At 66.7% G+C, this 455670-nt stretch carries 435 protein-coding genes and 5 tRNA genes (2 of these 440 only partly in view); 203 read left to right on the forward strand and 237 right to left on the reverse strand.

Features of this window, described 5'->3' with window-relative positions:
• The 4 genes in view from LRA87_RS10205 to flgB are tightly spaced (at most 41 nt apart) and all read right to left on the reverse strand, a layout consistent with a single transcriptional unit that may run on beyond the window.
• Window positions 1-933: the 5' portion of a flagellar hook protein FlgE gene (locus LRA87_RS10205; protein WP_230631353.1), read on the reverse strand. The gene continues 351 nt to the left of window position 1, outside the view; only the first 933 of its 1284 coding nucleotides appear in the window; its start codon is at window positions 931-933; its stop codon lies off the left edge, out of view.
• Window positions 934-974: 41 nt separating this feature from the next.
• Window positions 975-1688 carry a flagellar hook assembly protein FlgD gene (locus tag LRA87_RS10210; RefSeq protein WP_230631354.1) on the reverse strand — a complete coding sequence of 238 codons (714 nt, stop codon included), beginning with the start codon at window positions 1686-1688 and terminating at the stop codon, window positions 975-977.
• A 3-nt stretch (window positions 1689-1691) separates the two neighbouring features.
• Window positions 1692-2099, reverse strand: coding sequence for a flagellar basal body rod protein FlgC (gene flgC, locus LRA87_RS10215; protein WP_230631355.1), 408 nt, complete (start codon window positions 2097-2099; stop codon window positions 1692-1694).
• 4 nt (window positions 2100-2103) lie between these two features.
• Window positions 2104-2466 (reverse strand): flagellar basal body rod protein FlgB, encoded by a 363-nt coding sequence (gene flgB / locus LRA87_RS10220; protein WP_230631356.1) that lies wholly within the window; start codon window positions 2464-2466, stop codon window positions 2104-2106.
• 318 nt (window positions 2467-2784) lie between these two features.
• Here flgB and LRA87_RS10225 point away from each other — a divergent pair, with 318 nt between their 5' ends.
• From LRA87_RS10225 to fliA, 8 genes are all read left to right on the forward strand, one after another.
• Window positions 2785-3432 carry a MotA/TolQ/ExbB proton channel family protein gene (locus LRA87_RS10225; protein WP_230631357.1) on the forward strand — a complete coding sequence of 216 codons (648 nt, stop codon included), beginning with the start codon at window positions 2785-2787 and terminating at the stop codon, window positions 3430-3432.
• A complete protein-coding gene (locus tag LRA87_RS10230; protein ID WP_230631358.1) occupies window positions 3429-3956 on the forward strand; it encodes a flagellar motor protein MotB in 528 nt (175 codons plus the stop codon). Before LRA87_RS10225 ends, LRA87_RS10230 begins: the two co-directional genes overlap by 4 nt.
• Window positions 3953-4474, forward strand: coding sequence for a flagella basal body P-ring formation protein FlgA (locus LRA87_RS10235; RefSeq protein ID WP_230631359.1), 522 nt, complete (start codon window positions 3953-3955; stop codon window positions 4472-4474). The genes LRA87_RS10230 and LRA87_RS10235 overlap by 4 nt, the downstream gene beginning before the upstream one ends.
• A 108-nt stretch (window positions 4475-4582) precedes the next feature.
• Window positions 4583-4870, forward strand: coding sequence for a flagellar biosynthesis anti-sigma factor FlgM (flgM, locus tag LRA87_RS10240; protein ID WP_268934866.1), 288 nt, complete (start codon window positions 4583-4585; stop codon window positions 4868-4870).
• Window positions 4857-5171 (forward strand): flagellar protein FlgN, encoded by a 315-nt coding sequence (locus tag LRA87_RS10245; protein ID WP_230631361.1) that lies wholly within the window; start codon window positions 4857-4859, stop codon window positions 5169-5171. Before flgM ends, LRA87_RS10245 begins: the two co-directional genes overlap by 14 nt.
• Window positions 5172-5412: 241 nt before the next feature.
• Entirely contained in the window at window positions 5413-6267 is an 855-nt protein-coding gene (locus LRA87_RS10250; RefSeq protein WP_230631362.1) for a lytic transglycosylase domain-containing protein, read from the forward strand.
• A gap of 1 nt (window position 6268) precedes the next feature.
• Window positions 6269-8347 (forward strand): flagellar biosynthesis protein FlhA, encoded by a 2079-nt coding sequence (flhA, locus tag LRA87_RS10255; protein WP_230631363.1) that lies wholly within the window; start codon window positions 6269-6271, stop codon window positions 8345-8347.
• Window positions 8344-9123 (forward strand): RNA polymerase sigma factor FliA, encoded by a 780-nt coding sequence (gene fliA, locus LRA87_RS10260; RefSeq protein ID WP_230631364.1) that lies wholly within the window; start codon window positions 8344-8346, stop codon window positions 9121-9123. Before flhA ends, fliA begins: the two co-directional genes overlap by 4 nt.
• Window positions 9124-9162: 39 nt before the next feature.
• On the opposite strand, the gene msrA is transcribed toward fliA, so the two are convergent.
• Complete coding sequence (gene msrA, locus LRA87_RS10265) at window positions 9163-9702, reverse strand: peptide-methionine (S)-S-oxide reductase MsrA (protein WP_230631365.1); 540 nt, start codon at window positions 9700-9702, stop codon at window positions 9163-9165.
• 86 nt (window positions 9703-9788) lie between these two features.
• On the opposite strand from msrA, the gene galE reads away from it, so the two are divergent.
• On the forward strand, window positions 9789-10766 hold the full coding sequence (galE, locus tag LRA87_RS10270; protein WP_230632232.1) for a UDP-glucose 4-epimerase GalE: 978 nt from the start codon (window positions 9789-9791) through the stop codon (window positions 10764-10766).
• Here the strand turns inward: galE and LRA87_RS10275 are convergent.
• The 3 genes from LRA87_RS10275 to folK all read right to left on the reverse strand — a co-directional run bounded on the left by LRA87_RS10275 (window position 10763) and on the right by folK (window position 12083).
• Complete coding sequence (locus LRA87_RS10275; RefSeq protein ID WP_230631366.1) at window positions 10763-11443, reverse strand: phosphatase PAP2 family protein; 681 nt, start codon at window positions 11441-11443, stop codon at window positions 10763-10765. The genes galE and LRA87_RS10275 overlap by 4 nt on opposite strands.
• A gap of 67 nt (window positions 11444-11510) precedes the next feature.
• A tRNA-Lys gene (locus tag LRA87_RS10280) sits at window positions 11511-11586 on the reverse strand.
• A 20-nt stretch (window positions 11587-11606) separates the two neighbouring features.
• Window positions 11607-12083: a 2-amino-4-hydroxy-6-hydroxymethyldihydropteridine diphosphokinase gene (gene folK, locus LRA87_RS10285; protein WP_230631367.1), complete on the reverse strand. Its 477-nt coding sequence runs from the start codon at window positions 12081-12083 to the stop codon at window positions 11607-11609.
• Window positions 12084-12105: 22 nt separating this feature from the next.
• Here folK and LRA87_RS10290 point away from each other — a divergent pair, with 22 nt between their 5' ends.
• Window positions 12106-12768, forward strand: a complete 663-nt coding sequence (locus LRA87_RS10290) for a uracil-DNA glycosylase (RefSeq protein WP_230631368.1) — start codon at window positions 12106-12108, stop codon at window positions 12766-12768.
• Here the strand turns inward: LRA87_RS10290 and LRA87_RS10295 are convergent.
• The 5 genes from LRA87_RS10295 to rpsD all read right to left on the reverse strand — a co-directional run bounded on the left by LRA87_RS10295 (window position 12756) and on the right by rpsD (window position 18265).
• On the reverse strand, window positions 12756-13703 hold the full coding sequence (locus LRA87_RS10295) for a hypothetical protein (RefSeq protein WP_230631369.1): 948 nt from the start codon (window positions 13701-13703) through the stop codon (window positions 12756-12758). The genes LRA87_RS10290 and LRA87_RS10295 overlap by 13 nt on opposite strands.
• Window positions 13678-14538, reverse strand: coding sequence for an N-carbamoylputrescine amidase (gene aguB / locus LRA87_RS10300; protein ID WP_230631370.1), 861 nt, complete (start codon window positions 14536-14538; stop codon window positions 13678-13680). The genes LRA87_RS10295 and aguB overlap by 26 nt, the downstream gene beginning before the upstream one ends.
• 200 nt (window positions 14539-14738) lie before the next feature.
• Entirely contained in the window at window positions 14739-15710 is a 972-nt protein-coding gene (locus LRA87_RS10305) for an agmatine deiminase family protein (protein WP_230631371.1), read from the reverse strand.
• Window positions 15707-17350 (reverse strand): M28 family metallopeptidase, encoded by a 1644-nt coding sequence (locus LRA87_RS10310; RefSeq protein ID WP_230631372.1) that lies wholly within the window; start codon window positions 17348-17350, stop codon window positions 15707-15709. Before LRA87_RS10310 ends, LRA87_RS10305 begins: the two co-directional genes overlap by 4 nt.
• Before the next feature lie 300 nt (window positions 17351-17650).
• Window positions 17651-18265 (reverse strand): 30S ribosomal protein S4, encoded by a 615-nt coding sequence (gene rpsD, locus LRA87_RS10315; RefSeq protein WP_230631373.1) that lies wholly within the window; start codon window positions 18263-18265, stop codon window positions 17651-17653.
• A 210-nt stretch (window positions 18266-18475) separates the two neighbouring features.
• On the opposite strand from rpsD, the gene LRA87_RS10320 reads away from it, so the two are divergent.
• Window positions 18476-18778 (forward strand): chorismate mutase, encoded by a 303-nt coding sequence (locus LRA87_RS10320; protein WP_230631374.1) that lies wholly within the window; start codon window positions 18476-18478, stop codon window positions 18776-18778.
• Here LRA87_RS10320 and LRA87_RS10325 read toward each other — a convergent pair.
• The 5 genes from LRA87_RS10325 to LRA87_RS10345 are packed head-to-tail and all read right to left on the reverse strand — an operon-like array spanning window position 18748 to window position 21905.
• The gene (locus tag LRA87_RS10325; RefSeq protein WP_230631375.1) at window positions 18748-19497 is read right to left on the reverse strand and encodes an RNA methyltransferase; all 750 of its coding nucleotides are present in this window, start codon (window positions 19495-19497) and stop codon (window positions 18748-18750) included. The two genes, LRA87_RS10320 and LRA87_RS10325, sit on opposite strands and share 31 nt — an antisense overlap.
• Complete coding sequence (gene nrdR, locus LRA87_RS10330) at window positions 19494-19970, reverse strand: transcriptional regulator NrdR (protein WP_230631376.1); 477 nt, start codon at window positions 19968-19970, stop codon at window positions 19494-19496. The genes LRA87_RS10325 and nrdR overlap by 4 nt, the downstream gene beginning before the upstream one ends.
• An 8-nt stretch (window positions 19971-19978) precedes the next feature.
• Window positions 19979-20152 carry a small multi-drug export protein gene (locus LRA87_RS10335; protein ID WP_166753199.1) on the reverse strand — a complete coding sequence of 58 codons (174 nt, stop codon included), beginning with the start codon at window positions 20150-20152 and terminating at the stop codon, window positions 19979-19981.
• 3 nt (window positions 20153-20155) lie between these two features.
• Complete coding sequence (gene glyA / locus LRA87_RS10340) at window positions 20156-21466, reverse strand: serine hydroxymethyltransferase (protein ID WP_230631377.1); 1311 nt, start codon at window positions 21464-21466, stop codon at window positions 20156-20158.
• Between the two features lie 4 nt (window positions 21467-21470).
• Window positions 21471-21905 (reverse strand): RpiB/LacA/LacB family sugar-phosphate isomerase, encoded by a 435-nt coding sequence (locus LRA87_RS10345; protein WP_230631378.1) that lies wholly within the window; start codon window positions 21903-21905, stop codon window positions 21471-21473.
• Between the two features lie 197 nt (window positions 21906-22102).
• Here LRA87_RS10345 and LRA87_RS10350 point away from each other — a divergent pair, with 197 nt between their 5' ends.
• Window positions 22103-22585, forward strand: coding sequence for a DUF3429 domain-containing protein (locus tag LRA87_RS10350; protein WP_230631379.1), 483 nt, complete (start codon window positions 22103-22105; stop codon window positions 22583-22585).
• Here LRA87_RS10350 and hemA read toward each other — a convergent pair.
• Both hemA and murI read right to left on the reverse strand, forming a co-directional pair.
• Window positions 22582-23823, reverse strand: coding sequence for a 5-aminolevulinate synthase (gene hemA, locus LRA87_RS10355; protein ID WP_329958590.1), 1242 nt, complete (start codon window positions 23821-23823; stop codon window positions 22582-22584). The two genes, LRA87_RS10350 and hemA, sit on opposite strands and share 4 nt — an antisense overlap.
• Window positions 23824-23947: 124 nt before the next feature.
• Window positions 23948-24742: a glutamate racemase gene (gene murI, locus LRA87_RS10360; protein WP_230631380.1), complete on the reverse strand. Its 795-nt coding sequence runs from the start codon at window positions 24740-24742 to the stop codon at window positions 23948-23950.
• 134 nt (window positions 24743-24876) lie between these two features.
• Here murI and plsY point away from each other — a divergent pair, with 134 nt between their 5' ends.
• Window positions 24877-25512 (forward strand): glycerol-3-phosphate 1-O-acyltransferase PlsY, encoded by a 636-nt coding sequence (plsY, locus tag LRA87_RS10365; protein WP_230631381.1) that lies wholly within the window; start codon window positions 24877-24879, stop codon window positions 25510-25512.
• The gene (gene dprA / locus LRA87_RS10370) at window positions 25505-26584 is read left to right on the forward strand and encodes a DNA-processing protein DprA (protein WP_230631382.1); all 1080 of its coding nucleotides are present in this window, start codon (window positions 25505-25507) and stop codon (window positions 26582-26584) included. Before plsY ends, dprA begins: the two co-directional genes overlap by 8 nt.
• Here the strand turns inward: dprA and LRA87_RS10375 are convergent, their stop codons facing one another.
• The gene (locus LRA87_RS10375) at window positions 26585-27313 is read right to left on the reverse strand and encodes a TMEM175 family protein (protein ID WP_230631383.1); all 729 of its coding nucleotides are present in this window, start codon (window positions 27311-27313) and stop codon (window positions 26585-26587) included.
• Window positions 27314-27360: 47 nt separating this feature from the next.
• On the opposite strand from LRA87_RS10375, the gene topA reads away from it, so the two are divergent.
• Window positions 27361-29955, forward strand: coding sequence for a type I DNA topoisomerase (topA, locus tag LRA87_RS10380; protein WP_230631384.1), 2595 nt, complete (start codon window positions 27361-27363; stop codon window positions 29953-29955).
• Between the two features lie 262 nt (window positions 29956-30217).
• On the opposite strand, the gene LRA87_RS10385 is transcribed toward topA, so the two are convergent.
• Window positions 30218-30514, reverse strand: coding sequence for a hypothetical protein (locus LRA87_RS10385; protein ID WP_230631385.1), 297 nt, complete (start codon window positions 30512-30514; stop codon window positions 30218-30220).
• A 79-nt stretch (window positions 30515-30593) separates the two neighbouring features.
• Entirely contained in the window at window positions 30594-31439 is an 846-nt protein-coding gene (panC, locus tag LRA87_RS10390; protein WP_230631386.1) for a pantoate--beta-alanine ligase, read from the reverse strand.
• 129 nt (window positions 31440-31568) lie between these two features.
• Between panC and LRA87_RS10395 the strand changes: the two genes are divergently transcribed.
• The 8 genes from LRA87_RS10395 (at window position 31569) to LRA87_RS10430 (ending at window position 38492) form a co-directional block, all read left to right on the forward strand.
• A complete protein-coding gene (locus LRA87_RS10395; RefSeq protein WP_443024868.1) occupies window positions 31569-32399 on the forward strand; it encodes a division plane positioning ATPase MipZ in 831 nt (276 codons plus the stop codon).
• Window positions 32396-32659, forward strand: coding sequence for a J domain-containing protein (locus LRA87_RS10400; protein ID WP_329958591.1), 264 nt, complete (start codon window positions 32396-32398; stop codon window positions 32657-32659). The genes LRA87_RS10395 and LRA87_RS10400 overlap by 4 nt, the downstream gene beginning before the upstream one ends.
• A gap of 10 nt (window positions 32660-32669) precedes the next feature.
• Window positions 32670-34037, forward strand: coding sequence for a phosphoglucomutase/phosphomannomutase PgmG (gene pgmG / locus LRA87_RS10405; RefSeq protein ID WP_230631388.1), 1368 nt, complete (start codon window positions 32670-32672; stop codon window positions 34035-34037).
• Between the two features lie 31 nt (window positions 34038-34068).
• Window positions 34069-34536, forward strand: a complete 468-nt coding sequence (locus LRA87_RS10410) for a PH domain-containing protein (RefSeq protein ID WP_230631389.1) — start codon at window positions 34069-34071, stop codon at window positions 34534-34536.
• A 142-nt stretch (window positions 34537-34678) separates the two neighbouring features.
• Window positions 34679-35437, forward strand: coding sequence for an exonuclease domain-containing protein (locus LRA87_RS10415; protein ID WP_230631390.1), 759 nt, complete (start codon window positions 34679-34681; stop codon window positions 35435-35437).
• Between the two features lie 123 nt (window positions 35438-35560).
• Entirely contained in the window at window positions 35561-37003 is a 1443-nt protein-coding gene (locus LRA87_RS10420) for a sensor histidine kinase (RefSeq protein WP_443024882.1), read from the forward strand.
• Entirely contained in the window at window positions 37000-37446 is a 447-nt protein-coding gene (locus LRA87_RS10425; RefSeq protein WP_230631392.1) for a response regulator, read from the forward strand. Before LRA87_RS10420 ends, LRA87_RS10425 begins: the two co-directional genes overlap by 4 nt.
• A gap of 11 nt (window positions 37447-37457) precedes the next feature.
• The gene (locus LRA87_RS10430) at window positions 37458-38492 is read left to right on the forward strand and encodes a histidine kinase dimerization/phosphoacceptor domain -containing protein (RefSeq protein ID WP_268934867.1); all 1035 of its coding nucleotides are present in this window, start codon (window positions 37458-37460) and stop codon (window positions 38490-38492) included.
• On the opposite strand, the gene LRA87_RS10435 is transcribed toward LRA87_RS10430, so the two are convergent.
• Window positions 38489-38986 (reverse strand): DUF1440 domain-containing protein, encoded by a 498-nt coding sequence (locus LRA87_RS10435; RefSeq protein WP_230631393.1) that lies wholly within the window; start codon window positions 38984-38986, stop codon window positions 38489-38491. The two genes, LRA87_RS10430 and LRA87_RS10435, sit on opposite strands and share 4 nt — an antisense overlap.
• 153 nt (window positions 38987-39139) lie before the next feature.
• Here LRA87_RS10435 and LRA87_RS10440 point away from each other — a divergent pair, with 153 nt between their 5' ends.
• From LRA87_RS10440 to LRA87_RS10455, 4 genes are all read left to right on the forward strand, one after another.
• Entirely contained in the window at window positions 39140-40000 is an 861-nt protein-coding gene (locus LRA87_RS10440) for an oxygenase MpaB family protein (RefSeq protein WP_230631394.1), read from the forward strand.
• Between the two features lie 118 nt (window positions 40001-40118).
• Window positions 40119-41687, forward strand: coding sequence for a DUF4153 domain-containing protein (locus LRA87_RS10445; RefSeq protein WP_230631395.1), 1569 nt, complete (start codon window positions 40119-40121; stop codon window positions 41685-41687).
• A complete protein-coding gene (locus tag LRA87_RS10450; protein WP_230631396.1) occupies window positions 41684-42412 on the forward strand; it encodes a response regulator transcription factor in 729 nt (242 codons plus the stop codon). Before LRA87_RS10445 ends, LRA87_RS10450 begins: the two co-directional genes overlap by 4 nt.
• The gene (locus tag LRA87_RS10455; RefSeq protein WP_230631397.1) at window positions 42397-43971 is read left to right on the forward strand and encodes a sensor histidine kinase; all 1575 of its coding nucleotides are present in this window, start codon (window positions 42397-42399) and stop codon (window positions 43969-43971) included. Before LRA87_RS10450 ends, LRA87_RS10455 begins: the two co-directional genes overlap by 16 nt.
• A gap of 57 nt (window positions 43972-44028) precedes the next feature.
• On the opposite strand, the gene LRA87_RS10460 is transcribed toward LRA87_RS10455, so the two are convergent.
• From LRA87_RS10460 to LRA87_RS10470, 3 genes are all read right to left on the reverse strand, one after another.
• Window positions 44029-45972 carry a CocE/NonD family hydrolase gene (locus LRA87_RS10460; protein WP_230631398.1) on the reverse strand — a complete coding sequence of 648 codons (1944 nt, stop codon included), beginning with the start codon at window positions 45970-45972 and terminating at the stop codon, window positions 44029-44031.
• Window positions 45973-46088: 116 nt separating this feature from the next.
• Window positions 46089-47369, reverse strand: coding sequence for an Hsp70 family protein (locus LRA87_RS10465; RefSeq protein WP_230631399.1), 1281 nt, complete (start codon window positions 47367-47369; stop codon window positions 46089-46091).
• Window positions 47370-47383: 14 nt separating this feature from the next.
• Window positions 47384-47527, reverse strand: a complete 144-nt coding sequence (locus tag LRA87_RS10470; protein WP_230631400.1) for a hypothetical protein — start codon at window positions 47525-47527, stop codon at window positions 47384-47386.
• Between LRA87_RS10470 and LRA87_RS10475 the strand changes: the two genes are divergently transcribed.
• Window positions 47526-48899, forward strand: a complete 1374-nt coding sequence (locus LRA87_RS10475; protein ID WP_230631401.1) for an oligogalacturonate lyase family protein — start codon at window positions 47526-47528, stop codon at window positions 48897-48899. The two genes, LRA87_RS10470 and LRA87_RS10475, sit on opposite strands and share 2 nt — an antisense overlap.
• 279 nt (window positions 48900-49178) lie before the next feature.
• Here the strand turns inward: LRA87_RS10475 and LRA87_RS10480 are convergent, their stop codons facing one another.
• The 3 genes from LRA87_RS10480 to LRA87_RS10490 are packed head-to-tail and all read right to left on the reverse strand — an operon-like array spanning window position 49179 to window position 51538.
• Window positions 49179-50342, reverse strand: coding sequence for a glutathionylspermidine synthase family protein (locus LRA87_RS10480; RefSeq protein WP_230631402.1), 1164 nt, complete (start codon window positions 50340-50342; stop codon window positions 49179-49181).
• Window positions 50343-50349: 7 nt separating this feature from the next.
• Window positions 50350-51090, reverse strand: a complete 741-nt coding sequence (locus tag LRA87_RS10485; RefSeq protein WP_230631403.1) for a PspA/IM30 family protein — start codon at window positions 51088-51090, stop codon at window positions 50350-50352.
• Window positions 51091-51103: 13 nt separating this feature from the next.
• Window positions 51104-51538 carry a YjfI family protein gene (locus LRA87_RS10490; RefSeq protein ID WP_230631404.1) on the reverse strand — a complete coding sequence of 145 codons (435 nt, stop codon included), beginning with the start codon at window positions 51536-51538 and terminating at the stop codon, window positions 51104-51106.
• Window positions 51539-51680: 142 nt separating this feature from the next.
• Between LRA87_RS10490 and LRA87_RS10495 the strand changes: the two genes are divergently transcribed.
• From LRA87_RS10495 to LRA87_RS10520, 6 genes are all read left to right on the forward strand, one after another.
• Window positions 51681-52664, forward strand: a complete 984-nt coding sequence (locus LRA87_RS10495; protein WP_230631405.1) for a potassium channel protein — start codon at window positions 51681-51683, stop codon at window positions 52662-52664.
• Complete coding sequence (locus tag LRA87_RS10500; protein ID WP_230631406.1) at window positions 52661-53302, forward strand: DUF2491 family protein; 642 nt, start codon at window positions 52661-52663, stop codon at window positions 53300-53302. The genes LRA87_RS10495 and LRA87_RS10500 overlap by 4 nt, the downstream gene beginning before the upstream one ends.
• Window positions 53303-53323: 21 nt before the next feature.
• The gene (locus LRA87_RS10505; RefSeq protein WP_230631407.1) at window positions 53324-53740 is read left to right on the forward strand and encodes a DUF350 domain-containing protein; all 417 of its coding nucleotides are present in this window, start codon (window positions 53324-53326) and stop codon (window positions 53738-53740) included.
• A gap of 10 nt (window positions 53741-53750) precedes the next feature.
• Window positions 53751-54392: a DUF1190 domain-containing protein gene (locus tag LRA87_RS10510; RefSeq protein WP_230631408.1), complete on the forward strand. Its 642-nt coding sequence runs from the start codon at window positions 53751-53753 to the stop codon at window positions 54390-54392.
• 328 nt (window positions 54393-54720) lie between these two features.
• A complete protein-coding gene (locus LRA87_RS10515; protein ID WP_230631409.1) occupies window positions 54721-55086 on the forward strand; it encodes a hypothetical protein in 366 nt (121 codons plus the stop codon).
• Window positions 55087-55128: 42 nt separating this feature from the next.
• A complete protein-coding gene (locus LRA87_RS10520) occupies window positions 55129-55467 on the forward strand; it encodes a hypothetical protein (protein ID WP_230631410.1) in 339 nt (112 codons plus the stop codon).
• A 60-nt stretch (window positions 55468-55527) separates the two neighbouring features.
• On the opposite strand, the gene LRA87_RS10525 is transcribed toward LRA87_RS10520, so the two are convergent.
• The 6 genes from LRA87_RS10525 to tssK are packed head-to-tail and all read right to left on the reverse strand — an operon-like array spanning window position 55528 to window position 64744.
• The gene (locus LRA87_RS10525) at window positions 55528-57330 is read right to left on the reverse strand and encodes a serine/threonine-protein kinase (protein ID WP_230631411.1); all 1803 of its coding nucleotides are present in this window, start codon (window positions 57328-57330) and stop codon (window positions 55528-55530) included.
• A complete protein-coding gene (locus LRA87_RS10530; RefSeq protein ID WP_230631412.1) occupies window positions 57327-58079 on the reverse strand; it encodes a PP2C family protein-serine/threonine phosphatase in 753 nt (250 codons plus the stop codon). The genes LRA87_RS10525 and LRA87_RS10530 overlap by 4 nt, the downstream gene beginning before the upstream one ends.
• On the reverse strand, window positions 58076-58543 hold the full coding sequence (gene tagF, locus LRA87_RS10535; RefSeq protein ID WP_230631413.1) for a type VI secretion system-associated protein TagF: 468 nt from the start codon (window positions 58541-58543) through the stop codon (window positions 58076-58078). The genes LRA87_RS10530 and tagF overlap by 4 nt, the downstream gene beginning before the upstream one ends.
• The gene (gene tssM / locus LRA87_RS10540; RefSeq protein WP_230631414.1) at window positions 58525-62016 is read right to left on the reverse strand and encodes a type VI secretion system membrane subunit TssM; all 3492 of its coding nucleotides are present in this window, start codon (window positions 62014-62016) and stop codon (window positions 58525-58527) included. Before tssM ends, tagF begins: the two co-directional genes overlap by 19 nt.
• A complete protein-coding gene (icmH, locus tag LRA87_RS10545) occupies window positions 62016-63443 on the reverse strand; it encodes a type IVB secretion system protein IcmH/DotU (protein ID WP_268934852.1) in 1428 nt (475 codons plus the stop codon). Before icmH ends, tssM begins: the two co-directional genes overlap by 1 nt.
• A complete protein-coding gene (gene tssK, locus LRA87_RS10550) occupies window positions 63440-64744 on the reverse strand; it encodes a type VI secretion system baseplate subunit TssK (protein WP_230631415.1) in 1305 nt (434 codons plus the stop codon). Before tssK ends, icmH begins: the two co-directional genes overlap by 4 nt.
• 155 nt (window positions 64745-64899) lie before the next feature.
• On the opposite strand from tssK, the gene LRA87_RS10555 reads away from it, so the two are divergent.
• Both LRA87_RS10555 and LRA87_RS10560 read left to right on the forward strand, forming a co-directional pair.
• Window positions 64900-66276, forward strand: a complete 1377-nt coding sequence (locus LRA87_RS10555; protein ID WP_230631416.1) for a M23 family metallopeptidase — start codon at window positions 64900-64902, stop codon at window positions 66274-66276.
• Window positions 66277-66356: 80 nt separating this feature from the next.
• Complete coding sequence (locus LRA87_RS10560; protein WP_230631417.1) at window positions 66357-67196, forward strand: hypothetical protein; 840 nt, start codon at window positions 66357-66359, stop codon at window positions 67194-67196.
• An 8-nt stretch (window positions 67197-67204) separates the two neighbouring features.
• On the opposite strand, the gene LRA87_RS10565 is transcribed toward LRA87_RS10560, so the two are convergent.
• The 19 genes from LRA87_RS10565 to LRA87_RS10655 all read right to left on the reverse strand — a co-directional run bounded on the left by LRA87_RS10565 (window position 67205) and on the right by LRA87_RS10655 (window position 95134).
• Complete coding sequence (locus tag LRA87_RS10565) at window positions 67205-68035, reverse strand: CPBP family intramembrane glutamic endopeptidase (RefSeq protein ID WP_230631418.1); 831 nt, start codon at window positions 68033-68035, stop codon at window positions 67205-67207.
• Window positions 68032-71163, reverse strand: a complete 3132-nt coding sequence (locus tag LRA87_RS10570) for a CHAT domain-containing protein (protein WP_230631419.1) — start codon at window positions 71161-71163, stop codon at window positions 68032-68034. The genes LRA87_RS10565 and LRA87_RS10570 overlap by 4 nt, the downstream gene beginning before the upstream one ends.
• Entirely contained in the window at window positions 71163-78707 is a 7545-nt protein-coding gene (locus LRA87_RS10575) for a two-partner secretion domain-containing protein (RefSeq protein WP_230631420.1), read from the reverse strand. Before LRA87_RS10575 ends, LRA87_RS10570 begins: the two co-directional genes overlap by 1 nt.
• Window positions 78708-78717: 10 nt before the next feature.
• Complete coding sequence (locus tag LRA87_RS10580) at window positions 78718-80445, reverse strand: ShlB/FhaC/HecB family hemolysin secretion/activation protein (RefSeq protein ID WP_230631421.1); 1728 nt, start codon at window positions 80443-80445, stop codon at window positions 78718-78720.
• Window positions 80446-80527: 82 nt separating this feature from the next.
• On the reverse strand, window positions 80528-80986 hold the full coding sequence (locus LRA87_RS10585; RefSeq protein ID WP_230631422.1) for a hypothetical protein: 459 nt from the start codon (window positions 80984-80986) through the stop codon (window positions 80528-80530).
• An 11-nt stretch (window positions 80987-80997) separates the two neighbouring features.
• The gene (locus LRA87_RS10590; RefSeq protein ID WP_268934853.1) at window positions 80998-81864 is read right to left on the reverse strand and encodes an NlpC/P60 family protein; all 867 of its coding nucleotides are present in this window, start codon (window positions 81862-81864) and stop codon (window positions 80998-81000) included.
• Between the two features lie 182 nt (window positions 81865-82046).
• On the reverse strand, window positions 82047-82499 hold the full coding sequence (locus tag LRA87_RS10595; protein WP_230631424.1) for a hypothetical protein: 453 nt from the start codon (window positions 82497-82499) through the stop codon (window positions 82047-82049).
• Window positions 82496-83347 carry a hypothetical protein gene (locus tag LRA87_RS10600; RefSeq protein ID WP_230631425.1) on the reverse strand — a complete coding sequence of 284 codons (852 nt, stop codon included), beginning with the start codon at window positions 83345-83347 and terminating at the stop codon, window positions 82496-82498. Before LRA87_RS10600 ends, LRA87_RS10595 begins: the two co-directional genes overlap by 4 nt.
• Window positions 83347-83886 carry a hypothetical protein gene (locus LRA87_RS10605; RefSeq protein WP_230631426.1) on the reverse strand — a complete coding sequence of 180 codons (540 nt, stop codon included), beginning with the start codon at window positions 83884-83886 and terminating at the stop codon, window positions 83347-83349. The genes LRA87_RS10600 and LRA87_RS10605 overlap by 1 nt, the downstream gene beginning before the upstream one ends.
• Window positions 83883-86507, reverse strand: coding sequence for a type VI secretion system ATPase TssH (gene tssH, locus LRA87_RS10610; RefSeq protein WP_230631427.1), 2625 nt, complete (start codon window positions 86505-86507; stop codon window positions 83883-83885). Before tssH ends, LRA87_RS10605 begins: the two co-directional genes overlap by 4 nt.
• Window positions 86504-87556, reverse strand: coding sequence for a type VI secretion system baseplate subunit TssG (gene tssG, locus LRA87_RS10615; RefSeq protein WP_230631428.1), 1053 nt, complete (start codon window positions 87554-87556; stop codon window positions 86504-86506). Before tssG ends, tssH begins: the two co-directional genes overlap by 4 nt.
• Window positions 87520-89397 (reverse strand): type VI secretion system baseplate subunit TssF, encoded by a 1878-nt coding sequence (tssF, locus tag LRA87_RS10620; RefSeq protein ID WP_230631429.1) that lies wholly within the window; start codon window positions 89395-89397, stop codon window positions 87520-87522. Before tssF ends, tssG begins: the two co-directional genes overlap by 37 nt.
• Before the next feature lie 7 nt (window positions 89398-89404).
• Window positions 89405-89938, reverse strand: a complete 534-nt coding sequence (gene tssE / locus LRA87_RS10625; RefSeq protein WP_230631430.1) for a type VI secretion system baseplate subunit TssE — start codon at window positions 89936-89938, stop codon at window positions 89405-89407.
• 4 nt (window positions 89939-89942) lie between these two features.
• Window positions 89943-90725 (reverse strand): type VI secretion system accessory protein TagJ, encoded by a 783-nt coding sequence (locus tag LRA87_RS10630; RefSeq protein ID WP_230631431.1) that lies wholly within the window; start codon window positions 90723-90725, stop codon window positions 89943-89945.
• 29 nt (window positions 90726-90754) lie between these two features.
• The gene (locus LRA87_RS10635; protein ID WP_230631432.1) at window positions 90755-91249 is read right to left on the reverse strand and encodes an Hcp family type VI secretion system effector; all 495 of its coding nucleotides are present in this window, start codon (window positions 91247-91249) and stop codon (window positions 90755-90757) included.
• 46 nt (window positions 91250-91295) lie between these two features.
• Window positions 91296-92789 (reverse strand): type VI secretion system contractile sheath large subunit, encoded by a 1494-nt coding sequence (tssC, locus tag LRA87_RS10640; protein WP_230631433.1) that lies wholly within the window; start codon window positions 92787-92789, stop codon window positions 91296-91298.
• Between the two features lie 56 nt (window positions 92790-92845).
• Window positions 92846-93373 carry a type VI secretion system contractile sheath small subunit gene (tssB, locus tag LRA87_RS10645; RefSeq protein ID WP_230631434.1) on the reverse strand — a complete coding sequence of 176 codons (528 nt, stop codon included), beginning with the start codon at window positions 93371-93373 and terminating at the stop codon, window positions 92846-92848.
• Between the two features lie 81 nt (window positions 93374-93454).
• Window positions 93455-94438, reverse strand: a complete 984-nt coding sequence (locus tag LRA87_RS10650) for a type VI secretion system protein TssA (protein WP_230631435.1) — start codon at window positions 94436-94438, stop codon at window positions 93455-93457.
• A 21-nt stretch (window positions 94439-94459) separates the two neighbouring features.
• Window positions 94460-95134 carry an OmpA family protein gene (locus LRA87_RS10655; protein WP_230631436.1) on the reverse strand — a complete coding sequence of 225 codons (675 nt, stop codon included), beginning with the start codon at window positions 95132-95134 and terminating at the stop codon, window positions 94460-94462.
• 312 nt (window positions 95135-95446) lie between these two features.
• On the opposite strand from LRA87_RS10655, the gene LRA87_RS10660 reads away from it, so the two are divergent.
• From LRA87_RS10660 to LRA87_RS10695, 8 genes are all read left to right on the forward strand, one after another.
• Window positions 95447-97477, forward strand: coding sequence for a type VI secretion system Vgr family protein (locus LRA87_RS10660; RefSeq protein WP_230631437.1), 2031 nt, complete (start codon window positions 95447-95449; stop codon window positions 97475-97477).
• A gap of 4 nt (window positions 97478-97481) precedes the next feature.
• Window positions 97482-98054, forward strand: a complete 573-nt coding sequence (locus tag LRA87_RS10665; protein WP_230631438.1) for a DUF6931 family protein — start codon at window positions 97482-97484, stop codon at window positions 98052-98054.
• On the forward strand, window positions 98051-99517 hold the full coding sequence (tagH, locus tag LRA87_RS10670) for a type VI secretion system-associated FHA domain protein TagH (protein ID WP_230631439.1): 1467 nt from the start codon (window positions 98051-98053) through the stop codon (window positions 99515-99517). Before LRA87_RS10665 ends, tagH begins: the two co-directional genes overlap by 4 nt.
• Before the next feature lie 19 nt (window positions 99518-99536).
• Window positions 99537-99974 (forward strand): DcrB-related protein, encoded by a 438-nt coding sequence (locus LRA87_RS10675; protein WP_230631440.1) that lies wholly within the window; start codon window positions 99537-99539, stop codon window positions 99972-99974.
• Window positions 99975-99986: 12 nt separating this feature from the next.
• Entirely contained in the window at window positions 99987-101192 is a 1206-nt protein-coding gene (locus LRA87_RS10680) for a polymorphic toxin type 46 domain-containing protein (protein ID WP_230631441.1), read from the forward strand.
• Window positions 101193-101196: 4 nt separating this feature from the next.
• On the forward strand, window positions 101197-101469 hold the full coding sequence (locus LRA87_RS10685; RefSeq protein ID WP_230631442.1) for an immunity protein Tsi6 family protein: 273 nt from the start codon (window positions 101197-101199) through the stop codon (window positions 101467-101469).
• A gap of 184 nt (window positions 101470-101653) precedes the next feature.
• Window positions 101654-101872 carry a DUF3253 domain-containing protein gene (locus LRA87_RS10690; RefSeq protein ID WP_443024869.1) on the forward strand — a complete coding sequence of 73 codons (219 nt, stop codon included), beginning with the start codon at window positions 101654-101656 and terminating at the stop codon, window positions 101870-101872.
• 47 nt (window positions 101873-101919) lie between these two features.
• On the forward strand, window positions 101920-102174 hold the full coding sequence (locus LRA87_RS10695) for a hypothetical protein (RefSeq protein ID WP_230631444.1): 255 nt from the start codon (window positions 101920-101922) through the stop codon (window positions 102172-102174).
• A gap of 38 nt (window positions 102175-102212) precedes the next feature.
• Here the strand turns inward: LRA87_RS10695 and LRA87_RS10700 are convergent, their stop codons facing one another.
• Both LRA87_RS10700 and LRA87_RS10705 read right to left on the reverse strand, forming a co-directional pair.
• Window positions 102213-103796, reverse strand: a complete 1584-nt coding sequence (locus LRA87_RS10700) for a Na+/H+ antiporter (protein WP_230631445.1) — start codon at window positions 103794-103796, stop codon at window positions 102213-102215.
• Window positions 103797-103950: 154 nt separating this feature from the next.
• Window positions 103951-104829 (reverse strand): SDR family NAD(P)-dependent oxidoreductase, encoded by an 879-nt coding sequence (locus LRA87_RS10705; RefSeq protein ID WP_230631446.1) that lies wholly within the window; start codon window positions 104827-104829, stop codon window positions 103951-103953.
• Window positions 104830-104965: 136 nt separating this feature from the next.
• On the opposite strand from LRA87_RS10705, the gene LRA87_RS10710 reads away from it, so the two are divergent.
• Window positions 104966-106279 carry a spinster family MFS transporter gene (locus tag LRA87_RS10710; protein ID WP_230631447.1) on the forward strand — a complete coding sequence of 438 codons (1314 nt, stop codon included), beginning with the start codon at window positions 104966-104968 and terminating at the stop codon, window positions 106277-106279.
• Complete coding sequence (locus tag LRA87_RS10715; RefSeq protein WP_230631448.1) at window positions 106276-107895, forward strand: carboxylesterase/lipase family protein; 1620 nt, start codon at window positions 106276-106278, stop codon at window positions 107893-107895. Before LRA87_RS10710 ends, LRA87_RS10715 begins: the two co-directional genes overlap by 4 nt.
• Before the next feature lie 174 nt (window positions 107896-108069).
• Here the strand turns inward: LRA87_RS10715 and LRA87_RS10720 are convergent, their stop codons facing one another.
• From LRA87_RS10720 to LRA87_RS10730, 3 genes are all read right to left on the reverse strand, one after another.
• Entirely contained in the window at window positions 108070-108759 is a 690-nt protein-coding gene (locus LRA87_RS10720) for a TetR/AcrR family transcriptional regulator (protein WP_230631449.1), read from the reverse strand.
• Window positions 108760-108778: 19 nt separating this feature from the next.
• Window positions 108779-110377, reverse strand: coding sequence for an AMP-binding protein (locus LRA87_RS10725; protein WP_230631450.1), 1599 nt, complete (start codon window positions 110375-110377; stop codon window positions 108779-108781).
• Between the two features lie 75 nt (window positions 110378-110452).
• Window positions 110453-112723 (reverse strand): TonB-dependent receptor, encoded by a 2271-nt coding sequence (locus LRA87_RS10730; protein WP_230631451.1) that lies wholly within the window; start codon window positions 112721-112723, stop codon window positions 110453-110455.
• A gap of 316 nt (window positions 112724-113039) precedes the next feature.
• On the opposite strand from LRA87_RS10730, the gene LRA87_RS10735 reads away from it, so the two are divergent.
• Complete coding sequence (locus LRA87_RS10735) at window positions 113040-113876, forward strand: alpha/beta fold hydrolase (protein WP_230631452.1); 837 nt, start codon at window positions 113040-113042, stop codon at window positions 113874-113876.
• Between the two features lie 169 nt (window positions 113877-114045).
• Here the strand turns inward: LRA87_RS10735 and LRA87_RS10740 are convergent, their stop codons facing one another.
• Window positions 114046-114345 carry a UBP-type zinc finger domain-containing protein gene (locus LRA87_RS10740; protein ID WP_230631453.1) on the reverse strand — a complete coding sequence of 100 codons (300 nt, stop codon included), beginning with the start codon at window positions 114343-114345 and terminating at the stop codon, window positions 114046-114048.
• A complete protein-coding gene (locus tag LRA87_RS10745; protein ID WP_230631454.1) occupies window positions 114342-115991 on the reverse strand; it encodes an FAD-dependent oxidoreductase in 1650 nt (549 codons plus the stop codon). The genes LRA87_RS10740 and LRA87_RS10745 overlap by 4 nt, the downstream gene beginning before the upstream one ends.
• 233 nt (window positions 115992-116224) lie before the next feature.
• Here LRA87_RS10745 and LRA87_RS10750 point away from each other — a divergent pair, with 233 nt between their 5' ends.
• From LRA87_RS10750 to LRA87_RS10765, 4 genes are all read left to right on the forward strand, one after another.
• Window positions 116225-116821, forward strand: a complete 597-nt coding sequence (locus LRA87_RS10750) for a sensor histidine kinase (RefSeq protein ID WP_230631455.1) — start codon at window positions 116225-116227, stop codon at window positions 116819-116821.
• Between the two features lie 79 nt (window positions 116822-116900).
• The gene (locus LRA87_RS10755; protein ID WP_230631456.1) at window positions 116901-118424 is read left to right on the forward strand and encodes a sensor histidine kinase; all 1524 of its coding nucleotides are present in this window, start codon (window positions 116901-116903) and stop codon (window positions 118422-118424) included.
• Window positions 118421-119056: a response regulator transcription factor gene (locus LRA87_RS10760; protein WP_230631457.1), complete on the forward strand. Its 636-nt coding sequence runs from the start codon at window positions 118421-118423 to the stop codon at window positions 119054-119056. The genes LRA87_RS10755 and LRA87_RS10760 overlap by 4 nt, the downstream gene beginning before the upstream one ends.
• A gap of 93 nt (window positions 119057-119149) precedes the next feature.
• Window positions 119150-119497 carry a response regulator transcription factor gene (locus LRA87_RS10765; protein ID WP_230631458.1) on the forward strand — a complete coding sequence of 116 codons (348 nt, stop codon included), beginning with the start codon at window positions 119150-119152 and terminating at the stop codon, window positions 119495-119497.
• A 30-nt stretch (window positions 119498-119527) separates the two neighbouring features.
• Here LRA87_RS10765 and LRA87_RS10770 read toward each other — a convergent pair whose 3' ends face one another.
• A complete protein-coding gene (locus LRA87_RS10770) occupies window positions 119528-119971 on the reverse strand; it encodes a hypothetical protein (RefSeq protein ID WP_230631459.1) in 444 nt (147 codons plus the stop codon).
• Window positions 119972-120147: 176 nt separating this feature from the next.
• Here LRA87_RS10770 and LRA87_RS10775 point away from each other — a divergent pair, with 176 nt between their 5' ends.
• Window positions 120148-120801 (forward strand): FABP family protein, encoded by a 654-nt coding sequence (locus LRA87_RS10775; protein WP_230631460.1) that lies wholly within the window; start codon window positions 120148-120150, stop codon window positions 120799-120801.
• Between the two features lie 52 nt (window positions 120802-120853).
• On the opposite strand, the gene LRA87_RS10780 is transcribed toward LRA87_RS10775, so the two are convergent.
• Window positions 120854-121954: an FAD binding domain-containing protein gene (locus LRA87_RS10780; RefSeq protein WP_230631461.1), complete on the reverse strand. Its 1101-nt coding sequence runs from the start codon at window positions 121952-121954 to the stop codon at window positions 120854-120856.
• 3 nt (window positions 121955-121957) lie between these two features.
• Window positions 121958-123148: an MFS transporter gene (locus LRA87_RS10785; RefSeq protein WP_230631462.1), complete on the reverse strand. Its 1191-nt coding sequence runs from the start codon at window positions 123146-123148 to the stop codon at window positions 121958-121960.
• A 16-nt stretch (window positions 123149-123164) separates the two neighbouring features.
• On the opposite strand from LRA87_RS10785, the gene LRA87_RS10790 reads away from it, so the two are divergent.
• The 3 genes from LRA87_RS10790 to LRA87_RS10800 all read left to right on the forward strand — a co-directional run bounded on the left by LRA87_RS10790 (window position 123165) and on the right by LRA87_RS10800 (window position 125426).
• Window positions 123165-124127, forward strand: coding sequence for a LysR family transcriptional regulator (locus LRA87_RS10790; RefSeq protein WP_230631463.1), 963 nt, complete (start codon window positions 123165-123167; stop codon window positions 124125-124127).
• A gap of 184 nt (window positions 124128-124311) precedes the next feature.
• Window positions 124312-124863 carry a CC0125/CC1285 family lipoprotein gene (locus tag LRA87_RS10795; RefSeq protein WP_230631464.1) on the forward strand — a complete coding sequence of 184 codons (552 nt, stop codon included), beginning with the start codon at window positions 124312-124314 and terminating at the stop codon, window positions 124861-124863.
• Entirely contained in the window at window positions 124860-125426 is a 567-nt protein-coding gene (locus LRA87_RS10800) for a hemerythrin domain-containing protein (RefSeq protein WP_230631465.1), read from the forward strand. The genes LRA87_RS10795 and LRA87_RS10800 overlap by 4 nt, the downstream gene beginning before the upstream one ends.
• Before the next feature lie 51 nt (window positions 125427-125477).
• Here the strand turns inward: LRA87_RS10800 and LRA87_RS10805 are convergent.
• Window positions 125478-125567: transfer RNA gene (locus LRA87_RS10805), tRNA-Ser, on the reverse strand.
• A gap of 185 nt (window positions 125568-125752) precedes the next feature.
• Between LRA87_RS10805 and LRA87_RS10810 the strand changes: the two genes are divergently transcribed.
• Window positions 125753-126523 carry a DUF1134 domain-containing protein gene (locus LRA87_RS10810; protein ID WP_230631466.1) on the forward strand — a complete coding sequence of 257 codons (771 nt, stop codon included), beginning with the start codon at window positions 125753-125755 and terminating at the stop codon, window positions 126521-126523.
• Between the two features lie 63 nt (window positions 126524-126586).
• Here LRA87_RS10810 and pyrC read toward each other — a convergent pair whose 3' ends face one another.
• Window positions 126587-127624, reverse strand: coding sequence for a dihydroorotase (gene pyrC, locus LRA87_RS10815; RefSeq protein WP_230631467.1), 1038 nt, complete (start codon window positions 127622-127624; stop codon window positions 126587-126589).
• Between the two features lie 81 nt (window positions 127625-127705).
• Between pyrC and ygfZ the strand changes: the two genes are divergently transcribed.
• Window positions 127706-128434, forward strand: coding sequence for a CAF17-like 4Fe-4S cluster assembly/insertion protein YgfZ (ygfZ, locus tag LRA87_RS10820; protein ID WP_230631468.1), 729 nt, complete (start codon window positions 127706-127708; stop codon window positions 128432-128434).
• On the opposite strand, the gene LRA87_RS10825 is transcribed toward ygfZ, so the two are convergent.
• The 19 genes from LRA87_RS10825 to LRA87_RS10915 form a co-directional block, all read right to left on the reverse strand.
• Window positions 128413-129729 (reverse strand): UDP-glucose dehydrogenase family protein, encoded by a 1317-nt coding sequence (locus LRA87_RS10825; RefSeq protein WP_230631469.1) that lies wholly within the window; start codon window positions 129727-129729, stop codon window positions 128413-128415. The two genes, ygfZ and LRA87_RS10825, sit on opposite strands and share 22 nt — an antisense overlap.
• Before the next feature lie 626 nt (window positions 129730-130355).
• Window positions 130356-131477, reverse strand: coding sequence for an OmpA family protein (locus tag LRA87_RS10830; RefSeq protein ID WP_230631470.1), 1122 nt, complete (start codon window positions 131475-131477; stop codon window positions 130356-130358).
• Window positions 131478-131591: 114 nt separating this feature from the next.
• On the reverse strand, window positions 131592-132095 hold the full coding sequence (locus LRA87_RS10835; RefSeq protein ID WP_230631471.1) for a DUF2793 domain-containing protein: 504 nt from the start codon (window positions 132093-132095) through the stop codon (window positions 131592-131594).
• 2 nt (window positions 132096-132097) lie between these two features.
• Window positions 132098-134257: a GTA baseplate fiber-binding domain-containing protein gene (locus LRA87_RS10840; RefSeq protein ID WP_230631472.1), complete on the reverse strand. Its 2160-nt coding sequence runs from the start codon at window positions 134255-134257 to the stop codon at window positions 132098-132100.
• Window positions 134257-134658, reverse strand: a complete 402-nt coding sequence (locus LRA87_RS10845) for a peptidoglycan endopeptidase (RefSeq protein ID WP_230631473.1) — start codon at window positions 134656-134658, stop codon at window positions 134257-134259. The genes LRA87_RS10840 and LRA87_RS10845 overlap by 1 nt, the downstream gene beginning before the upstream one ends.
• Window positions 134651-135448 carry a DUF2163 domain-containing protein gene (locus tag LRA87_RS10850; protein WP_230631474.1) on the reverse strand — a complete coding sequence of 266 codons (798 nt, stop codon included), beginning with the start codon at window positions 135446-135448 and terminating at the stop codon, window positions 134651-134653. The genes LRA87_RS10845 and LRA87_RS10850 overlap by 8 nt, the downstream gene beginning before the upstream one ends.
• A complete protein-coding gene (locus LRA87_RS10855) occupies window positions 135445-137709 on the reverse strand; it encodes a DUF2460 domain-containing protein (RefSeq protein ID WP_230631476.1) in 2265 nt (754 codons plus the stop codon). The genes LRA87_RS10850 and LRA87_RS10855 overlap by 4 nt, the downstream gene beginning before the upstream one ends.
• Before the next feature lie 284 nt (window positions 137710-137993).
• Complete coding sequence (locus LRA87_RS10860; protein WP_230631477.1) at window positions 137994-138530, reverse strand: tail tape measure protein; 537 nt, start codon at window positions 138528-138530, stop codon at window positions 137994-137996.
• Complete coding sequence (locus LRA87_RS10865; RefSeq protein WP_230631479.1) at window positions 138523-138726, reverse strand: phage tail assembly chaperone; 204 nt, start codon at window positions 138724-138726, stop codon at window positions 138523-138525. The genes LRA87_RS10860 and LRA87_RS10865 overlap by 8 nt, the downstream gene beginning before the upstream one ends.
• Window positions 138723-139037, reverse strand: a complete 315-nt coding sequence (locus LRA87_RS10870; RefSeq protein WP_230631481.1) for a gene transfer agent family protein — start codon at window positions 139035-139037, stop codon at window positions 138723-138725. Before LRA87_RS10870 ends, LRA87_RS10865 begins: the two co-directional genes overlap by 4 nt.
• Window positions 139034-139441: a phage major tail protein, TP901-1 family gene (locus LRA87_RS10875; protein WP_230631483.1), complete on the reverse strand. Its 408-nt coding sequence runs from the start codon at window positions 139439-139441 to the stop codon at window positions 139034-139036. Before LRA87_RS10875 ends, LRA87_RS10870 begins: the two co-directional genes overlap by 4 nt.
• 12 nt (window positions 139442-139453) lie before the next feature.
• A complete protein-coding gene (gene gp17, locus LRA87_RS10880) occupies window positions 139454-139834 on the reverse strand; it encodes a tail completion protein gp17 (protein WP_230631484.1) in 381 nt (126 codons plus the stop codon).
• Window positions 139831-140361 carry a head-tail connector protein gene (locus LRA87_RS10885; protein ID WP_230631485.1) on the reverse strand — a complete coding sequence of 177 codons (531 nt, stop codon included), beginning with the start codon at window positions 140359-140361 and terminating at the stop codon, window positions 139831-139833. The genes gp17 and LRA87_RS10885 overlap by 4 nt, the downstream gene beginning before the upstream one ends.
• Window positions 140362-140500: 139 nt before the next feature.
• Window positions 140501-141502, reverse strand: a complete 1002-nt coding sequence (locus LRA87_RS10890) for a phage major capsid protein (RefSeq protein ID WP_230631487.1) — start codon at window positions 141500-141502, stop codon at window positions 140501-140503.
• A gap of 47 nt (window positions 141503-141549) precedes the next feature.
• Window positions 141550-141912, reverse strand: a complete 363-nt coding sequence (locus tag LRA87_RS10895) for an HK97 family phage prohead protease (RefSeq protein WP_230631489.1) — start codon at window positions 141910-141912, stop codon at window positions 141550-141552.
• Window positions 141909-142214, reverse strand: coding sequence for a DUF6127 family protein (locus tag LRA87_RS10900; RefSeq protein ID WP_230631490.1), 306 nt, complete (start codon window positions 142212-142214; stop codon window positions 141909-141911). Before LRA87_RS10900 ends, LRA87_RS10895 begins: the two co-directional genes overlap by 4 nt.
• Window positions 142211-143314 carry a phage portal protein gene (locus LRA87_RS10905; RefSeq protein ID WP_230631492.1) on the reverse strand — a complete coding sequence of 368 codons (1104 nt, stop codon included), beginning with the start codon at window positions 143312-143314 and terminating at the stop codon, window positions 142211-142213. The genes LRA87_RS10900 and LRA87_RS10905 overlap by 4 nt, the downstream gene beginning before the upstream one ends.
• Before the next feature lie 559 nt (window positions 143315-143873).
• Window positions 143874-145202 carry a DNA-packaging protein gene (locus LRA87_RS10910; RefSeq protein WP_230631494.1) on the reverse strand — a complete coding sequence of 443 codons (1329 nt, stop codon included), beginning with the start codon at window positions 145200-145202 and terminating at the stop codon, window positions 143874-143876.
• The gene (locus tag LRA87_RS10915) at window positions 145199-145810 is read right to left on the reverse strand and encodes a hypothetical protein (protein ID WP_230631496.1); all 612 of its coding nucleotides are present in this window, start codon (window positions 145808-145810) and stop codon (window positions 145199-145201) included. The genes LRA87_RS10910 and LRA87_RS10915 overlap by 4 nt, the downstream gene beginning before the upstream one ends.
• A gap of 292 nt (window positions 145811-146102) precedes the next feature.
• On the opposite strand from LRA87_RS10915, the gene LRA87_RS10920 reads away from it, so the two are divergent.
• Window positions 146103-146804, forward strand: a complete 702-nt coding sequence (locus LRA87_RS10920; RefSeq protein WP_230631498.1) for a PAS domain S-box protein — start codon at window positions 146103-146105, stop codon at window positions 146802-146804.
• 30 nt (window positions 146805-146834) lie between these two features.
• On the opposite strand, the gene LRA87_RS10925 is transcribed toward LRA87_RS10920, so the two are convergent.
• The 4 genes from LRA87_RS10925 to LRA87_RS10940 all read right to left on the reverse strand — a co-directional run bounded on the left by LRA87_RS10925 (window position 146835) and on the right by LRA87_RS10940 (window position 148944).
• Entirely contained in the window at window positions 146835-147107 is a 273-nt protein-coding gene (locus LRA87_RS10925; protein WP_230631499.1) for a hypothetical protein, read from the reverse strand.
• 60 nt (window positions 147108-147167) lie between these two features.
• Window positions 147168-147347, reverse strand: a complete 180-nt coding sequence (locus LRA87_RS10930; protein WP_230631500.1) for a hypothetical protein — start codon at window positions 147345-147347, stop codon at window positions 147168-147170.
• A 106-nt stretch (window positions 147348-147453) separates the two neighbouring features.
• Window positions 147454-148407 carry a diaminopimelate epimerase gene (dapF, locus tag LRA87_RS10935; RefSeq protein ID WP_443024870.1) on the reverse strand — a complete coding sequence of 318 codons (954 nt, stop codon included), beginning with the start codon at window positions 148405-148407 and terminating at the stop codon, window positions 147454-147456.
• 102 nt (window positions 148408-148509) lie between these two features.
• Window positions 148510-148944, reverse strand: coding sequence for a DUF6456 domain-containing protein (locus LRA87_RS10940; protein WP_230631502.1), 435 nt, complete (start codon window positions 148942-148944; stop codon window positions 148510-148512).
• 85 nt (window positions 148945-149029) lie between these two features.
• On the opposite strand from LRA87_RS10940, the gene LRA87_RS10945 reads away from it, so the two are divergent.
• The 4 genes from LRA87_RS10945 (at window position 149030) to LRA87_RS10960 (ending at window position 152982) form a co-directional block, all read left to right on the forward strand.
• The gene (locus LRA87_RS10945) at window positions 149030-149593 is read left to right on the forward strand and encodes a helix-turn-helix domain-containing protein (protein WP_230631503.1); all 564 of its coding nucleotides are present in this window, start codon (window positions 149030-149032) and stop codon (window positions 149591-149593) included.
• A gap of 112 nt (window positions 149594-149705) precedes the next feature.
• Window positions 149706-151550 carry an ABC-F family ATP-binding cassette domain-containing protein gene (locus tag LRA87_RS10950; RefSeq protein ID WP_230631504.1) on the forward strand — a complete coding sequence of 615 codons (1845 nt, stop codon included), beginning with the start codon at window positions 149706-149708 and terminating at the stop codon, window positions 151548-151550.
• Window positions 151551-151641: 91 nt separating this feature from the next.
• On the forward strand, window positions 151642-151959 hold the full coding sequence (locus LRA87_RS10955; RefSeq protein WP_230631505.1) for an ArsR/SmtB family transcription factor: 318 nt from the start codon (window positions 151642-151644) through the stop codon (window positions 151957-151959).
• 138 nt (window positions 151960-152097) lie between these two features.
• Window positions 152098-152982: a bestrophin family protein gene (locus tag LRA87_RS10960; RefSeq protein ID WP_230631506.1), complete on the forward strand. Its 885-nt coding sequence runs from the start codon at window positions 152098-152100 to the stop codon at window positions 152980-152982.
• Window positions 152983-153040: 58 nt separating this feature from the next.
• Here LRA87_RS10960 and LRA87_RS10965 read toward each other — a convergent pair whose 3' ends face one another.
• Both LRA87_RS10965 and LRA87_RS10970 read right to left on the reverse strand, forming a co-directional pair.
• A complete protein-coding gene (locus tag LRA87_RS10965) occupies window positions 153041-153397 on the reverse strand; it encodes a VOC family protein (RefSeq protein WP_230631507.1) in 357 nt (118 codons plus the stop codon).
• 75 nt (window positions 153398-153472) lie between these two features.
• Entirely contained in the window at window positions 153473-154894 is a 1422-nt protein-coding gene (locus tag LRA87_RS10970; protein ID WP_230631509.1) for a sigma-54-dependent transcriptional regulator, read from the reverse strand.
• A 155-nt stretch (window positions 154895-155049) separates the two neighbouring features.
• Here LRA87_RS10970 and LRA87_RS10975 point away from each other — a divergent pair, with 155 nt between their 5' ends.
• The 7 genes from LRA87_RS10975 to LRA87_RS11000 all read left to right on the forward strand — a co-directional run bounded on the left by LRA87_RS10975 (window position 155050) and on the right by LRA87_RS11000 (window position 159603).
• On the forward strand, window positions 155050-155172 hold the full coding sequence (locus LRA87_RS10975) for an aa3-type cytochrome c oxidase subunit IV (protein ID WP_230631511.1): 123 nt from the start codon (window positions 155050-155052) through the stop codon (window positions 155170-155172).
• Between the two features lie 10 nt (window positions 155173-155182).
• Complete coding sequence (locus LRA87_RS10980; RefSeq protein WP_230631513.1) at window positions 155183-156307, forward strand: NAD(P) transhydrogenase subunit alpha; 1125 nt, start codon at window positions 155183-155185, stop codon at window positions 156305-156307.
• Between the two features lie 44 nt (window positions 156308-156351).
• Entirely contained in the window at window positions 156352-156483 is a 132-nt protein-coding gene (locus LRA87_RS18385) for a hypothetical protein (RefSeq protein ID WP_268934854.1), read from the forward strand.
• A gap of 10 nt (window positions 156484-156493) precedes the next feature.
• On the forward strand, window positions 156494-156793 hold the full coding sequence (locus LRA87_RS10985) for an NAD(P) transhydrogenase subunit alpha (RefSeq protein WP_230631514.1): 300 nt from the start codon (window positions 156494-156496) through the stop codon (window positions 156791-156793).
• Between the two features lie 42 nt (window positions 156794-156835).
• On the forward strand, window positions 156836-158356 hold the full coding sequence (locus LRA87_RS10990; RefSeq protein ID WP_230631515.1) for an NAD(P)(+) transhydrogenase (Re/Si-specific) subunit beta: 1521 nt from the start codon (window positions 156836-156838) through the stop codon (window positions 158354-158356).
• A gap of 120 nt (window positions 158357-158476) precedes the next feature.
• Window positions 158477-159466, forward strand: coding sequence for a MarR family winged helix-turn-helix transcriptional regulator (locus tag LRA87_RS10995; protein ID WP_230631516.1), 990 nt, complete (start codon window positions 158477-158479; stop codon window positions 159464-159466).
• Between the two features lie 61 nt (window positions 159467-159527).
• Window positions 159528-159603: transfer RNA gene (locus tag LRA87_RS11000), tRNA-Val, on the forward strand.
• Window positions 159604-159619: 16 nt separating this feature from the next.
• Here the strand turns inward: LRA87_RS11000 and LRA87_RS11005 are convergent.
• The 3 genes from LRA87_RS11005 to LRA87_RS11015 form a co-directional block, all read right to left on the reverse strand.
• Complete coding sequence (locus tag LRA87_RS11005; RefSeq protein ID WP_230631517.1) at window positions 159620-161341, reverse strand: histidine kinase famiy protein; 1722 nt, start codon at window positions 161339-161341, stop codon at window positions 159620-159622.
• Between the two features lie 107 nt (window positions 161342-161448).
• The gene (locus LRA87_RS11010) at window positions 161449-162174 is read right to left on the reverse strand and encodes a hypothetical protein (RefSeq protein WP_230631518.1); all 726 of its coding nucleotides are present in this window, start codon (window positions 162172-162174) and stop codon (window positions 161449-161451) included.
• 4 nt (window positions 162175-162178) lie between these two features.
• Window positions 162179-163390 carry a toxic anion resistance protein gene (locus LRA87_RS11015; protein ID WP_230632240.1) on the reverse strand — a complete coding sequence of 404 codons (1212 nt, stop codon included), beginning with the start codon at window positions 163388-163390 and terminating at the stop codon, window positions 162179-162181.
• Window positions 163391-163763: 373 nt separating this feature from the next.
• On the opposite strand from LRA87_RS11015, the gene LRA87_RS11020 reads away from it, so the two are divergent.
• The 5 genes from LRA87_RS11020 to LRA87_RS11040 all read left to right on the forward strand — a co-directional run bounded on the left by LRA87_RS11020 (window position 163764) and on the right by LRA87_RS11040 (window position 167184).
• The gene (locus tag LRA87_RS11020; RefSeq protein WP_230631519.1) at window positions 163764-164045 is read left to right on the forward strand and encodes a hypothetical protein; all 282 of its coding nucleotides are present in this window, start codon (window positions 163764-163766) and stop codon (window positions 164043-164045) included.
• Between the two features lie 70 nt (window positions 164046-164115).
• Window positions 164116-164319, forward strand: a complete 204-nt coding sequence (locus LRA87_RS11025) for a type II toxin-antitoxin system RelE/ParE family toxin (protein ID WP_268934868.1) — start codon at window positions 164116-164118, stop codon at window positions 164317-164319.
• Between the two features lie 79 nt (window positions 164320-164398).
• Window positions 164399-166243 carry a translational GTPase TypA gene (gene typA, locus LRA87_RS11030; RefSeq protein WP_230631521.1) on the forward strand — a complete coding sequence of 615 codons (1845 nt, stop codon included), beginning with the start codon at window positions 164399-164401 and terminating at the stop codon, window positions 166241-166243.
• A 197-nt stretch (window positions 166244-166440) separates the two neighbouring features.
• On the forward strand, window positions 166441-166815 hold the full coding sequence (locus LRA87_RS11035; protein ID WP_230631522.1) for a hypothetical protein: 375 nt from the start codon (window positions 166441-166443) through the stop codon (window positions 166813-166815).
• A 96-nt stretch (window positions 166816-166911) separates the two neighbouring features.
• Window positions 166912-167184 (forward strand): DUF3297 family protein, encoded by a 273-nt coding sequence (locus LRA87_RS11040; protein ID WP_230631523.1) that lies wholly within the window; start codon window positions 166912-166914, stop codon window positions 167182-167184.
• Here LRA87_RS11040 and folP read toward each other — a convergent pair.
• The 6 genes from folP to glmM all read right to left on the reverse strand — a co-directional run bounded on the left by folP (window position 167181) and on the right by glmM (window position 173220).
• The gene (folP, locus tag LRA87_RS11045) at window positions 167181-168236 is read right to left on the reverse strand and encodes a dihydropteroate synthase (protein ID WP_230631524.1); all 1056 of its coding nucleotides are present in this window, start codon (window positions 168234-168236) and stop codon (window positions 167181-167183) included. The genes LRA87_RS11040 and folP overlap by 4 nt on opposite strands.
• Window positions 168237-168424: 188 nt before the next feature.
• Entirely contained in the window at window positions 168425-169570 is a 1146-nt protein-coding gene (locus tag LRA87_RS11050; protein ID WP_329958592.1) for a site-specific DNA-methyltransferase, read from the reverse strand.
• A gap of 174 nt (window positions 169571-169744) precedes the next feature.
• Window positions 169745-170413: a ribonuclease HII gene (locus LRA87_RS11055; protein ID WP_230631525.1), complete on the reverse strand. Its 669-nt coding sequence runs from the start codon at window positions 170411-170413 to the stop codon at window positions 169745-169747.
• Window positions 170414-171178: a bifunctional hydroxymethylpyrimidine kinase/phosphomethylpyrimidine kinase gene (gene thiD, locus LRA87_RS11060; protein ID WP_230631526.1), complete on the reverse strand. Its 765-nt coding sequence runs from the start codon at window positions 171176-171178 to the stop codon at window positions 170414-170416.
• A gap of 477 nt (window positions 171179-171655) precedes the next feature.
• Complete coding sequence (locus LRA87_RS11065; RefSeq protein WP_230631527.1) at window positions 171656-171880, reverse strand: DUF1272 domain-containing protein; 225 nt, start codon at window positions 171878-171880, stop codon at window positions 171656-171658.
• Entirely contained in the window at window positions 171880-173220 is a 1341-nt protein-coding gene (gene glmM, locus LRA87_RS11070; protein ID WP_230631528.1) for a phosphoglucosamine mutase, read from the reverse strand. Before glmM ends, LRA87_RS11065 begins: the two co-directional genes overlap by 1 nt.
• 56 nt (window positions 173221-173276) lie before the next feature.
• Here glmM and LRA87_RS11075 point away from each other — a divergent pair, with 56 nt between their 5' ends.
• Window positions 173277-174500, forward strand: a complete 1224-nt coding sequence (locus LRA87_RS11075; protein ID WP_230631529.1) for a dicarboxylate/amino acid:cation symporter — start codon at window positions 173277-173279, stop codon at window positions 174498-174500.
• Between the two features lie 147 nt (window positions 174501-174647).
• Here the strand turns inward: LRA87_RS11075 and LRA87_RS11080 are convergent, their stop codons facing one another.
• Entirely contained in the window at window positions 174648-176246 is a 1599-nt protein-coding gene (locus tag LRA87_RS11080; protein ID WP_230631530.1) for a peptide MFS transporter, read from the reverse strand.
• 128 nt (window positions 176247-176374) lie between these two features.
• Between LRA87_RS11080 and LRA87_RS11085 the strand changes: the two genes are divergently transcribed.
• Together LRA87_RS11085 and LRA87_RS11090 are read left to right on the forward strand one after the other, a co-directional pair.
• On the forward strand, window positions 176375-176953 hold the full coding sequence (locus LRA87_RS11085; RefSeq protein WP_230632244.1) for a nitroreductase family protein: 579 nt from the start codon (window positions 176375-176377) through the stop codon (window positions 176951-176953).
• A 52-nt stretch (window positions 176954-177005) separates the two neighbouring features.
• Window positions 177006-177362, forward strand: coding sequence for a GntR family transcriptional regulator (locus LRA87_RS11090; protein ID WP_230631531.1), 357 nt, complete (start codon window positions 177006-177008; stop codon window positions 177360-177362).
• A gap of 192 nt (window positions 177363-177554) precedes the next feature.
• Here LRA87_RS11090 and LRA87_RS11095 read toward each other — a convergent pair whose 3' ends face one another.
• Both LRA87_RS11095 and LRA87_RS11100 read right to left on the reverse strand, forming a co-directional pair.
• Complete coding sequence (locus tag LRA87_RS11095) at window positions 177555-178373, reverse strand: arylamine N-acetyltransferase family protein (protein ID WP_230631532.1); 819 nt, start codon at window positions 178371-178373, stop codon at window positions 177555-177557.
• Between the two features lie 304 nt (window positions 178374-178677).
• Entirely contained in the window at window positions 178678-180411 is a 1734-nt protein-coding gene (locus tag LRA87_RS11100; RefSeq protein WP_230631533.1) for an acyl-CoA dehydrogenase, read from the reverse strand.
• Window positions 180412-180447: 36 nt separating this feature from the next.
• Here LRA87_RS11100 and LRA87_RS11105 point away from each other — a divergent pair, with 36 nt between their 5' ends.
• Window positions 180448-181380, forward strand: coding sequence for an L-threonylcarbamoyladenylate synthase (locus LRA87_RS11105; protein WP_230631534.1), 933 nt, complete (start codon window positions 180448-180450; stop codon window positions 181378-181380).
• A 129-nt stretch (window positions 181381-181509) separates the two neighbouring features.
• Here the strand turns inward: LRA87_RS11105 and LRA87_RS11110 are convergent, their stop codons facing one another.
• Window positions 181510-182355 carry a flagellin N-terminal helical domain-containing protein gene (locus LRA87_RS11110; protein ID WP_230631535.1) on the reverse strand — a complete coding sequence of 282 codons (846 nt, stop codon included), beginning with the start codon at window positions 182353-182355 and terminating at the stop codon, window positions 181510-181512.
• Window positions 182356-182647: 292 nt separating this feature from the next.
• On the opposite strand from LRA87_RS11110, the gene LRA87_RS11115 reads away from it, so the two are divergent.
• The 18 genes from LRA87_RS11115 (at window position 182648) to fliS (ending at window position 200077) form a co-directional block, all read left to right on the forward strand.
• Complete coding sequence (locus LRA87_RS11115; protein WP_230631536.1) at window positions 182648-183967, forward strand: sigma-54 interaction domain-containing protein; 1320 nt, start codon at window positions 182648-182650, stop codon at window positions 183965-183967.
• Window positions 183964-184323: a flagellar hook-basal body complex protein FliE gene (gene fliE / locus LRA87_RS11120; protein WP_230631537.1), complete on the forward strand. Its 360-nt coding sequence runs from the start codon at window positions 183964-183966 to the stop codon at window positions 184321-184323. The genes LRA87_RS11115 and fliE overlap by 4 nt, the downstream gene beginning before the upstream one ends.
• A gap of 3 nt (window positions 184324-184326) precedes the next feature.
• Complete coding sequence (fliF, locus tag LRA87_RS11125) at window positions 184327-185988, forward strand: flagellar basal-body MS-ring/collar protein FliF (protein WP_230631538.1); 1662 nt, start codon at window positions 184327-184329, stop codon at window positions 185986-185988.
• Window positions 185985-187019 (forward strand): flagellar motor switch protein FliG, encoded by a 1035-nt coding sequence (gene fliG / locus LRA87_RS11130; RefSeq protein WP_268934855.1) that lies wholly within the window; start codon window positions 185985-185987, stop codon window positions 187017-187019. Before fliF ends, fliG begins: the two co-directional genes overlap by 4 nt.
• Window positions 187012-187752 carry a FliH/SctL family protein gene (locus LRA87_RS11135; RefSeq protein ID WP_230631539.1) on the forward strand — a complete coding sequence of 247 codons (741 nt, stop codon included), beginning with the start codon at window positions 187012-187014 and terminating at the stop codon, window positions 187750-187752. The genes fliG and LRA87_RS11135 overlap by 8 nt, the downstream gene beginning before the upstream one ends.
• A complete protein-coding gene (locus LRA87_RS11140; protein WP_230631540.1) occupies window positions 187752-189080 on the forward strand; it encodes a FliI/YscN family ATPase in 1329 nt (442 codons plus the stop codon). Before LRA87_RS11135 ends, LRA87_RS11140 begins: the two co-directional genes overlap by 1 nt.
• Complete coding sequence (locus LRA87_RS11145) at window positions 189073-189504, forward strand: hypothetical protein (protein WP_230631541.1); 432 nt, start codon at window positions 189073-189075, stop codon at window positions 189502-189504. The genes LRA87_RS11140 and LRA87_RS11145 overlap by 8 nt, the downstream gene beginning before the upstream one ends.
• A gap of 38 nt (window positions 189505-189542) precedes the next feature.
• Window positions 189543-192746, forward strand: coding sequence for a flagellar hook-length control protein FliK (locus LRA87_RS11150; RefSeq protein ID WP_230631542.1), 3204 nt, complete (start codon window positions 189543-189545; stop codon window positions 192744-192746).
• A gap of 23 nt (window positions 192747-192769) precedes the next feature.
• Window positions 192770-193393, forward strand: coding sequence for a flagellar basal body-associated FliL family protein (locus LRA87_RS11155; protein WP_230631543.1), 624 nt, complete (start codon window positions 192770-192772; stop codon window positions 193391-193393).
• Between the two features lie 4 nt (window positions 193394-193397).
• Window positions 193398-194336: a flagellar motor switch protein FliM gene (locus LRA87_RS11160; RefSeq protein ID WP_230631544.1), complete on the forward strand. Its 939-nt coding sequence runs from the start codon at window positions 193398-193400 to the stop codon at window positions 194334-194336.
• Window positions 194333-194632 carry a flagellar motor switch protein FliN gene (gene fliN, locus LRA87_RS11165; RefSeq protein ID WP_230631545.1) on the forward strand — a complete coding sequence of 100 codons (300 nt, stop codon included), beginning with the start codon at window positions 194333-194335 and terminating at the stop codon, window positions 194630-194632. Before LRA87_RS11160 ends, fliN begins: the two co-directional genes overlap by 4 nt.
• Before the next feature lie 9 nt (window positions 194633-194641).
• Window positions 194642-194902, forward strand: coding sequence for a flagellar biosynthetic protein FliO (locus LRA87_RS11170; protein ID WP_230631546.1), 261 nt, complete (start codon window positions 194642-194644; stop codon window positions 194900-194902).
• A complete protein-coding gene (gene fliP / locus LRA87_RS11175; protein WP_230631547.1) occupies window positions 194899-195780 on the forward strand; it encodes a flagellar type III secretion system pore protein FliP in 882 nt (293 codons plus the stop codon). The genes LRA87_RS11170 and fliP overlap by 4 nt, the downstream gene beginning before the upstream one ends.
• 11 nt (window positions 195781-195791) lie before the next feature.
• Window positions 195792-196061 carry a flagellar biosynthesis protein FliQ gene (fliQ, locus tag LRA87_RS11180; RefSeq protein WP_230631548.1) on the forward strand — a complete coding sequence of 90 codons (270 nt, stop codon included), beginning with the start codon at window positions 195792-195794 and terminating at the stop codon, window positions 196059-196061.
• Between the two features lie 169 nt (window positions 196062-196230).
• A complete protein-coding gene (fliR, locus tag LRA87_RS11185) occupies window positions 196231-197001 on the forward strand; it encodes a flagellar biosynthetic protein FliR (protein ID WP_230631549.1) in 771 nt (256 codons plus the stop codon).
• Window positions 197001-198143, forward strand: a complete 1143-nt coding sequence (gene flhB / locus LRA87_RS11190; protein ID WP_230631550.1) for a flagellar type III secretion system protein FlhB — start codon at window positions 197001-197003, stop codon at window positions 198141-198143. The genes fliR and flhB overlap by 1 nt, the downstream gene beginning before the upstream one ends.
• 48 nt (window positions 198144-198191) lie before the next feature.
• Window positions 198192-199679: a flagellar filament capping protein FliD gene (fliD, locus tag LRA87_RS11195; protein WP_230631551.1), complete on the forward strand. Its 1488-nt coding sequence runs from the start codon at window positions 198192-198194 to the stop codon at window positions 199677-199679.
• Window positions 199679-200077, forward strand: a complete 399-nt coding sequence (fliS, locus tag LRA87_RS11200) for a flagellar export chaperone FliS (protein WP_230631552.1) — start codon at window positions 199679-199681, stop codon at window positions 200075-200077. Before fliD ends, fliS begins: the two co-directional genes overlap by 1 nt.
• Window positions 200078-200288: 211 nt before the next feature.
• Here fliS and LRA87_RS11205 read toward each other — a convergent pair whose 3' ends face one another.
• From LRA87_RS11205 to argH, 5 genes are read right to left on the reverse strand one after another with little or no spacing between them, the layout of a single operon-like run.
• Window positions 200289-201242: a zinc transporter ZntB gene (locus LRA87_RS11205; RefSeq protein WP_230631553.1), complete on the reverse strand. Its 954-nt coding sequence runs from the start codon at window positions 201240-201242 to the stop codon at window positions 200289-200291.
• Entirely contained in the window at window positions 201239-202000 is a 762-nt protein-coding gene (locus tag LRA87_RS11210) for a precorrin-2 dehydrogenase/sirohydrochlorin ferrochelatase family protein (RefSeq protein WP_230632248.1), read from the reverse strand. Before LRA87_RS11210 ends, LRA87_RS11205 begins: the two co-directional genes overlap by 4 nt.
• Window positions 201997-203259, reverse strand: coding sequence for a diaminopimelate decarboxylase (gene lysA / locus LRA87_RS11215; protein ID WP_230631554.1), 1263 nt, complete (start codon window positions 203257-203259; stop codon window positions 201997-201999). The genes LRA87_RS11210 and lysA overlap by 4 nt, the downstream gene beginning before the upstream one ends.
• 18 nt (window positions 203260-203277) lie before the next feature.
• The gene (locus tag LRA87_RS11220; protein WP_230631555.1) at window positions 203278-203514 is read right to left on the reverse strand and encodes a hypothetical protein; all 237 of its coding nucleotides are present in this window, start codon (window positions 203512-203514) and stop codon (window positions 203278-203280) included.
• Window positions 203514-204878 (reverse strand): argininosuccinate lyase, encoded by a 1365-nt coding sequence (argH, locus tag LRA87_RS11225; RefSeq protein WP_230632250.1) that lies wholly within the window; start codon window positions 204876-204878, stop codon window positions 203514-203516. The genes LRA87_RS11220 and argH overlap by 1 nt, the downstream gene beginning before the upstream one ends.
• A 130-nt stretch (window positions 204879-205008) precedes the next feature.
• Here argH and LRA87_RS11230 point away from each other — a divergent pair, with 130 nt between their 5' ends.
• Window positions 205009-205491: a TlpA family protein disulfide reductase gene (locus tag LRA87_RS11230; RefSeq protein ID WP_230631556.1), complete on the forward strand. Its 483-nt coding sequence runs from the start codon at window positions 205009-205011 to the stop codon at window positions 205489-205491.
• 13 nt (window positions 205492-205504) lie between these two features.
• Here LRA87_RS11230 and LRA87_RS11235 read toward each other — a convergent pair whose 3' ends face one another.
• The 4 genes from LRA87_RS11235 to LRA87_RS11250 all read right to left on the reverse strand — a co-directional run bounded on the left by LRA87_RS11235 (window position 205505) and on the right by LRA87_RS11250 (window position 207605).
• Window positions 205505-206062: a hydrolase gene (locus LRA87_RS11235; protein ID WP_230631557.1), complete on the reverse strand. Its 558-nt coding sequence runs from the start codon at window positions 206060-206062 to the stop codon at window positions 205505-205507.
• A gap of 6 nt (window positions 206063-206068) precedes the next feature.
• Window positions 206069-206923 (reverse strand): DUF429 domain-containing protein, encoded by an 855-nt coding sequence (locus tag LRA87_RS11240; protein WP_230631558.1) that lies wholly within the window; start codon window positions 206921-206923, stop codon window positions 206069-206071.
• Between the two features lie 7 nt (window positions 206924-206930).
• Complete coding sequence (locus LRA87_RS11245; protein ID WP_230631559.1) at window positions 206931-207347, reverse strand: response regulator; 417 nt, start codon at window positions 207345-207347, stop codon at window positions 206931-206933.
• Between the two features lie 184 nt (window positions 207348-207531).
• Window positions 207532-207605 (reverse strand) — tRNA-Gln (locus tag LRA87_RS11250).
• Between the two features lie 175 nt (window positions 207606-207780).
• On the opposite strand from LRA87_RS11250, the gene LRA87_RS11255 reads away from it, so the two are divergent.
• Both LRA87_RS11255 and LRA87_RS11260 read left to right on the forward strand, forming a co-directional pair.
• On the forward strand, window positions 207781-208803 hold the full coding sequence (locus tag LRA87_RS11255; protein WP_230631560.1) for a Ppx/GppA phosphatase family protein: 1023 nt from the start codon (window positions 207781-207783) through the stop codon (window positions 208801-208803).
• A gap of 13 nt (window positions 208804-208816) precedes the next feature.
• Complete coding sequence (locus LRA87_RS11260; RefSeq protein ID WP_230631561.1) at window positions 208817-209488, forward strand: RlmE family RNA methyltransferase; 672 nt, start codon at window positions 208817-208819, stop codon at window positions 209486-209488.
• Between the two features lie 230 nt (window positions 209489-209718).
• Here LRA87_RS11260 and rpoZ read toward each other — a convergent pair whose 3' ends face one another.
• The gene (rpoZ, locus tag LRA87_RS11265; RefSeq protein ID WP_230631562.1) at window positions 209719-210063 is read right to left on the reverse strand and encodes a DNA-directed RNA polymerase subunit omega; all 345 of its coding nucleotides are present in this window, start codon (window positions 210061-210063) and stop codon (window positions 209719-209721) included.
• A 133-nt stretch (window positions 210064-210196) separates the two neighbouring features.
• Here rpoZ and LRA87_RS11270 point away from each other — a divergent pair, with 133 nt between their 5' ends.
• Complete coding sequence (locus tag LRA87_RS11270; RefSeq protein WP_230631563.1) at window positions 210197-211366, forward strand: phospholipase D-like domain-containing protein; 1170 nt, start codon at window positions 210197-210199, stop codon at window positions 211364-211366.
• 1 nt (window position 211367) lies between these two features.
• Here the strand turns inward: LRA87_RS11270 and LRA87_RS11275 are convergent, their stop codons facing one another.
• Entirely contained in the window at window positions 211368-213053 is a 1686-nt protein-coding gene (locus LRA87_RS11275; RefSeq protein WP_230632252.1) for a class I adenylate-forming enzyme family protein, read from the reverse strand.
• A 66-nt stretch (window positions 213054-213119) separates the two neighbouring features.
• Between LRA87_RS11275 and lgt the strand changes: the two genes are divergently transcribed.
• From lgt to LRA87_RS11310, 7 genes are all read left to right on the forward strand, one after another.
• Entirely contained in the window at window positions 213120-214028 is a 909-nt protein-coding gene (gene lgt, locus LRA87_RS11280; protein ID WP_230631564.1) for a prolipoprotein diacylglyceryl transferase, read from the forward strand.
• Between the two features lie 256 nt (window positions 214029-214284).
• Window positions 214285-215271, forward strand: a complete 987-nt coding sequence (locus LRA87_RS11285) for a class I SAM-dependent methyltransferase (RefSeq protein ID WP_230632254.1) — start codon at window positions 214285-214287, stop codon at window positions 215269-215271.
• Window positions 215268-215780 (forward strand): GNAT family N-acetyltransferase, encoded by a 513-nt coding sequence (locus tag LRA87_RS11290; protein ID WP_230631565.1) that lies wholly within the window; start codon window positions 215268-215270, stop codon window positions 215778-215780. The genes LRA87_RS11285 and LRA87_RS11290 overlap by 4 nt, the downstream gene beginning before the upstream one ends.
• The gene (gene pgeF / locus LRA87_RS11295; RefSeq protein WP_230631566.1) at window positions 215777-216547 is read left to right on the forward strand and encodes a peptidoglycan editing factor PgeF; all 771 of its coding nucleotides are present in this window, start codon (window positions 215777-215779) and stop codon (window positions 216545-216547) included. Before LRA87_RS11290 ends, pgeF begins: the two co-directional genes overlap by 4 nt.
• Window positions 216548-216625: 78 nt before the next feature.
• The gene (locus LRA87_RS11300) at window positions 216626-217939 is read left to right on the forward strand and encodes a cystathionine gamma-synthase family protein (protein WP_230631567.1); all 1314 of its coding nucleotides are present in this window, start codon (window positions 216626-216628) and stop codon (window positions 217937-217939) included.
• A 192-nt stretch (window positions 217940-218131) separates the two neighbouring features.
• A complete protein-coding gene (locus LRA87_RS11305; RefSeq protein WP_230631568.1) occupies window positions 218132-219145 on the forward strand; it encodes an adenosine deaminase in 1014 nt (337 codons plus the stop codon).
• A complete protein-coding gene (locus LRA87_RS11310; protein ID WP_230631569.1) occupies window positions 219145-219660 on the forward strand; it encodes a phosphoribosyltransferase in 516 nt (171 codons plus the stop codon). Before LRA87_RS11305 ends, LRA87_RS11310 begins: the two co-directional genes overlap by 1 nt.
• 21 nt (window positions 219661-219681) lie before the next feature.
• Here the strand turns inward: LRA87_RS11310 and murA are convergent, their stop codons facing one another.
• The gene (murA, locus tag LRA87_RS11315; protein WP_230631570.1) at window positions 219682-220965 is read right to left on the reverse strand and encodes a UDP-N-acetylglucosamine 1-carboxyvinyltransferase; all 1284 of its coding nucleotides are present in this window, start codon (window positions 220963-220965) and stop codon (window positions 219682-219684) included.
• 130 nt (window positions 220966-221095) lie between these two features.
• Here murA and LRA87_RS11320 point away from each other — a divergent pair, with 130 nt between their 5' ends.
• The gene (locus LRA87_RS11320) at window positions 221096-221827 is read left to right on the forward strand and encodes a Crp/Fnr family transcriptional regulator (RefSeq protein WP_230631571.1); all 732 of its coding nucleotides are present in this window, start codon (window positions 221096-221098) and stop codon (window positions 221825-221827) included.
• A gap of 92 nt (window positions 221828-221919) precedes the next feature.
• Here LRA87_RS11320 and clpS read toward each other — a convergent pair whose 3' ends face one another.
• The 3 genes from clpS to LRA87_RS11335 all read right to left on the reverse strand — a co-directional run bounded on the left by clpS (window position 221920) and on the right by LRA87_RS11335 (window position 225061).
• Window positions 221920-222249, reverse strand: coding sequence for an ATP-dependent Clp protease adapter ClpS (clpS, locus tag LRA87_RS11325; RefSeq protein ID WP_230632256.1), 330 nt, complete (start codon window positions 222247-222249; stop codon window positions 221920-221922).
• Between the two features lie 154 nt (window positions 222250-222403).
• Entirely contained in the window at window positions 222404-222838 is a 435-nt protein-coding gene (locus tag LRA87_RS11330; RefSeq protein WP_230631572.1) for a phasin family protein, read from the reverse strand.
• Window positions 222839-223300: 462 nt separating this feature from the next.
• A complete protein-coding gene (locus LRA87_RS11335) occupies window positions 223301-225061 on the reverse strand; it encodes a PHA/PHB synthase family protein (RefSeq protein ID WP_230631573.1) in 1761 nt (586 codons plus the stop codon).
• A gap of 133 nt (window positions 225062-225194) precedes the next feature.
• On the opposite strand from LRA87_RS11335, the gene LRA87_RS11340 reads away from it, so the two are divergent.
• The 5 genes from LRA87_RS11340 to LRA87_RS11360 all read left to right on the forward strand — a co-directional run bounded on the left by LRA87_RS11340 (window position 225195) and on the right by LRA87_RS11360 (window position 229438).
• Complete coding sequence (locus LRA87_RS11340) at window positions 225195-225560, forward strand: DUF4440 domain-containing protein (RefSeq protein WP_230631574.1); 366 nt, start codon at window positions 225195-225197, stop codon at window positions 225558-225560.
• 81 nt (window positions 225561-225641) lie between these two features.
• Entirely contained in the window at window positions 225642-226649 is a 1008-nt protein-coding gene (locus tag LRA87_RS11345; RefSeq protein ID WP_230631575.1) for a glycosyl hydrolase, read from the forward strand.
• A complete protein-coding gene (locus LRA87_RS11350; protein WP_230631576.1) occupies window positions 226646-227701 on the forward strand; it encodes an SGNH/GDSL hydrolase family protein in 1056 nt (351 codons plus the stop codon). The genes LRA87_RS11345 and LRA87_RS11350 overlap by 4 nt, the downstream gene beginning before the upstream one ends.
• 95 nt (window positions 227702-227796) lie before the next feature.
• Window positions 227797-229017, forward strand: a complete 1221-nt coding sequence (locus LRA87_RS11355) for an LL-diaminopimelate aminotransferase (protein ID WP_230631577.1) — start codon at window positions 227797-227799, stop codon at window positions 229015-229017.
• A 4-nt stretch (window positions 229018-229021) separates the two neighbouring features.
• Complete coding sequence (locus LRA87_RS11360; RefSeq protein WP_230631578.1) at window positions 229022-229438, forward strand: acyl-CoA thioesterase; 417 nt, start codon at window positions 229022-229024, stop codon at window positions 229436-229438.
• 5 nt (window positions 229439-229443) lie between these two features.
• On the opposite strand, the gene LRA87_RS11365 is transcribed toward LRA87_RS11360, so the two are convergent.
• A complete protein-coding gene (locus LRA87_RS11365) occupies window positions 229444-229920 on the reverse strand; it encodes a winged helix-turn-helix transcriptional regulator (protein ID WP_230631579.1) in 477 nt (158 codons plus the stop codon).
• Between the two features lie 129 nt (window positions 229921-230049).
• Between LRA87_RS11365 and LRA87_RS11370 the strand changes: the two genes are divergently transcribed.
• From LRA87_RS11370 to LRA87_RS11385, 4 genes are all read left to right on the forward strand, one after another.
• Window positions 230050-230364 (forward strand): CC_3452 family protein, encoded by a 315-nt coding sequence (locus LRA87_RS11370; protein WP_230631580.1) that lies wholly within the window; start codon window positions 230050-230052, stop codon window positions 230362-230364.
• 92 nt (window positions 230365-230456) lie between these two features.
• Complete coding sequence (locus tag LRA87_RS11375; RefSeq protein WP_230632258.1) at window positions 230457-232559, forward strand: RelA/SpoT family protein; 2103 nt, start codon at window positions 230457-230459, stop codon at window positions 232557-232559.
• 75 nt (window positions 232560-232634) lie between these two features.
• A complete protein-coding gene (locus LRA87_RS11380) occupies window positions 232635-233648 on the forward strand; it encodes a M48 family metalloprotease (protein ID WP_230631581.1) in 1014 nt (337 codons plus the stop codon).
• A 64-nt stretch (window positions 233649-233712) separates the two neighbouring features.
• Window positions 233713-234732 carry a glycosyltransferase family 2 protein gene (locus LRA87_RS11385; protein ID WP_230631582.1) on the forward strand — a complete coding sequence of 340 codons (1020 nt, stop codon included), beginning with the start codon at window positions 233713-233715 and terminating at the stop codon, window positions 234730-234732.
• Between the two features lie 91 nt (window positions 234733-234823).
• Here the strand turns inward: LRA87_RS11385 and LRA87_RS11390 are convergent, their stop codons facing one another.
• The gene (locus tag LRA87_RS11390; protein ID WP_230631583.1) at window positions 234824-235555 is read right to left on the reverse strand and encodes a class I SAM-dependent methyltransferase; all 732 of its coding nucleotides are present in this window, start codon (window positions 235553-235555) and stop codon (window positions 234824-234826) included.
• Between the two features lie 3 nt (window positions 235556-235558).
• Window positions 235559-235942: a GtrA family protein gene (locus tag LRA87_RS11395; RefSeq protein WP_230632260.1), complete on the reverse strand. Its 384-nt coding sequence runs from the start codon at window positions 235940-235942 to the stop codon at window positions 235559-235561.
• 125 nt (window positions 235943-236067) lie between these two features.
• Between LRA87_RS11395 and LRA87_RS11400 the strand changes: the two genes are divergently transcribed.
• Window positions 236068-237849 carry an AcrB/AcrD/AcrF family protein gene (locus LRA87_RS11400; RefSeq protein ID WP_230631584.1) on the forward strand — a complete coding sequence of 594 codons (1782 nt, stop codon included), beginning with the start codon at window positions 236068-236070 and terminating at the stop codon, window positions 237847-237849.
• A gap of 177 nt (window positions 237850-238026) precedes the next feature.
• On the opposite strand, the gene LRA87_RS11405 is transcribed toward LRA87_RS11400, so the two are convergent.
• The 5 genes from LRA87_RS11405 to LRA87_RS11425 form a co-directional block, all read right to left on the reverse strand.
• A complete protein-coding gene (locus LRA87_RS11405) occupies window positions 238027-238647 on the reverse strand; it encodes a MarC family protein (RefSeq protein ID WP_230631585.1) in 621 nt (206 codons plus the stop codon).
• The gene (gene folD / locus LRA87_RS11410) at window positions 238644-239510 is read right to left on the reverse strand and encodes a bifunctional methylenetetrahydrofolate dehydrogenase/methenyltetrahydrofolate cyclohydrolase FolD (protein WP_230631586.1); all 867 of its coding nucleotides are present in this window, start codon (window positions 239508-239510) and stop codon (window positions 238644-238646) included. The genes LRA87_RS11405 and folD overlap by 4 nt, the downstream gene beginning before the upstream one ends.
• Window positions 239511-239559: 49 nt before the next feature.
• The gene (locus LRA87_RS11415; RefSeq protein WP_230631587.1) at window positions 239560-239871 is read right to left on the reverse strand and encodes a YggT family protein; all 312 of its coding nucleotides are present in this window, start codon (window positions 239869-239871) and stop codon (window positions 239560-239562) included.
• 97 nt (window positions 239872-239968) lie between these two features.
• On the reverse strand, window positions 239969-240868 hold the full coding sequence (argB, locus tag LRA87_RS11420) for an acetylglutamate kinase (RefSeq protein WP_230631588.1): 900 nt from the start codon (window positions 240866-240868) through the stop codon (window positions 239969-239971).
• Window positions 240869-240913: 45 nt separating this feature from the next.
• On the reverse strand, window positions 240914-241567 hold the full coding sequence (locus tag LRA87_RS11425; RefSeq protein ID WP_230631589.1) for a queuosine precursor transporter: 654 nt from the start codon (window positions 241565-241567) through the stop codon (window positions 240914-240916).
• A 262-nt stretch (window positions 241568-241829) separates the two neighbouring features.
• On the opposite strand from LRA87_RS11425, the gene LRA87_RS11430 reads away from it, so the two are divergent.
• Window positions 241830-243161 carry a NupC/NupG family nucleoside CNT transporter gene (locus LRA87_RS11430; protein WP_230631590.1) on the forward strand — a complete coding sequence of 444 codons (1332 nt, stop codon included), beginning with the start codon at window positions 241830-241832 and terminating at the stop codon, window positions 243159-243161.
• Between the two features lie 10 nt (window positions 243162-243171).
• Window positions 243172-244479 carry an amino acid permease gene (locus LRA87_RS11435; protein WP_230631591.1) on the forward strand — a complete coding sequence of 436 codons (1308 nt, stop codon included), beginning with the start codon at window positions 243172-243174 and terminating at the stop codon, window positions 244477-244479.
• A gap of 248 nt (window positions 244480-244727) precedes the next feature.
• Here the strand turns inward: LRA87_RS11435 and LRA87_RS11440 are convergent, their stop codons facing one another.
• From LRA87_RS11440 to gluQRS, 7 genes are all read right to left on the reverse strand, one after another.
• The gene (locus tag LRA87_RS11440) at window positions 244728-244874 is read right to left on the reverse strand and encodes a hypothetical protein (protein ID WP_230631592.1); all 147 of its coding nucleotides are present in this window, start codon (window positions 244872-244874) and stop codon (window positions 244728-244730) included.
• Window positions 244875-244884: 10 nt separating this feature from the next.
• Window positions 244885-245754 (reverse strand): 3-hydroxybutyryl-CoA dehydrogenase, encoded by an 870-nt coding sequence (locus LRA87_RS11445; protein WP_230631593.1) that lies wholly within the window; start codon window positions 245752-245754, stop codon window positions 244885-244887.
• 59 nt (window positions 245755-245813) lie between these two features.
• Window positions 245814-246791 carry an L-histidine N(alpha)-methyltransferase gene (gene egtD, locus LRA87_RS11450; protein WP_230631594.1) on the reverse strand — a complete coding sequence of 326 codons (978 nt, stop codon included), beginning with the start codon at window positions 246789-246791 and terminating at the stop codon, window positions 245814-245816.
• Window positions 246792-248045 (reverse strand): ergothioneine biosynthesis protein EgtB, encoded by a 1254-nt coding sequence (egtB, locus tag LRA87_RS11455; RefSeq protein WP_230631595.1) that lies wholly within the window; start codon window positions 248043-248045, stop codon window positions 246792-246794. It abuts the gene before it with no gap.
• A gap of 118 nt (window positions 248046-248163) precedes the next feature.
• Window positions 248164-248712: a cob(I)yrinic acid a,c-diamide adenosyltransferase gene (locus LRA87_RS11460; protein ID WP_230631596.1), complete on the reverse strand. Its 549-nt coding sequence runs from the start codon at window positions 248710-248712 to the stop codon at window positions 248164-248166.
• An 8-nt stretch (window positions 248713-248720) separates the two neighbouring features.
• The gene (locus tag LRA87_RS11465; RefSeq protein ID WP_230631597.1) at window positions 248721-248951 is read right to left on the reverse strand and encodes a twin transmembrane helix small protein; all 231 of its coding nucleotides are present in this window, start codon (window positions 248949-248951) and stop codon (window positions 248721-248723) included.
• A gap of 9 nt (window positions 248952-248960) precedes the next feature.
• Complete coding sequence (gluQRS, locus tag LRA87_RS11470) at window positions 248961-249824, reverse strand: tRNA glutamyl-Q(34) synthetase GluQRS (protein ID WP_230631598.1); 864 nt, start codon at window positions 249822-249824, stop codon at window positions 248961-248963.
• Window positions 249825-249940: 116 nt separating this feature from the next.
• Between gluQRS and LRA87_RS11475 the strand changes: the two genes are divergently transcribed.
• The 4 genes from LRA87_RS11475 to LRA87_RS11490 all read left to right on the forward strand — a co-directional run bounded on the left by LRA87_RS11475 (window position 249941) and on the right by LRA87_RS11490 (window position 254163).
• Window positions 249941-250507, forward strand: coding sequence for an HNH endonuclease (locus tag LRA87_RS11475; protein WP_230631599.1), 567 nt, complete (start codon window positions 249941-249943; stop codon window positions 250505-250507).
• Between the two features lie 16 nt (window positions 250508-250523).
• Entirely contained in the window at window positions 250524-250976 is a 453-nt protein-coding gene (locus LRA87_RS11480; protein WP_230631600.1) for a hypothetical protein, read from the forward strand.
• A 205-nt stretch (window positions 250977-251181) separates the two neighbouring features.
• The gene (ppc, locus tag LRA87_RS11485; RefSeq protein ID WP_230631601.1) at window positions 251182-253866 is read left to right on the forward strand and encodes a phosphoenolpyruvate carboxylase; all 2685 of its coding nucleotides are present in this window, start codon (window positions 251182-251184) and stop codon (window positions 253864-253866) included.
• 84 nt (window positions 253867-253950) lie between these two features.
• Window positions 253951-254163, forward strand: coding sequence for a GIY-YIG nuclease family protein (locus LRA87_RS11490; protein ID WP_329958593.1), 213 nt, complete (start codon window positions 253951-253953; stop codon window positions 254161-254163).
• Between the two features lie 163 nt (window positions 254164-254326).
• Here the strand turns inward: LRA87_RS11490 and LRA87_RS11495 are convergent, their stop codons facing one another.
• The 3 genes from LRA87_RS11495 to LRA87_RS11505 are packed head-to-tail and all read right to left on the reverse strand — an operon-like array spanning window position 254327 to window position 257342.
• Window positions 254327-254722, reverse strand: coding sequence for an acyl-CoA thioesterase (locus LRA87_RS11495; RefSeq protein ID WP_230631602.1), 396 nt, complete (start codon window positions 254720-254722; stop codon window positions 254327-254329).
• A complete protein-coding gene (locus tag LRA87_RS11500; RefSeq protein WP_230632262.1) occupies window positions 254719-255285 on the reverse strand; it encodes a DedA family protein in 567 nt (188 codons plus the stop codon). Before LRA87_RS11500 ends, LRA87_RS11495 begins: the two co-directional genes overlap by 4 nt.
• Complete coding sequence (locus LRA87_RS11505) at window positions 255282-257342, reverse strand: S9 family peptidase (RefSeq protein WP_230631603.1); 2061 nt, start codon at window positions 257340-257342, stop codon at window positions 255282-255284. The genes LRA87_RS11500 and LRA87_RS11505 overlap by 4 nt, the downstream gene beginning before the upstream one ends.
• A gap of 145 nt (window positions 257343-257487) precedes the next feature.
• Between LRA87_RS11505 and LRA87_RS11510 the strand changes: the two genes are divergently transcribed.
• From LRA87_RS11510 to LRA87_RS11520, 3 genes are all read left to right on the forward strand, one after another.
• Window positions 257488-258837: a methyl-accepting chemotaxis protein gene (locus LRA87_RS11510; RefSeq protein ID WP_230631604.1), complete on the forward strand. Its 1350-nt coding sequence runs from the start codon at window positions 257488-257490 to the stop codon at window positions 258835-258837.
• 123 nt (window positions 258838-258960) lie between these two features.
• A complete protein-coding gene (locus tag LRA87_RS11515) occupies window positions 258961-259890 on the forward strand; it encodes a DUF808 domain-containing protein (RefSeq protein ID WP_230631605.1) in 930 nt (309 codons plus the stop codon).
• Window positions 259891-259978: 88 nt separating this feature from the next.
• Window positions 259979-261784 carry an aminopeptidase P family protein gene (locus LRA87_RS11520; protein ID WP_230631606.1) on the forward strand — a complete coding sequence of 602 codons (1806 nt, stop codon included), beginning with the start codon at window positions 259979-259981 and terminating at the stop codon, window positions 261782-261784.
• Here the strand turns inward: LRA87_RS11520 and LRA87_RS11525 are convergent.
• Window positions 261781-261939: a hypothetical protein gene (locus LRA87_RS11525; protein ID WP_230631607.1), complete on the reverse strand. Its 159-nt coding sequence runs from the start codon at window positions 261937-261939 to the stop codon at window positions 261781-261783. The two genes, LRA87_RS11520 and LRA87_RS11525, sit on opposite strands and share 4 nt — an antisense overlap.
• A gap of 81 nt (window positions 261940-262020) precedes the next feature.
• Between LRA87_RS11525 and LRA87_RS11530 the strand changes: the two genes are divergently transcribed.
• A tRNA-Thr gene (locus tag LRA87_RS11530) sits at window positions 262021-262095 on the forward strand.
• Window positions 262096-262231: 136 nt separating this feature from the next.
• On the opposite strand, the gene LRA87_RS11535 is transcribed toward LRA87_RS11530, so the two are convergent.
• Complete coding sequence (locus tag LRA87_RS11535) at window positions 262232-263137, reverse strand: LysR family transcriptional regulator (RefSeq protein WP_230631608.1); 906 nt, start codon at window positions 263135-263137, stop codon at window positions 262232-262234.
• 96 nt (window positions 263138-263233) lie between these two features.
• On the opposite strand from LRA87_RS11535, the gene LRA87_RS11540 reads away from it, so the two are divergent.
• Window positions 263234-264394, forward strand: a complete 1161-nt coding sequence (locus tag LRA87_RS11540; RefSeq protein ID WP_230631609.1) for an MFS transporter — start codon at window positions 263234-263236, stop codon at window positions 264392-264394.
• Window positions 264395-264691: 297 nt separating this feature from the next.
• On the opposite strand, the gene LRA87_RS11545 is transcribed toward LRA87_RS11540, so the two are convergent.
• Window positions 264692-264937, reverse strand: coding sequence for a DUF6471 domain-containing protein (locus tag LRA87_RS11545; protein ID WP_230631610.1), 246 nt, complete (start codon window positions 264935-264937; stop codon window positions 264692-264694).
• A gap of 131 nt (window positions 264938-265068) precedes the next feature.
• Between LRA87_RS11545 and LRA87_RS11550 the strand changes: the two genes are divergently transcribed.
• Window positions 265069-266049 carry an AAA family ATPase gene (locus LRA87_RS11550; RefSeq protein WP_230631611.1) on the forward strand — a complete coding sequence of 327 codons (981 nt, stop codon included), beginning with the start codon at window positions 265069-265071 and terminating at the stop codon, window positions 266047-266049.
• Between the two features lie 56 nt (window positions 266050-266105).
• A complete protein-coding gene (locus LRA87_RS11555; protein ID WP_230631612.1) occupies window positions 266106-268493 on the forward strand; it encodes a S8 family peptidase in 2388 nt (795 codons plus the stop codon).
• On the opposite strand, the gene LRA87_RS11560 is transcribed toward LRA87_RS11555, so the two are convergent.
• From LRA87_RS11560 to LRA87_RS11580, 5 genes are all read right to left on the reverse strand, one after another.
• A complete protein-coding gene (locus tag LRA87_RS11560) occupies window positions 268490-268777 on the reverse strand; it encodes a protease inhibitor I42 family protein (protein WP_230631613.1) in 288 nt (95 codons plus the stop codon). The genes LRA87_RS11555 and LRA87_RS11560 overlap by 4 nt on opposite strands.
• Window positions 268778-268783: 6 nt before the next feature.
• Entirely contained in the window at window positions 268784-269596 is an 813-nt protein-coding gene (locus tag LRA87_RS11565; protein WP_230631614.1) for a C1 family peptidase, read from the reverse strand.
• Between the two features lie 435 nt (window positions 269597-270031).
• Window positions 270032-271378 (reverse strand): DUF3999 family protein, encoded by a 1347-nt coding sequence (locus LRA87_RS11570; RefSeq protein WP_230631615.1) that lies wholly within the window; start codon window positions 271376-271378, stop codon window positions 270032-270034.
• The gene (locus LRA87_RS11575) at window positions 271375-274374 is read right to left on the reverse strand and encodes a DUF2339 domain-containing protein (RefSeq protein WP_230631616.1); all 3000 of its coding nucleotides are present in this window, start codon (window positions 274372-274374) and stop codon (window positions 271375-271377) included. Before LRA87_RS11575 ends, LRA87_RS11570 begins: the two co-directional genes overlap by 4 nt.
• Before the next feature lie 546 nt (window positions 274375-274920).
• A complete protein-coding gene (locus LRA87_RS11580; RefSeq protein ID WP_056533082.1) occupies window positions 274921-275319 on the reverse strand; it encodes a VOC family protein in 399 nt (132 codons plus the stop codon).
• A gap of 175 nt (window positions 275320-275494) precedes the next feature.
• Here LRA87_RS11580 and LRA87_RS11585 point away from each other — a divergent pair, with 175 nt between their 5' ends.
• Window positions 275495-276262 (forward strand): hypothetical protein, encoded by a 768-nt coding sequence (locus LRA87_RS11585; protein WP_230631617.1) that lies wholly within the window; start codon window positions 275495-275497, stop codon window positions 276260-276262.
• A gap of 19 nt (window positions 276263-276281) precedes the next feature.
• Here LRA87_RS11585 and LRA87_RS11590 read toward each other — a convergent pair whose 3' ends face one another.
• On the reverse strand, window positions 276282-276536 hold the full coding sequence (locus tag LRA87_RS11590) for a hypothetical protein (RefSeq protein ID WP_056533085.1): 255 nt from the start codon (window positions 276534-276536) through the stop codon (window positions 276282-276284).
• A 350-nt stretch (window positions 276537-276886) separates the two neighbouring features.
• On the opposite strand from LRA87_RS11590, the gene LRA87_RS11595 reads away from it, so the two are divergent.
• Complete coding sequence (locus LRA87_RS11595) at window positions 276887-277588, forward strand: alpha/beta hydrolase (RefSeq protein WP_230631618.1); 702 nt, start codon at window positions 276887-276889, stop codon at window positions 277586-277588.
• Window positions 277589-277871: 283 nt separating this feature from the next.
• On the opposite strand, the gene LRA87_RS11600 is transcribed toward LRA87_RS11595, so the two are convergent.
• The gene (locus tag LRA87_RS11600) at window positions 277872-278375 is read right to left on the reverse strand and encodes a hypothetical protein (RefSeq protein ID WP_230631619.1); all 504 of its coding nucleotides are present in this window, start codon (window positions 278373-278375) and stop codon (window positions 277872-277874) included.
• A 298-nt stretch (window positions 278376-278673) separates the two neighbouring features.
• Entirely contained in the window at window positions 278674-279240 is a 567-nt protein-coding gene (locus LRA87_RS11605) for a hypothetical protein (protein WP_230631620.1), read from the reverse strand.
• Between LRA87_RS11605 and LRA87_RS11610 the strand changes: the two genes are divergently transcribed.
• Complete coding sequence (locus LRA87_RS11610) at window positions 279233-279943, forward strand: hypothetical protein (protein ID WP_230631621.1); 711 nt, start codon at window positions 279233-279235, stop codon at window positions 279941-279943. The genes LRA87_RS11605 and LRA87_RS11610 overlap by 8 nt on opposite strands.
• A 406-nt stretch (window positions 279944-280349) precedes the next feature.
• Here the strand turns inward: LRA87_RS11610 and LRA87_RS11615 are convergent, their stop codons facing one another.
• Together LRA87_RS11615 and LRA87_RS11620 are read right to left on the reverse strand one after the other, a co-directional pair.
• Window positions 280350-281138, reverse strand: coding sequence for an SDR family oxidoreductase (locus tag LRA87_RS11615; RefSeq protein WP_230631622.1), 789 nt, complete (start codon window positions 281136-281138; stop codon window positions 280350-280352).
• The gene (locus tag LRA87_RS11620; protein ID WP_230631623.1) at window positions 281135-281470 is read right to left on the reverse strand and encodes a nuclear transport factor 2 family protein; all 336 of its coding nucleotides are present in this window, start codon (window positions 281468-281470) and stop codon (window positions 281135-281137) included. Before LRA87_RS11620 ends, LRA87_RS11615 begins: the two co-directional genes overlap by 4 nt.
• Window positions 281471-281565: 95 nt before the next feature.
• Between LRA87_RS11620 and LRA87_RS11625 the strand changes: the two genes are divergently transcribed.
• A complete protein-coding gene (locus LRA87_RS11625) occupies window positions 281566-282456 on the forward strand; it encodes a LysR family transcriptional regulator (protein ID WP_230631624.1) in 891 nt (296 codons plus the stop codon).
• Window positions 282457-282538: 82 nt separating this feature from the next.
• Here the strand turns inward: LRA87_RS11625 and LRA87_RS11630 are convergent, their stop codons facing one another.
• Window positions 282539-283528: a zinc-dependent alcohol dehydrogenase family protein gene (locus LRA87_RS11630; RefSeq protein WP_230631625.1), complete on the reverse strand. Its 990-nt coding sequence runs from the start codon at window positions 283526-283528 to the stop codon at window positions 282539-282541.
• 334 nt (window positions 283529-283862) lie between these two features.
• Between LRA87_RS11630 and LRA87_RS11635 the strand changes: the two genes are divergently transcribed.
• Window positions 283863-284258: a tautomerase family protein gene (locus LRA87_RS11635; protein WP_230631626.1), complete on the forward strand. Its 396-nt coding sequence runs from the start codon at window positions 283863-283865 to the stop codon at window positions 284256-284258.
• Here the strand turns inward: LRA87_RS11635 and LRA87_RS11640 are convergent.
• Window positions 284255-284884 (reverse strand): TetR/AcrR family transcriptional regulator, encoded by a 630-nt coding sequence (locus LRA87_RS11640; RefSeq protein WP_230631627.1) that lies wholly within the window; start codon window positions 284882-284884, stop codon window positions 284255-284257. The two genes, LRA87_RS11635 and LRA87_RS11640, sit on opposite strands and share 4 nt — an antisense overlap.
• 192 nt (window positions 284885-285076) lie before the next feature.
• Here LRA87_RS11640 and LRA87_RS11645 point away from each other — a divergent pair, with 192 nt between their 5' ends.
• Entirely contained in the window at window positions 285077-286045 is a 969-nt protein-coding gene (locus tag LRA87_RS11645; protein WP_230631628.1) for a zinc-dependent alcohol dehydrogenase family protein, read from the forward strand.
• Window positions 286046-286172: 127 nt separating this feature from the next.
• Window positions 286173-286460 (forward strand): DUF1330 domain-containing protein, encoded by a 288-nt coding sequence (locus LRA87_RS11650; protein WP_230631629.1) that lies wholly within the window; start codon window positions 286173-286175, stop codon window positions 286458-286460.
• Window positions 286461-286601: 141 nt separating this feature from the next.
• On the opposite strand, the gene LRA87_RS11655 is transcribed toward LRA87_RS11650, so the two are convergent.
• The 15 genes from LRA87_RS11655 to LRA87_RS11725 form a co-directional block, all read right to left on the reverse strand.
• Complete coding sequence (locus LRA87_RS11655; RefSeq protein WP_230631630.1) at window positions 286602-287996, reverse strand: type II restriction endonuclease; 1395 nt, start codon at window positions 287994-287996, stop codon at window positions 286602-286604.
• Window positions 287993-288466: a very short patch repair endonuclease gene (locus tag LRA87_RS11660; RefSeq protein WP_230631631.1), complete on the reverse strand. Its 474-nt coding sequence runs from the start codon at window positions 288464-288466 to the stop codon at window positions 287993-287995. The genes LRA87_RS11655 and LRA87_RS11660 overlap by 4 nt, the downstream gene beginning before the upstream one ends.
• Window positions 288459-289712, reverse strand: coding sequence for a DNA (cytosine-5-)-methyltransferase (gene dcm / locus LRA87_RS11665; RefSeq protein ID WP_230631632.1), 1254 nt, complete (start codon window positions 289710-289712; stop codon window positions 288459-288461). Before dcm ends, LRA87_RS11660 begins: the two co-directional genes overlap by 8 nt.
• A 90-nt stretch (window positions 289713-289802) precedes the next feature.
• Complete coding sequence (locus LRA87_RS11670; protein WP_230631633.1) at window positions 289803-290126, reverse strand: DNA methyltransferase; 324 nt, start codon at window positions 290124-290126, stop codon at window positions 289803-289805.
• A gap of 219 nt (window positions 290127-290345) precedes the next feature.
• On the reverse strand, window positions 290346-291611 hold the full coding sequence (locus LRA87_RS11675) for a type II toxin-antitoxin system HipA family toxin (protein ID WP_230631634.1): 1266 nt from the start codon (window positions 291609-291611) through the stop codon (window positions 290346-290348).
• Window positions 291608-291856 carry a helix-turn-helix domain-containing protein gene (locus LRA87_RS11680; RefSeq protein ID WP_043061094.1) on the reverse strand — a complete coding sequence of 83 codons (249 nt, stop codon included), beginning with the start codon at window positions 291854-291856 and terminating at the stop codon, window positions 291608-291610. The genes LRA87_RS11675 and LRA87_RS11680 overlap by 4 nt, the downstream gene beginning before the upstream one ends.
• 135 nt (window positions 291857-291991) lie before the next feature.
• Window positions 291992-293401, reverse strand: coding sequence for a tyrosine-type recombinase/integrase (locus LRA87_RS11685; RefSeq protein WP_230631635.1), 1410 nt, complete (start codon window positions 293399-293401; stop codon window positions 291992-291994).
• A 454-nt stretch (window positions 293402-293855) separates the two neighbouring features.
• The gene (locus LRA87_RS11690) at window positions 293856-294077 is read right to left on the reverse strand and encodes a hypothetical protein (protein ID WP_230631636.1); all 222 of its coding nucleotides are present in this window, start codon (window positions 294075-294077) and stop codon (window positions 293856-293858) included.
• 403 nt (window positions 294078-294480) lie between these two features.
• Window positions 294481-295167, reverse strand: coding sequence for a response regulator transcription factor (locus LRA87_RS11695; protein WP_230631637.1), 687 nt, complete (start codon window positions 295165-295167; stop codon window positions 294481-294483).
• Window positions 295167-297836 (reverse strand): sensor histidine kinase, encoded by a 2670-nt coding sequence (locus tag LRA87_RS11700; RefSeq protein WP_230631638.1) that lies wholly within the window; start codon window positions 297834-297836, stop codon window positions 295167-295169. The genes LRA87_RS11695 and LRA87_RS11700 overlap by 1 nt, the downstream gene beginning before the upstream one ends.
• A complete protein-coding gene (kdpC, locus tag LRA87_RS11705; protein ID WP_230631639.1) occupies window positions 297836-298405 on the reverse strand; it encodes a potassium-transporting ATPase subunit KdpC in 570 nt (189 codons plus the stop codon). The genes LRA87_RS11700 and kdpC overlap by 1 nt, the downstream gene beginning before the upstream one ends.
• 11 nt (window positions 298406-298416) lie before the next feature.
• Complete coding sequence (kdpB, locus tag LRA87_RS11710) at window positions 298417-300453, reverse strand: potassium-transporting ATPase subunit KdpB (protein WP_230631640.1); 2037 nt, start codon at window positions 300451-300453, stop codon at window positions 298417-298419.
• A 13-nt stretch (window positions 300454-300466) separates the two neighbouring features.
• Complete coding sequence (gene kdpA / locus LRA87_RS11715) at window positions 300467-302170, reverse strand: potassium-transporting ATPase subunit KdpA (protein WP_230631641.1); 1704 nt, start codon at window positions 302168-302170, stop codon at window positions 300467-300469.
• A 12-nt stretch (window positions 302171-302182) separates the two neighbouring features.
• Window positions 302183-302272, reverse strand: coding sequence for a K(+)-transporting ATPase subunit F (gene kdpF / locus LRA87_RS11720; protein WP_230631642.1), 90 nt, complete (start codon window positions 302270-302272; stop codon window positions 302183-302185).
• A gap of 110 nt (window positions 302273-302382) precedes the next feature.
• A complete protein-coding gene (locus tag LRA87_RS11725; protein WP_230631643.1) occupies window positions 302383-303255 on the reverse strand; it encodes a TorF family putative porin in 873 nt (290 codons plus the stop codon).
• Window positions 303256-303633: 378 nt separating this feature from the next.
• Here LRA87_RS11725 and LRA87_RS11730 point away from each other — a divergent pair, with 378 nt between their 5' ends.
• Entirely contained in the window at window positions 303634-304404 is a 771-nt protein-coding gene (locus LRA87_RS11730) for a polysaccharide lyase family 7 protein (RefSeq protein ID WP_230631644.1), read from the forward strand.
• Window positions 304405-304465: 61 nt separating this feature from the next.
• Window positions 304466-305344: a ThuA domain-containing protein gene (locus LRA87_RS11735; protein ID WP_230631645.1), complete on the forward strand. Its 879-nt coding sequence runs from the start codon at window positions 304466-304468 to the stop codon at window positions 305342-305344.
• A gap of 7 nt (window positions 305345-305351) precedes the next feature.
• Here LRA87_RS11735 and LRA87_RS11740 read toward each other — a convergent pair whose 3' ends face one another.
• From LRA87_RS11740 to LRA87_RS11770, 7 genes are all read right to left on the reverse strand, one after another.
• Window positions 305352-306392, reverse strand: coding sequence for an alginate lyase family protein (locus LRA87_RS11740; protein WP_230631646.1), 1041 nt, complete (start codon window positions 306390-306392; stop codon window positions 305352-305354).
• Window positions 306392-309460: a TonB-dependent receptor gene (locus tag LRA87_RS11745; RefSeq protein WP_230631647.1), complete on the reverse strand. Its 3069-nt coding sequence runs from the start codon at window positions 309458-309460 to the stop codon at window positions 306392-306394. The genes LRA87_RS11740 and LRA87_RS11745 overlap by 1 nt, the downstream gene beginning before the upstream one ends.
• A 148-nt stretch (window positions 309461-309608) precedes the next feature.
• Window positions 309609-310886, reverse strand: coding sequence for an alginate lyase family protein (locus LRA87_RS11750; RefSeq protein ID WP_230631648.1), 1278 nt, complete (start codon window positions 310884-310886; stop codon window positions 309609-309611).
• Complete coding sequence (locus tag LRA87_RS11755; RefSeq protein WP_230631649.1) at window positions 310883-313834, reverse strand: TonB-dependent receptor; 2952 nt, start codon at window positions 313832-313834, stop codon at window positions 310883-310885. Before LRA87_RS11755 ends, LRA87_RS11750 begins: the two co-directional genes overlap by 4 nt.
• 226 nt (window positions 313835-314060) lie before the next feature.
• Entirely contained in the window at window positions 314061-314228 is a 168-nt protein-coding gene (locus LRA87_RS11760) for a hypothetical protein (protein WP_230631650.1), read from the reverse strand.
• Between the two features lie 67 nt (window positions 314229-314295).
• Window positions 314296-315429 (reverse strand): glycoside hydrolase family 88/105 protein, encoded by a 1134-nt coding sequence (locus tag LRA87_RS11765; protein WP_230632264.1) that lies wholly within the window; start codon window positions 315427-315429, stop codon window positions 314296-314298.
• The gene (locus tag LRA87_RS11770; RefSeq protein WP_230631651.1) at window positions 315426-317891 is read right to left on the reverse strand and encodes a glycoside hydrolase family 3 protein; all 2466 of its coding nucleotides are present in this window, start codon (window positions 317889-317891) and stop codon (window positions 315426-315428) included. The genes LRA87_RS11765 and LRA87_RS11770 overlap by 4 nt, the downstream gene beginning before the upstream one ends.
• 172 nt (window positions 317892-318063) lie before the next feature.
• Here LRA87_RS11770 and LRA87_RS11775 point away from each other — a divergent pair, with 172 nt between their 5' ends.
• The 4 genes from LRA87_RS11775 to uxuA all read left to right on the forward strand — a co-directional run bounded on the left by LRA87_RS11775 (window position 318064) and on the right by uxuA (window position 322403).
• Complete coding sequence (locus LRA87_RS11775; RefSeq protein WP_230631652.1) at window positions 318064-318390, forward strand: hypothetical protein; 327 nt, start codon at window positions 318064-318066, stop codon at window positions 318388-318390.
• The gene (locus LRA87_RS11780; RefSeq protein WP_230631653.1) at window positions 318347-319216 is read left to right on the forward strand and encodes a FadR/GntR family transcriptional regulator; all 870 of its coding nucleotides are present in this window, start codon (window positions 318347-318349) and stop codon (window positions 319214-319216) included. Before LRA87_RS11775 ends, LRA87_RS11780 begins: the two co-directional genes overlap by 44 nt.
• A 111-nt stretch (window positions 319217-319327) precedes the next feature.
• Entirely contained in the window at window positions 319328-321229 is a 1902-nt protein-coding gene (locus tag LRA87_RS11785) for a glycoside hydrolase family 2 protein (RefSeq protein ID WP_230631654.1), read from the forward strand.
• Window positions 321230-321236: 7 nt separating this feature from the next.
• On the forward strand, window positions 321237-322403 hold the full coding sequence (uxuA, locus tag LRA87_RS11790; RefSeq protein WP_230631655.1) for a mannonate dehydratase: 1167 nt from the start codon (window positions 321237-321239) through the stop codon (window positions 322401-322403).
• A 37-nt stretch (window positions 322404-322440) separates the two neighbouring features.
• Here the strand turns inward: uxuA and LRA87_RS11795 are convergent, their stop codons facing one another.
• From LRA87_RS11795 to LRA87_RS11830, 8 genes are all read right to left on the reverse strand, one after another.
• On the reverse strand, window positions 322441-325095 hold the full coding sequence (locus tag LRA87_RS11795) for a TonB-dependent receptor (RefSeq protein ID WP_230631656.1): 2655 nt from the start codon (window positions 325093-325095) through the stop codon (window positions 322441-322443).
• Window positions 325096-325183: 88 nt separating this feature from the next.
• Window positions 325184-326323, reverse strand: coding sequence for an aldose epimerase family protein (locus LRA87_RS11800; protein ID WP_230631657.1), 1140 nt, complete (start codon window positions 326321-326323; stop codon window positions 325184-325186).
• Window positions 326320-327516 (reverse strand): alginate lyase family protein, encoded by a 1197-nt coding sequence (locus LRA87_RS11805; protein ID WP_230631658.1) that lies wholly within the window; start codon window positions 327514-327516, stop codon window positions 326320-326322. The genes LRA87_RS11800 and LRA87_RS11805 overlap by 4 nt, the downstream gene beginning before the upstream one ends.
• On the reverse strand, window positions 327513-329483 hold the full coding sequence (locus tag LRA87_RS11810) for a hypothetical protein (protein WP_230631659.1): 1971 nt from the start codon (window positions 329481-329483) through the stop codon (window positions 327513-327515). The genes LRA87_RS11805 and LRA87_RS11810 overlap by 4 nt, the downstream gene beginning before the upstream one ends.
• Window positions 329484-329750: 267 nt before the next feature.
• Complete coding sequence (locus LRA87_RS11815; RefSeq protein ID WP_230631660.1) at window positions 329751-331286, reverse strand: arylsulfatase; 1536 nt, start codon at window positions 331284-331286, stop codon at window positions 329751-329753.
• A gap of 91 nt (window positions 331287-331377) precedes the next feature.
• Complete coding sequence (locus LRA87_RS11820; RefSeq protein ID WP_230631661.1) at window positions 331378-332700, reverse strand: glycoside hydrolase family 28 protein; 1323 nt, start codon at window positions 332698-332700, stop codon at window positions 331378-331380.
• The gene (locus LRA87_RS11825) at window positions 332697-333818 is read right to left on the reverse strand and encodes a PKD domain-containing protein (RefSeq protein ID WP_230631662.1); all 1122 of its coding nucleotides are present in this window, start codon (window positions 333816-333818) and stop codon (window positions 332697-332699) included. The genes LRA87_RS11820 and LRA87_RS11825 overlap by 4 nt, the downstream gene beginning before the upstream one ends.
• 196 nt (window positions 333819-334014) lie before the next feature.
• Entirely contained in the window at window positions 334015-337011 is a 2997-nt protein-coding gene (locus LRA87_RS11830) for a TonB-dependent receptor (RefSeq protein WP_230631663.1), read from the reverse strand.
• 364 nt (window positions 337012-337375) lie between these two features.
• On the opposite strand from LRA87_RS11830, the gene LRA87_RS11835 reads away from it, so the two are divergent.
• Window positions 337376-338302 (forward strand): formylglycine-generating enzyme family protein, encoded by a 927-nt coding sequence (locus LRA87_RS11835; protein ID WP_230632266.1) that lies wholly within the window; start codon window positions 337376-337378, stop codon window positions 338300-338302.
• Between the two features lie 262 nt (window positions 338303-338564).
• Here the strand turns inward: LRA87_RS11835 and LRA87_RS18390 are convergent, their stop codons facing one another.
• From LRA87_RS18390 to LRA87_RS11850, 4 genes are all read right to left on the reverse strand, one after another.
• The gene (locus LRA87_RS18390; protein WP_268934856.1) at window positions 338565-338699 is read right to left on the reverse strand and encodes a hypothetical protein; all 135 of its coding nucleotides are present in this window, start codon (window positions 338697-338699) and stop codon (window positions 338565-338567) included.
• Between the two features lie 192 nt (window positions 338700-338891).
• Window positions 338892-339890: a hypothetical protein gene (locus tag LRA87_RS11840; protein ID WP_230631664.1), complete on the reverse strand. Its 999-nt coding sequence runs from the start codon at window positions 339888-339890 to the stop codon at window positions 338892-338894.
• A 95-nt stretch (window positions 339891-339985) separates the two neighbouring features.
• Window positions 339986-341371 (reverse strand): hypothetical protein, encoded by a 1386-nt coding sequence (locus tag LRA87_RS11845; RefSeq protein WP_230631665.1) that lies wholly within the window; start codon window positions 341369-341371, stop codon window positions 339986-339988.
• A gap of 49 nt (window positions 341372-341420) precedes the next feature.
• Window positions 341421-341933: a hypothetical protein gene (locus LRA87_RS11850; RefSeq protein ID WP_230631666.1), complete on the reverse strand. Its 513-nt coding sequence runs from the start codon at window positions 341931-341933 to the stop codon at window positions 341421-341423.
• A gap of 463 nt (window positions 341934-342396) precedes the next feature.
• On the opposite strand from LRA87_RS11850, the gene LRA87_RS11855 reads away from it, so the two are divergent.
• A complete protein-coding gene (locus LRA87_RS11855) occupies window positions 342397-342642 on the forward strand; it encodes a hypothetical protein (protein ID WP_230631667.1) in 246 nt (81 codons plus the stop codon).
• Entirely contained in the window at window positions 342639-343226 is a 588-nt protein-coding gene (locus tag LRA87_RS11860) for a hypothetical protein (protein ID WP_230631668.1), read from the forward strand. Before LRA87_RS11855 ends, LRA87_RS11860 begins: the two co-directional genes overlap by 4 nt.
• Here the strand turns inward: LRA87_RS11860 and LRA87_RS11865 are convergent.
• The 4 genes from LRA87_RS11865 to LRA87_RS11880 form a co-directional block, all read right to left on the reverse strand.
• Window positions 343171-343557: a response regulator gene (locus tag LRA87_RS11865; RefSeq protein WP_230631669.1), complete on the reverse strand. Its 387-nt coding sequence runs from the start codon at window positions 343555-343557 to the stop codon at window positions 343171-343173. The two genes, LRA87_RS11860 and LRA87_RS11865, sit on opposite strands and share 56 nt — an antisense overlap.
• 23 nt (window positions 343558-343580) lie before the next feature.
• Window positions 343581-346769, reverse strand: coding sequence for a CheR family methyltransferase (locus tag LRA87_RS11870; RefSeq protein WP_268934857.1), 3189 nt, complete (start codon window positions 346767-346769; stop codon window positions 343581-343583).
• 66 nt (window positions 346770-346835) lie between these two features.
• Window positions 346836-347735: a DMT family transporter gene (locus tag LRA87_RS11875; protein WP_230631671.1), complete on the reverse strand. Its 900-nt coding sequence runs from the start codon at window positions 347733-347735 to the stop codon at window positions 346836-346838.
• The gene (locus LRA87_RS11880) at window positions 347732-348808 is read right to left on the reverse strand and encodes a PLP-dependent cysteine synthase family protein (protein ID WP_230631672.1); all 1077 of its coding nucleotides are present in this window, start codon (window positions 348806-348808) and stop codon (window positions 347732-347734) included. Before LRA87_RS11880 ends, LRA87_RS11875 begins: the two co-directional genes overlap by 4 nt.
• Before the next feature lie 156 nt (window positions 348809-348964).
• Between LRA87_RS11880 and LRA87_RS11885 the strand changes: the two genes are divergently transcribed.
• Window positions 348965-350248 carry a dicarboxylate/amino acid:cation symporter gene (locus tag LRA87_RS11885; RefSeq protein ID WP_230631673.1) on the forward strand — a complete coding sequence of 428 codons (1284 nt, stop codon included), beginning with the start codon at window positions 348965-348967 and terminating at the stop codon, window positions 350246-350248.
• A 1-nt stretch (window position 350249) separates the two neighbouring features.
• Here the strand turns inward: LRA87_RS11885 and LRA87_RS11890 are convergent, their stop codons facing one another.
• The gene (locus LRA87_RS11890) at window positions 350250-350831 is read right to left on the reverse strand and encodes an NADPH-dependent FMN reductase (protein WP_230631674.1); all 582 of its coding nucleotides are present in this window, start codon (window positions 350829-350831) and stop codon (window positions 350250-350252) included.
• A gap of 129 nt (window positions 350832-350960) precedes the next feature.
• Here LRA87_RS11890 and LRA87_RS11895 point away from each other — a divergent pair, with 129 nt between their 5' ends.
• The 3 genes from LRA87_RS11895 to LRA87_RS11905 are packed head-to-tail and all read left to right on the forward strand — an operon-like array spanning window position 350961 to window position 354148.
• The gene (locus tag LRA87_RS11895) at window positions 350961-353153 is read left to right on the forward strand and encodes a transglycosylase domain-containing protein (RefSeq protein WP_230631675.1); all 2193 of its coding nucleotides are present in this window, start codon (window positions 350961-350963) and stop codon (window positions 353151-353153) included.
• The gene (locus LRA87_RS11900) at window positions 353134-353844 is read left to right on the forward strand and encodes a cell wall hydrolase (protein ID WP_230631676.1); all 711 of its coding nucleotides are present in this window, start codon (window positions 353134-353136) and stop codon (window positions 353842-353844) included. The genes LRA87_RS11895 and LRA87_RS11900 overlap by 20 nt, the downstream gene beginning before the upstream one ends.
• Window positions 353845-353857: 13 nt before the next feature.
• A complete protein-coding gene (locus tag LRA87_RS11905; RefSeq protein ID WP_230631677.1) occupies window positions 353858-354148 on the forward strand; it encodes a hypothetical protein in 291 nt (96 codons plus the stop codon).
• 54 nt (window positions 354149-354202) lie between these two features.
• Here LRA87_RS11905 and LRA87_RS11910 read toward each other — a convergent pair whose 3' ends face one another.
• Window positions 354203-356023 (reverse strand): DUF885 domain-containing protein, encoded by a 1821-nt coding sequence (locus tag LRA87_RS11910; RefSeq protein WP_230631678.1) that lies wholly within the window; start codon window positions 356021-356023, stop codon window positions 354203-354205.
• Window positions 356024-356075: 52 nt separating this feature from the next.
• The gene (locus LRA87_RS11915; RefSeq protein WP_230631679.1) at window positions 356076-356627 is read right to left on the reverse strand and encodes a DUF2721 domain-containing protein; all 552 of its coding nucleotides are present in this window, start codon (window positions 356625-356627) and stop codon (window positions 356076-356078) included.
• Window positions 356628-356732: 105 nt separating this feature from the next.
• Here LRA87_RS11915 and LRA87_RS11920 point away from each other — a divergent pair, with 105 nt between their 5' ends.
• Window positions 356733-357734, forward strand: coding sequence for a threonine aldolase family protein (locus tag LRA87_RS11920; RefSeq protein WP_230631680.1), 1002 nt, complete (start codon window positions 356733-356735; stop codon window positions 357732-357734).
• Window positions 357731-358648, forward strand: a complete 918-nt coding sequence (locus tag LRA87_RS11925) for a DMT family transporter (protein WP_230631681.1) — start codon at window positions 357731-357733, stop codon at window positions 358646-358648. Before LRA87_RS11920 ends, LRA87_RS11925 begins: the two co-directional genes overlap by 4 nt.
• Here the strand turns inward: LRA87_RS11925 and LRA87_RS11930 are convergent.
• On the reverse strand, window positions 358558-359376 hold the full coding sequence (locus tag LRA87_RS11930) for an NAD(P)-dependent oxidoreductase (RefSeq protein ID WP_230631682.1): 819 nt from the start codon (window positions 359374-359376) through the stop codon (window positions 358558-358560). The two genes, LRA87_RS11925 and LRA87_RS11930, sit on opposite strands and share 91 nt — an antisense overlap.
• Window positions 359377-359488: 112 nt before the next feature.
• Window positions 359489-361213 carry a M28 family metallopeptidase gene (locus tag LRA87_RS11935; protein ID WP_230631683.1) on the reverse strand — a complete coding sequence of 575 codons (1725 nt, stop codon included), beginning with the start codon at window positions 361211-361213 and terminating at the stop codon, window positions 359489-359491.
• Window positions 361214-361345: 132 nt separating this feature from the next.
• Between LRA87_RS11935 and pepN the strand changes: the two genes are divergently transcribed.
• Entirely contained in the window at window positions 361346-363967 is a 2622-nt protein-coding gene (pepN, locus tag LRA87_RS11940; protein WP_230631684.1) for an aminopeptidase N, read from the forward strand.
• Window positions 363968-364005: 38 nt separating this feature from the next.
• Here the strand turns inward: pepN and LRA87_RS11945 are convergent, their stop codons facing one another.
• Window positions 364006-364521, reverse strand: a complete 516-nt coding sequence (locus LRA87_RS11945; protein ID WP_230631685.1) for a YciE/YciF ferroxidase family protein — start codon at window positions 364519-364521, stop codon at window positions 364006-364008.
• Between the two features lie 216 nt (window positions 364522-364737).
• Between LRA87_RS11945 and LRA87_RS11950 the strand changes: the two genes are divergently transcribed.
• The 5 genes from LRA87_RS11950 to ung are packed head-to-tail and all read left to right on the forward strand — an operon-like array spanning window position 364738 to window position 368455.
• Window positions 364738-366186, forward strand: coding sequence for a S41 family peptidase (locus LRA87_RS11950; RefSeq protein ID WP_443024883.1), 1449 nt, complete (start codon window positions 364738-364740; stop codon window positions 366184-366186).
• A gap of 22 nt (window positions 366187-366208) precedes the next feature.
• Entirely contained in the window at window positions 366209-366958 is a 750-nt protein-coding gene (locus tag LRA87_RS11955) for a sulfite exporter TauE/SafE family protein (RefSeq protein ID WP_230631686.1), read from the forward strand.
• A 42-nt stretch (window positions 366959-367000) separates the two neighbouring features.
• Entirely contained in the window at window positions 367001-367432 is a 432-nt protein-coding gene (locus LRA87_RS11960; RefSeq protein WP_230631687.1) for a pyridoxamine 5'-phosphate oxidase family protein, read from the forward strand.
• A gap of 27 nt (window positions 367433-367459) precedes the next feature.
• Complete coding sequence (locus LRA87_RS11965; protein WP_230631688.1) at window positions 367460-367765, forward strand: alkylphosphonate utilization protein; 306 nt, start codon at window positions 367460-367462, stop codon at window positions 367763-367765.
• Window positions 367766-368455 carry a uracil-DNA glycosylase gene (gene ung / locus LRA87_RS11970; RefSeq protein WP_230631689.1) on the forward strand — a complete coding sequence of 230 codons (690 nt, stop codon included), beginning with the start codon at window positions 367766-367768 and terminating at the stop codon, window positions 368453-368455. It begins immediately after the preceding gene.
• A 10-nt stretch (window positions 368456-368465) separates the two neighbouring features.
• On the opposite strand, the gene iolE is transcribed toward ung, so the two are convergent.
• Genes iolE through LRA87_RS11985 form a run of 3 tightly spaced genes read right to left on the reverse strand, consistent with a single transcriptional unit; the run spans window position 368466 to window position 373167 of the window.
• On the reverse strand, window positions 368466-369356 hold the full coding sequence (iolE, locus tag LRA87_RS11975) for a myo-inosose-2 dehydratase (RefSeq protein WP_230631690.1): 891 nt from the start codon (window positions 369354-369356) through the stop codon (window positions 368466-368468).
• On the reverse strand, window positions 369353-371206 hold the full coding sequence (gene iolD, locus LRA87_RS11980; RefSeq protein ID WP_230631691.1) for a 3D-(3,5/4)-trihydroxycyclohexane-1,2-dione acylhydrolase (decyclizing): 1854 nt from the start codon (window positions 371204-371206) through the stop codon (window positions 369353-369355). Before iolD ends, iolE begins: the two co-directional genes overlap by 4 nt.
• Window positions 371203-373167, reverse strand: a complete 1965-nt coding sequence (locus LRA87_RS11985) for a bifunctional 5-dehydro-2-deoxygluconokinase/5-dehydro-2-deoxyphosphogluconate aldolase (RefSeq protein ID WP_230631692.1) — start codon at window positions 373165-373167, stop codon at window positions 371203-371205. The genes iolD and LRA87_RS11985 overlap by 4 nt, the downstream gene beginning before the upstream one ends.
• A gap of 38 nt (window positions 373168-373205) precedes the next feature.
• Between LRA87_RS11985 and iolG the strand changes: the two genes are divergently transcribed.
• Window positions 373206-374240: an inositol 2-dehydrogenase gene (gene iolG, locus LRA87_RS11990; protein ID WP_230631693.1), complete on the forward strand. Its 1035-nt coding sequence runs from the start codon at window positions 373206-373208 to the stop codon at window positions 374238-374240.
• Between the two features lie 7 nt (window positions 374241-374247).
• Here iolG and LRA87_RS11995 read toward each other — a convergent pair whose 3' ends face one another.
• The 4 genes from LRA87_RS11995 to LRA87_RS12010 form a co-directional block, all read right to left on the reverse strand.
• On the reverse strand, window positions 374248-376599 hold the full coding sequence (locus LRA87_RS11995) for a GH92 family glycosyl hydrolase (protein WP_230631694.1): 2352 nt from the start codon (window positions 376597-376599) through the stop codon (window positions 374248-374250).
• Window positions 376589-378082 carry a CehA/McbA family metallohydrolase gene (locus LRA87_RS12000; protein ID WP_230631695.1) on the reverse strand — a complete coding sequence of 498 codons (1494 nt, stop codon included), beginning with the start codon at window positions 378080-378082 and terminating at the stop codon, window positions 376589-376591. Before LRA87_RS12000 ends, LRA87_RS11995 begins: the two co-directional genes overlap by 11 nt.
• A 23-nt stretch (window positions 378083-378105) precedes the next feature.
• Window positions 378106-380904, reverse strand: a complete 2799-nt coding sequence (locus LRA87_RS12005; RefSeq protein WP_230631696.1) for a TonB-dependent receptor — start codon at window positions 380902-380904, stop codon at window positions 378106-378108.
• Window positions 380905-381042: 138 nt separating this feature from the next.
• Entirely contained in the window at window positions 381043-381936 is an 894-nt protein-coding gene (locus tag LRA87_RS12010) for a MurR/RpiR family transcriptional regulator (RefSeq protein ID WP_230631697.1), read from the reverse strand.
• Between the two features lie 164 nt (window positions 381937-382100).
• Between LRA87_RS12010 and LRA87_RS12015 the strand changes: the two genes are divergently transcribed.
• Genes LRA87_RS12015 through galA form a run of 4 tightly spaced genes read left to right on the forward strand, consistent with a single transcriptional unit; the run spans window position 382101 to window position 388682 of the window.
• The gene (locus LRA87_RS12015) at window positions 382101-383483 is read left to right on the forward strand and encodes an APC family permease (RefSeq protein WP_230631698.1); all 1383 of its coding nucleotides are present in this window, start codon (window positions 382101-382103) and stop codon (window positions 383481-383483) included.
• Window positions 383480-384409, forward strand: a complete 930-nt coding sequence (locus LRA87_RS12020; RefSeq protein ID WP_230631699.1) for a carbohydrate kinase family protein — start codon at window positions 383480-383482, stop codon at window positions 384407-384409. Before LRA87_RS12015 ends, LRA87_RS12020 begins: the two co-directional genes overlap by 4 nt.
• Window positions 384393-385772: a family 4 glycosyl hydrolase gene (locus LRA87_RS12025; protein ID WP_230631700.1), complete on the forward strand. Its 1380-nt coding sequence runs from the start codon at window positions 384393-384395 to the stop codon at window positions 385770-385772. The genes LRA87_RS12020 and LRA87_RS12025 overlap by 17 nt, the downstream gene beginning before the upstream one ends.
• Window positions 385773-385826: 54 nt before the next feature.
• Window positions 385827-388682 (forward strand): beta-galactosidase GalA, encoded by a 2856-nt coding sequence (gene galA, locus LRA87_RS12030; protein ID WP_230631701.1) that lies wholly within the window; start codon window positions 385827-385829, stop codon window positions 388680-388682.
• Window positions 388683-388686: 4 nt separating this feature from the next.
• On the opposite strand, the gene LRA87_RS12035 is transcribed toward galA, so the two are convergent.
• Window positions 388687-388830, reverse strand: coding sequence for a hypothetical protein (locus LRA87_RS12035; protein WP_230631702.1), 144 nt, complete (start codon window positions 388828-388830; stop codon window positions 388687-388689).
• Window positions 388831-388947: 117 nt separating this feature from the next.
• Window positions 388948-389433 (reverse strand): GNAT family N-acetyltransferase, encoded by a 486-nt coding sequence (locus tag LRA87_RS12040; RefSeq protein WP_230631703.1) that lies wholly within the window; start codon window positions 389431-389433, stop codon window positions 388948-388950.
• A gap of 55 nt (window positions 389434-389488) precedes the next feature.
• On the opposite strand from LRA87_RS12040, the gene LRA87_RS12045 reads away from it, so the two are divergent.
• Together LRA87_RS12045 and LRA87_RS12050 are read left to right on the forward strand one after the other, a co-directional pair.
• The gene (locus LRA87_RS12045) at window positions 389489-389743 is read left to right on the forward strand and encodes a type II toxin-antitoxin system Phd/YefM family antitoxin (protein ID WP_230631704.1); all 255 of its coding nucleotides are present in this window, start codon (window positions 389489-389491) and stop codon (window positions 389741-389743) included.
• Window positions 389740-390006 carry a Txe/YoeB family addiction module toxin gene (locus LRA87_RS12050; RefSeq protein ID WP_230631705.1) on the forward strand — a complete coding sequence of 89 codons (267 nt, stop codon included), beginning with the start codon at window positions 389740-389742 and terminating at the stop codon, window positions 390004-390006. Before LRA87_RS12045 ends, LRA87_RS12050 begins: the two co-directional genes overlap by 4 nt.
• 8 nt (window positions 390007-390014) lie before the next feature.
• Here LRA87_RS12050 and LRA87_RS12055 read toward each other — a convergent pair whose 3' ends face one another.
• On the reverse strand, window positions 390015-390902 hold the full coding sequence (locus LRA87_RS12055; protein WP_230631706.1) for an HrgA protein: 888 nt from the start codon (window positions 390900-390902) through the stop codon (window positions 390015-390017).
• 66 nt (window positions 390903-390968) lie between these two features.
• Window positions 390969-392867, reverse strand: a complete 1899-nt coding sequence (gene thiC, locus LRA87_RS12060) for a phosphomethylpyrimidine synthase ThiC (protein WP_230631707.1) — start codon at window positions 392865-392867, stop codon at window positions 390969-390971.
• 315 nt (window positions 392868-393182) lie between these two features.
• Between thiC and LRA87_RS12065 the strand changes: the two genes are divergently transcribed.
• Window positions 393183-394364, forward strand: a complete 1182-nt coding sequence (locus LRA87_RS12065; RefSeq protein WP_230631708.1) for a hypothetical protein — start codon at window positions 393183-393185, stop codon at window positions 394362-394364.
• Here the strand turns inward: LRA87_RS12065 and LRA87_RS12070 are convergent.
• From LRA87_RS12070 to LRA87_RS12085, 4 genes are all read right to left on the reverse strand, one after another.
• Window positions 394305-395291 (reverse strand): ferritin-like domain-containing protein, encoded by a 987-nt coding sequence (locus LRA87_RS12070; RefSeq protein ID WP_230631709.1) that lies wholly within the window; start codon window positions 395289-395291, stop codon window positions 394305-394307. The two genes, LRA87_RS12065 and LRA87_RS12070, sit on opposite strands and share 60 nt — an antisense overlap.
• Before the next feature lie 60 nt (window positions 395292-395351).
• Window positions 395352-396452, reverse strand: coding sequence for a ferritin-like domain-containing protein (locus tag LRA87_RS12075; RefSeq protein ID WP_230631710.1), 1101 nt, complete (start codon window positions 396450-396452; stop codon window positions 395352-395354).
• A gap of 223 nt (window positions 396453-396675) precedes the next feature.
• The gene (locus tag LRA87_RS12080) at window positions 396676-397788 is read right to left on the reverse strand and encodes a ferritin-like domain-containing protein (protein ID WP_230631711.1); all 1113 of its coding nucleotides are present in this window, start codon (window positions 397786-397788) and stop codon (window positions 396676-396678) included.
• A gap of 14 nt (window positions 397789-397802) precedes the next feature.
• Complete coding sequence (locus LRA87_RS12085) at window positions 397803-398816, reverse strand: ferritin-like domain-containing protein (RefSeq protein ID WP_230631712.1); 1014 nt, start codon at window positions 398814-398816, stop codon at window positions 397803-397805.
• A 275-nt stretch (window positions 398817-399091) separates the two neighbouring features.
• On the opposite strand from LRA87_RS12085, the gene LRA87_RS12090 reads away from it, so the two are divergent.
• Window positions 399092-399610 (forward strand): sigma-70 family RNA polymerase sigma factor, encoded by a 519-nt coding sequence (locus LRA87_RS12090; protein WP_230632270.1) that lies wholly within the window; start codon window positions 399092-399094, stop codon window positions 399608-399610.
• A gap of 16 nt (window positions 399611-399626) precedes the next feature.
• Window positions 399627-400331 (forward strand): anti-sigma factor, encoded by a 705-nt coding sequence (locus LRA87_RS12095; protein WP_230631713.1) that lies wholly within the window; start codon window positions 399627-399629, stop codon window positions 400329-400331.
• Between the two features lie 21 nt (window positions 400332-400352).
• Here LRA87_RS12095 and LRA87_RS12100 read toward each other — a convergent pair whose 3' ends face one another.
• The 4 genes from LRA87_RS12100 to LRA87_RS12115 all read right to left on the reverse strand — a co-directional run bounded on the left by LRA87_RS12100 (window position 400353) and on the right by LRA87_RS12115 (window position 403214).
• Window positions 400353-401228: a MipA/OmpV family protein gene (locus LRA87_RS12100; protein WP_230631714.1), complete on the reverse strand. Its 876-nt coding sequence runs from the start codon at window positions 401226-401228 to the stop codon at window positions 400353-400355.
• A 67-nt stretch (window positions 401229-401295) separates the two neighbouring features.
• Complete coding sequence (locus LRA87_RS12105; RefSeq protein ID WP_230631715.1) at window positions 401296-401688, reverse strand: DUF2141 domain-containing protein; 393 nt, start codon at window positions 401686-401688, stop codon at window positions 401296-401298.
• Window positions 401651-402460, reverse strand: a complete 810-nt coding sequence (locus tag LRA87_RS12110; protein WP_230631716.1) for a sterol desaturase family protein — start codon at window positions 402458-402460, stop codon at window positions 401651-401653. The genes LRA87_RS12105 and LRA87_RS12110 overlap by 38 nt, the downstream gene beginning before the upstream one ends.
• A 250-nt stretch (window positions 402461-402710) precedes the next feature.
• On the reverse strand, window positions 402711-403214 hold the full coding sequence (locus LRA87_RS12115; protein ID WP_230631717.1) for a GNAT family N-acetyltransferase: 504 nt from the start codon (window positions 403212-403214) through the stop codon (window positions 402711-402713).
• Window positions 403215-403322: 108 nt separating this feature from the next.
• Between LRA87_RS12115 and crtY the strand changes: the two genes are divergently transcribed.
• The 5 genes from crtY (at window position 403323) to LRA87_RS12140 (ending at window position 408278) form a co-directional block, all read left to right on the forward strand.
• Complete coding sequence (gene crtY / locus LRA87_RS12120) at window positions 403323-404489, forward strand: lycopene beta-cyclase CrtY (protein WP_230631718.1); 1167 nt, start codon at window positions 403323-403325, stop codon at window positions 404487-404489.
• Window positions 404490-404514: 25 nt separating this feature from the next.
• Entirely contained in the window at window positions 404515-405993 is a 1479-nt protein-coding gene (locus LRA87_RS12125; RefSeq protein WP_230631719.1) for a phytoene desaturase, read from the forward strand.
• A gap of 142 nt (window positions 405994-406135) precedes the next feature.
• Window positions 406136-406714: a septal ring lytic transglycosylase RlpA family protein gene (locus LRA87_RS12130; protein WP_230632272.1), complete on the forward strand. Its 579-nt coding sequence runs from the start codon at window positions 406136-406138 to the stop codon at window positions 406712-406714.
• 48 nt (window positions 406715-406762) lie between these two features.
• A complete protein-coding gene (locus LRA87_RS12135) occupies window positions 406763-407344 on the forward strand; it encodes a TIGR00730 family Rossman fold protein (protein ID WP_230631720.1) in 582 nt (193 codons plus the stop codon).
• Window positions 407334-408278, forward strand: a complete 945-nt coding sequence (locus LRA87_RS12140) for a phytoene/squalene synthase family protein (RefSeq protein WP_230632274.1) — start codon at window positions 407334-407336, stop codon at window positions 408276-408278. The genes LRA87_RS12135 and LRA87_RS12140 overlap by 11 nt, the downstream gene beginning before the upstream one ends.
• Before the next feature lie 89 nt (window positions 408279-408367).
• Here the strand turns inward: LRA87_RS12140 and LRA87_RS12145 are convergent, their stop codons facing one another.
• Window positions 408368-408598: a hypothetical protein gene (locus LRA87_RS12145; RefSeq protein WP_230631721.1), complete on the reverse strand. Its 231-nt coding sequence runs from the start codon at window positions 408596-408598 to the stop codon at window positions 408368-408370.
• A gap of 98 nt (window positions 408599-408696) precedes the next feature.
• Here LRA87_RS12145 and LRA87_RS12150 point away from each other — a divergent pair, with 98 nt between their 5' ends.
• Window positions 408697-410541 carry an ABCB family ABC transporter ATP-binding protein/permease gene (locus LRA87_RS12150; RefSeq protein WP_230631722.1) on the forward strand — a complete coding sequence of 615 codons (1845 nt, stop codon included), beginning with the start codon at window positions 408697-408699 and terminating at the stop codon, window positions 410539-410541.
• Between the two features lie 6 nt (window positions 410542-410547).
• Here LRA87_RS12150 and LRA87_RS12155 read toward each other — a convergent pair whose 3' ends face one another.
• The 3 genes from LRA87_RS12155 to LRA87_RS12165 form a co-directional block, all read right to left on the reverse strand.
• Window positions 410548-411474 carry a hypothetical protein gene (locus LRA87_RS12155; protein ID WP_230631723.1) on the reverse strand — a complete coding sequence of 309 codons (927 nt, stop codon included), beginning with the start codon at window positions 411472-411474 and terminating at the stop codon, window positions 410548-410550.
• 62 nt (window positions 411475-411536) lie between these two features.
• Complete coding sequence (locus LRA87_RS12160; protein ID WP_230631724.1) at window positions 411537-412196, reverse strand: SdpI family protein; 660 nt, start codon at window positions 412194-412196, stop codon at window positions 411537-411539.
• On the reverse strand, window positions 412193-412507 hold the full coding sequence (locus LRA87_RS12165; RefSeq protein ID WP_230631725.1) for a metalloregulator ArsR/SmtB family transcription factor: 315 nt from the start codon (window positions 412505-412507) through the stop codon (window positions 412193-412195). Before LRA87_RS12165 ends, LRA87_RS12160 begins: the two co-directional genes overlap by 4 nt.
• An 87-nt stretch (window positions 412508-412594) precedes the next feature.
• On the opposite strand from LRA87_RS12165, the gene recQ reads away from it, so the two are divergent.
• The 3 genes from recQ (at window position 412595) to LRA87_RS12180 (ending at window position 415417) form a co-directional block, all read left to right on the forward strand.
• Entirely contained in the window at window positions 412595-414364 is a 1770-nt protein-coding gene (recQ, locus tag LRA87_RS12170; protein ID WP_230631726.1) for a DNA helicase RecQ, read from the forward strand.
• A 181-nt stretch (window positions 414365-414545) separates the two neighbouring features.
• Window positions 414546-414980, forward strand: coding sequence for a TIGR01244 family sulfur transferase (locus LRA87_RS12175; protein ID WP_230631727.1), 435 nt, complete (start codon window positions 414546-414548; stop codon window positions 414978-414980).
• A complete protein-coding gene (locus LRA87_RS12180; protein ID WP_230631728.1) occupies window positions 414980-415417 on the forward strand; it encodes a hypothetical protein in 438 nt (145 codons plus the stop codon). The genes LRA87_RS12175 and LRA87_RS12180 overlap by 1 nt, the downstream gene beginning before the upstream one ends.
• Window positions 415418-415437: 20 nt before the next feature.
• Here LRA87_RS12180 and LRA87_RS12185 read toward each other — a convergent pair whose 3' ends face one another.
• The gene (locus LRA87_RS12185) at window positions 415438-415974 is read right to left on the reverse strand and encodes an outer membrane protein assembly factor BamE (protein WP_230631729.1); all 537 of its coding nucleotides are present in this window, start codon (window positions 415972-415974) and stop codon (window positions 415438-415440) included.
• A 33-nt stretch (window positions 415975-416007) separates the two neighbouring features.
• Between LRA87_RS12185 and LRA87_RS12190 the strand changes: the two genes are divergently transcribed.
• Window positions 416008-416562 (forward strand): ubiquinol-cytochrome C chaperone family protein, encoded by a 555-nt coding sequence (locus LRA87_RS12190; protein WP_230631730.1) that lies wholly within the window; start codon window positions 416008-416010, stop codon window positions 416560-416562.
• Window positions 416559-417077: a DUF177 domain-containing protein gene (locus LRA87_RS12195; RefSeq protein WP_230631731.1), complete on the forward strand. Its 519-nt coding sequence runs from the start codon at window positions 416559-416561 to the stop codon at window positions 417075-417077. The genes LRA87_RS12190 and LRA87_RS12195 overlap by 4 nt, the downstream gene beginning before the upstream one ends.
• A 3-nt stretch (window positions 417078-417080) precedes the next feature.
• Here the strand turns inward: LRA87_RS12195 and LRA87_RS12200 are convergent, their stop codons facing one another.
• The 4 genes from LRA87_RS12200 to LRA87_RS12215 all read right to left on the reverse strand — a co-directional run bounded on the left by LRA87_RS12200 (window position 417081) and on the right by LRA87_RS12215 (window position 422341).
• The gene (locus tag LRA87_RS12200) at window positions 417081-418175 is read right to left on the reverse strand and encodes an AI-2E family transporter (protein WP_230631732.1); all 1095 of its coding nucleotides are present in this window, start codon (window positions 418173-418175) and stop codon (window positions 417081-417083) included.
• Between the two features lie 300 nt (window positions 418176-418475).
• A complete protein-coding gene (locus LRA87_RS12205; protein WP_230631733.1) occupies window positions 418476-419015 on the reverse strand; it encodes a SixA phosphatase family protein in 540 nt (179 codons plus the stop codon).
• Window positions 419012-421729: an ATP-dependent DNA helicase gene (locus tag LRA87_RS12210; protein ID WP_230631734.1), complete on the reverse strand. Its 2718-nt coding sequence runs from the start codon at window positions 421727-421729 to the stop codon at window positions 419012-419014. Before LRA87_RS12210 ends, LRA87_RS12205 begins: the two co-directional genes overlap by 4 nt.
• Window positions 421730-421774: 45 nt before the next feature.
• A complete protein-coding gene (locus LRA87_RS12215; RefSeq protein WP_230631735.1) occupies window positions 421775-422341 on the reverse strand; it encodes a Uma2 family endonuclease in 567 nt (188 codons plus the stop codon).
• A 56-nt stretch (window positions 422342-422397) separates the two neighbouring features.
• On the opposite strand from LRA87_RS12215, the gene LRA87_RS12220 reads away from it, so the two are divergent.
• The 5 genes from LRA87_RS12220 to LRA87_RS12240 all read left to right on the forward strand — a co-directional run bounded on the left by LRA87_RS12220 (window position 422398) and on the right by LRA87_RS12240 (window position 429003).
• Entirely contained in the window at window positions 422398-423975 is a 1578-nt protein-coding gene (locus tag LRA87_RS12220) for a lysine--tRNA ligase (RefSeq protein ID WP_230631736.1), read from the forward strand.
• A 382-nt stretch (window positions 423976-424357) separates the two neighbouring features.
• Window positions 424358-425572 carry an MFS transporter gene (locus tag LRA87_RS12225; RefSeq protein WP_230631737.1) on the forward strand — a complete coding sequence of 405 codons (1215 nt, stop codon included), beginning with the start codon at window positions 424358-424360 and terminating at the stop codon, window positions 425570-425572.
• Window positions 425569-426777, forward strand: coding sequence for a Na+/H+ antiporter NhaA (gene nhaA, locus LRA87_RS12230; RefSeq protein ID WP_230631738.1), 1209 nt, complete (start codon window positions 425569-425571; stop codon window positions 426775-426777). The genes LRA87_RS12225 and nhaA overlap by 4 nt, the downstream gene beginning before the upstream one ends.
• Window positions 426774-427778 carry a histone deacetylase family protein gene (locus tag LRA87_RS12235; RefSeq protein WP_230631739.1) on the forward strand — a complete coding sequence of 335 codons (1005 nt, stop codon included), beginning with the start codon at window positions 426774-426776 and terminating at the stop codon, window positions 427776-427778. The genes nhaA and LRA87_RS12235 overlap by 4 nt, the downstream gene beginning before the upstream one ends.
• Window positions 427765-429003: an MFS transporter gene (locus LRA87_RS12240; protein WP_230631740.1), complete on the forward strand. Its 1239-nt coding sequence runs from the start codon at window positions 427765-427767 to the stop codon at window positions 429001-429003. Before LRA87_RS12235 ends, LRA87_RS12240 begins: the two co-directional genes overlap by 14 nt.
• Before the next feature lie 118 nt (window positions 429004-429121).
• On the opposite strand, the gene LRA87_RS12245 is transcribed toward LRA87_RS12240, so the two are convergent.
• Both LRA87_RS12245 and LRA87_RS18450 read right to left on the reverse strand, forming a co-directional pair.
• Window positions 429122-430096: a dipeptidase gene (locus LRA87_RS12245; RefSeq protein ID WP_329958595.1), complete on the reverse strand. Its 975-nt coding sequence runs from the start codon at window positions 430094-430096 to the stop codon at window positions 429122-429124.
• Window positions 430097-430333, reverse strand: coding sequence for a membrane dipeptidase (locus LRA87_RS18450; RefSeq protein WP_329958596.1), 237 nt, complete (start codon window positions 430331-430333; stop codon window positions 430097-430099).
• 130 nt (window positions 430334-430463) lie between these two features.
• Here LRA87_RS18450 and epsC point away from each other — a divergent pair, with 130 nt between their 5' ends.
• From epsC to LRA87_RS12260, 3 genes are read left to right on the forward strand one after another with little or no spacing between them, the layout of a single operon-like run.
• The gene (gene epsC, locus LRA87_RS12250; RefSeq protein ID WP_230631741.1) at window positions 430464-431432 is read left to right on the forward strand and encodes a serine O-acetyltransferase EpsC; all 969 of its coding nucleotides are present in this window, start codon (window positions 430464-430466) and stop codon (window positions 431430-431432) included.
• The gene (locus LRA87_RS12255; RefSeq protein ID WP_230631742.1) at window positions 431432-432211 is read left to right on the forward strand and encodes a gamma-glutamyl-gamma-aminobutyrate hydrolase family protein; all 780 of its coding nucleotides are present in this window, start codon (window positions 431432-431434) and stop codon (window positions 432209-432211) included. Before epsC ends, LRA87_RS12255 begins: the two co-directional genes overlap by 1 nt.
• The gene (locus LRA87_RS12260; RefSeq protein ID WP_230631743.1) at window positions 432208-432447 is read left to right on the forward strand and encodes a hypothetical protein; all 240 of its coding nucleotides are present in this window, start codon (window positions 432208-432210) and stop codon (window positions 432445-432447) included. The genes LRA87_RS12255 and LRA87_RS12260 overlap by 4 nt, the downstream gene beginning before the upstream one ends.
• 27 nt (window positions 432448-432474) lie before the next feature.
• Here the strand turns inward: LRA87_RS12260 and LRA87_RS12265 are convergent, their stop codons facing one another.
• Window positions 432475-432660, reverse strand: coding sequence for a hypothetical protein (locus LRA87_RS12265; protein ID WP_230631744.1), 186 nt, complete (start codon window positions 432658-432660; stop codon window positions 432475-432477).
• On the opposite strand from LRA87_RS12265, the gene LRA87_RS12270 reads away from it, so the two are divergent.
• Window positions 432659-433438: a hypothetical protein gene (locus tag LRA87_RS12270; RefSeq protein ID WP_230631745.1), complete on the forward strand. Its 780-nt coding sequence runs from the start codon at window positions 432659-432661 to the stop codon at window positions 433436-433438. The two genes, LRA87_RS12265 and LRA87_RS12270, sit on opposite strands and share 2 nt — an antisense overlap.
• Window positions 433439-433510: 72 nt before the next feature.
• Here LRA87_RS12270 and LRA87_RS12275 read toward each other — a convergent pair whose 3' ends face one another.
• The 3 genes from LRA87_RS12275 to sucC form a co-directional block, all read right to left on the reverse strand.
• Window positions 433511-434440, reverse strand: a complete 930-nt coding sequence (locus tag LRA87_RS12275; RefSeq protein WP_230631746.1) for an electron transfer flavoprotein subunit alpha/FixB family protein — start codon at window positions 434438-434440, stop codon at window positions 433511-433513.
• On the reverse strand, window positions 434437-435183 hold the full coding sequence (locus LRA87_RS12280) for an electron transfer flavoprotein subunit beta/FixA family protein (protein ID WP_230631747.1): 747 nt from the start codon (window positions 435181-435183) through the stop codon (window positions 434437-434439). Before LRA87_RS12280 ends, LRA87_RS12275 begins: the two co-directional genes overlap by 4 nt.
• 439 nt (window positions 435184-435622) lie before the next feature.
• Window positions 435623-436822 carry an ADP-forming succinate--CoA ligase subunit beta gene (sucC, locus tag LRA87_RS12285; RefSeq protein ID WP_230631748.1) on the reverse strand — a complete coding sequence of 400 codons (1200 nt, stop codon included), beginning with the start codon at window positions 436820-436822 and terminating at the stop codon, window positions 435623-435625.
• A gap of 129 nt (window positions 436823-436951) precedes the next feature.
• Here sucC and LRA87_RS12290 point away from each other — a divergent pair, with 129 nt between their 5' ends.
• Complete coding sequence (locus tag LRA87_RS12290; RefSeq protein WP_230631749.1) at window positions 436952-437482, forward strand: sterol desaturase family protein; 531 nt, start codon at window positions 436952-436954, stop codon at window positions 437480-437482.
• Window positions 437483-437507: 25 nt separating this feature from the next.
• Window positions 437508-437843 (forward strand): PilZ domain-containing protein, encoded by a 336-nt coding sequence (locus tag LRA87_RS12295; RefSeq protein WP_230631750.1) that lies wholly within the window; start codon window positions 437508-437510, stop codon window positions 437841-437843.
• A 281-nt stretch (window positions 437844-438124) separates the two neighbouring features.
• Here the strand turns inward: LRA87_RS12295 and LRA87_RS12300 are convergent, their stop codons facing one another.
• A complete protein-coding gene (locus LRA87_RS12300) occupies window positions 438125-439060 on the reverse strand; it encodes a ribose-phosphate pyrophosphokinase (protein WP_230631751.1) in 936 nt (311 codons plus the stop codon).
• Between the two features lie 132 nt (window positions 439061-439192).
• Between LRA87_RS12300 and LRA87_RS12305 the strand changes: the two genes are divergently transcribed.
• From LRA87_RS12305 to ribH, 7 genes are all read left to right on the forward strand, one after another.
• Entirely contained in the window at window positions 439193-440521 is a 1329-nt protein-coding gene (locus LRA87_RS12305; protein WP_230631752.1) for a glutamate--tRNA ligase, read from the forward strand.
• Between the two features lie 104 nt (window positions 440522-440625).
• Entirely contained in the window at window positions 440626-441309 is a 684-nt protein-coding gene (locus LRA87_RS12310) for an energy transducer TonB (protein ID WP_230631753.1), read from the forward strand.
• Window positions 441310-441681: 372 nt separating this feature from the next.
• Window positions 441682-442029, forward strand: a complete 348-nt coding sequence (locus LRA87_RS12315) for a hypothetical protein (protein ID WP_230631754.1) — start codon at window positions 441682-441684, stop codon at window positions 442027-442029.
• Between the two features lie 17 nt (window positions 442030-442046).
• Window positions 442047-443060, forward strand: a complete 1014-nt coding sequence (ribD, locus tag LRA87_RS12320; RefSeq protein ID WP_230632276.1) for a bifunctional diaminohydroxyphosphoribosylaminopyrimidine deaminase/5-amino-6-(5-phosphoribosylamino)uracil reductase RibD — start codon at window positions 442047-442049, stop codon at window positions 443058-443060.
• The gene (locus LRA87_RS12325; RefSeq protein ID WP_230631755.1) at window positions 443045-443650 is read left to right on the forward strand and encodes a riboflavin synthase; all 606 of its coding nucleotides are present in this window, start codon (window positions 443045-443047) and stop codon (window positions 443648-443650) included. Before ribD ends, LRA87_RS12325 begins: the two co-directional genes overlap by 16 nt.
• Entirely contained in the window at window positions 443640-444791 is a 1152-nt protein-coding gene (ribB, locus tag LRA87_RS12330) for a 3,4-dihydroxy-2-butanone-4-phosphate synthase (protein WP_230631756.1), read from the forward strand. Before LRA87_RS12325 ends, ribB begins: the two co-directional genes overlap by 11 nt.
• Window position 444792: 1 nt before the next feature.
• Window positions 444793-445212 (forward strand): 6,7-dimethyl-8-ribityllumazine synthase, encoded by a 420-nt coding sequence (ribH, locus tag LRA87_RS12335; protein ID WP_230631757.1) that lies wholly within the window; start codon window positions 444793-444795, stop codon window positions 445210-445212.
• Between the two features lie 396 nt (window positions 445213-445608).
• Here ribH and LRA87_RS12340 read toward each other — a convergent pair whose 3' ends face one another.
• The 3 genes from LRA87_RS12340 to LRA87_RS12350 all read right to left on the reverse strand — a co-directional run bounded on the left by LRA87_RS12340 (window position 445609) and on the right by LRA87_RS12350 (window position 447672).
• Window positions 445609-446973: an ammonium transporter gene (locus tag LRA87_RS12340; RefSeq protein ID WP_230631758.1), complete on the reverse strand. Its 1365-nt coding sequence runs from the start codon at window positions 446971-446973 to the stop codon at window positions 445609-445611.
• A 19-nt stretch (window positions 446974-446992) separates the two neighbouring features.
• Window positions 446993-447331: a P-II family nitrogen regulator gene (locus tag LRA87_RS12345; RefSeq protein ID WP_017980283.1), complete on the reverse strand. Its 339-nt coding sequence runs from the start codon at window positions 447329-447331 to the stop codon at window positions 446993-446995.
• Window positions 447332-447465: 134 nt separating this feature from the next.
• The gene (locus LRA87_RS12350) at window positions 447466-447672 is read right to left on the reverse strand and encodes a putative signal transducing protein (protein WP_230631759.1); all 207 of its coding nucleotides are present in this window, start codon (window positions 447670-447672) and stop codon (window positions 447466-447468) included.
• Window positions 447673-447718: 46 nt separating this feature from the next.
• Between LRA87_RS12350 and LRA87_RS12355 the strand changes: the two genes are divergently transcribed.
• Window positions 447719-447964: a type II toxin-antitoxin system CcdA family antitoxin gene (locus LRA87_RS12355; protein WP_230631760.1), complete on the forward strand. Its 246-nt coding sequence runs from the start codon at window positions 447719-447721 to the stop codon at window positions 447962-447964.
• Window positions 447964-448260 carry a CcdB family protein gene (locus tag LRA87_RS12360; RefSeq protein WP_230631761.1) on the forward strand — a complete coding sequence of 99 codons (297 nt, stop codon included), beginning with the start codon at window positions 447964-447966 and terminating at the stop codon, window positions 448258-448260. The genes LRA87_RS12355 and LRA87_RS12360 overlap by 1 nt, the downstream gene beginning before the upstream one ends.
• Here the strand turns inward: LRA87_RS12360 and tldD are convergent.
• Window positions 448257-449699, reverse strand: coding sequence for a metalloprotease TldD (tldD, locus tag LRA87_RS12365; RefSeq protein WP_230631762.1), 1443 nt, complete (start codon window positions 449697-449699; stop codon window positions 448257-448259). The genes LRA87_RS12360 and tldD overlap by 4 nt on opposite strands.
• A gap of 18 nt (window positions 449700-449717) precedes the next feature.
• A complete protein-coding gene (locus tag LRA87_RS12370) occupies window positions 449718-449951 on the reverse strand; it encodes a zinc-finger domain-containing protein (protein WP_230631763.1) in 234 nt (77 codons plus the stop codon).
• 114 nt (window positions 449952-450065) lie between these two features.
• On the opposite strand from LRA87_RS12370, the gene LRA87_RS12375 reads away from it, so the two are divergent.
• The 3 genes from LRA87_RS12375 to LRA87_RS12385 form a co-directional block, all read left to right on the forward strand.
• Window positions 450066-450989, forward strand: a complete 924-nt coding sequence (locus LRA87_RS12375; RefSeq protein ID WP_230631764.1) for an ABC transporter ATP-binding protein — start codon at window positions 450066-450068, stop codon at window positions 450987-450989.
• A gap of 165 nt (window positions 450990-451154) precedes the next feature.
• Window positions 451155-452747: an L-aspartate oxidase gene (nadB, locus tag LRA87_RS12380; protein ID WP_230631765.1), complete on the forward strand. Its 1593-nt coding sequence runs from the start codon at window positions 451155-451157 to the stop codon at window positions 452745-452747.
• 169 nt (window positions 452748-452916) lie between these two features.
• Window positions 452917-455670, forward strand: the 5' portion of a protein-coding gene (locus LRA87_RS12385) for a chromosome segregation SMC family protein (protein ID WP_230631766.1). The gene runs 633 nt beyond the window's last position; 2754 of the gene's 3387 nt are visible here — the first part of the coding sequence; its start codon is at window positions 452917-452919; the stop codon falls past the right edge of the window.

A 455670-nucleotide genomic window follows, 5' to 3' on the forward strand; every position in this document is an offset into this window, starting at 1 on the left:
CTGGCCGACCGCGACACCGTCCTGCGTCTTGCTGTTGACGGCGAAAGCCGACGACAGCTGCGTCGAATTGGCGAGGTCGAGCGTCACCGTCTGCGCGGCTGCGCCGGACAGCGGGATGAACTGCTTGAACTTGATCGGCGCGAGCGGGTTCGCGACGGTTCCCTCCGACGTCGACGCGATGGCGCCGGTGGAACTGAACTTGATGACTGCCGGGTTGGTGCCGCTTTCGGGAACCATCTTGTCGTCACCGATATAGGTGTGGACCACCCACTTGCTCAGGCCGTCCGCCTCCGGCGCTGCCCGAACGTAATAATTGGTCATCGTCATCGGGTTGCCGTTGGCATCGTAGATGCGCGTCGCGACCGAGTTGTTGTAGGTCGTCGTATCGGTACGGTCGAACGCCTTCTGGTTGACGGTCGACGTCGCCGACAGGTTGATGCCCGTGGCGACCTGCTTCGTCGCTTCCGGCGTACCGCTGGTCTGCTGCAGCTGCAGGTTGGTCAGGCCATCCTCGCCCGTCGCAGTGACGTTGCCGTCGCCATCGACCGGATAGACCAGCAGCAGGCTGCCCTGGCTATCGACCACGTTGCGCGTCGAATCGACCGAGAAGGACCCGTTGCGGGTATAGGCGATCGCATCGCTCGCGCCCGACGTGCGAACCGTGAAGAAACCTTCGCCCATGACGGCGAGGTCGAGCGCGTTGGTCGTGCCCTGAAGGTTGCCGTTCTTGAACTGCTGCTGCGTCGCCTTCACGATCACGCCCGAACCGACCATCTTGCGCGGATCGGTCGAGACGCTCGATGCGATGACGTCCGAAAACTCGACACGGCTCTTCTTGAAGCCGGTGGTCGAGACGTTCGCGAGGTTGTGCGAGATCGTGTTCATGTCGGTCTGCGAAGCCTGGAGACCGGAGAGCGAGGTATAGAAGGACATCGGGTTACTCCTTGGAAGCGTAGATCAGTGTAAGGACGGGATCAGGTGGCGGAACGGACGTCGGACGGGTCGACGTCGCCGACCCCCACGACCTTGAGCTTGGGTGCGCCGCTGGAAGGCAGCGACACGGATTCGACCGGCGCCCAGACGAGCGTGCGGCTGTTGACCGTCTTGTCGCCGTTGGTGGCGAAGGCGGTGATGGTGAAGGGACCGGCGCCGACGTCGTTGCCCGAACCGTCCTTGCCATCCCATTCGAAGGTTGCGGTGCCCTTGGCGTGCTTGCCGATCTGCATCGAGCGAAGCGTACCGCCCTGGGCGTCGGCGATGGAGATGGTCACCTGCGACGCGTCGCTGTCGAGTTCGACCGCGCCATCGAGACCGCCGGTCGAACGCGGGTAAGCGGTCGACCCCTCGGTCAACACGGTCTTGCCGACATAGCTCATCGCATCGCTGGCGCTGGTCGAGCCGAGTTTGGTCGCGACGCCGCTGAGCGTCTTGTTCATCTCGCTGATGCCGGCGACGGACGAGAATTGTGCCATCTGGGCGACCATCTGGGTGTTGTCCATCGGCTCGAACGGATCCTGGTTCTTGAGCTGCGTGGTGAGCAGCGTCAGGAAATCGGACTGGTCGAGCGTCGTCTTGGTCTTGCCGGTCGCGGTCGAGGCGCCGGTCGCGGTCGTCCCCGCGGCCGGCTTGGCGCGGGTGATGCCGAGATTCTGGAGCGTGCTGTCGAACGCGGTGGATGTCGTTGCCATGTCTTAGCGGCCCAGCTTGAGGGTATCGATGGTGAGCTGCTTGGCAGTGTTCATCACCTCGACGTTGTTCTGGTAGGAGCGCGCGGTCTCCATCATGTCGACGAGCTCGCGGCTTTCATCGACGGCGGCCTGGAAGATGTTGCCGTCCTTGTCCGCCAACGGATTGTTGGGGTCATAGACCTTGGTCGGTGCTTCGCCCGCGGTGACGATCTTTTCGACGTCGACGGTCGCGAGACCGCTCGCCGCGTCGAAGCTGGTGCGGAACACCGGCTTCATCGTCTTGTACGCGGTCTCCGCGGAACCCGTCGTCCCGCCGGCATTCGCCAGGTTGGACGCGGTGGTGTTCATGCGGATCAGCTGCGCGCTCATCGCGCGGCCGGCCACCTGGAACACGCTCATCGGATCGGCCATCGGCTTATTCCCCCTTCAGCGCGCGGGTGATCTGGCCGATCCGTCCGTTCAGGAACGACAGCGTCGTCTGATACTGGACGGCGTTTTCGGCGAAGGCGGTCTGTTCCTGGTTCAGCTCGACCGTGTTGCCGTCCATCGAGGTCTGCAACGGCACGCGATATTTGGTCGCGGCGTCGATGCCCTTCTGACCGACCCCATCCAGACCGGCATCGTTCTCCATCGACGAGAGCGCCGACTTGAAATCGATGTCGCGGGCCTTGAAGCCAGGCGTCGAGGAATTGGCGATGTTCGACGCGAGCACACCCATGCGTTGCGAACGCACTTCCAGGGCAGCCCCGTGAACTCCGAACAGACTGTCTGCGGCCATCGGCCCAAATCTCCGGCGCACCATTGCGCTGCCGAGGACTAAGCAACCGCCGTGCCAGTTTTCGTTTTTGCGGTGCGGGAACGTCTTTTTTGTTGCTTTGCCGGGCTACCTAGGTGGAGCGGCAAGCGGAACGGCAAGCGGTTGCCGGACCTTGCCGGAGAGCGGCAATGGCTGCCGGTCGGCAACGTGAATGGTTAGCGACGCGTTCGTCTCGACCGTATCATCTCGTTCGCCGTCCATACTCCCCGGACTCGCTCTAGCCATGCGGGATGCAGCACGCCCGGAATAAACTGGCCCGCCGCTTGCAAAGCCCCGCGTATGTTGATCGCCCAGCTCTTCGATCCGATCGCGCTCGCCATCGTCGGCGGCGGTACCGCCCTCGCCACCGTCTTGCGTGCACCGGCACGCGACGCGGCCCGCGCGATATCCGCCCTGCGTATCCTCGTCCGCCGACGGTTCGCCGCCGATGCACTGCTGGAACAGGTCGCCGCACAGGCGCGGATCGCCAAACGCCACGGTATCATCGCGCTCGACAAGTCGGTGATCGCCGATCCCGATGTCGCCGCCGCCGTCGCCGCGATTGTCGACGGCGCGATCCCGCGCGAGGTCGAGGCGTTGTTGCGCTATCGTCGGCAGGCGCGGATCGAACGGCATGTCGCCGCCGCCGACATCTGGTCCGCCGCGGCCGAGGCCGCACCGGCCATGGGTATGGTCGGTACGCTGATCGGCCTCGCCGGCATGTTCGCCAACATGACCGACCCCCGGGCGATCGGCGGCGCGATGGCGATCGCGCTGCTCGCCACGCTGTATGGCGCATTGCTGGCCAATCTCGTCTTCATGCCGATCTGTCATCGCCTGCGCGCCGCCGGCCGTATCGAAGCATTCGAACGCGCGCGGATCGAAGCACCCTTGGTCGCGCTCGCGTTGCGCGAGACGCCGCGACACCATTTGCAGAGCGTCGCATGACCGGCGCCGCGACCTATCCCGAAACATCCGCGTCGAAGCCGCTCTGGCTGGTGACGCTCGCCGATCTGGCGCTGTTGCTCGTCGGCTTCTTCGTCCTGATGCAGGCCAGCGAGAAGCCGCGCGCGGTCACCGACGCATTGCGCACGAGCTTCGGCGGCGCGCCCGTCGCCGCGTCGGCCCCGTTGCCGGTGATGGCCGCGGGCCTGCTCGACTTCGCACCCGGATCGGCAACCTTGCCCGAGAGCCCCGCCGCCGTGATCGCCTGGGCGCGCGAGGGCGTCCGCGATCCACGCGTCGCCCTGACCGTTACCGGGTCGACCGACGGCAGCACCGCCGATGTCGATCCCGCTACCGGAAGCGCCGCGATCCTCGCGGCAGACCGCGCCCGTACTCTTGCCGCGGCCCTGGCGCCGATCAGCCGCCGCATCACCGTCACCACTGCTCCTCGTCCCGGCCGCCGCGCCGCGGTCGTTACCCTCGCCTTCGTGGGCGAACAGCCTTCCACAGCGGACCGTCAACCATGATCCTTCCCCTGCTTCTCGCCGCAGCCCCGATCGGGGGTGCCGTCGTCTTTCAGGATACCGCCGGCCTCGATCGCGCCGTGGCTGCCTTCACAAGCCGCCCGATCGGGGCGGAGGGAGGCGCGCGTACCGCGATCGATACGCGGCTGCGATTGGCGCAATGTTCGACCGTGGCGCTCGCATGGCGGACCGAAGCGCATGACGCCGTCGTCGTTTCGTGCAACGGACCTGACTGGCGCATCTTCGTGCCGGTGATCCGACCGGCCGCTGCTACGCCGGCGCCGGCCGCGGCCCGCCCGACCGTCATCGCCGCCACCAAGGCCGAACCCGTCATCCGGCGCGGCGACCCTGTTATGATCGCCGCCGGATCGGATGGATTCTCCATCACGCGGGAAGGCGTGGCGATGGGCGACGCCCCGCCGGGCGGCCGTTTCATGGTCAAGGTCGAGGATTCGAAAAGCCCGGTCCAGGCGATCGCACTGGAAGCGGGACGCGCCACCTTGCCGGGCTGGGGCGAATAGCCGCGTCAGGTATCGGAATCTTTTTGTTAAAGTAGCGTCGAAGGCGGTCGTTTAATCCCATGTCAGGCAACACAGATAGGTGCAGACATGGTAGAATCGATCGGCTCAATGCCGCTAAGTGGAAGTGGGAGCGTAGCACGCGTCGCCGCACCCGCGGCTGCGCCGTCGGTGCAACCGGCTCTGCAGCAGGCATCGCAACAGGCGCCGGCTCCGGGCGTCAGCACGCAACTGAGTGGGCTCGCGAAATCTCTTGCCTCCTCGCCTCCGGTCGACAGCGACCGGGTGGGCGTGATCAGGAAGGCGATCGAGAATGGCTCGTTCCCGATTTTGCCGACGACGATCGCCGACCGGCTGCTCGCACTCAAGCTGAACTGGGACGGCCATGAAGCGGCGTGAAGCCCTGATCCGCGTAATCGACGCGTTGCATGCCGAGATTGCAGCGCTGAAGACGAACGACGTGGTCGCACTGGAACGTGCGACGCAGGACAAGCTCGCCGGGATCGAACAGGTCGCCGCGCTCGGAACCGGCCCCGCTGGCGACGAGATCCGCGAATTGGCGGACGAGGCGAACCGGCTGAACGAGACCTGCCGGATCTACGTCAACCTGATGGCGGCAAATGTTCGCCGCCGCCTGCAAATCCTGACCGGCGATGCCGGCCACGGCTTCCGCCCGACATTGGTGTCGGCTTACGCTTGAGCTGATTTATCGGCTGGCGGTCTAGTGGCCCCTCCACACCCCCGCCCCTACCCTCGCCGCCCTCACCTTCCCGTCATCCCGGCGAACGCTAGGACCCAGGGATGGGCTGGATGAGCGGAAGCGAACCACCAGCAGCCGCGTGCGTCCATGGGTCCCGGCGTTCGCCGGGATGACGAATGACTTAGAACTGGCACAGCTCTTGCTGAAACATCCCTGACAACAGGGGCATGTTCTTTCCGCAATGACCGTCAATCCGATTTCTGCCGGACGCATCCAATCCGCGATCGCGCTTGCGAGCAGCAAGACGGGCGTGGATTTCGACTATCTGCTCGGCCAGGCCAAGATCGAGAGCGGCCTCAACGCCAATGCGCGTGCCGGCACCTCGTCGGCGTCGGGCCTGTACCAGTTCGTCGAACAGAGCTGGCTTGCTGTCGTCAAGAAGCATGGCGCGGAGCACGGCCTCGGCTGGGCGGCGAACAGCATCGGCCAGACCGCGGGCGGCCGCTACACCGTCGGCGACAGCGCGACCCGCTCCGCGATCCTCAACCTGCGCAACGACCCCACCGCCGCCTCGCTGATGGCGGCCGAACATGCTTCCGACAACAAGGACGTGCTGGAAGGCTCGCTCGGCCGTTCGGCCAACGGCACCGACCTGTACATGGCGCATTTCCTGGGCATCGGCGGCGCGAGGAAATTCCTGTCGGCGATGCAGACCAATCCCGGCGCCGCCGCGGCATCGCTGTTTCCGCAGGCTGCCGGCGCCAATCGCTCGATCTTCTACGGCTCGAACGGCCAGCCGCGCTCGCTCTCGGCGATCTACGATCGCTTCGCCACCAAGCTCGGCACCGCAGCCGACAGCGTCAGCGAGACGCGCAACGCCAACCTCGCCTTCGCCGCGCAGGCGCTCGCGCTGGGCGACGATTCGACCGTCGTCACCGGCGGCAACCAGAGCGCCGAGGACGCGCTCGCCTGGGCGACGCAGGCGATGAACCGCTTCGGCAACAAGGCTGCGGCCGGCGCCGACAGCCTGCTGCGCCCGTCCCCGAACAACGCGAGGCTCGCCTATATGATGCTCGCCAGCATGGGAGGCCGCTGACGTGAACAAGCTGCTCGCCACCGGCCGCGGCGCGGCGCTGCCGCTCGCCATCCTGCTGCTCGTCGTCGTGATGGTCGTGCCGATCCCGGCGTTCCTGCTCGACATCTTCTTCGTCGCCAATATCGCGATCAGCCTTGCGGTGCTGATGGTGTCGCTCAACGCGCAGAAGCCGCTCGATTTCTCGTCCTTCCCGACCGTCCTGCTGTTCGCGACGCTGTTCCGCCTGGGCCTCAACGTCGCCTCGACCCGCATCGTGCTGGTCCACGGCCATGAGGGCGAGAGCGCGGCGGGCCATGTCATCGAGGCGTTCGGCACCTTCCTGATCGGCGGCGATTACGTCGTCGGCATCTTCGTCTTCGCGATCCTGATGATCATCAACCTGATCGTCGTCACAAAGGGCGCAGGCCGCGTATCGGAAGTCTCCGCGCGCTTCACCCTCGACGCGCTGCCCGGCAAGCAGATGGCGATCGACGCCGATCTCAACGCCGGCCTAATCACGCCGGAAGACGCCAAGAAACGCCGTGTTGAAGTCGCGACCGAGGCCGATTTCTACGGTTCGATGGACGGTTCGTCCAAGTTCGTGAAGGGCGACGCGGTAGCCGCGCTGCTGATCCTTGCCGCCAACATCATCGGCGGCCTGATCCTCGGCCCGGTCAGCCACGGCATGACCATCGCCGCTGCGGCGAAGGGGTATATCCTGCTGGCGATCGGCGACGCGCTGGTCGCGCAGCTGCCCTCGCTGATGCTGTCGATCGCCGCCGCCGCGATCGTCACCCGGGTGTCGTCGGACAAGGATCTCGCCGGCCAGATCGGCGGCCAGTTCGGCTCCCCGCGCACCTGGACGCCGGTCGCGATCATCCTCGGACTGCTCGGCCTGCTGCCCGGCATGCCGCACATGATCATCCTCTCCACCGCCGCGCTCGCCGGGTTCGCCGCATGGAAGCTGCGCCAGATCGAGCGCCGCCCCGTCGCCGCCACGCTGCCCGCCGTCGCCGAGGAACCCGCCGACCCGTCGAAGATCGACTGGGACGAGGTGACGGAGGGCATGCAGGTCAATTTTGACATCGGCTATGGGCTGGTGCCGCTGGTCGATCCGCGCCGCGGTGCGCCGCTGATGGGGCGGATCACCGGCGTTCGCCGCCAGCTGAGCCGCGACCTGGGCTTCGTAGTGCCGCAATGCCGGGTGCGCGACGACATCAACCTTGCGCCCTACACCTATCGCATCGTCGTCAACGGCGTCGTGCTGGGCGAGGATCAGGTTTCGCCCGACGAGATGCTCGCGCTCGATACCGGTCAGGCATACGGCGATCTCCACGGCAAGAAGGCCAAGGACCCGACCTTCGGGCTCGATGCGACCTGGATTCCCGCCGGCGATGCGGATGCGGCGACCGGCGCGGGGTTCCTCGTCGTCGACGCCGGCACCGTCATGGCGACGCACCTCAACCATGTGCTCGGCGCCAACGCCACCGACCTGCTGGGACCGGACGAGGTCCAGTCGCTGCTCGACGGGCTGAAGGAGCGTGCGGCGCAGCTCGTCGCATCGCTGACGCCCAATCCGCTACCGCTCACCACCCTCACCCAGGTCCTGAAGGGCCTGCTTGCGGAGAATATTCCGTTGAAGGAATTCCGTCGCATCGCGCAGGCGATCTCGGTCGCCGCCACGCGCAGCGCCGATGCCGAGGAGATCATCGAACTGATCCGTCCGGAGCTCGGCCCGCTGATCATCCAGAAGCTGTGCGGCGTGCGCGAGCCGTTGCGGGTGATGACGCTGGAGGGGCAATTGGAAGGACTGCTCGGCCAGGCGGCACGTGCCGACCAGTCGCGCCGCCATGTGATCGAACCCGACCTCGGCCGCCGCATCGTCGATGCGCTGCAACAGGCGGCGCAACCGCTGATCGCCGAGGCCAAGCCGTTCGCGCTCGTCGTCCAGCCCGCGATCCGCATCGCGATCCGCAAGCTGGTAAAGACCGTACTGCCCGATACGCCGGTGCTGTCGTTCTTCGAAGTCCCTGAAGAAAAGGCGGTCGAGGTCGTCGCGGTGATCGGTGGATCGCAGCAGCATCAGGCGCTGGCGGCATGAGCGCCGAACCGATGAAGCTGGCGTTCACCGACGCCCAGCCGGCCCCGGCCGCGCTGATCCCGGTCCAGCCGCTCACCTATTCGCGCGTGTCGCGGCCCGGCGGCGATCAGGAAACGATGATCCGGCAATATCTGCCGCTCGTCCGCCGCATCGCCTGGCACGTCCATGGATCGATGAGCACAATCGTCGATGTGGAGGATCTGGTGCAGATCGGCCTCGTCGCGCTGGTCGAGGCCGTGGGACAAGCCGCCGAGCAAGGCGCGCAATTCCGTGCCTATCTGCAAACGCGGCTGCGTGGCGCGATGATCGATGAATTGCGGCGACAGGCGACGACGACTCGCGGCGCGATGCGGCGACGCCGGCAATATCACGCCGCCATCGCCACGGTGACGGCAAGGACCGGCCGTGCGCCGGACGAAGCGGCACTCGCGACGGAACTCGGCGTATCCGTGGAGAAATTGCGTGCGGACTATGAAACGGCGGACGCGGTGAGGTTCGAATCGATGGACGAGGTCTATGCCGACGACCTGCCGTGGTTCGCCGACGACACACCCGACGCGTTCGAACAGCTGGCGGAGAGTGACCTCCGCGACACGCTGATCGCCGCGATCACATCACTGCCCGAACGAGAGGCGCAGGTGATCCAACTGTATTACGTCGAGGAATTGAACCTCGAGGAGATCGGGCAGGTGCTGGGCGTCGGATCGGCGAGAGTGTGCCAGATCAAGGCCGCCGCTCATGCAAAGTTGAAGAAGGCGCTGTCGAGGAAAGTATAGCCAAAGTCCTCCCCCGCGAGGGGGAGGACTATATCAGACCTAAGCCACCACGGCCTTCGACCGTGCGGCGAAGCTCTTCCTCAGCTTTTGCAACTTGGGCGGGATCACCGCCATGCAATACGGGTTCGAGCGGCCCGAGGTTTCCCAATAATCCTGGTGGTAACCCTCCGCCGGATACCATTCCGTCATCGGCTCGACGGTGGTCACGATCGGCTTTGACGATTCCGCCTGCGCGCGGTCGATCGCGGCGCGCATCTCGGCTTCCTGTGCATCGTCGGCCGGGAACACTGCCGAGCGATATTGCGTGCCGACGTCGTTGCCCTGCCGGTTGAGCTGCGTCGGATCGTGCGTCGCGAAGAAGATGTCGAGCAGGTCGCCGAGCTGCAGCTGTTCGGGATCGAAGCCGATGCGGATCGCCTCGGCATGGCCGGTGTCGCCGCCGCAGACCTGCTTGTAGGTGGGATTGGGCACCGAACCACCGATATAGCCGCTCTCGACGCTCTCCACGCCGATCACGTCCTTGAACACCGCCTCGGTACACCAGAAGCAGCCGCCGGCCACCGTCACATAATCCGTCATTACGCGTCTCCTTTGCTCCCCATGTAGGAACGGGCTAGAGCGCGCAAAAGGCGGGAGCAGATCAGGTGACGTTGAACGGCAAGGTAATGGTGACCGGCGGTGCCGGCTATATCGGCAGCCATGCAGTGCTCGCGCTGCTCGATGCGGGCTATGACGTGGTCGTGGTCGACAATCTCGTCACCGGCTTCGACTGGGCGGTGGATTCCCGCGCGACGCTGGTGCAGGCGAATATCGAGGACGATGCGGCGGTGCGTCGCGCGATCCGCGAGCATGGCGTGCGGGCGATCATGCATTTCGCCGGTTCGGTGGTGGTGCCGGAATCGGTCAGCGATCCGCTCAAATATTACCGCAACAACACCGCGGCGACGCGTGCGCTGCTCGAAAGCGCGGTCGTCGAGGGCGTGCCGCACTTCATCTTCTCGTCCACCGCCGCGACGTACGGCACGCCGGTGAAGGTGCCGGTGCAGGAAGGCGACCCGACCGTCCCGATCAATCCCTATGGCATGTCCAAGCTGATGACCGAGGCGATGCTGCGCGACGTCGCGGCGGCGCATCCGATCAACTATTGCGCGCTGCGCTATTTCAACGTCGCCGGCGCCGATCCCGAAGGCCGATCCGGCCAGTCGACGGTGGGCGCGACGCATCTGATCAAGATCGCGGTCGAGGCGGCGACCGGCAAGCGCGACGCGGTGTCGGTGTTCGGCACCGACTTCGACACCCCCGACGGCACCGGCGTGCGCGATTATATCCATGTCAGCGACCTCGCCGCCGCACATGTCGCCGCACTGGAATTGCTGGTCGCCGAGCCGACGCGCAGCCACACGCTCAACGCCGGCTACAATCGCGGCTTCTCGGTCAACGAAGTGCTCGATGCGGTCGATCGCGTCACCAACCTGACGATCCAGCGCCGCTACGAAGGGCGTCGTGCCGGCGACCCCGCCGCTCTGGTCGCGGACAATACAGCGATCCTTGCCGCCCTGCCCTGGCGTCCGCAACGCGACGACCTCGATACGATCGTCAAGGATGCGCTTGCCTGGGAACGCAAGCTCGCCGAGCGCAGCTAGCGCTCGCCGCCGATCGCCTGCCGTGCGCCGGCGGTCGCGGTCCACCAGCCGAAGGCCCAGAGCGTGCCGAAGCTCCACCCGGCCAGCACGTCGCTTGGCCAGTGGACGCCGAGGTACACGCGGCTGCACCCGATCGCGCCGACCAGCAGCACCGCGACCGCCAGCAGGTAGCGCCGCGCCGCGCGGCTCGGCGTCACCTGCCCCGCCAGCGTGGCGAGCGTCAGATAGATCACCGCACTCGACGTCGCATGGCCGCTGGGAAAGCTGTAGCCGCTGACGTCGACCAGATGCGGCACCAGATCGGGGCGTGCCCGCACCACCAGCCCCTTGATCACATCCACCGCCCAGCCGCCGGTCAGGCACGCCATCGCCGTCGCCAATGCGGTCAGCCACAGCCGCTGCATCAGCAGGAAGCCGACCACGACCGTCGCGAACAGCGTCAGGACGACACCGCCGCCGAGAGCGGTGATATCGGTCGCGACCTTGGGCAGCCACACCGGCCCGCCCCATTGGCGCAGGCCGACGATGATCCCGCGATCGAAAGCAAACGGATACCGGCTGGTCGCGAACGCCCCGGCGAGCAGCACGGCCAGCCCCGCGGCGATCAGGGCAAGGCCGACAAGCAAGGGCGGTATGCGCCGCTTGCCGGGCACGGTCGACATATCGGGTTCGGTCATCACGGCTCCCAACGCGTCGACACCGCTCCGGTGCCGGTCGGTACGTCGTCGGCATGGGAAACGTCGATGGTGGGTCCGCCGGGGCTCGAACCCGGGACCTCTCGATTAAAAGTCGCTTGCTCTACCAACTGAGCTACGGACCCCCGCCATCGATCCGGGGCAACTAGGGGCGGGCGCGCGGTCGGTCAACCGCATGTGCCAATTGACGCATGGTTCTGCCACTCACCGGGTCGCGCCAAGCGGGTGCGATGGTCGCCAGCGGCGTCAGTACGAAACTTCGGGTGCGCAGACCGGCATGCGGCACCGTCAGACGGTCGTCGCGCCACACGCCACCGGACCACAACAGGATATCGAGATCGATGACGCGCGCGCCCCAGCGCTGGCCACGACGGCGACCGAACGCGACCTCGATCGCCTTCAGCCGGTCGAGCAATGCGAGCGGGGATTCCATGGTCTCGATCAGCACGACCGCATTGGCGAAGCGTCGGATCGATGGGCCCAGGGGTGCGGACGTGATCACCGGCGATCGGGCGATGACGGTCCCCAACGTGGCGATAGCCGCCCTTACCTCGGCAACGGGACTGCCGTGACGGCCCCGCCGGTTCGACCCGATACCGATCGCATAGATTGCCGCCGTCATCGCCGCGCTTTAGGCGGAAACGATGACCTTAGCACCCAGCCTGTCCAATCCCGTCGAGCCGTCGCGCGATTGCCCCCGATGTCCTCGCCTCGTCGCAGCGCGCGACGCCCTGCGCGAACAGAACCCGACATGGTGGAATGCGCCCGTCCCTGCGTTCGGCGATCCCGATGCATGGCTTGCGATCATCGGTCTGGCGCCGGGTCTGCACGGCGCCAATCGCACGGGTCGACCGTTCACCGGTGACCATTCCGGTGTGCTGCTGTTTGCGACGCTGGGTCGGTTCGGGCTGGCGACGGGCACCTTTGCCAATCGTGCCAACGACGATGTCGTGCTGACCGGCGCGATGATCCTCAATGCGGTGAAGTGCCTGCCGCCCGCCAACAAGCCGACGCCGGAGGAAATCCGCACGTGCCGGCCGTTTCTGGACGGCGAGATCGCTGCACTCGCCAACGTCCGCGTCGTGGTGGCGCTGGGGCAGATCGCGCATCAATCGGCGGTAAAGGTTATGGGCGGGCGCCTGCCCAAGGCCAATTTCGCGCATCTTGCCGAACATCGCATGCCCGACGGACGCATGCTGATCGATAGCTACCATCCTTCGCGCTACAATCAGAACACCGGGCGCCTCGACGAAGCGATGTTCGATGCCGTGTTCGCCCGCGCGCTGGAGGTCCGTCAGCCTCTCTGATCGGGAATCAGCGAATCGACGCCCTTGGCAGCCACGGCCCAGCGGTACACCGCATCGGCGATATAGATGCGGAACTGCGTCGGATCGACGCGCACGTTCCGGGCGCCGCCGACGCAAACGCGTGCCCGGTCGATCAGGGCCGCCTGTGTATCGCTGATCCGCGCCGCGCCTTCGCTGGTAGCCAGCCGTACCGCGAGCCTCGGCTCGACCCGCACCATGCAGACCGCCACCTCGAAATACCGGAAATCGGTTGGCAGGCGGTGACGGTTGCGCGGCATTTCGCGCACATTGAAGCGCGACTGTACCGCGGGATCCTGCGTCTGGGCCCGCGTCAGCCGAAGCTCGGGGGCGAACCGGCGTAACGCCTCGATGGTGAATGCGCCGCGATCGTAGATCGACCATCCTAGCGGTGCGATGTCATTCGCACCCGACAGGCCTCTGCTGTCGCCCGAGTCGCCGAAGACCTGGGTATTCGCCGCCATCCGTTCCAGGGTCGACGCGCCGACCGTCGTGAAGCTCAACAGCGTCGGACTTTCCGAACAGGTGATATATGTCCGCTTCAGTCGGTCCTGCGCGACCGCATGCGTGGTCGTGTTGAACTCGCCGTCGACCACAGCCTTCAGGCGCGCCGTGCTGCCGATCTTGTTACGTGCAGCGCATTTGGCGATTCGTTCGGAATATTCGAACGCCTGACGGTTTTTGACTGCCGACGTCATGGTCGGATTGGAAACGCTGGTCTGGATATCCGGCCTGTCGCGATACCCTTCGACGAGGATGTCGTCCGGCTCCGAATCGGCGCCCCGGTTCGAGACGGTGCTGGGGGGCGCCGCCGTCTGTGGCGACCGGCCATCCTGCGCCTGCATTGGCGATGTGATCGCAAGCGTTGCGGCAATCGTCGCCGGGATGACGCTATTCGTCGCGAACCAGACGTTCATACAGCTCAGGCCTCCGATCACGGAAGAATCCGAAGGCAGCACGATGGCGTCGAATTCGCTCCAGATCAAGCGTCGCAACGATCACGTCTTCCTCCTCCCGGTCGAGTTCGGCAATGATGTCGCCGCGTTCGTCGGTGATGAAGCTGGTGCCGTAGAAGGTCTGGCCATGTTCGACGCCAATGCGGTTGGCGGCGATGACGGGGACGACGTTGGATACCGCATGGCCGACCATCGCACGCCGCCACAGGCGAGCGGTGTCGAGCGACGTATCGTGCGGCTCGCTGCCGATCGCGGTCGGGTAGAACAGCAGTTCGGCACCCATCAGCATCATCGCCCGCGCCGTTTCAGGATACCATTGGTCCCAGCAGACGCCGACGCCGAGCTTCCAGCCCGGCGCGGTCGGCGGCGCGGGCCAGACCTTGAAACCGGTGTTGCCGGGGCGGAAGTAGAATTTCTCCTCGTACCCGGGGCCGTCGGGAATGTGGCTCTTGCGGTAGACGCCCTGCACTTCCCCATCGGGACCGATCATCGCGAGGCTGTTGTAATAATGCGGGCCGTCGGCTTCGAAGAAGCTGGTCGGGATGGTGACCTTCAGCGCCTCAGCCAAGGCCTGCATCGCCAGCACCGCCTTGTGTTCGCCGACCGGAGCGGCGTTGGCGAACAGCCCTTCGTCCTCGACCCGGCAGAAGTACTCGCCTTCGAAGAGTTCGGGGGGCAGGATCACCTGCGCCCCCTGCCCGGCCGCTTCGCGGACGAGGCGGGAGACGTTGGTGATGTTGGCGTCGATGTCGTTGGAAAAGCCGAGTTGCAGGGCGGCGACGGTGATCTGGGTCATGGCGTGCATGTAGGGGCGGCGGGGCGTGTCGTCACCCCTTGAGGCGTGACCGCCCGGGCGGGGTGTCAGTTCCCCGGCGAAGGCCGGGACCCAGTTGGCAGGGCTTTCCGGACAAAGCGCCGGACGCCGTCACGGTCGTCGCGCAACTGGGCTCCGGCCTTCGCCGGGGAACTGCAGGAAGAGATGTTCGGCATGCCTACTCACACCTCCACCGGGATCTGTTGGCTGATGCAGTGGAAGCTGCCGCCGCCGGTCAGGATGTGGTCGGCGCGCAGGCCCACCGCTTGGCGATCGGGGAACAAGGCCTGGATCGCCGCCACGGCCGCGTCGTCGTTCTCGGTGCCGTAGACGGGTACGACCACCGCGGCGTTGCCGATGTAGAAGTTCATGTAGCTCGCCGGCACCACCTCTTCGTCGCGGAGGACGCGGCCGGGGGACGGGATCGGCACGACATCGAGGCCCGCCGCCTGGGCATCGCGGACGGCGTGCTGATAGACCTGCCAATTGGGATCGTTTTCCGCCGCTTGCGGAATAGCCAGCCGGCCCGGCGCGACGAAGCGGGCGAGGTTGTCGACATGGCCATCGGTGTGGTCATTGAGCAGCCCCTCACCCAGCCACACCACCTGCGTGAATCCGAGATCCTCGTGCAGCCGCGCCTCGATCTGGGTCTTGGTCAGGGTCGGGTTGCGATTGGGGTTGAGCAGGCATTGTTCGGTGGTCACGACGATACCGGTGCCGTCGCCGTCGATCGCGCCGCCTTCGAGCACCCAGTTGCAATAGCCGACCGGCTTGCCGCGCTGCTTGGCGAGCCGCAGCCCGATGGTGTCGTCGCCGGGCAAATCGTATTTGCCGCCCCAGCCGTTGAAACCGAAGTCGCGCGCGTCACCGTCGGCGAGCACGATCGGACCGGTGTCGCGCAGCCAGATGTCGCCGAACGGTTCGACGACGATCTCGGCGAACGGCGCCATCGCGGTCGCCGCGCTGCCCGCCTCGGCATCGGCGCAGACGAGGATCACGGTTTCGCCGCGACCATCGGCGTGGACCGCACGGGCGAAGGCGACCACTTCGTCGCGGGCCGGGTCGAGATCGTCCTCCCACAACTCGGGATGGCTGGGAAAGCCTATCCACACCGCGTGGTGCGGCGCCCATTCGGCGGGGGGAACGGCGGTCACTTGGCGGCTCCGGTCACCGTGGCCCGGCTCTTGTCGCGGATGCTGCGGAATTCGTCGCCGGGCATCCAGTTTGGCCATTCGCGGCTGTCGGCGAGATCGCGGCTCAGCATGTAATAGAGCGCCACGTCCTGCTGCACACCGCTCCAGTCCCAGGCGGGATTATATTCGTCGGAGGGCGCGTGGTAGCGATTCTCCTCGTAATCCTTCGCCGCGGCCTGGCCGGCGGCGAGGCCGCCCTTCACGAGGTTCTGGCCGGTTTCGAAATAGACCATCGGCACGCCGTGCTTGGCGAGGCTGAAATGGTCGGAGCGGTAATAGAAGCCCTTTTCCGGGGTGGGCTCCGGCGTTGCGGTGCGGCCCTGCGCCTTCAGCGCGGCGTTGAGATAGGTATCGAGCTGCGACTTGCCGGGGCCGATGACGATCACGTCCTTCGACGGGCCGTACATGGCGAGCGCGTCCATGTTGGCGCCGCCGACCGTCTTCGCGAGCGGATAGACCGGGTTCTCGCCATAATAGGCCGAGCCGAGCAGGCCCGATTCCTCTGCGGTCAGCGCGACGAACACCATCGAGCGGCGGGGTGCGCCGGCCTTCACGTTCGCCTCCGCCAAGGCGACCAGTGCGGCGGTGCCGTCGGCATTGTCGACCGCGCCGTTGCAGATGTCGTCGCCGTTCACCGGCGTGCAGCGGCCGAGGTGATCCCAATGCGCCGACAGCAGGACATATTCGTCGGGAGCTTCGCGGCCGGGCAGGATGCCGACGACATTGTGCGAGACCTGTTTCTTGATCTGGTTGTCGAAGCTGACCGAGGCCTTCACGCCCAGGGACACAGGCTTGAACCCCTTCACCTTGGCGGCGGCGGCGAGTTGGTCGAAGTCCTTGCCGGCGCTGGCGAACAAGGCGCGGGCCTTGTCGAGCTGCATCCAGCCGTGGGCGGCGGTGTCGTCCATATGGCCGTTGGCGGCATCGGCGACGTGCGCCGCGCCGGTGTTGCTCGACTGGACGACGTTCCAGCCATAGGCGGCGGGTTCGGTCTGGTGGACGATGAGTACCGCCGCCGCGCCCTGCCGTGCCGCTTCCTCGTATTTGTAGGTCCAGCGGCCGTAATAGGTCATCGCGCGGCCGTTGAACGGGCCGGTCAGCCCCTGCGTCTGCCAGTCGGGATCGTTGATGAGGACGACGACGGTCTTGCCCTTCACGTCGAGGCCGGCATAGTCGTTCCACCCCTTTTCGGGGGCGACGATGCCGTAGCCGGCGAAGACCATCTCGCTGTCCTTGACGTCGATATGCGGAGTGACGCGATAGGTGCCGACGACCATGTCGGGGCCGTAGGCGAGGGCGAGCGGGGACTTGCCGCCGGTGATCGTCAGCGGGGTGACGTTCTGCGCGGTGATCTCGACCAGCGGCACGTCCTGAAGCCACTGGCCCTTGTTGCCTGGCTTGAGGCCGGCCTTCTGGAACTGCTGTTGCAGGTAGGCGAGCGTCTTTTCCTCGCCGGCGCTGCCGGGCGCGCGGCCTTCGAACGCGTCGGAGGAGAGGGTCTTGGTCACCGCCTTCAGCGTGTCGACGGAGATTTGCGGGGCGGATTGGGCGAGCGCCACACCCGGAGTGGCGAGCAGGGCCGCAAGAACGAGACGACGCATCGGTTACTCCGCATGGATGGCAGCTTTGCCGGCCTTTTGCCTTCCGGGTGCAGTCTTGTCCACGGTTCGAAGAAGGCGGTTGCGCGCAAAGGCGCAGAGGACGCAGAGGGTTAGGCTTCCGGCGCGGGAGCGCCCTTACGACGGAGCGGGAAGCCGCCCGGCCTGACCCGAGGGCGAGGTCCGCAGTGAACGATGCGCGCGCCGCAAACGGGACATCTTTGCGTCTTCGCGCCTGCGCGCGAATCAAAAAGGGCGGCCTCGAGGACCGCCCTTTCATATTCCGAAACCGGAAGACCCAAATTATCGCGAGTAGAACTCGACGACGAGGTTCGGTTCCATCTTCACCGGGTAAGGCACCTCGTCGAGCGTCGGAACGCGGACGAAGGTGATCTTGGCATTGCCGTCCGGTGCGACGTAGTCGGGGATTTCGCGCTCTGCGAGGTTCTGCGCTTCGAGCACCAGCGCCATTTCCTTGGCCTTGGTACCCAGCGTGATCTCGTCACCGACGAAGCAGCGACGCGATGCGATGTTGCACTTCACGCCGTTGACGCGGATGTGTCCGTGGCTGACGATCTGGCGCGCGGCGAAGATCGTCGGCGCGAACTTGGCGCGGTAGACGATCATGTCGAGGCGCTGTTCGAGCAGGCCGATCAGGTTCTGGCTGGTATCGCCCTTCATGCGCGCGGCTTCGTGATAGCAGGCGCGGAACTGCTTCTCGGTCACGTCGCCGTAATAGCCCTTGAGCTTCTGCTTGGCGCGCAGCTGGATGCCGAAGTCCGACACCTTGCCCTTGCGGCGCTGGCCGTGCTGGCCGGGGCCATATTCACGCTTGTTGACGGGCGACTTGGGCCGGCCCCAGATGTTCTCGCCGAGACGACGGTCGAGCTTGTGCTTGGCGCTATGGCGCTTCGACATATTTTAATCCTTGGCAACTGTAACGACGTGGTCCCACCCCATGGCGAACCATGCGGCGGGGTTGATCCCGGTCTCGCTCTGCTGATCCCGAAAGAGGCAGGCCCATCGCTTCACCGGGGTGCGTGGGCTGTTGCGAAGGCGGGCGCCTAGCCGGAGCCTGTGGCCAAGTCAAGCTGGACAGGCACGGCGCGGGCCGTCACACGGCGGCCCATGACGACTGTTTTTCCAGGCCCCGACTGCACCACCATGAAGGAGGTTCGCGCCGGCGTCGACGCGCTCGATCGCGAACTGGTCGCGTTGCTGGCGCAGCGCTTTGCCTATATGGACGCCGCTGCGCGCATCAAGCCGGAGCGTGGGCACGTCCGCGACGAAGCGCGCAAGGCGGCGGTGATCGCCAATGCGCGCGCCGAGGCGGAGCGGCTGGGGCTGCCCGGTGGCGCGATCGCCGACCTGTGGGAACAGCTGGTCGAAGCGTCGATCGCCTATGAACTCTCCGCATTCGACGCACGCTGAGCCTCCACCCGACGTTCCTTCGCGCCGTTGAGCGCGGACAGAACGCCGCGCATCGTCCGCACCTCCTGCGAGGACCAGGCGGGTTTGGTCAGCAACGTGCGCAACGTGCGTTTCGAGGTCGCGACGCGATCGGGTGGGAAGAAGAAATTCGCGCGCTCCAGCATGTCATCGAGCTGGCCGATCATGCCCTCCAGCTCCTCCTGTGGCGCAGGCGGGTCGATCGGCGTCAGTGACGGCTGCGCCAGCGCCTGCCCCTTCGACCATTCGTAGGCGACGAGGATCACCGCCTGCGCGAGGTTGAGGCTGCCGAATTCGGGGTTGATCGGCACGGTCAGGATCGTGCGGGCAAGTGCGACATCTTCGGTTTCGAGGCCGGAGCGTTCCGGGCCAAACAAAAAGGCGGAGCGTTCGGGGGCGGCATGGACCTCGCGCGCTGCAACTTCGGGAGTGACCACCGGCTTGGTGACGCCGCGCTTGCGGACGGTGGTGGCGTAGACGTGGGCGCAATCCGCCACCGCGTCGGCGACGCTGTCGAACACCTGCGCCCGTTCGAGCACGATGTCTGCGCCGCTGGCGGCCGGACCGGCATTCGGATTGGGCCAGCCGTCGCGCGGCGACACCAGCCGCATCTCGGTCAGCCCGAAATTGAGCATCGCGCGTGCGGCCTTGCCGATATTCTCGCCCAATTGCGGGCGGACGAGGACGATGACGGGGTTCATTCGATGCGCCCCGCCTGTTCGACGGTGCCGGCGAATTCCTCGAAATCGCGGGCTTCGCTAAAATCGCGATAGACGCTGGCGAAGCGGATGTAGGCGACGGAATCGAGACCCTTCAGCCCATCCATCACCATCTCCCCGATCCGCTTCGACGACACTTCGCTCTCCCCCTGCGTTTCGAGTTGGCGCTGGATGCCGCTGACCAGCTTTTCGATGCGCACGGGCTCGATCGGGCGCTTGCGCGTGGCGATCGAGACGGAGCGGAGCAGCTTCTCGCGATCGAACGCCTCGCGCCGGACGCCGCCCGACGCGTTGCTTTTGAGCACCCACAAGTCGCGGAGCTGAATGCGTTCGAAGGTGGTGAAGCGCGCCGCACAGCCTTCGCACTGGCGGCGGCGCCGGATCGCCGCCCCGTCTTCGGTGGGGCGGCTGTCCTTTACCTGGCTGTCGTCATGGCCGCAGAAGGGGCATCGCATTCAGGTATTTAGTCCTTGCGCTTGGCATAGGCCACGCCGGCGCCGACCAGTGCACCAAGCACGGGGCCGACAAACGGAATCGGGATCGCCACGACGGCGCCGATCGCCCCGTATTTGGCCATCTTCTTGCCGAGGCCGGGGGTGTTCTTGACGGTGGCCTGAACCTCTTCGATCTTCGACATGGCTTATCCTTGATAGATGGGGAAGCGGGCGCACAAAGCGCGCACACGGGTCCGAACGTTCGCCTCGACCTCCGGGTCCCCGTGTTCGCCCTTCTTGGCCAGACCGTCGAGCACGTCAGCGACCATGTGGCCGATCTCGCGGAATTCGGCGGGGCCGAAGCCGCGGGTGGTGCCAGCGGGCGAGCCGACGCGGATACCGCTGGTCTTGACCGGCGGCAGCGGATCGTTGGGGATGCCGTTCTTGTTGCAGGTGATGCCGGCGCGCTCCAGCGCCTCGTCCGCGTCGCGGCCGGTGATGCCGAGCGGCGTGAGGTCGATCAGCGCGAGGTGCGTGTCGGTGCCGCCGGATACGACGTCGCTGCCGCGTTCCTTCAGCGTCGCCGCAAGAACCTTGGCGTTCTCGACGACGGCGGCGATATAGCTCTTGTAGCCGGGCTGCAGCGCCTCGCCGAACGCGACCGCCTTGGCGGCGATGACGTGCATCAGCGGGCCGCCCTGCAGGCCGGGGAAGACCGCAGAGTTGAACTTCTTGGCCAGCGCCTCATCATTGGTGAGGATCATGCCGCCGCGGGGGCCGCGCAACGTCTTGTGCGTCGTGGTGGTGACGACGTGTGCGTGGCCGAACGGCGTCGGGTGCAGGCCGGCGGCGACGATGCCTGCGAAGTGCGCCATGTCGACCATGAAATAGGCGCCGACCTTGTCCGCGATCTCGCGGAACTTGGCGAAGTTGATGACACGGGGGTAGGCGGAACCGCCCGCGATGATGAGCTTGGGCTGATGCTCGACCGCGAGCCGCTCGACCTCGTCATAGTCGATCAGATGCGTGACCGGATCGACGCCGTACTGGATCGCGTTGAACCACTTGCCCGACATCGCGGCGCGCGCACCGTGCGTCAGGTGGCCGCCGGCGTCGAGGCTCATGCCAAGGATCGTCTCGCCCGGCTTGACAAGCGCCAGCATCACCGCGCCGTTCGCCTGTGCACCCGAGTGGGGCTGGACATTGACAAAGCCGCAGCCGAAGATCTGCTTGGCGCGTTCAATCGCCAGCGTCTCGACCTCGTCGGATGGCGCGCAGCCCTGGTAATAGCGCTTGCCGGGATAGCCCTCGGCATATTTGTTGGTGAAGACCGACCCTTGCGCCTCGAGCACCGCCTTCGACACGATGTTTTCCGACGCGATCAGCTCGATCTGCGTCTGTTCGCGCTCCAGTTCGTGGGCGATGCCAGCGGCGATCGCGGGATCGGCATCGGCCAGGCTCTGCGAGAAGAAGCCGTCGTGGCGAATATCACTGAAATCGGTGGGCCGGGTGCTCATGGGTTCAGTCCTTTCGCGACAGTTTGTCGACGCGGTTCTGGTGACGGCCGCCTTCGAACGGGGCAGCGAGGAAAGCTTCGAGGCAGGCTTTGGCAAGATCGGGTCCGATCAGGCGCGCACCCATGGCCACGACATTGGCGTCGTTGTGGTGCCGCGCAAGGGCGGCGGACAACGGCTCGGAAACGAGCGCGCAGCGACATGCCGGATCGCGGTTTACCGCGATCGAGATGCCGATGCCCGATCCGCACAGCGCGACACCGAAGTCCGCCCCGCCCGACGCGATCGCCTCGGCGAGTGCGTAGCCGAAATCAGGATAATCGACGCGGGCATCGGTATCCGGCCCCAGATCGATCGTGTCATGGCCCAATGCCGCGGCGTGCTCGACCAGCAGCGCCTTCAGCGCGACGGCAGCGTGATCGGAAGCGAAGGCGATGCGCAAATGGACGTCCTGTGGCGAGACGGATCGGATGCAGCGCGCCTTAGCGATGGATCGCCGCAATTGCCAGAGTCGGGGCGGAACGCAGTGGGTCGTTCGCGCGCTTTGCCCGACAGCCGACTAAATCTGGGATAAGAACATGACGTATGACCATCGTTCCAGGACCGGCCATCGGCGTCGCTCCGCTACGGTCGGCGACGATGTCTGAGCGTCCCGCCGGGCGGAGTGCGACCGCTGTCGGCGAATCACCGCTGATCCTGGGCTATGCGGGGCTGCTGCCGCAGATCGCTGCGGCGGCGACGTGCTTCTTCGGTGACGCCAGCGACATCGGACCGATGTTCGCCTTCGGCTATGCCACTTTGATCCTGAGCTTCCTGGGCGGAATCTGGTGGGGTTTCGCGATGATGACGGCGGATGGTCAGGGGCGGATCGCCTGCTGGGCGGTGGCGCCGTCGCTATTCGGTGCCGCGCTGATCCTGCTGTCGATCGCCCATGTGCTGACGCTGAACTGGGCGCTGGTGCTGCTGGGATCGGCGGTGATGATGACCCTGCTGATCGACCGCCGTCTGGTCGAGGCGCATATCGCGCCGGAGGGCTGGCTGGCGATGCGCGTCCCGCTATCGATCGGCCTCGGCGCGCTGACGATCCTGTGCGGGATCATCTGCGGCGTATCGATGCCCTAGGCGGCCTTGCGCAGCTCCAGCCGGCTCCAGATCTCGACCAGCGCGTCGGTGAGTTCCCGCATCATTACCGGCGTATGGCTGGGGCCGGGCGTGAAGCGCAGGCGTTCGCTGCCGCGCGGCACCGTCGGGTAATTGATCGGCTGGACGTAGACGCCGTATTCGGCGAGCAGGATGTCGCTGATCCGCTTCGCCTTCACCGGATCGCCGACCATGATCGGCACGATATGGGTATCGCCCATCATCACCGGCAGACCGGCGTCGTCGAGCATCGTCTTGAGCAGCGTCGCCGAGGCCTGCTGCCCCTCGCGCTCGACGCTGGACGATTTCAGATGGCGGACGCTCGCCAGCACGCCCGCGACGAGAACCGGCGACAGGCTGGTGGTGAAGATGAAGCCGGGCGCATAGCTGCGGATGACATCGACGATCGTCTGGTCCGCGGCGATATAGCCGCCCATCACGCCGAACGCCTTGCCGAGCGTGCCTTCGATGATCGTCAGCCGATCGGCGACGCCTTCCTGTTCGGAAATGCCGCCGCCGCGCGCGCCGTACATGCCGACGGCATGGACTTCGTCGAGGTAGGTCAGCGCGTTATATTTATCGGCGAGGTCGCAGATCGCGGCGATCGGTGCGATGTCCGCTTCCATCGAATACACGCTTTCGAACGCGATCAGCTTCGGCACCGACGGGTCTTCGGCAGCAAGCAATTCCTCGAGATGCGCGAGGTCGTTGTGGCGGAAGATGCGCTTTTCGCAGCCCGAATTGCGGATGCCTGCGATCATCGAGGCGTGATTGAGTTCGTCCGAGAAGATCACGCAGCCGGGCAGTATCTTGGCAAGCGTCGACAGCGTCGCCTCGTTGGAAACGTAGCCGCTGGTGAACAGCAGCGCCGATTCCTTGCCGTGCAGGTCGGCGAGTTCGTGTTCCAGATCGATATGGTAATGCGTGTTGCCGCCGATGTTGCGGGTGCCGCCCGATCCCGCGCCGACGTCGTGCAGCGCTTCTTCCATCGCCTCGATCACCTTGGGATGCTGACCCATCGCGAGATAATCGTTGGAACACCAGACGGTGATCGGCTTCGGCCCATTGTGGCCGGCAAAGCAGCGCGCGTTGGGGAACATCCCCTTGTTGCGGAGGATGTCGATGAAGACCCGGTACCGGCCCTCGGCATGTAGGCGATCGATCGCCTGGGTGAAGACGCGCGTATAATCCACGCGCACGTCCGTGCCGTCGCTGCTCATGGGAAAGCCATGTAACCGCGCGAAGGGCGGGTTGCCAGTGGATAAAAGCGGTGAGCGTGATCGGGCGGGTGGGCATATTGTCCCACCCTGCCCCCGTTTGCCGTCACCCGGACGGCGGGATGGTCTACAGCGCTTCCATCTGTACGATGCCATAGCCTGCCAGCGCCGGGGCCAGCGCGCGTTCGGCATCGTCGAGGCGGGTGAACACCGCCCGGTGGTGCGGCGTGCCGACGGGCCAGTCCTGCCCCTGCGTCAGAAAGGCGATTCGCCGGGCGATTCCCGGACCGCCGTCGACGAAGTGCATCCCCGGCGGTGCCGCCGCCGCCAGTTCCGCCGCGACCAGCGGGAAGTGCGTGCAGGCGTTGACGATCACGTCGATCCGCTTGCCGTCGGGCTGATCGAACAGGCCCGAGAGCACGGCGCGATACCGCCCGGGATCGGTTGCGCGGCCGGCAAGCTTCGCCTCGGCGAGCCGGACGAGTTCGGCCGAGCCGTGGCGCAGCACGATGCAATCGGCTGCGAACCGCGCGGCGAGATCGTCGACATAGGCTTGGCGCACCGTCGCCTCGGTTCCCAACACGCCGATGACGCGGCTGCGACTCGCTTCGGCTGCGGGCTTGATCGCAGGCACCGTGCCGACCACGGGCACGTCGAGCGCGGCGCGGACGACCGGCAGGGCAATCGTCGAAGCGGTGTTGCAGGCGATCACCACCAGCCGCGGCCGATACCGTTCGACCAGTCGCCCGAGCAACGCCGGCACGCGCGCCGCAATCTCCGCCTCGCTCTTGACGCCGTAGGGAAAGCCCGCAGAATCCGCCGCATAGACGATCGGCGCGTGCGGCAGCAGCGCTCGTGTCGGTGCGACCACGGACAGGCCACCGACGCCGGAATCGAAGAAGAGGATCGGGCCGCCGCTCATGCGATCTGCCCTTAGAGCGGTCTCCGGCGACCGCAAGCACGTGGTCGCCAACGGGCTTGAGCGAAGTTGGTGCACCGCCATTGGCGCAACCGCACCGAACCGGCTATGATCGTCCTCGATACGAAGGGGCAGGCTTGCACACCGAGATACTCTGGGTCGCACCGACATGCGCGCTGTTGCTCGGCTATCTGCTGGGCTCCATCCCCTTTGGCGTGCTGCTGACGCGGTTCGCGGGCGCGGGCGACCTGCGCAGCATCGGCTCCGGCAACATCGGCGCGACCAACGTGCTTAGGACGGGGCGCAAGGGGCTGGCGGCGGCGACGTTGCTGCTCGACCTGCTGAAGGGCGCGGCGGCGGTGTGGCTGGCGGACTGGCTGTTCCCCGGCGACGGTGTAGTTGCCGCGGCGGCGGCGTTCATCGGTCACTGCTATCCGGTCTGGCTGCGCTTCAGGGGTGGCAAGGGCGTGGCGACGATGATGGGGATCGTGCTCGCGCTGCACTGGCCGATGGGGCTGGTCTATGCGCTCGTCTGGCTCGGTCTGCTCGCGACCGTCCGCATCTCGTCGGTCGCCGGCATGGCCGCGGCGGTCAGCGCACCGGTCAGCGGAGCGCTGTTCGGGCGGTTCGACATCGTGATGCTGGTGCTCGCGCTGGCGGCGATCGTGTTGTGGAAGCATGCCGAGAATATCGAGCGGCTGATCGCCGGCACCGAACCGCGGATCGGACGCAAGGACGCGATCGACGAGGCTGGTGCGCTTTCCGATGGCTGAGCGCGATGTCGCGCGCCTCCGACTGATCCGTACGCCGGGGATCGGTCCGGTCACCTATCGCCAGTTGATCGCGCGCTTCGGCACCGCCGCAGCGGCGCTGGAAATGCTGCCGACGCTCGCGCGTCGCGGCGGCGGGGCGGCGCCGACAATAGCCGATGCGGGGATGATCGCGCGCGAGATGGCGGCGACGGCGCGGCTCGGTGCGCACTACCTGTTCCTCGACGATCCCGACTATCCGGCGCTGCTGGCCGAGATCGATACCGCGCCGCCAGCGCTGATCGTGCGGGGCGACCTGGCGCTGACGCGGCAGATGTGCGTCGCGATCGTCGGCGCGCGCAATGCGTCGGCCGCGGCGTGTCGCTTCGCGCGGACGCTCGGCTACGAACTGGCGGCAGAGGGGGTGACCGTCGTCAGCGGGCTGGCGCGCGGGATCGACACTGCGGCGCATGTCGGCGCTATGCCGCGGACGATCGGCGTCATCGCCAGCGGCGTCGACGTGGTCTTCCCGCCGGAAAATGCCGGCCTGCAGGAACAAGTGGCGTCCGGGGGCCTGCTGATCGCCGAACAACCGCCCGGGACGCAGCCGCTTGCGCGCCATTTCCCGTCACGCAACCGGATCATCGCCGGGCTGGCGCTCGGCACGGTGGTGGTCGAGGCGGCGCCCCGCTCCGGATCGCTGATCACCGCGCGTCTGGCGAACGAGGCCGGGCGCGAGGTGATGGCGGTTCCCGGCAGCCCGCTCGATCCACGCGCGCAGGGCTGCAACCTCCTGATCCGCGAAGGCGCGACGCTGATCCAGACCGCCGCCGACGTGCTGGAACAGCTGCGCCCGATCGACCCACGCAGCGTCCGCATGCCTACGTCCAACTATGGCGGCCCGCCGCCGGCGGATGCGAGCGACGCCGATCGTGCGCGGATCGCCGGTTTGCTGGGGCCGGTGCCGGTTACGGTCGACGAGTTGATCCGCCAGAGCCACGTCGCCCCGGCGATCGTACAGACCGTGCTGCTGGAACTGGAGCTTGCCGGCCGGCTGGAACGCCACGCCGGCGGACGCGTCAGCCTGGTGTTGTGATCACCCTGCCGCTACGTCCTTGCGCGCCGCATAGCGCCCGATCAGCAGCGTGATGACCGGGCTGCCGAGTGTCAGCACCACCAGCGCGGCGACCCACGTCACCATCCCGGCGGCGAACGCGCAGACGCCGATCGCGATCGCGATCCAGCTGCGCCGCAAAAACGGCCGCATGTCCGCCACCGTCAGCCCGTCGTCGAGCAGCTCGGGCGAGGCGGCGATGCTGCGGATCAACTGGCGGTTGACCAGCCCCAGCACGATCAGCCAGCCGGTGTAGAAACCGATCCCGACTCGCAGCTGGACGTATTCGCTGATCACCGCCGTCGGGAATGGCATGAAGGCGACTGCCAGCAACAGCAGCAGGTTGACCGTCGTCAGCCGCCGGTTGCTCGCACGCAGCAATCCCATCACCTCGTGGTGCGTCAGCCAGAACCGGCCGAGCACCAGAAAGCTGACCAGAAAGCCGATGTAGTTCGGAATGAGGACGAGCAGCGCATTGCCGAGTTCGGGGCCGGTGGCGTGGTGCAGGTGCGGCAGCTTCACCTCGACCACCAGCAGCGTCATTGCGATCGCGAACACCGCGTCGGAAAAGAAGGTCAGTCGTTCCAGCTGTTTACGGTCGCGATCAACGCCATGCGTGGCGTCGATCATGCTGCCCCGCTCCGGCACGGCTTGCGCTTCCGGTTCGTCGAACCCCACATCATACCCCAATCCCGTTGACAGCCGCCCCATCGGCTTTCCACCCTCGCGCGTACACGTAAGGACGCTATTCCACCACCATGCAGCTCGTCATCGTCGAATCGCCCGCCAAGGCGAAAACCATCGAAAAGTACCTCGGTTCGGACTTCCGGGTCCTCGCCTCCTATGGTCACGTCCGGGACCTGCCGGCGCGCGACGGTTCGGTGAACCCGGACGACAACTTCGCGATGGAGTGGGAGAATTATGCGGACAAGTCCAAGCAGCTGAAGGCGATCGCCGACCTGTCGAAGATCGCCGACCGCCTGATCCTGGCGACCGATCCCGATCGCGAGGGCGAGGCGATCAGCTGGCACGTGCAGGAGGTGCTGCGCAACCGCAAGGCGCTGCCCAAGGACGTGCAGCGGGTGACATTCAACGCGATCACCAAGGCGGCGGTGACGACGGCGATGCAGAATCCGCGCGAGCTGGATACCGACCTGATTGACGCATACCGCGCGCGGCGGGCGCTGGATTATCTGGTCGGGTTCACGCTGTCGCCGGTGCTGTGGCGCAAGCTGCCAGGGGCCAAGTCGGCGGGGCGCGTCCAGTCGGTGGCGCTGCGGCTGATCGTGCAGCGCGAGCGCGAGATCGACGTGTTCAAACCGCAGGAATATTGGTCGGTTACCGCCGCGATGGAGCAGGACGGCACGCCCTTCGTCGCGCGACTGGTGCAGTGGGAGGGCAGGAAGCTCGACCGGCTGTCGATCGGTAACGAAGGCGACGCGCTGAAGGCGAAGACCGCGGTCGAGGAAGGCCGCTTCTCGGTCCAGACGGTCGAGACCAAGCCGGCGACGCGCAACCCGCCGCCGCCGTTCACGACATCGACGTTGCAGCAGGAGGCGGCGCGCAAGCTCGGCTTCTCGGCGGATCATACGATGCGGATCGCGCAGGGCCTCTACGAAGACGGCGCGATCACGTACATGCGGACCGACGGCGTGCAGATGGACGGCAGCGCGATTTCCGCTGCGCGGTTGGCGGTCGCGAACCGCTACGACGCGAGCTACGTCCCCGATTCGCCGCGCCAGTACCAGACCAAGGCGAAGAACGCGCAGGAGGCGCACGAGGCAATCCGCCCGACCGATTTCGGCAAGGATCGCGCCGGTTCGGGCGATCACGGCCGGCTGTACGAGCTGATCTGGAAGCGCGCGCTCGCCAGCCAGATGGCCTCGGCGCGGATGGAGCGCACGACGATCGAGATGGCGGACGGCACCGGGCGCAACGTGCTGCGCGCGACGGGTCAGGTCGTGCTCTTCCCGGGCTTCCTCGCCTTGTACGAGGAGGGCTCGGACGATACGCAGGACGAGGAGGCGCGTCGCCTGCCCCGCCTGCGCGAGGGCGATGCGCCGGCGAAGAAGAGCGTCGATGCCGAACAGCATTTCACCCAGCCCCCACCGCGCTTTTCGGAAGCGTCGCTGGTCAAGCGGATGGAAGAATTGGGGATCGGTCGCCCGTCGACCTATGCCTCGATCATCAAGACGTTGAAGGACCGCAATTACGTTCGGGTCGAGAAGAACCGGTTCTTCGCGGAGGAGAGCGGGCGACTGGTGACGGCGTTCCTCGAGCGCTTTTTCGAGAAGTACGTCGGGTTCGATTACACTGCCGAACTGGAGGAGGAACTGGACGACGTGTCCGGTGGCCGTGCGCAATGGCAGGCGGTGCTGGATGCGTTCTGGCGCGACTTCAAGCCGCGCACCAGTGAGGTCATGGAGCAGCAGCCGTCGGCGATCACCGCGGAACTGGACACGTTCCTCGCGCCCTATCTGTTCCCCGACAAGGGCGACGGCACCGATCCGCGGCTATGCCCGAAGTGCGAGGCGGGCAAGCTCGCGCTGCGTGGCGGCAAGTTCGGCGCGTTCATCGCCTGCTCGAATTACCCGGAGTGCAAATACACCCGCCGCTTTGCGCAGCCCGGCGGCGAGGAGGGTGAGGACAGTGGCCCCGAGGGGCTTGGCAAGGACCCCGCGACGGGGCTGGAGGTCGAACGCAAATCGGGGCGGTTCGGGCCGTACATCCAGCTGGGCGAGGGCAAGGAGGCGAAGCGCGCGTCGATCCCCAAGGACCTGCCCGGCGACCTCGATCTGGAATGGGCGCTGAAACTGCTCAGCCTGCCGCGGACGATCGGTGCGCATCCGGAGACGGGCGAGCCGATCACCGCCTCGATCGGACGCTACGGGCCGTATCTGGCGCATTCCGGCAAATACGCTCGGTTGCAGTCGACCGCCGACGTGTTCGAGACAGGGATGAACGCCGCGGTGGTGAAGCTGGCCGAGGCGGCTGCGGGTGGTGGTCGCCCGGCGCGCGGGGCTGCGCGTGCGCCGTTGAAGGAACTGGGCAAGCATCCGCGGACGGAGCTGGAGATCAAGCTGATGGAGGGGCGTTATGGCCCCTACGTCACCGATGGCGAGACGAATGCGACCTTGCCCAAGTCGATCACGCCCGACGCGCTGACGCTGGAAGAGGCGGCGCAGTTGATCGACGATCGTGCTGCCGCCGCGCCGGCGAAGGGGAAGAAGAAGGCCCCGGCCAAAAAGGCTGCGGCGAAGAAGCCTGCTGGGAAGGCGGCGGGGGCGAAGGCTGCGCCTGCGAAGAAACCGACGGCGAAGAAGGCACCGGCGAAGAAGAAGGCCGCAGAGTAACCACTCTCCTCGTCATCCCCGCGCAGGCGGGGATCCATAACGGCTGACCATTCGGCGCCATCGTCGACGGATCGACTATGGATCCCCACCTGCGCGGGGATGACGAAGATTTGATGAGGTGGACTCACGCACGCCCCGTCATCCCGGCGAACGCCGGGACCCATGGATGCGGGACGATGGTGGTACGCGTGACGGTAGCGGCGCCCCTCCATGGACCCCGGCGTTTGCCGGAATGACGCAGAGGGGTGAGCGACCGCCGAAATTACGCAGCGCGGCGTTGCGTCATGCCAAGCCAGGCGCGGGCCTGGCGTTGGGCTTCGGCGATTTCACGGGCAGTCATGTCTTCGGCGACTTCGGCGCGAGCATCGACGGCTTCGGCCAGACCCGCAACCGCGGCCAGATTGAACCATTTATGCGCTTCGATCAGATCGATACCCGCCCCCGCGGTCCCGGTCTGATAGCAGACACCCAGATCAAACAATGCATCGGGTCGGCCCCGCATCGCATCCTCGATCCGACTGTCTAAAAGAAACTGCGCACTCTTGAAACTCTGGCCCATCGGTAACCCCCTATTTTCATGAGGGCACCTTGCGGTGATTCGTACTACGAAATGGTTAACGTAAATAAAACCAGATCGATCAACAATTTGCCTCGATAGCCACATTGTCGATCAGCCGTGTCGTACCCATTCGCGCCGCTGCCAGCAGCCTGCGGGGACGATTCGGCGCCGGATTCGCCGCCAGCGTTTCGGCATCAGCGAGTGCAATATAATCGACCTCGAACCCCGCTGCGACCAGCATCGCCCTCGCCTCCGCCAGCGCCGCATCGTCGTCGTCGCCGCGTCCGATCGCCCGCGCCGCCACGCCGAGCGTACGCGGCAACGCCACGGCCTTCGCCCGCTGTTCGTCATCGAGGTAGATGTTGCGCGATGACAGGGCGAGACCGTCGTCGTCGCGCTGCGTCGGAACGCCGACGATCTCGATCGGCATGTCGAGGTCGGCGACGAAGCGACGAACGACGGCAAGCTGCTGGTAATCCTTCTCGCCAAAATAGGCGATGTCGGCACCGGTCTGGTTGAACAGCTTGGTAACGACTGTTGCGACGCCGTCGAAATGCCCCGGCCGCGCCGCGCCGTCGAAGCCTTCGCTGACACCGCCGACGCTGATGTTGGTCGCAAAGTCCGCCGGATACATGGCCTCGACCGGCGGCAGCCACAGCAGGTCGCAGCCGTGCTCGGCAAGCAGCCGCGCGTCCGCCGCCTCACGCCGGGGATAGCGCGACAGATCCTCGTTCGGGCCGAATTGTTTCGGGTTGACGAAGATCGATGCGATCACCTTCGTCCCCGATCGGCGGGCCGCCTCGACCAGTGCCATGTGGCCGGCGTGCAGCGCGCCCATCGTCGGGACCAGCGCGATATCCGCGCCCTCCGCGCGGAACGCAGCCACGGCATCGCGCAGGGCCTTCAACTCTCGAACCTGCTGCACCGTTTAACCCCTCGAACATTGAGCGCGCGGCTTCTATGAAGAGGGAAGACAGCGGGCAACCCGCCACCATTCGATAAGGAACGAACCGTGCCCGAAGGGCCACACGTCCCCCGGTCCGCAGGACCTCATGTGATCGTCTTCGCCAACGAAAAGGGCGGCACCGGCAAATCGACGACGGCGGTTCACGTCGCGATCGCGCTCGCCGCCAAGGGATCGAAGGTCGCGTGCTTCGACCTGGATCATCGCCAGCGCACCGTCGGGCGTTATCTCGACAATCGCGCCGCCACCATCAAGCGGACCGGCAGCAACCTGCCGATGCCCGTCCACGACACGCATGACGGCGCGACCGAGAGCGTGTTCGAGGAGAAATGGGCGCGATTGAGCGATGGCGCGGACTTCCTGATCGTCGACACCCCCGGCCGCGACGATTATTTCGCGCGCACTGCGGCGGCGCTGTCGAACACGCTGGTGACGCCGATGAACGACAGCTTCGTCGATTTCGATCTGATCGGACAGGTCGATCCGGAGACGTTCAACGTCACCCGACCCAGCTTCTATTCGGAACTGATCTGGGACGCGCGCAAGCAGCGCGCACGCGCCGACGGGACGCAGATCGACTGGGTCGTGCTACGCAATCGCCTGCAACATATCGAGGCGCGCAACATGCGCCGCGTCTCGGATGCGCTGGGGCAACTGGCCAAGCGCGTCGGATTCCGTATCATTCCGGGACTCGGCGAGCGCGTGATCTATCGCGAACTGTTCCCCGCCGGGCTGACGATGATCGACGCGAAGGAATTCGGCGCGATGGGCCTCGGCCATGTCGCATCGCGGCAGGAATTGCGCGAGATGATGAGCGCGTTGCAGCTGCCCGAACCCGCTGCCCCCGAATCGGCGGCATCCGGATCCGCTGCTCCTGCACCCACCGCCCCTGAATCCGTCTCGCCCGAAGTCGCCGCATGATGAAATGGCTGCTCGCCATCGGGCTGATCTGGCTCGCCTGGCATTATCTGCGACCGAAGCCGAAGCGCGTGACGCTGACCGATCGCCAGCAGGCGCGACAGGTGCTCGGCGTCGGCGCGTCGGCGGACGAGGGCGAAATTCGTGCCGCGCATCGCCGCTTGCTGGCCGATGTTCACCCCGACCGGGGCGGATCGGCGGAGCGCAGCACCGAGATCAATGCGGCACGCGACCTGCTGATCGGCGCACTGCGTCAGGGATGACGGCGCGTTGATGGCGCACGTGCTGGCCCCCGCAATCCTGCGGGAATACGACATCCGCGGTACGGTCGGGCGCAACCTGGGCGTCGCCGACTCCTTCGCCATCGGCCGCAGCTTCGCCACCCGCGTGCGGCAGGCCGGCGGCACTCGCGTTGCGGTGGGACGCGACGGGCGGTTGTCGTCGCCCGAACTGGAGGCGGCGTTGGTCGAGGGATTGACCGCCGGCGGCGTCGACGTGGTGCGGATCGGCGTCGGACCGACGCCGATGCTCTATTATGCGGAGGCGACGCTGGAGGTGGACGCCGGCGTGCACGTCACCGGCAGCCACAATCCACGCGACGACAATGGCTTCAAGATGGTGCTCGGCCATCGCTCCTTTTACGGTGCCGATGTCGTCGATCTCGCCCGCATCGCCGCCGCGGGCGCGTGGAGCGAGGGCACGGGCACGGCTGTCGATCTCGAGGTGTGCGAGGCCTATGTCGGACGCCTGATGGCGGGCTATGCCGGTGGCAGCTACCGCATCGGCTGGGACTGCGGCAACGGCGCTGCCGGCCCTGTGGTGGAGCGGCTGGTGGCGCAACTGCCGGGGGAGCATCACTTGCTGTACCCTGATGTCGACGGTCGTTTTCCCAACCACCATCCCGACCCGACCGTGGAAGCGAACCTCGACGACCTGAAGTCGCTGGTTCGCGAGCGGGGGCTCGATTTCGGCATCGCCTTCGACGGCGACGGCGATCGCATCGGTGCTGTCGATGGCGAGGGACGCGTGCTGTGGGGCGACCAGCTGCTCGGCATCCTGATCGAGCCGGTCCTCGCCGAGTTGCGCGGCGCAACTGTCGTCGCCGACGTCAAATCGTCGCGCTACGTGTTCGACCGGATCGAAGCACTCGGCGGCAAGGCGGTGATCGGCGCGACCGGCCACAGCCTGATGAAGGAAGCGATGCTGGCGCACCATGCCCCGATCGCGGGCGAACTGAGCGGCCACATCTTCTTTGCACACGGCTGGTACGGGTTCGACGATGCGTTGTACGCCGCGATCCAGCTGATCCGTGCGGTGCACCTGTCGGGCCAGTCGCTCACCGAACTGCGATCGGCCATGCCGCCGCTGGTCAACACGCCCGACCTGCGCTTTCCGGTCGATCCGGTGCGCAAGTTCGCGGTAATCGACGAGGTGCGCGCGCGGCTGGAGGCGCGCGGCGTAACGGTCGTCGGGATCGACGGCGTCCGCGTCACCACGCCCGAGGGCTGGTGGCTGCTGCGCGCGTCGAACACGCAGGACGTGCTGACCGCGCGTGCGGAGGCGGAAAACCAGGCGGGGCTCGATGTCCTGCTCGCGCAGATCGACGCCGAACTCGCGGCATCCGGCGTCGCACGTGATTGACAGGCATCATACACCCGATAGGATTTCGCCCATGTCGGGGACCTATGTCGCAGAACGTCCGGTGGACAGCTTTCGCTCGAGCACCAATCGCTGGCTGCTCGGCAGCTTCGCCGGCTGGCTGACGATCCTGTCCTGCGTCATCGGGATCGGGCTGGTGATCATCGCCTGGCGCTGGTTGCAGAACATGGCATCGGCATATGAGATCACGGACCAGCGACTGATCGTGCGCCGCGGGCTGATCATGAAGTCGATCGACGAGATCGAGCTGTACCGGGTGAAGGACGTGCGGGTCCGCTTCTCGCTGATCAACCAGCTTGCCGATATCGGTACGATCACCATCACCTCGTCCGATCGCACCACCGGCAATCAGGAGTTCGTTCTCCGCGACGTCCCCGCCGCGCGCGAACGGCGCGAAGGCATCCGCAAGCTGGTCGACCGCGCGCGCCAGCGTCGCGGCGTGCGCGAGCTGGATGTGGATGCCGAGGATGGCTTCCGCTAAGTCTAGCGTGCTTTCCGCACGGGCGGGCGCGAGCTTAAGGGCAAATGTAAGACCGATCATCATGCCTTCTCCGCGACGGGAGCAACGAAGACGCCGCATGCACCGCTGGCATAATCCGCGCCTATGCCCCATTTAGAGGGCAATGCGCCCCGTCCCCCAGATCATCCGCGTCATCGACCTCGAAACCACCGGCAGCGCGCCGCCCGCGCATGGCGTATGCGAGATCGGCTGGCAGGATGTCGCGCTGAAGGCCGACGGGCGCTGGGAGCTGGAGGGCGAAGGCGGATCGATCCTGGTCAATCCGGGACGCGCGATCCCGCCGATCACGCAGGCGATCCACCATATCCTCGACGAGGATGTCGCAGAGGCGCCGTGGTGGCACGATGTCGCCCGCCGTGTGCTCGATCCCTATCCCCGGCGCGTCGCGCTCGCGGCCCATCGCGCGGATTTCGAACAGCAATTCTGCACGTCCAACCTGACCCACTGTGCCGAGTGGATCTGCACGTGGAAATGCGCGCTGCGGCTGTGGCCGGACTCCCCCAGCTTCTCCAATCAGGTGCTGCGCTACTGGCGGAAGCCGGACGGGCTGGACCAGCAGCGCGGCCTGCCCGTCCACCGCGCCTTTCCCGACGCCTATGTCACCGCGCACCATCTGCGTGACCAGTTGAACGAGGCTGGCGTCGCACAGCTGCTCGACTGGTCGCGCACGCCCGGCCTGATCCCGCGGGTCCGCTACGGCCCGCACCGCGGCAAGGCGTGGAACGAGCTGGACCACGACAGCCTGATGGCCTTCCTGACCGACCGCGATCCCGATATTCGCTTCACCGCCAATGCCGAGGCAGACCGGCGCAGCGGCGGCGGCGCGGTCGGCCGCAGCAATCCGCAGGAATTGTTGCTCTAACGGATTGCGGCAGCGTCGCTGGCGTAACGATTTGCATTCCAGTAAGGCGAGGCGGTGCCCGGTCCTATCCGCAACCCCTTCGTCGTATCGGAAGGCCGCTTCGGCCGCGTGCTCGTCGCGTTCATGGCGCTGGGCTTCCTCGCACTGGTCGCCGCAGGGGTGGCCGCGGGCTGGGCGACGGGGCAGAACGAAGAGCATACCCGCTCGGTCAACCACACCTATGAGGTCGAACTGGCGGTCAGCAATGCCCGTCGCCTGATCGAGCAGGGCGAGGCGTCGCGGCGCGGCTATCTGCTCACCGGCAACACCGAATATCGCGACGCCTACCGCCGCTGGGCGGCCTCGCTGCCGGGCGCCCTGGTCCGGCTGCAAGCGCTGACGCGCGACAATCCCCGACAGGTCGATGCGGTCAAGGTACTGCGGGCGGAAATCGCCGCCCTGCTTTATCAACGCGCCCGGACCATCGCGTTGATCGACGCCGGCCGGATCGGCGCTGCGACCACGCTGTTTCGCACCGAAGCCAGCGTCCGGCGGCTGGCCACGATTCGCACCGCGTTCGAGCGGATGGCCGCGGAGGAGCGTCGCCTGCTCGCCCGGCGCGATGCCGCGCAGCAGGCGAGCGTCCGCGTCTTCTATGCGATCCTCGCCGTCGCCGCGGTATTGCTGGTACTGGTCGCGCTCGCCTCGTTGTTGACGGTGATGCGCTACACCCGCGACCTGTCGCGCTCACGCGACAACCTGCGCGATTTCAACGAGCGGCTGGAAGAGACCGTGGGAGAGCGCACCGCCGACCTCAGCCGCGCCAACGAAGAGATCCAGCGCTTCGCCTATATCGTCAGTCACGACCTGCGTTCGCCGCTGGTCAATGTGATGGGTTTCACCGCCGAGCTATCCGCCGCGATCACGCCTCTCGCCGATCTGCTCGACAAGGCGGAGGCGGAATGCCCGCAGATCGTCAGCGAGGACGCACGCCTCGCGGTGCGCGAGGATCTGCCGGAGGCGATCGGCTTCATCCGCACCTCGACGCAGAAGATGGACCGGCTGATCAACGCCATCCTCAAGCTGTCGCGCGAGGGCCGGCGTGTCATCACCCCCGAACCGATCGACCCGGCGGTGCTGACCGAGACGATCGCGGGATCGATCCAGCACCTGCTCGACGATCGCGGCGTGACGCTGTCGGTCGCGCGGCCGGTGCCGGGTGTCGTCACCGACCGCGTCGCGCTGGAACAGATCTTGTCGAACCTGATCGAAAACGCGACCAAATACCTCCAGCCCGGCCGCCCCGGCGAAATTCGGGTTTCGGGTGAAGAGCGACGCGGGCGCGTGATCCTGTCGGTCACCGACAATGGCCGGGGCATCGATCCGCGCGATCACCAGCGCATCTTCGACCTGTTCCGCCGGTCGGGGCAACAGGACCAGCCCGGCGAAGGCATCGGACTGGCGCACGTCCGGGCCCTCGCCTATCGTCTCGGTGGCACGATCGACGTCGACAGCGAGCTTGGCCGTGGTTCGACGTTCCGCATCAACCTACCCAAGATCTACGAAGTGCAGGAAGCTACGCCATGAACGCCCATCAATCCGTCGGCATCGTCATGATCGAGGACGACGAAGGCCATGCGCGCCTGATCGAAAAGAACATTCGTCGTGCGGGCATCCTCAACGACATCAAGCATTTCACCGACGGCACGCAGGCGCTGCACCATCTGTTCGATGCGCCCGACGGCCCTGCCAAGAACGGGCCGGCGCTGGTGCTGCTCGATCTCAACCTGCCGGACATGAGCGGCACCGACATCCTGCAACGGATCAAGGCGGAGAACAGCCCGCTGAAGCGGACGCCCGTCGTCGTGCTGACCACCACCGACGACAAGATCGAAATCCAGCGCTGCTACGATCTCGGCTGCAACGTCTACATCACCAAGCCGGTGAATTACGAAAGCTTCGCGCAGGCGATCCGCCAGCTGGGCCTGTTCCTGTCGGTGATTCAGGTCCCCGAGGTCGAGGAACACTGATCCTGTCCGACATCCCCTCCCCCAGCGTCCTCTATATCGACGACGACGCCGGTATCCGGCGGCTGGCGGCGCGCGCGCTCGCCCGGCGCGGCTATCGCGTGACGATGGCCGAGGGTGGCGCAGAAGGCGTAGTGCTGGCGGCGTCGCAGGAATTCGATCTGGTCGCGGTCGACCATTACATGCCGGGCATGGACGGGCTCGAGACGCTGGAACGGCTCGGCGCACTGCCGGCCCCGCTGCCGGTGGTCTATGTCACCGGATCGGACGAGGGCCGTATCGCGGTCGCCGCATTGAAGGCCGGGGCGGCGGATTACGTCGTGAAGACGGTGGGAGAGGATTTCTTCGACCTGCTCGCCGCGAGCTTCCGTCAGGTGCTCGACCGCAGCCGGCTCGCGCGGGAAAAGACGCGCGCCGAGGAAGATCTTCGTGCCAGCAATGCCCGGCTGGAGGCGCTGCTCGGCGAGGTGAACCACCGCGTCGCCAATTCGCTGCAGCTGGTTTCCGCCATGGTACGGTTACAGGCCAGCGCGCTGATTGATCCGACCGCCCGCGCGGCGCTGGACGATACGCAGCGGCGCATCGGTGCGATCGCGCAGGTCCACCGTCGTCTCTATTCCGCGAACGACGTCGAGAGCGTCGACATGCGCGACTATCTCGGCTCTCTCATCGAGGAGCTGACGGAAACCTTGTCGTGCGATAGCGCACCGCATGCCATGCGCCTCGTTGCCGAGCCGATCCGCCTGCCGACCGACAAGGCGGTATCGCTTGGCGTGATCGTCACCGAACTGGTCACCAACGCCTGCAAATACGCCTATCCCACCGGCGCCGGTGGCGAGATCCGGGTGATGTTGCGGCGTGAGGGCGACGACGTCTTCCTGCTCGCGGTAGAAGACGACGGCTGCGGCATGCCGGCCGAAGCGGCTCCGAAGGGCACCGGGCTCGGCACCAAGCTGATCCGTGCGATGGCGCAAAGCCTGCAGGCCGTCGTGGAGTACGAACCCCGCGATCCCGGCGTCCGGGCAACCTTGCGGGCGTCGCTGAGCTAGTCACGGCGTCCGTCCGCTGGCTCCTGAACAGCGATCATCCCGCGACGCGTCCGCTCCAGCGCCAGTCCGAACACCGCGTGGCTCGCCAGCCCGTACGCATGCGTGGATGCAGGTGTATCGGTCGGCGCCGGTCCCCAGCCCAATGCCGGCACCGCCGCGTCGTCGAGCAGCGTCGCGACACCGATGCCATAGGCCAGACCGAAGCCAGCCGTCGTCTCCGGCCAGCGCCGCGCCGCCAGCGCATAGCCGGCGCCCAGCGCCGCGCCGGTGACGTAATGCACCACCCCGCCCGCGGTTTCGCGATGCTTCTGCGTGACGGGATCGCCGGTGACCAGCCGCTTGGCACCGTCCGCCGCCTTCACCGTGGCGGGATCGTCGTTGCTGCCGCTTTGCCCGAAGGCGGACGCCGCCATGCGCTGGAAGACATCCATCGCGGCGCTGGCGACAAGGCCACCGACGATACCGGCAACAAGGGTTCTGGTGAGTGATGGCACTGGCATTCTCCCGATCGTGATCCGGGTAACGCACCGACACGGTGAGGGGTTCTCATGAGGTCGGGCATCTCAACCCCCCGTTACGCCTCCGTCGAAGCCGCCGCGATCGTGTCCAGTCATTGGTTTGCCAACGAGCCGCACTAGATTGGCAGGATGGGCGATATTCGCGAGACGATACAGGGGCAGGTTCATCGACTGGTCGGGTTTGGTGACGGTGCGGTCGACCTGACCCGCCCACCGGGCGACGACGGATTGTTCGGCCCCGGTTCGGCGGCCTGGGTCGTCCACGGCGACTTTACCGCGATGATGGCGGGTGGCGTCGCGGCGCTGTTGCTCCAGATGCTCCATCCGGGCGCGCTCGCGGGTGTGTGGGACCATTCGAACTTCCGGCGCGACATGCTCGGACGACTGCGGCGGACGGCGCAGTTCATTTCGGGCACCACATATGGCGCCACCGCGACGGCGGAGGCCCTGATCGCGAAGGTGCGCACGATCCATGACCGAGTCGTGGGCACACTGCCCGACGGCACGCCCTACAGCGCCAACGATCCCGACCTGCTGACCTGGGTTCATGTCGCCGAGGTCGGGAGTTTCCTCGCCGCGCATCGCCGTTACCGCGATCCGGCATTCCCGGATGCGGAACAGGATCGCTATCTGGCCGAATATGCGATCGTCGCGGAAAAGCTGGGCGCGACCGGCGTACCGCGAACCCGCAACCAGATCGATGCCTATATGGCGAGGATACGCCCGCAGCTTCGTGCCGACCATCGCACCCGCGAAGTCGCTCGCGCCTTGCTGCAACAGCAGCCCGCCAGTCTGGCGATGGCGCCGGCGCAGAAGCTGCTGATGGAGGGCGGTATCGATCTGCTGCCCGACTGGGCCGGCCGGATGCACGGATTGGAACGCCCGCTGGTCGGCAGGCCCGCCGTTCGCGCCGGCATGGCCGGAATCGGGTCTGTCCTCCGCTGGGCACTGCGCGACGGGTCGGCCAGACGCGCGACGGAGCAGGCGTAGCCGTAACGGCCGCCTGCACGGAAGCTGCACCGAAGAACGATCGCTTGCGCGCGGGCACCGCCATCGCCGCTCGATCCCCGTCCGTGATCTTGCACGCTGATCATGGAGGATTGGCGCGATGGATAGAATTCGGGGCAAACGGCCGGTCGCCCTATGGGTAAAGCTTGCCGCATCTGGGATCGTGGTCGCGATCGGCCAGACGATCGTCCATCAGGATAGCGAGATCGGCGGTGTGCTCGGCCTGCTGGCGCTGGCTCTGCTGGCGGCGCTGGTCGTCGCCCGACCGGTCGTCCGGCGGCATGGACCGTCCCGGATCGCGCTGGCGGCGGCCGCCTTTTACGCGCTGGTGCTGATCGACGATCCCAATCCGTTGGCACTGCTGCTGTTCATGACCGCCGTGTCGCTGGCGACATTGCTGCCGCAACGGCGGTTCGGCCATGCGCTGCTGTGGCTGCCGCGCCTGGCATGGCATGCGCTCACCGCGGTACCGCGACCGTGGCGCGATCTCGCCTGGTCCGGTGCGGCGCGGACCCGGCGCGGTGGCGCCGGCGGCATACGGATGGCGGCGACGATGCTGGTCGTGCCAGTATTGGGTGGCGCAGTCTTCCTGACCCTGTTCGCCAACGCCAATCCCGTCATCGGCACCGCTTTCGCCCATGTCGCACTACCCCATCTCGGCACCGTCGTCTGGCGGACCCTGTTCGCAGCGATCGTGCTGATCGCGACATGGGCGACGTTGCGGCCACGGTTGCCGGTGACGGTGATCGGCGACCGGATGGGGGGCGGACGCGGGCGTGCCGACATCGGCATCGCGTCGCTGATCCTGTCGCTTGCGACGTTCAACGCAATCTTCGCCGTGCAGAATGTGCTCGACATCGCCTTCCTGTGGAGCGGTGCGGCACTGCCCGCCGGTGTGACGCTGGCCGAATACGCGCATCGCGGCGCCTATGCGCTGATCGTCACCGCACTTCTCGCCGCGCTGTTCGTACTTGTCGCGCTGCGGCCCGGCGGCGCGGGATTCGCCAGTCGCCCGGTACGCGTGGTGGTGGCCGCATGGATCGGTCAGAACCTGTTGCTCGTCGCATCCAGCGCATTGCGGCTGTTCGACTATATCGACGCCTATTCGATGACGACGCTGCGACTGGCCTCGTTGTTGTGGATGGCGCTGGTCGCGACTGGGCTGGTGCTGATCCTGTGGCGGCTGCTGCGCGCACGCTCCGCCACATGGCTGATCAACGCCAACGCACTGGCCGCAGCCCTGGTGCTGAGCGGCGCCAGCGCAATCGATCTGGGTGCGACCGCCGCCGCATGGAACGCCCGGGTTGCCATCGAACGCGGACGCGCCGGGCCGCGGCTCGACCTGTGCTATCTCGGCCAGCTGGGTTCGTCCGGGCTGACCGCACTCGCCACGCTGGAACGCCACGCCCGAAGCGCATCGTTACGCGACCGGATCGCCTATCTGCGCGCGAACACGCAAGGGGACATGCGCACGATCCAGACCGACTGGCGCAGCTGGACCGGCCGCAACGCCCGCCGGCTTGCATCGGTCGCAGGGCAGCAAGCCGTCGCCAAACGCATCCCGGGCTGGCGCGATTGCGACGGCGTCATCCATCCGGCACCCGCACGATCGGCAGCCGCCGCCCCGCCTGCGCCCACTGCCCGGTTGACGAAGGACGCGGAACGATGATCCTGTGCCCGATGCCCCGCACCGTCCTTGTCGTCGACGACGATCCTCACATCCGCCAGCTGCTGGTGTTCGCCTTGCAGAAGGCCGGTCTCGACACGATCGAGGCTGCGGATGGCGAGGCGGGGCTGGAACTTGCCGGCGTGCACGGACCCAACCTCGTCATCCTCGACATCAACATGCCGCGGATGGACGGGCTGGAGGTGTGCCGCCGCCTGCGTGCCGCCGGCGCACCGGGCGGCGGCGACGTGCCGATCCTGTTCCTGTCGAGCCGCGACGACGAGATCGACCGTGTCCTCGGCATCGAACTGGGTGCCGACGATTATGTCGTGAAGCCGTTCTCGCCGCGCGAGGTCGTGGCACGGGTGATGGCGATCCTGCGACGCACATCGGCGCGTCCGCCCGCGATCGAGGACGGCCGCGATCTGGAACATGGCCGGCTGCGACTCGATCTGGACGGATGGCGCGCGTTGTGGGGCGATGCCGAAGTCACGCTGACGGTCACCGAATTTTCGATCCTGCGCCTGCTCGCGTCGATGCCGGCAAAGGTGTTCAGTCGCGATGCGATCATCGATCGGCTGCACGGTCCGGGCTTCGCCATCACCGACCGGACGATCGACAGCCATATCCGCAACCTGCGGCATAAGTTCGCCGCGATCGGCTGCGCCGATCTGATCGATACCCGCCCGGGCATCGGCTACCGGCTGGGCACGTGCACCGGCGGGTGATCGAGGGTCTGAAATCGCGGGCGAAACGCCATTGGCCGCGGCTGCGGTTGCGTACGATCCTGTTCGCCACGCTGTTTCTGGTCGCGGCACTGCCGGGATTCGGCGCAGTCTTCCTGAGGGTGTATGAAAATACACTGGTCCGCCAGACCGAAGCGGAACTGGTCGCGCAGGGCGCGGCGCTGTCGGCCGCCGCTGCGGCGGACTGGCCCGGCGCACGCGGCGGTGCGCTGTATCCGCAGCGGATCGTCCCACCCCGCGATGGCGTCGACCTGAGCCTGACGCCGATCCTGCCGGAACGCCCCGCACCCAAGCCGGCTACGGACATCGCGGCGGATGCAGGAGCGGCGGCACCGGGCATCGCGCCGGTCATGCGCGCGACGCAGATGACGACGCTGGCCAGCATCCTGCTGCTTGATCGCACAGGACAGATAGTAGCCGGAAACGGCTGGCGCGGCAGCTACGCGGCGCTGCCCGAGGTCGCGGCGGCCCTGCGCGGCGCGCCGACGACGGTGCTGCGGCGCAACCGCGCCTATCGTGCCGTCTACAGCTTCGAATGGCTGTCGCGCGCCGCCGCGATCCGGGTGCATCACGCTCGCCCGATCGTCGTAAACGGCCGCGTCGTCGGCGTGCTGCTGCTGTCACGATCGGCGCGAGCGCTGTTTCGCGGATTGTACGAGGACCGCGGCAAGATCCTGTTCGGCATCGCCGCCATCTTCGCGTTGCTGGTGCTGCTCAGCGGTGTGATCTCGCGCGGGGTGACGCTGCCGATCGAGCGGCTGGGCCTTGCGACGCGGGCGGTGGCCAGCGGGCGTGGCAGCGTGCCCGATGTACCGGCGACCGCGGCGATCGAGATACAGGGACTGTACGCCGATTTCGCCATCATGACCGCGGCGATCGAGCGACGGTCACGCTACCTGCGCGACTTCGCCTATGCGGTCAGCCACGAATTCAAGACTCCGCTCGCCGGGATCCGTGGCGCGATCGAGCTGATGCAGGATCATCCGGACATGGCGGCCGTGGATCGCGACCGCTTCCTTGCCAATGCCGATGCCGATGCCGATCGGCTGGCGCTGCTCGTCACCCGCCTGCTCGAACTGGCGCGGGCCGACATGGCGGCGCCGGCGGACGACGCGGTCGATCCGGTGCCGGTGATCGCCCGGACCGCCGACGCCTATCGCACCGATACGTTGGCGATCGACATCGTCTGGGACGCACCACCGCCGTGCGTCGCGCTGCCGGCCGGGACGATCGAGAATGCGCTGGCGACGCTGTTCGACAATGCGCGGCAGGCGGGCGCGGGGGCGGTACGGGTCGAGGGGCGTGTGGGGGAGCGGGTCGATCTGTACGTCACCGACGACGGACCGGGAATCGCGCCGGGCGACCGGCCGCGGCTGTTCGAGCCGTTCTTCACGACACGTCGGGCAGAAGGTGGCACCGGGCTCGGTCTGGCCATCGCGCGCTCGCTGCTGGAGGCCGGCGGCGGAACGATCGATGTTGCCGACGGAGCGACCACGCGCTTCGTCGTGACGCTGCCGATCGCTCCGTCATGGCGCACATAGCGAAGCAACCCGGACGCCGACACGCGCCGGATTGCTTCGCGCCGCTCCCCGCGGCGTTTACTTCGCCGCGACCTGCGACTGATCGACCGCCACCACCGGCAGCAGCACTGCGCTCGACATCGCACCGCCGCGCTTCAGCGTCACGGTCGCCTTCCTGTAGTCCGCCGGCTTGGCGAAGAAGATGTTCTGCACGTACGTCTGCGGATTGCGATCGTAGAGCGGGAACAGGCTCGACTGCACCTGCACCATCACGCGATGACCGGGCTTAAAGACGTGGTTCACCGTAGGCAGGCGGAATTTGTAGTGCTGGACCTTGTTCGCGGGGATTGCGCTGGGTTGTGCGAAGCTGTCGCGGTAGCGACCGCGGAAGATGTCGAGACTGATCGGCAGCTGGTAACCGCCCATCTTGGGATCGCTGGCGTTTTCCGCGGGATAGACGTCGATCACCTTGACCACGAAATCGCCGTCCGTCCCGGTCGTCGCCGCATAGAGGTCGGCTATCGGCGCACCCGAAACGCGCATCGCCTCGGTCAGCACCGGCGTCGTGTAGGTCATCACGTCGGGTCGGCCATCGGCGTGGCGCTGGTCGCTGACCAGCCAGTCGCCCCAGCGGCCATCGCCGAAGTTCACCGGGCGCGGCAGGTGCGGCACTGGCTTGGCGGGATCGGAGACGTAGCTGTCGCCGCCGGCGCCGCCCTTGTCGAAGCCCAGGCCGCCGTCCGCTTGCAGATACAGCGGCTTCAGCGGCGCAGCGCAGCCGCTTTCACAGGCGAGCGGCCAGTTCGCCAACCTGTCCCAATGGTTCTCGCCAGTGTTGTAGATCGCGGCCTGCGGCAGGTTCGCCGCGGGTCCGTCCTTCAGATACTGGTCGAACAGCGGCAGCACCATCTCCTCGCGGAATTGCGCGGCGGTATCGCCGTCCCACTGGAACGGACCGAGACTGCGGCCGTCGCGGTTGACCTGGCTGTGCCGCCACGGCCCCATCACCAGGAAATTGTTGCCTGTCTTGCCCTTGGCCTTCAGCGCTTCCCATGCGGTGATCGCGCCGTACATATCCTCCTGATCCCAGAGCCCCTGTTCCCAGATCGTCGGCACGTTCGACGGGTTCGCCGCGAGCAGTTTGTCGAGCGCCTGCCCGGACCAGAATCCGTCATAGGCGGCATGCTGCGACATACGCTTCCAATATGGCAGCTGATCGTACCCCGACTTCTTCGCCCAGTCGCCCGCCGAGCCGATGTCGCGGAAATTGTCGTAATCGTCCCAGCCGCCGGTCGGGGGAACGGTACCCCCGCCCTTGTAGCCGGTCTGCCCGCCGAGCCAGGCGATGTTGGCGAGGCGGAAGGCGCCGTAATGGAACCAGTCGTCGCCCATCCAGCCGTCGATCATCGGCGATTCCGGCGCGGCGACCTTCAGCGCCGGGTGCGGATTGAGCAGCGCCATCACGACGGTGAAGCCTTCGTAGCTCGACCCGATCATGCCGACGCGGCCATTCGACTGCGGCAGGTTCGCCTTGTTCACCAGCCAGTCGATCGTGTCGTAGGCGTCGGTGACGTGATCGACCCCAATCTGATTCCGGGGGGTCGGGTTGAGCGGGCCGATCACCGGGCGGGTGACGACATACTCCCCCTCCGATCCGTATTTGCCGCGTACATCCTGATAGACGCGGATGTAGCCGCCCTTCACGAACATCTCGTCGGCCAGCGGCAGCGTGTTCAGCATCGAACTGCTGGTGCTACGGCTGGCGCGCCCCTTGGCGTTGTACGGCGTGCGCGTGAGGACGATCGGCGCGTTGGTCGCGGTCTTCGGAATGACGATTACCGTGTACAGCTTCGTCCCGTCGCGCATCGGGATCATCACTTCGCGCTTGATGTAATCGTTGGCGGCGTCGACGAGCGTGAACTTCGCCGGGATGTCGCCGCCCGCCGGCGCGGTCTGCTGCTGCGCATGCACCCCGACCGAGAGCAGGGCGAGAAGGGGCAGCAACAGGACGGAACGGCGCATGACGATCTCCGGCAGAAAGGATGACCTATGCTAGCGGGGATAGGCCGCGGGGCAAGGCCCCGGACGTTGGGATTGCCGCATTCTTCCTCCCCCGCAAGGGGGAGAACCGGAGGTTGTCAGCTTGCCCAGCTCGCGACGTCCTCCTCCAGCCCGATCAGCGCCAGCCCGTGCGCGATCGAGGTGAGTTCGCCGCCGGTGGCGATCCGGTCTGCGCCGAAGCGATCGTCGAACAGGCGGCGGAGGCGCGGCGTCAGCGAGGTGCCGCCGGTCAGGAACACGCGGTCGATGCCGCCCGCATCGATGCCGGACGCGGCCAGCGCCTGATCGACCGCAGCATCGATGCGCGCGATATCGGGCGCGATCCATTCCTCGAACTGCGCCCGCGTGACCTCCGCCTCGATCGACAGCCCCGCGCCTTCGAAGCGGAACAGCGCCGCCGGCTCGGCGGTCAGGGCGCGCTTCAGCCGGCCGACGGCATCGTACAGCTGATAGCCGAGCTCCTGTTCGATCACCGCGATCATGCGGCCGATCGCGGCCGGATCCGATGCGGCACGGCGCAGCTTGTCGAGCTCGGCAAGCGTGCGCCGGTTGCGCATCAACGCCAGCCGCGACCAGTCCGCGAAATCGGCGAAATAGCCGCCGGGTATCTCGAGTATCTTGTCGAACGAACGATAGGACCCGCCCTTGCCGAGCAGCGGCATCACCAGCCGGTCGACGATGCGTTGGTCGAACCGGTCGCCGGCGATGCCGACACCGGCATGTCCCAGCGGCACGCACCGTCGCGTCGCACCCGGCACGTCGACCTTCACCACCGAAAAGTCGCTGGTGCCGCCGCCGAAATCGGCGACGAGGATCGTCGCCGGCTCGCTCAGCCGCGCGGCATAGCTGAATGCGGCGCCGACGGGTTCATAGACGTAATGCACCTCGGTCCCCAGCGACGCGAATACCGCGTCGTAGCGCGTCCGAGCCAGCGCTTCGTCGGGGCGGCTTCCGGCGAAGGTGACCGGACGTCCGACGACGACGCGGCGCGCGCTGCCGTCGAGCGCACCTCTGGCGCGCGCCGCCATCTTCGCGACGAACAGTCGCCCCAGATCCTCGAACCGCATCCGCCGCTCGAACACCGTCGCATGTTCGAAGCTGGCGCTGGCGGCGACCGACTTGAACGACTGGATGAAGCGGCTGCCCTGCGGATAGTCGAGATATTCGCGGATCGCCCATGGCCCGGCCTCCGATTCGATCCGCGCATCGTCTTCCCAGAAGCACAGTGCCGATCGGAAGACGGGATCGTCGCCAGCGGGGCCGTCAAGCGTCACGAGGTCCGCGGCGCCATCCCGTGCCACCGCCGCGACCGAGTTGGTGGTGCCGAAGTCGAGGCCGAGAGAAAGATCAGCAGACATAATGATTTATGGACCTAGCTTTCAGGATATGGAATATAGCGACGATCGGTCGAAAAGAGCCGGACGAACACGGCGATGGTTTCCGCCGCGCCAATAAGATGAGAGGGTTCGAACGTGAAGCGCAGGATGTGGACAGCCACCGTCATCACCGTGGCCATGACGTTCGGACCGGCAAGCGCCGCACCACCCCAGCAGCCGCTGCCCGTCCTGATGGCCAAGCCCGGCACGCAGCCGACACCGCCGAAGGAGTGGATCGACCAGACCACCGGGCACCGCGTCGTCCGCATCTCCGACGAACCCGGCAGCAGCAGCAACTATTTCAACGTCAACAGCTACACGCCCGACGGCCGCTGGATGGCGTACAGCTCGCCGAGCGGCATCATGGCGCTGGATCTCAAGACTTTCCGGTCGAAGCTGATCGTGCCGGGACGCGTCAGCCTCCAGTTCGTCGGTCAGCGAACCGGCACGGTCTATTACCTCACCGCGCTGGAACAGACGCAGGGTCACGACGCGAATTCGGCGCACACGCCGGGGGCGAAGGTCCGGCCCGCCGTCATGCCGCGTGGTCCGCGAACGATCATGGGCTATGACATCGCCACCGGCAAAAGCCGCCGGATCGCGGCGTTGGAGGCGGGCTATTCTATCGCGACGATCAACGCGGACGAGACGCTGTTCGCCGGCGCGCGCAACACTGGGAACGGCCCCGGCGCCGGGGTAAATCCCGGCAGCGTCATGGCCAACCGCGATCCCGCGAGCGAGGTCGGGCCGAACGGCGAGAAACTGACCTATGCCGAAGGGCGCGAGGTCCAGATCAACCGACGCCTGATGCAGCGGCTTCCGATGGAGATCTTCACGATCAACATCGCGACGGGTGCGAAGAAGACGATCACCGCGTCGACCGACTGGCTGAACCACCTGCAATTCTCGCCCACCGATCCCAATGTGCTGCTCTATTGCCACGAGGGCAATTGGCACGTCGTCGACCGGCTGTGGCTGGTCCGTGTCGATCGCCCGGATACGCCGAGGCTGCTCCACACCCGCACGATGAACATGGAGATCGCGGGCCACGAATGGTGGAGCAAGGACGGCAGGACCGTCTGGTACGATCTGCAGACGCCGCGCGGCGAGGACTTCTGGGTTGCGGGTTATGACGTCGCCACCGCCAAGCGCCGCTGGTATCACCTCGATCGCAACGCCTGGGGCGTGCATTTCAATAGCTCGCCGGACGAAAAGCTGTTCGCCAGCGATGGTGGCGATCCCGAGATGGCGGCACATGCACCCGACGGCAAATACATCTACCTGCTCCGCCCACGTGCGATCCCGGACGTCGCCGGCATCCACGCCGCGAACAGCGCCGACCTGATCACGCCGGGTGCGCTCGATCCCGAAAAGCTCGTCGATCTGCGCAACCACGACTACCGGTCGGAACCGAACGCCAGCTTCACGCCCGACGGCAAGTGGCTGGTATTCCGGTCGAACATGTGGGGTGCGGGCCACGTCTATGCGGTGGAGACGGCGAAGGCGCGGTAGGGACCCCGGTCCAAGGATGACGGTGAACGGACTGGTCGACGTTCAGGGATTGGTCGTTCTCTTCTACTGCATCACCCCGGACGTGTTCCGGGGTCCCGGTGCCGCGAAGGAGTGACCAGAGGCTCCGGCTCTTCCCGTGGCCGCACGGTGGACCCCGTGACACGTCCAGAGTGACGATGTCCTTGGGCAGTCCCGGCTCTGCATGCCTGAACGTCGAGCGGACCTGTGTCCGCGCCGGGACGACAGTATCGGGGGCGGGCGGCCGCAGCCTCCCCCCAATCACACGATCGCGTGCGGCACATACCTCGCGAGGTCGCGGGTGATCGGGCCGTCGTCTTCGCGGATCGACAGCGCCACGGCCTCATCGCCGACGATCCACGATCCCACCACGGCATGCTGGCCGTCGAACACCGGCAGCGGGCTGAGCGCCTGGACGATCCAGCCCTCCTCGCCATAGCCACCCTCCGGACCGCTGACCGATTCCGGGCCGTCGGTGATCGCGATATCGGCGCCCTCACGCGAGAACAGCGGCTTGCGGACGTGGCGGGCGCCGATCGCGGCGACGGCGGCGGCATCGTCGGCGAACGCGGCGGGGAGCAGATTAGGATGCCCCTCGTGCCGCTGCCATAGCAACGGCAGGATGCCCTTGTTCGACAGGATCGCCTTCCACGCCGGTTCCAGGAACAGCGTCTTCGCGCCCGCGAGGTGCTTCGCATAAGGCTCGCGGAGCATGTCCTCCCACGGGTAGAGCTTGAACAGCGCCGCGATCAGCACGTCGTCCTCGTCGACCAATTGTCCTTCGGCGTCCGCGCCGATCCCCTCGATCCCGACGAAGCTGGGCTCCAGCCCGGCCTGCCGCGCGGCATCTTCCAGGTAGCGGACGGTCTGCCGGTCCTCGACGAAATCTGGGACGCTGGCGAAATGGAGTAGGCTGCCCGGCGTGAACAGCGCGCCGAAGCGGGCGACCAAGGCATCGTGCAGCCGGTTATACTGGTCCGCCTCGGCGGGCAGCGTGCCGTCGGCGATGCGATCCTCCAGCCACTGCCACTGGAACAGCGCGGTTTCGTAGATGCTGGTCGGCGTGTCGGCGTTGTATTCGAGCAGCTTGGCCGGACCGCTGCCATCGAAGCTGAAATCGAATCGGCCATAGAGCGACGGCGCGCCCGCGCGCCACGATGCCGCCACCACGTCGCGCATCGCATCGGGGATCGCCAGCCGGTGCATCAGCGCCTCGCTGCCGACGACTTCCGCGACCAGATCGAGGCACATCGCGTGCAGTTCGCCGCTCGGCGCCTCGATCCCCTGCTCCACCTCGTCCAGGGTGAAGCGGTAATAGGCGCGCTCGTCCCAATAGCGCGCGCCATCCATGTGGTGGAAGGTGAAGCCCATCGCCGCCGCGGTGTCTTCCCAACCCGGCCGCTCGCCGGTGACGACGCGCTCCACCGCCCGGTCAGTCGCGGTTGGTCGAGGAGTCGCGCGACCCGTCGCCGAGCCGCAACGCTTCGCCCTTCGGTGCGGACAGGCGCGCGAGGATGTCGTCGGCGCTCGATGCACCCGGCAGCAGCCCCGCCGCCTGCAACTTGGCGTCGAGGTCGGCGCCGGTGCGGCTGTCCTCCAGTTCGGCGGCGGCGCGGAACTTCTCGCCCTGGATCGCCTGCCGCTCCTTCATCCGTTGCAGGCTCTCCGCCGCCGAACCGAGCTGCGAAAGCGTACCGCCGTAGTTGCTCGCGACTGCCGCCTGCGCCTTTTGCACGCTGTCATTGGCGCGGACGACATCGACCTCGCGGCGCAGCGCCTCGATCTTGGTGTCGCCCGACTGGATGATGCCGCGCATGCGGTCTTCGGCGGCGCGCATCTCTGCGACCTGCGGCAGCTTGGCCGAGCCGTCCTGCTCGATCGTCGACAGCCGCTCGGCGACCTGGCGGGCGAGGTCCATGTCGCCGCGCGCGATCGCGGCGCGGGCCGACGCCTCGTATTTATCGCGCTGGCTGGCGAGTGCCTCGACCTCCTTCTCCACCATCCGTCGCCGTGCGGTCAGCGTCGCGAGGTCGTCGCGCGCCTTCGCCTGCGCCGAGGCGGCGTCGCGCATCTGCTGGTCGAGGATCGTCAGCGCCTTGGCATCGACGACCGACTGGCCCGCCTCATGCGCGGTGCCGCGGACCAAAGTGACGAGTTGCTTCCACATCGACATGACTTCCTATTCCTCAGGCGGCGAATTCGGTACGCAGATCGGAGGCCGCGGACAGAGCGTTTTCGGCAAGCACGCGCAGTTCGAGCACGATCAGCCGCAGGTTCGATTCGATCGAAAGTTCGCCGATCAGCTCGTAATAGTCGCGCCCGTCGACTTCGGTAATGGCGAAGTTGGACAGCGGCACCAGCTTCTGCGCCTTCAGCAGGAACCGGTTGAAGGCATCGGCATCCGGCTGTTCGTCGACCGGCCACAGCAAGGTCGACACGACGATCTGTTCGCCGGCGCAGCTGACGAAGATGCCGAGGTCGCCGTGCTCGTGCATCGTCACCCGCAGCACCGGCTCCGCGGTCTCGATCCGCTCGACACTCAGGCTGTCGCGATAGGCCGGATCGGACAGCGCCGTCGCGAGGCTTCCGGTGGTCCAGGCGCGTGGTGCAGGCTCGCTCACGGTCACTCTTCTCCCCTCGTCGCGCCGGTCCGGCGCGGGTTGACACTCCAAGCATAAGGCCGCAGCCTCTGGCAAGCGAGGGGCGATGCGCGAAGGGACGAAACGATCGACGTGAAGGCCGAATTTTGGCCCGAGCCTCGGGGTGTACCTGCGCCGGCTGTACCTCGCCGCGAGCGAGCTGCATCCGGGCGTGCTCGCGGCGCTGCTCGCCTGTCACATGGCGCTGAGCTGGCTGTTGCTCGCCTGGGCTGGCGAAGCGGACCTGCTGACGCCGTCGGCGTTCCTCTATTGGTACGGCACGACCGCCTCGACCGTCGGCTATGGCGACCTCAGCCCCAAAAGCGGCGCGGGGCGGCTGATCGTCGCCTTCTTCGTCATGCCCGGCGCGATCGCGCTATTCACCACGGCGATCGCGCGCGGCTTCGCCGGCCTGTCGGACCGCTGGCGGCGGCGGCGCATGGGCCTGGGGGATTATAGGCGGATGAGCGGGCATATCGTCCTGGTCGGCTACGATGCCGAACGCACGCCGCGGATGATCGACGAGATCGTCGCGGACGGGCAAGGGCAGGAGATCGTGCTGCTTGCGACGCAGCCGCTGGTCGCCACCGCGACGACGTATCGCTTCGTCCACGCCGCACAGCTGACCGCCCCCGCCGACCTGACCCGTGCGGGCGTGCCGGATGCCGGGCGCGTCGTCGTCTACGGGCCGAGCGACAGCGACACGCTGGCGGCGACGCTGGCGGTGACCGCGCTCAACCGCAGCGGGCATGTCGTCTGCTTCCTGCGCGACCGCGACACCGCGCGCCTGCTCGCGGCGCATTGCCCGCAAGTCGAGGTGGTGATGACGCCGATGGTCGAGCTGGTCATCAAGGCGTTGAGCGATCCCGGATCGAGCCGCCTGATCGCGCAGCTCGCCAGCCATACCGACGACGGCGGGACACTATATGCGACGACCGCGGCGGTGGCCGAAAGCTTCGACGCCGCGGCGGCTCGATTGCGCAGGGCCGGAGCGGTGCTGGTCGCGAGTTGCGGCGCGGGGGTGGATTGCCCTATCTTCGACCCCGATGCGACGATCGCGGTGGGCGATCGCCTGTTCTATATCGCCAGGACCCGGATAGCGGCATGATCTTCAATCGGTTGTTCGGCGGTGGCGGCGGCGAGGCGCCGGCCGCAAAGATCGCGGTGGTGCGCAACATCACGATCGGGCGGATGGTGCGGCTGGATGCGCTCGCGTGGCGGCGGCTGACCGGCAGCAACTTCGCGCTGGACCGCGACACGCTGGAGATCACCGCGCAGGGCGTGATCACGCTCGACGACGGCAGCCACGTCCACCGCTTCTACACCGATGACGAATTGATGTTGCAGGCGGTCAGCCAGTCGGCGGACGGATCGGACGCGGACGATTTCACCCTCTTCAAGCCATGGTCGTCGACCTATCCCGCCGATCGCAACGACGCCGCCGCCTTCCGCGAGCGGATGCGCGAGCCGGCATGGACCGAAGCCGGCCTGCCGCCGTTCCAGCGCTTCTGGTACGAAGGCGACGATCGCCCGCAGCCGCCGGTCGAATTGTGGGAGGCGGTCTATTATGATCGCGACGGCGCGCCGGTGCGGCAGATCCGCCAGGCCTGCATGCTGTACGCGCGCGAGGTGCCGCCGGAGGGGCAGGAGCTGCTGCTCGCCATCGCGATGCAGCCGGAGGGCGGCGACCTGACGCATGAGATCATGATCGGCCTGCCTCTGTTGCCGGCCGAATTCAGCGCGTAGGATCAGCGGGGGAGAATCGCGATGTGGTTGGACTATGACAGTTTTCTATCCGGCGCCGGCCATTTCGTGGTCGCGTTCGGCATCGCCTGCATCCTGCTCGCGATCTTCAAGCGGCTCTATCAGATCTCGACGCCGTATAACGAGCGCCAGCTGGTCGCCGATGGCAATGTCGCCGCGGCAGTGGCACTGGGCGGCGCGATCGTCGGCTTCGCCCTGCCCCTCGCTTCGGCGCTGACGCAGACCGCGAACCCGGTCGAGTTCGCAGCCTGGGGCATCCTTGCGGGCGTGATCCAGATCGTCGCGGCGCTGGTCGTCCGGCGGTTCGTCGTCACCGACATGCGCGCGCGGATCGAGGGCGGCAACGTCGCCAGCGGCGTCTACCTGGCGGCGACGTCGGTGGCGGTCGGCCTGATCAACGCCGCCAGCATGACCTATTGAGGGCAATGGCATGACCGATACGATCATCAGGCGCCGCAAGCGTTCCGCCGCAGCCGGCCTCTCCGCGGTCGGCGCGATGGCGATGCTGTCGGGGTGCGAGCCGCAGCCGGACAACGAACAGATTTCGCGCGAACGCTATGGCGCTCCGACGGAGGTCGCGGCATTCGACAGCGTCGCCGAATGCAAGGCGAGCGGCGCCTTCGCCGCGGTGACCTGCAACGAAGCGGCGGAAGCCGCGGCGAAGGAAGATCCCAAGACGGCACCGCGCTACGCCGAAAAGAACCTGTGCGAGGATCAGTTCGGCAACGGCAATTGCTTCGCGCGCAGCGATGGCGGCAGCAGCTTCTTCACGCCGCTGCTGACCGGCTTCATGATCGGACGGCTGCTCGATGGCCCCGGCTATCGCTATTCCGGCCTGTACCGCGACCGGCGCAGCAACACGATCTATACCGGCGGCGGCGCGTGGCTGTTCAACGGCGGCTATGGCGGTCGCGGCTACGGCTATCAGGTCGGCTCGCGCGCGGTTACGGCACCGGTCACGACGCAGCGCATCCAGACGCGCAGCTCGGTCGTCTCTCGCGGCGGCTTCGGCGGGCGCGTGTCGGCGCGCAGCGGCGGCTGGGGTGGCGGCGGCCGCTCGTTCGGGGGATAGGGCAGCCGGCTACGCCGATGCCCGCGCTACCCTTGCCGTAGAACCTTACGTCGCGTCAGGCTCGCCCGGACCATCGGTGTCGGACATCTCCGGCCCGGCGGCACGCTTGGCGGCCTTGGCCTGTGCCTTTTTCGCGGATTCCGCGGCCTTGGCCTTTTCGCGCTCGCGGCGCTCGAAATCGTAATTGGGTTTGCGGGGGATGTCGTTGGCTCCGGCTTCGGAATACCGGGCCGGGCGGAACGCCCGGCCTTCGAATCCTTGGGCATGGCTACACCGATCCGCCGTCCGGCACTAGACTCGGGCGGCACGATCGGCGTTAGGGGGTGGCATGGACACATCTTCTCCAGCGCCATGGGACGGTGCGCTCGTTCGCAGATGGCTCGACAGCCGGCTTGCAGCGGCCCGGCTCGAACAGGCGGCGGCGGACCGGCGGGGGTATGAGGCGCAGGACGATTACGACAAGGCCGCAGCCGAGGAATGGGTCTGTCGCGCCTTGCAGGCCGGCGGACAAGCAGACGAGCCGGCCGCGTTCGCCGCGCATCTGAAGGCGCTGCTGGCGCAGGACGACTATCGGATTACCGGGATCCACGACGATCGCCGCGTCGACCGGCACATCCGGGCCACCCTGAGAAAAATCGGAAAGATGACCAGGACGAATAGTGGGTTCGCGAACACGTTGCGCTATCAGGGCTGACGCCGCAGGGCAGCGTACGACATCAGGAAACCAGGTAGAGGCATGGCCCGCAAGCATTCGAAACATGGTCCCTACCCGGATGCGGAGCCGGAGGACGAGGCCCCGCCGGCGATCGTCGCCTGCTGGCTGTGCGGCCGGCCGACCGGCAAGACCATCGTCTGGCACCACCCCGTTCCCAAAAGCCGCGGCGGGCGCGACGTCGTTCCCATGCACCCCATCTGCCAGCAGACGCTGATGGCCAACTTCACCAATTCCGAATTGCAGCGCTACGGGATGGATGTGGACATGCTGCTGGCTAACCCGAACGTGCGCAAGTTCGTCGACTGGGTCGCTAAGAAGGACCCCGACTTCACCGCCACCACGGCGAAGAAGCAGCGCTGAGCCACCCGCGCGATCCCGCCCGATCGCTGTTCCGTGGGACCGGGCAAGTCCGCCTTCAGGCTAATCCTTGACGTCGTCGACCGAGCGGAACCACAGCATGTCCGCCTGCCAGCCTCGCTCGGCGGCGCGCTCGACGAGTTCGCTGCGCCACGCCGCATCCCGCTGCCCCAGCGGCGGCGCGATCAACCGGGCGTCGAACGGCCCCTTGCCCGTGACCAGCAGCAGCCCCGACCAGCCCTCATGGTCCAGATCGATCACCATCCGGTAGCGATCACTGCCGAGATCGCTGATCGGCAGGCCACCGCGCGACGCCAGCAACGCCGATCGGAACGCGGCGCGATCCGGGATCACCATGTCGATCGCACCCGAAGGCTCTAGCCCGACGAGCGCGAAGTCCAACGACGGATCGCCGATCGCGATGACCACCGGCGCATTGGCCGCCAGTTTGCCCTCGTAGCTCGTTCCCGCCGCCTGCGTCCGCATCTCGAACCGGCGCTGCGTCACCGACAGGCGATTGGGTCCGGTCGCGCGAATCTGACGATAGGCGTCGAGCGCGGCACAGCCCGATCGGTTGATCGGCGACACCTCGGCGAAGTCAATCGCGCTGGCGGTCAGCCCCTGCGCCTGCAACGTGCGGACGATCTCGGTCTGCGCCTCGCCCGGATTGCCCGCGACACCGGTCAGCGCCACTCGCGGTCCCGCAGCGCCCGGCGTCACCGATACGACGCGCAGCCAGGTGCAGCTGACCGACGGCAGGGCCGCATCGATCGCATCGCGTGCCCGCGCCACCGGATCACCCGCCGCCGCGGTCGCAGCGCCCGGCTTGACCGCACCGTCGGGCCGCAGGGCGAACCAGCCGACGACCAGCACCAGCAACACCAGCGCCGCAGCGGCAGCCGGCCACCACCGCGGCAGACGTCCGGCCGTCGCACCCGGGACCTCCGCGGCATCCAGCGCGGCAAGCACCGCTGCCATCGATTGCAACCGGTCGGCAGGGTCGGGCCGGACCATACCGGCGATCACCGAGCGGAGCGGCGTCGGCACGGCGGCGAGGTCCATCCCCGCCCGCCGCTTGTCGACCGCATCGACAAGCGTGCCGCCCAGCCCCAGGTCGCTGCCGCGCGCGACCGCGAGGATCAGCAGCCCGAGGCTGTAGACGTCGGTCCACGGCCCCAGTGCGCGTCCGAAATCGCCGAGTTGCTCCGGTGCGACATAGCCCAGCTTGCCGGCGAATCCGTCGCCGATCACCGTCGCGGTACCGGGGTCGAGATCCTTGGCGATACCGAAATCGATCAGCTTCGCGCCCGCCAGTCGCCCGCCCGGCAGCAGGATGTTGTCGGGCGACACGTCGCGGTGGATCGCCCCCAGCGCGTGCGCCGCCGCGAGCCCCGATGCCAGCCGGCGCAGCAACGCGCCCAGTTCCTCCGGGCTCGGCTGGAGCGTGCCGAGCACATCGGACAGGCTGGTGCCGTCGATATATTCGGTGACGATGTAGAGGACGCCGAGTTCGGGCTCCTGCGCCAGCACGCGATATTGCACCACCGCCTCGTGGTGCAGGCGCGTCAGCGTCTGCGCCTCGCGCCGGAACAATGTGATGACGTTGGGATCGGCCGCCATCGCGGGCAGCATCACCTTGATCGCGACCCGCTCGTCGGTGATGACGTTGGCGCCGACGAACACCTCGCCCATACCGCCGCGCGCGAGGAACCGCTTCACCGCGAACATATGGTTGAGCACGTCGCCGACCTGAATCGCCGTGCCGCCCGCGGGTGGCCGCGCTGCGGGGGCGTCGCCGCCCGCCGGATCGAACACCGTACGATCGGGATCGAAGACGGTGCGGTCGCCCTCCCCCTCCATCGTCATGTCCGCGCCTCGATGTCGAGGCGGGTGATCTCCTGCGCCCAGACGAGGATCACGGTGACGTTGTCGGGCGCGCCGGCGGCGAGCGCGCGGGCGATCAGCGCCTCGATCGCCACAGACTGGCCGGGCGCGGCCATGATCGTCGCCAGCCCGGCATCGGGCACCTGCCCCGACAGGCCATCGCTGCACAGCAGGAACCGGTCGCCCGCCTCCACGGTGTCGGCGACGACGTCGACCGCGATGCGCGCGCCGACGCCGATCGCCCGGGCCAGGACGTGTCCGCGGGGATGGTTTGTCGCTTCTTCGGGTGCGATCAGGCCGCGATCGACCATCTCCTGCACCTGGCTATGATCGCGGGTCAGCGGCACCAGCATCGCGTCGCGCAACAGATATGCGCGGCTGTCGCCCACCCACAAGGCGGCAAAGCGATCGCCCTGCACCAGCAAGACGACGACCGTCGATCCCATCTGCTGCCCGCGCCGCTGTGCCTCGGCCCAGATACGGCGGTTGGCGCTGTGGATGCCGTCCGCGACTGCCTGCACCGCCGCATCGAAGTCCGGCGGCACCGCGACGCTGTCCAGCGCCTGCACGACCGCGTTGGCCGCCCAGTCGCCGAACGCATGCCCGCCCATGCCGTCCGCGACGACCCACAGGCCGTCGGCAGTCCGCTCGCAATGGCGATCCTCATTGACCCGGCGGACGAGGCCGGGATGCGTCGCGGCGACGCTCGCGATACGGAATGCTGCGCTCATACGTCTGCGCTCTCCAGCATGGCGGTGACGATGGTCGGCGGCTGCGCACCGTCCAGCGCACGATTGGCGTCGGGCGCGAACCAGCGGTCGATCTGCGTGGCGGGTCCGGTGCCGGCGGCGGCGACCAACCGGTCGGCATCCCAGCGTTCGGCGATGGCGGCATAGACCAGATCCTCGGCCTCGTCCGCCGCGGCACAGAGCAGCACGAGCGGATAGCGGCGACCGGCGGCGTCCTGCGATGCGGCGATGACGCCGATGCTCCCCACGCCCTCGCCGCGCCATGGCAATGCGGTGTCGAACCGTTCGGCGAAGTCCACACCGAAGCGGCCCTGCGCATCCGCCAGCGACGCGGTCAGCCAGCCGTCGAGGCGAGCCCGCTCCTCCGGCGAACAGCCGCGCGCGACGAAATCGCCGTGCGCGGGCAGCTTCCCGAACAGCAAGGCGGTCACAGGCTGGCCGGGCAACGGAACGACCACAGGCCGGCACGACTGAACGGATTGGTCGTACCGGGCAGTTGGACGCTGAGCGTGGTCCGTTGCGCACCCTGTCCGAAGCTCGCGCGGATCGCCTTCGGGCCGGCATTCTGCTTGTCGGCACGGTCCATCAGCCGAAACAACGCCCAAGGCCCCTCCGCCTCGACGCGGGCGACCTCGACCCCTGGCGGCGCATCCGGATCGGCGGGCTTCGCCGGGCCGCTGCGGTACAGCACCACCGACGCTTCCGGCAGGCTACCCGTCGCCGACCACAACAACGGCTTGGGCTGGTTGCTTTGTGGCGTGAAGCGGTAGCGGGTGCCGCCGCTGGCGACCTCGACGACCGCGACGTCGGTGCCGAAGCTCGCCACCGACACCTTGATCGGCAGACCGCCGGCGAGCAGGTCGCGCAACTGCACCGCGCGGGCCAGCGTCTCGGGCGTCGAGGGGTTGAGCGCCGCTGCGACCGGATCGCCGTCCTTCCACCGCCACACCGCGCCCGACGTATCGATCATCGGCATCAGCCGCTGCTGGACGAAGCCATCGAATACGCCGCCCATCGCGAATACGCGCAGCGCGTCAACCATCGGGGCATCGGCTGCCCCGCTGAAAAAAGGGTAATGCTCCTGGGCAACCTCCCGACATGCCGGCAGCACCGCCTGCGCATAGGCATCGCCGACCGCGCCGCTCGCCGCACCCACCTGCGCCCTGGCCCCACCGCCTGCCGCCGCATTGACGAAGCCCTGTAGTTGCGGTGGCGCGCCTGCCGCCGCCGCCTTGACCGACGCGAGCGCCGCCGCCATCTGCGCCTGCGTCGTGTCGGCGCCGCCGCCGCCACCGACCGATCGCGCCGCCATCACCGCCTGCCCCGCCGCCTTGATGCCCGCGACGAAATCGTCGATCGGCGCCGAGCCGCGGCCATCGCCGACATATTCGTGGAGTGGCTGGAAATAGCTGCTGATCTCGTCGCCCGCATCGATCCCGCGCGACCGGTCGCGCCCGATCTCGTTGGCGACGCGGCCGACCCGCGACCGGTTCATGCCATAGCGTCCAGCCCGGGCCAGCCCCGCCTGCACGCCGCCGGTGAAGATCGTGTTCTTGCGCAATTCCAGCAGCACCCGCTTCAGCGGCGACGGGCTCTTGGTCAGCGCGCCGAATGCCGCCGGGTCGCTGAAATACGCGGCCGGCTTCATCGCGGCAACGACGCCTTCCCACGCGGCGATATAGTCCTTCGCATACAGCCCGGCGACGCCCGGCCGCACGTTGCTCAGCTCCTCGCCGACGCCCGCTTCCCCGGCGCCGCCAAGCACCCACAGGTCGCGCTTCAGATCCTGCTGCACCGTCGCGAGGCCGGGGAGGTACGCTTTCTCATACCCCGCCCGCGTGAAGAAATACGGAATACGCATCGACGCCAGCTGGTCGGGCGCTGCGAAGGCGAGCACGTCGCCCTGCGACAGCACGTTGGCGACTTCCCACGCCGGCCCCGCCGATCCGGCCTTCTGCCGCATCACCGCATAGGCACGATCGGCGAGGCTCAGCGTCTGCACCGCCGCCCGCGCACTGGCGACCAGTTGCGCATCCAGCGGCGGACGGCGGTTCGGCCATACCGACGCCATGTCGCGATCCTCGATCAGCGCATCGAGGTGCCGGGTCAGCGCAGTCCGTTCCGCCTGACTGTCCGCGCCCGGATACAGGTCGGTCGCCCAGTCCGCCGTCACCCAGGCGCGCACCGCCTTCGCATCCATCGGACCCTGCTGGCCGAGCATCAGATATACCTTCAGCGGTTCGTACAGCCGCATCGGATCACGCCCGTCCGCCTTCATCACCGCTTCCAGCCGCAGCAGCAGCCGCGGCAGCATCACCCGGCGCAGCGCGTCGCGGTACGTCTCCTCCGCCTGTTGGCTCAGCCCGCGCTGATACAGGCCGAACCGCATCGTCAGCCCCGGCCCGCCCTGCCGACGGTCGGCATAGCCACGCGGCAGGTTGCGCAGCGTATCGAGCGCCGGGATCGCGGCGCGCAGGTCGGCATCGTCCTCGCGCACCTGCGTCAGGTCGACCCCCGCATCGCGCAACTGCGCCTCGGCCTGTGCGGTCTTCTGCGACAGATCGGACTGGAACGCCCGGTTGCGCGCGAAGCTGACACCCCATGCCGCCAGTACCAGCGCCGTCGCCACTGCGATCGCCGCCAGCGCCGCGCCCAGTTGCCCGCGCCGCCGCACCTTCGCCTTCGCATCCGTCGTGACCAGCCCCGCTTCGGGGAACATCACCTCGGTCAGCAGCCGGTTCAGGAAATACGCCCGTCCGCGTGTGCCCACCACAGGCTCCGCCGGCTGTTCGTACACCTCGGCCATCGAGGCGAGGATGCGATCGAGCGCCGCGCCTTCCTGCACGCCGCTGGTCAGGTAAAAGCCGCGCAGGGTTGCCGCCGCTTCGTCCCCGGCGACGAACGCCCCATCGGCAAAGCGCATCAGCCGCGCGCGCAGCGACCGCAATTGCGCGGGGAAGCCGATCATCATGCCACGCCGGCGCTGGTCGACCTCCTCGAACAACCGCCGCGCCTGCCGGTCGGCGATCGACTGGCTCGCGGTGTCGAACGCCTGCGCCAGCACCTCCGCGGTCGGGCGGCCATCGGCATAGGGCAGGGTCGCGCCGAGCACCGCCCGCCGCCCCTCGACATCCAGATCGTCGAAATAATCGGTGAAGCCGGCAAGCAGGTCGGCCTTGGTGACCAGCAGATACACCGGCACCGCCGTCTCCAGCGACCGCCGCAGCTCGACCAGCCGCCGCCGCACCGCCCGCGCATGCGCGTCGATCGCGGCGCAGTCGCTCGCCACCAGCGTATCCACGCCGATCGCGACCAGCACGCCGTTGATCGGCTGGCGCGGCCGGTGCCGCTTGAGCAAGCCCAGGAACGCGCCCCATCCCGCGGCATCGACGCTCGCATCGCTGTCCTGCGTCGTATAGCGGCCGGCGGTATCCACCAGCACCGCCTCGTCGGCGAACCAGAAATCGAGGTTGCGCGTCCCGCCGACCCCGCCGACCGCCTGCTCGACGAACGGGAAGCGCAGACCCGAATGGAGCAGCGCCGTCGTCTTGCCAGCCCCCGGCGGGCCGATGATGACATACCACGGACGGCTGTACAGATAGTCGCGTTTGCCCCCAGCGGCCCCGCGCAGCCTGGCCAGCGCCTCGCCCATCCGGCGGCCGAGCAATTTGCCCTCCTCATCGGCGGCATTCGGCCCGGCGAGTTCGGCGGCGATCGCATCCGCCGCCCGGCGCGCGGCGCGGCGGCGCAGGAACCACCACAGCCCCCATAGCAGCGCCACCGCGACGACGGCGCCGATCCGCACCGGGATCGGCCGGAAGAAGGCGACGAACAGCGGCAACCCGAAGGCGAGCAATGCCGCCACCAGCACCGCCGCGGTGATCGTCACCGCATACCAGTTCCGGAAAAATCTCCGCATCAGTAGCGCCGCGGCACGACGATTTCGACACGGCGGTTCTGCGACTTGCCCGCCGCATCGGCGTTGGAGGCGATCGGCACGGTGTCTCCCAGTCCCTTCGTCGACAGCCTTGCGGGGTCGGACAGATCGTCACGCACCAGCGCGCCGACCGTCTCCGCCCGCGCCTCGCTGAGCGCCATGTTGTTGGGGAAGCGCACGGTGGCGACCGGCGTATTGTCGGCATGCCCCTCGACCACGACGCTGCCGCGCTCGTCCTCGATCGCGCGACCGATGCGGTGGAACAGCGGCTCGCGGCCCGGCTCCAGCACGTCGGATCCCGATTCGAACAATTGGCCGACGGTGGTGCGGACCCGCACCGTCTGCGCATCCTCCTCCACCGTCACCAGTCCCTCGCGGATTTCCGGCTCCAGGAAACGCTTGATCTTGCTCGCCTGCGCACTCGCCGCCGCCGGCATCGCCGCAGCGGGGCGCGCCAGCGTCAGCCGCGCATCGGGGGTCAGCGCGGCGAGCCGCGTCGAGGGCGCATCGCCGCTCGACGCCAGCATCAGCCGCAGCACGACATAGACGAGCAGCAGCAATGCGAGCGCGCCCGCACCCGCCAGCGCCAGCACGCTCCACCCGATCCGCCCGACCGGTGCGGTCTCGCCGCGCCAGTGCGGCACCAGCTCGACCTGCGACAGCGAACGGACGTGCGGCAACGCGCCCTGCAACCGCGTCATGATCTCGTGCAGCCGCCGCCGCCCGTCCGGCATCACCCGGAACCGCCCCTCGAACCCCGCGGCGAGGCAGGCGTGGAACAGCTCGATCAGGTCCAGATTGTCCTGGGGCACGCGCAGCATGTCGTCGACCAGCTGCCAGAAGCGGTCGCCGCCGATATTTTCCTGAAAGAAGGTGACGACCATCGATCGCCGCGCCCATTCCGCGCCATCGGTGCCGATTCCAGGCAGGTTCTGCGCGATATCGTCGGCGGTCGCGCACACCGCATATTTGGCACGCTGGCGCTTTTCCTCGGGATAATGCGGCTGGATCGCCCGCTCGAACCGCGCGATCGCGGCGGAGCATTGCCGGTGCAGTTCCGGCATCGGCAACCGGACCCGCCCGGCGCGAACGGCGGCGAGCAGCGCCAGCACCGGCTCCGCCTCGGCCAGCATGATGTTGCGGATCGCCGGCGGTGTCGCGGGCAGCGGCACGTCGTCTTCCCCCAGCCGCGACGGGGTCACACCCGGCGCGACGGGTGCGGTCCCGGACCGTGATAACGGTGGTGGCGCGGCATAGCCGCCGGGGGTCGGCGGGGCGGCATAGCCGCCGGTGGGCGGCGGCGCAGCGGGAGCCCAGGGTGTCGGCGCCGTCGGCGCGGGCGTGTCGCCGCGCTTCAGGCCCTGCAATGGCGACGGACGAAAGACCGTCTTGTCGCCATCCTCGCTCATCGACCGCTCCGTTTCACGCACCACAGCTCCAGCTTCAGCTGCGGCCAGTCACCCGCGACATGCAGCCCCAATGCGGTCGCCTGCTGGAACTCGCGCCAGTCGGGCACGCCGCGATCCAGCTCGAAATAGACGAAGCCGGGCAGCACGCGCAGCTGCGGCGGCGGCGTCGGCGTATGGCGCAGCGGCACGCCGGGCAGCGCCGAATCGACGATCGCCCGCATCTTCTGTACCGGGCCGATCTTGGCGACCGAGGGGAACAGCCCGCGGATCTCCTCGACCGGCGACGCCGACGATACCGCGAGATAGAAATACCCCGTCTCGTACAACCCGTGATCGGTGATCCGCGAGACGTACGCACCCGGTCCCGCCTGATCGAGCGGCATCTGCAACGCCGATCGTTCGAACACCGCCGACAGCATCGACTGCAACAGGTCGAATACCGGTTCGAAACAAGTCTGCGGATGTTCGTGGTCGTAGCGCGGCAGCGGCGGCGGTTTGCGCTCGGGCCGGATCAGCGTCGCCAGCTCGCCCGCCATCGATACCAGGGCTTCGAACAGGCGCTCGGGGTGGACCGTGGGCAGGAACTGGAGGTGTTCCAGCACCGGCAGACACCGATTGAGCGCCTGCAACAGCAGGAAGCTGGCGAAGGTATCCGACCCGCCGTCGGTCGCCTCGACCGCGCGCAGCGCCAGTTCCTCGGCGCGCTGTGCGGCCCGCCCGACGATATCCGACAGCCCGCCGCGCAGTCGCGGGGCGGCGGCCGCATCCAGCGTCGGGGCGATGTAGCGGTCGTCGAACATCACCCGCTTGTTCTGTACCTCCCGCACCCGCGCGAGGCCCAGCGTCACCCGGCCATAGGTCTGGTCGCGCGTGATACCGAACCGCAGGTTGGGCCGCCCCAGCCCGATCGGCTCGCTGGTCCGGTCGTCGGAATAGGCATCCGCCACCTCCGCCTCGTCGACCAGATAGCGTGCGTCGTGGCTGCGCGCCTCCACATCGCGGAACTGCACCGCGCCGGTCTGGCTGGCGGGCAGCGTCAGATAGACGATCGCATCGCGCGCATCCCCCGGCACGTCGAGCGGTTCGGGCGGCGGCAGATCGTCGGGGATCGCGAACGGCGTACCGTCGGGCAGTACGCCGACCGCCCGCGTCACCGCGAACTTGCCGAGCGCCGCCAGATCCTCGTCGACGCTCAACGCGATCAGGCCCCAGCCCCATGGCCGGATCGAATCGACGCGCGCGCCCAGCTGCGCCTCGATGAAACGATCCTGCGCCTGGAAATGCTGTGGCCGCAGGAACATGCCCTCGTGCCAGGCAACCCGGTTCTTCCCAGACAAACGCATTCCCCAGCCGGGCCACAGCCACGAACCGGCTGTCGGAGCGGTTATTGCCCCAGCCGGCGAACCGGGCAATAGCTATGTCGCATACGACGCGCCAAGTCGCGTGGCGGAGGCGCATGGCACATCCCTACGATCAGGAACCGTCGTTCGACCCGCGATCGTGGATCACGCCGCGTCCGGACGATCCTCCCGCTGCGCCGCGCCCGGATGCTGCGCGACGGCCAGCGCCCTCCCCGCCTGCAACGGCGCGGCCGCGCGACCGGCTTGCGATCGGCGCCGGGATCGGGATCGCAGCCATTGGGGCGGTCGCCGCCTTTCTCGCCCGCCCGTCCAATCCATCGGTGGAAGCCCCCGTCCAGCCCGTCCGCGCGACCAGAGCAAATCCCCCCGCCAGCATCGCGGAGCGGCGCACCCTGATCGTACCGACGCTCGCCGATCTCGCTCCGACCCTCCTCGCGTCGGGCATTGCGGCCACGCAGGCGCAGGCCGCCAGCGCCGCGGTCGGGCGCACCCTCGGCGCTGCGACGGGCGAGATCCGGCTGGCCTTCGCCATCACCCCCTCGGGCGCGGGAAACCGCCTGACCGAACTCGTCGCGAGGCGCGCCGATGGTTCCGGCGTGATGCTGGCGGCCGGCAGCGACGGTGCGTTCGCGGCAACCCCGATCGCCGCGAAGCTGCACCGCCAGACCCGGTTCGTCCGCGGCGAACTGGACGGCGACAGCTTCTACAGCTCGGCGGTCGCCGCCGGCGTCAGTGACGTGCTGATCGGCCCGTTCGTGAACGCCTTTCGCTACGATTTCGACATGCAACGCGAAGTCGCCCGCGGCGACGTCTTCGAGGCGGGCTTCGAACAGCGCGTCACCCCGGAGGGTGAACCGGTCGGCCAGCCCGTCCTCGTCTATGCCTCGCTCGCCACCGCCGGCAAGTCGCGCGCGCTCTATCGCTACCGCGCGCCGGGCGATGCAGAGGCGGAATGGTTCGACAGCGGCGGCAAGAGCAGTCGACGCTCGCTGATGCGTACGCCGGTCGAGGCGGCACGGATCAGTTCGGGCTTCGGCATGCGCGGCCATCCGATCCTGGGTTTCGTCAAGATGCATAAGGGCACCGACTTCGCGGCACCGACCGGAACGCCGATCTACGCCGCGGGCGATGCGACGGTGACCTTCGCCGGGCCGAAGGGGCCGAACGGCAATTTCGTGCGCCTGCATCACGCCAACGGCTGGGACACGCTGTACCTCCACATGAACCGTATCGCCGCCGGGCTGGCGCCGGGCCTGCACGTCGCACAGGGCCAGCAGATCGGCGAGGTCGGCACCACCGGCCGATCGACCGGCCCCCACCTCCACTACGAGGTACATATCGATGGGCAGCCGGTCGATCCGCTCTCGATCGCCGTCGGCGGCAGCCGCTCGCTCGCCGGTGATGCGCTGAAGCGCTTCCGCACCCTGCGGGATCGCGTCGACGGTGCGCGGGTCGCGGCCGAAAGCCAGTGAACGATCGCTTTGCGCGCCCCGCATGGCTACAGCCGGCGTCGTGCCGGCCGGTCCGATCCTTCCCGCCGCGGAGACCATGAATGGAACGCATCGCCTCTTCCAGTCTGCACATCCTGCAACGGCCCCGGATCGCCCCGCCCCAGCAGATGGGCGGGCTGATCAAATTCGGGCTGACGCATGCCATCGAGGCGAAAGGCGAAGTGGCGTTCGCCAGCCGCGGATCCCGCTCGCTCGAGGGCTGGACGCTGGGCTTCGCGCAGGTTCAGCGTCACGACACCCGCTGGACGGTCTACCGCGGGACGACGGCGGCCGATGGCAGCGTCTTCGAACAGAATGCACGCCCGCCGGCCCGGACCCAGCAGGCCTGCTTCGACGGCGATAAGCCCGGCGCGATATGGTATTTCGATCAATACCGGATGTGCTGGCTGCAAAGCCGGCCGAACGACGTCTACAAGCGGTTCGTCGTCGACCTGCCCGACGTGCCGGGCGGCGGATCGCCGTTCGAGGTGTTTCATCAGGACGTGCCGGCCGCCGGGGTGCAGGTGTTCGTTATGAACGGCAAGACCAAGGCGATGAACTACCTGGCCGCGGCGCAGACGGAGATCGCGTTCTGCACCGCGTTGATCGCGCGCGATCACGCGGGACAGCCGCATTTCCTCCAGTCCTTCTACTGGACGATCCGATGGCAGTATCGGTTTGCCCGCCTGCCCGGCACCATGCAGTTCCGCGCGAGCGAAGTCGCCGGCGGGGTCGCGGCGACGGTAAGCAAGGTCATCAAGGGGGCACCGCCGGAGCGGCGACTGGCCGAATTGCTGAAGGGCGGCCAGCCGACGACCTGTACCATCCTTGGCAGGCGCGCACTGGCGAAACCGCACCTGACCGAAACCGCCGACTGGCGGGACTTCGACGTCCGCCGCTGATCCGACGGTCAGGCGCGTAACGGTTCGCGGTGGTGTGGACCGGACCGGGCGCGGATGACGATCGGAACGACGAGTGCGGCGAGCGCGATGGTCATCGCGACGCTCGCGTTCAGCCCCTCATCCGATCCGCCCCAGCGCGCCGCTCCGATCAGGTCGAGGTCGAACAGCGATCCGAACGCACCGGTCCCGGGATTGGGGTCGAGCCCCAGGATCAGCTGCTCGCCCGCGTTCCAGCAGAGATGCGCGGCGAACGCACCCGCGATACCGCCATCCCGCGCCGCCAGCAGGCCGAACAGGACACCACCGAGGCACAGGTTGCCGAGCGGCAACGGGCCGGTCACGCCGCCCGCCACGTGCAACCCCGCGAACACGATCGCGACCAGACCGATCGCGGCGGGTGTGCCGAGGATCGGCGCGATCGACGGTTGCAGCCATCCGCGGAACAGCACTTCCTCGCCGGCGACCTGCACCGCAACCGTCAGCAGGCCCAGCAACAGCACCGGCCCGGCCGCTCCGCCCGCGCCCGGTGTCAGCACCCCGGCAACCCACGTGTAGCCGACCGCGAGCAGCAGTCCGCCACTCCCGAGCACGGCACCCCGCCACGCGGCAACTCCCGGCCGGTCGCCCGCCAGCAACCGCCCGGACATCGTCAGCCGGCGACCGATGAGCCCCAACAGCACCATCGGGCCGAAGATAGCGAGCGTGAACAGGCTTTCCCCCGCCGCTGCGGGCATCCCGCCGATCCATCCCCCGACGATCGGCGGCCCGGACCGCAACAACGCCGCCACCAGCGCGACGCCCGCCAGCGCCGCTGCCAGCGGACGCGCCGCACCACTCACCGTGCGGCGACGCGCTGGCTTTGCGGCGGCGTCGTCAGCACCGTCTTGCTGCTGTCGCCGACCAGGAAATACGGCGCCCAGTAAAAGGGATGCGAATAGGCGGGCTGGGTGATCAGCGCGCGCTGCGCCTCCTGCATCGCCTCGCCCATCGTGCCGGTGCGGGCCCGCGCGTAAAAGGCGCGGATGAACTCGTCGCTCTCCTTCTCCGCCGAGACCTGCCAATAGGTCGCGAGCACCGCACGCGCGTTGGCCGCCAGGAAAGCGCGGACCAGCCCCTCCAGCGTCGCCCCCGCTTCCTCCTGCCCGGCGCTGCGGACGAGGCCCTCGTCGCGCACGCCCGCCGCCGTGTCGCAGGCGGACAGCACGACCAGATTGGCGTCGAGCCGCAGCTGCGCGATCTCGGAAAAGCTCAGCAGCCCATCCGACTGCGCGTTTCCGAACGAGGTGACCAGCGCCGGCGGCGATTTGGAACAGCCCCACACGCCCTCGGTCAGGCCATGCGTGGCGAAGTGGATCACCTCATATTGGTCGAGGTCGCCGCGCGCCTCCACCCCGGTGTCGCTGAACGCCGGACCGGTGAGCAATTGCGCACCGCGCGCCTGCAAGGCATCCGCGGCGATGCCGAGCTCGCGCGCGCTGATCGGCTTCAACCCGCGCGACAGCGTCGCCAGCCGCCCGTAATCCACGGTGCATCCATAGCCCACATCGACCGGACGCGCCGCTGCCGCCGCCGCGACCAGCGCCGGAGCGCTGTGCTGACCGAGGCCGAGGAACGGCTGCGGCGCCCGCGATGCCGGCGTGCTGCGCGCCACCAGAAAGGATCGCGGCGACAGCGCGTTGGAGATCGAGGCCGTCCGCGCCAGAAACGCGGTCCGCGACGAATCGAAGGGGTCGACCGGCGCCGGCGCCTTGGCATCGTAGCGCGTCACCAGCACGCCGAGCGGCAGTGTCGCCAACGGTCCCGCAGGATCGACGACGATCGCCCGCGACGCCTGCAACGTCGCCGCCGCCGGACCCGCGATCAGTCGATACAGCGTGTACGCCCGCGCCTCGTCGAACGGCACCAGCTTGCCGACCGCCAGATCGCCGTCGATCGAGGCGCGCAGCTGCTGCCCCAGCGTCTCGACCGCGCGCGTCGCCGCCCCGGTATCGGCGACATGGTAGATGAAGGTGCGGTCGGCGGTGACCACCAGGCCGTAGATCCGCCGGTTGAGCCGCGTGAGCTTCAGGAACGTCTCACCCGGTTTCAGGGCCGCGCGCAATTCGGAAAGCGTCGCCGGTGCGTCGTCCAGCGTTCGATAGCGCGGATCGCTGGCGAGTTGCGCATCGACCGCCAGCAGCCGCTGCTCGGCCGCCCCGCGGGCCCGCTCCAGATCGGGCGGAGCCGCCTCGCCCGGGGTCGCGCCGGCGATCGCGTAACGCAGCCGCGTGATCTCGCGCTCCAGATCGGCGCGCTCGCGCAGCGCCACGGCGGCGGTGCCGTCCGCGGTGACCACCGATCGCAGCTGGCTCAGCTGGCGCGCGACCGCGGGTTCCCCGTTCGCCTGCACCGCACGGAAGAAGCGATCGTAGGTGTCGGGCTGCGGCTGCGCAGCCTCCGCGACCAGCAGGTCGAGATAATCCTCCATGCCGAGCGCGCTGCCGAGCGATGTGCCGCGCGAATCGATCAGCGCATCGATCGCTTCGCCGAACGCGTTGCGGATCGCCGGGCGGGACGCGCCGGTGCGGGCATAGACCGCCGCACGATCGAGCTGTGCCTCGGCGATCGCCGGTTCGTTGCCGGTGCCCGCATTGGCGATGGCGCCCCGCCGCAGCATGTCGACCGCGTTGGTGAAACTGTCGTACGCTTCGTCATAATCGCCGCGCTGCGCCTCCAGCCGGCCGCGCTGGCGCGCGATCCGTGCGCCGAGCCACAGCAGCTGCGTCTGGTCGAACCGTTCGTTGGCAAGCGGGCGATAGGTCGCCGCGGCCCGATCGATCGCCGCCTCGGCCTGCGCGCGGTCGCCCTGCGCCAGCAACGCGACGCTGCGCGCATATTGCGTCTCGATATCCAGCACGAGCTGCGACAACACGGCCGCATTGGGCACTGCCAGTGCGGTCGCCGTACCGTTCTGCTGCGGCTGGTTGAGCAGCCGCAGCGTGTTGGGATCGCGCAGCGGCTGGTCCGCCGCCACCGGTGTCGCTGCGACCCGGTCGAGCGTCGCCAGCGCCTCGGCAAACGCATGCCGGTTGATCGCATCGAGCGCACCATAAGTGTCGCGTTTGCGGGAAAGAAACGCGCTGCGCGATGCCGGCTCGTCGGTAAAGATCGTGTCGGCGGCGCGGAAATGCGCGGCGGCGGCGTCGGGGAAGCGGATGTTGGAATCCGCCAGCGCCGCCTCCAGCAGCAATTCGGCCCGCGTCGCCGCCGGCGCCGTCGGTGACAGACGGCTGAGCGCATCGTTGAGCACCCGCGACGCTTCGACGTGCAGGCCCTTGTGGTTCAGGCTGATCCCCTGCGACAGGGCCGTGGTGACGTCGAATGCCGCGGGCAATTCGACCGTTGCAACATCCGTCGCCGCCCCGCCCGGCCGCGCGGCAAGGGTCGTCACGTCGACGGTCGCAACCGGTGTGCGGGTCGCATCCACGCTCGGCCGGATGGCCCCCGATACGATGCCGAGCGCCTCTTCGAGCAGCGGCAGCAGCGCCGGCGTCCCCGCCGCGGCGTAATGCATATCGCCCCGCACCGTATCGAGCCGGATCGATTCGAGTCCGGTGACCTTGTCGAGGCAGCGTCGCGCGCTACCGGGCGCCTGCCCCGGCCGGATCGCCTGTTCGGGACCGCAGTCGAACTGCGCCTCCAGTGCCGCCTGCGCCGTCGCATCGGTCTTCACCGCTCGCACGGTGCCGAGCGGCCGGCTCGCGGCGACGCCCGAGCACGCGATCGTATAGGCGCGGGCGAACCGGTCCGGCGCGGCGGGGTCTGCCCAGTTGCGGGTGGCGACGCACGCCTCGCCCGCCGCGTTGCGGCCCAGCCCGACCGTTTCCAGCCGCGCCGGCGGGGTCACCGTCGCACAACCGGCCAGCGCCGTTCCGCCCAGCGCCGCCATCATCAGCGTATTGCGGGCACGGAGCATCGAACGCGGCATCAGGGTTCGCCCTTTCGGTCGGCGGGGGATTGGGGTGCGAGCGCTGGCAGATCGGTCAGCAGCTCTTCGTTGTTGCCGCCGATCACCGGCGCGAACGGCACGGTGACGTCGCGGGCGATGCCGAACACCTCCTCGCTGCTCCAGTCGAACACCTGAAGCGTCGGCTGGATCACGATCGTGGTGATGCAGCCCGCGCCGGAACCTGCCAGACAGCCGTTGATCCGGCTGTTGGGCAGCAGCAGCGGGTCGATGTTGATCACCGCATTGCCGAGCAGCGCCGCGCTCGCGCCGCCGATGCCGTTGATCGTGCCGAAGACCGCGACGCTCGCCTGCGCCGGATTGCCGAAGCTGCTGATCCGGAGCGCCGGCGTGATCGGTGCGGCAGGCGTCCCGCCGATCTGCACGCCCGACACGCTGCCGGGGATGGCGGTGTTCTGGAACAGCGCATAATCCCCGAAGCGCACCGTCAGCGTCCGTGCCGACAGCGTCGTCGTCGCATTCAGGTCGTAGAAGCCGCCACCCAGCTGCGGATTGTACAGCGCCGAATTGCCGTCGCCGATCAGCGCCTGCGCCTGTGCCAGACCGGCCGCGCCGGGTTGCAGCGTGTCGATGAAGCCCGGCGCCAGCCCTACCGCGATCCGGCTGCCGCGCAATTCGACGTCCGATCCGTCGAACAACAGCCGCCCGCCCGCATCGCGCGTCGCGACGACGTGGATCGCATTGGCATTGCCGCCGTCGCGCCCGCCGCCGATCCGCACCGACCGCCCGGTCCCCTGCGTCGATACGGCGCCGATCACGCGGATGTCACCCGTGCCGAGCATCTCGACCGCCCGGCCGCTACCGGTCGCGAGCGCCAGCGTCCCCACCTCCATCGCGCCGCTGCCCGCATCGAAGCGCAGCGTGTCGGCCGTCACCTGCCGAACCTCCGCATCGGACAAACGGAAGCCATCGGTGCCGGTGCCGTCGCCGAGCCGCAACGTTGTCGTGGCCGGCGCCCGGTTGGTGAACGTCACGCTCTGCGCGCGCAACGGGCCGCTGAGCGCGACATCGTTGGCGGTGATCGCCGCCGCCGGTCCCGCGGTCAGCCCGGCGATCGTCGCCAGCCCCGCCGCGTCGAGCGTCGCGGTCCCGCCGGCGCTGCTGGTGCCGATCGACAGATCGCGGCTGCTGGTCAGCGTCAGCGCATCGCCCGCCCGCGCGCCGGCGATCGTGATGCCCGCTCCCTTGGCGGTGATGGCGGCCCCGTCGAGCGCGCCTGCCGTAAGCGCCTGCCCCGCGGTCAGCGTCATCGTGCCGCCGGCACTGGCGTCCCGCAGCGTCAGCGCGGACCGTGCCTCCGCCAGCAGCTGCCGCGCCACCGCCAGCCGCCCGGCAACGTCGATCCGGTCGCCACGCAGCGTCGTCGAGCCGGTGCTGGTCACCGCCCCGGTCGTCAGCGCGCCGCTGCTCGACAGGTCGATCCCCGCGCCGCGTAGCTCGCCAACGGCGATCGCGCCGCCGTCGGTCCGCAGCGCGACATCGCCCGTCGCGGCGATCCGCCCGATCGTCACGTCGCCCCGCGTCGTCGTCACGCCAAGCGTCCCGACGGTCACGTCGTCCGCGACGAAGCCCGCATCGTGACTGAACGTGCCGAGGACGCCGGTGCCATCGAAGCGACCGATCCGGCTGGCCTGTACCGATCCCAGCTGGACCGCGCGCCCGCTGCCGGTCCGCAGCCCCAGCGCCGCACCGCCGCCCGATCCGCCGACCAGCCTGGTGCCGGCGAACGCGATCCCGCCCGCTGCATCCAGCACCAGTTGCTCGCCGCCCGCACCGTCCGCATCGCTGGCCAGCGTCAGCCCGCGCGCGCCGGTCACGTCACCTGCGGTCGCGGCGATCCGCACCTCACCCGCCGCCCGCTGCACGACACCGTCGCCGCCTAGCGTCACGCTGCCCGCCGACACGCGATAGGCACCGCCCGAGGTCACCGTGCCAGTGATCCGCGCCAGCCCGGTCGCACTCAAGACGGCGTCGCCGCCCGACGTCAGCGTGGTGACGCGCAGGTCGCCCGCCGTCGCGCCCAACGTCAGCCCCGCCGCGGCGGTCGCCTGATCCAGCGTCACCGCCGTCCCGCGCAGGCCGAGCGCGCCACCCGATCGTGCAATGGTGCCGGTGATCGCTCCGCCCGACGTCGCATCGATCGATGCGCCCGCGATATCGGTGAAACCGATACCGGTGCCCCCGGACAGCGTCAGCGCGCCACTGGCGACGACCTGCGTCAGGCTGGTACGACCCGTGGCGCCCAGATTGACGGTGCCGCCGGTCGCCGTTCCGGTCAGCGTCAGGTCGCCGTTGGTCGCGCGCAGGTCCAGCGCCTGCGTGCCGGTGTCGATCCGGCCTGCGTCGATCGTGGTCGCGACGACGGTAAGCTTGCCGCCCGTCACATCGCCCAGCCGCGCCGCCGCACCGATCGTCAGCGACACGGCCCGGCCCGGCCCCGCGCCTAGCGTCACGCCGGTGCCGGGGACGAATCCCGTCAGTTCGCCGTTGGGCGCAGCGATGGTCAGGTCCCCCGTCCGGCTGACGATCGACGGCGCACGGACGTTGCCGGTCGCGGCCAGCGTGACCGATCCGGTCGCGATCAGGCCGTTGGCCAGCAGGATGTCGCCGCCCGCACCCGTCGTCCGCAGCGCCGCGGCACCACCCGCGACGACGCCCGTCGCCGCCAGCCGTCCACCCGCGGTGATCGCCAGATTGCCCCGCGTCGCGGTAACCGCGCCAAGGTCGACATTGCCCCGCGTCGCCTCGATCGCGATTCCGTCGCCGATCGTCACGTCGCCGGTAAGGATGCCGCCCGTTGCGGCGGTGGCGTTCAATGCCGCTCCCTCGATCCGGCCCGCACCGATCGACGCGCCGCGCAGCGTGACTACGCCGCCGGCACCGATCGCACCGACACCGATCGCACCACCCGCGGCAATCGTCGTCGCGCCGCGCGACAGGATATCGGTGCCGCGTACCGCGCCGCCGCTCGCCGTCGCCGCGAACGAACCCGCACCGACCTGCCCGAAGCCGACATCGCTTCCGGTCAGCGCCACCGCGCCACCCGCGGTGATCCGGCCGGTGCTCAGCGCGCCCGTCGCGCCCAGCGTCGCCGCGTCGCCGATGACGAGGTCGCCGACCGACACGCCGCCCGCGCTCGCGGTGGCGGTCAGCCCTGCGGCCTCGACGCCGCCGGCACCGATGGTCGTTCCCGTCAGCGAGGCGAGACCGGTCGCCCGGATCGCTCCGACGCCGATCGCACCGCGAGCGTTGATCGTCGCCGTGCCGCGCGACAGGATATCGGCGCCCCGTATCGCGCCGCCGCTCGCGGTCGCCGCGAACGAACCCGCACCGACCTGACCGAAGCCGACATCGCTCCCGGTCAGTGCCACTGCGCCTCCCGCGGTGATCCGGCCGGTGGTCAGCGCGCCCGTCGCGCCCAGCGTCGCCGCATCGCCGATGACGAGGTCGCCGACCGTCAGGGCGCCTGCGCTCGCGGTGGCGGTCAGCCCTGCGGCCTCGACGCCGCCAGCACCGATGCGCGTGCCTGTCAGCGAGGCGACACCGGTCGCCCGGATCGCTCCGACGCCGAGGGCGTCGCTCGCCTGCAGCGACACCGCGCCACCGACGACGATATCGCCGCCGGTCAGGGTGCCGGCAGAAGCGGTGGCGGTCAGCGCGCTGCCGTCGACCCGGCCGAACGTCACGCTTCCCCCGGTCAACGCCACGTCGCCGCCCGACGCGATCGCGCCCGTCGCCAGCGCCCCGGCGCCTGCCGCCAGAGTCACGCCACCGGTCTGCGTCCCGATCGCACCGGTGCTGATCCCGCCGCTCGCGCGCAGGCTCAGCGCCTCGACCAGCGACAGATTGCCGGCCCGGATGCTGGCCGCGCCGCTCGCGGTCAGTGCGCTCGCCCGCACGTCGCCGATCGCGATCGCCCCGCCATCGGTGGTCAGCGCGACCGCCGAGGTGCCGTTGCCGCCGCGCAGCGACGACGCCGGGTCGAAGGCGATGGCTCCGCCCCGCGCGTTGAGCACCAGCGCCTCGGCCCCCGCCCCGTCGCTGTCGGCGATGATCGATGTGCCCGCGCGGCCGACGATATCTCCGGCCGTGCTCGTCACCGCGTAGCGGCCGGTGGCATTCTGCGCGCCGCCAAGCGTCACCGATCGTCCGGTGAGCGCGACGTTGCCGATCGCCTGCATGCCGCCGAGCAGCGCCGCGTCGCCGTCCGCGCGTACCGTCACGGCGGCACCGGTCATCGCGCCACCGACGCGCACGTCTCCAGTCGCGGTCAGGCCCACCGCCCCGGTCGCCAGCAGCGCCTCGCGCACGTTCACCCCGCCGCCGGTGGCGGTCGCCGTCACCGCGGCACCGTCGATCCGCCGGACCTGCACGTCGCCGGCGGTCGCCGTCAGCGCGACCGCCCCCCCGCGCACCGCGTCGATCGCCACCTGCGTGCCCGTCGCGGTCGCGCCCAGCCGGCCGGCCAGCGTCGCCAGCGCCACCACGCCGCCGCTGGTCAGCGCCGCCCGCCCGTCGCGGCTCTCGACCGTGTTGAGGCGCAGCGCGCTCCGGCTCGCCAGCGTCACGTCGCCGCTGGCGGCGACGTCGTTCTGGATGGCCAGCGTGCCGTTCGCCGCGCGCAGGCTGATCCCCTGTCCGGCGCCGGTGACCGCAATCCGCGCAACGCTCAGGTCGCCGCCGGTGCTCTCTGCGGCGAAGCTGTCGACGAGGTCCAGCGCGCCGAAGCTCAGGCTGCCGCTCGATACGATCGCGCCGCCCGGCCGCGTGGCGTCGCCGCCCGCCGCCGCCAGCGCACCCAGCGAGCGGGCGATCACGTTGCCGAGGCTGAGCGGCGCATCCGCCGTGCCGTTGAACACGCCGACACGCAGCGCCCGGTCGGTGCCGGCGGTGATCGAACTGCCCGGCGCGAGCACGATCCCCGCCGCGCCGTTCGCCTGCAACCGCACGAAATCGGTGCTGCGGCTGCTGGTGGAGGCCAGCGACAGCGCGCCGGTGCTGGCGATCCCGCCGGTCCGCGCGAGCAGGTCGATCGCGCCGCCGCCCCGCACGGTGCCGCCGGTGAAGGCAAGCGAGGCGCCGCGCAGCGCGATGGCGTCTCCTGCCAGGACGTCGCCGCCGAGCGCCACCGCACCCGCGCCGTCGATCGTCACGCCGGCACCCGCGGCGATCCGGCCTGCGGTGATGCGGTCGCCCCCGGTCATCGACACCGCACGCGTGGCGATCACGGTGCCCGTGGTCAGCGGTCCGCCGCTTGCGTTGAGCGTCACGCTGCCGTTGCCGGAGACCAGCGCCCCGGTCTCGATCGATGCCCCCCGCGCGGACAGGTCGCCGATGATGCCGACATCGCCCAGCCGCAATGCGCCGGTGGTGGTGACACCCGTCAGGTTGCGCGCCTCGATCCGTCCGAGCGCGATCGGGCTCGCGGCATCGTTCAGGCGGATCTGCACGTCCGACTGCCGGTCGCTACCACCCAGCACCGCGGTGTTGGTCGCAAAGGCGATACCGGTGGTCGACGGCGCGGTGACCGCGAGCGTCAGCGCATCGCCGCCCGATCCGTCGCGGTCGCTGCGCAGCGTCAATCCCTGCAGGCCGGTGATGCCGCCCGCACCCGCGGCGATCGTCACGACGCCGTCCGCACGCTGCGTCACCGGCGTCGCGCCGCCCAGCGTCACCGCCCCGCCCGACACCAGATAGTTGCGGCCGGCGTTCACTCCGCCGGCGACGCTCGCCGCGCCCGTGCCGGCATCGATCCGCACGTCGCGGGCGGCGACCAGGCCTTGCAACGACATCGCGCCGTCGCGTGTCACGACGATATCGGCGTTGCCCGAAGAGGCGGCGATATCGCCGGCGATCAGCGTCGCGCCGCTGCCGGTCAGGGCCACCGCGCCGTCCCGCGCGGTGATCGCGCCCGTCGTCAGCGCACCGTTCGAGGCGATGGCGACGCTGCGATCCGATACCAGCGCGCCCGTGGTGACGCCCGCGCCCTCCAGCGACAGCGCGTCGCGCACGTTGACCACCCCCAGCGTGAGCGCACCCGTCGTAGTCAGGCCGTTGCGGATCGCGCCCGTGCCGATCGCCTGCCGCAGGCCGCGTGCGGTGACATCGCCCAGCGCAACGCGATTACCGACCGCGCGCAGCCGCAGGTCGACATAGCCCTGTCGATCGCTACCGCCGGTCAGGCTGCTCGTCGCGTCGAACAGGATGTCGCCACCGGTCGTGCCGTCGGTCGACAGGATCAGCGCCGCGCTGCCACCCGATCGCAGCGCGAGGCCGGCGGCGCCGGTGATGTCGCCATCGATCGATTCGGCCCGCACCTGACGCCCCGCGCGCTGCGTCACCGCCGCCGCGCCGCCCAGCGCGATCCCGCGACCGGCCAGAAGATAATCGCGTCCGGCGGTCACCGCACCCGCGACCGACAGGGGCCCCGCCGCCGCCAGCACGATGTCGCGCTCGCTGGTCAGCGCGCCGGCGAAGCCCGCCCCGCCGCTCGCGCCCGCCAGGATATCGCTGCCATCGCGATCGGTAGTGGTCAACGCGCCGCCGACGACCAGTTGCGCAATGCCTCCGGTATCCGCCGGCGCGCCGGCGAAGGCGACGCCGTCGACCGGCGTCGTCGGCCGGCCTGCGGACAGCACGATGCCGCGCGTACCGGCCAGCGCCGTCGTCACGCTCGCATCGACCTGCAGCAGCGCGTCGGTGACGGTCCCCTGCGATGCCAGCGCGAACAGCGCATCGGCCCCCGCGACGCTGCCGCGCACGTACTGGCTGCGGCCCGGTACGGCCGTCCCGCGGTTGAGCGTCACCGACAGCGGACTGTTGGGATTGTAGGTCAGCGTCACGTCGGTCGCGGTGACGAAGGCGACGTCCTGTCCCACCGCCGTGAACGTGCCGTCCGCGTCGATGTTCGGCGCGACCATCACCAGCCCGCGCGTACCCCCCTCGACCTTGATCTGCGCGCCGTTGAGCACGGTGATGCCCGCCGTGCTGCCCGCCGCCGTGCTCAGCCGGTAGTTACGGCCTCCGTCCAGGAAGTCGGTGTTGTCGACGTCCAGCGTCGACAGCACCAGCGACCCGGTGTTGAACGCCGCCTTGGAACCGACGACGATGCCGTTGGGGTTATACACCCACACCGCGACGCTCGGATCGCTGGTCAGCTTGCCGAGCAATTGCGAGACGTTGCCAGATACATCGCGGTTCAGCACCGCGATGTTGCCGCCCAGCGTGCCGTTCTCGAAATTCGCCGTCCGGTTTTCCGGGATGTTGAACCCGTTCCAGTCGATCACCGTGTTGCTGGCGCGCAGCTTGACGTTGAGGTCGCCGTTCGGATTGGTGATCTGCGGATCGAGCCCCAGCAGATTGGTCCGGACCCGCACCGCATCGGCGGCGGCCGGGATCGCCGTCACCGTCTGCGCGAGCGCTGGCGTGCCCACGAATCCGCCCAGCGCGCTGGTCATGGCCAGCAACAGGCGGTGGTGGCGAACGGGCGACACTTTGCGGGTCATCAGGGCCATCCTATCGGGCGGAGTCGCGGAATTGCACGGTAAGCGACACGAGTACGCGTGCCGGTGGCCGCCGGTCGTCGAGCAGCAACGCCCGGTCGAGTGGCTTGGCATAGCCGACATCGAGCACCAGCCGGTTGGGGAACGTCAGCCGCAGGCCGCCGCCGACGCTGGCGAAGTTCCGCGGCCCCTCGATCCGCGCCCGGTCGAGGTTGGCGAGATAGAGGTGGTCGTAGAAGCCATAGACCTGCGTCCCCAGCGCGCCGGTCAGCGGCACGTCCGCCCGCGCCTCGACATGCCCCCCGACCGCACGGTCGCCGCTGTTGGACCCCGGATCGTAGCCACGCCCGATCGTCAGGCTGCCGAGCGCGAACTCCTCGTAGTTCAGCAGCGGATCGTTGGTCCATTGCACCTGGCCGATCCCGGCGATGCTGAAAATCGGCCCCAGCGATATCGTCGCATCCATCACGCCGCGCACGACGAACGCCTTGGCATCGCCCTCCAGCCGCGACGTCAGCCTCCCGTTGGCGAACCCCGTCTTGCTGGCATCGAACAGCCCCAGCCCCTTGCGCAGTTCCAGCGAGGTCGCCAGCGACAGCCACGGGCGCCCGGTATCGTCCAGGAACTGGCGATCGGCATCGATCCCGACGAACAGCACGCGCAGCTTGTCGCGGGTCAGCGTCACCGCGTTATCCCCGCTGCCGACACGCGAAATCTGATCGACGAAGTCGAATCCTCCTCGCGCCCTCGCATTCGATCGCACCGACCGGAACAGCGGCCGCGTCAGGTCGAACCCGCCGATCAGCGTATTGGTCCTGAGGTCGAGCGCACCCAGATCGGGTCGCGACCAGGCATAGGTCGCCCGCCCGCCGAACGTCGAGCCGCCATCGTCCAGCTGGAAGATGTGCCCGCCCTGGACGATCACCTGTTCCTTCAGGTCGGTCGTCGTCGACGCACCCAGATAGGTGATGTCGCCCAGCCCGGTCAGGCCATAGACCTCGCCGCGCCCATAGACCGTCTCGCGACCCAGCAGCCTTGAATTGTAGTTCTGCGCATTGGCGAACAGCGCGAACCGGCGCGAGCTGACCGTCAGGTCGCCGATCACCGTCCCCGCCTCGCCGCCCGACGGCCGCAGCGACAGCGCGACGTCAAGCCCCGGCACGTCGCCCGCGAGTAGCAGGATGCGCTCCGCTTCGCGCTCGTTCAGCGGATCGAGCGCCTGGATCGCGGCGATCCGCCGCCGCAGGAACGGCTCGTAGCGCCCGGCATCGCCCCGCACCCGCACCTCGACGATGCGCGCGGTGATGACCTGCAACCGCAGCACGCCGCCGGCGATTTCCTGCGCCGGAATCTGCACCGACGCGACCCAGCCGCCCCGTCGCAACGCCGCATTGGCGGCGTCGCGCACCGCGCACACCGCCGCGATCGATTGCTCGCCGGTGGGAAGCGCCAGATCGGCCAGCGCCGCCGCGATCTGCGGCTGAAGCGCCGATCCGTCTGGCCGGGTGAATTCGACGCGATCCAGCGTCAGCCGCAGCGGCGACGCCTCGAACGGGCAATTCGCCTCCGCCAGTGCGCCGCGCGCATCGACGCTGGCGGTGGAGTCCGACCGCGGCTGCGGCGTCGGCGGCGTCACCTCTTGCCGGGACGGCAGCGACACCTGCGCATGGGCCGGTATCGCCAGGGCTCCGGCGCCGATCCCCGCCAGCACCATCAGCCGCACGCTCTTCACTCGTCGCAAATTCTGTCCCCTGTCGTCGGCCGCTCTCCCTGCGACCCGATCGTGCCGGCTATCCGCGATTGCGGACGCCGCGACTGTCCGGTCATTCGTCCATATAGATCTCGGTCAGTCGCCAGCCGGCCTTGCCCCGCGTGAAGACGAGGTCGCCGAACCGGTAGCTGCCGGCGGGCTGCTGCGCATCGCGCTTGGGCACCGGCGTCGCTTGCAGGATGGCGCGATGCGTCCGCCCGGCGGCATCGACGCCGTCGGGTCGGCCAAGAACGGTCGCGACCGCCGCCGGCACCCGCGACGCCGGGATCCTGCCCGCGGGTCCGTCGTCGAGCGTGCTGTTCTGCACGACCGTCGGCGCACTGAGCGCCCGGATCATCGCGGCGTCGCCCGCCAGTGCGGCGCGACGAAAACGGGTCCAGAACGCCTCCAGCGATGCGGCCGGCACGGGCGTCGCGGCCGCAGCCCGCCGCGGCATTGCTGCCTGGGCACCCTCGCCCGGCATCACCGCATCGCCGCATCCGGCAACCAGAAGCGCAATCGGAACGAACATGCTGTTTTCCTTCATCGATCGCCGGGCCAACGCATTGCCATGACGCGATATTGGCTCAGGGGATAGCTTGATTCGCGTACCCGATTGCCCTGATTGCCGCCCAGCAGCGTGATATGCGTCGCCGTCTGGCTGATGAAGAACGCGACGTGATTGCCCGACGACGATCCGGTGCTCGCGTCGACCCCCCGGGGCGCGCGATGCAAATGAACGATGCAGCCATAGCGCGCAGTATCGAGCTTGCGGCCCCAGCTACCGAAATCCCGCGCCCGCGCACTGTTGTTGCCGCGTACCCCGGCTTCACGCAGGCACCAGTTGACGAACGACGCGCACCACGCGACCTCGTCTTCCTTGGCTGCGAGCCCGGTCGCGGCATGATATTCGATGATCCGTCGGTTGTGCTGGCTGCCCCTGATCTCGGACACGCCCTTTTCGGCGATCGCGATCCGCATCCATGGTGCGCCGATATCGGTGCCGGGCGGCTGCTCCAGCGGCGCGGTCCGCCGCGGCGCCGGTACGGGTGCAGGCGCCGGTGCCGCCGCGACCGCGGGCTGGATCGCCCTGCCGGTCGGAAGCGGCATCTGCCGGATCGACGGGATCGGCACCGCCCGCGTCGGTAACGCCCGCGTCGATACCGGCGAGGCCGGCGATCGCGCCGCCGGCGCCGCGGTGCGATCGGCACCCAATGCGGTCCAGGTATTCCGGCCCACGACGCCGTCCACCGCAAGGCTGTTCCGACCCTGATAGTCCCGCACCGCCTGTTCGGTCCGCAGCCCGAACACGCCGTCCAGGTCGAGCGGCGGCCGTGCCCGGCCGGAGGTATTCAGAAGGTGCTGCAACATCTGGACCTGTTGGCCCCGGCATCCACGATCGATTTCCATCAGGCGCACAGTGATGCTCCATCAGTTGGCCAGCAAGTCGTACCTTCTCCGGTTTAGGCTGGCAACGAGAAGTGCAAATGTAACATTTTGACCATTATCCACCGCGCCTCAGGTCTTCGGCGACCACACGATGATCTTCGTCGATCCACCGATCCATCGATCCGTCGCATCGGATTGCCGGCTCAATCCCGGTCGGGACACGCGGCCACGCTTCCGCGCACCCATATGCTGGTCAGGAAACGCGTCGCGACTGCGGGCCTGCAACCGGCATATCCTTTCGCGGGCAGCATCGCGCCCGTCCAGCCATGCAGCGCGAAGGGTGCGATCGGCACCAGCGCGAGTATGCCAAGCGCACACCCGAACAGGCGCCGCTGATTGCGCGGTGACGGCCGCAGCAACAGCATCATCGCCAACAGGATCATGGCACCCGCCGCCGGAACGACGGCGGCGCTGCCCGTGCTCACCGTCACCAGCGGCGCATGGCGCCGGATCGCCGCCGCCATGTCGCCCAGATCGACGAGACCGAAATACGCGACGCCGACCGCCAGCACGCCCAATGCGACGCCAAGCAACCGCTCGTCGCGCCTCGACCTGTTCTCGTCCGCGACGACGGGCGCGACGACGCGCCGGCTCACAGCCGTGGCACCAGCCGCCATGTCAGCGGTCGGACCCGTCGCTTCACCTCGCTCACGACGTAATCGACGGCCAGGTCGACGACCGCACCCGCCATCATATCCAGCGCCTCGCTGCCCCGTCGCAGCAGCGATTGCTGCTGCGCGGCGGCGGCGGCACGCAGCTTCTCGATCCCGTCCTCGACCAGCTTCTGCAGGCGCTCGGTCAGCTTGAACCGGGAATCCAGCTTGTCGAGCAGATATCCGGCGATCAGGCCGACGCCCACCGCCACGACGAGCGGGCCCAGTGCGAACGTGCCGATCATCAGCGTCCCCGCTGCCAGCGATCCCGCCGCCGCACCGACCGCGCCACCGATCGCGGCCTTCGTGACATCGGCGGCGATACCGCCGATCAGGCCGCCCAGCGTCGCTTCATCGCGCATGACGTAATCGGCGACGTTCCACACGGTCATCAGCACGACCGTGATGATCGTGCCCCCCTTCGCCGACTTGATCGCGCCGTAACGGCCGATTCCCATGCCGACGACCTTCGCATTCCGAACCCCGTACCGAGTACCCGTAAGAATAGTACGAAGCCGCGAACTCCCCTTCAAAACGACATGCATCTTGCCGCCATAAGCTTTGAAATAGACGCGGCCGAGCGGGGTACGCATGTCGCGCGCCAGCTTGTAGATCGATGCTGCGTCGTCGGCCGTCGCGGCATAGTTCGCGACCAGCTTGGCGTTCTCCTGGTGCTTGCGCCACAGCGCGTCCGCCTGCGCCTCCGTCAGCGTATGCGCCTGCAACTTGTCGTAGAGCCAGAGCCGCATCATCGCGTCCTGATCAAGGACGATCACCTCATGGTCGGCCATCAGTGCTGCTCCCCTGTTTTGGTCAAGGTGCCGGTCCCCTCGATGCGATACGTCGCCGATCGCGATCCGTTGATCCGGAACCGTCCGTCATCCAGCCACTCGGCACGTGGCTCGGCACCCTTGATCCCGCTGATGCAGCTCTCCACCGGCATCGCCATCAATTCGCGCCGCATCGGCAGGGAAAAGACGCGGATGAAGGCCTCCGTCCCATCGGTGCAGCGGCCGCCGGTCGCGCGGCTGGCATATTCGTCGACCATGACCACGACTCCTGCCGCCGTCTCACCCAGGCGCTGGCCCGTATGGAAGGTTGCGGGCGCCACCTGCGCGATCGCCAGCGGGAACGTCACCTGCGTCGTACGGCCCTCGCGTTTCGCGGTATAGCGCCCTTTCCCGTCGGCCGTGTCGATCACATCGACCGCCAAATCCGCAGGCGTCGCCGATCCGACGGTTGCGAGTGTCGCCGCTTGTGGCGTCTCGTCGGGTTTGCCATCGCACGCGGCCACCGCCAGTGCGGCCAGAACGGCGAGACGCGGAGTCATGCTACCGTCTCCGCCGGCGGGATCGGGGCCGCGTCATCGGGCAAGGGGCCGACGAACCGGTAAGCGAACGCACCGCCGTCCACGCCGACGTAAATTGCCGTCACCTCTTCGCCGCGCATCCGCCGTTGGAGCAGTGCGACCGACATGTCGGGCAGCATCGTATTGGTCAGGATCGCGTCGATCATCCGCCCGCCCGACGCGATCTCGGTACAGCGTTCGACGATATGCTGGACCACCGCAGCGTCGATCGTCACCGCGATGCCGTGGTTGTCGACGATCCGCCGCTCGATACGCGCCAGTTGCAGACGGACGATTCCCGCCAGCACGTCCGGCTTGAGTGGGTAATAAGGCAGCACCTGCAACCGGCCAAGCAGCGCAGGCGGGAACACCTTGAGCAATTCCGGGCGCAGCGCCGTCGCCAGCGCGTCCGGCTCCGGCGCCAATTCCTCGTCCTCGGTCAGCGATGCGATCAGGTCGGTGCCGACATTCGACGTCAGCAAGATCACCGTGTTGCGGAAATCGATATGCCGGCCCTCGGCATCGTTCATGAAGCCCTTGTCGAACACCTGGAAGAACATCTCGTGGACATCGGGATGCGCCTTCTCGACCTCGTCGAGCAGCACCACCGAATAGGGCCGCCGCCGCACCGCCTCGGTCAGCACGCCGCCCTGACCATAGCCGACATAGCCCGCCGGCGCGCCTTTGAGCGTCGAGACGGTATGCGCCTCCTGAAATTCGCTCATGTTGATAACGATCATCGATTCGTCGCCGGAGAACAGCAGTTCTGCGAGCGCATGGGCCGTTTCAGTCTTGCCGACCCCCGATGGGCCGCAGAGCATGAACACGCCGACCGGCTTACCGGGATTGTCCAGCTTGGCGCGGCTGGTCTGGATGCGCTTGGCGATCGCGTCCATCGCGTGATCCTGACCGATCACACGGGACTTGAGCGCATCGCCGATCGCGAGGACGCTAGCGATCTCGTCCTTCACCATCCGGCCGACCGGAATGCCGGTCCAGTCGCCGACCACCGCAGCGACGGCATCGGCGTCGACCACGCCGAATACCATCGGCGCATCGCCCGCCGCGTCGCGCGCTGTCGTCAGCGCAGCGTCGAGCGCTGTCGCGTCGCCACCGTCACGCGCGGTGCGAACCGCGTCGAGCGCGTCTGTCTCGCGCGCCCATTGCGCTTCCGCGGTTTCTACGGCGTCGCGTGCCGCGGCGATGGCTTCGTCCAGCGCGGGCAAGGCCTCGTTGCTGCGATAGCGGCCTTCTACCTCGCGTTCGACGATGCCGCGTTCGACCTCCAGCAGCTCCAGCCTGCGCCGGGCGTCCTCGACGGGTGCCGGTGTCGCTGTCTGCGACACCGCGACGCGCGCGGCGGCGGTGTCGATCAGGCTTACCGCCTTGTCGGGCAATTGCCGCGCCGGAACATAGCGTTGCGACAGCGTCACTGCTGCCGCAACTGCGTCGTCGAGGATCACGACGTCGTGATGCGCCTCCATCGCCGGCACTACCGATCGCAGCATCGCGATGGCGACCGGTGCTTCCGGCTCGGCGACATCGACCGTCTGAAAGCGGCGGGTCAGCGCCGGGTCCTTCTCGAAATACTGGCGATATTCGGCGTAGGTCGTCGCCGCGATCGTCCGCAGTCGACCGCGGGCGAGCGCCGGCTTCAGCAGGTTGGCGGCATCGCCCGTGCCCGCCTGACCGCCCGCACCGATCAGCGTATGCGCCTCGTCGATGAACAGGATCACCGGCGTCGCCGCACCCTCTACCTCGTCGATCACCTGCCGCAATCGCTTCTCGAATTCGCCTTTCACGCCGGCACCCGCCTGCATCAGCGTGACGTCGAGCGACCGCACGACGACGTTGCGCAGCGCGGGCGGCACGTCGCCGTCGACAATGCGTCGGGCGAAGCCCTCAACCACCGCCGTCTTGCCGACGCCCGCCTCGCCGACGAGGATCGGGTTGTTCTGTCGACGGCGCAGCAGGACATCGACCAGCTGGCGGATCTCCGCATCGCGCCCGACGATCGCGTCGATCTCGCCCGCGCGGGCCTTGGCGGTAAGGTCGATCGAATAGCGCCCAAGCGCCTCGCCGGGGCTGGTCGCAGCGGGCGCGCCGGGGGGTGCGGCTTCGACCGGTTCGGCGGACGCACCGACAATCGTCGCGAATTCGCTGCCAAGCCGTTCGGCCTGAACCTTGCGCCATTCGCCGCTCGTCGCGAACAGCGCATTGCGCAATGTGGGCGTCCGCAGCATGCCGTAGAGCAGATGCCCGCTCCGGACCTTACCGGCGCCGAACTGGAGCGAGGCGTACAGCCATCCCTTTTCGATCGCTTCCTCGACCTGCGGCGCGAAGTCGCTGATTGCCGAGGCTCCGCGCGGCAACAGGTCGAGCGTGCCGACGATATCTCGCGCCAGACGCGCCTCATCCAGTCCGAACGCCTGCCGGATCGCGGCGACGTCACCCTGCGGGTCCTGTACCAGCAGGTGGATCCAGTGCACCAGCTCGACATACGGATTGCCGCGCATCCGGGCGAACCCGGTGGCGGACTCGATCGACGTCAGTGCCGCGGCGTCGAGCCGCCCGAATAGCGATGCACGATTGATGTCTGTCATGCTGTTTCTCCGGAAATCTCGTCCGCCGTCCTGGCGGTGAAAGTCTTCGTGCGGCGCCGCAGATGCGCATCGCCGCGCACGCCGTCGTCGCCGGTTGCGCCCAGCCAGCCGCTCCAGCCCAGCCGCGTCGTGCCATCGAGCCGCGCAGGGCGTGCATCCTTGCCGCTCACCTCCAGCGCCACGTCCCATTCGAGGTGGCTCGGTGCGAAGGCATCGAGCGCCTCGGACAGGATGCGAAAGCGCGGGCCGGACGGCAGCAGCGCCTCGTAATCCGCACGTGAGCGGGCACGGATCACGATGCGAAAGGCATCGGATGCGATCTTGGCGCGGGCACCCAACATCGCCTCCGTCCCCAGTCCACAGAAGGATCGGCCGAGCTGGGTCTGGTCGTCCGCCTCGATCGCGCGCCAGCGTGGCTGATATTCGAGCACCGTGACCGGCTGGCCGAGCAGATGCGTCATCGCATCCTCGATCCCCCCGGCACTACGCCGCGACGCGAACAGCGCCGCGTAATGCACCCGTGCCTGCGCCGGGAAGGTGCTGTTCGTGGGAACACCCTCGCTCGCCCCGGTCAGCTGCGCGACGTGCGCTGCGAAGCGATCGTCGTTGGGCCGATCCGCCTGCGCCACGGGCTGCGAATCCGCCCAGGCGCGAAAAAAGAATTGCAGCATCCGCCCCGCCAACAGGTCGAGCCAGCGGCCGAACGGGCGTTTCTTCGCATAGCGGCGCTCGAACACCGCGAACTCGGTCATGTGCGACGGCAGCGGACCCATCGGCCCGGTCAATCCAAACCAGAATCCCCCGATCTGCGCTCGCCCGTCGCGGACCTCCACCTCCTCCAGCGTCGAATCCGGAAAGGCGAGCGTCGGCACCTGATGCAGGTCGGCGATGCTCTGCGCCGGTCGCCGCGCCAGCCCGATCCGTGGCAGATCGGGCGCACGCGCCTCCGCCCCCCGCACGACCGGGAACAGCCCGAACCGCTTCCGCGACGCCTTCGCATCGGCGAGGAAGCTCAGATGGTGTGGCGGCGGCCGATCCGCAGCGGCCATCGCTGAAACTCCCCTTCGTTGGCGCTGGAAACGTGCGTTTCGGTGAACGCGTTGATGCTGGCGAATTCGGCGAGGAAGCGTTCGAGCACAGCCGAGAACAGGAACATCCGCCCCTTGTCGAACGCGGCATCGTCCAGCGTCACATGGATGCGATGCCCCCGCGCGATCGCCATCCGGTCCATCCCCGGCACCCGCCGCGCGACCCGCGTCGATCGGATCGCCGAGACGCCATCGACCTGTCGGCGAGAGGCGGCGTCGTCCTGCCGCCCGTACAGCGCCAGGTGATCGCGCAGCACCTGCGGATCGTCGTGATCCTCCGGCGCCAGCGTCATGTAATTGGGGGTCAGGTGGCCGATCACCCGCCAGGCCGCATCGCCCATCCCCATCGGCGGCTGCGGCCGGGTCGGGGCGCGCAGCACGCTGACCGCGCGCGCAGGGACACCTGACACCGTGAAATGCTGGTCACCGCGAAATTGCAGCAATTCGGGCAGCTCGCGGTTGGTGACGAGCGCACGCACCGCCAGTTCATCGATATGGTCGAGTCGGGTCGCATCGCCGGGCGCGGTGAGGCTAATCCACGTCTCCGTACCCGTGTACTCGCCACGCCGCCGCAGCCGCTGTTCGCGCGTCGACAGCCGTCGCGGTCGAAGCTGCGTCGTATAGAACAGTGCCTCGCTCCAATCGTACAGCAACGCGCCATAGGCATAGAGCGGCGCCACCGTCCGCGCATCGGTATTGTGCGCGGAGTAAGCCTGCACATCGAGCAGCCGGAACACCTCGAAATCGAGCGGCCGCGCGCGATCGGGGATGACATGATGCTCGTGTTCGAACTTGGACACGCGGACGCGGCCGAGTTGCTTCTCGAACAGGTTGATCGCCGGCGTCGCGAACAGCCGCAGGTTTGCTGGCTCCAGCGCCTTGTGCAGCACCGGTGCCGACCGGTCGAACAGCAGGACCACATCGCACGCCTGCGGACTGTCGCGAAACGCCCGATCGAGCCCGGGCAGGTCGACGAACAGGAACCGTTCGGGGCAGGCGAAATATTCGCTGAGCAGGCGATAGCCGCGAAACGAGCGCAACTCCGCCGGCAGCAGCGCCTGATCGTCGTCGAAACCGACCTGCTGCGGCAACGGCAGCTTCTTCCAGCCTTCGGGTCCCGCCGCCGCGTCCGCCGATCGCGCGATCACCGCCAGCGTCTCGCCGATCACCTGCCGATACAATTCCGCCGGCACCGCCTCCGACCCCGCCAGATAGATCGGCAGCGATTGCGGCAGCACCTGCGGCAGCGCCGCACCGCCGGTCGCCTCGAACCGGATGCGCAGACCCGCCTCGGCACGCACGTTGGCGGCGCTGGCGAACGAGGCGACCGCCGCGCGGCTGGCGAGATATTCGACCTGCGTGATCTTGAGCGGCCACAGCGTCACGTCATGCCCGGTGCGGAATTCGACCGGCACGCCCTCCTGTTCGGCCGCGATCGCGATCAGCGGCATCGACCGCGGCACCTGATGCCCCTTGATCAGGATCGGGTCGCCTTCCTTGGGTTCGAACCCGACGACGCACATCGACGGCGTCGGCGCCAGATAATGCGGCTGCACCGCATGCAGCAGATGCTGGGTGAATTCGGGATATTGATCCGCGATCTTGAGCTGCACGCGCGCGCCGAGGTAGGCGACGCCCTCCAGCAACCGCTCGACATAGGGATCCGGGTCGGTCGGCGTCTTGAGGCCCAGCCGCCCCGCCACCGCCTCATGCTCCTCGCCGAATGCACGTGCCTCTTCGCGCAGATAAGCGAGTTCGTCGTTGTAGAAGCGCAACAGGCGCGGATCGATGCCGGAACTCACGACAGGATCATTCGCGCACGTTCACAGTGGCGGTTTCCGCCTCAACCTCGGTACGGAATTTCACCGGCATGGTTTGCGCCGCCGACGTGATGTCGCCCTGGATCATGAACGTCAACGCGTGCGGATCGTCGTCGTCGTCGATCGGATCGACGGTCAGCCCCTCGCGCGACAGCCGCGGTTCGAACACGCGCACCGCGCGCCGAATCTCGCGCGCGCGCGCCAGCACCGCGCGCCGGTTGAGCGTCCGTCCGGCCAGATCGGTCAAACCGTAGTTGAGCACCGAGTCACGGACATGCGGATACGCCTCCAGATCGACGAGCGATTCCAGATTGGTCGTGTTGAGCAGCCAGGCGAGGTCGCGACGGATCGTCGCGCGCAACGCGGTTTCGTTGAACCGCTCCAGCCGCGGCACGGAGTAATAACGGAATTTCTCGCGGCTGATCTCCGGCGCCTCGTCGCTCATATCGCGCAATCCAGAAATCTCGAGATCGGCGACCAGCTTGTCGTACAGGGTCGGGGTCAGGCGTTGTTTGACGGCCATGACGTCAGTCGAAACGCAGCGAACGGACCGACAGCAGCCCGCGATCCTCGCCGTCCGAGGTCGCCCACAGCCGCTGGCCGGAGCCTGTGCCGTCGTCCTGCCAGCTCGTCGCGCGGGCGAGTCGCTCCGCCGGATCGGTGGAGATGCCGGGGTAACGCGCCGGCAACAGCGCGGCGATCCGCGGCCCGGCCTTCAACGTGATCTCGACGGGATACCAGATCAGATCGCGCAGGTCGCGCGGCCCTTCACTGGTCAGTTCAGCGATCGCATCGAACGGCAGCAGGCCATAGCGCCCGCCGATGATCGCCTCGATCGTCGGGCCGAAGCGTTGGTCGGCATCGGCGATCCAGTCGAAGCAGACGCCGTCTATCTCTCCGGGTGTGTCGGGGGCCGCGTCGAACGCGGCCTCGCGCAACGCATCGGCATCCTCGCTGCGCCCCTGTGCGGTGGCCTCGATCGCCTCGGCGATCGGCCATGCCCAATCGGAAGCCGCGTCGGAGCCACCATGAATATCGGCGCGCAACGTGCCGGCGAACACCGCCTCGCGCTGCCGCTCGGCATCGACCGCCTGACCGTAGACGACCGACAGCATCTGCGCCTCGGGTGACAATTGCGCCAATGTCGCGAGTTGTGCCCTCGCCTTGTCCCATTCGCTCGCGACGCCAAGAAGCTGAAACAGGAACAGCCGGGTCGGCACGTCGCCCGGTTTGCTCCGAACCACCTCAACGAGTGCGCGTCGCGCACCGTCGAGGTCGCCCGATTGGAGAAGGTCGTCCGCCCGTTGCATATACCGCTCCTGCGGACGACCTGAGGGGATCAACCCGCTTCGTTCTGGCGGATGTCGTAGTAAGCGGTGACGATGCCGCCGTCCTTGCCACCCTGCGCGTTCTGCGCCTGATAGTCGAAGGTCACCTTCGCGCAGTTGAACGTCACCGACTCCATAATCGAATCACCACCGGACGAGCCGTTGTTGTGAATGTCGGAGACGATGATATCTTCCAGCTTGATCTTGTAATAAGTCAGTGGCGCCGAGCCATCACCAGCCTTCTGCGAATAGATGATCGCTTCCTTGATGTGCTTGCCGGAGGCGCAGGCCTTGAACAGCAGCGGCGATGCCTTGTCGACTTCCTTCTGGATGCGGATGTCGGAGATTTCGGCCTTGCCTGAGCCACCGCCGGCACCGCCCGTATGGAATGATCCATGCTGAACCGCACCGAAGTCGAACGAGATGATATCAATCTCGCCCTGATGGTTCTTCTTGTTCGATTCGCCTTGGATGCTATCGATTTTGAGGAAAAGATCGACTGCCATGAGTTTCTCCTGTTTCCGTTACTTCTGGGGGGGGTAGGACGGCGGATCAGCCCGACGTCTTCGGTAATCGCGAGACCATGCTGAGCGCCACGTCCATGCCTTCCAGCTGATAGTGCGGCACGAACATGAACTTGCCCTTGTAGTAACCCGGGTTCTCCTCGTCAGGGATCACCTCGATCTTGGCCTGCTTCAACGGCAGGCGCGCCTTGGTTTCCTCGTTCGATGTCGTCGGTGACCCGTCGACATATTGGAGGACCCAATTGTTGAGGTCGCGTTCGAGCTGTTCCGACTCTCGTGAGCCGCCCACCCAGTCGCGGACCATGCATTTCAGATAATGCGCGAAGCGGCAGCTCGCAAAGATGTACGGCAGGCGTGCCGACAGGTTCGCGTTCGCAGTCGCTTCCTTCTTGTCGTAATTCGCCGGGCGATGCACCGTCTGCGCGCCGATGAAGGTGGCCTGATCGGTGTTCTTGCGATGCACCAGCGCCATCAGACCGGCCGTCGACAGCTCCGCCTCGCGCCGGTCGCTGATGGCGATCTCCGTTGGGCATTTGAGGTCGATGCCGCCCTCATCCGTCGGGAAGGTCGCGGTCGGTAGCTCCTCAACCGTACCACCCGATTCTACGCCGCGGATGCGCGTCGTCCAGCCATAGGTGTTGAACGCCTCGGTGATGCGCGTGCCCATTGCATAGGCGGCGTTGAGCCACAGATGCTGGTCGTGCTCGCCGCCGGTATCCTCTTCGAAATCGAATTCGTCGACCGGCTCCGTCTTCGCGCCGTACAGCGGTCGGCCGAGAAAGCGCGGCAGCGCCAGCGCGAGGTAACGGCTGTCCTCTGACTGGCGGAACGACCGCCATGCGGCATAATCGGTGGCGTCGAACAATTTGCCCAGATCGCGCGGGTTCGACAGCTCGGTCCAGCTCTCCATGCCGAGCAGCGATGGCCCCGCCGCGGCGATGAAGGGCGCGTGGCTGGCGGCACCGATCCGCGACAGGCCGCGCATGACCTCAAGGTCGGGCGCGCTGTGATCGAAGTAATAATCGCAGACGAACGCGCCATAGGGCTGGCCGCCGAGCTGGCCGAACTCGCTTTCGTACACCTTCTTGAATAGCGGGCTCTGGTCCCACGCAGCGTCGCGGTACTGGCGGAACATCCGCCGGCACTCCTCTTTGGACATGTTCATCACGCGGATTTTCATGTCCTTGCCCGTCGCGGTGTTCATGACGAGGTAGTTGAGCCCCCGCCATGCCGATTCGAGCTGTTGGAATTCCGGGTGGTGAATGATCTGGTTGATCTGTTCGGTCAGCTTGCGGTCGATCGCCGCGCGCATCGCGTCGACCGTCGCGAACACGTCGCCGCCGATGATCTTGGCATCGCCCAGCGCCTGCTGCGCCAGCGTCTGCACCGCCTGTTCGATGCGGCTCTTGCGCTCGTCGTTCGCCGGGCGGAACTCCTTCTGGAGCAGCGCCTGGAAATCGTTGAGCTCGCCGTCGGTCGCCTGAGCCGTGTCGTTCGTCTGCCTGAGCGCGTCTTGCGCCATGTAACCGCTCCGATCCGTTATCGTGGGAAAGGCCCCTGTCGGGCCGCCGCTATCGCTCAGTCGCCGTTCTGATCGGCCGCGGACGCATCCGTGGGCTTGCGAGCTGCGGAAATCGCCTGAAGCAGCGCCGGATCCTGCAGCACCTTGTCGAGCAGGTCCTGCGCACCGTGCTTGCCATCCATATAAGACAGCAAATCCTCCAGCTGGGTGCGCGCCTCAAGAAGCTTCGAAAGCGGTTCGATCTTGCGCGCGATCTCGCCCGGCGAGAAGTCGTTCATTGAGTTGAACGTCATATCGACCGCGATCTTTCCGTCGCCGGCAAGCGTATTATCGACGGCGAACGCGACCCGCGGCGCCACCGCCTCCATACGCTGGTCGAAATTGTCCATATCGACGTCGATGAACTCACGCGATTCCGCCGCCTTCTTGTCCTTCAGGCTCTTGCCCGACAGATCCGAGATGACACCCATCACGAACGGCAGTTCGACTTTCTGGCGCGCGCCATAGGTCTCCACCTCATATTCAATATGAACGCGGGGCTTCCTGTTTTCGCGAATGAACCGCTGACCGCTCTTGATCGCCATGTGTTCCGATCCCTGTTCTCTGCCTCTGCGGGCCTATGCAGCTAAATGCGCAAGCCTGGGGAATTGCTCCACGATATCGATTCACATCATATCCGATGATCCCATCACGTCCACGCGCGCGCGCAGCACCGACGTCGCTTCGCCGACGCTGCCCGGGGCGATGTCCTCCAAGATCGACACGAAATCCATCGTGATCCAGCCCTTGATCCGCGCCAGTGCGACGGGGATCGGACTGGATGGTTCGACCCGGCAATAATATTCGATCACCGCATCGAGCGACCGCGCGACATCCTCACGCGACTGGATGCGCCCCGGCACGCCAACGCCCCCGGGGGCTAACGGCGCCGCTTCCTCCGCCGGAGCGACCGGTGCAGACTCGGCGCTCTGCCGGACGAAGGGTGTGATCGCGTGCACGATCGCCTCAATCGCCTCATAGGTCGGGCGGAAATTGGTCCCTGTCTGGCCGACCAGCCCGGCCTGCTCCGACAGCACCGTATCGGCGCGCCGCAACGCCGCCTCGATCCGACGGAAGCGGTCGGTGACCTCCGCCACCTGCTCGACCGGCGTATCGGCCAGCGCGGCGCGGAACTGGCCATAGCCTTCGGCAGCGGCGCCCTCGTCGAGGTAGCGCGCGAAGTCAGCACCGGTAAATCTGCCGAGGCGCGAATGCACGACCAGCGGCACGCGGCGCAGCGGCGCCAGGAACTCGCCGATCCGCACCAGCGATTCGCACGCGCCCTTGCGTCCCTCGACGCCATATTCCTCCAACGTCGGGTGCGCGGTGTCCCAGAAATTTTCGAACAGCCCGGCGAGCAGACCGGCCCCCGCCTCCACGACGGCAAGATCCCCAGCGCGTGCGCCAGCCCGCATCAGATAGACGGCGAGCCAGACGTCGCGGGTTTGTCGCGCCTGCGCCTCGATCATCGCGATCGCGCGGTCCCAGTCGGCGTCGTCGGCCGGACCTTCGAACGCCTGCTCGATCACCTGCCTGCCGGGATCGTACGACAAATCCGGCCCGGCGGGCGCGTCCGGTGCAACCGGCGTCAGGAACGTTGTGAGATCCATGTCAAAATCCCGACGCGTGTGTCAGGAAATCAACTCCGCCTCGACGCGGCGATTAGCCGGATCGCTTTTGGCCCGACCCGGCAGCGGTACGCTGGCCCCGTAACCGCGGGTTTGCAAACGACTGCCCTCGACACCCAAGACGATGAGATAATCCGCTACCGCACGGGCACGCGCCGCCGATAGCGGCGTGTTGACGCGTGCGCCACCGCGCAGGTCGGTATGCCCCTCGATCAGGAAGCGCTTGTCCTTCAATTCTGGCAGTAGCAGCGACCGCGCGAAGACCTGCGCCGCGCGAGTCCCTTCGGCAGACAATTGCGCAGAATTCAGCTCGAACCCGATCATCAGGTCGGCACGGGGGCGACGTGCGGTGGCATAATCGACCGCCGGGGTCGCCGCCGCAACAGTATAGGCCGGGCGACGCTGCGCCAGACCACGCCGCGAGCGCGCCGCGCTGCGTGCAGTTGCCTGACGCGACGGCGCGTTTGCCGCATCGCCCGCCGCGGACGGCCGCGCGAGGCGGAAGCCCTTCGTGTCAGGCGCATCCCGCGTAGCGACGGGCTGGGTCGCGCCATCGCCGCACTTGCCTGCGAACGTGCAGAGATATTGTTCTACGCTGGGCTTGGAAGCGGACGACGCCGCATCCTGCGCATGGCCAGCGGCAGCGCAAGAAAGGATCGCCAGTGAAACTGTCAGCATCCGCAACGACATGTCGTACTCCCGTGCATGCACCCGGTGCTGATTGGTCTTAGGACGAGCCCGGATACGAAGCAACCCGTATGGCAGCACTACATGCGCAATACCGTACCAACCCTATGATCGGAACGTCATTCGGTCTGAAAAGGACGGAATACGTCGCGGACGACTTTTTCTTAACCATGACAATGTCGTGACGGAGACAGGAAACCTCGCCGGGCGGTACGGACGCAAGGGTAAAGCATTGTACGCTCTGCCAGGTGCCGGTAGGATCGGTGCCGTCGCGCGGTTCGGCGCAAGTGGCGGGAGTGCTTGGTGGCAGACACGACGCAGCGCCTGACGCAGATGGCGATCGACGTTGGCGACGAGCAGGTCGTCCTCGAACGGATTCAAAGTCACGAGAGTATCGGGATGCCGTTTGCGGTGCGGGCTGACATCATTTCACCACTGGAAATCGACCTACAGCCTCATCTCGGAAAACCGGCCTCGCTCAGTGTGTTGGAGGATGGCGAATTACTCCGCCACTTTCACGGGCTGGTCACCGCGGGCGAATATACGAAGGAATCGCAGGCCGGGCATCATTACCGTCTGTCGATCCAGCCGTGGACCTTCTACCTCGACCAGAACCGTCAGATGGCGATCTATCAGGACAAGACGGTCGTGCAGATCATCAAGCAGGTGATCGAGGGCGCCGGCATCCAGGACGTCGACTATACCCGGCTGGTCCTGCCCCGCGTGCCGCGCGGCTACACGGTGCAATATCGCGAGAGCGACTTCGCCTTCATCTCGCGACTGATGGAAGAGGAAGGCATCTATTACTTCTTCCGCCACGACGCCGATCGCCACGTCATGGTGCTGTGCGAAGGCCCCGCGTCGCACCAGCCGGGCAAGCCCGCGCTGCTGAAATACAATGCCAACAGCGTTTCGGTCTTCACCACCGATTCGAAGTCGCGCTTCGGATCGCAGGGCGATTTCCTGCAAACCTGGGTGGAACGCGTCGCCTCCACCGGCGAAGCCCGCGTCACCACCCGCGATTTCGACTTCGAATCGCCCGACCAGCCGCTGACCGCGGAAGCCGCAAGCGAAGGCGCGCATCCACGCGACGACCGCGAGATCTTCGTCTACCCGGGCCGCTACACGCGCGAGAAGACGGGGCGCGGCGATCAGGAGAGCACCGGACGCGAACGGGGCCAGGCGCTGCTCGACGCGCAGCGCGCCGGTCGCCGCACCTTTTCCGGCACCTCGCAGTCCGCGGGCCTCACCACCGGTTATCGCGTCGACGTCACCGATCACCCGGCCGGGCGAATGAACGCATCCTATCTCATCACCGGCACCCACCATTCGATCGCGGCGGAAAGCTATCGTTCGGGCCAGCAGGACGACGAAGACGCCTTCAACGTCAAGTTCGACGCGATCCCCGCCGACACCGTCTTCCGTCCCCGCCCCGCGACGCCGCGTCCGCGCGTGCAGGGGCTGGAGTCGGCGATCGTCACCGGTCCGCCGGGCGAGACGATCTATACGGACGAATACGGCCGGGTGAAGGTCCGCTTCCACTGGGACCGCGCCGATACCCCGGGCGAGCGCGCGACCTGCTGGATCCGCGTGTCGCAGACCGGCGGCCTCGGCAACGTCATCCTGCCGCGCGTCGGCCACGAGGTGCTGGTCGATTTCCTCGACGGCGATCCCGACCGCCCGCTGATCGTCGGCCGCGTGTTCAACAAGGCACACATGCCGGTCTACGACCTGCCGGCCAACAAGACGCGTGCGGTGTGGCGCACCCTGACCTACGGCGCGTCCGGCAGCTACCCGCAGGCCGAAGCGCTAGACAGCGGCGCCAACCGCACCTCGAACGAGATCCGGTTCGAGGACAAGGGCGGGCAGGAAGAGATGTTCATCCACGCCGAGCGGGACATGAACAGCCGCGTCCGCTTCGACGAGAGCCGCCACGTCGGCCATAACCAGCAGCGCCGCGTCGGCCTCGATCGCAGCACCAACATCGGCCAGGACGACACGAAGACGATCGGCCGCGACCGCACGACGCACGTGATCGGCAAGGACGGCCTGCTCGTCGACGGTACGCTCAGCATCGAATCGAAGACATCGATCACGCTGCGGGTCGGCAGTTCCGTCGTCGTGATCGGCCCGACCGGGATCGTCATCCAGTCGCCGCACGTGGAGGTGCAGGCGGGCGCCGAGGCGATCATCAACGCCGGTGCGCAGACGCGGATCAACGGGTCGGCGACGCTGTTGCTCAACGGCGGCACGACGCAGATCAACCCGGACGGCCTCGGCGCCGGCGCCTTCGGCAGCAGCATGGCGCTCGGCCCCGCCGCGGGCGAAGGTTGACCGGATGACTGATGCATGGACGGCAGTGCGGCTGACCGAGGCGCGGCAGGTCGCTGCGCTGATGGGGGTCGACCGCGACGACCAGCCGGCGCACGATGTCGCGGCCCGCCAGCATTTCGACGCCCTGCGCAGCAGCGGGCAACGGTCCGCCGCACTCGATTATCTGGGTCACGCCCTTCCCCGGCTCGAGGCGATCGCCTGGGCCGCGCGCATCGTCGGCGATGCCGCCGCGGCGGAACCACCATCGTCGCGCGCACGCCACGCGCTGGACGTGGCGTTGCGCTGGCTGGAGGAGCCGAGCGAGGCGCATCGTCGCGCGGCCGGTGAGGCTGCGGAGGCTATCAGCCGCCCCGTCGCCGAACGGCTGCTGGCCTCGGCCATATTCTATTCGGGCGGGTCGATTGCTGCCGTAGGCGCGGCGCCGATCGTGCCGCCGGAACACGTCGCCGCACGCTATGCCGTCGGTGCGATCCGTGCGGTTGCGCACCGCGGCGGCGACTCCGCCGCGGCGATCGAGCGCGCCTTGACGCTGGGCGAGCGAATCGCGGAGCGCGGCCTGGCGGCGCTCGACCGATGACGCTTACCCTCGCCATCGAAGGGGGCCGACGCCTCGACAACGGATCGCCGTCCGAACTCGTCCTGCACCGCCGGGGCGCGATCGTCGGCCGGGCGACAACCTGCGACTGGGCGCTGCCCGATCCCACCCGCCATGTCTCGTCACGGCATTTCGAGGTGCGGTTCGATGGCGGGGACTATGTCCTGATCGATTGCAGCACCAACGGCACGATGCTCGCGGGCACCGGCGAACGGCTCGGCGCGCCGCACCGGATCGCCGACGGCGACCGCTTTCAGGTTGGCGGCTATGTCATCGCCGCCCGGCTGACGGGTGCCGCCCAGCCCCCCGCCGAGCCATCCGCCGCCGCAGCTCCGGTCTGGCGGGGATGGGACGACGGCCTGCCCGCCCCCTCTCCCGCGCCGGCGACGAGCGGGTGGGATGCGCCACCGCCGCAGGCACCCGGCGGATCGGCGTCGGCGGGCTGGGTGCCGCAGGTCGGTCCATCGCTTGCCCGCCCCGACGGGCATCGCGCCGCCGCCGGCTGGGAGGGTAGCGATCGGGACGGGCGGCCGGCGCAATCCGTGGCGGCGCCGCGTGGCGGCGGCTGGCGCCCCGATGCCGCTGCGGCGCTGCCGCCGGTCGCCTCCGCCTGGGAAGCGGCGACCCCGCCCCCGCCGCCCGCGTCGGCATGGTCGAGTGCGGCCCCGGCGCAGCCCGCTGCGGTGTCGCCGGACGACCTGTGGGGGCGTATCGCCGAGGGCAATGTCGTCGACTGGGCGCGCGGCGGCTTCGGCCAGCCGGTCGAGCCGGCGCGAGATCCGCTCGGGCTTTCGCCACCACCGGGCAGCGCGGCGCTGCCGGTCGAGCGTCCGCCAGTCCCCCAACCCGCACCGGCGCCCCTTATTGCCAACGGTGCGGCAGATGCGTTCGCGCGGGCGGCGGGACTCGATCCGGCGCAATCGGAAGGCGAACAATGGTTGCCACGCGCGGGCAGCCTGTTCCGGCGACTGATCGCCGGGCTGGTGGTGATGGTCGAGGCGCGTGCCCGCGCCAAGGCTCAGCTAGGGGCGGAGGCGACCGCGTTCAGTCCCGGCGGGCACAATCCACTGAAATTCGCCCGCACGCCGGACGAGGCAGTGGCGATGCTGCTGGGTCCGCCGCAGACCGGCTTCATGCCGGCGGAGCAGGCGATCGAAGACGCATTCCAGGATCTTCAGTCACATCAGGTTGCGACGCTGCGGGCGATGCAGGGCGCCCTGCGAACGACGCTGGAGCGTTTCTCTCCCACTGCGATCCGTGCGCGCGCCAATGCCGGGGGCATGATCGAACGGATCCTTCCCGCGGCACGCGATGCCGCCCTTTGGCAAGCATATGAACGTGAGTTCGGCGGGGTCGCTCAAGGCTCCGACGAGGCATTCCTCGATATGTTCGCCAAGGAATTCCGCGAAGCCTATAACGAACAATCCCGCCGGACGCGGCGCTGAACCTGGAGCAGGACGAACCGTGGCCAGCCACACCGATATCGCCGTAACCGCGCTGCGCCCGTCCGGCTGGGTCGACAAGACGATGATCGTCTATGCCGCGCCCGCCGACCCGGCGAAGACGATCGCCCCCAACATGGTCGTCGCCCGCGATGCGCTGGGCGCCAGCGAGACGTTCCGCGAATATTGCAACCGGCAGATCGACGGGTTCCGCGCCACCCTGCCCCACTTTCACCGTGAGGAGGAGGGACCGGGGCAGGTGCATGGCCATGACGCGTTCCAGATCCTGTTCAACTGGACGTCCGGCGCGGGGACGTTGCGGCAGCGCGTGTTTTTCATCTCGGCAGGTCATGGCGTCGTCGTCACCTTCACCGCTACCGCTGCGCTGGATGATTTCGCGGATCAGGAAGGCGTGTTCCAGCAGGGACTGGCAGGTCTGACGATCGGCCGGGTTTCGTAGCGGCAGCCCGGCGTGACCGATCTGCCCGCCGCGCGCGTCGGAGACGCCATCGCGCACAGCAACGCCGGGACCGGCATGCTGCTCGGCGTGCTTGCGGGCGTGGCGGTCGGTGCGGTGCTGGTCGCCGCGACCGTTGCGACGGGCGGGCTGGCGTTGGTCGCCGCCGCCGGTGCCGCGGCGGGCGCGGTATCGGCGGGCGGGCTCGGCGGCATGTACATCGGCGAGGCGTCGATGGGGCCGGCGTGCGGCACATTCGTAACCGGATCGCCCAACGTCTTCGTCAATTCGAAGCCCGCGACCTTCACCGCGGGATCGTTCGCCTCGTGCAGCAAGGACAGCGGCCCGATCCCCCTTGCCACCGGATCGGCATCGGTCATCATCAATTCCGGATATGCCGGTCGCCGGGACGAGACGCTGGGATGCAGCGCGAAATCGGTGCCGACGGTGTCGCCCAACGTCTTCATCGGCGGACCGAGCGCGCAGGACCCGCGCGTCTCCATTCAGCCGGAAGTGCCCGGCTGGGCCGTGACGGCGTTGCAGGTGCTGGGCGTCGCCGGCGCGATCGCCGCCCTGCCCTTCGCGATCGCCACCGTCGGGGTGGCGGCGACGATCGGCGGCGGGCTGCTCGGCTTCGCCGGTGCGCTGGGCGGTGGCGCCGGCGGCCGTGCGCTCGGCGAGGCGCTGGGGCTATCCGAAGCGGGCACGCGCGCGCTGGAAACGGCGGGCGGGTTCCTCGGCGGCATGGTGGGCGGCGCGGCGGGGGTGCGTGGCGGTCAGGCAGCGTCCGCCCGATATCAGGCGGCGGTCGTGGCATCGCGCCGGGCGACGGCACAGTCGTTCTACGCCGAGCAAAACTGGCCCCAGGCACGGATCGACTCGCATCTCAAAGGCATCGACTTCTCGAAACCCGTTCGTGTCGGCTCCATCCCCGCGAATTCGACCATGGGACAATGGCAGGTTCCCAATGGCCCCAAGGGCAATTATTTCGCTCCCGTCAGCGAAACGCCCGGACGATTGGGTATATCACCGGTAGGGCATGATCCCGCCGTCGGTGCCGTATCGAAGGTGCAGACGACCTATACCAACCCTGGTCCCGTTCGCGCCCTGCAGTCGCACGCCGCGAATATCGACGACAACTGGTCCAGTCCCTATGCCACCGCAGTCACTCCGGGCGGCGGCACGCAATACTTCGTTCCGGACCCAGGTTCCTTTCATTGAGGCCATGATGGATAGCTCGTTCGACGCCGCGGTTCAGATTACAGACAATCGTCTGCAAAGTTTTCCCGACAGCCATTTGTTCTTGTACGCCCAAAAGGAGCTGAACAGGATCAACTCGTTCTGGGATGATCACAAATATTTCGACATGCCATTTTACGACAGCATAAACATCGGCGTCATGTGCGCGCGCGAGCTGGAAGCGGTAGATCCGGAATATTGCGATATCATTTATAACGCCCTCGAGGATATACGGCTGAAGGCATCCCGGCACGCATAGCGTCGTCCTGACAAGGTGATGCGACAGCTGTCTTCGGGACATCAGACAGTCGCTCGTTCGTGATCCCGACACGATCGATCGAACCCCGTCACGCAGACCGGTGGAACAGGGCAGCCATCGCCTTCCGCGGGTTGACCGGATGAGCAGCGAGGTCGACGCAGGGCGAATGGACGATCCGAGGGCCGTGACGCTGTCTTTGCTCGCGCGCCGCGCATCGGGTGCGACGATCTGCCCGAGCGAGGTGGCGCGCGTGATCGCGCCGGACTGGCGCGGCGCGATGCCCGCAGTCCACGCCGCGATCGACGCGCTGGTTGGCGAAGGGCTGGTGCGGCTGAGCTGGAAAGGACGATCGCTGGCGACACGATCGGGACCCTACCGGATCGGCCGTCGCCACGAGGATTGACGCCAGGCCCTCTCCCACGGCCCCCGCCACTGCGCTATCGCATGGCGATGGCGAGGAAGAAGCGCTACCTGACCGCGACGATGGCCGATGGCTATGTGAAGACGATCGGCCCCACCGCGGCGCCGTTCACGCATTATTGGCGCATCGTCGCGCATCTTCACGACGGTAAAACCGAAGTATTCTGGGGCCATGCCACGTCCGTGAAGGATGCTGTCGGCAAGGAGGCACTGACGGCACAGGCGGCGAAACGCCACGGGTGGAAGCGCTTCGATTTCGAAGTCGTCGGGCTCACCGAACATTGACCTCTTTCACCCCACGGACAGGTTGAAACAGCCGTCCGCTATCCCTTGGCTGCCGCGGCTGCGAGTTCCTCCAAGTCGAGGTCGTGTTCGAGGTCGTGCAGCGTCTCGTCATCGATACAGCCGGTGCGATGCAGGCGGACGAGCTCGGCACGGCCGGCGGCGACCGCGTCGATGATGACGTTGAAATGGCTGGCTATCGCCGCGTGGCGCTCCTCCGCGGTGCCCTCGAACGCATCCGCTGCCGTTGCGCGGGTCCGGTAACGTCGCAACAGCTGCGGGTGGATGACGGTGCCATCGGCCGCCACCGCCTCTCGCTCCACGACGGCGAGCTGCGCGCGGAACAGCATCGTCTCGGCGGCGTGAAGGTCGAGCTGCGGTCGCGTGCTGTCATCTTCGGGCGGCTTCAGCCAGCGGATGACCCAGCCGAGCGAGGTGCCCTGCACCAGCACGGTGACGAGGATCACGACGAAGGCGGTGACGAGCATCAGGTCTCGCGCCGGCATCGGCTCGGGCAGCGAGAGCGCGACCGCCAGCGTCACGACGCCGCGCATCCCGGCCCAGCTCATCACCACCGCCGCCCGCGGTCCAAGCGGTTGCTGTCGCGTCCATCCGATGCGACGAACCGCGGCGACACCGGCATCGACGCCGAAGATCCAGAGGAATCGCGCGACGACGACCGCGATGACGATGAGCAGTACGGGCTGCGCCATCGTGTCCACCACCATGCCGAGCCCGCCGACCCGGTCCAGCAGGCCGCGTAACGACAGGCCGATCAGCAGGAAGACGGCGGCTTCGAGCAGGAACACCAACACCTGCCAGAACGCCAGCGCGCGGATGCGTACGCGCGCGTTGAAGACGACGTGCTGATACCAGCCGCAGGTCAGGCCCGCCGTGACGACCGCGATGACGCCGGAAACGTGCAGCAGCTCGCCCGCGATATAGGCGCTCCAGCAGACCAGCACGGTCGCCGCGATCATCAGCGTGTCGTCGCCGAGCCGACGAAGCAGGACCACCCACAACCCGCCGATGGCCGCGCCCACTGCGATACCGCCTGCCACCAGCAGGAAGAAGGTTCCCGTCGCCGCACCCAGATGAAAGCTGCCGGTCAGCACTGCCGCCACCGCAAAGCGGAACAGGACCAGCCCGGCGGCGTCGTTCAACAGGCTTTCACCTTCGAGCAGCGTGGTCAGCCGACGCGGCAGCCTGACCCGCTGCAACACGGCGCGCGCCGATACGGCGTCGGGCGGCGACAGGATTGCACCCAGCGCGACGCAGGCAGCCCAGGGCAATTGGGGCATCAGCAGCCTGGTCACGATCGCCACGACCGCCGTGGTGAAGAAGACCGCGCCGACCGCCAGCGACAGAATGCCGGCCATGTGCCGGCGGAACGGCGCGATGGCGGTGAACCACGCACCGTCCATCAACAGAGGCGGAAGAAAAAGAACAAGGACCAGTTCCGGATCGATCGCGATACCCTGCACGCCCGGTACGAAGGCCACCGCGCACCCGCCGACGATCAGCGCGGCTGCGGGCGGCAGCGACAGGCGACGGGCCAGATAATGGAGCCCCAGCACCACCAGGAACATACCGATGATCAGCTCGAAATTTGCTGCTGGATGCACGAAGCCGCCCTTTTCCCGCTCGTCCGACGTGCTGTGCAATCCGTCACCGACATCGTCAACGGAAGGGCCGAGCAAACCGGACGGCCCGGCGCACGTTCCTGCTCCCGACGCCGGATGCCCGGTCATATCCGAAAAAGACCGTTCCTACCGCCGTTCAGGCATCCGCACGTGCTGCCGCAACCTCTCGTTCGGCCTGGACGAAGCCATAGCCCGGAACGATCTCGCCCGAACGATCGACGATCTCGGACCACCGCGAGACGACCTGCTCACCGGCATCGGCAGCATGACCGACGTAGCGACCGTGGGTCAGCGTCACGTTGGCCGTGGCCACATGGCCCGCACCGGCGCACACGACCATCCGCGTCGGCGCATCGTCCGCGACCAGCGCCAGCAGGGCGGGTGAGACGCGATCCGGCGCCAGCATCGTCAGGCTCTCCGCATCAAGCACACCCTCGGTCATCTGCGTCGCGGCAGTGGGCGCGAGGCAATTGACGCGGATGTCGTATTTCTCGCCCTCGATGGCCAGCGTTTGCATCAGGCCGACCAGCGCCATCTTGGCCGCGCCGTAATTGGCCTGGCCGAAGTTGCCGTACAGGCCGGACGAGGAGGTCGTCATGACGATCCGGCCGAAGCGTTGCGCGCGCATCGCCTCCCACACCGCCTTGGTGCAGATCGCCGCGCCGATCAGGTGAACGTCGACGACGGTACGGAAGTCGGCGATCGTCATCTTGGCGAAGCTCTTGTCGCGCAGGATGCCGGCGTTGTTGACGAGGATATCGACGCGGCCCCAGGCGGCGAGTACGGCTTCGACCATCGCACCGACCGCCGCCTCGTCGGTCACCGATCCGGCGACGGCGGTCGCGGTGCCGCCGTGCGCCGCGATCTCATGAGCGACCCGCTCGGCGGCGTCCGCCGACACATCGTTCACGGCCACCCGCACGCCGCGGCCCGCCAAATACAGCGCGTGCGCCCGCCCGAGGCCGCCGCCTGCCCCGGTGATGATCGCGGTCCTGCCTTCCAACGCCAATGTCACTCTCCTGCTTTCGTTGGCTTCCATCATACGGAACCGAACGTCGAGCACAATATTCATTCATACGTGAGTGTGCATTGACACACCCGGTGAGGTGCAGCATCCTCCGCGCATAAGCCACGATACAGTGGGAGAGGTGATGACGGTCCTGAGCAGCGTGGCGGCACCCGATCCGCTTGTCGACGCGTATCCTATGCGAAGACCGTCGCGACATCCCGGCATCGTGCTGGCGATGCTGACCTTCGTCTACGTCCTCAATTTCCTCGACCGGCAGCTGCTCGGCATTCTCGCCAAGCCGATCCAGGATTCGCTGCATATCACCGATGGCCAGTTGGGGCTGATCGGCGGGCTGTATTTCGCGATGTTCTATTGCTTCATCGCGATTCCGGTCAGCTGGCTGGCGGACCGGACCAGCCGGGTCGGCGTGCTGACGCTCGCCTGCGCGATCTGGAGCGCAGCGACGATCGCCTGCGGCATGGCGCGCACTTATCCGCAACTGGTGGTCGCGCGCATGGTGGTCGGGTTCGGCGAGGCGGGCGGCGTGCCGCCGTCCTATGCGCTGATCACCGACACGTTCGCGCCGGGGCGGCGCGGCGTCGCGTTCGGCATCTACAATCTGGGGCCGCCGATCGGTGCGGCGCTGGGCATCGCGCTGGGCGCGACGATCGCGACGCTGTTCGACTGGCGCGATGCGTTCGTTGCGATCGGGCTGGTCGGCATCGTCGCGGCGGTCGCGCTGCCGTTCGTGGTGCCGGAGCCGGCGCGCGGGGCGGCCGATCCGGGTGCCGCGACGCGTCTGGACAAGGCACCGTTCTGGGCGACGCTGCGCGCGTTCTTCGCCAATCCCGTCATGACGCTCGCCGCATTCGGCAGCGGTGCCACCCAATTCGTCACCTATGGCCTCGGCAATTTCGCGGTGCTGTTCCTGATCCGCGAAAAGGGCATGACCCTGCCCGAGATCGCGCTGTGGTATGCGCTGGCGATCGTGATCGGCATGGGCGGCGGCATGATCGCGTCCGGGCGTATCATCGACCGGTTCAGCCGCGGATCGCGCCGGGTGTTCGCGATTGCACCCGCCGTATCGCTGGCGGTATCGATGCCCTTCTACATCGCGTTCGTCTGGGCGCCGACGTGGCCGCTGGCCCTCGCGCTGCTGACGGTCGTGATGTTCTTCAACTACTTCTACCTGTCATGCTCGGTGACGCTGGTGCAGGAAGAGGCGGCACCCAACCAGCGCGTGCTGGCCGGCGCGCTGCTGCTGCTGGTGATGAACTTCATCGGCCTGGGCCTCGGCCCGACATGGGTCGGCGCGGCCAGCGACCATTTCGCGGCGGGCGGCGCGACCAATCCGCTGCAACTGGCGCTCTACACCCTCACCCCTTTCTACGTCATCGCGATCGGCCTGTTCCTGTGGCTGGCGCGCACGCTACACCGTCAGGAGTCCCGGATATGAAGATCATGCTGACCGCGCTGGCGCTGGCGAGCGCCGCACCGGTGTTCGCGCAAGGACCGGTCGTCACCGCCCCCGCCGGCACCATGAGCGGCACGAACGACGGAACGCTGCGGGTGTTCAAGGGCATACCCTATGCCACGCCACCGGTCGGCGAGTTGCGCTGGAAAGCGCCGGTGCCGCAGCCGCGCTGGACCGGCACGCGCGCCGCGACCGACTTCGGCCCGGCCTGCGTCCAGCCGCAGGCGCCCAATGCGACGGTGTATTCGGGCATGCCGATGCCGGTGAGCGAGGATTGCCTGACGCTCAACGTCTGGGCTCCCGCCGATGCGAAGAACGCGCCGGTGATGGTGTGGATTCACGGCGGTGCGCTGAACACCGGATCGAGCCGCGAGCCGATGTACGATGGCCGCAAGCTCGCCGAGCGCGGCATCATCGTCGTGTCGATCAACTATCGGCTGGGCGTGCTCGGCTGGCTGGCGCATCCGTGGCTGAGCGGCGAGGCGCAGGGCGTGTCGGGCAATTACGGGCTGCTCGATCAAATCGCGGCGCTGCAATGGGTGCGCACCAACATTGCGGCGTTCGGCGGCGATGCGCGCAACGTCACGATCGCGGGCGAATCCGCGGGCGGGTTGAGCGCGCTGTACCTGATGACGTCGCCGGCGGCGCGGGGGCTGTTCGCCAAGGCGATCGCGCAGAGTTCGTACATGATCTCGATGCCCGAACTCAGGAAGCCGGTGTTCGGGATGCCGGCGTTGGAGGCGGGAGGCGCGGTGCTGACCGGGGCGCTGAAGACGCCGGACCTCGCCAGCCTGCGGGCGCTGGATGCGCAGACGCTGACCGACACCGCGGCGAAGCTGGGGTTCGCGCCGTTCGGTGTGGTCGATGGCGCGGTGCTGCCGCAACAGATGGTCGACGCGTTCGATCGGGGGAAGCAGGCACCGGTGCCGGTCCTCGCCGGCTTCAACCAGGGCGAGATACGGTCGCTGCGCATGCTGGCGCCGAAGCCGCCTACGGATGCTGCGGCGTATGAGGCGGCGATCCGGGCTAAATACGGCGATCTGTCCGATGCGTTTTTGCGCCAGTATCCGGCGGCGGGTTATGGGGAGAGCATCCTCGCCGCGACCCGCGACGCGCTGTATGGATGGACGGCGGAGCGGCTGGTCCGCAAGCAGGCGGCGCTCGGCAAGCAGGCCTATCTCTACATGTTCGATCACGGTTACCCGGCGATGGATCAGGCGGACCTGCACGCCTTCCACGCCAGCGAACTGCCCTATGTGTTCGGTACGTTGACCGCGACGCCGCCGCGCTGGCCGAAGATCCCGGCGGCGGCGGGCGAGCAGGCGTTGTCTGATGCGATGCTGGATTACTGGGCGAGCTTCGTGCGCGACGGGCGGCCGGTCGCGAAGGCCGCGGCGCCGTGGGCGGCCTATGACGCGAAGCGCAGCTACATGCATTTCGCGGCGATGCCGGCGGCGAAGCGCGACCTGTTGCCGGGCATGTTCGCGCTCAACGAGCGGGTGATGTGCCGGCGGCGGGCGACGGGGACGATCGGATGGAACTGGAACGTCGGGCTCGCCGCACCGGCGATGCCGCCGGCTGTTGCGGGATGCGAGTAAGGGGCCGCGTCACCCGGTAACATCTCGATCATTGCTCCCCTCCCTGGAAGGGAGGGGCTGGGGGTGGGTTGGCCAGCGAGGAATCGGATCGGTGTCCCATGTACCGACCCACCCCCGACCCCTCCCTTCCAGGGAGGGGAGAAAAGGGTGTCCGGCCGGGGTGCCGGATCGGCTTTACCCCTCCCGCGCCTCGCAGGTCGCGATGATGCCCGCCGCCATAAATCGCGCCATCCGCGCCTTGATCGCCGCGAAATCCTCCGACCGGCACAGCCCCCCCGACAATTTGTCGATCCGCCCGGTCCGCCCCAGCGACAGCATCAGGCCACCGGTGACGAAGTGATAGCCCCAGAACAGGTCCTCCTCCGCGCACCCCGGCAGCGCCTGCTTGAGGATCTGGATCAGCCGCAGCACGACCGCATCGAAATGCGTGTCCATCAGGTCCGCACCCCATTCGGCGGTGTTGCTCATCTGCGCGCCGAGCATGCCGAAATTGCGCCAGCCGATATCGCCGTTGCCGTACAGGTCGAGGTCCGCGTCGAGATAGGCATGGAGCGCACCCTCCACCGTCGGCTTACCCGCCGCCTCGCGTTCATAGGCGTCCAGCGTCGCCAGCCGGCGTTCGATCGTCACCGGCGCACGGCGGGCGATGACCGCGTCGAACAGCTCCTTCTTGTCCTTGAAATAATAATGCAGCAGCGATTGATGGACGCCGACCTGCTGCGCGACCTCCTTCAGCGTCACGCCGTACAGGCCGCGCTGGGCGAACAGCGCCTCCGCCGCGTCGAATATCTGCTCCATCGTCGCCGCGCGCTGGTCGGCCTTTTTCGTCGGGCGGCGTTCGGGGCGGGTGGTTGCGTCGGTCATGTCGATTCCACCCATGGCCTCAGCCGTGCTCGGCCCGCAAGCGCATCTTGTCGATCTTGCCGGTCAACGCCAGCGGCATCGTCGGTACGCGCACGATCGCGTCGGGCAGCCACCAGCTGGCGATCCTGCCGCGGAGGGCGTCGAGCAACGTCTCGTCGGACAGCCCCGCGCCCTGCCGTTCCTCGACGACCAGCACCGGGCGTTCGCCCCAGCGCGGATGGGCGCGGCCGACGACGGCGACCAGCGCGACCTCCGGCAGCGCGCCGACGATCGCCTCGATCTCGCCGGGGTTGATCCATTCGCCGCCCGATTTGATCAGGTCCTTCGAACGGCCGGTGATCGACAGGTTGCCGGCGGCATCGATCCGCGCGAGGTCGCCGGTGTCGAACCAGCCCTCCGCATCGGTCGCAGGCTCGTCCTGCCCGAAATAGCGTTCGACCGCGCTCGCGCCCTTCACCCACAACCGCCCCTCGCCCGCGCGCTGGTCGGGCAGCGGCACGCCCGCGGCGTCGGTGAGGCGCAGGTCGACGCCCATCGGCGGCTTGCCCGACTTGGCGGAGATGCGGACGCTGGCGTTGGCCGGGGTCACGGTGCCGACCGGCGACAATTCGGTCATGCCCCAACTGGTCTGGATGGTTACGCCCAATCGCGCCTCCAGCCGGTCCATCAGCGCCTGCGGCACCGACGATCCACCGAGCAGGACACGTGCAAGCGACGGCACCTCGCCGCCGGTCTGCTCCAGATGATCGACCAGCCCGAGCCATACGGTGGCGACACCGGCCGCGACGGTCACGCGCTCATCGTTGATCAGCCGGGCGAGGCTGGCGCCGTCCTGATTGCGGCCGGGCAGGACCAGCTTCGCGCCCGCCGCGGGACCGGCGAAGGCGAAGCCCCAGCCGTTGGCGTGGAACATCGGCACCGCGACCAGCACCGCATCGCGGGCGGTGATGCCGACGACGTCGGCGGCGAGCAGGTGGGCGGTGTGCAGGTAGTTGGACCGGTGCGTATAGGTGACGCCCTTGGGCGCGCCGGTGGTGCCGGAGGTGAAGCACAGGCCGGCGGGCGCGTTCTCGTCGAACCCGCCCCAGGGCATAGATGTGCCGTGCTGGCCGAGCAGGTCCTCCATCCGCCAGATGCGGACGCGCTCCGATGCCGGCGCGGGTTGTGCCGCGCCGGGCTCGTCGAACAGTATGACATGCTCGATCCCCGGACAGCGCTCCAGCAAATCCTCGACCAGCGACGCGAGGCCCGGACTGACCGCCAGCACGCGATTGCCCGCCTGATGGATCATCGCGGCGAGATGCGCGGGCGCAAGGCGCGGGTTGAGCGTGTGGCAGACGATCCCCGTTCCCATCGCGCCATACCAGCATTCCATATGCGCCTGGCTGTTCCACGCCAGCGTGGCGAGATTGTCGCCGGCCTTCAGCCCCAGCGCGGCGAAGGCTCCCGACAGGCGGTTCGCCCGTTCGCGCAAGGCGGCATATCCGATCCGTTCGCTGCCGCCCCCATCAGCGCCGCCGCCGCCGGTCACGACCTCGGTCGCGCCATGCCATCTGGCGGCATGGTCGATGAACTTGTCGAGCGTCAGCGCATAGGGCTGCATCGATCCGGGGGTCATGACGGGTCTTTCGAGGAGGGACCGGGCAGCATCGGACTGGCGGACGCGACCGGTGAGGGCCGCGCCCGCCCGGCATCAGAACTTCGTGCTGACGCGCACGCCATATTGGCGCGGTGCCGCCGCCAGACGGCGGATGCCATTGAGTGCGCCGATATAATGCTGGTCGGTCAGGTTGGTGCTGAAGCCGGCGAGCGACCATGTGCCGTTGTCGAGCGTCAGCTGCGCGTTCACGATATTGCGCGCCTTGAGGAAGTCGCCGAGCTGCGGCGTCTGGAACAGCGTGCCCCACACCGAGCCAATATGCGCGTAGTCGAGGCGCGGGGTCAGCGTGAAGCCGTCGGCGAGCGGGATGGCATATTGCGCACCGGCGCTGAGCGTGAACGTCGGCGCATAGGGCTGGCGACGCCCGCCGAGGTTGATGCAGCCCGATGCCGACGCGGGGCCGGTGACGGGATCGCAGGTGCCCGTCGTGCCCTTGCGCGGATCGCGGGCGAAGAACTCGCCGAGCTCGGACCTGGAGATCGAGGTCGAAAAGTCGAACAGGAACTGTCCGAACGAGCCTTGCGCCGATGCCTCGAAGCCATACAGCTTGGTGGTGTTCGGCACGTTGAAGATCGACGTGAAGTTCGGCGTCGCCGGATCGACGATCAGCACCTGGAACTTGCGATAGCTGTTGTAATAGCCGCCGACCTGCGTGCGCAGGTGGCCGTCGAGCATCGTCCCCTTCCAGCCCAGTTCGTAATCGGTAACCTTTTCCGGCACGAAGCCGCGCGGCGTGGTGCCGAACAAGTTTGCGCCGTTGAGGCCGCCGGCCTTGGTCCCCGTTGCGACGAAGGCATAGAGGAAGTTGTTGGCGTCGACGGTCCAGTTCAACGCCAGCTTGGCATCGACGTTCTTGTCGGCGTTGAAATCATGCTGGACCAGCACCGTCTTGAACGTCGGCAGCGCGCCGAGGAACAGCTCGATCGGGTAATTGACGTCGTTGCGCGAGGTGGTACGCGACCAGCGCCCGCCGAGCGTCACCTGCAATGCGTCGGTCAGCTTGTAGCCGATCTGACCGAAGGCGGCGGTGGCGGTATGCGGGTTGGTCCCCTCGATCCGCAGCGAGCGGACGACGCCGGTCGCCGCGAGCGAGACATAGCCGTTGCCGACCGGGAATTCGTATTTGTCGAACTGGTAGAAGCCGCCGATCAGCCAGGTGAACCGCCCGGTGTCGGGGGAGATGATGTTCACCTCCTGCGACCAGACATGCTCGTTGGCGAAATCCTGAAAGGTGTTGCTGGCGGCGGCGGTGCCGTCGGCGTCGATCGTCTCCTGCAACGTGCCCTTCTGGAAGGCGCTGATCGACCGGATCATCAGCCCGCTGTCGAAGGTGTAGCTGAGGTTGGCGGAAATCCGGCCGAACTCGTCCTGCCCCGACAGGAAGGTGTTGCTGGACACGGTGAACGGATCGCTGGTGTTGAGGATCGGCGCGGCGGCGCTGCCGAAATAGGCCGGGCTGTTCGGATAGCCGCCGACGTCGATCTTGTTGTAATCGCCCTTGATCAGCAGGCGCAGGTGGCTGTCGGGCTGCCACAACAGGCTGGCACGGCCGCTGATCGAATTGAGGTTGCCGGGGTTGCCCGTCCACGGACCCGTGACGGTGAAGAAGGTGTCGCGCTTTTCGAGGTTGCCGGCGAGGCGGATCGCGAGCGTGTCGCTGAGCGGCAGGTTGATCGCACCCTGCGCCTTCACCTGGTTGTAATTGCCGTATTGCGCGGTGGCGAAGCCCTTCACCTTGTCCAGCGTCGGGTTGGTCTCGGTGATGAACACCGCACCACCGGTCGCGTTGCCGCCGGCGAACGTCCCCTGCGGCCCGCGCAGGACCTCGACCGACTGGATGTCGTAATAGGGCTCGCTCTGGAAATAGCCGGGGAAGACCGGCACGCCGTCGCGATAGGTGACGACGCCGACGCCGACCGAGCTGCTGATCTCGGACTTGCCGATGCCGCGGATGTTGAAGCTGTTCGCCTGGCCCGAGGTGTTGACGGTGAGCGACGGCGTCGAGAACTGGAGCTGTTCGACGGTGTTGACGCTCTTGCGGATCAAATCCTCGCCGGTCAGCACCGATGCCGCGACGCCGGTGCGCTGCAGGCTGGTCGATCGGCGTTCGGCGGTGATGACGATGTCCGCACCCCGATCGGCGTCGCCCGGGACGGCAGCGGGATCGGTCGCGTCGACCGGGTTCTGCGACGACTGCGGTGCCTTCTGGGCGGCGGTGGCGGGGGCTTCGGCGGGGCCGACCTGGGCATGGGCGGCCGTGGTCATCATGGCGATCACCGACGCCGACAGCAGGAACGTGCGCATCAATCATCCTCTCTGAATGTCGCGCTCTGTGGCGCGTCGATCATCAGATTGGCATCGGTTCGACGCCGCTGTCAACTTTCATTCAATCGCTAGTGAGGGTTTCTTAGATACCACGTCGGTATCGGTAGCCGGGGTTACCTGCCGCGACGGAGAGAATTATGACCTAGGCAATCTGCACCGGCTCAAGATCGCGGAGGTCGGGCATCGCCGGAGACAGCACGGCACCCAAACGTCCGTATGATAGCGGCGACGCGGTGGATGCACGACATGTGACGGGTCGGACGGCGATCTCCCGTCCGCCCGGATGGAGGACAGCATGGCTTACGTAACGACCGCAGATGGCGTCGAAATCTTCTACAAGGATTGGGGACCGAAGGACGCGCAACCCGTCGTCTTCCATCACGGTTGGCCGCTGTCGTCCGACGATTGGGACGCACAGATGCTGTTCTTCCTCGCCAACGGCTATCGCGTCGTCGCGCACGATCGCCGCGGTCATGGCCGCTCGGCGCAGGTCGGCACCGGCCATGACATGGATCATTATGCCGCGGACGCATCGGCCGTGGCGGAGTATCTCGACCTCCGGAACGCGGTCCACATCGGCCATTCCACGGGCGGCGGCGAAGTGGCCCGGTACGTGGCGAAGTTCGGCCAGCCGCAGGGCCGGGTCGCCAAGGCGGTACTGGTCAGTGCCGTGCCGCCGCTGATGGTGAAGAGCGAGGCAAATCCGGACGGTACGCCGATCGCCGTGTTCGACGGCTTCCGGCAGGCGTTGGCCGCCAATCGCGCCCAATTCTTCCTCGATGTGGCGTCCGGCCCCTTCTACGGCTTCAACCGCGACGGTGCGACAGTGTCCGACGGGGTCGTCCGCAACTGGTGGCGTCAGGGCATGATGGGTGGCGCGAATGCGCATTACGAGGGCATCAAGGCGTTTTCGGAAACCGACCAGACCGAGGATCTGAAGGCGATCACCGTGCCAACGCTGGTCCTGCAGGGCGATGACGACCAGATCGTCCCCTACAAGGATGCCTCGCTGCTTCAGGCGAAGCTGCTGCCGCATGCGACGCTGAAAGTATATGAAGGCTTCCCGCACGGCATGCTGACCACCCATGCGGACGTCATCAATCCGGATCTCCTGGCGTTCGTACGCGGCTGATCGTCGCATCAGCCTGGTCGGGGGGCGGACGGGTTCCGCCCCCCTTGTCGTTGCGCCGTGATCCGCAGCCTGAGGCGCTGTCGTCGACACCCACTCGTGATTGCGTTGGCAGGACATCGACAGTCCCGGTCCGCACGAACGGTGCGGACCGGGGCATCGTCGTCACGCTTCAGTAGAACCGCGGGATAGGCCCGATCTGCGACGTCTGGTCCGGCAGGTCGACCTCGATGTCATCGACGTAGCACCATCCCCAGCCTTCGGGCGGGTCGTAGCCCTCGATGATCGGGTGCCGGGTCGCATGGAAATGGGCACGGGCATGGCGATGCGGCGACTGGTCGCAGCAGCCGACGTGACCGCATTCGCGACATAACCGCAGATGCACCCATTCGCTGCCGATTTTCAGGCATTCCTCACAGCCTCGGGCGCTCGGCGTCACTTCGTGGATGGTGGCCATGTGGGTGCAGGTCATCGGGGCATCTCCTTGCTGGATTGTGCGGCGAACATACTGTGGATCTGGGCGACGACCGCGGCACCTTCGCCGACGGCGGCGGCCACGCGTTTGGTCGAGCCGGCGCGGACATCGCCGATCGCGAACACGCCGGGGCGGCTCGTTTCGAGCGGCAGGGCGCTGCCGCCGGTCACGATGAAGCCTCTGGCGTCCGTCTCGACACACTCCCGGGCCCAGCCGGCATTCGGATCCGCGCCGATGAACAGGAACATGTGCCGCACCTCGCGTCGCGTCAGCGTGCCATCGCGGCGGTCGCGGAACGTCGCGGCGGTCAGGCCGGTCTCACGATCGCCTTCGAGGCCCGCGACCTCGCTGCCGATGTGCATCTCGACGTTCGGCAGCGCGGCGATGCGATCGATCAGATAGCGCGACATGGTGGCCGCGAGTTCGCGACGCACGACGAGGTGGAGCTTGCGGACCTGCGGCGCGAGGAAGACGACGGCCTGCCCGGCGGAATTGCCACCGCCGACCAGCACCACCTCCTCGCCGGCGCACAGCCGCGCCTCGATCGCCGACACCCAGTAGGAAATGCCCGCGCCTTCGAACGCGGCGAGGTTGGGCACGTCGGGCCGGCGGTATCGCGCGCCTGACGCGATGACCACGGCGCGCGCTTTCACGCGACGGTCGTCCGCACAGAGCAGGCTCAGGTCCGGCGCGTCGCAGTCCAGCCGTTCGACCGACACCGGGATCGCGACCTCCGCACCGAACTTCAACGCCTGATTGAACGCACGACCGGCGAGCGCCTGACCGGAGATGCCAGTGGGAAAGCCGAGGTAGTTCTCGATCCGCGCCGATGCGCCGGCCTGCCCGCCCATCGCCCTGGAATCGAGGACAATGACCGATAGCCCTTCCGATGCCGCGTAGACGGCGGTCGCCAGACCGGCCGGTCCGGCGCCGACGACCGCCACGTCGAACAGGCGATCCGGGTCGATATCGGGGACGATGCCCAGGCAAGCGGCGAGTTCTTCGACGCCGGGCCGCTTCAGCACCGATCCCGTCGGGCAGACCACCAGCGGCAACTCCTCCGGCAGCACGCCGGTTCGGTCGACCAGCGCCCTCCCCTCCTCGTCCGACCGGACGTCGAGCACCAGATTGGGCAGGCCGCTGCGACCCAGAAAGTCCTGCAACCGCACCATGTCGGGGCTGCCGGGCGTACCGATCAGGATCGTGCCGGCACCGCCCTCTTCGATCAGACTGACGCGGCGCAGGATCAGCGCCCGCATGACGATCTCGCCGACGTCCGCCGATCCGACCATCAGCGCGCGCAGGTGCGCGGGGTCGAGCGGCAGCGCTGTGCAACCGTCCGGCCCGGCCCTGCCGGCAGCGATCGACGGGCGCCCCGCCAGTTGATTGACCTCGCCCGAGAATTGGCCGGCATGGTGGACCGTGACCGTCGCCTCGCGACTCAGGCCATCGCGGCGGACTACTTCGATCGTGCCGCCGAGTACCAGCCAGGCCGGCGCGCCATGATCTCCGATCGCATAGACCGTTTCGCCCGGCGCGAAGTGTTTCTCGGGCCCACTGGCGAACCGACGCGCCGTCTCGACCTGCGCCGACGTCAGGACGGGGAAGCGCTGGTGCTCACGCGTGTCGATCATGCTCTTCATCCTTCATGTCGGCCGTCGCCGCATCGTTCAGGGAGGAACCATCTTTCGTTTATCGACGCAGCGCCATCATACGCAGGTTTGGTCGGTCCACCTCGATACGTAAACCTGCGTATGATGGCGCGCACCGATTGCCATCCGCCAGATGACCGCACCGATCACCGCTGGGGCTGGCTGAAATGTGCATGATGATCACGGATGTGGCACCCTCACGGGGCATTGTATCGCAGCGCAGGATGATACCCGACGCCGCGGACGAGGCGAACCACCGTATCGCCAACCAGCTCCAGCTCGTCGCGGCGCTGATCGCGGTCGAGGCGCGGGGTGCCTCGCGGGAGACGATTGCGGCGCTTGAGCGGACGCGCGAGCGCATCGTCGCGATCGGTGCCGTCCACCACCATCTCCATACAAGCGACGATGGCGCGATCGATCTGGGCGACTATCTCGAGGAACTGGGCGAGCGACTGTCGCGCAGCTGCGGTCCGGGGCGGCCGGTGACCGTCGATGCCGAGACCGTTCCGGTCACCAGTGCCGCCGCGACCATGGTCGGCGTGCTCGCGACCGAACTGGTGACGAACGCCTGCAAGCACGCGTACCGCGCCGGTGAGCCGGGCGGAATCCTGATGACCCTGCATCGTCGTGCGGATGGCCGCTATCGGTTCGCGGTAGAGGATCGGGGGCGTGCGTCCGCCACACCCAGCGCGGGGACCGGCCTCGGCAACCGCCTGATCCATGCCACGGCCGCGAAGCTTGGCGCGACGGTGGCGTGGGAGGACGCGGACCCGGGAACGCGATTCCTGATGGATGTGCGGTTTCGACCGGACGAGGAATAGAGTGGAGTTGCAGTTCCTTGTGCGATCGGCCAGCCTCGTAGCGGGGTGGCGATCCTTCCGATCGCTCCGGGAGGCGGCGATGCGCGGTGACAGGGAAGCGGGGCGGTGGATCGCCGCCGGCCGGATCGGAATGGCCGCGCTGCTCGCCCTCGGCATCTTTGCGCTCGACGTGCTCAGCCCGCTGCAGGGCGCGGTCGCCGTGCTCTACACGATCGTCGTCCTGGTGGTGGCGCGCGAGCAGCGGCGATCGGCGGTCCATCTGGCCGGATCGGTCTGCGCAACGCTGGCGATCGTCGGCTATTGGATCAGCCACGGTGCCGACGGCATCGGTTCGCCGACGATGCGCCTCGCCGTCAGCCTCGTCGCGATCGCGACCACCGCCCTGCTGTGCGCGCGCCAGATCACGGTGGCGGCGGAGCGGCAGCGCGCCGATCAACGCTATGGCATGATCTTCAACGCGACGGGCTTTCCGATCTGGGAATCCGACTGGTCGGCAGCCTATGCGATGCTCAACGCGGGCGAGACGCCGAACCTCGATCTGGTGCAGCGCGCTGCCGGACGGACCCATATCCGCGATGCGAACCAGGAGGTCGCCCGGCTGTTCGGCTATGCGGATCGTTCCGCCCTGATCGGCGGCAACATCATCGCGCACCACACCGCCTCGGCCCAGACGGCGCAGGTCCGCATCTTCGATCGGTTGGCGCGGGGCGACATGCCGGTGGAAGAAGAGGTGCAGTTCCTCACCACGGCGGGCGAGGTGATCGACGTCGTCCTGCGGGTGACGTTGCCGCCCGACCATCAGGGATGGAAGCATGTGCTGGTCACCGCGCTCGACGTGACGCAGCGCAACCGCGCGCAGGCCCGGCTGGCGGAATCGCAGGCGGAACTGACGCACATGGCGCGCGTCACCACGCTCGGGCAGCTTGCCGCATCGATCGCGCATGAGGTGAACCAGCCGCTGTCGGCGATCATCACCTACGCCAAATCGGGGCGGCGGTGGCTCGCCCGCGAGGCACCGGATGCGGCCGAGGTTGCCGACTGCCTCGATCACGTCGCATCGAACGGGCGACGCGCGGCGGACGTGATCGCCCGCATCCGCGATCTCGCGCGCAAGGCCGAACCCGAACAGGATGCGCTCGCGATCGGATCCCTGGTCACCGAAACCGTCGCGATTCTCGACCGCGAACTGGGTGCCAACGGAATAACATTACGAATGACAATTCCGGACGATCTGCCGCAGGTGAGCGGAGATCGCGTGCAATTGCAGCAAGTGCTGATGAACCTGCTGATCAATGCGCAACAGGCGATGGCGAACACGCCCGCGGATCGCCGTACGCTGTGCATCGATGGCGTCCGGGATGGCGGCCATGTCGTCGTCGACGTCAGCGACTGTGGTATCGGCCTCGGCGACGCCGATCCGGAAAGCCTGTTTCGCCCCTTCTTCACCACCAAGCAGGACGGCATGGGCATGGGCCTGTCGATCTGCCGCTCGATCGTCGAACAACATGGTGGCAGTCTGACCGCGAGGAGCAATGCGAACGGCGGCGCATGCTTCAGCTTCAAACTGCCGATCGCCGACCTTAGCGAGAGGATCGCGGCATGACGCCGGACTGCATCTGCGTCATCGACGACGATCCCGACGTCCGCGGGTCGATCGGCAGCCTGCTGCGCTCGATCGGCTATGACGTCCGCCTCTACGACGGCCCGGCTGCCTTTCTGGCCGCTACGCCGCCAACCGTGCCCGCCTGCCTGATCCTCGACATCCGCCTGGCGGGTGAAAACGGCCTCGACGTACAGGAGCGGCTTGCCGGGCACGGTATCCACATTCCCGTCGTGCTGATCACCGGCCATGGCGATATCCCGATGACCGTGCGGGGCATGCGCGCCGGTGCGATCGACGTCCTGCCCAAACCCTTCGAGGACGAACAGCTGCTGGCGGCGGTGGCCACCGCGCTGGATACCGATCGCGTGCGGCTGGCCGAGGCCGCAGGCATCGCCGGCCTGCAAGCCTGCCATGAGCGGCTTACCCCGCGCGAAAAGGACGTGATGGCGCTTGTCGTGACCGGCCTGATGAACAAGCAGGTCGCCGCACGATTGTCGCTGAGCGAAATCACGATCAAGATCCATCGCGGCAACATGATGCGCAAGATGGAAGCGCAATCACTGGCCGATCTGGTGCGCATGGCCGAGCAGCTCGGCGTCCGCGACGCGACGATCCACCGCTTTAATATCTGAGTATGATGGTATCGCGGTGCCGCACGGCCCAACTACGGTGCTGCGGGCGCGTTTGACCCGGGTTCGGAGTATGCTTTGCCCCATTCCCAGCTTGTGGCCATCGTCGACGACGATCCCGGCGTCCGTGGCAGCATCGTCAGTCTGCTTCGGTCGGCAGGACTGACCGGCATCCCGTTCGCCGACGGCGGCGCGCTGCTAGCCAGCCCGCAGCTGGAGGCTTTCGCCTGCATCGTCACCGACGTCCATATGGAAGGCATGGATGGCCCTGCGTTGCAGCTCGAGCTGAATCGTCGCGGGTGCGCGCATCCGCTGATCGCGATGACCGCATTCCCCACGGGGACGACGCGGGAACAGATGCTGGCGAGCGGCGCCCGTGCCTTTCTGACCAAACCGATCGACCCGGATACGTTGCTGGAAGCGATCGAGGACGCGGTCGACTGACCCGCAACGGCGCGCGTCTTGCCGGAACGCTCAGCGTGCCGGCGCGCGAATACCCGCGGGGAGCATGTAGGCCGGGCAGTAACGATATTCGGCAGCCGGACCGCGCGTCTTGATGGAAAAGGTCAGCGCGTCGCGGATGCTGACGGTCTGGCGTTCGACGAATCGCGGTGCCGGACCCGCGCCGGCGTCGATGCACGACTGGCTGACCTCGTAACGGTTGCCGTGGCGGGACAGGACGCGGGCACGGCAGGCGCGGGTGTGGGGCGTGCTGATGCCGCGACCGTCATAGTGTCGGATCGCCGCATTCGGCGCCGATGCGCAGGCGGTTTCCTTCTGCACGTAGATCCCCGGCTTCAACCGATAGACCCCGCCGGGTTTGGGTGACGGATCGACGCTGGCCACGGCGGCAGGGGCCACGGCGATGGCGACCCCGACCAGCGTGCCGATGGCGAGAAGGATGTTCGATAGACGCATGGGTATCGGTCCCTGGTTAATTCCGCGCCGCCCCTAGCGGAGCGAACCTGAACGCGAGGCGCATCGGTCGCGGGTCCAAACCTACGTATGGCTGTCGGATCCGGGCTGCAGGCTTACGGTCCGCTGTGCGCCATCGATGCGCGCGCAACTTGCATCACGTCAGCAGGATATACGCCATGAATCCGATGCCGCACGACATTTTCACCGAGCCGACGGACGTTGATCCCGACACGCTGGCGAACCTGGGCCCGCTTCGCCGCCTTGCCGGTCGCTGGCGCGCGCGCAGGGGCGTCGATCTCGCGCCCAAGCCGGACGGGCCGGAGCGCCGTGTCTTTATCGAGAACATCGATTTTCAGGCGATCGATCCGCAGGCGAACGGCCCCCAGCTTTTCTACGGCCTGCGCTATCACCTCCATATCACGACCGAAGAGGAGGACATCACGTTCCACGAACAGGTCGGGTATTGGCTGTGGGAGCCGGCGACCGGACTGGTCATGCAGACGTTGGCGATCCCGCGAGGACAGGTCGCGCTCGCATCGGGTCAAGCCACGCCGGATGCGGACGAGATCGTTGTGACTGCAACACATGGCCGAACCGAATATGGCATCTGCTCTACCCATTTCCTCGACCAGTCCTTCCGGACCGACAGCTACCGCATCGCCATCACGTTCAACCCCGACCGAACGTGGAGCTACGTCACCGATACCGAACTCATGGTCGAGGGACGGACCGCGCCGTTCGCCCATCAGGATCGCAACACGCTGCATCGCGTCGGCGATGCGCGCCCGAACCCATGGGCCGCGATCCTCGCAAGACGTCGGGCCGGCTGATCGACGCGACCTGAAGCATGGTCCGCGCTGGCGCGCGCGGACCATGCCGCATCTAGCCGAGTGAGGCGCCCAGGCGGCGTCCGTAATCGACGATGGCACGACCCGTTCCCAGCCGCTCCGCTTCGAAGTCGCCGCGCGCCTCTGACGTCCAGCCCCGATTCACCGCATGGGCGAGCGCCATCGCATCGCCCGCTGCCTTCGCCACGCCCATCGCGGTATGCGGACGTGCCACGAACGCCGCATCGCCGATCAGCGCGAGCCGCCCCGCCGCCATGCGCGGCGTTTCCATGTCGAAGATCGCCTGAACGAACGGCTGCGGCTCCGCCGCGAACACATCGGCGAACGGCCAGGGCAACAGCGAACGCGCCGACGTCACCATTTCTCGCGCGGCGTCGGGTCGCACCGTGCCGGGCGGCAGTGAATACGGATGGACGCGGCCATCGACGTTGGTCAGCGTCGCCGCGAGATCGGGCGTGGTGCGATACCAGACGGCATTGTAGCGCCGCTGCCCCGGTGTCAGCTCCCCGTTCGCGCCGGTGACGGTATAGCCGAGCGCCTGACCGCCGGGCATGTGGAAGAAGGCGAAGCGGTCCGACAGCACATCTGCCGCCGACACGGGCAACAGCGCTTCCGGTACGAGCGCCCGCCACGCCACATAGCCCGTGTAGCGCGGGCCGGCATCGTCCGGCAGCATCGATCGCCGAACCGCCGAACCGATGCCATCGGCACCGATGACGAGATCGGCATGGATACGTTCGCCATCGTCCAGTTCCAGCCACGCACCGTCCGCATCCTGGCCGGCAGCGATCGCGCCGCGCCCGAGATGATAGGCCTCGTCCGGGATCTGCATCCGCGTCGCGACATAGAGGTGATCCCATGAAATCTGCATCTGCGGTGGTCCGCCGGCCGAAGCGATCGAGCCGTCGCGCGCGAGTGTGATGCGCTCTCGCGCGACCACGCCCAGCCGGGCAACCTCGTCCCGCCCGATCCTGTGCAGCAGGTCGAACACCTCCTGTTGCGCGACCAGACCAGCACCACGCCCTTCGAGACCGGCTCTCGATCGTTCGTGGACCTGAACGTCGTGGCCCGCCTTGCGCAGCAGCGCAGCGGCGAACAGGCCGGCCATCGATCCGCCGGCGATGACGATCCGCATGGCTCAGCCCTTCCGCTTCAGGCCGGCGAGCTGGATCAGCACGCCAGCGGCGGAGAGGATCACACCGAACATCACAACCGCGATCCAGCCGCCGGCGTTCCACGCGACCGTCGCGCCGGCGGATCCCGCTGCACCGCCCAGGAACATCGCACCCATGAAGATCGTGTTCAGCCGGGCTCGCGCCTCGGGGCGAAGCGCGTAGACGATATGCTGGTTGGAGACGAGCGCGCTCTGCACGCCGAAGTCCAGCAGGACGACGCCGACGATCAGGCCCGCGATCGATCCGAGCGCCCCGAACACCGCCCACGACAGCACCGTCAGCGCCGCGCCGAGCAGAATCACGAGATGCGGTCCGCGACGATCGGCGATCCGCCCCGCGACGGGTGCGGCGAGAACGCCGACGGCTCCGACGATACCGAACAGCCCGGCCACGTCCGCACCGAGCGAGAAGCGCGGCTCTTGCAGGTGCAATGCCAGGATCGTCCAGAACGCGCTGAAACCGGCGAACAGCAGAGCCTGCGTGATGGCGGCCTTGCGCAGGGCAGCGAACTCGGACCAGAGGCCACCGAGCGAGCGGAGCAGAGAGCCGTAGCTGTGCGTCGTGTCGGGTACGCTGCGCGGCAGCACCGCCGCCATCAGCACACCGGCACCGACCGCCATCGGCACGCCGAGCCAGAACATCTCCCGCCAACCGGCGTGAGTTGCGACATATCCGGCAAGCGTTCGGCTGAGCAGGATACCGCAGAGCAGCCCCGCCATCACCGTGCCCACGGTCGCGCCGCGCCGCTCCGGCGTCGCGAGGTGCGCTGCGAGCGGCACGATCTGCTGGGCGACGGTCGACAGGATTCCGACGAGCAGCGAGGCGAGGATCACCATCGCAGCGCCCGGAGCGACCGCCGCGATCGCCAGCGCGACGGCAAGACCGCCGAACTGAACGACGATCAGGCGCTTGCGCTCGACCAGATCGCCCAGCGGCACCAGCAGGAACAGCCCCGCCGCATAGCCGAGCTGCGTCGCGGTCGGCACGAAGCTGGTGACGGGGCCGGCCAGGTCCTTTTCCATGATCCCCAGCATCGGCTGGTTGTAGTAGATGTTGGCGACCGCGACCCCGGCGGCGGCGGCCATCGAGAAATTCAGACCGGACCGAAGCCGCGGTCTCGGTGCCGTTTCGGCGGCGTGTGCGGTGGACGTCATGCGAAACCTCCTGGGTATGCAGCGATATGCCCCCATCTGGACCTTGTCGCCCCCACGCATAAGTAGCGCTTTGGTACGAGCCGGCTTATCATACGAAGATATGCTGGAGCTCGCAGACCTCGCCGTGCTGATCGAAGCCGTGCAGCACGGCAGTCTGTCAGCGGCCGGCCGGCGGCTGGGGCTGACGCCATTAGTGGCGTCACGCCGGCTGGCGGCACTGGAGGCCGAAGTCGGTGTCCGGCTCGTGCATCGTACGACCCGATCGCTGTCGCTAACACCCGAGGGCGAGGCGTTCCTGCCTCATGCCGAAGCGATCCTGCTGCACGCCGAAGACGCGCGCGCCGCCGTTGCCGGGAGCGATGAAGGCGCGAGCGGGCTGCTGCGGATTGCAGCGTCGGTGCCATTCGGTCGCAAGGTCCTGACGCCGATGATCGGCGGCTTTCTTGCCGCGCATCCACTGGCCAAGGTGGAATTGCTGCTGAGCGATACGGTGGTGGATATCACTGCGCAGGGCGTCGACGTCGCGATCCGCTTCGGTGAATTGCGCGACAGCAATCTGGTTGCGCGCCGGTTGGCTCACAACAAAAGGGGACTTTACGCGTCGCCGGCCTATCTGGTGGAGCGTGGCGCACCGACCAGGGTTTCCGAGTTGCGGCATCATGAGTGCCTCGCCGTGCCCACCGCCACCCGGCAGTGGGTGTTCGAGCGCAAGGGGAAGACCGTTCGTCAGGCCATAAGCGGCCGCTTTGCCGCGGACAGCATGGAGGCCCTGCACGAAGCGAGCCTTCGGGGATTGGGCATCGTCCAGCTGTCGGAATGGAACGTACGTGAAGACGTCGTCGCGGGACGGCTGAAGGAGATCGGATTGAGCGACGGCGCCGTGCCCGATCAGGGCATATGGGCGGTGCTGCCGACCAAACAGCTCATCCCGCGAAAGGTACATCTCTTTCTCGACAGCCTTTCCAACCATCTTTCATGATCTCGGCCGACGGATCTCTCGACGGGATTGATGTAGTTGAGTGACTATTCGCCGGCCGGACCGTGAACCACAGTGGCAGCGACGAGGTTATAGCAACCGTTGCATAACAGTGACTTAGTCGAACGGAGAAGGCATAGTGGATGCTGGAACTCTCGTGTCCCGCGGCGCGCGCCGGCGGCTGGCCATGCTGACTCCGGCGCTGCTGCTGGCGGTTGCCGGTTGCGAAACCGCAACACCGTATCAGCCACTGACCCGCGGCGGCAATGCCCCCGGCGGTTATAGCGACAGCCGGATCGCGCCCGATCGCTTTCGCGTCAGCTTCCAGGGCAACAGCATGACCTCTCGCGAGACGGTGGAGACCTATCTGCTCTACCGTGCCGCGCAACTGACCACGCAGCGCGGTTTCGACTGGTTCATCACCGCACAGCGCAACACCGAACGCCGTACCAACACCTATGTCGACCGGCCGTTCGGGCCCGGACGTTTCGGCTATTGGGGGCCGACTTGGCGCTATCGTTCGCGTGCCTTCGGGTGGCGCAGCTGGGATCCGCTGTGGGGCGACCCCTTCTGGGATCGCAGCGTCGATGTCCGCACCGTCGACCGGTACGAAGCGGTGGCCGAGATCGTCGCCGGCCGCGGACCCAAGCCCGCCGATCCCCGCGCGTTCGATGCGCGCGCGGTGCTGGCCACGCTCGGCCCGCAAATCCGCATGCCGCAGGATGGAGAGACACGATGACCAGTGAAGCGCGCAAATTGGATGGCATCGGTCGAACGGTCGCGATCGGCACGGCGGCGGGAATCGCGGCCGGCCTGCTCGCCAATCTCGTTCGCAAGGCCGCGGTGCAGGCGCCGACGGTGGCGGCCGGTCGCTGGGACAAGGCGCTGGCGGCGGAACACGCCGCGGCGCTCAAGCTGTTCGACCTGCTGGAAAAGACCGACGATGGAGCGACGGTGCGGCGCACCATCCTGCTGATGCAGCTGAAGCATGCGATCGGCAAACATGCCTTCCAGGAGGAAAACGTCGTCTATGCCAAAATGCGCGACGCTGGGCTGACGGAGGCGGCGGATCACCTCAATCACGAGCACGGCTACGTGAAACAATATTTCTTCGATCTGGGCGAAATGGCGAAGAGCGATCCGGCCTGGCTGCCCAAGCTGAAGGAATTCCGCGCGCTGATCGAAAAGCACATGCACGAGGAGGAGGAGGACCTGTTCCCCCGACTGCGCGAGCAACTGTCCGATGCGCAGAACAGGCACATCACGGCGGTGATGAACAAGGAGGGGCTGAAGCTCGCCTGACCCGCGCCACCGGTACGCCTGTCAGTGCGACGTGCCCGACCGGGTACTAAATGGCGGAGACGGAGGGATTCGAACCCTCGATACGGTTTCCCGTATGACGCTTTAGCAAAGCGTTGGTTTCAGCCACTCACCCACGTCTCCGGCTGCGGCAGGATCGGGGCTATAGCGGTGGTCTGCGGGGTGATCAACCGGCAACCGGCATATACCGCCGAACGCGAATTCGCGGCGTATTGCCGTTCGTTCATTGCCCGGCAAGCGCGGTGGTGGTTAACCTCGCGCTGCCGGATCGGGCACGGTCCGGGCCCGGTTCGGGCGAAACGGGGGGAATGGACATGCGTGCGATAGTGTTGGGAATGGCGTTGGCGGCGGTGCTGGCCGGAAGCGCGCCGGCGCAGGTGACGACGATCGACCCCAACCGGGCGATAGACGGCGATCTGGCGACGCCTGCGCCATCCCGTTCACGCCCGACGGCGACGCAAGCCGCACCGCGGGCGGCCGTGCCCGCACCGATCCCGACGGAGCGTGCGCCCACACCCGGCTTCGATGCGCCAATGCCGGTCGAGGCGTCACCGGCGCAACAGGAGGCCCGTGCGGAGGCGACCAATCGCGCCGCCGATACCTATCAACGCGAGGATCTGTTGGCCGCAGGCGAAGGCGTGTTCGGCAAGGGCGCGGCCGGACTCGCCGGACTGCTGGAAAAGGTGCTGAAGGATCAGGGCCAGCCCAACGCCTATATCGCCGGGCGCGAGGCGGCGGGCGCGTTCGTGGTCGGCCTGCGCTACGGGTCGGGCGTCATGAGCCATAAGGTCGAGGGGCAGCAGCCGGTCTACTGGACCGGCCCGTCGATCGGCTTCGACGTCGGCGGCGATGCCAACAAGGTCTTCGTGCTGGTCTACAACCTCTACGACACCGAGGAGCTGTTCCACCGCTTCCCGGCGGCGGAGGGCCGATTGTACCTCGTCGGCGGATTCGCCGCGACCTACCTGCGGCGCGGCAATATCGTGCTGATCCCGATCCGCCTGGGCGTCGGGTATCGCGCGGGCGTCAACGTCGGCTATATGAAGATCACGCACAAGGCGAAGTGGATGCCATTCTAGGCTAGCCGGGCTGCTGGCAAAGCCGCAAGGCTCCGCCAGCAGCCCGCTGACGATCCGCGATCATTACGCCTCGAAGCGCCAGCCCAGCGTCTCACCGGCCAGGAACGGCACCACCGCCGTTGCGCCCTCGCCGATGTGGTCCGGCACATGCACCGCATCGCGGACCAGCGTCACCGTCCCCTCGTTGAGCGGCAATCCGTAAAAGCGCGCACCATGTTCGGCGGCGAAGCCCTCGAACCGGTCGAGCGCGCCGTCCTCGTCGAATACCTTGAGATACGCCTCCAGCGCATGCGGCGCATTGAAGATCCCGGCACAACCGCAGCCGGATTCCTTCGCGCCGACGACATGCGGCGCGCTGTCCGTGCCGAGGAAGAACCGTGGCGATCCCGACGTCGCCGCCCGCCGTACCGCGATCCGGTGCGCCTCGCGCTTCAGCACGGGCAGGCAATAGGCATGCGGACGCAGGCCACCGTCGAACAGCGCGTTGCGGTTGATCAGCAGATGCTGCGGGGTGATCGTCGCGGCGATCGGATGCGCAGCCTCGGCGACGAAGGCGGCGGCTTCCGCAGTGGTGATGTGCTCCAGCACGATCTTCAACGCCGGATAGTCGCGGGTCAGCGGCGTCAGCACGCGATCGACGAACACCGCCTCGCGATCGAAGATGTCGATGGCGCGGTCCGTCACCTCACCATGGATCAGCAGCGGCATGCCGATCCGCTGCAACGTCTCCAGCACTCCGGTCAGCCGCCGGATGTCGGTGACGCCGTGTGCCGAATTCGTCGTGGCATGTGCCGGGTACAGTTTGCATGCGGTGAAGACGCCCGCCGCATGGCCGCGCTCGATCTCCGCCGGGTCGGCATCGTCGGTCAGGTAGCACGTCATCAGGGGCGTAAATTTCATATCCTCGTCGAGCGCCGCCATGATCCGCGCACGATACGCTTCGGCCGCTGCGACGCTGGTCACCGGCGGCGTCAGGTTCGGCATGACGATGGCCCGCGCGAACTGCCTCGCGGTGTGACGGGCGACGGCGTCCAGCATTGCGCCGTCACGCAGGTGGACGTGCCAGTCGTCGGGACGGCGGATGGTCAGGCGTTCGATCATGTCGCTCTCCTATCGCGGGTAAGGTGCCGCCGCCAGCGCCCGGCCCTTGGAAATCGATGCGGGCGCCCTAGGTGGACGATCATGGAAGCCACCACATTGATCGATCGTGCGCTGATCCGCCTATCCGGAGAGGATGTCCGCGCCTTCCTCCAAGGGCTGGTCACCAATGATGTCTTCGGCACCCAACCGACATGGGCAGCGCTGTTGACGCCGCAGGGCAAGGCACTGTTCGACTTCATCGTCTGGCCACAGGATGCGGACCTGCTGATCGATTGCGAGGCAGCGCAGGCGGACGCTCTGGTCCGGCGGCTGGGCTTGTACCGGCTGCGGCGAGCGATCACGATCGCTCGAGACGAGGCGCTGGCGGTCCATTGGGCGATCGATGGCGCGGCCGGCGTTCCAGATCCACGGCTGCCCGCGCTGGGACATCGCTGGATCGCGCCGCCGGCGTCGCCTGCGGAGGGATGGCTGGCGCATCGCCTGTCGCTCGGCGTGACGGAGGGCGTGGCGGAACTCGGCAATGGCGAAACGCTCTGGCTGGAATGCAACGCGCGCGAACTGCACGGCGTCAGCTTCACCAAGGGCTGCTACATCGGGCAGGAGAACACCGCACGGATGCACCACCGGGCCAAGGTCAACCGGCGCCTGATCGTCGCGCCGCTGGGCGACGGCGGCGATCGCACCCGCGCGCGCTATCCCGAACTCGGCCTGATGATCGAACATCGCCGCGTCGAGTCACTGGGCGATGCGCTGATCCCCGCGTGGCTCGATGCGGCGATCGCCGACGATCAGCGACCGACGGCGGTATAGGTAAAGCCCGCCGCTTCCACATCCTCGCGCCGATAGACGTTGCGCAGGTCGACGAGCACCGGTGCGGCAACGATCGATCGCAGCTTGTCGAGGTCGAGCGCACGGAACGCGTCCCATTCGGTCACGATCACCACGGCATCTGCGCCGCTCGCAGCCTCGTACGCGTCCTTGCAATAGATGGCATCGGGCATCAGACGCCGTGCCGGCTCCATGCCTTCGGGATCATAGGCACGCACCGTGACGCCCGCGTCGGCCAGCGCCTGCGCGATCGCGATCGACGGCGCATCGCGCATGTCGTCGGTGTTCGGCTTGAAGGTCAGGCCCAGCAACGCCACGCTCTTGCCCTTCGGTTCACCATCGGCGGTGCCTGCGGTCAACGCATGCAGGACCTTGCGGCCCATCGCCCGTTTGCGGCTGTCGTTCACCTTCACCACCGCCTCGACGATATGCACCGGGCTTTCGAAATCCTCCGCGGTCTTCAGCAGCGCCAGCGTATCCTTGGGGAAGCACGATCCGCCATAGCCGGGGCCGGCGTGCAGGAACTTCTTGCCGATGCGGTTGTCCAGACCGATGCCGCGGCTGACGTCCTGCACGTTCGCGCCGACCGCCTCGCACAGATCGGATATCTCGTTGATGAAGGTGATCTTGGTCGCGAGAAACGCGTTGGCGGCGTATTTGATCAGCTCGGACGTGCGGCGGCCGGTGAACAGGATCGGTGATTCATTCAGATAGAGCGGACGATAGATGCCGCGCATCACCTTGCGCGCGCCCTCGTCGTCCGTACCGATGACGATCCGGTCGGGCCGCTTGAAATCGCCGATCGCGGCGCCCTCCCGCAGGAATTCGGGATTGGAGACCACCTGCACATCCACATCCGGACGGTGCTCGCGCAGGATCGCCTCGACCTTGTCGCCGGTGCCGACGGGGACCGTGGACTTCGTGACCAGAACGGTTGGTCCGGTCACCGCCGCAGCGATCTCCTCCGTCGCGGCGAACACGTAACTCAGGTCGGCATGCCCGTCGCCACGGCGCGACGGCGTGCCGACCGCGATGAAGATGGCGTCCGCACCCGCGACCGATGTGGCAAGATCGGTGGTGAAGCTCAGCCGTCCGGCTGCGACATTGGTCGCCACCAGCGCCTCGAGCCCCGGTTCGTAGATCGGCATACGACCCGCCCTCAGCGCGGCGATCTTGGCCTCGTCCTTGTCGACGCAGATCACGTCGTGGCCGAAATCGGCGAAGCAGGCGCCGGACACCAGACCGACATAGCCCGAACCGATCATCGTGATGCGCATCGAAACCTCTTGGCGGATGGAAGGAACACCGGACGGGCGCTCTCTAGCCGAACAGCCGACGATTGCCAGCGTTCCGATACGTCCGGCATGGGAGATCTACGATCGTCTGCGCGCCCTCGTCATTGCGGCCAGCGCGACGCAACCCAGGCTTGCAGCCCCTCGCTAGGGACCTCTCGTCGCGACCTTCTCGCAGCGACGGTCGAAGGAATGTACCCGCAACCGCATCATGTCGGTAGAACACCTTGAACCTGAGACAACCGGCATCACGATTTCCCGGGCGACAATCGGGGCCGGTCGCAGTGAAGCGACCACCATTATCCCGGCGTCAGCGGTGATCCGCTTCGCCTCCGCAGGCTGGAAGCGAAGATTATGTTTCCGCCAAAGCGCAACCCGGGATCAGGCACATTCACACCGTTCACGAGCTACCGCCGACGCAAAGGCATGGGGAGGCCCGGTCGCCTCAAACATTATCGGCCGGTGGACCCAACCAACGCAGTCGGAATGTCAGCCACGCATCTGCCCTATCCCGCTCTTCCATCGATGCGCGCCCAATTCGCCGCACAAACAAAAGGGGAGGCCGGCTCGCGCCGACCTCCCCGATTGTATTCCCGACGGTGGGACTGGTCTTACTGACCAGCGCCCGGACCGTAGGTGACTTCCACGCGACGGTTCTGCACTTCGCGAACGCCGTCGGCGGTGTCGACGCGCGGACGGCTCTCACCGAACGCTTCGGTCGAGATGACGCTGTCGGGCACGGCGTGCGACGACAGGTAAGCCTTGACCGAGTCAGCACGACGCTGCGAGAGGCCGACGTTGTACGAAGCGGCACCCGACTTATCGGCGTGACCTGCCAGCATGACCTGCGCGTTACCGCAGTTCTGGTACTGGCTGACCGCGTTGTCGAGGATCGAACCGGCTTCCGGCGTGATGTCCGACTTGTCCCATTCAAAGAACACGATGAACGGACCAGGCGAGCAGACCGGCGGCTGAGCGACGGGCTCTGGCGTCGGCGGGGGCGGCGGCAGCGGAGCGGGCTCTGCCGGCGGCGGCGGAGGCGTCGGCGTACCGAAGTTGTAGGTCAAGCCGCCCAGGATGCTGTGCGAACGGAAACGACCCTCGAAGGTGCGGTTCGTCACGTCGACCAGCTTGACGTTGTCGGCGTTGAAGAAGCGATACTTCAGCGTCGCGTCGATGTGGTCGGTCAGCGGAGCGCGGACGCCTGCCAGACCCTGCCATGCGAACACGGTGTCCGAATCGTCGACGAAGTTGCCGCGGGTGTTGAGCGCGTAGTTCGCCTTCACGCGAGCGACGCCGACACCGCCGCCGACGAAGCCCTGGATGCCGTCGTCTTCACCGAAGTCGAGCAGGCCGTTCAGCATGAAGCTGAGCGCCGAGGTCTTGCCACCGGCATAATCATAGCTGCCAGCCGGGGTAGCGACGATCGCACCCGCGGTGTTGTAGCGCGGCGTGGTGACGGTCGAGGTGTAGCCATCGACAGTCGCGCTCTTGTAGCCAACTTCGGTCTCGACGCGGAACCCGCCGAAATCGTAACCGATGACGCCATCGACGTCGTAGCCATAGTTGTGATCGACCGATGCGGCATTGGCGGTGGCGCCGATGTCATAATCGATGTCTTCGACGATCATCGCGCCGCCTTCGATGCCAACGTACCACGACTTGTCGCGGGCGAGGGCAGGAGTGGCGAGCGCGGTGGATGCAAGTGCCAGAACGACGGCAAGCTTCCGCATAGAATTCCCCTTTCTTGAGTGTCACTACGGACAGCGCAAACTCACTATCCGAGGGTTGGTTTCCACGCAAGCGCACAAAAGGCGGGACCTGTGGCAAGGATGCCACACATCGGGTCATCCGGCGATCAGCCCGTGTTGTCGCAACGCGCCGAGGATCGCCGTCACTGCGATCCGCGCGACTTCGTCCCCCGCCCCGCCCCCCGCCGGATCGGCGATAGCGGCCTTTTGCGTGCCCACGACGGCCTTTCCGCCGATGACCAGACGCGCGGCCGTCACGTCACCTTCCTGCCACACACCTGATCGGTAAGCTACTGTGGTACCAGACGAAATGCTCCACACTTGCAGGCCTTCGACGGGCCCGGCGAACCGCCAGCCGCCCGTGGTCCAGCCCGCCAGTGCCCGACCATGACCGGCCCAGTCGCCGGTCGGCGTCGTGCCGATGATCCAGCATTGGCCGACGGACGGAGAGGCCGGCGGAATATTCAGGCCGACGGCGATCACGGCCGCCTGCATAACCATATCGATCCGCGTCAGCGCCTCGTTATGCGTCAGTTCCTTGCCTGCCTGCCCTGCGGCCAGCAGCGGTATGCCGAATCGTGCGGTCATCTGGTCGTCCATGATCATGCTCCGTGATCGAGAGGGAATGTCGCGGCCACCGACGTCGCCAGCGTTCCTCGCTGCACGACCGATATCATCGCCGGCATCGCCGGGCTCCGGGCGGCAGGGATCAGCAACGACGATTGCCCGACGACATCGAACATCCCGCGCTCGCCGGCCGCATCGTCGATGGAGACGCGATAGGCCTCCGTCTCCTCGGCCAGCGGCGCATCGATGCCGTCGATCCACGACCATCCCGTCCGGCTGCGCCGCGTCCATTCGATCCGCAGCCCACCGCCCGCGGCATTTGCCACGGCCAGATGCACGGGCGACGGCGGGGCAACCGATGCGCCGACGACCTCGACCCCGGCCTCGACCGGTCCGGTCGCATCGCCCACTCCGCTGGCCAGCACCCGGATACGCCGTCCGATCGCGGACGCCGGCAGATCGATCGCAGCGAGCGCCTCGCGTTCGATCAGAACGAATGCATCCCCCACCGCCTGCACGCCGATCGCATGCTCCGTACCGCGCAACCCGCGCCGCAGGTCGGACAGCGCCCATCGTCCGCCGCCCAGCGGTTCGGCCCGCGCGAACTGGATCAATTCGCCGCCGACCAGCGCAAGATTGTCGCCCCGCGCCAGGCTCGTCGCATCGGCATCGGCCAGCATCATGTCCGCACGGTTCAGCGCGACCACCATCCGGCTACGGCGATCCGTCAGCGTCGCGCCCGTCGCCAATGGCGACACCACGATCCGCCCCATCACCGCCGGTGCCGCCGTAGTCCCCGCCCCGGTCCAGCTCGCGCCATCGTCCAGGCTGTACAGCAGCGCCGCCTGTCGCCAGCCGGCGCCGGCACCATTGGCCATCACGCTGATCCTCGGCCCGCCGAGCGGTTCCGCCAGCCCGGGAAGCTCGGCGATGACGAGCATCGTCGCTCCGACCATCAGGTCCGCCGCCGCGACCATCTGCCCGCTGGTCGCGGGCGCCGCGAGCGGACCGCTCGTCAGCGGCACCAGCTCCAGCGTCGTCACCATCGCTTCGACCTGCGCCCCGGCCACCCGCCAGCGCCCGTCCTCCCCGGCTATGGCGACGATCGCACCGGGAGCGATGCCCATGTCGGCGATGCCGAGCGCGACCCGCCGCCGCACACGCCCGGCCTCGCCCCTGGCAATCAGCGCCTCCGCAACCGCCTTGGCCGCACCGGCGGCGAGCACCGCGGGCAGCTCGACACGGTCGATCCCCCCTCCCGGTCCCGGTCGTCGGGCCCGCTGCACACCGATCTGATAGTCGCGCGCGGGGTCATGATGGGCGACCGTCACCTCACGCGCCACGGTATCGACGCCCGCGATCGTCCGCCGCCCGCGCCGGCCGGAATATCCCGCATCCATTCCGTCATCCCGAATCGCGATCGGTACGCCGGCATCCGTCCGGTGCACGATCCGCGCGCCGTCGACCTGCCACCAGCCGCCGTCCATCAGCGTCAGCGTATCCAGCACCCCCCGGACGCTCGCCCCCGACGCCGCGAAGCCGCCCAGCATCGCGCCGCCCACCCCGTCGACGTCCCCCGCCAGTGCCGCCGCGATCGCGCCGCTCGCCACCGGCCCCGCGTCCGCCTCCACCTCGAAGGTCAGCGACGGGATGCGGTTGCCGTAATCCGCCAGCTGCATCCCCTCGAACACCGCATAGGCGATCCCACGATACGCCGGCGTCGCGCCCGTCGCCGACGCGATCAGCGGATCGACCGGCTGTTCCTCACCACCCCGATGCAGCCTGAACCCGGTCCGGTTCTTCCAGTCCCCCGCCGCCCCGCGCAGCAATTTGCCCTCCGCCCAGATCCGCCGCACGCCGACGATCCGCCGCGCGGACAACGCCACCGCGAACGACGCCGAGTAATTGTAGCTGTTCGTGCCCGGCTGCCCCTTGCCGCTGCGGCTGGTCGTGCGCGTCTCGATCAGGTCGGTCGACCAGATCACCGTCCCCGCCACCCGCATCGTCCCGAACAGCCTGGGAATCTGCGTGCCATAGCTCGACGTCTGCACCGCCAGCTCGGTCAGCCGCGGCCCCTCGCGCGCCGCGCCGCGAAACAGCCGCCCGTCGATCGCCTGCCCGGCCAGCCCGCCGAGCAGTCCACCGATCGGCCCGCCCAGCACCCGCCCGACCGTCGTCAGCACCAGCGTCGCCATCAGTTTCCTCCCCCATATCGCCAGACCCCGATCGATGGCCAGTCGGACGGCCCCGGCCGCTCGACCACACGCCGCAGCGCCGCATCCGCATGGACGATGCCGCCCACGGTCCGGACCGCCCCGTGCCATTGCATCATGCCGACATCGAACAGCAGCACGTCGCCCGGTGCCGCATCGTCGACCCGCGCCAGCACCGCGTCGAACCGCTTCGCGATCTCCACGCCGTCGCCGCCGCGCAGCGGATAACCGGTCGGCACAACGCCGTCCCAGCCCGCCGCCCGCAGTGACGCCGCGATGACCCCGATACAGTCCAGCCCGTGTGCGGGGTCGCGCCCGTGCAACCGGAACCGCACCCCGATCAGCGCCTGCGCCGCCCCGGCGACCCGCGCGCCCTCATCCACCGGGATAGCGCGTCAGCAGGTCCACCCCCGGCAGATGCGGTTCGCCGCGAAAGTTCGCCGCATTCCCGAACCGCGTCGCGCATGTCGCCAGGCTCTTGTCGCACCCCTCGACCAGCTCCACCAGCGCGCCAGCGACCACCGCATACGCCGGCACCGTCCGCAACGTCACCATCGCCCCGGCAGAGCCCGCGATCGCCTGCTCCAGCCCACCATTCGCGCCGCCGAACCACCGCAACAGCCCGCCCGCAAAGCCGTCGGCCACCGGCTCGGCCGCATCCAGCGTCAGCACCCGCCCCGCCACGCCGGTCACCCGCGCAAACCGCCGCCGGCCGGCCAGCGCCACCCGGCATCGCCGATCGCCCAGCTCGGCGCGGCACTCCGCCGATGTTTCCTCGACCACCGGCCGCGCCAGCGCCGCGCTCGCTCCGGCCAGTTCGGCGGTAAAGCCGTCCTCGCTCAGTTCGACCGCGCCGATCCGCCCCTCGCCCAGCGCCGCCAGCGTCGCGCCCGTTTCCCAATCCGCCGCGAACAGCCGCACGCGGGCGCCATCCCAGCGCCCCGCGATCAGATCCGCCTCGCCGATCGCCGCACCGCTCAGCGCGCCGCCGATATCCATCGTATCCGCCTCCAGTCCCGCCGACCGATGCACCGCCGACGGCGTCATGCCCGGCGCCGCACGATACGCCAGTCCGTCGACCGTCAGGTCGCGGTCGTGCGTGGTCAGCCCGATCGCCACGCCGTCCCGTCGCTCGACGCGCCAGCACAGCACCGCGCATGTCACCGCGCTCACCCGCGCACCTCGATCAGCGGCACCGACGCGGCCTCGCCCGCCAGGAACGTCGCCCGCGTCACCCGAAGCCGATCCTCCGCGAACCGCACCATGACGTCGAAGGTGAAGCTCGCACGCACCACCGCCCCCGCCGGCGGCGCTGCATCCAGCACGATCGTTCCGCCCGCTTCCACTTGAAAGCCCTGCGTTGCGACCCCGTCCACCGCGACACGGACGCTCCCCGTCACCGGCCGGACGATCCGACGCACCACCCCGTCGTAATGCTTCACCAGCGCAAAACGCCGCCCGGTCGCATCGCCCCGCCCCAGCACCTCGTCCACGCCGGTCGCATCGAACGGATCGCGCAGCCGGAATGCACGCGCTGGCCCCATCCGTGCCCGGAAGAAGCCCAGCAATGTCGCGATATCCGCTTCCGAACGAACGCCGGGGCCGACGTCATACTGCGTCCGTGGCTCCGCCCAGCCGACGTTGCGCTGCTCCGCGCCGCCTGCCGCCGTCAGGATCGCGGTGGAAAAGGTCGGCGCCACCTCCGCCTCGCGCCCCAGCGCGATCGGGAACAGCACGTCGTCGTAATCCTGCACGTCCTCGTCTCCCTCGAAATGGACGAACCCGTCGCGCATCACCTGCGGCAACGCCCACAGGAACACCGCCGCGACCCCGCGCCGTCGCGCCGCCATCCCCGCCGCCGCGATCAGCGCCCATTGCGCCGCCTGATCGGGCCGCAGGACGAAGCCCGACAGATAATGCTGCCGCGCCCGGGGATAGCCCAGCCGCGCTTCCGCCGCCGCGACACCGCGCACGGTCGACGCGACGTCGCCCTCCGTCACCCAGTCGTAATCTTCCAGCTGGAGCACGTCGAAGGCGGGATAGGCCCAGCCGATCGGCATATTGGCGCGCTTCAGCTCCGGCGCCTGCCCGTCCAGCACGGTCGGCAGATACGTCAGCAGATAGCTTTCGCACGCCGGAAATGCCGCCTTCACCGCCGCAACCAGACTGGCGGTCGACGCCGCCAGCGCTGCGCCCGCCCGATCCATCGTCGCTGTCTGCGCGGCGTCCATCGTCATCCGCACGCGCGGGATCGCCACCGGCGCCAGCGCCGCGACCGCCGCCGCATCGTACAGGCACGGCCGCCCGTCGGGCATCGTCCACCACCACGGCTCGCCGACCTGGAACTTCGGTGCCAGCCCCGCCGCGACACCTATGCCCACGAACGCCGCCGCCACCTGCCGCAGATACCCCATCGCGCCGTCGTGGCAGGGCGACAGCAGCGTCGACGGCGGCTCCCACCCGGTCAGCGCCGGCGCGCCATCCGCCGCCCGCTGCTTCCAGTCGTTCCAGCAATGCTCGTCGAACAATTCGTAGCTGAGCGACCAGATGACGTCATAGCCCAGCGCCCGCGCCCGCACTGCAAAGTCGCGATGCCACGCCGCGCAGGCCGTATTCAGCACGCCGCCGCTCAGCCCGACATAGAACCCGCCGTACAGCGCATCGAGCCGGAAATAATGGCTCATCCCGACGTAATGCGTGATCGCCCCGCGATACCCCAGATGCAACGCATTGCGCAGCAGCCGCGCCGGCGTCAGATTGTAGCTGTCGTCATAGCCGCTCGCGATCGCGAAGCCGTGCTCCGGCACCACCGCATCGCCGATCCCCAGCACTGCGCCCGGCCCGTCGCAGGCGATCCCGGTCCATTCGACCCAGCCCTCCTGCGCCCCCGCCAGCGCCCCGTCGCTGCCATCGTAATCCGGCGCGACCAGCGACACGAACATCCGGTCGATATTCCCCGCCCACACCGGATCGGCTTCCCCGGGCAACAGGAACCCACCCGACAGGTTCGCGAAATCGATCTGGACGACCGCATCCTCGGTCGTACCCGTCGCATAATTCCACAATCGCACGTACCAGGCCCGCGGTGCGCCAGAGGCATCGCGCCCCTCGATCGTCAGCGTCGGGCCGTTGACCGCATCCAGCGGCTTGATTCCCTGCGACCGCCACCGGAACTTCAACCGGCATTCCCGGAAATCCCGCGAGGTTTCATACCGCAACAGCGCATGATCGAAACGGTCCTCCGCCTCCCAGATCAACCCCGCCAGATCGTCGCGCTTGTAGAACACGGCATCCACCCGCAGCGCATCCGCCGCCGGATTGGTCACCGCCGCCATCATCGGCCGCGGAAAATTGACCGTCCAGAACCGCGGATCGAAGCGCGTCACCACCCCCTCCACCTGCTGCTCGCGCCGCGAACACAGCCAATGCGCCATGACATGTCTCCCGAAACCGAATGCATTCCTCCCTCGACTGGGAGGTGACGCGCAAAAACGCCGACACCGTGGGCGAAAAACCGAGCGCAAAGCCCACCTCCCCCTCGCGGGCGAGGAACGAGAAAACCCGACAATTCCTCCCTCGCTTCAGCGGGGGAGGGGGACCGCCGGCGCAGCCGGTGGTGGAGGGGGCGCTTCCGCAGGCGACGACGCTCGTAGCTCACGTCCACCTCCGTCATCGCTGGAGCGCCGCCCCCTTGCGGAAAAGGAATGAGGCACACGCCCTACCCCTCCAAAGCAGCCCGGACCGCCCTCGCCACCTGTCTCCCGGAACGCTGCAAAGCCGCCGGAGCCTCCCCCGCTCCCGCCTGCACCGTGATCGACACCCGCACGTCGCGACCGCCAGATCCGCCAGCCTCGACCCGCCCGCTCGACGTCGGCACGAACACCTCCGGCCCCCGCTCCCCCACGACATAGCCGCGCCCCGGCGACACCGGCCCACCCGTCGCCCGCCCCGGCAACCCGACGAGTCCCGCCAGCACGCCCCCCAGCGAACTGCCGCCGGTCACCGCGCCCACCCCGCTCCGCACCGCCGCACGGGCAACCTCGGCCAGCACCCCCAGCGCGACGCCCTTCAGATCCTCGAACCCGAACTTGCCCGCCCGTACCGATCGCAACAAAGCACTCTCGATCGCCCGCCCCGCCCGCTCGGCCCCGGCACCCAGCGACCCTTCCATCGTCGCTCGCATCGCCTCGACCTCGCGCGCGAAGCCCGCCGTGTCGGCCCGTACGCCGACCACCATCCGCTCGACCTCATCCATCCGGAAACGCCTCTCGCATCGCCGCCAGCGTGTCGGCGTCAGGAGGCGTCACCGCCCCTTCCGCACCACCGCTCGCCGCCGTCACCACCGCCGCCAGTTCGGCCGGCGTCGCCCGCCAGAACGCGTCCGGGCTCCACCCCAGCACCGCGCCCGCAAACCCCGCCAGCCGCACCGCGCCCTCTGCAAATACCGTCACCGCCCCGCCAGGATCTGCCCGAGCAGCACCCGCAGCACCGGCGTCAGCTTCGCCAGCCCCAGTTCGATCAGCGCCTCGCCCAACCGCTCGCGCGTCATCCCCTCCGGCAGCTCGCGCAGGCAATGCCAGAACAGCGCGACCAGTTCGCCCAGCCCCAGCCGCCCCTCCGCCGCCCGCTCGACCAGCGCGAACAGCGGCCCCAGCTCGCCTTCCGCCGCCACCAGCGCCGCGAACGACGGCCGCAGCACCAGATCGCAGCCATCGACCCGCAGGGAACACTCGCCCCGCACCGGGTTCGCCGCGCCGCTCACGCCACCACCACCGGCCCGGAACTCTCGAGGCTCAGCGTGTAGGATCGCTCCCCGTTGAAATCGCCGGCGTAATCCAGCCGCGTCACCAGGAACCGCCCCGTCATGCTGTCGCCGCTCTCGAAGCTCAGCCGGTAATCGTCGAGCACGCCCGACAGCGCGCTCGCCTTCACCCGCACCTCCGCCGCCGATCCGGTGAACACGCCCGCGCCCGACACGCTGACGCTGCGCACCCCCGCGCCCGACAGCAACTGCCGCCAGCCGCCCGAATCCTTGTTGGTCACCACCACCGCTTCGCCGTTGACGCTCAATTGCGTCGTGCGCAGCCCCGCCACCGTCGCGAACGCCGGCACCGCAGCGCCGTCGCCCACCTTCAGCAGGAACGCACTGCCCCGTTCCACCGCCATGTCTTGTCTCCCCTAGTTGTTGCGGAACATCCGCACCGCGAACACGCTCGTCGCCGTCCAGCGCTCGCCCTTCGACTGCACCACCGAACCACGCACCAGCCGCACATGGGTCACTCGCCAGCCCTCGCCGAGTTGCGCCGGCAAGGTCGCCATCCGCTCCTCCACCGCCGCGTTCAGCGCCCGCACCCGCTCGGGCGAGACGCCCATGTCGATACACGCCACCGCCACCGAACCGACCCGCCCCAGCACGCCGACCGCATCGCCCGCCGCCATCCCCGGGTCGTCGACCACCACATAGGGCATCGCTCCCCGCGCCGGCGGCGCGTCGAACACCCGGCCGAGCGCCGCCAGATGCGCCACCACCGCCACGCGCAGCATCGCGCCCGCGCTCACAGCCGCATCCTCCGATACGGTCGCCACAGCGCAGCCACCGCCGCCGGCGGCTCCGCGCTCCCCTCGCGATGTTCGAACAGATGCGCCGCCAGCAGCACCACGCCCTGCGCCACCGGCTCGGGCAGCGCCGTCCAGTCCGCCGCCAGCCCCGCGGTATAGCTCACCGCCACCCGGCTCGCCCCGCCCGGCGCGGTCACCCGCACCCAGCCGACACCGCCCGCATCGATATCCACCGCATTGGCGCCCACCGGCAGCACGAACGGCTCCCCCGCCGCCGGCAACCCGGTCAGCCCCGCGATCGCGCTCACGGGCATCTGCACCAGCCGCTGCCAGTCCCGCCCGACGCCGATCACATCCTCGCACACCCGCCCGATCAGCCGCTGCCCGCAGAACGCCTCCGCCAGCGCCAGCGCCGACCCCGCCCCGCGCGTCAGCACCGCATCCGGCGCCTCCACGATCCGCAAATACGCCCCCGCCGCAGCCGCCGCCGCAGCGACCACCCCGACCGGCATCGCCGCCCCCGCCATCAGCATTTTCCTTCGATTGAGGCGGTGCCGGCCCGCTCCCCCCTTCCGGCCACCCACAGCATATCCTGAACGGGTGGTCGGGAGGGGGAGCGGGCCGGCACCGCAAAAACGCGCTCTTCCGCGCGTTTTCAAAGACCCATCAGGCGACGGCGAACTTCATCAGCTTGATCGCCTCGCTGTCGGCAACGCACCCGCCGATCCGCCTGGTCGCGTAGAAGCCGACGAACGGCTTGTTGCTGTACGGATCGCGCAGGATCGCCGTCTCGCTGCGTTCGGCGATCAGATACCCCGCCCTGAAGTTGCCGAACGCGATCGCGAGCGCATTCGCCGCGATATCCGGCATGTCCTCCGCCTCGACCACCGGGTAGCCGAGCAGCATCGCCGGCTGCCCGCCCGCCAGGCTGGGCTGCCACAACGGCATGCCGTCGGTCGTCTTGAACTTGCGGATGCGCGCCAGCGTGCTCGCGTTCATCACCCAGCTCGCCCCCTGCCGGTACGGCGCCCGCAGGCTCTGCACCAGATCGACCAGCCGCTCGTCCGGCACGGTGCCGAAGTCGCTCGCCGCCCCGCTCGGCAGATATTGAAGCGTCCCCAGCGCCCGCGCCCCATCCTTCGCGGCAGACGTCGGATTGGTCAGGAACCCCTTCGGCCGGTTGACGCCGGTGCCGCCGACGAACGCCGCGCCTTCCGCCTTGGCGAACTCCGCCGCGATCTCGCCCGCCAGCCAGTCCTCCACATCGAATGCCGCATCGTCCAGCATCGCCTGGCTGGCCGAGGGGTTGGCGTACAATTCCCCCATCGGCGGCACCAGCTCGGCGAACACCGGGCTCGCCGTCTCCGGTCGCGCCGCCGTCTCCGCCGCCCAGCCCGACGGCGTGCCGCCGGTGGTGATCAGCTTGCGATACCCCGCCGACCCCACCTTCACGACATTGGCGATGGCCCGGATCGGCGAGGCACCCTTCAGCACCCGCGCGATCTCCGCATCGATCTCGCGCGGCACCGCAAAGCCGCCCGCATCCCCCGTCACCCCGGTGAACGCCTTCATCTCCAGCGTCGTCCCCGCCCGCACGAAGCCCGCAAAGGCCCCGTCGGTCCGCTCCACACGCGCGCCATCCAGCGCCGGCCGTTCGATCACGTCCACGTCATTCTCCTCGTTGGAAACTTGAATTTTTTTGAAGCGCCGCGGCCTCAGCCGACCCGGTCGATCCGCGCCAGCGGCTGCATCGGCACCGCGACCAGGCTCACCTCGGCCAGCGTCACCCGCACCAGCTCGCGCCGCGCGCCCTGCCGCACCTCGACCGCGCGATAGCCGACCGACAGCCCATCCAGCGCCCGCCGCGCCACCAGCGCCGCCACATCGGGATCGTCGACCTCGCCCTCGACCCGCAACCCACGCGCATCCTCGCCCAGCGTCACGATCCGCCCGACCGCGCGCCCGCCGTGCTGCCACAACAAAGGCACCGGCCCCGCCCCTGCAAAGGCACCCGCCCGGATCACGTCCCCCGCCCGATCCACCCGGTCGAAGATCGCGGCGTATCCCCCGAATCTCACTTCAACCACCCGCCGAAACCCAGCTTCACCGCCAGTCCGGTCAGCAGCAGTGCCCCCGCCAGCCGCAGGCACCAGCCCGCCGCCGCCTTCCACGCCGACCGCTTCGCATCGCGCCATGCGCTCAGCAGCTCGCGCAGTTCGGCCAGATCCCGCCGCGCCGCCTCGTCCGCCAGACCCAGCCGGGTCAGCGCCCGCGTCGCCGACAATTCCCCCGCCTCCTCCGCCACCGCACGCATCGTGTTGAGGTCCGCCCCCTCGCGCGCCGCCTGCGCCATCAATTGCGCCAGAACATGGCCCGTCATCGCTCCACCCCCAACATCGCCCGCTTCTCCTCCTCGGTCAGGAAACCGGCCGCGCTCACGCTTGCCCACAACCGCTCGCGATCCTCCGCCAGCGCCGGCACCCGATCGAGATCGACGGACAGCGCCGCCCCCTCAAACCACCCCGCCAGCCCCTGCGCCAATCCGCTCAGGATCGTTCCCGCCAGCGGCAGCACCGTCAGCCGCCACAGCGCCTTGTTCGCCTCGCGATAATTGGCGTAGGTCGCATCGCCGGGCAGGCCGAGCAGCATCGGCGGCACCCCGAACGCCAGCGCGATCTCCCGCGCCGCCCCCGCCTTCAGCCCGACGAAATCCATGTCCGCCGGCGACAGCGACAGCGCCTGCCACCGAAGGCCACCCTCCAGCAGCATCGGCCGCCCGGCATTGCCCGCACCCGCGAACCCCGCCTCCATCTCGGTCTTCAGCCGTTCGAACTGCTCCGCGCTCAACGCCGCGCCGTCGCCCGGATCGTAGACCAACGCTCCCGAAGGCCGCGCCGCATTGTCGAGCAGCGCCTTGTTCCACTTGCCCGCCGCATTGTGCACCGCGACCGCACCCGACGCCGCGCCCAGGCAGCCCATGCCATAATGATCGTCGACCGGATTGAAGCTGCGGATATGCACCACGTCCGGGCGCGGCCCCTCCGCGTCCAGCCGCACCCGCCGCTCGCCCACCGCATAGCGGTACGCGGTCGGCCACCCGCCGGCATCCACCTCGACGCTCACCCGCTCCGGCCGCAGCGCATAGAGCGCCCCCACGCCCCCTTCCGCATCGCGCAGCACCTGCACATAGGCATTGCCGTGCAACAGCATCTGCGCCGCCACCGTCTCCAGCAGCGCCTGCCCACCCGACCGCGCCTCGACCAGCGCCACCAGTTCCGGCGCGCTGGCGCCCAGCGGCGCCGACCCGACGCCCTCCGCCACCAGCTTCACCGCCCGCTGCGCGATCGCATTCCCCGCATAGCCATCGCGCACCTGCGCCTCGTACGACCGCGGCCACTCCCCCAGCGCCACGCCCGACCCCGCACGCGACAACGCCGGCCGCCCGCCTTCGCGGGGACCCTTCCACCCAAACAACCGCATGATGATGCTCCTGAATATGGTTCGCTCGACGGCGCTCAGCCGCACATGATTGGGTTCGCGCGAAGCCGCGAAGACGGTTTGATTCACGCGGAGGCGCGGAGACGCGGAGACGCGGAGAAGAAGCAAGGAGAGAGAGGAAGAGCTGCGCTCGGCCGCCATTCCGGTTCGGCGCCTCTCAGCTCAGCTCAGCTCAGCTCAGCTCAGCTCGGCCCAGCCCAGCCCGCCCCAACACCTCCTTCCGTCATCCCGGCGAACGCCGGGACCCATGGACGCGCCCCGCAGCGAAGGCGCACCCCCGACCGCCCGCATCCATGGGTCCCGACTTCCGTCGGGATGACGAAGAAGAAAGAAGCCCCCACCCCCCTCCCTTCGCGCCTTCGCGCGCCTCAACTTCTCCGCGCCTTCGCGCCCCTCTCAACTTCTTCTCCGCGTCTCCGCGTCTCCGCGCGAAACACCTTCTTCCAACCACCTTCGCGTCTTCGCGCCTTCGCGAGAACAACCCTTCTCCGCGCCTTCGCGCGCTTGTCTCCGCGCCTCCGCGCGAAAACACCTCCTTAAGCTACAACCCCCGAACAGCGCCCCCACCGCGCCGCCCCAGACACAATTCCGTCAGCGCCCAGACCAAGGCGTCCGCCCGATCCGGCGACCGCCCCGGCCCCTGATAACCACCCCCGACGATCAGCCCGCACATCTCGTCCTCCAGTGCCGCGAACCGCCCGCAATGCCGCACCCGGCCGCGCTCGTAGAGCGTCGCCACCGGCTCCGCCCGCGCCACCTTGCCCCGGCTCGCGCGCACCAGCTTCACCGGCAGCGTCACCTCCGCCGCCAGCAACACCGACCGCACCATCGCGCCGCCCTGGTTGGCCTCCGCCACCACCCGGTCGGCGCGATGTTGCGCCGCGCAACCCGCCACCGCCCGCGCCCAGCCCTCGGGCGACGCCGCGGATACGCTGGCGTCGGCGAGCACATGCGCCATGCCGTCACCGTCGAGCCCGACCGCGACGATCCCGCACGCATCGCCGCTCTTGCCCTCCGCGACGGCCCCCGCCGGCGGATCGACGCCGACCACGACCCGCACCAGATCGGCCGGCGCCTCACCGCGGCACCCTTCCAGCATCGCCCGCGACCACAAGGCGCCGACCAGATCGTCGACCATCTCGCCCTCCAGTTCCTGCCGCCCCAAGGCGGTCCCGCCATAGGCATCCTCGACATGCGCGACGAAGGCGTCCGGCAGGAACGGATTGTCGCGCGTGCGTCCGCGCGTCTCGACCAACCCCTTCGCGCGCAGCACCCGCTTCATCAGGTTGGTCGGACGCGGCGTCGTCGTCACCAGCACGCGCGGATGCGGCCCGCGCCGCATCCCCATCATCAGATTGTCCCACGCCGCATCGCCGCGCCGCCATTTCGCCAGTTCGTCGCACCACGCCGCATGATGCTCCGGCCCGCGCAACTGGTCCGGCGCGTCCGCCGAATAGACGAACGCCCGCGCCCCGTTGGGCCAGCGGATTTCGCCGCGGCTGACGGTATAGCGCGGTGTCTGGCCGATCTTTGCGACCGCACGCAGGCCGCTCGGCCCCTCGATCATCACCCGGCGCACATCGGCGGCGGTTGCACCGACCAGGGCGATCAGCGCCTCCGGATCGCCCGCGATCGCCGTCACCCACTCGGCGCCCGCACGCGTCTTGCCGAACCCGCGCCCGGCCCGGATCAGCCAGATCCGCCAATCCTCGCCGCTCGGCGCCTGCTGCCCCGGCTGCGCCCAGCCGCCTTCCCAGCGTTCCCCCAGTTCGTTGCGCATCGCCACGGGCAGCGATCGCAGCAATGCGTCGCGCTCCGCTTCGGGCAGGGCGGCGAGCGCCGCCATCACGTCGATCCGCTCGTCCGTCATGCCGCGCCCCCGTCCTGTGTATCGCCGTTCCTCGCCCCCGATCGGGACACTGCGGCCGGTGCCGGTAGCGCCACGTGCCCCCCCGGCACGACGCCGGCCGCGATCGCCGCCGCGCGCTGGTTGCGCGCTGCCAGCACCTTCAACTTGCCGGCGATCACCGCATCGGTCTGCGCGCGCGTCGCCACCGCCTGCGACGGCAAGCGCGGGCCGACGCGCCCGTCGCGCCGCGCCTTGTGCATGGCGAGCAGCTTGACCGCTTCGTCCCATGCGATCGGCTCCGGCGCCAGTCCGTCCACCATGCCGACGGCGCCGCCGCCGCTGCCGCCTGCCAGCACATGGCCGATGATCCGGGTCTCCAGCACCTGATAGGCGATGGCGATCGCCTCGTCCCACGCCTTGCCGAACGCCGCATTGGTCTTGCGCCGGTAATAGACTTGCGATGGCAGCAGCCCGATCGTCCTCGCCGCCTCGGTGACGTTGCAGCTGCCCGCCAGATGCGTGAAGAACGTCCTGTTCATCGTCGCCGTCCATCGAACCGCCTGGCACGACCGGCGGCGGACCGCCGTTCCGCACGATATCGCCGGATCGCCCTCAACCTCGTCCGTCATGCGCCCCTCCCCGCTACGCAGGTCGGGCCGGCAACGGATCGGGCGCTCTACCCGACCGTTCCGGCCCGACTCGCAATTCTTCAGCGTTCCTGTTATGTACCTAAACAGTGTGACGCTGTCAAGCATTATGTACCAGATAGGTTATTTTACTGTCGCGTATTGCGTTATCGCGTTGATGCCGACGTGGTTCCGGCTGTCATACATCACGATTGTCGGAGCGGGGCTTGCCCTTGCCTGTCGGGAACGTTAACAACTCTGTCATTCCAACGCTCTCACAGGATCCTGCGTTGCCATGCATCCTGCGTCGGGACCGATCGCCCATGGTCTGATCGGACGCAATCTGGAAGTCGTCGATGTGGACGGCGCCTATGCCGGGCTGCTCGGATTGACGCGCGATCAGATTATCGGTCGGCCTGCGCTCGACTTTACATATCCCGACGATCGGGCCGCCGCGGCGTTGTTCATCGGTCGTGTCTGGCGCGAGACGCAAACGATGTCGGCGACCCAGCGTCATATCCACGCCGACGGGCATGCGATCTGGGTCAACGTCCACATCTCGCGGATCGGCACCGGCAACGATCGACGTCTCGTCGTGACCTGTCGGCCCCTGCCACGCAGCACCGCGCCGTCGACGGTCGAGGCGCAATGGCGGATGGCGCGGCTGCTGCTACAGGCGATGGAGGGCGGCAAGCGCGCCTTTGGCGACGCGCTGATCGGCAATCCCGCTACCGAGATCCTGCTGCTCAGCTATGTCGCCGAAGCGGAGGCCGCTACGGCACAGGCGGGGGACATCGCCGTGCGGATCGGCGTCACATGGCCGCTCACCCGGCGCTGGCTGCTTGCGCTCGCCGACGCCGGCTTTATCGAGACGGAGGTGCCGGGGGCGATCGGCCCGACCACGCCGATCCGCCTGACGCCGCGGGCGCTCGCCCTGATCGAGGCGATCTTCGGTGCGTTGATATCGGTCGTCCGGGATTCGCTGGTTCCGGCCTGACGGTTTCGTGCGACCGGCGACGATGACCGGTCAGCGCCCGCGCCGCATACGTATCAGCGCCATGCTCAATCGCCCGATCCAGCCGGGGCGTGCCGGTGTCGGCGCCGGCCGCGTCACCGGCTCGAATTCATGCGGCTCGAACGGCACTCTCGCCAGATCGAGCATCAATCCGGTCACGTCCTTGCTCAACGATGCGTGGTTCTCGGCATCGTAGGTTGCACGCAACGCCTGACCGACCGGGAACAGCTTCGCACCCTGCCGCCCCTGCAATTCCTCGTCTTCGGCCTTGGACCCGTCCGCCATCGTGACCCTCGTTCGTCCTGCTCAACGAACGGGACGGACCAAGGGTTCATGCGTGCGCCCTCAACGCTCCTCCACGGCAGTCACCGCGTCGCCGCCCGGGCCGTCGGCCCCGCCGTAGCAGCGGTCGAGATAATGGTTGGCGATGATGTAATGCGCACGAACGGCCAGCGGATGCGTCGCACGCTGCGCCAGTTCCAGTTCGGTCTCGGCACGCTGGTAAAAATAGCTCTCGTCGTCCACAATCTCAAAACTTCTGCAATCGATGCAATAGCATAGCCTCGATACCATGCTCTGCCATCATATGGGTTATACGGTTGGTCAACGCATCGCCGCCCGGCTGGTGCCACTAGCGGCTGGCCAAATCCGCGATTCCCGCCCAGGCCGCGATCTCGGCGTCGGCATGCGCTTCGACGACCAGGTCGCCCGCGCGTTCCGCAGCAATGTCGACGTCGATCGAACCACGCCATTCCCAGGTCGCATTGCCCGACAGGCTGACCATCGCATCGCGCGTCACGCTCGCGCGCACTAGCCCGCCCTTGTTGAACACTGTGATCGGCGTATCATAGGCCAACCGCCCGGTCAGGCAGGCGGCAAAGCTAGACGCCGCCATTGCGCTGCCGCAGCTGTCGGTCAATCCGACGCCGCGCTCGAACGTTCGTACGAAAAGGTCGCGTCCCCGAACCTCGACGAAGGAAACGTTGGCGCGGTTGGGCAGCCAACGCGGCGCCGCTTCGCACGCTTCCCCGATCGCGACCAGTTCCGCCTCGTCCACCGCCTCGACGAACGTCACCAGATGCGGGTTGGGCATTGCCACTGCGATAAAGCGCCGCTCGCTGACCAGCGGCGGGACCGGCGTCTCGACGATCCGTTCGACGCCCGCGTGCAACGGCCATACCCGCACGTCCAGCCCGGCGGGCCCCGCCGTCTCGCGCACGGTGTAGACGCCAGCCGCAAGATCCGCGTCGCGCTCGACGATGGCGTCCGACGTCTTCAGCCGCACCCGCGCCATATCCAGCCCCAGCGCCTCGAACCCCATCCGGGCGACGCAGCGCAAGCCGTTCAGGCACGTCTCCGCCTGGCTGCCATCCGCATTGTACATCGCCATGGAAAAATCATGATCGTCGGTACCCTGGCCCAACAGCAACAGCCCGTCGCCACCCACCGGGCCGCGCCGGTCCGCCAGCGCACGCGCGACCGCCGCCCAGTCCGCCTCAGCCAGATCGATGGCGCGCGCGTCGATCAGCGGAAAGTCGTTGCCCGACCCATGGCATTTCACGAAGGCGAAGCGCACGTCATCCATCCCGTCATCGGCCTCGCGGGCCGCTTATGTTCTTGTCTACGCCGCCGATACACCCGCCTTGCAGCCAAACGCAATCGCGCCGCCGGGCAATCGCGTCGCCGGTCAGATTAGCTGGTAATGATCCGCCAGCCGGTCGAGTGCCAGCGTCAGCACCAGCCGTCCCGCACGCGCCGGCCAGCCCAGCGCCTTCTCCGCTGCAGGCAACCCTTCGTTGGCGCAGATCACCCGCCACAGCACATCGCCCAATCCGCGTCCGGCTGACGCCATGGCCTCGTCGAAGCGTCGCTTCGCCGCGATCTGCGCCCCGCTCGGGTCCGGTTCGCAGCCGCTGCCGCCGCCGTCCACCCGGGCGGACCAGCGCATCGTCACCCGCGGTCCCATCGCGGCCATCTCGTAGTCGCCGCGCAACCGCTCGCCTGCCTCGAACTGGCGCGCATCAACCAGTCCCCGCGCCTTCAGCCAGCCCAGCGGTGATTCGGCGTCGTTGATGCTCACATTGCGTCCCCGTCCAACCGTCCGCACCATCAATTCTTGCATATGCTAGCCTCCCGAGTCGATCCGGGCTTGCCACAACGTCAGCTTTGTAGGACAGAGAAATAACCGCAGCGGTTAGGGATGCGCCATGATTACCGCGATAAGAGAGGTACGTAGGGCCAAAAATCTGACGCTGGAGGAGGTCGCCCGCCGATGCTCGCCTCCAACAACCGCCCAGACGATCGGACGACTCGAGACCGGCACCCGCACTGTTTCGGTCGGCTGGATCAACCGCATCGCTCTCGCTCTCGAGGTCGCGCCGGCGGATCTCGTCACGCTCCCGGAACGCGCATCGCTACCGGTGGCCGCGACGTTGGATGCGGATGGTGCGCATGCCCCCCGCCAGCCGCAGACGCTCACCCCGCCCCAGCCCGGCGCCGGCAGCATCGCGGTCAGGGTCACCGGCGGCATCGCCGATTATCGCGCCGGCGACGAACTCTGGTGCGACCTGCGCACGCCCGACACCTTCTCGCAGGCACTGAACCGCGACGTGCTCGTTCCTGTCCCACCCGGTCGCTTCCTCTTCGCCCGCCTGATCGGCATCGACGGCGAAACCCTCCTCCTCCTCCCATCGACTCCGGGAGCCCGCCCCACATCGGTGTCATCCCCCCCGTGGCTCGCGCAGGCCGCCAAGCTGATCCGCTCGCTATAGGAGGTCGATTCACGCGAAGACACGAAGAGGTCGCACCGCAGACAATCGTTTACCCCGACCTTCTCCCACCCCCGCTTTAGCTGCACCGCAACATCTGCTAAGAGCCCCGCCCATGCTCAACCTCAACGGCATCACCGTGCGCCTCGGCGGCCGCACGATCCTCGACGGCGCATCCGCATCGCTGCCCCCCGGCAGCCGCGTCGGCCTCATCGGTCGCAACGGCGCGGGCAAGTCGACGCTCGTCCGCGTCATCGCCGGCATGCTCGAACCCGACGACGGCACCGCCGACATGCCCCGCGGCGCCCGCCTCGGCTATATCGCGCAGGAAGCGCCCTCCGGCACCGCTACCCCGTTCGACACCGTGCTCGCCGCCGACACCGAACGCGCCGCGCTGATGATCGAATCGGAAACCAGCGAAGACCCCGACCGCCTCGGCGACGTCTACGAACGCCTGATCGCGATCGACGCCTACACCGCCCCGATGCGCGCCGCCCAGATTCTCCTCGGCCTCGGCTTCGACGAGGATATGCAGCAGCGCCCGCTCGACAGCTTCTCGGGCGGCTGGAAGATGCGCGTCGCCCTCGCCGCCCTCCTGTTCTCGCAACCCGACCTGCTGCTGCTCGACGAGCCCTCGAACCACCTCGACCTCGAAGCCGTCATGTGGCTCGAGGATTTCCTCGTCGGCTACAAGGCGACGATCGTCGTCGTCAGCCACGAACGCGATTTCCTCAACAACGTGGTGGATCACATCCTCCACCTCCAGAACGGCAAGATCCAGCTCTATCCAGGCGGCTACGACAGCTTCGAGCGCCAGCGCGCCGAGCGCATGGCGCAGCTCGCCGCCGCCAAGGCGAACCAGGATATCCAGCGCGCCAAGCTGCAGGATTACGTCGCCCGCAATTCCGCCCGCGCCTCCACCGCCAAACAGGCGCAGAGCCGGCAGAAGATGCTGGCGAAGATGCAGCCGATCGCCGAACTCGCCAACGATCCCTCGCTGTCGTTCGACTTCCCCGATCCCACCGAACTGCGTCCCCCGCTCATCACGCTCGACATGGCGAGCGTCGGCTACAGCGAGACGCCGATCCTCAAGCGCCTCAACATGCGCCTCGACCCCGACGATCGCGTCGCGTTGCTCGGCCGCAACGGCAACGGCAAGACCACGCTCGCCCGCCTCCTCGCCGCACAGCTGACGCCGATGGACGGCGAGATGGCGTCCTCGGGCAAGATGAAGGTCGGCTATTTCACCCAGTATCAGGTCGAGGAACTCGACGCCGACGATACCCCGCTCGAACACATGACCCGGATCATGAAGGGCGCCAGCCCCGCCGCGGTCCGCGCCCAGCTCGGCCGGTTCGGCTTCTCGGGCGACAAGGCGGTCGGTAAGGTCGGCAAGATGTCCGGCGGCGAAAAGGCGCGGCTCGCGCTCGCGCTGATCACCCGCGACGCACCGCACATGCTGATCCTCGACGAACCGACCAACCACTTGGACGTCGATGCCCGCGAGGCGTTGGTGCAGGCGCTCAACGCCTATACCGGTGCCGTCGTCCTCGTCAGCCACGATCGCCACATGCTCGAAATGACCGCCGACCGCCTCGTGCTGGTCGACAACGGCACCGCCAAGGAATTCGACGGCACGCTCGACGATTACATCGCCTTCGTCCTCGCCGGCGACAAGCAGCCCGAACCCAAGGCCAAGAAGCCCAAGGGCAAACCGATCGACCGGGACGCCGAAAAGCTGCGTCGAAAGACGATCCGCGATACCGAGGCGGAGATCGCTACCCTCACCAGCGACCGCAATGCGATCGACCGCGCGATGTTCGATCCCAAAACAGCCGAACCCCGCTTCGCCAAACTGGCGATGAGCGAGCTGATGAAGCGCCGCGCCGACGTGCAGGACCGGATTGAGACACTGGAAGCGAAATGGCTGGAAGCGACCGAAGCGCTCGAAGCGGCATAAATGCAATCCGGCAACCGAAGGGTTGCCGGATTAGGACCATTCGGTAATAAGCAACCGATCGGTTGCCACCATCGGCAACCCGGAGGTTGCCATGACCGCGCCTATTGCCAGACCGATACAGGCAGCGCGTTTGTTCGCCGCGCTCGGCGACCCTACCCGCCTGTCTTTGCTCGTCATTCTTCGCGGCGGAGGCACACGTCCGATTACACGTCTTGCCGCCTCCCTCGGCATGACGCGGCAGGCGGTGACCAAGCATCTACGGACGCTGGAGGAAGCAGGGCTGGTGGAGGTCACCCGCCAGGGCCGCGAGACGCTCTATACATGCCGCCGCCAGGCTCTGGACGACGCCCGCCGGTCGCTTGATGCTATCGCCGGACGATGGGACAGCATCCGGCCCCCGCAGCCATAATGGGCATCCGACGCGCGAACCACCCGGATCGGCCATGATATGCTTGTCGCCGCGCCTGCCGCACGGCAAAGCGTTCCGCATCGCAGCAATATCGAACATCGCGCGTTGCGTTCGTTCCGTTCCCAATCGTGAGGGCCCATGATCGTCGCACCCACTCCCCGTCTCGGCCGCATCGTATCGGAGGTGTGGAAGCCGCTGCTGCTGCTGTTCGTCTGGGACGTGATCGTTACCGTCACCTATTACATCCTGCCGTTCAAGGCGCCTTCGCTGCCGCTGACGCTGTTCGGTTCCGTGCTGGCGCTGTTCCTCGGCTTCCGTGACAATTCCGCCTATGAGCGTTGGTGGGAAGGCCGCATCCTGTGGGGCGCGATGATCAATGCCTCACGCAGCCTCAGCCGCGAAGCGCGCAATTTCCTGCCGGTGGACGAGGCGCACGATCTGCGCCGGTCGATCGTGCTACGCCAGATCGCCTATGTGAACGCGCTCCGCTGCCAGTTGCGCAAGCAGCCCGTCGACGAACAGGTGCTCAAATTCCTGTCGCGGGGCGAGGCGGAGCCGGCGTTAGCCCGCACCAACGTCGCCAACGGCCTGCTCGACGGCACCGGCCGCCGCGTCGACGATGCCCGTCGCAAGGGCTGGATCGACACGATTCAGCAGGCGCGGATGGAATCGACGATGGTCGATATCGCCAATGCACAGGGCGGCATGGAGCGGCTGAAGAACACGCCGCTACCCAACCAGTATCGCTTCTTTCCGACGCTGTTCACCCATCTGTTCTGCATCCTGCTGCCGATCGGCCTCGTCGAAACGCTTGGCTTCGCCACTCCGCTGGGGTCGACCGTCGCCGGGCTGATGTTCCTTGCAGTGCTCCAGATCGGTGACGACCTGGTCGATCCGTTCGCCAATACGGTTCACGATGTCCCTTTGACCGCTATGTGCCGGACGATCGAAATCGACCTGCTCCAGTCCATCGGCGACGAAGCGCCCGGTCCGGTCACCCCGATCAAGGGCATCCTGTGGTAACATCGGGAAAGGCGTGAGGCGGGTGGCGGAAAACCACCGTCCCCGTCCGGCAACGGGGTCAGGCCGCGTCGATGATCCGACCGATGCGCACCAGCAATCCGCTGGGATCGCTCACGGCGAATTCATAGGTACCCCAGGGTTTGACGTGCGGCGCGCCGGGTTCGATGATCAACTCGCGCACCGCGTCGGCCATGGCATCGACGTCGTCGACATACAGGTACAGCCCGAACGGATTGTCCTCGATCGTTTTCGGCCAGCCGGGTGCGAGGGTCAGGTGCAGATGCCAGCCCCTGCCGTCCGTCAGAATGCGGTAATGGCCATGATCGCCGACAACGTCGAATGACAGGCGCCGATAAAACGCCTCGCTCGCGTCAAGATCGCTGCTCGGGACGATGGCGACCGCACGATGATCCATGGCCGGGGTTTCCTCCTGCGAGCAGGCGACATCGCTACATCGGACCGTACACCCCCTGCAAGCGGGCAGTGCCCATCACGCTGCGGCGTTGTCGATGCCCAGTTCGCCGAGCTTGCGATACAGCGTCGATCGCCCGATCCCCAGTCGCCGGGCGACTTCGGTCATCCGTCCGCGGTAATGGCCGATGGCGAGCCGGATCACATCCGCCTCGATATCCTCCAACGGGCGCAGATTGCCGTCAGGACGGAACAGGGTGACGCCGCCACCGGACGCGGTCGCCGATCCGACGACGCCGGTACGACGATCGCCAAGCGCGGCGATCTGCGGGAAGTCCGCCCGCGTCAGCGCCGCGCCCTCGCACAGCACCGCCGCGCGGAAGAGGGCGTTCTGCAACTGTCGCACGTTGCCCGGCCAGTCGTACTGCACCAGCAGCGCCAGCGCATCGTCGGTGATCCCCAGCGGCCGCAATCCGGGTTGCTGTGCGATCCGCGCCAGCAGATGCCGTGACAGCGCCGGTACGTCGCCCAATCGCTCGCGCAGGGGCGGGATCGTGACCTGCACCACGTTGAGCCGGTAATACAGATCCTCGCGGAACCGCCCCGCCTCGACCTCGTCGAGCAACTTCTTGTTGGTCGCGGCGATGACGCGGACGTCGACCTCCCGGGCGTGACGCGCACCGATCGGCTGGATCTCGCCCGATTGCAGCACCCTCAGCAACTTGACCTGCGTCTCCAGCGGCATCTCGCCGATCTCGTCGAGCAGGATCGTGCCACCGTCGGCGTCGGCGAACCGTCCGATCTTTCGCTCGAACGCGCCGGTGAACGCGCCCTTCTCGTGCCCGAACAGCTCGGATTCGACCAGATTGGCCGGGATGGCACCGCAATTGACGGTGACCATCGGCTTCTTGGAGCGGGGCGAGGCCGCATGGATCGCATCGGCAACCACCTCCTTGCCCACGCCGCTCTCGCCCTCGACCAGCACCGCCACGCGCGCGCGCGCCGCTTTTGCCGCGATCGCCAGTGCGGCGCGGAAATCGGGCGACGATCCGACGATCTCGTCGAACGCGAGCAACGCCGGGATCTTCTCGGTCAGCGGCCGCAGTTCACCCGCGGCGGTGCCCGCCACTGCTGCTTCCAGCGCGGCAAGCAGCCGTTCGGGCGCCAGTGGCTTGACCAGAAAATCGGTCGCCCCCGCCCGCATCGCCGCGACCGCATGCGCCACCGATCCGTTGGCGGTCAGCAACAGGATCGGCAGCGCTGGCCGTCGCTCGCGCAATTCGGCGATCAGAGGTGCCGCATCCGCTTCCGGTGCCCAGTGATCGAGCAGGATCGCGTCCAGTTGCATCCCGTCCTGCGTGCCGAGCTGCGCCAGCGCCATCTCGCCGTCCGCTGCGAAGATCGACCGCCAGCCCGCACGCGCCGCCAGCGCCGATACCAGCCGCCGCTGTGCCGGCTCGTCGTCGATCAGCAAAAGCAAGCGCTGTCCGTTGCGCGTCATAATATTTCCCGTCCCGCTTCGGGGCAGGTGATACAATGCGCCGGTAAAGAGCGACTTAAGCCTGATGCGCTTTTGCTTGCCTTGACGGCGGCGACGCTTTGCGGGCAGTTAATCACCCAAAGGCGGTGCAGGCCGCGGTTAGCAGGGGTTGGGTGATGGCCGGCAACGGTGACATGAAGGCACATGTATCGACGTATTCCAGCGTCATCGGCATGCTGAAATGGGGTACGGTCGGATGTGCGGTGATCGCCGCACTCGTGATCTGGCTGATCGCGTAAGCGCCGCCCGATGAAGATCGCCGTCCTCAAGGAACATGCAGACGGCGAACGGCGCGTTGCCGCGACGCCGGAAACTGCGAAGAAATTCGTCGCGCTGGGTGCGGACGTCGCGATCGAGGCGGGCGCCGGTGACGCGGCGACCTATGCCGATCAGGCGTATCGCGACGCCGGTGCCAACGTCGCGGATCGTGCTACGGTGCTCGCGGACGCCGATATCGTACTCGGCGTGCAGGGCCCCGATCCGGCGGGCCTCGCCGGCGCCAGTACCGGCGCCTGGATCGTCGCCGGCCTCAACCCCTTCGGCGATCGTGCCCGCGTCGATGCCTATGCCGCGGCGGGTTACGAAGCGCTGGCGATGGAATTTATGCCGCGCATCACCCGCGCGCAGTCGATGGACATCCTGTCGTCGCAGTCCAACCTCGCCGGCTACAAAGCGGTACTCGACGCCGCGTCCGAATATGGCCGCGCCTTTCCGATGATGATGACTGCGGCAGGCACTGTCTCCGCCGCCAGGGCGTTCGTGATGGGCGTCGGCGTCGCGGGGCTACAGGCGATCGCCACGGCCCGCCGCCTCGGCGCGCAGGTCTCCGCCACGGATGTCCGCTCCGCCACCCGCGAACAGATCCAGTCGCTCGGCGCCAAGCCGATCTTCGTCGAGAACGTGAAGGGGATCGAGGGCGAAGGCAGCGGCGGTTACGCCGGCGAGATGAGCGACGAGTATAAGGCGGCGCAGGCCGAACTGGTCTCGTCGCATATCGCCAAGCAGGATATCGTCATCACGACGGCCCTGATCCCGGGCCGCGCCGCGCCGCGCCTGATCAGCGACGCCCAGGTCGCCAGCATGAAGCCCGGCAGCGTCATCGTCGATCTCGCGGTCGAACAGGGCGGCAACGTCGAGGGCGCAGTGGCTGGTGAAATCGTCGTACGTCACGGCGTCAAGATCGTCGGCCACCGCAACGTCGCCTCCCGCCTTCCCGCGGACGCCTCCGCCTTGTTCAGCCGCAACCTCTACAATTTTCTGTCAACCTTCTGGGACAAGGACACCGGCCGTCCGGTACTCGACGAGGAGATCGGCGACGCCGTCCGACTCACCAGGGCCGGTCAGGTCGTCAACGCCCGGTTGTTGGGGGCGTGATCGGTCCTGTCCTACACGGCCTGAATCGCGTTATACTACCGGCCATGCATGCCGCCATCGACACGCCCGCTGTGATTGGCCCCGAATCGAAGATCGGGTATGGCAAACATGGGGGTGACGTCGTCGCCCGGATCGACAAGTTTGGGGCTGTCGGTACGCCGGCGATGAGCCGCTGAGGAGCTGAACATGGACTTCGTTGCGATCCTGTCGATCTTCGTGATGGCCTGCTTTGTTGGATATTACGTCGTCTGGTCGGTCACACCGGCGCTGCACACGCCGCTCATGGCGGTGACCAACGCCATCTCGTCGGTCATCATCGTCGGCGCGCTGATCGCCGGCGCGGCGGCGGGCAGCGCCTCCTCGAAATGGCTCGGGCTGCTCGGCGTGGTGCTGGCGAGCATCAACATCTTCGGCGGCTTCGCCGTCACCAGCCGCATGCTGGCGATGTACAAGAAGAAAGACCGGCCGGCGTCCGCGAAGCACTGACGTGCCACGCGGCGACAGCAAGACCGATGATCTGGGGGTAGGATGGAACACGTAACCGCAGGCAGCTCGTTCGCTGCCCTCGCCTATCTGGTCGCCGGGGTATGCTTCATACTGGCGCTGCGCGGCTTATCGTCGCCGACGTCGAGCCAGCGTGGCAACCGCTTCGGCATGATCGGCATGACCATTGCCGTGGTGACGACGCTGGTGACCCACGTGCCCATGCAGGCGGTGCAACTCATATTGACCGGGCCGGATGGCGCAGTCCCGGTGGATGGCCCGTTGCTCGCGCGGCTCGACCTCGTCACCATCGTCGAACTCGTCGCCGCGATCGGCATCGGCGCGGTCATCGGCATCGTCACCGCCCGCCGTATCGCGATGACCGACATGCCGCAGCTGGTCGCCGCCTTCCACAGCCTCGTCGGCCTCGCTGCCGTCCTCGTCGCCTGCGCCGCCTATCTCAACCCGGTCGCGTTCGGTATCGCCGACCTCGTCATCCCGATGATCGGCGATCCCTTCGCCAACATCCGTACGGTTAGCCGGATCGAGATGGGCCTCGGCGTGGCGATCGGCGCGATCACCTTCTCGGGCAGCGTCATCGCCTTCCTGAAACTGAACGGCAACATGGGCGGCAAGCCGATCATGCTGCCCGGCCGCCACATCATCAACCTCGGCGTGCTCGCCGCGATCCTGCTGCTGATCGCGTACTTCACGCAGGATCAGAGCCCGTGGATCTTCTGGACGATCACGGTGCTGAGCTTCGCAATCGGCTTCCTGCTCATCATCCCGATCGGCGGCGCGGACATGCCGGTCGTCGTGTCGATGCTCAACAGTTATTCGGGCTGGGCGGCGGCGGCGATGGGCTTCACGCTGCACAATTCGGCGATGATTATCACCGGCGCGCTGGTCGGATCGTCGGGTGCGATCCTCAGCTACATCATGTGCCGTGCGATGAATCGCAGCTTCATCAGCGTCATCGCCGGCGGCTTCGGCGCGTCGAGCGACACCGGCGGCGGCGACGGCACCAAGGTCGACCGCCCCTGGAAGCGCGGATCGGCCGAAGACGCCGCCTTCCTCATGAGCCAGGCCGAACAGGTCGTCATCGTCCCCGGCTACGGCATGGCGGTCGCGCAGGCGCAGCACGCGCTCCGAGAGATGGGCGATAAGCTCAAGGAACACGGCGTCCGCGTGAAATACGCGATCCACCCCGTCGCCGGCCGCATGCCCGGCCACATGAACGTGCTGCTTGCCGAAGCGAATGTACCGTACGACGAGGTATTCGAACTGGAGGATATCAACTCCGAATTCGCGCAGACCGACGTCGCCTTCGTCATCGGTGCCAACGACGTCACCAATCCCGCCGCCAAGACCGACAAGACCTCGCCGATCTACGGTATGCCCGTCCTCGACGTCGAGAAGGCCAAGACGGTGTTGTTCATCAAGCGTTCGATGGGCGGCGTCGGCTATGCCGGGGTCGATAACGACGTGTTCTACATGGACAATACGATGATGCTGCTCGCCGACGCCAAGAAGATGGTCGAAGAGATCGTCAAATCCCTCGACTGATCATCGATCTCTCCATTTTGGAGGTGATAATATCGGACATCACGCCGCCGCCATGCCCGATACCACGAAAATGGAGGTGACTGGGCGCGATACCGTCATCGGTCCGCTTATCGTCGTGGCATGGACAAGCTTATGCCCAGCGGCGTCGCAACGATCGGATGCCGCCCCTACCGGATACTGGGGCCGCGGATGCTACTGATCGCCGACGGGGATACGGACGCCGGGGACGCCATCACGTTAGCGGGCGGACGGTTGCTCCAGCGGGTCGCTTGGCGGGATGCGGAAATGGCATTGCCCCGGCTGGCCAGCTTTCCGATCCTTGTCATCGAGGCGGTCGGCGTCGCGCCATCGGTATTGCAGGCGGTCCTGCCGGCGATCGAAGGACATGTTGCCGCTTCGGCTTCGTCCGCCGTTGTGACGATCGCCGAAGACCAGATCGACGTCGTTACCCGGCACCTCTTGGGGCCACGGATCGAGGTGCTGCACGCTCCGACGCTCGCGGATCGGGTCGCGGCACTCCGCCGGGCCACCACCGTCGCCACGCCGGAACTGCATGAGGGATCGTCAGGCAAGGTATGTGATCAGCGGCCGCCTTTTGATCACGGCGGCCCCGACCGGCACGACGACCGACTGGGCCGGTTGAACGACAATCTGTCGTCGATCGCACGGCTGGCCAACGAACTCAGCCGCGATGCCGTATCTCTGCGCAGCGAGATCGCCGATCGGCGCGGGAACTATGGTGCCGAACCCGAGACGTCTGGCGATGCGGTCCGGCTCGACGAGGTGCAGCGTGCGATCGCCCTGCGACGGCGGCGCGCGATCTCCTTCAGCACCTTTGCCGGCGAAGCGCTGTTCGAGGATCCCGCCTGGGACATGCTGCTCGATCTCTACGCCCACAAATTGAAGGGCACCGACGTCAGCGTATCCAGCTTGTGCATCGCCGCCGGCGTCGCACCCACCACCGCGCTGCGCTGGATCGCGAAGATGACCGAGATGGAGTTGTTTATCCGCCACCGCGACCCCGACGACAAACGCCGCGCCTTCATGACGCTTTCGCCCCGCGCCATCGATGCCATGGCCAATTACTTCATCATGGCCCGAAAAATTTGACGCTGCCCGATCCCTCTTGCGCATCCCCGTCGGCTTTGGCAGTGCAGAATCACCCGATCGGGGGCGCTTAGCTCAGCTGGTAGAGCGGCTCGTTTACACCGAGTAGGTCGGCGGTTCGAACCCGTCAGCGCCCACCATTTCCCCTTCCTCCGCTCAGGCCTCCGCCGCGCCGAAGTCGGAACGCTGCCGTCGGGGACCGCCACTGCCGCGCCGGTTGAGCGCCTGCCTCACCCGGTCGAGCAATTCCGACCGGCGATACGGCTTGCTCAGCACATCCGTCGCCCGCTTGCGGGGACCATTGACCACCAGTTCCTCGTTATAGCCAGTGGTCAGCAGCACCGAAACGGTCGGATCGCGCTCGATGACCGCATCGGCCAGCATCAGGCCATTCATGCCGCCGGGCATGACCAGGTCGGTGAACAGCAGATCGACGTGATTGTTGAGGTGAACGTCCTCGAACGTCTTCAGGCCCTGTTCGCCACTGCCTGCGGTCGTCACCCGATAACCGGCGCTGATCAGGATCTCGCTCGCCAGTGCCAGCACCTCCTCGTTATCCTCGACGATCAGCACGTGCTCGACATAGCCACTCGGGGGCGTCGGCGCGGCGGGTGTCGGCTCCGGCTGATCTTCCTGCGCCGCCAGAAGGCTGGCGCGCGCCGTCGGAAAGATCATCTTGACCGCGGTGCCGCGCCCCGGCTCGCTGTCGATCTCCAGCCGCCCGCCGGATTGCCGGACGAAGCCGCTCGCCATGGCCAAGCCCAACCCGGTGCCCTGCCCTACGCCCTTCGTGGTAAAGAATGGCTCGACGGCGCGTTCCAGCACCTCTGCCGGCATACCCTCGCCCTCGTCGCGCACTTCAAGCGTGACGTAGTCGCCCGCCGCCAGTTCGCGGGCGTTCTCTTCGTCGAGCCGCAGCGGCATCGTCGAGATGGTGACGACGCCGCCCTTCGGCATCGCATCGCGGGCGTTGTTGACGATGTTCAGCAGCGCCATTTCGAGCTGATCGGGATCGATGACGACATGCGCCAGACCACGGCGCAGGCTGAGGTGCAGATCGACCCGCTTGTTGATCGAGCTTTCCATCACGTCGCTGAAATCGGTGATCAGATGGCTGAGATCGACGGGCCTTGGCTCCAGCCGGGTCTTGCGGGCGAAGGCCAGCAGCTGCCGCGTCAGCTTTGCGCCGCGTTCGGCCGCCGACTGCGCCGCGACGACGTAGCGCTTCGCGCGTTCGCTGTCCGTGACCGCTGCCAGTAAATCGAGGTTGCCGTTAACCACCTGCAGCAGATTGTTGAAGTCGTGGGCGAGGCCAGCGGTCAGCTGGCCAATCGACTCCATCTTCTGTGCCTGGCGATAGCTTTGCTCGGTATTGCGACGGCGGGTCACATCGAGCTGGCTGGCGAAGAAGTACAGCAGCTTGCCGCTGGTGTCATAGACCGGGCCGATGAACACGGCGTTCCAGAACGGCGAACCATCACGCCGATAATTGAGCAGTTCGATGGCGATCGACTGGCGTTCCGCGACGGCATCGCGCAATTCCGCGACAGCGTTGCGGTCGGTCTGCGCGCCCTGGAGGAAGCGACAGTTGCGCCCGAGCACCTCCTCTTCCTCGTAGCCGGTGAGGTCGAGGAACGCCTTGTTGGCGAAGGCGATCGGATTGTCCGGTTCGTTGGGATCGGTCAGGATCATCGGCATTCGCGTCATCTCGATCGCGGCGAAGAACACGCTGCCGCGGTCATCGAGACCTGGCCGGGTGATCGTGCTTTCGCGCCAATGATGCAGGCCGGGGCGGCCGATCGGATCGTCGTGGCCGCTATCTATCGTCCCGTGTGCCGGTACGCCCGTCACCTTCTGCCCATCGTCGTCAGTCATCATGGACGACACGCATGGCGCAGTCGGAAGATCGGGACAAGACGGGGCAAAACGTGAGAATGAAGATTATGTAACATCGGCAAGAGTGAACGCCCCATCGACCGCAGGGTTCACTGACCCGCCTCGTCCCGATATTTGATCTCGAGATAGCGACCGCGGGTGGACAGGTTGTCGAGATCGTTCTGCGCCAGCCGGGCGGTCATATCTGCGATCTCCTGCTCGATCAGTTTCAGGCCGGCGACCAGTTCGGCATCCGGCGTCTTCCCATTGCGTTCGACCCGGCGCAGCGGTTCAGGAACGCGGGCGTAATCATTTACGAAAGCAGGCAATTGCTCGCCGATCAGACGGCGCACCTCATAGGCCTCCTCCTCGCGGCCCTCCAGCCGACCGAGCTGCGGCGACAGCGTCTCGAGCCGCACGCCGATCTGGTCGACCAACCCACGTGCTGGCGCGGGCAGCGCCGGCCGCTGCGCCTCCAGCCAGCGTTCGGTCTTGCTCGGCAGCGCCTTGATATCGACCTCTCGCAGTACCTTCTCGCTCGGCGCGCGTGCCGCCGGCGCAATGGCGATCGCGATCGTCACCGCCGCCATCAACAGCAGCACCGCGAGCCCGCCGAACAGGCCCAGCGGAACGACCATTCCGAGGACGGCCGCTGCAATCAGGATGATGGCGTTGACCGCACAGATGAACGCCAGCCGCGTGCCGACGCCGACCGCCTTGCGCTTCAGCCGCTTGCCGTGGGCGCGATATTGCGCCCCCACCTGGCCGCGGTAATCCTCGCTGATCCGCGCCATCGCGGCGCGTGCACGTTCGATCTGCTGGTCGACTTCCGTCATGCCTCTACACCGACTCCAGACGATATTGGTCGCTCGCCGGCCCCTTCAACGCACCCTGCGCTGCACCTTCGGCGCGGGCGATATAGCCCTTCGACTTCTCCACCTCGCTGCCGAGCGCGGTGACGGTGGTCTTCATCGAATCGAGCGCCTTGAGCTTGAAGGTGTCGATCGCATCCATCGTGTCGTAGATGTTCTGAAAGGCGCGTTGCAGCGTTTCCAGTGGAATGGTCGAGGCGGCGGCCTGTTCGTGGATCGCGGCGGTGTTCGAACGCAGCAGCTTGCCAGTCGAATCGATGATGTTGGCGGTCGTCGTATTGAGCTGGGTGATCGATTCCAGCACCAGTTTCTGGTTGGTCAGCGCCTGCGCCACGGTCACCGCGGTACGCAGCGCCGACACGGTGGTGGTCGATGCACGATCGACACCCTTCACCAGCTCGACGTTGTTCTTCTTGACCAGATCGAGCGCCAGATAGCCCTGCACCGTCACCGCCATCTGGGTCAGCAGGTCCTGCGTGCGCTGGCGGGTGTAGAACAAAGCCGTCTCGCGGATCGCCTTCGCCTTGGCGAGGTCGGTGTGGTCGAGTTCGTTCGCCTTGTCCTCAAGCTTGGCGTCCATCGCCTTGCTGAGGTGGATCATCTGTTCGAGGCGGCCCATCGCCGACCACAGGTTGGCGCGTTCGGTATCGATCGCGGCATTGTCCATCAGCAGCTCGTCCTTGCCGCTGGCGAGGTTCTTGAGAATCGCGCTGATGTGCGTCTGCGACGACTGATAGCTTTCGAAATAATCGCGCATCTTCGACCCGAACGGGATGATGCCGAATATCTTCTTGGGGCCGGAGAGCGCGCCTTTGCGACCGGGATCGAGGTCCTCGATCACGCGGCGTAACTGGGCGAGGTCGGCGCCGACGCCGCTATCCTTGTCCATCGCCCGGATCGGCCGGTCGAGGAAGCGGTTCGACTGGCCCGCCGCCTCGCGAATTTCCTTGGCACCCATGCCGGTGATCGCATCGACGCGGCGGCCGAATTCGGGGCTGTTGACGTCCTCTGCTATCAGTTCGGCGACGAAGGTGTCGACCCGCGTTTCGAGCTGCGTCTTCTTGACGTCGTCGATCGGCACGAGGCCGGCGGCGCGTTCGACAGCCACGGTCGGCACCGGATCGGGCGGCGTCAGCACCAGGTCCGGCTGGGCATTAACAGTGTCCACGGTCGTCGCCATCATCGTCCTCCAGCAGGCTGTCGCCCGGTCGTCGTTGGCAATGTGCCGGTTGGCGCCGCCCCGTTCAAGTGTATCATGTGAATAATACGCGCGCCCGAGTCGCCGCAAACCCTTCGCAGGGGAAAGCCACGGTCCGTATCGTGTGAAGTTGAGGAAGTTGAGAGCTTCACGCGTTTAGCGATCGGCCTCAACTTCGCCCCCGATCGAGGGCGCAGCCCCATCCGGCAAGGGCCGGCGGCATGGCCGCCTTCGTTCGCCGCAGGATAGGAGAATGCAGGCATGCCGGAGGGTCTACAGGAGGCTGTCCATGTAGGACAGAGCGGTGACAGCGGACGAGCGAGATAGTAGATAGGTCGGGAACGGAGACGCTCGCATGAACGACATGGCACGGGTCGAATGGGCCGGCGACGAACAGGTGGTCCGCCTGCCCCCGGGCTATCGCGTTGATGCGGCCGAGGTTCGGGTGACGCGCGACGGCAACCGCATCGTATTGGAAGCACCGGATGGCCGGATCGACTCGGCAACGGGCTTGCCGATGGCCGAACTCGAGCGACTGCTCAACGAAGGCGGGGAAGGTGAAGACGAACCTTGGGACGTCGACGAGATCAAGCGTGAAGTCCTTGCCGAACTGGCCGCCGAAAGGGTGGCGCGCTGAGCCGGGTCGCACGCAGCCGCGCCGCACGGCGGGGTGTAAAGGCCTCGCCATGTAATCTGCCGTAAGTCGCCTGCTCGCGCGGATCGACGACAAGCTTGGATTGCTCGCCGACAATCCCAATCTCGGCGCGATGTGGTTCGACGGCTCACGCGGGCTGCGCAGCTTCACGGTCAGTCCCTACATCCTGTTTTATCGACCGGTCCCCGACGGCATCCGCCTCGTCCGCGTCCTCCACGGCGCCCGCGACACCGGCACGGTCCTCAGGGACGTCTGATCCCGACCCCGCCCCTCTTCCCGCGGCGCAACATTTCGGCTATGGGCGCGCCCAATACCCTATCACATCAGGAATTCCCATGAGCCTCCGCAACGTGGCGATCATCGCGCACGTCGACCACGGCAAGACCACGCTCGTCGACCAGTTGTTCCGCCAGTCCGGCACCTTCCGCGACAACCAGCGCGTCGAAGAGCGTGCGATGGATTCGAACGACCTCGAAAAAGAGCGCGGAATCACCATCCTCGCCAAGCCGACCTCGGTCGACTGGACGCCGCCGGGCGCCAGCGAGAGCATCCGCATCAACATCGTCGACACGCCCGGCCACGCCGACTTCGGCGGCGAGGTGGAGCGCATCCTCAGCATGGTCGACGGCGTCGTCCTGCTGGTCGATTCGTCGGAAGGCGCGATGCCGCAGACCAAGTTCGTGACCGGCAAGGCACTGGCGCTCGGCCTGAAGCCGATCGTCGTCGTCAACAAGGTCGACCGTCCCGACGCGCGCATCCAGGAAGTGCTGGACGAGGTGTTCGACCTGTTCGTGTCGCTGGACGCCAACGACGAACAGCTCGACTTCCCGGTGCTCTACGCCTCGGGCCGCAACGGCTATGCCTCGACCGACATGGACGCGCGCGAAGGCACGCTGATCCCGATGTTCGAGACGATCGTAAAGCATGTGCCGCCGCCCGCAGTGGAAGTCGCCGGCGTGCCGTTCACCTTCCTTGTCACGCTGCTCGACCGCGATCCGTTCCTCGGCCGCATCCTGACCGGCCGCGTCAATTCGGGTACGGTGAAGACCAACCAGGCAATCCACGCGCTCGATAACGACGGCAAGATCATCGAAGCCGGTCGCGCGTCGAAGATCCTGTCGTTCCGCGGCCTCGACCGCGTGCCGGTCGACGAAGCCAAGGCGGGCGACATCATCAGCCTTGCCGGCCTGACCGTCGCGACCGTCGCGAACACGATCGCCGACATCACCGTCACCGAGCCGCTGCACGCGCAGCCGATCGATCCGCCCACGCTGTCGATGCGGTTCGCGGTGAATGATTCGCCGATGGCGGGCCGCGAGGGCACCAAGGTGACGAGCCGCATGATCCGCGAGCGGCTGTTCCGCGAGGCCGAATCGAACGTTGCCGTGAAGGTGACCGAGGCCGCCGACAAGGACAGCTTCGAAGTCGCGGGCCGCGGCGAGTTGCAGCTCGGCGTGCTGATCGAGACGATGCGCCGCGAGGGCTTCGAGCTGGGCATCAGCCGCCCGCGCGTGCTGTTCGGCGAGGACGAGGATGGCAAGAAGACCGAGCCGTACGAAACCGTCATCATCGACGTCGACGACGAGCATTCGGGTACGGTCGTCGAGAAGATGAACCTGCGCAAGGCCGAGATGACCGACATGCGGCCATCGACCGGCGGCAAGACGCGCATCACCTTCTCCGCGCCGTCGCGTGGCATGATCGGTTACCATGGCGAGTTCCTGTCGGACACGCGCGGCACCGGCATCATGAACCGGCTGTTCGAGAAATACGGCCCCCACAAGGGCAAGATCGAAGGCCGCAAGAACGGCGTGCTGATTTCGAACGGCACCGGTGAAGCCAACAATTACGCGCTGGGTCCGCTCGAGGAGCGCGGTATCCTGTTCGTCGGCCACGGCGAGGCGCTGTACGAGGGCATGATCGTCGGCGAGAACGCCAAGCCGGACGACCTTGAGGTCAATCCGATGAAGACCAAGGCGCTGACCAACTTCCGCGCCAGCGGCGGCAAGGACGATCAGGTGCGCCTGACCCCGCCGAAGCGCGCGACGCTGGAGCAGGCGATCGCGTACATCGACGATGACGAGATGGTCGAAGTGACGCCGAAGTCGATCCGCCTGCGCAAGCGCCACCTCGACCCGAACGAGCGCAAGCGCGCAAGCCGGGCGAAGCAGGCGGCGTAAGCCTCTCTATCCGATGGGAACACGAAACGGGGCGGCCGCGCGAGTGGTCGCCCTTTTTCGTTTAAGCCGCTGCCGGCATAAACCGCATATGAACGCGCCATTCCGGACGGGTTCAGGCCGACTCGTCTAATCCGCTTGCAACACGCTTGGGCCCGTATGCGTTTCCTTCCCAGCGTTGTGATGAGGAGTTCAGCGTCATGAATACGTTGATGAAAAAGGCAGGACTGGGCGTCGCGCTTGCCGCCACCACCCTGACGGCGGCGGCTCCGGCCGATGCGCAGCGGTATCGCGGTTATCGCCACTACAACCGTGGCGGCGACGCGGCCGCGGGTGCCCTGCTCGGCGGCATCGTCGGTCTTGGTATCGGTGCTGCGATCGCGAGCAACAACCGCGGGCGCTATTATGACCGCGGTTACGACGGCTATTATGATGCCCCGCCGCCCCGCGTGGTCTATCGCAACCGCTATTATGCCCCGCCGCCTCGCGTCGTGGTGCGGGAGCGGTATTACGATTACGCGCCGCGCTACGACTATGGCTACCAAGGCGGTTATGGCTACGGCTACGGCTATTGAGCCGAAGTTGAATTTCGTCGGAGAGGCGGCGCGGGACCCTGGTTCCGCGCCGCTTTTTCGTGGCGGGTGCCGGCCGATGCGGTTAAGCGCGCAGGCATGACCGAAACGCCCCCCGATCGCCTGTCGACCGATCCGTCGAGCCCGTACTTCGACCAGCCTGCGCTGGAGCGCGGCATCGGCATCCGTTTCAAGGGTGTCGAGCGCAAGGACGTCGAGGAATATGACCGTGCCGCGGGATGGATCCGCGTCGCGCTTGGCAAGAAGGTGGACCGGCATGGTCGCCCGCTGACGCTGAAGCTGAACGGCGAGGTCGAGGCGTGGTTCGAACGCCCGGCCGCCGGCGACGACACGGACGCCGCCGAAGCCTAATTCCCCACCAAGGCGCGGTCGCGTAGGCCGCGCCATACCTTCAGCGCCTGCACCGTCGGCGCGACGTCGTGGACGCGGAGCAGCTGCACGCCGGCCTCTGCGCCCTTCAGCGCCATCGCCAGCGACCCGCCGAGCCTCGCCGCCACCGGTGCCTCGTTATCAAGCGCGCCGATCATCCGCTTGCGACTGGCGCCGAGCATGATCGGACAGCCGAGCCCATGCAGGATCGCGATGCCGTTGATGAGCGCGAGGTTCTCGGCCAGCGATTTGCCGAAGCCGATGCCGGGATCGACGATGATGCGCGATCGTGCGACGCCAGCCGCAGTGACGGCGGCGATCCGCGCCTCCAGCCAGTCGAACACCTCGATCAGCACGTCGCGGTAGTCGGTGCGGGCGTGACCACCCTGCTTTGGATCGGGCGAGTGCATGAGCACGACCGGGCATTGCGCCTTTGCGACCAGCGCCAGCGCGCGGTCGTCCCACAACAGCGCCGACACATCGTTGACGATGTGCGCGCCCGCCGCCAGCGCCGCCTCCATCACCGCCGCCTTGCGGGTGTCGATCGAGACCGGGGTGCCGCTGCGCGCGAGGCGTTCGACGACGGGGACGATGCGGGCGATCTCGTCGCCTTCCCATACCTGTGCGGCACCGGGGCGGGTCGACTCACCGCCGAGGTCGATCAGGGCGGCGCCGGCGGCGGCCATGTCGACACCGGCGGCTGCGGCGGCTGCAGGATCGTCGGCATGCTTGCCGCCATCGGAGAAACTGTCGGGCGTGACGTTGAGGATGCCGGCGACCAGCGGCTGGTCGAGGCGGAGCGTGCGCTCGCCGAGCTGGAGCGGTGGACGGGGAGCAGTGATGGCGGCGTGGAGCGCAGCGGCGCGGTCCCCCAGCGATCCGACGTCGGCGACCGGGACGGTGCGGCGGGTCCCGTGCTCGATCACCTCATAAGCGGCGAACCATTGCATGCCGCCGGCGAGGCGCGCGACCGTGCCGTCGGGCTGCGTTATGGGAGTATCGACGAACTGGGCTGGGCGAAGGTGGAGCGTCATCGCCGGGGTTCATCCGCCGTCCGATCCAACAAGGCAAGGTGGCTTTCTATTCCCTCTCCCCACGAGGCGCCGCGTAGCGGTGACCGACGGGAAGCGGGCCACGGAGTGGGTGGCTTGCGACGATGCCCCCTCACCACCGGCTGCGCCGGCGGTCCCCCTCCCCCGCTGAAGCGAGGGAGGACTGAGAATTATGGCTGCGTCGCCAGCAGGTAGGTCTGGCGGAGGGTATCGATCGGCTGGAGCTTGCCGCCGGCTTCGTGATGCCAGAAGGTCCAGCCGTTGCAGGCGGGTGCGTTCTGCAACGTCGCGCCGAGTTTGTGGATCGATCCGGTCGCGCCGCAGTCGGACAGCAGGCTGCCGTCGGCGCGGATGGTGACGCGGAAGCGGCGCTTGGCGTCGGTCAGAACCGCGCCGGGGGTGAGATAGCCGTTTTCGACCAGCACGCCGAACGCGACCTTGGGCTGCTGGCGCGGGCTCTGCATCGTCGCGAGCGCCGATTCGTCGAGCGGCAGCGCGGCGGCGATGCGTTCCTCCGCGGCTTCGATGTAATCGCCCTCGCGCTCGATGCCGATCCAGTGGCGGCCCAGACGCTTGGCGACCGCGCCGGTGGTGCCGGTGCCGAAGAAGGGATCGACCACCACGCCGCCGGGCTTCGTGCAGGCGAGCAGGATGCGGTACAGCAGCGCCTCGGGCTTCTGCGTCGGGTGGACCTTCACCCCGCCCTTCTTCAACCGCTCAGCCCCGCCGCAGATCGGGAATTCCCAGTCCGAGCGCATCTGGAGTTCGTCGTTGAGCGTCTTCATCGAGCGATAGTTGAAGGTGTATTTCGCGCCCTCACCCTTCGACGCCCAGATCAGCGTTTCATGCGCGTTGGTGAAGCGGGTGCCGCGGAAGTTCGGCATCGGATTGGCCTTGCGCCAGACGATGTCGTTGAGAATCCAATAGCCGAGGTCCTGCACCGCCGCACCGACGCGGAAGATGTTGTGGTAGCTGCCGATTACCCAGATCGTGCCGTCATCCTTGAGGATGCGATGCGCCTCCGCCAACCAGGCGCGGGTGAAGGCGTCGTAGGCGGCGAAGGTGTCGAACTTGTCCCAATCGTCGGTGACCGCATCGACGTGGCTGCCGTCGGGACGGAACAGCTCGCCGCCGAGCTGGAGATTATAGGGCGGGTCGGCGAAGACCATGTCGACCGACTTGTCGGGCATCGCGCGCATCGCCGCGATGCAATCGCCGCGGACGATGCTGTCGAGCGGCAACGGCGCCTTCGCCGGCGTCGGCACCGCTGCGCGCGCCGCGATGCGCGGCTGCCTGACCTTGTCGATTACTGGCATGACGTCCCCCTTGCCGCCCTATTCGCGCGAAACAGGGGACTCGCGTCAAGCCTGCAATGGTTAACGCCCGTCGTCGTCACGGCGTCGCGCCGGCGGAACATCCTGAGTCCCGCCCAAGATGTGGGGAACGCGATTCCGGGCGTCCCCCAGCACTGGGGGTGTGACTCAAAAGACTCATCCGGCAAAATGGTGAACATCAAGCGCCAATTGCGGTGAGCCGAATTCGGCGTCCGGCGTGATTCGGGTGTAAGCTGCGGCGACGGGTGCGAAACTGCGGCGGTGAATCGGGGTCGGCCCGTGATCGCGCAGTGCCGCGAGGTGGTGCTTGCAGCCATAGCCCTTGTTCGAATGCCAATGGTATTGCGGATGGGAAGCGGCGTGGTCGAGCATGATCCCGTCGCGAGTGTGCTTGGCGACGATCGAGGCGGCGGCGATCGACAGGCTGTGCGCATCGCCGCTGACGATCGCGGTGGCGGCATAGGACCAGCGTGGCAGGCGGTTACCGTCGACGAGGACATGGCCGGGGTCGCAGCCGAGCTTCGCGACCAGCGCGTCGACCGCGAGCGTCATCGCCTTCATCGTCGCCCAATAGATGTTGAGCGTGTCGATCTCCGCCGGTTCGACGATGCCGATGCCGTACTGCCCACGGGTCTGGATCAGGCCGCAGAGGCGGGCGCGTTCGGGGGCCGACAGCTTCTTGGAATCGTCGATGCCGCGGGGCGTGCCCTTCGCCGGCAGCACCACGGCGGCGGCCACCACCGGGCCGGCGAGCGGACCGCGGCCCGCCTCGTCCACCCCGGCGACGGGGGGCAGGCAGGTTTTTTCGTGCTTCAGTCCGGGCATTCAGCCTTCCAGTTCGTCGAAGGGCGCGACGCCGAGCGCATGTCCCATCGGCCCGTACCCTGCCCCGATGCCGGGCGCCGCCGCAAGCGCCGCCTGCACATAGGCGATGGCCCGCCCCACCGCGTCGGCGAGCGGCATGCCCGCGGCAAGGCCGGTCGCGATCCCGCTGGCGAGCGTGCAGCCGGTGCCGTGGCTGTGGCGGGTTTCGATGCGGGGGTGGGTCCAGATCGTCTCGCCGTCGTCGGTGACGAGGCGATCCTCGACGATGTCGCCCTCTGCGTGGCCGCCCTTCACCAGCACGGCGGCTCCGGTCGCGCCGACCGCCGCCTTCCCGCCGAGCGCGGCGAGTTCGGGCAGGTTGGGAGTGACGATGGCGGCACGGCGCATCAGCCGATCGAAGGCGGCGATCGTATCCGCATCGGCGAGGACGGAGCCGCTGGTGGCAATCATGACCGGGTCGAAGACGATCGGCACGGCGAGCGTGTCGAGCACATCCGCCAAGGCATGCGCGGTGGCGGCGGAACCGACCATGCCGATCTTGACTGCGTCGACGCCGAGATCGTCGATGACGCTGCGCATTTGCGCGACGACGATGTCGACGGGGACGGCATGCACCGCCTGCACACCGAGCGTGTTCTGCGCGGTGATCGCGGTGATCGCGGTCATGGCGTGGCCGCCGAGCATGGCGACGGTCTTGATATCCGCCTGGATACCGGCACCGCCGCCCGAGTCGGAACCGGCGATGATGAGGACGCGGGGGATCATGGTTCGTGCCGGAAGTTGCCGAAGTTGACACTACGTGCGGGATGAAAACACGTCCCGCACGGTGCCGTTCGATGGTGGTGGAGGGCGGCGCTTTGGCTGGGGCGCGTCATGGAGGCGGCTATGTCATTTTCAGGGGGTGTAGGACAGCGGGTTTTCGGGTCGGTTGAAGAAGGGTGATTCACGCGGAGACGCGGAGAAGAAGTAAGGAGAAGGATCATCGCCGTTGGACGCGGTAAGCCACCCCTCCACCTCACCATCATCCCGGCAGACGCAGAGACCCATGGATGCGCTGGTGGGTGTTGGTGTGCGTCGTCATCGGTGGTGCGGGTCCATGGCTCCCGGCGTTCGCCGGGATGACGGTTGGAAGGGCAAGCCCTCTCCACTGCCGCCCTCTCTTCGCGCCTTCGCATGAGCAAGTTTTACTTCTTCTCCGCGCCTCCGCGTTTGCGCGTGAAACACCTTTCTTTTGCGCGCAAATCAGCTTTGGAAGCGGCGTTCGGTAGAGGCGGGGTTGGCCTTCAGCGCTTTGCCGACGCGGGTGGGGCGGTCCATCAATTCGCCGCTGCAATTGGGGCAATGTTCGTCGAGCGCGTCGGCGCATTCCGCGCAGAAGGTGCATTCATGGCTGCAGATGAATGCACCCGGCGCGTCCGCCGGCAGGTCCGCGCCGCAGCGTTCGCAATCCGGACGCATCTCGAGCATCAGGCAGCAGCCTGGCGGACGGCGTCGCAGATGCGATCGACGAGGGTTTCGACCTGGGCGGCGTCGTCGCCCTCTGCCATCACGCGGATCACTGGCTCGGTACCGGACGGGCGGATGACGAGGCGGCCGGTGCCGGCGAGTTCGGCCTCGGCAGCGGCGATCACCGATTTGACCGAATCGTGCTCCAGCGGCTTGCCGCCGGCGAAACGGACGTTCTTGAGCAGTTGCGGCAGCGGTTCGAAGCGGTGAAGCACTTCGCTCGCCGGCGCGCCGGAACGTTTCAGTTCCGCGAGAACCTGGAGCGCGGCGACCAGACCGTCGCCGGTGGTGCCGTAATCCGACAGGATGATGTGCCCGGACTGTTCGCCGCCGACGTTGTAGCCCGACGAACGCATCTTTTCGAGGACGTAGCGATCGCCGACGGAGGTCCGGACGAGGCCGAGACCCTGCGCCGACAGGTGCCGTTCGAGGCCGAGGTTGGACATCACCGTCGCGACAAGACCACCGCCCGACAGGCGGCCGGCGCGCGCCCAGCTGCCGGCGATCGTCGCCATCAACTGGTCGCCGTCGACGACCTTGCCGTGTTCGTCGACGATGATCAGCCGGTCGGCATCGCCGTCCAGAGCGATGCCGATGTCGGCGCCACTGGCGACCACGGTTTCGGACAAGGTTTGCGGGGCGGTTGATCCGACTCCGGCATTGATGTTCGTGCCGTTGGGCGTGACACCGATTGCGACGACATCCGCGCCGAGTTCCCACAGCGCGGACGGGGCGACCTTGTAGGCGGCGCCGTTGGCGCAATCGATCACCACGCGCAGGCCATCGAGTCGCAGGTTTTCGGGAAAGGTTGCCTTGGCGAAGTGGATGTAGCGGCCCTGCGCATCCTCGATCCGGCGGGCGCGGCCAATCTGGGCAGAGGGGACGAGTGCCACGTCGCTATCGATCAGTTGTTCGATCGTCAGTTCGGCCTCGTCGGACAGCTTGTAGCCGTCGGGGCCGAACAGCTTGATACCGTTATCGGCAAACGGGTTGTGGCTGGCGGAGATCATCACGCCGATGTCGGCGCGCATCGACTGGGTCAGCATCGCCACCGCCGGGGTCGGCAACGGCCCGACCATCACCACGTCCATGCCGACGCTGGTAAAGCCTGCGACCAATGCCGATTCCAGCATATAGCCCGACAGGCGCGTGTCCTTGCCGATCAGCACGCGATGCTTGTGGTCGCCGCGCTGGAAATAGGCCCCCGCCGCCATGCCGACCTTCATCGCCATGCCTGCGGTCATCGCGCCGGCGTTTGTCGCACCCCTGATCCCATCGGTGCCGAAATATTTCCTTGCCATCCCGCGCGATCCGTTCCGCTATGCCGCCCTTAGTCCCCGATGCGCCAAGGAACCCGATGTCGCAAGCCACCCGTATCCTCCTCGCGCTCGTCGTCGGTATCGGGCTGGGCATCGCCGCAGTCGCCATCGACAGGGACTGGGCGCTCGCCGCCACCAGCGTCACGCAGCCGATCGGCGAGGCGTGGCTGCATGCATTGCAGATGGTCATCGTCCCGCTGATCGTCGGGCTGCTGGTGACCGGCATCGCGGCGACCGCCGAGGCGGCGAAGGCCGGGCGGATCGCGGGGCGGGCGGTGGCGCTGTTCGTGGTGGTGCTGTGGTGCACGACGCTGATGTCGGCGGCGATCATGCCGCTGCTGCTCGACCTGTGGCCGTTGCCGGAGGCGTGGTCGGCGGCGTTGCGCAGCGCGCTGACCGAAGCGCCGGCGATGGGCAAGGTGCCGACGCTGGCCGATTTCTTCAACACGATCGTGCCGACCAACGTCGTCGCGGCGGCGGCTGGCGATGCGTTCCTGCCGCTGACGGTATTCACGCTCGCCTTCGCCTTTGCGATCACGCGGCTGGAAGACGATGCACGGCGGCGGCTGACCGACCTGTTCAAGGCGATCACCGATGCGATGCTGGTCATCATCGGCTGGGTGTTGAAGCTGGCGCCGATCGGGATCTTCGTGCTGGCGTACGGGGTCGGCGCTCGGACGGGGGCGGCGGCGTTCGGGGCGCTGGTGCATTATATCGTGCTGGTGTCGTCGATCGGCTTCATCGTGCTGCTGGCGGGCTATCCGGTGGCGCGGTTCGGCGGCGGCGTGCCTTTCCGCAAATTCGCGCGTGCGGTAGCTCCGGCGCAGGCGGTCGCGGTCAGCACGCAATCCTCGCTCGCCTCGCTACCGGCGATGCTGAAGGGGTCGGCGGAGATCGGCGTCGCCCCGGCGACGGCGGGGATCGTGCTGCCGGTGGCGGTGGCGATCTTTCGTGCGACCAGCCCGGCGATGAATTTGGCGGTGGCGCTGTACGTCGCGCACTGGCTGGGGGTGCCGATCGGGCCGGGGCAGCTGGCCGCGGGCGTGGCGACGGCGGCGATCACGACAATGGGATCGGTGTCGCTGCCGGGGACGATCAGCTTCTTCGCCAGCGTCGCACCGGTCGCGTTCGCGATGGGGGTGCCGATCGAGGCTTTGGGCTTGCTGGTGGCGGTGGAGACGGTGCCGGACCTGTTCCGTACCGTGGGCAATGTCACGATGGACGTCGCGGTGACCAGCGTGGTGGGGCGGCGGGCCGCTTGATTCCTCCCCCGCGAGGGGGAGTTGGCGGCGCGCCAGCGCTGACGGAGGGGAGGTTCGCGACGAGCCTTGTGCCTGCGGAAACGCCCCCTCCACCATTCGCGACGCGAACGGTCCCCCTCCCTCGCTGAAGCGAGGGAGGAATAAGGTTCAGCGGGGCCGCTGCTCGTCGCGGGTATCGACGCCCGCCGCTGCAGGTTCGCCGATCGCGGCTTCGCCGGCCAAGGCGTGATCGGGTGCGTCGCCGATCGTATCGAGGTGCATCAGGCGGGTGACGAACGGCGCGAGGATCAGGACCACCACGCCGACGCCCATCGCGAACCAGCCGATACGACCGTAGACCGCCAGCACCTGCGCCGGGCCGGCACCTTCGCCGCCGGTCGCCTGCGCGATCAGGCCGGCGATGAAATTGCCCGCTGCGGTCGAGAGGAACCACGTGCCCATCATTAGCCCGGTCATGCTGGCGACCGATAGCCGCGTCATCGACGACAGGCCGATCGGCGAGAAGCAGAGTTCGCCCATCGAATGCAGCATATAGAGCAGGATGACGAAGATCGCCGGGGTCAGCCCCTCCGCTGGCGCGCCCATGATCAGCGCGAAGAAACCGGCGCCGACGAGGATGAGGCCGATGCCGAACTTGAACGGCGCGGACGGTTCGATGCCGCGCTTCCCCATCGTGGTCCACAATATGCCGAACAGCGGCGCGAGCGTGATGATGAAGAAGGAATTGACCGACTGGAACCACGAGGCCGGCATCGTCCAGCCGAGCACCGTGCGATCGACCGACTGGTCGGTGTAGAGGTTGAGCGACGACCCGGCCTGTTCGAACAGCGCCCAGAACAGCGGCGACAGCGAGATGAGGAACAGCGCGGCGAAGATGCGATGCCGTTCGACCTGCGGCAGCTTCCGGAACGCCGTCATCAGGATATAGCCGATGGTCAGAACCGATCCGACGATCAGCAGCATTCCGACCGCGCCCTGATTGCGCACCAAATACCATGCGACGCCGATCCCGAGGATCGCGCCGGCATAGATCGCCCATTCGATCGACAGGCCGATCGGTGTCTTCGCCTTCAGCGCGGCGGGCACGGGTGGTTCGCCGACATCGTACAGTTCGCGGCGGAACAGCACGAACACGACGAGGCCGAGCGCCATGCCGATCCCGGCCGCGCCGAAGCCGTAGGACCAGCCCATCCGTTCGCCGAGGTAGCCCACCAGCAGCGGGCCGATGAATGCGCCGGTGTTGATGCCCATGTAGAAGATCGAGAAGGCGCCGTCGCGGCGCACGTCGTCGCGGCGGTACAGCTTGCCGACGAGCACCGAGATATTCGCCTTCAGGAACCCGGTGCCGACGATGATGAAGGCGAGCGCGAGGTAGAAACCGTTGAGGGCGCTGCCCTGCACGCCCTGAGGCGCCTCGACCGCGGCGATCAGCAGATGGCCGATGGTGATGAAGACACCGCCCGCCAGTACCGCCTTGCGCGGCCCGAGATAGCGGTCGGATATGTACCCGCCGATGATCGGCGTGATGTAGACCAGCGAGGTATAGGCGCCATAGATCGCGAAGGCGGGCTGTTCGCCGAACAGGAAATGCTTGGTCAGGTAGAAGACCAGGATGGCGCGCATCCCGTAATAGGAAAACCGCTCCCACATCTCCGCGAAGAACAGCATGAACAGCCCGAGCGGGTGTCCGAGGAAGGTGCGGGCATGGGCAGGTACGCCGCCCCCGCTCGCCGATGCACTGGCCATAGGCTCCGATGACTCCAACCGATATCAGGCGCCGTCCCGGTCCGGGCGGCGGATCGCGGTAACGTAACGGCTGGGCGCCCGCTGTAAATATCGGGCGGCACCTCTATGTGTCGGGCATGACCGATCCGATCTTCAACGACACCTCCACGCCGCTGGCTCTGCTGGCCACCCGCCGGTCCGGCAAGCCGCGCGATCTGGTCGCGCCGGGCCCCAATCCGGCGCAGCTCGACCAGATGATCGGCATCGCCGCGCGGACGCCCGATCACGGCAAGCTGGCGCCGTGGCGGTTCGTGATCGTCGACGATCGCGATGCCCTGTCGCGGTTGATCGTCGATGCCTATCGTGCGGAACGCCCGCAGGCGGCGCGGGCGGAGATCGACTCGCTCGACCAGTTCTCGCGGCAGGCGCCGGCGCTGGTAATGGTGCTGTCGTCGCCGAGCAGGACGAGCCATATCCCGCTATGGGAACAGGAGATGTCTGCGGGTGCGGCGACGATGAACCTGCTGCATGCTGCGCATGCGATGGGCTTCGCGGGCGGCTGGCTGACCGGGTGGCCGACGTTCTCCACCGCGGTGCGCGATGCGTTCGGCGCGGCGCACGAGAAGATCGTCGGCTTCGTCTTCGTCGGCACGCCCGGGCGGCCGCTGGAGGAACGGCCCCGCCCGGACATGGCACGGATCGTCTCGCACTGGCCCGATGCGGGATGACAATCGGCCTGTTGGGAGTGGACCTTTTCGCCCGTTGCTGTATTAAACCAGCATGACAGCGCTGAGCAACGAGGATAGCCCGGTCTATATCCGGCTGCGGGGAACCATCGCGGCGGGCATCCTGCGCGGGGACTATCGCGCGGGGGATCAGCTTCCCTCGGTCCGGGCGTTCGCCGCCGAGCATGGCGCCAACCCGCTGACGGTGGCGAAGGCCTATCAGAGCTTTCAGGACGACGGCTATGTCGAGGTGCGGCGCGGTGTCGGCATGTTCGTGCTGCCGGGCGCATCGGAGAAACTGCGCGCGGCGGAGCGGGCGAGCTTCGTCGACAATCAGTGGCCGCGGATATTGGGCTACATCGACCTGCTGGGGCTGGATGCCGCCGATCTGCTGGAGCGCGAGCGGGTCTGATTTTCGCGCGCTGTTCGTGGAAGCGCGGATATTCCGGATCAAACCTGTTTTCCGTCATCCCTGCGAAGGCGAAAATCCCTACGCGCCGACCTTTACGATGAAACCGTGGCGGTCGCGGCTATGGGCCCCCGCCTGCGCGGGGATGACGATGGATGGGGGCGTTACTCTTCGCCTTCGCGCGGACCGACCTTCTTAAAACAGCTCCAGCGCGACCACCTCTTCCGGCGTCAGGTCGATGCCGAACATCAGCGACATGCGCATGCGGTAAACGCGGGGGTCGGTGATCTCGGCGTCCGAACTGTTGTCGCCGGCGCGGCGATGATAGCGGCGGTCGGTAAGGCCGGCCATGCCGTGAGGCAGGACGATGCTGGCGATCGTCAGCTGCGTGAAGCGGCTGCCCGGCGCGGTCGAGGTCCAGTGATTGGACAAAGCCAGATCCGCGTCGAACACTTCGGTTTCGTGGAAGCTGTATTGCGGCATCCAGTCGGCGCCGGTGCCGCGACCGTCGGTGGAGCCGGGATCGCCCTTGCGGCTGAGCATCCAGCCGTGCTGCGCGTGGCGGTCGAGGCGGAACCACGCGCCGTCGGGGGCCTCCGCTTCCCAGCCGTCGACCAGCGCCATCACCGGCGCATAGCTGCCGCCGAAGCCGGCGTCGGCGATCCAGTCGCGGCCACCGATCGTGACGAGGCTGAGCGTATGCGTGAGCGGCGGGGTATCCTCGACACCGAGCCAGACGCGGGCGAGCAGCGGGCGGACCTCGAAGTCAAGCGCGGTCAGCGCGTCCATGAACAGGCGGTTCTGTTCGAAGCAATAGCCGCCGCGCTTGGCGGTGACGAGCTTCGCGAAGACACTGGCGGAATCGATCGCGATGCCGCGGCCAAGGCGTACGTCGAGGTTTTCGAACGGGATCGACAGGCGGTGTTCGCGCTGGAGGCGGCCGAGCCCCTCGGCGTCGGGCGTGACGCGGGCGGGGAGATTGATGCGAGCGAGATAGGCGTCGAGGTCGAACATGCGTGTTCTGTGACGTGCGGGATGGCGGTGTGCAAGGGTTTGGCGGCTCGTAAGGGAGTGCGTAACTTCCTTCCCCTTCCATCATTCGGCTCCTTCCGAACTGTGCCCGACGCCGGGAAGAAATCCAGGGTGCGTGACCTTTGGCGTTCTTCGGTCCTCCCCCGCGAGGGGGAGGTGGCGCGTCCGCAGGGCGTGACGGAGGGGGAGGTGGGCTTCGAACTCCGTTATCAACGACGTCGCTTACCTCCCCCTCCGTCACGGCGTTGCCGTGCCACCTCCCCCTCGCGGGGGAGGACTTGTTAGGTCAGGCGGCGAAGGCTTCTGCGGGAATTGCATATAGAACGTCGGCGCTCGCGGTAGCGGCGGCCTTCAGGCCGAGCGCTTCGGGGACGATCTGGTCGAGGTAGAAGCGGACCGCCGCACGTTTCACGATAGCGAATTCCTCGTCGCCGGTCGCGTGGCGACCTTCGCGTTCCATCAGCCAGCCGCAGACCGCGACCGAGGTCATCGTCAGGAAGGGATAACTGGCGGCGAGCTTGTCGTCGGCGTCGGCGGTGGCGAGGCGGTGGGCGATGGCGTCGATCGCGTCGATCAGCGCGATGAGCGCCGGGTGCTCTGCCTCGGCGCGCATATCGGCAACCAATGCCGCGAAGGCACCGCCGTTATCCAGCGACAGCTTGCGGCCGACGAGGTCGGCGGCCTGAATGCCGTTGGTGCCTTCGTAGATCGGGGTGATGCGGGCGTCGCGGAAATATTGCGCGGCGCCGGTTTCCTCGACGTAACCCATGCCGCCGTGCACCTGAATGCCGAGGCTTGCGACTTCGTTGCCGATGTCGGTGCCGTGCGCCTTGGCGAGCGGGGTGACGACTTCCAGCCGGTTCTTTGCCGCAGCGTCGCCCAGCCCGGCGCGATCGACCTGACCGGCGGCGTAATAGACGAGCGCACGGGCTGCCTGCGTCTGCGCCTTCATGCGAAGCAGCATGCGGCGGACGTCCGGGTGGTCGACGATGCGGACCGATTCCTTGTTCGGCGAACCTGCGCGGGCGGACTGGACGCGCTCGAGCGCATAGCCGACCGCCTTCTGCGTCGCGCCTTCGGCGATCTGGACGCCTTGCAGGCCGACGTTCAGGCGGGCGTTGTTCATCATCGTGAACATCGCGCGCATGCCGGCATGTTCGGCACCGATCAGTTCGCCGACGCAATCGTCATGGTCGCCGAAGCTGAGCACGCAGGTCGGCGAGGCGTGCAGACCCATCTTGTGTTCGATCGACACGACGCGGACGTCGTTGGAATCGCCGGGTGTGCCGTCATCCTTCAAACGGAACTTGGGGACGAGGAACAGCGAGATGCCGCGCGTGCCGGCGGGCGCATCGGGGGTGCGCGCGAGGACGAGGTGGACGATGTTGTCGGCCATGTCGTGGTCGCCGAACGAGATGTAGATCTTGGTGCCCTTGATCGACCATTTGCCCCCCCCAAACTTGTCAGGGCCCAATGGCTTGGCGGTCGCGCGCAGGGCACCGACGTCGCTGCCCGCCTGCGGTTCGGTGAGGTTCATCGTGCCGGTCCATGCGCCGGTGGCGAGGTGCGGAAGATAAAGCGCCTGCTGTTCGGGTGAGCCATGATGCGCGAGCGCCTCGATCGCGCCGACGGTCAGCGTCGGGCAGAGCGCGAAGCCCATGTTGGCAGACCCAAGCGTATCAAGCACCGCGGTCTGGATCGCGAAGGGCAGGCCCTGCCCGCCGAATTCTTCCGGCACGCCGATCGTACCCCAGCCGCCCTCGACGTAATCCTTATACGCTTTGATGAAGCTGGCCGGCATATGGACGCCATCGGGCGACCATTTCGCGCCGACGGTATCGCCTTCGCGGTTGAGCGGGGCCCATTCGCCGGCCGCGAACTGGCCGACGCCCTCCAGCACCGCATCGATCACGTCGGGGCTGGCGGCGGCGAAGCGATCGGTGGTGGCGAGTTCGTCTATTTTTACGACGTGCTCCAGCACGAAACGCTGGTCGGCCACGGCTGCGGTAAAGGACATCATTCTCTCCCAGGATTACCCGCGATATAGCCCCGGTGGATGGTCGATCCAAACCCGCGCATCTTACCCTACGGCATGGCCGCGATCGACGAGGCGGCCGAGCGAATCGGTCGTGGCGAATGCGTCGCGGTGCCGACCGAGACCGTCTATGGCCTCGCCGCCGATGCCGGGAATGCCGACGCGGTGGCCGGCATCTATGCCGCCAAAGGGCGACCGAGCTTCAACCCGCTGATCGTGCATGTGGCCGATCTGGCGGCCGCGGAGGCGCTGGCGGTGTTCGATGCCGATGCGCGGGCACTGGCGGCGCGATTCTGGCCGGGACCGCTGACGCTGGTGCTGCCGTTGCGGACGGACGCACCGATCGCATCGCTGGTGACGGCGGGACTGGCGACGATAGCGTTGAGGGTGCCGCGTCATCGGGCGATGCAGGCCCTGCTCGCTGCGACGAAGCGCCCGTTGGCCGCTCCATCCGCCAACGCGAGCAACGGGATCAGCCCGACGCGGGCCGCGCATGTCGCGGCAAGCCTGGGCAACCGGGTGCCGCTGATCATCGACGACGGCGGATGCGAAGCCGGGCTGGAATCGACGATCGTCGCAGGCCGGACCATCCTGCGGCCGGGCCCGATCGTGGCCTCGGATCTGCCGTTCGCGGTGCAAGCACACTCTATAGACTCTACGGACGCTGCGATCACCGCGCCGGGGCAGCTGGCGACGCATTATGCGCCGGGCAAACCGCTGCGGCTGGACGCGACCGCGGCGGCCGCCGACGAATGGTTGATCGGCCATGGCCCGGTGAAGGGGGACGACATGCTGTCGGCGACCGGAGACCTGCGCGAGGCAGCGGCGCGGTTGTTCGATGCGTTGCATCGCGCCGATGCGAGCGATCGGGCGGCAATCGCGGTCGCCCCGATCCCGCATGCCGGCCTGGGCGAGGCGATCAACGACCGGCTGACGCGCGCGGCGCATCGTTGACAGCCGAAAACCCCGGCGGCTCTGGGGCCGCCGGGGTTCTGGCTTCGCTCGTCCTTGGGGGGAGAGCTCGGTCGGCGCCGACACCCTTGGGGGGGCGGTGCCGGCACCGGAACTGGTCGCTTCTCCGGATTACTGGAGGAGCTTCAGGACGCCCTGCTGGCTCTGGTTGGCCTGAGCGAGCATCGCGGTCGACGCCTGGCTGAGGATCTGCGCCTTGGCGAGGGCCGTGGTTTCCGTCGAGAAATCGGTATCCTCGATGCGGCTGCGGGCGTCCGACAGGTTGGTGACGTTGGTGGTCAGGTTGTTTACGACCGACTGCAGACGGTTCTGACCGGCACCCAGCGTCGCACGGGCGGTGTTGATGTCCTTGATCGCGGCATCGACCTTGCCCAGCGTCGTCGTCGACTTCGTCGTGGTGGAGACGTCGAGCGGCTCCGTGGTGCCGTTCGTGATATTGTCCATGCTGACGAACGCCTTCTGCAGATCGACCGTGTCGGACGCACCGGCGCCGGTCTGGATCGTGACCTTGGCGCTCGACGTGGCGGCCGTACCGGCGACAAAGTCGAACACCGGAACGCCGTTGAACTTGGTGTTGGTCAGGATGTCATTCATCTGCGTGCGCAGCTGCGTAACTTCGGCGTTCAGGTTGGTGCGGTCGTCGGTGCTGTAGGTGCCCGATGCCGACTGCACGGCCAGTTCGCGGACGCGCTGGAGCATGTTGTTCACTTCGCCGAGCGCACCTTCCGCCGTCTGGGCGAGGCTGATGCCGTCGTTGGCGTTGCGGATCGCCTGGTTCATGCCGCGGACCTGGGCGGTCATGTTCGACGAAATCGCCATGCCGGCGGCATCGTCCTTTGCCGAGTTGATGCGCTTGCCGGTCGACAGACGCTCCATCGAGGTCTGCAGCGCCATGTTGGCGGAGGTCGAAGCGTTGCTGGCGCGAAGCGAGGCGATGTTGGTGCCGATAACGGTCATGAGATGTCTCCAATTAGCTGCGGCGCTCCCCGCCGCCCCCAGAGCGGAGGGCCGAGCCGCCAAATGGGATAACGGCCCGGCGCGCGGCGGCTTAAGCGAAAAAGTTGCAACCGGTCGTTCGACCCGTCCGGCCGATCCAGCCCCCCCCCTTCCGTACGGGCACATACGGGCGCGTCGCGCGCGCGTGACGCAGGCGGGCCGGCGCCCGGAAATATTTTGCCGGGCGGCAACCGTTTTAACGACGCGTTTACCCTTGTTGCCGCATTGCAGGCTCATCCTTGGGGGATAAACCATGCGTTCGATTTTTCCTTCCGCTGCGGTGTCGCAGCGCAAATACGCGCTCGTGTCGGGGCTTCGCGCCCAGGGCTTCGGCGTCGGTTCGTTCGAAACCGGCCAGCCCGGCCCGGCCGACCTGTTCCTGATCGCCGAGGGCGAGGCGCCGCCCGCCCCTGCCCGCACCGTGATCATCGGCGACGACGGTCGCCACGTCATTCCTTCCCGCGACGGCAACCCGGCGCGAATCGCCTTTGGCCATGAGGACGCGGCGGTCGGCAACGGCTTTGCCCGCGCGCTGGTCGCCGGGCCCGACATGCCAACGGCGGCGGACCCCGAATCGCTGGCGCTGCTGGCGCTGGCCGAGCGCGTGGCGCAGGCGGACATCACCGTCCTGATCAACGGGCCGACCGGCACCGGCAAGGAAGTGCTGGCGCGCGCGATCCACAACAATTCACCCCGCAAGAACGGCCCGTTCATCGCGATCAACTGCGCCGCGCTGCCCGAGACGATGCTCGAGGCGCTGCTGTTCGGTCACCAGAAGGGTGCATTCACCGGTGCATCGTCGGGCGGCGAAGGCTTTTTCCGGGCAGCCGACGGCGGCACGATCCTGCTCGACGAGATCGCGGAGATGCCGCTCCAGTTGCAGGCCAAGCTGCTGCGCGTGTTGCAGGAGCGCGAGGTCGTGCCGATCGGCGCGTCGGTGCCGCAGAAGATCGACGTCCGCGTCGTCGCCTGCGCCAACCGCGATTTGCAGGGCGAAGTCGCCGCGGGTCGCTTCCGCGCCGATCTGTACTACCGCCTGTCGGTCTTCCCGCTGTCGACCAAGCCGCTCGCCGAGCGTCCGCAGGATATCCCCGCGCTCGCCGCGACGATGATCCTGCGCCATGCCGGTACGCGCGCCGTCGTGCCGTGGCCGACGGTGGACGCGGTCGAGCAGCTGATGCGTCACGACTGGCCGGGCAACGTCCGCGAGTTGGAGAACGTGATCCAGCGCGCGCTGCTGTTCGCCGGCGGCGACACGATCGAGGCGAGCCACATCGTGTTCGACCGGCCGATCAGCTTTACCTTTCACCGCGAATCGGCCCCGGTGACGCAGCTGTTCCCGCAGGCCGCGCCCGCCGAGCCGGCAACGTCGGCCCCGGTAACGTTGGGCAACGTCGTGCAGATGAGCGAATTCCAGGCGATCCGCGAAATGCTGGCCGCTTGCGGCGGCAGCCGGATCGAGACCGCACGGCGGCTGGGCATTTCCGAGCGCACGTTGCGCTATCGCCTAGCCAAGGCACGCGATCAGGGCGACGACCTCGCCCGCCCGCTTAACATGGCGGGTGCGGCATGAGCGGCGTTGCGGGTGTGGGCGGCGCGATGAGCGTCGACCGGGTGATGCAGCTGCGCGCGCAGATCCTAGAGCGCAACCAGGCGCTGAGCCGTGCGAGTGCGACCGAGACCAGTGCCCCCGCCGGGGCTACGAAGCCGACCAGCTTCGCCGATACGCTGCAGGATGCGCTGAAGGACGTCAACGCGACGCAGGGCAAGGCGTCCGCGCTGTCCGAAAGCTACGAACGCGGTGAAACGGTCGATATCGCCAAGGTCATGCTGGCGCGCCAGCAGGCCTCGGTCGGGTTCGAGGCCACGCTGCAAGTCCGCAACAAATTGCTGTCCGCCTACAAGGACATCATGAGCATGCCGGTGTAATCGATGAGCACTGCACTCGCCACCACTTCGCCCTCGGGCCTGCCCGAGAAGTTCGCCAACCCGCTGTTGCAGATCAAGGGCGTGCTCGCGCAGCCCGCCGTCCGCCGCAGCCTGCCGATGGCGATGCTCGTATCGCTCGTCGCTGCCGCCGCGCTCGCCTGGATGAGCCTGTCGACACCGACGCAGAAGACGCTGTTCACCGGGCTGACCGATGCCGACAAGCAGGCGGTCACCAGCGCACTGACGCAGGCGAACATCACCAGCCATATCGACGACGGCACCGGCGCCCTGACGGTCGACGAGGACCAGTTCAGCAAGGCACGCATGCTGCTCGCCGGGCAAGGTTTGCCGAAGCAGGCCCCCGGCGGCTATGCGATCCTCGACCAGTTGCCGATGGGCGTCAGCCGCGCCGTCGAGGGCGAACGGCTGCGGCAGGCGCGCGAGACCGAGCTTGCCCGTTCGATCGAGGATATCGACGCGGTCGCCGAGGCGCGCGTGCATCTCGCCACGCCCGAAGCGTCGGTGTTCGTGCGCGACAATGCCGCGCCGTCGGCGTCGGTGGTCATCAAGTTGCAGGGTGGCCGCGCGCTGTCGCAGGCCCAGGTGCAGTCGATCATCAATCTGGTCGCATCGTCGGTGCCGGGCATGAAGCCCGAGAGCGTGACGATCGTCGACCAGATGGGCGCGTTGCTGTCCAAGCCGGGTGCCGGCGGCGTCGATGCCGAGGGCGATGCGCGGCTGGAGATGCAGCGCAAGACCGAGGACAAGGTGCGGCAGCAGCTGGTCCAGCTCCTGACGCCACTGGTCGGCGCGGGCAATTTCACCGCCGAGGTGCAGGCCGACATCAACCTCGACGAGACGCAGGCGACGCGCGAAAGCTACGAGAAGCAGGGCGCCTTACGCGCCGAGACGGGCAACTGGACGGGCAACCAGGCCGGTGGCCCGGCGACGCCCGGCGGTATTCCCGGCGTGCTGTCGAACACGCCGCCGCCCGCCAGCCAGTTGCAGGCACCGCAGGCCGCGAACGGCGCATCGGGCGAACCCGCTCCGGCTGCCGGCAACCCCGCGCCCAATCCCAACAAGCAGAGCGACAGCTTCCAGCGCGCCTACGACCTCGGCAAGGAGGTTTCGGTGACGCGCCAGACGCCGGGTTCGGTCAAGCGCCTGTCCGTCGCCGTGCTGCTGCGCGAACCCGAGAAGGGTCGTCGTACCGCGATGGAAATCGGTCAGGTCACCGATCTGGTGAAGAGCGCGGTCGGTTTCGATCAGGCGCGACAGGATCAGGTGACCGTGATCAGCCGCAAGTTCGCCGACACGGCGGCCGACGCCACCGGCCCGGCCTGGTACGACAACGCCTGGCTGCCGGTGCTCGCCCGCAACGCAACAGCGATCATCATCGCGCTGCTGGTGCTGATGCTCGGCGTTCGTCCGCTCGCCAAGGGGCTGATGAAGAAGCGTGAGGATGCGACGACGCCGGCACTTGCCGGTCCGGCCGGCAGCCCGGCCGCGGACGGCATCACCGTGCATGAATCGGTCAGCCTCGACCGGCTGGAGGCAACGCAGACGGTCGACGACCGGATCGGTGCGGTCCGCGGCTTTACCCGCGACAATCCCGCCCGCGCCGCGCTCGCGATCCGCGACATGATCAAGGCCGACGCCAAGTGAACGCGATCACGCCCGTCGTCGCCGCCGCGCGCAGCTATACCGGCGTCGAACGCGCCGCGGTGCTGATGATGCTGGTCGGCGAGGAGGAAGCTGCGGCCATCCTCCAGAAGCTCGACCCCGAGGAAGTGCGGCAGCTCGGTTCCGCCATGTTCGCGGTCGCGGACGTGTCCGAACAGGAGATGGAGGACGTGCTCGACGATTTCGTCGGCAAGGCGCGCGAGCGTACCGGCATCACTTTCGAACCGCGCCCGCGGATCGAAGCGGTGATGAACCGCGCGCTGGGGCCCGAGAAGGCGGAAAGCGTGCTCGCACGCATCACACCGCCCGAAGCCAATTGCGAGCTCGAGATCCTCGACTGGCTCGAGGCCGGCGAGATCGCGCAGATGATCGAAAAGGAACATCCGCAGATCGCGGCGGTGATGATCGCCAATCTCGATCCCACGGTCGGTGGTCAGGTGCTCGAATTGCTGCCCGATGCGGTGCAGCCCGATATCCTTCACCGCATCGCGCGGCTGGGGCCGATCAACCCCGATGCCGTCGAGACGTTGAAGGCGGTGCTCGCCAACCGGCGCGGCGGCGGCGGCGGTCGTCCCGGCGCCAACGGCCCGACGCTGGGTGGCACGCGCGAGGCGGCGAAGATCCTGCAGGGCGCGCGCAAGGCGACCGAACAGCGGGTGATGCCGAAGCTGTTCAAGATCGACAAGGACGTCGCCAAGGCGATCGAGGAGGCGATGTTCGTCTTCGACAACCTGCTCGATCTCGACGACAAGAATCTGGGTACGCTGATCCGCAACGTCGATGGCGACATTCTGTCGCGCGCGCTGAAGGGCGTCGACGAGAATGCGCGCAATCGCTTCCTCGGCTGCATGTCGGCGCGCGCCGCCGACGGTATCCGCGACGAGATGGAGGCACGCGGGCCGATGAAGCTCGCCGAAGTGCTGGAAGCGCAAAAGGCGATGATCGGTATCGCGCGCAACCTCGCCAAGGACGGCACCATCGTGATGGGCGCGAGCGACGACGATTATGTCTGAGTTCGTCGCCGGATTTGCCGGACGCCACGACACCGCCGCCCACCTGCTCCAGGCTGCGTTCGCGCCGCCGCAGGGCTTCACGCCGCGCGAGATGTGGGCGACGCTGGAACGCGCGATGGGGGGGGATCGGGATGAACCGCGATCCGGCCCGAAGCATTTCAGCCCCGCCGATCCGGGCGGCGAGAAGCCGACGCAGGGCTGGGACCCGCTCGATGCACAGGTGGAGCCGACCGGCTTCATCGATCCGGTCGAGACGGCGCATGCCGCCGGTTATGCCGAGGGGCTGGCCGCGGCTGCCGCAGCGGCGCGCGAGAGCGGCGACCGCGACCGGGCGCTGCTGACCGAACTGACCGCGGCGCTCGCCAATGGCCATCAGCTGGATCGTGATCGCATCGCCACGCAATTGCGCCAGACCGTGCTGCTGCTCGTCAACAAGCTGGTCGGCGAATGCGGCGTCACCGCCGACGTGCTCAACGGCCGCATCGCAGCCGCCGCCGAGATGCTGGCGGACGCGAGCGAATCGGCCTTGCTGCGGCTCAATCCCGAGGATCTGCCGCTGGTCGAGGCATCGCTGCCAAAGTCGATCTTCGCCGCGGGTGACGCATCGCTGCCGCGGGGCAGCTTCGTGCTGGAAAGCGCATCGACGCTGGTCGAGGACGGGCCGGAATTGTGGCTGGGTCAGCTCGCCGAGGCGATCGACCGCGTGCCGGTGCCGGCGCTGGAGCCGCGCTGATGCTCAACCGCTTCACCGCCGATTATCTGGAGACGCTGGGTGTCGCCGATTTCCGCCCGACGCCAAAGGTGTCGGGGCGCCTGTCCTCGTACGACGGCCTGCTGATGGAAGCGGTCGGCCTGTCGCTGCCGGTCGGTACGATCTGCGAGATCGGTGGTCACGGAGACGCCAAGGTCGAGGCGGAGGTGATTGGTTTCCGCAACGGGCGGACGTTGTTGATGAACCTCGGCGGCCCTGCCGCGCTGTTGCCGCGCGCGCCGGTGCGGCCCGTCGGCCCTCCCGGCGAAGCGGAGGTGGGGGATGCGCTGCTCGGCCGCGTGGTCGATGGCGCGGGCAAGCCGATCGACGGGCTCGGGCCGATCCGCGGCGCGCGGAAATGGCCGCTCGCGGGCAAGCTGCAATCTCCGCTGGACCGGGGCCGTGTGCTCAAGCCGATGGATGTCGGCGTGCGCGCGATCAACGGGCTGCTGACGATCGGGCAGGGCCAGCGTGTCGGCATCATGGCGGGGTCCGGCGTCGGCAAATCGGTGCTGCTCGGCATGATGGTGCGCGCGGCGCAGGCCGATGTGATCGTCATCGGCCTGATCGGTGAACGGTCGCGGGAAGTCGCCGACTTTCTCGAAACCAAGGTCGCCGGCGAGGCGCGCAAGCGTGCCGTCGTCGTCGCCGTTCCCGCCAACCATTCCCCCGTGCTGCGCATCCGCGGCGCGCTGCGTGCCACCGCCATCGCCGAAGCCTTTCGCAACGAAGGCAAGAAGGTGCTGCTGATCATGGACAGCCTGACCCGCGTCGCGCACGCCGGTCGCGAAATCGGGCTGGCGCTGGGCGAGCCGGCATCGGCGCGCGGCTATCCTCCGTCGGCGATCGCGATGCTGCCGAACCTGATCGAGCGTGCCGGCACCGACGTGCGCACCGGCGGATCGATAACGGCGATCTACACCGTGCTCGCGGACGGCGACGACGGCAACGACCCGGTGGTCGATTCGGCGCGCTCGATCCTCGACGGCCATATCGTCCTCAACCGCCATCTGGCGGAGCGCGGCGTCTATCCGGCGATCGACATCGGCCCTTCGGTCAGCCGCGTGATGACCGACATCGCGCATCCCGACCACGTTCACGCCGCGCGCGTGCTGCGCCGCCATCTGGCGACGTACGAGGAGAATCGCGATCTCGTGCTAATGGGCGCCTATCGCCCCGGCGCGGATCCCGCGATCGATGCGGCGATCGCCGCGCACCCGGCCGTGATGGAATATATCAAGCAGGGTAGCGACGAGAATGTCTCGCTGGGCGATTCGATCGCCGAACTGACCGGCGTGTTCGGTGCCTGACGCGAAGAAGCTTGCGCGCATCCACCGCGTGCGCACGCTGCAGCTGGGCCTCACCCGCGCCGACGAGGTGCGGGCGCACGAGAAATTCGCGAGCGAGACCAACCTTGCCAGCCGCATCCAGGCGCTGGCGGATGCGGTGTCGCCGACGTCCGATACCGTCGCCAGCGCCGGGTCGCTGGGCGCGCAGGCGCATTTTCGCGAACGGCTCCACCAATCCTCCGCCGCGGCGCAGATGCGGGTCCAGTCGGCCGAGATGTTCGTCAACCGCGCTGCCGAAGCCACCCGATCGGCCAAGCGTGACCAGAGTGCGATCGAGAAACTGCTCGATCGTGCGCGCCGTGCCGCATTGGTCAAAGAAATGCGCGCGCTGGAAGACACCCCCCCGATTTCTCCACTGAAAGCAAAACGGCACGATCCTTGCTGATGGTCGTGGGACACTTGTGTTCCTGACGAGACCTATCGATGATCAACGCCGCCGCAGCCATCGTTCCGACCACTCCCGGCCAGCCGGGCAAGGGTGCGTTGCCGGTTGGCGGCGAGCTGTTCGCGCTGTCGATGTCGACCCTGCCGGAGATGGCCGGCGTGAGTGGCGATGCCCCGGCGAACACGATCCCGCCGGCCGCCGGCGACCCGGTCCGGCAAGCGCTTGCCGCTCCCGGCATGCCGCTGCCGACCGTCGATGCTGCCGCGATCGATCCGGCATTGGCGTGGCTGCCTGCGGTCAATATCGCCGTGCCTGCGCCGATGGAGATCCCGCCTGCGCTGGCGAACGCCGGCACCGATGCGCGACCCGACCGGCCGTTCGTGTTCACCGGCACGCCCGTGCTGAACGGCAGCACGTCCGTCGGCGCGCTGGCGATGGGCAGTACGACGAGACCGGCACCGGCCGTTGCGGTCGCGCCGCCCCTCCCGGACACACCGGCGGTTCGGCCGCTGGCACCTGGGCGAGCAGCGATGCCCGACGCGCCGGCAGGTGACGAAACACCGCAGGCGATCCCGCCTGAGCCGATAGCCGAACCCCTTGCCGCCACGCCCGGGACTTCGCCTGCGACGGCGAAGCCGACGGACACGCCGCAGGCCGCGACGACCACGAACACGCCGCAGGCGGCGACACTGCCGCAAACTTCGCAGGCGGCGACGGGTAACGCGTCGGGTCGCCCCTCATCGGACATGCCGGTCGCAGAGCCGCTCGCTCGCGTACCGGCCAATTCTCCGGCGCCCCGAAAGCGCGCTGCGTCGGCAGATATCGATGCGGCGACGGCTGGCGACCCCGCCAAGCCGCTGCGCCACAAGGGATCGCCGGCAACTGAGACCCTGGCTGCGACACCGGCCGGATCGGAAGCGCCGGCACTTCAGGTCGTGCACGCCACGCTGCCGGCGATCGCACCCGAACCCGATGCTCCCGTAACGGTGTCCGACGACATCATCCCGGACAAGGTGGTGACGCGGCGCGACGCGGCGCCGGAAAACCGGCATCACACCATAAGGGCCAGCTCCGGACCAGCGGTTGACGAGCCGGTCGAAGCAGCGGACGAGGAAGCAACAGAGCTTGCTGCACCGCTGCCGGCAGGCCGGGCCGATCAGACGATCACATCGGCGCCGCTATCCACACCGCCAGCCATAGCGCCCGTCGCACAGGCCCCGACGATTCCCGTCCAGCCGGTCGTGCAGACCGTGGTACAGGACGTCGCCGTTGTGCCCAAGGGCGCGGCGCCGGTTTCGTCGCGCCTTCCTACACGGGAGAACCGGTCGCGACCGGACGACGCTTCGACCCTTCCCGGAACTACGCCGGTGCCGACGTCCGTCGCATCGAACGGTGATTCGGCCGCACTCGCCCCACCACCATCGCAGCGGCCGGAAATGCCTGCGCCGGCACGATCGCCGGCCGACATGCAGGTCGGCGACCGGGTTCCGGCATCGGCCGTGGTCCCCGAGCCGGCCCAGGCAAAGTTGGACGCCGTCGATACCCGGCGCCAGATTCCGGCCGCAGCGAGTGCCAGGCGCTCCCCTGCCGCCGCTCCGCCGATGACTATTCTGCAGCCCGCTGCGGTTGCGCCGGTGGCTATCCCGGTGTCAGAAGACGAGGCCACCGATCCGCAGAGGCCGGAATCGTTCGCGCGCGAACGTTCTGCACCGCGCGTTCCCGGTCCCGCGATTCCATCGGCAGCCCCGCTGCCGTTGCCAGCCGATCCCGGCGTGATCGACCCTGCCGGACGCGCGCCCGATCCGGTTGCGAGACCAGTTCGCGCGACGACACGCGACCCTGCCGGCGCATCGGCAGTTCCGCTGCCGGCGACGGCGACGGCGACGGCGACGACGACGGGGATGGAGACGGGGGCACCTGCTCCGGACCGCGCAGAGCCGACCCCGCGCACGGTCGCTGCCATGCCGGTCGATCAGGTTGCGAACGCCGCGACCGACCTGGCCGGAAGCACGACGCCCGCACCGGCAGGCGTCGCTACGCCATCCGGTCCCGAACGCGCGAAGCCCGATTCGCCGATCCCGGCGACGCAACCTGCGATCATTGCCGATCCCGCACCGCTGATTGATGTGGCGCGTCCGCCAGCCGGGCAGCAGGCACCGGACGACCGCGTCCCTGCCGCACCGGCTCCCTCCGATTCCTCGCCCGTCACGGTCGACGCCCGCTCGACGACCGTATCCCCGGTTCGCGACTCCGGTGCGGCACCGATGGCCGATACGGCCGGCCCGTCCCGCCCCGTCGATGCAGCACCATCGACGCCGGCTGCCACGTCTGTGCCGACGCCCGTCATCGCCGTCGCTGCGCCGGTAGCGGTTGCCGCCGTATCCCCGGCGTCCGATGTCGCGCCGGAAGCGGTGCCGGCCGGGACCATGCCGGCCCCAACCCCTGCCACTGCCCCGACGCCCCGACCGACGTTCATGCGCGAAGTGTCCGGCACGCCGCGCCAGACCGTGGCGCTTCGTCCACGAACGGCGGCGCCGTCGCAGCCGACGGCAGGCACCACCGCTCCCGCGGCGGAAGTGTTCGGTGCGGCGAAGCATGCCGCGACCGGCGCCGACGAGCGCAAGCGCGTCGCCCCGCTCGATCCCGCCGCCCCGACGGTCGCCCCGGTGGCCACCGCTGCCCCGACGCATGGCGCTTCACCCGTCGTCGATACGACCCGGCCGACGCTCGACATGCGACAGGATAGCTGGCCGACCCATATGATCGACCGGATCGAGGCGTTGCGCGATGCGGCCAATGCGAACGACACGCGTATCCGCCTCGTCCCCGATGCGCTCGGCGCGATCGATATCTCCGTCCGGATGGTGGGCGATGCGATCCACGTCCGCTTCGCCGCGGACAATGGCACCACCCGCGCCCTGATCGAGGACGCGCAGCCACGGCTGGCGGAGGTCGCGCAGGAGCGTGGATTGCGGATCGGCCAGACGATCGTCGAGCCCGCGCCTGCAACCCAGTCCGGCGCCGGCCAGTCGTCGTCGCAGCCGCAATCCCAGCCCGGCGGTCAATCGCCAGCCGGCAGCGCGCAGCAGCAGACGGCCACGCAGGGCCAGGGTCAGGCCCAGCCGCAAGCCGGGCAGCAGCAGCCCCGGCAGCAACAGCATACCGCCCCGGCCCGCCAGCCGGCACCGGCGCGGGCCCCCTCCACCGATACCGATGCTGGCACCAACGGCCGCATCGCCTGACATTTGCCTGAGGATCACTGACGATGAGCGACAAACCCGAAGCCGACGCGCCCAAGAAGAAGGGCGGCAAGATGAAGATCGTGATCATGGCGCTCGCGCTGGTCGTGCTGGTCGGCGGCGGCGTGGGCGCGGGCGTCTACGCCGCCAGTGCCGGCCTGATCGGCGGCGGCCATGCCGCGGCAGCGGAGGAGCACGGACCCAAGCTGGTGCCCAAATCCGAACAGAAGCGTCCTGCCGAGGGCGGTGAAGGCGGAGGCGAACATGGCGGAGGCGGCGAATCGTCGGGCAGCGGCGGCAAGCACGTGCCGTCGGGCGGTGGCGGCGATCAATATGCCTCCAACTATTACACGATGGACCCGCAGTTCACCTCGAACCTGCAGGATTCGGTTCATGTCATCCAGGTCGGCATCGCGATCTCGACGCCGTACGACGACACGGTCATTGAGAATCTGAAGACCAACGACATCGCCGTACGCTCCGCGGTGCTGCTCACCCTCGGCGATACGCCGGAGGAGCAGGTGTTCACGTCCGCCGGCAAATTGCAGATGCAGCAGCGGCTGGCGAAGGCGATCAACGGAATTTTAGAGCAGAAAGAAGGATTCGGCGGCGTTCGTAACGTCTACTTTACCAATTTCGTTGTTCAGTGAGGTCATGGTTAACGCCGAGGCAACCTCCGAACGACGGACGCGGGATCGCACACCCGCCGCGCATGCGGCGGGGCTGGGCGCGACCAAGCTCAATCCGTTCGGCGATCTGCATACGCTGCAGCATCTGTCCGCGCGTCTCGCGCGGTCGCTGCGTGGCGTGTTCGAGCCGTTGCTGCGACGTGAAGTGCGGGCCTGGGCCGAACCGCTCGTGGTCCAGCGTTTCGGGGATTACCGTTCGGAGAAGGGCGATCTGCTGACCGCATGGTTGCCGATGACGATGTCGCCGCAGGGTGCCAACGCCCTGTGCGTCCTCGATGGCACCTTCGTATTGCAGCTGCTCGACCTGTTCTTCGGCGGCAACGGCGCGACCCCGCTGATGATGCCGACCGAATTCTCGCCGGCGGCGGATGCGATGGTGGCCAAGATCGGCCAGACGATCGCGGGGCCGCTGCGCACCGCGTGGGAACCGCTCGCCCGTATCGATTTTACCCCGACGCATGTCGAATCCAATGCCGCGATGCTGTCGACGGATGCCGACGATGCGATGATCGTCACCCGATTCGGCATCGCTGCGGGCGACGACCGTCCCGTCTTCGTCGACCTGATCTATCCGGTCACCGCGTTGAAGCCGCATGCGCCGACGCTGACCGGCAAGGTGCTCGACAAGCAGGAGGCGGACCCCGCGTGGCGCACCTCGCTGACCCGCGCGGCGATGAACGTCCGTTTTCCGATCCGCTCGGTGCTCGCCGAGCCGGTGGTGCCGCTGTCGATGCTGATGAACCTGAAACAGGGCGACGTGATCCCGATCAGCATCGAACCGCAGGTGCCGGTAATGGTGGGAACCGATTGCCTTGGGCGCGGCACCGTCGGCACCTCCAACGGCCATGCCGCCGTCCGCCTGACCTCTCTTGCCCGATTCGACGACGAAGGACCTGACGCATGAACGACATGACCGGCGGCTTCCCGCTAGATGCCGGAGTGGCCGCCAATTTCCGGCTGTTGCAGGATGTCGACGTCAAGCTGACGGTCGAGATCGGATCGACCTCGCTGACGTTGCGCGAACTGCTGGCGCTGGGCGAATCGAGCGTGATCGAGCTGGATCGCCAGGCGAACGAGTTGCTCGACGTGTTCGTCAACGGCACGCTGATCGGCCGCGGCGAAGTGGTGACGGTCGGCGATCGCTTCGGCGTGCGCATGACCGAACTGGTCACGCCCGACAAATCCGCGGCGCGGAACTGAGGCGCGATCATGCTCTGGTCCTATATCCTCAAGCTCGTGATCCTGCTGCCGCTGGTGTGCGGCCTGATGATCGGCTGCCTGTACGCATGGCGGAAGCTGGAAACGCGGATGCCCGGTGGCGGCAAACCGTCCAACCGGCTGATCGCGGTCCGGGAAACGATGATGATCTCTCCCGGCCTGCGCCTTGCGGTGCTCGATTTCGAGGGCAAGCGCCTGCTCGTCTCGGTCGGCCGTGGCGGCGTCAACCTGATCGACAAGGTGGACCAGTGACGCCGACCGTGACGCGGCGGGGCCATGGTCCCGCATTGTTCAGGCCCGTCCGCCGCACGACCGGCGCGACGGCGCGCGGGTACAAATGGGTCTGGGCGATCCTCGCCATCGCGCTGGCGCTGCTCGTCGCGATGCCGGCCTTTGCGCAGGCCGCTCCCGCAGCGCCTGCACCGGGCGTCGGCGATGCTGTGGATCGCGCGCTCGGCCAGCTGAGTGCGGGCGCGGCATCCGGCGGGACGCAGAGCGCGCCGCTGTCGCTGTCGCTGCAGGTCCTCATCATCATGGGCCTGTTGACGATCCTGCCGGGCATCCTGCTGATGATGACCAGCTTCACCCGGATCGTGATCGTGCTGGCCGTGCTGCGCCAGGCGATGGGCCTGCAACAGACACCGCCCAACCAGGTGCTCATCGGCCTCGCGCTGTTCCTGTCGCTGTTCATCATGGCGCCGACGATCAGCCAGATGAACACGCAGGCGATCCAGCCCTATGCCGCCGGGCAGCTGGCCGGCACGCAGATGATCGAGCGCGCCGGAGCGCCGCTGCACGCCTTCATGGTCAAGCAGACGCGGATCAAGGACGTGACCATGTTCGCCGACATGGCGAAGTCGGGCCCGTACACGTCGTCCAACGATATCCCGTTCGCCGTATTGCTGCCCGCCTTCGTCACGTCGGAGCTGAAGACCGCGTTCCAGATCGGGTTCCTGATGTTCCTGCCGTTCATCGTCATCGACCTCGTCGTCGCGACGGTGCTGATGGCGCTCGGCATGGCGATGCTGTCGCCGACGATCATCTCGCTGCCGTTCAAGCTGCTGCTGTTCGTGCTGGTCGATGGCTGGGCGCTGACCATGGGCAGCCTCGCCAATTCGTTCGCGACGTGAGGATCCGCTAGATGGACGCCGATTATTTCCTCACCGTCGCCAACCAGACGATGTGGGTGCTGGCGCTGGCCACCGCTCCGATCCTGATCCCCGCGCTGCTCGCCGGCCTGATCCTGGGCATGATCCAGGCGGCGACGTCGATCAACGAACAGACGCTCAGCTTCGTGCCGAAGTTGCTGGTGGTGGCGTTTTCGATCCTGATCTTCGGCAGCCTGATCCTCGGGTTGCTGACGGATTTCACCGTGGGCATGTTCGAACGCATTCCGGAACTGGTGAAATAGTGTTCGCCAAACCACCCGCGTCACCCCGGACTCGTTGCGGGATCCACTGGTCTGCGGCGGAAGGGCTGGAGGCTCCATGGATGCCACCAGCCTCACGTTGCACCCCGGAACGCGTCCGGGGTGACGAAGGTGGTTTGGCGGGCGTTTGCCCGGCGACGAGCGCTGCGTAGTGTTGGGTTTCGGCTTAGCCATCGAACCCAGACTCTGGGCGCTGATCTTCGTCATGGTGCGGATCGGGGCGGCGTTCGTCGTCGCGCCGGTGTTCGGTGCGGTGTCGATCCCCCTCCCCGTCCGCATCGGCCTGTCCGGCGCGATCGGCATCTTCGTGCTCGCTGTTCATCCGATCGTGCCGCCGGCGCAGATTTTCGCGGTGGCGACCTTCCTCGCGATCTTCGCCGAAGCGCTCGTCGGCGCGGCCATCGGCTTCATCCTCCAGATCGCGTTCGCCGCGCCAATGATCGCATCGGAGATGATCGGCGGATCGATGGGCATCGGCTTTGCCTCGTCGGTCGATCCGCAGAACGGCCGTTCGTCGCCCGCGCTAGGCCAGTTCTTCACCGTCATGCTGACCTTGCTGTTCCTGTCGGTCGACGGGCACCTCGTCCTCGTCGAGTTGCTGGTCAAAAGCTATGAAACGATGCCCCCCGGTACCTGGGTCGCGCCCGACCGGCTGAAACAGATCGCCTTTTTCGGCGGCTATGCCTTTCTCGCCGGCCTGCTGCTCGCGCTGCCGGTCGGCTTCCTGCTGCTCTGCCTCAACCTGATCGTCGGCATGGTCAGCCGCGCCGCACCGGCGCTCAACCTGTTCTCGGTCGGCCTGCCGGCCAGCACGGCCGTCGGCGTGGTCGCGCTCGCCGTCGCCTTTCCGGCGATGGGCGATTACATGCTGGTCATCATCCGCGAAGGACTGGCCGCCACCCAGGCGATGGCGGGCGGCTGATGTCGGAATCCGGTGGCGACAAGACAGAAGCACCAACACCCAAGCGCAAGGAAAAGGCGGCGGAGGATGGCAACATCCTCAAGTCGAAGGACCTCGCGACGGCATTGGTGGTCATGGCGGGTGTCGCCTGGCTGATCTTCGCTGGTCCCTCGCTGGTCGCGGCGTGCAAGGCGGTGATGGCGGCGAGCTTCCAGTTCGACCGCGGCGACGTCGAGGATTTCTCGCCGTGGCGGCCGTTGCAGGAGGCGGGTACCAAGCTGCTGCCCTCGCTCATCACGTTGTTCGCGGTCAGCGTGATCGCGACGATCGTCAGTTCGGCCGGCCTCGGATCGCTGACGTGGAACAGCAAATTGTTCGCCTTCAAGGGCAACCGCATCAATCCGGCGTCCGGACTGAAGCGGATCATCGGGCCGCAGGGCTGGATCGAGCTCGGCAAATCGCTGCTGAAGGTCGTGCTGCTGAGTGTGATCGGCGGCTATATGCTGTGGAAGTCGAGCCGCACCACGCTGGGCCTGTCCTCATCCAGCCTGGGCGATGCGGTCGCGGCGCTGGGCGGCACCTTCATCGGCATCATGATTGCGATGGCCGGCGGCCTGCTCGCCATCGCGCTGTTCGACGTGCCGATCCAGATCGTCCAGCTGCTGTCGAAGCTGCGCATGACCAAGCAGGAGGTGCGCGACGAGCATAAGGAGAGCGAAGGCTCGCCCGAGGCGAAGGGCCATCAGCGCGCGATGCAGCGCGCGATGGCGACCGGCGGCGTACGGAAAGCGGTGGCGGAGGCGCATGTGGTGCTCACCAACCCGACGCATTTCGCCGTCGCGTTGCGATACGATCGCGGCAAGGATCAGGTGCCCGTCGTCGTGGCGAAGGGTCGCGGTGCGACCGCGCTGGCGATCCGCGAGGTGGCAGGCGAAAGCCGCATACCGATCCTCGAATATCCGATGCTCGCCCGCGCGGTCTATTACACCAGCCGCGAGGGCCAGGAGGTGCGCGACGACCTGTACGTCGCGATCGCCACCGTGCTCGCCTTCGTCTTCAACCTGAACGCCGCAGCGGGCGGGACCGAACAGCCGCCGATCGACGTGCCGGAGACCGCCCGGTTCGACGAACACGGCATCAAGATCGAACGGAAATCCTCTTAATCTTTGCCGGCAGCGGCCGTTAACAGTGATGAAGCGCGGAGTTCGACGATGGCCACCACGATTGCAACGACGAGCACCCCGACACCCACGGTCTCCACGGCCGCAGGGGTCACCAAAAGCGCCGCGCAAAGCATCCTCACCTCGCTCAACACCGGGTCGGGCGTCGATACCGACACGCTGGTCACCCAGCTGGTCCAGGCGCAGTTCGCCGCCAAGACCGCCGCGCTCACCGCCCGCAACACCGCGCTCACCGCGCAGATCTCGGCCGCGAGCACGCTCAAGAGCACCATCGCCAACTTCTCGACCGCACTGGGCACGCTGATCGGCGGCGGTGCGCTCCAGACGCAGCCCGTCAGCTCGAATACCGGCGTCCTGTCCGCCTCGGCGATCAGCGGCGCGAAGGTCGGCAACCTGAATTCGAGCGTGACCGTCAACGCGCTCGCCACCGCGCAGGGCGCGCGGTCCGCCAGTGTCGCGAGCCGGACGACGCCGATCGCCACCGGCAAACTGACGCTGACGCTGGGCACCGCAACCTATAACGCCGCCGGCACCGCGATGACCGGCTTCACCGCCGGCAGCACCGCCGCGGTTTCGATCGACGTGACCAATGGCACCCCCGACGGGATCGCCGCCGCGATCAACGCCGCCAAGACCGGCGTTACCGCCAGCGTCATCACCGACGCCGACGGCAAGGCGGTGCTGTCGCTGAAGGGCGATACGGGGTCGGCGCAGGCCTTCACGTTGAAGGCGGACGATGCGAACAGCGCGCTCAACCAGTTCAACGTCGGCGTCAACACCGGCACGCTGACCGGCACCGCCGCCAATGCCCAGCTGATCGTCGACGGCGTCGCGGTACAGCGCGCGAGCAACACGATCACCGATCTGCTGCCGGGCGTGAAGCTGCAACTGGGTGCCGTATCGACCACCCCCGTGTCGCTGACGACGACGCGCCCGACCAGCGCGCTGAGCCAGGCGGTCGCGGATTTCGTCGAAACCTACAACCAGGTCTACGCCAGTGCCAGGAACGCGACCAATGCGGTCGACGGCGATCTGAAGACGGACAATGCGGCGAAGTCGCTGCTGCGTTCGTTACAGGGGCTGACCACCAAATCGATCGCTTCGGCCAGCACGGCGGGTGCCCCCACGACGCTGGCCCAGCTGGGCATCGCCACCAATCGCGACGGCACGCTGACGGTGAACGCGGACACGCTCAACAAGGTGCTCGCCACCTATCCGGACGAGGTGGAGGCGATGTTCGCGACCACGTCGAGCAACGCGATCGGCCTCAACAGTTCGCTCGCGTCGATCTCTCTCGCCGCCTCCAGCAGCCTCTACGGCCTGGGAGCGTCGACGACGCGCTACACCAAGGCGCAGAGTGACCTGTCGCTGGAACAGGAAAAGATCGCGTCGCAGTCGGAGACGATGACGACCCGAATGACGCAGCAATTTTCGAGCATGAACAGCAAGGTCACCGCCTACAAGGCGACCCAGACCTTTCTCGAGAACCAGATCAAGGCGTGGAACAAAGATAGCTGATGGCCTACGCAACGCTCCTCTCCGGCGACCCCTACGCCACCTATCGCCAGATCGACGTCGTCGGCCGTACCGCCGAGGCGCAGGGGCCGGGTCTCGTGCAATTGCTGTACGAGGAACTGGTGTCCGCGCTGCGTGCAGCGGCCTGGGCGGTCGAGAACAACCAGCTGCGCACCAAGAGCGAGCGCATCACCCGCGCTACGGCGATTCTGTTCGCGCTGGAATCGGGGCTCGACTTCGAACGCGGCGGCGAGGTGTCGAACACGCTCGCGCGGCTTTACGCCGGTATCCGCCGCACGGTGGTCGACGCTTCGGTCGGGATCGATCCGCGCCCGTTCCGCGCGGCGGCCGACAGCCTGAGCGAGATCGCCGAAGCCTGGCGTACCGCGCGGGCGGCCTGAGGATTTCGTCGGCGGGGACGTCGCCTACCTCCCCCTCCGTCACGCCTTCGGCGCGCCACCACCCCCTTGCGGGGGAGGACTGAGAATATGCTTACATTCCTCCCCCGCGAGGGGGAGGTGGCGCCGCGAAGCGGTGACGGAGGGGGAGGTGGACGATGAACTCCGTCAAAACGTACACACCTTACCTCCCCCTTGCGGGGTCAGAAATGTGCTATTTCTGGAACCAGTGCTGCTGGACGAAATAGCCGATCACCCCGATCGTGATCGCACCGCATAGCCCCAGGATCGCATCGAACGCCCACGGCTCCTGCGCATAGGGCAGATGCGCCACGTTCATTCCGTACAGCCCGGTGATGAAGGTCAGCGGCAGGAACACCATCGCGACGATCGAGATCACCAGCGAGCGGCTGTCGATCTGCTCGCTGCGCAGGTCGGTGAGCGCTTCGTGCATCAGCGAAGCGCGCTCGCGGATCGATTCCAGTTCTTCCGCCATGCGCGCGGCGCGATCGGCCGCGGCGGCGAGGTGGCGGCGATCGTCTTCGGCCAGCCATTCGCCGGGCAGCGTCGCGAGCTTCTCCAGCGCAGCGCGTTGCGGGGCGAGGAAGCGGCGGTAGCCGATCGCGGTCACCCGCACCTTGGTGACGGTGCGGCGCAGGTCGAATACGCGATTGGCGTCGAGCCGTTCCTCGCAATCGTCCAGTTCGTCGCCGAGATCGGCGACATGCGGATCGAGGTCGCTGGTGATCGCGGTCGACACGGCGGCAATGAAGTCGCCCGGATCGACGATGCCACCCTGTTCCACCTGCGTCTCGACCTCGGCAATACCGATCAGCGGTCGCCGGGTCACCGAATAGACGCGACCCTTGATCGCCCAGATCCGCACCGATGCCAGCGGATCACCCGACGACATTTCCTCCGACGATCGCCCGCGCAGGTTGAGCAATGCGCCGTTCTCGAACGCCTCGCAGCGTGGCCGCGTCTCGGTCGCGGTCAGCGCGTCGACGACGTAATCGCTGAGTTTCGCGGCGTTGCGCAGCCATTCCTGCGCCTGTTCCTCGTTGGTGTTGAGGTGGACCCAGACGAAATCAGCGGTGCAGGACAGCGCCTCCTTCACCTCGACGCGCGTCGCCGTGCCGCCGGTGATCCGATAGCCGAAGCCGCTCATGCCATCGTTACTTCGACCGTGAGGCCGGGTTCGGACGAAAGCCCGGGTGCCCATACCTGCCGCACCGCATCGGCGCGGGCGCGGTCGAGGATCGCAGCCGGGACGCCGGGATGGTGGAGCACGCGATCGGCATTGGCGAGGCTGCGCGCCTGCCGCAGCGTCAGATCGTCCGGATCGACGGAGGTAAGCACGATTCGGACGGATCCCGCCTCGCGCGCCTGATCGTCCGACAGCCAGCGCTCGACATCCGCATCGCCCGCCAGCGGGTCGAGCGGCGCACCCGCCGCCATCGCCGCGCCCAGTGCGCGCCGACGCTCGCCGCCATCGGGATACCGCCGCCGCAACGCCGGCCGCGCCGCCTGCAACCGTTCGGCAAGCAGGCCGAGACCTGCGGGAAGCAGCGCCTCCAGCCGCTGCCGCAGCGCCGCCGCCAATCCTGCCGAGACGCCGCCGGTGCCGATCGCGATCAACACCGGCGCACGATCGATGATGGCGGGCGTAGTGAAGTCGCAATGCTCCGGCCGATCGACCGCGTTGACCAGCAGCCTGCGCGCCTTCAGCCGGGCGACCGCCGCCAGCGCCTCGCCCTCATCGTCGATCGCGACGATCGCCAGCGATGCCGCCGCATCCTCGCCGACGATGATCGCACCGGCGCGTTCGAGCAGGCGGCGCTTGGCGTCCGCCGCTTCGCCCTCCCCCAGCAGGATCACCGGACGGCCCGCCAGCCGGACGAACAGCGGCAGGCTGTGCAGCGTCACCGGTTCAGCCACTCCGGCACGCGTTCGGCGGCCAGGATCATTTCCGGCACGATGCGATCGGCGACCACGGCGAACCGGTCGCCGTCAACCAGCACCTCGGGCACCAGCGCGCGGCTGTTGTAGGTCGACGCCATCGTCGCACCATAGGCGCCGGCGGTGCGGAACACGGCGAGATCGCCGCTCTTCACGGTGGCGATCTCGCGCCCCATGGCGAAGGTGTCGCCGCTTTCGCAGACCGGCCCGGCGATATTGGCGGTCATCCGTTCGTCCGTCTGCGTTACCGCGTCGAAATCGTGCCACGCGTCATAGAGCGCCGGCCGCGCGAGGTCGTTCATCGCCGCATCGACGATGACATAGGGGTTGGTGACGCCGGGCTTCACCCAGATCACCTCGGTCAGCAGCACGCCCGCATTGCCGGCGATGACGCGGCCGGGTTCGAACATCAGCTCGACGTCCCAGCCTCTGGTCACCCGCGCGACCATCGCACCGTAATCGGCCGGGCTCGGCAGCACGTCGTCCTGCTTGTACGGCACGCCCAGACCACCGCCCAGATCGACGCGGCTGATCGTGTGGCCGGCGGCGCGCAGGTCGGCGACCAGCTGGCCGATGCGGCGATACGCCTCTTCCAGCCGCGACAGATCGGCGAGCTGGCTGCCGATATGACAGGCGACGCCGCGCAGATCGAGCCCGTCGAGCGGGGCCAGCCGGTCGAACATCGCCGGTGCCTGATCGATCGGCACGCCGAACTTGTTCTCGGCACGCCCGGTCGAAATCTTGGCATGGGTGCCCGCATCGACATCCGGATTCACGCGCAGCGTCGCGGGGGCAACCTTGCCCTTCGCATGCGCGATCTGCGCGAGGACGACGCCCTCTTCCTCCAGCTCCAGATTGAACTGGCCGATGCCCTCGTCGATCCCACGGGACAGTTCGCCGCGGGTCTTGCCGACGCCGGAGAAGACGATGTCCGCTGCCGGGATGCCCGCGGCGAGCGCCCGCGCCATCTCGCCGCCCGACACCACGTCGGCGCCATAGCCTTCGTCGGCGAGCACGCGCAGCACGGCGACGTTGGGATTGGCCTTGATCGCATAGGCGAGATGGATGCGACCGACGTCCTTCAGTCCGTCGCGGAACACCTGCGCATGGCGGCGAAAGGTCGCGGTGGAATAGACGTAGACCGGCGTCCCCACCTCTTCGGCGATACGGCTGAGCGCCACATCCTCGCAATGGAGGATGCCGTCGCGGTAATCGAAATGGTTCATGACAGGATCAATGCTGGCTCAGTTCGGCGGAAGGTCGAACTCGTCGCTGCGGCGCTGTTCCGAATTCCTCAGGAGTTCGGTGCTGCGCTGCGGACGCTGTTGCGTGGTGGGCGTGAGCAGTTGCGCCGGCGTCGGCGTCGCCTTCGCGCCATACGGCGCAGGTGGCAACGATGCGCCTTCTGCCGGCTCCAGCTGTTTGGCCGCGCCGCAGCCGGCGAGCGCCAGCGCCAGCGCGAAGGGGATCAAGCGTTTCATCACAGCGTCTCCCGCGCGGCGGCGATCGCGGCGCGCACATTGGCAGGCGCAGTGCCGCCGAAGCTGGTGCGGCTGGCGACGGAGGCGTCGACCGATAGCACGTCGTACAGGCTTTCATTGACGCGCGGATCGATCGCCTGAAACTCCGCATAGGCTAGCTGGTCGAGCCGCACGCGCAGTTCCTCGGCGCGCTTCACCGCACGACCGGTGACGTGGTGCGCCTCGCGGAACGGCAACCCCGCCTCGCGCACCAGCCAGTCGGCGAAGTCGGTGGCGGTGGCGAAACCGCTCTCGGCCAGTCCACGCATCCGGTCGGTGCGGAAGGTCGCGCTGGCGATCATGCCGGTCATCGCGGCGATCGACAGGCCGAGCAGGTCGTGCGCCTCGAACACCGGCGGCTTGTCGTCCTGCATGTCCTTCGAATAGGCGAGCGGCAGGCCCTTCATCGTCACCATCAGCGCGGTCTGGCACCCCATGATGCGTCCGGCATGACCGCGCACCAGCTCGGCGGCATCGGGATTGCGCTTCTGCGGCATGATCGAGCTGCCGGTCGACCATTGATCGGACAGCGCGACGAAACCGAACGGCTGCGACGCCCACAGCACGAATTCCTCGGCCAGCCGCGACAGATGCAGCGACGTCTGCGTCGCGCAGGTCAGATAATCGATCGCGAAGTCGCGGTCGCTGACGGCGTCCAGACTGTTGCGCGTCGGCCCGTCGAACCCGAGCGTCCGCGCCGTCATCTGCCGGTCGAGCGGAAAGCTGGTCCCCGCCAGCGCCGCCGATCCGAGCGGACACAGGTTCATCCGCGCCCGCGCATCGCGGAACCGCGAGATGTCGCGCGCCACCATCTCGACATAGGCCATCAGGTGATGCCCCAGCGTCACCGGCTGCGCCGATTGCAGATGGGTGAAGCCCGGCATGACCGCATCGGCATGCTCTTCGGCGCGGGTCAGCAGCGCGCCCGTCAGCTCACCAAGTGCGGCGAGCACCTGATCGATCGCATCGCGCACCCACAGCCGAAAATCGGTTGCGACCTGATCGTTGCGCGACCGCGCAGTATGCAGCCGTCCCGCGACCGGGCCGATCGCCTCGGCAAGCTTCGCCTCGCTCAGCATGTGGATGTCTTCGAGCGCCAGATCCTCAGGCACCCCGTTCGCGGCATAATCCGCGGCGACCGTTTCGAGGCCGGCGTCGATCGTCGCGGCGTCTTCATGCGAGACGATGCCCTGTTGCGCCAGCATCGCGACATGCGCCTTCGATCCGGCGATATCCTGCCGCCACATTCGCTTGTCGAACGGGATCGAGGCGTTAATCTCACGCATCACCGCTGCCGGGCCTTCGGCGAACCTGCCGCCCCACATCGAATTGGAACCCGTCATGTCCCTGCCGTCATCCTCGCGCGTAGCGATTGCCTGTCTCCTGGCGCTGACCGCCGCCGGTTGCGATAGGCAAAGCGCCGCGCCCGAGCAAGCCGCGCTGAATCAGGCAAACGTGACGACCGCGTCGCCCGACGAAGCCACCGGCTCCACGTCGGCCACGATGGTCGGCGTCGATCGCAGCCATAAGGGAGAAACTGCGCCGGCGACGATGTTCAAGGATGCCGCGGGCAAGCCGACCAGCCTCGCCGCATTCCGGGGTAAGCCGGTGCTGGTCAATCTCTGGGCGACATGGTGCGGCCCCTGCGTCGCCGAACTGCCGACGCTGGAGGCGCTGGCGAAGGGCGGCACCGTCCGCGTCGCCGCGATCAGTCAGGATACCGGCGCTGCGGCCAAGGTACCCGGCTTCCTGAAGGAACATGGCGCGCCGTCGCTGACACCTTATCTGGATGACAAGATGGCGCTGTCGCTTGGCTGGAACGCCAACCTGCCGACGACAATCCTGTTCGACTCCGCCGGCAAGGAGGTGTGGCGCTGGAACGGGGGGAACGAATGGAACGGCGCGGCAGCGGCCAAGCTGATCGCCGAAGCGGCCTGATCGTTACCCTGCGTCAGCCGAACGCTACGTCCGCGATCGTCACCACCCGCGATATCTGCGGCAGGATGTGACGTATCGCGAAATCGTGCAGCTCCGCCGATCGCGATGTGCAGGCATCCTCGACGATCACGACGTCGTACGACAATTCCCATGCCGTGCGCGCCGTCGACTCCACTCCGAAATTGGTCGCAATGCCCGCGATCACCAGCGTCTTCACGCCGCGGCGGCGCAGGTGCAGGTCCAGATCGGTACCGGTGAACGCACCCCAATGCCGCTTCAACACGACGACATCGCCGTCCTGCTGCAACCCGTCGACCAATTCGCTGAACCCGGGCGGCGTCGCCGGCGCCGGCAGGCTTGGTTGGTCGACGACCTGGCTCGGCGTGGTGTCGGCGGTGAAGCCGACATGGACCAGCACCACCGGCGCGTGATGCGCCCGGAACCGCTCCGCCAGCGTCTTGCCCGCCGCGATCACGGCAGCCGCGTCATGCGGCCCCTTGTCGCCGGCGACGATTCCCTGTTGCAGGTCGATGAGGACGAGGGCGGTGGAGCGTGGATCGAAGGCCGGCATCGCCGCTCAACCGGCGACCGGAGGCTCCGTTCCAGCCCGCTCGCGCGGCACCCAGATTGCGGAGACGGCATCGCCGTAGGCTTCCGCCCGTCCGGTCAGCGCCTCCGCCCCGATCCACGCGCATACGATCGCATCCAGCATATCCTCATGCGCCTTGCGTTCCGCCCCGTTCGCCTGTTCGGGCAGCGGCGGCAATTTCGCGGCAACCCCGTCGATCCGGGTTGCCAGCAGTGCCGCGATTCGCTGCCATTGCTCCCGCAACAGCGCATGTCGGACTGCGAGCGGCTCACCCGGCCAGTATTTCGTCGTGTTCCCCGCCTTGTATGGCAAGCGTCGCGCAGCGCCCGCCAGCACGACCAGCGCCGGATGCGGATAGACCTCGATCAGCCCGCCCGTGCTCGCGTCGTGCATCTGCAGGGGATAGCCAGCGGCGGCGAAGCCGGCCCGCAAGGTATCGCTCAACGGTCCGGGCCGCACTGCACCCGGCGAATGGGTCGAGCAATGGCGTGCGCCGAACGCCCGCGCGATCCCGTTATCCGACGGCCGGCGCCCCGTGATCGGCTCCAGCGACAAGGGCATGTCGATCGCGACGAGCGACACTGGCCCGCCCGCGATCCGTGCCGCCGCACTTAGCAACGCCTGCGCATCGGGCACCGATCCGCCGATCCTTGCCGCGCGGTCGTTACCCGATGCCAGTGCCAGAAACCGGTCATAGGACGGCGTCACCGCCAGCAACGTCCATCGGCCCCTGCGTTCGACGGCAAGCGCAACGCCGCTCGGCCGGGCGGCGGTCCAGGCCGCGTCGATACCCAGCACCACTCTCATCGTCTCGATCCTCGCAATATCCGGCAGCCGCGCCATGCCGGCGCTAGATATAAGCTCCCTTCAGCAGGGCCTTCTCACGCTTGTCGATGGTCCGGCGCAGCAAGGCCCGAAACTGTTTCGCCTCGGCGATGATACGATGCTTGTCGAACCAGTCAGCGGCTCCGCGCTTGACGACCTCCTCCGCGTCCGTCGAACCGGCGGTCGTCGCGCTCGACACCACCACGACCGGTGCGCGCCGCATGCCGTGCAATTCGCTTAGGAACGCCATGCCGCCGATACCCGGCATATGCAGATCCAGCGTTATAATATTGGGCTTGGTGGTGTCGAGCAGCACCCGCGCGCTTTCCGCGCTTTCGGCAACCCCGACAACGCTCGCATGAGGCTCCTGTTCGACGATCTGCTCGATCACCGCGCGTACCGTGGCCGAATCCTCGATGATCAACAGCCGAATCGCCGTCACGCCCGCATCCCCCGTTTGGGAGCCCCGCCTCGATGACCGGGCGCGGCTCTCTTCCCGATCATGCTACCGGCAGAAGCCTTTGCAAAAGGTGGACTTTTAAAAGAATCTGGGGGTACTCGCCGCACATCCTGCCCGCCGGATCCGATCGGCTACACGTCGGATCGAAGATATGGGGAGGGACGCCTGGATGCCCCGTGAGGATTCGAACCTCAATAGGCGGTATCAGAAACCGCAGTCTTACCATTAGACGACGGGGCACCAGCGAGGCGCGCATCTAGGCGTCGGTGCGATTGGTGTCAACGGGGCAAACGTGCTCGGCTTGTCGCAAGCGGTCGACCACGCTACCTGAGGGGCAAGCACCGAGCAGGTATCGTCCTGCGACGGCAGTATCGAACAGAAAGTCACCACGGCTATGGGGGATGGATCCGCCCGAATGCCGTACCGGCAGGAACCCCCTGCCCGTCCGGCGCCTGCCCGGCCGCAGCGCGGCCGCTGGTCCGATGCGCAGGCGTTCGCTGCGCTGGACCTCGGCACCAACAATTGTCGGCTGCTGATCGCCCGGCCGCAGGGCGACGGCTTCGCCGTGATCGATGCATTTTCGCGAATCGTGCGACTGGGCGAGGGACTGGCCGCGACCGGGCGGTTGAGCGATGCCGCGATAGAACGCACGATCGCGGCCCTGCGCGTCTGTTCGGACAAGCTGAAGCGCCGCAACGTCACGCTCGCGCGTTCGGTCGCGACCGAGGCATGCCGCCGCGCCGCCAACGGGCCTGAATTCATCGCCCGCGCCTATGCCGAAACCGGCATCCACCTCGACATCATTTCAGCGGAGGAAGAGGCGCGGCTGGCGGTGCTCGGCTGTCATGCGCTGATCGAGCCGGGTGACGACCCCGCATTGATCTTCGACATCGGCGGCGGATCGACCGAACTGGTGCTGATCGACACCACGCGGGGCGCGATGCCGCGGGTGCTCGACTGGCATTCGGCGCCCTGGGGTGTCGTGTCGCTGACCGAACATGCCGGCGGCGGTGAGGGCGAGGACGGTCGGCTGGTCGCGTACGAGCGGATGCGCGGCATCGTCGCGGACAGTTTCGCGGATTTCGCCGCACGCCTGCCCAAGAACGTGGCGCGGCCCCGGCTGCTCGGCACCAGCGGCACGGTGACGACGCTCGGAAGTGTCCACCTGGGCCTCAGCCATTACGACCGGGCGCAGGTCGACGGCCTGATCGTACCGTCGGATTCGATGCGGCGGATCAGCGAGGATCTGTCACGCAAGTCGGTACGCGAGCGCGCGCAACTCGCCTGCATCGGCACCGAGCGCGCCGATCTGGTCGTCGCCGGCTGCGCGATCCTGGAGACGATCCTGGACTTGTGGCCCGCGGAACGGCTGGGCATCGCCGATCGCGGGATTCGCGAAGGCATTCTACGACGATTGATGGGGAGTCCCAGACCTTGAACAGGAACAACCCGTGAGCCGGGATGGTGGAGGTCTGCGCACGCGGGTCAAGACGGCGCGCGGGCGCACCGCCCAATCGACGCGCTGGCTGGAGCGGCAGCTCAACGACCCGTACGTGAAACGCGCGAAGGCAGAAGGGTATCGCAGCCGCGCCGCCTACAAGCTGATCGAGCTGGACGAACGATTCGGCATCATTCGCGGATCCAAGCGAGTGGTCGATCTCGGTATCGCGCCGGGTGGCTGGAGCCAGGTGATCCGGCGGCAGGCGCCCAAGGCGACCGTCGTCGGCATCGACCTGTTGCCCGTCGATCCGATCGACGGCGTCACGATCTTCCAGATGGACTTCATGGACGATGCCGCGCCCGATCGCCTGATGGAAGCACTGGGCGGGGCGCCCGACCTCGTCCTGTCCGACATGGCGGCGAACACCGTCGGCCATCCACAGACCGACGCCCTGCGGACGATGGCGCTGGTCGAGACCGCATTGGCCTTCGCGGTAGACGTGCTGGAAAAGGGCGGCAGCTTCGTCGCCAAGGTGTTCGCCGGTGGTGCCGATTCGCAGCTGATCGCGGAGATGAAGCGCAACTTCAAGACGGTGAAACATGCCAAGCCGCCGTCGAGCCGCAAGGGGTCGGTGGAATGGTTCGTGGTCGCGCAGGGGTTCAAGGGTCGCCAAGCGGATTAGCCACGCTGATCCGGGCTCTCTGGATGCGCACGGCTAACGACCCGCGCTACAATCAGGCGATCGAAGCCATTGGTCCCGGCGTTCGCCGGGATGACGGGTATGAACGGGGACATCGTTTCGATGCCCCAAACGCAAACGACGCGGCAAAGCCGCGTCGTCGGTCGGGCTGGAGCCCGCTGGCCGGCATTCGGCTTTTGCTGGTTTAGCGTCGCTAAACCAGCGCCTCATGCTCAACCCTCGTAATCGGCGCCCAGATTCTGGTTCCGCGGCGGTGCAGCGGCAGTCAGGCGGAGCGCTTCCGCCGAAGCGGAGAGCGAACCGACCGCATCGACTTCGTCCTCGTCATCGATCTGGACGCGCTGCAGGCTGTTGACCACGGCCTCTTCCAGATGATCCGGACGGACCAGTTCGTCCGCGATTTCGCGCAGGGCGACGACCGGGTTCTTGTCGCGGTCGCGGTCGAGCAGCAGTTCCGCACCGCCCGAGATCTGACGCGCGCGCTGGGCGGCGAACAGGACCAGGTCGAAACGGTTGGGGATCTTGTCGACGCAATCCTCGACGGTAACGCGCGCCATGGACGCTTTCCTTCGCAAATACCGATGCAGTGAAGGCGGGGAGCTAGGCGACAGGTCCGCAGAAGTCAAGAAAATCGGGTATCCGCACGTCCGTGGCTTGTGCCGCCGCGGGCCAGCCGTCACAGGCAAGCGGATGGACGCGCCCGCCCCACAGCCCGTGTTTACGGTAGACGGCAACCGGCTGACCCTGCTCGACACCGGGCCACGACGGCTGGATGCGCTGCTCGACCTGATCGACCGCGCGACCCACGACCTTCGTATCCTCTATTACATCTACGCCGACGACGAGACCGGGCGCCGGGTCAACACGGCATTGATCGCCGCGGCACGGCGCGGCGTATCGGCCGCGCTAGTCGTCGACGGCTTCGGCAGCGAGGCGGATGAGGCTTTTTACGAACCGCTCCGTGCAGCGGGCGTATCGGTATGCCGCTTCGCCCCCAGGATCGGGCGGCGCTACCTGCTGCGCAACCACCAGAAGCTGGCGCTCGCCGACGCCGGCACCGATGGCCAGCGGATCATCATCGGCGGCTTCAATGTCGAGGACGATTATTTCGGCACCCCGGCGCAAGAGGCTTGGCGCGATCTGGGGCTGCTGATCGAGGGACCGGCAGCAGGACGGCTCGCCGGCTATTTCGACGCGCTGCACGACTGGTTGAAGGCGCCCAAGGGCAAGGTCCGTCCGCTCAATCGCGCGCTGTCGCAATGGAGCGAGACCAGGGGCCTGACCCGCTGGCTGATCGGCGGCCCGACGCGGCGCCTGTCACCCTGGGCGCGGGCCGTGCGCGACGACCTGCGCCGTGGCAGGCGGATCGACATCATCGCCGCCTATTTCACGCCATCCCCCACCATCCTGCGCCGGCTCGACAAGGCTGGACGGCGCAAGGCGAAGGTCCGCATCGTCACCGCGTCGAAATCGGACAACAACGCGACGATCGCCGCGGCGCGCTTCACCTACGCCGGCCTGCTGCGCAAGGGGGTCCAGCTGTTCGAATACCAGCCGACCAAGCTCCACACCAAATTGTACGTCATCGACGATGCGGTCCATATCGGCTCGGCCAATTTCGACATGCGCAGCCTGTTCATCAACCTCGAACTGATGTTCCGGGTCGAGGACCGCGCCTTCGCCGACCATGTGCGCGGCTATGTCGAGGGCGAGATCGCGCGCTCGCAGCCGATCACCAGAGCGTGGTACAAGGCGCATACCGGCGCCGTGCAACGCATACGCCAGTTCTTCGCCTACCTGTTGATTGCGATCGTCGATCCCGGCGTCTCGCGCGGGCTGAACTTCGGGATCGACGAATAGATCAGGCGCCCGTCAGCGAGCGATAGCTGTTGCGCAGCGCAACTTTGTCGATCTTCTCCGTGCCCAGCCGCGGCAGTGCCACCTCCGACACCCAGATCCGCGCGGGCACCTTGAACGCCGCGATATGTTCGCCGAGGAAGGCCTGCAACGCATCCTGCGTCAGCACCTCGCCGCCGCGGGCATGGACGACCGCACCCGGCACCTCGCCGAACCGCTCGTCGGCGAGGCCGAACACCGCCGCCTCCGCCACGGCCGGATGGGTGTAGAGCGCCGCCTCCACTTCCTGGCACGAGATGTTCTCGCCGCCGCGGATGATGATGTCCTTCTTGCGGTCGACGATGAACAGATAGCCATCGTCATCGAGGTAGCCGATGTCGCCGGTGCGGAAATAACCATCCGCGGTCATGCATGCCGCTGTCGCCTCCGGCCGGTTCCAATAGCCCAGGAAGTTGCAGATGGTGCGGATGCAGACCTCGCCACGGGCACCCTGCGGCACCGCCGCGCCGTCGTCGTCGAGGATGGCGAGATCGACCAGCGGTGCCGACGGCCGCCCGGCACTGTTCGGCTTGGCGAGATAATTGGTCCGCCAGTTGCCGGTGCCGACCGCGTTGGTCTCGGTCAAGCCATAGCCGATCAACGGCGCACCGCCGCCCATTTCCGCATCGATCCGCTTGACGTGCTCCACCGGCCGCGGCGCGCCGCCCGCGGCGAAATCGGTGACCGTCGAAAGGTCATATCGCGCGCGATCGGGATGATTCAGGATTTCGAAGCTCATCAGCGGCACACCGACGAAATAGCTGATCCGCTCGGCCGCGATCAGCCGCATCGCCTCGGCAGCATCCCATTTCGGCATCAGCACCAGCTTGCGTCCCATGGCAAAGCTTTGCAGCATTACCGGGATTTCCGCCGTGACGTGAAACAGCGGCAGCGTCAGCAGCGTCGATGGTTGCTCGGTCGGCGGGTTGCCGTCCTGACTGGCGATGCCGAGCATCATCAACGCCTGCGCCAGGTAATTGAAGATCCCCTGCACCACCCCGCGATGATCGGCGAGCGCGCCCTTCGACTGACCGGTCGAGCCGGAGGTGAAGAGGATCGTCGCGTGATCCGTACCGGCGATCGCCGGCAAGGTGCCGCCGCCATCCGCACCCGCCGTCAGGCCCGCCAGCGCCTGTTCGAGCGGAAGACCGTCCTCGATCGTCAGCACGCTCGCTGCGATCCCGTCCAGGCGCTTTGCCCGCGGCGGATCGGCGAACACCAGAGTGCAGTCCACCTCCGCCACCGCCGCCGCGAGCTCCTCCACCTGCCACCAGCCGTTGAGCAGCGTCGCGACACCGCCCGCCATGACGATACCCATGTACAGCACGATCCACGACGGCGAGTTGCGCATCGCGATGCCAACGCGGTCGCCCTTCGCGATGCCGTGCCCCGCTACCAGCGCCTGCGCCACCCGCGTCGCCGCGGCGTAGGTAGCGGCGAAGGTCAGCCGCTCGGCGCCCGCGACGAGGAACGTCTTGTCGGCGTGTTCCTGACAATAATGTGCGAAATAATAGGGCAGCGACGGCGGCGCGGCGGCGATGACCGGGTAGCTGCGCCCCTCCCGCTCCACCGATCCCAGCGCCAGCATGCCACCCGCTCCGGTCAGCGCGGCCATGGTCGCGTCCATGCGCTCGTCGAGGGCTGTCCTCATCATCTCTCTCCACTTGGTCTTGCGCCTTTGCGCCACTATGCAGGCGGCAAACCCCGGGGGAAAGCCTTGATCCTGTCCTTGCTCGCCGCTGCCGCCCCCATCGCCGTCCCGGCGAGCGGCGGCCACATCCGTTTCGCCGATCTGGGCTTGCACCCGGACGTGTTCTCGGTCGGTTTCTTCACGCTGCGCTGGTACAGCCTCGCCTATATCGCCGGCATCCTCGTCGGCTGGTGGTATCTGCTGAAGCTGCTCGCGCAGCCCGGCGCGCCGATGGCCCGCCGTCACGCCGACGACCTCGTCTTCTACGCGACGCTCGGCATCATTCTGGGCGGGCGGATCGGCTATGTGCTGTTCTACGCGCCCGACATGCTGCTGCATCCGCTACGGGTGTTCCGCCTGTGGGACGGGGGCATGAGCTTCCACGGCGGCGTGATCGGCACCTCGATCGGATTGATCCTGTTCGCCCGCAAGCACAAGCTCGACTGGCTGCGCGTGCACGATTATATCGCCTGCGTCGTGCCGTTCGGGCTGTTCTTCGGCCGGCTGGCGAACTTCGTGAACGGCGAATTGTGGGGCAAGCCCGCGGACGTGCCATGGGCGATCGTGTTCGAGCGCACCGTGCCGTTCGACGTGCCGGAGCCGGCACGCCACCCCAGCCAGCTGTACGAGGCGGGACTGGAAGGCCTGGTGCTGTTCGCGATCCTGTGGTTCGCCTTCTGGCGCACGAAGGCGCGGTATCAGCCGGGCAAGCTCGTCGGCCTGTTCGTGCTGGGTTATGGCGTCGCGCGGTTCATCGTCGAATTCTTCCGCGAACCGGATGCACAGTTCCGCGGGACCTTCATCGAGGCGACGGGCATCCACATGGGCCAATGGCTCTGCGTTCCGATGATCGCCGGCGGCCTGTATCTGATCCTGACCGCACCGGGCCGCCGCACGCGGGTGGAACCGATCGCCGGGGGGGAGAGCGTGGCCTGATCCCGTCTCCGTCGTCCCGGCGAAGGCCGGGATCTTCGTGGGAAGCCCGGCACGTCAGCCGCTCGATACCCCCAGCCTGCGCCGGGTGACGGAATAGCGTGGGCTACGCGACGGCGGTTCCTCGGTGCACCCGGCAGGATTTGCACGCGCAACCCTTGCACCGCCAGCGCAGCATCGGCATCTCCGCAGTGTGACCGATACCCCAGACGCCCCCCTTCCCGATCGCCTCGCCCGCGCGATCACGCTCGCTGGGCCGATGCCCGTGTCGCAGTTCATGGCCGCGGCCAACGCGCATTATTACGCCACGCGCGACCCCCTCGGCAGCGCGGGCGACTTCACCACGGCGCCCGAGATCAGCCAGATGTTCGGCGAGCTGATCGGGCTGTGGTGTGCCGACCTGTGGGATCGCGCGGGGCGTCCGGACGTGGCATGGGTCGAGCTCGGCCCCGGTCGCGGTACGCTCGCCGCCGATGCGCTGCGCGCGATGGCGAAATCCGGCCTGATGCCTGCGGTCCATTTCGTCGAGACCAGCCCCCTGCTCCGCGCCGCGCAGGCCGAACGCGTGCCACAGGCGACATGGCACGACGGCGTCGAGACGCTGCCGGCCGACAATGCGCTCATCGTCGTCGCCAATGAATTCTTCGACGCGCTGCCGATCCGCCAGCTGATCAGAAGCGCCGGCGGCTGGCACGAACGCCTCGTCGCCTGTCAGGACACGCTGTTCCTGCCGATCGCGGGCAAGCCCGTCCCCCTCGACGTCCTGCCCGAACCGCTGCGTGACGCGCCCACCGGATCGGTGCTGGAGATCTCGCCGGCCGGCGTCGGCGTGATGACGGCGCTGGCCCGCCGGATCGCCGCTCAGGGTGGTGCGATGCTTGCCGTGGACTATGGTCATGAAGGTCCCGCGCTGGGCGAGACGTTGCAGGCCGTGCGCGGCCACGCGTTCGCCAACCCGTTCGAATCGCCCGGCGACAACGACCTGTCGGCGCATGTCGATTTCACCACGCTCGCCGCCGCCGCACAGGCGGCAGGCGCGATCGCCTGGGGGCCGGTGACGCAACGCGACCTGCTCGGCGGGCTCGGCATCGATTCCCGTGCCACCGCCCTCGCCCGCGCCGCACCGGAGCGCACCGAGCCGATCCTGACCGACCGCGCGCGGCTGATGGGAGACATGGGAACTCTGTTCAAGGCGCTGGCGGTCACCCATCGCGACTGGCCGATTCCCGCGGCGTTCGGCGCATGACCGCAACCCTGCGCATGCCGACGGTGGCTGATGCCGGGGCGATCGCTGCGATCATGCGCGAATGCTTCACCGCGACCTTCGGCCATCTCTACGATCCCGCCGACCTCGCGAGCTTCCTCGACGGGCTCACGCTGGAGCGGTGGCAGGCGGAACTCGCCGATCCCGCCTTCGCTTTCCTACTCGCCGAGGAGCAGGAAGGACGCGCGGTCGGGTTCGCCAAGATGGGACCACATTCGCTACCCGTCACGCCCGCGGGTCCGATGATCGAGCTTCGGCAACTCTATGTCCTCGGCAGCCAGCAAGGCACCGGCCTCGCCCGCCGGATGATGGACCGGGTGATCGCCACCGCGCGCGACCGCGGTGCGCAGGAGCTGTTCCTGTCCGTCTACGTCGACAATCATCGCGCCCGCCGCTTCTACGAGCGATATGGATTCGAGGAGATCGGCACGTACGCCTTCATGGTCGGCAATCACGCGGACGAGGATCATCTGATGCGGCTCGTGCTGTGATCGACGTGGAGGTCATCCGCGCCCGCTCGCTGGGCGACATCCGCCACGGCTTCCTCGGCCGCCGCGGCGGAGTGTCGATCGGGGCGACCGCCGGCCTCAACGTCGGCATCGGTTCACGGGACGATCCCGCCGCCGTCGCCGAGAACCGCCGCCTCGCCGCCGCTGCGGTCTCGCCGGGCGCCCCGCTGCTGACGCTCTACCAGACCCATTCGGCTGACGTGGTGACCGTCACCCGCCCTTGGGCGGACGACGACCGTCCCCATGCGGACGCGCTCGTCACCGATCGCCCGGGCCTGTCGCTCGGCATCCTCACCGCCGATTGCGCGCCTGTCCTTTTAGCCGACCACGATGCCGGCGTCGTGGGCGCGGCGCATGCCGGGTGGAAGGGCGCGATCGGCGGCGTCACCGATGCGACCATCGTTGCGATGGAGCGGCTCGGCGCGCGACGCGAACGCATCGCCGCGGCGATTGGACCTTGCATCGCCCGCGCATCGTACGAAGTCGACGAGGCCTTCCTGCGCACCTTCACCGCCGCCGATCCCGCCAACGAACGCTTCTTCGCACCCGCACGCGAACACCATCACCAGTTCGATCTCGAAGCCTATGTCGCCAACCGCCTCGCCGCCGCCGGCCTGACCCGGATCGAAGCACTTGGTCTGGACACCTATGCGGACGAGGCGCGGTTCTTCAGCTTTCGCCGGGCGACGCATCGGGGGGAGGCGGATTATGGCCGTCAGATCAGCCTGATCGCCCTGCGGGACGATTGAGGCCGACGCCGGTTTCCTTGCCAGGATTGTTTCATCCGTTACGATCCACGTCTATGCTGCTGTCATAAGGAGAGTTGCATGCCCGACGAAGCAGAGATGACCGGCGTAGCCAGCGGCACCCCCGCGCCCCAGGTGGAGCGGATCGGCGATCGCAAGTTGAAGCCCAGCACGATGATGATGGGCCACGGCTTCGACCCGGCACTATCCGAAGGCGCGCTGAAGCCGCCGATCTTCCTTACCTCGACCTTCGTCTTCCCCAATGCCGCTGCCGGCAAGCGCCATTTCGAGGGCGTCACCGGCAAACGCCCCGGCGGTGCCGACGGCCTCGTCTATTCGCGCTTCAACGGTCCGAATCAGGAAATTCTCGAAGACCGCCTCGGCATCTGGGAAGAGGCGGAGGACGCGCTCGCCTTCTCTTCCGGGATGTCCGCGATCGCGACGCTGTTCCTCGCGATGACCAAGCCCGGCGACACGATCGTCCATTCCGGCCCGCTGTATGCAGCTACGGAAACGCTGATCGGCCGCATCCTCGGCAAGTTCGGGGTCAAGTGGCTCGATTTCCCCGCCGGGGCGACGCGCGAGGAGATCGACGCCGTCCTGACCGAGGCGAAGACGGGCAACGTCGCGCTGATCTATCTGGAAAGCCCGGCCAACCCGACCAACGCGCTGGTCGATATCGAGGCGGTCGCCGCCAGCCGCGATGCGATTTTCGCCGATGCAGCCGAAAAGCCGCCGATCGCGATCGACAACACCTTCCTCGGCCCGCTTTGGCAGCAGCCGCTGCGGCACGGCGCCGATATCGTCGTCTACAGCCTGACGAAATATGCCGGTGGCCACAGCGATCTCGTGGCAGGCGGCGTGCTCGGCACCAAGGCGCACATCAACACCATCCGCTCGATGCGCAACACGATCGGCACGATCTGCGACCCGCATACCGCGTGGATGCTGCTGCGCTCGCTGGAGACACTCGAACTGCGCATGAGCCGCGCCGGCGAGAATGCGGTGAAGGTCTGCGCCTTTCTGCGCGATCATCCCAAGGTCGAACGCGTCGGGTATCTCGGCTTCCTGCCCGACACGCCCGGTATGGAACGGCAGGCGGACATCTATGCCCGCCATTGCACCGGCGCGGGATCGACCTTCTCGCTGCTGGTAAAGGGCGGCGAGGCGGAGGCGTTTCGCTTCCTCGATGCACTGCGCATCGCCAAGCTGGCGGTATCGCTGGGTGGCACCGAAACGCTCGCCAGCCATCCGGCGGCGATGACGCATCTGTCGGTACCCGAAGAGCGCAAGGCGGCGCTCGGGATCACCGATAACCTCGTCCGCATCTCGATCGGCGTCGAGGATGCCGACGACCTGATCGCCGACTTCGATCAGGCCCTGAACGCGATCTGACCCGGAAGTCTTCCCCGCGCGGGGAGGGGGTGGAGTTACGAACTTCGTGGCTCGCGGAAACGCCCCCTCCACCATCCCCACGAGGGGGAGGAAAGCCGTGAACCTCGTGACGCGCGAATACACCTACCCCCACGCGGGACGCCTAAATCCGCTCCCCTTGCCCCCGTGCTGCAATGCCGCGATGATATCGGTATGTCCGACCTATCGACCTTCATCGCCGGCCTGCCTAAGGCGGAACTCCACCTCCACATCGAAGGCAGCCTCGAACCCGAACTGATGTTCGCGCTGGCCGAACGTAACGCCGTCGCCATCCCGTTCGCCACAGTGGAGGACGTCCGCGCCGCCTATGCGTTCAACAACCTGCAGGATTTCCTCGACATCTATTATCAGGGCGCAAACGTCCTGCTGACACGAGAGGATTTCCGCGATCTCGCCATCGCCTATTTCGATCGCGCGGCGGCGGACGGCGTCGTCCACGCGGAGATCATGTTCGATCCGCAGACCCACACCGCGCGCGGCGTCGCGTTCGAGACGGTCATCACCGGCCTGCTCGACGGCATCGCCCACGCCGAAGCGCGCCACGGCATGAGCGTCGCGCTAATCCTCAGCTTCCTGCGCCATCTGGATGAGGCAGACGCCTTTGCGACGTTCGAAGCGGCACGGCCATGGCTCGGGCACATCACCGCGGTCGGTCTCGATTCCTCGGAACTCGGACATCCGCCGGAAAAGTTCGCCCGCGTCTTCGCCGAAGCGCGCGCAGCCGGACTGCGGCTGGTCGCGCATGCCGGCGAGGAAGGACCGCCGGAATATGTCTATCAGGCGCTCGACCTGCTCGGTATCGACCGGCTCGACCACGGCAATCGCAGTCTGGAGGACCCGATACTGACGGCGCGGTTGGCGCGCACCGGCATGACGCTGACGGTCTGTCCACTATCGAACCTGAAGCTCTGCGTGGTCGATGACATGGCGGACCACCCGATCGACCGGATGCTGCGCGAGGGGCTTCGCGCGACGATCAACTCCGACGATCCGGCGTATTTCGGCGGATATGTCGCCGACAATTACCGCGCCGCCGCCGACGCGCGCGGACTCGATCGCGACGATCTCGCCCTGCTCGCGCGCAACAGCTTCCTGGGATCGTTCCTGCCTGACGATGCGGTCGCAGCCCATCTGGCCCGGCTCGACGCCTTCGTGGCGGCGCACTGATGCCGGTATTCACGCACATCCCGCACGACGATTTCGTTGCCTCCGTCCATGCCCTGAATGCAGCGATCGTGGCGCAGGACTGGTCGCCCGACTTCATCATCGGCATCGGCCGCGGCGGCCTTGCGCCGGCGGTTTATCTCAGCCACGCCAGCGGCCTGCCGATGCTGTCGGTGGATTATTCCAGTCAGGTGAAGGATTTCGCCGACGCGCCCCTCGTCAAGCTGGCCGGTCGCACACGAGCCGGCGAACGCTTGCTGTTCCTCGACGATATCAACGATTCCGGCCGGACCATCACCCATCTGCGCACCGCGCTGGCCGCAGCGGGGGCGGTGGAGGGCGCGGTCCGGTTCGCGACGCTGATCGACAACATCAGCTCGGCCGAACGCGTCGACTATAGCGCGCGCACGATCGATCGCCGCGTCACGAAGGACTGGTTCGTCTTCCCCTGGGAAGCGGTCGCTCCCGAGGCGGCGATCGAGGAGGATGCCGCCGAGGTGCCGGACCGGATCGCCTGATATCGCGCCGTCGATTAGCGACTAGCCGTCGCTGGCCCGTTCGATGTCGGCACCGACGGCGGACAGCTTCTCCTCCAGCCGTTCGTAGCCGCGGTCGAGATGATAGACGCGGCTGACCGACGTTTCGCCCTCTGCCGCCAGTCCGGCGAGAATCAGGCTCATCGAGGCGCGCAGGTCGGTCGCCATCACGGGCGCACCGACCAGCCGGTCGACGCCCTTGACCAGCGCGGTACGACCATGGACCTGCACGTCGGCGCCCATCCGCGCGAGTTCGGGCACATGCATGTAGCGGTTCTCGAAGATCGTCTCGGTCAGCACGCTGGTGCCCGTGGCCTTGCACAGCATCGCCATGAACTGCGCCTGCATGTCGGTCGCGAAGCCCGGATAGGGCGAGGTCGAGATATCGACCGGACCGAGCGGACCGTCCGCCTCGACCAGCACGCCGTCCTTCGTATCGGTCACCGTCACGCCCGCGCTGCGCAGCGCATCGATCGTCGCCTGCATGTCGCCGGCATGTGCGCCGACCAGCTCCAGCGACCCCCCGGTGATCGCCGCGGCGCAGGCGTAGCTGCCCGCCTCGATACGATCGGCCATCACGGCATAGGTCGCTCCGTGCAGGCGATCGACGCCCTCGATCTCGAGGGTATCGGTGCCGATCCCCGCGATGCGCGCACCCATCGCGACCAGACAATTGCACAGGTCGACGATCTCCGGCTCCCGCGCCGCATTCTCGATCACGCTGCTGCCCCTTGCCAGCACCGCGGCCATCACGACGTTCTCCGTCGCGCCGACCGACACGACGGGAAAGCGATAGCGTCCGCCCGATAGACGGCCGCCGGGAGCGACGGCCTTGACGTAGCCCGCCGCCATCTCGAGTTCCGCACCGATCGCCTCGAGCGCCTTCAGATGCAGATCGATGGGCCGGTTGCCGATCGCGCAACCGCCGGGCAGCGACACGGTCGCCTCACCGGCCCGTGCCAGCACGGGGCCGAGCACCAGGATCGACGCGCGCATCTTGCGTACGATATCGTACGGCGCTTCGGTCGAGGTCAGTTTGCCGGCACGGATCGTCATGACGCGGCCGAAATCCTCGGGTCGCGTGCCCTCGATCGCGGTCGAGGCGCCCAGCTGGTTGAGCAAATGCCCGAAACCGTCGACATCGGCCAGACGCGGCAGATTGCGCAGCGTCAGCGGCTCATCGGTGAGCAGCGCACACGGCATCAGGGTGAGCGCGGCGTTCTTGGCGCCGGAGATCGGCAAGCGGCCCGACAGACGATTGCCGCCGCGGATGAGAATACGGTCCATGCAATGCCGTCTAACGTGCTGCTGCGCCCGTGCAAGTTGCCATTCACACGGGTCCGATTGATCGATTTTAATGCAACCATTTCCGGTGTTTGCTTACACTTCTTCCTGAAGAATTGGGGAATTGCACCGCGTGGCCAGCTGTCTCGCCGAACGTCTCGGCGATCTGATCGACCTGTCGGGTAACGAACGGGCGGCACTCGATAAACTGGAGCAGCGCGAGCGCACGCTCCGGCGTGGTGCCGTGCTGCTGCGTGAAAACGACAAAATGTCCGAATTGTTCGTGCTGAAGCGCGGAACGATGATGAGCTATGTCATCCTGCCCGACGGCAGTCGGCAGATCCTGCGCTTCCTGTTCCGCGGCGACCTGATCGCGATGGCCAGCCTTGCCTATCGCAGTTCGCCCGAAACCGTGATGGCCCTGACGGAATGCGCCGTCGCACCGCTGGAGCGCGTGAGCGTCGCCGACCTGACGATCGAACACCCACGCCTCGCGGCATTGTTGATAGCGGTCGACCAGACCGAGCGGGTGGCGTTGACGGATCGACTGGCCGGGATCGGCCGTGCGACGGCCAAGGCGCGGGTGGCGGCTTTGCTGATCACCATGCGCAACCGCCTCCGCATGCTCGATGCCACCATCGGCGACACCTTCACTTTGGGCCTGACACAGGAAGAGATCGGCGATGCCACCGGGCTGACCGCCGTGCACGTCAACCGCATGCTGCGTCAGCTGGAAGAGGACGGGCTGATCGCCCGCGAAGGCGGACGCTTCACCGTGCTCAACGAAGCGGGTCTTGCCAGGACCGGCCACCATGTCGAGCGTGCTGCAGGACTGGAACTCGGCTGGCTACCCGACGCGCGCTGAGATCCGTCGGCAATACATCGCACGCCGCTTACGGGGGTGATGGTCAGTCCCGGATACCCGGCGGCGCGTCGAAGCGCGGACGCCGATCCGGCCTAGGCCTTTTCCAGCGTGCACTGGAGCGGGTGCTGGTTCTGACGGGCGAAATCCATCACCTGCCCGACCTTCGTTTCGGCGACCTCGTACGAGAATACGCCGCACACACCGACGCCCTTTTGATGAACGTGCAGCATCACCCGCGTCGCCTCTTCCATGTTCATCCGGAAAAAACGCTGCAGGCACAGGACAACGAATTCCATCGGCGTGTAATCGTCGTTGAGCATCAGGACGCGGTACGGCGTCGGCTGCTTCGTTTTCGAGCGGGTCTTGGTGGCGAGGCCGGTGCCGGTTCCCTCGTCCGTCCCATCGTCGCGGCGTTCGGCCATGGTGATCGGTTCAGCTGTCATGTGGATCGCCGAAATATGGCATGCCGGGGCGCAGGGGCAAGAGGGCGATGCGTCCCGGACAGGAAAAGGTCGGCACGAAAAGGGCGGCCGCATCGCTGCGACCGCCCCGAACGTCGGTTCCGACGCGTACGGATTACGCGGAGATCTTGATCTTCTCGGCGGCAAGCGCGGCGCGGTTCGACAGCGGCTGCACGACTTCACCGGCGAGCTTCAGCAGCGCCTCGGTGTTGTGCGAGGTCTGCTGCACCATCGCATCGAACGCCGAGCGGACATAGTCCGACTGCAGCTTCATCAGTTCGGTCGGCGACTTCACGCTGCTCATCGTCTTGGCGGCGGCGGTCGCCTCCTCGAACGACTTCTTGGCGAAGGCGGCGGCTTCTTGGCCGATCGCTTCCATGCCGCGCGCGGCGACCTTCGATGCCTCGACCAGCGCCTCGATGTTGCCCTTGCCGAATTCGTTGGCCTCTTCGAACATCTTCTGGCTCTTCTCGACCGCACCCTTGGCGCGCTCGGTGGCGTCGTTGAACACGGTCTGGGTCTTGGCGGTGACGTTCTCGATCGTTTCCATGATGACTTCCTTTACTGCGGTTGACGTAGCGGGAGCGGGCGCTTCTGCGAGCGGGACCGCGACCGGGGCATCGAGCGTTTCGACCACCGGCTCAGGAGACGCCGCGACCGGAACGGCCGGGACGACGGGTTCGGGAAGCGTCGGCGCTGGGGCCGCGGCGGGCGTTGGCGCCGCCGGTGGCCTGGGCGCTGCCAACATCGGCGGCACGGGGCCGGATTCCGCAGGCTTCTCGAAGGGCGCCGGCTTCCTGCCGGTCGGCTTGATCTTGGCAAGCGGGGCAGCGGCGGTTGAATCGACGGTGTCACGCGCGCCGCGCGGACGTCCGGATCTTGCCGGCGATTTAGGGACGTTGCGGTCCAATGATCCTACTCCCGCTATTATGCTGCGGCGCACAATAACGGAAGCGGGGAGATCATTCAAGCATATTTTGTGCAGTGCAACATAGATTGCGGGATCGGGCTGTCATCGTGCGCGTACGTACTCGCCCGGGGCATCACCGAGCGAGGGCAGTGCGCCCTGCCCCGGCACGCGTGGGCCATCCGCTACGACCTCGTTCGCACCGCGCGCGCGCAGCCATTCGATCCAGTCGGGCCACCAACTGCCCTTCGTCTCGGTGGCGCCGGCCACGAAGTCGTCGAGCGTCTGTACGTCCGAATCGTTGGTCCAGTATTGATATTTCCGCGCCGCAGGTGGATTGACCACGCCGGCGATATGCCCCGATCCGGCGAGCACGAAGCGCAGCGGTCCGCGGAACAGGTGCGTGATCTTCCATACGCTGTCCGCCGGTGCGATATGATCCTCCCGGCCCGCCTGGACATAGGCCGGCGTCGTGACCCTGGTCAGATCGAGCGCCTCGCCTGCCACCGACATAGCGCCGGGCTGGACCAGCAGGTTGTCGCGGTACAGGTCGGTCAGATACGACAAATGCCATTTGGACGGCAGGTTGGTGGTATCGCCATTCCAGTGCAGCAGGTCGAACGGCGTGTAATCCGACCCCATCAGGTAATTGTTGGTGACGTAGTTCCAGATCAGGTCGCGCCCGCGCAGCAGGTTGAACGTCGCCGCCATATAACGCCCGTCGAGGAAGCCCTGCGGCGACAGTGCGCCAATGAGGGCCAGCTGCTCCTCGGTAACGAAGTTCTGCAATTCTCCCGCGCGCGAGAAATCGACTTGCGCGGTAAAGAAGGTGGCGCTCGCGACCTTGTCCGCCTGACCACGCGCGGCCAGCAGCGCCAGTGTTGCCGCCAGTGTCGTGCCGGCTACGCAATAACCGATCGTATGCACCGCCGGCACATCCAGAAGCGCGCGGATCGTATCCACCGCATCGACCTGCGCCGCGACGTAGTCGTCCCAGATCACGTCTTTCATCGACGCATCGGCCGACTTCCACGACACCATGAAGACGGTGATGCCCTGTTCCACCGCCCAGCGGATGAAGCTCTTCTCCGGGGTCAGGTCGAGGATGTAGAAGCGGTTGATCCAGGGCGGAAAGATCACCAGCGGCGTCGCCAATACCTGCCCGGTGGCCGGGGTATACTGGATCAGCTCGTATAGCGGCGTCCGCTTCACCACCTTCCCGGGCGTCATCGCCAGGTTGCGTCCCACCTCGAACGCGCCCTCGCTGGTATGCGTCAGCTGGCCCTTGCCGATATCGGCGAGCATGTTCCTGAGGCCATCGAGCAGGTTCTGCCCCTTGGTCGCGATCGTCTTCTCGACCACCTCCGGATTGGTCATCGGAAAGTTCGACGGGCTCATTGCGTCGACCAGCCCCTTGGCGGCGAAGCGCAGCTTGTCCTTCTGCTGGTCGGACACCCCATCGAGCGCGTCGACACCGCGCAGCATGTGATCGGCGATCAGATTGTAGCTGCGGCGAATCCAGTCGAAATAGGGGTCGTCGCGCCACGCCGCCGCCTTGAAGCGTTTGTCGCGCGCGTCGCCATCCGATCCCGGAGGCGGCGCCATCGCAGCGGCGGGATCGACGAAGCGCTGCCAGAGTGCAAGGTTGTCCTTCCAGAAATCCTGCGTCTGCTGAAGCAGCGCCGCATTGCCGAAAGGGCTGGATACCGGCGCATCCGCTGCCTTGCCCGCCTGCATCAGGCCGAGGCCCTGTTCCATCATCATCTGCTGCGCACGACCCATCACCCAGGTCCAATGCTGAAGCTCCGCGAGATCGGGCGCACCGGTCGCGCTGCGGGCGGTCTGGTCGTCGTGTGGATCGGCCATGGCATCCTCTTCCTGACGACATCGTAGCGGCGGCGAATGCGCGTGGGAACCGGATTAGCGTTGCTGGACGATGAGCGCCCGGGAACGATCCGCGCCACCTTGCGCTTGCATCCCGACAATCGGGAGAATCATCATGGAAGACAATCGCATCTGGGCGTTCGAGGAAAGCCTGTGGACCGGCGATGCGTCGCATTACCGCGAACTGGTCGACGACGAATGCGTGATGGTGCTGCCCGAACAGCCGTTCGTGCTCTCGGCGTCGCAGGCGATCGAGGCGGTAGCGGACACGCCGCGCTGGTCAAAGGTGACGTTCAGCGAGCAGCAGGTGATGCGCCCGCAGGAAGGACTCATCACGATCGCCTACAAGGCGGAAGCGACCCGCGAGGGCGCGACCGGCTATGTCGCGTATTGCACCACGACGATGCGACGTCTCGAACATGACGTGTGGCGCGTGGTCCAGCACCAACAGACACCGCCGCTAGCGGTCGGGGGCGCATGACCGCCCGCTGACCCGCATTTCTTATTTTTGTTTTCATTAATTGCGTTAGGCTGTCGATATCTGCGGTAGGACAGAGATGGCATGCTGACGCGACGAACGACGTTGACCGGATTGGCCGCGCTGGGTCTGACGCCCGCATCGGCGCTTGCCGCCACGGCCCCGTCACGCACCCTCGCCAATGCGGAGGCAAGTGCCGGGGCCCGCACGCTCTATGACTATCTGTGGAGCCAATACGGCCGGCATACGCTGACGGGCCAGCAGGAGCAGGGCTACAATTTCGCGAATGCGCAGCGCGAGCTGGCGTATCTGCAGCGGGTTACCGGCCGGGCGCCCGCAATTCTGGGATTCGATTATATCGATCCGCGCGACCATGCCCGCGTCAACGCCCGGGCGCTTGCGTGGGCGCGGAGCGGCGGGATCGTGACCTTTTGCTGGCATTGGGGTGCCCCCGATATCGGCACGGGATACGAACATTCGAAGCAGGACTTCGACGTCGTCGCCGCGCTGAAGCCCGGCACTCCGCAGAACCGGCTGATGCTCGCGCAGATGGATCACATCGCGCGCCTGCTGACGGTGCTGCGCGATGCGAAGGTGCCGGTGCTGTGGCGCCCCTTCCACGAATTCAGCGGCGACTGGTTCTGGTGGGGCAAGCACGGGCCGGACGCGTTCAAGGCGCTCTGGCAGCTGATGTACGATCGTTTCACACGGCAGCACGGGCTGAACAACCTGATCTGGGTGCTGGGATGGGCCGGGCAAAACGTCGACCCGGCCTATTACCCCGGCCGCGACAGGGTCGATATCGCGGGTGCGGACATATACGTTGCGGATCACGGCAATCTTGCGCCGATGTTCGCGGCAGTGAAGGCCATCGTCGGCGACGACGTACCGATCTGCCTGCATGAAAACGGACCGGTGCCGGATCCGGCACTGCTCGGGCCGCAGGCGGACTGGCTGTGGTTCATGACGTGGCACACCCGCTGGCTGACGGGCGCGGACCAGAACACGCCCGCGCAATTGAAGCGCGATTTCGCGAGTTCGCGCTACGTCACCAGGGATGAACTGCCCGCGATGTTGAGGTTCGGGCGATGATGATCGCCGCGATGCTGCTCGCGAGCGTGACGCCGGTACCGGCGGCAACCGCAACGGGCAAGCCGCTGGCCGTCCGTATCGGCGGGCGCGCCGAGCGCGTCGGCGCCGGCTGGCGGCGGCAATGGCCGGGCACCTATGTCGAGGGCGCATTTCGCGGACGTCAGGCGATGTTACGGGTCGGGACGGGCGACATGATCCTGCATGTCCTGATCGACGGCAAGCCGGTGCAGACCCTCGTCAAGCCTGCCGCCGGCCTCTACCGGATCGATGGACTGGCGCAGGGCAGGCATGTGATCCGCGTCGAGGTCGCCAGCGAGAGCCAGTCTGGGCCCACCATTCTCGGCGGGCTGTTCGCCGCACCCGGCGGCACGCCACTGCCCGCGCCGGCCGCCGCGCGGCGGCAGATCGAGTTCATCGGCGATTCGCACACCGTCGGCTATGGCAACACGTCCACCAAACGCGACTGCACCGAGGCGGAGGTCTGGGCGACCACCGATACATCGCAGGGAATCGCCGGCCAGACCGCCCGCCACTACGGCGCCGACTATCGCGTCCATGCGATTTCCGGCCGCGGCGTCGTGCGTAATTACGACGGGTTCAAGGCCGACACGACGGTCGACGCCTATCCCTACGTCCTGTTCGACAAGGCCAGGCGGCCGACCGATACCGGCTGGAACCCGCAATTGTTCGTCATAGCGCTCGGTACCAACGATTTCTCGACCGCGCTGAAACCGGGCGAGCGTTGGCGGACGCGCGAGGCGCTGCACGCCGATTACGAGGCGCGCTTCATGCGCTTCATCCGGTCGCTGCGCGCGACACATCCCGGGGCGCACGTGTTGCTCTGGGCGACCGACCTTGCCGACGGCGAGATCGCGGCGGAAGAAGCCACGGTCGTCAGTCGCCTGACCGCGGAAGGGATGCGCGACATCGGCTTCCTGCGCGCGCCGAAGTTGACCTTTGCAGGATGTCACTACCATCCGTCGGTGGCGGACGACACGCTGATCGCGAAGGCGATCGCGCGATATGCGGACGAACATCGCATCTGGAAATGACCGGGCCGCCACCTCCGCCGCACCACCGGGGAACGGAAACGGTGGTTAAAGAGCCGCGGCGGGCGTAAGACGGCAGGGTCAATTGAAGGTGACCCATGTCCGACGACTTCTACCGCATCAAGCGCCTGCCGCCCTATGTCATCGCCGAAGTCAACGGCATGCGGGCTGCGGCGCGTGCGGCGGGCGAGGACATCATCGATCTCGGCATGGGCAATCCCGACCTGCCGCCGTCCGCGCACGTGCTCGAGAAGCTGATCGAGGTGACGCGCAAGCCCGACGCACACGGCTATTCCCAGTCGAAGGGTATTCCCGGCCTCCGCCGCGCACAGGCGAATTATTACGGCCGCCGCTTTGGCGTCGATCTCGATCCCGAGACCGAAGTCGTGGTGACGATGGGATCGAAGGAGGGGCTCGCCAGCCTCGCCACCGCGATCACCGCGCCGGGTGACGTCGTGCTCGCGCCCAACCCCAGCTATCCGATCCACACCTTCGGCTTCATCATCGCCGGCGCCACGATCCGCGCCGTACCGACGACGCCCGATGAAGCCTATTTCGAAAGCCTGGAGCGCGCGATGGCGTTCACCGTGCCGCGCCCGTCGGTGCTGGTGGTGAACTATCCGTCGAACCCGACGGCGGAAGCGGTCGACCTCGCCTTCTATGAGCGGCTGGTGGCGTGGGCGAAGGAGAACAAGGTCTGGATCATCTCCGACCTCGCCTATTCCGAGCTGTATTACGACGGCAATCCGACGCCTTCGATCCTGCAGGTGAAGGGTGCGAAGGACATTGCGGTCGAATTCACCTCGCTCAGCAAGACGTACAGCATGGCGGGCTGGCGGATCGGCTTCGCGGTCGGCAACAGCACGCTGATCGCGGCGATGACGCGAGTGAAATCCTACCTCGATTACGGCGCGTTCACACCGATCCAGGCGGCGGCATGCGCCGCGCTCAACGGCCCGCAGGATATCGTCGAGACCAACCGTCAGCTGTATCACAAGCGCCGCGACGTGCTGGTCGAAAGCTTCGCGCGGGCGGGCTGGGACATCCCCTCCCCCCGCGCCTCGATGTTCGCCTGGGCGCCGCTGCCGCCGGCGGTCGCGCATCTGGGCAGCCTCGAATTCTCCAAACAATTGCTCACCCATGCCCATGTCGCGGTCGCGCCGGGCGTCGGCTATGGCGAGAACGGCGAGGGCTTTGTGCGGATCGCCCTCGTCGAAAACGAACAGCGGTTGCGACAGGCGGCGCGCAACGTGAAGCGCTACCTGCAATCGATGGGCGTCAACACGCCGGGTCAGTCGCTGGGCCAGAAAGCGGGTTGATCGGGTGCGGGACGGATTTGCATTCTCGACGCGGTTTCGCGTGCGCTACGCCGAGATCGACGGGCAGAAGGTCGTCTTCAATTCGCGTTATCTCGAATATGCGGACGTCGCGGCAACCGACTTTTGGGAATGGACGGGGATCGAGGCGGCTCTGGGTGACGTCTGGCGCCATACCGAATTCCATGTCCGCAAGGCGGAGGTCGATTATCTCAAGCCTTTCGTGTGGGGCGACACCGTCGAGGCGCATGTCCGGATCGCACGGGTCGGCGGCAGCAGCCTGACGATGGCGATGGACCTGACCCATGCCGACACGGGGGTCCTGCACGCGCAGATCGTCATGGTCATGGTGAACGTGCATCTGCCGACCGGACGACCGCTCGCGATCGGCGATACGGTCCGGACCTTTCTGGAAGCGCTGTAGCGCGGCTATTCGTTCGGCTCGACGTCTTCGGGCAGCGCCCAGATCAGGTCGCCCTTTCCCAGCACGCGGCCATCATGGGCATGCACCGCCATCGCGGCGATCGGCCGCCGATCGCGGGTGTCGACAAGGATCGGAAACGCCGGCGCGCACAATTCCCAGCGTTCGCCCCATTGCCGAAGCGCGATCATCGTCGGCAGCAGGGCGTGCCCCTTTTCGGTCAGCGTATAACGAATCTTGCGGCGATCGTCGGGCATCGGTTCGCGTTGCAGGATGCCGTGGTCGACCAGCCGCGCCAGTCGGTTCGCCAGGATGTTACGGGCGATCCCCAGTTCGGCCTGAAATTCCTCGAAATGGTGCAGACCGTTGAATGCCGCCCGCAGGATCAGGAACGCCCAACGTTCGCCCATTGCCTCCAATGCCGCCGGCAGGCTGCATTCGCGCAATGTTTCTCGTAATTTGGGCAGGTCGGCCGGTGTCGCCATGATGATCCTCTTGCGCCTGATCTACCGCATTTCGGCGTGAGCCGAGAAGCCTTTATCGGTTTCCAGTTGCAACCTGCAACTCATATAGGTAGACGGCGGTCTCGTTATAAAGGTTCGGGAGGACCGGTCATGAAGCTTTTCGCCACGCTCGCCATCGCTGCCGCCACGCTGGCCGGCACTGCTGCAATCGCCGCCCCGGCTCCCGCCGACGTTTATGTCGCGGTCCCCGCCGCCCCCTCGACCAAGACGGGCTTTATCACCCGCTCGACTGCATGGCGCTTGCAAGGTCAGGCCTTCGTCGCGGGCCACGCCCCCGAACGCCCCGCGATATTGTGCGAACTGGTGGTACGCCAGATCGGTGCGGTCAGCAGCTTCACCGTCGCGGGCAAACCCTATGACGCGGACCAGCTCGCCAAATGCAACGCCAAGGCCAGGAAGGCGTAAGACCTTCCGCGAGGGCCCGGTGACGACCTAATCGTATCGCCCGACGCAACAAGATGTTGCAAAGCGGCATGACCCTACTCCATGTGGTCGGCGTGCTACGGCAATATGAACTGGTCGACCGCGTGCTCGACTACGACCCGAACGCCGACGAGGCGCTGCTCAACCGCGCCTACGTCTTTTCGATGCAGGCGCACGGCAGCCAGAAGCGCGCCAGCGGCGATCCGTACTTCAGCCACCCGATCGAAGTCGCCGGCATCCTCACCGACCTGAGGCTGGACGACGAGACGATCGCCACCGCGATCCTCCACGACACGATCGAGGATACGGTCGCGACGCCGGAGGAGATCACCCGTCTGTTCGGGCCCAACGTCGCGCGGCTTGTCGACGGCGTCACCAAACTCAGCAAGATCGAGGCGCAAACCGAGAACGAGCGCGCCGCCGAAAACCTGCGCAAGTTCCTGCTCGCGATGTCCGACGACATCCGCGTGCTGCTGGTCAAGCTCGCCGACCGCCTGCACAACATGCGCACGCTCCATCACATCCCCAAGCCCGAAAAGCGGCGGCGGATCGCGAAGGAGACGATGGACATCTACGCGCCGCTGGCGGAGCGGATCGGCATGTACGAGTTCATGAAGGAGATGCAGACGCTCGCCTTCGAACAGCTCGAACCCGAAGCCTATGAATCGATCAGCCGGCGACTGGAACAACTCAAGACCGGCGGCGGCGACCGCATCACCAAGATCGGATCGGGCCTGAAGCTGCTGCTAGGCCGCGCCGGTGTCGAGGCCGAGGTCCACGGTCGCGAAAAGCATCCCTATTCGATCTGGCGCAAGATGAGCGAGCGCCACATCAGCTTCGAACAGCTCAGCGACATCATGGCGTTCCGCGCGATCGTGCCGACGGTGGAGGATTGCTACAAGGTGCTGGGCGTGATCCACCGCCGCTGGCCGATGGTGCCGGGGCGGTTCAAGGATTATATCTCGACCCCCAAGCGCAACGGCTACCGGTCGCTGCACACGTCGGTGATCCATGCCGACAATGCGCGCATCGAAATCCAGATCCGCACCGCAGACATGCATGCGGAGGCGGAATTCGGCCTCGCGGCGCATTGGGCGTATAAGGAAAAGAAGGTCCGCGCCGACAGCCAGCACAGCTGGATCGCCGACCTCGTCGAGATCCTCGACACCGCGGGCAGCCCTGAAGAGCTGCTCGAACACACCCGCATGGCGATGTACCAGGATCGCATCTTCGCGTTCACGCCGAAGGGCGAGTTGATCCAGCTGCCCAAGGGTGCGACGCCGATCGATTTCGCCTATGCGGTTCATACCGACCTCGGCGATCAGGCGGTCGGCGCGAAGATCAACGGCCGCGTCGTGCCGCTGTCGACAGTAATCGAGAACGGCGATCAGGTCCAGGTGTTGCGATCCAAGGGGCAGGTGCCGCAGCCGGGCTGGCTCAACTTCGCGATCACGGGCAAGGCGCTGGCCGGCATCCGCCGCCACCTTCGCCATCGCGAACGCGACGAACTGATCGCGCTCGGCCGCAAGCTGTACGACGATATCGTCCAGCGAATGCCGGCGACGATCGGTCCAGATGCACTGGATCATGCGCTCAAGCGGCTGAAGCTCCCTGACGAGTCCGCGCTGCTGGCATCGATCGCCCGCCGCGGCATCTCCGACGCCGCCGTCATGGAGGCGCTGATGCCCGGCTCTGCCGGCGCGGACATGCGCCTGCTTGCCCCGCAGTCGACCGCGATCTCGATCAAGGGGCTGACCGCGGGCGTCGCGTTCGACCTCGCGGAATGCTGCCATCCCGTGCCGGGCGACCGCATCGTCGGTCTGCGCCGCCCCGATGCGGGGATCGAGGTGCATGCGATCGACTGCCGCGTCCTCGCCGAACTTGCCGAGCGCGGCGCGGACGAAACCGACTGGGTCGACGTCGATTGGGGCGACAAGAGCGACGGCGCGGTGGCGCGGATCGCGGTGCAGGTGAAGAACGAACCGGGCGCCTTGGGTATCGTCTCGACGATCATCGGTGCGCACCGGGCGAACATCATCGCGCTACGGCTCGATACGCGCGATTCGATGTTCCACACCAACGTCATCGACGTCGAGGTCCACGACATCCACCAGCTGATGCGCCTGATCGCGGCCCTTCGTGCGGCGGATGCGGTGAACGCGGTGGACCGGGTCTGATCGCATCGGCCGTCATTCCGCATGTGGAACAACTCTGGCCTGATGGCTTTATAGGGTCGTCACCGGGAGAGCATCATGATCCGCCGCTACACCGCCGCCCTGTTCGCGGGCGCCATCTTCATCGCGCCCGTCACGCCTGCCGCCGCACAAGGGACCGTGCGCTCCATTTCGGAAACCGACAAGGCGCAGGGCAGTCAGGCGCATCCGCAGCTGATGGCCGAGTTCGGCGGTGCCTATAAGGGTCCGCAGGCCGCCTTCGTCGAGCGCGTCGGCAAGCGCGTCGCGGTCCAGTCCGGCCTGTCCAATGCGCAGGGCGACTTCACGGTCACCCTGCTCGACTCGCCGGTGGAGAACGCCTTTGCGATCCCCGGCGGCTATGTCTACGTCACGCGCCAGCTGCTCGCGCTGATGAACAGCGAGGCCGAACTGGCATCCGTCCTGGGTCACGAGGTCGGCCATGTCGCCGCCCGCCATGCCGCCGGCCGGCAACGCACCTCGACGATCGGCGCGGTACTGGCGGGCGTGGTCGGCACCGCCGCCGGCAATTCGACGCTGGGTCGCCTCGCCGGCGGCGGCGCACGGACGGCGGCACAGCTCGTGACGCTGAAATACGGCCGCGATCAGGAATATCAGGCGGATGCGCTCGGCGTTCGCTATATCGCTGCGGCGAACTACAATCCCTATGCCGCCGCCGACATGCTCTTCTCGCTCGACCAGTCGAGCGGCATCGCGGCGCAGTCGAGCGGTACCGCGCGTACCCTCCCCGGCTGGGCCTCGACGCATCCCAACGGTCCCGATCGCGTGGCACGCGCCGAACAGCTCGCCAAGGCTACCGCAAAGACGCGCCCGGCAGCGACGCAGGACACCGCCTTCCTGCGCATGCTCGACGGGCTGCCCTATGGCGACGGCAAACAAGGCAAGCAGATGATCCGCATCGTCACCGTGGGGCCGCGCGACACCGTCGCGACGCTTTCCGCACGGATGGCGGTGCCCGACCTGAAGCAGGAGCGGTTCGAGGTCCTGAACGGGCTGACGGAGGACACGCCGGTACGTCCCGGTATGCTGGTCAAGCTGGTAGTCGCCCGCTGACCGTTCACCGCTAGGCCACGTTACGTATGGATGAGGCTCCCCCGACCGGCTAAGGGGGAGCATCATGTATCGCCCCGCGTTGTCCATCGTCATCCCGTGCTATAACGAAGCCGCCTGTCTGGAACTGTTGCACGCGCGTGTGTCCGCCGCAGCGAAGACGGCAGTGGGCGACGATCATGAGATCGTGCTGATCAACGATGGCAGTCGCGACGACAGCTGGGCGGTCATGCAGCGCCTGTCCGCTGCCGACCCCCGGCTGGTCGCGGTCAACCTGTCGCGCAATCATGGGCACCAGCTCGCGCTGACCGCCGGGCTCGATCTGTGTTCGGGCGAACAGATCCTGATCATCGACGCCGACCTGCAGGACCCGCCCGAACTGCTGACCGACATGCGCGCGACGATGGCGGCGCAAGCGGCGGACGTCGTCTATGCGGTGCGCCGCAAGCGGCAGGGCGAGACGATCTTCAAGAAGGCGACGGCCGCCGCTTTCTATCGCGTGCTCGACCGGGTGACGGATACGCCGATCCCGCTCGACACCGGCGATTTCCGGCTGATGAGCCGACGCGCGCTGGATGCCTTGCTGTCGCTGCCCGAACAGGCCCGCTTCATCCGCGGCATGGTCGCATGGGTCGGGTTCCGTCAGGTGCCCTTTCCCTACGATCGCGCCGAACGGCATGCGGGCGAGACCAATTACCCGCTCGGCAAGATGGTAAGGCTGGCATTCGATGCGGTCACGGGTTTCTCGACCGCACCGTTGCGGTTCGCCAGCCATGCATCGGTGATCCTGGCTGGTGCATCGCTGCTCCTGCTCTTTTACATCCTGTGGGGTTTCTTCGAGGGATCGCCGGTGCAGGGCTGGACCTCGACGATGCTCGTCGTAACCGTATTGAGCGCGGTGCAGATGTTCGTGCTGGGGATGATCGGCGAATATCTTGGCCGCCTCTACATCGAATCGAAGCGACGCCCGCTGTATCTGGTCGCCGACATCGCCGGGCCGGTGAAGGGACATTCCACCCTGGGCTTCAACGCCGCGGAGCCGTCCCCGGAGTTCGAGGTGACGGCGCAGCGGGAAGCGGCGGAGTAAGCCCTCCCGGTCCCGCCTCGCAAAGCGGGAGTTTAGAACCGTTCTCGCGAGGCACTCCGTTCAAAGCTCCCTTATCGCAGGCAAGCGCTGTTCAGGATTTCGGCTCCGCGAGCGTGACGATCGACACCCCCGGCGTCAGCGGCACGCGGCCGACCGCATGCCGTTCCAGCCGGAAGATCGTCTCGAACAGCGCGTTGAGCGGTTTGGCGGGAGGCGAATCGTCGCTGTCGTCGCGGCCCGTCAACCGGCCGGCGATACGCGCCGCCGCGGCGAGCGGGAACAGCAGCGAATTGAAATACGTCAGCTTGCGGGGTTTCAGGCCGGCGGCCTCGATCGCCGTCACCAGCGATCCCTTGGAATAACGGCGATGGTGATGGTTCACCACGTCATGCGCGCTCCACAGCCATTGATGGGCCGGCACCGCGATCAGGATCTTGCCGCCGGGCTTGAGCAGGCTCTCCATACCCTTCAGCGCGGCGACGTCATCCTCGATATGCTCGACCACGTCGAGCACCGCGATCAGGTCGTACGCCCCACGCGCCACGCCGGGCAACTCAGGCAACCGCGCGTCGCCGACCGGCTTGCCGAGACGCTCGCTCGCGATCTCGCGCGCCGCCGGGTCGATCTCGATCGCGTCCACGTCGCCGAACGTCGCCAGCATCGGCAGATTGTGCCCGGTGCCGCAGCCGATCTCCAGAATACGCGCGCCCTTCGGCACATTGCCGTACCGCGTCAGGTAATCGCTCAGGATGTCACGACGGGCGCGATACCACCAATGCGTGGAATCATGCGCCGCCATGCGGTCGTAGACGATGCGATCCATATCTTATCCGAATACCCACTGGCGATTGAGCGCGAAGGTGGCGAGCGGCGTGATCAGCACCACCGGGATCAGCGCGACCCACGGCGGCTGGTGCAACAATCCCGTCGCCAGCCAGGTGAAGCCGGCATTGAGCAGCAGGCCGAAGCTCTGCACCGCCAGAAACTTCACATGCTGGCGCCCGCTGGTATCGCGCGTGCCATGGCCCTTGAAGCTCCAGGCGCTGTGCAGGAAGAATCCCGCGATCACCGCTATAAGGAATGCGGGCGGCACCGCCAGCACCGCCAACCGATGCGGCAGCACCCAGGCGGTCAGCGGCAGGTACACCGCGGAATAGATCAGCGTCGATATGCCGCCGGCGATACCGAACCGGACGATCTGCCCGAACATGCCGCTGCGGCGGAGCGCATCGATCCGTGCCTGAACGCCCCTCGCCACCAGTGCTTCCCTCGCCATCGGCCACGCCCTAAAGGCAATACGCCGGGAACGAAACGGTCAATTGAAGGTCGCGCACGTTGAACACACCTCCCCGCGGCCGGTTGGCCGACGAGATCGACCGGCACTGGATCGCGCTGACCCTGATCGCGTGGCTCGCGGTGGCGATCTGGTACGTGTGGAGCGACTGGAATCTGGTGCGCTGGCTGTCGCTGGGCGACACCGACGACAACATGCGCCTGATGCAGGTCCGCGCATGGCTCGGCGGCCAGGGCTGGTACGACCTGCGCAACTATCGGCTCAATCCGCCGGTCGGCTTCGACATCCACTGGAGCCGCATCGTCGATCTGCCGCTCGCCGGCCTCATCCTGTTCTTCCGCCTGTTCACCAGCAACTTCTGGGCGGAACGGCTCGCGTGCGGCATCGCGCCGCTGATCCCGCTATCGATCACCATGCTCGGCGTGGCCGTCACCGTCCGCCGGCTGATCCATCCCCTGGCGTGGCCGCTGGCGATCGTCTTCCTGCTCGGCACCGCCGCAACGATGCTGATGTTCCTGCCCGAACGCATCGACCATCACGGCTGGCAGCTCGCGATGCTCAGCCTCACTGTCGCCGGCCTGTGCGATCCGAAAGGCGCACGCGGCGGCCTGATGGTCGGCCTCGCCAGCGCGGTCAGCCTGTCGATCGGGCTGGAGATGCTGCCCTATTGCGCGATGGCCGGCGCGATCCTCGCGCTGCGCTGGGTCTGGGACCGCGCCGAATCCATGCGGCTACAGGCCTATGCCCTCAGCCTCGGCGGCGGCAGCGCCTTGGGCTTCGCCGCCTTCGCCTCCAACGCCAATTACGCGATGCGCTGCGACGCGCTGACGCCGGTCTGGCTCAGCGTCACCGTCGCGGCGGGCGCGCTGCTGTTCCTGCTCGCCCGGCTCAACCCCGCCTCGCGCGGCGTCCGCATCGGCCTGTCGGTCGCCGCCGGCGCGGTGATCGTCGCGGGCTTCGTCCACTTCTTCCCGCAATGCCTCGGCCGCCCCGAAGGCGTCTCGCCCGAGCTGGAGAAGAACTGGCTCAACAACGTCCGCGAAGCCAAGCCCATCTACAAACACCCCTTCCGCCTCGGCTTCCCGATCGCCGCGCTGCCGATCGTCGGCGTGTTCGGCGTCATCCTCGGCGCGTGGCGCGCACGTGGGACTCGCGCGCTGATCGGCTGGACCGCCGTCGCGCTGTTCGTCACCTTCGCCTGCCTGATGCTGCTGTGGCAGGTCCGCGCCGGCCCCGCGGCGCAATTGCTCGCCGTACCGGGCGCGACCCTGCTCGGCTGGATCGTCCTGCCCTGGCTGCTCAACCACCGCTCGATGCCGGTACGCGTCGGCGGCACGGTGGCGGCATTCCTGATCGTCTCCGGCCTGTTCGCCGGGCTGATCATCAAATACCTGCCCGTCGACCGCCCCAACGCCTATACCAAACGGGTCAACGGCTCGACCGGCAATTGCGTCCGCTACACCGTGCTCAAGGCGCTCGACCGATACCCGGCGCAGACGATCTTCACCTTCACCGATCTCGGCCCTCGGCTGATCACCGTGACCCACCACGACGCCATCGCCGGCCCCTATCACCGCAACGGCGATGCGATCCTCGACGTCCAGCACGCCTTCGGCCGTTCGGCCAACGAAGCGCATGCCATCATCCGCCGCCACGGCGCGACGATGCTGATGGTCTGCCCCAACCATTCGGAATCGACCAACTACCGCGCGCGCAACCCCGGCGGCTTCTACGACCAGCTCGCCCACGGCGAAGTACCAACGTGGCTCACCCCCCTGCCCCTGCCCAAAGGCTCGCCGCTCCGGCTGTTCAAGGTCGATTGAGCGGCCCGCGCAGCGTAGAAAAAAGAGTTTTCACGCGGAGGCGCGGAGGCGCGGAGACGGCGAGCACGCGGCCAGGCCATCCATCCTCACGTTTGTTGCAGAAGCGAAAGGCTGCGCCGCGCGAAACACCCTCCGCGTCTCCGCGTCTCCGCGTGAACCACCTTCTTAAAGCACGGCCTACCGCAAGCTGACCTGCAACCCGTCCATCACGAACTGTACCGCCAGCGCCGCCAGCAGCACGCCCAGCAGCCGCGTGATCACCGCCTCGATCCGCGCGCCCAGCAACCGCATCAGCGGCCCCGCCGCCAGCAATGCGGCGAGCGTCAGCAGCAGGATCGCGCCCAAAGCGGCGAGCACGACCGCGGTCGCCTCGATTCCATTGGTGCGCGCCATCAGCAGCATCACCGATGCGATCGATCCCGGTCCGGCGATCATCGGCATCGCCATCGGGAAGATCGACACGTCCTCCACCTCGGGATCGGCAGCCACGACTGCGGCCCGATCCTCACGTCGCTGCGTGCGCTTCTCGAACACCATTTCCAGCGCGATCAGGAACAGCATGATGCCGCCGGCGATGCGGAAGCTCGCGAGACTGATGCCCAGCCCGTGCAACAGGTCCTCGCCGACCAGCGCGAACACCAGCAGGATCGCCGATGCGACGCCGACCGCACGGAACGCCATCGCGCGTCGCTGCGTCGGGGATGCGCCCGACGACAGCCCGGCATAGATCGGCGCACAGCCGAGCGGATCGATGATGACGAAGAAGGTGATCAGCGTCGTGACGAACAGCTCGATCACAGCATTGCCTCCACCCCGTCGCGCCGGCAGGCGGAGACATAGGTGTTGCGGATCAGGCAGGCGATCGTCATCGGCCCGACCCCGCCCGGCACCGGCGTGATCGCTCCCGCGACCTCCCGTGCCGAGGCGAAGTCGACATCGCCGACCAGTCCTGCGTCGGTGCGATTGATGCCGACGTCGATGACGGTCGCGCCGGGCTTGATCCAGTCGCCCTTGATGAATTGCGGAATGCCGACCGCGGCGACGACGATGTCCGCCTGTCGGGTATGTGCGAACACGTCGCGGGTGCGGCTATGGACGATCGTGACGGTGCAGCTCTGCTGGAGCAGCAATTGCGCCATCGGCTTGCCGACGATGTTGGACCGGCCAACGACCACCGCCTCCAGCCCCGCCAGATGCGGGTGGATGTCCTTCAGCAGCATCAGGCACCCCAGCGGCGTGCACGGCACGAACCCCTCCGCCCCGATCGCCAGTCGCCCGGCGTTGACCGGGTGGAATCCGTCGACATCCTTGTCCGGATCGATCGCGAGCAGCACCGCCTGCGCATCGATATGCGCGGGCAACGGCAACTGGACGAGGATGCCGTCCACTGCCGCATCGACGTTCAGCCGCTCGACCAACGCGAGCAATGTCGCGGAATCGGTATCGGCAGGCAGGCGATGCTCGAAGCTTTCCATGCCGGCGTCGCGCGTCGCCTTGCCCTTGTTGCGGACGTAGACGGCGGACGCAGGGTCCTCGCCGACCAGCACGACGGCGAGGCCCGGCGCACGGCCGGTGTGCTCGCGGAAGCTGGCGACATGGGCGGCGATGCGGGTGCGCAGGGCGAGGGCATGCGCCTTGCCGTCGATGATCGTGGCGGTCATGCTGCGGCCCCATAGCGACCGGCGGCAATCTTCGCCAGCATAGGAGTCCTCAGATCGCGCCGTTCGACATCAGGCTGACGGCGATGTTCGGCAATATGACGCTGTCGAGGATGCGGATGACGATCAGCACGACCAGCGGCGCAAGGTCGATGCCGCTGATATTCGGCAGCACCCGGCGCAGCGGGCGGTACATCGGCTCGGTCAGCCGATCGAGCCCGTAGTGCAGCGAACTGACGAAGTTGTTCGACGTATTGATGACGTTGAACACGATCAGCAGCGACAGGACGAACTGGACCATGATGATCCACCAGACCACGTTCAGCAGCACCTGGATGATCTGGATAAGGGTAAGCGCGATCACGCGAGGCTCCGGGGGTTAGGGTTCGGACCGGACGTAGCGGGTTCGGGCGTCGGGGAACATACCCAAAGTCCTCCCCTCGCGGGGAAGGACTTGGGCGCTACGCGTGAACCAGGGTCCCTGCGCCGGCCGACGTGAAAATCTCCAGCAACATCGCATGCGGTACGCGGCCGTCCAGGATCACGGCGGCGTCTACCCCGGATTCGACCGCGGCGACGCAGGTATCGACCTTGGGGATCATCCCGCCGCTGATCGTGCCGTCCGTCTTCAGCGCGGCGATGCGCGCCGGATCGAGATCGGTCAGCAGTCGCTTGTCCTTGTCGAGCACCCCCGCGACATCGGTCAGCAGGAAGAAGCGCGATGCGCCCAGCGCGGCGGCGATCGCCCCGGCCATGGTGTCGGCGTTGATGTTGTACGTATGGCCGTCCGCACCCAACGCGATCGGCGCGACGACCGGGATGATGCCGCTGCCCGACAGCGTGTCGAGGATCGTCCGGTCGACCGCCACCGGCTCGCCGACGAAGCCCAGATCGACGTGACGCTCGATTCCCTGCAACGTATCGGGCGTGTCCCTGCCGACCTTCATCGCGGTGACCAGATTGGCGTCCTTGCCCGAGATCCCCACAGCCCGACCGCCGGCCTGCCCGATCCAGGCGACGATCTCCTTGTTGATCGATCCCGCCAGCACCATTTCCGCAATCCGCGCCGTCTCCGCATCGGTGACGCGCAGGCCGTCGACGAAGCGCGATTCGACCCCGAGCCGCTTCAGCATCGCGCCGATCTGCGGCCCGCCGCCGTGCACGACGACCGGGTTGATGCCGACCGCCTTCAACAGCACCACATCCTCCGCGAAATCGCGCGCGAGTTCGGGGTCGCCCATCGCATGGCCGCCATATTTAACGACGAAGGTCTGGCCCGCGTAGCGTTGCAGGTACGGCAGCGCCTCGGTCAGGGTTTCGGCCTTGGCGAGCAGCGCGGCGGTGGCGGTGGAGTCGGTCATGGATCGCGCCTGTAGCGGCGGATCAGCCGGCTTCAAAGTCCGGCGTCAAAACGCCTTGCGATCCAGTCGCCGGCCCAGCGCGACCAGCCCGGTGATCATCAACGGCATCAGCACGATCGACAGGATCACCTTGGTCGCCATCTGACCCGCCATCAGGCCAAGGATCGGGCGTTCGCCGTAGAACGAGATCGAGATGAACAGCAATGTATCGATGATCTGGCTGATGACGCTGGCGATGATCCCGCGCAACCAGACCAGCCGCCCCTCGCCGCGCGACAATTTGGAAAAGATCAGGACGTTGAGCGTCTGCGAGATGCCGTAGGAGATCAGCCCGGCGATCATCATCCGCGCGCTCTGGCCGACGACGACCGGAAAGGCCTCGATCGCCGGCGGGTACATGCCGGGATCATGGGGCAGCGCGATGACGATCTGGATCAGCGCCGCCGATACCAGCAGCGGCACGAAGCCGAGCCGGACCAGCGACGTGGCGACCTTTTGCCCGAACAGCTCGGCGATGGCGCTGGAGAGCGCGACGAGGATCAGGAACGCGAAGATCCCCGCCTCCACCGCCAGCGGCCCGAGCGCGACCTGCTTCACGCCGAGCACACCGGCGATGCAGACCATGCCGCCATACAGGACGGAAAAGACGAACAGCGCGCGGGGAATGGCGACAGGCGCGGCGGCGGGAGGGATTTGCATCGCCACGACGCTAGCGCGTTTCCGCGACCGGGCAAATACTTCCGCGGTCCATGGCGAAGGGCCAGCCCTCCACACATCCTTCGTGACTGTGGAACGTATCGGCGGCCAACCCCGCGCAGATAGGCTTCTTCCATCCCTTGCAGGGAGGGGAGTCGAGAAGCGCGAAGCGGTGGCCAATCCGCTCTGGCCTCACGGAAAAGCGGCTGTATGCTGGCCTGTCGCTGCCGGGGGGCCGCGGCGGTTCATTCCCGCGGGTTGATTGATGCATCGTATCCTGATCGGCATTGCCGGCATTCTCGTCATTCTCGGTATCGCCTTCGCGTTGTCGACCGATCGCCGGGCGATCCGGCTGCGCGTCGTCGGCGCGGCGTTCGCGTTGCAGGCGCTGATCGCGACGATCGTGCTCTACTGGGGACCGGGACGGCAGGCGCTGGCGGGTGCCTCCGCGGGCGTCTCCGCGCTGCTCGGCTATTCGCAGAAGGGCACCGAATTCCTGTTCGGCAAGCTCGCGACGCCCGAGATCGGCGGCCAGAGCTTCGCCATCGCCGCCCTGCCGGTCATCATCTTCTTCGCCAGCCTCGTCTCGATCCTCTACTATCTCGGCGTGATGCAGCTGGTGGTGCGCTGGGTCGGCGGCGCGATCGAGAAGGTCGTCGGCACCTCCAAGGTCGAATCGCTGTGCGCCGCCGCCAACATCTTCGTCGGCCAGTCGGAATCGCCGTTGGTGATCCGCCCTTATCTCGCTGGCCTGACGCCGCCGCAATTGTTCACGGTGATGACCAGCGGCATGGCCGGCGTCGCCGGCACCATCCTGGCGGCCTATGCCTCGATGGGCATCCGCATCGAATACCTCCTCGCCGCCAGCTTCATGGCGGCGCCGGGCGGCATCCTGATGGCGAAGATCATCATGCCCGATCGGAGCGTCGCGCCCGAAGGCGAATTGCCGCTCGGCGACCAGCCCGATGAAGCCCGCCAGATCGCGCTCGCCGAACACCGGATCAGCGGCGCCGGCCCCGCCGCGCTGCTGCCGGAGGGCACGCCGGGCGAGCCGTTGCCCGATGCCAGCCACGACGAGGAAAAGCCCGCCAATCTGATCATGGCCGCGGCTCAGGGCGCGCAGACTGGCGTGCGGCTGGCCGTGGCGGTCGGTGCGATGGTGCTGGCCTTCGTCGCACTGGTCGCGCTCGCCAACGGGCTGCTGGGCGGCCTCGGCAACATGGTCGGCCTGCCCGGCCTCAGCTTTCAGGCCCTGCTGGGCTATGTCTTCCAGCCGGTGATGTTCCTGCTCAACGTGCCATGGAACGAGGCAGCGATCGCCGGCGGGCTCTTCGGCGAGAAGATCGTGCTCAACGAATTCGTCGCGTACATCGATCTCGGCCAGCAGACGGCGCTGTCGCCGCGCACGGTGGCGGTGGTCACCTTCGCACTGTGCGGGTTCGCCAATTTCTCGTCGATCGCGATCCAGATGGCGGTGACCGGCAGCCTCGCCCCGAACCAGCGGCCGATGATCGCCAAACTCGGCCTGCGCGCGCTGGCCGCGGGCAGCCTCGCCAATCTGATGTCGGCGGCGCTCGCCGGGTTGCTGATCGGCTGATCGACCGCGCGTGACGGGCCTCAAGCGCACGTTGGGGTCCGGCCAGCTCGCGATGATCGCGATCGGCGGCGCGGTCGGCACCGGGCTGTTCCTGGGCAGCGGCTTCGCGATCGGGCTCGCCGGGCCCGCCGTGCTGGTGAGCTATGCCATCGGTGGGCTTATCACGCTGGCGCTGATGGGCTGCCTTGCCGAGATGACGGTGGCGGACCCGGCGACCGGATCGTTCGGGCTGTTCGCCGAGCGCTATCTCGGCCGGTTCGCCGGCTTCCTCGTCCGCTACGCCTATGTCACCTGCATCATCCTCGCGATCGGGACCGAGGTGACGGCCGTCGCGATCTACATGCGCTACTGGGCACCCGACGTGCCGGGCCTGTGGTGGATCGCGGGCTTCGCGCTCGCGCTGCTCGCGGTGAACCTTGCCAGCGTGCGGCTGTTCGGCGCGGTCGAGTACGTCTTTTCCGCCATCAAGATCGCCGCGATCGTGGCGTTCGTCGCCGTCGGGCTGTGGGTGATCGCACGCAGTGGGGTCGGGCTGAGCCATTACACCATGGACGGCGGTTTCGCGCCGCACGGGATCGGCGGCATCTGGACCGCCGTCATCGTATCGATCTTCAGCTATCTCAGTATCGAGATGATCGCCGTTGCCGCGGGCGAGGCACGCGATCCGGAGCGGGCGATCGTGAAGGCGTTCCGTTCGACGATGCTGCGGCTGGCGCTGTTCTACCTCGGCAGCCTTGCGGTGATGCTGGCGATCGTGCCGTGGACGCAGGCCGGAACCGCGACCAGCCCGTTCGTCACGGTGATGCAGGCGACCGGCGTGCCCTATGCGGCGGGGATCATCAACGCGGTGGTCCTGATCGCGGCCCTGTCGGCGATGAACAGCCAGCTCTACACCGCCTCGCGGATGTTGTTCAGCCTCGCCGAAAGCGGTCTCGCGCCTGCTGGCCTCGCGCGGGTGAACGGACGCGGCGTGCCGGTGGGGGCGCTGCTGGTATCGGCGGCGGGGATCGGCGTCGCGGGCGGCGTCTATGCGTGGCGGCCCGATGCGGCATTCGGGGTGATGATCGCGGTGTCGATCTTCGGTGCGCTGTTCACCTGGGGCATGATCTTCGTCACGCATCTGGCGTTCCGGCGGGTACACGGCGCGCCGACGGCATTCCGGATGTGGGGCTATCCGTGGACCAGCCTCGCCGGTGCGGGGTCGATCCTCGCGATATTGGCGACGACGCCGTTCACCGGACCGTTCGCGCTGACGCTGGCGTACGGGGTGCCGTTTCTTGTGGTGCTGAGCGCGGTGTACGTCGTGCGGTTCCGCTGATCTCACTCCGTCATCCCGGCGAACGCCGGGACCCATGGACGCACGCGGCTGATGATCGCGCTACACCATGGGCCGGTCGAACCCATGGGTCCCGGCGCTCGCCGGGATGACGGGGTTTGAGGGTATGCGAACACCCGAAACATCGTCATCCTCGCGGAGGCGGGGATCCATATTGGCTGACGACGCGGCTTCATAGTAGAGCCTGCGCCCATGGATCCCCGCCTGCGCAGGGATGACGAACGATCGGCCTACTCCCCAGTCCGCGTCTTCACCCGGTTCGGCAGGTCCTTGCCCTTCGTCCGGCGCGAGGGCAGCTGCACCGGGTTCTTCTTCTTCCACTCCTTGAAGGTCATCGGACCTTCCGGCGTATCGACCATCGTATCGTCCAGGCTCATCGCATCGTCCTCAGCGCGTCGGCTCCGGCGTCGGGCCGCTGTAATCGTAGAAACCGCGTCCGGTTTTCCGCCCGTACCAGCCCGCCTCGACGTACTTCACCAGCAACGGCGCAGGCCGGAATTTGGGATCGCCGGTCCCCTCGAACAACACCCGCGTGATCTCCAGACAGGTATCCAGCCCAATGAAATCCGCCAGCGTCAGCGGCCCCATCGGATGGTTGAGGCCCAATTGGCACGCGAGGTCGATATCGCGGATCGTCGCAACGCCCTCGCCGAGCGCGAAGATCGCCTCGTTGATCATCGGCATCAGCACGCGGTTGACGATGAAGCCCGGCGCATCGTTGGCGCGGACCACCGCCTTGCCCAGCCGATCGGCATAATCCTCGATGACCGCAACGGTCGCGTCCGACGTCGCCAGCCCGCGGATCACCTCGATCAGCCCCATCACCGGCACCGGGTTGAAGAAATGCACGCCGATGAACCGCTGCGGATCGGGCGAGCTCTGCGCCAGCCGCGTGATCGGGATCGACGAGGTGTTCGATGCCAGCACCGCATCCGCCGCCAACACCGCGCCGACATCCTTGAAGATCGCGCGCTTGATCTCTTCACGCTCCGTCGCCGCTTCGATCACCAACCCGCAGTCGCCCATCGTCGCGACGCCGGCGACGGCGTCGATGCGCGCGAGCGTCGCATCCCGGGTGGCGGCGTCGATCTTCTCCTTCTCGACCGCGCGGGCGAGCTGTTTGGCGATGCCCGCCTTGCCGGCCTCGGCACGCTCCTGCGACACGTCGGTGAGGATGACGCGATAGCCCGCCGCCGCCGATACCTGCGCGATACCCGCGCCCATCTGGCCCGCTCCGATGACTCCGACTGCCCGCATGTCACTCTCCTTGTCCGTTTGCCGCGCCATAGCGTCTTTGACGGGCGCCGCCACCCGGATCAGGGCGCCGGGCGCTCTGCCTGCGCCTCGGCGAGGTAGAGCGCGAACAGGCCGTCCGGGTCGGTCCATTCGTGGATCGGCGTCCAGCCGCCCGAGCGCAGAAGGATGCGCGCATCGCGCGATCCGTATTTATGGCTGTTCTCGGTATGCACGCTCTCGCCGGCCGCGAGGGCGAAGGGTCGCCCGTCGACGGTGAATTCGACATCGCGGGTAGCGACCAGGTGCATCTCGATCCGCGCGCGATCGTCGTTCCAGCGCGCTTCGTGGCGGAAGGCATGGATCGGTATCGTGCCGTCCAGTTCGCGGTTGATCCGTTCGAGCAGGTTGAGGTTGAACGCCGCCGTCACGCCGTCCTCGTCGTCATAGGCGGCGACCAGCGTCGCTTCATCCTTGATCCGGTCCATGCCGACCAGCAGCATCGCACCCTCGCCCAGCGACGCCCGCATCGTCCGCAGCAGATCGACCGCCATCAACGGGATCATGTTGCCGATCGTCGACCCGGGGAAGAAACCCAGCTTCGGCGTGTCTGCGACGGTATGCGGCAGCGTGAGCGGCCGCATGAAATCGGCCTCGAACGGCAGCACCAGCAGGTCGGGGAATTGCGCCGACAATATGCGCGAGGATTCACGCAGGAAGTCGCCGGAGATATCGATCGGCACATACGCGGACGGCGCAGTGCAGCGCAGCAGCAACGGTGTCTTGACCGACGATCCCGATCCGAATTCCACGACCGCGCGTCCGCGCCCGGCGATCTCCGCCACTTCCGGACAAATCCGGTCGAGGATCGCCGTCTCGGTCCGTGTCGGATAATATTCCCGCAGCGCCGTGATGTCCTCGAACAATTCCGACCCGCGCCGGTCATAGAACCAGCGGGCCGGAATCGCACGCGGGCGGCGCTCAAGTCCTGCCAGCACGTCGGCGCGGAACTGCGGATCGGCCAGCCTCTGCTCGCCGTCCTCCATTTCGGGCTTCAGCATTCAGAGGTCCTTGGCGAGCCGGACGCCGGTGAATTGCCAGCGCTGGTGAGGATAGAAGAAATTGCGGTAACTGGCGCGCGCATGGCCGCGCGGGGTGGCGCAACTGCCGCCACGCAGCACGAACTGCCCGCTCATGAACTTGCCGTTATATTCGCCGACCGCACCCTCGACCGCACGGAAACCGGGATAGGGGCGGTAGGCGCTGCCCGTCCATTCCCAGACATCGCCGAAGAAGGCGGGGGCGTTCGCCGCGGGCCGGGGTTCGACGGCACCGGCCCTGTCCATCTGGTTGCCGCCGGCGGCGTCATGGGATTGCGCCGCCGCTTCCCATTCGAACTCGGTCGGCAAACGCGCGCCGACCCAGCTGGCATAGGCGTCCGCCTCGAAGAAGCTGACGTGCGTCACCGGGGCGGCGGGGTCGATCGGACGGCGGCCGTCGAGGCCCATGCGCGTCCACGTTCCGTCGCGCTCTTCCCAGTAGAGCGGCGCAACGATGCCTTCTGCCTTCACCCAGGCCCAGCCATCGGCAAGCCAATGGGCGGGATCGCGGTATCCGCCATCGGCGATGAACGCGCTCCATTCGCCGTTGGTGACGGTGCGATCCGCGAGCGCATGGCCGGTCAGCAGCGCGTCATGCCGCGGCCCTTCGCAATCGAAGGCGAATCCGTCGCCGTCATGCCCGATCTGCACGATCCCCGCATCGCGTTCGATCCAGCCGATCGGCGCCGGCACCGCCACCGGCACCTTGGGTGCGGGCGGCCAGATCGCCGGTTCGAGCGGGTTCTCGCCGAACAGGTGCAGCAGATCGGTGACCAGCAGTTCCTGATGCTGCTCCTCGTGATGGCATCCCAGCGCGACCAGCTCCAGCGCCACATCCGGCAGGTCGGGCAGCGCCGCCGCCATCGCGGCGTCGACATGGGCGCGATACGCGCGGACCTCGTCCAGCGTGGGCCGGGTGATCATGCCACGGCGGTCCCGCGCGTGGCGGCGCCCTTCCGCTTCGTAATAGCTGTTGAACAGGAACGGGAATCGCTCGTCGTGCAGTCGATAACCGGGAACATGGTCGCGCAGCACGAACGTCTCGTAAAACCATGTCGTATGCGCAAGATGCCACTTACCCGGTGAAGCGTCGGCCATCGACTGTACGGTGGCATCGGCATCCGACAGCGGCTCGGTCAATGCCAATGTCAGGGCGCGTACCGCCTGATAGCGGCCTGCCAGTGCCTGACCCGGATTGGGAGCGACCTTCAGCATGATGGAACCCTCCCCGGGCGTATTAACGCAAGTTGGGAAAGCGCACGAGATCGGAAAGGGTTGCACCGGCAACGCAGGTTCATACCGCGAGACGGCGACGATCAGCAATCAACGGCGGTCAGCGGCTGGCACCCGGCTTCCACAATATGTCGCCGCCCGCAGCGGCGTTCACTGCACGCGCCGCGACGAACAGCCAGTCGGACAATCGATTGAGATAGGCCAGCGCCGGTGCGTTCAGCCATTCGACCGCCACCGCGCTCCGTTCCGCACGTCGCACGATCGCACGCGCCAGATGCAAAGCCGCAGCGGCGGGATCGCCGCTCGGCAGGACGAAACTGGTCAGTGGCACCAGACCGGCGTTCATCGCATCGATTTCCGCCTCAAGCCGCGCGACCTGTTCGGGCGTGATCCGCAGCGCGCCCGCCATATCCGCCGGTGTCGCGATGTCCGCACCAAGATCGAACAGGTCGTTCTGGATCACCAGCAGCCGCACCGCCAGGTCGTGTATGCCTAGCGCCGCCATCGCCACGCCGATCGCACTGTTCGCCTCGTCGACATCGCCGATAGCCGCCATCACCGGCTCCGCCTTCGACACGCGCGACCCGTCGACCAGACCCGTCGTTCCAGCATCGCCGGTCCGCGTGTAGATGCGATTGAGCTTGACCATCTAACCGATCAGGTACGGCCGGCCGCGAACAGGATCACCACGACGATCAGGATTGCCAGCGCCTGGAAGAAGATGCGTTGCTGCATCATGCGATTGGACTTCAGCGAAGCGGCCGACGGCCCCTCGCCGCCACGAACCTGAGCATGGCTTTCCTGAAGGAAGGCGATGACGCCGCGGACCAGAGCGACCACCGTCGCCAGCATCGCCGCGATCAGCAGAATGACGAGGAACGTGTTCATGCGTCTTATCTAGGCATCGCGTGCAGTAAAGCCAATGGGAAGTCGCCCCGCGCGCAAACCGGCGGCGAGTTCGACTCCGTCCACTCCGGCTGCGCGCATGTCGGCCAGCGCAGGCACGCCGTTGCGCTTGGCCAGCCGCTCGCCATCCGGCCCCAGCAGCAGATCGTGATGACGATAGACCGGCGTCGGCAATCCCAGCAGTGCCTGGAGCAGCCGGTGAATATCGGTCGCCCGGAACAGGTCTCGTCCGCGCACCACGTCGGTCACACGCTGCGCCGCATCGTCGACCGTCACCGCGAGATGATAGCTCGCAGGCGCATCCTTGCGCGCCAGCACGACATCGCCGAACGCCATCGGCTCGGCAATCTGCGTTCCGACCACCAGATCGTTCCACGTCAGCAATCCCGCATAAGCAACTGCTCCCGCCATATCCAGACGCCACGCGTGCGCCTGCCCCGCCGCGACCCGCGCCGCAGCCGCACCCGGATTGAGCCGCCGGCATGTTCCCGGATAGACCAGTCCATCCGGCCCACGATGCGGCGCGCTGACGCTCGCGGCGATATCCGCGCGCGTGCAGAAGCACGGATAGAGCAACGCCCGCCCCCGCAGATCCGCCAGCGCCCGCTCGTACTCGTCCAGCCGCGCCGACTGTCGTACCACCGGCCCGTCCCACGCGAGTCCCAGCCAAGCGAGGTCTTCGACGATCCCCGCAACATGCTCCTCACGGCTGCGGGTTCCGTCGATATCCTCGATCCGCAGCAGGAACGCGCCTCCTTCTGCACGCGCATGATCGTGCGCCTGGATTGCCGCGAAAGCATGACCGAGATGCAGGCGCCCGGTGGGACTCGGCGCGAACCGGCTGACGACGCTCATCGCCTTTCGTCGCCACGATCAACGCAGACCGCTTGACCATCGTCGGTCCGCCGTGCTGTCATACCGGTGTCACTCTCGTGGGCGACACGGCCTGCGGGTAATCCGTGGGAGGAGCCGTGTTTCATCCCGATCTGATCCGTCATCCCGATTCGTGTCCGGCGCTCGTCCTGAACGCGGACTATACGCCCCTGTCCTATTATCCGCTCAGCGTGTGGCCGTGGCAGACCGCGATCAAGGCGGTATTCCTCGATCGTGTCGATATCGTCGCGCATTACGAACGCGCCGTGCGCAGCCCTACCGCAGAGATCAAGCTGCCGTCGGTGATCGCGCTCAAACAATATGTCCGTCCTTCGGCGTTCCCGGCGTTCACCCGCTTCAACCTGTTCCTGCGCGACCGGTTTTCATGTCAATATTGCGGCGTAGGTCGCGATCTGACGTTCGACCATGTCGTTCCCCGCGCGCAAGGCGGCCGGACGACGTGGGAAAATGTCGTCACCGCCTGCGCGCCCTGCAACCTGAAGAAGGGCGGGCGGACGCCAAAACAGGCGCATATGCCGCTCTACGTCGAACCGATCCGGCCGACAAACTGGCATTTGCAGGAACATGGCCGCGCCTTTCCGCCCAACTATCTCCACGACACGTGGCACGACTGGCTCTACTGGGACGTTGAGCTGGAAGCATGATCGAAGGGGGTCTGGTGTGCACAAGGTGATGTTGGTGGCCGCACTGGGCGTGGCCTTGGCCGGTTGCGGCTCGCGCGACGACAAGGCGGCGCAGGCGGACGCCAATGCGGCAGGCTTCGTGCCCCCGGCCGTGACCAGCCGTGTCGATTTCTCCAGCGCGATGGAGCGCCGCTTCCGGAATCTCGATCGCAACGGTGACGACCGGCTCGACCCTTCGGAACTGCCGCGTCAGGACAGCCGTCTGATGAATCTCGATCGCAACAAGGATGGCGAGATCAGCCTGATCGAATGGGGCGAAGGTACGTTGAAGCGGTTCGACCAGATGGATCTCAACCGCGACGGCACGGTCACCTCGGAAGAGGAAAACGAATGGCGTACCGCCCGCGCCGAGGGCCGCCGCCCCGCAGGTGCGGCGACGCCGCCCGTGCTGGGTGATACGCTGAGCAATCAGGGTACGACGGCACGGTAATCCGTCGAGATCGATCGTCTGGACACGCAATTTCCCATCCGGCAAACGCCGGAATGGCGGATGGTGGAAGGCCGCGGCAAGGGCGGCGGTGGCTGGTGAAGGACACGATGCGACTTGGCCAGTTGCCTCCGCACAACCCCCGCTTCCCGCGGACAAACCCCATACCCTGTTGACCCCGCCGCTACCGCAGCGCAGCATATCGCGCATGGCTACCGTCGACCCCGCTTCGCTCCCCCCCATCGCCAACAACCCGGATGTCCGGTTCCTCGGCGCAAAGCTGGGCGACGTCATCCGTGCCTATGGTGGCGACGCCTTGTTCGAGGCGACGGAGTCCATCCGCCGTGCTTCGGTCGAACGGCATCGCGGCTCGGGTAACAGCGATGCGATCCACCGCCATCTGCAGGATCTGGGCCTCGACGAGACGCTGGATTTCGTTCGCGGCTTCATGCTGTTCTCGATGCTCGCCAATCTGGCCGAGGATCGTCAGGGGATCGCCGCCGAACAGGGCGCCGACGTTGCCGCCGCTATCGCGACGCTGGAGGGCGAAGGCATCGACCGGGCCGCGATCCAGCGCCTGCTCGCTCATGCGCTGATCGTCCCGGTGCTGACTGCGCACCCGACCGAGGTGCGCCGCAAGAGCATGATCGACCACCGCAATCGGATCGCGCAGCTGATGACGCTGAAGGATGCCGGCCGCGACGAAACGCCCGACGGCGACCGGGTCGAGGATGCGATCACCCGCCAGATTGCCTTGCTCTGGCAGACGCGCGTGCTGCGCCGCGAGCGGCTGTACGTTACCGACGAGGTCGAAACCGCGCTCAGCTACATGCGCGACGTGTTCCTGCCGGCGCTGCCCGCGCTCTACCAGCGCTGGGACCGCGCCTTCGGCGAGCGCGTGCCGAGCTTCGTCAAACCGGGGAGCTGGATCGGTGGTGACCGCGACGGTAATCCCTTCGTTACCGCCGATTCGCTGCGCACCGCGCTCGGCCGCGCGTGCGAGGCGGTGCTCGGCTTCTACCTCGACGCAGTGCATGCGCTCGGCGCGGAGCTGTCGATCTCGACCCAGCACGTCCCCGTCGATGCCGCGGTCGAGGCATTGGCGGATGCGAGCGGCGACACCGCCGCAAGCCGCTCCGACGAGCCCTACCGCCGTGCTCTGTCCGGTATCTACGCCCGCCTCGCCGCGACGCACCTCGCGCTCACCGGCAAGCCCGCCGCGCGGCCCGGCCATCTCACCGGAGAGGCGTATCCCGACCCGCAGGCGTTCCGCGCCGACCTCGTCGCTATCGCGCACGGCCTGTCGACCGCAGGCGCGCTCAAGACCGGCGGCGCGCTCGGCCGGCTGATCAGGGCGGTCGAGACGTTCGGCTTCCACCTCGCGACGCTCGACCTGCGCCAGAACAGCGCGGTGCATGAACGCGTCGTCGCCGAACTGCTCAAGACCGCCGGCGTCGAGGACGATTATCTCAGCCTCGACGAGGACGCCCGCGTCGCCCTCCTGTGCCGCGAACTCGCCCATGCCCGGCCGCTCGCCAGCCGCTTCACGACCTATTCCGAAGAGACCGATTCCGAACTCAAGATCGTGCTCGCAGCAGCGGAGGCGCACGCCAAATACGGACCGGCTTGCATCACCAACTATATCGTCTCGATGGCGCAGTCGGTGTCCGACCTACTCGAGATCAACGTGCTGCTGAAGGAGGTCGGCCTCTACCGTCCCGGCGACGAGCCCGGCGCCGCGATCATGGCGGTGCCCCTGTTCGAGACGGTCGGCGATCTGGAGGCCGCGCCAGCGATCATGACTGCTTGGTTCGACCTGCCGGAGATCGCCGCGATCGTCTCCACGCGCGGGCATCAGGAGGTGATGATCGGCTATTCGGACAGCAACAAGGACGGCGGCTATCTGACCTCCACCTGGCAGCTGTCCAAGGCCTCCACCGCGCTGAAGCCGGTGTTCGAGGCGGCGGGCGTCGGCATGCAGCTGTTCCACGGCCGCGGCGGCGCGGTTGGGCGCGGCGGCGGCAGTGCCTTCGCCGCGATCCGCGCGCAGCCCGTCGGCACGGTGCAGGGCCGCATCCGCATCACCGAACAGGGCGAGGTGATCGCCGCCAAATACGGCACGCGTGAAAGTGCGATGACCAATCTGGAGGCGATCGCCTCGGCCACGCTGCTCGCCAGCCTGGAGCCCGAGCGGCTGTCCAATGCCGAGAATGACCAATTCGCCGGTGCGATGGATGCGCTATCCAACACCGCCTTCCACGCCTATCGCGACCTCGTTTACGGTACGGAAGGCTTCCGCACCTTCTTCCGCCAGATGACCCCGATCGGCGAGATTGCCGGCCTGAAGATCGGCAGCCGCCCCGCCAGTCGCAAGAAATCCGACGCGATCGAGGATCTGCGCGCCATCCCCTGGGTGTTCAGCTGGGCGCAGGCCCGCGTCATGCTGCCCGGCTGGTACGGCGTCGGTCAGGCGCTGGCGGCGTTCGAGGACAAGGGGCTGCTCAAGGAGATGGCGCAAGGCTGGCCGCTGTTCGCCTCCAGCCTCGCCAACATGGAGATGGTGCTGGCGAAATCGGACATCGAGATCGCCGGCTATTATGCCGAACTGGTCGAGGACGAGACGCTGCGCACCACGATCTTCACCCGCATCCGCGACGCCTGGCACCAGACGCATGACGGCCTGCTCGAAGTGACCGGTCAGACCCGCCTGCTCGAAAAGCATCCCGCCCTCGACGCTTCGATCCGCCTGCGCCTGCCGTATATCGAGCCGCTCAACCTGCTCCAGATCGAACTGATGAAACGCCACCGCGCCGGCGAGGACGACCCCCGCATCGGCGAAGGCATCCTGCTGTCGATCAACGCCGTCGCGACGGCACTGCGCAACTCAGGGTGAAAACACTCACCCTCCCACCGTCATGCCAGCGCAGGCTGGCATCTCCCGCGGCTCCATCCTGAAATGGGCGGTAGGGTCTACATCATGGCGAGCAAGCCACACAGCATGCTCTACATCGGCGTGACCGGCTATCTCGCCGCCCGCGTAGAGCAGCACCGCCGCGACGTCGGCTCGGCCTTCTGCCGCCGCTACGGGATCGAGACGCTGGTTTACGCGGAGCCCGCCGAACGCATCGAAGTCGCCATCGCCCGAGAAAATATCCTGAAAGCCTGGAAACGCGAGTGGAAATCTGCCTGATCGAAACCGCTAACCCTGAGTGGTTGGACCTGTTCGACACGATCGCCTGAGGCGAAAGGCCCCAGCCTGCACTTAGGGGACAACTTCTTCTAAACGTCACCCCAGCGAAGGCTAGGTCTCCCGCCGCAAACCCACGAACCCGACCAAACCGCCCGAACACCACCTACGCCAAAAACGGTGCCGCCACCTCCGGACGCACCCGCAGCAACCGCCCCGTCGCGCGCTCCAGCAGCGCCCAGGTCGTCACCGCCTCCACCTTCACCTTACCGTCAGCCCCCAGAAACCGCACGTGGCGATCGAACCGCGCGCCTTTCGGCGGCTCCGGCACCCACGTCTCGCCCGTCACCGTCTCGCCCGCCGACACGTTCCCGCGATAGTCGATCTCATGCCGGGTCACGACCCACACCAGCGTATCGACATGCTCCACCGGCGCCACCGCCTGCCAATGCGCGACCGCGATCTGCTGGATCCACTGGACCCACACCGCATTGTTGACGTGGCCGAGTTCGTCGATGTCCTCTGCGGCGGCGGTGATCGCCAGTGTGAAGCGCCCGCTCATGCGTCGCGGCTCCGCCACCAGCGCACCGCGCCGAACACCGCGCCCAGCACGATCGCCGCGAGCGCGACCCACAGCCACTGCCGGCCATGCGGGCGATAGCGACCGAGCAGCTCCGCAACGCCGGTGCCGAACACATAGCCCAGGCCGGTGAACAGCGTTGCCCACACCGCCGCCGACGCCGCGTTGATGCACAGGAACGTGCGCGTCGGCACGTGGCTGGTGCCGATCGCGATCGGGCTGACCGTGCGCAGCCCGTAGAGGAAGCGGAAGGCGAAGATGAAGCCGATCGGATGCCGCTCCAGCGTCTGCAACGCCTTGGCGAAGGCGGGCTTGCCCTGCGCGCGTTTGACCCAGCGATGCTCGCGGAAGCGGCGGCCGGCGGCGAAGAACGCCTGGTCCGCGACGAACGAGCCGGTCGCCGCCGCGATCATCGTCCCGGGCAGCGACAGCAATCCCTCGTGCGCGAACAGTCCGCCGGCGAGCACCATCGTCTCGCCTTCGATCCCCGCGCCGAGGAATACCGCGGCCAGCCCGTATTGGGCGATGAGCGCCTCGATCGTCAGGATTCGATCCCGAGCTGCCAGAGGACGAATGCATGCTCCTCCGCCGCCTCGCGCAGCGATTCGAAGCGCCCCGACTTACCGCCATGGCCGGCGCCCATGTTGGTCTTGAGCAGCAGCAGGTTATCGTCCGTCTTCATTTCGCGCAGCTTTGCCGCCCATTTCGCCGGCTCCCAATACGTCACGCGCGGATCGTTGAGCCCGCCCGAAATGAACATCGGCGGATAGGCCTGGGCACGGACGTTGTCGTAGGGGCTGTACGAGCGGATCAGCTCGAACGCCGCCTTATCCTCGATCGGGTTCCCCCATTCGGGCCATTCGCCCGGCGTCAGCGGCAGATCGGCGTCCAGCATCGTGTTGAGCACGTCGACAAACGGCACGTCGGCGATCACCGCGCCCCACAATCGCGGATCGGAATTGACGATCGCCCCCATCAGCTCGCCACCTGCCGACCGGCCTGCGGTGGCGATACGGCCGGCGCTGGTCCACCCCGCATCGATCAGCCCTTTCGCCACATCGACGAAATCGTTGAAGGTGTTGGTTCGCTTTTCGAGCTTGCCGTCGTGATACCATTGCTGACCCAGATCGTCACCGCCGCGGATGTGTGCGATCACATAGGCGAAACCGCGGTCGAGCAGGCTCAGTCGACCGGTCGAGAAGCCGGGCGGGATCGCGTAGCCGTAGGCGCCATAGGCATAGAGGAATAACGGCTGCGATCCGTCGCGTTTGAAGCCGGCCGGGTAGACGATGGACACCGGCACCTCGGTCCCGTCACGCGCCGTGATCTTCAGTCGCTCGGTCGCATAGCCACCTGCATCGTAGCCCGCAGGGATTTCTTGGACCTTCAGCACGGTCAGGTCCCCGGTCGCGATGTCGTAATCGTACACCGTGCCCGGCGTAACCATCGACTCATACCCCAGCCGCAGCGTGTCGACCGCATATTCGGGATTGTCGCCGAGGCCCGCGGCATAGCTCGCTTCGGGAAAGGTGATCCGCTGCGGCACCGTCGGCGCATCGTAGCGGTGGATCGCGATCTGGTCCAAGCCGTCCAGACGCCCTTCGACGACGAAGAAGTCGCGGTAGCATTCGACGCCGGTCATATAGAAATGCGGATCGGCCGGGATCAGCTCCCGCCACTCGCCCGGCGCATCGATCTTCGCGGTGCACAGCCGCCACATCGGATCGGTGTCGTTGGTGTGGATGAGCAAAGTGCCGTCATGCGCGTCGACGTCATACTCGCGGCCCTCCTGACGGGGCGCGACCAGGATCGGCTTGGCGAAGGGATCGTTCGCGGGCAGCAGCCGGATCTCGCTGGTGACATGGTCTCCGGTGCCGATGACGATCCACTGCCGGTCGCTCGTCTCGGCGACGGCGACGCGATAGCCCTCGTCATCCTCATGGAACAGCTCGACATCGTCCTCGACCGGGGTGCCGAGCCGGTGAAAGCGCGCATTGTCCGTCCGCCACTGGTCGTTGGCGAGGCCGTAGAGGAAGCCGCTGTCGTCCGCGGTCCACACGATCTCGGAGAGCATGCCCGGGATCACCTCGGGCAGGTGCTCGCCCGTTTCCAGGTTCTTGACCCGCACCTCGAACCGTTCGGCGCCGCTGTCGTCGATTGCATAGGCGAGCAGTGTCGCATCGTTGCTCACCGCGAACGCGCCGAGCCGGAAATACTCCTTGCCCTCCGCCAGCGCCGGCTCGTCGAGCAGCAACTCGTCCTCGCCGCCCGCGACCGGCTTGCGCCACCACTTGCGATACTGCCCGCCCGTCTCGAACGCAGTCCAGTACAGGTAATCGCCGTCCTTCTGCGGCACCGAGGATTCGTCCTCCTTGATCCGCGCCTTCATCTCTTCGTACAGCCGATCGACCAGCGGCTGACGCGGCGCCATCACGGCCTCGAAATAGGCGTTCTCCGCCTCCAGATAGGCGAGCACGTCCGGATCGCCGACCTCGGGATAGTCCGGGTCCTTCAACCAGGCATAATCGTCCTCAATCGTGATCCCGTGCGCGGTGAAGCTGTGCGGGCGGCGGGCGGCGATGGGTGGCGTCGGATCGGTCATGCCGCAGCCATAGCGAACCGCCGCCACTTGTCGACGCCGGCGCATGGCCGCGAGGCCGAACCGCGCCTCCACCACCGTTAACCGGTTGTTTTCCTAATCCAGATTAGAATGGCATGTCATCCACTTGAGCGATTTCGCGAAGCCTATGGTCATCCCATCTTCCGGAGCGTCGATCGCTTCCGCCCATGATGACCGCATCCGCGCCTATGGCATCGACGCGACCTTCGAAGAGGATCTGCGTACCTTCTGGACGGTCGTGGAAGCCGACTATGCCGCCGATGTCATTCCTGTCGTGCGACACTATCTCGCGACGTCATCGCCAGCGCTCGCTCGTGCGTTCCGCACTCTCGTCGACACCAGCGACACGCCGCGTTTGGTGGCGGCACAGTCCCGCTTCATGTGCGCGCCCAAGACCTCGAACTGGATTGAGGCGACGATCACCCGATACGCGAATTATACCGACTTCGGCGTCGAACCGTTCGAGCTCATCGGCCTGATCGGCGCGTCCAACCTGGCGATGATGGCCGTTCTGGCGCGGCGTTGCGCCGATCCCGTGAAGAATGCCCGGCTGGCCGCGGCGATGGTCAGGCTGAGCGTCATGGAAGGCGAACTGGTCGCCACCGGGCTGCGACGGAGGGCCGCGGCCGATGCCGCCCGCCAGCTCGAAGAACAGGCGCGCGCCCTGCAGGATCGATTCACCCGCGTCGTTGCCGCCGTCGGTGCGCGCAGCGGTGCCGTTCGCGAACAGGCTGCGGCGATCGGCAGCAAGATGGATCGCATGCTGGCCGAGAACGAGGCGGTCGCCCTCGCCGCGAGCCAGTCCGTTGCCGTCATGCAACAGGCCGTAGGGACCGCGGTGGCGCTGCGTCAGGCAATGGACGAGAGCCGGAACGAGTTCGCCCGCGCCTCGTCGACCGCGACCCGCTCGGCGCAACAGGTCGAACAGGCGGTGGCATTGTTCGAACAGATGACCGGCCATACCCGATCGATCCAGCCGGTGGTGGCATTGATCCACGACATCGCCGATCGCACCAACCTGCTGGCGCTAAATGCGACGATCGAGGCCGCACGTGCGGGCGAGGCGGGCCGCGGCTTCGCGGTGGTGGCGCAGGAGGTCAAGCATCTCGCCCGCCAGACGGCGTCGGCGAACGACGTCATTGCCAGCGAACTGGCCGGCATCCTCGACATGGTCGCCGCGGCGAGCGGCGCCAACGCCCTGATCCGCGACAATGTGGTGGAGGTCGAGCGATCCTCGCATCTCGCCTACGACACGGTGCAGCAGCAGCTCGACCGGCTGGAGGTCATCGCACGCGCCACCGATCGGACGATGACCGTGGCAGCCGGCATGAACGGCACCCTCGCCGGACTGAGCCGCTTCGCCGGCGCCGTCGCGGACGATCTGGCGGCCTTCGGCAGCGCCTTCGGCGAAGTCGATGACCAGTTGCAGGCGTTGCACACCTCGGTCGGCGCTTTCGTCACCCTCGTCGGCCATTGATACATCTCGCACGCGAAAGCCCGTGTCAGGTCCAGCAAAGAACCCGACATATCTCTCCGGTTGCACCCCGCTGCGCCGGACGGCATGGCAAGCGATCAGGGACCTGACGGGGAAAGACGCATCATGGCCGGCGGATTGGTAGCGCTGCTCGACGATATCGCGGCGATGGCGAAGCTCGCCGCCGCAAGCCTCGACGACGTGGCTGGCGCTGCGGGCAAAGCGGGCGCCAAGGCGGCAGGCGTGGTGATCGACGATACGGCGGTGACTCCGACCTATGTCGTCGGCCTCAGCCCCGCGCGCGAATTGCCGATCATCTGGAAGATCGCGCGCGGATCATTGCGTAACAAATTGCTGTTCCTGCTACCGGCCGCACTGGCGCTGAGCGCCTTTGCACCATGGCTGATCACGCCGATCCTGATGCTGGGCGGCGCCTACCTCTGCTTCGAGGCGGCGGAGAAGATCATCGGCGCCATCACCGGCCATGGCCATGGCGAGGAAGCCGCTGCAGTCACCGACGCGACCGAGCTCGAAAATCGCCAGGTGTCGGGCGCGATCCGCACCGACCTGATCCTGTCGGGCGAGATCATGGCGATCGCATTGGGCGAACTCGCCGATCAGACGCTGGTCAACCAGGCGATCGCACTCGCGTTGGTCGGCGTCGCGATCACCGTCGGCGTCTATGGCGTCGTCGCGCTGATCGTGAAGATGGACGATTTCGGCCTGCATCTGGCGCAAAAGCCGGGCGCCGGATCTCAAGCGTTCGGCCGCGGGCTGGTCGCCGCGATGCCGAAGGTGTTGAAGGCGCTGTCGCTGATCGGTACCGCCGCAATGGTCTGGGTCGGCGGCGGTATCATCGTCCACGGCATGGAAGAATTCGGCTTCGCCGCGCTGCCCCACGCGATCCACGCTGCCGCAGAGGGAGCCGCCCATGCGGTCGGCGTGCTGCCCGCCATCGTCAACTGGCTGGTTACCGCGATCGGATCTGGCATCATCGGCCTGATCGTCGGCAGCGCCATCGCCGGCGTGCTGCACCTGTTGCCGAAGAAACACTGAGCCCCCCCGGGGGGGAGTATGCCCCCCTGTCCTCCGCCCCCTCGGTGTGCCACGATCGCCTGCACGAACGATCGACACGGAACCCGCCATGATCACCCACGCCGCCCGCCTCGCCGCCCTGCGCGCCGAACTCGCCCGCTTGCAGCTGGATGGCTTCGTCGTCCCCCTCACCGACGAACATATGAGCGAATATGTCGGCGGCTACGCCCAGCGCCTCGGCTGGCTGACCGGCTTCGGCGGCTCCGCCGGGACTGCCGCCGTTCTCGCGGACAAGGCGGCGATCTTCACCGACGGTCGCTACACGCTCCAGGTTCGCGAGCAGGTGTCCGCCGACGACTGGTCCTACATGCCCGTGCCGCAGGAGAGCGTCGCCGGCTGGCTTGCCGCCCACGCCGCCGGGGGCGACCGGATCGGCTACGACCCATGGCTCCACACCGATGTGTGGGTGAAGGACACGATCGCCGCACTGGCCGATCGCGGCATCGCACTCGTCCCCGTATCCGCCAATCCGGTCGATGCGGTCTGGATCGATCGCCCGGCGCCCTCGCCCGCTTCGGTCACCGTCCACGACAATGCGCTGGCCGGCCGCTCCTCCGCCGCCAAACGCGCCGACATCGCCGACTGGCTGGCGCAGCAGCGTGCCGACGCCGTCGTCCTCACCGCGCTGGATTCGATCGCCTGGACTCTCAACATCCGCGGTGGCGACGTCGCGCATACCCCCGTCGCCTTGTCCTACGCGATCGTCGGCAGCGATGGCACGACCGACCTGTTCGTCGCCGCGGACAAGATCAACGATGCGGTCCGCCAACACCTGGGCAATGCCGTCCGCCTGCACGATCGTCATGCCTTCGCCGGCGCGCTGTCGGCCTATACCGGCAAGCGCGTCGCCGCCGACCCGGAACGCGCGGTCGCCGCGATCTTCGACGCGCTGTCGGCGAGCGGCGCCAGGATTCTGCCCCGGCGCGACCCCGTGGTCCTCGCCAAGGCACTCAAAAATCCCGCGGAGATCGCCGGCCATCGTGCGGCGTCCGTCCGCGACGGTGCCGCCCTCACCCGCTTTCTGCGCTGGGTCGAGGTGGAATGCCCGGGGGGCGGGCAAACAGAACTCTCCGCCGCCGCCGTGCTACTGGCCTTCCGCGAGCAAACCGGTTGCCTGCTCGACACGTCGTTCGACACGATCTCGGCGACCGGTGCGCACGGTGCCAGCCCGCACTATCACGTCACAGAAGAATCGAACGCGCCGATCCTGCCCGGCCAGCTGTTCCTGATCGATTCGGGCGGCCAATATGCCGACGGCACCACCGACGTGACGCGCGTGATGCCGATCGGCACTCCGACGCCCGAGATGCGCGACCGCTTCACCCGCGTGTTGAAGGGGCACATCGCGATCGCCACCGCGATCTTTCCCGACGGCACGATGGGTGGCCAGATCGACGCATTTGCCCGCCGCCCGCTTTGGGAAGCGGGCCTCGATTTCGCCCATGGCACCGGCCACGGCATCGGCAGCTATCTGTCGGTGCACGAAGGGCCGCAGCGGATCGCCGCGCCGAATTACCCGGGCGGCGCGGCGTTGGAGCCGCTACGCGCGGGGATGATGCTGTCCAACGAACCGGGCTATTACAAGGCGGGTGAGTACGGCATCCGAATCGAGAATCTGTTGCTGGTCGTACCCGTGACGGTGCCGGGCGGCGATCCCGATCGGGCGATGCTGGGGTTCGAGACGCTCACCTTCGCCCCCATCGAACGCGACCTGATCGACCCTGCGCTGATGACCGCCGACGAGCTGGCATGGCTCAACGCCTATCACGTCCAGGTCGTCGCCCGGATCGGTCCGCTGCTGGAAGGCGAAGATCGTGGCTGGCTGGACCGGAAATGCGCACCGCTGGCGCCTTAATCGTCGGGCGTGCCCGACGGGTGTGGGGTGTCCGCCGGCCGTGCCGCGGCACGGGCCTGCGCCTTGCGGCGGTGCAGATTCGCCCGCAGCTGCGCCGCCAGTCGAGCAGCGCGTTCGTCCCTGTCGCCGGTGCGGGATTGGTCGGTGTCGCTCATACGATCTGCCTAAACAGGTGCGTGATCGCTTGACAATCCATCCCGGGTCGTCTCTAGGCGCGCTTCGCTCGAAAGGGCAGTGCTGCCGTAGCTCAGTGGTAGAGCGCATCCTTGGTAAGGCTGAGGTCGTGAGTTCAATCCTCACCGGCAGCACCATTTTTCCCCGATATTACCGCCGCTTGGCGGAAGCGAGCTTCGAAAGAGGCTGCTTACAATGGGTCAAAACAGGCCATTGTCAGCACATTGTCAGCAAAGTTCGCCGGAGGCGCTTTGTCGCTCCGATCGTCGCCACTTACCCGGCGCCACGAGCGCTGAGTCTCTCGGCCAGAAAATCAACGAAGACGCGCACCCGCGCCGGCATGGTCGAACCGCCGACGAACAGGGCATGGAGGGGCTCGCGGTCCTGCGGATTGTACGCCTCCAGCAGCGGTACCAGTTCGCCCGAAGCAAGGTCGTCCTCGACCGCGAACCGGCCGACACGTGCGATGCCGACGCCAGCACGAGCAAGCTGCGCGAGTGATTCGCCGTTGTTGGCCTCGATCGATCCCGTCACCGCCAACGCCCGGTCTCGCCCGTCCTCGCGGAACGGCCAGCCGGGTTCGGCGCGCCGGAAGTTGAAGCTGAGGCAATTATGGCCGAGCAGATCGTCGGGGACCTGCGGCGTGCCGTGCCGTTCCAGATAGGCAAGAGAGGCGACGACCACCCGCCCTGTCTCCCCCAGCTTGCGCGCAGTGAGCGGACTGTCGGCAAGCTGGCCGAAGCGAACCGCTACATCCGCCTGCCCGGCGAGCACGTCGACGATCCGGTCCGACAGATTCAGGTCGACGAGAATGCCGGGATAGCGCGCGGTGAAATCGCCGAGCAGCGGCACGACGAACAGCCGCCCGTGCGCCAGTGATGCGGTAACGCGCAGCCGGCCGCGTGGAGACGCCTGATCGGCGATGGCCCCCTCCACCTCCGCCAGGTCGGCGAGGATGCGGCGCGCGGCGCGCAGATACGCCTCTCCCTCCCCGGTCAGCGCCAGCGCGCGCGTCGTGCGAACCAGCAACCGCACGCCCAGCCGCGCCTCGATCCGCGCAACGATGCGGCTAACCGCCGATGGCGTCAGCCCCAACGCCCGCGCCGCCGCCGACAGGCTTCCCTGCGCCGCGACGCTCGCGAACACCGCCATCTCCCCCGATCGACCGCCGACGTCCATCTGTGACTCCGAAGCAAAGCTGCTGGTCCCATTCTCCGGCTACCGGCCGGGCGCGCAAGCCATCATCTCGGCGCGATCAACAAAGGATCGTTCGTCATGCGCCTCAACCTTCCCCTGCTCGCGCTCGCCGCGGGTGCGTTCGGCATCGGCGTCACCGAGTTCGCGCCGATGGGGATGCTGCCCGGCATCGCCACCGATCTCGGCGTGTCGATTCCCGCCGCCGGGCTGCTGGTCAGCGCCTATGCGATGGGCGTCCTGATCGGCGCGCCGCTGATGACGCTGACGACGGCAAGGATCGACCGGCGGACGCTACTGGTCGGATTGATGGGCATCTTCACGCTCGGCAACGCGCTGTCGGCGCTGGCGGACGGCTATTGGACGCTGATGATCGCGCGCGTCGTCACCTCGTTCAACCACGGCGCCTTCTTCGGCGTCGGATCGGTCGTGGCGGCCGGGCTGGTGCCTGCGGACAAGCGCGCGGGCGCCGTGGCGGCGATGTTCACCGGGCTGACAGTGGCGACGATCGGCGGCGTGCCGCTGGCGACTTGGGCGGGCGATGTGCTGGGCTGGCGCACCGTGTTTGCCGTGATCGCCGGCGTGGGCGCAGTCGCAATGCTGTCGCTGCGGATGGCGCTGCCGTCGCTGCCGGTCACGCAGGACAGCGACATGCGTGCCGAGCTGCGAATTCTCACGCGAGGGCCGGTGTTGGCGGCGCTGGTGCTGACCGTCGTCGGGGCGAGCGCGATGTTCACGGTCTTCACCTACATCGTGCCGATCCTGCGCGAGGAGACGCAGGCCTCGACCGGCTTCGTCACCGGGATGCTGGTGCTGTACGGCATCGGATTGACGATCGGGAACACGCTGGGCGGGCGGCTGGCGGACCGGTCAATCGAGCGGACGCTGGTCGGCAGCTTCGTTGTGCTCACGGCGGTGCTGGTCGCGTTCGCCGGCGTCATGCACTGGCCGCTGCCTGCCGCCGCTGCGATCCTGATCTGGGGCATCGCCAGCTTCGCGATCGTGCCACCATTGCAGATGCGGGTGATGGAAGCCGCCGCCGACGCACCGAACCTCGCCTCGGCGATGAACATCGGCGCGTTCAACCTCGGCAACGCGATCGGCGCAGCGCTGGGCGGCGGCGTGATCGGCGCGGGGCTGGGCCTGCCGGCGGTATCGCTGGCGGGCGCGGCAATGGCGGCGGCGGCGCTGGTCATGCTGATGTCAGTCCGCCGACGGCGGCCCGCGTCTTGTCCTGCCTGAAGCGTGCGTCGGATATAAACGCTGCCCGAGCCATTATTCGATAGCCCGGCAAGATTTACCGACGTCCGGCTTATCGGTGATTCTGGGTGGAGAGCGGCCTGTCCGGTTTTGGGCGGCGATCGTGAGAAGCGGACGTTCGTTCCGGCAGCCGGGCAGGGGACTCAAACGCCTGCCGGAGGTGGATGACGGTCGGTCCGCTTTTGGGCGGCGAGCTAGCCCAAGCGGACATGCGTTCATCAGTCGACGACAGCAGCTAACCCAAATGGGCCAGCGTCGCGATGACGCGCCAACGTCCGGTCAGTCGGGAAACTCCACGCTCTTCACGCCAAGCACCGCGAGGACTTCGAGGAGGAACGCGGCGCTGAAGGTGCCGCGTGCGATCTTGCTGTTGATGCTCGCGGCCGTGACGCTCCGACCGTCCCGAGACAGGTGTTCGGCCAGTTCCTTCTGACTGATCCCGGACAAAGCAAGACGTGCGCGGACAAGGCGCGCGGCACGGCCCTCCCACGTGTCAGGTACGTTGTTCGCCTTAGATGAAATCATAAAAATGGACTAAATCTGTCATATGTGGCATAGAGATGGCTTATATGTTACGCTATCCTTATTTTTGAGGGCAAGGCAACTTTGACACGACGTATCAACGTTCTAAGGCGACCCAAGCTGAGGGAAGGCTAGTGGCGACACAGGCGCAGTTATTGGCTTTGGTGCGCTCGTTTTCCGAGCGTGATGACGCGCGCTTCCAGACCGTCGCGCTTCAGATGGCTTCGGAGGCCGCGCAGCGTGGTCACCGGAATCTTGCAGACCAGATTAGGATTATGATCCAGGACGCGCGCGAGCGCGCCGAGAAAGTCGTCCAGCTTCGGGGCGGGCCGATCCCGGTGGTGCGCCCGAAGGGAGAGCTGGCGGGACTCGTGTCCGCTAGCTATCCGATGACGCGTCTGGAGAACATGGTTCTCGACCAGAGCGTCCTGCAGAAGCTCTTGCGCATCGTCGAGGAACACCGGCACCGCTCCAAGTTGGCGGCGCACGGCCTGAAGCCGCGCCGCAAGTTCCTGCTGACGGGTCCGCCCGGGACCGGGAAGACTCTCACGGCCTCGGCGCTGGCCGGAGAGCTCGGCCTTCCGCTCTTCACGATACTGCTGGACGGCGTAATCACGAAGTACATGGGTGAGACGTCCTCGAAGATCAGGCTCGTGTTCGAGGCCATGCGCAGCACTCGCGGTGTCTACTTCTTCGACGAGGTCGACGCGCTGGCGACGAAGCGGTTGATGGGGAACGACGTCGGTGAGGCGCGCCGAACTCTGAACTCGATCCTCCAGATGCTCGACGAGGACGACGGAGACTCGCTGATCGTGGCGGCGACGAATCATCCGGAACTGCTCGATCCGGCGATGTTCCGCCGCTTCGACGGCGCGATTGAGTATGGCCTCCTACCTTTCGATCGCATCCGCGAGGTCTATCTCAAGGCGCTTAAGCCGTTCGATCTGGCTGACATCGAGTGGTCCAGCATCGAGAAGGCGGCGACAGGAATGAGTCAGGCTGAGATGATCAGGTCCGCCGAGGATGCGGCGCGCGAGGCCGTTCTCAGTAATGGCGCGTCGATCGACACGCCGATCTTGCTGTCGGCAATCGCGGAACGACGCGGTTCGAAATAGCCAAAATGGGAAGTTAACGTAGTTGCGCTGTTGAGGCCGTCGACTACACTTTCGTCATGGTTGCAGAACGTCCTCACCTACTGATCCCGGCATCCGGGCCGCGCTACAAGTTCTCGGTCAAGGGAGGCGGTGGCAAAACGACGCATCCCCCGGTCGTCCAGAACCGAAGGGCGAACAGCGGCCGGATCATCGGCGAGCTACGTGCGGTGATCAATGACGCCCGCGCGCTGGTGGACGTCGATCCGACGCGCATTCCACTGAGCGTACGTGCAGGCACCGGCTGGGGGGTGTCCCGATCGGTCCCGGGCCGGAGGAACGACGTCCTGTCGGCGATCGGTTTTGGCGGCGAAGCCCGGCTCAACGTGGCGCTCCACTCCGACACGCTCGATAACTTCGAGGCGGCGGCGGAGCGATACAACAGCCATATCGAGGGCAGGCGACGTCCCATGAATTTCGACTTCTTTGAGTCAAAGTCACAGCTTGTCCTTACCGCCGTCGAGGACCTGTGGGCCTCCGATCAGACGCTGCCGGACGACGACGAGGAGATCCGCTGGGAGATCTGGGTCCAGCGCGCCGCGGAGCCGAGGCTGCAGGAGGTGCTGGAGCGGCTCGATCTAAAGGCACGCAGGCCACTTAAATTTGGTCAGGTGCGGGTCCTGTCGGTCGAGGCGACCCGGCAGGATCTCGAGAAGCTCGCGCTTAGCGGCGCGATATCGCAGCTGAAGCCGGCGTCGGCGCTCGTCAGCGAGCTGATACACGTCCCGAAGGGAGTGCAGCAGGCGGCCGTCCAGGCCGCCGCCAATCGTATCGTCGTCGCGGATGCTGACGCGCCCGCGGTTTGCCTGCTGGACACCGGGGTGCGGGCGGCGCACCCGCTGCTGAGCGGCTCGCTCGACACGGTGGCCAACGTGAACGGCGGCAGCCCCCAGGACTGGCAGGGCCATGGGACCAAGATGGCCGGCCTCGCACTGTTCGATGACCTCCCTTCGCTGATCGCGGGCGGCGCCGTCAACCTGCCCATCCGGCTCGAATCCGTGGTCGTCCAACTGCCTGACGGCATAAACGACAGGCGGCTTCCCGCCGAGCGGGTGAAGATCGCGGTCGACTTGGTCGAGGACGCGGATGATCGGCCTCGGACCTATTGCTTCGCGATGAGCGCGCCGAGCGAGGGTTCGGACGGCGGAGTGGCGACGCTTTCCAGTGAGCTGGACAAGCTGGCTTCGGAGGTAGGCAGCGAGCGGCTCTTCTGCATCGCCGCGGGCAATCTCGAGCCTCCCACAGTCTTCAACGACTATCAAACGCTCAACGAGACTACCGGGCTACTCACGCCGGCCCAGGCGTGGAACGCGCTCACGGTCGCGGCCTGCACGAATCTCGACGGCGTTCCGAGAACGCACGGCCCGCTCGCACCGGTTGGGGATCTCTCGCCATGGTCGCGGACCGCCTGCGCGTGGGAGCGCAGCCACAAGCCGCCGATGAAGCCGGACGTGGTCTTCGAGGGGGGAAACCAGATGTTTGACACGGCGAGCCAAGACCTGTCCAACCACGCCGATCTTTGCCTGCTGACGACGAACTTCGATGCGAACGCGCCGCTGTCCCTGACCGGCATGACGAGCGCTGCGACGGCCTCCGTGTCGGGCATGTGCGCGCGGCTGCAAGCCGAGTATCCGACGCTGTGGCCCGAGACCGTCCGCGGGCTCGTGGTGCACTCGGCCGAGCACACGCCGGCCATGGTTGCGCGTGCCCGGGACGCGGAGCCGATCCGTGGCAGCGTGGAGGCGGCGCTGCTCGAGCGATACGGCTACGGGCGCCCAGATCTCGGGCGGGCAATGGACAACGCCGAGGACTCTCTCACCTACATCACGCAGGGCGCACTGCTGCCGCTTCGGCTCAACGACGACGGTGACGGCGTCGTCTTGGGATACATGCGGAGTCACGCGCTGCCCTTCCACGAAGAAGTGCTTTCGGGATTGGACGACGTCGAGGCCGAACTGCGCATCACCCTGTCCTACTTCGTGGAGCCCAACCCAGGCGCGGCGCTGAGGGGCGACTATGACCTTTACGCCTCGCACGGGTTCGACTTCGACGTGAAGCGGCCCGATGAGAGCGACGACGAGGCTGTGGCCCGCATCAACGGTGCATTCACGTCGCGGACGCGGTCAAACGCGCCGCCGCTCGGCTGGGCTTTTGGGGCCAAGGAACGTGGTGGCGCGCTGCGCGACGGCCGGAAGGGGTGCCTTAAGCACGATCGCCTGACGCTACCAGCGCAGGATCTTGCGCGCATTGGGTCGGTGATGGTCTTTCCAAGGAAAGGCTGGTGGGGCGAGGACCTCGAGCGGGTCGACCAGCAGGCGCGCTATTCGCTGATCGTGAGCATCCGGACGCCTGAGGAGGATATCTACACGGAGATCGCCGCGGAGATTGCCGCCACCATTGAGGTTTAGAGGCACCTTGCCTTCGACGTGACTACGTGAGTCGCCTCCTGCCAAGGTCGGCGGCTGACGAAGCGGATCTCGTAGACGCCAGGCCGCATGCAGCGGAATGATTCCTGGACGGTCGGCCTTCCTCCGAACTGGCTGGCGCCGGGTTCCCGGGTGCCGACGTGCTCGACGCCGTCGGGCGTCTCCACCGCCGTCCGGTATCCCGCGCCGTCGAGCGTCTTCCGCTCGACGACGAAGGTCTCTGCTGGGGAGACATCGATGGTCGCGCCTTCAGCGATGTGCCGCATGCATGCTCAGGCCGCCTGCGTTTCGCAGGAATAAAAGGGCAGGTCGTCGATCTTGCATTCGCCGTACGCGATGCGGAAGTATCCGCCCTCGCCCCAGCCGGTTCCCCAGCTGTTGCGGGCGATCCAGCAGCCGTCGGCGTCATCGTAGCCCACGACGCATACCGCGTGATGGCCGCGGAAGCCGCCGACGACCTTCCGGTAGATGCCGCCGATGTAGCCGGACAGGTCCTCGTAGACCTCCATTCCGGCAACGACGGGGCCTTGGGCGATGGCTCGCCTGCGCGCGTCGAAGTTTGTCAGTTCGGCGTAGCCGCTGACCTTGATCGCGGCAGAGGCTCCCGTGCAGGTAGGATTGTCCACCCACGGTGCGTCGGAAAGCAGTACGAGTCCGTTGGTCGCAGCGTCGAGGCCCGCGGCAAGCCCCCAGCCGTTGTCGCACGAGCCTCCATTGCAGTGGAAGAGTTCGGCTTCCGACAGCTGCAGGCTGTCGCCGCTGGCAACCCAATGCCGTGATTCGGCGGTCGCGATCGTCGCGAAGGCCACACATGCTCCGCAGTGTAGCCCTTGGTCGCGGACGGCGCCGAGGCGGCCGCCGTCTTGGTCGCGCCAGTCGAACTTCGGGGGCGGGGGCGGAGCCCCAAGCGCGTCGAAGTCCTCGGCCGCCGCCTTGAGCTTGCCTTGGTTGTCGCCGATTTTTAGACCGAACAGTCCAGCTCCGCCTTCGGTCCCAAGTCGCCCCCAGACGGCGTTTTCGCCGGCGGTCCAGCTGCCCGGCGCTTCGTCGGCGATTGCCTTCTCGATTTCTTGAATAGTCAGCATCGCGGTCCCCTTTAAACGATGTCTTGGCCGGGGGCCATGCACAAGCGAGCATCGCAACTTATTCAGGCAGCAGTCCAACTGAAACTCGTCCATATCGCTGACTAAGGTGCTATGAGATCAATGAGGCGAACTTCCTATTTGGTTCGGTCGACGGCGATCCGCGCTGAATACGTGACACGACGCGCGGTCGGATTCGACTTGTTTACGGTCAACATCAGACCCAGCTGCGCTTCGACCGGTAAGCAAAACGGATGTGGGTTAGCCTGACAGGACCGTCTTTTCGGTTTCCGTCGTGCAAATGATCGTCCGCTTCTCAACTGTGACCGTCTAAAAGCTGCTGGCCGGCAGTCGACCCAGATCCAGCTACTAGGCCATGCGTGAACGAGCGTCCGGTTTCAATTAGGCCGATTGTCGAAGCGAATGGCCGATGTTGGGTCACTTTGCTGTATTGCCGCGGCGCCACAACAACCACGTCATGCTACCCAGCAAAGCGGTTGCGCCGATTAAGAGGCCCCAGAGCAGCGCTTGCCGTGCTCTGCTTTCACCGATTGGTTCCAGCCGCATGACACTGTCTCGCGCAGCGGCTAGGGTTGTGGCGGTGCCTAGCCTGTCATCCGGTGCCTGCGTCATTATGCTGGCGAGTGGCAGGTAGGCGGCGGTTGTCGCCGCCCGCCCGGCCGCAAGCGTGTATGGAGGTTTGCCGACCGCCAAAAACACGATCTCACGGCGTGCGAAATCGAACGTGATCGCGGGAGCCGCCGAAAAGCCAGCGGAGCGCGAATCGGCTTCGATCCGCAACATGCGGTAGGCCCGGTTGCCCAGCAGGATGCCGCCTTTCGCCTGTCCCATGCCCTGACGAGCCGCAGTGCCTTCTCCCAGCAGTGCCCATGGCTGCTCGCGGCTGTCGCGGCCGAGGATCCGAATGGGGACGATCACTTCCCCTCCCCTGGGAACGATACGTATGGTTGAGGCAAGAGCCGCAAACGGCAGCGCAAACTCCGAGATGTGCGCATTAGTCGGCGGCGGTGCCGTCGCCTCGATCGAGCTGCCAATGGCCGTGGTTTCAACGCGTGTGACGAGCGTCGCGCGGCGGATCGTCACGGGTGACAGCAGCCGCGATGCCCCATGCCAAGTTATCCGCAAATACTCGCCGTTCAGCGTCGCATCGCCGAGCGGCAGAGATATGTCGTTGCCGGCACCCGATGCGGTCGGACGGTAGATTACCTTGTCTCCGACGGCCCGCCATTCCTTTAGGTCGACACTTGCCCCTACGCTGAAGGTGACGGGCTGGGCCGCCGGAATACCTGCATTGATGATGACATTCCGAGCGGCACCATGAGTGCGGCGGGCGTCGAGCAGAACGCCGAGAACCTCCGCCGTCGTGGGGCCGGCCGGCGTGCCGACGACCTGCGCGACCCCCACACGGCCCTCTTCATTGAGGCGCAGCGTAACGCCCTTGACGTTCAGTGCGTTGACCGAACCCAAGATGGGCAACACCGGAAGGGATTCGCGGTGAAGTGGCTTCTGGGCGGGAGCGATGCGCGCAATAGGTACCGGCTTCCCCGCCGCATCGAACACACGAAGATCGGACAAGTCTGCGGTACGCGCTGCCGCGAGCACCTGAGCCGGTATGGCAAGTCGCTGTACCGGCCATGTGCTGTCGGCGGTGACGGGAACGCGCACTGCATAGGTGGACGGATTGTCGTCCGTGGCGGGTGCTGCTCCAATGAGGCACGCGGCGAAGGCGAGCGTCAGCGCGGCGCGTTTCCCGAGTCCGCTCATGCTGCCGCTTCCTCTTCATCTGGGGTAGCCTTCGGGCGCGGCGGCAGGGGGGCCAGATACCCCACCGCCAGCATCAGGAGACCGACCACAATAAAGGCGATGATGCGCGCGCCGCCCCCGGCGTTGTTCAGGTCGATGAGCAGCAGCTTGATCACAGTCAGTCCCAGCAGCCCTGCGCCCCCAAGCCATGGCGCCCGTTGCCCTTGGCGATAGGCCCGCACCATCAACGCCAGCGCGAGCAGCGTCCAGAGGATCGCAAGCCCGGTCTGAACGACGAAACTGGCCAGCAAAGCGTCGCCATCCCACGGAACCCCCAAGAAGTGATGCGCCAAGCGTAGCCAGATCGTGTTGACGATTACGAATGCGAGCCCGGCGAGCGCAGCAAGCGCCCGCGGACCACGTAGAACGGCCGCGCCGGGCAGTGTGGGAGCCGCAGCGAGGATGGTGCGGCGCCAATATTCCAGCGCCGCGAGCGACAGGCTCAGGGCGAGATCGACCGGGTTGAGCAACGGCATATACGGCAGGGGATCCGCGTTGCCAGACGACAGCATCGCGGTCAGCAGGGTGCTCACGAACACCACTGCCGCGATCGGCAGCGCCGCCTGCCACGCGTAGCCGACGGCATGGCGGTCCAGCGGCCAGCGATAGACGGGAGCTGCTGCGCGCAGTGCCCGTCCACTCCAAAGTGTCAGTCCGATCAGCACTGCGGTCGCCGAGGTCAGGAACGTGACCTCCGCCCAGGCGCTAGCCCACAGCTGTGCCCGGTCGATCGCCAGCCACAGGCAATCCGCCACCATCGCGGTCGCAAGCCATACGCCACCGACATGTGTCGTCCGCAACATGGCATGAGGCGGGGGGCTGCCGGGCGTGGTGTCGTTAAGGTAGAGCATCCGCAAGTGCAGCACGATCGTCACGAGCCAGACGGCACAGTCAGGCAGGTACAGCAAATGGTGGCCCGTTCCGACGGCCGCGAAGAATGTCAGCGTCAATGCGGGGAGCGTCGTATGGCTGGGCCAGCTTGCCACGGACCAACGCAGCCGCCGGCCGATCGTCTGGGCGAGCCACGCACTCGCGACATAGGCAAGCAGCATCAACAGGGGCTGCAGATCGTGGCTGAACACCGGTATCGGCGGCTGCCCTGCGTAGCGCGTGGGCACGCTGCGGCCTATTTCCATGACCCAGGCCAGCCACCAGAAGCCGAACCCGGCGAGGAAGGTGGGTTTGGCGAGCCGTTCCTCCCAGCCGCCGTACCACTGTGCTAGGCGTGACCCGCTGTGCGGTAGCGGGGCGGATAGCCACCATGCCGTCGCTAACGCTGCCAATGCAATCAGCATCGCGCCGACGAAGCCGGGATTGGCAAGCGGGAGGGCCGCCACATTCGCATCGAGCGAGGTGAGATACAAAAACGCAGCGACAAGCTGGAGCAGAATGCCGAAGAGCCGCGGCATCCAGCGTGCCTGCCGCATCCCGACCCAGACGGCGCCGACCCCCTCGAGTGCCCATGCTGCCGAGGTCCAGCCTACGCCAAGCGCGAGCGGCACAGCGAGCGTCACGAAGCCGATACCGATCGCCAGCATCGTCTCGTTCATGACCCTGAAGCTGTGGCGCCGGTGTCGCATCGTCCAGACTGCAACGCCTAGATAAAGTGCCGCAAAGCCCAGCGCTGCGAAGGCACTGCCCAATGGGCGGTCGTGTACAAGGCCGACCTGTAAACCGAACCCCGCGAACGCGGGCCCGAACAGCAATGTGGAATCGACGACATGGCCGAGCCGTCCCGGCGTGGCACGCGTGTAGAGCACCGCTGTGACGACGTAGATTAGCACCGACACGATCAGAAAGACCTGTGCCAGGAGGAAGTCAGATGGCTGGTAGCTGGTGGTACCCCACAATGTGGCGGCGCCGAAGGTCGCAAAAAAGCCGATCAAGTTCAGCAATCGCCAGGACTGACGACGCGCGATGAACAGAATCGCGATGTTCAGGATGGTGAAATAGGCGAATACGCTGGCGATGTTGCCGCCAGCTCCTGCCAGCAGCAACGGAACGGCAAAGCCGCCTGCAAAGGCGGTCACTGCCAAGGCCTGCGATCGTTGTAGGATCGCCAGCGCGCAGCCGAGCGCGCAGACGAGGATCATGAACCCGAACGCCGCAAAGACGGGGAAGGTGTCGTACAGTTTTGCTGCGGCGAACAGCGTCAGGTAGATCGTCGCGATGCCAGCCCCCTGCAGCGCCAGGCCAAAGCCAGGCCGCGCGGTGCGCGTGCGGAACCCGACGACGAGCAACGCGATGCCGATCCCGACAACCAGCGCCAGCCTCAGCTCGATCGGGAACAGCCCCGCAGAGGCCGCGTAACTCGCCAGGAACGAGAGGCCGACGAACAGGATGATAAGACCGACGCGGACAATGGTGTTCCCGCCGAACAACCAGTCTTTCGCACGGGCGATGATGGTAGCGGCTAGCGTCTCGATCACGCCGGGCTCGCTGGAGTTGGGGAGCGGAGTAACTGGGGCGGTAGGTGCGGCGGTGGACGGCGATGGACTGTGACCCGCCAACGGCACCGGCTGGATGTCGACCGCTTGCGATGGTGAGACGTCTGTGAGCGAAGCAGGCGGTCGATGTTCAGACGCGGCCGATGGGGCAGACGAAGCGTCAACGATGTCGCGCATGAGCAGTAGATCAATTTGGGCCTGCAGCGCCTCGGTCGCCTTCAACACCTCGGCGCGGACACTCCGACGAAGGATCCAGCCGGCGACCATGCCGAACAATCCGCCAATCACAAAGCCGAAGCCCTCGAAATCGACAAGGGACCATCCGATGATGGCGCCGAGCAGGCCTATCCCTAAGATCATCAACTCGCCCCCAAATTGGCCGCCCCAAGTCAACCGTTCATGCCGCACGCATGGCGGCTGGTCGACAAGCGATCGCATCAGCCTCGAACAGCAGCAATGCGCGACCAGTCGCATGATGAGCGACAAGCCAGGCAGGGCAAATGGCACCATCGCCAGTTTATGATCGCCTGAAATCGCGCGTTAGCCGTTCGGAGGCGCTTGGCTGAACGAACGTCCGCTTCGGAGAGCGACGATAACTGTTTGAATGACCGGGTATGGGTCCAAATGCCTGCCAATCGCGAAGCCGAGATCCTCAGTTTAAAGCCAAGCCGCAATCACGGCAGAAGGGCACCATCGTCATAACCGAGCATTTGGCATCCGACGCTTATGGCCTCCTCATCCTGGCACCTGAGGTCGCGCTTGGCAGTGGCTGGCTGGGAGGCGACAGGGTCGTCGGTCGGGCAGCTATCCGTGACCTGTTGATCAAAGCCGCTCGTTTCACGAACGATGAACGGCAGAGACTAACTATCCATTTGCCCAGCAGAGCGATCACGCTCCGGTTGGATGAGATCGAACGATACTTCGGAACGTAACACCGCTCCGCGGCGGCTCCGAGCGCGTGCAAAGTCCGACCTAGGCGGAGAAGTTCGAAACGGACCGCGAATGTCTGGGTTGAGCTCGCCAGCCACGATAATAGCGAGTTCGACCCAGAGCCGCTCATGCGGGAAAATGAATCCCACAGAGTTTGTTGCCATCGGGATCGCGGAAATAGGCTAGTTCAATGGCCCCCATGGATGGGCTCATTCGCGGTCCCGGTGGCGCTTCAACGGACGTGCCGCCGTTTGCGATGGCGACGTCATGGAACTCCTTCACCTGCTCGGGCGAATTGCAGGAGAATGCAACGGTGCTGCCGTTCGCCACGGTCGCGGGCTCATCGTTGATAGGCTCGGTGACGATGAAGTTGGTGCCGTTCTCGTTGCGGTAGAACAGGCGCGTATGGCCGCTGCCTGCGATATTGAGGGTGGCCTCGCTCACGCCGAGGACGCTCAGCACTTCGTCGTAGAAGCGCTTGGAGCGCTCGATATCGTTGGAACCCACCATCGTATGAAACAGCATGGTCTCTCTCCTGACAGAAGGCTGCCTGATGCAAGGCGCCTGTAAGTGTCCCATAGCCGAGACAGACGTGCAGTCACGCCTCGTTCGTCATCGACGTCGCCTGAGGGTAGCAGAAAGGCGTGCGGCCAGGCGGGCGAAGCAATAGTAACCAAGCTTCGGCGTTGCCTGAAGACAAATGGCGCACGACGGTGCAGGACATCTTGGCGCGGATATCCTGCTTCGCGCAATCCAGGGATGCGACACAATGACCATGAAGAGCTTCGCGCTGCTCGGTAGCGCAATCGTCGCCTTGGGTGGATGCAGTGGCCCAAGCTCGAACGAGGCAAATGGGACAGCGGCGTCGGGTCCGGCAACGACCGCGACCCGCGTCCGCGGCGTCGTGCAATCCGTTGGTCCAAATGCTCTTGCGGTGCAGACCTATGATGGTCGTGCTGTGTCCGTGCCGCTCGACACCAAGACCGGCTTCGCATGGGTGGTCGGTTCCAGTCTGGCCACGCTGAAGGACGGCGATTTCATCGGCACGGCAACGACAGGGGCCGGAGACACAGTGCGCGCAGTCGAACTGGTCATCTTCCCGGAATCGATGCGCGGGACAGGCGAGGGTCATTATGACTGGGACGTTCCCGGCGTCGTCGCCGCGGCTGGTGGCGATGCGAGCGGATCAAGCGCCATGACCAACGGCACCGTGGAGCAACAGAGTGCCATGACTAACGGCACGGTGACAGAGGGTGCCGGCAAGTCCGGCGAGACGACGCTGACCGTCTCCTACAAGGGCGGAAAGACCAAGGTTCTCGTGCCGGCCGGCACGCCGGTGGTCCGCTTCGAGCCGACGCAGCGGTCAGTGCTGGCGAAAGGTCAGAAGGTTTTCGTCGTCACTGACGCGAGCGCGCCGGGAGCCAAGTTCGTCGCGATTGGCAAGGACGGGATCACGCCGCCCATGTAACCGCTCGCCCGGTGACGCGTCACGGCGTCGGCGGGATGGCTATTGTGTGAGGCAGCTTGGCGGCGCGTAATTCGTTCGCCAGGTCCTGCCACCGGATACCACTCCTCCCGCCGACGTCGAAGGCGCCGGGTTGACCATCGGCAATAGCTAAAGCTGCATCACCGAACATTGCCCTGAGTGCAGCCGTCATATCAAGGATGCGCCGGTAGCGACCTTCCGAGCCCGCTTCGACCGAAGCTGCAGTATCTGAGGAGAGGTCGGGCTCAGGGTTCATGATCGAGATACGGCGGGTGCAGCGGTTTCGATGCAAAGTCTGCGGGTTCGCTGGTCATGCCGTGGACCATGGCGATGTACCGTCCGCGCCGGCGCCCCGGAGTGGAGACAAGAGCGATCCACAAGGTCGAACATGCGTCCACCCATGTTGATGATCGATCGCATCATTGCAGAGACGGAAAGAGGACGTTGAACAGCATGACCACGACCCTTCGCGCTCGCCTCACGGTCCTGGCTAGCCTCTTCGCCGCTGGCTGCTCGCCGCTAGGCGTGTTCGACACGCTGGTGCCCAAAGATCGAGGTGCGGGAAGGGTCGCAACCGCCGTAGCATACGGTAACGATCCACGGCAGATGCTGGACGTTTATGCACCACGGCCTCAACCGATTGGTCGGCGGCCGGTCGTGGTGTTCTTCTATGGCGGAAGCTGGAACAGCGGATCGCGCTCAGGCTATGCCTTCGTCGGCAGAGCGTTGGCGGCAAAGGGGTTCGTTGTCGTTATCCCCGACTATAGGCTCGTGCCTACGGTTCGCTATCCATCCTTCGTGGAGGATGGCGCAGCAGCCGTGCGCTGGACCGAGGCACATGCTGCAGAGTTCGGCGGGGACCCGGCTCGGCTCGTGCTGATGGGGCATTCGGCAGGCGCCTATATCGCCGCCATGCTAGCGGTAGACGATCGTTGGCTGAAGGACGATCGGCAGGCGGTGAGAGGCTTCATAGGAATGGCTGGCCCCTATGACTTTGCTCCTTTCGATGTCGACGCCAGTCGTGCCGCATTCGGTGGGTGGCCCCGGCCCAAGGACACGCAGCCCGTCACGTGGGCCGGGACCGGAGATCCACCAGCGTTGCTGCTCGTTGGAGCGGACGACACCATTGTCCGCCCGCGTAACAGTGAAGCGCTGGGCTCAAGATTGCGTGCGGGTGGCGTTTCGGTGGACCTCCGGTCCTATCCGAAGATGGGCCATGTCGGCCTTCTCCTGGCGCTAGCGCGTCCATTTAGGAGCAGGGCACCGGTGCTCGAGGATGTCGCCAGCTTCGTACGCAAGGTAAATTGATCGTACGTCTTGGAAGGTGCTGGATACAGAGAAAATCCTCAGCCGAAAGGCAGTTTCAAAGTCGACATCCCCTCAGTCGGCGAGAATGCGGGTTCCACTCCCCTGTTGCGCTATTTGCAGCAACCTGAACGAATGTCTAAATTTTGAAAGGCGAAGGGTCACCGGGAACGTCTGCTTGTGGGTCTGTCAGCTGCGAACCTAGTGGCGGCTGTCGACCAGTTCATGCCGTTCTATGGCCGGCGAAGGAACGGCTGATCACGCTGGAATCGCTCTTTGCATGCAATTAGCGGCTGGACAGCTCTGCAGTGACCAGCGCAGTCATCAATTTCACACGCTTTCCCAGCGCGTGGCGGTCCTGGCGATAGATGCAAGCCCAAGAAAGTCTTTTGCTTGCCACATCTGCAAGCTGCGCCGGGGTCATGGAGTACCATCGGACGTTCGGGTCAATGTTCCCTTGCTTGCCATTACCATCCTTGGCGTTGCAGTCGCGGCAGAAAATAACGGGTTTGAAGCGGACGAGGTGATGGCCTCCATCAAAACGAATGGCCAAGACCCGTTGGTAGAACTTGGGCCCGTGTTCACGGCACCACTCGCTGAACTCGCTCTCGAGTGAGTCGTCCGCTGTTCTGCCCATAAGCGCCTGCTTCAGCTGAGAGTGAGCGAGGTCGAGAATATGGTCATGGTGGGTTATCCGCCAGAGTTTCGGTTCATCACACCCACAAGGAGCAGCAGGCGCAGAACGCGCAAGACCGCTGAGATTTACGCCAAGTCTCGTCAGGTTCGCCATGGAAAGAAGGTAACGCTAAGAAATTACTGATTTCTTGTGAATACGGCCTCCAATGCCTTGAGAATAGGCGATTTAGGCAGAAACCCGACATTCACGACCATTTAGTAAACGACGGCAAAGTCTCACTTCTTGCCATTTCCGCCATGGCTGGTCGAAGTGTTGGGCGAACATGAATGAGCGTCCGAAGTTGGGGAGCGCGAAACAACCGCCGAACGTCGTGTTGTGGGTCAAGCGAGAGTTCTAGGGGATTGAGGCGCGCCAATTTTCGGCGCTCGTTGATTGCACGTTGCAGCGCGGCTCAGCGCGGGCAGAGGTCGTAGAGGCGCTGTCGCTGGGCACGGTTCATCTGCTCGCGCCGGCCCCACGCTCGGGCGCATTCATCGGCACGTGCGAGAGTAGCCTTCTGCCCCCGTTTACGGGCTCGGGCTCTATCGGCATGACCCTCCATCGTGCCTTGGATCAACGCACCTTGCGCAACGGTCCCGAGATCGATGGCCGGTGCTAAGTCCTGAGCAGCGACTGGCACAGCAAGCGCCATCCCAATTGCGACCGCAGCAGAGTGCCAGAGCTTCATCTTGTTCCCCATGACCGTTGGCGGCAGCGCCCAAGCCAGCTCTGCTGTACAAACGGCTAAACCATCTCGGCGGATCCAAATCCGCTGGTCGGCATAGTACAACAGCAACCTTTTTAGCGAGATGAACAAGGGGCCGAAATTGGGGTCGGCGAAGAGCGCGCAAATGTCGTTTTGTGGGTCATTGCGACCGCAAAGCTGCCAGTCGGCTAAGGCCCAATAGCCGACGCTCGCCAGCGCGCATTTTCGGCGGTAACAACGGCGATATTCGCGTTTGGGAGTCGCCGTGATCAAGAGCTTCCGTTCAATAAGCGGAGAACCGCGCCTGTTCGCGGCGATTGCCTTTACGCAGGTGCTTGTCGTGATCGCTGGGTTCGGTTTGGAACCCATCCGCGGCCGCACAAATTACAGTGCGTTGCCACTCACGGTCTACCTGCATGCTACCATCGGCTTAGCCTGGTGCGTTTTGGCGGTCATGCAGCCATGGCTGATCGGCACGCGACAGCGCGAGCTGCACCGGACGTTTGGTTGGATCGGCGCGTTTATCGCGGTCGCCCTGGTGACGACCGGGATCTGGACAACCTTTGGCTCGATTGCCGGTGGCCGCCAGTCAGAACCCGCCTTTACGATCGTGACAAACATCGGCGGATTGATCCCGTTTGCTCTCTTGGTGGTGTTGGCAATCCGTGTGCGGCGGCGCAGCGACTGGCATCGTCGGCTTCTGGCGTGCGCCACGATCATCGCGGTCGCTCCCGCTTGGGCTCGGATCGTGCCGATGGAACAGCTTGGGCCGATCGGTCTGCTGCTGATGGAGGCGGGAATGCTCGCGCCGGTCTTCTGGAGCGCGGTTCACGAACGACGAACGCAGGGGAGTATCCATGTGGCCTGGTACTGGGGCGCAGCGGCAATCCTCTCGCCACTGTTCATGGTGCCGATCGCATTCGTGCCGGGGTTTGCAAACTGGGCGAACGGGTTCGCCCCCGCCGTGAAACCTTGACGATCGACCGTCTGAAGGGGTCTTCCCACGTTGGCTTAGGGACCGACCACATGGATGATCCGGCGCATCTTGGTTGAGGGCCTTGTCGGGGGGCTTGGTGCGGTGCTGCGCTCCAATGGCATGTTGGAGCGCTAGCAGGGGTGACGATTTGTAACTTTATGACCGTTTTCCACCCGATGGCGGTCGTTCGAATGGCAATTTACGGTTGCCGAAAGCTGTCGTCGCTGGACATGAACGAACGTCCGAAGCTGGGTGGTTGCAAACTGCGGGGCGAACGACGGGTTGTGGGTCGTCGCAGCCCCTTCGCAACGATCAAGGACTTGCGGCCTAATTGTCCGGTCTTGCGGGCGCTGCTGCACCAGTGCGGCCGGGATGGATGCGACAAGCATCGTCCCCGGCCTGAGGCTCAAACGGTGCGAACTGTGCCGCCGTCGATGATGAACTCGGCACCATGGATCGCAGCGGCGCGATCTGAGGCGAGATAGGCGATCAGATCAGCGACCTCGTGCGGTTCGGCCGCCCGCCCAATCGGAATGCCGCCCAAGCCATCGAGCACCAGTTGCCGCGCATCCTCAATTGTGCCGCCATTTGCAGCCTGAAGACGTTCAAGAAAGTCGATCGCAGCCTCGGTTGCGATCCAGCCGGGCGAGACGGCGTTGACCCGCACGCCCTTAGGGCCGAGCTCCTTGGAGATGGACTTGCTGTAGGTCCTGAGCGCGGCTTTGGCAGCGGCGTAAGCGGTAGTCGAATCCGGCAGGGGCAGGATCGCCTGGATCGAGGTGACGTGTACAACTGTGCCGGCACCCCGATCGATCATCTGCGGGACGAGGAGGCGATCGAGCCGGACGGTGGCAAGCAGGTTGAGGTTCAATTCGGCAAGCCAGTGCTCGTCCGTGAGCGCAACGAACCCGCCACCGGGCGATGTCGATCCGCCGACCACATGAGCGATGATATCGACCCCGCCCATCCTGTCGAGTGCAGCATTGGCAAGTGCTACACTGCCGTCGACGGTGGTGAGATCTGCTTGCACGAAGATTGCGTCAGCGATTGGTTTGGCGTCGCCCCTGGCGGCTGTGATGACCTGCGCTCCTCCTTGCAGGAAGCGCGTGACGGTCGCGCGACCCAAGCCCTTGGTCCCACCGCTAACAAGCACCCGCTTGCCGGCGAACTCACTCGCATCGATCGCGGCGGTCACAGCGTGATCTCCAACGCCTTGATCGCATCGCCTTCGAGCGTGAAGGTATAGGTGAAGCGGAGAGGGCTGCTCGAGAAGTCACCATGCGCCGGCCCCTCGACCACCACTTTGCCGTTTTCGTGGCGGACCGCGTCCGGCGTGAAGATCGCCTTCACCGGAATAACCTCCTCTTGGAACAGGGTTCGCAATTCAACCTGCCCCTCAAATTGCTTGCCGATGCCCGCGTCGAAAACGACCGCGTCGGGCGCGAAGGGCTGCACCATTCCGTCCAGATCCAGACGGGCGTTCGCCGCGATATAATCGGCGATAGGCTTGGGTAGTTCGATCATCATTGCTCGGCTCCTTGACGGTACGAGCACAATCTAGCGATACGATTGCCAATGATAATCGATACAGAGCGACATCTTACGTCGCGGAAAACAGGATAATGGCCGGTGATGGTCTCAGCGAATTTGACGCGGTCCTCGCAATCGAGCGGCGAGGATCGTTCCGCGCTGCCGCGCTGGAACTCGGGCTGTCAGCGACGGCTCTGAGCAACCTGATCGCCAAGCTCGAGCGTCGTGTCGGCGTCCGTCTGTTCAACCGCACGACCCGCAGCGTCTCGCTCACAGATGCAGGACAGACCTTCGTCGAACAGATCAGGCCCGCGGTCAGGACCTTGCACGAGGCGATGAGCCTTGCCCGCTCACAGCTGGAGACGCCGTCCGGCACAATCCGCATCAATGCCTTTGCGGCGGGTGCGCGAGAGGTCCTGCGCCCGCTTCTGCTCAAATTCCTTCGGCGCTATCCTCAGGTTCATATCGACCTCGTCACTGAGGGGCGGATCGTGGACATCGTCGAGGCGGGCTTTGATCTCGGCCTGAGAAGCGCTGATCTCGTGCCGAGCGACATGATCGCCATCCCGGTCGGCCGCCCGCGTAGCTTCGCTGTGGTCGGGTCACCGACTTACTTCGAGATCAATGGCGAGCCCCGTGTACCCCCCGATTTGATGCGGCATGCCTGCCTGCGCATCCGGCTCCCGAACGGCGCACTGCATCGCTGGCAATTTCAGAAGGATGGAGAGCCGCTTCAAGTTGACGTCAACGGCCCGATGACGCTCGACGAAGCGAGCCTTGCCCGGATGGCGGTGCTGGATCACGTCGGAGTCGGATACTTCATGACCTCCGATGTGTCCGAGGACATCGAAGCGGGCCGACTGGTTCGTGTGCTGCAGGAGTGGACGCCTCCACTGGCGCGCCTGAGCCTCTATTATCCGAGCCGGCGCAACTCCTCAGCCGCGTTCAAGGCGTTAATCGACATGGCCCGTGACGTCGGCTGAGGAACAACAAGTATGTGGCTGCACGCGCGCCAACGAACGGATACCTGGTTTCTAGATGCGCGACTGGATGGCTGGGACTGGGTCAGAGTGTGACGACGACCTTGCCGATTTGCTCGTTGGATTCCAGAAAACGGTGAGCGTCCTGGATGTCGGCAAAGGCAAAGGTACGTGCGATCAGGGGCTTGAGGGCGCCCGACGCCAAACCGTTTGTGATGAAGGTCTTGGCGCGTCCGAGAATCGCATCGTCGGACACGACTTCGGTGTAGAGGTAGCCCTTCAGCGTCAGGCTCTTGCTCAGGACGGTAAGCAACGGGAACGGCGTGGGTTCCGCACTGAGCACGCCATATTCGAGCAGAATTCCACCTCGTGCCATGCTGGCCGTCAAAGGTCCGAAAGAGGGCCCACCGACCGGGTCAAACACGACCCGAGCGCCAATGCCATCCGTGATCTCAAGAACCCTCGCAACGAGGTCCTCTTCATCCGTCACCACGACATGGTCGGCGCCGGCCTCAAGAAGCGCCTGGCGCTTGGCGCCGGTTCGCGTCGTCGCAATGACTGTCGCGCCAACGATATTCGCGATCTGGAACGCTGCGATGCCGACACTGCTGGACGCCGCGGAGATGATGACCGCCTCGTCCTGAGATAGCTTTGCCTGCTCGATCAGAGCACCCCAAGCTGTGACATACGGCATCCAAACCGCTGCGGCTTCCTCGAAGGACAAGCTCTCCGGATGCCTTACGACCAAGCGCGATGGCACATTGACCAGTTCGCCGTAGGTGCCACCGTTAGTGATGTCCAAAGAGGGGATGACGCTGACCACATCACCGATGGCGAAGCCCTTGACCGATGCTCCGACCGTCTCAACGACACCCGAAGCCTCGTAGCCCAGGCGGCTTGGGAAGCGCGCTTCCTGCAGATAGGTGTGAGTGCGGAACATGACCTCGGCACGGTTGATGCCGATCGCCTTGACCTTGATCTGAACCTCGTTGGCAGCGGGCGACGGGACGTCCACGTCATCAATCCGGAGAACGCTGGCATCACCGTATTCGTGGATTCGGACTACTCGGCTCATCAGATATCTCCATGCGGGTCGCTTTAAGGAGCGCCTGCTCCAGAAATCCCTAAGAGACGTTTGATCCAGCGTCAACGTAATATGGAGGGCCCACTCCTATTTACATCGGCCATGTTGTCACAGCTGTTTCCTGCTCTCCTTGTCTCACCCAGCTGTAAATGAAGCTGGCACATGCCCAGACCCATCCTCACTAAAAGCTTGTCGTTCCGTTCCTTTGGAGCCTTAACTCCAAAATTGCTTGACGACTGCCCTGATCAAAAGCAGAGCAATTTATGGAGTAGCCACTCCACTAATTTGTCCTGCCGAGTAAGCACTTTGTAGTGAGGATCACGTCATGCCATTTTTCAACGTCCACGTTCCCAAGGACCTGTTTTCTCTGGATCAGCGCAAGGCGATCGCGGATTCCCTCGCGCACTCCCTCCAGGACAGCTTTGGCCTGCCACCCGAGGACAAGTTCGTCGTGATCAACGAGCATGCCGAAGGCTTCATGTTCATGCATCCCACGTACAAGGATGTGGAGCGTTCGGCGGGTGCGATCGTCATCTCCGTTCACATCCCGGCATCACGTCCGATGTCGGAAAAGCGAAAGCTGTTGAAGGAGATCGTCCAGCGCCTCCACCTCGCTGTTGGCATCAGACCGGACGATGTATTCGTGACCCTTATTCCATTGCCGTCGGAGAACTTCTCGTTCGGCAAAGGCTTCAGTCCGTTTGACAAGGGCGACGACTAGGCCGGCCCGCCGGGCCACGCCTCTAGCGCCATCATTCCGGTCTTCTCGAGTATCACACGATCGGCGCCATCACGCGCACGAACCGCCATGCCCCTGAATACTGTTTCATAGAAGTCTGCGACCTGGGCGACGTCGGTACCGCTCGGCATGTCGCCGTTCCGGACACCCTCGTTCAGGCGCTCTACCATTAGTGCTCGCGATCGGCCTCTGATCTCACGCATGAAGTCGCTGAGGTTGGCACGTTCGGGGGCATCGTGGAGCCCGGCCAGAGAGATCATGCAGCCCGCAGGACCGGTATCGTCCGTGTAGGCCGCCGCTGTAGCCATCATTAGTCGCGCAAACGCGTCTCTTGCTGAACCTTCTCCGGCCAGCGCCGCGGGAAAGAAGCCGCCGGGCCCTGTGAGGTATGCTCCGACGGCTTCCCGATAGAGGGCCTCCTTGTTGCCGAAGGCGTTGTAGAAGCTCGAGGGGCTGACCCCCATAGCGGCAATCAATTCGTCGAAGGTCGCACCCTCGTAACCCCTCTGCCAGAATACGCGCATTGCCCGGTCGAGCGCCGCCGCCCGGTCGAACAGCCGTGGACGGCCGCGCCCACGAGAGGCTTGCGTCTCACCCTTGATCGTCATCGTGCTTCTTCTCCTAACCTGCGGCTTGAAGCGACGTCGTCCATGCTTCCAACCCGCCAGCTACCATATTCGTAGCGGTAGCTCCACTTTCATGTTGACGTCCAAGATCGAGAGGACCAGAGCGGCCTTATGGAGCTACCGCTCCACTAAATAAATGCCGCGGCCTTGCTGCTCGACCAAAGGACCATCCTGATGAAAGCGATCCAAATTTCTGCCTTCGGCGAGCCTCGTGATGTGCTGCGATGGGCAGACTTTCCTGAACCGCCCGCTCCCGCTTTGAACGAGGTGCTCGTTCAGCTTGAGGCGTCTCCGTTCAATCCTCACGACATCTATGTGATCAAGGGCGGCTTTCCCGTCCTGCCAACGGTGCCGGGGCCGGTCGGCAACGAGGGGGTCGGCCGCGTCATCGGCTTGGGTGAAAACGTCAATCATCTCGCCATTGGAGACCGGGTGCTTCTGCCAACCTTTACCTGGCTCTGGCGCGAGCGGATGACAGTCTCCGCGGCGGGCCTATTCGCCTTGCCGGAGGCCGACCTGCACCAGCTTTCGATGCTCGGCATCAATCCCCCCACGGCAGCCCTTCTGCTTAGCGAATACACGACCTTGGAACCGGGTGATTGGGTTGTCCAGAACGCCGCCAACTCGGGCGTAGGCCGGGCCGTGATCAGCATCGCTAAGGCTCGGGGCTACAAGACGCTCAACATCGTACGCCGCCCCGAACTGGTCGACGAACTGCAGGCTGCTGGCGCCGATGTGGTCCTGGTTACAAGCGACGGGACCAAGGCGGAAGCCGAGAAGGCGGTTGACGGTGGCCGGATCGGTCTTGGCATTGACTCCGTCGGCGGTAAGGCAATCGGCGTGCTTGCCGACATCGTCTCGCCCCGCGCTGCAATCGTTGCCTACTCCATCCTCGACAGCGCGACGATGTCGATCCCCGCATGGTCGCCCATTTTCAAACAAGTCACCGTCCACGGCTTCTTCCTCGGCAACCCGGACTCGGCCGCTGCGGCGCCCGCGGCCGTCAGGGACGTACTGCCGCTCGTCGTAAATGGGGCCCTGCATACGCCGGTCAGCGGTGTTTATCCGCCATCCGCCATCGTGGAGGCAGCCATCCACGCCGAGCGCGGCGGCAAGGTCATCCTCGACTTCACTGCAGAGTAACAGTCCACCGCCGCTCCATTGACGATCTCGTCGACGGAGCGGCCTTTGACTGCCTCGATCTCGAACCAGTGTTCGGGAAGAGCGATAGGCTCAACACGGCACTCCAATAAAGCCAGGCAAAGCTCCTATGACCGCTCATGTCCTCATCGATCTCACCGTCCATGACCTACCTGCAATGACCGAATACGAGGGCGCAGCGATCGCGCTTGCCGCGCAATTCGGCGGCAAACCGCTTGCGAAAGAACTCCACCCGGAAACCGTCGAGGGACGCTGGTCTCCGACCTGGCTCGTCGTGCTAGAATTTCCGAGCCGCCAAGCCGTCCGCGACTTCTACAACGCGCCCGAGTATCAACCGCTTAAGGCCATGCGAAACGCGGCGGCGACCTCCAATGGCCTCATCGTTGTCGGAGAATAGCGAGACACAGCTATCGGACCGCCGGCCTTTGCTCCGCACATGACAGCATAGCATCCAGCGCTGACGAGCGACGCGGCAAGCATGAATGAATGGCTGAAGTTGGCGAGCCCAAAGCAGGCCGCAAATGACTGGTTATGGGTCTCATTGGCCGCCGTGACTCGGCCCAGCCCAGCAGCCCCACTCCGGCATCCGCCTGCCTGCCAGTTCGGTCCGGAAGAAGTCCCCGAACCCGATAACGTTGGTATGACGGACGTACTCGGTACTGCGCGACATGCGCAGAGCCTCGGGCACGACGAGCACGATTCCCAGCGTCGCCATGTCCTCGATCGCGTTGGCAGCGACGTTCTCGTCGACGGTGGCGAGGAACAGGTCGCCGCCAGCCATCTCGCGCTGGACCTGCTTCCATCGCTCGCGCAGCGTCGTCTTGGCACTCAGGATCAGACCGTTGGCGGCGCCCGGAACCGGTTTGACGAAGCGCGCAAGCGAGGGCAGGATGAAGTCGGGCCGCTTTTTCGCGTCCATCACGACCTGCTTTTCGAACGGTACCGCGCCGGCGGCGAGCATCGCCTCGATCTGGTGCTCGAACGAATAGCCCGCGCGTGACTTGCGCTGCTGGCTGGCGGACAGCATCAGTCGGTCGACCTCGCCGATGTTGTCGATAAGGCTGCGAATTACCGCGGTGACGGTTACGTCGCCAGGCGTGTCGCCGAGGATCGTGCGGACCAGCTCGATCGCGCGCTCGCGGCGCTGGAACTTGCGGAACAGCTCCCATTCGATCGTGCGGCTGATCTCGCGCACCGTGTCACCGGGGTTCTCGATGAGGAACGGGTCGAGCGTGGCAAGGTGATGGCCGGCGAGATACTGCTCGCGCGCCATTCGTGCGAGCACGGCGGTGGAGGGGAGCGCAGCATTGGCGGTGGCGAACTGCGCGATAGTGCCTCCCAGCCATGCCGCGGTCGCCTCGCCGGCAAAGTCGAGGATCCGCTCGCGCTCGGCGGCGAGCGCGGCCTCCGGCTCGAAGACACCGGCGACGAAGTCGGCGGGCAGGTCAAGGGTGTCGGCCAGCACCAGCGCATCATCGGAGGCGGAGTCGATGGTCAGGCACTGGAAACGGGCGGCACCGTCAACGCCATAGCGTCCGATGACGAGGAACGAGGCCGGCGATAGCGTCGCGAACGCAGCCTTCGGCACCCCCGTCAGATGTGTCTCGGGACCCTTGCTGGTGTAATGCACCAGCCGGGTCGCCTCGCGCACCTCGTCGACCTGCGGCCATTCGGTGCGGAAGAAGCATTCGCGGATGGCGGCACCACCGTCGCTGCGCGGCTTGTCGACAAGGTTGGGAAAGAAGCCGCTGTCACGCTCGCGCGGGGAAATGTAGACGCCGGCCTGATGCTTGTTAGGCAACCGCGCCCAGTCGCGGTCGTTGTTCGAAAGTTTCTTGACCAGCACGAGCGGGCACGACCGCAGAAGCGCGGCCAGCTCGACCACGCCGGGCTCCTCATGGCTTTGTGCGAACATGTCGAACTGCGCGGTCATGCGTTCTCCCCGGGGCGGTCGGTACCACGTAGCTCCAGCCGGTTGTCGCTGCCGCGCACCCAGTCCGCAAGGATATCGAGCGCGGCGCCATGATCGAGCCGCGTGCGGCCCTTCAGCGCGCATTCCCAGACGGTGGCGACACGCCAGTTCCCATTCGCCAGCGCATCTTCCGAGCGTACATCGACCGCGCGGTTCCGCGCGATCTTGGCACGCCAGAAGTCGTCACGGGTCTTTGGCCATTTGAACAGGTGGCAATCATGCCCGTGCCAGAAGCAGCCATGCGCGAACACGACCCCCCGGTGGCGCGGGAAGACGAGGTCCGGGGTACCGGGCAGGTCGCGATCGTGAAGCCGGAAGCGCAGGCCACGTGCGTGCAGCCCCCGGCGCAGCAGCAGCTCGGGTTTGGTGTTGGTGCTGCGGATGCCTGCCATCATCCGGCTGCGCACGTCAGCCGGAACGATATCAGCCATGCACGGCAACGCGCGCGCGATCAGGGCGGGTGACGACCACCGGGGCGGCACCGGTCACAGGTGCGTTGCCAAGCGCGGTTTCCAGATGCGGCTTCATCGCATCTGCGAGAAACTCGACCACCGGGACGACGACCGCATTGCCGAACTGGCGATAGGCCTGCGTGTCCGACACCTCGATGCGCCAGCGACGCTCGCCGCGGTCAAACCCCATCAGCCGTGCGCATTCCAGCGGGGTCAGACGTCGCGGGCGCTTGCCCGGCTGTGCGACAAGGATTTCCGAGCCGTCCTTGTGATAGCGCGCCGACAGCGTGCGGGTAACATCGTCGGGGCCGAACAGGCTGTAGCCAAAGCCATTGCCCTTCGCGTTATGCTTGGCCTTGTAGCCCTGCAGATAGTCCCACAGCTTTTCGCTGAGCGTATATTTGGAGTCGACGTCCTCGTGCCGCTCAAGGATGCTGCCCAGCTTCGGACCACCCGCGGGTAGCTCGAGCGCGTTCAGGTCGAAGGTGGTCGGCTCGCGAAAGCCCACGATGAAGATCCGCTCGCGGCGCTGCGGAACCCAATGCTCCGAGCTGATCACGCGCGTCTGGACGTGATAGCCAAGCTCCTTCTCGAGCGCGTTCATGATGGTCGCAAACGTGCGCCCCTTGTCATGCCGCTCGAGATTGCGGACATTCTCGAGCACGAAGGCCGCCGGGCGGTGATGCTCGATGACCTGCGCAGTGTCGAAGAACAATGTCCCCTGCGTGTCGCACAGAAAGCCATGCGGGCGACCCAGTGCGTTCTTCTTCGACACGCCTGCGATCGAGAACGGCTGGCACGGGAAACCCGCCAGCAGCACGTCGTGCACCGGGATCAGCGAAGGGTCCTCGGCGAACGGCCGAATGTCGCCGGCCAGCCGGTGATTGTCGCGAAAATTCAGCGCATATGTGTCTTGCGCGCGTTCGTCCCATTCCGAGGTGAACACGCAATGCCCGCCGATACCCTGAAACCCGATCCGCAGGCCACCGATGCCCGCGAACAGGTCGATGAAGCGAAACGATACCTCGCGCGGCGGGGCGGCGGCAACGCGTGCCGCCTCCTCAAGCGTGCGCAGCGCGAGCCGCGACGGCTTCGCGTCGCCGGAGATGTAGCGCTCGATGCTGCGGGGGGTTACGTGTATCAGTTCTGCAGCCTGAGGCCGCGTTAGCCCGGCCCGCGTAATGAGCGCAGCAATCTCTCCGTCCGTTGATCTTAGCCTGCGCATGCCATCCTTCTGTGTCGATTTACGACACCATGGCGCACCGACACCCAGAGAGCAAGCTTTGTTCTGGTCATGTTCTGGAGATTTGCTCGTTCAACATGATACAGCCAGCGTTCCCGGGATATCGACGGCATAGTCGTGCTGTGCTTCCATGAACAGGTCCACCTTGTTCCAGCCATAGAAGCTGACCGCAAACCCGCCGTCTTTCAGGACCCGGTGCATTTCGGCGAAGGCGGGCTTCAGCCAGCGGCCGTTATCGTCATTGGCAACAGTGCGGCCCTGCCGGTCGCGATAGTTGGTGACATAGGGCGGGTCGGTCAGGATCATGTCCACCGATCCGGTATCGAACGCCTGCATCACGTCGATGCAATCGCCGTTGAAGATCATGTTGCGGGGAGCGTTGGCGGTGTCGGTCATGGCCTTGTCCTTCGGTCTGGAGGTCAGCGCAGCGAATGCCGCGTCTGACCTCCTGCCCGTCGGCGAGACCGGGTGTGCAACCGGAGGGGCGTCTTCGCGGGGACCCGGCTGCACGGAACCCGCGCAGCGGGTGGAGGAAGCTGGGCGGAAGATGATCCGAAGGGCGCTGAGGGCTGGCCCTAAGCACCGCGCCACAACAGTGGCGCGATCAAAAACGGCCTACTTCACGCCTTCCATGTCATCGAGACCGGCCAGGATCGCGCGGCATCGCGCGGCAACCGCGTCGACGATCGTCGGCAGGGCGGGGTCACCGCCTGCGGGCATGGCTTCGACATCGGTCCGCGCCCGATCGACATTGGCGAGCACCCGGTTCGCCAGCGCGCGGACGCGGCGGATGGTCGGCGCAGCGCCCAGTCCGCAGGCGGCGGCGAGCCGCAACCAGTGCCTGCGCTTCAGATAATCGCCGCGGTTCTTGTCCGCGACCGTCTGCGCAAGATTGCGGGTGACGCCATCGAACACCTCCGCACACATGACATCGTACAGCGGGGCGGTCCGCACCCGCGATCCCGCCGGAATCAGGATCGAATAGTTCTTGGCATGGGCATCGGTGTTGCATGCCAGCACGTTGAAGACGACGGCATCGAACAGCCGGAGCGCATCGGGACCGAGCGCCTGACGCCGGACGAGGTTCATCATGTCGGCGACGGTCGGGCCACGGACGCCCGTCCTGTTTCGCTCGTACTTGGCGGAAGGCGGCTTGCCCAACGCCTGGCAGAAGTCCTCCTGATGCAACCGGCGCCACTGCGCGCCATCCTGCAGGCGGTCATAGCGTGGGATCAGGAAGTAGCGCCTGCCGCCCGCCACTCCGGTCGTTACCGGCGGCACCGTCAGTCCGCAGTGCCGGGCCAGCGTCAGGCACCACGCCTCGTTCTGGACGCTGCCGTGGAGGCGTTCGCTGTCGGGCTTCAAGATATGGGTCGACGGCGAGCCATCGAGCGGGATGTAGATTCGACCGTCGGCGTCGCAGGCCACGGCCAGCTTGGTCTGAACGCCTGCCAGCGACATCGACACGCCGTCATCCCCAGCGAGGAACGGCTTGCGGGGAAGCTCCTCGATGATGCGTTCGAGATCGTCCTCGGTCTCGATCCGCTGCCAGCGCTCTGTGCCGGTCAGGCCCGGCGCACCAAAGGAGAGTGCGCCGGCGGTGTCGCGGCCGATCGCATCCAGCAGGGCGAGTATGTCGGTCTGCGCGACACCGAGTTGGCGGGCGATGACCACGAGCTGTTCCGCCTCGGGAAGCAGGTTGCTGGCCCAAGTCAGGAACCGGGCGGGTTCCACCTCACGCTCGCCCAGCGGCATGGTGATCGAGATGGGGAAGGCCTGCCGGTCCTCCGTCCACGACGCGGCGTACACGAACCGCGGCCCGTCGGCACCCTCATGGACTTCGCCGACCAGAGTCTCCTCGAAATAGACCGGAAGGGTCATGAGGCGCTCTGCTGTTCAAGCAGGGTGACCGGATCCAGCCCGACCAGCCCCGCCACGACCAGGGCACGGCCGATCTGGCAGGTCGGCTTGCCCTTTTCTAGTTCGTGGATGAACCGGATGCCGACGCCCGCGACGGTGGCCAGGTCCTCGAGGCTGAGCCCCATCTGCTGGCGGCGTGCGCGGACGAGCGCACCGAAGCGGCGCGAGAACCATGCGGCGTCGTTTTCCGTGTCAGCCTGATCCATTGAAGCGACCTTTCCCGAACGGGAAAGATCGCTCGACGGCGTTGGAAAATCAAGTGCGCTTTTCCCGTTCGGGAAAGATTGATATCTAAAGCGGCACTACTGACCCGACCTTTCCCGATCGGGAAAGGCCGTGTGCTATCCAGCGGAAAGCCGCGCGACGGCCGTCCGGAGCTGATCGGCATCGATGCCGCCGCTCGCGAACTGCGCGGCCAACGTCGCGATGAGCATATTGTCATCCACCTCGGCCGGCATCGACCGGCTTACCGGCCGCGCCGGAACCTGAGAAACCGTACGCCGCCTCGGCGCGATCCGCCGTTCCTTGCCATCGAGGACAGCCGCTATCTTTGCCGCGACCGCGTCTGCCGCCGAGCGTAGCAGATCATCGATATGGATGTAGCCTTGCGTCACACCGCGCTTGCCGTGCCCGAGCAGGCCGGCGATCGTCAGCTCGGAATAGCCCAGCTCGCCCGCGATGCTCGCGAAGGTGTGGCGGAAGACGTGCGGCGTCACGCCCTCGATCTGCGCGGCCTTGCAGAGCCGTTCGACCAGATCGGGCACCTGCTTGTACCACGTGCCCGTCCAGTCGGAGGGGAAGACGTAAGGATTGCCCGGCTGCTCCGCCTGCGCTTCGATCAGCTCCATCGCGACGGCGCCGACGACCCGGACCTGCGCGCCGCTCTTGGTGTCGGGGAACATCACGCAGTCGGCATCGAAATCGACCCAGCCACGCTGGAGTGCCTGCGCCTCGTTGCGGCGGAAGCCGGTCAGCAGGATCAGCCGGACCGCAGCAAGGCCGACGGGATGCTCGCCTTGGTCCGCTGCGGCCCGCATCGCCTCGCCCAGCGCGGCCAGTTCCGCGACCGACAGCCGGCGTGTCCGCTGGCCGCTGGCCAGTCGCCGCACGCCGCGGGCGGGATTGTTGTCGATCTTGCCGAGCCGCAGCGCGTGCTCGAACACCGCATGAAGCGTGGAGATGCTCCGCGATCCCGCACCGACGCCGCCGATCGTATCGCGACCGCGTCCGACCCCGCGTGACCGCGACGACTTCCCCTCCGCGACATCGGCCTGGAAGGCGGCGATGTCGGGCGGCCCCAGCGACTTCACCTTGCGGGTGCCGATCAGCGGCTTGATGTGCCGCTCGATCCGGCTGCGATCCATCCGCAGCGTGGACATCTTGATCGGCAGACGTCGCCGGCCGAGCAGCCGTCCGCTCTCCGCCTCCTCCAGATACCAGTCGCAGATGTCGGCTACGGTTGGCGCCGCCCGCGCCGCATCGCGCGTCTCGATCGGGTCGTCGCCCCGCGCCACGTCACCTAGCCGCTTCTTCGCCTCGACGCGCGCCTGCTCGACCGTCAGCACCCCGCACCGGGCCAGCGTCAGCCGGCGGCTGCGGCCATCCGCATTGCGATACTGGAGGACGAAGGTCTTGAGGCCGGATGGCAGCACCCGCACACCAAACCCGCGCAACTCCTTGTCCCAGTGCGTTTCCTGTCCGAATGCCGGGATCGGCAATGCGTCGATCCGGGTCTTGGTGAGCTTCGCCATAAGCAACCCTCCCGCGTATTTTGCTGACAATAGCGTGGGAGGTCGAAATTGTAAGCATATTGTCAGCAAATTCGATCAAAACAGGGCGTATTCAAGAGATTTATGGCGTAGGTTCAATTCTCACTAAGCGTTGAATAACATTAGTTTGGCGTAGAATGGCGTACAGCAGCGAACTATATTTCCCAAATTGGTAAGGCTGAGGTCGTGAGTTCAATCCTCACCGGCAGCACCATTTTTTAAATGACTTAGCCCATCGCTAGGGCTCCAAGGCGGGGCTGGACGACCACCCCGCGATCATTTCTATCCTGAGCCATGGCAACGATCCGTCCAGGATCGGGATGTAGCAGTCGAACAAGGTGCGCGGATGCACCGCCGTTCATCGCGGGAGCTTCAGGAACGCCAATCACTTGAAGCTCTCCTCCTGCCCGCCCTCTCGATCGCGGTCGGATGCGATCTAATCTTCGATGACCTCCTTAGCCTTCGAAAGCCGTCCGTCGACGGCGGCATCCCTTGGGTTGGAAAGTCTGGCAACCACCGCCTTAAGGCTCTCCAGCGTGGCCACAGCGAGCGGACCACCCGTTGGAAAGGAACCACGCATAGAGCACGCGGAGCAAAACCCGATATTGCCGAGGCTGTTGAGCACGCCACTCGAATTGGCGAGATAGTCATTGTCCACGTACGGGCGTGAAGGCGATCGTCAGGCATCTAATGATGCGCGGCGTCTCCCGCCCCGTTTCTACGCCGATCGCGCGCAGGCAATGATGGAGAGCATTGGCGAGCGGGCGGTCCTGCCGGAGATGGCCGGGAGGCTGTTAGACGCGGACCGCGATCGGCTGCCGTCGACGGAGGCTAACGGCTGGATCACCGGCGCGTGCGCGCCCGGCGTGTCCGGATTGGCAGCGACGAACTCCGCAGCATGGATCGAAGACCGACCCGCACAGGACGTTCGCAGCCGCGCAGTCAGGGAACTTACGGTGCTCGGCATGCCCGCTCGGATACCGAATCGGCGGCGGTGTCAGTATCCCTCGCCGGCCCTGATTACCCGTCAATGCACCAGAGCCGGCAGATCTCGGCAAATCCTATTGGTCGGCACGCAACCGGTAGCCTACGCCGAGCTCGTTGGCGATGATGCTACCGACAGGACCCGGCGGTTCCAGCTTTTGCCGGAGATTGCGGACGACGATCCGCAGATATTCAATACGGGGGTCTTCGTCTGCTGCCCACGCGACCGCCAGGATCCGATCGTGGGTGACGACGCGGCCGACATGACGCGCCAAGACCGCCAGGACATCATGTTCCTTGCGGGTAAGGTGTAGTTCCTCCACTCCGCGACAGACGATGCGTCGGTCGAGATCGATCGTCACGTCGCCCTTGCGGACGATCTTCGGCGCCGTTTCGAACGATCCGCGATGGCGCAGGGCGACGCGCAGCCGAGCGAGCAGCTCATCCGTGTCGAAGGGCTTGGATACGAAATCGTGGGCGCCAAGATCGAGCGCCGCCACCTTCTCGTCGGTAGCGTCGCGGGCGGATACGACGAGTATGACGCTATCGCTGTTCTGAAGGAGCAGTGGGATAAGACCGAGCCCGTCTCTATCCGGCAGACCAAGATCGAGCAGGATCGCGCTTGGGCACTCGGCTCGCGCGCGAAGAAGGGCATCGCGTCCATCGGCCGCCTCGACGACAGCATAGCCGGCCCGTTCCAGTGTGTTGCGCAACAGGCGGCGGATCGGGGCTTCGTCATCCACGACGAGGATCTTGGCAGGCATCAGATATGGCTCCCGGATGCGTTGCGAACGATAAGGTCGGCGGGAAATACCAGCGTAAAGGCGGCGCCCTCTCCGTCATCGCGGTTCCCGGCCTCGACACTCATGCCCATGGCTTCGGCAAACGCCTTGACGATAGCGAGGCCGAGGCCGGTACCGCCAATCGCACGGTCGGAGCCCTCGAGCCGGCGGAAGGTCTCGAAGACTTCGGCCTCCCGCCCGTGCGGCAACCCCGGCCCATGATCAAGGATGGTCAGCCTGAGCTGGCCGTATCGATGGATGCCCTCGACCATGATGTCGGTGCCGGGATCACCATAGCGCCCGGCATTGTCGAGCAGGTTGAGCAGGCAATGGTGCAGGAGCTGCGGGTCCACGCGGACGAGCGGCAATGACGGGGGCACGCCGAGCCGAACGGCATGGCCTTGCAGCGCCCGGCGTGCGTCGTGCGCGGCGCCCGTGACTGCATCGCTGAGATCGGTGGCCTCGACGTTGAGCTTCAACGCTCCCGCCTCGACCCGGGCCATGTCGAGCAGGTTGGCGACGAAACGGTTGAGGCGTGCGGACTCACTCTTGATGGTGCCGATGAGATCCGGGGTCGCGCCGTGGTCGAGTTGATCCGCTGCGGCGATGACGGCGGTCAGCGGCGTTCGAAGATCATGGCTGACCGATGACAGCAGGGCCGCGCGGAGGCGATCGCGGGTCCGGACGGCATCAACGTCGCGCATCTCCGTCTCGAGCCGGAGGCGTTCGAGTACGAGTGCCGCCTGATCGATCAGACCGGTCAGCAGCGGCAGCTGATCTGCACGGATCGGATCGCCGCTATTCTCCCTGGCCACCCCGATCACCGCCAGCGCCTTGCCGCCTGCCTTCAGGGGCTGGAACAGCCATTCTGAGGCAGCGAGCGTCCCCGAGCCCTTGCCGGCCGACGTGCCGTTATCGAATGCCCAGTTAGCCGCTGCCATATCCATCGTATCGAGGCGGTAGCCGGGAACGCTGGCCGCCTGCACGGTGAGGCCGGAGCTCGCCGACACGGTCAGGAGCACCGTCTGCACGTCGAACAGCCGCGCTACGTCGTCGCAGATCATCCGCGCCGCAAGCGATGGATCGTTGATCGCGCTGAGCTGCCGCAGGAAGCCGGCCAACGTGGCGTTCGTCCGTGCGCTCGCGGCTGCCATATCGGCCTGAGCACGGACCCGCGACGTCAGCTGGCTGGTGGCGATCGCCACGCCCAGCAGTACGAAGATCGACACCAGATTCTCCGGATTGCTGACGCTTAGCGTCCCTACTGGTGGCAGAAAAAAGAAGTTGTAGGCGAGGCTGGATGCCATCCCGGCGAAGAGCCCGGTCCGCAGGCCGAACAGACTTGCCGCTGCCATCACGGGTAGCAGGTACAGCAGTGCGACGTTGCCCAGGTCGAGGATGTGGAACAGTGCGCTGGCAAGTGCGGTGACGATTGCCACGAGCAGGAGCGTCATGAGGTAACCGGCGGGCTTTCCCCAGCTGCCGCCCCGACGATGCACGGATGACGGGCCCGGCCCCTCCTCCATCGGCAGCACGTGCACGGTCACGCCCGGCGTATCGCGAATCAGGCGATCGACGACAGAGCCGTGCAGGAACTCAAACCAGCGAGATCTGCGGGATTTGCCGACGACGAGCTGGGTCGCGCGAGCATCTGCAAGGAAGCCACGAATGCCCTCCACCACGGATGTCGCCGGCACGGTCGCAACCGCTGCGCCGAGCTGCGTCGCCAGTGTCATCGCCGCGGCAACCCGCTGATGCTGTTCATCGCTGAAATGCGCGGTGCGCGGTGTCTCGATGAACAGCGCCGTCCATGGCCCATGCAGGCCATCCGCAACCCGCTTGGCGGCACGTACGAGGCCGTCCGCGCCCGGAAGTTCGTTGATCGCGACGACGATGCGATCCGATCCGGCCCACGTGCCGCCGACGCCCAGCGCGCGGACATGCTCCAGCATCTGGGCATCGACCGCCTGCGCGGCACGGCGCAACGCCAATTCGCGCAGTGCGGACAGGTTGGATTTTGAGAAGAAGTGGCTGAGCGCGCGCGTCGCTTCGTGCGGCAGATAGACCTTGCCGGCCTTCAACCGCTCGATCAGCTCGTCGGGCGGGATGTCGACAACCTCGATCTCCGCCATTTCGAGGATGCCGTCCGGCACCGTCTCTCGCACCCGGACGCGGGTGAAGCTGGCAACGATGTCGTTGAGGCTCTCGACATGCTGGATGTTGATCGTCGAATAGACGTCGATCCCCGCGGCAAGCAGTTCCTCGACATCCTGATAGCGTTTGGGATGACGGCTGCCGGGCGCATTGGTGTGCGCCAGTTCGTCGACCAGGACGAGGCGCGGCGCGCGGGCAAGGACGGCGTCCAGGTCCATCTCTCCCAGTGTGCGGCCCTCATAGGCGATGTTGAGCCTCGGGACGATCTCGTGACCGCGGGTCAGCGCCTCGGTCTCGGCGCGGCCGTGGGTCTCGACCACGCCGACGACGGCATCGACCCCGTCGCGGCGGCGTGCGGCGCCTTCGGACAGCATCTCGAACGTCTTGCCGACGCCCGGTGCCGCTCCCAGGAATATCTTCAGGCGTCCCCTGCCCTCCTGCGCGGCGGCACGCAGGAGGGCGTCGGGATCGGGTCTGTCATCACCGCCGACGGGCATCAGGGGGCAGCGGCGTCCAGTGCGCGGTTGATGGCCAGCACATTGACGTGCGGCTCGCCGAGGATGGAGCTTTCGGTCGACCGGGTGACGATCCCACGGACGGCATCGATCGACATCCCGCGGACGCGCGCGATGCGGGCGGCCTGCGCTTGGGCGGCCGCCGGCGACAGGTCGGGATCGAGGCCGGAGCCGCTGGCGGTGACGAGGTCGGCGGGGAGCGCGCCGGTCACCCCCTCCGCCTGCCATCTGGCGACATCGCGCTTGATCCGGTCGACCAGCGCGCGGGACGCGGGACCGAGGTTCGATCCCGAGGAGGCGAGGCCGTCATAGCCCTTGCCCGCCGCGGACGGCCGGCTCTGGAAGTAGCGGTCGGTGGTGAAGGCCTGGCCGACGACGGTCGAGCCGATCACCGTGCCGTTCGCGCGCACCAGGCTGCCATTCGCCTGCGCGGGGAAGATCGTCTGCCCGATGCCGGTCATCGCCAGCGGATACACGATCCCGAGCAGCGCGGCGAACAGGATCGTCATGACGATCGCGGGCCGAAGCGCGGAAGTGAAGTCTTTGCCCATGATGCTTGTCCTTATGCGAGGCCGATGCCACCGACGAGCAGGTCGATGAGCTTGATGCCGACGAACGGCGCAACGAGTCCGCCGAGACCGTAGATGGCGAGGTTGCGGGCCAGCAGCGGTCCCGCGCCCATCGGCTTGTAGGTCACGCCCTTCAGCGCCAGCGGCACCAGCAGCGGGATGATGATCGCGTTGAAGATGATCGCCGACAGGATGGCGCTCTGCGGGCTCCCGAGCGCCATGACGTTGAGCACGCCCAGCCCCGGATACAGCGCGACGAACATCGCCGGGATGATCGCGAAGTACTTCGCCACGTCGTTGGCGACCGAGAAGGTGGTCAGCGCTCCCCGCGTCATCAGCAACTGCTTGCCGAGGCCGACGACCTCGATCAGCTTGGTCGGGTCGCTGTCGAGGTCGACCATGTTTCCCGCCTCGCGCGCCGCCTGCGTGCCGGTGTTCATCGCGACGCCGACATCCGCCTGCGCCAAAGCAGGTGCGTCGTTGGTGCCGTCGCCGCACATCGCGACCAGCTTGCCGCCCTGCTGTTCCTGGCGGATCAGCGCCAGCTTGTCCTCCGGACTCGCCTGCGCAAGGAAGTCATCGACGCCCGCCTCGGCGGCGATCGCGGCGGCGGTCAGCGGGTTGTCGCCGGTGATCATCACCGTGCGGATGCCCATCTGCCGCAATTCGCCGAAGCGTTCGCGGATGCCTGCCTTGACCACGTCCTTGAGGAAGATCGCGCCGAGCAGGCGGCCATTCTTGGCGACCGCCAGCGGGGTGCCGCCAGCACGCGAAATCTCGTCGGTGATGCGGCGAAGCTCGGTCGCCGCAGCGGTTTCGCCGACGCCCGGATTGGCCTTCAGGATCGAATCCACCGCGCCCTTCTGCACCAGCATGTCCGGCGTCTGCACGCCCGATATCCGGGTCTGTGCGGTGAACGGGATGACCTCGGCACCCGCTGGCAACGCGGTCGTGCGCACGCCGAACCGATCGCGGGCGAGGACGACGATCGAGCGCCCTTCCGGCGTCTCGTCGGCAAGGCTGGCGATCAGCGCCGCCTCCGCCATTTCGGCATCGGTCGCGCCGCCGACGCTGCGGAACTCGCTCGCCTGCCGGTCGCCGATCGTGATCGTGCCGGTCTTGTCGAGCAGCAGCACATCGATGTCGCCTGCCGCCTCGACCGCGCGGCCGGACTTGGCGAGGACGTTGAAGCGGACCAACCGGTCCATGCCCGCGATTCCGATCGCCGACAGCAGCGCCGCGATCGTCGTCGGGATCAGCGTGATGAGCAGCGCCGCGAGCATAGCGACCGGGATCGAGCCGCCGGCGTACGTGGTGAAGCCGGGGATGGTGCCGACCGCGATCAGGAAGATGATCGTCAGCCCGACCAGCAGCAGCGTCAGCGCGACCTCGTTCGGTGTCTTCTGCCGCTCGGCCCCTTCCACGAGTGCGATCATACGATCGAGGAAACCCTGGCCGGGCATGACCGTCACCTTGACCCGGATTTCGTCGGAGATGACCCGTGTGCCGGCGGTCACCGCCGACCGATCGCCGCCCGCTTCGCGGATAACCGGGGCGCTTTCCCCGGTGATCGCGGCTTCGTTGACCGAGGCGACGCCGGAGACAACTTCGCCGTCCGACGGGATCAGGTCGTTGGTCTCGACCAGCACGATGTCGCCTACCTTCAGCGCGCTGGCCGGCACAGTCTCATGCTCGCGGCCGTCGCCCTTCAGGCGCTTGGCGGTCAGTTCTGCCTTGGTGGCGCGCAGCGAGGCGGCCTGCGCCTTGCCGCGCCCCTCGGCCAGCGCCTCGGCGAAGGTGCCGAAGAGGACGGTCAGCCACAGCCAGACGACGAGTTGCAGCTTGAAGCCGGTGGTCAGCCCGTCATGGCCGATGACGAGCAGCACGGTCATCAGCGCGGCGACGATCGCGGTGACGAACATCACCGGGTTGCGGATCAGCTCCGCCGGGTTGAGCTTGACGAAGGAGGCCTTGATCGCCGGCACGACGAGGTCGGCGGTGAACAGGCTTTTTACTTTGCTGGTTGCCATGTCAGGCGCCCCTTCAGGATAAGGTGCCGCTGATCATCGCGAGATGATCGGCGATGGGGCCGAGTGCGAGGCTCGGCAGGAAGGTGAGGCCACCGAGGATCAGCACGATGCCGACCAGCAGCCCGACCCACAGCCCGCCGGTGGTCGGGAACGACCCGGCGCTTTCCGGCGTGTACTTCTTGGCGGCGAGGCTGCCCGCGATCGCCAGCATCGGCACGATGATGAAGAACCGGCCGACCCACATCGCCATACCCAGCAAGCCGTTGTAATAGGGCGTGTTCGCGGTCAGCCCGGCGAAGGCGGAGCCGTTGTTCCCGACCGCGCTGGTGAAGGCGTACAGGATCTCGCTGAACCCGTGCGGCCCCTTGTTGAGCGGCCCCGCCAGCCCCTGGTGCAGCACCGACGACAGCGCCGTGAGGCCGAGGATCATCAGCGGCAGCACGGCGATGGCGAGCACCGCGAGCTTGACCTCGCGCGCCTCGATCTTCTTGCCGACATATTCCGGCGTGCGACCCACCATCAGCCCGGCGACGAACACCGCGAGGATGGCGAACAGCAGGAAGCCGTAGATGCCCGCCCCGACGCCGCCGATGACGACCTCTCCCAACTGGATGTTAAACAACGGAATCATCCCGCCCAGCGCGGTGAAGCTGTCGTGCATCGCATTGACCGCGCCACACGATGCGGCGGTGGTGACGACCGCGAACAACGCGGAGGCGGCGATGCCGAAGCGCACCTCCTTGCCCTCCATGTTGCCGCCCGCCACGCCCAGATGATGCAGCACGGGGTTGCCCGCCGCCTCTTGGGCGTACGTCACGGTGACGCCGGCGAGGAACAGGATCACCATCGCCGACAGGATCGCCCAACCCTGCCGCGTGTTGCCGACCGCCTTGCCGAACGTCCACGTCAGGCCGAAGCCGATGAGGAAGATCGACAGCATCTGCACCAGATTGGTCAGCGCGGTCGGGTTCTCGAACGGATGCGCGCTGTTGGCGTTGAAGAAGCCGCCACCATTGGTGCCGAGCATCTTGATCGCCTCCTGACTGGCGACCGGGCCGAGCAACAGCGACTGTTTCGCGCCTTCCAGCGTCTGCACATCGACCACGCCCGCAAGCGTCTGGGGCACGCCGCTGGCGATCAGGAATGTCGCATAGACCACGCTGATCGGCAGCAGCAGGTACAGCGTCACGCGCGTCGCGTCCGCCCAGAAATTACCGATCGCCTTCGCCTCGCGCCGCGAGAACCCGCGGAACAGCGAGAACGCCAGCGCGATTCCGGTCGCCGCCGACAGGAAGTTGTGGATCGTCAGGCCGAGCATCTGCGACAGGTTCGACATCGTCGCTTCCCCGCCATAACTCTGCCAGTTGGTGTTGGTGGTGAAGCTGATCGCGGTGTTGAACGCCAGATGCGGCGACAGCCCCGCCAGCCCCTGCGGATTGCCTGGCAGCACGCCTTGCAGGCGTAGCACCGCATAGGTGAACGCCATCAGCGTCGCGTTGAACGCCAGCATATGCACGGCGTAGCGCCGCCAACCCTGCTCTTGCGAAGGGTCGATGCCGGCGAGCCGGTAGAAGCCGGCCTCGACCGGGCCAAGGATGGCGTGGAGCGGCGTGCGGCGTCCTTCGTAAAGTGCGAACAGCCACATCCCCACCGGCTTGGTCAGCACGAGCAGGATGGCGACGAAGCCGAGGATCAGGAACCAGCCCTGGAATGTCATGGATCGCTCCCTTCAGAAGCGTTCGGGACGGATAAGGACCGCCACCAGATAGATGAGCAGGCCGAACGCGGTCAGCGCCGCGAGCCACAGGTCGAGGGTCATCGCAAATCCTCGCTTACGCGTTATCGCAGAGCCGGACGTAGGCGAGCGTCGCCGCCACCAGCCCGAGCATGATCGCGATCCAGAGCAGGTCTTGCATCGTACGGGTCCTTTCAGAAGATGGCGGTGAGCGAGACGAGCGCGGTGCTGCCGGCGATGTTGCCGGTGCCGTCCTGCCCCTTGCTGAAGCTGGGCCGCAGATAGGCGGCGTCGCGTGCGGAAATGTCCGTGTCGACGTACGAGACGTTGAGCGTCAGGTTGCGCCACGTCGCATCCGCGCCGAGCGACCAGTCCCAATACGACCCCGTCGGCGCCAACGCGGTGGCGTTCGGACCAAGCCCGTCCTGCCCCCGGCTATGCCCGACATGCGCCTTCGCTGTGAACGGCGTGCCCGCGACCGCGACCGCGCCGTCACCCCACAGGTACAGATTGTCATCCTTCGCGCCGGGCCGATCGTCGATACCGGCCGCGGCGGACGCGCCGGTGCGATACCATTTGCCGATCGCCTGCTGTTCGGGTGCATAGGCGACGCCGGCGGTCAGCGTCGCCGGTCCCACGGTGCCGGTCAGCTTCGCATAGGGTTCGGCGAAGTCGGTCTTGTCCGCGCCGCCGGGATACATGTACCAGGTCAGGCCGACATCGAGCGTCGCATGGTCGGAAAGCTTCGCCTTGTAGCCGCCGATCAGGTCGAGTTCCATGTTGGCGCCACCGAAGGTGCCCCAACCGGCAAGGCTGGACGCCCAGGTGCCGATGTAGAACCCGGTGTCATGCGCGACGGTGATACCGCCCTGCACGGCCATCGCCCGATCGGACTGCGAGACGCCACGGAAGCGATAGTCGGAGGCGATCGATGCCGATCCGCTGACGGTGATCGCAGGCGGTGGTGCCGTTTCGCCATTTGCCTTGTCCTCCGGCGTCGCTTGCGCCTGCGCGGCCGCAGTGACGCCAGACAATGCAACGGCGATAAGCGATGGTGTAAGCTTCATTCTTGCCCCCGACGGAACCGGCTGCCGCTGAGTGAGCGCGGAGCCTTAGGGGCATGCGATTAGGCCTATCCCCCGTAGCAATTCGAGATCGATTCCGGGAGAATGCATATAGCTGGCATATAGCTGTCGTTTTTCCCCGGCCTGCATCCGCACTCTTCGTTCGCGAGCCCCCCGGAAAGTTGACGGCTACAGGCGAACGCGGCCGATATCCCCTGCTTGCCCCAAAGAACTGACGGTCGAACCGGGGCGTGCATCGGGCGCCCCCCTGTCAGGACCACGAATGCGATTGCGCCTGCAGACATGTCGAGATATGTAATACAACCCTGCGAAAGCAGACAGCAGGATCCGGATCAACCGGATCTGCACGAGGAGAGGATCATGACCATGAGCATTCTTGGACCACGGCCACACCTGCGCCTGATCGGAGCGCTGGCGCTGTTTGGCATCCCGAGCCTTACCGCACCCTTGTGGGCGGCGGACAGCTGTTCCGGCACCGCGCCGTTCGACTTCGCATCGCAATGGGATGCGGTGTTCGCCAACACGCTGCAATGGCAGTACCCGGAAACCAGCGCGTGCCTCACGGCCTCGAACGGCCTCGGCAGCCGCAAGCTCGACGGCAAGCTCTACCAGAAAGACGGGCAGCTGTACTTCAGCACCGACAGCGGCCCGCTCAAGCGGTCGGAACTGCGCAGCAAGGGTATCACCAGCAGCACCGCGACGATGTCCGGTCAGGTCTTCATCCGCACCAGCACCAGCGACAAGAAGTTCACCATCGCCCAGCTGCTGAATTCGGCGCCCTCGTCCAACCCCAACAGCAGCGGCTCCGACCCGATCATCCGGCTCGAGATCGACGGCGGCGCCCTCGACATCGTCTATTACACGCGGAACGGATCGAGCTCGATCGCGCAGAACAACGTGCTTACCAGCATCAACGACGGCAGCAGCTTCACCTTCGAAATCCGGCAGTACAAGAGCTCGTCGTCGAACTTCGACATCGAGGTGATCGTGAACGGCAACACCGCGCTCTCGCGGCGCACCGTCTCCGGCTACGATGACAACAAGGGCTACTTCAAGGCCGGCTGCTATGTGAACAGCGGTGGCGGCAGCGGCTGCCGGTCGTCGTTCAGCCGGTTGAGCTTCAACCTGTGACGAAACGCCACCTTCCGCGGGTAGCGGGAGGTGGCATGACACGCGAAATGGGAATGTGGACGTGCACGGAATCGCACTGGCTCTGACGATCCTGGCGGGCATCGCCATGGGGCCGGCGGACGCCCTCCCCTCCGCGTCCGACGACGCTGCGACGATCAGGCCCAAGCGGCTGCTGATCATCGCCGATCACTCGACCGGCAACCAGACCGCGCACGTATCCGCCAGCCATGCGGTCGCGGTGATCGAGCGGCTGGGACGGGAAACGGGCGCGTACGTCACGACGATCCGCACCGATGTGAAACTCGTCACCCGGGGCGAGGTCTGGGGCAAGGGTGCCTATGCGAAAGGTGGTCCCCGCGCGTCACGGGCGGAGACGCTCGACCGCTACGACGCGGTCTTATTCTACACCAATGGCGAGACCGACCTGACCGACGACCAGAAGCGCGACCTGCTGGGCTTTATCGGCGTCGAGGGGAAGGGGTTCGTCGGGGTCCACTCGGCTACCGCTACCGCCTATGCATGGCCGGGCTATGCCGAGATGCTCGGCGGCGTGTTCGACAACCATCCATGGAAGGTCGCGTCGGCACGGATCATCGTCGAACGGCCGGACGCGCCGGCGATGAAAGGCTGGACGACGGGCATGACGATCGTCGACGAGCATTACCAGATGCGCGCGATCGGCTATTCGCGCGGCACGGTCGATGTCCTCGCCCGCCTCGATCCGCGCAGCCTCGATCTGTCGGTGCCGGGCGTACACCGCAAGGATCTCGACTTCCCGGTCGTCTGGATGAAGCGATCGGGCCGCGGCCGCGTCTTCTACTCCACGCTCGGTCACACCGATGCGAGCTGGGACGATCCACGCATCCAGTCGATGTATTATCAGGGCATCCTGTGGGCGCTTGGATCGACGACGCAGGATGTCCGGCCGCACCCGAAGTGAAGGCGCGTCATCGGACGGCGTAGGTCGTCCATGGCGCGGGGGATCGGCCGGTGCGCTTCGCCAGATCGTCCCGCAGCGGGGCGAAGCGCGGTTCGACCATCGCTGCGAGCGCATAGGTGTTCACCGCATTCGCCGGGTTCCACGGATGCGGCGCATATTCGGACTGACCCGCGGCGGCACGGTCGCGGTCGAACTGGATTTTCGAACGGGCGAACTCGATATGGACCTTGCGGCCATCGGCATAGGGCGCGAGCCAGTCGACGGCCTTCTCAAGGCTTGCACCACTCGCCGCCCGCCATGCGAACCAATCCTCCCCATGTGCCCGGGCGGCGAGCGCGGCCATCAGCAGCGGGTCGAGGTCGTAAGTCACGTAATGCAATGCGTCGCGTTCGTGGAAGTCGAACACGCTGCCATCCGGCCGCACGTTCGCCGCAATCTGGCGCCGGAACGCGGCACGCGCACGGGCGATGAGCGCCATATCGCCGACCCTGTAGGCGGCGAGCGTCGCGAGCTTTACGCGATGGCTCTGCCAGTTGGTGACCGCATTCTTCGGCGTGCCGTCCATCGCATCGAGATACCCCTTGGCGAGGCGCAGCCAGAAGCGACCGAGCGTCTTGGCCGCTGCCGGCGACAAGTCATTCTCGACCAGATCGTGCGCCAGCATCAGGCTGTCGAATCCGGTCTCGTCGATCGGGTTGAACGACGGCTGGTAGATGTACGCCCAGGCGGTGAGATAACGCTCGGTCTGCGCCAGATAGGCGCGGTCGCCGGTCTGGCGATAGGCCATGGCGAAGGCGAGGATCAGTGGCTGGTCCTCCTTCGCCTTCAGGCTGATCTCGCGAATGCCCTTGCCGGGCAGCGTCCCTTCGGTGTGAAGCTTCGGTATCGCGCCCGGTGGGCGTTCGAGGGTCGCCTTGGCGCGGGCAAGGACGGGCGCCGCCACCGATGCCGGCAGCGCACCCGTCGCCGGCAATAGCGCATGGCCCGACAGCGGCGTCGCGATCGCAACCGCTCCGGTGGCGAGCATTCGGAAGATCTGGTTCATCATCAGAACTTCGCGTTCAGGGCGATGCGATAGGTGCGCCCGTCATAGTCGATCCGACGCGCCTGCGCCTCGACCCCCTGATATTCCTTGCGCGTCGAGTTGGTGAGGTTGAACGCGTTGACCGACAGGCTCACCCCCTCCGTGACGTTGAGCGACGCCGATGCGTCGAACTGGCCGCGCGCCGTCACCTGCCGCGCCGCACCGGAGAAGGTGCCGGTCGAGGACAAATCGTATTTCGAGCGGTAATTGTAGATCAGGCGGACGCCGACCAGCTTCGTCTCGTAATAGCCGATCAGGTTGACGTTGTGCTTCGAGATGCCCGGCAGGCTCGCGTCGGTGCCGTCCGAATTGGTCCCGCTGATCGTCGTATAGGCGTAGTTGAAGCCGCCACCCAGGTTGCGCAGCGCACCGGGCAGGAAGTCGAGGTTCTGCTGCACGTTCAGCTCGGCACCGTTGACCGTATAGGGCGTCGTGCTGTTGACGAAGCCGGCGATGTTCACCGTCTGCAGATTGCCGTTGATGTCCGCGGGCGCGCTGGTGAAGCAGGTATCGCCCTCGATACGCAACGGCCCCAGCCCGAGATTGCCGCCATCGAGCGGACACAGCGCCCGCGCACCGCGCACCTGCTGCACCACGCCCTTGAAGCGTTTGGAGAACAGGCTGAGTGCCACCAGTCCGCGCGGCCGGTTGTACCATTCGAACGTCGCGTCGAACGAGGTGCCGGTATAAGGCTTCAGGTCCGGATTGCCGAGCGTCACCGGGATGACGTTGGTCGTGCTCGGCGCACCGACCAGCGTCACGGGCGTGAACTGGCGTGGATGCGGGCGGACGTAGGTGCGATATCCCGCGAGGCGGAACAGGAAGTTGTCGGTGACGTCGAACACCGCGATCGCCGACGGCAGCCATTGGCCGTAACGTGTCTTGAACTGCTGATAGCCGTAGTCCGCGGCGGACCCGACCCCGGCAGACGATGGCCTGATCCGGTTGAGCGCGTTCGAGACGTTGTTGGCATTCTCGTAGCGCACACCGACGATGCCGCGGACGGGTATCGAGAAGATCGACGTCTTGTACTTGCCCTCGACATAGCCCGACAGGACGTCGGTCCGGCTACGAAAGTTGTACAGGGCATAGCCGTTGTCGGTGTAGTTGATGTTGAAGCCGATCGGCGCGAGCGCTGCCCCGTTATAGGGCGTGACCGGCGTCAGTGCCGACACCACCTTGCCCATGTCGAGCACCTGCCAGTTCTGGTTGAAGCCCGGCAGCGATCCCTGGAAGAAATCGCCGTTGTCGGGGTTCGCCATCAGGAAATCGCTGCTGATGTTTTGCCCCTGAATACCGGCAGCGTTGGTGCGATAGCCCTGCGACCGGAACTCGTTACGCTCGAAGCGATAGCCGGCCTGCACGCTGGTCAGGAAACCCTCGAGCGTGCGCTCCACCTCCTGCTGCGCCGCGATCACCTTGCTGGTGGCATAGCTCTGCGTACCGGCGAGATTGAAGCGGTTGCGGCCCGGCGTACCGGCGGGGCTGTCGTACCAGCTTTGCTGATCCGTCGGTCCGGCCCACGTCCACGCGGTGCGCGGCATACCCGTGGACAGCGGGTTCGGCGCGACCGTCAGCGCGTAATCGTCGTAATTGCCGCCGCCGCTGACGAAGGAGCCGCTGGTGCCGTTGGTGCGACCCGCCTGCTGGCCGGTGATGAACTCGGCGAATAGTTCGACCGCGCTGTTCGTCGCCTTCGACAATGTGCCGATCGTCGTCAGCCGCCAGTCGTCCGCCTTCCAGTTGACCGTGCCGTTCAGACCCCACGCCTTCTGCGTCTGCGGGAACAGCCGGCTGTCGTTGATGACGCCGATGTTGGAGAAATCGAAATTCTCGACGAAATGCGCCCCGTTCGCGCCCTCGCGCACCTCGCTGGTCGGATTGACGACGACGCCGGTGCCGGTGAAGTTCAGCACCTGCAGATTCTGGACGGTTTCGCTCTGCTTGCGGTTCGTGTAGAGGCCGGTGACGCCCACCTTCAGCGCTTCGGTCGCCTGCCATTCCGCACCGCTTGCCAGGGAAAGCTGGTTGCCCTCGTTGCGGCGGACATACTGCCGCCCCTGCGAAACATATTGCACACCGGTCTGGCCCTTGGCGCCCGTGCCGCCCGCCGCGGCAACGCAACCGACGACGGTAGCATAGGTCGTCGCGCAGGTGCCCGCCGGTGCGTAATAGTCGGCGTAGCGCGCGATGAAGTTCGGCGTGGTCGTCGCCGACAGCACGCCATAGCTGTTGAACAGGATCGAATCGCGGCGAAACTTCTCGCGTTTGTAGGCACCGACGGCGAAAACGGCGAAATCCTCGGTAATGTGCTTGTTGTAGCCGAGCGTGACGTTCGGCTCCCACAGCTTGCCGAGTTCGTTATAGTCGGCGGCGATCTTGATCCGGCCGCCGTCCTTGCGCGACAGCGCCGGCGCGATCTGGAGATCGACGTTGCCCGACAGGCCGCCGCTCTGCGCATCGGCCATCGGCGATTTCTGGACGCGCACCGCGCTGAAGATGTCGGAGGCGAAGGCGCCGAGCGGGGTCGACGATTGCAGGATCGGTTCGGCGAAGGCCACGCCGTTCAGCGTCGTACGGGCGTATTCGCCGGGCAGGCCGCGCAGGTTGATCGTAGCCTCTCGCCCCTCCGCCTCGCGGTTCAGCTGCACGCCCGGTACGCGCTGCAACGCTTCGCCGATGTTGAGGTCGGGGATGCGGCCGAGGTCGTCGGACGAGATGCCGTCGGTGATCTCGATCGCCGACTGTTTGGTGCGGATCTCGTCGGCATAGCTCTTGCGGAAGCCGGTCACGACGATGTCACCCTGCCGCTCCGTCTCGACGTTGGGATTGACCGGCGTCTGGCTGTCGCCGCTGTCCGCCTGCGCATCGGAGGTCACCGCCGGATCGAGCCCGGGCGCGTTGACCACCGGCGCACCTTGCGACGCAGGCGGCCCCTGCGTCGCGACCGGCGGTGTCGCCGATCGTGGATAGGTCTGGGGATCGGTCTGGGCGGCGGCGGGAAGCGCCAGCACCGTTCCCAACACGATCACGCTCGTGCCGAACGCGAGCCTCTTAGAAACACGATGTAAGCGCATGCCATCCCCTCCTCGACCCGGACGGCTTCTGCCGCCTCGATGATAAGGAAAATGACGGGTTTAGGATCTTGTGTCAACATAGTTGTAACACAACTTGTCGTACTTAAGGCGTGACGGCAGCCCGCGATCGAACGGTCAACGCAATCGGATATCCCTCCGGCGTGGTCCCGTAGCTCCCCGGCCATGCCCAGGCCGCACGGGCGAGCAACCGGTCCAGCTCGCCCGGTTCCGGCTTGATCTCCTTATACGGCCACGCCGCCATCTGCTCGCGATAGCGCGCAAGGAAATCGGTCGCGGCGCGCAAGCCCCGCCCCTTGTCGTCGCGCCAGTTCCACAGATCCTTGCCGACGCACGCAGCAAGATCGGCAACGTCATAGGCTGGCGACAGCGCATAGATCGAATAGTGGAAACTGCGCGTTCGTGCGAGCTCGGCCGGCAGCCGGCCGTCCGGTGTGAACTGCGCCACGATCCGGCGCTTCGGGAACGCCTCGACGGTCTTGCGCGCGACATCCAACCGGCGGGCGAACAGTGCATAGTGCGTGATCTGATCGTCGTACCAGATGCCGTGGTTGTTCTTTGCAGCCTGTTCGTCACGGCCGTTCCGGCTCGACTGCATCCAGTCGACGTAGCGGCCGAACCAGACCTCGAGCGCGTGGATTTCCGATGGGGTGAGCGCCTTCGCCGGCGCGATCAACCCGATCGTCTCGATCACCGGCTGGAAGGCGTTGGTGTCGAGCACACCTTCGGCGCGGCCATCCTCCCGTCCGCGCACGGCCTGTGCGAAATTGGCGTTGGGGTTCATCGCCGTCGCCGGATCGAGGAACCACGCACGGATCGCCCGTGCCGCTGCGGCGGCATAGCGCTCGTCGTCGGTATAATAATAGGCCAGGCCGAGTGCCTGAACATCGCCGCTCATACGACCGATTGCGGTCCTGTCGTAACCGTTACCGTCGCGAGCAGGATTCACCTCTCCATCGCGGCGGACATATGGCCCTTTCGGATTGGCGGGATAGGGCCACCAGTACGGAGCGATGCTGAGATAGTCGTGGCGATCACCGGACGGCGGGATCATCCTTTTGTCCATCACCGATCCCGGCTCGCGAACACGTGCGGCATCGGCACGCGCGATCATCTGCCGATAGGCCGCGTCGATCGCCGGATCGTCGGGACGCCGCGCCTTGATGATCCGAAGCTGGTCGGGATGAAGGAGAAAGGTCCGTCGACCGTCGAACGATGCGGAATACCCTTCCGCTGCGCGACAGGACGCTACGGTCGTGGATTTGGGCTCAAGCTCGGAAAAAGCCGCCGCTGCGCCCGAAAGCGCAGCGGCAGTGGCGGCAAGGCCGATGGGGAGAAATGATACCTTGCCAAGCTTGATCACAGGCGCACCCGAAACCCGAAGAAGTATTGCGCACCACTGTTGGACACCTCGGCGATGCTGTCGTAACCGCCCTTGTAAAATATGTCCTTGGTGCCGGTGACGTTCAGCGCCTGCGCCTTCAGCTGAACGTTCTTGGTGATGTTATACTGCGCCGACAGGTTCAGGTAGGTGCCCGCACGCACCGAACGATTGGTGCCGCCGTTGGGCTTGTAGTAGCTCGACCGATAGCGTCCGTTGGCGCGCAGCGAGAGGCCCCATTTCTCGAAATAGACGGATCCGTTGCCGGTCCAGTTCGACAGGCCGATGAGATTGGCGGGTTCGACTTCGTTGAGGATCGGCGTGGTCGACTGGATCGGCGAGGTTTCGGGGAATTCGAAGTCTGCCCAGGCACGTCCGACCGAGCCGCTGACGCCGAAACTGTCCAGCGGCGATGGCAGCCAGGTGAAGGCGTGGCTCAGCGATGCTTCGAACCCGTACAGGTGACGCGTCTCCAGATCGTTGGCCGGCGCGACCGGCGAGATCGTGAAGTTCTGCGTCTGGCGCGGTGCGCCCGGCACCGTCGTCGTGGTGGTGACGGTAATGTCGGTCGGGATCGGCTCCGACCGGCCGATTACCGCACCGGTGATCCACTTGTGATAGCCCGCAACCGCGAACAGCGTGTCCTTCGACGCATAGAATTCGACGCTGACGTCCGCGTTCCAGGCCCGCAGCGGCTTGAGGTTCGGGTTGCCGGTCGTCGCGTTGAAGATGATGTTGTTGGTGCCGGTGCCGGTCGACGGATTGAGGTTCACGCCCGCACCGAAGCTCTCGATGCCGGAGCGTGCGATCGCCCGATAGGCCGCGAGGCGCAGCTTCAGCTGATCGCTCAATTCGAACGCCAGGTTGCTGCTCGGCAGGAAGTAACGGTAGTGTCCCTTGGCGGTGTTCTGCGTCAGCTGCCCGGTCGGATCCACCGCCACCGTATAGGTGTCCGCGCCCGGATCGATCGTGATCAGATAGGCTTGGCGGAAGCCCTTCGACGTGATCTTGGTATCGACGAAGCGGCCGCCGATGTTGCCGCTGAACGGAATTGTGCCGGCATCGCCGCGGAAGCTCGCCATCGCATAGGCGGCGTAGATGCTCTCACGCACGTCGATGTCGCTGGGATCCCGCCCGTCCGCCGGATACGGCAGCGCATCGTCGCTACCCGTGAAGGTGCGGAACAGGCAGTCGTTGTCGAACGTCGCCCACTGCCGCACGTTCGTGCCCTGCCCCGCCATGTAGGACTGGGTGGTGAACGGCGCGCGACAATTCTGGTTCGCGGTGGTGATCAGCTGCGCCGGCGTCTGTCCGTTCAGCGCGACGAGCGTGTTGAGGTCGGCATTCCGCGCATTGTCGTTGGTACGGTGATGATTGCTGTAACGGGCACCGAACTTGAAAGCGTTGAAGAAGCCCTCCAGCTCGCGGTTTACGTCGAACCGACCAGCCCAGATGGCGTCCTTGCGATCCGTGGCGAAGCGGTTGCGCGCATAGACGGCGTTGGCGGCGGTGTTGAGGAAGTTCGCCGGGTTGGTGACATCGAAGTTGTCGAACACGACGTTCGGCACGACATCGTCGTCGAGGTAGCTCAGCGTGTAGCCGACGCGGTTGGTCGAGCGCATGCGCGTCTGCTTCTGTGTCTCGGTACGATGCGACTTGGAATAGGAACCGTCGGCGGTGAACTGCCACGGTCCCGGCGTGTAGCTGAGGGTTACGCCTCCGCCGATATAGTCCTCGTCGCGGTTGCGGCGCTCCAGCTGGTCCTCGACGAAGCTGTTGCCGCGGTAGCTGATCAGCGCGCCCTTCGAATAGCCGTTGTCGCCGGTGCCGATCACCAGCGGTTGAACGCCGCGCAGGCCTTCGGTGATGCCCAGCACGTTGCGCTTTTCCAGGCTGTCACGCGTCGAATATTGACCGTCGAACGTGATGTCGAAATCGGGGGCGGGCCGCCATTGCAGCGCACCGATCAGCGCGTTGCGCACCTCTGCGGTCTGCTGCGTGCGGAAGCTGCGCGAGCTGTTGGCGTAATATACGTCGCCGCGGGTTTCGCCGACGGTCGTGCCGGTGACGGCGCGCGGCGCGTTCGCGAGCGCACAGTTCGCGCTTGCGCCGGCTGCGGTCAACTGCGCCGCCGTCCCGGTCAGGAGCGACGGATTGAGCGCGCTGGTGTTGCACGGCTGGAACGTGGCGTTGGCGTTGTAATAGTCTTCCGGCGCGGTCGTGTCCTGACGCTGGAAGCCGATCGACAGGCCTATGTCGCCGATGCCGGTCTTGAACACGTCGGTGTAGGAGAGGTTGGCGCGATAGCCGAGGCCGTCTTCCTGATAGACGTCGTCTGCCTTCGGCTGGAAGTCGCCACGGATCTCGAACTGCAGACGGCGTTTGCCGTAGTCGAGCGGCTTGATCGAGCGCAGTTCGATGACGCCGCCGACGCCACCTTCGAGGAAGTCGGCCTGCTGTGTCTTGTAGACGAGCACGCCGTTGACGAGCTCCGACGGGAATTGCTGGAACGCGACGGAGCGGTCGCCGCCTGCCGTCGAGACTTCGCGCCCGTTGAACGTCGCGAAGCTGAGCGTCGGCCCCAGGCCGCGCACCGACAGTTCGTTGGCATTGCCCTTGAAGCGGTCCGCAGAAACGCCCGCGATCCGCTCCAGCGTATCGCCGACGCTATTATCCGGCGTCGCGCCGATTTCATCGCTGACGAGGCCATCAACGACGACGGTCGCGTTGCGCTTCAACTCGATCGAGGTCCGCTGCGTCGCGCGTGCACCGGTGACGACGATGTCTGCGCCAGCCTGTTCGCCGGCGTCCCGTGCGGCCTGTGCGATCGGATCGACGGGTCCGGCGACATCGTCCGCCCGCGCCTGCGTCGGATCCTGCGGCGCACCTTCGGGCTGCACGGGGTTGGGCTGAACGCTTGGCGAAGCCACGCTGCCGCTGTTAGCCGATCCTTGAACTGGCGCCTGCTGCGCCGCGACAGCAACTGGCACCATGGCCAGGAGTGCCGCCGATCCCAGCAGCACCGAGCGACCCTTGGCCTTCGCAGATGTCCGTACCAGCACTTTCCATCCTCCCCTTGACGGTGCGGTGATGCTCAATGGCTCACTGCTACCGGTGTCATGTCGTTTCAATGTCATACAACTATGGAAAACACTGTCAACGGCTGTCGCTCATGTTGTCGTACATCAATACGAAAAATTTTGCTGATTCATGATGCTTTGGAAGCGTCGTGACGCGTGAAGCCGGCTCGATTTTCAATGCTTGGGTCGGGCAGGCATGGTGGCACATGCCGACCGTTTCGTCGGTCGCTGGCTGCAACATCATCCGGAAGGGCGATCGGATCGACGGCTTCGGGACGGGAACCGACTAAGACCGCTTCCCCGGATCGGCATCACCTGCGCACGCCTGTTTGCGCCAGATCATACATAGCGGTCCCGGCCAGCACATAGGCGCCGGTGCCGTAATATTGCGTCTCGGAGGCGGAGACCGCATCCGGCCGATCGCTTACCTGCTGCACCCAGCCGAGCATGCCGCCAGGCTGAACGGCCCTGTTCAGCGCCTCCCAGCCGCGGATGGCCGCTGGCTGATAAATCCGCCGATCGAGAATGCCCGCCTTTACACCCCACGCGAAGGCATAGGTGAAGAAGCCCGTTCCGCTCGACTCCGGAGGCGTCCCGCTGCCGTTGTCGAGCAGGGACGGTGCCCAGTAACCATCAGGCTTTTGCAGCGCCACCAATCGACCCGCCATGTCGCGGAACATCTTTACGTAGTATGCGCGATGTGGGTCGCCGCGAGGCAAGGTGTCGATCACACGGGCCAAGCCGGCCATGACCCAGCCGTTGCCCCGGCTCCAGAAGAGCTTGCGTCCGGCCGCATCCCGACGATCGAAGAAACGGCTGTCCCGAAAGAAGAGGCGCTCGGCGGGATCGTAGAGATAGTCGGCGGTCGCGCGAAACTCGTCATGCACGAACGTCGCGTAGCGCGGGTCGCGCAGCGTGCGCCCCAGGCGCAACAGCGTCGGCGGCGCCATGAAAAGCGCGTCGCACCAGCACCAGCGATCCGTACAGGCCGAATCGCCACTGCCGGGCTTTCGCGGCACGAATGCCAACGCTCCCTGCGGGCGGTGACTGAAGACGTTGTCGAAATACGCTTTCGCAGGTGCGATCGCGGTACGCCCGCCACCATGACGCGAGGCCCATTCCCACGCCTGGGCGATCAGCTGGTCATCCGCATGGAAGGGCTTGTCGCCCAACCGCCATTGCTGCGCGCGGCCAAGTTCCAGCAGGGGGGCGACGTAGTGCGGATCACGATCCGCGAGCTCGGTCAGCGCGACCCAGAATGTCGCCTGCTGCCAGTCGCGCGGATTGCGGGCACTGGCGCGTGCGGCCGGCATGTGATCGATGCTGTCCTTATGAGCCAATTGCCAGTCGGCCACGCGACGGGTCGACGCGAGTATCGCATCCGGGGTCGGGAGAACCGGCTGCGCGGCAACAGCCGCGACCAGAGCCAATGGTACCAGCATCATGGGCACACAACCTTTCCCTTAATGGGTTGAACTTCGATTGCCGACACGGTGACCCGCAGAGCGCCCGTCGTCGTCATGACGAACGGCGCGGTAACGCGACCCGCATCGCCGCCGGCCATACAGCCGACAGGGACGCGAAGCGTTTGCCAGCCCTGCCCTGCCAGATCCCTCAGCGCCCGGGTCACGTCGCGTTTCCCCGTACACCCTGGTCCGCAACGCAGTTCGACTGCGACGGGCGCGGCGGGAGCGGCATCGACCTTGATGGCGAGCGTCAGCGCCAATGGACCATATCGCGACCAGTCGGCAGCGCGCGGTTCCGCTATCAGCAGCGATCCGCGCGAACGGCCACTCCACGCGGCCTCGACCGAATCCTCCTGCCGGTCGCGATCCACCAGGCGGACTGCCACGGACCCGTTGTTCGCTACGCCGGTGACCGTCTGCGGGCTGTCGTTGGCTCCGTCGATCTTCAGCGAGCGCCCACCCTGTGCGCGACCGGCGCTGAACAGAAAGCCCACCGGCGATCCCCCACCCTCCTGAACGCCTGACACTTCCGGCAGGACATTCCACGAGGTGCGTTGTCGAAGGGTCAGGCCGTAGCCAAACGGGAATAACGGCCGGTAACCGGTGTCACCGCTATTCAGTGGCAGGCCTTTGGCATCGGCAGGCCACGAGAAGGGCAACCGGCCCCGGAAGTCGAAATGGCCGAACAGCACGTCCGCGACGCCCCCGCCTTCTCCACCGGGCAGCCATGCGGCAACGAAGGCATCCGCGCTGTTGATGTGCCGGTTGATCCATAGGGGACGTCCGGACAGGAACACAGCGACCACCGGTATGCCATCCGCCTTCAGCCGCTTCATGGTCGCAAGTGCATCATGCGTGTCGTCGAACAGCAGGTCGGCGCGATCCCCCTGGAATTCCGCGTAGGGATCTTCGCCGAAAACCACCACCGCGACATCCGGTCTGGCGGAGTAGCGGCCCTCCGGCGCGATCTCGACATGACCGCCCCCGCGCCTCACCGCCTCTGCAATCCCGGCACCGATCGACTGCGCATGGGGGAAGTGTTCCGGCTTGGTCCCGGTGCCCTGCCACGTCAGCGTCCAGCCTCCCGACTGCTTTGCGACGTCGTCGGCACCATCCCCCGACACGAGGACGCGAGCAGACGCCTTCAGCGGGAGGACACCCTGGTTCTTGAGCAGCACCAGCGATTCCCGAACGGCCTGCCTCGCGATCGCGCGATGTTCCGCCGACCCGAGCAATTCGTAGCGTCCGGCGAAAGGACGCGATGACGGACGTCCGGCCTCGAACAACCCGGCGCGCAGCTTGACCCGCAGGATGCGCCTCACGGCATCGTCGAGCCGCGCCATCGGCAGCGTCCCCGTCCGCGCCGCCGCGAGCGTTGTGGCATACAGCTGGCGCCAGCTTGCCGGCGCCATGTACATGTCGAGCCCCGCCGCCATCGATGCGGGACAGTCTGTCGGCGAGCAGCCGGGAACCTTGGCATGGCCATCCCAGTCGCCGACGATCAGGCCATCGAAACCCCAGCGATGCTTCAGCACGCCCGTGAGCAGGTCGGCGTTGCCGTGCATCTTGACGCCGTTCCAGCTCGAGAAGCTGGCCATGACCGACTGTACGCCCGCGCTCAGCGCCGCGCGATATGCCGGCGCGTGCAACCGGATCAACGTGGCCTCGTCGCTCCTGGCGTCGCCGCGATCGCGACCATCCAGCGTACCCCCATCGGCAAGGAAATGCTTGGCGGTCGCTATGACGTGACCGCCCTTCAACCAGTCGCGATCGCCGCGTCGACCCTGCAGTCCCTCCACGTAGGGTCCGGCGTACGACGTGACCAACGCCGGATCTTCCGAGAAGCTTTCGTACGTCCGGCCCCAGCGATCATCGCGAGCGACGGCGATTGTCGGCGCGAACGTCCAGTCGAGGCCGGTCACCCGCAGCTCCTTGGCCGTCACCTCGCCGATCTTCCTGATCAATGCCGGATCACGCGCTGCCCCGAGACCGATGTTGTGCGGGAAAAGCGTTGCACCGACGATGTTGTTATGGCCGTGCACGGCATCGCTTCCCCAGATCACGGGGATGCGGGGCAATGTGCCGTTCGGCCGCATCGACGCATCGTAATAGGCGTCCGCCGCCGCGACCCAGGCTGACGCGGGCCCGAATTCGTCGCCACCCGGTGACGAGCTGCCGCCGTTCAGCACGGATCCGAGATGATATCTGGCCACGTCCTCCGGCGTTGCGCTCGCGATGTCCGCCTGGATCGTCTGTCCGACCTTCTGATCCAGCGACATGGCCGCCAGCATCGCCTCGATGCGCCGTTCGGCCGCCGGGTCGGCCGTTGATGTCGCCACGGCAGGCCAGCGTTCCGGGTGGATCTCTCGATTCATTTGCGCGCCGGCCGCCACCGCGACACACGATGCCATACCTGCCAGACCGATGACCACGCGCCGCACGATGCTCTCCCTCTTCGCCGATCGACGCCGACTGAAGACACCTCTTTCCTTTTCCGCCGCAGCTGTCAATAATGTTGTCACACAACCAGCCGAACGGCAGAGGGGATGGTCTGATTGCCGCGCGATCGTTCGCCGGACTTGCCGTCGTCTGCCCAGCGCAAACGGGGACCGCATGTCACGATTGATGCCCAGCTTCACCCTTCTCGCCCCGCTCATGCTGGGCTGCGCATTGGCCGGACATCCGAACGCCGCTGCAGTCGGAGAAGACGTTTGGGCGGCGGTGTTCGCGCCCAGCGCGATCCGGGACGCCTTCACGAACTCGCAACGTCGGATGGGAGAGCACGACGATCAGCGCGCACCGGTCCGGGTCGTGGCCGGACAGCCGTTCGTCTCCTACACGGGCGCAGCATCGGATCGTGGCCTCGATGTCTACGGCCGAGGCGACGGGCAGGCCTATGGCGACGGTCGGGCGCCACACTTCAGCCCGGCGGATCGCTGAGATGCTGCGATCCGTGACAAACCAGACTTCTGCTGCAACAGTGCCCGCCAATCGCGCATCCATCATTCCGATGCAGAACAGAAGCGAGCCAATGCCGATAACGAAAGCCGCCTCTCTCGCCGACAGTCTGGTCCAGCAGTTCGAACAGAAGATCGAGAGAGGCGAACTGCCACCCGGTTCGAGGTTCCCGACCGAGAAGGTGGTGACGGAAGAATTCGGCGTCAGCCGAACCGTGGTGCGGGAGGCATTCGCCCGGCTGACGGCGCGTGGACTCCTAATTTCGAAGCGGGGATCGGGAGCCTATGTCGCGGATGGCGCGCAATACCGCGCGTTTCAGGTAACGCCGCAGGAAGTCAGCGCGATCGAGGACGTGCTCAAGCTGCTCGAAATGCGCATGGGATTCGAAACCGAGATGGCACAGCTCGCCGCCGTGCGCCGTTCCGATGACGATCTCGCCGCGATGAGAATGGCGCTGGATGCGATGGGACAGAGTCAGGACGTCGATGCCTCCATCGCCGCCGACGCGGCTTTCCACGGGGCGATCGCCCATGCGACCGGGAACATCTATTATACGCGTTTCACGGAGTTCCTGGGCGTTCGCTTCATTCCTTCCCGCCGGCTCTATCTGCAAGCCGACGATCCGGTGATCCATGCGGGCTACGCCGCCACCATCAATCGCGACCATCTCGCCATCTACAAGGCCATTGCCGCCGGCGATGCCGCCAAAGCGGGCAGGGCGGCGCGCCAGCACATGCAAAAGAGCTTCGAACGCTATGACGCGCTCGCTGGCCGGGCTTTCACGAGCGACCCGACCGCCACCTTGTAGAAGGCCATGATCGGGAGGTCGGATGCCCCCGCGAAAGCGGAGAGCGGCCTTCCGACCTGCCTCTTCGATCGCCTGTGTCATCCGGTGAAGAACTTGTCGAAAGGGTTCAACTTGCTCCGCTCAATATCGATGTTCTGCGCAGTCGTCCTGCTCGCATCGACGAACGGGGTGCTGGCTCGACAGCCGGACACCACCACCACGATTGCCACGTCCCCGCTCCTGGTTGCCGGAGATCTTCGTCCGGGCATCGACCTTGGCGGGACCTGGCACTATTCCGTCGATCCCTATCGTTCCGGCATCGCCGGCTTCCACGGTGGAGCGCCAGGTCGCAGCGAGGCACGCTGGATCGACATCGATGTCGGCGAAACGATGCGCCAGGAACCACGCAGCCTGTTCGAATTCGATATGGACCGCGCACCGACTGCCACCTTGCCGGGAAGCTGGCTCATCCACGCGGCCGAGATGCGGCACTATCAGGGACTGGTCTGGTATCAGCGCCACTTCACGGCAAGGAAAATGCCCGGCAGGCGCGTGTTTCTACGCTTCGGCGGGGCCAATTACTCCGCGCGCGTCTACCTCAACGGCCAGTCGATCGGTCAGCACGAAGGCGGGTTCACACCGTTCGCCTTCGAGGTCACGCAGGCACTTCGGAACGGCGACAATCAGATAACCGTCGGCGTCGATTCGACACTGACGAAAGCGACCGTTCCACCTCCCGTCACGGACTGGGAGAATTATGGCGGGATCACACGCGACGTCCGCCTGATCGATACGGCGGATACCTACGTCGATGATGCCTGGATCAGGCTGACACGGGATGGTCGTATCGCCGCGGACGTGCATCTCGACGGACCACAGGCCGCTGATCGGGCCGTCACGTTGAAGATCGACGCTCTCAGGGTGACGCTGCACGGGCGAACCGATTCGAACGGTGATTGGCGGGGCCGGTGTTCTCCTCCGCGTACGCTGAAGCGTTGGTCACCGGACGAACCCCGACTGTATGACGTCCATGTCGAGGCCGGGGAAGATACGTGGCACGATCGCATCGGGTTCAGGACCGTCGCGGTGCGTGGATCCGAAATCCTCCTCAACGGCAAGCCGATCTTCCTGCGCGGCGTGAGCATCCACGAGGAAGAGCTGGGGTCGTATCCCGGTCGTGTAATCACCCCCGCCGCCTCGCGCGCGCTGCTCAGCGAAGCCAAACAGGGGCTGCACGCCAATTTCGTCCGGCTTGCCCATTACCCTCATTCGGAACTGACCACGCGCATGGCGGATGAGCTCGGAATGCTCGTCTGGAGCGAGGTGCCCGTCTATTGGCTGATCGCGTGGGACGACCCTGCGACACTGGCTGCCGCGCGACGCATGATCGCCGACAACATCCACCGGGACCGCAACCGTGCCGCGATCGCGATATGGAGCGTTGCGAACGAGACGCCCGTCACTCCGGCCCGCAACGCTTTCCTCGGAACCCTCATCCGGGACGTGCGCGGTCTGGACGACACCCGGCTCGTGAGTGCCGCTCTACTCGTCGATCGGGCGAAAAGCGTCGATCATCCCGTGATGACGATGAACGATCCGCTCGCCGGCCTGCTCGATGTCATGAGCATCAACACCTACAACGGCTGGTACAGCGACGATCGTCTGCCGGCCCTCGGCCGGTCGGAGTGGCGCCTACCCGGTGACAAGCCGCTCATCCTCTCCGAATTCGGCGCGGATGCAAAGGCTGGCTTCCACGACGATCGCTCCGAGCCCCAGAAGTTCTCCGAGGAATTCCAGGCCGACTATTATCGTGCGACGCTCGCCATGGCGATGAATATCCCGACGTTGCGGGGCATGTCGCCCTGGATCCTTAAGGATTTTCGTTCACCGCGAAGGCAGAACGCATTCCAGCAGGGCTGGAATCGCAAGGGTCTGATCTCGGAGACAGGGCAACGCAAATCCGCGTTCGATGTCCTGTCCGCATTCTACGCACGTCAACGGAACGCTGGCCCCATGATGAAGACCGCGAAGTGAGCACGCTATGCTGATGACACAAACCATGCGCTGGTTCGGACCGGCGGATCCGGTCAGACTCATGGATATCCGGCAATCCGGAGCAACCGGCGTCGTCACCGCCCTTCACGACGTTCCGAACGGCGCCGTGTGGACCCGGGAGGCGATCGAGAGTCGACAGGCGACGATCAGGGCAGCTGGCCTGGAATGGTCCGTCGTGGAGAGCCTGCCCGTCGACGACGGGATCAAAACCGGACGTGGCGACTGGTCGGCGCTGGTCGATGCGTATTGCGCGAGCATCGTCAATCTCGCCGCCTGTGGCATTCGGGTCGTAACGTATAATTTCATGCCCCTGCTCGACTGGACGCGTACCGATCTCGCCTACGCCCTGCCGGATGGCGCGCTGGCGCTGCGATACGAGCACATCGCAGTCGCGGCATATGACGTACACATGCTGAAAAGGCCGGGTGCGCAGGACGACTATGACGCCGCGACGCTTACTGCGGCAGAGACCCGGTACCGCGCGATGTCAGAAGCGGAACGTCTGCGACTGGAACGCACGATCATCGCAGGCCTGCCGGGTAGCGAACAGCATTTCGATACCGCAGCATTTCGACAAGCGTTGGGCAGCTACGCCGGGATCGATGCGCAACGCCTGCGCGCGAACCATGTCGCCTTCCTCGAAGCGGTGTGTCCGACGGCGGAAGCCGCGGGCATAAGGCTGGTGGTCCACCCCGACGATCCGCCCTTTCCGCTGTTCGGACTGCCCCGGGTCGTCAGCGACGAAGCCGATCTGACGGCACTCTTCGCCGCCGTACCGAGTCCCGCTAACGGCCTCTGCTTCTGCACGGGGTCGCTTGGCGTGCGTGCGGACAACGACCTGCCCGGCATGATCGATCGCCTTGGCGATCGCATCGGCTTCCTCCACCTGCGCTCGGTGCAGCGGGAAGCGCACGGCGCGTTCCACGAGGCGCCGCATCTCGAGGGTGACGCCGGCATGGTGGAGGTCGTCGCGGCGATCCATCGCCTGTCGAACAGAAGCGGCAGAAGTATCCCGATGCGCCCGGATCACGGCCACCAGATCCTCGACGACCTGACGCGTACGACCAACCCGGGCTATTCCCTGCTCGGCCGCATGCGCGGGCTTGCCGAACTCCGCGGCCTCGAACGCGGCGTGGCCGCCGCCCTCGCTTGACCGAAGAACGGGCGGCTGCGGCCGCCCGTTCCCGGCGTCAGTATTTCGCGCGCAGGCCGATGGTGAAGCGCCGCTCGGACAGCGCATAGCTGTTGATCGCCAACGGATTGAAGTTGCTGATCTCGACCGTCGCCGAGTCCTTGGGGATCAGGTTCTGCGCCTGGAGCGAGAGGGCGACGTGGTCGGTGAGATCAAGCCCGATCTGCGCATCCAGCTGCGACCGTGCCGCGATGACGTCGGGACGCCCCTGCGTGAATTCGAACACCGCGTCGTCGCGCCAATTGTACGCGATGCGTGCGGACAGTGGCCCCTTTTCGTACAGGCCGACCAGATTGTAGCTGTGCTTGGACGTCGCGACGAGCGGGAAGCCGTTGCTGTCCTTGCTGTCGGCGAAGGTGTAGTTCGCGATCACGCCGAATCCGTCGAGCGGCGATGGCAGGAAGTCGAGGAACTGGGTGACGCCCACCTCGAACCCCTTCACCTTGGCCGATGCGACGTTCTCCGGCCGGATAACCCGTACGACGCCCAGATTCTCGAAGCCGGGAATGACCTGCTCGGTCGTGTTGGTCGCGATGAAGTCCTGCACGTCCTTGTAGAACAGCGCTGCCGAAATCAGCGACGTACGGCTGGTGTAATATTCCAGCGACAGGTCGAGGTTGCTCGCGATCGGCGGGGTCAGCTGCGCATTGCCACCGGTCAGCGTCAGGTTGGTCGCATCGACGAAGGTCGACGGCGCGAGCTCGGCGAGTCCTGCACGTTGCAGCGTCTGCGATGCGGACAGCCGCAGCAACAGCTTGTCGGTCGCGTTGAACGTCAGGTTCACGCTCGGCAGCACGTTGATGTAGCTGTTGCGATCGGTCTGCGGCAACAGCGCTGCGCCGCGCTGGGTGAAGGTATCCACCTTGAAGTCGGTATGCGTGACCCGCACGCCGGCGTTGACGCGCGTCGGCATGCCCAGCACCTGCCCCTCGGCATCGAACATCAGATAGCCGGAGACGGTGCGTTCGCGCAGGTCGTAGTCGCGTGTCGCGTTCCGGCGCAGCGTTCCCGCCGGATCGCCGCTCTGGTTCGGCTCCGCCGCCAATACGCGATCGAGGATGAAATCCACGTCCGGTACGCCGGTCAGGAACTGGCGCGGGAAATTGCCGGGGATGCTGGACAGGAAACCGGCGTTGCCGCTGTCGAGATACGGTTGCAGCGTTGCGATGCCGACGTCGGCACGGCTGCGGAACGCCTGGGAATCGCCGCGCAGATCGACGTAGCGCACGCCCGCCTTCAACTTGACCCCGTCGCCGGCGTCATAGCCTGCATCGAGCCGGCCCGCCCATTCCGACAGATTGGCCGGCAGCTTGTTCGCGCGCAGCGTGAGAAGGTCGGTGCGAGCCGGATAGTTGGCGACGAGCGTCGGATCGAACACCGCCCCGGATGCGGTGTTCAGGGTCAACGACGGGATCGTCGAGTTGCGAAAGTCGAAGCTGCCCGCGACGGTGTTCGCGGATTGCAGCGTCACGACTTCGATTTCCTGCCGCAGGGTGCCGCGGCTGTAATAGCCGTCCGCCTCGATCGTGAACGCGCCGCTTTCATACTTGCCGTTCAGGCCGGCGAGGTAGCTCGTCGCAGGATCGCGACGTACCTGATTGCCGGTGCGGACGTTGCCGACGGCGGTACCGGCCACGATCGCGTTGCCGTCCAGCACGGGATTGGTGATGATCCTTGCCGTCGCGCTGGTCGGCATGTTGAAGGCGATGAACTGGTTGGTCCGGTTGGCATTGACCTTCGAGTACAGGCCGTCCGCGGTCAGGACGAATTCCGGGCTGACCTGGAACTGCACCGACCCGTTGAGCCCGAAGCGCGAACGATCGATGTCGACGTTCTCATATTGCAGCAGGCGCGGCGCGGTCAGCGTCGTCGTGCCGCCGTTCAGGCTGTTGAAGAAGTTGTTGCGTTCGAACAATTGCAGGTTCGACGTCCGCTTCTGGTATTCGCCCGAGATGAGCACGCCGATGCGGCCATCGGCGAAGGTGGTCGTGAACAGGCCGGTGACGCCCGGTTCGAACTTGTCGGCCTCCTGCGAATAGGTGCCCTGCACCTGCCCGGTCAGCGTCGTCTTCTTGAAATCGAACGGCTTCGGCGTGACCAGATTGACCGTGCCGCCGAGTCCGCCCTCGACCTGGCTCGCGAGCGGCGATTTGCGCACCTCGAGACGGCCGAACAGCGACGATGGCACCGAATCCAGCCCCGACGACCGACCGAGATTGTCGTTTTCGGGCGGCGAAACGCGCGCCGAGAAGCCGAGCAGCGTCCGGCCGTCGACCTCGACCCGGACCTGTTGCAGCCCGCGGATGTTGACCGCCTGCCCTTCGCCGAACACGCGCGTGATCTGGACGCCGGTCACCCGCTGCAACGCTTCCGCCACATTGGCATCGGGCAGCTTGCCGACGTCCTCCGCCGTGATGACGTCGAGGACCTGCGCCGAATCCCGCTTGATGTCCGCCGCCTGCGCCAGCGAGCGCCGAATGCCTGTGACGATGATGTCACCGGAGGCGGTGGCCGGATCGTCCGCCTGCGTCGGCGTGGCCGATTGCGCCGTCGCTTCCCCGGTCGTGGGCTGGTTACCTGCCACCTGCGCGGCGGCATGCCCGTGAAAGGCCAGCGCGATCGCCGATGCGCAGAACAGATAGGTCGTTTTCATCCAGCCCCTCCTCGGTTGCCATACCCGCCCTTTGCGGACGTAGTTGAATGACAACTCATATGACAGGCCGCAGAATTAGCAAGATGTATTACATATGACGTCGTTGCATCGTGGAAAAGCGATAGACCGTCATCGAGCGGAAAGAACGTCCCGGCCGCAGGACAGTGGAAGCGAAGGACGGCCGGTTGGGCGCATCGGGCAGATGCTGGGTCTCCAGCGCCAGCCCGGCGTATCTGGCATAGGCGACACCCTCGCTGCCGGTCTCGGTGCCGTCGAAACCATTGCCGCTGTTGAAAACGACCGCCGGTTCGGTGCTGTCGATCGCCATCCGCCGCCCCGATTGCGGATCCTCGACGACAGCGACCGGCACAGGGCGCGCCGTCGGGCTGTTCCGCAACAGATAGGCATGATCGAACCCGCCCGACGACGCGAGAAGCGGATGCGACGCCGCCCGACTGGCTGCCACCGGTCGGGCGCGCCGGAAATCGAGGGGCGTCCCTGCGACGGGCGCCAATCGCCCGGTCGGGATCTTGCGGGCATCGGTCTCCACGTAGCGGCTTGCGAACAGGCGCAGACGGTGTGCATCGATCGTGCCGCCGTCCGCGCCGCCGAGGTTCAGGAACATGTGATTGGTAGGATTGAACACGGTCGGCGCGGTCGTTGTCGCGTGGTACTCGATCCGCAATTCGTTGGCACGATCCATCAGGCGATAGGTGACCTCGACCGACAGGCCGCCGGGAAAGCCCTGGTCGCCGGCCGGACTGGTCAATCGGAAGATCGCCGCCGAGGAGCCGGCCTCCCGGCGTGTCCCGGCATGCCACATACGGCTGTCGAAGCCATCTGGACCGCCGTGCAGGGTGACGCCGTTGCGTCCGGGCGTCAGCGAATATACGCGCCCGTCCAGCGTGAAGCGCGCGTCGGCGATGCGGCCCGCATAGCGTCCGACGATCCCGCCCCACCGTCGCTGCGTCCGTTCGAACGCGGTGACATCCGGCAATGAAAGGACGACGTTGCGGCGCCGTCCCTGTCGATCCGGCACCTCCATCATGGTCAGCGTCGCACCGCGATCGATGATCGCGACACGCATGCCACGGTCGTTGGTCATCACGGTCCGCGACACCGCCGCACCGCCCTGCGTCGTACCGAACGGCTCGACCCGTACGCTCGCTGCGACCGCCGATGTGCCGGTTGCGACGAAGCACAGCCCGACGGGAAGGATTACCTTCACATCCAGAGCGTCGGCTGGCGCAGCGGCACGTTGCGGATCACTTCGCGAACCGCGGGAAGCGGTGGCAGCCTGCGCCAGAGCTGCCGATAGCGTTCCTCGTGCAGCGCCTCCGCCCCGAACAGCAGGCTGACGTGCCTGATCGGCCATTGGTCGAAATATTCGACGTCATGGGCGTATGGCCACGTTCGCTTGTCGCGGATGAAGGGGTACATGAACGCCAGCGCCCCGGCCAGCGACCGGCCATCGGCGGTCGCGAACCGCCACAGGTCGTCGCCGGGCGTCGAGGCCACCCGCGCGAGGGCGGCGAGCGCATCGAGATTGAACAGCGTGTAGCCGAACGGCTTGGTGCGGGCGAGTTCGAGCGGCTGCGACCCGTCGGGTGCGACCTGATCCGGGATCAGTCGCTCCCGGAACCGGTCGGCACAAAAGGCGACGACGGACGCATCGCCGGTCAGCCGCGCGAATGCTGCCGCCTGCAACGCCCAGCAGGTGCCGTGATTGTTGCGCTCGTCGCGTTCTTCCATCCCGTTCTTCGACGTGGTGAGCCACTGAAGGTAGGCAGCGAACCAGCCACGGATCGCCGCGCTGTGGGTCAGCCGGAATCCCGGCGGCACCGCACCGCCGGCGGTGCCGTCGAGGACCATGACGGCGCGCGCGACTTCCACCAGGTGCAGCGTGTCGATGACGCCGATACCGCGCCCGGTGTTCACCCCGATGATCGCCTGCGCATATTGCAGATTGGGGTTCATCGCCGTCGCGGGATCGACGAACCAGGCGTGCAGGAACGTCTCCGCGTGGCGAGCGTATCGCGCATCCCGTGTCGCCTTCCACGCCGCGACGAGCGCGGGCACGGCGAGACTGAGCTCGATCATCGCGTCGCGGTGGGCATCGAACTTGTCCGGGTTCGACAGGCCATCGCGTCGCACATAGGGGCCACCGGGCTTCGCCGGATCGGGCCACCAATAATCGGCCTCGGAATAATAATCCTTCGGGCCGCCCGGGCTGCGCGGCGCGATCGCCGACGTGGTCGTGCGCGGGCGCAACGACAGGTATCGATCGGCATCGGCGATGAGCCGCTTGCGATCCGCGACGGACAGCAGCGCAGGGCCGGCTGCGGCCCGGCCCGGCGACGGGAGCGCGACCACCGCAGCCAATGCCCCCGCTTGCCGCATCACATCGCGTCGCGTCGTCATTGGTAGCGCAGGTCCCAGCCGATCGTGAACGGTGCCGTCACCGTCCGCGGTCCGGCCGTGCAGATCACCTTGGTTCGCATCGCCCCGATCGATGCGTGATAGTCCGTGTCCTGCTCGGCAGACGATGCCTCGCAACGGTCCAGCCCGCTGGTGGCGAAGCTGCGTACCGCACCCTCGCCGAACCGAACGTTGGCCCCGGTGCCGGCGGGCTGCGTCGAGAAGGTGCCGAACGCCATCGTGATACCGGCGACCTCCAGCGGTGCGACGGGCGTATAGGTGTCCAGCCGCCGGATCGACCCCGGCGCGAATTCGTAGCGCGTCGACACGCGCAGCCGCCGATCGGGCTCCGGTCCACTCTTCCCCATCCGGTCGAGCTCGGATTGGTCGAAGGTGACGATCGTCCGCTTGCCCTGCGTCTCGACCTTCGCGTTGCGGAAATAGGCGAGCGGCATCACCGTCGATCCATCGGTGAGCGTGATGCGCGGCACCATCAGCGGTGCATCGCCATCCGCCACGCCCTCCAGCATCCCCGGCGAGAAGGGGATCGGGAAATAGGGGTTGTGGTCGTGCTGCGACACGCCGCCGTTGATGATCGGCAGACTGACGACACGCCCACGATCACGCCACGTTACCAACAGCCGGTCGTATTCGCCCTTGGCGAACCACGTCACCGTCCGCTTCGGCAGTGCGGCGGCGAGCTTTGCGAAGTCGCGCGTCGGCGCCTTGTCGCGATAGCCGAGCTTGCTCCACCAATCGTTGGTGTAGACGAACTGGTGCGCCAGCGAGAGGTTCTCGCCGAGGATGCGGAACTTGCCGCGATAGGCGTCGGTGCGTCGGCCGTTGTCCCACAGGTTGACCGAACCCGTGCGCGCATCGGTCCAGAAGGACACGTAATGCTGCGCCGCGCTGGAGGAATAGGCATAGGCGAGATCCATCTCCGCCTTGGTCAGGACGCCGGTCGCGGCGGCGGCGGTCAGCACCTCGACCATGCTCGTCTCGCCATACGGCCCCAGGCTGCGGCCATATTCGAAGCCATGGCCGGACAGGTTCACGCGCTGCAACATCACGTCGGCCGACTTGCGCAACCAGCCCAGCACCTCGGCGGGCGGTTTCTCGCCGGTCTGGAGGAATCGTTGTGCTATCTCACCTGCCAGCAGGACACTGTAGCGGTCGAAGCGACCTGCCCCGTCCGTCTCGTCGGCAAAGCCGTATTCACCCGAATACTCCCGGTAATGCTTTACCATCGCGGTGTAGAGCCGGTCGCTGCCTTCGCGCGGTTCCCACGCCAATTGCGTCCGCAGCCGGGCGATGGCGAAGGCGACGCAATAATAATTGTTGGGATGGTCGATCAGTTCGTACGTCTGCGTATCGACGAACATGCGCCAGTCGAGCCGCACCTTCAGCTTGGCCAGCGTCAGCCGGTCGAACGCCTTGTCCAGAAGCCCGCGCTCGCGCAGCCGATCGATCGCGGTCAGATAATAGAAGATGCCCCAGCTGTCGTTGGCGTCGTCGACAGTCAGCTTGGCGATCTTGCGGAAGTCGGCGAGATAGCCCGGCAGGCGCGGATCGTCGGCGGGAATGTCGGCGATGAAGTCGACCAGTCCGATCGCGATCTTGCCGGGCAGGAACTTGTCGCTGCCGTTGAACACGGGAACGTCGTCGATCCGATAGGCGCGGCCTTCCTTGGCGAGGCCGATCAGCAGCTTTTCCGCCTGTGGCTGGATTTGACGCGTCACCACCGTGTTCATCGGTGTATCGCCCCCACGAAATGGCGCCGCTACCTGTGCGGTCGCAACATCGGGACAGAAGACGAAGGCGATTGCGGCGGCGCAGCCGCAGACGACGAAGCCCGATACGCGGTGAAATCGATCCGCCCTGCGGATGCGGGCGGTATGTACCGGCGAAACGCTGTCCTCGTTCGCATTCGGAAAGACCGTCGAAGAGGCATGTTCGGAGATGTTCTTCAAGATCCTGCTATCCTAAAATTATCAGGCTTTTGCCTGTTATCTCCGTAGTTTACGACTGCGTCGTCGACGGAACACGGATGCGTGGCCATGTCGACCATCGCGTCGTGCATATGGCATGCTTCTTCAGCTTGCCGGGACCTGTCAAGGAAAAGTTGTCATACATTGCTGGAATCGCTGGACCTGCATCAGCACCACCAGCCGGTACAATCACGCGGACAGCGCGCTCGCATCCCATCGCTTCCGGCAAACCCGGGATGGTTCAGTCGGTCACGGCCGTGCAGGAGGGAAATTGAACTCCGCGCGCGGAGACATCTCACGCCGGGCGAGCTGCGCCCTCATCCGCGCGACGATCGCCGGATGCTGCCCGGAAACGTCCGTGGTTTCACGCGGGTCCTTGGACAAGTCGTAGAGCTCGATCGGCTGGCTCGGGTCTGCCCCTCGAAGTTGCCACCGGACCGCCTTCCAGCGGCCATCGCGCGCAGCTTGTGCCGATTTGTTGTCGCCGTTCATCTCCCAGTAGAGCGGCCCGCTCTGGGTCATGCTTCGGCCTTGCAACGCGGGCAGCAGCGAATGACCTTCGATCGGTGCGGGCGGAACGGCACCCGCCAGCGCGGCGAACGTCGGCATCAGGTCCCAGGCGGCGCAGATCGTTTGGACGGTCCTGCCGCCCGCAAAATGCCCCGGCCAATGCGCCAGGAAGGGTGATCGGATTCCGCCCTCGTACAGGTCGCGCTTCTCGCCGCGAAGCCCGCCCGTGGCACGGAAGAACGCCGTGTCCGCGCCGCCTTCGCTGCTGGGACCATTGTCACTGTAGAATACGATCAGCGTGTTCTTTTCGAGTCCCGCGCGGCGCAACTCCGCACGCAGGACGCCCACCTCCCGGTCGAGCTCCGTGATCATCGCAGCACGCGCGGCTCGCGGGGTCGGATGCGGTGAATAGTCGCCGGGATCGCCCGGGCGTTCCGGAAATTGGCCCCGGTACGCCGCCGTCAGGCGATCGGGCAGCTGCAACGCCGCGTGGGGCAGCGTGGGTGCGAAGTAGAGGAAGAACGGTTTGGCGCGGCTCTGGCGTCGGATGAAGGACTGCGCCGCCTCGACGATCCGGAACGCCGAATAATCCTGTCCCTGATAGAGGCGGTAGTCCGCGGGCGCCTTGGACGTTTTGCCGACCTTCGGGTCGACGTAGAAGAACCGGTTGTCGAGCGGTACGCGCCGATCGTTCTCCCACAGGTGAGTGGGATAATAATTGTGCGCGTGCGTCTGGTCGAGGTAGCCGTAAAAATAGTCGAACCCATGCCCAGTCGGCACACCTTCGCTGCCCGGACCTCCCAACCCCCATTTGCCGATCGCTGCCGTCGCGTAACCGACCTGCCGCAACATGCCCGGCAGCGTGGGCGTACCCGCGGCCAGCGGGAGTTGCCCGCGTTCGCGCTCATCGCTCAGGTCGCCGCCCATGCGTATATTGCCGCGGATTTGCGTATGGCCTGTGTCCCGACCGGTCAGCAGGGACGCACGCGAGGGTGCGCAGACCGCTGTGCCGGCGTAGAATTGCGTGAATTTCACGCCATCGCGCGCGAGCGCATCCAGGTTGGGCGTGCGGATGCGCGTCTGACCGAACGGGCCGATATCGCCATAGCCAAGGTCGTCGGCCAGGATCAGGACGATGTTCGGCCGCGCCGCCGCGCCGGCCAAGGGCGCCGCCCTTTTCGCCGGCGGCACATGCTGGCCCGCCGCAGTCGATGACAGCGCCAGTGCAGTGATCTGGGCTGCCGTCCCCAGCCAAGCCTTGCGAATAATATGCATCGTGGAGCACCTGGATCTTTCGAGTGGCCTACCGTTCGCCGCACTTTCGCTTCTACGATGTCGGTGGCCTGTTGGAAGGCGGGATTTGTCTTCAACTGCGCGAGAAGAAGGGCGTGTCCTCGCTACGAACGTCCTCGGCGAAGCGGGCGCGGGCGGCGGGGGCGACCATGATCCTGCAATCGGCGATGGTGACGCGATCCGCGTGGCGGACGCTGATGCCGACCGCATCGTGCGGCTCGATCAAGGGCACGACGCTGGTCGGTCGATTGTCGTAGACGCCGCCGGGGTAACGGGTCCAGCGGTCGAGGGTCAGGTTTACCCGCTCGAGCCGTATGTCCGACACGCGCGCGCCGCCCAGCCCTTCGATGCGGATGCTGTTCTCCGCGCGGCCGGTGACGTCCTCGACACGCACGTTCGTGATCGTGCCGACCTTTGTTGCGGCATCGCGCGGGATGGCGGTGAAGGATATCGCTTCGCCGCGGCCCCACCAGGGGTCGGAAAAGTATTGGGAAACGAACCTGATCTTGCGGAATACGATGTTCCGTACCGTGCCGGCGTCGCGGAGCTGGATGCACAGCCCGCGCGAGCTGCGACGGATTTCACAGCGCTCGAACAGCACGTTTTCGATATCCTGCACCGTCTCGGTACCGATCTTGAGCCCCGAATCCTGGGTATCGATGATGCAGTCCCGCACGACGATATCCCGCGACGGGCCGTATCGCACGTGAGCAGCCGTGGTCTTGATCACGATCGCGTCGTCCCCGCAGGTGATCCGGCAATTGCGGATGAGGACGTCCTGACAATGGTCGGGATCGATGCCGTCGCAATTCGGCACATCGAGCTGGTTGGCGATCGTGATCCCGTCCACGAGGACCTTGCGGCAGCCGACGAGGTGGACGGTCCAGCTTGGCGCGCGAACGATCGTGAGGTCGCGGATCGTCAGATCGGCGCAATCCTCCAGCACGATCAGGCGGGGCCGGAAGGATTTCGGCACCCACCATTCGCCGGCCGCGTCGTAGCGTTCCATGAATTCGGGCGAGCGGCCGTCGATCGTGCCGCCGCCGCTGAGCGTCAGACCGTGCGCCGATCTGGCGTGGAGGACGCCGGCGAGCGGGTCGGCGTAATGGGCGGCATCGGTGCTGACCAACAGCGTCGCGCCACGATCGACATGGAAGTCGATGCCACCTGCGAGCGTCACCGGACCCATGAGATAGCGCCGCCGCCCACCGAGCAAAACACGGCCGCCGACCTTCGCCGCCGCGTCGATCGCGCGCTGGATGGCCGCCGTGTCGGGCGTGCGCCCGTCGCCGACTGCGCCATGCGCCCGAACGTCGAACACCTGTCGCCCGGCATGGGCGGTCGCCGGAAGGCTGGCCAGAGCGAGTCCGAAGACAAGCGCGTCGCGGCGGTTCATTTGGGCGGATCTCCGATGAACGATACGTCCCAGACCCTGGACAGGGTCGAGGTGCCGGCCGGGCCGGTGGTGTGCAGGACAACCACATACTTGCCGGGTTTGGCGTAACGGTGGGTCGGATGGGTGTCGGTCGACGTTTCGCCGTCGCCGAAATCCCAGCGGCGATGGGTGATGGTGCCGGCACTGTCATCGCGAAAGGCGACGACGCGGGTCGCGCGGTCGAGGATGACGAACGACCAGTCGGCCTTGATCGCCGGCGCCGGATCGGGCGGCATCAGGCGGAAGGCGCGGAGTTCGTCGGCGCGGCCGTACATGGTGTGTTTCGGCGATGACAGGTTCCAGAAGCTGGATCTGCCTGGGCCGTCGCGATCGATGATCGCGAAGCCCAGCCCGACGATCGCGTTCTCGGCAAGTGTCGTCTCGACGGATCGCTCCGGCCCGTCGCCGTCCGCAAGGTCGAAAGGAGTGATCCAGAACTCCGCGACGAGCTTGCCCGCCTGACCGGGTTTAAAGGCGTAGCGATATGCCATGTTCGAATAGGGGAGCCGCTTGAGCCAGGGCGCCTGCGGGCCCCAGGCCATCGCCCAATCCTTGTCACGGGCGGGTGTGAAGATGTGATAATTCTGCGCGTGACGATTCTGGAAACCGAACCAGGCATCCTCGTCCGTCACGGTTCGGCCATCGGACAGGGTGGGACGCGGCGCCGAGGGCGGCGCGATGTCGGGATGAAACCGTGCGATCAGCGGCCCGCCCGACCGGTCGCCGTCGACGACCATCTCCAGAATATCCTGATCGAGCCCCTCGCCGGCGAAGTCCCAATGGTCGTCCCACGCCTCGTAGAGGATATAGAGGCGGTTCATGCGCTTGACCCAGCCGACCTTGATCGTCGCGCGCAGGCTTGCCGGATCGGGTCGACAGCCGCTGCCGTCATCCGCGGCGAACTGGTCGGAACGGATGACGTAGCTGGCCGGCACATGATCCCAGTCGCTGGCGTCGCCATCGATGCGCGGGATGGCGTCGGCGGGGAATTGATAGACCCTGAGCACCTCGTCCGGTCGATCGAACGCGACCGCCTGCGATGCCCCGAGCAGCATCAGCAGGGCGAGCGCCCGACGCATCAGCCCCGTACCGCGCCCGCCACGATGTTCCGGGCACGGAACGGATCGTGGGGGCGTCCCGACAAGTACGTCAGCAACAAACCCCGCTCTATTCGCGGGTGGCGGCCGGGGTCACAAGCGCTGATGAACACGCCCCGCGACGGCGCGGGCACTGGCGCCGTCGCGGGTATCGCAGCGAGGATCGCCGCGTGGTGCATCAGAACTTGTACCGTGCTCCGGCGAAGAACTGGCGACCGGTCTTGGAATAGACCTGCTGGTCACGCAATTTGTCGCCATCCCAATAGCTGGTCGCCTGATTGGTGAGGTTGATCGCGTCGAGCGACAGCGTCAGTCCATCGGTGAGCTTGTACGATATCGAGGCGTCGACGTTGGTCGTGCTGTACGAACCGGTAAAGTCCGCCAGCCCCGAGCGCAGCGGCACCTGACGCAGGTACTCGTCGCGATACGCCAGCGACACCCGTGCCGACAGTCGGCTGTCCTCATAGTAGAGCGTTGCGTTGGCGGCATTCGGCGAGACGTTGACCAGCGGCGCGACGAGTGTCGGACCGGCCTGGTTGGCGGTCAGGATGTAGCTGATGTTCGATTTGATGTGCGTGTAGTTCAGGATGGTGCCGAAGTTGCGGAGAAAACTCGGCAGGAAGGTGAAGGGCTGCTGATACTGAAGCTCGAAACCCTTGATCTTGCCACCGGTGCCGTTGACCGATGTGCTGATGTTGGTGGTCGTATTCGGATCCTGGTTCGGCAGCAGCAGGGCAAGCGGAAGGCCCGCTGCGGAATAGGTCGTGGTGCTCGTGATGTTCTGTACGAAGCTGGAGATATCCTTGTAGAAATAGCCGGCAGACAGGATGGCCCCGGGCGCCAGATACCATTCGACGCTCGCATCGATATTGGTCGCGCGATACGGGTCCAGCTGCGGGTTGCCGACCGTCGCGGTAAACGGCGCCTGTGCGGTGCCGATCGACCCTCCCGGCGTCAGCAGGCCGAGCGAGGGGCGCGACATGACCTTGGCGGCCGCGGCACGAAGGGTGAGCTTGGGCGTCACGTCCAGCGCCGCATTCAACGATGGCAGATAGTCGTCGTAGTTACGCGCCACCCGCACCAGCGTGCCGACGCCGACGAAGCCGCGCGAGCTTTGATGGGTATGGGCGTAGCGCAGGCCCGCATCGCCGCGTACCGTCATGCCGTTGGAGAGGTCGACCTTCCAGTCGAGCTGTATATACGGGCTGATATCCTGTTCGACGACGGCGCGATTGTCGCCCTGCGCGCCCGTCCCGACGCTGCCGATGCGGAAATCGCCATATTGATTGACGCAATAGCAGTCGACGTTGAACGCCGACATGATCTTGTCGATGTTGGGCACGATGAAGCTGTTCGACGCGCCGGAGGGGATGCCGATCGAGCCGATCGTGATCGCCGGCAGGCTGACATCGCCGATCGACAGACCGGCAGATGCAAGCGTCGGGATGTTGGTCGTGCCTGCGATGCGCTGCTGCCGTTCGGAGATGAAGGTGAAGCGCTTTGCGGCGATGCCGATCTTGCCGGTCAGCTGATCCGTGAAGTCGTACTTGAAGTCGACCTTGATGTTGCGGAGCCGGTTGGTCACCCGTGAAGTGAATTCACGGATGTTGTCGTAGCCGTTCTGATACTGCCAGTTGCCGGGGTTGGTGGCGTCGAAGCCGTAGTTCAGCAGGGGCGTGGACTTCTTGTCGCCACGCGCGTCGAAGGTAAAGCCGGTGCCGTCAAAGCGACTGAAGGTGACCAGCCGCGAATAGGGATTGTCCAGCACCGAATCCGACTGGCCGTACAGCACCGAGGCATGGCCGCGATCACCGATCTCCTGATCGATGTGCAGATCCACCTGGTAGAAGGTGGTCGTCGAGACATCGTGGCTGTTGGTGACTGAAAAGTCGGTCCCGTCGAACACGCCATAGACGAGCTGGCCGTTCTCCACGATGGCGTCGCGCACCTTCATATTGGGGCGCCCGGCCAGCTGCGCGGCCGTCAGTCCGCCCGCCGCGGCGCCGAGGCCGCGGTTGAGGCTGATCGGGTTGGTGGCCAGATCGTTCTTGTCCTGCTTGTAGCGGGAGTAGGCGACATCGAGCGTGACCAGGCTGGTATCGGTCGGCTTCACCTGTACCGTGCCGGTCAGGCCCAGACGCTCCTGCCGGTTGAGGAAGCGGCCGTAGCCGGGCAGACGGGGCACGAAGACACCAGGCTGGTTTATCGTGGCGTAGGCAGCCGGAGTCGATCCCGGGTTCGCACCGGCCGCGGCGATACATTGCGTGGGACGCGCCACGCTGCCGATCAGCGGATTGACCGGAACCGTTGTCGCCTGCGCCGGGTTCACCGGGCAGAAGCCGTTGTTAAGGTCGCTGAAGTCGGTGAGCGCCGTGTTCGAATAGGCGTCTTCCTGTGTCAGGCGCTTGTTGTACGCAGCGGAAAGCAGGATGCCGACGCGGCCGTCGGCGAACGTGTTGCTGACCAGACCGACGAGCCGCGGCGCGACCTTGTCGTTGATATCGTAATAGGCGGCCTGACCGGACAGCGCGGCCTGGAAGCCGGGATTGTCGAACGGCCGGCCCGTTTGCAGGTCGATGGTTGCGCCGAGCGAGCCTTCGTCGACTTCGGCGGACTGGGTCTTGCGAACGATGATCGAGTTGAACAGCTCGGATGCGAAGACGCTGTAGTCGAAGGAACGGCCACGGTTGATGCCGGCACCGAGCGTCGAGCCGGTCGTCGCCGAAATCGCTTCTATGCCGTTGAAGCGGGTGCGGCTGAAGTCGCCGCCGAGGCCGCGCACGGTGACGGTGCGACCCTCGCCGCCGTCCCGTTCGATCGAAATGCCGGGAATGCGCTGTAGCGAGTCGGCGAGGTTCGCATCGGGGAAGTCGGCGATGTCGGCGGCGTTGATCGCGTCCACGACGCCGGCCGACTGCTTCTTGATCTGGATCGCCGAGGCGAGGCTCTGGCGGAAGCCGGTGACGACGATATCGGAACCCTGCGCATCCGCGTCGACGGTCGCGGCCACCGGCGCTTGCTGATCCGTCGGCGCCGGCTGCGCTGCCGCAGCGGTGATCGGAGGATCCTGCGAGTTCCCGGTCGTGTTCTGCGCGGCTGCCGGAAAGGCGATGCCGACCGCGATGGCGAACGTCGCGCTGGTCGTGGCAAGGCGAAGATGACGAAGATGACGCATGATATCCCCCCTAAAATCCCATTTGTTGGGATTTTGTTTTACACTATGACTTATCAGCTCATAGGCTCGGAGATGTCAATGGCCCGATGCGGACTTTTCGCTGCGTCTTGAGAGATTAATAGGGCGTCCCTGCGTGTTGCCGCCTATGGTGGACAGCATCGGCGCATTCGCGGGTTTGAACGACGCCCGATCCTCGACCGAGTCGGGCCGACGGCGCCCCGGTCGACCAACCGGAAAGCGGCCATTCGCTGAAGTGCTCGATTCATGCAGCATTGTAGGCGATGAGGATGTCGTGACAGAGGCGAGGGCATCAGCCGGTATGAAGGATACATCGAACGGGCGAACGGCAGGCCTGCTGGACGGGATGCGGCGCCTCCACGCCGCGTTCTTCAATATGGGATCCGATCGCTTCTACCCTGAGGAAGCGCCTGTCCGTCGCGTTCGTATCGATGCCTTCTGGATCGACGAAACGCCTGTAACCAATGCCCGGTTTGCCAGGTTCGTCGAGCAAACCGGCTACGTTACGGTGGCCGAGATAGCACCGGATCCGAAGGATTATCCCGGACTTCTGCCCGAATACGCCAACCCCGGATCCCTGGTGTTCGAAAAGAGCCGGGTTCCCGTGGACACTTCCGACGCGTCTCAATGGTGGCATGTGCAAACGGGTGCCGACTGGCGCCATCCGCTCGGCGAGGGAAGTTCGCTCGACGGGCTTGACGACCATCCTGTGGTCCATGTCGCCTACGCGGACGCGGAGGCCTTCGCGGTCTGGTCTGGCAAATCGCTGCCGACGGAAGCCGAGTGGGAATACGCTGCGCGGGGCGGACTTGAGAACGCGGACTATGCGTGGGGCGACGAACTGGTGCCCGGCGGCGCGATGATGGCGAACTATTGGCAAGGCTTGTTCCCCTTCGCCAATCAGATGCTCGACGGCTACGAACGGACATCCCCCGTACGTCACTATCCCGCGAATGGTTACGGCCTGTTCGACATGATCGGGAACGTCTGGGAATGGACAGCCGACTGGTATGCGCTGCCCCGGCACAAGACGGCAAAGGCCGGAAACCAGGGAGACTGCTGTTTCGCACCAGACGCGCGCGGTGGCAGCAAACGGAAGCGTTCCGACATGACCATGGCCGATACGCCGATTGGCCGCAAAGTGCTGAAGGGTGGATCGCATCTCTGTGCCGAAAATTACTGCCGCCGTTACAGACCGGCAGCGCGTCATCCACAATCGATAGACTCGTCGACGAGCCATATCGGCTTCCGCTGCGTGGTGCGCGAAGGCTAGGCTTTCCCGTCTCAACCTAATCCATAAACGTGCCATTTTCCGGACAGGAAAGGCATATCTACGGTCATCCGCGGGCTGAGCAGCACCCGTACCGATGTGAATGGTGTCGCTGCTTCAGCCGGCACCGCCCGGCTCTGTGCGAGCGTCTGACGTTCTGCCTGCTCGCTCGAAACAGCAACGTTGTCCTCCCCACGTCTGTGCAGACACACTGGAAAACCGAACGTCGCCGAGGGTCCACTGGTCTGGCGCAAGCCTGCACACGTCAGGCCATGACGACGTCGGATACCTGCAAGGCCTCCACCGTCGGCACGAAATCTTCCGGCGCGATCGCGATCACCAATCCGTGCAATTGCGCAGCCGCCTGCTCGACACCATCCGGCAGATCGGCGAACTGCAACCTCCCGTTCCTCGGAGGCGACTGGAGGTAGTGCATGGCCAGTACCGGACGGAAGCTGCCGATGTGTCGCCAACCCGAACCAGGTATCGACGATGCCACCGGATACCGGACCGTGGGGGTCTTCCTGCGTTCGATTCAACCGATAATAACGGGTTCCCCGAGTGACGGTACGAACCACGATCTGCTGGAGCATCAGGATGCGCCGGGTATGGGCGAACGCGGCACCAGCGCGCTGACGAAGCCGATGACGTGCAACGCCGGTGCGTTCAGTCCGAATGGGCCGACGTAGACGGTCTTGCCCGCATCCGTCGCGGTCTTGATCGCGGCCTGGTCCTCGGCGGCGAAACGCGCGTCGACCCGCACGTCGGCACCCAGCAGCATCTGCATCGGGATCAGCGGCAGGATGCCGTCGTTGTCGAGCGGGTCGCCCGTCGAACAGAAGCCGGGCGGTTCGGTGCCCAGTCGCCACCCCTGCGCGCGAAACAGGGCGAACGACAGCCATGGCCGCTGGATCTGCACCGACATGTATTTCATCGTAATCCCGGTCAGCTTCGTCGCCGGAGACAGCGGCTGCATGGCCTGGCCGTCGCCCGTCGACAGCAGCACCGCGTCCGTTCCGCCCAACACCGTAAAGGCATTGTCGGCACCACCCTGCCCCAGCAGGTCGATATCGATATCGACGAACCGGTCCAGCCGGGACATGTCGTACCAGTCCTCCGGCTGCGCGAAGGCAGGATACCAGGATCCGCCGGTACCGACCAAGTCCGCCATCGCAGCCTGCGCGTAGCGTTGTTCGGCCCCCGCGATGATTTCGCTGGCGAAGCTGCCGGCGTCGGCCGACGCACCATGCAGGACAGCGCCATAGGTGGCCTGCACCGATGATCCGCTGGGCATGTAGAACCGTTCGAAGTTCGGCACCGCATCGACCAGATCGCTGAACGCGAACAATGGACGCAGGTCGCCTTCCGGATCGCTGGCCGATCTGCCGCCGGCGAACAAGGCGGGCGTGATCGGAATGGGGAGAGCGGCAAGTTGCAGCACCGGCTTGGCAGTGCGCTGCGCTCGCTGTGCCGTATCGTCGTGCAGCATGACGGAGCCGTCGTCGGCCATGCGGTTGCGGAGGCGTGACGGCGCTTGCGGTGCAATGTCGTCGATCGGGATCGTGCGGGCGAACGCCCCGGCGAGATTCATCGGCGATGGTTCCTTGGTCGGGCGCACCAGGCACGATCCCGGTGCGGTGATGCGTTCGGTCCCGCCGGCACGATGCCGACGGGAGCGGTATGCGATCAGGCGGCGGCAGGCGGCGCGAGCGGGGGAGAGGCGGGTATGATCGAACTGATCCAGGCGATCACCTGAAGCCCCTCGAACGACAATTTGCCGCCTGACAGGCTCGAGGTGAATTTACGATCGGACGAGCTGTGCGAATAACTGCCGCTGACGCTGAACGGTCCCCATCCGCCGCTTGCCTGGGTCTGCGTTTGTTCGGAGTGGAATTTCATGTCTTCGGATCCGAAGTTCGCCTGGATCGTCACGTTGCGGGCAACCACGAACCCGGTCGGCAACAGCGGCATCAGCCCCCGCAGGTCCTCGCTGGCACCATTGGAGACACCATGGGCGGCGACACCCGACATGAACCAGTCGCGCATTTCGAATAGCAACGGATTGAGCCAGGGCCGCTTGATCTGGACGAAGATCAGCTCGGCATCGAGGACGAAGCTGTCGCTTTCCATATGCGTGTGCTCGTCTTCGGAACTGCCCGACGCACCGCCGCTGGCCGACCACAAGCCGTAGCTGCCGCCGGCGGACACGGAATAGCTCGATGCTTCCTTGCTTTCCTCCTGCGACAGATTGGAACTATCGAAATGCAGCTTCGAGGGTTGGCAATCGGGCGACGCCCAATTCGAAGGAATGGCATAGGTCGGCAGGAACGTGTTGAGGCCGTCCGGTGACGCGAGGGAATATTGCGGACCCACCAGCCTTTGCGACTGTTCGATCACCGCGGTCAGCGCATCGTTGACCGTCGACGCCAGCGCCTGCTGGGCCAGCTCGACGTCTTCCTTGTAGGCGCGTGTCCATTTGTTCCAGGCCTGGTCGACGTTGAGCTGCAACCCCGGCTGCACCGCGTTCCATGCGCGCTGGTCTGCCTTGTCACTTAGATCGTAGCCGTTCCGCGCCGCCCGATACCCTCCGACCGCGGTGATGTAAGCGGCCTGTGCCGCTTCGTAGTCGATGACGGGTGAACTGGGGACGGTGACGGTCTTCTTGTTGTGCCGAAAATCTTCCGTCGTGACCTCGGTGTTCAGATAGTCGAACGCATCGTCGTAAATCTTCTTCTGCTCTTCATTCATTTTATGCGCCGTGTTTGCCCCCTCTACGATCAACCGGTATGCCGCGGACGTCGTCTTGCCGGAATCGGACCACAACGCCCCGGTCGTCGGTTGCGCATCGCAGAACATGGCGAACGCCGCGGCGCTGCCCAGATCGCCTTCGGGATTCACCGGACTCATCATGTCGTCGAAATCATCGGGGTTCAGAACCAGATTCTTGCCCATCTGGATGAACGTCGTATCTCTGTGCCACGCCGACTCCTTGCCCGGTGGCGCATAGGTGACCGCGTCGTACAAACGGTCGTAGAGCTGGGCGAGTACCTTGGTTTCCTGTTCAGGCGTCATGCGTCTCTCCTCTTGTGTATCGTTGATGATGGCGATCAGGCGGCCTGCGTCAGGCGACGCGCGGCATGGGCGCCTTCGGACCCTGGAACTTATACGTGACGCCACCCGGCCCTTGCTGGCGCAGGTACATGCCCATTTCCGACCGCAGATCGGACTTCGCAGTGTTGAAGGTGGCGACTGTCGCCGCGTTGCAAAGGCCGACGATCCGCGCGAGGACGGCGGGGTCGTCCAGATCGACGATCGTCGTGTCGAACGTCGCAAAGCCGACCTTGACGTTCCGCGTGGTCAGCGCACCGAGGCCGGAATTCACCTTCTTCAGCGTGTCGTAGAACCCGGCTAGCGCACTCGACGGTGCGGCGGCTTCAAGCCTTGCCCGCACGTCGGCGACCGTGGCGCCGTTCAGCGATACCGCAGTGTCGAGTTCGATCGGCTTGGCAATCGTGATATTGGCCGGACTACCTTGCGGCCAGGTTTGAAAATTCTTCGCGTGCGAACAATCGACCAATATCGTCAGGGCTAGACCGGTTTGTTGGATGCTCGTCAACAAGTCCAGCGTCATCACGACCGGACACTCTATCTCACAGGCCATGGCTTTCCTTCGAAACTATAGTTTCTTTGTTCGAAGGCGATCGTAGGCGGATAGTTGGAACCGGGTAAATCCGTCCTTGCCCAGCGATTGATCTAAAATGGCGTATTCGATCTTACAGATAGAATGTTTTGCCATTTACTTTTGTCTATCTTGTCGAACCGGCACGATGTTGGAATCCGGGACGGATTGACAACTGACGATCCCGTTCGAAATCCCTGCTTGCGACATGCGTATTCGCCGTCCGACTCGTCTTTCCCCGATGATGCGGCCTGTATCACGATCAGGTCCGATTCGGTTCAACGGTCGCGACGCTTGCGTAACGGGCGGCAAGCGCCCATCTATGATATTCATACAGTCGCATATCGACGGTTCCCGGCGCGTGTTTCTCGCGCCGTCCGCCTTTCCCTGCCTCTCTTTTCCGCTGACGAGGTGCCCGATGTCCAGCGACGCTACATTCTTCCGCAAGCAGGCCGATCAGGAGCGCAGCAACGCGTCCGAGGCCAGCCTCGACAACGTGCGCGATCGGTGCGAGCGTGCCGCCCGTTCGTGGGAGGCGATGGCCGCCCGCGCCGAGCGGACCGAGGCGATGCGCGACCAGCGCGCCGCAGCCACCCGGGCCGCATCTGCGCTCGCCGAACCCGCCGTCGATACGGTCGCCGACCCGGCTGCCTGCCGGGCGTGATCCATAGCCGCGTCACGCCGCTGCGGGGGGCAGCGGCGGCGCACGAGACGTTGATCCGCGGTGCGACCTTCCTCACCGCGCTGGCCGATCGCCCGGTCATCACCGATGGCTGGCCGAAAGGTCCCGACGCTCGCGTGCGGGCAAGGTTCGTCGCCAATTGCCTGCGCGAACTCGACCGCTTCCTGCACGGGCTGCTCGATGCACTCGGCGCGTCCGCGGGTCATGTCGTGCGTGAGGATCAGCGCAACACCGCCAACAAATTGCGCGATTTCGGCGTGCATCCGCTAGCCGAGCGCGACGATCAGCTGCGCCTGCGCGCGCTCGGCCGGTCCAGCGCATGCCTGATCCATTGCGATGGCTGGGTGCGCCGTCCGGATGTCGCCGGGGGCGACGTCATGACCGCGGGGTGGACGGGTAACACCGGGGTCGACCTCCGCCGCTATCCCCTCGGCGCGCGGCTCGCGCCGGGCCGGGACGAGTTGATCGACATCTGCCGGTTCTACGATCGGCTGGGCGACCGGCTGATCGTTATGCCGCCGAATGCCGCAGCCGCCGGCATGTCAGCAGCCCTGCCAGCGCGCTGATCAACGTTTCGCTTTCGGCTGGTTTGCCGACCAGCGCGTGATCGCGATACCGTTCGGGAAGATCGTCGCGGCTGTAACCGGTGACGAGGAGGCACGGAACCCGCCTGGCGCGCAGCTGGTCGATCAGCGCATAGCCCCGGTCACCGCCGAGGTTCAGGTCGAGCAACGCCGCGTCGCAGCGATACCTGGCCAGCAGCGCCTGCGCCTGAGCGACGCTCGCGACCGGCCCCAGCACACGATAGCCCGCATCCCGCACCGCCTGCGCGACCATGTCGGCGATCAGCCATTCGTCCTCGACCACCAGCACCGCCGGCCCGGCGGCCGAAGCCATGTCGTCTGGCGCGCCCGCCAAATTCAGCGTCCGCCGGTCGGCCGGGGCGACGCCGTATTGCCATCCTTGTCATCGAAACGCAGCGACAGCGCCAACCCCTCGGGGCGGAAGTCGACCGTCGCTACGCCGCGCAGATTGTAGCTCGCCTCGTTACGGACCAGCTGCATGCCGAAACCCTCCCGTTCGGGCGCAGTGCATTCGGGACCGTCGCGCTCGCGCCAGTCGAGGCGTACGGCGTCTCCGCCCCGTTCATCACCAGCATTGGCGCGTTCGGTGAACAGCTCGACCCGCCCCTGATCGATCGACAATGCGCCGTATTTGGCGGCGTTGGTGGTCATCTCGTGCAGGATCATCGCCACCGACAGCGCCGATCGCGGCCCCAGCATCACGTCGTCACCCAGAAACGCGACGCGATCGATCCCGAACGGTTCCAGTTCCCGCGTCGCCAGATCGCGCAGCTGCACGGTCCGCCACGCATCGCGCGACAGCAATTCGTAGGCCCGCGTCATCGCGCCCAGCCGCCCTGAGAAGGCGCCGTAAAATTCGTCGAGGTCGCGAGCATTCCGCTGCGTCCGGCTGGCGATCGCGGCGACCACCGCAAGCATGTTCTTCACCCGATGGTTCAGTTCGGCGATCAGCACGCGCTGATGCGCCTCCGCCTCCGCCAGGCCGGTGACGTCCATCACCGTCACCGCGACGCCGGTGGTCGCGCCGTCGCCGTCGCGATACGGCATGATCCGCGCCAGATAATGGCTAGTCCGCTCCACCCCTGCGACCTGCCGCTCGACCGGCCGGCCGGTGGCCAGCACCTGTTGCAGGTCGGTCACCAGCTCGGGGAATTCCAGTCGCGTCGACAGATCGGTCAACGGCCGGCCGCGATCGCCGGGCAGGATCGTGAAGATACGCGTCGCGGCCGGCGTGAACATGCGGATCACCAGCTGCCGGTCAAGGAAGATCGTCGCGATATCGGTCACCTCGAACAGGTTTTCGAGGTCGGCGTTGGCGTGATCGAGCGCATCGACCTTGTGGCTGAGTTCGGAATTGACCGTGTTCAGCTCCTCGTTCAGCGCCTGCAATTCCTCCTTGCTGGCCTCCATCTCCTCGTTGGTGGATTGCAATTCCTCGTTGACCGAGACGAGTTCCTCGTTGGAGGATTTCAGCTCCTCCAGCGCGGTCTCATATTCCTCGATCATCGATTGCAATCGCTCGCGCGTCTCGCGCAGCTCGCGCTCGATCTGGTAATTCGCCTCGTCGCCATGCGGACGCAGCCGCGCCTGTTCGGGGGTCAGCGTCGGCCCGTAATCCTTGAAGACAATGAGGTAGAGCCGCTCGTCCGACGCGCCGGTCAGCGGCTCAACGGCCAGCGACAATTGCTGGATACGGCCGTCGTCGTTCTCGAATTCGACACCCTCGCACACTACCGATCGCCCGGTCTCGATCGCGTCGCGAAACGCGCTGCGCAGGTCGAGCCGCAAACCCTTGCGCGCCATCGCCAGCAGCTGGCGGTTCGGGACGCCCGCCGGTGCCTCGAAATACTTGCCCGTCCGCGAAGAATAATAGACGATGTCCCCCTCGCCCGTCACCACGACGTGCGGCGGTGCGTAGCGATCGAGGACATGCAGCTCGACCGCCTGCCGCAACGGTGCCAGCGGCAGCGTCTTGCCCCGCGTTATACCCGACAGCGGCAACAGCGCAGTGCGGACCCCCGGCACCGCCAGCGGCAGCCGCGGTGGCGGCCCGCCGTCGTCGCGCGCGCGAAACAGCCGGTGCTTCTTGTCGAGGGGCACGAACAGGTCGTCGAACTGGCTGATCCCCTCCGACGTCCCCAGAAACAGATAGCCGCCGGGACGCAGCGCATAACGGAAGGTCGGAATGACCTGATTCTGCGCATCGCTGCCGAAATAGATCAGCAGGTTGCGGCACGAGACGAGGTCGATACGGCTGAACGGCGGATCGCGCAGGATGCTGTGCGGCGAGAATATGCACATGTCGCGGATATCCTTCGTCACGACATAGCTGCCGCCATCCGCGACGAAGAACCGATTTCGCCGGTCCGCCGATACGCTGTCGAGCAGCGCCTCCGGGTAACGCGCCGCACGGGCCACCGACAATGCGCGATCGTCGATGTCCGTCGCGAACAGCTGCACCCGCGGCACGTTGCGCAGCGTATCGATATGTTCCCGCATCAGCATCGCGATCGAGAACACCTCCTCGCCCGTCGCGCAGCCCGGTACCCAGACGCGCACCGTATCCTCGGCGCTCCGCCCCTCGAACAGCTTGGGGATCACCTGCGCCTTAAGCGCCTCGAACGCATCGGCATCGCGAAAGAAATTGGTGACGTTGATCAGCAGGTCGCGGAACAGCGCCGAAACCTCCTTGGGGTCCTGGCGCAGGCATTCGACGTACAGGCCGATCGTCTCGGCGCGCGTCACCTGCATCCGCCGCTGGACGCGGCGCAGGAAGGTCTTGGTCTTGTAGCCGCTGAAATCATGACCCATCTGCGCGCGCAGCAGGGCATAGATCTCGCTCAGCGATTCCGCTTCGCCGCTATCGTGATCCTCGTTCGCCGCCGCGACCGTCAGACCGTCGAGCACCGAAAAGCTGCGCGCGAATTCCTGCACTCGCGCGCCCATGTCCTGCGCCGGCACGGCAAAATCGATCATGCCCGTGGAGATCGCCGAATCCGGCATGTCGGGGTTCTGCGGTGGATTGCCGTCGGCGACCTGCGCCATCGTCAGCCCGCCGCGTTCCTTGATCGCCTTTACCCCCAGCGTTCCGTCGGAATCGCCGCCGGACAGGATAATCCCGGCCGAAAATTCACGTTTGTCCCGGGCAAGCGCGCTGAGGAAGATATCGACCGGTTTGCGTTCGCGGGTGCCGGGTCGCGGCGGCACCATCCGCAGGCAGCCGTCGCTGAAGCCCAATACGCCATGCGCCGGTAACACATAGACGTGGTCGGGCTGCACCGCGACGCCGTCCGCCGCCGCCTCGACCGGCATCGTCGTCGACCGGCCTAGAATCTCGGGCAGCATGCTGATCCGGTCTGGACTGACGTGCGTCACCACGACGAAGGCGGCGCCCGTATCGACGGGCATGTCTCCGAACAGGGCCTGAAGCGCCTCGACGCCACCGGCCGACGCGCCGATGCCGACGACGGGAAAGGGCGGTGGGGGCGTGCTCAGTGTGTGTCTCCACGCGCAGGAGCGGACCACGCCTGCGCTCTGTTTCGCCTGTCGTAAGCCTCCGCACCCGCATCGGCAATCATCTGGATGAAGTCGCTAGGCGGCCGTAGGCGGCGCGTCGTGGCCCGGCGCCTCGCCCAGCACCACCGCCAGGCTGCCAACCAGGATCAGCACGCCGCCTGCCGCCAGCAGCATCGTCAGCCGGTCACCGAAGAACGCGACGCCCAGCATCGCCCCCATCAGCGGTTCGATGTTGATGAACACGCCCGCACTCGCGCTGCCCACCCGCGACGAGCCATATTGCCATGCCGCCGTCGCCAATGCGGTCGCCAGCAGTCCCTGTCCGGCGATGCCCGCCCACGCTCCGCCACTCAACGCCAGCGGCGGCAGGCCATGCATGACCAGCGCCACCGGCAGGATCGTCACCGCCGCGACCACTACCGTCACCGCCGGCATCGCCATCGGCTGCGGCGCGGCGGGGGCCGCCTTCAGTGCGTAGAACCAGCCGAGGAACAGCAGCAGCGACGCGAGCGACAGCAATACGCCAACCAGCGATCCCGCGTCGCCCGGATCGCCCGCGATCAGGGCGGCGCCGAGCGTCGCCGCGGCGACCCCGGCCCAGGTCGTCCGGCTCGTCGCTTCGCCGAGCAGCCGTGCCGACACCGCGATCAGCGCCGGCATCGCTCCCACCAGCAGTGCCGCCAGCGTCACGCTGACCCGCGCCAGCCCTTCGAACTGCACCAGAAACGCGACCCCGTACAGGAACCCGGCGATCAGCACCGATGGCGACCGGAACAGCGCCCGTGCCTCCCGGCTTGCCATGGCGAAGGGCAACGCCACGACCGCGGCGACCGCGAAGCGCAACAGGACCATATGCGCCGCCGTCATCTCGCGCAGCGCCAGCTTGCCGAGCGGGAAGCCGAGGCTCCAGCAGATACCCGCCAGGATCAGCATCGCGAACGCCATGCTGCGCTGGCCGGTGGCCGTGTCGGTCAAGCCGGGGAACCCAGAAACGCGCGCATGCCCGCCGCCGCCTTGTCCCACGCCACGCCGTGCCGCACGCACCAGTCGTCGTCGTAATAGGTGCAGGCGTAGCGATCGCCGCCGTCGCACAAAAGCGTGACGATGCTGCCATGCTCGCCCGCCGCCGCCATCTCGGCGACGATCGTCGCGCAGGCGACCAGATTGGTGCCGGTCGATCCGCCGACCGATCGGCCCAGCACCTCCGACAGCGCACGCATCGCGCCCAGACTGTCGGCATCCTCCACCGCGATCATCCGGTCGATCACCGACGGTACGAAGCTCGGCTCCAGACGCGGTCGTCCGATTCCCTCGACACGCGATGCGCAGCCGTCCGGCAGGGCGGTGACGGTACGATCGTCGAAGTGACGGTGAAACACCGAATGTACCGGATCGGCGACGCACAATCGGGTGGCGTGGCGCTGATAGCGGATGAAGCGGCCGATCGTGGCCGACGTGCCGCCGGTGCCGGCACCGCACACCACCCATTTCGGCACCGGATGCTCCTCATGCGCCATCTGCGCGAAGATGCTTTCGGCGATATTGTTGTTGCCACGCCAGTCCGTCGCCCGCTCGGCATAGGTGAACTGGTCCATATAATGCCCGCCCGTTTCGGTCGCGAGCCGATGCGCCGCGGCATAGACGTTTCGCGGATCGTCGACGGTATGGATTTCGCCGCCATAGAAGCGGATCGCGTCGAGCTTCGGCGCCGCAGTCTGCGCCGGCACCACCGCGATGAACCGCAGGCCCAGCATCCGCGCGAAATACGCTTCGCTGACCGCGGTCGATCCCGACGACGATTCGATCACCACCGTGTCCGGGCCGATCCAGGTGTTGCACAGCGCATAAAGGAACAGCGACCGCGCCAGCCGATGCTTGAGGCTGCCCGTCGGATGAGAACTTTCGTCCTTCAGGTACAAGGTGATGCCGGGAAAGCGCGGCAACTCGACGCGGATCAGATGCGTGTCCGCCGAACGATTGTAATCCGCTTCGATCCGCCGCACCGCTTCGCTCAGCCACGTGCGATCGATATCCGAATGATGCCCCATGCGCGTCGCCCTACACGGACACGTACAATCACGCCATTCCCCGGCTCGTTACGAAAGTCCTCTCTCTTGCGGGAGCTTTACCCCCACTCACCATTTCTTGACTCGCGCGCCCACTCCGGACGCCTACATTCCTGCCATGACTACGGACGCGACCCCATGACCCGCCCTTCGTTCGGGGTGCAGGTTTTCATCGGTATGGCCATCGGCCTTGCGCTCGGCTTTGTCGCACGCAGTTACGGCGTCACCGGACTTGCCGACGGGCTCAAGATCGTCGGCGACATCTTCGTCCAGCTGTTGAAGGCGCTGGTTGTGCCGCTCGTCTTCACCGCGATCGTCGCATCGATCGCTGCGTTGCGCGACCTCAACAACGCCGCGCGGCTGGTCGGCGGCACGTTCATCTGGTTCGGCATCACCGCCCTGATCGCAGTATTGATCGGGCTGGCGCTTGGCACGATCCTGCAACCCGGCGCGCATGCCGGGGTCAGCGCCGCCGCGGCGGTCCGCCCCGATACCGCTGGATCATGGCTCGATTTCCTGCGCGGGCTGGTGCCGGTCAACATCTTCGGCCTGGAAGCGTCGACGAAGCTTGCCGACGGCGCGGCGAAGACCAGCCTGTCGTTCAACGTCCTCCAGTTGATCGTCACCGCCGTCGCGATCGGCGTCGCCGCGGTCCGCACCGGGGACGCAGGCGCGCCGTTCCTCGCCTTCAATGCATCGGCACTGGCGATCTTCCGCCGTATCCTGCGCTGGGTCGTACGCCTGACCCCGATCGGCACCGGCGCGCTGCTCGGCAGCGCGGTCGTCCGTTACGGCTGGCAGTCGCTATCGGCGCTCGGCACCTTCGCCGTAGCCATCTACATCGGTTTGGCGCTGGTGCTGTTCGTCGTCTATCCGCTGCTGCTGCTGGCGAACGGCATGAGCCCGAAGCGCTTCTTCGCCGCCGCGTGGCCAGCGATCCAGCTGGGCTTCGTGTCGCGTTCGTCGATCGCGACGCTGCCGGTCACCGAACAGGTGGTCGAAAAGGGGCTGGGCGTGCCGAGGAGCTACGCCGCCTTCGCAGTGCCATTCGCCGCGACGACCAAGATGGACGGGTGCGCTGCCATTTATCCCGCCATCGCCGCGCTGTTCGTCGCGCAGTATTACAACATCCCGCTGCACGGCACCGATTACGTGCTGATCGTGCTGGTGTCGGTGCTCGGCTCGGCCGCGACCGCCGGCCTGACCGGCGCGCTCGTAATGCTGACGCTGACGCTGTCTACGCTGGGCCTGCCGCTGGAGGGCGCGGGGCTGCTGCTGGCGATCGACCCGATCCTCGACATGGGCCGCACCGCGGTCAACGTCGCCGGGCAGGCGCTGGTGCCAGCGATAGTTGCGAAGCGGCAGGGACTGACGAGCGAACCGGCCGTGTCGGATGCGGAGGCGGCGCTCGCCGGAACGTGAGCTATGCCGCAGCGAGCGGCGCGAAGCGCGCGACCTGGCGCCCGATCAGCCCCAGCTGCTCGATCACGGCGGGATCGCTCGCCCCGCCCTCGTCGTCGAACTTCGTTACTTGCGTATTGATCGCCGCGGCGAACGGCGTCGGCCAGCCTCGCAGGGCATGGACGATAGACCGCAGCGCCGCGATCGTCGATCCCGTCGCCTGCCAGCCATAAGCGGTCGCGATCAGCCCGACCGGCATGTCCGCGAGATAGGGACGTGCATCCTTCGCGGTCTCCTCCAGCAGGTCGAGTGCGTTTTTCACCACTCCCGATATGCTGCCGTGATAGCCGGGGCTGGCGATGATAACTGCCGAGGCTTGCCGCACCGCGTCGACGAACGCCTGTTCGTCCGCAGTCCGGCTGGTCGCGCGCGGATCGTACAGCGGCAGCCGCGCCATATCGGCCCCGCCGAACATCCGGGTGCGAAAGCCTTCACGCTCCGCGGCTTCCAGTGCGATGCGTAGTGCTCGCTCGGTCGAGGAGACGCCTCCGATTGTGCCGCCGATACCGACGACGAGCGGAGCGAGAGTGGGTTCAGCGGCCATACACCGGCGATAGCGTCAAGTATCCGGCCACGCCAGTCGCTGGCGTTCGGCCGCCGGGCACGATAAAACGGCCGAAATCACGCACACACTCGCTCTTGCGTCAGCTGTTTTAGGATTATAATACACCTCATGGCTGACCGCTGGGACGAGCCGATGCGTCATGAACCCGTCGATACCACACGCCGCACACCGATCGGCCAGCGCTACCAGCTGGACGACGAACCTGCTTCCGCATGGGAACGCCCCCATGACGATCGATTGCGCGACGATCGACTGGCGGGGCGCTTCGATGGATTCGTCGATGACGTTGCAGGCGGCGACGATGGCACGCCGCCACGCCGGCCACGTAACATCGGCCGTTGGGTGCTGCGCGGGTTCGCCGCGGGCATCGTCCTGCTGGTGCTGGCGATCGGCTGGCTGGCGGTTACCGCGCCGCTCAGCAAGTCGCTCCAGCCCCCTACCCCGCCGTCGATAACGCTGACCGCCGACGACGGCACACCGATCGCCCGCCGCGGCGCGATCATCGATACCCCGGTCGATGCCGCAAAACTGCCGGCGCATGTGCCGGAGGCGTTCATGGCGATCGAGGATCGCCGCTTCCAGTCGCATTGGGGCATCGACCCGCGCGGCATCCTGCGTGCGTTCGTCCACAACGTCGGCTCGGGCGGCGTGCGCGAGGGCGGCAGCACGATCACGCAGCAGCTCGCGAAGAACGCCTTCCTCGATTCGGACCGCACCGCCGCGCGCAAGATCCGCGAAGTCATGATCGCCTTCTGGCTCGAGGCATGGCTGTCGAAAGACGAAATCCTCTCGCGCTACCTGTCGAACGTCTATTTCGGCGACAACGTGTATGGCCTTCGGGCCGCCTCGAAACATTATTTCGGTCGCGAGCCGGAGAAGATGAACATCGGTCAGGCAGCGATGTTGGCGGGCCTCGTCAAGGCACCGTCGCGCCTTGCACCGACCAGCAACCTCGAAGGGGCGCGAAAGCGCGAGATGCTCGTCGTTCGCGCGATGGTCGAAGCCGGGTTCCTGACCAAAGCCGAGGGCGTGGCGGTTCAGCCGCAGCGCGTGCTCGCCAATCGACCGACGACATTGCCCAGCGGCACCTATTTCGCCGATTGGGTTTTGCCCGACGCGCGCGATCAGGCAGGCGAGATCAAGACCGAGGCGACGGTGAAGACCACGCTCGACCGTCGCCTGCAACGCGCCGCCGAACGCGTCGTCCGGCAGGCGGGGTTGCGGCAGGCACAGACGGCGATCGTTGCGATGCGTCGCGATGGCCGCGTCGTCGCGATGGTCGGCGGCAAGGATTACGGCAAGAGCCCGTTCAATCGCGCGACGCAGGCGCGTCGTCAGCCCGGATCGACCTTCAAGCTGTTCGTCTATCTCGCCGCGATGCGCGCCGGGATGACGCCCGATACGATGGCCGACGACAATCCGGTCGAGATCGCCGGGTGGAAGCCCAAGAACGACGACGGCCGCTATCTCGGCCAGATTCCATTGCGCCGAGCCTTTGCCCGTTCGTCCAACGTCGTCGCCGCGCGGCTGACCCAGGAAGTCGGCGTCCGGAACGTCATCAAGGCCGCGCGGGATCTGGGCATTTCGACGCCCATACCGAACGAGGCAACCATCGGCCTTGGCACAGCGGAAGTGTCGCTGCTGGAACTCACCGCCGCCTATGCGGCGATCGCCAACGGCAGTTACCCGGTCTCGACACGCGGACTGGAGGACAAGGGCGGCAACAAGAGCTGGTATCAGTCGCTGACCGGCGGCAGTCGCAAGATGCCCGACGACATTCGTAACAATATGCTGGATCTGTTGTCGTCATCGATCCGCGGGACGGGGCGAGAGGCGGTGCTGACGATGGACGCCTATGGCAAAACGGGTACGTCGCAACAGAATCGCGACGCCTGGTTCATCGGTTTCGCAGGCGATCTGGTCGTTGGCGTCTGGGTCGGCAACGACGACAGCACGCCCAATCCCGGCCTGCACGGCGGCGGCATCCCGGCACAGATGTGGCGCCAGTTCATGGTCTCCGCGCTCAATATCGCGCCCGTCGCGGCACCCGTGTTGGTAGAGGAGGAGGCTGCCGCCCCCGATGCGATGGACAATGGCGACATGGTCGAGGATCCGGTCGGCGAGGCGATCCCGCAGGTCGAAGGGGCGCTGGACGGTTTTGGGCTCCAGATGAAAATGGGCCGTGACGGCAGCATCAGCATCACGCCGGGTGGCGGTCGCGACCGCGGACCGCCACCGCCACCCACGCCGCGCGACCGGCGCAGCGCGGAGGATGAGGGTGATGAGGGCGGCGGCTTCTAACGGCAAGCGCTCGAACGGCATCGCAATGGCGCAACGACGCCCTCCTCCCCGCAGACCTACGACGCGCCGCCGCACGGCCGGCGATCTGTCGTCGGAACGCTGGCTGCTGCTGCTCGGCGTGGTCGCGATCGTCATCGTCGCCGCCGGCGCAATCTACCCGTGGCCATTCACCCCACCCACGCCCAACGTCGCCAAACCGCTGACCATGGCGGAAGCGCGCGCCTCCAACGCGGCGGTGCCGATCGACGACGACCGGCGGCGGCCCGCCGCGCGCTACCGCTTCCGCGGTGGTCCGGCAGCGCGCGAACAGGCGGCCGACTGCCTTGCCACCGCGGCACTGTACGAGGCGGGCGATGACAGCCGCGGCCAGCGTGCGGTGATGCAGGTCGTGCTCAATCGGGTTCGCGCATCCGGCTTCCCCAAGACGATCTGCGGCGTGGTCTATCAGGGGTCGAGCCGCAGCACGGGTTGCCAGTTCTCGTTCACCTGCGATGGATCGATCCGCCGCCGCACGATCTACACCGGCTGGACCGCCGCCCGCCGCACCGCGCGCCGGGCGCTGTCGGGCTATGTGTTTGCCGATGTCGGCCGGGCGACGCATTATCACACGGACTGGATGGTGCCGTACTGGCGCGATTCGCTGACGAAGGTGGCGCGGGTGCGATCTCACCTGTTCTACGTCAGGACCTGAAAGGACACGGACGATGGCAAAACGTTTCTGGGCGCAGATCATCGAGATGGATGAGGAGATCGAGGCAGCAAGCATTCCCGGCGTCACCGATCATGAAAGCGCCGCCGATGCGCTGGTCACCGATTTCGTCGGTGCGATGGGCGGAGAGATCACCGAAGGTGCGGTGCGCGTCTGGGTCGAGGGCGGCGGGCAGGAGAAGGTCTACGATTGGAGCGCCGAATTCGACATGCCCGACGACAATGCGATCGGCGACGAGGATATCGAGGTCGAGGGCGAGATCGTGCTAACCGAACGCATGCACTGATGCGGATCGACGACTGAACGGGGGAGGCGAACGCCGCTCGCCCCCTCGCACGTCTCACTTCGTCCCGGCGATCCAGCTACGCACTTTGGCTTCCAGCACCGGCATCGGCAGCGAGCCGCTATCGAGCACGGCGGCATGGAAGGCGCGCGGATCGAATGCCGCCCCCCGCTTCGCCTGCGCTTCGGATTTCAGGCGCAGGATGGTCAACTGGCCGATCTTGTACGCCAGCGCCTGCCCGGGAATCGCGATATAGCGCTCCACCTCGGCAGTGGCGTCGGTCTTCGGCATCGGCGAATTCGCCAGCATGTATGCGATCGCCTGATCCCGGCTCCAGCCCTTGGCATGGATACCGGTATCAACGACAAGCCGCATGGCGCGCAGCATCTCGTCATTGAGGCCACCCATCCGCTGATAGGGGTCGGTTTCCATGCCCAGCGGCTTCCACAGTGTCTCGGCATACAGCGCCCACCCCTCGACGTAGGCGGTGTTGCCGCCGAAGCGCATGAAGGCCGGGAGCGCGGTGTTCTCCTGCGCCAGCGCGATCTGGAAATGATGTCCCGGCACTGCCTCGTGCAGGTACAGCGTCTCCATGCCCCAGGTGTAGCGACTCGGCAGGTCGTAGGTGTTGTAGTAGAAGATGCCCGGCCGCTTCCCGTCGGGTGTGCCGTCCTGATAGCTGCCGGCCGCATCGCTCTTGGCGCGGTAATCGGGGACCGGACGGATTTCGAGCGGAGTTTTCGGGATCAGCGCGAATTGTTCGCGGACGCGCGCATCGACGCGCTTGCCGATCGCCTCGTAATCACGGCGGACTTCTTCGGCGCTGCTTGGCTGGAAGCGCTTTTCGGTGCGCAAATAGTCGAAGAAGGCGGGCAGCGTTCCCTTGAAGCCGGCGGCGGTTTTTTGCGCCTCCATTTCGCGCGTGATCCGTGCGACTTCGGACAAGCCGAGTTGGTGGACAGCCTCCCCCTTCAGCGGCAGCGTCGTGCTGTTCTCGATCCGATAGTCGTATAGCGCCGCACCGCCCGGCATCGCCGACAGGCCGACGGTGGCGCGCGCCTTCGGCAGATAGTCGGTCTTGAGGAAATCGCGCATCTTGCGGTGTGCAGGCGTGATCACGTCGCGAATCTGTGCCGCGTAGGCCGCGGTCAGGCGCTGGCGATCGGCGGCCGAGATGTCGGCGGGGAACATCGTAACCGGCGCATAGAAGACCGATCCCTCGACCCCCTGCGCGATCAGATTGTCGAACTGCGCGATCATGTTCTCGACGACGAGGCGCGGGTGGACGACGCCCTTCGCCATGCCTTCACGGAAGCGGGCGATGATCCGATCGTACAGCGCGGCATAGCCGGCGTTGCGCTTCAGGTTGTTGTCGTAATCGGCGATCGTCTTGAACGGCGCGCCGCCCTTGCCGCTGGCGAAATCGGGGTAGAAGGTCTGGAAGCCACCGAAATGGTTGATCGGCAACAACCGCGTGACCGACTGGATCGACGGATCGTAACCACGCAGATTGATCGTCAACGTGTTATGAAAAACGTCATAGGCGAGCTGGTCGACGCGGGTCAGCTTTGCCCGGTCGATAGCCTTCAGCGCGGCGAGATCGGCTTCGAGGTTGCGCTTCTCGCGCGCTGTCGCAACGTCCGTCAGGTAATCGCCGAAGCGATCCGCGTAACGCATGTCGCCACGCAGGATCGCGCTGATGGGGTCGAGCGCGAGGTCACGCTCGTCGCTGTCGTAGAACAAGCGCTTGAGGCGGGCATCTTCCGGCCCCTCTCCGGACATTGCGACCGGCGGCGGCAGCGCCTGCCCTGATGCGGGCGTGACGATGCCCGTGATACTGGTGGTGGCGAGCAGCAGGCCCGCGAACAGATGACGCATCAACGATCCCCTTTGCGGCCTGCTTAGCAAGCCGCAGGGATTGTGCAAAAACTCAACGCGGCGCGGCGCCAGCCCGGTGACCGGTCCCCTCGGCAAGATCGGGGATGTCGCGCAGTTCGTTGTCCAGTTCTCGGGTGACGAGGCGGGATTCGCGCACCACGATCAGTGCCGCTGCGATGACCAGGCCGAACCCGACCAGCGCGGCTGCGGTACCCGCCCAGGCGATCGCGGACACCCGCGGAACGATGACATCGAGCGCCCCGAACATCAATGAGGCGATCAGCAGAATCGCCGCGAACAATCCGGTCAGCAGCGCCAACCCCATCAGCCGGCAGCGGCGGCGATAGGCGACGACCTGATCGCGCAGGTTGTCGGTACGCGCCGCATCATGATCGCCGGACCGGTAATCGCCGACCGCACCGCGATAGCGATCGATCGCGCTGTCGTAGCGCTGCTGCAGGAACCCCATGAAAATCCACGCAGCGAACACGATCGAGGCATTTGGCCCAATGGCTTTCAGAACGTCGGCAAGCTGCGTCATCTCGCATCCGATGCTGGGACAGTGGCGATGCGTGAACGTCGACGGCACCACTTCGTGCCTCATGACTGATTGAGATCATTATGTTTTATCGACATGGCGTGCCCCAGGTCGGCGATGAGCCGCACCTGCACCGTTGACGCTGTTCATGCGGCGCAGCAATGCGGACCGATGCGTTTCTTCTCCGACAATGCCGCACCGGTGCATCCCAGGGTCATGGCCGCGCTGGCCGAGGCCAATACGCTCGATACCGCCTATGATGGCGACGCGCGGTCGAAGGCGCTCGATGCGCGCCTGTCCGACCTGTTCGGGACGGATGTTGCCGCCCTGTGGGTCGCAACTGGAACCGCCGCGAACTGCCTTGCGCTGGCAGCCCTGTGCCCCCCACACGGCGGCATCGTCTGCCATCGCGACGCCCATATCCAGAACGACGAGGGCGGTGCGCCCGAATTCTACACCCATGGCGCCAAGCTGTATCTGGCGGATGGCGAGGGTGCGAAGCTGACGCCCGACACGATCCGTGCGGTGATCGACGCGATCGCCAACGACGTCCACCGCGTCCAGCCCCACGCCATATCTATCACCAATGCGACCGAATATGGCCGCGTCTACACTCCGGACGAGGTCGCGGCGATCGGCGACCTGGCGCGCGAACGCGGGCTGGGTCTGCACATGGATGGCGCCCGTTTCGCCAATGCGATGGCGACGCTGGGCTGCGCGCCAGCCGAGGTGACGTGGCAGGCGGGCGTCGACGCACTCAGCTTCGGCTTCGTCAAGAACGGCGCGATGAGCGCCGAACTGCTGGTGTTCTTCAAGCCCGAACTGGCCGGCGCGACGCTGTACCGGCGCAAGCGGGCGGGGCTGCTGTTCTCCAAGGGCCGGTATCTCGCGGCGCAGGTGCTGGCGATGCTGGAGGACGACCTGTGGCTCGCCAATGCCCGCGCCGCCAACGCACGCGCGGCCGAACTGGCGACGGCGGCCGGCCCACGGCTGGTCCATCCGGTCGAGGCGAACGAAGTGTTTCTGCGCGCCACCCCCGCTGAATCGGCAACGCTGCGGGCGCAGGGGTTCGACTTCTATGACTGGGCGGCGGGCGAGATCCGGCTGGTGACCGCGTGGGACAGCCCGGCGGAGCATGTCGCGTTGCTGGCAGCGGCGATCGCGCGATTGTGAAGAACGCTCCGCCGCCACGATCGACGCGCGCGGCGATCCTCGTCCCCTTCGCTCTGGTCACGCTGATCTGGGGATCGACGTGGCTGGTGATCCGCGATCAGCTGGGTGTCGTGCCGCCGAGCTGGTCGGTCACCTATCGCTTCATCGTCGCGGGCGTCGCAATGGCGATCGTCGCGACGATGAAGGGCGAACGGTTCACACTGGATGCGCGGGGCTGGGCGTTTGCGGCGGCAATAGGCCTGCTGCAATTCTGCCTGAACTTCAATTTCGTCTACCGCGCCGAACATTACATCACGTCCGGGCTGGTCGCGGTGGTGTTCGCTATCCTGCTCGTCCCGAACGCCCTGTTTGCACGCATATTGCTCGGCCAGCGGATGGGCGGGCAGCTTATCGCTGGGTCGGCGGTGGCGATGGCGGGGATTGCCTTGCTATTCGTGCATGAAGCCCGCACCGGGCCGGCAGGATCGGCGGCAACGCTGGCGGGGATCGGCTTCACCGGCTGTGCCATTCTCGCCGCCTCGATGGCGAATGTCCTGCAGGCGACGCCGACCGCGAGACGCTATCCGATGATGGCGACGCTGGCGGTGGCGATGCTGCTGGGCGCGGCGCTGGACGGCGCGACGGCATGGTGGCTCACCGGCCCGCCGGTGGTCGAGATGCGTGCGGCGTATTGGGCCGGCATCCTGTACCTGGGACTTGCGGGGTCGGCCTTCGCCTTCCCGCTCTATTACAAGGTGCTGCGCGAGATCGGGCCGGCGAAGGCGGCCTATTCCAGCGTGATCGTGCCGGTAATCGCGATGCTGCTGTCGACGCTGTTCGAGGGCTATCGCTGGTCGCCGCTCGCTGGTGCGGGCGCGGCGCTGGCCGGTGTCGGACTGGTCATCGCATTGAGGGCGCGCAGGCCCAACCGGTAATCGGGATAGGCCGGGCGCCAGCCGAGCACCCGCTTGGCCTTGCCGTTCGCGACGCGCCTGTTCTCCGCGTAGAAACCGCGTGCCATCGGCGACAGCGTGTCCAGCGTGACCAGCGGCGGTGGCGGCAGGCCGATCAGCCCGGCGGCGAAGACGACGACATCGTCCTGCGAGCAGGGCCGGTCGTCGGCCAGATTGTACGCGCCTGCCGGCGCGGTCGTCGCAGAGAGTACCCCGGCGACGATGTCGTCGACATGGACGCGGCTGAACACCTGTTCCAATACGCCGACGCGATGCGCCTTGCCATGCCGCACCCGGTCGATCGGCGAACGGCCGGGCCCATAGATTCCGGGCAACCGGAACACGCGCGCGCCACGTTCCAGCCATGCCGCATCCGCCGCCGCACGCGCAGCCCGACGTCCGCCACCGGTCGGCGCGCCCTCATCCACCCAAGCGCCGCCCGCATCGCCATAGACGCCGGTTGACGAGAGATAACCGAGCCACTTGCCACCCAGCGCCTCGCCATAAAGGGCGAGAACCGGGTCGATATCGTCCGCCGGCGGAACGGACGACAGGATATGCGTTGCCGCCGCGATCGCCGGCAATACTGACGACGCATCGTCGAAGCGCAGGCTCCCCTCCCGCCCGTCGCGCGTGGTGCCGACGACGGGCGCGGGCCATGCGGCGGCGACCCGGATGGCGGTGTAGCCGAGCCCGAAGATCAGCAGCATGGCATTGCCTCGCCCGGGTTCCTGCGCACGCAGGGACACAGGGTCACGGACGGCGCCGCATCGCCATCCTGTGCGTGCATACTCGCAGCCATGCTGACGGATCCGCGCATCTCTACTTCGCCATCGCACCCTTGTACGTTGTGCCGAAATAATCGCCCTTATTCCACAACGGCCGTTCCGCGCCGTCGGCAATGCCGCGCGCAATCGCGTAATTGGTCGCGACGAAGCGCACGCCCTGATCCCACAGGATCGGCTGGGTCAGATCGTCGCCCGGCCGGTGGTAACGCTTGGCCAGGAACTCCTCGAACGGCGCCCGGCCCGCACCCTTGATACCGGGCCACAGGAACACCGACGGAATCCCCTTGCGAACGAAGTTGAAGTGGTCGGACCGGACGAAGAAGCCCTGTTCGGGCATCGGATCGGGCGACAGGCCGACACCCACCCCGTTCACCGCCCTTGCCACGATCGGCCCCAGCGTCGAACGATCCGCGCCGAATGCGATCATGTCTTCGAACGTGTAGAGCAGCACCGGCATATCGAGGTTGACGTCAGCGACGATCGTCTCGATCGGCACGGTCGGATGATTGACGAAATAGTCTGAGCCGACCAGCCCCTTCTCCTCCCCGGTCACCGCCAGGAACATCACCGTCCGCTTTGGCGGCTTGCCGCTACCGGTGAAGCGCTTCGCCTCCTCGATCAGGCTGGCGATGCCGATCGCATTGTCGAGCGCACCATTGTTGATCCGGTCACCCTCGCCCCTCGCATTGACCCCGATGTGATCCAGATGCGCCGACAGGATCACCACTTCCTTGCCGACCTTGGGATCGCTGCCCGGAACGATACCGACCACGTTGCTGCTCGCCGCCGGCGTGAAGCCGGTACGGGTCGTCACCGCCAGAGTCCCGGTCAACGGCATCGCGGTATACCGCGCGTTGTCGACCTTCGACTGTTCGACGATCGCCGCCCATGGCGTCTTGCTGCCGGCGAACAATTTGGTCGCACCTGCCTGACTCAGCGTTCCGAGCACCGGGGTCGAAGGTGCCGGGCTGGTACCGACCCCCGCAGGCGTCGCCCATGTCATGCGTGGACTGGCATACCCGGCTGCGAGCGCGGAGAACGGCCGCTGGCGTGGCCCCGCGCGTGGCGCGTCGAGCATGACGATACCGACCGCGCCGCGCGCGGCGGCCAGTTGCGCCTTGGTCGCCGCCGATCCGAAATAGGAGCGCTCCTCGCCCGCGAAGCTGGTCGGTGATCCTGAGAAGATCGCGACGATCTTGCCTCGTACATCGACACCGGCGTAATCGTCGACGCCATATTGCGGCGCGACGACGCCGCGACCGGCAAAGACGACCGGTGCCGCGACGCTGGTTTCCGCCTTGGCCGGGTTCGCGGAGGGAACGAAATCTTCTCCGAACACCAGTGCCTGCGCCGCAATCCCCGGCGCGGTCCAGCGCATTTCGCCCTTGTCCGCCGCCTTGTACAGGACGAGCGGCACCTGTTGCAGATAACCGCCCGCATCGCCCGCCGGTCTCAGACCGGCGGCGTAGAATTGCGCAGCGACATATTGCGCGGCGATATCGAATTCGGGACTGCCGGCCTCACGCCCCTTCATCGCGTCCGACGCCAGAAACATGACATGTGCCTTCATCGCCGCCTGATCGGCAGGCAGCGCCTTGTTGAGCAGGGCGTTCGCCGCGGCGGGGTCCTGCGGGGTCGGAGCGGCAGGGACAATCCGGGCTGGAATTGTCCGGGTCGGAGGCGTCCGGGCAGGGGTTGTCTGGGCGGAAAGGGACGTGGTGAAAAGCAGCGCGGCGAGCGCGCCGGTGATGCGGATCATGTGGGAATTTCCTGAACTACGCGATGACGATAGCGTAACAGTGCGACGGCCGCGTGCAAGACACGCCGAAGCCCGAGCGAACACGGCGGACTAATCGCTGGCAGCGGGCGTATGCGTACCTATAAAGGTACCATGCTCGACGTTTCGCAAGTCATCGCCCAGCCCGCCCACGCCCCTGCACCGGGCAGCGACGGATCGATCAGCCGGCACGACTACCGGCCGCCCGCATGGCTGGTGCCGGACACGCGGCTGGTGTTCGACCTTGATCCCGCCGCGACCCGTATTGTCGCGACGCTGTCGGTCACGCGCAACGGCATGGCGGGCGAGCCGCTGCGGCTGGATGGTGCGGGGCAGGAGCCGGTCGCGGTGCGTGTCGATGGCGCCGCGGTGAACGACTGGCGGATCGAGGGCGAACAGCTGGTGATCCCGCTCGACGGCGATGCGCATGTCGTCGAGACCGAGGTCGTCGTCGCACCCGAACGGAACACGCAGCTGATGGGACTCTATGCCAGCGGCGGGATCCTCTGCACGCAATGCGAGGCGGAGGGATTCCGCCGCATCACCTATTTTCCCGACCGGCCCGACGTGCTCAGCCGCTATGCGGTGCGACTGATCGCGGACAAGGCGCGCTATCCGGTGCTGCTGGCGAACGGCGATCCGGTCGATGCGGGCGATCTGGACGGCGGACGCCATTGGGCTGAGTGGAACGACCCCTTCCCCAAGCCATCCTACCTGTTCGCGCTGGTCGCCGGCGACCTCGCGGTCAACCGGGGAAGCTTCACCACGCAATCGGGCCGCACGGTCGATCTCGGCATCTGGGTGCGTAGCGACGACATCGACAAGACGCACCACGCCTTGCATGCGCTCAAGCTGTCGATGGCGTGGGACGAGCGCGTCTATGGCCGGGAATACGATCTCGACGTATTCAACATCGTCGCCGTGGACGATTTTAACTTCGGCGCGATGGAAAACAAGGGGCTGAACATCTTCAACAGCCGCTACATCCTCGCCGATCCCGACACTGCAACCGATTACGACTATGACGCGATCGCCGCGGTTGTCGCGCACGAATATTTCCACAATTGGTCGGGCAACCGCATCACCTGCCGCGACTGGTTCCAGCTGAGCCTGAAGGAAGGGTTCACCGTTTACCGCGACCAGGGCTTTTCGGCGGATCAGGGATCGGCCGCGGTAAAGCGGATCGAGGACGTACGCGGCCTGCGCGCAGCACAATTCCCCGAGGATGCGGGCCCGCTGGCGCATCCGGTTCGCCCCGACAGCTATATCGAGATCAGCAACTTCTACACCGCCACCATCTACAACAAGGGGGCGGAACTGATCCGGATGATGGCGACGATCCTGGGCCCGCAGGCGTTCCGGGCGGCGACCGATCTGTACTTCACCCGCTTTGATGGTACGGCCGCGACCTGCGAGGACTTCGTCGCCTGCATGGAAGAGGCGAGCGGCCGGAACCTGTCGCAATTCCGCCTGTGGTACAGCCAGGCGGGTACGCCGCGCGTCGCCGCCAGCCTGAGCCACGAGGCAGGGGACGGCCGCGCGACTTTACGACTGGCGCAGCACGTGCCCGGTACGCCCGGCCAGCCCGACAAGCAGCCGATGGTCCTGCCACTCAGGATCAAGCTGTTCGGCGGCGAGACGGGCAAGCCCCTGATCGACGAGCAACTGGTGCTGCTCGATCAGGCGTCGGGCACGATCGTGTTCGAGGGCGTGACGGAGCGCCCGGTTCTGTCCATCAACCGTGGATTCTCGGCACCGGTGATCATCGAAAGCGATCGGAGTGCCGCCGAACTGGGGTTCCTGAGCGCACACGACGACGATCCGTTCGCGCGGTACGAGGCGATGCAGCAGCTGATGCTGGACACGCTGGTGGCTGCGACGATCGAAGGAACGCCGAACCATGCCGCGGTCGTCACCGCGGTGCGCAACACGCTTGCGGACAGCACGCTCGATCCGGCGTTCGTCGCGGAAGCGGTCCTGCTGCCGTCGGAAAGCTTCATCGGCGATCAGCTGGCGCTGGTCGATCCGGAAGCGATCTTTCGCGCACGCGAGGCGCTGCGGCGCGAATTGGGCGTACGCCTCGCCGACCAGTGGCGCGAGGCGTACGAACAGGCGCCCGCCGGGCCCTATGTCTACAGCCCGGCCGCCAAGGGCCATCGTCGCCTGCGCAACGTCGCGCTGGGCTATATCTCGGCCAGCGGCGCGAACGATGCCGCGACGATCGCGTTCCGTCAGTTCGAGGCGGCAGACAATATGACCGATCGTCAGGGCGCCCTGACGACGCTGGCCAGCAGCCACGCCGACGAGCGCGAGGCGGCACTCGACATCTTCTACAATCGCTATGCCGGCAATGGGCTGGTGATCGACAAATGGTTCCAGACGCAGGCACTGTCGTCGCGTGACGATACCGGGCAGCTGGTGGCGGAACTGGCACGGCATCCCGACTTCACTCTCGCCAACCCCAACCGGGCGCGATCCCTCGTCGGCGCGTTCGGAGCGAACCAGCGGGCGTTCAATGCCGCGGATGGTTCGGGCTACCGGCTTCTGGCCGACCAGCTCATCGCGCTCGACAAGCTCAACCCGCAAACGGCGGCGAAGCTGTTGCCGCCACTCGGACGCTGGCGTCGGTTCGACGCCGGACGGTCCGCACTGATGCGGGCGGAACTGGAGCGGATCGCAGCGACGCCGGGCCTGTCCAGGGATGTCCTGGAGCAGGCGTCGAAGAGCCTCGGGTGAGGCATCACCCCGGCACCATGCCGGGATGACGCACCATATTATGCCTGCGCCATTTCGGCCCGGGCATTCAGCTTGCTGGTGGCGAGTTGCGTCAGCTTCTCGTCGGTGGCCTTTTCCTCGTCGAGCGTCTGCTGGAGGATCGCGGCGCATTCGGTCTTGCCGAGCTGCTTCGCCCAGGTGATCAGCGTGCCGTAGCGACTGATCTCGTGGTGCTCGACCGCCTGCGCCGCCGCCGTCAGCGCCGCGTCGAGCACGGCTTTGTCGCTCACCTCGCCGGCAACCTCGTTCGCTTCCTTGATGATGCCGTCGATCGCCGGGCAAGTGACGCCCTTCGGCTGCATCCCCTCCAGTTCGAAGACGCGGCGCAGGCGCTCGATCTGCCCTTCGGTCTCACGTAGATGCTGTTCGAAACCCTGCCGCAGCTGCACGTCGGTCGCCTTGTCGATCATCTTCGGCAGCGCCTTGGTGATCTGCTGCTCGGCATAATAGATGTCTTCGAGCTGGTGGATGTACAGGTCCTGGAACGTCGCGATGTCCTTGCTGAACAGCCCCATGGTAAAATCTCCTAATCGGGTGGGTATCGCGCAGCCAACGAGTGGCGCGGGCCCGGGTTGCCGCCAAACGCCCTGATCCAGATCAGCGCGAACCGGCAGCGGCTCGATCATCGATGCCGATTGCCGCGCACGACGGCGAGGACTAGGCTCGACGCAATGGGTGGGAGAGTGGGCGTGGCGGTACGGCGTTCGGTGACGGCTCTGGCGATCACCGCCATGTTGGCGGCCTGCGGCAGCGGGGGCGGTGGATCGACGTCGACCGCCTCGGCAGGTGGCGGCACGGCGACGACGGGCGGAGGGACACCGACGCCGACCGTCGCCGGCTGTACGCTGCGCGAGCGGCAGGACTGGGTCGCGGCACAGGTACGCGAATGGTATCTGTTCCCCGAAACGCTTCCCGCGAGCCTCGACCCCACGCCTTATGCCAGCGTCGACACCTTCCTCGACGCGCTGACCGCGACCGCGCGGGCACAACGCAAGGATCGCTACTTCACCTATCTGACGTCGATAAAGGACGAGAACGCCTATTACGCATCGGGATCGAGCGCCGGGTTCGGCTGGCGGCTGGCACTGGACAGCGGCGCTCGCCTGTACGTCACCGAATCGTTCGAGGGCGCCCCGGCGCTCGCGGCAGGCGTCGATCGCGGTGCGGAGATACTGGCGATCGGCACCTCGGCCAGCGATCTGAAGACCGTCTCCAGCCTCTACAATGCAGGGGGCAGCGTCCTCAGCGACGCTTTGGGTCCGAATACGGCGGGTACGGCGCGCACATTCCAGCTGCGCGATGCCGGGGGCACCCGGATCGTCACGGTCACCAAGAGCGATTTCACGCTGACCCCGGTGTCCAGCCGTTATGGCGCGCAGATCATCAGCGACGCCGGCCAGCGCTATGGCTACGTCAACCTGCGCACCTTCATCGACACTGCGGACCCTGCCCTGCGTGCCGCCTTCGCGCAGTTCAGGGCGGCGGGCGTCACCAACATCATCGTCGACCTGCGCTACAACGGCGGCGGCCTCGTTCGCGTCGCCGAGCTGATGAGCAACCTGCTCGGCGCCAATCGCGCGACATCGGAGGTGATGAGCTACACCACCTTCCGCAGCGAAAAGTCGTCGCAGAACGAAACGACGTTCTTCGCCCCGCAACCGCAATCGGTCGCACCGACGCGGGTGGCGTTCATCGGCACCGGCAGTACCGCCTCGGCGAGCGAATTCGTCATCAACGCCTTCATCCCCTATCTGCGCGCCAACGCCGGGCTGATCGGTACGAATACCTACGGCAAGCCGGTCGGGCAGATCGCGCTCGACAGGGCGGCGTGCGACGACCGCCTGCGCGTGATCGCCTTCGCGCTCCAGAATGCGTCGCGGCAGGGCGCCTATTACGACGGTCTCGCCACCACGGTCGAGGCGACCTGCCGTGCGGCGGACGACCTCGGCTATCCGATGGGCGACCCGCGCGAAGCATCGACGCGGTCGGCGCTCGATTATCTGCAAGGCAAGAGCTGCACGCGGATCACCGCCTCGGCCGCCGCCACCAGCGACACCGGAGGAAGCGCGATGACGCAGGCCGCGGCGACCACCGCGTCGATGGCGGTGACGCGTCAGGCGCTGCTGCCGTCCGGCCCTGGCATGACGCCGGCGCAGCGTGAGGTGCCGGGCCTGTTCTGAACCGGTCGGGCCGACCCCCGTCATGCTGCACGATCCGCTCTTCCTGATCGTCGCCGCCACGGCGGTGATCCTCGTCGGGCTCGCCAAGGGCGGGTTGTCCGGGCTGGGCGCGCTCGGCACGCCACTGCTGGCGCTCGCGGTCGCGCCGGTGCAGGCGGCCGCGATCCTGCTCCCCATCCTCGTCGTGCAGGATGCGGTGAGCGTCTGGGCGTTCCGGCGGACGTGGGACGGCTGGATCATCCGCTGGATGCTGCCCGGCGCGCTGATCGGCATCCTTGCCGGCTGGGCGTTCGCCGAAATGCTGCCGGCGCAGGCGGTGATGGCGATGCTCGGCGCGATCACCGCCGGCTTCGGCGCATGGCGATTGTGGATCGAGCGTGGCGGTCGTGCGGTCGCGGCGTCGCGCTCGCCGGGCTGGGTCGGCACTTTGTTCGGCGTCGGCATGGGCTTCGCCAGCCAGATCGCGCATGCCGGCGGCCCACCGTTCCAGATGTGGGTGGCGCCGCGCAAGCTGCCGCACGAACGCTTCGTCGGCACCGGCGCGGTCTTGTTCGCCATCGTCAACTGGGCGAAGGTGCCGGCCTATCTGGCGCTCGGCGCCCTGGACCGCACCACGCTGATCGCATCGGCGGCCTTGTTGCCGTTGGCGATCCTCAGCACATTGGCGGGCGTCTGGGTGATCCGGAGGATGAGCCCGCAGCGCTTCTACGTGCTCGTCTACATCCTGATGGTGGTGCTGGGCGTGAAGCTGATGTGGGACGGGATCGGCTGAGCGTCTCCGCGCGTTCCCCCGCCAACCACAAGGAGCGGATGCGTGACGAAAACCCTGGCCGATTTGTCGAAGGCGATGCGCGATATCGATTTCGCGATGCTCTCCACCCACACCGACGGCGGTGCGATCGCGGCGCGCCCGATGAGCAACAACCAGCAGGTCGATTACGACGGCGACAGCTATTATTTCACGATGCAGGACACCCGCACCGTCGCGGATATCGAGCGCGATCCGCAGGTGAGCCTGAGCTTCCTCGGCAAATCCGGCATGCTGGGGATGCGGCCGTTCTTCGTGGCGGTCGAGGGCCATGCCGATCTGGTCCGCGACAAGGCGGCGTTCGAGGAGCGCTGGTCGCCCGACCTCGACCGCTGGTTCGACCGCGGCATCGACACGCCCGGCCTCGTCATGATCCACGTCCGTGCCCGGCGCGTGCATTATTGGGATGGGGAGGACGAGGGCGAGGTTTCGCTGTAGGAGCGCGCCTCCAGCAAGGGGGTTGCGATGCAGGATGACGATGCCTTCGTATACGACGAGGCGAGTGGCGAGTGGATCAGCGCGGCGGATGCGGCGGCCCTCGCCCCTTCGGATTCCGCCGTCCAAGTGCGCGACGCGGTCGGCAACGTATTGAGCGATGGCGATCAGGTGACGCTGATCAGGGACCTGACCGTCAAGGGCGCGGGGCAGACGCTGAAGCGGGGTACGCTGATCAGGAGCATCCGGCTGACCGGCGACGCGCAGGAGATCGACTGCAAGTTCGACGGGATCAAGGGTCTGGTGCTGCGCGCCGAGTTCGTCCGGAAACGCTGAATGCGGCCGCGGATCGATCCGAGCTGGGACGCCTCCTTGGCCGAGGCGCTGGCGGGATTGCCCGCCGTGCACGCGTTTCTGGACGCCGAAGCGGCGGCGGGGAAGCAGGTGTTTCCGGCGGCGGAGGACCGGTTCCGGGCACTGGAGCTGACGCCGCTCGACCGGGTGCGCGTCGTGATCCTGGGGCAGGACCCGTATCATGGGCCGGGTCAGGCGCACGGCCTGAGCTTTTCGGTGCGGCCCGGCGTCAGGCCGCCGCCGAGCCTGGTCAACATCTTCAAGGAGCTGCACGTCGATCTGGGGATCGCACCGGCGCGGCACGGATTCCTCGAGCATTGGGCGCGGCAGGGCGTGCTGTTGCTCAACACGGTGATGAGCGTCGAGGGCGGGCGCGCCGCGTCGCACCGCGACAGGGGGTGGGAGCGATTCACCGACGCCGTCATCCGCGCGGTCGCCGCGAAGCCGGAACCGGTGGTGTTCCTGTTATGGGGCGCGCATGCGCAGAAGAAGGCGGGCTTCGTCCGGACGCTGGAACAGGGCGGGCGCCATCTGGTGCTGAACGCCCCCCATCCCTCGCCGCTGTCGGCGTACAAGGGGTGGTTCGGCAGCCGGCCGTTCAGTCAGGCCAATGCTTTCCTGACAGCGCATGGCACCGAACCGATCGATTGGGCGCTGCCGCTCGCACCATAGCCGGGCACGGTCAGCGACGGGATTGCGCTACCGAAGCGCCCGTCAGCGTCGCCAGTCCTTGCGCCGCGTAGAGATCGGGCGCCGCGATGGCCGGGTCCTGCTCCCCTTCGACGACGATCCATCCGGCGTAACCAAGGTTGTCCAGCGTTTTGAGGAAAGGGGTAAAATCGAGCTCGCCTGTCCCAGGGGTCGTGAAGATACCGCGCGCAACGCCATCCAGAAAGCTGCCGTCGCTGCGAACCAGTGCTGCGTGCCGAGCGGAGCGGACGTCCTTGGCGTGGACATGGGCTATGCGCGAAAAGTGGGCACGCACCACCGAGACGGAATCGATGCCGCCATAACAGGCATGGCCCGTGTCCAGCGTCAGCGCCACGCCTGGTCCGGTCGCGTCCAGCAGCCGGTCGAGATCGTCCGCCGTCTCCACCACCGTACCGAGATGGTGGTGATAGGCGAACCGGAGCCCTCGATCGGCGACCGCGGCAGCGACGCGGTCGAGCCGCCGTCCGAATTCGGGCCAATCCCGCTCCCCCAGCCGCGGCCGATCGGCGAGCGGGTGCGACCGCCGGGTGTGAATGGCATTGCTCACCTCCGCGGACACGACGACCGTCGCTCCGACGCCGGCGAGCAGGTCGAGATGCGGCATCATCGCCGCGATCTCGGCATCGGCGTCGTGCGACAGCAGCCGCATGCCGTGCCAGCCGCCGATCACCGCCAGACCGTGCCGTTCCATGATCGGGCGGAGGACAGCGGGGTCTCGCGGGAACAGGTGTCCCAGCTCGATGCCCTCGAACCCGATGGCACGCGCTTGCGACAGGATGGTGTCGAGCGTCGTACCGGCTCCCAGCGACGGCAGGTCGTCGTTCACCCAGCCGATTGGGCTGACGCCTCTGCGAAAGGTCATGACCCGCCCCGCCCGCGCGAAGCGTTCAGGATCGCGTCGTATCTGGTGCGGGCATCGGTTACCTCCGGCCGTTCCGACACTGCGGGGATGGCGACGTCCCACCAATGCCCCCCATCGGCGGCCGCTCGTGTAGGGTCGGTCCTGATGACGATCACCGTCGCACCATCCGCCAGCCGTGCGCGCGCGAGTGCGTGTTCCAACGCAGCGATATCGGCAGCCTCTTCGGCCCATGCACCGAGACTGCGCGCATGGGCGGCGAAGTCTATCCGCGGCGCGATGACCTGACGACTGTCGGCCAGCAGATTGTTGAAGCCGCCGCCGCCCGACGCACGCTGCAGCCGGTCGATACAACCGAAGCCGCCGTTGTCGACGAGCACGACGGTCATCTTCACGCCGAGCATCACAGCGGTCGCCAATTCGGCATTGAGCATCAGGTAACTGCCGTCGCCGACCATCACCACCACCTCGCGGTTCGGCAGCGCCAGCGCCACACCGAGCCCTCCGGCGATCTCGTAACCCATGCACGAATAGCCGTATTCGGCGTGATAGCTGCCGGGCCGCAGCACGCGCCACAATCTGTGGAGTTCGCCCGGTAGCCCCCCGGCAGCGCAGACCACGACCGTATCCGCGGTGGCGTGGCGCGCAACCGCGCCAACCACCTGTGCGTCGGACGGCATCGCCGCATCCGGCGTCGTCGCCTGCCGCCACGCGCTGTTCCACGCCGCCACTGCCGCTTGCGTGGTATCGCGCCACGACGGTGCGACTCGCCATCCCGTGAGTGCCTCGTGGAGCAGGTCCAGCGTCGCGCCGGCATCGCCGAGCACCGGTTCGGCATCGTGCTTCGCGACGTCGTGCGACGCGATGTTGATCTGGAACAGCGCCGCGTCGGGGTCGAACAGCGTCCGCGATCCGGTGGTAAAATCCTGCAAGCGCGTACCCACGCCGATGACGATGTCCGCCGCCGCCGCAACCGCATTCGCCGCCGCCGTGCCGGTCACCCCGATCCCGCCCAGCATCTGCGGGTGATCCCACGTCAGCGCGCCCTTGCCAGCCTGCGTTTCGGCGATCGGGATGCCGGTCGCGCGCGCCAGTGCGTCGAGCGTCACCTCGGCGCGTGCATACAATACACCGCCGCCCGCCACGATCAGCGGCGCACGCGCACCGCGCACTGCCGCCACCAGCCGCGCAAATTCGTCGCGGTCGGGCGTCGGTCGCCGCCGCCTCCACATTCGCTCACGGAAGAAATCAAGCGGATAGTCGAACGCCTCCGCCTGCACGTCCTGACACAGGCACAACGTTACCGGACCACAGGCGGCGGGATCGATCAGCACCGCCATCGCGCGCGGCAAGGCATCGATCAGCTGTTCGGGCCGGACGATCCGGTCGAACAGCCGCGATACCGGGCGGAAGCAGTCGTTCGCGCTGACCGTCGCATCGGCGAACGCCTCCACCTGTTGCAGCACCGGATCGGGCCGGCGGCTGGCGAAGACGTCGCCGGGCAGGAAAAGCACCGGCAGGCGGTTGACGTGCGCCAGCGCCGCCGCGGTCACCATGTTGGTCGCGCCCGGCCCGATCGAACTCGTGCACGCCATCGCCCGTTCCCGCCGATGCGCCTTGGCAAAGGCGATCGCGGCATGCGCCATTCCCTGTTCGCTGTGCGCGCGATAGGTCGGCAGCGCGTCCCCCGCCGCCGCCAGCGCCTCGCCTAGGGCAGCGACGTTGCCATGGCCGAAGATCGCCCACACGCCCGCGAAATACGGCACGACGGTGCCGTCGACCTCGACCCGTTGCGCCGCCATCCAGCGGACCAGCGCCTGCGCCGCGGTGAGCCGGATCGTCGCGCCGGTCATGCGCGGGCCTGCGCGCCGGCGCGGGCGGTCCGCCAGGCATCGACCAGCTCGCGCAGGTTCGCGGCGATGCCGGCGATCGCCGCCTCCTCGTCGATCGCGCCCTTCAGCCAGTCCGCCGCAACCGCATTCCAGATCGTCCGTCCGACCGCAAACCCCTTGACGATCGGATACGCCGCCGCGACCTCGAACCGTTCGAGCAACACCGCCGGTGCTGCCGACAGGCCGAGCAGCAACACGCCCTGACAATCGGGATCATGCGCTGCGATCACCCCCTCGATCGCGGCCCATGTCGCATGATCGCCCGCCGGCTCCAGCTTCCACCAGTCGGGATAGATCCCGAGGCGATAGAAATGATCGAGCACCTCCGCCGTCGTCCCCGCCGTCACCGCGCCGTGCGCCGAGACGATCACCTCGAGCAGCAGTTCGTGACGGGTCGCCCGGCACGCCTCGAACAGCCGCAACATCTGGCGATCCTGCTCGGCGCGCAGCTCATCCGGGTCGTCGACACGGTAATAGACGAGGCATTTGACCACCTGCGTCACCGGCCAGCCGCGCAACGTGACCGCGGGATCCAGCCCCGCCTCAAACCGCAGCGGCCGCGATCCCGGCACCTCGATCGGGCGCCCGACCCAATAAGGCAGGTCGGCCGCCGCCTCCAGCGCGCGCGCGCCATCGCCGCCGTCCAGCAGCACGCCGAACGCCGCATCGCCCTGCGCCAGCCGGTCGGTCGCGCGCAGCACCAGCGTCTTGAACGTCGCCACCCGTGCGCGCGCCAGCTCGCCGAGCGGCCGCACCATGTCGTCGAACTGCGTGCGATGATCGACCGCCAGCACGGTCAGCGCATCATAGCGCCGCGCGCGGTGCGCCGCCCAATGCCGCTGTTCCAGTCCGCGATCGTCACGCAGCCGATGAGGCCAGTCGTTCCGCGCCAGGAACGCGCACAACTCGTCCCACCCCGGCATCGCGGGCGCGCAGCCATGCCGCGACACGACCAGCGCACCGCACGCATTGCCCCATGCCGCCGCCATCGCGAGCGGCTCGTCCCGCAGCCATCCGCGCAGGAAGCCCGCCATGAAGGCATCGCCCGCGCCCAGCGCGTTGAAAACCTCCGCCGGATACCCCGTCACCACCAGCCCGTCGGCCAGTGCCGTGGGGATTGCGTCCGCGAACACGATACAGCCCGCCGCCGCGCGTTTCAGCACGATCGTCGCCGTGGTCAGCCGGCGGATCGCGGTCAGCGCGGCATGGGTGTCGAGCGACCCGCCGAGGATGTGGATTTCCTGCTCGGTCCCGACCACCAGATCGGCGAGCGGCAGCACCTGCTGCATCGTTGCGGTGACGCGGGGATCGGCGACGAAGCGCTCTTCCCCCATGTCGCGCGCGGTCAGCCCCCACAGCACCGGGCGGAAATCCACGTCGAACACGACCCGCCCGCCGCCATCGCGCATCAGCCGCGCCGCGGTCAGGCTCGCGGTCAGCACGCCGGGCTGCGACAGATGCGTGCCGTTGACCAGCACCGCGCGCGCCGAGGCGATGAACGCCGGATCGACGTCGTCCGCCCGCAACGCCATGTCGGCGCAGTTCTCGCGATGGAAGATCAGCGGAAAGGTATCGGGATCGCGAATACCCAGCAGCACCAGCGCGGTCAGTCGCTCGGGATCAGTCAGCACGCCGCGCGTCGCCACCCCTTCACGGACCAGCTGTTCGCGGACGAAGCGCCCCATGTGATCGTTCCCGACGCGGGTCAGCACCGCGCTGCGCAATCCCAGCCGCGCGGCGCCGATCGCGGTGTTCGTCGGGCTGCCGCCGACATATTTGGCGAAGCTCGCCATATCCTCCAGCCGGCCGCCGATTTGTTCGCCGTACAGGTCGACGCAGGATCGACCGACTGCGATCAGGTCGAGCGGGCGGGAATCGATCCCGGCAGGATGGTTGGCGCGCGGGCTCACCCGCAACGACATATGGCCAATCCGGGCAGACGACAACGCGGCGCTTGCCGGTGCGCGACAGGCGTGAAAAGAACCGGGCGATCGTACGGGGATATCACGACGTGCATGCCATCGCGCTGATCGGGGCTGGGCGTATCGGCACCATCCACGCCGCCCATATTGCGGCCCATCCGCGGCTGCGGCTCGCCTGTGTCGCCGATCCGGCGCTGGAGGCCGCGCGGGCGGTCGCCGCGGCGCACAGCGCGCATGCCGTCGATGTCGCTACTGCGCTCGGCGATCCCACCATCGCAGGCGTGGTGATCGCCAGCCCCACCGACACCCATGTCGACTATACGCTGGCCGCCGCTGCAGCGGGCAAGGCCGTGCTGTGCGAAAAGCCGTTCGATCTCGACCTCGCGACGGCGCGGGCGGCGGCGGATCGGCTCGACGCGATGGGCGCGCGGGTGCTGATCGGTTTCAACCGGCGGTTCGACGTGCATTTCGCCACCCTGCGCGCGCGGATCGCCGAAGGAGCGATTGGAGCGATCGAGGCGATCCACATCGTCAGCCACGATCCCGCGCCGCCGCCGATCGACTATCTCGCCACGTCGGGCGGGCTGTTCCGCGACATGGTGATCCACGATTTCGACATGGCTCGATGGCTGATGGCAGCGGAGCCGGTCCAGGTCTTCGCCCGCGGTGCCTGCCTGATCGATCCGGCCGTCGCGGCCGCCGGCGACATCGACACGGCGCGGACCATCCTCGCCACGGCGCGGGGGCAACTCTGCACGATCAGTTCGAGCCGCCGTAGCGGCTATGGCTACGACCAGCGGATCGAGGTGTACGGCAGCCGCGGTATGATCCGTGTCGGCAACATCGCAGCCACCGCGCTGGAAACCTGGACCGACACCGGCGGCACCACCGATCCGATCCAGCATTTCTTCCTCGATCGCTATGCGCAGGCCTATGCCAGCGAGATCGCGCATTTCGCCGACGTCATCGACGGCACACCGCCGCTGGTGACGCCCGCGGATGGGGTCGCGGCGCTGGCGCTGGCGCTGGCGGCGAGTCGTTCGGTCCAGTCGGGCAGGATGGAAGCGCCCTGAGATCCACTCACGCTGTCGCAAGCCGGCCGAACGAAGGCGGACGATCCGCCGGATCGCGACCGAACGCCCGGTTGGGCCGCCGTCCCATCGTGAACGCCAATGTGCCGCCCTTCGCCAATTCAGCGTGGTCGATCCAGCTCTTGGTCCAGGGTCGGCCGTTCCACGTCACGCTCTGGATATAGACCGCCTCCGCCGACACGCCCGGCGCCTCGATCGTCACGCGCCGGCCACCACCGACGTCCAGCGTCGCCCGCGCGAATTGCGGTGCGCCGAAGACGTAGAGCGCGCTGACCGGATCGACCGGGTACAATCCGCATGCGCTCATCAGATACCATGCGCTCATCTGCCCGCAATCCTCGTTCCCCGACAGGCCGTCGGGCGCGGCGCGATACTGGCCGGCGAGCAGCATCCGCACCCGCGCCTGCGTCTTCCACGGCGTGCCGCAATAGGCGTAGAGGTAGGCGACGTGATGGCTCGGTTCGTTGCCATGCGCATATTGCCCGACCATGCCCGAGATGTCCGGCACCGACTCCCCCGCGATCGCGCTGTCGGCGGCGAACAATGCATCCAGCTTCGCCTCGAACGCCGCATCCCCGCCGAATAAGGCGATCAGGCCGTAGATATCGTGCTGGTTCAGGAACGTCGCCTGCCACGCATTGCATTCGGTGAAGTCGCGCCAGTGGCGGATGTCATGGCCCAGCGCGGTCGGATCGAACGGCTCGGCCCAGCCGCCATCGGCCAGCCGCGGCCGGATGAAGCCGGTCTTCGCGTCGAACAGGTTGCGATAATTGCGTGACCGCTCGCGCAGCTTCGCCGCGTCGTCGGGCGCCTCAGCCACGTCGGCGAGCGTCGCCATCGCCCAATCGTCATAGGCATATTCCAGCGTCTTGCTCGCCGCCTCCGCCACCTTGTCGCTGGGGATGAAGCCGAGCCGGCGATAGGGATCGAGGCCCTTGGTATCGCGATCGAACGCCAGCTCGCGAAACCGCGGCCAGGCTGCGGCATAGTCGATGCCGGGTACGCGCTTCGCCGCCGCCTCGGCAATCACCACCGCCGAATGCCAGCCGATCATGCAATGCGTCTCGATCCCCTGCAACGGCCACACCGGCGGGCCGTGCGGGCTCTCGTTCGCCATCCGGACGAGCCCGCGGACGAGGTCGGCGTTGCGATCGGGCTGCACCAGCGTCAGCAACGGGTGCAGCGTGCGATAGGTGTCCCACAGCGAATAGGTGCTGTAGTTGCGCGACCCCGCCGGCACCGTGTGGACCGCGGTATCCATGCCGCGATAGCGCCCGTCGACGTCGCAGAACAATGTCGGCGCCAGCAGCGCGTGATAGGCGGCGGTGTAGAAGATGCGCCGGTCCGTTACGCTCGCGCCCTCGACCGTCATCCGCGCCAGTTCGGTCGTCCAGGCCTGCCGCGCCTCGCGCCGGACGCGATCGAAATCCCAATGCGGCAATTGGGTATCGAGGTTGCGGATCGCCCCGTCGATATCGACGCCGGACAGCGCGACCTTGACCAGCAACGGCGCGGTGCCGGCGTCGGGGAACATCAGCGCGACCTTCAGCGCCGCACCCGATACCTCGCCGCCCGCTACCGGCCGGTCGTTGCTGTGCAGCCGCGCCTCCGCGAACGGACGCGACAGCCGCATCGCGAAGTGGATGACCCGCCCGCCTGCCCACTGCTGCACCCGGCGACTGCCGACCAGCATGTCGCGCCCGACGAGCCGCAACGTCGCATCAGTCACCGGCGTCGGGCGCGGCGGGTCGAAGCCGATGCTGGCCGCATCCGGTTCGTCGCGATTGCCGTGCGCGAAGTCGACCAGCAGATGTCCCGGCCCCGGAAAGACGTAGCGGTGCAGCCCGACCCGTTCGGTGACGGTCAGCTCCGCCGCGATTTCGCTGTCGGGAAACCGCACAGCGTAATAGCCGGGCGAGGCGCGCTCGTCAGCATGCGAGAAACGCTGGCGATAGCTGCCCTCCGGCTTCGCCAGCGAACCGGGATCCAGCACCACCGGCCCGACCCGCGGCACCACCAGCACATCGAGCAGATCGCCGACGCCCGTACCGCTCAGGTGCGTGTGCGAGAAGCCGAGGATCGAACGGTCGTCGTGATGATAGCCAGAACAGGCATCCCAGCGCGCATTGTCGGTGTCCGGCCCCAGCTGCACCATCCCGAACGGTCGCGCCGCGCCGGGGTAGGTATGCCCGTGGCCGCCGGTGCCGATGAACGGATCGACTAGGTCGCAGGGCTGCTCGCCGGCCGCCGCCGCTGCGGGTACGGACACGGTCGCCGCCAGTGCAGCGGCACCGCCGCCGACCATCAGGCTGCGGCGGTCGATCGTCGGATCAGCGGACATAGATGGGATTTCCGATCAGCCAGAGCCGCCCGTCCGGGCGCAGGACATCGACACGAAACCAGCGCCGGGCGCTATGCGCCAGGACCAGCGCCACGTCGGCGGTCGCGGTTGCGATGGGCGCGGATCGCCGTCGCCGGCCATCGACGACCAGCGACACCTGTCCGCCCGTCACGCCCTCTACATGCGCCACCGCAGCGATCCGCCCGGTACGGCGCGGCAGGGTGCCGCCCATTGCCGCGACATCACCGCCACGACGCGCGGTCAGGTCGAGCATCCGGCCCCGCCCCTCGTCCAGATCGACGAAGACCCTGCCGGTCCGCAGCCCCTTCAGGATCGCGCCCTGCGACAGATCGTCGGCATGGATCACGGTGGCGAGGCTGCCGATCGCCGCCTGCGCCCCGATCGGCGAATTGCCGCGATACTGGATCGCATCGTGATTGTCCGACCCCGCCACGCCGACGAGGCGATAGCCGCGGTTGAGCAGCGCTTCCCAATAATGGACCTGCTTCAGCACCGCCGCCTCGCGATCGCCGGGCGTCTCGATCGTGCTGCCGCCGTTGACGACCTCGATCGCGTCCACCTTGGCATAATCGGTGTCGGGCGTCGCCCAGCCGCAGCCGAGGCAATCCTCGCCGGTCGGGCGGGAAGGATGATTGATCGTCAGGAACCCGCCGGTCGCATGCGCGCTCGCGATCAACGCGTTGACGGTCGCTGCACCCGGTCGACCGATATCGGTTTCGAGCGGTCCCATATAGCCGAGCAGATTGGCATGCCCGTCGCGCGTCGTCAGTTCGCGCCCCGGCATCAGCAGCAGCGTGTCGAAATGCGGCTGGAGATAGCCCATCTCGATAAAGTGAGACGTGACGTTGTGATCGGTCAGCGCGACGAAATCGAGGTCGTGCGCCGCCGCTTCCTGAAACGTGTAGAAGGGCGGACACCCCGCCTCGCGTCCGGCAAGGCTGCGGCAGCGCGCGTCGCTCTGGCCGCTATGGCTGTGCAGGTCGCCGCGATACCAGCCCGCGCCGGCGCGGATCGGCCAGTGCGAAAACGCGACCTCGTCGAGGTCCGACGCCTTCGAGAACCAGATGCGGGCCGACCATTTCGCCGCATCGCCGACGCGAATGCTGGGGACCGTCATCATCAGCCGCCACCGGCCCGTCGGCACCGGTCCGGGCAGGAACGATGGCGTCGCGAAGGCCTCGCCGATCGTGAAGGCATATTTGGTGCCGCCACCCCAGCCACGGAACCGCTGCGGATCGGCGACGCCCAGCGTGATGGTCGTGCCGCGGTCCCGCCCTTCGAAGGTGAAGGCGACGCGGACCTGCGCGGTGCCGGCGGGAACGTCGAACGGCAGGTCGCGCGTCGTGGCGCGGTCGGCATCGCGCACGATCCCGTCCAGCACCACGTCGGGCGCACGATCGGGCGCGGCGGCGGCCGGCACCTCGAACAGCGCCAGCCATAACAGCAATATCCACCGCGCCATGTCGAACCGCTCCTACATTGTCCCTACATCTTCATGGTCAGGCTGAACTGGAACACGCGCCCGGTCTTCATGTAGCCGCCGTTGCGGTCGTTGGAGATGTATTTCTCCGACTTGCCGACCGTCGCCCAATAGGTGTGCTGGTCGAGCAGGTTGCGCGCCGACATGCCGACTTCCAGATTGGCCGTGACCTCATAGGCCAAGCCGAAGTTCAGCTCGCCGACCGGCTGGACATAGATATCCGGCTGGCTGTCCTGCACCGCCGCCAGGATACGCCCGGTGTAGTTATACCACAGGTTGGTGCGGAACCCGCCGCCGGCGTAGAATACCTCGGCGTTGTAGATCAGGTCCGGCGCCTGCGGCAGCGAACTGGTCCGCACCGTTCGGTTCGTCCCGACCGGAATGATGAACGTCGCCTCCGTCTGCTGGTAAGTGATGTTGCCGCCCACGCCGAAATTGCCCAGCAGGCCACCACCGGCCAGCTCGCCCAGCGTGAAGCGACCCGATGCCTCGACGCCCTTCGCCTTGCCGCCGCCGCCGTTGATCGGACGGGTATAGACGATGCCGTCGATCGTCTCGCCGGCCGTCCGCGTCGCGGTGTTGACGACGAAGTTGCTCAGATCCTTATAATATAGCGCCAGCTGGACGTAGCGCCCGACCCCGCCATAATAATCGACGCCCGCATCGTAGCTCCATGCCGACACCGGCCTCAGGTCCGGGTTCGGCTGGGCGATGGCGATGATCGCGTTCGATGCCGGATCGCGGGTGATCCGAGTCGGACCGGCGATCAGGTCGAACGAGGGGCGGGTATAGCTCGATCGCGCGGCGGCGCGAACGACCAACCGGTCGTCGGGCTTCCACGCCGCCAGCACGCTGGGATCGACATGGTCGTAGCGGCGGCCCGCCGAGATGAAGCGCGCGCCGTCCGCATCCGACAGGAAATAGCGGGCGGAAAAGCTGTTGTCCTCATATCGAACGCCTGGCATCACTTCGAGCGCGCCGAGCTTCAACGTCGCGGTCGCATAGATCGCCTTGCGCTTCTCGTTGCCGTCCAGCAGCCCCTGGTTGATCGTCGCGGCCGGCACCGTCGCCAGATTGACGAACTGGCTGACCTGCGAATTCAACTGGCTGCGCGACATCACCTTGATCGGGCGGATCGGGTTGTAGTCGAGGAAATCGGTCAGCACGTCGCCGAAATACTGGCCGACCGTCGGCCCCTGCACCGTCCCCGCCTGCAACGGCGTCAGGAAGCGATAGCGCGTCGCGTCTGGCACCAGACTGCGCCCCTCGCGGTCGGCATCCTCGTACAATCCACCGACCGACACGGCGCTCAGGAAGCCGTCGCCACCCCAGCCGATGCTGCCCTTGATGGTCTTTTTGTTCTCCGACAGGAAGTCGTAGCCCTGCTGGACATAGAGCTGGGTCGGCCGGTCGAGCGTCGAGACGAAAGCGCTCGCACCCGACGACAGCACCGGGCGCGGCGACCGGGCGTTGGACAGATCGACGTTGACGCCTTCCAGCGAGGTGCCGGTGTTGCCGGGCGCACCGTTATACGCGATCCCGCGGAACGCAGCCTCGATCCGGCGCGGCTGGTCGAACCGGCCATCGGCATAGGCCCCCTCGATCGCGGCGGTGAAGCCGTTCCAATGCGCCTTCGCGCCGAACTGGAGCGACAACAATTCCTGCTCGACGTCCTCGGTACGGAAATAGCTCGCCGGGTTGACGCCCTGCGGGGTGAAGACGCCCGCGGCGTTGTAATTGCGTGTCGTGCTGCCACCGGTCAGCGTCCGCAACGGGTTGGGATTGACCTGCCCCGTCGTCACCTCGTTGCGCAACGCTGTCTGGTTCATCGTGTTGGTGTTCAGATACGTCGCGTAGTTGACGCGGGCGAACAGATCGAGCGCATCGCTGCGGAAATCGAGCGATCCAGTCGCGCCGTACCGCTTGATCTCGTTGTTGTAAAAATTCCACTGGATGCCGTCTGCGGACAGTGGCGCATCCGCGACGCGCGCGGCACTGACATTGGCATCGACGTTATAGTTGGTCAGCTTGTAATCGTTCTGCACCGCGGTCGATTCACCAGCATTGGCGCGTTCCTCGTAATAGCCCGCGACATAGACGCCGAACTGCTCACTGCCGCCGAACCGGCGTGCGGCATCGATACCGACAGCGCCGCCCAGCCCCTTCTGCTTGCGATCGAGCGCCAGTTGCGCGCCTTGCGCCAGCACACGGGCACGGGTGAACGAGCGGCTGAAATCGAACGCAGTCGGTGTGCGCAGGTCGATGATGCCCGCGATCGAATCCGAATCCTTCGCGGCACCCGGCGTCTTGTCGGCGGCGATCCCGCCGATCGCGAACGGCGAGAACAAGTTGAGCGAGATCGCACGCGATGAACCCGCGACCTGCGGCAGGCGCAGACCATCAAGCGTGTAGGCGTTGTAGCTGGTGTCAAATCCGCGGATCGACACGAACTGCGCCTCGCCGGTCGCGCTCTGGTTGCGACCCTGATCGCGGCTGACCGATACACCCGGCAGCGCCTTGGCGAGGTCGGCGACGCTGGTCTGCGAATTGATCGCGACGTCGCCGGTCGTGACGATGTCGATCGTCGCGATGGCGTCGCGTTCTTCGTTGAGCGCCGTGCGCTGGCGCTTGCCGTTTACAACGATGTCGTCGGTCAGCGCCTGGCTGGCGGTCTGCTCCGGTTCGGCAGCGGGTTCCGTGGCCCCGACCGGGACGGTCTGCGCCATCGCCGGCGCGGCGATGCACATCATCGCTCCGCCCATCACTCCGGACAGAAGCCGTCCCTTGACCCCAACACGTCGCATACAATGCCCCCTTCGCGTCATTCCAGCGGTCCATTCCGGACCGATGGCGTGCCGATAGAGAACATATCGGACAGTTTTATGTCAATTTGATTTTTCTATATCGTTTATTTTATGGAAGAGGCATTTCATTATTGCTCCTTAGGAGGCGTCGGTGGCCGTCGACGCACGCCCCCGCCGCCGTGCGCCGCGCTCCTGTTCATAGGCGAGGCCGACAACCAGCGCCTGCGCCACGCACAGCGATGCCGACAAGGACCGGAAACCACGCACCTGGGATTCGCGGACGATCATCGTCTGCGTCGCCAGCTTGGCGATCGGGCTGGTCAGGCTGTCGGAGATCGCGAGGATCTTCGCGCCCGCCGCCGCCGCCGCCTCGACCGCGCTGATCGTCTCGGGGGCGTAGGAATGATAGCTGATCGCGATCAGCAGGTCCTTGGACGACATCGCCCGGAACTGCTGGAACGCCAGACCGCCGATCCCGTCGATCAGCATCGTCGGCTTGCCCGCCTGCGGAATGGCATAGGCCAGATACGCCGCCACCGGGAATGCGCGGCGCATGCCGGCGAGGTGGACGATCTGCGCCTTGCGGATCAGCGCCACCGCATCCGCCAGCCCGTCATGCCCGATCGTGGCGCGCGTATTCTGCAACGCCAGGATATCGCCTTCGGTGAATTCGTCGATCAGCGCGCCGACGCCACGCGCCGACACCGAATGATCGACCGTCGCGGTGAACTGGTGGACCCGCTCGCCGTACCCCAGCGACGCATTGTTCGCGAGCAGGGTCTCGCGCAACAGCCGCTGCATTGGGCCCGCGCCGGTATAGCCCAGCGACTTGGCGAACCGCACGATCGCCGAGGGCTGCGTCCCCGAGCGCTCGGCGATCACCGTCAGCGTTTGCAACGCCATGTCGTCTGGATGATCCAGCACATAGCGCGCGACGTGTTGCAGGCGCTTGCTGAAGCCGTCGTAGCGCGCGAGGATCGCATCGCGCAATTCGGCAGCCGTTGCGGGTGCCGGCCCCGGCATATCCGTCATTCCCATCTCCATACCAGGCGCAACCATAGAAATTAACGGCTCGGATTCAACGAACATTTATGGAATGGAAATTCCATATTGACAAACATACGGCAATATCTGTCTATCCGGGGTATAGCGGCAAACGGGGGCAAGGCGATGGATGACGACCGGACATCGCCGCGATGACGGTCCCGGCTGCGCTCCCCGGGCCAGGATCGGACGGCCCGCATCCCGACGGCACGATCCGCCAGATCGGCCTTGCCGGCGCCCTGTCGGCCAATCTGCTCAACATGATCGGCATCGGTCCCTTCATCACCATTCCCCTCGCGCTCGCCGCGATGGGCGGACCGCAGGCGTTGCTCGGCTGGCTGCTCGGCGCATTGCTGTGCCTGTGCGACGGCTTCGTCTGGGCGGAACTGGGTTCGGCACTGCCACGATCGGGCGGCCCGTTCCATTACCTGCGTGAAGCGTTCGGCCCGGCAAAACTGGGACGGCTCTTCGGCTTCCTCTATCTGTGGCAGACGCTGCTGATCGGACCGATGTCGATCGCATCCGGAACGGTAGGCCTTGCGCATTACGCCACCTTCCTGTGGCCGGCGCTGACCGGCTGGGGGATCGCGGCGCTGGCGGCGGGCGTCTGCCTGCTCAACACCGGGCTGCTGTGGCGCGATGTGCGATCGGTGCAGCGCCTGTCTGTGGCGGTCAGCGCGATCGTGATCGGCGCCTGCTTGTGGATCATCGTCAGCGGTGCGTTCCACTTCGATGCCGCCCGCGCCTTTTCGTTCCCGGCAGGCGCGTTCAGCCCGACCTCGGCGTTCTGGATGGGGCTCGGCGCGGCGACGCTGATCGGCGTCTACGACTACGGCGGCTACAACAACGTCTGCATGCTGGGCGGTGAGGTGCGGGAGCCGCGCCGTACCATCCCGCGCGCTGTACTGATCTCGATCCCGCTGGTCGCGACGCTATACGTCGGCCTCAATCTTTCGATCCTCGGCGTCCTGCCGTGGCAACAGGCAATGAAGAGCCAGGCCGTCGTCGCAGACTTCATGCAGGTGATCTACGGCCATGCCGGCGGCGTAATCGTCGCGGTGCTGATCCTGATCGCCAGCTGGGCGTCCGCGCTCGTCGTGCTGCTCGGCTATTCGCGCGTGCCCTTCACCGCCGCAGTCGAGGGTGAGTTTTTCGCGCCGTTCGCCCGGTTGCATCCGCGTGGTCGTTTCCCGACGGTGGCACTGCTGTTCATGGGGGCCGCATCGGCAGTGGCGTGCCTCGTCAGCCTCGACAATCTGATCGCTGCGTTGATCGTGGTACAGACGCTGTTCCAATATACCGCGCAATGCTTCGCGGTCGTACTGCTGCGACGCCAGAAACGACCCGATGCCGCCAGCGGATTTCGTATGCCGCTTTATCCGTTGCCGCTGGTGGTGACGTTGATCGGGTGGCTGTTCATCGTCGGCACCAGCCGCCCGATCCATATCCTTGGCGGCATCGCGGCGATGATGCTCGGGACTGCCGTGTTCCTCGGCCTTGCCCGCCGCCGCGCCAGCTGGCCGTTCGAACGATGAGCATTCGTCCCAGATACGACGTCGCCGTGGTCGGCGAGATCTATGTAGATCACGTCTTCAGCGGCTTTCCCGTCTGGCCGCAGCCGGGCGAGGAGGTCGTCACCGACGCCTATGTCCGAGAGATGGGCGGCGGTGCGGCGGCCACCGCCTGCGGACTGGCGAAGCTCGGTCGCGCGGTGACGCTCGTCGGCCTCGTCGGGTCCGACGATCACGACTGGTTCGCCCGCGGGCTGGCACGATACGGAGTCGCAGTCGATGGTCTGGCGATCGGTGACGGCGCGACCGGTACGACGATCAGCGTCTCGACCGCCGACGACCGCTCGTTCTTCACCCATGTCGGCGTCAACCGGCAGGTCGGCGCGCTCGCTACAGGCGCGGGCCTGGCCATCCTCGCGCAGGCCCGCCACGTCCATTTCGCCATGCCGCTGGCGCGCGACGTCGCCGACGCAGTGCTGCCGCCGCTGGCTGCGGCAGGGATCAGAACCTCGCTCGACATGGGCTATCAACCCGCCTGGCTCGCCGACCCCGCCAACCTGCCGACACTACGCGCGATCGACCATCTCATGCCGAACGAGAAGGAGGCGGAGCTGCTGTGCGGCCACGCCGACCCCGTCGCCTATTTCGTCCACGCGACCGCGATCGGCCTGCGCCACCCGATGCTGAAGCTCGGTGCACGCGGCGCGGCGGCGCTCGAGGGCGACCGCATCGTCACCACCGCGCCGCCCGCCGTGATCGCGGTCGACGCCACCGGAGCGGGCGACGCCTTCGACGCCGGCTTCATCGACGCGCTGCTCGACGACGCCTCCCCCCTCCAACGGCTCCAACGCGGCTGCATCACCGGCGCGCTGTCGACGCGCAGGCCAGGCGCGCTGGCCGCCATCCCCGATCGTAACGAACTCCGGAGCATCCATGACCGCACCTATTGACCGCAAGCTGACGCTGATCGGCGGCGGCGGCGTCCGCACGCCCCTCGTCACCTTCGGCGTCAACCATGCCGCAGAGGCGCTCGGCGCGCGCGAGCTGGTGCTGTGGGACCCGGATGCCGATCGCCTCGCGATCATGGCCGCGCTGGGCCGTGCGATCGTTCGGCAGGAGGGCGGCAGCCTGATCGTGCGCGAGGCATCGTCGATCGAAGACGCCGTCGAGGGCGCGTCGTTCGTCATGAACAGCATCCGCGTCGGCGGCATCGCCGGCCGCGCCGCCGACGAGCGGACCACGATCGCGCACGGCTTCCCGGGCCAGGAAACCACCGGCCCCGCCGGCGCAGCGATGGCGCTGCGCACCGTGCCGATCTCGATTCAGCAGGCGCGGCTGGTCGAACGGCTCAGCCCCGATGCGTGGATCGTCAACTTCACCAATCCTGCCGGCCTGATCACCCAGGCGATCGCCGACCACACGCAGGCGAAGATCGTCGGTATTTGCGATACCCCGACCGAGCTGTTCCACAACATCGCCCACGCGCTCGGCGCGACGCTGGACGAGGTGGAGTGCGATTACGTCGGCCTCAACCATCTCGGCTGGGTGCGCGGCATCCGCCTGCATGGCGAGGACGTCTTCGACCGGGTGCTCGCCGACGACGCCATCCTCGATCGTCTCTATTCCGCGCCGGTGTTCGACAAGGCGATGATCCGCGCGCTGCGGCTGATCCCCACCGAATATCTGTTCTTCTACTACGAACGTCGCCGCGCGCTCGCCAACCAGAGCCGCCACGGCTCCAGCCGCGGCACCGAGGTCGAAGCACTCAACGTCGAGCTGATCGCGACTCTGCGCGACCGGCTGGGCGCCGACGACGGGCGGGGCGCGATCGCCGCCTATGCCGCCTATCTCAACCGCCGGTCGGGTTCGTACATGAAGCTGGAGGCGGAGGCGGGATCGGCGTTCGATCCCGAATCGACGTTCGACGTCGATCCGTTTCGCGTCGCCAGCGGTTATCACAAGATCGCGATCGACGTGATGAGCGCGCTGACTGGCGCGAAGCCGGCGACGATCGTCGTCAACACCCGCAATCTCGGCGCGATCCCCAACCTGCGCCATGCCGATATCGTCGAAACCTCGTCGCGGATCGAGCGCGATGCCATCACCCCGCTGCCGATCGAGCCCCTGCCCGATCCCGCCATCGGCCTCGTCCATGGCATCAAGGCCTATGAACGCGCCGCGATCGATGCCGCGCTGACCGGCGAACGACCGACCGCGCGCAAGGCATTCCTGATCCACCCGGCGATCGGCGAATGGGACCCGACCGGCGCGCTGTTGCAGGACCTGCTCGACCCGACCTGCCAGCATTGCTGAGGTGACCGCCATGTTACCCTCCGCCTGCCGGGACGTGCCGCACGGGGGTCGCCGATGATGCCGCCAACGCGCCGCGGCTTCATCGCCGGATCGGCCGCGTTCGGCGGACTGGCGGCGGGGGGCAGCAGGGTGACGGCGACGCCCCCTCCGATCGCCGACTCGCCACGCGAACGGCTGTCGTTCGACGAGGGCTGGCGTTTCCACGAGGGCGACATTCCGTTCCCGCCGATCCTCGATCATGAAGCCGCTTATGCCAACGGCAAGGCAGGCAATGCAGCCGGCGCGGCGGCGAGCGACTACGACGATAGCGGCTGGCCGGTCGTCGCGATTCCCCACGACTGGGCGCTTGGCCAGCCGTTCGACCGCGCGGCGAACATCGATCAGGGTTTCCGCCGTCGCGGCATCGGCTGGTATCGCCGTACGTTCGCGCTGGACGCCGGTGATCGCGACCGCCACCTCGAACTACAATTCGGCGCCATCGCCACGCATGCGACGATCTGGATCAACGGGACGCTCGCGCATCGCAGTTTTAGCGGCTTTACCGGCTTCTCGATCGACCTCGGCGCCTTCGCGCTGTTTGGTGACGATCTCAACACGATTGCGATCCGTGTCGACGCGGATGCGACCGAAAGCTGGTGGTATGAGGGCGCGGGCCTCTACCGCCACGCCTGGCTGATCAAGCGGCCCAGCACTCACATTGCCACCGACGGCATCCACGCCGACCCCCGCGGACAGGGCGGCGCATGGCACGTTCCGGTGGCGGTGACGGTGGTCAATAGCGCGCTGTCATCCGCAACGGTAACGATCGAGGCGATCCTGACCGACCCGACCGGCCGCGCCGTCGCCCGGTCGCAAACCGACGTCGTCATTGCCGCCGATGCCGTCGCCGTCGCGCGTCTATCGCTGCCGGTCGCCGATCCGCAACTCTGGTCACCCGACACGCCCGCGCTGTATCAGCTCGAAACACGGCTGCTGCGCGCCGGCCAGATCGAGGATGCCGTCGACACCGCGCTGGGGTTCCGCACCATCCGCTTCGATGCCGCCAAAGGCTTCTTCCTCAACGGCAAACCACTCAAGATAAAAGGAGTGTGCGCGCATCAGGACCATGCCGGTGTCGGCGTGGCGGTGCCCGACAGTCTGTGGGACTATCGGCTGCGCCGGCTGAAGGCGATGGGGGCCAACGCCTTGCGCTGCGCCCACAATGCTCCCGCCTCCGAACTGCTCGACGCCGCCGACCGGATCGGCATCATGGTGATGGACGAGCATCGCGAACTGAGCGCCGCCGAAGACACACTGGAGCGCCTGGCATGGCTGGTTCGCCGCGATCGCAATCATCCCAGCATAATCCTGTGGTCGCTGTGCAACGAGGAATCGCTGCAATCGAGTGCTTTGGGCGTGGCGATGTTTCGACGGATGAAATCTGTCGTCCGCGCCCTGGACCCCGCTCGCCCGATCACCGCGGCGCTCAACGGCGCGATGTTCGCATCCCCGAATATCGCCGATAAACTCGACGTCGTCGGCTTCAACTACGGCACCGCGCAATACGACCGCTATCATGCGAACTATCCCGGCCGGCCGCTCCTGAGCTCCGAAGATACGTCGGCTTACATGACCCGCGGCGCGCTGCGTACCGATCGCACTGCGCACGTGCTGGCCGATGATGACAGCGAGCATGCCGGCTGGGGTCTCAACCATCGCGCGGCGTGGCGATCGATCGCCGGGCGTCCGTTCATGGCGGGGGGCTTCGTCTGGACCGGGTTCGATTACCGGGGGGAGCCGACACCGTTCGAATGGCCCAGCGTCGGCGCATCGTTCGGCGCGATGGACCTCTGCGGCTTCGCCAAGAGCGCGTTCCACATCCGTCGCGCCCTGTGGACCGACCCGCCGATGCTCGAGCTGTCACCGCACTGGACCTGGCCGGGTCATGAGGGCCAGCCGATCACGCTGACGGCGATCACCAATGCCGATCGTGTCGTGCTGCGCCTCAATGGCCGTATCGTCGCCGATGTACCGAACGACCGCTTCGCCATGGCCAGCATCACCCTGCCCTATACGCCCGGCCGGCTGGAAGGGATCGCCTATCGCGGCAAGCGCGCTGTCGCGCATCGCCGGATCGACACGGCCGGTCCTGCGGTTGCGCTGCGCCTGACGTCAGACCGGTCGACGCTGGCGGGCGATCGACGCGACACCGTCCCGGTAACGGTCGATGCGGTCGATGCGCGCGGCAGGGCGGTACCCGGCGCAGGCACAGCGATCCGCTTCCAGGTCGAAGGCGGCACGATCCTGGGCGTCGGTAACGGCGATCCGAACAGTCACGAAAGCGACCTGCCCGGCGATGGCGGACGCACCGCCACCCGTCGTCTGTTCAGCGGTCTCGCGCAAGTCCTGGTGCAGGCGGGCGATGTGGCGCGTTTGCAGCTGACGGCAGAAGCGGATGGCCTGCGCCCCGCCAGCGCGGTGCTGGCGGTCACGGCGCCGAGGCAAAACACCGTTGCCCCGCAGGACGGACGTCAAATCCTTACCGAATGGCGTCAGGCGCCGCCCTCTGCCTCACCACCCGATCTTCGGCATCGCATCGGCGAGGGGGACATGAACAGCTGGGGCTGGCTGAAACCGGGTTCGACGGAGATTGGCACACCCGACGGGCGCTATGTCCTGTTCTATGTGTCCTTTACGCCGCGTCGTCTGGTCGCTGCCAATGGCGGACGGATCGTGTTTGCAGCCCTGGCGGGACCTGCACAGATCTGGGTCGACGGCACATTGGTCCACACCAAGTCCAGCCACGGCACCGAACGCTGCGTGACCCCACTATCCGCTGGTCCGGGCGACCATGTGGTACAGATCGTGTTCGATACGCATGGATCGTCCGCTCGCTTCGGCCTGGCGGGCACGGTGACGGTCGCTCCGTAATCAGTCAGCGCTCGTGGTTGACGTGCATCACGATGCTTCGGGCATATGGACTGCGAGCGCCGCCGATGCTTGCCTTCATGCCGGTGGTCACCCGCCCCGTCGTACCCGGCGCCTGTGTCGCATGGCCAAGGTAGTCGAAGAAACGCATTTTGGGAGCTCGTCTGCAAATACCGCTGGTTCGTCGTATGAACAATCGGGTATCGGACCGCTCGTCAATCTTCGATAATCTGCGGCATTGCCGTGGCGCGACGACATCCACGGCCGCTTAGTCCCACGTTCGCTCCAGCGGGTAGCGCATCGCGACATCGCAGCGGACATAGGCATGGCCGAAGCGCGCCATGATGTCGGCGTCGTGGACGAAGCCGGCGCGTTCGTAGAGGTGGATCGCGGCGGCGCATTTGCGGCTGGTGAGCAGGTAGAGCGTGTCGATGCCGGGCAGCTCGCGGGCGCGTTCGATCAGCGCGGCGAGCAGGGTTGCGCCGGCACCGGTGCCGCGCGCGGCGGCGAGAACGCCCATCTTGGTGAGTTCGTACGCTCCCGGGGCGGTCGGCATCAGGGCTCCGGTGCCGATGATCGCGTCGTCGGGGGTGGCGGCGAAGAGGATGACGCCGCCCTGATCGACGATCGCTTCGCGCGGATGGGCGAGGACGTGGCGGTCGTGATCCTCGAGGACGAACATATCCTGGATCCAGGCGGCGTTGATCGTGGCGAAGTGGGGGGCGAGAGTGTCGGTGTAGGGGAGGATTTGCATGGGGGGTGGTAGCGGGTTGGTTGACATTGGACAAGTTGTTGTCCATGTTCTGGCCATGCAGTCCGTCACCTATTCTGAGGCACGCGAGAATTTGAAATCGATGATCGACAAGGTCGTCGCCGATCGCGCGCCGATCGCGATTACCCGCCAGCGCGGCGAGGGCGCGGTGCTGATTTCGGAAAGCGAATGGGCGTCGATCGAGGAGACGCTGTACCTGTTGCGCTCGCCCAAGAATGCGCAGCGATTGATGGAGAGCATTGCCGAACTGGACGCCGGCGGGGGCGAGGTTCACGACCTGACCCATCCGTGAACGTTCGGTTTTCGTCGCGGTCCTGGGCGGAATATGTCGCCCTGCGGACCGACGAGCCGAAGCTGTTCGACAAGCTTCACGCGTTGATCGAGGAATGCCGGCGTTACCCGTTCAAGGGGACCGGCAAGCCCGAACCGCTCGGCGGCAATCTGTCAGGCTGGTGGTCGCGGCGGATCAATCAGGAGCATCGACTGGTGTATCGGGTGACCGGCAGCGGCGCGGAGCAGGAGTTGCAGGTCGCGCAGTGTCGGTATCATTATTGATCCGACAGTTATAGATCGCCGGTTTGATAGAACTGCCGCAGCCGGCGCATGAACGATGAAAAATCACGGTTCTCATCCGCTAGCCTGCTACACATCGACCACTCAATAGAAAGTCTCTCTCTTGCGGGTATACGGAGAATGCTTTCTGTCGGGCTATGGGGGTCCAGCTCGATCAGACCGATGCCATGCACGGAGTACAGCATCTGAATTTCTTGTAACGTATCAGCGCCCTCTATCTCAGCAGCAACCAAATATCCGAAGCTAGCCCATGATGAATTCGATACGGCCTGAAAATACGCCTCGCGTACATTGGATCGGTTGAGCAGTCTTTTAACCTCGAACGACCATAATCTGGCACGCCGCTCACCACTATGTTGAAGTGCCCCGACAACCTCCTTATTCATTTCCGATGTAAGCGCTTCGATCGCGACAATGTCAGGGTATAACCACTTGTTGCCGCCGGGACCCCGACGGTTCGACGCCAAAGATTCATTGATCCGAAAGGCGGATGCTCCGACTTCTGACGATATAAAGTCGATCAGTGTTGGATAGAGATCGCGCTCTAAAAGTTGCTTTGGTGGTCCACTCAAACTGGCAACCGGCAACGCAATAGCGATAGGCTGACCGCCTTCCGCCTCGTTCACTTCTTCAGTTTCGGTCTTTTCAGTCCAGTAGTACCGACGAGGGCGCCCCTCGGTCGTTCGAAGACTGCCGAACCGGTTTTGCCAAGCGGGTCTATTGGCACCGATCTCGGCAACCAGCTGGTTGATGAGCGCAGTTTCTGTTTCCAGAAAGCTGCTCCTAGCCATCTTTTCCAATGTTTCCGTCGGATAGGTTCGATGGATCCAATCCGCGATCTCTCGAGCTTTGAAACGCTGGTCAGGGTAGGTCTTCAAAAATTCGAAAACCCGTTCTCGCAAATTCAATCGCCCACCCCCACCATGACGGTTCGTATCAGCTTATTACTCCGCCGCCGGCAGGTAAACCTCGCTTCCCTTTGCCTTAAAGCGTTCGCTCATTTCCGCCATGCCGGCTTCGGCATCCGCGACGGAACCCTTGCCGTTGGCGAACAGGGCGCGGTCGGCGTCGGCGTCGTCCGCCGCGAGGAAGGTGTCGGCGGGCGCGTTCTGCTTTGCGGCGAATTCGCGGACTTCGGCGGTGATCTTCATCGAGCAGAATTTGGGGCCGCACATCGAGCAGAAGTGAGCGGTCTTTGCGCCTTCCGCGGGGAGGGTCTGGTCGTGGTAATCCTCCGCCGTGTCGGGATCGAGCGACAGGTTGAACTGGTCGCGCCAGCGGAAGTCGAAGCGGGCGCGCGATAGCGCGTCGTCGCGCATCTGCGCGGCGGGGTGGCCCTTGGCAAGGTCGGCGGCGTGGGCGGCGAGCTTGTAGGTGACCACGCCGACCTTGACGTCGTCGCGGTCGGGCAGGCCGAGATGCTCCTTGGGCGTGACGTAGCAGAGCATCGCGGTGCCGTACCAACCGATCATCGCAGCGCCGATGCCGCTGGTGATGTGGTCGTAGCCCGGCGCGATGTCGGTGGTGAGCGGCCCGAGCGTGTAGAAGGGGGCTTCGCCGCAGACTTCCAGCTGCTTTTCCATGTTCTGCTTGATCTTGTGCATCGGCACGTGGCCGGGGCCTTCGATCATGACCTGCACGTCCTGCGCCCAGGCGCGGTGGGTGAGTTCGCCGAGCGTGTAGAGCTCGCTGAATTGCGCTTCGTCGTTGGCGTCGGCGATCGAGCCGGGGCGAAGGCCGTCGCCGAGGCTGTAGGCGATGTCATACGCCTTCATGATCTCGGTGATCTCGTCGAAGCGTTCGTAGAGGAACGATTCCTTGTGATGCGCGAGGCACCATTTCGCCATGATGCTGCCGCCGCGCGATACGATCCCGGTGACGCGCTTGGCGGTCATCGGGATGTACGGCAGGCGGACCCCGGCGTGGATGGTGAAGTAATCGACACCCTGTTCAGCCTGTTCGATCAGGGTGTCGCGGAACACCTCCCACGTCAGATCCTCGGCGATGCCGCCGACCTTTTCGAGTGCCTGATAGATGGGGACGGTGCCGATCGGCACGGGCGAGTTGCGGATGATCCATTCGCGCGTGTCGTGGATGTTGCGGCCGGTGGAGAGGTCCATGACCGTGTCCGCGCCCCAGCGGATCGACCAGACGAGCTTGTCGACCTCTGCCGCGACGTTGCTGGCGACCGCGCTGTTGCCGATGTTGGCGTTGATCTTGACCAGGAAATTGCGGCCGATCGCCATCGGTTCGGATTCGGGGTGGTTGACGTTGTTGGGGATGATCGCGCGGCCCCTCGCGATCTCGTCGCGGACGAATTCCGGGGTGACGTAGTCGGGGATCGACGCGCCGAAGCTTTCGCCGTCGCGCTTGTAATCCTTCAGCATCTCGCGGCCGAGATTCTCTCGGGTGGCGACGTATTCCATCTCGGGCGTGATGATGCCGCGGCGGGCATAATGCATCTGGCTGAGGTTCATGCCGGGCTTGGCGCGCAAGGGGCGGCGGATCGGGTTGGGGAATTGGGGGACGCCGCCGGAGCGGTCGGGGCCGAGCTGGCCGTTGTCCTCGGGGCGGAGTTCGCGGCCGTCGTACGCCTCGACATCGCCGCGTGCCTCGATCCACTGGCGGCGGAGCTGCGGCAGGCCGGCCATGATGTCGATGCGGGCGTTGGCGTCGGTATAGGGACCGGAGGGGTCGTAGACGCGCAAGGGGGGTTCGCCCGACGAAGGGTCGAGATGGATTTCGCGCATGGCGACGCCGAGCGGGCCGACATGGACTTTCTTCGATCCGCGGATCGGTCCGGTGGTGACGCCGATTTCGGTGCGGGCTGGTACGTCGGCCATATCGTCTCTCCAAGGTACGGAGAGCGGGCGGTTCCTGGGTGAAAACCGCTCCCTCCCTCCGCCGGTGTCAACCGGATCAGGTTCAGCGGGTCGAGGGCTCCTTTAGGGTCCTATGAAAGTATCACTTTCATAGGGGCCCTGCCCTCCTCTCAAGCGTGGATCGACGCTCCCCCGGGGATGAGCGGTTGTACGCGCTTCGCACCTGACGGGAAAGCCAATTCGAGTCTGATCCGGATCGGACCCGATCCCTTGTCCACTCGCGCAGGCGATGACAGCATGCATGCGGGGCGTTTGGGGGGGAGCGATATGGAACAGGTGGATAGCCGCGACGTATGGCTGCGGATTTTCGAGATCGTCAGGCCGAGCGTATCGGCGACGGTACGGCTGGTGGCGGCGATGCTGCTCGCCTATGCATTCGTCGTGGTGCTGATGAGTTCGGCGGCGCAATCCCTGGTCACCGCGCGCCTCGCCGATCACACGCCGCGGATCGACTATAGCAGTGCCTATGCCCGGCTGGAGACGGCGTACACGGCGAAGGCCGCCTTTGCGGGACAGGAAGCCAAAGCGCGCAGGCTGGAACGCGATGTCGCGACACTGAAACGGCAACGAGAACTGGCGATGAACACGTTCGAGAGCCTTGTAGAGCCGGTTCAGGCGATCGTCACATCGGGATATTGCGGGCTGGCCGCCTCAACCTCGATTCAGCCCAACACGATCGATCGGGTCATGGCGCGGATCGATCGATGCGTGGTGAACGCTGCCGTGCCCGCGGCGGATACGACCGAGGCAAGAGCGGCACTGGAGACGCGCCACAGTTTGGAGATGGCTGGCCGTACGATCCTGACGGCATGGGCCACGATGCAGGCCACGATGCCGGATGTCGATCTCGCCCGGGCAGAGGCGACGCGGCTGAATACGCTCCGTAACAGCGCGCAGGATCTGGAGATCCCGTTCGCGCCGATCATGATGCTGAGGACGCGGCCGATCCTGGGGGGTGCGCTGCTGGTTCAGTTTCCGCCTGCGCTGCTGCAAATCGTGATGGCGTTCTTTTCCGGCACGTTCGGCGCGTTGCTGCTGACGCTGGTACTGGTGGTCTATCCCAACTCGCCGTTGATGCTGAGCCGGCCCGGCGGCAATTACGGCGAGCGCATCCTGCTCGGCGGGCTGATCGCGGTGTGCGTGTATATCGTGCTGGGCGGCGGCACCGCGGTGCTGGGGACGAACAACGACTTTGCCGACGACAGCGCGAATTTCCGCGCGTTCAGCGCGATCGGGGTGCTCGCGGGCATGTTTTCCGACCGGGTCGCGCAATGGCTGTCGAAGCGGGCCGAGGTCTTCTACGGCGAGGATGGTCCAGCCGCCACCGGCAAGACCGCGCACCCCAAGGTGCAGGATAGCGGCACCCCGCCCCGACGGGAGCGAGGTGCCGGTTTCGGCTCAACTGGCGGCGGAGGTGCGGATGTTGCCCGCGATCCCCGCCGGGAAGAACCCGCCTGACGAGACGGCCGCCCGGTTGAGATAGACGATGTTGAGCACCTGTCCCGTCGAACGGCTGTAGGCGAGGCCGTTCGCATCGGCCGGCACGATGTTCGCGGTGGTCGCATCGCCGATGCCCTGATCGATGTCGGCGCTGCCATCGAGCCCGTCGCGCGCGTCGGAGATCAGGCGCGCATTGGTGAAGATCGCCGGAGCGTCGATACCCTTGCGGTACAGCACCGACCGGATCAGGCCGGCGTGGTAGCTTTCGGTGGCGAGGATACCGGCCGACGCTTCCAGAAACGTCCTGTTGGTGATCAGCGAGGCTGCACCCTTGTAGGCGGACACGCCGACGTCCTCGAACAGGTAGGCGCCGAGCAGGAAGCTGATGTCGTCGGCATAGGGATTGAACACGCCCGTCGCACCGACGACGCCGGCCGCGCGTGCCGCAGCGGTGAAGGCGCCGGTCGCATCGCCGGCGATGTTGATCGCAGGCATCGCCACGGCCGAACCGCCCAGGACGTTGCGCAGGAAGGCGACGTGCTGCACCTCGTCGACCGCGATCTCACGCGCATATTGCGCGACGATCGGGTCCGAGAAGGGAACGGCGGCGCCGCCGGTGACGGTGCCGGTGGCGCCGACGCCGGTGGTCAGCGCGGCGGGCAGCGCCTGGCCGAATGCCGCCCAGCTGTAGAATTGCGCCTCGAGATATTCGAGGTTGAGCGCGAAGTTCAGGACGTTGGCGTCGACCGCAGACGCACTGGAGCTGGCGGTCGGCGTCGGACTGGGCGTCGCATTGCCGTCGTCGTTGTCACCGCCGCAGGCAGCGAGCAGCGCGAGACCGCCGGCGGATGCCGCGGCGCCGCCGGCGTAGCGCAGGAAGTTGCGGCGTTCGGCACGGCGATCGGCGATCGCATCGAGGACGGTGTCGGTGGGAAGGTCGGTCATCGGGTCAATCCCCAGAATACTCAAGAAACCAGAAGGCTCACGGAAAACGTCGCGGCGCGATCAGGAGGCGGTAGCCGCCCGGATCGTGCCGTTGAGCCCCGACGGGAAGAACCCGCCCGCGCTCGTCGCCGCCGCATTGAGATAGACGATGTTGAGCACCTGATTGGGGGTGCGGGTGTAGGCGATGCCGTTGGCGTCGGTCGGCACGATGTTCGACACCGGGAAGGTCGGCACCGGGGTCGCCGTCGCAGTGGGCGTGGGCGTGGGCGTGGGCGTGGGCGTCGGGGTCGCCGTGGCGGTCGCGGTCGGCGTCGGGGCCGGGATGACCTGACCGGGGGCGGCGGTGACCCCGGGGGCGATGCCCTGATCGATCTCCGTACCGCCGTCGAGGCTGTCGCGCGCGTCTGAAATACCGCCGGCCTGCGTGATCAGCGTCGATCCGGCGACGATACCCTTGCGGTACAATTCCGTGCGGATCGTCGCGGCGTGATACGCTTCGACCGCCAGAATGCCGGCCGCAGCCTCGACGTAGGTTTTGGTCAGCAGCGGTGCCGCACCCTTATAGGCGGTGACGCCGACATCCTCGAAGATGAACGCGCCGAGCAGGAAGCTTTCATCGTTCGCATAAGGGTTGAAGGTCTGGCCGACGGTAATGATCTTCGCAGCGACGGCGGCGGCCGAGAAGGCGCTGTTTGGACCGACCGAGATGTCGATCACCGGCTGCGCGACGGCGGTGGTGGCGCCGAGTGCGTTGCGCAGGAAGGCGACGTGCGCGAGTTCGTCGGCGGCGATTTCACGAGCGTAACGCGCGATCACCGGATCGCTGAACGGGACGGCGGCACCGCCACGCACCGCGCCGGGCGTGCCGGCACCGGTCAGCAGATTGGCGGGCAAGCCCGCGCCCGTGGTGGCATAGGCATAGAATTGCGCCTCGAGATATTCGAGGTTGAGCGCGAAGTTGAGGATGTCCGCGTCGGTGAAGGCGGTGGTCGTCTGCGCCTGCGCACGATCCGCAATCGTCAGGGCCGAAGCCCCCGCGGCGGTGACAGCCATCGCTCCGATCGCGGTCTTGAAGAAGTCGCGACGCTGTTCACGGCGTGCGACGCGGGCGTCGAGCACACCGGTCAGGGCGGCAGTGTCGATATCGGTTCGGGCGGTCATAACTCGGGTTCTCCCCATCGCGCGGACGGCTGGCGGGCCGTCCATCATGGCGGTGCCGTTCCGCATCCGACCCGATGCGTCAACCCCGCGCATACCGGAAATCGGTCGATCGGATGGCGGAAGCGATGGACGCTCCCACAAAAAATCCTCCCCCGATGCCGGAAGCATCGAAGGAGGATCGATCGTCGTCGCGCCCGGAGGGTGGCGCGGCGAAGGCCTGAGATCAGCCGAGGCCGACCGTGAACGCCGGGTTGGGATTGTTGGTGCCGCCCGGGAAGAAGCCGCCGCTGGTGCGGTTCGCGCCGGTCGCGTTCAAATACACGATGTTGTGCACCTGCTGCGTCGAGCGGCTGAAGGCGAGCCCGTTGACGTCGGTCGGTACGATGTTCGACACGCCAGTCGCCAGCACACCGATGTTGGTGCCGCCGATCCCCTGGTCGATATCGCCCGCCGTCGCGGTCGTACCATCCGGCGAGGCGCTGCCCGCGGTCGGCGTGGTGCCGCCCGCCAGAGTGCCCGTTGCCGTGCCGTCGGCGGCATCGCGCAGGTTCGAGATCTGCTGCGCCGCGGTGATGAGATCGCGGTTGGTGACGCCGCGCGCATACAGGATCGTACGAACGAGACCTGCGTGATACGCCTCTGCCGCCAGAATGCCCGCTGCCGCGTCGAGATACATCGCCGAGATGACCGGCGATGCGCCCTTGTACGCGGTGACGCCGACGTCTTCGAAGATATACGCGCCGAGCAGGAAATTGGTCGGATTGAGATACGGATCGAACGTCGCCGTCGCCCCCGTGATCACGCCCGCCGCACGCGCCGCCGCCGAGAAGGCGCCATCCGCCGTACCCGAGATGTTGATCGCAGGCTGTGCCACAGCCGCCGACCCGAGCGCGGTGCGCAGGAAGTTGACGTGCGCGATCTCGTCATAGGCGATCTCGCGGGCATATTGCCCGATCAGCGGATCGCCGGTGAAGTCCACCGCGCGCGGGAAGCCCGCACCCGACCCGGTCACCACGGCGCCCTGGGTCCCGGTACCGGTCAGCGATGCCGCGGGCAGGCCCATGCCAAATGCGGCGTAGCTGTAGAATTGCGCCTCGAGATATTCGAGGTTGAGCGCAAAGTTGAGGACCGCGACATCGGTGCTGACCGCGGCCGGCGTGGGTGTAGGCGTCGGGAACGGCGTCGACATGGCGTCGTCGTCACCGCAGGCGGCGAGCATCGACAGGCCGCCGACTGCGGCGACGCCGCCGACCGCGGTCTTCATGAAGGCACGGCGCGCGTTGCGGCGGGCCGTCGTCTTTTCGATGATCTCGAGGATCGATGTTTCGTGAGTCATGGTGATCGCTCCCCTCAATTCGCGCCGCTGGAGCGGATCGCGGTGTTGCCGTTGTTGATGCCGTTCGGGAAGAACCCGCCCGCGGTCACCGAACGGGGATTGAGGTAGACGATGTTCAGCACCTGCGCCGGCGTACGGCTGTAGGCGAGACCATTGGTATCCAGCGGCACGATGTTCGACACCGTCTGGCCCGATACGGTCGTCGGATTTACGCCCTGGTCGAGGTCGGTGGTGCCGTCGACCGAATCGCGCAGGTTCGAGATCGTCTCGGTGTTGGTGCGCAGTGCCGGGATCGTCAGGCCGCGGGCGTAGAGCGCGGTACGGACGATGGCGGCATGATATGCCTCGACCGCGAGGATGCCGGCGGCCGCCTCGAGATAGGTCTTGTTGTTGATCAGCGCGCCGGCCGCACCCTTGTAGGCGGTGACGCCGACATCCTCGAAGATGAAGGCCGCCTGCAGGAAGCTGTTGTCGTCGGCATAGGGATCGAAACCGGTCAGGGCCGGCGTCGTGCTGGCTGCCGCTGCTGCGAACGCACCACCGGCTGCGCCCGAGATGTTGATCGCGGGCTGTGCGGCGATCAGCGCATCGCTGGTGCCGGTGCCGCGAATCGCGGCGCGCAGGAACGTCACGTGTGCGATCTCGTCCTGCGTGATCTCACGTGCGTAGGCGGCGATCGCGGGATCGGTGAAGTTGACCCGGCGAGCCGAGCCGGTGCCGGTGCCGGTGACGACCGCCCCCTGCGTGCCGACGCCGCCGGTCAGCAGATTGTTCGGCAGGCCCGCGCCGGTCGATGCATAGCTGTAGAATTGCGCCTCGAGATATTCGAGGTTGAGCGCGAAGTTCAACACGTCGACTTCCGAAGGACCGGTCGTCTGCGCCTGCGCCTCGTTTGCGATCGACATCGCTGCCGCGCCTGCGGTCGCCACCGCCGCCATGCCCATCACGTTGGTGAAAAAGCCGCGACGTTCTTCCCGCCGCCTCGCGCGGGCGTCGAACGCCTCGATAATCTGGTCCGTCTGGGTCATGGTGGAAACCTCCCTCACCTGTCCGGTCGTTCCGTCATCGCGGCGTCACGTCGACAGCCGTATCCGGTTAACCTCGATCAGGTACGTGCGGTGAGACGGAAGGATGCCGCGCCACAAAAAGAAATATTGCCATTTCCGTGCTGCAATGCGGGGGAAAGCGAAGTTTTCGCAATGTCGTGTTGCCGCTTGCGCGAAGTGTCGTTAGCCAAGGACTTGTGCAGCAAGACGACGAAATCAGCCGCAATTCTGCCCGTGCGGCATTGGTCGATGCGCTGATGCGTACCGGACAAGACGATCGCGACGCGTTTCGCACCGTCTATACGATGACCTCTGCGAAGCTTTTCGGCATCTGCCTGCGTATCTGCGGCGAGAGGCAGGGTGCCGAGGACGTGCTGCACGATGTGTATCTGACGATCTGGAACCGAGCGGGCGCCTATCAGCCGGGGCGCGCGAGCCCAATCTCGTGGCTGGCGACGATCGCGCGCAACCGGGCGATCGACTGGCGACGACGGCAGGGCCGGACCCGCAGCGTCGCGATCGAGGAAGCGGATGCGATCTCCGACGGCCATCCGGCGCAGGACGACGTCCTGCTCGCCGACGAGGCCAACGCCCGGCTGCATCATTGCCTGGAGGGCATCGAAGATCGCCAGCGCGGCGCGATCCGCAGCGCGTTCTTCGGCGGCCTGACCTATGCCGAACTGGCCGAGCGGCAGGCGGTGCCGCTGGGCACGATGAAATCCTGGGTCCGTCGCGGATTGCTGGCGCTGCGGAGGTGTCTCGATGTCGACGCCTGACGATCTCCTCCCGGACATGACGGCCGCCGAACTGGCGCTGGGGCTGCTCGACGGCGCCGAGCGCGACGCGGCGCTGCGCCGGCTGGTGGAGGAACCCGACTTTGCCCTGGAGGTGGAGCGGTGGCGCGACTGGCTGTCCGCCTTGTTCGCAGACTGGCCCGCGGTCGAGGCACCGGCGGCGCTGGCGGCACGGATCGAGGCGTCGCTGGATGCGTCGGGCGGCGGCGCGATGACTGCAGCGAACGACAATCACGCGCGCTGGCACGCGCGCTGGCGGACGCTGGCGCTGGTGGCGAGCCTTGCCGCCTGCCTGCTACTGGCGGTGACGACGATGCTGTTGCTGCAGCCTGCGCCGGAGCCGGTGCGGATCGCCGTGCCCGTCGCCGGCCCCGCACCGCTGATCGCGGCCATGGCGCCGACCGGCACGGGCACGCCGGTCGCCGCGGCTTACGATCCCCTGCGCGGCACGGTGCGGATCGCCGGTACGGTCGACGTTCCCGCCGGCCGCTCGGCCGAGGTGTGGGCGATCGTCGGCACCGCAGCCCCGCGCTCGCTCGGCGTGATCGCCGATGCCACACGCGCCGAGCTTGCCATACCGGCGGGCTTACGGCCGGCGATGGCAGCGGACACGGTGCTGGCGATCTCGATCGAGCCCGCCGGCGGCTCGCCGACCGGTGCGCCGACCGGTCCTGTCGTCGCTGCGGGCAAACTCAGCGGCTGAGCGGGACGACCGGGGGCCGGATCAGAAGGTGTAAGCCAGCCCCACCGCGCCCAGCCACTGGTTCTTGGAGCCCGCGATGCTGACCAGCGGGCTGTCGGCGAAGTCGTTGAGCATACGGCGATAGGTGCCGCCCGCGACGAGCTTGAATCCCTTCAGCAGGTTTCCGGTCAGCGAATAGGTGGCGAGGCCGCCGAGCGTATAGTTCTTCCACCCGCCGCGTGCGCTGTAGGTCGGCAGGCCGCTCGCGACCGATTGCGTCGGCGATACCGAGAAATAGGTCGTGCCATAGCCGCGCCCGGCGCGCTCCGCGGTCGCGAACAGAGCGACCGCCGCCTTGGTGCTGAGCGGGGTCAGATAGTTGACGCTGGGCTGCCAGATGCCGCTGTCGTGCGCATTGGAGACATCGTGGCGATAGCTGATCGTGGCCGACAGCTTGTCGTACGGACTGGTGATGACGCCGGTCTTGCCGATGCCGATATAGCCGCCGAGTTCGATCGCGGTCTTGATCTCGCCCAGCGCGCGGACGCGACGGTCCTCGATATTGTCGATATTGTTGCGATTGAAATTGACCACGCCGATCGGGCCAGCCTGGATATCGATCGTCGAATTCGGATCGTTGGGGATCAGATCGACGCTCAGCCGGTTGCCGGCGAGCGTGAAGCCGAAGCCCTTGACCGATCCGATCGCGGCCGGCGCGGGCGTCCAGCGATAGTCGTTCGAGCCTTCGTAGTCGGTCAGGTACACACCACCGCCGCCGATCGTGATCGAATCGGCATTGACGTCGAACCGGTCAATTGCGCCGGAAGCGGGCGGCGCACCCGCATCCTGCGCGATCGCGGGGGTGGCGGTGATGGCAGCCGTGGCGAATGCCAGCGACATGAGGATCTTGGCGGACAAAGAAGAGGCTCCAAACCTGTTACGTGGCCGTAACGCGGTTCGGTCCGATATTATCCGGTCCGATCGATCAGAAGATGTAACGCATCGTGATCTGTTGCTGATTTGCATCACCGGAGACGGCGAACCGGGCAGCGGCGAAGCGCGGCGCGCCAAAGCGGATCACGGGATTGCGCGAAAAACCAAAGCCTTCCTTTGGAATTCCCGCAAAGGTATCGAGTTTGGCATTGCTGTTTTCATCGTGGATCACCGCGACTGCATAGGTGCCGAGCGGCAGGCCTTCGAACCGCATCGCATGTGCACGCGCCGGAACCGTGCGGGTGATCGCATCGGCATCGTCGACGCAGGCGGGGAAATTGTCCGGATCGGCGGTCAGGCAGACGCGCAGCAGCCCCTTGGCCGAGCGCATGTGATCGACGCCTACATCAAGCCGCGCGATCGGCGCCGCGCCCAGCGCCAGCATCGCGACGGGCAACAGGGCCGCGATCCGTACGGGCAGCCGCCACTTTGGCATGCGACCGGGCGAAGTCGCCGATGCCGCGATCGGTGCCGCACAGGCGATCCCAGAAACGGAAGTAGAGCCCATAATTGCACCCATATTGTTCATGATGGCGTTGATGGTGGCTGGCGGTGATCAACCATCCCCCCAATGGCCCCCGCCACATGAACCTTGGGAAAACCTCCCAACCCATGTGATTGGTGACGCCCATAACCGTCATGACCGTCAGCACGAAGCCCAGAGCGCCGACATGGATCGGAATTGCCAGCACCAGTAGCGGAATTGCCACAGCGCCGGTCACTGCCTCCAGCGGATGGAACGCCATGGCCGCCCATGCGGTCGGCGGGCGGCTGGCGTGGTGGACCGCATGCGCCGCCTTGAATACCGCCGGCCGATGCATCCAGCGGTGAGTCCAGTAGAACCACGTATCGTGCAGGATGAGGTAGAGCGCGACCGACACCGGCAGATACCAGAGCGGCCAGTCGTGCAGGTCCGTATACACCCGTGTCCAGCCATGCGCCCGCCACCCCCACGCCAGCACGCCGGCGGGGATGCCATAGATCGCGGCCGATGCGAGGCTCCACGCGACCTCGCGCCGCATCTGCGCGTCGAGGCCCGTGTAGAGACCGGGGTGCCTGACTCGCGTCGCTGCGGCGAACGCGCCCGATACGATCAGGTACCGCACGCCGACGATGAGCGTCATTGCCAGCGCGGACAGGGTGACGGCGAGCAGCATGACCGCGGCTTTAGCGGATTGTGGGTGCGGAGGATATGGGGTGGTCTGCTCGTCGTTCCTCCTCCGCGCGAGGGAGGAATTGACGGTTCCGCTGCTGTTGGTAGCGGATTGGGTGGCCGTCCGTTCATTCCTCCCCCGCGAGGGGGAGGTGGCGCGGCGAAGCCGTGACGGAGGGGGAGGTACGCTATGAACCGCGTCGCTTGCGGAAACGCCCCCTACACCACCCGCTGAAGCGAAGGAGGAATTACGGTTATCGCTCCAGTACGTGGACCGGGTGACCTTTGTACGTCGTATCCCGGACGTGCGTGTAGCCGATCTTCGCTGCCAGCTTTCGCGATGCGGCGTTGGCCGGGTCGATGATGCATGTCGTGCGGGTGATGCCCTGCCGGTCCGCCCAAGCGAGGGCAGCGGTCAGGGCTTCGTAGGCGTAGCCTTTGCCGTGCGCGTCGGGGGCCAAGGTCCAGCCGACTTCCGGCAGCGTCAGCGGCGCGTCGATCGCACGCCGAGCCTCGATCAGGCCGATCTCGCCGATGACGGCCGGGCCATCGCACACCACCCAGCTGCCATAGCCGAACGCCTGCCATTGCCCGATGGAGCGGAGCAGGCGGATCCAGACCTCTTCGCGCGAACGGGGTTCGCCGCCGATCATGCGGTAGACGGCGGGCTCGTTCCACATCGCGGTCAGGGCATCGAGATCGTCCGGTCCGTGCGCGCGGAGGATCAGCCGGTCGGTCGTAAGCGTGGGTGCGGTCATGGCCCGGGCCATAGGCCAGATCGTGGCGCGGTGGGACAAGCACGGTGAGACAATTTGTCCACGCGAAACCAGTTCTCGCCGCACGGGCTTTCGGCTAGGCGCAGCACCATGGGCAGGACGATCCCTTGCGATGTGGCGATCGTCGGCGGCGGGCTTGCCGGCGGCCTGATCGCGCTCGCGTTGCGATCGAAACACCCGGACCTCGATCTGCGGATCGTCGATGCGGCGGAGACGCTGGGCGGCGATCACGTCTGGTCGTTCTTCGGCAGCGATGTCTCGCAAGGCAACCGCTGGCTGATCGCGCCGCTGGTGGTCCATGCGTGGCGCGGCTACGACGTCGCCTTTCCGAACCTCGGCCGGCAGATCGATGCGACCTATTATTCGCTGACCAGCGAGCGGATGGATGCGGTGGTGCGCGCCGCGCTGCCGGACGGCGCAGCGATGCTCGGCCGCAAGGTGCTGGCCACGTCGGCGACTGCTGTGGTGCTGGCGGATGGCGACAGGATCGAGGCGAAGGGTGTCATCGACTGCCGCGGGCCCGGCGACCTCGCCGTGCTCGAACTCGGCTGGCAGAAATTCGTCGGGCAGGAGCTGGCGCTGGCCGAGCCGCATGGCGAAACCGGGCCGCGGGTGATGGATGCGACGGTCGAACAGATCGACGGCTATCGCTTCGTCTATTGCCTGCCCTTCACCGAGCGCAGCATGTTCGTCGAGGATACCTATTACAGCGACACGCCGGACCTGGACGGCGCGGCGATCGGCGTGCGGATCGCGGACTATGCCAAGTCGCGGGGCTGGCAGGTCGACGACGTCGTGCGCGGCGAGGCGGGCGTGCTGCCGATCACGCTGGGCGGCGATTTCGAGGCCTATTGGCGCTCGACCGGCGCCAATGTCGCCAAGGCGGGGATGCGCGCGGGGCTGTTCCAGCCCGCGACCGGCTATTCGCTGCCCGATGCGGTGCGGCTCGCGATCAGGCTGGCCGGCGAGGGCGACCTGTCGGGCGCGGCGCTGGCGCGGTTCACGCACGATTATGCGCGGGCGGCATGGAAGCGCGGCGGATTTTATCGCATGCTCAACGCGATGATGTTCCGCGCGGGCGATCCGGCGGAACGTTGGCGTATCATCGAGCGCTTCTACCGCCTCGACCCGATGCTGATCACCCGCTTCTATGCCGGGCGATCCAGCTTCAAGGACAAGGCGCGGATTTTGACGGGCAAACCACCGGTGCCGGTGGGGCGTGCGATCAAGGTGTTGCGGACGACGGCGTGGCGGTGAGCCACCGGCAGGAATGGAAACGAATATGAAGTCGGCGATCGTCATCGGAGCGGGGTTCGGCGGATTGGCGCTGGCGATCCGGCTGCAATCGGCCGGTGTGGCCACCACCATCGTCGAATCGCGCGATAAACCGGGTGGCCGCGCCTATTACTGGGAGCGGGACGGCTTCACCTTCGACGCCGGTCCGACGGTCATCACCGATCCCGCCTGTTTGCAGGAGCTATGGACGCTGACCGGGCGCGACATGGCCGAGGACGTGCAGCTGGAACCGGTGACGCCGTTCTACCGGCTCAACTGGCCCGATGGCACCAACTTCGACTACACCAATGACGAGGCGATGCTGCATCGCGAGATCGGCAAGCTGAACCCGGCCGATATCGCCGGCTACAACAAGTTCCTGGAATATGCCGAGGGCGTGTACCGCGAGGGATACGAAAAGCTCGGCCATGTCGCGTTCCTCGACTTCGCATCGATGATCAAGGCGGCGCCGGCGCTGGCCAAGTACCAGGCGTGGCGCTCGGTCTATTCGATCGTGTCCAAATACGTGCAGAACGAGAAGCTGCGCGAGGCGCTGAGCTTCCACACGTTGCTGGTCGGCGGCAATCCGATGACGACCAGCGCGATCTATGCGCTGATCCACAAGCTGGAGCGCGACGGCGGCGTGTGGTTCGCCAAGGGCGGCACCAACCGGCTGGTCGCGGGCATGGTCGCGCAGTTCCAGCGGATCGGCGGCACGTTGCGGCTGGGCGATCCCGTCGCCGCGATCGAGACGCTGGGCGACCGCGTCACCGGCGTCCGCTGCGAAAGCGGCTGGGCCGCGGAAGCGGATGCGGTCGCGGCGAACAGCGACATCATGCACACCTATCGCGACCTGCTGTCGACGTCGCGCAGCGCGCAGCGGACCAAGACGCGGCTGGAGCGCAAGAGCTATTCGCCGTCGCTGTTCGTCGTGCATTTCGGGATCAAGGGCGCGTGGCCGGGCATTCCGCACCACATGATCCTGTTCGGACCGCGCTACAAAGGGCTGCTGGAGGACATCTACGACCATGGCGTGTTGAGCGAGGATTTCTCGCTGTACCTGCACCACCCGACCGTCACCGATCCGTCGATGGCGCCGGAGGGGCATTCGACCTTCTACGCGCTGGCGCCCGTGCCGCACATGGGCAAGTTCCCGGTGAACTGGGACGAGGTCGGGCCGATCCTGGAAAAGCGTATCCTCGACGAGGTCGGGCGGCGGCTGATCCCCGATATCCACGAGCGGATCGTGACGAAGTTCAGCTATGCGCCGAACGATTTCGCCACCGACCTGAAGGCGCATCTGGGCAGCGCGTTCAGCTTGGAGCCGGTGCTGACGCAGAGTGCGTATTTCCGCGTGCACAATCGCGACGATGCGATCCCCAACCTGTATTTCGTCGGTGCGGGGACGCATCCGGGCGCGGGAATTCCCGGCGTGGTGGGGAGTGCGAAGGCGACCGCGGCGTTGATGCTGGGGGGAGGAAGGTGAGATCGGCTACTTCACGCCATCTTCTCCGTCATCCCGGCGAACGCCGGGACCCGTGGATGCGGTGACTTAGCGGTGCGCGCGTCGGCTACCGCGTGCGTCCATGGGTCCCGGCGTTCGCCGGGATGACGGGAGGGGCGCGATGATGCATGACGATCTGAGTGATTGGCGCGGCGCCCGACGGCTCATCACACTCGCCCCCCTCATGCTCGCACTCGCCGCATGCGGGGGACGTTACCGGCCGGTGAGCGACTTTCCCGTCAAGATCGGGCGCCCCTATACCGTCCGCGGCATCACCTACACGCCCGCCGCCGCACCGACCTATGACGAGGTCGGGCTCGCCGGCTGGTACGGCAATGAGTCCGGCAATCAGACCGCTAACGGCGAGAAGTTCCGGACCAAGGCGATCACCGGCGCGCATACCACCCTGCCTTTGCCAAGCTATGTCGAGGTGACCTCGCTGGAGACCGGCCGCACGATCCTGGTCCGCATCAACGATCGCGGGCCGTTTGCTCGCGGGCGGATCGTCGATCTGTCGCGTGGTGCGGCGGCACTACTCGGCATTCGCGTAGTGGGAACGGCGGGCGTGCGAGTGCGGCGGGTCGATCCGCCGGAGCGTGACCGGGCGCGGTTGCGGGACGGCAAGGCAGCGGCGACCCGAGCCGATGCATCGCCGGCCGACCTCGCCGCGCTGCGCTATCGTTGGCAGAACAGCACGCGATGATCGGCGACGATCTTGCCCGCATCGGCGCATCGGCGTAGCGGCGGGGCCATGAAACGCCTTGCGATCTATTGCGGCTCCGCCACGCCCGCCGATCCCGTCTATATCGAATCCGCGCGCGAGATCGGGCGCACGCTGGCCGAACGGGGCATCGGCGTCGTCTATGGCGGCGGACGGCTCGGCTTGATGGGTGCGATCGCCGACAGTGCCCTCGCGGCCGGCGGAGAGGTGATCGGCGTCATTCCGCAGGCGCTGGTCGATGCCGAGGTCGCGCATCGCGGCCTCACCGAATTGCACGTCGTCGAGGGGATGCACGCGCGGAAAGCGGCGTTCACCGATCTGGCCGACGGCTTCGTCACCATCCCCGGTGGCACCGGCACGATGGATGAATTGTGGGAGGCGCTGAGCTGGGCACAATTGGGATATCATGCCGATCCGGTCGGATTGCTCAACGTCGCGGGCTATTACGATCACCTGATCGCCTTCTGGGAAAAGTCGGCAGAGGTGGGTTTCCTGCGCCCGCAGCACCGCGACCTGCTGATCGTCGACGACACGCTCGACGGGCTGCTCACCAGGATGGCCGCTCATGTGCCGACGCAGCCGATCGTGCGGATGAAGGCTGCTGACCTCTAGCGCCGCCCCCACGCGCGACGCGATCGTCGCGACGGCGCATGAGTCGATCGCGCGGGGGTCCAAGAGCTTCGCCGCCGCGAGTCTGTTGTTCGATCGTGCGACGCGGGAACGGGCGTGGCTGCTCTATGCCTGGTGCCGCGCGTGCGACGATATCGCCGACGGGCAGGATCATGGCCACACGATGTCCGTGGTCGAGGATGCGCCGCAGCGGATCGCGGCGATGGCGACGCTGACCGATGCCGCTCTCGACGGGCATGTCATCGGGCTGCCGGCGTTCGACGCGCTGCGGATCGTCGCCGCGGAGACGAGCCTGCCTGCCCGGTATGCGCACGACCTGATCCAGGGATTCCGGCTGGACGCGGAGGAGTGGCGGCCGCGGACCGAAGACGATTTGCTCACCTATTGCTATCACGTCGCCGGTGTCGTCGGATGCATGATGGCGGTCATCATGGGAGTTGCGCCGGACGACGAGGCGGTACTCGATCGCGCCTGCGATCTGGGGCTGGCGTTCCAGCTGGCGAATATCGCGCGCGATATCGAGGAGGATGCGGCGGCGGGCCGCTGTTATCTGCCAACCGACTGGCTGGACGAACTGGGTATCTCCCCCGACGCGGTGATGGCGAACCGGGCGAAACTGGCACTGCTGGCGCGACGGCTGACGGATCGGGCGGCGCAGTTCGAGGCGAGCGCGCGGATGGGTACGCGGGCGCTCTCGTTACGTTCGGCATGGGCGGTGCTGGCGGCAGCAGAGATCTATGGCGCGATCGGGCGCAAGGTCGCGGCGCGGGGCGAGCATGCGTGGGACGCGCGGGTGACGACGTCGAAGTGGGATAAGTTGCTGTTCATCATGCGGGCGCGGGGGCATGCGCGAAGGCGGGCCGAGCTGATGGAGTCGGCGAGGAGTGCGGAGTTATGGCGGCGGCCCGGGCGTTGACTGCTCCTTCGCCGGGGTCAGGGGTGACAGCACGGTCGTAGCCTGGCGGAACGGCTTCTCCTTTTCCGCCAAGCGGAAGACGACCGAGGTCAGAGCTTGCTGACCTTTCCTTCCGTTCTGGCGATCTGTGCACCGGATGTACGGCAGGCCGCGCCGATCATCGGAAACGGCACGTCGGTGTTGCGGGCGAGTTGGTCCGGCAGTGCCGCACGGCATTGCGCCATCGACTCATAGCGCGTCGGTACGACCCGCGCTTCCGTGCACTGGACGTTGCCGTCCGCGCAGCCCATGATCGCCATGACGTAGAACAACGGTTCCATACGGCACCTCCACTCTCACAGGTTAAAATCCGTGGAGGTGGCATTATGTTCCGTCGGTCGCTTTCCGGGGCCGTCCCGCGCCCCTACATAAGGCGGCAATGCCTCCCGCCGATCCCACCCAGCAGACGCGCGCCGACCAGCCGCTGCTGCCGACCCTTCGCCGCTTTCTCCCCTACCTCTGGCCCGCGGGTCAGACCGGCCTGAAGGTGCGCATCGTCGTTGCGATGGGCTTCGTTGTGCTGAGCAAGCTCGTGCAGGTGTTCGGCGCTGCCTACACGCTGAAATATGCCGTCGACCGGATGAGCGTCGGCGACCGCGGCGTTGCCACGATCGTGATCCTGCTGGTGCTCGGTTATGCCGCGTCCCGGTTTTCGACGACGCTGTTCGACAATGCCCGCAACGCGGTGTTCGAGCGGGTGGGGCAGGATGCGACGCGGCGTCTGGCAGCGAACGTCTTTCGCCACCTGCACGGGCTGAGCCTGCGCTTTCACCTCGAACGGCGCACGGGCGCGGTGACCAAGGTCGTCGAGCGCGGCACCAAGAGCATCGACACGATGCTGTATTTCCTGCTGTTCAACATCGCGCCGACAGTGCTCGAACTGGCGCTGGTCCTCGGCATCTTCTGGCACAGCTTCGGCTGGCCGCTGGTCGCGGCGACGGTGGCGATGGTCGCGGTCTATATCCTGTTCACGCAAAAGGTGACCGACTGGCGCAACGCGCTGCGCGCGCGGATGAACGACCTCGACACCGGGGCGGTCGCGCATGCCGTCGATTCGCTGCTGAATTTCGAGACGGTGAAGTATTTCGGCGCCGAGGAGCGCGAGGCGAAGCGCTACGACGACGCCATTTCCGCTTATGCCGCCGCCGCGACCAAGTCGGAGAACAGCCTGGCGTGGCTCAACGTCGGGCAGGCGCTGATCACCAACCTGATGCTAGGCGGCGGTATGGCCTATGTCGCGTGGGGATGGAGCCAGGGCCGGTTCTCCGCTGGCGACGTGGTGTTCGTGTCGACGCTGCTGGCGCAGTTGTTCCGGCCGCTCGACCTGCTTGGCATGGTCTATCGCACCATCCGGCAGGGCGTGATCGACATGGCGAGCATGTTCGCGTTGATCGATACACCGGCCGAGGTGACCGACGCGCCGGGCGCAGCACCGCTGGCGGTGGCGCGGGGTCACGTGCGGTTCGAGGGCGTGCGGTTCGGCTATGATCCGGAGCGGGAAATCTTGCACGGGCTCGATCTGGATATTCCCGCCGGCAATACCGTCGCGGTGGTCGGGCCGTCGGGGGCGGGCAAGTCGACGCTCGCGCGGCTGATGTACCGCTTCTACGACGTCGGCGCGGGGCGGATCACGATCGACGGGCAGGACATCCGCGACGTGCAGCAGGCGTCGTTGCGCGCGGTGATCGGCATCGTGCCGCAGGACACCGTGCTGTTCAACGACACGATCGGTTACAACATCGCCTACGGCCGCGAGGGTGCGGGCCGCGCCGAGATCGAGGGTGCGGCGCAGGGCGCGGCGATCGCCGGGTTTATCGAACGCCAGCCGGATGGCTACGACACCCGCGTCGGCGAACGCGGCCTGAAGCTGTCGGGCGGCGAGAAACAGCGCGTAGCGATCGCGCGGACGCTGCTCAAGAACCCGCCGATCCTGATCCTCGACGAGGCGACGAGCGCGCTCGACAGCCGGACGGAGGCGGATATCCTCGCGACGCTGCAAGCGATCGAGCAGGGGCGGACGACGATCGTCATCGCGCACCGGCTGTCGACGGTGGTGCATGCGGACCAGATCGTCGTGCTCGACGGCGGCGTGGTGGCCGAGCGCGGCACCCATGGCGAGCTGCTGCGGCTGGGCGGGCTGTATGCCGAGATGTGGGCACGGCAGGCGCAGGAGCGCGACGACGATGTGCCGGGCGCGAGCGAGGGTGCACTGGCAGCGGAGTGATCCGCGTCATCCCCCGCAGGTGAGACGGATCACGTCGGCGGTACGATCGAACACGATCGACGAGCAGTGCCGCAACTGATCCGCGCCGAGCGAGATGGTGTCGCGGCGCGTGTCGCGCTTCTTGCCCTTGGCGACGACGACGATCTCGTCCGGGTCGGCCGCCGGGGCATCCGCTTCGCGGATCGCTGCAGCATTGCCGAAATCACTGGTGCGAACGCCCAATGCCCCGATCGCGAGCGCGCCGACGCGCAGCGGCTTGCGTAGAATGAGGTCACGCACCGGCCTTTCGACACCGAAGAAGATTTCGGTGGGCACGGCGGCACCCGATACGACGCCGTCATGTGCCGCCGCCAGCCGCACGGCGGCACCGGCGGTTGCCAGCGACCGCGCGTGATAGGGGTCGAAGCGAACCCGCATCGGCACACCGCCGACGTCAATCCGCGCAAACGTGGTGCTGAAATTGCCGAACAGGCCGAAGGCGGCGGTGTCATGCGCCGCCGGGAGCGTAACGGTGGTTTCGCCCGGCCCGGGTGCACGGAGCTGAAAACGGACGATCGGTTCCGGCATGGCAGCAGGTCCGACACTGGCATCGAAACCGGGCGCAAACGGTCGTTCGGCCCAGCCGACGCGGCGCTTCGCAGCGCCACCGCCGAAATCGACCGGCACGCCCTGCGTTCGTGTCGAGACGCGGGTGCCACCGACCGAATAGGCGATTCCGATGCCCCAGCTGCCCTCCAGCTTCAGCTTCGCCCGTTCGGCGAGCGCGAAATCGATCAACGGCATTGCCGGCGCGGCGGGATCGATGCGGGTGCGGGCGGGCAGCCCGGCGATCTGCGCCGCGATCACACCGTCCCCGGTGACCAGGCGTTCCTGCGGTGCCCTGGCGGCGCCGACGAGTAGCAGGGCCGTCATCGCCATGATCGTCGCGCGCATCGTTGTTCTCCCTTGCGCGTCAGCAGAGCGGCGGATCGTGTCGTTTCGGTGGCGCAATCATGTCACATGCGCGCTTTACGGCGATGCCAGAACCACCAGGAGAAGATGAGTGGCGGGATGACGGCGACGGCGATGCCGCCGAGGACGAACGCCTGCCGTGCCGCCGGTTCGATCGGCAACAGCGCCGCACCGACCAGCATCGCGCCGCCCAGGATCATGGTGCGCGCCCCGAACCGGTGCGTCGCGATCCAGTTTTCCGGATCCGTCAGCGTCCATGGCGTGCGAATGCCGACGAAGAAGCCGGGCCGCGATTTGGGCAGCGCATTGCCGATCACGATCAGGAGCACGCCCCCGGCCGCCAGCGGCAGCGCCGCGGGAAGCCACAACCCGAACGCGGGTGCGGCGATGACGATCTCCACCAGCACCAGCATGGCGAGGACCCCGGCCCAGGCGGTGCGATACAGCGGCGCGCTTTGCTCCAGCCGGTGCTGCATCGGCTCGATCCGCGGCAGGATGGCGAGCAACAGGCTGACGACCCCGGCGATCGCAACCGGCATGAACAAGGCGCGCGACGCCTCCGCGAAGCCGTCCGCCTGACCCGCCGCGTTCCAGTGGATCGGCAAGCGCGTCCCCGGCGGCAACCGCTGCACCGCCAGCGCAGCCACCAGTCCCATCGCCGCCACCACGATGGCCGAAACGAACGTGATCCGTCGGTACGTCATGTCGTCTTCCCCTGTTCGCCCGTATCGCCATCCACATCGTCGTCCGCATCGGCACCGACCTTCAGCCGGCCCATGAACGCCATCATCACCTCTTCGAGCGCAGAGAGGTTGAGGGTGTAAAGCGTGCTCGTCCCCCGACTTTCGCCCTGGATCAGTCCGGCGTCGCGCAGCCGCGCGAAATGGCCGGACATCGTCGGCTTCGATACGTCGAAGGCATCGGCGAGTTCGCCAGCCGTCATGCCGCCACGCTTGAGCAGTTCAAGTATGCGGCGACGCGTCGGGTGCGCCAGGGCATCGAACACCTTGTCCATCCCGGTAATTTAGCACTGCGGCTAATTAGCGTCAATCCTAACAAGATCATCTCGACGCTCGACGGTTGCGCGCCTACATGGGCGGCAATGATCCCCGATCCCCTTCCGACATTGTCACGCGTTTTTGGTTTTCCCGGTTTTCGCGGCGTGCAGGCGGATGTCGTCGAGCGGGTGCTGGCGGGTGAGCGGACCTTGGGCGTCATGCCGACCGGAGCGGGCAAATCGCTCTGTTACCAGCTACCCTCTGTGATGCTCGACGGCACCTGTGTGGTGGTCAGCCCGCTGATCGCGCTGATGCACGACCAGCTGCGCGCCGCCGAGGCGGTCGGCATCCGTGCCGCGACGCTGACCAGCGCCGACCAGAACCGCGCGGAATCGATTGCGCGGTTCAGGGCGGGCGAGCTCGACCTGCTGTATATCGCGCCCGAACGCGCCTCGACCGGGCATTTCCGCGAATTGCTCGGCAGCGCGAAGCTCAGCCTGTTCGCGATCGACGAAGCACATTGCGTCAGCGAATGGGGGCACGACTTCCGCCCCGATTACCGGCTGCTCGCGCCGCTGATGGACGCGTTTCCGGACGTGCCACGACTGGCGCTGACCGCGACCGCGGATGCGCATACCCGCAGCGACATCCTGCAACAGCTGGGCATTCCTCAGGACGGCCTGATCGTCTCCGGCTTCGACCGGCCCAACATCCGCTATGGGATCAGCCCGAAGGCGAACACGACCAAGCAGATCGCCGACGTGATCGCCGCGACGCCCGGCCCCGGCATCGTCTATGCCCAGACCCGCGCCGCGACCGAAAAGCTGGCCGAGGCGCTGGGCCGGACCGGACGGCCGACGCGGGCGTATCATGCAGGCCTCGACCCGCACATCCGCCAGAAGAACCAGGCCGATTTCGTCGCGTCGGAGGATATGGTGATCTGCGCGACGGTGGCGTTCGGGATGGGGATCGACAAGCCCGACGTCCGGTTCGTCGCCCATGCCGGGCTGCCGAAATCGATCGAGGCCTATTATCAGGAGACCGGGCGCGCGGGCCGCGACGGCGACCCGGCGGTGGCGCATCTGTTCTGGGGCGCGGAGGATTTCGCCCGCGCGCGTCAGAGGATCGGCGAGGTCGAGTCGGAGCGGCAGGCGGGGGAACGGACGCGGCTGGCGGCGCTGGGGGCACTGGTCGAAACCGCAGGGTGTCGCCGCCGCATCCTGCTGAAGCATTTCGGCGAGGATCGGCTGGAGGATTGCGGCAATTGCGACAATTGCCTGGGGTCCCCCGATGCGATCGACGCGACGCAGACCGCGATGAAGTTTCTGTCGGCCGTCTTCCGGACCGGGCAGTTGTTCGGCGTCGGCTATGTCGAGCAGGTGCTGCTGGGCCAGTCGACCGAGCGCAGCGTCGATCGCGGGCATGAAGCGCTGTCGGTCTGGGGCATCGTCGAAGGCGAGGAAGCGGCGCTGATCAAGCCGGTGGCACGTGCGTTGCTGCTGCGCGACGCCCTGCGGACGAACGCGCATGGCGGACTGGAGTTCGGGCCGGGGGCGCGACCGATCCTGAAGGAGGGCGCACGGGTGACGCTGGTGCTGCCGCCCAAGCGCACCCGATCGAAGAAGCGCGATGCGGGCGCGGCGGCCAATCCCGCGGACAATCCGCTGTTCGAGGCGTTGCGCACCTGCCGTCGTGATCTCGCCAAGGAGGCGGGCGTGCCGCCATACGTGATCTTCCACGATTCGGTGCTGCGTGACATGGCGGCGCAACGGCCAGCCAGTCGGGCAGAGTTGATGCACCTGTCCGGTATCGGCGCGCGCAAGCTCGACGCGTATGGCGACGCGTTTCTGGATGTCATCCGGGGGATGGGATGACCTTCAGGTCCTTCCCCGCGAGGGGGAGGTACGCGTCGCATTTGACGGCTTGCGCAAACGCCCCCTCCGCCATTCACTGCGTGGACGATCCCTTCCCCGCCGAAGCGAGGGAGGATCTGGAAATTGCCGATGCCTGACCAAAACAGCTGACGCGTCACGGTTGATCGCGTATCGGCACCGGATGGCCGACATCCGCACCATCAACGAATCCATCAGCGTCGCTCCGCAGATCACGCCGGACGACATCGCCGCGATCAAGGCGGCGGGCTTCAAGGCGATCGTCAACAATCGCCCCGACGACGAGGAAGGCGGTCAGCCGGAGGGCGACGCGATCCGCACCGTGGCAGAGGCGGCAGGGCTGAGCTATGCCGCGATCCCGATCACGCACGCCGGCTTTTCGCACCCGCAGATCGACGCGATGACGCAGGTGCTGGTCACCACCGACGGACCGGTGCTCGCATATTGCCGGTCGGGCACACGCAGCTGCAACCTGTGGGCACTCGCTGCGGCAAAGGCCGGTCGCGATCCCGAGCTGCTGGTCGGCCAGGCACGCGCCGCGGGCTATGATCTGTCGGGTATGCGGCCGACGCTGGACGCACTCGCCGGCGGCCAGTGATGGCCCGCATCGACGATTCGACGCTGGGCATGGCGATCGTCGGCGGCATAGCGCTGTTGCTGCTGATCGTCGGTATCGTCACATTGCTGCGTCGGAAGCGAACGGCACGCATCGCCAGTCCCGAGGAAGCGGCGGACGCCGCCGAGCAGGCACTCGCCGGCTTCGATACGCAGGGTGCGGTCGTCGGTGCCGACGGCGGCGGTGCCTTGGCAATCGATCGCGCCGGCCGGGTGGCGGTGATGACGCGCGACGGCAAGGGCATTGCGGTGCGGGAAGTGGCGTGGAGCGCGCTGCGATCGACCGTCGATGGCATCCTGATCGATACCGGCGAGCGCCAGTTGGGCGAGGTGCTGGTCGCCGGCGTCGATGCCCTCGACGTCCGCCGGCTCGCGCCGACGGACCTCAAACGGCTGGTACCGGAATTCGCGCGAAACTGAGCGCGCGACCGGACGAACCCTTACGGCGTGTCGCGACCGCCGCCACCGCCACCGCCGCCGCCCGGTCCACCGGTGCCCGCCGCGCCGACGGTGCCGATGTTACCGAACAGATCCTCGAAGAAGCCACGCTTCCTGCCCAGCGTCGGCGTGGTCTTGCCATACGGATCGATGCTGGCGACCTGATCGACGCCGGTGCGCGTGATCGACTTCACCGTACCGTTGGGATCGAAGCTGATCTTCAGCGTGATCTGGTCCTTGGCCTTGGGCTTCTGGAAATTGAGGTTGCGGCTGTCGCGCGCGACGTAATACCAGTCCTCCGCACCGAACTGGCTCGCGATCGTCGGGCGACCCAGCACCGTCGCCACCGACTGACGCGTATCGACGCCGGGCTGGACCGAATTCACCAGGTCGACGTCGACGATATAGCCCTGATGCGAACGCAGCGGCGCGCACGCCCCCGCCGCGACGGTCAGCCCGAGACCCATGATCAGGCCGGTACGGGCAAAGGATACGCTCATCACTATCTCCAGCGGCAGGGCGCGCATGGTCGATTGCATCGCCCGCCAATCGCCTCGATATGCGAGGAACGGATGAGCTTCAAGCGCCGGGTGGCAGGCGCGCAACGACAAGGACGCGATGTGAGCTGGTGGGGACGGTTGTTCGGCGAACGACGCGATGCGGCGCTACCGCTGTATAATGCGGTGGTGACGCAGGGTCGCGCCGAACATTGGTATGTCGCGGGCGGGGTTCCCGACACCGTCGACGGGCGGTTCGACATGATCGCCGCGGTGTTGACGATGGTGTTGTTGCGGCTGGAGGCGGAGCCGGACGCCGCGGCGCTGCAGGCACACCTGACCGAACGCTTCGTCGACGACATGGACGGCCAGCTGCGTCAGATGGGGATCGGCGACATCGTCGTCGGCAAGCATATCGGCAAGATGATGAGCATGCTGGGCGGACGGCTGGGCGCCTATCGCGACGGGCTGGCGGCGGGCGATCTGACGCCGGCACTGGTCCGCAACCTGTATCGCGGCGCGACGCCGGCGCCCGCCGCGGTGGCGCACGTAGCGGATGCGCTGACCGCGATGCACGTGGCGCTGGCGACGGCGCCGCTCGATCGACTGACCGCAGGAGAGCTGGCATGACCCCCGAATTCAGCCGTCCCGAACGGCTCGACGCGATCGGCGCGGGCGAGCGCGAGGTGCGGATCGCGGCCGATGCCACCGAGCGTGCGAAGCTGGCGACGCGGTTCGGCGTGCTGTCGGTAGAGCGGCTGGAGGCGGTGCTGACGGTGCGTCAGGAGGCGGCAGGGATCGCGGTGCGCGGGCGTGTCACCGGGGCGGTGGTGCAAGCGTGTTCGGTGACCGGAGTACCGCTGGACGCGACGATCGACGAACCGGTCGCCCTCCTGTTCGTCGATTCGCTCGAAGAACAGGACGAGGTAGAACTGGATGCGGGCGCGCTCGATACGGTGGAGATCGAAGGCGGCGCGGTCGATCTCGGCGAGGCCGCGGCGGAGACGATGGCGCTGGCGCTCGATCCCTTCCCGCGCAGTCCGGGGGCGGAGGCGACGCTGCGCGAGGCGGGGGTGATCAGCGAGGATGAGCATCGTCCGCTCGGCGCGTTCGACGGACTGAAGGCGATGCTCGAAAAGCGGTAACCCTCAGGCTGGCGGCGCGTCACGCGCATCGGGGTTTGCGACCGGGCGGCCCTCGCGCTGTTCGGTCAGGATCTGCCAGCCGGCGATGAACAGCGCCGCGACCAGGGGGCCGACGACGATGCCGCTCAGCCCGGCGACCTCGATACCGCCGAGCGTGGTGACCAGCACCAGCCAGTCGGGAATGCCGGTGTCTCGGCCGACCAGCATCGGGCGCAGGATATTGTCGGCTAGGCCGATCACCGCTACGCCCGACACGATCACGACCACGCCCTGCCACACCGCACCCGTTGCCAGCAGATAGATAGCCACCGGCCCCCAGACGAGCGCCGGACCAACCGCGGGCAGCAGCGCGACCAGTGCCATCAACAGGCCCCATAGCAGCGCCGCCGGCACACCGACGATCCAGAAGGTGATTGCGCCCAGCGCGCCCTGAACGAGGGCGACGACAACCGACCCCTTGATCGTGGCGCGGACGACGGACACGAACTTGCCGAGCAACCGGTCGGCCACATCGCGCTGCAACGGCAGCGCGTCGCGGATCGCGGGGGCGAGGCGCTCGCCGTCACGCAACAGGAAATAGGTGACGTAAAGACCCACGCCGAACGCCAGCAGGAAGGCCGCCGCATTGCGTCCGATCGATAGCGCCTGAGCAGCGATCGACTGGAAACTGCTGCGGAAGCCCTGTGCGATACGAGCCTGCGCACGGTCGAAGCTGCCGAGCCCGGCCCGGTCGAGCGGGCGCTGCACCCACTGCGGCAGCCCGTCATGCACCTGTTTGAAATAGGTCGCGAAGTCGATCTGGCCGGTCTGAATCTTGGCATAGACGCCGGCGGACTGGTCGACGACCATCCCGGTGATCGCGAGCGCCGGTATGATGACGGCGATAAAGATGATGAGCAGCGTCGCCGCGGCGGCGAGGTTGCGTCGGCCGGGCCAGCGCGTCAGCAGCCACTGGAACAGCGACTGGAACAGGATCGCTGCCAGGACCGCCCACAGCAGTGCGCCGGCGAACGAGGATACGACCAGCATCAGCCCGAGCGTGATAATCGCCAGGAACAGGATAAGCCCGCCCGATTCGAGCCGTCGTCTATCGATCACCTGTGTCCCCCTTGCGCATGCATGCGTCTTGGCTGAACACTTTAGCGCCGTTTCGGGTCCGTTATGGGTGAGGCGGGTCGAGAGGGCGGCGATGAACTGGCGCCTTGCCGCGGTATTCCCGAATGTAAGGGGCTCACCTTTCACCCGTCATCCCGGCGGACGCCGGGACCCATGGCCTCGCACCGCTGCTGGCATGCGCAACTACCAACCGTTCGAAACCATTGGTCCCGGCGTTCGCCGGAATGACGGATGGGGGGCGAGCGTCAGGCGTAGATTACTCAGCGCCCTGTTCAGGCGCGTTCAATCCTCGTCCGGCCCTAGGGTCGCATCCAGATCGCGCGGGCGGATGTAGCGGGTCAGCGTCGCGCGGCCGGCCGCCGCGTCGTCCCAGCCGGTGATCGCCAGCGTCATCTCCGCCATCGTCGCAGTCGGGTATTTCTCCTCCACCAGCGTGCGCAGGCCGTCCGCCGCTTCGGGCACCAGCATCAGCACCAGGTCTTCGAGACCGGGATTGTGCCCGACCAGCAGCACTCGATCGGCATCGGCGGGCAGTTCGTGGACGACATCGAGCAACGTCGCGGCGGAGGCGAGATAGATGCGCCGTTCCCATACCGGCGCCAGCTTGCGGCCATAGCCCGCCACCACCGCGTCCAGCGTTTCGCCGACGCGGATCGCGGGAGAGGCGACGATGTGGTCGAACTCCAGCCCCAGATCGCGCAGGTTGCGTCCGACGGTCTGCGCGGCGCGCTTGCCCTTGGCGTTGAGCGGACGGTCGAAATCGCGGGTGACCGGATCGTCCCAGCCGGACTTGGCGTGGCGCAGCAGCGTCAGCGTCTTCAACCGGTCTCTCCGTGCTCGATCGCGGGAGCCGCCTCTTGCCCTATGTCAGTGCTCAAGGAAAGCCGCACCCGCACGCGTTCCACCGCTTCATCAAGCGTGACCCGCGTGATCCCGACGCCGGCGGGAAACGCCGACAGCAACCGCGACGGCATCGCCGCCGACAGCATCACGAAGGCACCACGATCGTCGGCGCGGCGGATCAGGCGACCGAACGCCTGCGCCAACCGCGCCCGGACGATGCGGTCGTCATACGCCGATCCGCCGCCGGCCAGCCGCCGCGCCGCATGGAGCACGCTCGGCTTGGGCCATGGCACGCCCTCCATCACCACCAGCCGCAGCGACGATCCGGGCACGTCGACGCCGTCGCGCAGGGCATCGGTGCCGAGCAGCGAGGCGTGCGGGTCATCGCGGAAGATGTCGACCAAAGTCCCCGTGTCGATCGGATCGACATGCTGCGCGTGGAGCGGCAGCCCCTCGCGCGCCAGCCGGTCGGCGATGCGGCCATGCACGCCGCGCAGCCGCCGGATCGCGGTGAACAGCCCGAGCGTGCCGCCGCCCGCCGCGAGGATCAGCCGGGCGTAGGCGTTGGCGAGCGCGGGCAGGTCGCCGCGCTTGACGTCGGTGACGATCAGCACCTCGGCATGCGCGGGATAGTCGAACGGGCTCTTCGCCTCGAACCGCGACGGGGCGCGGGCGAGATGCGGCGCGCCGACCCGCGCCTCCGCCGTTTCCCAATCGCCGCCGCCGGTCAGCGTCGCGGAAGTGACGAGCGCGCCGTGGGCGGGTTTGAGGACGATCTCGGCGAAGGGCTTGGTGGGGTCGAGCCAGTGGCGGTGAAGGCCGATGTCATACTCCCGCCCCTCTACGCGATCGACCGCGAGCCAGTCGACATGCGCCGGGTCGACCGGGCCGCCGACGCGGGCGAGCAGCGACAGCCACGCCGCGACCGTCTCGGCGCGCCAGCCGATCGAGGCGATCGCGCCCTCGACGCGGGCGCGCGCCGGTGCGTCCATCCAGTCGGGCGCTTCGGCGAGCACCGCCTCCAGCCGGCGGCCGAGCGTCACCAGCGGGCGGACCAAAGCGTCGAGCGCGGCGGCGGCGGGGGCGGCGGCCTCGATCAGTTCGGGCGTCGGTTCGGCGAGTTCGGTCTCGAGGCCGTAGCCGGCATCGCCCGGCTGTTCGGCGCGTGCGTAGGTGAGGCCGCGGACGGCGGCGAGCAGATGCTCGATCGGCCCGAACGGCGCGCCCTCCGCGATGCGGCCGAGCCAGCCGTCGGCAGCGAGGTGGCGCGCCGCCCCGACCGCGTCCTGGATCGCGATGCCGCCCTGTTCGTCGTAGCTCGCGACGTCGGACAACCGCGCCTGCAACCCACGACGCCGGCCGCGACCGCCGCTTTCCGGGCCGAGTATCCAGCGGCGCAGTTCGATCGTCTCCTGGCCCGTCAGCGCGGTGGCGAACATCGAATCGGCGGCTTCGAACAGGTGATGGCCCTCGTCGAAGACGTAGCGGGTCGGGCGGGTCGAGGTTTCGCGACCGCGGGCGGCGTTGACCATGACCAACGCGTGGTTGGCGATCACCACATCGGCTTCGGCGGAGGCGCGGGCGGCACGCTCGATGAAGCATTTCCGGTAATGCGGGCAGCCGGCGTAGACGCATTCGCCGCGCCGGTCGGTCAGCGCGGCGGGGCCGTTGCGGCGGAACAGGGTCGGCAGCCAGCCCGGCAGGTCGCCACCGACCATGTCGCCGTCGCCGCTATATGCCGCCCAGCGTGCGACCAGTTGCGCGAGGATCGCGGCGCGCCCGGCGAACCCGCCCTGCAACGCATCTTCGAGGTTGAGGAGGCAGAGGTAATTTTCGCGGCCCTTGCGCGTCACCACCTTTTGCCGGCGGATCGCGGCGTCCGGGTAGACGCGCTCGGTTTCCTTGGAGAGCTGGCGTTGCAGCGCCTTGGTATAGGTGCTGATCCACACCGCACCGCCGGCACGCTCCGCCCACAGCGAGGCGGGGGCGAGATAGCCCAGGGTCTTGCCGATCCCGGTGCCGGCTTCGGCCAGCACGAGGTTGGGTGAATCGCGCATCGCCCGCGGCGCGAAGGCGTCGGTCGCCGCGGCGGCGAAGGCGCGTTGGCCCAGCCGTTCCTCCGCGCCATGGCCGGTCAGGTCGGCGAGCCGCGCCTCGGCATCGGCGGGCGGGATCGTTGCGGTCAGCGGTGCGGGGCGCGGCGCCTGTTCCTCCCATTCGGGCAGCTTGGCGAACAGCCAGCGTTCGTTGACCTGAGGCTTGGCGAGTAAAGGCCCGATCGCGGGCGCCCATGGCCAGCGCAGGCGGGTGAGCGACTGCGCCGCGGTCCACGCACCCTCGCGCTCGGGCCAGTCGCCCTGCGGCACCGCGAGCAGCGCGGCGGCGGCTTCGCGGAGGAAGGCGGCGACATCCTCGTCCTTGTCCGGCGGCGACAGATCGACCGCGCGCGCGAGCCCCTTCGGCGTCGGCACCGCGAAGCGTGCGGGGTGGAGGAAGGCGAACAATTCGAGCAGGTCGAGCCCCGACAACTCGGGATAGCCGAGCCGCAACCCGACCAGCGGTGCATTGAGGAGCAGCACCGGCGTATCCGCGGCGATGCGGATCGCCTCGCCACGCCCGATCGGCCGCGTTCCCTCTGCATTGGCGATCCAGATACCGCCGTGGCTGGCGTGGATGGCGGGATAGGGGATCACGGGGCCGCTCTTACCGCGGAACGAACCGAAAACACCAGAGCGAGATTACAGGATTCCCGCGCCGCTTACGATCAGATCGGGCAGCGTGATGCTGTGGATGTCGCCCGCCAGCGGTACGATGCGCGTTTCGCGGTAGTCGCCGTCGGCCGGTGTCCAGAATTGATGAACCTGCCGACGTTCCACGTCGACCACCCAATATTCGGGGATGCCGTGTTCGGCGTAGAGGTGCCTCTTGACGCCGAGGTCGGAGCGCACCGTCGATGCCGCGACCTCGATCACGATTCCCGTATCGGCCGCCGCCCAGTAATCGCCCGCTGCATCCGCGCGCGCCACCAACACATCCGGCTCCGGCATATTGTGGGGCGGCAGCGACAGGCTGACATCGGCATAGGCATCGAATTCAGAGCCGATGTCGCGCAACGCGAGCCGCAACCGGAACATCAGTTCGGACTTCAGTCGACCGTGCGGCACGCGTTCGGAATTCACGGTGACCACGACCCCCTCGATCAGTTCGACCCGCTGCAGCGCGAACGCGCCTGCCCCGTCGAGCAGTTCGTAATCCTCGATTCGCAGCTTGAACGGCCGCAGGTCTTCGGGCGCCAGCATGTTCATGGACCGACCTATAGCATTTGCGCTTCGGCGCGCGAAGCGGCAGATGCGCGAGCACTATGACCGATACCGATTTGCGCTCCGCTGCCCTCGACTCCAAGGCCTGGCCGTATGAGGAGGCGCGCAAGCTGTTGAAGCGCTATCCGGATGGGAAGCCCAGCGGCGAGGCGATCCTGTTCGAGACGGGCTATGGGCCTTCGGGGCTGCCGCATATCGGTACGTTCAACGAAGTGCTGCGTACGACGATGGTGCGCAACGCCTTCCATGCGCTGTCGGACCAGCCCACGCGGTTGATCGCGTTCAGCGACGACATGGACGGCCTGCGCAAGGTGCCGGACAACGTGCCGAACGGCGACATGCTGCGCGAACATCTCGGCAAGCCATTGACGCGCATCCCCGATCCGTTCGGCAAGTTCGACAGCTTTGCTGCGCACAACAATGCGATGCTGCGGCAATTCCTCGACCGGTTCGGGTTCGATTACGAATTCGCCTCGTCGACGGAATATTACGAGGGCGGACGGTTCGACGATGCCATCAAGGGGGTGCTGCGGCATTACCAGGGCATCCTCGATGTCATGCTGCCGACGCTGCGTGCCGAGCGGCGCGAGACGTACTCGCCGGTGCTCCCCGTCAGCCCGGTGACGGGCGTGGTGTTGCAGGTGCCGGTCGAGGTCGTCGATGCGGAGGCCGGTACGATCGCTTTCACCGACGAGAGCGGCGAGCGGATCGTGCAGTCGGCGCTGGGCGGCCTTTCCAAGCTGCAATGGAAGGTCGACTGGGCGATGCGCTGGGTCGCGCTGGGCGTCGATTACGAGATGGCGGGCAAGGACCTGATCGATTCGGTGACGCAATCGTCGAAGATCGCGCGCGTCTTGGGTGGTCGTCCGCCGGAGGGGTTCAATTACGAGATGTTCCTCGACGAGAAGGGCGAGAAGATCTCCAAGTCCAAGGGCAACGGCCTGTCGCTGGACCAGTGGCTGACCTATGGCCCGGAGGAAAGCCTGGCGTTCTTCGCCTATCGCGAGCCCAAGAAGGCGAAGTCGCTGCATTTCGGCGTGATCCCGCGCGCGGTCGACGACTACTGGCAGTTCCGCGGCAATTACCCGACGCAGGATATCAAGCAGCGGCTGGGCAACCCGGTGCATCACATCCACGACGGCAAGGTGCCGGAGGCGACGCTGCCGGTGACGTTCGGGCTGTTGCTCAACCTAGTGGGCGTGATGGGCGAGGCGAGCAAGGAGCAGGTCTGGGGCTATCTGCGCAATTACGTCCCGGATGCGACGCCGGAGCGCGATCCCGAGCTCGACCGCCTGATCGACTATGCGCTGGCCTATGCGCGCGATTTCGTCGCACCGACGTTGCAGCGGCGCGCGCCGGAGGGTGTCGAGGTGGACGCCCTGCGGCGGCTGGATGCCGATCTGGCGGCACTGCCCGAGGATGCGAGCGCAGAGGATATCCAGAACGTCGTCTACGAGATCGGCAAGACGGGCGGGTTCGAGAATCTACGTGACTGGTTCAAGGCTTTGTACGAGACGCTGCTGGGGTCGGAGCAGGGGCCGCGGATGGGAAGCTTCATCGCTTTGTATGGCGTGGCGAACAGCCGTCGGTTGATCGGCGAGGCTTTGGCGAAGGTCTGAAGACGGTTGGTGCACGCGGAAACGCGGAGGCGCGGAGATACAGTGCCTGCCGCGACCGCGGCTTTCCTCATCTTCGTTGCAGCTTGAGCGTCGCCCGAGAGGGAAGGTTAAAGCTGCCGCGAGCGCAATCTCCGCGCCTCCGCATCTCCGCGTGAATCCAACTTTCTTTTTTGCGCGCAGAGGCGCGGAGGACGCAGAGAAGATGTGATTGACGCCGGTGTTTCAGCTCTGCCGCTCTCGGTTACGAATTGAAGCTGCCGCGGACTAGATTCTCTGCGCCCTGTGCGCCTCCGCGCGCACCACCGACTTCGCTACCGGAACCACGCCCCTGCCCTCCCGTTACGCTTGCTGCGTTGCAGCAAAGCCGGTTAGGGCAGATTTTATGACATTACGACAGACCGCAGAGGCGCATCCCGGCCTCGTCCACCTTGCGCTGGCGATGGGCGGGTTCGCGATCGGGACCACCGAATTCGCGGCGATGAGCCTGGAGCCCGACCTTGCGCGCGGGCTGGGCATCGATGCGCCGACGGTCGGGCATGTCATTTCAGCTTACGCGCTGGGGGTGGTCGTCGGTGCGCCAACGATCGCTGTGCTGTCGGCGCGGATGTCGCGGCGGACGTTGCTGATCGGGCTGATGGCGCTGTTCGCGATCGGTAATACGCTGTCTGCGCTGGCGCCGAGCTATGGCTGGATGCTGGCGTTCCGGTTCCTCGCCGGACTGCCGCATGGGGCGTATTTCGGGATCGCGTCGCTGGTCGCCGCCTCGCTGGTGCCGGCCGACCGGCGGACGCAGGCGGTCGGGCGGGTCATGCTGGGGCTGACGGTGGCGACGATCGTCGGCGTGCCGTTCGCGACGCTGCTGGGCCAGATCGCGAGCTGGCGCTGGGTGTTCGCGCTGGTCGGCGTGCTGGCGCTGACGACCGCGACATTGGTGGCGTTGCTCGCGCCGATCGACGCGCCCGACCGCAACGCCAGCCCGTTGCGCGAACTCGGCGCCCTCAAGCGCAAGCAGGTGTGGCTGACGCTCGCCACCGGGGCGATCGGGTTCGGCGGGATGTTCGCGGTCTATACCTATCTCGCCTCGACGCTGATGGACGTCACCGGCGTGTCGCCGCGGATGGTGCCGGTGGTGCTGGCGGTGTTCGGCGTGGGCATGACGATCGGCAACCTCGTCGTGCCGCGCTTCGCCGACAAGGCGCTGATGCCGACCGCCGGCGCGCTGCTGCTGTGGTCGGCGGGGGCGCTGGCGCTGTATCCGCTGGCGGCGGGCAATGTGACGACGATGACGCTCGACGTGTTCGCGATCGGGCTGGGCGGCGCGCTCGGCACGGTGTTGCAGACGCGGCTGATGGACGTTGCCGGCGACGCGCAGGCGCTGGCGGCGGCGATGAACCATTCGGCGTTCAACACCGCCAATGCGATCGGGCCGTGGCTGGGCGGGCTGGCGATCGCCGGCGGGCTCGGCTGGACCTCGACCGGCATCGTCGGCTGCGCGCTGGCGCTCGGCGGGCTGGCGATCTGGGCAGTGTCGCTGGCGGTGCAGCGCGGCGGGTTCGGCTTGTCTCGCGGGGCGCAAGCGTTACGCGGGAACGGATGACGACCAAGGTTTCCCGCCGCGGCAGCCACAGCGCGCTCCGCGATTTCCTGCACAGCGAGGCGGCGGGCGGTATCGTCCTGATCGCCGCGGCGGTTTGCGCGATGATCGTCGCCAACCTGCCGGCCACCGCCCACGGCTACGAAGCGCTGCTGCACCACCGGACCGGCCCGGTGCTGGCGCGCGCGCTGGGGCCGATGAGCGTGCATCTGTGGATCAACGACGGGCTGATGGCGCTGTTCTTCCTGCTCGTCGGGCTGGAGATCAAGCGCGAGTTCGTCGACGGGCGGCTCGCCAGCGCCGATCGCCGCCGCCTGCCCTTCATCGCCGCCGTCGCGGGCATGGCGGCGCCGGCGCTCGTCTTCCTGATCGTCGCCGGCGCGGAACCGGGGTTGCAGCCCGGCTGGGCGATCCCCGCCGCGACCGACATCGCCTTTGCGATCGGCGTGCTGGCGTTGCTCGGCAGCCGGGTGCCGTCGGCGGTCAAGCTGCTGCTGACGACCGTGGCGATCGTCGACGACATGGGCGCGGTGGCGATCATCGCGGTGGCCTATACCGAGACGATCCAGGTGCTGAGCCTCGCCGGTGCGGGAGCGGCGCTGGTCGTGCTCTACGTGCTCAACCGGCGGCAGGTGATGGCATTGTGGCCGTATCTTCTGGTCGGTGCGGGCCTGTGGCTGTTCGTGCTGCAATCGGGCATTCATGCGACGATCGCGGGCGTGCTGACCGCGATGCTGATCCCGATCCGCAAGTCCCCCGCAGCACCCGACGACGCGACATCGCCGCTGCATCGGCTGGAGCATGCGTTGCACCCCTGGGTGGCCTTTGCGATCGTGCCGCTGTTCGGATTCGCCAATGCCGGTGTGTCGCTGGCCGGAGCAAGCCTGTCGACGCTCGCCGAGCCTTTGGTGCTCGGCATCGCGCTGGGCCTGTTCCTGGGCAAGCAGTTCGGCATCTTCGGCGCGATCTGGGGCGCGGACCGGCTGGGGATCGCGAGACGACCGGCCGGCGTCAGCTGGATGCAGCTCTACGGCATGGCACTGGTCGCCGGCATCGGCTTTACGATGAGCCTGTTCATCGGCGGGCTGGCGTTCGGCGATCCGGCGCTGATCGAGCGGGTCAAGATCGGCGTACTGGCGGGATCGATCCTCTCGGCGCTTGCGGGGGTTGCGGTGTTGGCGTCGTGCGGGAAAAAGCATGCGCCATGAGGATCTTCAGTCACCCGCTCCAGGCCGCGCACCGGCCGTCGAATGAGTTCCACAACGGCGGTATGACGCCCTATGCCGACGTGCCGGCGCGGCTGCAGATCATGCTGCGCGCGCTCGGGCCGGTCGAGGCGCCGATGGACGCGGGTATGGCGCCGATCCTCGCGGTGCATGACGCGGCCTATTGCCAGGCGCTGCAGGACGTACCGCGGCTGTGGCGCGAGGCGGGGCGGCCGGGGGATGCGATCCCCTACGCCTTTCCGGTGGTGCAGCGGCGTTCGCTAAGCCTGTCGCGGGTCGATGCGCTGCTCGGCGCGCATGCGATGGACACGGTGACGCCGCTGACCGAGGATAGCTGGGCGGCGAGCTATTGGAGCAGCCAGGCGGCGTTGTCCGCCACCGCGGCGGTGCTCGGCGGCGATCGCGCCGCCTTCGCCCTCGCCCGGCCGCCGGGGCATCATGCCGGACGCGATTATTGCGGCGGATACTGCCACCTCAACCATGCCGCGGTCGCGGCGCAGGCGGCGCGCGATGCGGGTGTCGAGCGTGTCGCGATCCTCGACATCGATTATCATCACGGCAACGGGACGCAGGATATCTTCTGGGAGCGTGGCGACGTGTTCTACGCCTCGGTCCACGCCGATCCGGCGACCGACTTCCCCTTCTACTGGGGTCATGCCGACGAGATCGGCGGCGGTACGGGTGAAGGCGCGACGCTCAACCTGCCATTGCCGCACGGCACCACGCTCGACGCGTTCCGCCACGCGCAGGCGACCGCGCTGGCGGCGATCGCCCGCTTCGCGCCGGGACTGCTGGTCGTCAGCTTCGGTGCGGATACGTGGGAGGGCGACCCGATCTCCCGCTTCGCGCTTACCACGCCGAGCTACCGCATGCTCGCGGCCGAGATCGCCGGCTGCGGCTGGCCGACGGTGATCGTGATGGAGGGCGGCTATGCGGTCGACGCGCTCGGTGCCAACGTCGCCAGCTTCCTTGCCGGCTTCTGACGCACCCGACTGGCCCCTGCGGCAGGGGACGCCCGCCTATCGCGCGCTGACGCTGGCGATGCTGTTCGCGGGCTTCTCGACCTTTTCACTGCTGTACTCGGTGCAGCCGCTGCTGCCGCTGTTCGCGGCGGATTACGGGTTGAGCGCGGAGGGCGCGTCGCTGGCGGTGTCGCTCGCGACCGGGCCGCTGGCGATCGGCATCCTGTTCGCCGGCGTCCTGTCGGACCGCATCGGGCGGCGACCGCTGATGGTGTGGGCGATGTTCGTCGCGGGCGCGCTGACGCTCGCCGCCGCGCTGGTGCCGGGGTGGAGCGCGCTGCTCGCGTTGCGACTGCTGACCGGCGTCGCGCTGGCGGGCGTGCCGGCGGTGGCGATGGCCTATGTCGCCGAAGAGGTCGACGTCGCCTCGATCGGCGCGGCGATGGGGCTGTATATCGCCGGCAGCGCGATCGGCGGCATGGGCGGGCGACTGGTCGCGAGCCTCGTCGCCGATGTCGCCGGCTGGCGCTGGGCGTTGGGCAGCGTCGGGCTGGCGGGCGTGGTGATGGCGGAGGCGTTCCGACGGTTGGCGCCGGCGTCGCGCGGCTTCGTCCCCGGCGTGGGCCGCAATCCGCTCGCCGGGATCGCCTCGCTGTTCCGCGACCGGGCCTTGCCGCTGCTCTATGCCGAGGCGTTCCTGCTGATGGGGGGGTTCGTCACCATCTACAATTATGCCGGCTTCCGCCTGCTCGCGCCGCCCTATGGATTGAGCCAGGCGGCGGTGGGCGGCGTGTTCCTGCTCTACATCCTCGGCTCGGCGAGTTCGGCGCTGTTCGGCTCGTTCGCCGGCCGGGTCGGGCGGCGGCGGGTGTTCTGGCTGCCGATCGTGCTGCTGCTCGGCGGCGTCGCGGCGACCGAGGCGCGCTCGCTCGCGGTGGTGATCCTCGGCATCGCGCTGGTGACGGTCGGCTTCTTCGGCGCGCATTCGATCGCGAGCGCCTGGGTCGGACGGCGCGCGCTCGGCAATCGCGGCCAAGGTGCGGCGCTGTACCTGTTCTTCTATTATCTGGGGTCGAGCGTGCTCGGGTCGGCGGGCGGCGTTGCCTGGACGCACGCGGGCTGGCCGGGGGTCGCGGCGTTCTGTCTGGTGCTGGGCGTGATGGCGCTGGCGCTCGGCGTGCTGCTGGCACGCGTCCCGCCGCTCGCCGTGCCGGAGGGGCCGAGCACGGGGCCTGTCGAACCTTAGTCGCGCTCACCCTCACCCTTTCGCGGCTGCGCCGCTCCCTCCTCTCCCATTGGGAGAGGGAAAAGACGCCGAAGGCGGCGCAGGGTGAGGGTGAGGGTGAGGGTGAGGGTGAGGACGATTACCGCGCCGTCGCCTCCACCGGCGGCTGGCCCGCCGAACGCGTCGCCACCGCCTCGACCGCCTCCATCACCCGCAGCACGTTGCCACCCGACAGCTTGGCGAGATCGGCATCGCTCCACCCCCGCCGCACCAGCTCGGCGAACAGCAGCGGATAGCCATCGACACCCGTCATCCCCTGCGGCGCGGTGCCGTTGATCCCGTCGTAATCGCCGCCGAGCCCGACCGCATCATGCCCCGCCACGCGCGCGACATGCTCGACGTGATCGGCGACCTCCTTCACCCCCACGCGCGGCTGCGGATGCGCGGCGTCCCACGCGACCAGCGGCGCCGGGGACTTGGGACCATAGACATCCGCCGCCACGCCGACCGACCTGGCATAAGCGGTCCGCTCCCTGTCCCACGCCCGCCACGCATTCGACAGGAAGGCAGGATAGAAGTTGACCATCACCACCCCGCCCTTCGCCCCGATCGCGGTGAGCAGGTCGTCGGGGATGTTGCGCGGCGCGTCGGTCACCGCGCGCGCGCCGGAATGCGACGCGATCGCCGGCGCGCGCGACACCGCCAGCACGTCGCGCATGGTCGTGTCGGCGACATGGCTGACGTCGACGATCATGCCGATCCGGTTCATCTCCGCCACCACCTGCCGACCGAATGGGTTCAGCCCGCCTGCGCGCGGCGCATCAGTGGAACTGTCCGCCCATTCCAGGCTCTTGCCATGCGTCAGCGTCATATAGCCGACGCCGAGCGCCTTATACTGGCGCAGCACCGCCAGCCGCCCGTCGATCTGATGCCCGCCCTCGACCCCGATCAGCGAGGCGATCCGCCCGGCGCGCTCGACCCGGCGCACGTCGGCGGCGCTGGTCGCCATCTCCAGGTCGCGCGGATGTGCCGCGACGAAGCGGCGGACCACGTCGATCTCCTCCAGCGTCATCTCGACCGCGCGCGGGCCGATCGTATCGGCCGGAATCCACACCTACCAGAATTGCGCGCCGACCCGCCCCTTGCGCAGCCGCGGGATGTCGGTCTGCAACGGATGCGGCAGGACCGCGGTATCGCGCGACAGATCGGGCGCCGGCACCGCCTCGCGCAGCTCCCACGCCAGATCGTTATGACCGTCGATCACGGGGGTGCGCGCCAGCACCCGCTCGACTCGCGCCGCCACCGCGACATCGGACAATTGGGCAGCGAGCAGCAGGGCAAGTATCAGCATGCGGCCAGTGAAGCAGGTTCGCCGCCGGATCGCCAGCCCGCCGCTCGGCTCAACCGAACTTCGCACCGGGATAGCTTTTCTTCCTATTCCTACCGTTATGATGGGATATCTTGATCGTCGGAGGTATCGGATGACGTACCAGGCGCTCAAGGCAGACGAACCGCATTCCGGTGCGACGCTGGGCGAGGCCGTGGACGCGTTGCGCGCCGCCCGTAGCGACTGGCGGGATCGCCAGCAATCGGCGCGCGTTGCCGCCATCTTCCCCTCCCGCGGCGCGATCGAGCGCATCGTCGAACTGCTCGCCGAGGCACTGTACCCGCGCCGGCTCGGCCTTCAGCGCGTCACCCCCGCCGACGAGGACCGCTTCGTCGCCGCGAAGCTCGCCGCCGCCTTCACCGAGCTGGAGCGAGAGATCGGCCACGAACTCGGCTATTGGCAGGCGGAGGCGCGCGCCGCCTTCGACGCCGATCAGGCCGCGACGATCGTCCGCCTGTTCGCCGGCACGCTCGGCGACATCCGCCGGCTGGTCGACAGCGATGTCGAGGCGGCGTTCCTGGGCGATCCCGCCGCGGGCAGCACCGACGAGATCCTCGTCTGCTACCCCGGCGCGATCGCCAGCCTGCATCATCGCATCGCCCACCAGCTGCACGCTCTCGGCGCGCCGATCGTCGCGCGGATGATCTCCGAACTCGCCAACGAACGCACCGGCATCGACATCCATCCCGGCGCGACGATCGGCGAACGCTTCTTCATCGACCACGGCACGGGCGTCGTGATCGGCGAAACCGCGATCGTCGGCAGCGGCGTGCGGCTGTACCAGCACGTCACCTTGGGCGCGCGCAGTCCCCTGGGCGCCGCCCGCCGCTCCCCGCGCGAACGCTTCGCCCGCCACCCGATCGTCGGCGACGACGTGGTGATCTATGCCGGCGCGACGATCCTCGGCCGCGTCCACATCGGCGCCGGCGCGACGATCGGCGGCAACGTCTGGCTGCTGACCGACGTGCCGCCCGGCGGCGTCGTGGTGCAGCCGGAGGCGGATTTGCTCGCGCCCTCCGCCGGCCATGCGTTGCGCGATACGCTCGTCCAGGCGGTGGTGTGATGGGCCAGAGCCTGCATCCCGAACGCCGGCCGGTGATCGGCGTCCTCTGCTGCAACGAAGTCGCGGACCGCCCGGTGCAGGTCGTCGCCAGCCGCTTCGTCGAACCGCTCACCCGGCTGGCGAACGCGACCGTGCTGCTGGTGCCGGCGATGCCCGACACCGCCGACGTGGCGACGCTGTCGGCGATCCTCGACGGGCTGCTGCTGACCGGATCGCGCTCGCATGTCGCGCCCTGGCGCTACGGCGGCGCGCCGCTGCCCGAGGGGCAGATCGTCGACGAACCGCGCGATCAGGTCGCCCTCGCGCTCGCCGGGCGGATGATCGAGGCGGGCAAGCCCGTCTTCGGCATCTGCCGCGGGTTACAGGAGATCAACGTGCTGTTCGGCGGATCGCTCTGCGCCGCCGAACATGCCGAGCGCCACCATCGCGGCGCGTGGGAGGGCGATTACGATTCGCTGTTCCACCACGGCCACGATGTCGAGCTGAGCGCCTGCGGGCGGCTGGCCGACGCGACCGGCGCAACGCGGATGCGGGTCAACTCGGTGCACCAGCAGGGGATCGACCGCCTGGGCGGCGGCCTGTCGGTAGAGGCGGTCGCAGCGGACGACGGCCTGATCGAGGCGGTATCGGCACGCCCCTGCGGCGCGGACGTGCTCGGCGTGCAATGGCATCCCGAATGGGACGCCGGCACCGCCCCCGCCAGCCGCGCCTTTTTCTCGCTGATCGGTGCCGGCCTGCGGGGCGGCAGCGACCAAGGTTCAACACGGAGGACTGCATGAAGATCGTCATTCTGGCACCGGCGCTCGCGCTTGCCGCCCTGAGCCTTGCCGCCTGCGGTTCGAAGACGGACACCGGCAACAACATCACCGCCACCGACACGCTGACGCTCAACGAGGAGGGCGACGCCGGCTTGGCGAACAGCGATGCGTTCGAGGCAACGGGCAACGACCTGATCGTCGACAATGGCGCAGCTGCGGAGAATCTGATCGCCCCCGTGGAGGGCAACGCGCTCTAATCATCCGGTTTCATGGACACGCCGGGTTTAAGCTCCCTGGGCGTAGACTGGCGGCTCGATCATGCTGGGATCGGGCCGCTTTTTTATGGTTTTGCGTAAGAGCGCGGGGAAGCCCTCATGACGCACAATCGCTGGCGTTTCGCGCTTTACTTGGCGACCGGCTCGCTTCAGCATCGGCGTTAGGGGGGATTCGATGAGCGCGATCACCATCATGCTGGCCGCCCTGCTCGTGCAAAGCGCGCCGCCGCCGGCCGCGATCCCACAGGAGCAGCCGGTTTCCAACGATATCGTCGTCACCGCTCTTCCGGATATCGACGCGGAGGATTCCTTGGTCAGCAAACAGACGCTGGGCAGCGCGCGCACCGGCAGCGCGGTCGGCAGTCGTACGGTCTTCGATCGGGCGCAATTATGGGCGAAATGCGCGTCGGAACCGGCATCCCCCACCAGGATCGCCTATCTCCGCCAGATATTCGGCACGCGCACGAACAGCACCAAACAAGCCTTCGCATTCCAGCGGCTGGCGCAGCTTACCCTTGCATGTGCTCCCGATCCACAGGCCGCGCTTGGCGGTCGCATAACCGGCAATCCTTACTACGATCGCGGCGCCCTGACGATCGAGGTAATGAAGCGAATCGATCCACGATTGACGTTGACGCGAAAACAGACCGGCGATCCGGTGGTCCAAGCCCGTTTCAATGCGCGGGAGACGCCGCTTGCGAAGTTCCGGCTTCCAGTGGACGTGCGCTACTTCGAAACGGCCGTTTGCTTCGTACGGCTGCAACCCGAATTATCGATGCAACTTGCACTGACCGACAAGCCCCTCGACACCGTTCGCCGGCTGGAGGCTGCCATCGTCAATCGGGCGAAAATCTGCGTCGGCAACGCCCGGCGCGTATATTTCGACGGCGTACAATTCCGGTTCTATATTGCCGATGCGGCCTATCGCTGGGCTCTGGCGACACGCGGGGTCGATAGCCTGTTGCCGGAATGACGCCATGTTCGCCGATCGTCGGCCATGTGACGCCGAAGGGCGTGCAACCCCGGGGTTGCACGCCCGCCAGGATCAGAGCTTTTCCGTCAGTTCCGGCACGATCTTGAACAGGTCGCCGACCAGGCCGATGTCCGCGACCTGAAAGATCGGGGCATCCTCATCCTTGTTGATCGCGACGATGACCTTGCTGTCCTTCATGCCGGCAAGATGCTGGATCGCACCGGAAATACCGACCGCGACATAGACTTCCGGCGCGACGATCTTGCCGGTCTGGCCGACCTGATAATCGTTCGGCGCATAGCCGGCATCGACCGCCGCACGGCTCGCACCGACACCCGCACCCAGCTTGTCGGCGAGCGGATCGATCAGCGCGTGGAACTGCTCGCCCGACCCGAGCGCACGCCCGCCCGACACGATGATCTTCGCGCTGGTCAACTCCGGGCGCGCATTCTCGGCGATCTCCGACCCGACGAAGGTCGACACGCCGGTCTCGCCCTTCGACGCGACCGCCTCGATCTCACCCGAGCCACCCTCGGTCGCTGCCTTTTCGAAGGCGGTGCCGCGGACGGTGATGACCTTCTTGGCGTCCGACGTCTGCACCGTCGCGATCGCATTGCCGGCGTAGATCGGCCGCGTGAACGTATCCTCGGCTTCAACCGACAGGATGTCGCTGATCTGCATCACGTCGAGCAATGCGGCGACGCGCGGCGCGACGTTCTTGCCGGTGGTGGTCGACGGCGCGACGAAGGCATCGTGATGCCCCATCAGCTCGACGACCAGCGGCGCGACGTTCTCGGCGAGCGCATGCGCATAGGCCGCATCGTCGGCGACGTGGACCTTGCCTACGCCGGCGATCTTCGCCGCCGCCTGCGCGACGCCGTCGACGCCCTGGCCGGCGACGAGCAGGTGCACCTCACCCAGCTTCGACGCGGCAGTCACCGCGGCGAGCGTGGCATCCTTGACGGACGTGCCGTCGTGTTCGACCCAGACGAGCGTCTTCACTTCGCAATCCCCATCGCATGCAGCTTCATGACGAGTTCGTCGACATCGGCGACCTTGACGCCCGCCTGGCGCTTGCCCGGCTCGACGACCTTCAGCGTGGTCAGGCGCGCGGTGACGTCGACGCCGTAATCGGCGGCGGTCTTCTGCGCCATCGGCTTCGACTTCGCCTTCATGATGTTGGGCAGCGAGGCGTAGCGCGGCTCGTTCAGACGCAGATCGGTCGTGACGATCGCCGGCAGGTTGAACTTGTCGGTTTCCAGACCGCCATCGACTTCGCGCGTCACGGTGACATCGGTGTCGGTGAGCTCGACCTTGGACGCGAACGTCCCCTGTCCCCAGCCGAGCAGACCTGCCAGCATCTGGCCGGTCTGGTTGTTGTCGTCGTCGATCGCCTGCTTGCCGAGGATCACGAGACTCGGCTGTTCCTCCTCGACGATCTTCGCGAGGATCTTGGCGACGCCAAGCGGCTCGACCCTGGTGTCCGACACTACGAGAATGGCGCGATCGGCACCCATCGCCAGCGCGGTCCGCAGCGTTTCCTGCGCCTTCTGCTCGCCGATCGAGATGACGACGATCTCGGTGACGCCCTTGTCCTTCAGGCGGATGGCTTCCTCGACCGCGATTTCGTCGAACGGGTTCATCGACATCTTGACGTTGGCCAGGTCGACGCCCGAACCGTCCGCCTTCACGCGGGGCTTCACGTTATAGTCAAGCACGCGCTTGACCGGCACCAGCACCTTCATCAGCTTCCTTCCGATTGCGCCTCCGACGCCATTTTCCGGCGTCGTATCGGCGGGTCACATGGCTATTTTCCGCGGTTTTCGCAAGTCCGGTACGGAAAATGCCGCTTGCCGTAACGGCATCTGTCTTACTCAAACGAATCGGGCCCGGACATGATGCCCGAGCCCGCAAAAATTTCCATCTCTTCCTCCCCCCCGGGGGGGAGGTGAGTTGACGTGACCAACGGACCTCGCCGCCTGCGAAAACGCCCCCTCCGTCAGCTTCGCTGCCACCTCCCCCGCTCAAGCGAGGGAGGACTTGGCAAATTCGGCCCTCCCAGTCCTCCCCCGCGAGGGGGAGGTGGCGCGGCGAAGCCGTGACGGAGGGGGAGGTGAGCGACGCACTTGGTCGTTCGCGGAAACGCCCCCTCCACCACCGCTTCGCGCGGGAGGAATGAAGAGGTTACGCCGCCTTCTGCACCTCGGCGACGATCTTCTTCGCCGCATCGCCCAGGTCGTTCGCGGGAACGATCGCGAGGCCGGAGTTGGCGAGGATGTCCTTGCCGGCCTGCACGTTGGTGCCTTCCAGACGGACGACCAGCGGCACCGACAAATTCACTTCCTTCGCCGCGGCGACGATGCCCTCGGCGATGATGTCGCACTTCATGATGCCGCCGAAGATGTTGACCAGAATGCCCTTCACCGCGGGATCGGCGAGGATGATCTTGAACGCCGCGGTCACCTTCTCCTTGTTGGCGCCGCCGCCGACGTCGAGGAAGTTAGCCGGGAACATGCCGTTCAGCTTGATGATGTCCATCGTCGCCATCGCGAGGCCGGCACCGTTGACCATGCAGCCGATGTCGCCGTCGAGCTTGATGTAGGCGAGGTCGTACTTCGACGCCTCCAGCTCCATCGCGTCCTCTTCGGTGGTGTCGCGCAGCTCCATCAGGTCCTTGTGACGGAACATCGCATTGCCGTCGAAGGCGACCTTCGCGTCGAGCACCATCAGCTTGCCGTCGTCGGTCACGGCGAGCGGGTTGATCTCGATCTGCTCGGCATCGGTGCCGAGGAACGCGTCGTACAGCTTCGATGCGACATTGGCGGCCTGCTTGGCGAGGTCGCCGGTCAGTTCCAGTGCGGCAGCGACGGCACGGCCGTGGTGCGGCTGGAACCCCGTCGCTGCGTCGATGTCGATCGACAGGATCTTCTCGGGTGTGTCGTGCGCCACCGTTTCGATGTCCATGCCGCCCTCGGTCGAAGCGACCATCGACACACGACCGGTCGCGCGATTGACGAGCAGCGCGAGGTAGAATTCCTTGGCGATGTCGACGCCGTCGGTCACGTACAGGCGGTTGACCTGCTTGCCCGCGTCACCCGTCTGGATGGTGACGAGCGTGTTGCCGAGCATGTCGGTCGCCGCCGCGCGAACCTCGTCGGCGGTCTTGGCGAGGCGGACGCCGCCCTTGGCGTCGGGGCCGAGTTCCTTGAACTTGCCCTTGCCGCGGCCACCCGCGTGAATCTGCGCCTTCACGACGTAGAGCGGTCCGGGCAGCTTCCCGGTGGCGGCGACGGCTTCCTCGACGCTCATCGCGGCGAAGCCGGCGGGGACGGGGACGCCGAACTTGGCGAGCAGTTCCTTGGCTTGATATTCGTGGATGTTCATGGCCTGCCTCGCGTTATGCTATAAAGAGGAGATTGAGCCGCCTTTTGCACAGGCGGCGCGGCGAATCCACCCTGAACTGATCCGGGGTTCATTCGTTATTGCAAACGCATCGCATTAGACGGAACCTGCATGTCCTGGCCGTACGGCATCCTCCTCTTCCTCGTGACCGTGATCGGTATGGAGGGCTTCGCCTATGCCGCGCACCGTTGGGTGATGCACGGCTGGGGCTGGTTTCTGCACGCGAGCCACCACACCCGGCGTCACGGCAATTGGGAGCTGAACGACCTGTACGCCGTGATTTTCGCGGTGCCGTCGTTCATCCTGCTGCTCGGCGGCGTGCAGCTCGGCTGGTGGCCGGGGTTCGCGTGGATCGGCGCAGGGATCGCGGCCTATGGCGCGATCTACTTCGGATTCCACGACATCATCGTGCATCAGCGCATTCCAACGCGCTACCTGCCCAAGTCCGCCTATATGAAGCGCATCGTCCAGGCGCATCGCCTGCATCACGTCGTCGAGACACGCGAGGGCAACGTCAGCTTCGGTTTCCTCGTCGCGCCCCGCCCGGAGGATCTGAAGGCCGAATTGAAGCGTCGCGGCCGACGGGGTGTCCGAGCGCCGGAAACAGGGCCGGGGCCAGGCAAGGCGTTGGCAGAAAAGTAACCATTGGCGTGGCATCCGTCGCGCTATGGAACAGCCGATCTTCACCCCGCCGTACGAACCCGTCGATTTGACCGACGATTCGCGTCAGGCACTCCGCAAGGCGGTGAAGATGCGCGCGCATTTGCGCGACCGCGGGCAAACCCGGTTCGAGATCGAGGTCACCGACCTGTCGCTGTCGGGCTTCCGTGCCGAGACGAGCTTCACCCTGTGGCCGGGCACCGTCGTGTGGCTGACGCTGCCGGGCCTCGCCGGACTGGAAGCCGTGGTCGCATGGCGCGACAAGTTCAAATACGGCTGCGCCTTCGCCAAGCCGCTTCACCCCGCGGTGTTCGAACATATTATCGCGCTGTCGCAGCGTTAAGCGCGGCTACGTCCGCGCTGGTGCGCGGCACGCGCAAACCTGCGACCGGACGGCGGGTCGGCTCACCGAACCCGTCCGACGGCGGCTTTGCCGTCGTCGCTGATCGATCTCGTCATCGACAATCACCCGTCATTGCGAGCGCAGCGAAGCTATGACGTGGGGGGAATGGCCAACGACGCCGGCAAAGCCGCCGTCAGGCGGGCCGCGCTCGGGCGCGCCCGCTGACTGTGACGGGTGCTGCGCTTCGCGCGTCGGGGCGGACGTGGCAGCCCCTCCCCCCGTCAGTCGAAAAGGCTCGACACCGACGTCTCATCCGCGATCCGCTTGATCGCCTCGCCGAGTAGCGGCGCGATCGGCAGATGCCGGATCCGCCCGGACTTGCCGATCGACTCGTGATTCCCGATCGAATCGGTGATCACCAGCTCACGCAACGCCGACCCCTCGACACGCGCCACCGCGCCGCCCGACAGAACGCCATGCGTCACATAGGCGACGACATCCTCCGCCCCCGCCTCGCGCAACGCCGCCGCCGCGTTGCACAATGTCCCCGCCGAATCGACGATATCGTCGATCAGGATGCAGAACCGGCCTTCGACGTCGCCGATGATGTTCATCACCTCCGACTCGCCGGCACGCTCACGCCGCTTGTCGACGATCGCGAGCGGGGCGTTATCGAGCCGCTTCGCCAGCTGGCGGGCGCGCACCACGCCGCCGACGTCGGGCGAAACGACCATCATGTTCTTGCCCTTGAACCGCGCGTTGATGTCCGCCGACATCACCGGCGCGGCATAGAGGTTGTCGGTCGGGATATCGAAGAAACCCTGGATCTGCCCCGCGTGCAGATCGACCGACAGCACGCGGTCCGCGCCGGCGACGGTGATGAGGTTGGCCACCAGCTTGGCCGAGATCGGCGTCCGCGGGCCCGGCTTCCGGTCCTGTCGCGCATAGCCCATGTACGGGATCACCGCGGTGATGCGGCGCGCCGACGACCGCTTCAGCGCATCGATGATGATGAGCATTTCCATGAGGTTGTCGTTCGCCGGAAAGCCGGTCGACTGCAGCACGAACACGTCCTCGCCGCGCACGTTTTCCTGGATCTCGACGAAGATCTCCTCGTCGGCGAAGCGGCGGACCAGCGCATCGGTCAGCGGAATCTCGAGGTACGCCGCGATCTCCCGCGCCAGCGGAAGGTTCGAATTGCCGGTTATCAGTTTCATCGCGCTTGGCTCCGCCCCATCGATGGTGCGCGCCTTAGAGCCACCGTCACAAAACCGAAAGCTTCATCGGACACGCACGGTCCGCATCCGGTCCACCTTGTTCGCGAGCGGTCCACTGACTAGGCGCGTGGCATGACCGTCACCACCCGCTTCGCCCCTTCCCCCACCGGCAGCCTGCATGTCGGCAACATCCGGGCGGCGCTGCACAATTGGATGTTCGCGCACGCGCAGGGCGGCCGGTTCGTGCTCCGCATCGACGATACCGATGCCGAGCGATCGGAAGAGCGGTTCGTCGACGGCATCCGCGCCGACCTCGGCTGGCTGGGCCTCGATCCCGATCTGGAGGTGCGCCAGTCGGAGCGATTCGCGCTCTATCAGGTGCGGTTCGATGCGCTGGTCGCCGCCGGTCGCATCTATCCTGCGTATGAAACCGCGCAGGAACTGGATCTCAAGCGCAAGATCCTGCTCGGTCGCGGCTTGCCGCCGGTGTACGATCGCGCCGCACTGTCGCTGTCGCAAGCCGATCGTGCGCAGCTGGAGGCGGACGGCGTCCGCCCGCACTGGCGCTTCAGGCTCGACCACGACGCCCCGATCGCATGGGACGATCTGATCCGCGGGCCCCAGGCGTTCGATGCGAAGACGATGAGCGACCCCGTCGTCCGCCGCGCCGACGGATCCTGGCTCTATATGCTCCCGTCTGCGATCGACGACGCCGATCTCGGTATCACCCATGTCGTCCGCGGCGAGGATCACGTCTCCAACACCGCGCTGCAATTGCAGATGTTCGAAGCGATGGGGGTGCCCGCACCGCGCTTCGCGCACGAGGCATTGCTGACCGGCGCGGAGGGCAAATTGTCGAAGCGCCTCGGCTCGCTGGGCGTGGAGCATTTCCGCGAACAGGGGATCGAGCCGCAGGCGGTGATCGCGCTGCTCGCCCGGATCGGCACCAGCGACCCGGTCGAGCCGATGGTCGATCCCGCGCCGCTGATCTCCGCGTTCGACTTCACCCGCTTCGGCCGGGCACCGGCCCGGTTCGACGAAGCGGAACTGGCGCAGGTCAACGCCCGGATCATCCACCAACTGCCCCATATCCGCGTCGCGGACCGGCTGCCGACCGGCATGGGCGGTGCGGAATGGGATGCGGTGCGCCCCAATCTGTCGCGGATCGCAGAGGCGGCGGACTGGTGGCGCGTGATCGAGGGACCGGTCGATGCCCCGGCGTTCGATGACGACACGCGAGCCTATCTGGCGCAGGCCGCGTCAGTGGCGGCAGCGATCGACTGGGCCGGCGACCCCTGGCACGCGCTCACCGACGCGCTGAAACAGGAGACCGGCCGCAAGGGCAAGGCGCTGTTCCTGCCGCTGCGACAGGCCCTGACCGGGTTGGATCACGGCCCGGACATGGCAGCGCTGCTGCCGCTGATCGGCCGCGAGCGGACGGTGGGGCGGTTGTCCGCCTGATCGTCATTGCCATGAGATTAGATACTTGACGTCGTAACGTTACAACGTACCATTCACCTCCTCAAGGAGACGCAATCGAGTCGAACACGAACAGGAGACGGATCATGTACGCAGACCGCCACGCCCAGCCGACCCGTTTCAACCCCGGTGGCCTCACCGCCGCCATCGCGATCAACGCGGGGCTGGTCGCTGCATTGATGTTCGCCGGGCCGACGATCCTGCCGGGCGATCCCGTCCGTATCCTCGAGACCACCAACATTCCGATCGATCAGCCTCCTCCCGAACCACCCACGCCGCAGCCGAGAACGGAAGAGGTCGTCGCCAACCGCCCGACCGAAACGATCGTCGCCCCGAACCCGATCGTACCCACGCCATCCACGTCCGACCTCGTCACCACCACGACGATCGTCCCGACACCGCCGCTGACTCCGATCATCGGCAGCGATCCCGGTCCGGTCGTCATCGCGACACCCGCGCCGCTGCCCCCGCTGCCCCCGCTGATCGCGCCGCAGGTCGATCCCCGTTACGCCAGCGCCTTTCAGCCGACCTATCCGCCGGCAGAGCGCCGCGCCAACCGCGACGGCCGCGTCACCGTTCGCGTGCTGGTCGGCATCGACGGCCGCGTGAAGCAGATCGAGCGCGTCACCGCGACCAGCGACGCCTTCTGGCAGGTGACGCAGGACCGGGCGCTCCGGTCGTGGCGCTTCAAGCCCGCCACCCGCGGCGACGTTCCGGTCGAGGCGTGGCGGACGATGTCCCTGACCTTCCGCATGGAGGATGCGGGCTGAGGAGGCGGGCTGAGGAGGCAGGCTGAGGAGGCAGGGGCGAAAGGTCGCCGAGCAGGAGGGGCCGAGCCACCGTCCGCATCTCATGTGCTCCCGCGAAAGCGGGAGCACATCGGGCGACACATGCCGAAGACCCCATCCCCGTAACCGGGCAATACGTGCCCGCCTTGAACAACGCCCCCCCCCGGAAAACGCGCGGGTGCGGTGGCAACGATGGTGGTCGGGACGGGCGGCACGCCACCGCCACGTCAGCCGAACCAGCCCTGCGGCCTCCGCCCGCAACGATGAAGGCAGAAGTCGACGCGCCAGGGCGCCGATCATCCATCCACCACAGACCACTGGCCTAGCCGCCCCCGCCCCCCTACATTCGCCGTCATGCAGTTCTTCAGCCGCTTTTCGCCGGTCCGCGCCTACAGGGACCTGCGCCTGTTCCTCAGCGGACGTCAGCCGTACGAACTCGGCTTTCTGGTGCTGGCGATGGGGGTCACCGGCTTCTTCGTCTACGCGTTCATGCGCAACGACATTCCGCCCGAACCCTATTCCCCGAACATCATCTATTTCAACAACTACCGCGCCGACCGCACGGATGCGCAGATCAAGGCGCAGCAGGAGATCGACAAGGTCGAACAGGACAAGCGCATCGCTGCCCAGAAGGCGCGCGAGGAGAAGTTGCGCAGCCAGTTCAAGCAGGTCGACGACGCGATGAGCAAGTGGGGCCTGTAGCCGACGACGGGCGCTGGATGGGTGTCGCGCTCGCGCTCGGCGAGCGGACGCGCGGGCGGACCTGTCCCAATCCCAACGTCGGCTGCGTCGTCGTTCGTGCGGGCGTCGTCGTCGGTCGTGGCGCCACCCAGCCCGGCGGTCGCCCCCATGCCGAGGCCATGGCGCTGGCGCAGGCCGGCGAGCGCGCGCGCGGCGCGACGGTCTATACGACGCTGGAACCCTGCGCCCATGTCTCCACCCGTGGTCCCGCCTGCGCCGACCTGCTGATCGCCGCCGGCGTAGCCCGCGTGGTGATCGCGCTCGGCGACCCCGACCCGCGCACGGATCGCATCGGCGCCGCTCGCCTGCGTGATGCCGGCATCGCCGTGACGATCGGCACCCGCGCTGCGGAGGCGACGCGCAGCATGGCGGGTTTCCTCACCCGCCAACGCCTCGGCCGCCCGTTCGTGACGCTGAAACTCGCTACCTCGCTCGACGGCTGCATCGCACTGGCGGACGGCACCAGCCGCTGGATCACCGGTCCACAGGCCCGCGCCCACGCCCATCTCGAACGCAGCCGCCACGACGCGATCCTCGTCGGCCGCGGCACGTGGGAGGTGGACGAGCCCAGCCTCGACGTACGGCTGCCCGGACTGGAAGATCGCAGCCCCATGCGGGTCATCCTGTCCTCTCACCCTTCCTCATCCCTCTCCCGGCGGGAGAGGGAGGGAGCATCGGAGGCGCGGAAGGGTGAGGGTGAGCGCGACGCACTCTGGATCACCGCCCCCAACGACATCGCCACCCTCCCCGCCGATCACCTCCTGATCGAAGGGGGCGCCGCCACCGCCGCCGCCTTCCTCCACGCCGACCTCGTCGACCGCCTCCTGCTCTACCGCGCGCCGATCCTGATCGGCGGCGGCAAGCATGCCATCGGCGCCATCGGCCTCGCCGATCTCGGCACGGCACACGGACGCTGGCGGCTGCACGATGCGCGGCAGCTTGGCACCGATCGATGTGAGGTCTACGAGCGCAGCCCATGTTCACCGGCATAGTCAGCGATATCGGCACCATCGACTCGGTCGATCACCGTGGCGATACCCGCATCCGCATCGCCACCGCCTACGACACCGACACCGTCGACCTCGGCGCGTCGATCGCCTGTTCGGGTGTCTGCCTCACCGTCGTCGACAAGGGACCGGCATGGTTCGACGTGCAGGTGTCGGGCGAAACGATCAGCCGCACCGCACGTGACCAGTGGACCGCGGGCCGCAAGCTCAACCTCGAACGCGCGATGAAGCTGGGCGACGAACTCGGCGGCCATATCGTCACCGGCCATGTCGACGGCATCGCCGAAGTGCTGTCGATCGTGCCTACAGGCGAATCGCATCGGATCGGCTTCGCCGTCCCCGCCGCGCTCGCGCCCTTCATCGCGCCCAAGGGCTCGATCACGATCGACGGCGTGTCGCTCACCGTCAACACGGTCGAGGATCGCGGCGATACGACGCACTTCACCGTGAACCTGATCCCCCACACCCAGGCGGTCACCACGCTCGGCACCCTGCAACAGGGCCAGGCAGTGAATATCGAAATCGACGTCCTCGCCCGCTATCTGCAACGCATGGAGCATTACCGTGGCCGCTAAGCCGGAACTCGCCCGCCTGAGGCACGCCTTCCTGTCGTCGCCCGAAGAGATCATCGACGAGGCGCGTAACGGCCGGATGTTCATCCTGGTCGACGACGAGGATCGCGAGAACGAAGGAGACCTGGTGATCCCGGCGCAAATGGCGACGCCCGAAAAGATCAACTTCATGGCCAAGCACGGCCGCGGGCTGGTCTGCCTCGCGCTCACCAAGTCACGCGTCGAGGAACTCGGCCTGTCGCTGATGAGCCGCAACAACGGCACCCGTTACGAAACCGCCTTCACCACCTCGATCGAGGCGCGCGACGGCGTCACCACCGGCATCTCCGCCGCCGACCGCGCGCGCACCGTCGCGGTGGCGATCGATTCGTCCAAATCGCGCGACGAGATCGTGACGCCCGGCCACGTCTTCCCGCTGGTCGCGCGCGACGGCGGCGTGCTGGTGCGCACCGGCCATACCGAAGCGGCGGTCGACGTGTCGCGGCTCGCCGGCCTCAACCCCTCGGGCGTGATCTGCGAGATCATGAACGAGGACGGCACGATGGCGCGCCTCGACGACCTCGTCACCTTCGCGCAATTCCACAATCTCAAGATCGGCACGATCCGCGATCTGATCGCCTATCGCCGCCGCTACGACCATCTCGTCGAAAAACGCGCCGAAGCCCGCTTCGTCAGCGAATGGGGCGGCGAATGGACCGCGCTCACCTATTGGAACAAGGCGACCGGCAGCGAACAGATCGCGCTGGTCAAGGGCAAGGTCGATCCCGCCAAGCCGACGCTCGTCCGCATGCACGCGCTGTCCCCCTTCGCCGACATCTTCGGCGAGGGCGGCGACCGCGCCGGCCTGCTCCGCCGCTCGATGGAGATCATCGCGGACGAAGGCGCCGGCGTCATCGTCGTCATCAACCGCCCCCGCCCCGACCAGTTCACCGTCGCGCTGCAGGCGAAGGCCGGCACGCTGCCGAAGGAGGACATGGAAGAGCTGCGCGATTACGGCGTCGGCGCGATGATCCTGACCGAATTGGGCGTCGAGGAAATGGTCCTCCTTACCAACACCCACCACACGCTGGTCGGCCTCGACGGCTACGGCCTGTCGATCGTCGGCGAACGCGCGATCGAAACGCCGGAAGATACGGGAGCCTGACATGGCGCATATCCTCATCGTCGAAGCGCGCTTCTACGACCATCTCAACGACATGCTCGTCGCCGGCGCCCGCGCCGCGATCGAGGCGGCGGGTCACACCCACGACACGATCACCGTGCCGGGTGCGCTCGAGGTGCCGGGCGCGATCGCCCTGGCGGCGGACAGCGACCGCTACGACGCCTTCGTCGCACTGGGCGTCGTGATCCGCGGCGAAACCTATCATTTCGAGATCGTCTCCAACGAGAGCGCGCGCGGGATCATGGCGCTGACGCTCGACGGCCTCGCGATCGGCAACGGCATCCTGACCACGGAAAACGAAGCGCAAGCCATCGTCCGCGCCGATCCGGGCCAGCTCGACAAGGGCGGCGGCGCGGCTCAGGCGGCACTGGCGATGCTGGCTTTGCGCGAGAGTATGGGCTGACGTAACCGGGCTTCATCATTCACGCGAAGCCGCAAAGACGCGAAGAGAAGGTTGGTTCGCGCGGAGACGCGGAGACGCGGAGAAGAAGAGGGGTGGCGGCGCAGCCTCTCTCCTAGCGCAACGGCGATACCGGGATCGACGGCCGAATGGTCTGCCGAAGGCGAGGCAAGCGCGACACCTCCGCGTCTCCGCGTCTCCGCGCGAACCAACCTTCTTCTTCCTTCGCGTCGTCGGGCCTTCGCGCGAACCAACCTTCTTCCTCGCGCTTGCCCGAAAACACCCCCACCTCCGCATACCAAAAAAAGACCCGGTACGTCGCCGCACCGGGTCAAGGTCGTCCGCAGGAGGAACGTCGTGGGGAGCGGGGATCTGCTGCCCCCGCGCCCGATCTTCAAATCAGTTGTAGGCGCGCTCGCCGTGCTCGCCGAGGTCGAGGCCTTCCTGCTCGACTTCGGGAGCGACACGCAGGCCGGTGATCGCCTTGGCGATGAGCATCGCGATGACGGTGCCGATCGTCGCCCAGATGATGGTCACCACCACCGCCTCGACCTGAACCAGCAGCTTCGCGCCCATCGCGTAATCCGCAGCCCCCGGCCCGCCGAACGACGGGGCGTAGACGATGCCGGTGCCGATCGCGCCGACCATGCCGCCGATGCCATGGACACCGAAGGCGTCGAGCGCGTCGTCATAGCCCAGCTTCGGCTTCAGCACGGATACCGCGAAGAAGCAGACCAGAGATGCGACCGCACCCAGCACGATCGCGCCGAACGGACCCGAGTTGCCCGCTGCCGGCGTCACCGCCACCAGACCGGCGACGATGCCCGAACAGAAGCCCAGCGCCGATCCCTTGTGACCGCGCAGGCGCTCGGCCAGCATCCAGAACAGCGCACCGCTGGCGGTGGCGACGAAGGTGTTGATCATCGCCAGACCCGCCGAGCCATTGGCCTCCAGCGCGGAACCGGCGTTGAAGCCGAACCAGCCCACCCACAGCAGGCCGGTGCCGACCGCGGTCAGCGTCAGCGAATGCGGCGGCATCGGCGTCGTCGGATAGCCCATGCGCTTGCCGAGCATGATGCTCGCCACCAGCGCCGAGACACCGGCGTTGATGTGCACCACGGTGCCACCGGCGAAATCGAGCGCGCCCGCCTTGAAGAAGAAGCCCGACGAGGCCCAGACCATGTGCGCGATCGGGAAATAGACGATCGTCAGCCACACCGCGGCGAACGCCATCACCGCGGAGAACTTCATCCGCTCGACCACCGAACCCAGCACCAGCGCGATCGTGATCGCAGCGAAGGTCATCTGGAAACAGATGAAGACATATTCGGGGATCTCGACACCCGCGGTGAAGGTCGCCGCCTGCGATGCCGGCGTCACACCCTTCAGGAACGCCTTGTCGAGGCTGCCGATCACGTTGGACAGGCCGCTGGTCAGGTCCGGCCCGAACGCCAGGCTATAGCCGTACATCACCCACAGCAGCATCGCGAGGCACGCGACCGCGCCGATCTGCGTCATCGTCGACAGCATGTTCTTGGAACGGGTAAGACCGCCGTAGAACAGCGCGAGGCCGGGCAGGATCATCATCATGACGAGGACCGTGGAGGTCATCATCCAGGCGGTGTCACCCTTGTTGACGGTCGCCACGACCGGCGCGGCAGCCGGCGGCGCCTGCAATGCGGCGTCCTGCGCCCAGGCGGGCATGGCGGCGAACGCGAGGGCGGTCAGCCCTGCAGCGCCCGCGATCTTAAGTGCGTGCTTCATCGATTCCCCCCTCACAGCCTCAAAGCGCCGAATCGTCGGTTTCGCCGGTGCGGATGCGCACCGCCTGTCCGACATCGAGCACGAAGATCTTGCCGTCGCCGATCGCGCCGGTGTTCGCGGATGCCTGGATCGCCTCGACCACCCGGTCGGCGAGGTCCGCGGCGCAAACCACCTCGATCTTGATCTTGGGCACCATGTTGGTGCTGTATTCGGCGCCGCGATAGATTTCGGTCTGGCCCTTCTGCCGGCCGAACCCCTTGACCTCGGTAACCGTCATTCCCGCCACGCCCAACGTGGTGAGCGCTTCCCTCACCTCGTCCAGTTTGAACGGCTTGATGATCGCAATAACCAGCTTCATCCCTGCCCCCTCGATTGTCCGAAGGGCGGCATCGCAACCATCGTGCCAGTTGCGAAACGACGGGTTCAGGCGGGACAAAGCGCCCGAAGCAGACCCATTAACGATAGAATAATGAGCAGCCTGCCGCCGCTGCCTTAAATTTCAGCAGCAGCGACGATCGCCTGCGCGGCGGACAGGTCGTCCTCGTCCACCATCACCCGCACCGGGATCAGCAGGTAACTGCCGTCGGCGATGCTCGATCCGCCATCGAACGCGATCGCATCCATCCCCTCCGCATCCAGCCGCCCGACGATGATGTTGGCAAGGTTGCGGTCATACCGCCCGAGTTCGACGAGGCTCATACGGCTCTCCATTGACGCGCACAGCTCATGCGCATAGTTTCTCTGCATGAAGCACGATCCGATCGCGTCGGGCAAGCGGAAGCCTGTGAATGTCTCGCTGGATACGGGGATCGTCGCCGTTGCCCGCGAGCATGGCCTCAATCTCTCGCAGATCAGCGAGGCGGCAATACGTCAGGCTGCAAAGGTCGAGATGGAGCGGCGTTGGAGGGAAGAGAATAAGGACGCGATCGAGGGGTGGAATCGATGGTATGAGAAGAACGGCCATCCGCTCGACGCCTATCGTCTGTTCTGATGGCGCAATTCGACGTCTATCTGCTGCGGGACACGACGTACGTCGTCGACGTGCAGTCGCCGCTTGCCTCGGTTCACGCCACCCGCCTCGTGATACCCTTGATCGCGCCGGACGCGGATGCAAGCCCGACGAGCCGGCTCAACCCCCTATTGACGCTCGATGGGCAACAATGGGTGCTCGCCACCCACTTTGCCTCGACGGTCGATGCCAGCACGCTGAAGGCACCCGTCGCATCGCTCGCCCATGAAGAATGGGCGATCAAAGGCGCGATCGACTTCCTGACGGGCGGCTTCTAACCCGTCGCCGTCCCGCCCACCGTCAGCCCATCGACCAGCAACGTCGGCTGCCCCACGCCCGCGGGCACGCTCTGCCCGCCCTTGCCGCAGACGCCGATGCCCTCGTCGAGCGCAAAGTCGTTGCCGATTCCGGTCACCTTGGTCAGCACCGTCGGCCCATCGCCGATCAGCGTCGCGCCCTTGATCGGCGCGCCGATCCTGCCGTTCTCGATCAGATACGCCTCGGTGCACGAGAACACGAACTTGCCCGACACGATATCCACCTGCCCGCCGCCGAAGCTCTTGGCGAAGATACCCCGCTTGACGCGCGACAGCAGTTCGCCCGGATCGTCGTTGCCGCCCTTCATGAACGTATTCGTCATCCGCGGCATCGGCGCGTGCGCGAAGCTCTCGCGCCGGCCATTCCCCGTCGGCGCGACACCCATCAGCCGCGCATTCAGCCGATCCTGCATATAGCCCTTCAGGATGCCGTCCTCGATCAACACCGTCTCAGACGTCGGCGTACCCTCGTCGTCGATCGACAGCGACCCGCGCCGGTCCTGGATCGACCCGTCGTCCACCACCGTCACGCCCGGCGCGGCAACGCGCTCGCCGATCCGCCCCGAGAAGGCGCTCGTCCCCTTGCGGTTGAAATCGCCCTCCAGCCCATGGCCGATCGCCTCGTGCAGGATCACGCCCGGCCAGCCCGGCCCGAGCAGCACGGTCATCTCGCCCGCCGGCGCCGCAACCGAATCGAGATTGACCAGCGCCTGCGCCAGCGCCTCGTCGATCCCGCGGTTCCAGATCGCCGCATCGAACAACCGGTCGTACAGATAGCGCCCGCCGATTCCGAACGTCCCCGTCTCGCGCCGGCCGTTCTGCTCGACGACGATCTGGATGTTGAGCCGCACCAGCGGCCGCACGTCGGTCGCGACGAAGCCATCGGGCCGCACCACCTCGACCACGCTCCACGTACCCGACAGCCCGACCGAAACCTGCGCCACCCGCGGATCGCGCGCGCGCGCCGCCGCGTCGATCGTCTGGCACAAATTCACCTTGTCGGCGAACGGCACCAGATCGAGCGGATCGGCGTCGGTGTACAGATGCCGGTTGTTGCCCTGCGGCGGTGGTGCCTTGGCGCTCGTCGTCGGATCAATCAGCGCCATCGTCTCGCCCGCGCGCTTGATCGCGGCTTCCGACAATTCGTTGGCATGCGCAAATGCGGTCATCTCGCCCGACACCGCGCGCAGGCCGAAGCCCGCATTGGTGTCGTAGCTCGCCGTCTTCAACCGGCCATCGTCGAAGCCGAACGCCTCCGCCCGGCGATATTGCAGGTACAATTCGCCGTCGTCGGCTTTACCGAGCGCATCGGCGGTCAGGCGGAGGGCGGCGTCCGGCGACAGGGCGTCGCGGTACAGGAACGAGCGGGGATCGGCAGCGCCAAGGGACTGTGGGGTCATGCCGCCAATATAGGCGCGTTAAACGCTCGCGCCATCCGGATGATCGGGCAGTTTCGATTGATCCGCTCCATCGGCGGGGCCACCGATCAGCACGAAGCGCCGATCGCAATAGCCGCAATCGACATAGCCCTCTTCGTCGATCTGCAAAAACACCCGCGGATGGCCGAGCGCGGCCCCGCCGGGAATGTCGGTGGCGCCGTCGCAGGCGACACGGCGCTGGGATACGCGGACGGTTTCGGGCGGCGGGATCATGGCCGTGCGGATAGCAAGGCGCGGCACCCTCTTCAATCCTTCCCACTCACACCTTCTTCGTCATTGGTGGTGCCGCCACTTGCGCCGCCTAATGATAGGCGTATTCCGCAGGCCATGACCGAGGCCGCGATCCGCATCCAGAACCTCTGCAAGACCTATCAGGGCGGCAAGCGCGCGCTCGACGGGGTCAGCTTCGACGTGCCGAGAGGCCAGATTTTCGGCCTGCTCGGCCCCAACGGCGCGGGCAAGTCGACGCTGATCAACATCCTGGCGGGGCTGGTCAACAAGACCGACGGCAACGCCGAAATCTGGGGCTTCGACATCGACGCCCACCCGCGCAACGCCAAGGCGTCGATCGGCATCGTCAATCAGGAGATCCTGTTCGACCCGTTCTTCACGCCCATCGAGACGCTCAACATCCAGGCCGGCCTGTACGGCGTCCCCAAGGCCGAACGCCGCTCGATGGAGTTGCTCCGCGCGGTGCATCTGGAGGACAAGGCCAACGCCTACGCCCGCACCCTGTCGGGGGGCATGAAGCGACGGCTGATGGTGGCCAAGGCAATGGTCCACTCGCCCCCCGTCCTCGTCCTCGACGAACCGACCGCCGGCGTCGACATCGAACTGCGCCAGCAACTCTGGGCCTACGTCCGCGAACTGAACCAGGCCGGCGTCACCGTGGTCCTCACGACGCACTATCTCGAAGAAGCGGAAGAACTCTGCGACCGCATCGCGATCATCAACCACGGCAAGCTGATCGCCAACGAACCGACCCGCGAACTCGTCGGCAAGGCACAGGAAAAGGTCGTCGCAGTGACCGTCGATCGCGACGTCGCGACGCTCCCCGACAACGCCTGCTTCGGCAAGATCGTGCTCAAGGGCGCGCGCACGCTGGAAATCACCTACGCCAAAGATCGCGTCAACGCCGGCGAAGTGTTGGCGGCAGTCCAGCACGACGGCTTCGGCATCGTCGACGTGACGACGAAGGAGCCGGACCTGGAGGACGTATTCCTGAGCCTGACCCGCGCCTCCAACGTCTAGCCCCCCCCCCACAACAACCACCTGTCCTACACACTGCCATCTGTGCCACAGCATCCCTATGCACCGGCTCCAGACCCTCGCCACCCCTCCGCACACGTCATCTCGCGAGGAGTGTTTCCGACCGGCACGTACCGTCAACTTCGGCAACTTCCGCGGACCTCGCCGATGACCGACTCGGCCCACACCAGCGATGTCCTCATCGTCGGCTCCGGCGCGGCCGGCCTCACCGCGGCGCTCAATCTCGCGGACCGGTTCAAGGTCACCGTCCTCGCCAAGGGCGCGCTCAACGAAGGGTCGACCGCCTGGGCGCAGGGCGGGATCGCCGCCGTCCTCGAACCCGGCGACACGTTCGACAACCATGTCGAGGATACGATGGTCGCCGGCGCAGGCCTCAACGACCGCGATATCGTGGAGTTCGTCGTCGAGGGCGCCCCCGCCGCGATCGAACGGCTGACCAAACTCGGCGTCCCCTTCGCCACCGAGGGAAACGCCCTCCACCTCACCCGCGAAGGCGGCCATTCGCATCGCCGCATCGTCCACGTCGCCGACGCCACCGGCTGGGCGGTGCAGGAGGCGCTGCAACGCGCCGCCGAGGCGCATCCCAACATCACCCTCGTCCCCGATCAGGTCGCGATCGACCTCGCCACCAGCCGCCATGAACAGCGCTATTCGGGCGCCGGCAACGTCTGGGGCGTCTATGCGGTCGACCGCAACACCGGCCACGTCGCGCTCTACACGGCGAAGGCGACGATCCTCGCCACCGGCGGCGCGGGCCGCACCTATTTGTTCTCCACCGCCCCGCGCGGCGCGACCGGCGACGGCATCGCGATGGCATGGCGGGCGGGTGCGCGCGTCTCCAACATGGAGATGATGCAGTTCCACCCGACCTGCCTCTACAATCTCGAGGTCAAGAACTTCCTGATCACCGAGGCGGTGCGCGGCGAGGGCGGGCGACTGATCAACCCCGCCACCGGCAAGCGCTTCATGTCCTATTACGACGCCGAACGCATGGAACTCGCCCCCCGCGACGTGGTGGCGCGCGCGATCGACGCCGAGATCAAGCGCTACGGCCTCGACTATGTCCACCTCGACATCAGCCACATGCCCGCCGACTTCGTCCGCGGCCACTTCCCCAACATCCACGAAAAGCTGCTCGGTCTCGGCATCGACATGACGACGCAGCCGATCCCCGTCGTGCCGGCACAGCATTACACCTGCGGCGGCATCGTCGTCGATCGCGACGGCCGCACCGACCTGCCCGGACTCTATGCGGCGGGCGAATGCACCGAAAGCGGCCTGCACGGCGCCAACCGCCTCGCCTCCAACTCCCTGCTCGAATGCTTCGTCTTCGGCGAGGCGTGCGCCGATCATATCGCCGCGCACTGGGACGCGCTGCCCCCGGTGCCGGTGATCCGCCCGTGGGACGAAAGCCGCGTGACCGATTCGGACGAAGAGGTCGTCATCAAGCAGAACTGGACCGAAATCCGCCGCTTCATGTGGAATTACGTCGGCATCGTCCGCACCACCAAGCGCCTCGAACGCGCCAAACGCCGGATCGAGATGCTGACCGACGAGGTCGCCGAACATTATGGCCACTTCCGCGTCACCCCCGACCTGATCGAGCTGCGCAACCTGCTCCAGACCGCCGACCTGATCGTCCGCTCCGCCCTCCACCGCCACGAAAGCCGCGGCCTCCACTACACGCTCGACTATCCCGAAACGCTGCCGGAGGCGGTCGACACCGTCCTGGTGCCATGACGCCCCGATCATTCCTCCCCCGCAAGGGGGAGGTGGCGCGGCGAAGCCGTGACGGAGGGGGAGGCAAGCTTCGAACGTCATCACGTAGCACCTCGCCCACCTCTCCCACCATCATTCGGCTCCGCCCAACGGTCCCCCTCCCCCTCGCGGGGGAGGACTGAGCGATCCCGTGCAGATCAAACGGCTCCGCATCGCCGGCTTCAAAAGCTTCGTCGACCCCGCCGATCTTCGTATCGAGCGCGGGCTGACCGGTGTCGTCGGCCCCAACGGCTGCGGCAAATCCAACCTGCTCGAAGCGCTCCGCTGGACGATGGGCGAGAACAGCGCGAAATCGCTGCGTGGCGCCGGCATGGACGATGTCATCTTCGCCGGCACCGCCACCCGCCCGCCGCGCGATTTCGCCGAGGTGTCGATCCTGCTCGACGCCAGCCACGGCGACGAGCGCGAGGTCGTCCGCCGCATCGAACGCGGCGCCGGCAGCGCCTATCGCATCGACGGCCGCGACGTCCGCGCCAAGGATGTCGGCCTGCTGTTCGCCGACGCCGCCACCGGCGCCCACAGTCCGGCGCTGGTCAGCCAGAACCGCATCGGCGCGGTCATCGCCGCCAAGCCCGCCGAACGCCGCGCGATGCTCGAGGAAGCCGCCGGGATCGCGGGCCTGCATGTCCGCCGCAAGGACGCCGAACAGAAACTCCGCGCCACCGAAGCCAACCTCGTCCGTCTCGATGAACTGATCGCCGAACAGGACACCCGCGCCGCCGCGCTCCGCCGACAGGCCCGCGCCGCCGAACGCTACCGCGCGCTCTCCGAACAGATCCGCGTCGCCGAAGCCCGCATGATCTTCGCCCGCTGGCGCGACGCCGTCGCCGCCGCCGATGCCGCCCGAGCCGACGCGCAGGCCGCCGAAGCGCGCGTTACCGACGCCACCACCGCCGAACACACCGCCGCCAAAGCCCGGCACGCCGCCGCCGAAGCGCTAGCGACCACCCGCGCCGCCGCCCTTGCCGCCCGCGACCGCGCCAGCGAAGCGGGCCACCAGCTCGCCACGCTCCGCACCGAACGCACCGCCGCCGCCCGTCGCGTCGCCGACCTCGCCGACTCCCGTCGCCGCATCGCCGAAGACCGAACCCGCGAAGGTACGCTCGCCGCCGATGCCGCCGCCGCGCTCGCCAGCCTGTCAGACGAGGTGAAGGCGCTCGACCGCGCGATCCTGTCCGCCGCAGACGACGCTCCCCGCCTCGACGCCGCGCTTGCCGAGGCCGAACGCCACGCCCGCGATGCCGAGGTCGCGCTCGCACAGGGCCTCACCCGACAGGCTAGCGAAGCCGCCGAAACCCGTGTCGCCACCGCCGCCCTCGCCGCGGCGCAAACCCGCGCCGACCGCGCCGCTCGCGAGGCCGCCGCTATCGCCCAGGCCATCGCCGCCCTGGGCAGAGCCGCCCCGCTCACCACCACCCGCGAAGACGCCGCCCAGCGCCGCCGCACCGCCGCCGCCACGATCGAGTCCGCCCGCGCCGCGCTCGCCGAAGCCGAAGCCGCCGAACGCACCGCGCTCGCCGGCCGCGACGCCGCCGAAACCGCGCGCGCCACCGCCCGTGCCGATCTTGCCGCCCTCGACAGCGAAGCCGCCGCGCTCACCAGGGCGACGCAGCGCACCGGCCGCGACCGCCTGCTCGACCATCTCACCCCCGCCGCCGGCTATGAACGCGCCCTCGGCGCCGCATTGGGCGACGATCTGGAGGCAGGCCTCGCCGCATGGACCGGTGCCGCCCCGCACCCATCGGACCCCGCGCCACCCGCTGGCGCAGAACCGCTCGCCACCCATGTCGAGGCCCCCGCCCCGCTTGCCCGTCGCCTCGCCCAGATCTTCGTCGCCGAAGACACCGGCCAGCCGCTCGCGGTCGGCCAGCGCCTCGTCACCCGCGACGGCACCTTGCGCCGCTGGGACGGCTTCGTCGCCACCGGTAACGGCGCGGCGGCGGCCGAACGGCTCGAACGCCTCAACCGGCTGAAGGCGTTGCAAGCCGCCCGCCCCGTCGCCGCCACAGCCCTTGCCGAAGCCGACGACGCCCGCGCCGCGATCGACCGCGCCATCGCCACCGCGCGCGCCGCCGCCCAGACCGCCCGCGCCACGCTCAACCAGTCCGAAGCCACCGCCCGTGACGCCGAACGCGCCGAGGATCGCGCCGCCGCCGCACTCGAACGGCTCGCCGGCCAGCGCGCCGACCTCGACACCCGTGCCGCCCGCATCGCCGCCGAACAGGCCGAAGCGCAGGCCGACCTCGCCGCCGCCCGCACGGCCCGCGATGCGCTGCCGGACGGACGAGAGAGCGCCGCCGCCGTCGCCGCACTGACGCAGGCCGCGAACCACCACCGCACCGCAGTTGCCACCGCCCGCGAACGCCGCGCCACCCTCGACCGCGCCGTCCAGAGCAACCGCGAACGCCTCGCCGCCGCACAGGCCGACACCCGCAGCTGGCGCGCGCGCGCTGGCGAGGCCGCGAAACGGATCGCCGACATGGACAAGCGCGATGCCGCGCTCGCCACCGAAGCCGCCGACGTCGCCGATCGCCCCGCCGCCCTCGACGTCGCGATCGCCGCGCAAGAGGCCGACCATGCCGCCGCCCGTGTCGAGGCCGACGCACAAGCTGCCGCCGAGCGCACCGCCGCTACCACGCTGGCCCACGCCGACGACGCCCACCGCCGCGCCGTCGAAGCGCTGTCGCAGGCGCGCGAAGCCCGCGCCGGCACCGCCGCCCGCCTCGAAAACCAGGACCTGCGCCGCGTCGAGATGGGTCGCCTGTCCGGCGAACGCTTCGAATGCCCCGCGCCGGTCCTTCCCGAACGGCTGCATTTCGCCGTCGCCGATGTCCGCACGCCTGCGGAGGAAGCCGCTATCCACGAACGTCTGTCCGCCGATCGC

Source organism: Sphingomonas sp. Leaf37, from assembly GCF_920939475.1.
GTDB lineage: Bacteria > Pseudomonadota > Alphaproteobacteria > Sphingomonadales > Sphingomonadaceae > Sphingomonas.

Excerpts from the sequence above, each read along its gene's own strand:
- LRA87_RS10210 (WP_230631354.1), bottom strand. The coding sequence starts at position 1,688 with ATGGCAACGACATCCACCGCGTTCGACAGCACGCTCCAGAATCTCGGC.
- flgC (WP_230631355.1), bottom strand. The coding sequence starts at position 2,099 with ATGGCCGATCCGATGAGCGTGTTCCAGGTGGCCGGCCGCGCGATGAGC.
- flgB (WP_230631356.1), bottom strand. The coding sequence starts at position 2,466 with ATGGCCGCAGACAGTCTGTTCGGAGTTCACGGGGCTGCCCTGGAAGTG.
- LRA87_RS10225 (WP_230631357.1), top strand. The coding sequence starts at position 2,785 with ATGTTGATCGCCCAGCTCTTCGATCCGATCGCGCTCGCCATCGTCGGC.
- LRA87_RS10230 (WP_230631358.1), top strand. The coding sequence starts at position 3,429 with ATGACCGGCGCCGCGACCTATCCCGAAACATCCGCGTCGAAGCCGCTC.
- LRA87_RS10235 (WP_230631359.1), top strand. The coding sequence starts at position 3,953 with ATGATCCTTCCCCTGCTTCTCGCCGCAGCCCCGATCGGGGGTGCCGTC.
- flgM (WP_268934866.1), top strand. The coding sequence starts at position 4,583 with ATGCCGCTAAGTGGAAGTGGGAGCGTAGCACGCGTCGCCGCACCCGCG.
- LRA87_RS10245 (WP_230631361.1), top strand. The coding sequence starts at position 4,857 with ATGAAGCGGCGTGAAGCCCTGATCCGCGTAATCGACGCGTTGCATGCC.
- LRA87_RS10250 (WP_230631362.1), top strand. The coding sequence starts at position 5,413 with ATGACCGTCAATCCGATTTCTGCCGGACGCATCCAATCCGCGATCGCG.
- fliA (WP_230631364.1), top strand. The coding sequence starts at position 8,344 with ATGAGCGCCGAACCGATGAAGCTGGCGTTCACCGACGCCCAGCCGGCC.
- msrA (WP_230631365.1), bottom strand. The coding sequence starts at position 9,702 with ATGACGGATTATGTGACGGTGGCCGGCGGCTGCTTCTGGTGTACCGAG.
- galE (WP_230632232.1), top strand. The coding sequence starts at position 9,789 with ATGGTGACCGGCGGTGCCGGCTATATCGGCAGCCATGCAGTGCTCGCG.
- LRA87_RS10275 (WP_230631366.1), bottom strand. The coding sequence starts at position 11,443 with ATGACCGAACCCGATATGTCGACCGTGCCCGGCAAGCGGCGCATACCG.
- folK (WP_230631367.1), bottom strand. The coding sequence starts at position 12,083 with ATGACGGCGGCAATCTATGCGATCGGTATCGGGTCGAACCGGCGGGGC.
- LRA87_RS10290 (WP_230631368.1), top strand. The coding sequence starts at position 12,106 with ATGACCTTAGCACCCAGCCTGTCCAATCCCGTCGAGCCGTCGCGCGAT.
- LRA87_RS10295 (WP_230631369.1), bottom strand. The coding sequence starts at position 13,703 with ATGAACGTCTGGTTCGCGACGAATAGCGTCATCCCGGCGACGATTGCC.
- aguB (WP_230631370.1), bottom strand. The coding sequence starts at position 14,538 with ATGACCCAGATCACCGTCGCCGCCCTGCAACTCGGCTTTTCCAACGAC.
- LRA87_RS10310 (WP_230631372.1), bottom strand. The coding sequence starts at position 17,350 with ATGCGTCGTCTCGTTCTTGCGGCCCTGCTCGCCACTCCGGGTGTGGCG.
- rpsD (WP_230631373.1), bottom strand. The coding sequence starts at position 18,265 with ATGTCGAAGCGCCATAGCGCCAAGCACAAGCTCGACCGTCGTCTCGGC.
- LRA87_RS10320 (WP_230631374.1), top strand. The coding sequence starts at position 18,476 with ATGACGACTGTTTTTCCAGGCCCCGACTGCACCACCATGAAGGAGGTT.
- LRA87_RS10325 (WP_230631375.1), bottom strand. The coding sequence starts at position 19,497 with ATGAACCCCGTCATCGTCCTCGTCCGCCCGCAATTGGGCGAGAATATC.
- nrdR (WP_230631376.1), bottom strand. The coding sequence starts at position 19,970 with ATGCGATGCCCCTTCTGCGGCCATGACGACAGCCAGGTAAAGGACAGC.
- LRA87_RS10335 (WP_166753199.1), bottom strand. The coding sequence starts at position 20,152 with ATGTCGAAGATCGAAGAGGTTCAGGCCACCGTCAAGAACACCCCCGGC.
- glyA (WP_230631377.1), bottom strand. The coding sequence starts at position 21,466 with ATGAGCACCCGGCCCACCGATTTCAGTGATATTCGCCACGACGGCTTC.
- LRA87_RS10350 (WP_230631379.1), top strand. The coding sequence starts at position 22,103 with ATGTCTGAGCGTCCCGCCGGGCGGAGTGCGACCGCTGTCGGCGAATCA.
- hemA (WP_329958590.1), bottom strand. The coding sequence starts at position 23,823 with ATGAGCAGCGACGGCACGGACGTGCGCGTGGATTATACGCGCGTCTTC.
- murI (WP_230631380.1), bottom strand. The coding sequence starts at position 24,742 with ATGAGCGGCGGCCCGATCCTCTTCTTCGATTCCGGCGTCGGTGGCCTG.
- dprA (WP_230631382.1), top strand. The coding sequence starts at position 25,505 with ATGGCTGAGCGCGATGTCGCGCGCCTCCGACTGATCCGTACGCCGGGG.
- LRA87_RS10375 (WP_230631383.1), bottom strand. The coding sequence starts at position 27,313 with ATGGGGCGGCTGTCAACGGGATTGGGGTATGATGTGGGGTTCGACGAA.
- topA (WP_230631384.1), top strand. The coding sequence starts at position 27,361 with ATGCAGCTCGTCATCGTCGAATCGCCCGCCAAGGCGAAAACCATCGAA.
- LRA87_RS10385 (WP_230631385.1), bottom strand. The coding sequence starts at position 30,514 with ATGGGCCAGAGTTTCAAGAGTGCGCAGTTTCTTTTAGACAGTCGGATC.
- LRA87_RS10400 (WP_329958591.1), top strand. The coding sequence starts at position 32,396 with ATGATGAAATGGCTGCTCGCCATCGGGCTGATCTGGCTCGCCTGGCAT.
- pgmG (WP_230631388.1), top strand. The coding sequence starts at position 32,670 with ATGGCGCACGTGCTGGCCCCCGCAATCCTGCGGGAATACGACATCCGC.
- LRA87_RS10410 (WP_230631389.1), top strand. The coding sequence starts at position 34,069 with ATGTCGGGGACCTATGTCGCAGAACGTCCGGTGGACAGCTTTCGCTCG.
- LRA87_RS10415 (WP_230631390.1), top strand. The coding sequence starts at position 34,679 with ATGCGCCCCGTCCCCCAGATCATCCGCGTCATCGACCTCGAAACCACC.
- LRA87_RS10420 (WP_443024882.1), top strand. The coding sequence starts at position 35,561 with ATGGCGCTGGGCTTCCTCGCACTGGTCGCCGCAGGGGTGGCCGCGGGC.
- LRA87_RS10425 (WP_230631392.1), top strand. The coding sequence starts at position 37,000 with ATGAACGCCCATCAATCCGTCGGCATCGTCATGATCGAGGACGACGAA.
- LRA87_RS10440 (WP_230631394.1), top strand. The coding sequence starts at position 39,140 with ATGGGCGATATTCGCGAGACGATACAGGGGCAGGTTCATCGACTGGTC.
- LRA87_RS10445 (WP_230631395.1), top strand. The coding sequence starts at position 40,119 with ATGGATAGAATTCGGGGCAAACGGCCGGTCGCCCTATGGGTAAAGCTT.
- LRA87_RS10450 (WP_230631396.1), top strand. The coding sequence starts at position 41,684 with ATGATCCTGTGCCCGATGCCCCGCACCGTCCTTGTCGTCGACGACGAT.
- LRA87_RS10460 (WP_230631398.1), bottom strand. The coding sequence starts at position 45,972 with ATGCGCCGTTCCGTCCTGTTGCTGCCCCTTCTCGCCCTGCTCTCGGTC.
- LRA87_RS10465 (WP_230631399.1), bottom strand. The coding sequence starts at position 47,369 with ATGTCTGCTGATCTTTCTCTCGGCCTCGACTTCGGCACCACCAACTCG.
- LRA87_RS10475 (WP_230631401.1), top strand. The coding sequence starts at position 47,526 with ATGACGTTCGGACCGGCAAGCGCCGCACCACCCCAGCAGCCGCTGCCC.
- LRA87_RS10470 (WP_230631400.1), bottom strand. The coding sequence starts at position 47,527 with ATGGCCACGGTGATGACGGTGGCTGTCCACATCCTGCGCTTCACGTTC.
- LRA87_RS10485 (WP_230631403.1), bottom strand. The coding sequence starts at position 51,090 with ATGTCGATGTGGAAGCAACTCGTCACTTTGGTCCGCGGCACCGCGCAT.
- LRA87_RS10500 (WP_230631406.1), top strand. The coding sequence starts at position 52,661 with ATGATCTTCAATCGGTTGTTCGGCGGTGGCGGCGGCGAGGCGCCGGCC.
- LRA87_RS10505 (WP_230631407.1), top strand. The coding sequence starts at position 53,324 with ATGTGGTTGGACTATGACAGTTTTCTATCCGGCGCCGGCCATTTCGTG.
- LRA87_RS10510 (WP_230631408.1), top strand. The coding sequence starts at position 53,751 with ATGACCGATACGATCATCAGGCGCCGCAAGCGTTCCGCCGCAGCCGGC.
- LRA87_RS10515 (WP_230631409.1), top strand. The coding sequence starts at position 54,721 with ATGGACACATCTTCTCCAGCGCCATGGGACGGTGCGCTCGTTCGCAGA.
- LRA87_RS10520 (WP_230631410.1), top strand. The coding sequence starts at position 55,129 with ATGGCCCGCAAGCATTCGAAACATGGTCCCTACCCGGATGCGGAGCCG.
- LRA87_RS10525 (WP_230631411.1), bottom strand. The coding sequence starts at position 57,330 with ATGACGATGGAGGGGGAGGGCGACCGCACCGTCTTCGATCCCGATCGT.
- LRA87_RS10530 (WP_230631412.1), bottom strand. The coding sequence starts at position 58,079 with ATGAGCGCAGCATTCCGTATCGCGAGCGTCGCCGCGACGCATCCCGGC.
- tssM (WP_230631414.1), bottom strand. The coding sequence starts at position 62,016 with ATGCGGAGATTTTTCCGGAACTGGTATGCGGTGACGATCACCGCGGCG.
- icmH (WP_268934852.1), bottom strand. The coding sequence starts at position 63,443 with ATGAGCGAGGATGGCGACAAGACGGTCTTTCGTCCGTCGCCATTGCAG.
- tssK (WP_230631415.1), bottom strand. The coding sequence starts at position 64,744 with ATGTTCCTGCGGCCACAGCATTTCCAGGCGCAGGATCGTTTCATCGAG.
- LRA87_RS10555 (WP_230631416.1), top strand. The coding sequence starts at position 64,900 with ATGGCACATCCCTACGATCAGGAACCGTCGTTCGACCCGCGATCGTGG.
- LRA87_RS10560 (WP_230631417.1), top strand. The coding sequence starts at position 66,357 with ATGGAACGCATCGCCTCTTCCAGTCTGCACATCCTGCAACGGCCCCGG.
- LRA87_RS10570 (WP_230631419.1), bottom strand. The coding sequence starts at position 71,163 with ATGCCGCGTTCGATGCTCCGTGCCCGCAATACGCTGATGATGGCGGCG.
- LRA87_RS10575 (WP_230631420.1), bottom strand. The coding sequence starts at position 78,707 with ATGACCCGCAAAGTGTCGCCCGTTCGCCACCACCGCCTGTTGCTGGCC.
- LRA87_RS10585 (WP_230631422.1), bottom strand. The coding sequence starts at position 80,986 with ATGTTCGTTCCGATTGCGCTTCTGGTTGCCGGATGCGGCGATGCGGTG.
- LRA87_RS10590 (WP_268934853.1), bottom strand. The coding sequence starts at position 81,864 with ATGGAAATCGATCGTGGATGCCGGGGCCAACAGGTCCAGATGTTGCAG.
- LRA87_RS10600 (WP_230631425.1), bottom strand. The coding sequence starts at position 83,347 with ATGGCCGACCATGAGGTGATCGTCCTTGATCAGGACGCGATGATGCGG.
- LRA87_RS10605 (WP_230631426.1), bottom strand. The coding sequence starts at position 83,886 with ATGACTCCGCGTCTCGCCGTTCTGGCCGCACTGGCGGTGGCCGCGTGC.
- tssH (WP_230631427.1), bottom strand. The coding sequence starts at position 86,507 with ATGACAGACATCAATCGTGCATCGCTATTCGGGCGGCTCGACGCCGCG.
- tssG (WP_230631428.1), bottom strand. The coding sequence starts at position 87,556 with ATGGCCGCTGCGGATCGGCCGCCGCCACACCATCTGAGCTTCCTCGCC.
- tssE (WP_230631430.1), bottom strand. The coding sequence starts at position 89,938 with ATGGCCGTCAAACAACGCCTGACCCCGACCCTGTACGACAAGCTGGTC.
- LRA87_RS10630 (WP_230631431.1), bottom strand. The coding sequence starts at position 90,725 with ATGCAACGGGCGGACGACCTTCTCCAATCGGGCGACCTCGACGGTGCG.
- LRA87_RS10635 (WP_230631432.1), bottom strand. The coding sequence starts at position 91,249 with ATGGCAGTCGATCTTTTCCTCAAAATCGATAGCATCCAAGGCGAATCG.
- tssC (WP_230631433.1), bottom strand. The coding sequence starts at position 92,789 with ATGGCGCAAGACGCGCTCAGGCAGACGAACGACACGGCTCAGGCGACC.
- tssB (WP_230631434.1), bottom strand. The coding sequence starts at position 93,373 with ATGGCGATCAAGAGCGGTCAGCGGTTCATTCGCGAAAACAGGAAGCCC.
- LRA87_RS10650 (WP_230631435.1), bottom strand. The coding sequence starts at position 94,438 with ATGGATCTCACAACGTTCCTGACGCCGGTTGCACCGGACGCGCCCGCC.
- LRA87_RS10655 (WP_230631436.1), bottom strand. The coding sequence starts at position 95,134 with ATGCTGACAGTTTCACTGGCGATCCTTTCTTGCGCTGCCGCTGGCCAT.
- LRA87_RS10665 (WP_230631438.1), top strand. The coding sequence starts at position 97,482 with ATGACTGATGCATGGACGGCAGTGCGGCTGACCGAGGCGCGGCAGGTC.
- tagH (WP_230631439.1), top strand. The coding sequence starts at position 98,051 with ATGACGCTTACCCTCGCCATCGAAGGGGGCCGACGCCTCGACAACGGA.
- LRA87_RS10685 (WP_230631442.1), top strand. The coding sequence starts at position 101,197 with ATGATGGATAGCTCGTTCGACGCCGCGGTTCAGATTACAGACAATCGT.
- LRA87_RS10695 (WP_230631444.1), top strand. The coding sequence starts at position 101,920 with ATGGCGAGGAAGAAGCGCTACCTGACCGCGACGATGGCCGATGGCTAT.
- LRA87_RS10710 (WP_230631447.1), top strand. The coding sequence starts at position 104,966 with ATGACGGTCCTGAGCAGCGTGGCGGCACCCGATCCGCTTGTCGACGCG.
- LRA87_RS10715 (WP_230631448.1), top strand. The coding sequence starts at position 106,276 with ATGAAGATCATGCTGACCGCGCTGGCGCTGGCGAGCGCCGCACCGGTG.
- LRA87_RS10720 (WP_230631449.1), bottom strand. The coding sequence starts at position 108,759 with ATGACCGACGCAACCACCCGCCCCGAACGCCGCCCGACGAAAAAGGCC.
- LRA87_RS10725 (WP_230631450.1), bottom strand. The coding sequence starts at position 110,377 with ATGACCCCCGGATCGATGCAGCCCTATGCGCTGACGCTCGACAAGTTC.
- LRA87_RS10730 (WP_230631451.1), bottom strand. The coding sequence starts at position 112,723 with ATGCGCACGTTCCTGCTGTCGGCGTCGGTGATCGCCATGATGACCACG.
- LRA87_RS10735 (WP_230631452.1), top strand. The coding sequence starts at position 113,040 with ATGGCTTACGTAACGACCGCAGATGGCGTCGAAATCTTCTACAAGGAT.
- LRA87_RS10740 (WP_230631453.1), bottom strand. The coding sequence starts at position 114,345 with ATGACCTGCACCCACATGGCCACCATCCACGAAGTGACGCCGAGCGCC.
- LRA87_RS10745 (WP_230631454.1), bottom strand. The coding sequence starts at position 115,991 with ATGAAGAGCATGATCGACACGCGTGAGCACCAGCGCTTCCCCGTCCTG.
- LRA87_RS10750 (WP_230631455.1), top strand. The coding sequence starts at position 116,225 with ATGATACCCGACGCCGCGGACGAGGCGAACCACCGTATCGCCAACCAG.
- LRA87_RS10755 (WP_230631456.1), top strand. The coding sequence starts at position 116,901 with ATGCGCGGTGACAGGGAAGCGGGGCGGTGGATCGCCGCCGGCCGGATC.
- LRA87_RS10760 (WP_230631457.1), top strand. The coding sequence starts at position 118,421 with ATGACGCCGGACTGCATCTGCGTCATCGACGACGATCCCGACGTCCGC.
- LRA87_RS10770 (WP_230631459.1), bottom strand. The coding sequence starts at position 119,971 with ATGCGTCTATCGAACATCCTTCTCGCCATCGGCACGCTGGTCGGGGTC.
- LRA87_RS10775 (WP_230631460.1), top strand. The coding sequence starts at position 120,148 with ATGAATCCGATGCCGCACGACATTTTCACCGAGCCGACGGACGTTGAT.
- LRA87_RS10780 (WP_230631461.1), bottom strand. The coding sequence starts at position 121,954 with ATGCGGATCGTCATCGCCGGCGGATCGATGGCCGGCCTGTTCGCCGCT.
- LRA87_RS10785 (WP_230631462.1), bottom strand. The coding sequence starts at position 123,148 with ATGACGTCCACCGCACACGCCGCCGAAACGGCACCGAGACCGCGGCTT.
- LRA87_RS10790 (WP_230631463.1), top strand. The coding sequence starts at position 123,165 with ATGCAGCGATATGCCCCCATCTGGACCTTGTCGCCCCCACGCATAAGT.
- LRA87_RS10795 (WP_230631464.1), top strand. The coding sequence starts at position 124,312 with ATGCTGACTCCGGCGCTGCTGCTGGCGGTTGCCGGTTGCGAAACCGCA.
- LRA87_RS10800 (WP_230631465.1), top strand. The coding sequence starts at position 124,860 with ATGACCAGTGAAGCGCGCAAATTGGATGGCATCGGTCGAACGGTCGCG.
- LRA87_RS10810 (WP_230631466.1), top strand. The coding sequence starts at position 125,753 with ATGGACATGCGTGCGATAGTGTTGGGAATGGCGTTGGCGGCGGTGCTG.
- pyrC (WP_230631467.1), bottom strand. The coding sequence starts at position 127,624 with ATGATCGAACGCCTGACCATCCGCCGTCCCGACGACTGGCACGTCCAC.
- ygfZ (WP_230631468.1), top strand. The coding sequence starts at position 127,706 with ATGGAAGCCACCACATTGATCGATCGTGCGCTGATCCGCCTATCCGGA.
- LRA87_RS10825 (WP_230631469.1), bottom strand. The coding sequence starts at position 129,729 with ATGCGCATCACGATGATCGGTTCGGGCTATGTCGGTCTGGTGTCCGGC.
- LRA87_RS10830 (WP_230631470.1), bottom strand. The coding sequence starts at position 131,477 with ATGCGGAAGCTTGCCGTCGTTCTGGCACTTGCATCCACCGCGCTCGCC.
- LRA87_RS10835 (WP_230631471.1), bottom strand. The coding sequence starts at position 132,095 with ATGGACGACCAGATGACCGCACGATTCGGCATACCGCTGCTGGCCGCA.
- LRA87_RS10840 (WP_230631472.1), bottom strand. The coding sequence starts at position 134,257 with ATGGCGACGCTGGTGCTGACGACGGTCGGGCGGGTGCTGGGCGGGCCG.
- LRA87_RS10855 (WP_230631476.1), bottom strand. The coding sequence starts at position 137,709 with ATGGCGCATTGGCTGTGTTCGCGGCGCGAGCAGCAGGTGGAGGGGGTG.
- LRA87_RS10860 (WP_230631477.1), bottom strand. The coding sequence starts at position 138,530 with ATGGATGAGGTCGAGCGGATGGTGGTCGGCGTACGGGCCGACACGGCG.
- LRA87_RS10875 (WP_230631483.1), bottom strand. The coding sequence starts at position 139,441 with ATGGCGGTGGAACGGGGCAGTGCGTTCCTGCTGAAGGTGGGCGACGGC.
- LRA87_RS10885 (WP_230631485.1), bottom strand. The coding sequence starts at position 140,361 with ATGGCGGGGGCGGCGATGCCGGTCGGGGTGGTCGCTGCGGCGGCGGCT.
- LRA87_RS10900 (WP_230631490.1), bottom strand. The coding sequence starts at position 142,214 with ATGACGGGCCATGTTCTGGCGCAATTGATGGCGCAGGCGGCGCGCGAG.
- LRA87_RS10905 (WP_230631492.1), bottom strand. The coding sequence starts at position 143,314 with ATGCGGTTGTTTGGGTGGAAGGGTCCCCGCGAAGGCGGGCGGCCGGCG.
- LRA87_RS10910 (WP_230631494.1), bottom strand. The coding sequence starts at position 145,202 with ATGACGGACGAGCGGATCGACGTGATGGCGGCGCTCGCCGCCCTGCCC.
- LRA87_RS10915 (WP_230631496.1), bottom strand. The coding sequence starts at position 145,810 with ATGACGGACGAGGTTGAGGGCGATCCGGCGATATCGTGCGGAACGGCG.
- LRA87_RS10920 (WP_230631498.1), top strand. The coding sequence starts at position 146,103 with ATGCATCCTGCGTCGGGACCGATCGCCCATGGTCTGATCGGACGCAAT.
- LRA87_RS10925 (WP_230631499.1), bottom strand. The coding sequence starts at position 147,107 with ATGGCGGACGGGTCCAAGGCCGAAGACGAGGAATTGCAGGGGCGGCAG.
- dapF (WP_443024870.1), bottom strand. The coding sequence starts at position 148,407 with ATGGATGACGTGCGCTTCGCCTTCGTGAAATGCCATGGGTCGGGCAAC.
- LRA87_RS10940 (WP_230631502.1), bottom strand. The coding sequence starts at position 148,944 with ATGCAAGAATTGATGGTGCGGACGGTTGGACGGGGACGCAATGTGAGC.
- LRA87_RS10945 (WP_230631503.1), top strand. The coding sequence starts at position 149,030 with ATGATTACCGCGATAAGAGAGGTACGTAGGGCCAAAAATCTGACGCTG.
- LRA87_RS10950 (WP_230631504.1), top strand. The coding sequence starts at position 149,706 with ATGCTCAACCTCAACGGCATCACCGTGCGCCTCGGCGGCCGCACGATC.
- LRA87_RS10955 (WP_230631505.1), top strand. The coding sequence starts at position 151,642 with ATGACCGCGCCTATTGCCAGACCGATACAGGCAGCGCGTTTGTTCGCC.
- LRA87_RS10960 (WP_230631506.1), top strand. The coding sequence starts at position 152,098 with ATGATCGTCGCACCCACTCCCCGTCTCGGCCGCATCGTATCGGAGGTG.
- LRA87_RS10965 (WP_230631507.1), bottom strand. The coding sequence starts at position 153,397 with ATGGATCATCGTGCGGTCGCCATCGTCCCGAGCAGCGATCTTGACGCG.
- LRA87_RS10970 (WP_230631509.1), bottom strand. The coding sequence starts at position 154,894 with ATGACGCGCAACGGACAGCGCTTGCTTTTGCTGATCGACGACGAGCCG.
- LRA87_RS10975 (WP_230631511.1), top strand. The coding sequence starts at position 155,050 with ATGGCCGGCAACGGTGACATGAAGGCACATGTATCGACGTATTCCAGC.
- LRA87_RS10980 (WP_230631513.1), top strand. The coding sequence starts at position 155,183 with ATGAAGATCGCCGTCCTCAAGGAACATGCAGACGGCGAACGGCGCGTT.
- LRA87_RS18385 (WP_268934854.1), top strand. The coding sequence starts at position 156,352 with ATGCATGCCGCCATCGACACGCCCGCTGTGATTGGCCCCGAATCGAAG.
- LRA87_RS10985 (WP_230631514.1), top strand. The coding sequence starts at position 156,494 with ATGGACTTCGTTGCGATCCTGTCGATCTTCGTGATGGCCTGCTTTGTT.
- LRA87_RS10990 (WP_230631515.1), top strand. The coding sequence starts at position 156,836 with ATGGAACACGTAACCGCAGGCAGCTCGTTCGCTGCCCTCGCCTATCTG.
- LRA87_RS10995 (WP_230631516.1), top strand. The coding sequence starts at position 158,477 with ATGGACAAGCTTATGCCCAGCGGCGTCGCAACGATCGGATGCCGCCCC.
- LRA87_RS11005 (WP_230631517.1), bottom strand. The coding sequence starts at position 161,341 with ATGATGACTGACGACGATGGGCAGAAGGTGACGGGCGTACCGGCACAC.
- LRA87_RS11010 (WP_230631518.1), bottom strand. The coding sequence starts at position 162,174 with ATGACGGAAGTCGACCAGCAGATCGAACGTGCACGCGCCGCGATGGCG.
- LRA87_RS11015 (WP_230632240.1), bottom strand. The coding sequence starts at position 163,390 with ATGGCGACGACCGTGGACACTGTTAATGCCCAGCCGGACCTGGTGCTG.
- LRA87_RS11020 (WP_230631519.1), top strand. The coding sequence starts at position 163,764 with ATGAACGACATGGCACGGGTCGAATGGGCCGGCGACGAACAGGTGGTC.
- typA (WP_230631521.1), top strand. The coding sequence starts at position 164,399 with ATGAGCCTCCGCAACGTGGCGATCATCGCGCACGTCGACCACGGCAAG.
- LRA87_RS11035 (WP_230631522.1), top strand. The coding sequence starts at position 166,441 with ATGAATACGTTGATGAAAAAGGCAGGACTGGGCGTCGCGCTTGCCGCC.
- LRA87_RS11040 (WP_230631523.1), top strand. The coding sequence starts at position 166,912 with ATGACCGAAACGCCCCCCGATCGCCTGTCGACCGATCCGTCGAGCCCG.
- folP (WP_230631524.1), bottom strand. The coding sequence starts at position 168,236 with ATGACGCTCCACCTTCGCCCAGCCCAGTTCGTCGATACTCCCATAACG.
- LRA87_RS11050 (WP_329958592.1), bottom strand. The coding sequence starts at position 169,570 with ATGCCAGTAATCGACAAGGTCAGGCAGCCGCGCATCGCGGCGCGCGCA.
- LRA87_RS11055 (WP_230631525.1), bottom strand. The coding sequence starts at position 170,413 with ATGCCCGGACTGAAGCACGAAAAAACCTGCCTGCCCCCCGTCGCCGGG.
- thiD (WP_230631526.1), bottom strand. The coding sequence starts at position 171,178 with ATGATCCCCCGCGTCCTCATCATCGCCGGTTCCGACTCGGGCGGCGGT.
- LRA87_RS11065 (WP_230631527.1), bottom strand. The coding sequence starts at position 171,880 with ATGCTCGAGATGCGTCCGGATTGCGAACGCTGCGGCGCGGACCTGCCG.
- glmM (WP_230631528.1), bottom strand. The coding sequence starts at position 173,220 with ATGGCAAGGAAATATTTCGGCACCGATGGGATCAGGGGTGCGACAAAC.
- LRA87_RS11075 (WP_230631529.1), top strand. The coding sequence starts at position 173,277 with ATGTCGCAAGCCACCCGTATCCTCCTCGCGCTCGTCGTCGGTATCGGG.
- LRA87_RS11080 (WP_230631530.1), bottom strand. The coding sequence starts at position 176,246 with ATGGCCAGTGCATCGGCGAGCGGGGGCGGCGTACCTGCCCATGCCCGC.
- LRA87_RS11090 (WP_230631531.1), top strand. The coding sequence starts at position 177,006 with ATGACAGCGCTGAGCAACGAGGATAGCCCGGTCTATATCCGGCTGCGG.
- LRA87_RS11095 (WP_230631532.1), bottom strand. The coding sequence starts at position 178,373 with ATGTTCGACCTCGACGCCTATCTCGCTCGCATCAATCTCCCCGCCCGC.
- LRA87_RS11100 (WP_230631533.1), bottom strand. The coding sequence starts at position 180,411 with ATGATGTCCTTTACCGCAGCCGTGGCCGACCAGCGTTTCGTGCTGGAG.
- LRA87_RS11105 (WP_230631534.1), top strand. The coding sequence starts at position 180,448 with ATGGTCGATCCAAACCCGCGCATCTTACCCTACGGCATGGCCGCGATC.
- LRA87_RS11110 (WP_230631535.1), bottom strand. The coding sequence starts at position 182,355 with ATGACCGTTATCGGCACCAACATCGCCTCGCTTCGCGCCAGCAACGCT.
- LRA87_RS11115 (WP_230631536.1), top strand. The coding sequence starts at position 182,648 with ATGCGTTCGATTTTTCCTTCCGCTGCGGTGTCGCAGCGCAAATACGCG.
- fliE (WP_230631537.1), top strand. The coding sequence starts at position 183,964 with ATGAGCGGCGTTGCGGGTGTGGGCGGCGCGATGAGCGTCGACCGGGTG.
- fliF (WP_230631538.1), top strand. The coding sequence starts at position 184,327 with ATGAGCACTGCACTCGCCACCACTTCGCCCTCGGGCCTGCCCGAGAAG.
- LRA87_RS11135 (WP_230631539.1), top strand. The coding sequence starts at position 187,012 with ATGTCTGAGTTCGTCGCCGGATTTGCCGGACGCCACGACACCGCCGCC.
- LRA87_RS11140 (WP_230631540.1), top strand. The coding sequence starts at position 187,752 with ATGCTCAACCGCTTCACCGCCGATTATCTGGAGACGCTGGGTGTCGCC.
- LRA87_RS11150 (WP_230631542.1), top strand. The coding sequence starts at position 189,543 with ATGATCAACGCCGCCGCAGCCATCGTTCCGACCACTCCCGGCCAGCCG.
- LRA87_RS11155 (WP_230631543.1), top strand. The coding sequence starts at position 192,770 with ATGAGCGACAAACCCGAAGCCGACGCGCCCAAGAAGAAGGGCGGCAAG.
- LRA87_RS11160 (WP_230631544.1), top strand. The coding sequence starts at position 193,398 with ATGGTTAACGCCGAGGCAACCTCCGAACGACGGACGCGGGATCGCACA.
- fliN (WP_230631545.1), top strand. The coding sequence starts at position 194,333 with ATGAACGACATGACCGGCGGCTTCCCGCTAGATGCCGGAGTGGCCGCC.
- LRA87_RS11170 (WP_230631546.1), top strand. The coding sequence starts at position 194,642 with ATGCTCTGGTCCTATATCCTCAAGCTCGTGATCCTGCTGCCGCTGGTG.
- fliQ (WP_230631548.1), top strand. The coding sequence starts at position 195,792 with ATGGACGCCGATTATTTCCTCACCGTCGCCAACCAGACGATGTGGGTG.
- flhB (WP_230631550.1), top strand. The coding sequence starts at position 197,001 with ATGTCGGAATCCGGTGGCGACAAGACAGAAGCACCAACACCCAAGCGC.
- fliD (WP_230631551.1), top strand. The coding sequence starts at position 198,192 with ATGGCCACCACGATTGCAACGACGAGCACCCCGACACCCACGGTCTCC.
- fliS (WP_230631552.1), top strand. The coding sequence starts at position 199,679 with ATGGCCTACGCAACGCTCCTCTCCGGCGACCCCTACGCCACCTATCGC.
- LRA87_RS11205 (WP_230631553.1), bottom strand. The coding sequence starts at position 201,242 with ATGAGCGGCTTCGGCTATCGGATCACCGGCGGCACGGCGACGCGCGTC.
- lysA (WP_230631554.1), bottom strand. The coding sequence starts at position 203,259 with ATGAACCATTTCGATTACCGCGACGGCATCCTCCATTGCGAGGATGTG.
- LRA87_RS11220 (WP_230631555.1), bottom strand. The coding sequence starts at position 203,514 with ATGAAACGCTTGATCCCCTTCGCGCTGGCGCTGGCGCTCGCCGGCTGC.
- argH (WP_230632250.1), bottom strand. The coding sequence starts at position 204,878 with ATGTGGGGCGGCAGGTTCGCCGAAGGCCCGGCAGCGGTGATGCGTGAG.
- LRA87_RS11235 (WP_230631557.1), bottom strand. The coding sequence starts at position 206,062 with ATGCCGGCCTTCGATCCACGCTCCACCGCCCTCGTCCTCATCGACCTG.
- LRA87_RS11240 (WP_230631558.1), bottom strand. The coding sequence starts at position 206,923 with ATGGCGCGGCTGCCGGATATTGCGAGGATCGAGACGATGAGAGTGGTG.
- LRA87_RS11255 (WP_230631560.1), top strand. The coding sequence starts at position 207,781 with ATGCCGTACCGGCAGGAACCCCCTGCCCGTCCGGCGCCTGCCCGGCCG.
- rpoZ (WP_230631562.1), bottom strand. The coding sequence starts at position 210,063 with ATGGCGCGCGTTACCGTCGAGGATTGCGTCGACAAGATCCCCAACCGT.
- LRA87_RS11270 (WP_230631563.1), top strand. The coding sequence starts at position 210,197 with ATGGACGCGCCCGCCCCACAGCCCGTGTTTACGGTAGACGGCAACCGG.
- LRA87_RS11275 (WP_230632252.1), bottom strand. The coding sequence starts at position 213,053 with ATGAGGACAGCCCTCGACGAGCGCATGGACGCGACCATGGCCGCGCTG.
- LRA87_RS11285 (WP_230632254.1), top strand. The coding sequence starts at position 214,285 with ATGCCCGTGTCGCAGTTCATGGCCGCGGCCAACGCGCATTATTACGCC.
- LRA87_RS11290 (WP_230631565.1), top strand. The coding sequence starts at position 215,268 with ATGACCGCAACCCTGCGCATGCCGACGGTGGCTGATGCCGGGGCGATC.
- LRA87_RS11300 (WP_230631567.1), top strand. The coding sequence starts at position 216,626 with ATGCCCGACGAAGCAGAGATGACCGGCGTAGCCAGCGGCACCCCCGCG.
- LRA87_RS11305 (WP_230631568.1), top strand. The coding sequence starts at position 218,132 with ATGTCCGACCTATCGACCTTCATCGCCGGCCTGCCTAAGGCGGAACTC.
- LRA87_RS11310 (WP_230631569.1), top strand. The coding sequence starts at position 219,145 with ATGCCGGTATTCACGCACATCCCGCACGACGATTTCGTTGCCTCCGTC.
- murA (WP_230631570.1), bottom strand. The coding sequence starts at position 220,965 with ATGGACCGTATTCTCATCCGCGGCGGCAATCGTCTGTCGGGCCGCTTG.
- clpS (WP_230632256.1), bottom strand. The coding sequence starts at position 222,249 with ATGGCCGAACGCCGCGACGATGGGACGGACGAGGGAACCGGCACCGGC.
- LRA87_RS11330 (WP_230631572.1), bottom strand. The coding sequence starts at position 222,838 with ATGGAAACGATCGAGAACGTCACCGCCAAGACCCAGACCGTGTTCAAC.
- LRA87_RS11335 (WP_230631573.1), bottom strand. The coding sequence starts at position 225,061 with ATGGCCGATCCACACGACGACCAGACCGCCCGCAGCGCGACCGGTGCG.
- LRA87_RS11340 (WP_230631574.1), top strand. The coding sequence starts at position 225,195 with ATGGAAGACAATCGCATCTGGGCGTTCGAGGAAAGCCTGTGGACCGGC.
- LRA87_RS11345 (WP_230631575.1), top strand. The coding sequence starts at position 225,642 with ATGCTGACGCGACGAACGACGTTGACCGGATTGGCCGCGCTGGGTCTG.
- LRA87_RS11350 (WP_230631576.1), top strand. The coding sequence starts at position 226,646 with ATGATGATCGCCGCGATGCTGCTCGCGAGCGTGACGCCGGTACCGGCG.
- LRA87_RS11355 (WP_230631577.1), top strand. The coding sequence starts at position 227,797 with ATGTCCGACGACTTCTACCGCATCAAGCGCCTGCCGCCCTATGTCATC.
- LRA87_RS11365 (WP_230631579.1), bottom strand. The coding sequence starts at position 229,920 with ATGGCGACACCGGCCGACCTGCCCAAATTACGAGAAACATTGCGCGAA.
- LRA87_RS11370 (WP_230631580.1), top strand. The coding sequence starts at position 230,050 with ATGAAGCTTTTCGCCACGCTCGCCATCGCTGCCGCCACGCTGGCCGGC.
- LRA87_RS11380 (WP_230631581.1), top strand. The coding sequence starts at position 232,635 with ATGATCCGCCGCTACACCGCCGCCCTGTTCGCGGGCGCCATCTTCATC.
- LRA87_RS11385 (WP_230631582.1), top strand. The coding sequence starts at position 233,713 with ATGTATCGCCCCGCGTTGTCCATCGTCATCCCGTGCTATAACGAAGCC.
- LRA87_RS11390 (WP_230631583.1), bottom strand. The coding sequence starts at position 235,555 with ATGGATCGCATCGTCTACGACCGCATGGCGGCGCATGATTCCACGCAT.
- LRA87_RS11395 (WP_230632260.1), bottom strand. The coding sequence starts at position 235,942 with ATGTTCGGGCAGATCGTCCGGTTCGGTATCGCCGGCGGCATATCGACG.
- folD (WP_230631586.1), bottom strand. The coding sequence starts at position 239,510 with ATGACCGCCACGATCATCGACGGCAAGGCGCATGCCCTCGCCCTGCGC.
- argB (WP_230631588.1), bottom strand. The coding sequence starts at position 240,868 with ATGACCGACTCCACCGCCACCGCCGCGCTGCTCGCCAAGGCCGAAACC.
- LRA87_RS11425 (WP_230631589.1), bottom strand. The coding sequence starts at position 241,567 with ATGCAAATCCCTCCCGCCGCCGCGCCTGTCGCCATTCCCCGCGCGCTG.
- LRA87_RS11430 (WP_230631590.1), top strand. The coding sequence starts at position 241,830 with ATGCATCGTATCCTGATCGGCATTGCCGGCATTCTCGTCATTCTCGGT.
- LRA87_RS11440 (WP_230631592.1), bottom strand. The coding sequence starts at position 244,874 with ATGAGCCTGGACGATACGATGGTCGATACGCCGGAAGGTCCGATGACC.
- LRA87_RS11445 (WP_230631593.1), bottom strand. The coding sequence starts at position 245,754 with ATGCGGGCAGTCGGAGTCATCGGAGCGGGCCAGATGGGCGCGGGTATC.
- egtD (WP_230631594.1), bottom strand. The coding sequence starts at position 246,791 with ATGCTGAAGCCCGAAATGGAGGACGGCGAGCAGAGGCTGGCCGATCCG.
- egtB (WP_230631595.1), bottom strand. The coding sequence starts at position 248,045 with ATGCTGAAGGTCGCTCCCAATCCGGGTCAGGCACTGGCAGGCCGCTAT.
- LRA87_RS11460 (WP_230631596.1), bottom strand. The coding sequence starts at position 248,712 with ATGGTCAAGCTCAATCGCATCTACACGCGGACCGGCGATGCTGGAACG.
- LRA87_RS11465 (WP_230631597.1), bottom strand. The coding sequence starts at position 248,951 with ATGAACACGTTCCTCGTCATTCTGCTGATCGCGGCGATGCTGGCGACG.
- gluQRS (WP_230631598.1), bottom strand. The coding sequence starts at position 249,824 with ATGAGCGTCGTCAGCCGGTTCGCGCCGAGTCCCACCGGGCGCCTGCAT.
- ppc (WP_230631601.1), top strand. The coding sequence starts at position 251,182 with ATGGCTACCGTCGACCCCGCTTCGCTCCCCCCCATCGCCAACAACCCG.
- LRA87_RS11490 (WP_329958593.1), top strand. The coding sequence starts at position 253,951 with ATGGCGAGCAAGCCACACAGCATGCTCTACATCGGCGTGACCGGCTAT.
- LRA87_RS11495 (WP_230631602.1), bottom strand. The coding sequence starts at position 254,722 with ATGAGCGGGCGCTTCACACTGGCGATCACCGCCGCCGCAGAGGACATC.
- LRA87_RS11505 (WP_230631603.1), bottom strand. The coding sequence starts at position 257,342 with ATGACCGATCCGACGCCACCCATCGCCGCCCGCCGCCCGCACAGCTTC.
- LRA87_RS11510 (WP_230631604.1), top strand. The coding sequence starts at position 257,488 with ATGGTCATCCCATCTTCCGGAGCGTCGATCGCTTCCGCCCATGATGAC.
- LRA87_RS11515 (WP_230631605.1), top strand. The coding sequence starts at position 258,961 with ATGGCCGGCGGATTGGTAGCGCTGCTCGACGATATCGCGGCGATGGCG.
- LRA87_RS11520 (WP_230631606.1), top strand. The coding sequence starts at position 259,979 with ATGATCACCCACGCCGCCCGCCTCGCCGCCCTGCGCGCCGAACTCGCC.
- LRA87_RS11525 (WP_230631607.1), bottom strand. The coding sequence starts at position 261,939 with ATGAGCGACACCGACCAATCCCGCACCGGCGACAGGGACGAACGCGCT.
- LRA87_RS11535 (WP_230631608.1), bottom strand. The coding sequence starts at position 263,137 with ATGGACGTCGGCGGTCGATCGGGGGAGATGGCGGTGTTCGCGAGCGTC.
- LRA87_RS11540 (WP_230631609.1), top strand. The coding sequence starts at position 263,234 with ATGCGCCTCAACCTTCCCCTGCTCGCGCTCGCCGCGGGTGCGTTCGGC.
- LRA87_RS11545 (WP_230631610.1), bottom strand. The coding sequence starts at position 264,937 with ATGATTTCATCTAAGGCGAACAACGTACCTGACACGTGGGAGGGCCGT.
- LRA87_RS11555 (WP_230631612.1), top strand. The coding sequence starts at position 266,106 with ATGGTTGCAGAACGTCCTCACCTACTGATCCCGGCATCCGGGCCGCGC.
- LRA87_RS11560 (WP_230631613.1), bottom strand. The coding sequence starts at position 268,777 with ATGCGGCACATCGCTGAAGGCGCGACCATCGATGTCTCCCCAGCAGAG.
- LRA87_RS11565 (WP_230631614.1), bottom strand. The coding sequence starts at position 269,596 with ATGCTGACTATTCAAGAAATCGAGAAGGCAATCGCCGACGAAGCGCCG.
- LRA87_RS11570 (WP_230631615.1), bottom strand. The coding sequence starts at position 271,378 with ATGAGCGGACTCGGGAAACGCGCCGCGCTGACGCTCGCCTTCGCCGCG.
- LRA87_RS11575 (WP_230631616.1), bottom strand. The coding sequence starts at position 274,374 with ATGGTGCCATTTGCCCTGCCTGGCTTGTCGCTCATCATGCGACTGGTC.
- LRA87_RS11580 (WP_056533082.1), bottom strand. The coding sequence starts at position 275,319 with ATGCTGTTTCATACGATGGTGGGTTCCAACGATATCGAGCGCTCCAAG.
- LRA87_RS11585 (WP_230631617.1), top strand. The coding sequence starts at position 275,495 with ATGGCGCACGACGGTGCAGGACATCTTGGCGCGGATATCCTGCTTCGC.
- LRA87_RS11590 (WP_056533085.1), bottom strand. The coding sequence starts at position 276,536 with ATGAACCCTGAGCCCGACCTCTCCTCAGATACTGCAGCTTCGGTCGAA.
- LRA87_RS11595 (WP_230631618.1), top strand. The coding sequence starts at position 276,887 with ATGCTGGACGTTTATGCACCACGGCCTCAACCGATTGGTCGGCGGCCG.
- LRA87_RS11600 (WP_230631619.1), bottom strand. The coding sequence starts at position 278,375 with ATGGCGAACCTGACGAGACTTGGCGTAAATCTCAGCGGTCTTGCGCGT.
- LRA87_RS11620 (WP_230631623.1), bottom strand. The coding sequence starts at position 281,470 with ATGATGATCGAACTACCCAAGCCTATCGCCGATTATATCGCGGCGAAC.
- LRA87_RS11625 (WP_230631624.1), top strand. The coding sequence starts at position 281,566 with ATGGCCGGTGATGGTCTCAGCGAATTTGACGCGGTCCTCGCAATCGAG.
- LRA87_RS11630 (WP_230631625.1), bottom strand. The coding sequence starts at position 283,528 with ATGAGCCGAGTAGTCCGAATCCACGAATACGGTGATGCCAGCGTTCTC.
- LRA87_RS11635 (WP_230631626.1), top strand. The coding sequence starts at position 283,863 with ATGCCATTTTTCAACGTCCACGTTCCCAAGGACCTGTTTTCTCTGGAT.
- LRA87_RS11640 (WP_230631627.1), bottom strand. The coding sequence starts at position 284,884 with ATGACGATCAAGGGTGAGACGCAAGCCTCTCGTGGGCGCGGCCGTCCA.
- LRA87_RS11645 (WP_230631628.1), top strand. The coding sequence starts at position 285,077 with ATGAAAGCGATCCAAATTTCTGCCTTCGGCGAGCCTCGTGATGTGCTG.
- LRA87_RS11650 (WP_230631629.1), top strand. The coding sequence starts at position 286,173 with ATGACCGCTCATGTCCTCATCGATCTCACCGTCCATGACCTACCTGCA.
- LRA87_RS11655 (WP_230631630.1), bottom strand. The coding sequence starts at position 287,996 with ATGACCGCGCAGTTCGACATGTTCGCACAAAGCCATGAGGAGCCCGGC.
- LRA87_RS11660 (WP_230631631.1), bottom strand. The coding sequence starts at position 288,466 with ATGGCTGATATCGTTCCGGCTGACGTGCGCAGCCGGATGATGGCAGGC.
- dcm (WP_230631632.1), bottom strand. The coding sequence starts at position 289,712 with ATGCGCAGGCTAAGATCAACGGACGGAGAGATTGCTGCGCTCATTACG.
- LRA87_RS11670 (WP_230631633.1), bottom strand. The coding sequence starts at position 290,126 with ATGACCGACACCGCCAACGCTCCCCGCAACATGATCTTCAACGGCGAT.
- LRA87_RS11675 (WP_230631634.1), bottom strand. The coding sequence starts at position 291,611 with ATGACCCTTCCGGTCTATTTCGAGGAGACTCTGGTCGGCGAAGTCCAT.
- LRA87_RS11680 (WP_043061094.1), bottom strand. The coding sequence starts at position 291,856 with ATGGATCAGGCTGACACGGAAAACGACGCCGCATGGTTCTCGCGCCGC.
- LRA87_RS11685 (WP_230631635.1), bottom strand. The coding sequence starts at position 293,401 with ATGGCGAAGCTCACCAAGACCCGGATCGACGCATTGCCGATCCCGGCA.
- LRA87_RS11695 (WP_230631637.1), bottom strand. The coding sequence starts at position 295,167 with ATGCCTGCCAAGATCCTCGTCGTGGATGACGAAGCCCCGATCCGCCGC.
- LRA87_RS11700 (WP_230631638.1), bottom strand. The coding sequence starts at position 297,836 with ATGCCCGTCGGCGGTGATGACAGACCCGATCCCGACGCCCTCCTGCGT.
- kdpC (WP_230631639.1), bottom strand. The coding sequence starts at position 298,405 with ATGGGCAAAGACTTCACTTCCGCGCTTCGGCCCGCGATCGTCATGACG.
- kdpB (WP_230631640.1), bottom strand. The coding sequence starts at position 300,453 with ATGGCAACCAGCAAAGTAAAAAGCCTGTTCACCGCCGACCTCGTCGTG.
- kdpA (WP_230631641.1), bottom strand. The coding sequence starts at position 302,170 with ATGACATTCCAGGGCTGGTTCCTGATCCTCGGCTTCGTCGCCATCCTG.
- kdpF (WP_230631642.1), bottom strand. The coding sequence starts at position 302,272 with ATGACCCTCGACCTGTGGCTCGCGGCGCTGACCGCGTTCGGCCTGCTC.
- LRA87_RS11725 (WP_230631643.1), bottom strand. The coding sequence starts at position 303,255 with ATGAAGCTTACACCATCGCTTATCGCCGTTGCATTGTCTGGCGTCACT.
- LRA87_RS11730 (WP_230631644.1), top strand. The coding sequence starts at position 303,634 with ATGACCATGAGCATTCTTGGACCACGGCCACACCTGCGCCTGATCGGA.
- LRA87_RS11740 (WP_230631646.1), bottom strand. The coding sequence starts at position 306,392 with ATGATGAACCAGATCTTCCGAATGCTCGCCACCGGAGCGGTTGCGATC.
- LRA87_RS11760 (WP_230631650.1), bottom strand. The coding sequence starts at position 314,228 with ATGATGTTGCAGCCAGCGACCGACGAAACGGTCGGCATGTGCCACCAT.
- LRA87_RS11765 (WP_230632264.1), bottom strand. The coding sequence starts at position 315,429 with ATGATGCTGGTACCATTGGCTCTGGTCGCGGCTGTTGCCGCGCAGCCG.
- LRA87_RS11775 (WP_230631652.1), top strand. The coding sequence starts at position 318,064 with ATGTCACGATTGATGCCCAGCTTCACCCTTCTCGCCCCGCTCATGCTG.
- LRA87_RS11780 (WP_230631653.1), top strand. The coding sequence starts at position 318,347 with ATGGCGACGGTCGGGCGCCACACTTCAGCCCGGCGGATCGCTGAGATG.
- uxuA (WP_230631655.1), top strand. The coding sequence starts at position 321,237 with ATGCTGATGACACAAACCATGCGCTGGTTCGGACCGGCGGATCCGGTC.
- LRA87_RS11795 (WP_230631656.1), bottom strand. The coding sequence starts at position 325,095 with ATGAAAACGACCTATCTGTTCTGCGCATCGGCGATCGCGCTGGCCTTT.
- LRA87_RS11805 (WP_230631658.1), bottom strand. The coding sequence starts at position 327,516 with ATGACGACGCGACGCGATGTGATGCGGCAAGCGGGGGCATTGGCTGCG.
- LRA87_RS11815 (WP_230631660.1), bottom strand. The coding sequence starts at position 331,286 with ATGCATATTATTCGCAAGGCTTGGCTGGGGACGGCAGCCCAGATCACT.
- LRA87_RS11820 (WP_230631661.1), bottom strand. The coding sequence starts at position 332,700 with ATGAACCGCCGCGACGCGCTTGTCTTCGGACTCGCTCTGGCCAGCCTT.
- LRA87_RS11825 (WP_230631662.1), bottom strand. The coding sequence starts at position 333,818 with ATGCGTCGGGCGCTCGCCCTGCTGATGCTGCTCGGGGCATCGCAGGCG.
- LRA87_RS11830 (WP_230631663.1), bottom strand. The coding sequence starts at position 337,011 with ATGCGTCATCTTCGTCATCTTCGCCTTGCCACGACCAGCGCGACGTTC.
- LRA87_RS11835 (WP_230632266.1), top strand. The coding sequence starts at position 337,376 with ATGCGGCGCCTCCACGCCGCGTTCTTCAATATGGGATCCGATCGCTTC.
- LRA87_RS11840 (WP_230631664.1), bottom strand. The coding sequence starts at position 339,890 with ATGAATCTCGCCGGGGCGTTCGCCCGCACGATCCCGATCGACGACATT.
- LRA87_RS11845 (WP_230631665.1), bottom strand. The coding sequence starts at position 341,371 with ATGACGCCTGAACAGGAAACCAAGGTACTCGCCCAGCTCTACGACCGT.
- LRA87_RS11855 (WP_230631667.1), top strand. The coding sequence starts at position 342,397 with ATGTCCAGCGACGCTACATTCTTCCGCAAGCAGGCCGATCAGGAGCGC.
- LRA87_RS11865 (WP_230631669.1), bottom strand. The coding sequence starts at position 343,557 with ATGGCTTCGGCCGCCGGGCCGGCGGTGCTGGTGGTCGAGGACGAATGG.
- LRA87_RS11880 (WP_230631672.1), bottom strand. The coding sequence starts at position 348,808 with ATGGGGCATCATTCGGATATCGATCGCACGTGGCTGAGCGAAGCGGTG.
- LRA87_RS11885 (WP_230631673.1), top strand. The coding sequence starts at position 348,965 with ATGACCCGCCCTTCGTTCGGGGTGCAGGTTTTCATCGGTATGGCCATC.
- LRA87_RS11890 (WP_230631674.1), bottom strand. The coding sequence starts at position 350,831 with ATGGCCGCTGAACCCACTCTCGCTCCGCTCGTCGTCGGTATCGGCGGC.
- LRA87_RS11895 (WP_230631675.1), top strand. The coding sequence starts at position 350,961 with ATGGCTGACCGCTGGGACGAGCCGATGCGTCATGAACCCGTCGATACC.
- LRA87_RS11900 (WP_230631676.1), top strand. The coding sequence starts at position 353,134 with ATGAGGGCGGCGGCTTCTAACGGCAAGCGCTCGAACGGCATCGCAATG.
- LRA87_RS11905 (WP_230631677.1), top strand. The coding sequence starts at position 353,858 with ATGGCAAAACGTTTCTGGGCGCAGATCATCGAGATGGATGAGGAGATC.
- LRA87_RS11910 (WP_230631678.1), bottom strand. The coding sequence starts at position 356,023 with ATGCGTCATCTGTTCGCGGGCCTGCTGCTCGCCACCACCAGTATCACG.
- LRA87_RS11915 (WP_230631679.1), bottom strand. The coding sequence starts at position 356,627 with ATGAGGCACGAAGTGGTGCCGTCGACGTTCACGCATCGCCACTGTCCC.
- LRA87_RS11920 (WP_230631680.1), top strand. The coding sequence starts at position 356,733 with ATGCGTTTCTTCTCCGACAATGCCGCACCGGTGCATCCCAGGGTCATG.
- LRA87_RS11930 (WP_230631682.1), bottom strand. The coding sequence starts at position 359,376 with ATGCTGCTGATCTTCGGGCTCGGCTACACCGCCATCCGGGTCGCCGCC.
- LRA87_RS11935 (WP_230631683.1), bottom strand. The coding sequence starts at position 361,213 with ATGATCCGCATCACCGGCGCGCTCGCCGCGCTGCTTTTCACCACGTCC.
- pepN (WP_230631684.1), top strand. The coding sequence starts at position 361,346 with ATGCTCGACGTTTCGCAAGTCATCGCCCAGCCCGCCCACGCCCCTGCA.
- LRA87_RS11945 (WP_230631685.1), bottom strand. The coding sequence starts at position 364,521 with ATGGGGCTGTTCAGCAAGGACATCGCGACGTTCCAGGACCTGTACATC.
- LRA87_RS11950 (WP_443024883.1), top strand. The coding sequence starts at position 364,738 with ATGTTGGCGGCCTGCGGCAGCGGGGGCGGTGGATCGACGTCGACCGCC.
- LRA87_RS11955 (WP_230631686.1), top strand. The coding sequence starts at position 366,209 with ATGCTGCACGATCCGCTCTTCCTGATCGTCGCCGCCACGGCGGTGATC.
- LRA87_RS11965 (WP_230631688.1), top strand. The coding sequence starts at position 367,460 with ATGCAGGATGACGATGCCTTCGTATACGACGAGGCGAGTGGCGAGTGG.
- ung (WP_230631689.1), top strand. The coding sequence starts at position 367,766 with ATGCGGCCGCGGATCGATCCGAGCTGGGACGCCTCCTTGGCCGAGGCG.
- iolE (WP_230631690.1), bottom strand. The coding sequence starts at position 369,356 with ATGACCTTTCGCAGAGGCGTCAGCCCAATCGGCTGGGTGAACGACGAC.
- iolD (WP_230631691.1), bottom strand. The coding sequence starts at position 371,206 with ATGACCGGCGCGACGATCCGGCTCACCGCGGCGCAGGCGCTGGTCCGC.
- LRA87_RS11985 (WP_230631692.1), bottom strand. The coding sequence starts at position 373,167 with ATGTCGTTGCGGGTGAGCCCGCGCGCCAACCATCCTGCCGGGATCGAT.
- LRA87_RS11995 (WP_230631694.1), bottom strand. The coding sequence starts at position 376,599 with ATGTCCGCTGATCCGACGATCGACCGCCGCAGCCTGATGGTCGGCGGC.
- LRA87_RS12000 (WP_230631695.1), bottom strand. The coding sequence starts at position 378,082 with ATGGCGCGGTGGATATTGCTGTTATGGCTGGCGCTGTTCGAGGTGCCG.
- LRA87_RS12005 (WP_230631696.1), bottom strand. The coding sequence starts at position 380,904 with ATGCGACGTGTTGGGGTCAAGGGACGGCTTCTGTCCGGAGTGATGGGC.
- LRA87_RS12010 (WP_230631697.1), bottom strand. The coding sequence starts at position 381,936 with ATGACGGATATGCCGGGGCCGGCACCCGCAACGGCTGCCGAATTGCGC.
- LRA87_RS12015 (WP_230631698.1), top strand. The coding sequence starts at position 382,101 with ATGACGGTCCCGGCTGCGCTCCCCGGGCCAGGATCGGACGGCCCGCAT.
- LRA87_RS12020 (WP_230631699.1), top strand. The coding sequence starts at position 383,480 with ATGAGCATTCGTCCCAGATACGACGTCGCCGTGGTCGGCGAGATCTAT.
- LRA87_RS12025 (WP_230631700.1), top strand. The coding sequence starts at position 384,393 with ATGACCGCACCTATTGACCGCAAGCTGACGCTGATCGGCGGCGGCGGC.
- galA (WP_230631701.1), top strand. The coding sequence starts at position 385,827 with ATGATGCCGCCAACGCGCCGCGGCTTCATCGCCGGATCGGCCGCGTTC.
- LRA87_RS12035 (WP_230631702.1), bottom strand. The coding sequence starts at position 388,830 with ATGCGTTTCTTCGACTACCTTGGCCATGCGACACAGGCGCCGGGTACG.
- LRA87_RS12040 (WP_230631703.1), bottom strand. The coding sequence starts at position 389,433 with ATGCAAATCCTCCCCTACACCGACACTCTCGCCCCCCACTTCGCCACG.
- LRA87_RS12045 (WP_230631704.1), top strand. The coding sequence starts at position 389,489 with ATGCAGTCCGTCACCTATTCTGAGGCACGCGAGAATTTGAAATCGATG.
- thiC (WP_230631707.1), bottom strand. The coding sequence starts at position 392,867 with ATGGCCGACGTACCAGCCCGCACCGAAATCGGCGTCACCACCGGACCG.
- LRA87_RS12070 (WP_230631709.1), bottom strand. The coding sequence starts at position 395,291 with ATGACCGACCTTCCCACCGACACCGTCCTCGATGCGATCGCCGATCGC.
- LRA87_RS12075 (WP_230631710.1), bottom strand. The coding sequence starts at position 396,452 with ATGACCGCCCGAACCGATATCGACACTGCCGCCCTGACCGGTGTGCTC.
- LRA87_RS12080 (WP_230631711.1), bottom strand. The coding sequence starts at position 397,788 with ATGACTCACGAAACATCGATCCTCGAGATCATCGAAAAGACGACGGCC.
- LRA87_RS12085 (WP_230631712.1), bottom strand. The coding sequence starts at position 398,816 with ATGACCCAGACGGACCAGATTATCGAGGCGTTCGACGCCCGCGCGAGG.
- LRA87_RS12090 (WP_230632270.1), top strand. The coding sequence starts at position 399,092 with ATGCGTACCGGACAAGACGATCGCGACGCGTTTCGCACCGTCTATACG.
- LRA87_RS12095 (WP_230631713.1), top strand. The coding sequence starts at position 399,627 with ATGACGGCCGCCGAACTGGCGCTGGGGCTGCTCGACGGCGCCGAGCGC.
- LRA87_RS12105 (WP_230631715.1), bottom strand. The coding sequence starts at position 401,688 with ATGCTGGCGCTGGGCGCGGCGCCGATCGCGCGGCTTGATGTAGGCGTC.
- LRA87_RS12110 (WP_230631716.1), bottom strand. The coding sequence starts at position 402,460 with ATGCTGCTCGCCGTCACCCTGTCCGCGCTGGCAATGACGCTCATCGTC.
- LRA87_RS12115 (WP_230631717.1), bottom strand. The coding sequence starts at position 403,214 with ATGACCGCACCCACGCTTACGACCGACCGGCTGATCCTCCGCGCGCAC.
- crtY (WP_230631718.1), top strand. The coding sequence starts at position 403,323 with ATGGGCAGGACGATCCCTTGCGATGTGGCGATCGTCGGCGGCGGGCTT.
- LRA87_RS12125 (WP_230631719.1), top strand. The coding sequence starts at position 404,515 with ATGAAGTCGGCGATCGTCATCGGAGCGGGGTTCGGCGGATTGGCGCTG.
- LRA87_RS12130 (WP_230632272.1), top strand. The coding sequence starts at position 406,136 with ATGCATGACGATCTGAGTGATTGGCGCGGCGCCCGACGGCTCATCACA.
- LRA87_RS12135 (WP_230631720.1), top strand. The coding sequence starts at position 406,763 with ATGAAACGCCTTGCGATCTATTGCGGCTCCGCCACGCCCGCCGATCCC.
- LRA87_RS12145 (WP_230631721.1), bottom strand. The coding sequence starts at position 408,598 with ATGGAACCGTTGTTCTACGTCATGGCGATCATGGGCTGCGCGGACGGC.
- LRA87_RS12150 (WP_230631722.1), top strand. The coding sequence starts at position 408,697 with ATGCCTCCCGCCGATCCCACCCAGCAGACGCGCGCCGACCAGCCGCTG.
- LRA87_RS12155 (WP_230631723.1), bottom strand. The coding sequence starts at position 411,474 with ATGCGCGCGACGATCATGGCGATGACGGCCCTGCTACTCGTCGGCGCC.
- LRA87_RS12160 (WP_230631724.1), bottom strand. The coding sequence starts at position 412,196 with ATGACGTACCGACGGATCACGTTCGTTTCGGCCATCGTGGTGGCGGCG.
- LRA87_RS12165 (WP_230631725.1), bottom strand. The coding sequence starts at position 412,507 with ATGGACAAGGTGTTCGATGCCCTGGCGCACCCGACGCGTCGCCGCATA.
- recQ (WP_230631726.1), top strand. The coding sequence starts at position 412,595 with ATGATCCCCGATCCCCTTCCGACATTGTCACGCGTTTTTGGTTTTCCC.
- LRA87_RS12175 (WP_230631727.1), top strand. The coding sequence starts at position 414,546 with ATGGCCGACATCCGCACCATCAACGAATCCATCAGCGTCGCTCCGCAG.
- LRA87_RS12180 (WP_230631728.1), top strand. The coding sequence starts at position 414,980 with ATGGCCCGCATCGACGATTCGACGCTGGGCATGGCGATCGTCGGCGGC.
- LRA87_RS12185 (WP_230631729.1), bottom strand. The coding sequence starts at position 415,974 with ATGCAATCGACCATGCGCGCCCTGCCGCTGGAGATAGTGATGAGCGTA.
- LRA87_RS12190 (WP_230631730.1), top strand. The coding sequence starts at position 416,008 with ATGAGCTTCAAGCGCCGGGTGGCAGGCGCGCAACGACAAGGACGCGAT.
- LRA87_RS12195 (WP_230631731.1), top strand. The coding sequence starts at position 416,559 with ATGACCCCCGAATTCAGCCGTCCCGAACGGCTCGACGCGATCGGCGCG.
- LRA87_RS12215 (WP_230631735.1), bottom strand. The coding sequence starts at position 422,341 with ATGAACATGCTGGCGCCCGAAGACCTGCGGCCGTTCAAGCTGCGAATC.
- LRA87_RS12220 (WP_230631736.1), top strand. The coding sequence starts at position 422,398 with ATGACCGATACCGATTTGCGCTCCGCTGCCCTCGACTCCAAGGCCTGG.
- LRA87_RS12225 (WP_230631737.1), top strand. The coding sequence starts at position 424,358 with ATGACATTACGACAGACCGCAGAGGCGCATCCCGGCCTCGTCCACCTT.
- nhaA (WP_230631738.1), top strand. The coding sequence starts at position 425,569 with ATGACGACCAAGGTTTCCCGCCGCGGCAGCCACAGCGCGCTCCGCGAT.
- LRA87_RS12235 (WP_230631739.1), top strand. The coding sequence starts at position 426,774 with ATGAGGATCTTCAGTCACCCGCTCCAGGCCGCGCACCGGCCGTCGAAT.
- LRA87_RS18450 (WP_329958596.1), bottom strand. The coding sequence starts at position 430,333 with ATGCTGATACTTGCCCTGCTGCTCGCTGCCCAATTGTCCGATGTCGCG.
- epsC (WP_230631741.1), top strand. The coding sequence starts at position 430,464 with ATGACGTACCAGGCGCTCAAGGCAGACGAACCGCATTCCGGTGCGACG.
- LRA87_RS12255 (WP_230631742.1), top strand. The coding sequence starts at position 431,432 with ATGGGCCAGAGCCTGCATCCCGAACGCCGGCCGGTGATCGGCGTCCTC.
- LRA87_RS12260 (WP_230631743.1), top strand. The coding sequence starts at position 432,208 with ATGAAGATCGTCATTCTGGCACCGGCGCTCGCGCTTGCCGCCCTGAGC.
- LRA87_RS12270 (WP_230631745.1), top strand. The coding sequence starts at position 432,659 with ATGCTGGCCGCCCTGCTCGTGCAAAGCGCGCCGCCGCCGGCCGCGATC.
- LRA87_RS12265 (WP_230631744.1), bottom strand. The coding sequence starts at position 432,660 with ATGATGGTGATCGCGCTCATCGAATCCCCCCTAACGCCGATGCTGAAG.
- LRA87_RS12280 (WP_230631747.1), bottom strand. The coding sequence starts at position 435,183 with ATGAAGGTGCTGGTGCCGGTCAAGCGCGTGCTTGACTATAACGTGAAG.
- sucC (WP_230631748.1), bottom strand. The coding sequence starts at position 436,822 with ATGAACATCCACGAATATCAAGCCAAGGAACTGCTCGCCAAGTTCGGC.
- LRA87_RS12290 (WP_230631749.1), top strand. The coding sequence starts at position 436,952 with ATGTCCTGGCCGTACGGCATCCTCCTCTTCCTCGTGACCGTGATCGGT.
- LRA87_RS12295 (WP_230631750.1), top strand. The coding sequence starts at position 437,508 with ATGGAACAGCCGATCTTCACCCCGCCGTACGAACCCGTCGATTTGACC.
- LRA87_RS12300 (WP_230631751.1), bottom strand. The coding sequence starts at position 439,060 with ATGAAACTGATAACCGGCAATTCGAACCTTCCGCTGGCGCGGGAGATC.
- LRA87_RS12305 (WP_230631752.1), top strand. The coding sequence starts at position 439,193 with ATGACCGTCACCACCCGCTTCGCCCCTTCCCCCACCGGCAGCCTGCAT.
- LRA87_RS12310 (WP_230631753.1), top strand. The coding sequence starts at position 440,626 with ATGTACGCAGACCGCCACGCCCAGCCGACCCGTTTCAACCCCGGTGGC.
- LRA87_RS12315 (WP_230631754.1), top strand. The coding sequence starts at position 441,682 with ATGCAGTTCTTCAGCCGCTTTTCGCCGGTCCGCGCCTACAGGGACCTG.
- ribD (WP_230632276.1), top strand. The coding sequence starts at position 442,047 with ATGGGTGTCGCGCTCGCGCTCGGCGAGCGGACGCGCGGGCGGACCTGT.
- LRA87_RS12325 (WP_230631755.1), top strand. The coding sequence starts at position 443,045 with ATGTTCACCGGCATAGTCAGCGATATCGGCACCATCGACTCGGTCGAT.
- ribH (WP_230631757.1), top strand. The coding sequence starts at position 444,793 with ATGGCGCATATCCTCATCGTCGAAGCGCGCTTCTACGACCATCTCAAC.
- LRA87_RS12340 (WP_230631758.1), bottom strand. The coding sequence starts at position 446,973 with ATGAAGCACGCACTTAAGATCGCGGGCGCTGCAGGGCTGACCGCCCTC.
- LRA87_RS12345 (WP_017980283.1), bottom strand. The coding sequence starts at position 447,331 with ATGAAGCTGGTTATTGCGATCATCAAGCCGTTCAAACTGGACGAGGTG.
- LRA87_RS12350 (WP_230631759.1), bottom strand. The coding sequence starts at position 447,672 with ATGAGCCTCGTCGAACTCGGGCGGTATGACCGCAACCTTGCCAACATC.
- LRA87_RS12355 (WP_230631760.1), top strand. The coding sequence starts at position 447,719 with ATGAAGCACGATCCGATCGCGTCGGGCAAGCGGAAGCCTGTGAATGTC.
- LRA87_RS12360 (WP_230631761.1), top strand. The coding sequence starts at position 447,964 with ATGGCGCAATTCGACGTCTATCTGCTGCGGGACACGACGTACGTCGTC.
- tldD (WP_230631762.1), bottom strand. The coding sequence starts at position 449,699 with ATGACCCCACAGTCCCTTGGCGCTGCCGATCCCCGCTCGTTCCTGTAC.
- LRA87_RS12370 (WP_230631763.1), bottom strand. The coding sequence starts at position 449,951 with ATGATCCCGCCGCCCGAAACCGTCCGCGTATCCCAGCGCCGTGTCGCC.
- LRA87_RS12375 (WP_230631764.1), top strand. The coding sequence starts at position 450,066 with ATGACCGAGGCCGCGATCCGCATCCAGAACCTCTGCAAGACCTATCAG.
- nadB (WP_230631765.1), top strand. The coding sequence starts at position 451,155 with ATGACCGACTCGGCCCACACCAGCGATGTCCTCATCGTCGGCTCCGGC.